Origin of the sequence: Flectobacillus sp. BAB-3569 (assembly GCF_002270355.1) — a bacterium.
Classification (GTDB): Bacteria; Bacteroidota; Bacteroidia; order Cytophagales; family Spirosomataceae; genus Flectobacillus; species Flectobacillus roseus.
The window spans coordinates 1-461,373 of the sequence record NZ_NJFZ01000009.1 but is presented as its reverse complement, the minus strand read 5'-3'; the positions used below and the strand labels follow the sequence as shown (position 1 = coordinate 461,373).

General features: G+C 37.1%; 371 protein-coding genes, 3 tRNA genes, 2 other RNA genes and 9 pseudogenes (1 of these 385 only partly in view). 158 read left to right on the top strand and 227 right to left on the bottom strand.

The genetic code is table 11. From position 1 onward, the window contains the following. The 7 genes from BWI92_RS11205 to BWI92_RS11175 all read right to left on the bottom strand — a co-directional run. Positions 1–1,301: the 5' portion of a T3SS effector HopA1 family protein gene (locus tag BWI92_RS11205; protein ID WP_141234752.1), read on the bottom strand. 136 nt of this gene lie to the left of the window's left edge; 1,301 of the gene's 1,437 nt are visible here — the first part of the coding sequence; it begins with the start codon at positions 1,299–1,301; the stop codon falls past the left edge of the window. Positions 1,302–1,344: 43 nt separating this feature from the next. After that, complete coding sequence (locus BWI92_RS11200; RefSeq protein ID WP_095163265.1) at positions 1,345–1,746, bottom strand: hypothetical protein; 402 nt, start codon at positions 1,744–1,746, stop codon at positions 1,345–1,347. Beyond that, positions 1,730–2,812 (bottom strand): aminoglycoside phosphotransferase family protein, encoded by a 1,083-nt coding sequence (locus BWI92_RS11195; RefSeq protein ID WP_095163263.1) that lies wholly within the window; start codon positions 2,810–2,812, stop codon positions 1,730–1,732. The genes BWI92_RS11200 and BWI92_RS11195 overlap by 17 nt, the downstream gene beginning before the upstream one ends. A 5-nt stretch (positions 2,813–2,817) precedes the next feature. Continuing rightward, positions 2,818–3,294, bottom strand: coding sequence for a hypothetical protein (locus BWI92_RS11190; protein WP_141234751.1), 477 nt, complete (start codon positions 3,292–3,294; stop codon positions 2,818–2,820). Positions 3,295–3,333: 39 nt separating this feature from the next. Next, a complete protein-coding gene (locus BWI92_RS11185) occupies positions 3,334–3,990 on the bottom strand; it encodes a response regulator transcription factor (protein WP_095163260.1) in 657 nt (218 codons plus the stop codon). Between the two features lie 430 nt (positions 3,991–4,420). Continuing rightward, positions 4,421–5,098 carry a hypothetical protein gene (locus BWI92_RS11180; RefSeq protein WP_095163258.1) on the bottom strand — a complete coding sequence of 226 codons (678 nt, stop codon included), beginning with the start codon at positions 5,096–5,098 and terminating at the stop codon, positions 4,421–4,423. Next, positions 5,095–5,478, bottom strand: coding sequence for a hypothetical protein (locus BWI92_RS11175; protein WP_095163256.1), 384 nt, complete (start codon positions 5,476–5,478; stop codon positions 5,095–5,097). Before BWI92_RS11175 ends, BWI92_RS11180 begins: the two co-directional genes overlap by 4 nt. A gap of 259 nt (positions 5,479–5,737) precedes the next feature. On the opposite strand from BWI92_RS11175, the pseudogene BWI92_RS28835 reads away from it, so the two are divergent. From BWI92_RS28835 to BWI92_RS11150, 5 genes and pseudogenes are all read left to right on the top strand, one after another. Continuing rightward, positions 5,738–7,046: pseudogene (locus BWI92_RS28835) on the top strand (sugar porter family MFS transporter). 27 nt (positions 7,047–7,073) lie between these two features. After that, positions 7,074–7,478 carry a VOC family protein gene (locus tag BWI92_RS11165; RefSeq protein ID WP_095163254.1) on the top strand — a complete coding sequence of 135 codons (405 nt, stop codon included), beginning with the start codon at positions 7,074–7,076 and terminating at the stop codon, positions 7,476–7,478. Between the two features lie 51 nt (positions 7,479–7,529). Next, a complete protein-coding gene (locus BWI92_RS11160; RefSeq protein ID WP_095163252.1) occupies positions 7,530–8,450 on the top strand; it encodes a carbohydrate kinase in 921 nt (306 codons plus the stop codon). Between the two features lie 448 nt (positions 8,451–8,898). Beyond that, positions 8,899–9,603, top strand: coding sequence for a hypothetical protein (locus tag BWI92_RS11155; RefSeq protein WP_141234750.1), 705 nt, complete (start codon positions 8,899–8,901; stop codon positions 9,601–9,603). Between the two features lie 111 nt (positions 9,604–9,714). Next, entirely contained in the window at positions 9,715–11,070 is a 1,356-nt protein-coding gene (locus BWI92_RS11150; RefSeq protein ID WP_176464395.1) for an MATE family efflux transporter, read from the top strand. 295 nt (positions 11,071–11,365) lie between these two features. On the opposite strand, the gene BWI92_RS11145 is transcribed toward BWI92_RS11150, so the two are convergent. After that, a complete protein-coding gene (locus BWI92_RS11145) occupies positions 11,366–11,890 on the bottom strand; it encodes a YfiT family bacillithiol transferase (protein WP_095163245.1) in 525 nt (174 codons plus the stop codon). Positions 11,891–12,279: 389 nt separating this feature from the next. After that, the gene (gene leuS, locus BWI92_RS11140; RefSeq protein ID WP_095163376.1) at positions 12,280–15,093 is read right to left on the bottom strand and encodes a leucine--tRNA ligase; all 2,814 of its coding nucleotides are present in this window, start codon (positions 15,091–15,093) and stop codon (positions 12,280–12,282) included. Positions 15,094–15,546: 453 nt separating this feature from the next. On the opposite strand from leuS, the gene BWI92_RS11135 reads away from it, so the two are divergent. Together BWI92_RS11135 and BWI92_RS11125 are read left to right on the top strand one after the other, a co-directional pair. Continuing rightward, positions 15,547–16,512: a sulfite exporter TauE/SafE family protein gene (locus BWI92_RS11135; RefSeq protein ID WP_095163243.1), complete on the top strand. Its 966-nt coding sequence runs from the start codon at positions 15,547–15,549 to the stop codon at positions 16,510–16,512. A 524-nt stretch (positions 16,513–17,036) separates the two neighbouring features. Beyond that, on the top strand, positions 17,037–17,936 hold the full coding sequence (locus BWI92_RS11125; RefSeq protein ID WP_095163239.1) for a DUF695 domain-containing protein: 900 nt from the start codon (positions 17,037–17,039) through the stop codon (positions 17,934–17,936). A gap of 149 nt (positions 17,937–18,085) precedes the next feature. Here the strand turns inward: BWI92_RS11125 and BWI92_RS11120 are convergent, their stop codons facing one another. The 3 genes from BWI92_RS11120 to BWI92_RS11115 all read right to left on the bottom strand — a co-directional run bounded on the left by BWI92_RS11120 (position 18,086) and on the right by BWI92_RS11115 (position 20,708). Continuing rightward, positions 18,086–19,174: a family 10 glycosylhydrolase gene (locus tag BWI92_RS11120; RefSeq protein WP_095163237.1), complete on the bottom strand. Its 1,089-nt coding sequence runs from the start codon at positions 19,172–19,174 to the stop codon at positions 18,086–18,088. A 172-nt stretch (positions 19,175–19,346) separates the two neighbouring features. Continuing rightward, on the bottom strand, positions 19,347–19,556 hold the full coding sequence (locus BWI92_RS27015; protein WP_141234749.1) for a hypothetical protein: 210 nt from the start codon (positions 19,554–19,556) through the stop codon (positions 19,347–19,349). 87 nt (positions 19,557–19,643) lie between these two features. Next, complete coding sequence (locus tag BWI92_RS11115; RefSeq protein WP_095163235.1) at positions 19,644–20,708, bottom strand: carbohydrate-binding family 9-like protein; 1,065 nt, start codon at positions 20,706–20,708, stop codon at positions 19,644–19,646. 182 nt (positions 20,709–20,890) lie between these two features. Between BWI92_RS11115 and BWI92_RS11110 the strand changes: the two genes are divergently transcribed. The 6 genes from BWI92_RS11110 (at position 20,891) to BWI92_RS11090 (ending at position 27,865) form a co-directional block, all read left to right on the top strand. Next, positions 20,891–21,199 (top strand): hypothetical protein, encoded by a 309-nt coding sequence (locus tag BWI92_RS11110; RefSeq protein WP_095163233.1) that lies wholly within the window; start codon positions 20,891–20,893, stop codon positions 21,197–21,199. A gap of 101 nt (positions 21,200–21,300) precedes the next feature. Further along, entirely contained in the window at positions 21,301–22,143 is an 843-nt protein-coding gene (locus tag BWI92_RS28665) for a family 20 glycosylhydrolase (protein WP_310588895.1), read from the top strand. Continuing rightward, entirely contained in the window at positions 22,088–23,212 is a 1,125-nt protein-coding gene (locus BWI92_RS28660) for a family 20 glycosylhydrolase (protein WP_310588894.1), read from the top strand. Before BWI92_RS28665 ends, BWI92_RS28660 begins: the two co-directional genes overlap by 56 nt. A 195-nt stretch (positions 23,213–23,407) precedes the next feature. Next, a complete protein-coding gene (locus BWI92_RS11100) occupies positions 23,408–25,048 on the top strand; it encodes a M14 family metallopeptidase (protein ID WP_095163231.1) in 1,641 nt (546 codons plus the stop codon). A gap of 53 nt (positions 25,049–25,101) precedes the next feature. Then, positions 25,102–26,847, top strand: a complete 1,746-nt coding sequence (locus tag BWI92_RS11095; protein WP_095163228.1) for a M14 family metallopeptidase — start codon at positions 25,102–25,104, stop codon at positions 26,845–26,847. 490 nt (positions 26,848–27,337) lie between these two features. After that, positions 27,338–27,865 carry a murein L,D-transpeptidase family protein gene (locus BWI92_RS11090; protein ID WP_095163226.1) on the top strand — a complete coding sequence of 176 codons (528 nt, stop codon included), beginning with the start codon at positions 27,338–27,340 and terminating at the stop codon, positions 27,863–27,865. Here BWI92_RS11090 and BWI92_RS11085 read toward each other — a convergent pair. The 7 genes from BWI92_RS11085 to BWI92_RS11050 form a co-directional block, all read right to left on the bottom strand. Then, positions 27,862–28,098, bottom strand: a complete 237-nt coding sequence (locus BWI92_RS11085; protein ID WP_095163224.1) for a hypothetical protein — start codon at positions 28,096–28,098, stop codon at positions 27,862–27,864. The two genes, BWI92_RS11090 and BWI92_RS11085, sit on opposite strands and share 4 nt — an antisense overlap. Positions 28,099–28,221: 123 nt before the next feature. Then, positions 28,222–28,782, bottom strand: coding sequence for a Crp/Fnr family transcriptional regulator (locus tag BWI92_RS11080; RefSeq protein ID WP_166578932.1), 561 nt, complete (start codon positions 28,780–28,782; stop codon positions 28,222–28,224). A gap of 66 nt (positions 28,783–28,848) precedes the next feature. After that, positions 28,849–29,250 carry a hypothetical protein gene (locus tag BWI92_RS11075; protein ID WP_095163220.1) on the bottom strand — a complete coding sequence of 134 codons (402 nt, stop codon included), beginning with the start codon at positions 29,248–29,250 and terminating at the stop codon, positions 28,849–28,851. Positions 29,251–29,263: 13 nt separating this feature from the next. Next, complete coding sequence (locus tag BWI92_RS11070) at positions 29,264–30,046, bottom strand: Fic family protein (RefSeq protein WP_095163219.1); 783 nt, start codon at positions 30,044–30,046, stop codon at positions 29,264–29,266. A gap of 19 nt (positions 30,047–30,065) precedes the next feature. Continuing rightward, a complete protein-coding gene (locus tag BWI92_RS11065; protein WP_095163217.1) occupies positions 30,066–31,301 on the bottom strand; it encodes an alanine dehydrogenase in 1,236 nt (411 codons plus the stop codon). An 85-nt stretch (positions 31,302–31,386) separates the two neighbouring features. After that, the gene (tsaE, locus tag BWI92_RS11060) at positions 31,387–31,812 is read right to left on the bottom strand and encodes a tRNA (adenosine(37)-N6)-threonylcarbamoyltransferase complex ATPase subunit type 1 TsaE (protein ID WP_095163215.1); all 426 of its coding nucleotides are present in this window, start codon (positions 31,810–31,812) and stop codon (positions 31,387–31,389) included. A 540-nt stretch (positions 31,813–32,352) separates the two neighbouring features. Further along, on the bottom strand, positions 32,353–33,030 hold the full coding sequence (locus BWI92_RS11050) for an SDR family oxidoreductase (RefSeq protein WP_095163211.1): 678 nt from the start codon (positions 33,028–33,030) through the stop codon (positions 32,353–32,355). A 212-nt stretch (positions 33,031–33,242) separates the two neighbouring features. Here BWI92_RS11050 and BWI92_RS11045 point away from each other — a divergent pair, with 212 nt between their 5' ends. Further along, a complete protein-coding gene (locus tag BWI92_RS11045) occupies positions 33,243–33,977 on the top strand; it encodes an ABC transporter permease (protein ID WP_095163209.1) in 735 nt (244 codons plus the stop codon). A 323-nt stretch (positions 33,978–34,300) separates the two neighbouring features. Here BWI92_RS11045 and BWI92_RS11040 read toward each other — a convergent pair whose 3' ends face one another. The 4 genes from BWI92_RS11040 to BWI92_RS11025 form a co-directional block, all read right to left on the bottom strand. Further along, positions 34,301–34,924, bottom strand: coding sequence for an L-threonylcarbamoyladenylate synthase (locus BWI92_RS11040; RefSeq protein ID WP_095163207.1), 624 nt, complete (start codon positions 34,922–34,924; stop codon positions 34,301–34,303). A gap of 244 nt (positions 34,925–35,168) precedes the next feature. Next, the gene (locus tag BWI92_RS11035) at positions 35,169–36,005 is read right to left on the bottom strand and encodes a YihY/virulence factor BrkB family protein (RefSeq protein ID WP_229362957.1); all 837 of its coding nucleotides are present in this window, start codon (positions 36,003–36,005) and stop codon (positions 35,169–35,171) included. Between the two features lie 145 nt (positions 36,006–36,150). After that, positions 36,151–37,719, bottom strand: a complete 1,569-nt coding sequence (gene mltG, locus BWI92_RS11030; RefSeq protein ID WP_310588893.1) for an endolytic transglycosylase MltG — start codon at positions 37,717–37,719, stop codon at positions 36,151–36,153. A gap of 45 nt (positions 37,720–37,764) precedes the next feature. Next, on the bottom strand, positions 37,765–38,835 hold the full coding sequence (locus tag BWI92_RS11025; protein WP_095163203.1) for an Ldh family oxidoreductase: 1,071 nt from the start codon (positions 38,833–38,835) through the stop codon (positions 37,765–37,767). Between the two features lie 120 nt (positions 38,836–38,955). On the opposite strand from BWI92_RS11025, the gene BWI92_RS11020 reads away from it, so the two are divergent. The 8 genes from BWI92_RS11020 (at position 38,956) to BWI92_RS10985 (ending at position 48,188) form a co-directional block, all read left to right on the top strand. Next, positions 38,956–39,477 (top strand): DUF4139 domain-containing protein, encoded by a 522-nt coding sequence (locus BWI92_RS11020; RefSeq protein WP_176464394.1) that lies wholly within the window; start codon positions 38,956–38,958, stop codon positions 39,475–39,477. Next, positions 39,437–40,012 carry a DUF502 domain-containing protein gene (locus BWI92_RS11015; protein ID WP_095163200.1) on the top strand — a complete coding sequence of 192 codons (576 nt, stop codon included), beginning with the start codon at positions 39,437–39,439 and terminating at the stop codon, positions 40,010–40,012. Before BWI92_RS11020 ends, BWI92_RS11015 begins: the two co-directional genes overlap by 41 nt. A 166-nt stretch (positions 40,013–40,178) precedes the next feature. Continuing rightward, complete coding sequence (locus BWI92_RS11010; RefSeq protein ID WP_095163198.1) at positions 40,179–41,729, top strand: FMN-binding glutamate synthase family protein; 1,551 nt, start codon at positions 40,179–40,181, stop codon at positions 41,727–41,729. A gap of 213 nt (positions 41,730–41,942) precedes the next feature. After that, positions 41,943–42,539: a Crp/Fnr family transcriptional regulator gene (locus tag BWI92_RS11005; RefSeq protein ID WP_095163196.1), complete on the top strand. Its 597-nt coding sequence runs from the start codon at positions 41,943–41,945 to the stop codon at positions 42,537–42,539. 153 nt (positions 42,540–42,692) lie between these two features. Continuing rightward, positions 42,693–43,211: an NADPH-dependent FMN reductase gene (locus BWI92_RS11000; RefSeq protein ID WP_095163194.1), complete on the top strand. Its 519-nt coding sequence runs from the start codon at positions 42,693–42,695 to the stop codon at positions 43,209–43,211. A 53-nt stretch (positions 43,212–43,264) separates the two neighbouring features. Then, positions 43,265–45,196 (top strand): ribosomal protection-like ABC-F family protein, encoded by a 1,932-nt coding sequence (gene abc-f, locus BWI92_RS10995; protein ID WP_095163192.1) that lies wholly within the window; start codon positions 43,265–43,267, stop codon positions 45,194–45,196. 92 nt (positions 45,197–45,288) lie between these two features. After that, positions 45,289–46,602, top strand: a complete 1,314-nt coding sequence (locus tag BWI92_RS10990) for a DUF5103 domain-containing protein (protein ID WP_095163190.1) — start codon at positions 45,289–45,291, stop codon at positions 46,600–46,602. Positions 46,603–46,850: 248 nt separating this feature from the next. Beyond that, the gene (locus BWI92_RS10985) at positions 46,851–48,188 is read left to right on the top strand and encodes an OmpA family protein (RefSeq protein ID WP_095163187.1); all 1,338 of its coding nucleotides are present in this window, start codon (positions 46,851–46,853) and stop codon (positions 48,186–48,188) included. 78 nt (positions 48,189–48,266) lie between these two features. Here BWI92_RS10985 and ychF read toward each other — a convergent pair whose 3' ends face one another. Continuing rightward, positions 48,267–49,373, bottom strand: a complete 1,107-nt coding sequence (ychF, locus tag BWI92_RS10980; protein ID WP_095163375.1) for a redox-regulated ATPase YchF — start codon at positions 49,371–49,373, stop codon at positions 48,267–48,269. 267 nt (positions 49,374–49,640) lie between these two features. Continuing rightward, positions 49,641–49,958, bottom strand: coding sequence for a DUF3276 family protein (locus BWI92_RS10975; protein WP_095163185.1), 318 nt, complete (start codon positions 49,956–49,958; stop codon positions 49,641–49,643). A 248-nt stretch (positions 49,959–50,206) separates the two neighbouring features. On the opposite strand from BWI92_RS10975, the gene BWI92_RS10970 reads away from it, so the two are divergent. Together BWI92_RS10970 and BWI92_RS10965 are read left to right on the top strand one after the other, a co-directional pair. Beyond that, entirely contained in the window at positions 50,207–50,812 is a 606-nt protein-coding gene (locus BWI92_RS10970; protein ID WP_095163184.1) for a septal ring lytic transglycosylase RlpA family protein, read from the top strand. A 337-nt stretch (positions 50,813–51,149) separates the two neighbouring features. Further along, on the top strand, positions 51,150–52,049 hold the full coding sequence (locus BWI92_RS10965) for a DUF58 domain-containing protein (protein ID WP_095163181.1): 900 nt from the start codon (positions 51,150–51,152) through the stop codon (positions 52,047–52,049). Between the two features lie 206 nt (positions 52,050–52,255). Here the strand turns inward: BWI92_RS10965 and BWI92_RS10960 are convergent, their stop codons facing one another. Continuing rightward, complete coding sequence (locus tag BWI92_RS10960) at positions 52,256–53,620, bottom strand: TlpA family protein disulfide reductase (protein ID WP_095163179.1); 1,365 nt, start codon at positions 53,618–53,620, stop codon at positions 52,256–52,258. A gap of 93 nt (positions 53,621–53,713) precedes the next feature. Beyond that, the gene (locus BWI92_RS10955; RefSeq protein ID WP_095163177.1) at positions 53,714–55,159 is read right to left on the bottom strand and encodes a DUF4369 domain-containing protein; all 1,446 of its coding nucleotides are present in this window, start codon (positions 55,157–55,159) and stop codon (positions 53,714–53,716) included. A gap of 445 nt (positions 55,160–55,604) precedes the next feature. Between BWI92_RS10955 and BWI92_RS10950 the strand changes: the two genes are divergently transcribed. Then, complete coding sequence (locus BWI92_RS10950; protein ID WP_095163175.1) at positions 55,605–56,381, top strand: YdcF family protein; 777 nt, start codon at positions 55,605–55,607, stop codon at positions 56,379–56,381. Between the two features lie 182 nt (positions 56,382–56,563). On the opposite strand, the gene pfkA is transcribed toward BWI92_RS10950, so the two are convergent. After that, on the bottom strand, positions 56,564–57,535 hold the full coding sequence (pfkA, locus tag BWI92_RS10945; RefSeq protein WP_095163173.1) for a 6-phosphofructokinase: 972 nt from the start codon (positions 57,533–57,535) through the stop codon (positions 56,564–56,566). Between the two features lie 678 nt (positions 57,536–58,213). On the opposite strand from pfkA, the gene BWI92_RS10940 reads away from it, so the two are divergent. Both BWI92_RS10940 and BWI92_RS10935 read left to right on the top strand, forming a co-directional pair. Further along, positions 58,214–59,773, top strand: coding sequence for a DUF5723 family protein (locus BWI92_RS10940; RefSeq protein ID WP_095163171.1), 1,560 nt, complete (start codon positions 58,214–58,216; stop codon positions 59,771–59,773). Positions 59,774–59,791: 18 nt separating this feature from the next. Then, on the top strand, positions 59,792–60,499 hold the full coding sequence (locus BWI92_RS10935) for a phytanoyl-CoA dioxygenase family protein (RefSeq protein ID WP_095163169.1): 708 nt from the start codon (positions 59,792–59,794) through the stop codon (positions 60,497–60,499). A 145-nt stretch (positions 60,500–60,644) separates the two neighbouring features. Here the strand turns inward: BWI92_RS10935 and BWI92_RS10930 are convergent, their stop codons facing one another. Beyond that, positions 60,645–62,156, bottom strand: coding sequence for a DUF4394 domain-containing protein (locus tag BWI92_RS10930; RefSeq protein ID WP_095163159.1), 1,512 nt, complete (start codon positions 62,154–62,156; stop codon positions 60,645–60,647). A gap of 96 nt (positions 62,157–62,252) precedes the next feature. Between BWI92_RS10930 and BWI92_RS10925 the strand changes: the two genes are divergently transcribed. After that, positions 62,253–62,909, top strand: coding sequence for an alpha/beta hydrolase (locus BWI92_RS10925; protein WP_095163149.1), 657 nt, complete (start codon positions 62,253–62,255; stop codon positions 62,907–62,909). 44 nt (positions 62,910–62,953) lie between these two features. Here the strand turns inward: BWI92_RS10925 and BWI92_RS10920 are convergent. Continuing rightward, positions 62,954–63,037, bottom strand: a tRNA-Leu gene (locus BWI92_RS10920). Between the two features lie 207 nt (positions 63,038–63,244). Beyond that, positions 63,245–64,486: an ABC transporter permease gene (locus BWI92_RS10915; protein WP_095163144.1), complete on the bottom strand. Its 1,242-nt coding sequence runs from the start codon at positions 64,484–64,486 to the stop codon at positions 63,245–63,247. A gap of 336 nt (positions 64,487–64,822) precedes the next feature. Here BWI92_RS10915 and BWI92_RS10910 point away from each other — a divergent pair. After that, positions 64,823–66,087 (top strand): annotated as a pseudogene (locus tag BWI92_RS10910) (asparagine synthetase B). 180 nt (positions 66,088–66,267) lie between these two features. On the opposite strand, the gene BWI92_RS10905 reads toward BWI92_RS10910, so the two are convergent. From BWI92_RS10905 to BWI92_RS10840, 15 genes are all read right to left on the bottom strand, one after another. Beyond that, positions 66,268–68,967 (bottom strand): alpha-L-rhamnosidase, encoded by a 2,700-nt coding sequence (locus BWI92_RS10905; RefSeq protein ID WP_095163139.1) that lies wholly within the window; start codon positions 68,965–68,967, stop codon positions 66,268–66,270. Between the two features lie 157 nt (positions 68,968–69,124). Further along, positions 69,125–71,515, bottom strand: coding sequence for a family 78 glycoside hydrolase catalytic domain (locus BWI92_RS10900; RefSeq protein ID WP_095163131.1), 2,391 nt, complete (start codon positions 71,513–71,515; stop codon positions 69,125–69,127). A 194-nt stretch (positions 71,516–71,709) separates the two neighbouring features. After that, the gene (locus BWI92_RS10895; RefSeq protein ID WP_095163128.1) at positions 71,710–72,693 is read right to left on the bottom strand and encodes a glycosyltransferase family 2 protein; all 984 of its coding nucleotides are present in this window, start codon (positions 72,691–72,693) and stop codon (positions 71,710–71,712) included. A gap of 188 nt (positions 72,694–72,881) precedes the next feature. Further along, complete coding sequence (locus BWI92_RS10890) at positions 72,882–73,697, bottom strand: phytanoyl-CoA dioxygenase family protein (protein WP_095163116.1); 816 nt, start codon at positions 73,695–73,697, stop codon at positions 72,882–72,884. 107 nt (positions 73,698–73,804) lie between these two features. Beyond that, complete coding sequence (locus tag BWI92_RS10885) at positions 73,805–74,737, bottom strand: hypothetical protein (RefSeq protein ID WP_095163100.1); 933 nt, start codon at positions 74,735–74,737, stop codon at positions 73,805–73,807. A gap of 91 nt (positions 74,738–74,828) precedes the next feature. Further along, entirely contained in the window at positions 74,829–75,713 is an 885-nt protein-coding gene (locus tag BWI92_RS10880) for a class I SAM-dependent methyltransferase (protein ID WP_095163091.1), read from the bottom strand. A 30-nt stretch (positions 75,714–75,743) separates the two neighbouring features. Next, complete coding sequence (locus BWI92_RS10875; RefSeq protein WP_095163074.1) at positions 75,744–76,403, bottom strand: acetyltransferase; 660 nt, start codon at positions 76,401–76,403, stop codon at positions 75,744–75,746. Between the two features lie 77 nt (positions 76,404–76,480). Beyond that, positions 76,481–77,179: a WbqC family protein gene (locus BWI92_RS10870; protein WP_095163064.1), complete on the bottom strand. Its 699-nt coding sequence runs from the start codon at positions 77,177–77,179 to the stop codon at positions 76,481–76,483. A 30-nt stretch (positions 77,180–77,209) separates the two neighbouring features. Beyond that, a complete protein-coding gene (locus tag BWI92_RS10865; RefSeq protein WP_095163060.1) occupies positions 77,210–79,297 on the bottom strand; it encodes a glycosyltransferase family 39 protein in 2,088 nt (695 codons plus the stop codon). 26 nt (positions 79,298–79,323) lie between these two features. Next, positions 79,324–80,397 (bottom strand): DegT/DnrJ/EryC1/StrS aminotransferase family protein, encoded by a 1,074-nt coding sequence (locus BWI92_RS10860; RefSeq protein ID WP_095163057.1) that lies wholly within the window; start codon positions 80,395–80,397, stop codon positions 79,324–79,326. 81 nt (positions 80,398–80,478) lie between these two features. Next, complete coding sequence (locus BWI92_RS10855) at positions 80,479–81,735, bottom strand: ABC transporter ATP-binding protein (RefSeq protein ID WP_095163053.1); 1,257 nt, start codon at positions 81,733–81,735, stop codon at positions 80,479–80,481. Between the two features lie 14 nt (positions 81,736–81,749). Then, a complete protein-coding gene (locus tag BWI92_RS10850; protein ID WP_095163049.1) occupies positions 81,750–82,577 on the bottom strand; it encodes an ABC transporter permease in 828 nt (275 codons plus the stop codon). 11 nt (positions 82,578–82,588) lie between these two features. Beyond that, positions 82,589–83,476, bottom strand: a complete 888-nt coding sequence (locus BWI92_RS10845; RefSeq protein WP_095163042.1) for a hypothetical protein — start codon at positions 83,474–83,476, stop codon at positions 82,589–82,591. Next, on the bottom strand, positions 83,359–83,676 hold the full coding sequence (locus BWI92_RS27010) for a hypothetical protein (protein ID WP_141234748.1): 318 nt from the start codon (positions 83,674–83,676) through the stop codon (positions 83,359–83,361). The genes BWI92_RS10845 and BWI92_RS27010 overlap by 118 nt, the downstream gene beginning before the upstream one ends. 31 nt (positions 83,677–83,707) lie before the next feature. Then, entirely contained in the window at positions 83,708–86,242 is a 2,535-nt protein-coding gene (locus tag BWI92_RS10840) for an SLBB domain-containing protein (protein WP_095163031.1), read from the bottom strand. 337 nt (positions 86,243–86,579) lie between these two features. Here BWI92_RS10840 and BWI92_RS10835 point away from each other — a divergent pair, with 337 nt between their 5' ends. Together BWI92_RS10835 and pheA are read left to right on the top strand one after the other, a co-directional pair. Next, positions 86,580–88,457: a DNA topoisomerase IV subunit B gene (locus tag BWI92_RS10835; RefSeq protein WP_095163029.1), complete on the top strand. Its 1,878-nt coding sequence runs from the start codon at positions 86,580–86,582 to the stop codon at positions 88,455–88,457. 90 nt (positions 88,458–88,547) lie between these two features. Continuing rightward, a complete protein-coding gene (pheA, locus tag BWI92_RS10830; protein ID WP_095163027.1) occupies positions 88,548–89,624 on the top strand; it encodes a prephenate dehydratase in 1,077 nt (358 codons plus the stop codon). A 38-nt stretch (positions 89,625–89,662) separates the two neighbouring features. Here pheA and BWI92_RS10825 read toward each other — a convergent pair whose 3' ends face one another. The 13 genes from BWI92_RS10825 to hisG form a co-directional block, all read right to left on the bottom strand. Beyond that, positions 89,663–90,550 (bottom strand): bestrophin family protein, encoded by an 888-nt coding sequence (locus BWI92_RS10825; RefSeq protein WP_095163025.1) that lies wholly within the window; start codon positions 90,548–90,550, stop codon positions 89,663–89,665. Positions 90,551–90,655: 105 nt separating this feature from the next. After that, a complete protein-coding gene (sufB, locus tag BWI92_RS10820; protein ID WP_095163022.1) occupies positions 90,656–92,104 on the bottom strand; it encodes a Fe-S cluster assembly protein SufB in 1,449 nt (482 codons plus the stop codon). A gap of 264 nt (positions 92,105–92,368) precedes the next feature. After that, complete coding sequence (locus BWI92_RS10815; protein ID WP_095163020.1) at positions 92,369–92,842, bottom strand: Lrp/AsnC ligand binding domain-containing protein; 474 nt, start codon at positions 92,840–92,842, stop codon at positions 92,369–92,371. 825 nt (positions 92,843–93,667) lie between these two features. Then, complete coding sequence (locus BWI92_RS10810) at positions 93,668–95,044, bottom strand: family 43 glycosylhydrolase (protein ID WP_095163018.1); 1,377 nt, start codon at positions 95,042–95,044, stop codon at positions 93,668–93,670. A gap of 153 nt (positions 95,045–95,197) precedes the next feature. After that, the gene (locus BWI92_RS10805) at positions 95,198–96,448 is read right to left on the bottom strand and encodes a DUF2264 domain-containing protein (protein WP_095163015.1); all 1,251 of its coding nucleotides are present in this window, start codon (positions 96,446–96,448) and stop codon (positions 95,198–95,200) included. Positions 96,449–96,534: 86 nt separating this feature from the next. Then, entirely contained in the window at positions 96,535–97,752 is a 1,218-nt protein-coding gene (locus BWI92_RS10800; RefSeq protein ID WP_095163012.1) for a glycoside hydrolase family 88 protein, read from the bottom strand. 424 nt (positions 97,753–98,176) lie between these two features. Continuing rightward, a complete protein-coding gene (locus BWI92_RS10795) occupies positions 98,177–98,596 on the bottom strand; it encodes a hypothetical protein (protein ID WP_095163010.1) in 420 nt (139 codons plus the stop codon). Positions 98,597–98,671: 75 nt separating this feature from the next. Continuing rightward, positions 98,672–98,893, bottom strand: a complete 222-nt coding sequence (locus BWI92_RS10790; protein WP_095163008.1) for a hypothetical protein — start codon at positions 98,891–98,893, stop codon at positions 98,672–98,674. Positions 98,894–99,050: 157 nt separating this feature from the next. Continuing rightward, positions 99,051–99,124 (bottom strand) — tRNA-Ala (locus BWI92_RS10785). Between the two features lie 207 nt (positions 99,125–99,331). Then, positions 99,332–99,715, bottom strand: a complete 384-nt coding sequence (locus tag BWI92_RS10780) for a hypothetical protein (protein ID WP_095163005.1) — start codon at positions 99,713–99,715, stop codon at positions 99,332–99,334. 20 nt (positions 99,716–99,735) lie between these two features. After that, the gene (gene hisC, locus BWI92_RS10775; RefSeq protein WP_095163003.1) at positions 99,736–100,791 is read right to left on the bottom strand and encodes a histidinol-phosphate transaminase; all 1,056 of its coding nucleotides are present in this window, start codon (positions 100,789–100,791) and stop codon (positions 99,736–99,738) included. 154 nt (positions 100,792–100,945) lie between these two features. Further along, positions 100,946–102,205 (bottom strand): histidinol dehydrogenase, encoded by a 1,260-nt coding sequence (hisD, locus tag BWI92_RS10770; RefSeq protein ID WP_095163000.1) that lies wholly within the window; start codon positions 102,203–102,205, stop codon positions 100,946–100,948. A 107-nt stretch (positions 102,206–102,312) separates the two neighbouring features. Continuing rightward, positions 102,313–103,173, bottom strand: coding sequence for an ATP phosphoribosyltransferase (gene hisG / locus BWI92_RS10765; RefSeq protein WP_095162997.1), 861 nt, complete (start codon positions 103,171–103,173; stop codon positions 102,313–102,315). Between the two features lie 386 nt (positions 103,174–103,559). Between hisG and BWI92_RS10760 the strand changes: the two genes are divergently transcribed. From BWI92_RS10760 to dacB, 3 genes and pseudogenes are all read left to right on the top strand, one after another. Further along, on the top strand, positions 103,560–105,437 hold the full coding sequence (locus BWI92_RS10760; protein WP_229362955.1) for a CocE/NonD family hydrolase: 1,878 nt from the start codon (positions 103,560–103,562) through the stop codon (positions 105,435–105,437). Between the two features lie 209 nt (positions 105,438–105,646). Continuing rightward, on the top strand, positions 105,647–107,533 hold the full coding sequence (locus BWI92_RS10755; protein ID WP_095162995.1) for a CocE/NonD family hydrolase: 1,887 nt from the start codon (positions 105,647–105,649) through the stop codon (positions 107,531–107,533). Positions 107,534–107,919: 386 nt separating this feature from the next. After that, positions 107,920–109,397: pseudogene (gene dacB, locus BWI92_RS10745) on the top strand (D-alanyl-D-alanine carboxypeptidase/D-alanyl-D-alanine-endopeptidase). 66 nt (positions 109,398–109,463) lie between these two features. On the opposite strand, the gene BWI92_RS10740 reads toward dacB, so the two are convergent. The 5 genes from BWI92_RS10740 to BWI92_RS10720 all read right to left on the bottom strand — a co-directional run bounded on the left by BWI92_RS10740 (position 109,464) and on the right by BWI92_RS10720 (position 114,008). Continuing rightward, on the bottom strand, positions 109,464–110,117 hold the full coding sequence (locus BWI92_RS10740; protein ID WP_095162988.1) for a DUF2490 domain-containing protein: 654 nt from the start codon (positions 110,115–110,117) through the stop codon (positions 109,464–109,466). A gap of 102 nt (positions 110,118–110,219) precedes the next feature. Continuing rightward, a complete protein-coding gene (locus BWI92_RS10735; protein ID WP_095162985.1) occupies positions 110,220–110,837 on the bottom strand; it encodes a DUF4956 domain-containing protein in 618 nt (205 codons plus the stop codon). Next, on the bottom strand, positions 110,797–111,606 hold the full coding sequence (locus tag BWI92_RS10730; protein WP_095162983.1) for a polyphosphate polymerase domain-containing protein: 810 nt from the start codon (positions 111,604–111,606) through the stop codon (positions 110,797–110,799). The genes BWI92_RS10735 and BWI92_RS10730 overlap by 41 nt, the downstream gene beginning before the upstream one ends. Then, positions 111,596–112,081: a hypothetical protein gene (locus BWI92_RS10725; RefSeq protein WP_095162981.1), complete on the bottom strand. Its 486-nt coding sequence runs from the start codon at positions 112,079–112,081 to the stop codon at positions 111,596–111,598. The genes BWI92_RS10730 and BWI92_RS10725 overlap by 11 nt, the downstream gene beginning before the upstream one ends. A 457-nt stretch (positions 112,082–112,538) precedes the next feature. Continuing rightward, a complete protein-coding gene (locus BWI92_RS10720; protein WP_095162978.1) occupies positions 112,539–114,008 on the bottom strand; it encodes a CotH kinase family protein in 1,470 nt (489 codons plus the stop codon). A 285-nt stretch (positions 114,009–114,293) separates the two neighbouring features. Between BWI92_RS10720 and BWI92_RS10715 the strand changes: the two genes are divergently transcribed. The 4 genes from BWI92_RS10715 (at position 114,294) to BWI92_RS10700 (ending at position 118,111) form a co-directional block, all read left to right on the top strand. Continuing rightward, on the top strand, positions 114,294–115,382 hold the full coding sequence (locus BWI92_RS10715) for a sensor histidine kinase (protein ID WP_095162977.1): 1,089 nt from the start codon (positions 114,294–114,296) through the stop codon (positions 115,380–115,382). Between the two features lie 183 nt (positions 115,383–115,565). After that, positions 115,566–116,315 carry a LytTR family DNA-binding domain-containing protein gene (locus BWI92_RS10710; RefSeq protein WP_095163373.1) on the top strand — a complete coding sequence of 250 codons (750 nt, stop codon included), beginning with the start codon at positions 115,566–115,568 and terminating at the stop codon, positions 116,313–116,315. 141 nt (positions 116,316–116,456) lie between these two features. After that, entirely contained in the window at positions 116,457–117,356 is a 900-nt protein-coding gene (locus BWI92_RS10705; protein ID WP_095162975.1) for a glycosyltransferase family 2 protein, read from the top strand. 143 nt (positions 117,357–117,499) lie between these two features. Continuing rightward, entirely contained in the window at positions 117,500–118,111 is a 612-nt protein-coding gene (locus BWI92_RS10700) for a YiiX family permuted papain-like enzyme (RefSeq protein WP_095162974.1), read from the top strand. A gap of 63 nt (positions 118,112–118,174) precedes the next feature. Here the strand turns inward: BWI92_RS10700 and BWI92_RS28490 are convergent, their stop codons facing one another. The 4 genes from BWI92_RS28490 to BWI92_RS10685 form a co-directional block, all read right to left on the bottom strand. Continuing rightward, on the bottom strand, positions 118,175–118,405 hold the full coding sequence (locus tag BWI92_RS28490) for a hypothetical protein (RefSeq protein WP_217903404.1): 231 nt from the start codon (positions 118,403–118,405) through the stop codon (positions 118,175–118,177). A 20-nt stretch (positions 118,406–118,425) separates the two neighbouring features. Continuing rightward, positions 118,426–119,106, bottom strand: coding sequence for an arginase family protein (locus BWI92_RS10695; protein WP_217903403.1), 681 nt, complete (start codon positions 119,104–119,106; stop codon positions 118,426–118,428). 153 nt (positions 119,107–119,259) lie between these two features. Next, positions 119,260–119,487, bottom strand: coding sequence for a hypothetical protein (locus BWI92_RS10690; RefSeq protein ID WP_095162972.1), 228 nt, complete (start codon positions 119,485–119,487; stop codon positions 119,260–119,262). Positions 119,488–119,644: 157 nt separating this feature from the next. Beyond that, complete coding sequence (locus BWI92_RS10685) at positions 119,645–119,953, bottom strand: helix-turn-helix domain-containing protein (protein WP_095162970.1); 309 nt, start codon at positions 119,951–119,953, stop codon at positions 119,645–119,647. A gap of 362 nt (positions 119,954–120,315) precedes the next feature. Here BWI92_RS10685 and BWI92_RS10680 point away from each other — a divergent pair, with 362 nt between their 5' ends. Then, the gene (locus BWI92_RS10680) at positions 120,316–121,230 is read left to right on the top strand and encodes a ClpXP adapter SpxH family protein (protein ID WP_095162968.1); all 915 of its coding nucleotides are present in this window, start codon (positions 120,316–120,318) and stop codon (positions 121,228–121,230) included. Positions 121,231–121,413: 183 nt separating this feature from the next. Here BWI92_RS10680 and BWI92_RS10675 read toward each other — a convergent pair whose 3' ends face one another. The 3 genes from BWI92_RS10675 to BWI92_RS10665 form a co-directional block, all read right to left on the bottom strand. Beyond that, complete coding sequence (locus BWI92_RS10675) at positions 121,414–122,304, bottom strand: AraC family transcriptional regulator (RefSeq protein WP_095162966.1); 891 nt, start codon at positions 122,302–122,304, stop codon at positions 121,414–121,416. A 114-nt stretch (positions 122,305–122,418) separates the two neighbouring features. Then, the gene (locus BWI92_RS10670) at positions 122,419–123,432 is read right to left on the bottom strand and encodes a zinc-binding alcohol dehydrogenase family protein (RefSeq protein WP_095162964.1); all 1,014 of its coding nucleotides are present in this window, start codon (positions 123,430–123,432) and stop codon (positions 122,419–122,421) included. 178 nt (positions 123,433–123,610) lie between these two features. Beyond that, positions 123,611–124,429 (bottom strand): oxidoreductase, encoded by an 819-nt coding sequence (locus tag BWI92_RS10665; RefSeq protein WP_095162962.1) that lies wholly within the window; start codon positions 124,427–124,429, stop codon positions 123,611–123,613. 184 nt (positions 124,430–124,613) lie between these two features. Here BWI92_RS10665 and BWI92_RS10660 point away from each other — a divergent pair, with 184 nt between their 5' ends. Further along, positions 124,614–125,978, top strand: coding sequence for a glycoside hydrolase family 28 protein (locus tag BWI92_RS10660; RefSeq protein ID WP_095162960.1), 1,365 nt, complete (start codon positions 124,614–124,616; stop codon positions 125,976–125,978). A 195-nt stretch (positions 125,979–126,173) separates the two neighbouring features. Here BWI92_RS10660 and BWI92_RS10655 read toward each other — a convergent pair whose 3' ends face one another. The 16 genes and pseudogenes from BWI92_RS10655 to BWI92_RS10585 form a co-directional block, all read right to left on the bottom strand. Next, entirely contained in the window at positions 126,174–126,443 is a 270-nt protein-coding gene (locus tag BWI92_RS10655) for a hypothetical protein (protein ID WP_141234747.1), read from the bottom strand. 25 nt (positions 126,444–126,468) lie between these two features. Beyond that, on the bottom strand, positions 126,469–126,624 hold the full coding sequence (locus BWI92_RS27285) for a hypothetical protein (protein ID WP_176464393.1): 156 nt from the start codon (positions 126,622–126,624) through the stop codon (positions 126,469–126,471). Positions 126,625–127,439: 815 nt separating this feature from the next. Then, positions 127,440–127,751 carry a CRISPR-associated endonuclease Cas2 gene (gene cas2, locus BWI92_RS10645; RefSeq protein ID WP_229362952.1) on the bottom strand — a complete coding sequence of 104 codons (312 nt, stop codon included), beginning with the start codon at positions 127,749–127,751 and terminating at the stop codon, positions 127,440–127,442. A gap of 20 nt (positions 127,752–127,771) precedes the next feature. Continuing rightward, a pseudogene (cas1b, locus tag BWI92_RS10640) lies at positions 127,772–128,739 on the bottom strand (type I-B CRISPR-associated endonuclease Cas1b). A 73-nt stretch (positions 128,740–128,812) separates the two neighbouring features. Next, entirely contained in the window at positions 128,813–129,352 is a 540-nt protein-coding gene (cas4, locus tag BWI92_RS10635) for a CRISPR-associated protein Cas4 (RefSeq protein ID WP_095162953.1), read from the bottom strand. Beyond that, positions 129,349–129,759, bottom strand: coding sequence for a transposase (locus BWI92_RS10630; protein WP_141234746.1), 411 nt, complete (start codon positions 129,757–129,759; stop codon positions 129,349–129,351). The genes cas4 and BWI92_RS10630 overlap by 4 nt, the downstream gene beginning before the upstream one ends. 1,501 nt (positions 129,760–131,260) lie before the next feature. Then, positions 131,261–132,256 (bottom strand): CRISPR-associated protein Cas7, encoded by a 996-nt coding sequence (locus tag BWI92_RS10625; protein ID WP_229362950.1) that lies wholly within the window; start codon positions 132,254–132,256, stop codon positions 131,261–131,263. 34 nt (positions 132,257–132,290) lie between these two features. Next, positions 132,291–133,481, bottom strand: coding sequence for a hypothetical protein (locus BWI92_RS10620; protein ID WP_217903402.1), 1,191 nt, complete (start codon positions 133,479–133,481; stop codon positions 132,291–132,293). Between the two features lie 155 nt (positions 133,482–133,636). Next, positions 133,637–135,508: a CRISPR-associated helicase Cas3' gene (gene cas3, locus BWI92_RS10615; RefSeq protein WP_217903401.1), complete on the bottom strand. Its 1,872-nt coding sequence runs from the start codon at positions 135,506–135,508 to the stop codon at positions 133,637–133,639. Positions 135,509–135,523: 15 nt separating this feature from the next. Then, on the bottom strand, positions 135,524–135,787 hold the full coding sequence (locus BWI92_RS27730; RefSeq protein ID WP_217903400.1) for a CRISPR-associated endonuclease Cas3'': 264 nt from the start codon (positions 135,785–135,787) through the stop codon (positions 135,524–135,526). Then, the gene (locus tag BWI92_RS10610) at positions 135,787–136,374 is read right to left on the bottom strand and encodes a hypothetical protein (protein WP_095162943.1); all 588 of its coding nucleotides are present in this window, start codon (positions 136,372–136,374) and stop codon (positions 135,787–135,789) included. The genes BWI92_RS27730 and BWI92_RS10610 overlap by 1 nt, the downstream gene beginning before the upstream one ends. A 6-nt stretch (positions 136,375–136,380) precedes the next feature. After that, a complete protein-coding gene (gene cas6 / locus BWI92_RS10605) occupies positions 136,381–137,046 on the bottom strand; it encodes a CRISPR-associated endoribonuclease Cas6 (RefSeq protein ID WP_095162941.1) in 666 nt (221 codons plus the stop codon). Positions 137,047–137,128: 82 nt separating this feature from the next. Continuing rightward, positions 137,129–138,055 (bottom strand): YafY family protein, encoded by a 927-nt coding sequence (locus BWI92_RS10600; RefSeq protein ID WP_095162939.1) that lies wholly within the window; start codon positions 138,053–138,055, stop codon positions 137,129–137,131. 31 nt (positions 138,056–138,086) lie between these two features. Continuing rightward, positions 138,087–138,854 (bottom strand): annotated as a pseudogene (gene cas6 / locus BWI92_RS10595) (CRISPR-associated endoribonuclease Cas6); the annotation flags it as partial. 241 nt (positions 138,855–139,095) lie between these two features. Continuing rightward, entirely contained in the window at positions 139,096–139,812 is a 717-nt protein-coding gene (locus BWI92_RS10590) for an MBL fold metallo-hydrolase (RefSeq protein WP_095162934.1), read from the bottom strand. Between the two features lie 21 nt (positions 139,813–139,833). Next, complete coding sequence (locus tag BWI92_RS10585; RefSeq protein ID WP_095162931.1) at positions 139,834–141,036, bottom strand: MFS transporter; 1,203 nt, start codon at positions 141,034–141,036, stop codon at positions 139,834–139,836. 295 nt (positions 141,037–141,331) lie between these two features. Between BWI92_RS10585 and BWI92_RS10580 the strand changes: the two genes are divergently transcribed. The 3 genes from BWI92_RS10580 to BWI92_RS10570 all read left to right on the top strand — a co-directional run bounded on the left by BWI92_RS10580 (position 141,332) and on the right by BWI92_RS10570 (position 144,426). Continuing rightward, complete coding sequence (locus BWI92_RS10580) at positions 141,332–142,213, top strand: LysR family transcriptional regulator (protein ID WP_095162929.1); 882 nt, start codon at positions 141,332–141,334, stop codon at positions 142,211–142,213. A 172-nt stretch (positions 142,214–142,385) separates the two neighbouring features. After that, entirely contained in the window at positions 142,386–143,285 is a 900-nt protein-coding gene (locus tag BWI92_RS10575; protein ID WP_095162926.1) for an AraC family transcriptional regulator, read from the top strand. A 118-nt stretch (positions 143,286–143,403) separates the two neighbouring features. Next, a complete protein-coding gene (locus tag BWI92_RS10570) occupies positions 143,404–144,426 on the top strand; it encodes an aldo/keto reductase (RefSeq protein ID WP_095162924.1) in 1,023 nt (340 codons plus the stop codon). A 169-nt stretch (positions 144,427–144,595) separates the two neighbouring features. Here BWI92_RS10570 and BWI92_RS10565 read toward each other — a convergent pair whose 3' ends face one another. Together BWI92_RS10565 and BWI92_RS10560 are read right to left on the bottom strand one after the other, a co-directional pair. Continuing rightward, positions 144,596–145,678, bottom strand: a complete 1,083-nt coding sequence (locus BWI92_RS10565) for an alpha/beta hydrolase (RefSeq protein WP_095162922.1) — start codon at positions 145,676–145,678, stop codon at positions 144,596–144,598. A gap of 87 nt (positions 145,679–145,765) precedes the next feature. Next, positions 145,766–146,638: an AraC family transcriptional regulator gene (locus BWI92_RS10560; protein WP_095162920.1), complete on the bottom strand. Its 873-nt coding sequence runs from the start codon at positions 146,636–146,638 to the stop codon at positions 145,766–145,768. Positions 146,639–146,726: 88 nt separating this feature from the next. Between BWI92_RS10560 and BWI92_RS10555 the strand changes: the two genes are divergently transcribed. Next, entirely contained in the window at positions 146,727–147,278 is a 552-nt protein-coding gene (locus BWI92_RS10555; protein WP_095163370.1) for a DNA-3-methyladenine glycosylase I, read from the top strand. 72 nt (positions 147,279–147,350) lie between these two features. Here BWI92_RS10555 and BWI92_RS10550 read toward each other — a convergent pair whose 3' ends face one another. The 6 genes from BWI92_RS10550 to BWI92_RS10525 form a co-directional block, all read right to left on the bottom strand. After that, positions 147,351–148,004: an RloB family protein gene (locus BWI92_RS10550; protein WP_095162918.1), complete on the bottom strand. Its 654-nt coding sequence runs from the start codon at positions 148,002–148,004 to the stop codon at positions 147,351–147,353. 3 nt (positions 148,005–148,007) lie between these two features. Continuing rightward, complete coding sequence (locus tag BWI92_RS10545) at positions 148,008–149,387, bottom strand: ATP/GTP-binding protein (protein ID WP_095162916.1); 1,380 nt, start codon at positions 149,385–149,387, stop codon at positions 148,008–148,010. A 282-nt stretch (positions 149,388–149,669) separates the two neighbouring features. Beyond that, positions 149,670–151,751, bottom strand: coding sequence for a helicase-related protein (locus tag BWI92_RS10540; RefSeq protein WP_095162914.1), 2,082 nt, complete (start codon positions 151,749–151,751; stop codon positions 149,670–149,672). Beyond that, positions 151,748–153,337 (bottom strand): DEAD/DEAH box helicase, encoded by a 1,590-nt coding sequence (locus BWI92_RS10535; RefSeq protein WP_176464391.1) that lies wholly within the window; start codon positions 153,335–153,337, stop codon positions 151,748–151,750. The genes BWI92_RS10540 and BWI92_RS10535 overlap by 4 nt, the downstream gene beginning before the upstream one ends. A 188-nt stretch (positions 153,338–153,525) precedes the next feature. Continuing rightward, the gene (locus BWI92_RS10530) at positions 153,526–153,972 is read right to left on the bottom strand and encodes a carboxymuconolactone decarboxylase family protein (protein ID WP_095162910.1); all 447 of its coding nucleotides are present in this window, start codon (positions 153,970–153,972) and stop codon (positions 153,526–153,528) included. Positions 153,973–154,100: 128 nt separating this feature from the next. Continuing rightward, positions 154,101–154,688 carry a Crp/Fnr family transcriptional regulator gene (locus BWI92_RS10525; protein WP_095162908.1) on the bottom strand — a complete coding sequence of 196 codons (588 nt, stop codon included), beginning with the start codon at positions 154,686–154,688 and terminating at the stop codon, positions 154,101–154,103. A gap of 205 nt (positions 154,689–154,893) precedes the next feature. Between BWI92_RS10525 and BWI92_RS10520 the strand changes: the two genes are divergently transcribed. Beyond that, on the top strand, positions 154,894–156,228 hold the full coding sequence (locus BWI92_RS10520) for a rhamnogalacturonan acetylesterase (protein ID WP_141234745.1): 1,335 nt from the start codon (positions 154,894–154,896) through the stop codon (positions 156,226–156,228). A 281-nt stretch (positions 156,229–156,509) separates the two neighbouring features. Here BWI92_RS10520 and BWI92_RS10515 read toward each other — a convergent pair whose 3' ends face one another. Together BWI92_RS10515 and pgi are read right to left on the bottom strand one after the other, a co-directional pair. Next, positions 156,510–157,352, bottom strand: coding sequence for a phosphatase PAP2 family protein (locus tag BWI92_RS10515; RefSeq protein ID WP_095162906.1), 843 nt, complete (start codon positions 157,350–157,352; stop codon positions 156,510–156,512). 337 nt (positions 157,353–157,689) lie between these two features. Beyond that, entirely contained in the window at positions 157,690–159,336 is a 1,647-nt protein-coding gene (gene pgi / locus BWI92_RS10510) for a glucose-6-phosphate isomerase (protein ID WP_095162904.1), read from the bottom strand. A 400-nt stretch (positions 159,337–159,736) separates the two neighbouring features. Here pgi and BWI92_RS10505 point away from each other — a divergent pair, with 400 nt between their 5' ends. Further along, entirely contained in the window at positions 159,737–159,934 is a 198-nt protein-coding gene (locus BWI92_RS10505; protein ID WP_095162902.1) for an MbtH family NRPS accessory protein, read from the top strand. A gap of 472 nt (positions 159,935–160,406) precedes the next feature. Here the strand turns inward: BWI92_RS10505 and BWI92_RS10500 are convergent, their stop codons facing one another. Both BWI92_RS10500 and BWI92_RS10495 read right to left on the bottom strand, forming a co-directional pair. Further along, positions 160,407–161,636, bottom strand: coding sequence for a DUF819 domain-containing protein (locus BWI92_RS10500; RefSeq protein WP_095162900.1), 1,230 nt, complete (start codon positions 161,634–161,636; stop codon positions 160,407–160,409). A gap of 337 nt (positions 161,637–161,973) precedes the next feature. Beyond that, positions 161,974–163,854, bottom strand: a complete 1,881-nt coding sequence (locus BWI92_RS10495; RefSeq protein WP_095162898.1) for an SPFH domain-containing protein — start codon at positions 163,852–163,854, stop codon at positions 161,974–161,976. Positions 163,855–164,114: 260 nt separating this feature from the next. Between BWI92_RS10495 and BWI92_RS28485 the strand changes: the two genes are divergently transcribed. Then, a complete protein-coding gene (locus tag BWI92_RS28485; protein WP_095162896.1) occupies positions 164,115–164,390 on the top strand; it encodes a UvrD-helicase domain-containing protein in 276 nt (91 codons plus the stop codon). After that, positions 164,318–167,416: a 3'-5' exonuclease gene (locus BWI92_RS10485; protein WP_310588896.1), complete on the top strand. Its 3,099-nt coding sequence runs from the start codon at positions 164,318–164,320 to the stop codon at positions 167,414–167,416. Before BWI92_RS28485 ends, BWI92_RS10485 begins: the two co-directional genes overlap by 73 nt. Before the next feature lie 54 nt (positions 167,417–167,470). Here the strand turns inward: BWI92_RS10485 and BWI92_RS10480 are convergent, their stop codons facing one another. Next, a complete protein-coding gene (locus BWI92_RS10480) occupies positions 167,471–168,718 on the bottom strand; it encodes a hypothetical protein (RefSeq protein WP_095162891.1) in 1,248 nt (415 codons plus the stop codon). 553 nt (positions 168,719–169,271) lie between these two features. Between BWI92_RS10480 and BWI92_RS10475 the strand changes: the two genes are divergently transcribed. Further along, positions 169,272–170,954: a 2-oxo acid dehydrogenase subunit E2 gene (locus tag BWI92_RS10475; RefSeq protein WP_095162889.1), complete on the top strand. Its 1,683-nt coding sequence runs from the start codon at positions 169,272–169,274 to the stop codon at positions 170,952–170,954. Between the two features lie 137 nt (positions 170,955–171,091). After that, positions 171,092–171,634 carry an ATP-dependent protease subunit HslV gene (hslV, locus tag BWI92_RS10470; protein WP_095162887.1) on the top strand — a complete coding sequence of 181 codons (543 nt, stop codon included), beginning with the start codon at positions 171,092–171,094 and terminating at the stop codon, positions 171,632–171,634. A 213-nt stretch (positions 171,635–171,847) separates the two neighbouring features. On the opposite strand, the gene BWI92_RS10465 is transcribed toward hslV, so the two are convergent. Continuing rightward, a complete protein-coding gene (locus BWI92_RS10465; protein ID WP_095162885.1) occupies positions 171,848–172,312 on the bottom strand; it encodes a DinB family protein in 465 nt (154 codons plus the stop codon). Between the two features lie 230 nt (positions 172,313–172,542). Here BWI92_RS10465 and BWI92_RS10460 point away from each other — a divergent pair, with 230 nt between their 5' ends. Continuing rightward, complete coding sequence (locus BWI92_RS10460; RefSeq protein ID WP_095162884.1) at positions 172,543–173,178, top strand: peroxiredoxin; 636 nt, start codon at positions 172,543–172,545, stop codon at positions 173,176–173,178. Between the two features lie 287 nt (positions 173,179–173,465). After that, complete coding sequence (locus tag BWI92_RS10455; RefSeq protein ID WP_229362948.1) at positions 173,466–174,269, top strand: glycoside hydrolase family 25 protein; 804 nt, start codon at positions 173,466–173,468, stop codon at positions 174,267–174,269. Positions 174,270–174,346: 77 nt separating this feature from the next. Here BWI92_RS10455 and hisS read toward each other — a convergent pair whose 3' ends face one another. Continuing rightward, complete coding sequence (hisS, locus tag BWI92_RS10450) at positions 174,347–175,711, bottom strand: histidine--tRNA ligase (protein WP_095162882.1); 1,365 nt, start codon at positions 175,709–175,711, stop codon at positions 174,347–174,349. 305 nt (positions 175,712–176,016) lie between these two features. Here hisS and BWI92_RS27280 point away from each other — a divergent pair, with 305 nt between their 5' ends. Then, a complete protein-coding gene (locus BWI92_RS27280; RefSeq protein ID WP_166552404.1) occupies positions 176,017–176,172 on the top strand; it encodes a hypothetical protein in 156 nt (51 codons plus the stop codon). A gap of 24 nt (positions 176,173–176,196) precedes the next feature. Here the strand turns inward: BWI92_RS27280 and BWI92_RS10445 are convergent, their stop codons facing one another. Then, on the bottom strand, positions 176,197–176,673 hold the full coding sequence (locus BWI92_RS10445; RefSeq protein WP_095162880.1) for a hypothetical protein: 477 nt from the start codon (positions 176,671–176,673) through the stop codon (positions 176,197–176,199). A gap of 116 nt (positions 176,674–176,789) precedes the next feature. After that, on the bottom strand, positions 176,790–177,320 hold the full coding sequence (locus BWI92_RS10440; RefSeq protein ID WP_095162878.1) for a hypothetical protein: 531 nt from the start codon (positions 177,318–177,320) through the stop codon (positions 176,790–176,792). Between the two features lie 176 nt (positions 177,321–177,496). On the opposite strand from BWI92_RS10440, the gene BWI92_RS10435 reads away from it, so the two are divergent. After that, positions 177,497–178,258, top strand: coding sequence for a DUF1080 domain-containing protein (locus BWI92_RS10435; RefSeq protein ID WP_095162877.1), 762 nt, complete (start codon positions 177,497–177,499; stop codon positions 178,256–178,258). Between the two features lie 61 nt (positions 178,259–178,319). Here the strand turns inward: BWI92_RS10435 and BWI92_RS10430 are convergent, their stop codons facing one another. From BWI92_RS10430 to BWI92_RS10420, 3 genes are all read right to left on the bottom strand, one after another. Further along, positions 178,320–178,853 (bottom strand): hypothetical protein, encoded by a 534-nt coding sequence (locus tag BWI92_RS10430; RefSeq protein WP_095162875.1) that lies wholly within the window; start codon positions 178,851–178,853, stop codon positions 178,320–178,322. Between the two features lie 432 nt (positions 178,854–179,285). Next, positions 179,286–179,819 carry a hypothetical protein gene (locus BWI92_RS10425; RefSeq protein WP_095162871.1) on the bottom strand — a complete coding sequence of 178 codons (534 nt, stop codon included), beginning with the start codon at positions 179,817–179,819 and terminating at the stop codon, positions 179,286–179,288. Next, positions 179,819–180,064, bottom strand: a complete 246-nt coding sequence (locus BWI92_RS10420) for a hypothetical protein (protein WP_095162869.1) — start codon at positions 180,062–180,064, stop codon at positions 179,819–179,821. The genes BWI92_RS10425 and BWI92_RS10420 overlap by 1 nt, the downstream gene beginning before the upstream one ends. Before the next feature lie 232 nt (positions 180,065–180,296). Here BWI92_RS10420 and BWI92_RS28165 point away from each other — a divergent pair, with 232 nt between their 5' ends. Together BWI92_RS28165 and BWI92_RS28160 are read left to right on the top strand one after the other, a co-directional pair. After that, positions 180,297–181,697, top strand: a complete 1,401-nt coding sequence (locus BWI92_RS28165; protein WP_229362946.1) for a M28 family peptidase — start codon at positions 180,297–180,299, stop codon at positions 181,695–181,697. Beyond that, positions 181,691–182,524 (top strand): transferrin receptor-like dimerization domain-containing protein, encoded by an 834-nt coding sequence (locus BWI92_RS28160; protein WP_229362944.1) that lies wholly within the window; start codon positions 181,691–181,693, stop codon positions 182,522–182,524. The genes BWI92_RS28165 and BWI92_RS28160 overlap by 7 nt, the downstream gene beginning before the upstream one ends. A gap of 207 nt (positions 182,525–182,731) precedes the next feature. On the opposite strand, the gene BWI92_RS10410 is transcribed toward BWI92_RS28160, so the two are convergent. Continuing rightward, positions 182,732–182,989, bottom strand: coding sequence for a hypothetical protein (locus BWI92_RS10410; protein WP_095162866.1), 258 nt, complete (start codon positions 182,987–182,989; stop codon positions 182,732–182,734). Between the two features lie 288 nt (positions 182,990–183,277). On the opposite strand from BWI92_RS10410, the gene BWI92_RS10405 reads away from it, so the two are divergent. Both BWI92_RS10405 and BWI92_RS10400 read left to right on the top strand, forming a co-directional pair. After that, on the top strand, positions 183,278–183,865 hold the full coding sequence (locus BWI92_RS10405; protein WP_095162864.1) for a TetR/AcrR family transcriptional regulator: 588 nt from the start codon (positions 183,278–183,280) through the stop codon (positions 183,863–183,865). Positions 183,866–183,928: 63 nt separating this feature from the next. Further along, entirely contained in the window at positions 183,929–184,909 is a 981-nt protein-coding gene (locus BWI92_RS10400; RefSeq protein ID WP_095163363.1) for a ketoacyl-ACP synthase III, read from the top strand. Between the two features lie 110 nt (positions 184,910–185,019). Here BWI92_RS10400 and BWI92_RS10395 read toward each other — a convergent pair whose 3' ends face one another. The 7 genes from BWI92_RS10395 to BWI92_RS10365 all read right to left on the bottom strand — a co-directional run bounded on the left by BWI92_RS10395 (position 185,020) and on the right by BWI92_RS10365 (position 191,094). After that, complete coding sequence (locus tag BWI92_RS10395; RefSeq protein ID WP_095162862.1) at positions 185,020–185,706, bottom strand: hypothetical protein; 687 nt, start codon at positions 185,704–185,706, stop codon at positions 185,020–185,022. 243 nt (positions 185,707–185,949) lie between these two features. Beyond that, positions 185,950–186,720, bottom strand: a complete 771-nt coding sequence (locus BWI92_RS10390; RefSeq protein ID WP_095162859.1) for a hypothetical protein — start codon at positions 186,718–186,720, stop codon at positions 185,950–185,952. 77 nt (positions 186,721–186,797) lie between these two features. Beyond that, on the bottom strand, positions 186,798–187,508 hold the full coding sequence (locus BWI92_RS10385) for a DUF4304 domain-containing protein (protein WP_095162857.1): 711 nt from the start codon (positions 187,506–187,508) through the stop codon (positions 186,798–186,800). A 168-nt stretch (positions 187,509–187,676) separates the two neighbouring features. After that, a complete protein-coding gene (locus BWI92_RS10380; RefSeq protein WP_095162855.1) occupies positions 187,677–188,447 on the bottom strand; it encodes a hypothetical protein in 771 nt (256 codons plus the stop codon). Between the two features lie 77 nt (positions 188,448–188,524). After that, a complete protein-coding gene (locus BWI92_RS10375; RefSeq protein ID WP_141234744.1) occupies positions 188,525–189,274 on the bottom strand; it encodes a DUF4304 domain-containing protein in 750 nt (249 codons plus the stop codon). A 121-nt stretch (positions 189,275–189,395) separates the two neighbouring features. Continuing rightward, positions 189,396–190,166, bottom strand: a complete 771-nt coding sequence (locus BWI92_RS10370; RefSeq protein WP_095162850.1) for a hypothetical protein — start codon at positions 190,164–190,166, stop codon at positions 189,396–189,398. 160 nt (positions 190,167–190,326) lie between these two features. Continuing rightward, positions 190,327–191,094: a hypothetical protein gene (locus BWI92_RS10365; protein WP_095162848.1), complete on the bottom strand. Its 768-nt coding sequence runs from the start codon at positions 191,092–191,094 to the stop codon at positions 190,327–190,329. A 296-nt stretch (positions 191,095–191,390) separates the two neighbouring features. Between BWI92_RS10365 and BWI92_RS10360 the strand changes: the two genes are divergently transcribed. The 5 genes from BWI92_RS10360 (at position 191,391) to yidC (ending at position 199,074) form a co-directional block, all read left to right on the top strand. Next, complete coding sequence (locus BWI92_RS10360; protein WP_095162846.1) at positions 191,391–192,179, top strand: class I SAM-dependent methyltransferase; 789 nt, start codon at positions 191,391–191,393, stop codon at positions 192,177–192,179. Then, positions 192,176–193,465 carry an aminopeptidase P family protein gene (locus BWI92_RS10355; protein ID WP_095162844.1) on the top strand — a complete coding sequence of 430 codons (1,290 nt, stop codon included), beginning with the start codon at positions 192,176–192,178 and terminating at the stop codon, positions 193,463–193,465. Before BWI92_RS10360 ends, BWI92_RS10355 begins: the two co-directional genes overlap by 4 nt. Positions 193,466–193,748: 283 nt before the next feature. Next, the gene (locus tag BWI92_RS10350; protein WP_095162842.1) at positions 193,749–195,011 is read left to right on the top strand and encodes a glycosyltransferase; all 1,263 of its coding nucleotides are present in this window, start codon (positions 193,749–193,751) and stop codon (positions 195,009–195,011) included. Between the two features lie 129 nt (positions 195,012–195,140). Beyond that, positions 195,141–196,793, top strand: a complete 1,653-nt coding sequence (locus BWI92_RS10345; RefSeq protein WP_095162839.1) for a CTP synthase — start codon at positions 195,141–195,143, stop codon at positions 196,791–196,793. Between the two features lie 433 nt (positions 196,794–197,226). Then, positions 197,227–199,074 (top strand): membrane protein insertase YidC, encoded by a 1,848-nt coding sequence (gene yidC, locus BWI92_RS10340; RefSeq protein ID WP_095162836.1) that lies wholly within the window; start codon positions 197,227–197,229, stop codon positions 199,072–199,074. Positions 199,075–199,325: 251 nt separating this feature from the next. Here the strand turns inward: yidC and BWI92_RS10335 are convergent, their stop codons facing one another. Further along, positions 199,326–199,775 carry a GNAT family N-acetyltransferase gene (locus BWI92_RS10335; protein WP_095162833.1) on the bottom strand — a complete coding sequence of 150 codons (450 nt, stop codon included), beginning with the start codon at positions 199,773–199,775 and terminating at the stop codon, positions 199,326–199,328. Positions 199,776–199,906: 131 nt separating this feature from the next. On the opposite strand from BWI92_RS10335, the gene BWI92_RS10330 reads away from it, so the two are divergent. The 5 genes from BWI92_RS10330 (at position 199,907) to BWI92_RS10310 (ending at position 204,410) form a co-directional block, all read left to right on the top strand. Next, positions 199,907–201,151, top strand: a complete 1,245-nt coding sequence (locus BWI92_RS10330; protein WP_095162830.1) for an ABC transporter substrate-binding protein — start codon at positions 199,907–199,909, stop codon at positions 201,149–201,151. Next, positions 201,109–201,513 carry a hypothetical protein gene (locus BWI92_RS10325; RefSeq protein ID WP_095162828.1) on the top strand — a complete coding sequence of 135 codons (405 nt, stop codon included), beginning with the start codon at positions 201,109–201,111 and terminating at the stop codon, positions 201,511–201,513. Before BWI92_RS10330 ends, BWI92_RS10325 begins: the two co-directional genes overlap by 43 nt. 34 nt (positions 201,514–201,547) lie before the next feature. Continuing rightward, entirely contained in the window at positions 201,548–202,840 is a 1,293-nt protein-coding gene (gene hemL, locus BWI92_RS10320; RefSeq protein ID WP_095162826.1) for a glutamate-1-semialdehyde 2,1-aminomutase, read from the top strand. A 72-nt stretch (positions 202,841–202,912) separates the two neighbouring features. Continuing rightward, complete coding sequence (locus BWI92_RS10315) at positions 202,913–203,281, top strand: hypothetical protein (protein WP_095162824.1); 369 nt, start codon at positions 202,913–202,915, stop codon at positions 203,279–203,281. Between the two features lie 118 nt (positions 203,282–203,399). Further along, positions 203,400–204,410 carry a glycosyltransferase family 2 protein gene (locus BWI92_RS10310; protein ID WP_095162822.1) on the top strand — a complete coding sequence of 337 codons (1,011 nt, stop codon included), beginning with the start codon at positions 203,400–203,402 and terminating at the stop codon, positions 204,408–204,410. A 237-nt stretch (positions 204,411–204,647) separates the two neighbouring features. Here the strand turns inward: BWI92_RS10310 and rfaD are convergent, their stop codons facing one another. Next, a complete protein-coding gene (rfaD, locus tag BWI92_RS10305) occupies positions 204,648–205,613 on the bottom strand; it encodes an ADP-glyceromanno-heptose 6-epimerase (protein WP_095162820.1) in 966 nt (321 codons plus the stop codon). A 763-nt stretch (positions 205,614–206,376) separates the two neighbouring features. Here rfaD and BWI92_RS10300 point away from each other — a divergent pair. Together BWI92_RS10300 and lpxB are read left to right on the top strand one after the other, a co-directional pair. Next, entirely contained in the window at positions 206,377–206,796 is a 420-nt protein-coding gene (locus BWI92_RS10300; protein WP_095162818.1) for a 6-carboxytetrahydropterin synthase, read from the top strand. Positions 206,797–206,872: 76 nt separating this feature from the next. After that, positions 206,873–207,978 (top strand): annotated as a pseudogene (gene lpxB / locus BWI92_RS10295) (lipid-A-disaccharide synthase). A gap of 67 nt (positions 207,979–208,045) precedes the next feature. Here the strand turns inward: lpxB and BWI92_RS10290 are convergent. From BWI92_RS10290 to BWI92_RS10275, 4 genes are all read right to left on the bottom strand, one after another. Beyond that, a complete protein-coding gene (locus tag BWI92_RS10290; RefSeq protein WP_095162815.1) occupies positions 208,046–208,612 on the bottom strand; it encodes a 1-acyl-sn-glycerol-3-phosphate acyltransferase in 567 nt (188 codons plus the stop codon). A 170-nt stretch (positions 208,613–208,782) separates the two neighbouring features. Next, positions 208,783–209,970, bottom strand: a complete 1,188-nt coding sequence (locus BWI92_RS10285; RefSeq protein ID WP_095162813.1) for a site-2 protease family protein — start codon at positions 209,968–209,970, stop codon at positions 208,783–208,785. Further along, entirely contained in the window at positions 209,960–210,580 is a 621-nt protein-coding gene (locus tag BWI92_RS10280; protein WP_095162810.1) for an HAD family phosphatase, read from the bottom strand. Before BWI92_RS10280 ends, BWI92_RS10285 begins: the two co-directional genes overlap by 11 nt. 119 nt (positions 210,581–210,699) lie before the next feature. After that, positions 210,700–211,653: an acetyl-CoA carboxylase carboxyltransferase subunit alpha gene (locus BWI92_RS10275; protein ID WP_095162808.1), complete on the bottom strand. Its 954-nt coding sequence runs from the start codon at positions 211,651–211,653 to the stop codon at positions 210,700–210,702. A 469-nt stretch (positions 211,654–212,122) separates the two neighbouring features. Between BWI92_RS10275 and BWI92_RS10270 the strand changes: the two genes are divergently transcribed. Continuing rightward, positions 212,123–213,439 carry a gluconate:H+ symporter gene (locus tag BWI92_RS10270; RefSeq protein WP_095162806.1) on the top strand — a complete coding sequence of 439 codons (1,317 nt, stop codon included), beginning with the start codon at positions 212,123–212,125 and terminating at the stop codon, positions 213,437–213,439. Between the two features lie 288 nt (positions 213,440–213,727). Beyond that, complete coding sequence (locus BWI92_RS27275) at positions 213,728–214,552, top strand: hypothetical protein (protein WP_176464390.1); 825 nt, start codon at positions 213,728–213,730, stop codon at positions 214,550–214,552. A gap of 359 nt (positions 214,553–214,911) precedes the next feature. Here BWI92_RS27275 and BWI92_RS10260 read toward each other — a convergent pair whose 3' ends face one another. After that, positions 214,912–216,342, bottom strand: a complete 1,431-nt coding sequence (locus BWI92_RS10260; protein ID WP_095162804.1) for an MBL fold metallo-hydrolase RNA specificity domain-containing protein — start codon at positions 216,340–216,342, stop codon at positions 214,912–214,914. Positions 216,343–216,848: 506 nt separating this feature from the next. Beyond that, on the bottom strand, positions 216,849–217,505 hold the full coding sequence (locus tag BWI92_RS10255) for a CAP domain-containing protein (protein ID WP_176464389.1): 657 nt from the start codon (positions 217,503–217,505) through the stop codon (positions 216,849–216,851). Between the two features lie 440 nt (positions 217,506–217,945). On the opposite strand from BWI92_RS10255, the gene BWI92_RS10250 reads away from it, so the two are divergent. The 5 genes from BWI92_RS10250 (at position 217,946) to BWI92_RS10230 (ending at position 224,369) form a co-directional block, all read left to right on the top strand. Next, complete coding sequence (locus BWI92_RS10250; protein ID WP_095162800.1) at positions 217,946–219,157, top strand: PepSY domain-containing protein; 1,212 nt, start codon at positions 217,946–217,948, stop codon at positions 219,155–219,157. A 12-nt stretch (positions 219,158–219,169) separates the two neighbouring features. Then, complete coding sequence (locus BWI92_RS10245) at positions 219,170–221,581, top strand: TonB-dependent receptor (protein ID WP_095162798.1); 2,412 nt, start codon at positions 219,170–219,172, stop codon at positions 221,579–221,581. A 112-nt stretch (positions 221,582–221,693) separates the two neighbouring features. Next, positions 221,694–222,578, top strand: a complete 885-nt coding sequence (locus tag BWI92_RS10240; RefSeq protein ID WP_095162796.1) for an AraC family transcriptional regulator — start codon at positions 221,694–221,696, stop codon at positions 222,576–222,578. 255 nt (positions 222,579–222,833) lie between these two features. Continuing rightward, entirely contained in the window at positions 222,834–223,688 is an 855-nt protein-coding gene (locus BWI92_RS10235) for an SDR family oxidoreductase (RefSeq protein ID WP_095162793.1), read from the top strand. Between the two features lie 393 nt (positions 223,689–224,081). Beyond that, entirely contained in the window at positions 224,082–224,369 is a 288-nt protein-coding gene (locus BWI92_RS10230) for a hypothetical protein (protein ID WP_095162791.1), read from the top strand. 98 nt (positions 224,370–224,467) lie between these two features. Here the strand turns inward: BWI92_RS10230 and BWI92_RS10225 are convergent, their stop codons facing one another. The 11 genes from BWI92_RS10225 to BWI92_RS10170 all read right to left on the bottom strand — a co-directional run bounded on the left by BWI92_RS10225 (position 224,468) and on the right by BWI92_RS10170 (position 242,125). Next, on the bottom strand, positions 224,468–225,988 hold the full coding sequence (locus BWI92_RS10225; RefSeq protein ID WP_095162789.1) for an ATP-binding protein: 1,521 nt from the start codon (positions 225,986–225,988) through the stop codon (positions 224,468–224,470). A 117-nt stretch (positions 225,989–226,105) separates the two neighbouring features. Continuing rightward, positions 226,106–227,269, bottom strand: coding sequence for an exo-beta-N-acetylmuramidase NamZ domain-containing protein (locus tag BWI92_RS10220; protein WP_095162786.1), 1,164 nt, complete (start codon positions 227,267–227,269; stop codon positions 226,106–226,108). 30 nt (positions 227,270–227,299) lie between these two features. Further along, a complete protein-coding gene (locus tag BWI92_RS10215) occupies positions 227,300–227,896 on the bottom strand; it encodes a peptide deformylase (protein ID WP_095162783.1) in 597 nt (198 codons plus the stop codon). Between the two features lie 170 nt (positions 227,897–228,066). Continuing rightward, positions 228,067–230,892, bottom strand: a complete 2,826-nt coding sequence (locus tag BWI92_RS10210; RefSeq protein WP_095162780.1) for a T9SS type A sorting domain-containing protein — start codon at positions 230,890–230,892, stop codon at positions 228,067–228,069. Positions 230,893–231,597: 705 nt separating this feature from the next. Continuing rightward, positions 231,598–232,320, bottom strand: a complete 723-nt coding sequence (locus BWI92_RS10205) for a glycosyltransferase family 2 protein (RefSeq protein WP_095162778.1) — start codon at positions 232,318–232,320, stop codon at positions 231,598–231,600. Positions 232,321–233,031: 711 nt separating this feature from the next. Beyond that, entirely contained in the window at positions 233,032–233,700 is a 669-nt protein-coding gene (locus BWI92_RS10195) for a DUF1080 domain-containing protein (RefSeq protein ID WP_217903399.1), read from the bottom strand. A 130-nt stretch (positions 233,701–233,830) separates the two neighbouring features. Next, on the bottom strand, positions 233,831–234,277 hold the full coding sequence (locus tag BWI92_RS10190) for a hypothetical protein (RefSeq protein ID WP_095162776.1): 447 nt from the start codon (positions 234,275–234,277) through the stop codon (positions 233,831–233,833). A 453-nt stretch (positions 234,278–234,730) separates the two neighbouring features. Beyond that, on the bottom strand, positions 234,731–235,771 hold the full coding sequence (locus tag BWI92_RS10185; RefSeq protein WP_095162775.1) for a PmoA family protein: 1,041 nt from the start codon (positions 235,769–235,771) through the stop codon (positions 234,731–234,733). Positions 235,772–236,061: 290 nt separating this feature from the next. Further along, positions 236,062–237,741 carry a RagB/SusD family nutrient uptake outer membrane protein gene (locus BWI92_RS10180; protein WP_095162773.1) on the bottom strand — a complete coding sequence of 560 codons (1,680 nt, stop codon included), beginning with the start codon at positions 237,739–237,741 and terminating at the stop codon, positions 236,062–236,064. A 58-nt stretch (positions 237,742–237,799) separates the two neighbouring features. Then, positions 237,800–240,823, bottom strand: a complete 3,024-nt coding sequence (locus tag BWI92_RS10175; protein WP_409024747.1) for a SusC/RagA family TonB-linked outer membrane protein — start codon at positions 240,821–240,823, stop codon at positions 237,800–237,802. A 720-nt stretch (positions 240,824–241,543) separates the two neighbouring features. Continuing rightward, positions 241,544–242,125, bottom strand: coding sequence for an RNA polymerase sigma factor (locus tag BWI92_RS10170; RefSeq protein ID WP_229241877.1), 582 nt, complete (start codon positions 242,123–242,125; stop codon positions 241,544–241,546). 324 nt (positions 242,126–242,449) lie between these two features. On the opposite strand from BWI92_RS10170, the gene BWI92_RS10165 reads away from it, so the two are divergent. The 4 genes from BWI92_RS10165 to BWI92_RS10150 all read left to right on the top strand — a co-directional run bounded on the left by BWI92_RS10165 (position 242,450) and on the right by BWI92_RS10150 (position 249,886). Next, positions 242,450–245,524: an amidohydrolase family protein gene (locus BWI92_RS10165; protein WP_095162771.1), complete on the top strand. Its 3,075-nt coding sequence runs from the start codon at positions 242,450–242,452 to the stop codon at positions 245,522–245,524. A gap of 149 nt (positions 245,525–245,673) precedes the next feature. Continuing rightward, the gene (locus BWI92_RS10160; RefSeq protein WP_095163355.1) at positions 245,674–246,978 is read left to right on the top strand and encodes an amidohydrolase family protein; all 1,305 of its coding nucleotides are present in this window, start codon (positions 245,674–245,676) and stop codon (positions 246,976–246,978) included. A gap of 157 nt (positions 246,979–247,135) precedes the next feature. After that, positions 247,136–248,638, top strand: coding sequence for a L,D-transpeptidase family protein (locus BWI92_RS10155; RefSeq protein ID WP_095162769.1), 1,503 nt, complete (start codon positions 247,136–247,138; stop codon positions 248,636–248,638). A 279-nt stretch (positions 248,639–248,917) separates the two neighbouring features. Further along, positions 248,918–249,886 carry a YhcG family protein gene (locus BWI92_RS10150; protein WP_095162767.1) on the top strand — a complete coding sequence of 323 codons (969 nt, stop codon included), beginning with the start codon at positions 248,918–248,920 and terminating at the stop codon, positions 249,884–249,886. A gap of 49 nt (positions 249,887–249,935) precedes the next feature. On the opposite strand, the gene BWI92_RS10145 is transcribed toward BWI92_RS10150, so the two are convergent. Beyond that, complete coding sequence (locus BWI92_RS10145) at positions 249,936–250,517, bottom strand: murein L,D-transpeptidase catalytic domain family protein (RefSeq protein WP_095162765.1); 582 nt, start codon at positions 250,515–250,517, stop codon at positions 249,936–249,938. A 409-nt stretch (positions 250,518–250,926) separates the two neighbouring features. Here BWI92_RS10145 and BWI92_RS10140 point away from each other — a divergent pair, with 409 nt between their 5' ends. The 7 genes from BWI92_RS10140 to BWI92_RS10110 all read left to right on the top strand — a co-directional run bounded on the left by BWI92_RS10140 (position 250,927) and on the right by BWI92_RS10110 (position 257,908). Next, entirely contained in the window at positions 250,927–251,679 is a 753-nt protein-coding gene (locus BWI92_RS10140) for a TIGR00730 family Rossman fold protein (RefSeq protein WP_095162763.1), read from the top strand. Between the two features lie 71 nt (positions 251,680–251,750). Continuing rightward, a complete protein-coding gene (locus tag BWI92_RS10135; protein ID WP_095162761.1) occupies positions 251,751–252,572 on the top strand; it encodes a universal stress protein in 822 nt (273 codons plus the stop codon). 161 nt (positions 252,573–252,733) lie between these two features. After that, complete coding sequence (locus BWI92_RS10130; protein WP_095163353.1) at positions 252,734–254,188, top strand: APC family permease; 1,455 nt, start codon at positions 252,734–252,736, stop codon at positions 254,186–254,188. A 177-nt stretch (positions 254,189–254,365) separates the two neighbouring features. Then, entirely contained in the window at positions 254,366–254,851 is a 486-nt protein-coding gene (locus tag BWI92_RS10125; RefSeq protein WP_217903398.1) for a YchJ family protein, read from the top strand. 444 nt (positions 254,852–255,295) lie between these two features. Beyond that, positions 255,296–255,580 carry a putative quinol monooxygenase gene (locus BWI92_RS10120; RefSeq protein WP_095162758.1) on the top strand — a complete coding sequence of 95 codons (285 nt, stop codon included), beginning with the start codon at positions 255,296–255,298 and terminating at the stop codon, positions 255,578–255,580. A 259-nt stretch (positions 255,581–255,839) separates the two neighbouring features. Continuing rightward, positions 255,840–257,096, top strand: coding sequence for a serine hydrolase (locus BWI92_RS10115; RefSeq protein WP_095162756.1), 1,257 nt, complete (start codon positions 255,840–255,842; stop codon positions 257,094–257,096). Between the two features lie 104 nt (positions 257,097–257,200). Then, positions 257,201–257,908, top strand: coding sequence for an SDR family oxidoreductase (locus BWI92_RS10110; protein ID WP_095162754.1), 708 nt, complete (start codon positions 257,201–257,203; stop codon positions 257,906–257,908). Between the two features lie 119 nt (positions 257,909–258,027). Here BWI92_RS10110 and BWI92_RS10105 read toward each other — a convergent pair whose 3' ends face one another. The 5 genes from BWI92_RS10105 to BWI92_RS10085 all read right to left on the bottom strand — a co-directional run bounded on the left by BWI92_RS10105 (position 258,028) and on the right by BWI92_RS10085 (position 265,165). Beyond that, the gene (locus BWI92_RS10105) at positions 258,028–259,701 is read right to left on the bottom strand and encodes a hypothetical protein (RefSeq protein ID WP_095162752.1); all 1,674 of its coding nucleotides are present in this window, start codon (positions 259,699–259,701) and stop codon (positions 258,028–258,030) included. 117 nt (positions 259,702–259,818) lie between these two features. Then, positions 259,819–261,408, bottom strand: coding sequence for a glycosyltransferase family 39 protein (locus tag BWI92_RS10100; RefSeq protein ID WP_095162749.1), 1,590 nt, complete (start codon positions 261,406–261,408; stop codon positions 259,819–259,821). 222 nt (positions 261,409–261,630) lie between these two features. Then, entirely contained in the window at positions 261,631–262,815 is a 1,185-nt protein-coding gene (locus BWI92_RS10095; RefSeq protein ID WP_095163349.1) for an SAM-dependent methyltransferase, read from the bottom strand. A gap of 96 nt (positions 262,816–262,911) precedes the next feature. Next, on the bottom strand, positions 262,912–263,832 hold the full coding sequence (locus BWI92_RS10090; protein WP_095162747.1) for an alpha/beta hydrolase: 921 nt from the start codon (positions 263,830–263,832) through the stop codon (positions 262,912–262,914). 427 nt (positions 263,833–264,259) lie between these two features. After that, positions 264,260–265,165 carry a DMT family transporter gene (locus BWI92_RS10085; protein ID WP_095162745.1) on the bottom strand — a complete coding sequence of 302 codons (906 nt, stop codon included), beginning with the start codon at positions 265,163–265,165 and terminating at the stop codon, positions 264,260–264,262. A gap of 153 nt (positions 265,166–265,318) precedes the next feature. Between BWI92_RS10085 and BWI92_RS10080 the strand changes: the two genes are divergently transcribed. The 3 genes from BWI92_RS10080 to BWI92_RS10070 all read left to right on the top strand — a co-directional run bounded on the left by BWI92_RS10080 (position 265,319) and on the right by BWI92_RS10070 (position 270,521). Further along, a complete protein-coding gene (locus tag BWI92_RS10080; protein WP_095163347.1) occupies positions 265,319–267,751 on the top strand; it encodes a zinc-dependent metalloprotease in 2,433 nt (810 codons plus the stop codon). Positions 267,752–268,205: 454 nt separating this feature from the next. Then, positions 268,206–268,931: a DUF6515 family protein gene (locus BWI92_RS10075; protein WP_095162743.1), complete on the top strand. Its 726-nt coding sequence runs from the start codon at positions 268,206–268,208 to the stop codon at positions 268,929–268,931. Positions 268,932–269,249: 318 nt separating this feature from the next. Then, complete coding sequence (locus tag BWI92_RS10070) at positions 269,250–270,521, top strand: sterol desaturase family protein (RefSeq protein WP_095162741.1); 1,272 nt, start codon at positions 269,250–269,252, stop codon at positions 270,519–270,521. Between the two features lie 68 nt (positions 270,522–270,589). On the opposite strand, the gene BWI92_RS10065 is transcribed toward BWI92_RS10070, so the two are convergent. After that, positions 270,590–271,888, bottom strand: a complete 1,299-nt coding sequence (locus BWI92_RS10065; protein WP_095162739.1) for an acetyl-CoA hydrolase/transferase family protein — start codon at positions 271,886–271,888, stop codon at positions 270,590–270,592. A gap of 213 nt (positions 271,889–272,101) precedes the next feature. Here BWI92_RS10065 and BWI92_RS10060 point away from each other — a divergent pair, with 213 nt between their 5' ends. From BWI92_RS10060 to BWI92_RS10050, 3 genes are read left to right on the top strand one after another with little or no spacing between them, the layout of a single operon-like run. Further along, complete coding sequence (locus BWI92_RS10060) at positions 272,102–272,326, top strand: hypothetical protein (protein ID WP_095162737.1); 225 nt, start codon at positions 272,102–272,104, stop codon at positions 272,324–272,326. Positions 272,327–272,329: 3 nt separating this feature from the next. After that, a complete protein-coding gene (locus tag BWI92_RS28830; RefSeq protein WP_095162735.1) occupies positions 272,330–272,611 on the top strand; it encodes a serine hydrolase in 282 nt (93 codons plus the stop codon). Continuing rightward, positions 272,608–273,426: a serine hydrolase domain-containing protein gene (locus BWI92_RS10050; protein ID WP_176464388.1), complete on the top strand. Its 819-nt coding sequence runs from the start codon at positions 272,608–272,610 to the stop codon at positions 273,424–273,426. The genes BWI92_RS28830 and BWI92_RS10050 overlap by 4 nt, the downstream gene beginning before the upstream one ends. A gap of 4 nt (positions 273,427–273,430) precedes the next feature. Here BWI92_RS10050 and BWI92_RS28155 read toward each other — a convergent pair whose 3' ends face one another. After that, positions 273,431–273,961, bottom strand: coding sequence for an AraC family transcriptional regulator (locus BWI92_RS28155; RefSeq protein WP_229362942.1), 531 nt, complete (start codon positions 273,959–273,961; stop codon positions 273,431–273,433). Next, positions 273,958–274,275 (bottom strand): AraC family ligand binding domain-containing protein, encoded by a 318-nt coding sequence (locus BWI92_RS28150; RefSeq protein WP_229362940.1) that lies wholly within the window; start codon positions 274,273–274,275, stop codon positions 273,958–273,960. The genes BWI92_RS28155 and BWI92_RS28150 overlap by 4 nt, the downstream gene beginning before the upstream one ends. A 298-nt stretch (positions 274,276–274,573) precedes the next feature. Here BWI92_RS28150 and BWI92_RS10040 point away from each other — a divergent pair, with 298 nt between their 5' ends. From BWI92_RS10040 to BWI92_RS10025, 4 genes are all read left to right on the top strand, one after another. Continuing rightward, positions 274,574–275,848 (top strand): sugar MFS transporter, encoded by a 1,275-nt coding sequence (locus BWI92_RS10040; protein ID WP_095162732.1) that lies wholly within the window; start codon positions 274,574–274,576, stop codon positions 275,846–275,848. A 15-nt stretch (positions 275,849–275,863) separates the two neighbouring features. Further along, complete coding sequence (gene treF, locus BWI92_RS10035; protein WP_095162730.1) at positions 275,864–277,366, top strand: alpha,alpha-trehalase TreF; 1,503 nt, start codon at positions 275,864–275,866, stop codon at positions 277,364–277,366. A 288-nt stretch (positions 277,367–277,654) separates the two neighbouring features. Further along, positions 277,655–278,608, top strand: coding sequence for a PPC domain-containing protein (locus BWI92_RS10030; RefSeq protein WP_095162728.1), 954 nt, complete (start codon positions 277,655–277,657; stop codon positions 278,606–278,608). A 130-nt stretch (positions 278,609–278,738) separates the two neighbouring features. Then, positions 278,739–278,999, top strand: a complete 261-nt coding sequence (locus BWI92_RS10025; protein ID WP_095162726.1) for a hypothetical protein — start codon at positions 278,739–278,741, stop codon at positions 278,997–278,999. Between the two features lie 523 nt (positions 279,000–279,522). Here BWI92_RS10025 and trmD read toward each other — a convergent pair. From trmD to fabG, 17 genes and pseudogenes are all read right to left on the bottom strand, one after another. After that, positions 279,523–280,209 (bottom strand): tRNA (guanosine(37)-N1)-methyltransferase TrmD, encoded by a 687-nt coding sequence (gene trmD, locus BWI92_RS10020; RefSeq protein ID WP_095162724.1) that lies wholly within the window; start codon positions 280,207–280,209, stop codon positions 279,523–279,525. Between the two features lie 18 nt (positions 280,210–280,227). Further along, a complete protein-coding gene (gene rimM, locus BWI92_RS10015) occupies positions 280,228–280,755 on the bottom strand; it encodes a ribosome maturation factor RimM (RefSeq protein ID WP_095162722.1) in 528 nt (175 codons plus the stop codon). A 128-nt stretch (positions 280,756–280,883) separates the two neighbouring features. After that, positions 280,884–281,405, bottom strand: a complete 522-nt coding sequence (locus BWI92_RS10010) for a 30S ribosomal protein S16 (protein WP_095162720.1) — start codon at positions 281,403–281,405, stop codon at positions 280,884–280,886. Between the two features lie 231 nt (positions 281,406–281,636). After that, positions 281,637–282,033: RNase P RNA component class A (rnpB, locus tag BWI92_RS10005), an RNA gene on the bottom strand. A 72-nt stretch (positions 282,034–282,105) separates the two neighbouring features. After that, the gene (locus BWI92_RS10000) at positions 282,106–283,518 is read right to left on the bottom strand and encodes a DUF4403 family protein (RefSeq protein ID WP_095162718.1); all 1,413 of its coding nucleotides are present in this window, start codon (positions 283,516–283,518) and stop codon (positions 282,106–282,108) included. A 37-nt stretch (positions 283,519–283,555) separates the two neighbouring features. Further along, positions 283,556–284,548, bottom strand: coding sequence for a DUF2027 domain-containing protein (locus BWI92_RS09995; RefSeq protein WP_095162716.1), 993 nt, complete (start codon positions 284,546–284,548; stop codon positions 283,556–283,558). A gap of 123 nt (positions 284,549–284,671) precedes the next feature. After that, the gene (locus tag BWI92_RS09990; protein WP_229362937.1) at positions 284,672–285,532 is read right to left on the bottom strand and encodes a DUF2279 domain-containing protein; all 861 of its coding nucleotides are present in this window, start codon (positions 285,530–285,532) and stop codon (positions 284,672–284,674) included. 151 nt (positions 285,533–285,683) lie between these two features. Beyond that, positions 285,684–286,754 carry a 3-isopropylmalate dehydrogenase gene (gene leuB, locus BWI92_RS09985; RefSeq protein WP_095162714.1) on the bottom strand — a complete coding sequence of 357 codons (1,071 nt, stop codon included), beginning with the start codon at positions 286,752–286,754 and terminating at the stop codon, positions 285,684–285,686. A gap of 85 nt (positions 286,755–286,839) precedes the next feature. Continuing rightward, the gene (locus tag BWI92_RS09980; RefSeq protein ID WP_217903397.1) at positions 286,840–287,211 is read right to left on the bottom strand and encodes a four helix bundle protein; all 372 of its coding nucleotides are present in this window, start codon (positions 287,209–287,211) and stop codon (positions 286,840–286,842) included. A gap of 95 nt (positions 287,212–287,306) precedes the next feature. Further along, a pseudogene (locus BWI92_RS09975) lies at positions 287,307–288,820 on the bottom strand (alpha-isopropylmalate synthase regulatory domain-containing protein). A gap of 99 nt (positions 288,821–288,919) precedes the next feature. After that, positions 288,920–289,516 carry a 3-isopropylmalate dehydratase small subunit gene (gene leuD, locus BWI92_RS09970; RefSeq protein WP_095162712.1) on the bottom strand — a complete coding sequence of 199 codons (597 nt, stop codon included), beginning with the start codon at positions 289,514–289,516 and terminating at the stop codon, positions 288,920–288,922. A 52-nt stretch (positions 289,517–289,568) separates the two neighbouring features. Further along, a complete protein-coding gene (locus BWI92_RS09965; RefSeq protein WP_095162710.1) occupies positions 289,569–289,931 on the bottom strand; it encodes a four helix bundle protein in 363 nt (120 codons plus the stop codon). 69 nt (positions 289,932–290,000) lie between these two features. Next, on the bottom strand, positions 290,001–291,404 hold the full coding sequence (leuC, locus tag BWI92_RS09960; RefSeq protein WP_095162708.1) for a 3-isopropylmalate dehydratase large subunit: 1,404 nt from the start codon (positions 291,402–291,404) through the stop codon (positions 290,001–290,003). Positions 291,405–292,010: 606 nt separating this feature from the next. Next, positions 292,011–292,754 carry a zeta toxin family protein gene (locus BWI92_RS09955; protein ID WP_095162706.1) on the bottom strand — a complete coding sequence of 248 codons (744 nt, stop codon included), beginning with the start codon at positions 292,752–292,754 and terminating at the stop codon, positions 292,011–292,013. Further along, a complete protein-coding gene (locus BWI92_RS09950) occupies positions 292,755–293,339 on the bottom strand; it encodes a hypothetical protein (protein WP_095162702.1) in 585 nt (194 codons plus the stop codon). Positions 293,340–293,440: 101 nt separating this feature from the next. Next, positions 293,441–295,525, bottom strand: a complete 2,085-nt coding sequence (locus BWI92_RS09945) for a hypothetical protein (protein WP_095162700.1) — start codon at positions 295,523–295,525, stop codon at positions 293,441–293,443. A gap of 286 nt (positions 295,526–295,811) precedes the next feature. Further along, positions 295,812–296,558: a 3-oxoacyl-[acyl-carrier-protein] reductase gene (fabG, locus tag BWI92_RS09940; RefSeq protein ID WP_095162699.1), complete on the bottom strand. Its 747-nt coding sequence runs from the start codon at positions 296,556–296,558 to the stop codon at positions 295,812–295,814. Positions 296,559–296,987: 429 nt separating this feature from the next. On the opposite strand from fabG, the gene BWI92_RS09935 reads away from it, so the two are divergent. Next, a complete protein-coding gene (locus tag BWI92_RS09935) occupies positions 296,988–298,853 on the top strand; it encodes a WG repeat-containing protein (protein WP_095162696.1) in 1,866 nt (621 codons plus the stop codon). Positions 298,854–299,296: 443 nt separating this feature from the next. Here the strand turns inward: BWI92_RS09935 and BWI92_RS09930 are convergent, their stop codons facing one another. Then, positions 299,297–301,843, bottom strand: a complete 2,547-nt coding sequence (locus tag BWI92_RS09930) for an ATP-dependent Clp protease ATP-binding subunit (RefSeq protein ID WP_095162694.1) — start codon at positions 301,841–301,843, stop codon at positions 299,297–299,299. A gap of 95 nt (positions 301,844–301,938) precedes the next feature. Then, on the bottom strand, positions 301,939–302,547 hold the full coding sequence (locus BWI92_RS09925; protein ID WP_095162692.1) for a WbqC family protein: 609 nt from the start codon (positions 302,545–302,547) through the stop codon (positions 301,939–301,941). Between the two features lie 205 nt (positions 302,548–302,752). Here BWI92_RS09925 and BWI92_RS09920 point away from each other — a divergent pair, with 205 nt between their 5' ends. Then, complete coding sequence (locus tag BWI92_RS09920) at positions 302,753–303,601, top strand: lysophospholipid acyltransferase family protein (protein WP_095162690.1); 849 nt, start codon at positions 302,753–302,755, stop codon at positions 303,599–303,601. 305 nt (positions 303,602–303,906) lie between these two features. Here the strand turns inward: BWI92_RS09920 and BWI92_RS09915 are convergent, their stop codons facing one another. From BWI92_RS09915 to folP, 3 genes are all read right to left on the bottom strand, one after another. Then, complete coding sequence (locus BWI92_RS09915) at positions 303,907–304,878, bottom strand: lipopolysaccharide assembly protein LapB (protein WP_141234742.1); 972 nt, start codon at positions 304,876–304,878, stop codon at positions 303,907–303,909. Positions 304,879–304,883: 5 nt separating this feature from the next. Further along, complete coding sequence (locus BWI92_RS09910) at positions 304,884–305,150, bottom strand: hypothetical protein (protein WP_095162685.1); 267 nt, start codon at positions 305,148–305,150, stop codon at positions 304,884–304,886. A 351-nt stretch (positions 305,151–305,501) separates the two neighbouring features. Next, positions 305,502–306,338, bottom strand: coding sequence for a dihydropteroate synthase (gene folP, locus BWI92_RS09905; RefSeq protein ID WP_095162680.1), 837 nt, complete (start codon positions 306,336–306,338; stop codon positions 305,502–305,504). A 219-nt stretch (positions 306,339–306,557) separates the two neighbouring features. On the opposite strand from folP, the pseudogene BWI92_RS09900 reads away from it, so the two are divergent. The 3 genes and pseudogenes from BWI92_RS09900 to BWI92_RS09890 all read left to right on the top strand — a co-directional run bounded on the left by BWI92_RS09900 (position 306,558) and on the right by BWI92_RS09890 (position 309,107). Further along, positions 306,558–307,117: pseudogene (locus BWI92_RS09900) on the top strand (DUF1599 domain-containing protein). Between the two features lie 331 nt (positions 307,118–307,448). Then, positions 307,449–308,549, top strand: a complete 1,101-nt coding sequence (locus tag BWI92_RS09895; protein ID WP_095162678.1) for a BT_3928 family protein — start codon at positions 307,449–307,451, stop codon at positions 308,547–308,549. 33 nt (positions 308,550–308,582) lie between these two features. Beyond that, positions 308,583–309,107: a shikimate kinase gene (locus tag BWI92_RS09890; RefSeq protein WP_095163340.1), complete on the top strand. Its 525-nt coding sequence runs from the start codon at positions 308,583–308,585 to the stop codon at positions 309,105–309,107. Between the two features lie 53 nt (positions 309,108–309,160). Here BWI92_RS09890 and BWI92_RS09885 read toward each other — a convergent pair whose 3' ends face one another. Then, entirely contained in the window at positions 309,161–310,813 is a 1,653-nt protein-coding gene (locus BWI92_RS09885; protein WP_095162675.1) for a hypothetical protein, read from the bottom strand. A gap of 166 nt (positions 310,814–310,979) precedes the next feature. Next, positions 310,980–312,071, bottom strand: a complete 1,092-nt coding sequence (locus BWI92_RS09880; protein ID WP_095162671.1) for a hypothetical protein — start codon at positions 312,069–312,071, stop codon at positions 310,980–310,982. A gap of 534 nt (positions 312,072–312,605) precedes the next feature. On the opposite strand from BWI92_RS09880, the gene proS reads away from it, so the two are divergent. Next, on the top strand, positions 312,606–314,084 hold the full coding sequence (gene proS / locus BWI92_RS09875) for a proline--tRNA ligase (protein ID WP_095162668.1): 1,479 nt from the start codon (positions 312,606–312,608) through the stop codon (positions 314,082–314,084). A 170-nt stretch (positions 314,085–314,254) separates the two neighbouring features. On the opposite strand, the gene BWI92_RS09870 is transcribed toward proS, so the two are convergent. The 8 genes from BWI92_RS09870 to BWI92_RS09835 all read right to left on the bottom strand — a co-directional run bounded on the left by BWI92_RS09870 (position 314,255) and on the right by BWI92_RS09835 (position 327,264). Then, positions 314,255–315,862 (bottom strand): family 16 glycosylhydrolase, encoded by a 1,608-nt coding sequence (locus BWI92_RS09870; RefSeq protein WP_095162662.1) that lies wholly within the window; start codon positions 315,860–315,862, stop codon positions 314,255–314,257. Between the two features lie 109 nt (positions 315,863–315,971). Further along, positions 315,972–317,552 (bottom strand): PKD domain-containing protein, encoded by a 1,581-nt coding sequence (locus tag BWI92_RS09865; RefSeq protein WP_095162654.1) that lies wholly within the window; start codon positions 317,550–317,552, stop codon positions 315,972–315,974. 23 nt (positions 317,553–317,575) lie between these two features. Next, a complete protein-coding gene (locus tag BWI92_RS09860) occupies positions 317,576–319,075 on the bottom strand; it encodes a RagB/SusD family nutrient uptake outer membrane protein (RefSeq protein WP_095162622.1) in 1,500 nt (499 codons plus the stop codon). A gap of 47 nt (positions 319,076–319,122) precedes the next feature. Then, positions 319,123–322,572 carry a TonB-dependent receptor gene (locus BWI92_RS09855; protein ID WP_217903396.1) on the bottom strand — a complete coding sequence of 1,150 codons (3,450 nt, stop codon included), beginning with the start codon at positions 322,570–322,572 and terminating at the stop codon, positions 319,123–319,125. A 344-nt stretch (positions 322,573–322,916) separates the two neighbouring features. Then, the gene (locus BWI92_RS09850; RefSeq protein ID WP_095162585.1) at positions 322,917–324,026 is read right to left on the bottom strand and encodes a FecR family protein; all 1,110 of its coding nucleotides are present in this window, start codon (positions 324,024–324,026) and stop codon (positions 322,917–322,919) included. Between the two features lie 107 nt (positions 324,027–324,133). Further along, positions 324,134–324,730 carry an RNA polymerase sigma factor gene (locus BWI92_RS09845; RefSeq protein ID WP_095162531.1) on the bottom strand — a complete coding sequence of 199 codons (597 nt, stop codon included), beginning with the start codon at positions 324,728–324,730 and terminating at the stop codon, positions 324,134–324,136. A gap of 568 nt (positions 324,731–325,298) precedes the next feature. Beyond that, positions 325,299–326,042 carry a LytTR family DNA-binding domain-containing protein gene (locus BWI92_RS09840; RefSeq protein ID WP_095162528.1) on the bottom strand — a complete coding sequence of 248 codons (744 nt, stop codon included), beginning with the start codon at positions 326,040–326,042 and terminating at the stop codon, positions 325,299–325,301. Positions 326,043–326,139: 97 nt separating this feature from the next. Continuing rightward, positions 326,140–327,264 (bottom strand): sensor histidine kinase, encoded by a 1,125-nt coding sequence (locus tag BWI92_RS09835; RefSeq protein WP_095162525.1) that lies wholly within the window; start codon positions 327,262–327,264, stop codon positions 326,140–326,142. An 836-nt stretch (positions 327,265–328,100) separates the two neighbouring features. On the opposite strand from BWI92_RS09835, the gene BWI92_RS28145 reads away from it, so the two are divergent. The 3 genes from BWI92_RS28145 (at position 328,101) to BWI92_RS09825 (ending at position 330,744) form a co-directional block, all read left to right on the top strand. Beyond that, on the top strand, positions 328,101–329,087 hold the full coding sequence (locus BWI92_RS28145) for a carbohydrate binding family 9 domain-containing protein (RefSeq protein ID WP_229362935.1): 987 nt from the start codon (positions 328,101–328,103) through the stop codon (positions 329,085–329,087). A 2-nt stretch (positions 329,088–329,089) separates the two neighbouring features. Then, positions 329,090–330,301: a hypothetical protein gene (locus BWI92_RS28140; RefSeq protein WP_229362932.1), complete on the top strand. Its 1,212-nt coding sequence runs from the start codon at positions 329,090–329,092 to the stop codon at positions 330,299–330,301. An 86-nt stretch (positions 330,302–330,387) separates the two neighbouring features. Continuing rightward, positions 330,388–330,744: a glyoxalase gene (locus BWI92_RS09825; protein ID WP_095162522.1), complete on the top strand. Its 357-nt coding sequence runs from the start codon at positions 330,388–330,390 to the stop codon at positions 330,742–330,744. Here the strand turns inward: BWI92_RS09825 and BWI92_RS09820 are convergent. Then, positions 330,720–331,574 (bottom strand): DMT family transporter, encoded by an 855-nt coding sequence (locus tag BWI92_RS09820; protein WP_095162519.1) that lies wholly within the window; start codon positions 331,572–331,574, stop codon positions 330,720–330,722. The two genes, BWI92_RS09825 and BWI92_RS09820, sit on opposite strands and share 25 nt — an antisense overlap. A 120-nt stretch (positions 331,575–331,694) precedes the next feature. Here BWI92_RS09820 and BWI92_RS09815 point away from each other — a divergent pair, with 120 nt between their 5' ends. Then, entirely contained in the window at positions 331,695–332,729 is a 1,035-nt protein-coding gene (locus BWI92_RS09815; RefSeq protein ID WP_095162516.1) for a low specificity L-threonine aldolase, read from the top strand. Between the two features lie 209 nt (positions 332,730–332,938). Next, positions 332,939–333,922, top strand: coding sequence for a cytochrome c (locus BWI92_RS09810; protein WP_095162514.1), 984 nt, complete (start codon positions 332,939–332,941; stop codon positions 333,920–333,922). An 84-nt stretch (positions 333,923–334,006) separates the two neighbouring features. Here the strand turns inward: BWI92_RS09810 and BWI92_RS09805 are convergent, their stop codons facing one another. Both BWI92_RS09805 and galK read right to left on the bottom strand, forming a co-directional pair. Further along, positions 334,007–335,044, bottom strand: a complete 1,038-nt coding sequence (locus tag BWI92_RS09805; protein WP_095162512.1) for a UDP-glucose--hexose-1-phosphate uridylyltransferase — start codon at positions 335,042–335,044, stop codon at positions 334,007–334,009. 86 nt (positions 335,045–335,130) lie between these two features. Then, a complete protein-coding gene (galK, locus tag BWI92_RS09800; RefSeq protein WP_095162510.1) occupies positions 335,131–336,282 on the bottom strand; it encodes a galactokinase in 1,152 nt (383 codons plus the stop codon). Between the two features lie 391 nt (positions 336,283–336,673). Between galK and BWI92_RS28480 the strand changes: the two genes are divergently transcribed. Both BWI92_RS28480 and BWI92_RS28475 read left to right on the top strand, forming a co-directional pair. Next, positions 336,674–337,219, top strand: coding sequence for a LacI family DNA-binding transcriptional regulator (locus tag BWI92_RS28480; protein WP_095162508.1), 546 nt, complete (start codon positions 336,674–336,676; stop codon positions 337,217–337,219). Beyond that, a complete protein-coding gene (locus tag BWI92_RS28475) occupies positions 337,197–337,679 on the top strand; it encodes a substrate-binding domain-containing protein (RefSeq protein ID WP_095162506.1) in 483 nt (160 codons plus the stop codon). The genes BWI92_RS28480 and BWI92_RS28475 overlap by 23 nt, the downstream gene beginning before the upstream one ends. A gap of 245 nt (positions 337,680–337,924) precedes the next feature. Here BWI92_RS28475 and BWI92_RS09785 read toward each other — a convergent pair whose 3' ends face one another. Beyond that, the gene (locus tag BWI92_RS09785) at positions 337,925–338,560 is read right to left on the bottom strand and encodes a helix-turn-helix domain-containing protein (RefSeq protein WP_095162503.1); all 636 of its coding nucleotides are present in this window, start codon (positions 338,558–338,560) and stop codon (positions 337,925–337,927) included. Positions 338,561–338,878: 318 nt separating this feature from the next. On the opposite strand from BWI92_RS09785, the gene BWI92_RS09775 reads away from it, so the two are divergent. Next, the gene (locus tag BWI92_RS09775) at positions 338,879–339,844 is read left to right on the top strand and encodes a phytanoyl-CoA dioxygenase family protein (RefSeq protein ID WP_095162499.1); all 966 of its coding nucleotides are present in this window, start codon (positions 338,879–338,881) and stop codon (positions 339,842–339,844) included. Positions 339,845–339,888: 44 nt separating this feature from the next. On the opposite strand, the gene ssrA is transcribed toward BWI92_RS09775, so the two are convergent. From ssrA to BWI92_RS09745, 5 genes are all read right to left on the bottom strand, one after another. Beyond that, positions 339,889–340,287, bottom strand: a transfer-messenger RNA (tmRNA) gene (gene ssrA, locus BWI92_RS09770). Positions 340,288–340,480: 193 nt separating this feature from the next. Further along, on the bottom strand, positions 340,481–341,617 hold the full coding sequence (locus tag BWI92_RS09765; protein WP_095162497.1) for a TonB-dependent receptor domain-containing protein: 1,137 nt from the start codon (positions 341,615–341,617) through the stop codon (positions 340,481–340,483). Continuing rightward, entirely contained in the window at positions 341,614–342,543 is a 930-nt protein-coding gene (locus BWI92_RS09760; protein WP_095162495.1) for a TonB-dependent receptor plug domain-containing protein, read from the bottom strand. Before BWI92_RS09760 ends, BWI92_RS09765 begins: the two co-directional genes overlap by 4 nt. 868 nt (positions 342,544–343,411) lie before the next feature. Beyond that, entirely contained in the window at positions 343,412–343,783 is a 372-nt protein-coding gene (locus tag BWI92_RS09750; RefSeq protein WP_095162490.1) for a co-chaperone GroES family protein, read from the bottom strand. 247 nt (positions 343,784–344,030) lie between these two features. Then, positions 344,031–344,543, bottom strand: coding sequence for a metallophosphoesterase (locus BWI92_RS09745; protein ID WP_095162487.1), 513 nt, complete (start codon positions 344,541–344,543; stop codon positions 344,031–344,033). Between the two features lie 160 nt (positions 344,544–344,703). On the opposite strand from BWI92_RS09745, the gene BWI92_RS09740 reads away from it, so the two are divergent. Continuing rightward, a complete protein-coding gene (locus BWI92_RS09740; protein WP_095162485.1) occupies positions 344,704–345,345 on the top strand; it encodes a hypothetical protein in 642 nt (213 codons plus the stop codon). Positions 345,346–345,411: 66 nt separating this feature from the next. On the opposite strand, the gene BWI92_RS09735 is transcribed toward BWI92_RS09740, so the two are convergent. Next, complete coding sequence (locus BWI92_RS09735) at positions 345,412–346,023, bottom strand: hypothetical protein (protein WP_095162483.1); 612 nt, start codon at positions 346,021–346,023, stop codon at positions 345,412–345,414. Between the two features lie 70 nt (positions 346,024–346,093). Here BWI92_RS09735 and BWI92_RS09730 point away from each other — a divergent pair, with 70 nt between their 5' ends. Further along, positions 346,094–346,588 (top strand): GNAT family N-acetyltransferase, encoded by a 495-nt coding sequence (locus tag BWI92_RS09730; RefSeq protein WP_095162481.1) that lies wholly within the window; start codon positions 346,094–346,096, stop codon positions 346,586–346,588. A 109-nt stretch (positions 346,589–346,697) separates the two neighbouring features. After that, positions 346,698–347,690, top strand: coding sequence for a zinc dependent phospholipase C family protein (locus tag BWI92_RS09725; protein ID WP_095162479.1), 993 nt, complete (start codon positions 346,698–346,700; stop codon positions 347,688–347,690). A 235-nt stretch (positions 347,691–347,925) separates the two neighbouring features. Here BWI92_RS09725 and BWI92_RS09720 read toward each other — a convergent pair whose 3' ends face one another. Together BWI92_RS09720 and BWI92_RS09715 are read right to left on the bottom strand one after the other, a co-directional pair. Further along, positions 347,926–352,002 (bottom strand): hybrid sensor histidine kinase/response regulator transcription factor, encoded by a 4,077-nt coding sequence (locus tag BWI92_RS09720; RefSeq protein WP_095162477.1) that lies wholly within the window; start codon positions 352,000–352,002, stop codon positions 347,926–347,928. A gap of 117 nt (positions 352,003–352,119) precedes the next feature. After that, positions 352,120–352,935 carry a substrate-binding domain-containing protein gene (locus tag BWI92_RS09715; RefSeq protein ID WP_176464387.1) on the bottom strand — a complete coding sequence of 272 codons (816 nt, stop codon included), beginning with the start codon at positions 352,933–352,935 and terminating at the stop codon, positions 352,120–352,122. A gap of 708 nt (positions 352,936–353,643) precedes the next feature. Here BWI92_RS09715 and BWI92_RS09710 point away from each other — a divergent pair. Further along, a complete protein-coding gene (locus BWI92_RS09710; RefSeq protein WP_095162473.1) occupies positions 353,644–354,669 on the top strand; it encodes a GntR family transcriptional regulator in 1,026 nt (341 codons plus the stop codon). A gap of 60 nt (positions 354,670–354,729) precedes the next feature. Here the strand turns inward: BWI92_RS09710 and queG are convergent, their stop codons facing one another. Then, on the bottom strand, positions 354,730–355,674 hold the full coding sequence (gene queG / locus BWI92_RS09705) for a tRNA epoxyqueuosine(34) reductase QueG (protein WP_095162471.1): 945 nt from the start codon (positions 355,672–355,674) through the stop codon (positions 354,730–354,732). Positions 355,675–355,918: 244 nt separating this feature from the next. On the opposite strand from queG, the gene BWI92_RS09700 reads away from it, so the two are divergent. From BWI92_RS09700 to dnaJ, 3 genes are all read left to right on the top strand, one after another. Beyond that, positions 355,919–359,890: a sialate O-acetylesterase gene (locus BWI92_RS09700; protein ID WP_176464386.1), complete on the top strand. Its 3,972-nt coding sequence runs from the start codon at positions 355,919–355,921 to the stop codon at positions 359,888–359,890. A gap of 145 nt (positions 359,891–360,035) precedes the next feature. Further along, the gene (locus tag BWI92_RS09695; protein WP_095163337.1) at positions 360,036–360,584 is read left to right on the top strand and encodes a nucleotide exchange factor GrpE; all 549 of its coding nucleotides are present in this window, start codon (positions 360,036–360,038) and stop codon (positions 360,582–360,584) included. Positions 360,585–360,629: 45 nt separating this feature from the next. Next, positions 360,630–361,787, top strand: a complete 1,158-nt coding sequence (gene dnaJ, locus BWI92_RS09690) for a molecular chaperone DnaJ (RefSeq protein ID WP_176464397.1) — start codon at positions 360,630–360,632, stop codon at positions 361,785–361,787. Between the two features lie 379 nt (positions 361,788–362,166). On the opposite strand, the gene BWI92_RS09685 is transcribed toward dnaJ, so the two are convergent. From BWI92_RS09685 to dnaA, 4 genes are all read right to left on the bottom strand, one after another. Beyond that, positions 362,167–365,136, bottom strand: a complete 2,970-nt coding sequence (locus tag BWI92_RS09685) for a DUF2723 domain-containing protein (RefSeq protein WP_095162465.1) — start codon at positions 365,134–365,136, stop codon at positions 362,167–362,169. A 268-nt stretch (positions 365,137–365,404) separates the two neighbouring features. Beyond that, positions 365,405–366,442 carry a phenylalanine--tRNA ligase subunit alpha gene (pheS, locus tag BWI92_RS09680; protein WP_095162464.1) on the bottom strand — a complete coding sequence of 346 codons (1,038 nt, stop codon included), beginning with the start codon at positions 366,440–366,442 and terminating at the stop codon, positions 365,405–365,407. A gap of 214 nt (positions 366,443–366,656) precedes the next feature. Next, entirely contained in the window at positions 366,657–366,980 is a 324-nt protein-coding gene (locus tag BWI92_RS09675) for a hypothetical protein (RefSeq protein WP_095162462.1), read from the bottom strand. A 161-nt stretch (positions 366,981–367,141) separates the two neighbouring features. Further along, a complete protein-coding gene (gene dnaA, locus BWI92_RS09670; protein ID WP_095162460.1) occupies positions 367,142–368,572 on the bottom strand; it encodes a chromosomal replication initiator protein DnaA in 1,431 nt (476 codons plus the stop codon). Positions 368,573–369,120: 548 nt separating this feature from the next. Between dnaA and BWI92_RS09665 the strand changes: the two genes are divergently transcribed. Together BWI92_RS09665 and scpA are read left to right on the top strand one after the other, a co-directional pair. Then, positions 369,121–370,509, top strand: coding sequence for a methylmalonyl-CoA mutase family protein (locus BWI92_RS09665; RefSeq protein WP_141234740.1), 1,389 nt, complete (start codon positions 369,121–369,123; stop codon positions 370,507–370,509). 60 nt (positions 370,510–370,569) lie between these two features. Then, positions 370,570–372,693 carry a methylmalonyl-CoA mutase gene (scpA, locus tag BWI92_RS09660; protein WP_095162454.1) on the top strand — a complete coding sequence of 708 codons (2,124 nt, stop codon included), beginning with the start codon at positions 370,570–370,572 and terminating at the stop codon, positions 372,691–372,693. Positions 372,694–372,799: 106 nt separating this feature from the next. On the opposite strand, the gene BWI92_RS09655 is transcribed toward scpA, so the two are convergent. The 3 genes from BWI92_RS09655 to BWI92_RS09645 are packed head-to-tail and all read right to left on the bottom strand — an operon-like array spanning position 372,800 to position 375,206. Further along, positions 372,800–373,138: a translation initiation factor gene (locus BWI92_RS09655; protein WP_095162453.1), complete on the bottom strand. Its 339-nt coding sequence runs from the start codon at positions 373,136–373,138 to the stop codon at positions 372,800–372,802. A 20-nt stretch (positions 373,139–373,158) separates the two neighbouring features. Beyond that, the gene (locus BWI92_RS09650) at positions 373,159–374,301 is read right to left on the bottom strand and encodes a YhcG family protein (protein ID WP_095162451.1); all 1,143 of its coding nucleotides are present in this window, start codon (positions 374,299–374,301) and stop codon (positions 373,159–373,161) included. A gap of 32 nt (positions 374,302–374,333) precedes the next feature. Beyond that, positions 374,334–375,206: a diacylglycerol kinase family protein gene (locus BWI92_RS09645; RefSeq protein ID WP_095162450.1), complete on the bottom strand. Its 873-nt coding sequence runs from the start codon at positions 375,204–375,206 to the stop codon at positions 374,334–374,336. Between the two features lie 348 nt (positions 375,207–375,554). Between BWI92_RS09645 and BWI92_RS09640 the strand changes: the two genes are divergently transcribed. Beyond that, entirely contained in the window at positions 375,555–375,989 is a 435-nt protein-coding gene (locus tag BWI92_RS09640) for a DUF4440 domain-containing protein (RefSeq protein ID WP_095162447.1), read from the top strand. A 390-nt stretch (positions 375,990–376,379) separates the two neighbouring features. Then, positions 376,380–376,835: a MaoC family dehydratase gene (locus BWI92_RS09635; RefSeq protein WP_409024745.1), complete on the top strand. Its 456-nt coding sequence runs from the start codon at positions 376,380–376,382 to the stop codon at positions 376,833–376,835. 95 nt (positions 376,836–376,930) lie between these two features. On the opposite strand, the gene BWI92_RS09630 is transcribed toward BWI92_RS09635, so the two are convergent. Together BWI92_RS09630 and BWI92_RS09625 are read right to left on the bottom strand one after the other, a co-directional pair. Beyond that, on the bottom strand, positions 376,931–377,110 hold the full coding sequence (locus BWI92_RS09630; protein ID WP_095162445.1) for a histone H1: 180 nt from the start codon (positions 377,108–377,110) through the stop codon (positions 376,931–376,933). Positions 377,111–377,262: 152 nt separating this feature from the next. After that, entirely contained in the window at positions 377,263–378,531 is a 1,269-nt protein-coding gene (locus tag BWI92_RS09625; protein ID WP_095162443.1) for a pyridoxal phosphate-dependent aminotransferase family protein, read from the bottom strand. 327 nt (positions 378,532–378,858) lie between these two features. Between BWI92_RS09625 and BWI92_RS09620 the strand changes: the two genes are divergently transcribed. Continuing rightward, positions 378,859–379,221, top strand: coding sequence for a hypothetical protein (locus BWI92_RS09620; protein ID WP_095162441.1), 363 nt, complete (start codon positions 378,859–378,861; stop codon positions 379,219–379,221). 285 nt (positions 379,222–379,506) lie between these two features. Next, positions 379,507–381,012: an acetyl-CoA carboxylase biotin carboxylase subunit gene (gene accC / locus BWI92_RS09615; RefSeq protein WP_095162439.1), complete on the top strand. Its 1,506-nt coding sequence runs from the start codon at positions 379,507–379,509 to the stop codon at positions 381,010–381,012. Between the two features lie 241 nt (positions 381,013–381,253). On the opposite strand, the gene BWI92_RS09610 is transcribed toward accC, so the two are convergent. Beyond that, positions 381,254–382,633 (bottom strand): DUF937 domain-containing protein, encoded by a 1,380-nt coding sequence (locus tag BWI92_RS09610; protein WP_095162437.1) that lies wholly within the window; start codon positions 382,631–382,633, stop codon positions 381,254–381,256. A gap of 324 nt (positions 382,634–382,957) precedes the next feature. On the opposite strand from BWI92_RS09610, the gene hisB reads away from it, so the two are divergent. The 6 genes from hisB (at position 382,958) to BWI92_RS09580 (ending at position 390,214) form a co-directional block, all read left to right on the top strand. After that, complete coding sequence (gene hisB / locus BWI92_RS09605) at positions 382,958–384,079, top strand: bifunctional histidinol-phosphatase/imidazoleglycerol-phosphate dehydratase HisB (RefSeq protein WP_095162435.1); 1,122 nt, start codon at positions 382,958–382,960, stop codon at positions 384,077–384,079. 792 nt (positions 384,080–384,871) lie between these two features. Next, a complete protein-coding gene (locus BWI92_RS09600) occupies positions 384,872–385,429 on the top strand; it encodes a hypothetical protein (protein ID WP_095162433.1) in 558 nt (185 codons plus the stop codon). Between the two features lie 120 nt (positions 385,430–385,549). Beyond that, positions 385,550–386,347, top strand: coding sequence for a hypothetical protein (locus BWI92_RS09595; RefSeq protein ID WP_141234739.1), 798 nt, complete (start codon positions 385,550–385,552; stop codon positions 386,345–386,347). A 113-nt stretch (positions 386,348–386,460) separates the two neighbouring features. Further along, a complete protein-coding gene (locus BWI92_RS09590; RefSeq protein ID WP_095162430.1) occupies positions 386,461–389,115 on the top strand; it encodes a collagen binding domain-containing protein in 2,655 nt (884 codons plus the stop codon). 53 nt (positions 389,116–389,168) lie between these two features. After that, positions 389,169–389,702, top strand: a complete 534-nt coding sequence (locus BWI92_RS27000) for a hypothetical protein (protein ID WP_141234738.1) — start codon at positions 389,169–389,171, stop codon at positions 389,700–389,702. A 17-nt stretch (positions 389,703–389,719) separates the two neighbouring features. Then, entirely contained in the window at positions 389,720–390,214 is a 495-nt protein-coding gene (locus BWI92_RS09580) for a hypothetical protein (protein ID WP_095162426.1), read from the top strand. On the opposite strand, the gene radC is transcribed toward BWI92_RS09580, so the two are convergent. Together radC and rpsT are read right to left on the bottom strand one after the other, a co-directional pair. Next, entirely contained in the window at positions 390,209–390,910 is a 702-nt protein-coding gene (gene radC / locus BWI92_RS09575; protein ID WP_095162424.1) for a RadC family protein, read from the bottom strand. The two genes, BWI92_RS09580 and radC, sit on opposite strands and share 6 nt — an antisense overlap. Positions 390,911–391,355: 445 nt before the next feature. Further along, the gene (rpsT, locus tag BWI92_RS09570) at positions 391,356–391,613 is read right to left on the bottom strand and encodes a 30S ribosomal protein S20 (RefSeq protein WP_095162422.1); all 258 of its coding nucleotides are present in this window, start codon (positions 391,611–391,613) and stop codon (positions 391,356–391,358) included. 269 nt (positions 391,614–391,882) lie between these two features. Here rpsT and BWI92_RS09565 point away from each other — a divergent pair, with 269 nt between their 5' ends. Next, positions 391,883–392,839, top strand: coding sequence for a zinc dependent phospholipase C family protein (locus tag BWI92_RS09565; protein WP_095162420.1), 957 nt, complete (start codon positions 391,883–391,885; stop codon positions 392,837–392,839). A gap of 282 nt (positions 392,840–393,121) precedes the next feature. Then, positions 393,122–394,306, top strand: a complete 1,185-nt coding sequence (locus BWI92_RS09560) for a class I SAM-dependent rRNA methyltransferase (protein WP_409024746.1) — start codon at positions 393,122–393,124, stop codon at positions 394,304–394,306. A gap of 96 nt (positions 394,307–394,402) precedes the next feature. Here the strand turns inward: BWI92_RS09560 and lepB are convergent, their stop codons facing one another. The 5 genes from lepB to BWI92_RS09535 all read right to left on the bottom strand — a co-directional run bounded on the left by lepB (position 394,403) and on the right by BWI92_RS09535 (position 399,082). Then, the gene (gene lepB / locus BWI92_RS09555) at positions 394,403–395,575 is read right to left on the bottom strand and encodes a signal peptidase I (RefSeq protein ID WP_095162416.1); all 1,173 of its coding nucleotides are present in this window, start codon (positions 395,573–395,575) and stop codon (positions 394,403–394,405) included. A gap of 167 nt (positions 395,576–395,742) precedes the next feature. Continuing rightward, entirely contained in the window at positions 395,743–396,459 is a 717-nt protein-coding gene (gene dapB, locus BWI92_RS09550; protein ID WP_095162414.1) for a 4-hydroxy-tetrahydrodipicolinate reductase, read from the bottom strand. Between the two features lie 41 nt (positions 396,460–396,500). Next, positions 396,501–397,121: a DUF5683 domain-containing protein gene (locus tag BWI92_RS09545; protein ID WP_141234736.1), complete on the bottom strand. Its 621-nt coding sequence runs from the start codon at positions 397,119–397,121 to the stop codon at positions 396,501–396,503. Positions 397,122–397,223: 102 nt separating this feature from the next. Next, complete coding sequence (locus BWI92_RS09540) at positions 397,224–398,165, bottom strand: ParB/RepB/Spo0J family partition protein (RefSeq protein WP_095162410.1); 942 nt, start codon at positions 398,163–398,165, stop codon at positions 397,224–397,226. Between the two features lie 137 nt (positions 398,166–398,302). Further along, on the bottom strand, positions 398,303–399,082 hold the full coding sequence (locus BWI92_RS09535) for a ParA family protein (RefSeq protein ID WP_095162408.1): 780 nt from the start codon (positions 399,080–399,082) through the stop codon (positions 398,303–398,305). A 709-nt stretch (positions 399,083–399,791) separates the two neighbouring features. Here BWI92_RS09535 and BWI92_RS09530 point away from each other — a divergent pair. Beyond that, positions 399,792–401,231: a POT family MFS transporter gene (locus tag BWI92_RS09530; protein WP_095162406.1), complete on the top strand. Its 1,440-nt coding sequence runs from the start codon at positions 399,792–399,794 to the stop codon at positions 401,229–401,231. A 284-nt stretch (positions 401,232–401,515) separates the two neighbouring features. Here the strand turns inward: BWI92_RS09530 and BWI92_RS09525 are convergent, their stop codons facing one another. After that, entirely contained in the window at positions 401,516–403,282 is a 1,767-nt protein-coding gene (locus BWI92_RS09525; RefSeq protein WP_095162404.1) for an ABC transporter ATP-binding protein, read from the bottom strand. Positions 403,283–403,543: 261 nt separating this feature from the next. Here BWI92_RS09525 and BWI92_RS09520 point away from each other — a divergent pair, with 261 nt between their 5' ends. From BWI92_RS09520 to BWI92_RS09510, 3 genes are all read left to right on the top strand, one after another. After that, a complete protein-coding gene (locus BWI92_RS09520; RefSeq protein WP_095162402.1) occupies positions 403,544–404,335 on the top strand; it encodes an inositol monophosphatase family protein in 792 nt (263 codons plus the stop codon). Between the two features lie 111 nt (positions 404,336–404,446). Continuing rightward, positions 404,447–404,623: a FeoB-associated Cys-rich membrane protein gene (locus tag BWI92_RS09515; protein WP_095162400.1), complete on the top strand. Its 177-nt coding sequence runs from the start codon at positions 404,447–404,449 to the stop codon at positions 404,621–404,623. A gap of 271 nt (positions 404,624–404,894) precedes the next feature. Continuing rightward, a complete protein-coding gene (locus BWI92_RS09510) occupies positions 404,895–405,326 on the top strand; it encodes a peptidylprolyl isomerase (protein ID WP_095162398.1) in 432 nt (143 codons plus the stop codon). A gap of 310 nt (positions 405,327–405,636) precedes the next feature. Here the strand turns inward: BWI92_RS09510 and BWI92_RS09505 are convergent. Next, positions 405,637–406,668: pseudogene (locus tag BWI92_RS09505) on the bottom strand (aminotransferase class V-fold PLP-dependent enzyme). A gap of 534 nt (positions 406,669–407,202) precedes the next feature. On the opposite strand from BWI92_RS09505, the gene BWI92_RS09500 reads away from it, so the two are divergent. After that, the gene (locus tag BWI92_RS09500; protein WP_229362921.1) at positions 407,203–409,302 is read left to right on the top strand and encodes an alpha-L-fucosidase; all 2,100 of its coding nucleotides are present in this window, start codon (positions 407,203–407,205) and stop codon (positions 409,300–409,302) included. 100 nt (positions 409,303–409,402) lie between these two features. Here BWI92_RS09500 and BWI92_RS09495 read toward each other — a convergent pair whose 3' ends face one another. The 9 genes from BWI92_RS09495 to murF form a co-directional block, all read right to left on the bottom strand. Then, on the bottom strand, positions 409,403–411,964 hold the full coding sequence (locus tag BWI92_RS09495; RefSeq protein ID WP_095162396.1) for a DNA translocase FtsK: 2,562 nt from the start codon (positions 411,962–411,964) through the stop codon (positions 409,403–409,405). Between the two features lie 191 nt (positions 411,965–412,155). Next, a complete protein-coding gene (locus BWI92_RS09490) occupies positions 412,156–413,184 on the bottom strand; it encodes a quinone-dependent dihydroorotate dehydrogenase (RefSeq protein WP_095162393.1) in 1,029 nt (342 codons plus the stop codon). A gap of 204 nt (positions 413,185–413,388) precedes the next feature. Continuing rightward, positions 413,389–413,967, bottom strand: a complete 579-nt coding sequence (locus BWI92_RS09485) for an outer membrane lipoprotein-sorting protein (protein WP_095162391.1) — start codon at positions 413,965–413,967, stop codon at positions 413,389–413,391. A 421-nt stretch (positions 413,968–414,388) separates the two neighbouring features. Further along, a complete protein-coding gene (locus tag BWI92_RS09480; RefSeq protein ID WP_095162388.1) occupies positions 414,389–415,621 on the bottom strand; it encodes a TCR/Tet family MFS transporter in 1,233 nt (410 codons plus the stop codon). Positions 415,622–416,300: 679 nt separating this feature from the next. Then, entirely contained in the window at positions 416,301–417,212 is a 912-nt protein-coding gene (locus BWI92_RS09475; RefSeq protein WP_095162387.1) for a sugar phosphate isomerase/epimerase, read from the bottom strand. Positions 417,213–417,464: 252 nt separating this feature from the next. Further along, on the bottom strand, positions 417,465–419,018 hold the full coding sequence (locus BWI92_RS09470; RefSeq protein ID WP_229362919.1) for an OmpA family protein: 1,554 nt from the start codon (positions 419,016–419,018) through the stop codon (positions 417,465–417,467). Between the two features lie 349 nt (positions 419,019–419,367). Continuing rightward, the gene (ahcY, locus tag BWI92_RS09465) at positions 419,368–420,684 is read right to left on the bottom strand and encodes an adenosylhomocysteinase (protein WP_095162385.1); all 1,317 of its coding nucleotides are present in this window, start codon (positions 420,682–420,684) and stop codon (positions 419,368–419,370) included. 364 nt (positions 420,685–421,048) lie between these two features. Next, positions 421,049–422,035, bottom strand: a complete 987-nt coding sequence (locus BWI92_RS09460; protein ID WP_095162383.1) for a hypothetical protein — start codon at positions 422,033–422,035, stop codon at positions 421,049–421,051. Between the two features lie 146 nt (positions 422,036–422,181). Next, entirely contained in the window at positions 422,182–423,492 is a 1,311-nt protein-coding gene (gene murF / locus BWI92_RS09455) for a UDP-N-acetylmuramoyl-tripeptide--D-alanyl-D-alanine ligase (RefSeq protein WP_310588888.1), read from the bottom strand. 285 nt (positions 423,493–423,777) lie between these two features. On the opposite strand from murF, the gene BWI92_RS09450 reads away from it, so the two are divergent. The 7 genes from BWI92_RS09450 to BWI92_RS09420 all read left to right on the top strand — a co-directional run bounded on the left by BWI92_RS09450 (position 423,778) and on the right by BWI92_RS09420 (position 433,850). Beyond that, positions 423,778–426,003: a T9SS type A sorting domain-containing protein gene (locus tag BWI92_RS09450; RefSeq protein ID WP_095162379.1), complete on the top strand. Its 2,226-nt coding sequence runs from the start codon at positions 423,778–423,780 to the stop codon at positions 426,001–426,003. Positions 426,004–426,699: 696 nt separating this feature from the next. Beyond that, positions 426,700–427,554 (top strand): EboA domain-containing protein, encoded by an 855-nt coding sequence (locus BWI92_RS09445; RefSeq protein ID WP_095162377.1) that lies wholly within the window; start codon positions 426,700–426,702, stop codon positions 427,552–427,554. Positions 427,555–427,624: 70 nt separating this feature from the next. Then, positions 427,625–428,644: a TatD family hydrolase gene (locus BWI92_RS09440; protein WP_095162375.1), complete on the top strand. Its 1,020-nt coding sequence runs from the start codon at positions 427,625–427,627 to the stop codon at positions 428,642–428,644. A 299-nt stretch (positions 428,645–428,943) separates the two neighbouring features. Next, the gene (eboC, locus tag BWI92_RS09435; RefSeq protein ID WP_095162373.1) at positions 428,944–429,798 is read left to right on the top strand and encodes a UbiA-like protein EboC; all 855 of its coding nucleotides are present in this window, start codon (positions 428,944–428,946) and stop codon (positions 429,796–429,798) included. A 270-nt stretch (positions 429,799–430,068) separates the two neighbouring features. Continuing rightward, a complete protein-coding gene (locus BWI92_RS09430; protein ID WP_095162371.1) occupies positions 430,069–431,223 on the top strand; it encodes a 3-dehydroquinate synthase in 1,155 nt (384 codons plus the stop codon). Positions 431,224–431,252: 29 nt separating this feature from the next. Then, positions 431,253–432,449, top strand: a complete 1,197-nt coding sequence (gene eboE, locus BWI92_RS09425) for a metabolite traffic protein EboE (protein WP_095162369.1) — start codon at positions 431,253–431,255, stop codon at positions 432,447–432,449. A 33-nt stretch (positions 432,450–432,482) separates the two neighbouring features. Continuing rightward, entirely contained in the window at positions 432,483–433,850 is a 1,368-nt protein-coding gene (locus BWI92_RS09420; protein ID WP_095162367.1) for an alkaline phosphatase family protein, read from the top strand. A gap of 57 nt (positions 433,851–433,907) precedes the next feature. Here the strand turns inward: BWI92_RS09420 and BWI92_RS09415 are convergent, their stop codons facing one another. The 6 genes from BWI92_RS09415 to BWI92_RS09390 all read right to left on the bottom strand — a co-directional run bounded on the left by BWI92_RS09415 (position 433,908) and on the right by BWI92_RS09390 (position 441,829). Beyond that, positions 433,908–434,606: a hypothetical protein gene (locus tag BWI92_RS09415; RefSeq protein WP_095162365.1), complete on the bottom strand. Its 699-nt coding sequence runs from the start codon at positions 434,604–434,606 to the stop codon at positions 433,908–433,910. A 967-nt stretch (positions 434,607–435,573) separates the two neighbouring features. Then, positions 435,574–435,648 (bottom strand) — tRNA-Arg (locus BWI92_RS09410). An 85-nt stretch (positions 435,649–435,733) separates the two neighbouring features. After that, positions 435,734–437,023 carry a GTPase HflX gene (gene hflX, locus BWI92_RS09405; RefSeq protein WP_095162363.1) on the bottom strand — a complete coding sequence of 430 codons (1,290 nt, stop codon included), beginning with the start codon at positions 437,021–437,023 and terminating at the stop codon, positions 435,734–435,736. A 273-nt stretch (positions 437,024–437,296) separates the two neighbouring features. Continuing rightward, the gene (locus tag BWI92_RS09400) at positions 437,297–439,192 is read right to left on the bottom strand and encodes an AAA family ATPase (protein WP_095162361.1); all 1,896 of its coding nucleotides are present in this window, start codon (positions 439,190–439,192) and stop codon (positions 437,297–437,299) included. Positions 439,193–440,023: 831 nt separating this feature from the next. Then, positions 440,024–440,857, bottom strand: a complete 834-nt coding sequence (locus BWI92_RS09395; protein ID WP_095162359.1) for a DUF2911 domain-containing protein — start codon at positions 440,855–440,857, stop codon at positions 440,024–440,026. A gap of 147 nt (positions 440,858–441,004) precedes the next feature. After that, positions 441,005–441,829, bottom strand: a complete 825-nt coding sequence (locus BWI92_RS09390; protein ID WP_095162356.1) for an MBL fold metallo-hydrolase — start codon at positions 441,827–441,829, stop codon at positions 441,005–441,007. A gap of 451 nt (positions 441,830–442,280) precedes the next feature. On the opposite strand from BWI92_RS09390, the gene BWI92_RS09385 reads away from it, so the two are divergent. Together BWI92_RS09385 and BWI92_RS09380 are read left to right on the top strand one after the other, a co-directional pair. Then, positions 442,281–443,168 carry an MBL fold metallo-hydrolase gene (locus BWI92_RS09385; protein ID WP_095162354.1) on the top strand — a complete coding sequence of 296 codons (888 nt, stop codon included), beginning with the start codon at positions 442,281–442,283 and terminating at the stop codon, positions 443,166–443,168. Positions 443,169–443,265: 97 nt separating this feature from the next. Next, positions 443,266–443,463, top strand: coding sequence for a hypothetical protein (locus tag BWI92_RS09380; RefSeq protein ID WP_095162352.1), 198 nt, complete (start codon positions 443,266–443,268; stop codon positions 443,461–443,463). Positions 443,464–443,575: 112 nt separating this feature from the next. Here BWI92_RS09380 and atpG read toward each other — a convergent pair whose 3' ends face one another. Further along, positions 443,576–444,460: an ATP synthase F1 subunit gamma gene (gene atpG / locus BWI92_RS09375; RefSeq protein WP_095162350.1), complete on the bottom strand. Its 885-nt coding sequence runs from the start codon at positions 444,458–444,460 to the stop codon at positions 443,576–443,578. 269 nt (positions 444,461–444,729) lie between these two features. After that, the gene (gene atpA / locus BWI92_RS09370; RefSeq protein WP_095162347.1) at positions 444,730–446,310 is read right to left on the bottom strand and encodes a F0F1 ATP synthase subunit alpha; all 1,581 of its coding nucleotides are present in this window, start codon (positions 446,308–446,310) and stop codon (positions 444,730–444,732) included. A 730-nt stretch (positions 446,311–447,040) separates the two neighbouring features. Between atpA and BWI92_RS09365 the strand changes: the two genes are divergently transcribed. From BWI92_RS09365 to BWI92_RS09315, 11 genes are all read left to right on the top strand, one after another. Next, positions 447,041–447,448 (top strand): hypothetical protein, encoded by a 408-nt coding sequence (locus tag BWI92_RS09365; protein WP_095162345.1) that lies wholly within the window; start codon positions 447,041–447,043, stop codon positions 447,446–447,448. Between the two features lie 147 nt (positions 447,449–447,595). Continuing rightward, positions 447,596–448,159, top strand: coding sequence for a Crp/Fnr family transcriptional regulator (locus BWI92_RS09360; RefSeq protein WP_095162343.1), 564 nt, complete (start codon positions 447,596–447,598; stop codon positions 448,157–448,159). Between the two features lie 78 nt (positions 448,160–448,237). Continuing rightward, entirely contained in the window at positions 448,238–448,564 is a 327-nt protein-coding gene (locus BWI92_RS09355; protein WP_095162341.1) for a multidrug efflux SMR transporter, read from the top strand. Between the two features lie 489 nt (positions 448,565–449,053). Then, positions 449,054–449,407 (top strand): DUF2200 domain-containing protein, encoded by a 354-nt coding sequence (locus tag BWI92_RS09345; protein ID WP_095162339.1) that lies wholly within the window; start codon positions 449,054–449,056, stop codon positions 449,405–449,407. Positions 449,408–449,518: 111 nt separating this feature from the next. Beyond that, the gene (locus BWI92_RS09340) at positions 449,519–449,890 is read left to right on the top strand and encodes a hypothetical protein (RefSeq protein WP_095162337.1); all 372 of its coding nucleotides are present in this window, start codon (positions 449,519–449,521) and stop codon (positions 449,888–449,890) included. Positions 449,891–449,901: 11 nt separating this feature from the next. Next, the gene (locus tag BWI92_RS09335; RefSeq protein WP_229362916.1) at positions 449,902–450,303 is read left to right on the top strand and encodes a Crp/Fnr family transcriptional regulator; all 402 of its coding nucleotides are present in this window, start codon (positions 449,902–449,904) and stop codon (positions 450,301–450,303) included. After that, positions 450,300–450,479, top strand: coding sequence for a hypothetical protein (locus tag BWI92_RS28125; RefSeq protein WP_229362913.1), 180 nt, complete (start codon positions 450,300–450,302; stop codon positions 450,477–450,479). The genes BWI92_RS09335 and BWI92_RS28125 overlap by 4 nt, the downstream gene beginning before the upstream one ends. A gap of 65 nt (positions 450,480–450,544) precedes the next feature. Next, positions 450,545–450,910: a DUF4260 domain-containing protein gene (locus tag BWI92_RS09330; protein WP_229362904.1), complete on the top strand. Its 366-nt coding sequence runs from the start codon at positions 450,545–450,547 to the stop codon at positions 450,908–450,910. Between the two features lie 163 nt (positions 450,911–451,073). After that, positions 451,074–451,382, top strand: a complete 309-nt coding sequence (locus tag BWI92_RS09325) for a DUF3667 domain-containing protein (RefSeq protein ID WP_095162335.1) — start codon at positions 451,074–451,076, stop codon at positions 451,380–451,382. Continuing rightward, complete coding sequence (locus BWI92_RS09320) at positions 451,379–452,248, top strand: hypothetical protein (protein WP_095162333.1); 870 nt, start codon at positions 451,379–451,381, stop codon at positions 452,246–452,248. Before BWI92_RS09325 ends, BWI92_RS09320 begins: the two co-directional genes overlap by 4 nt. 249 nt (positions 452,249–452,497) lie before the next feature. Further along, positions 452,498–453,928, top strand: coding sequence for an amidohydrolase (locus BWI92_RS09315; protein WP_095162331.1), 1,431 nt, complete (start codon positions 452,498–452,500; stop codon positions 453,926–453,928). A 336-nt stretch (positions 453,929–454,264) separates the two neighbouring features. Here BWI92_RS09315 and BWI92_RS09310 read toward each other — a convergent pair whose 3' ends face one another. From BWI92_RS09310 to BWI92_RS27270, 3 genes are all read right to left on the bottom strand, one after another. Continuing rightward, positions 454,265–455,302, bottom strand: a complete 1,038-nt coding sequence (locus BWI92_RS09310) for a hypothetical protein (RefSeq protein WP_095162329.1) — start codon at positions 455,300–455,302, stop codon at positions 454,265–454,267. 236 nt (positions 455,303–455,538) lie between these two features. After that, complete coding sequence (locus BWI92_RS09305) at positions 455,539–457,971, bottom strand: DUF11 domain-containing protein (protein ID WP_095162327.1); 2,433 nt, start codon at positions 457,969–457,971, stop codon at positions 455,539–455,541. A gap of 18 nt (positions 457,972–457,989) precedes the next feature. Beyond that, positions 457,990–461,373, bottom strand: a 3,384-nt coding sequence (locus BWI92_RS27270) for a hypothetical protein (RefSeq protein ID WP_217903395.1), incomplete at its 5' end; no start/stop codon positions are given.

Here is a 461,373-nt window from a genome sequence, read left to right as displayed (position 1 = left end):
AAATCTACGCTTTCATAACGTTTCATTATTATGTCTGCTAGCTTTAGAGCATCTCTTTCAGCAATATTTCTTAGGTTAGTAATATTACCATCAATAACTACTTGGTTGAGTAACTCATCTTTAGGCATTTTGAATTGCATGCTATTTTTTATTTCATGAAGAATTTCGATAGCAAGTTGACTGGGGGCATTATTCTTTCTCAATGATGAAAGAAGAGAAATCTCCTTTATTAGTGAATTGATTTCAGTATCACTATTTTGTTTTATGATTACTTTTTCTATAATATTGGATGCATCTTCAAATGATATCTCAAACCTTGTAACAAGAGTATTAACACAGTCTTTAATGTACTTATTTCTTATTTCTTTGAGTACTAAATGATTCAATAGGTTATCAAAATCTTCATTTGAAAAAATATCACCATCAATTTCTGTATCATATTTAATGGAAGAGTAAACTCGTTTATAATAGTCCTTATCTTCTACGAATTGTGAAAGCTTCTCCAAGAAATATTTGATCAAACCTAGCTCTTTTTTCCCAACTACCCTATGGAAAGTTCTCTTATAATACTCTTCTCCTTCTTTTGCTTGTTCTTCGAAATAAGTAATCCATGTACAATTATTTGATGAAATCCAGATTGCTTTTTCACAAAGTTCATTTGCATATTTCAGTGCCAATTTTAGAAACAATAACCTTCCTGAATCTCCCCACCATGGAAGATAAGTTATTTGCTCCCTACTTTCCTTAAATGTTGGAACTTCATAATTGAAAAATGTACCAGGATTTCTAAATGGTTCTTCTACGTTAAATAAGGATTCATTTTGTGCAATTTCTGCAATCTTAATGACAGCAGTCTCAATATCATAGCTATTTATTTCAAGCAGAGATTTGACAGAATCTTGTTCTAATATTCTTACAATACGGTCACAACATTCTCTCCCAAAACTTGTTTCTTCTTTGTTATGTCCAATATTGATAATAGGATCTTCTGCGATTGCAATTCCTCGGAATAATTTCTTTGTAAACAGAGGAGTGCTACTTCTTAAAAGGTTAGCTTCAGTGTCACCAAATATTACAGATACTTCATGTAAAAATGGCAGAACTAAAGGATAGTTACTTTGTGAAATGTAAAGAACAGCAGAATCACTATAAATGTAATCCTTCTGATTTAGCAAATACTTCATTGTGTAAGGAATTCCTTTACTATCTAATTTTTCTGAGATAAACCTAACCCATTCTCTTATGCCACGAGTAAAACACTTTAAATGGAAGTATATCCTTAATGTAGGCTTTCCAACCATATAGATATAATTGTCGCCAGCAATAGCGACAGTTAATTTCTCGCTATTTTTTGAAGTTACGGAAAATATTTTTAGGAGTACTCAAGTACACATAATCTCTGACATTACCATCTATTTGCAATTTACCTCCACGAATGTAACTGCCATCTTTAATTATAAATTCGTGGCTATTTTTTTCAACAAGTTGACCGTCTTTTTCTTCAGTCTCTTTTTTGATAAACCAAAATTTACTCTCGTTATTTATTTGATTTTCGATGGTGAATGATTCAATATCTTCATTTTTCAACCACCCATTTTTATATTTTGGATAAATGTGATAATTATGATAAAGCATATCTTCCAGACGAGATAAGTTTGGAAGCTTTGGACTCACCCATCTTGATTTTTGTCTATCAAAAGTTACATTTGCCAATAAAAGGCGAAGATCTTCAACAAATTGGCTCATTTTTTGGAAGAAAACAGTTTAGTGTTTGAGATACTTTACTGAAATAACTTTCAGATTGAACTATTACTTTTAAATAATAAATCATCCAATATACTTCAATTTTTGCTAGGTGTATAGTTAACTCTTTCTCCCCAAAATACCCTATCAGAAATTGGTAAATCATATTTATGGCCTGCGTATATTTAGGTGACGAAGTATTAACATCAGCGTTTACAATCAAAGATGAGTCTATATAAATGGTATCAAGTATTGAATTTAAACAGCAAACTACATCCCAAATTCTATCTCCCCAACCGCACATTTCCCAATCAAGAAATATGACTTTGTCTTCCCAATAAATCATATTTCGGGTAGCTAAATCAAAATGTATAAAATCATCGTTATTCCATAATTTAGAGAATTCGAGAATCAAATTTTTAAGTGTAGGATTATTAAAGTTTGAGAACTCTACTAATGAATAATCTAAGGAATTTTTATTGTTAATAGAATCAAAAAAATGATCGTCTGAAATCAGTTTTGAAATAGTTACCCTAGGTATATTATTCGGAAATCTGTAATTAAATTCATGACGTGTAACATGAGAGCTTAATGTCTCATGAATTAGGCTTAAAGTTTTTCCAATCGAAAATGCTATATTTTCACGATAGCCAATAGGAGCATTGGACTTTTCCTTTCTACTAAATGCTTGATACAAATTTTCGATAGGATAATACTTAGTTACAATGACATTAAACTCACTAAAGAAACTTACCATCTGAGGTAAAAAGCGTTTAATTTCTTCTAGACTTTCAAAAACTGTATAAATCTTCGCTTCATTGACTATAGTTAAATTCAGATCAAGTTTTTTGGGTTGCTTTAGAAAAAAACTTTCGCTCTTACCCGATAGAACTCTTAAGTAATTTCTTGGGGATTCTATTGGATTTGTATAGCACTGCATATCATTAGAATGGTACATTTCGAGAAGTTTGGCATAAAATAAACCTTTATTATCATTTACTTGATTCGAAATGCACCATAACAAAAATTCTAAAGTGCGGTACTCCGTTTGAAGAACACTTTGTTTCATAGAGCTTATGGTAAATCAATAGTTACATCACCATTATGAGGAGGTAAAGATACCGTTGCATTATATACTCTGAATTGATTTTCAAAATCAATATTATCTAATTTCAATTTCCCATTTGAAAATACTGATAGCAATGAGTATCTGTTATAATCTACCATTTCATTATTTTTAAAACAAATAATATAGATAAATGGATCTCCCTCAACTTCAAGGTTGTATTCTTTCAAACTCTGAACTTTACCTCCTTCACGAACAAATTGAATTTCACGCCCTGTCGCTTGCATTTTCAATATTTCATCATTTTGTATATGCAGCGATACATACTTGTCAAAAGCATCTTCGATTTTATTAATATTAGTAAGCGTTTCATCAAATACATGCACTAACGTTCTGTAACGAGTATTTGGCTCTTGCTTTGAAATTAAAAATTTCTCTGCATAGGAATTTGAAGGGTTCAAAAGAACTCTTAATGAAGTCATCATGTTTGAAACAGGTTAAAAGTGATAGTTTAGATTATTTTTTTAAGGTTCGACAAGACCATGTTTGATGGCCCATTGCATTAAGCCAATACTTGTGTTGACTCCTATTTTTTTCATGAGATTTCTACGGTGAGTATGTACCGTGTTAAGGGCAACAAAAAGCGTTTCACTTATCTCTACACTTGATTTGTTTTGTAAAACCAGCCTCACAATCTCTAATTCTCGTGGGGTTAGAGGCACTTCATCGCTCAATGTTAAATGTCCACTTGGATTTTCGGGATTTGGTATTTCTGCTAGTTTTTTTTCAATTTTTTCACTGAAATACTTTTGTCCATTTGATACCGCATATATAGCTTTGAGGAGTTCAGGTCTTTCTGCACTTTTCATAATATACGCATGTATTCCAGCCTGAAGTCCTTCTCTAATATCTGATGCTTCTTCGCTCATAGTTAACAGAATTACCTTCACCTTAGGATATTTTTCCCGTAAACGCATCGTCATGCTAATTCCATTTAGTAAGGGCATTTGTAAATCGGCGATAATGATGTCTGGCTGTGTACTTTCGACAAAGTTAAGAGCCTGCCAACCATTGTTTACTGTTCCAATTACCTCTAGATCCTCTTGTAAATCGAGGAGCATTCCTAGACTTTCGGCTACTAAAGGATGATCGTCAGCAATTAATATTTTGATTGATGGCATGATGAAAGTGTGGCTTAAAAGTTCTTTACAGAGCACCAAACAAGAAACTATCAATTAGACCTTTGATAAGATAACCCTCTGATGCACAGATTTATTGCTAATGAATCTGTTAATAAAATGTTAAAGTGATTAAAGTCTCAAAAAATAATCAGTAGCAAGAATATTTTAGTTGAATCATTCAAAATTCAAATTTTATGGAGTATATTCCTATACCTAATAGTAAGTAAATTTAGGGGAGTTAATAGACGAATGGAATCAATCTTAAAATGACATTATCCAAACTAGTCTACAGGATAAACCCTGAAGACTAAAGTTTAGAAGTGCCAATGAAATAATTGAAACATTTTACAATTATCTATAGTGCGAAATATAATCTAGAGATTTCTTACATACAAGTAAATCTCAGTCTTTTGCTTAGTGAATATCCTTTTTATTGGATAAGAACCACTTGCTGACAATACAACTCTCGAAGATTAGATTTATTTACTTTGAATACCATCACAAAAGGTGAATTGTCTACTGATAGGTTTTGTTCTACGTCGTATTTGTCGGCAATGGCTTTCCAATTTTGACAAAGATAGCTAGTCATGGAACGAGTAGATTTGTTTTCTATACCTGAAATAAAATAGGCAGTAATTACCCGATTATTAGGTAGTTGCATGGGGACTTTTGCCAAAAATCCTACATCAAACCCTGCATTACTTTCATAATAATCGCTCCAGAGTGATTGTTCTAAAATCTGATTATAATAGCGTACTCTAAATCGAGTATTATTTTCATCAAACTCGATATAAGCACCCAATTCTTGCTGTAAGGCCCATTTAACAAAATAATTAGAATAAAAACCTATCGCAAATACACAATCTACTTTATCCCAAGGAGCATCGGCTTCTTTCAAAAAATATTGCCCGTGATCTAGTTTTACCAAGTCTTGATCATAATGTCTTTTGGGCAAAATGTAATTACTTTCGTGAAAAAGATCTATGATTTCAAGCAAACATTCGGTATCTCGCGAATCTACGGTTTGCTCATCACTCCTTGGAGATTTCCCTTCAAATAACCCACTCGGATTTTGCTGGTCTTTGGCATCAAATATCGCCTGAATCATCCAAATTTTACTCTCTTTTTGATACCAAAAAAGTCCAGCAAATTCATCGAAAACTGGTCGAGATAGGCTTGTGGGGTTTCATATCCAAGAAATTTTACAAACATGACCAAATAGTCTTCTTGAAAATTGACTACCTTTTTGGTTTGCACCTCATTCATTTTTCGCCAGAGGTACATATTGTTAAAGGTTGCCGAAAAGCTCAATCCAGTATTTTCTTCCAGAACTAATTGAAAATAGGTTTTCTCTAGTTTCGGTTCAGTCATTTTCCAAATGTGTGTTTCAGACCCTCGAAACGTTTTCCCCCTTTTGGTAAGCTCTTGTTGAAGTTTAGTTTTTACTTCTGAATATAATTTTTCGCAAACGTTTTTCTCTATGTTCATCTTTTCCAGACTGTTCCAAATTGTTCCGATTTGTTACAAAAATAGTACAATATCTTCAAAACATTCTTACTAAAAATAGAATAAAACAAATAATTAATTAAACAATAGCCTTTATATTTTTGCATTCATTCTTTGATAAATACCAAAACAACTATCAAGAATTGGCTTTGAACTTTGGGCAAAAAGCAGATAGGGTTTAACAGTGATTCCGATAAATGTTTTACTATTAAGGATACTTCAATCTCTAAAAAAATAATCGATGAACAATAAACTGATACTTTGGTCTATTACTGTGGGTTTGGGAGGCTTCCTATTTGGTCTAGATACTGCTGTAATTTCGGGAGCGGAACTCGAAATCCAAAAACTGTGGAATCTCGATAGTTGGACACACGGTTTGGCAGTTGCCATTGCCTTATATGGTACTGTAATTGGCGCTGCATTCGGTGGTATTCCTGCCGATAAGTATGGACGTAAAAACACACTTTTGTGGATTGGTATTCTGTTTTTCCTATCGTCCGTTGGGGCAGCGATTGCTTCGGGAGTGAATATGTTTATGGTCTTTAGGTTTATTGGAGGTTTGAGTATCGGGGCGTCTTCGGTGGTTGCGCCTGTATATATTTCCGAAATTGCTCCGCCAAAATATCGTGGTCGTATGGTGATTTCGTTCCAAGCTAATATTGTTTTTGGTATTCTTATCGCCTATGTTTCTAACTATCTTCTTCAAGGCGGTGCAGATTCGTGGCGCTGGATGTTGGGTGTTGTGGCTTTTCCATCATTGCTATTTTCAGTTTTGATGTTATTTACCCCAGAAACACCAAGATGGCTATTGCTCTACAAGGGTGACGAAGCCAAAGCAAGAGAAGTGTTAGCCATTACGGAAGAAAACGTCTCGGGAGCAGTCGATGAAATCATGGTGTCAGCCAAACAAGAAGCATCGAGTAGTACGGATAAACTTTTTCGAAAAATACTTCTTCCCACTCCTATTGGCCTTTTTATTCTCTTTCTTCAATCAGGCTTCGGGAATCAATGCGGTGATTTATTATGCGCCTCGCATTTTCGAAATGACAGGTTTGGGTAAAGAAGGTGCATTGCTTTCAACATCGGGCATTGGAGTTTTCAACTTGATTTTTACGATTATTGGTTGGTATTTGATTGATCGTTATGGTCGTAGAGTATTGATGTACATTGGCTCGATTGGTTACATTATTTCTTTGGCATTGATTGCCATGGCTTTTTATAACGAATCATATGCCTACGTTCCTTACTATGTGTTTGCTTTTATTGGGGCACACGCTATAGGTCAAGGTTCAGTGATTTGGGTATTTATTTCTGAAATTTTCCCTAATTCGGTTCGTGCTTCGGGTATGGCATTTGGTTCACTGACACATTGGGTATTTGCAGCCTTGATTGCCAATTTCTTTCCATACTTTGCCGATCATTTAGGCGGTGGTCCCATCTTTGCCTTTTTCAGTGTCATGATGGTGTTCCAATTGATTTATGTCTGGAAAATGATGCCAGAAACCAAAGGTGTTTCGCTCGAAGATTTGCAAAAAAGATTGATCCACTAATTCAAAAATCAGCCACTTAGCTATGTCATTAGTCTTAAAAAAATACAACATATAGGAATTCCAGTCACCAATATTGAAAAATCAGAGGCATTTTATCAAAGCTTAGGTTTTGAAAAAGTTATGGGATCTGCTTTTGAGCATCCAGAGGGGAACGGAAAAGTTGCCATGATGAAAAGTGGTGAAATTATCATCGAAATTTATCAATTTCCAGAAACAGTTTTACCCGAAATTGCTAGCAGAAAAGATGGTCATGTCGACCATATTGCCTTTGATGTGGAAGATATAGACCAGACTTTTGCAACACTCAAGGCAGGTGGATATGAAATTATGGAAGAAGCACCTGTTTTTCTTCCTTTTTGGAAAAATGGCTGTAAATACTTCAATATCAAAGGTCCAGATGGCGAACGATTGGAGTTTAATCAAATTTTATAAGTTCAGCTGACTTTTGGAAAACGAAAAAATAACGAATTAATCATTCAGAAAATGCAACAATATATCTGCTGTTTTGGTGAAGTTTTATGGGATATGCTTCCTAGTGGCAAATTACCTGGAGGAGCTCCCATGAATGTGGCAACGCATTTACAAAACTTGGGAATTCCAGCCAAAATGATTAGCCGTATAGGAAAAGATGAATTAGGGGCAGAAATTAAAGCTTTTCTAGAAAGTAAAAATTGTACCACTGAGTGGATTCAGGAAGACGAAACTTTAACGACAGGATGGGTAAAAGTACAACTTTCTGAAAAGAATGAGGCAACGTATACCATTGTTCACCCCGTGGCATGGGATTTCATTCAGACCAATGAAGCTACTCAACAGCTAGTCAATCAAGCTTCTGCCTTGGTATTTGGCACTTTGGCAAGTCGTGACGATACCTCATATCAAACGCTTTTGAGTATTTTGAAAAATTTACCAAAAGAAACCAAAGTATTGAAGGTATTCGATATAAATCTTCGTCCTCCACACTATTCACAAGGTTTAATTGAGGAGTTTTTACAATATGCGGATATCGTAAAACTCAATGAAGATGAGCTAAAAATCGTTGCAAAATGGTACGAAATAGAAGGAGATGAAGAAAACCAGTTGCGTGAAATTAGTCAAAAGTTTAATCTCAATACCCTGATTGTAACTAAAGGCGGCGACGGAGCTATCTTGTTAAGATTAGAAAGCGATGGTAAAAAATACTTTTACCAACAAGCAGGATACAAAGTAGTAGTAGCAGATACCATAGGAAGTGGAGATTCTTTTTTAGCAGGTTTCTTGAAAAATATTCTAGCAGAAAAATCCTCAGAATATGCGCTGAATTTTGCCTGTGCCATTGGTGCCCTTGTTGCTTCTCACAGCGGTGCTAATCCTGCTATTACTGAGGCTGATATTGAGGAAGTGATGGTAGGCATTAGCGGTTAGTGTAAAAAAACTATCCACTAATGCCTAAACCCTAGTGCCTTAAAAAGATATTCTCTGAGTACAACAAAATATGGAGTTCAACTCCTTTGGGGACTTTAAACAAAGCCGCACAATTTGTCAATGAAGTCCCTACTTTACTGTGTAGCATTAACCATTTGTATAAATTTGATAACGGAAAAGGCAGTCAAAATAGACTGCCCATTTCCAATCAAGCAAAACTTTAACACTATCTATCCCCTTTCAATTATGCCGTAGGAAGCTTCTGTTTCTTACGGCTTTTATTTTTCCTAAAATGATTCTTTTCTACAAATGCTACTCTTACCACATGGTAGTTCAGCACCTTACAGCAGTCAATAAACCAGATACTAAATTAAAACCTTGCAATATATATCAGACAAGCAAAAAGGTTAACTTTACTAAAATTGAACCTTAAATCCAGCTTTCCTTGATGAAAAAACATATATTCCTATCGCTATTCCTTCTTTGCGTAACTTACAGTCTGACATTTTCTCAAAATGGGCTGTTTCATCGCTATACAGACTCTACGTTATTGGTGAGAGATGCCAATGTTGTGAGGCTCAAATATCAAATCAGAATTGCTCAGAAATTAGGCAATATTTTACCAAAAGCTAAAGCTATTTTAAACACAAGTCCCTATTTAGTGTACTGGGATCATGAATTGTCTACCATTAATTTACCTCTCTGGGCACAGGTAATTGAGCCTCAAAAAGCCTTTTTTACAGAACTCAATAAGAGTAAAAGCAAAGGGGAAGAAATGTTTGGGCTTTTCTTCAATGGTTTTTACATCATTCACGAATTGGGTCATGGAACCGATGCGTATTTAACCAAAAAAGCAAATCGTAAATATTTAGATTTCTATGAAGGCGAATACCTTGCCAACCAAATTGCGATTGCTTACTGGCAAGAAGCAGGCTATGAGAAAGAGCTACAAAAATGTTATCAATACGCCTTAAAATTTACCAAACAACTTCCTAATCCAGTACCAAAAGGAGAAGATCCTCTTAAATTTTTTAATACAAATTATGATGAGCTCTCGAAGGATCCATTTAAGTACGGATATTATCAATTCAAACAATTTGTAGAAATTTATGAAAATAGGAAAACTTTGCATCTCGATGATTTGCTAAAATAATACTCCGTTGTGACTATTTGAAGAAAACTCCCTATGACCTCACCAAGTGTGAGGTTATTTTTTTGTAATTTCGCCCTCCGAATTTTATCAACAACAAAACCATCCATTCTCTTGAATACTTTTCTCAATCGTTATAAATCTGATTTTAAAGCTACTTTTAACCTTGCACTACCCATTATTACCGCTCAAGTTGGGGTTATGTTAATGGGCTTTGCAGATACAGTACAAGTAGGTCGCATGGCGCATGGCTCAGTTCAAGCCTTGGCCGCTGCTGCTGATGCAAATGGTATTTTCTTTAATATCGCTATTATTGGCTATATCTGCTTGCAAGTAGTGGCGCCTTTGGTTTCTTCAGCCCAATCTGCCGAAAAACCAGAGGAATGTCACCAATTATTAAGAGCTAGCTTAGCTGTTTCACTAATCATGAGTTGTATTTGTGCCATTTTGATTGTTCTCTTTGGACTTAATATAGAACTCTTGAAACAGCCAATAGAAATCAAGTCAATGACACAAGAATATTTGTGGATTATTACAGCATCCATATTCCCATCTTTCCTTTTTTCAGCATTCAAGAGTTTTACAGATGGACTTTCTCAGACCAAGGTAGCAATGCAGATTACGATTAGCGCATTAATTCTAAATGTAGTCTTGAATCATGTGTTAATCAATGGATGGGGACAAATTCCTGCATTAGGCTTAAATGGTGCAGGATATGCTACATTAATATCCAGAATTTATATGGCTATAGCGATTATTGGATATACCTACAAATCGAGTTTGTTTAAGCCTTATTTAACTGAAGTTTCTGATAAAATTGACTCTGTTAAAACCCTATCTATAAAAATAATGAAGCTGGGTATTCCGAGCGGATTTCAGGGATTTAGTGAGGTTGCGGCTTTTTATGGTGCTGTTGTCATGATGGGATGGATCAGTTTGCCACATAAGGCTGCACACCAAGTGGCTATAGGTTTTGTATCCATGACCTTTATGGCGGCTACGGGCATTGGTGCTGCGGGAGGTATCCGTGTAGGTTCGGGGATGGGCGAAAAAAATAGAAAAGCCATCATCAATGCAGGAACGTCTGCCTTATTGATGGGGCTAATTTTTATGGGGACTTGCAGTGTGATATTCCTGATATTCAATGATTTTTTGGCAAGCTATGTCAAAGACGACCAAGTAGTAGAACTGGCGGCCGAATTAATTATTTGGGGTGGAATATTTCAGTTATTCGATGGAGTACAGGCAGTGAGTGTAGGTATCTTACGAGGTATTGCTGATGTCAATGTGCCAACAGTCATTACCTTTATTGCTTATTGGGTAGTTGGTCTACCAATGTGCTATTTCTTGGGGTTTGTACTTGACCTCAAACATATTGGTATCTGGATTGGACTTACTTCTAGTTTGTTTGTTTCGGCATCATTACTGAGTTGGCGATTTTATGCAAAATCAAACAAACTGTGGCATTAACATATGAGATTTAATGAATGTTGAATGAGTGATTTTTGATTATTAGTTGAGTTTTACTGTTAGAGAAGCAGTGCTTTTTATCTAGAAATCAGCTATCTAGCATACTAGACAAAACGAGTAAAAGACCTTCAAGTGTTTGGACTCCGTCACAGAATTTTATGGAAACAGTTTTAAACTGTTTAAAAAAGTAAGTCCAAGACTAAGTCTTGAACTAGGAACTTCAATTTTGTCCAGTAAACAGGAAATATATAATAAAAAATCACTCATTCTCAATTCACTCAATTAAGAATACCCTTTACTTACCCAACGCCAATTTGATATGCTCTAAATGGTGTTTGGCATGCCAAGCACCCATATCCAAGGCATCAATTAATTTGATATATATTTGACGAATTGGATGATAATATCCTCTCTGAAATTCCTCCTCTGACATTTGCTCAATGAGATACGTCCAACGAGCGTGAGTTCCTTCTATCATTTGTAAAGAAAATGCGATAGGTGCCGTTTTGGCCTCCTCCATCGTTGCCCAAGCATCAATTTTAGCCACCACACCATTAGGGTCGGTCTCAGTCAAGGCATGTTTGAAACGGATATAATGCAACAGGTGCATATCTGCTACATGATTGATTAACTGCTGAATAGTCCAACTTCCTTCACGATATTGTTTTTGTAAATCTTCATGCGACAAATTTTCAGTTAAAGCACGATACTCGGCAGGGATATTCTTTAAAATATTGAGTCTTTCCTGAAACTCTTCTGGTGTGTACTCGCCTTTTGGCGACCATTTTCCAATGGGGAATTGTAATGCTGTAATGTCCATTTTGTCAAAGTTGTTTTGTTCAGAACGACTAAAGAGATGATTTATGATTTTGGATAAAGATGAATAATCGCTCTTTTAAGTAACAAACTGCGTATCAATAACATTTCATATCAACTTCCTTATGACAAAAATTTAATAGAAAACCTGCATTATTTCCAACTAGGGTGCGACTGAAGTCGCACCCTAGTTGGAAATAAAAGTGATTCCATTTAGCGGCTGAATTTATTCACCCGCAACCAAAAAGGCGGTCGAAAAACTAATTTCGACCGCCTTTTTGATATTATATTTCAGATTGATACTTTGTTAAGACGTAAAGTATTACGTCTCTACTGGTGAATTTCTTTTTAAAAACTTCATTCACCACTCACAATTCACCATTCTAAATTATCTTATAACACAACGTTAACAATACGTTTTGGTACAACGATAACTTTCTTAGGAGTTTTGCCTTCAAGCCATTTTTGTACTACTTCGTTTGCCAATACACCAGCTTCGATTTCTGAACTTGCCAAATCTACAGGGAAAGCAATGTTTGTTCTTACTTTTCCATTGATAGAAATTGGATATTCGAAACTTGATTCTACCAAGTATGATGGCTCAAATTTAGGGAAAGAAGCCTTTGAAACCGTTCCAGCTTCATGACCCAACAACGACCATAATTCTTCCGACAAATGTGGCGTATATGGAGACATTAAGATGACTAATTGTTCCAAAATTTCCTTTTTAGAACATTTCAACGAACCTAAGTCATTTACACAAATCATCAAACTTGAAACTACGGTATTGAACGAATAACGCTCTAAATCGTCTTCTACTTTTTTGATGGCTGTATGCAATACCTTCAACTCTTCTTTCGTAGCTTTTTCGTCCTTCACTTTCCAGTTGCCTTGCTCATCGTAGAACAAACGCCATACTTTTTTGATAAATCTGAAAGAACCGTCGATACCATTGGTATTCCAAGGTTTTGCTTGTTCCAATGGTCCCAAGAACATTTCGTACAAACGTAAGGTATCTGCCCCTACTCTATCCACCAACACATCTGGATTTACGACATTGTATTTCGATTTTGACATTTTCTCAACCTCTACTCCACAAACATATTTGTCGCCTTCCAAGATAAATTCAGCTTCCGCAAAGTCAGAACGCCAAGCTTTAAACGCCGCAATATCCAAAATTTCATTGCTTACGATATTTACATCAACGTGCAATGGAGTCACTTCGTATTGGTCTTTCAAGCCAGCCGAAACAAAAACAGGCTTTTTGCCTTCGCCATTCGATGACTTGATACGATATACAAAGTTAGAACGACCTTGAATCATACCTTGGTTAATCAACTTTTTGGCAAATTCTTCTTCGTTTACTAAACCAATATCTTTCAAGAATTTATTCCAGAAACGGCTATATAACAAGTGCCCTGTAGCGTGCTCAGAACCACCAATGTACAAGTCAACTGCTTGCCAATAATCGATAGCCTCTTTGCTTGCCATTGCCTCCTCGTTGTGGGCATCCATATAACGATACCAATACCAAGACGAACCTGCCCAGCCTGGCATGGTACTCAATTCGTATTCGTATTCGCCTTTGTATTTCCAACCTTCTGCACGACCAAGTGGTGGTTCGCCAGTTTCGGTTGGTAAATATTTATCAATTGAAGGTAATTCTAATGGCAATTCTGATTCTTCAATCAAGTATGGCAAACCATCTTTGAAATATACTGGCACTGGCTCACCCCAATAGCGTTGACGGCTAAATACCGCATTACGCAAACGGAATTGTGTTTTGCCTTTACCAATACCTCTTTCCTCCAATGACTGAACCAACGTAGCCGTAGCCTCTTTGTATTCCATGCCATTGATGATACCAGAGTTGATATATTTACCTTCTTTTGTATTATCTGCTTGTGTTTCAATTTCTTTTTGCGCATCCAAAACGGGAATAATTGGCAAATTGAAATGTGTTGCAAAATTCCAGTCACGTTGGTCGCCTGATGGTACGCCCATTACAGCGCCAGTTCCATAACCAGCCAACACATAATCAGCCAAATAAATCGGTACTTTCTCGTCATTAAATGGATTGATAACATAGCTTCCAGTAAACGCACCTGAAACACGTTTTACCTCCGACATACGATCTAACTCTGAGCGAGATTTTGCCCAATTTACATAAGCCTCAACTTCTTCTTTTTGAGCCTCTGTAGTCAAATATGGAACATAATCGTGCTCTGGAGCAATTACCATAAAGCTCACTCCGTAAATGGTATCTACACGTGTGGTAAATACTTCGATAAATTCTGGAGCTTCTTCTGATACTGTAGAGCGGTCAACTTTAAAACGAACCGATGCTCCTTGAGAGCGACCAATCCAGTTGCGTTGTTGTTCTTTGATAGCATCAGACCAATCTACTTCGTTCAAGCCATCAATCAAACGGTCGGCATACGCTGTAATACGCATAGACCATTGCTTCATTTTCTTTTGTTCAACTGGAAACCCTCCACGTTCAGAAACACCGTCTTTTACCTCATCGTTGGCCAAAACTGTTCCTAATCCTGGGCACCAGTTTACTACAGATTCATCAGGGAAAGTCAAACGGTATTTCAACAACAATTCTTGTTGCTGATGACCCGACATATTATTCCAATCTTCTGCAGTGAATGTTGGCGTCTCCTCATCACAAACCGCTTTCACGGCAGTGTTTCCAGATTCTGCAAAACGTTCTACCAAAGAATCAATAGACAAAGCTCTATTGGCATCTTTGTCGTAATAGTGATTGAAAAGTTGCATAAAAATCCACTGAGTCCATTTGTAGAACTTAGGATCTGAAGTACGCACTTCTCTTGACCAGTCGTAGCTAAAACCGATTTGTTTCAACTGACGAATATATGTAGCAATATTATCTTCGGTTGTAATGGCAGGATGCTGACCCGTTTGGATAGCGTATTGTTCAGCAGGCAAACCAAAAGAGTCAAAACCCATTGGGTGTAATACATTGAAACCCTTGAGGCGACGATAACGGCTCACAATATCACTTGCGATATACCCAAGTGGGTGACCTACGTGCAAACCCGCTCCTGATGGATAAGGGAACATATCCAACACATAATACTTTGGTTTTGAGTGGTCGATTTCAGTTTTGTAGGTTTGGTTTTCATCCCAAAACTGACGCCATTTTTGTTCTACTTCTCTAAAGTTGTATTCTGCAGACATTTCTATAAAATTGAATGATTGGAGCATAAAATGTAGATAAGCATTCTACGCTCGAAAATTTTGGCAAAATTACAGATTTTTGTCGGAATTTCCTGTAGGAGATTTTGTAGAGGCTAAGTTTAAACTATTTTACCTGAAAATTTGATTTGGTATTTCTATCCTAATCATTAGAGCTTTCAAAATTCATTGCAAAGAGAAAAGAGATTTGTAATGAATTTAACACGCATCTCGTGCCAAAGCGAATAATTTAGCTAGTTCTTGATCTAAAGTTTTACTTGATAGGCACCCTTATTCAACCCAAAAGAAAATGTTCAAATAGATTCAAGTCAAGACGTAATCTTTGTATGTCGACTGAAGAAATAAAATAATTTCCCAACAAAATATTTAATCTACCATATTTGTAGAATAATAAAACTCTATTAACTTTGTAGGAAATATTGATTTTATAGACCAATGATAGAAGGCTCGACACAAGCAGAAATTCAGGAAACAAAACCCATTGTCCCGAAAAAATCCTCCAAAAACCCATTTGAGGAAGCTATTATTAATTTATGGAAGCGTGAACGAACACCAGCAGAAATCGTAATTCATATTTTCAATGCGATTGCACTTATGTTGGTAGGGCATTTTTTATTTACCTATCTCACCGTCCAAAATATCACAACCGCATTCAACGAAGTTACCTCCGATATTATCTTTTTCATCATGGCTGGATTCATCGCCCAAATGGTCGACGGAGCATTAGGCATGGCTTATGGTGTAACAGCTTCGACGTTTTTAGCTAACGTAGGCGTTTCACCAGCGGTAATTAGTATGAGTGTGCACGCCTCTGAGATTTTCACCAGTGGAGCTTCTGGATATATGCACTTGAAGTTTGGGAACGTAAACTCGAAACTCTTTAAGGCGGTCTTGATTCCAGGGGTAATTGGTGCCATATTAGGAGCCTATTTGCTTTCAACCTTATTAGAACAATACATAGGATATGTCAAACCAGCTGTGTCTATCTACACACTTTGCCTAGGTATTTTGATTATCAAGAAGGCTTTAGTAAAACGTCAGGCGAAGAAAAACGTAAAAATGATTGGACCTTTGGCTTGGTTTGGTGGTTTTATGGACTCAGTAGGCGGTGGCGGCTGGGGACCGATTGTCTCTTCTACGCTCATTGCTTCAGGACGTCATCCTCGCTATACAATTGGTTCAGTTAACTTAGCGGAGTTCTTTATCTCTCTATCATCTTCATTAACCTTTATTTTTGTCATTGGATTTTCACAATGGCAAGTTATTCTAGGTTTAATTTTGGGAGGAATGGTTGCTGCTCCAATTGCGGCTAAATTATCAACCAAGATACCTACCAAAGCACTCATGATTCTAGTCGGTATTGTGGTAATTCTAGCTTCATTGAAAAAGATTATAGGATAAGAATTTTCCAAAAACAATCGATATATACAGCCTTCTCAGCTTAGTTGAGAAGGCTTTTTTATGATATTCGACCGCTTAGTCAGAATATCATTAAGTAGATAGACCTACTCTTGGTGATTCAAAATATTCCCATTAATTTTCCTAAAAATTGATACCCTTAACATAGCTACTTTGTTTAACTTCCTTTTTCGGCATTAAACCTGCGTTTCTTCAAAAGGCTATTAGTTTCCAAACTTTAGAGAACACTTCTCAATTCACTTGCACGGCAGTGATATATCTCAAGCTATTATAAAATTGCTAGGCATTAAAATCTGATATTTATTTTTTATGAGTATTATTAAACGTTTTTTTCAGAAACAATCTGCACCCAATAATCCATATAAAGAGTTCTGGAATTGGTTTTCGGAAAATGAAAAAAAGTTTTTTGACATTGTTAAAGATGGTGAAAAAATCGACGAAGCATTTTTTGCTATTTTAAGTCCTAGGTTAGAACAATTACATAAAGGAATCTTTTTTTATCGGGAATGTCTGACGAAAACATTGCCGAACTTATCCTGACAGCCGATGGCATTGTAAAAAACATTGTTTTTATTGAAGAACTCATTGACGCTGCTCCAGTATTTCCCAATTGGAAAATAACGGCGCTCAAGCAGGCTGTAGATATGGAAGATTGGCAGATTGGGATTGAAGATTTAATCATCAATTCGCCAAGCTTAAGTTTCTTTCCAGATGAGTATCCGCAATATCCTGACGAGATTGCGATTACGATTGTATATCAGGACTACTCAACCGAAGAACATGGTACGATTGTCTCTGGTATTTATATGTTTTTGGACAATCTTTTGGGAGAATTAAATGCTGGTGTTCAGCTAGATCAAATCAAAATACAAGGACCAAATACATCACATCCCGATTTGATTCCAATTGCTAAACTCCCTGCTTACCTTAACTGGCGAGAAAAGGAATTTATCGAAAAATATGAGTCAACCGAAATTCCCGACGACGATATTCCCCTCACTACACTTCAGGCAACGAGCGAAAACGAAATGCCATTGATTGCTAGCATTAATATGCCTTTGCTCAACTGGGATGCCAAACCTTCCTTCCCGTGGGTTTTACGCCTAGAACTGCAATATGATGGTCAGCAAAATGATGGACTACCCACTGAAAGTGATTTCGAAATTTTGAATGAATTAGAAGATACCCTACTCGATAACCTACTGGATTCGGGCATGTGTTTGTACGCAGGTAGACAAGTGGGGTCGAATATGTGTGAGTTTTATTTTACTTGTAAAAACTTCAGAGAACCTTCCAAAAAAGTTTACGAACTCACACCCGAAATTGAACAAAACTTTAAATTCGAATACTTTATTTATCGAGATAAATATTGGCGTTCATTTGAGCATTTTCGCGTAGCGCTTTAGTATCTAAATTGAGTGATTATTTTAAAGCAGTAGAGACGCAATGATTGCGTCTTAAGCCGAGTAAAATCTAGCAATTTTTCATCAAAAAAGCGGGCTGAAAATATTTTCGCCCGCTTTTTTGATGAAAATTGGAGAATAATCACAATCAACTACGCAGTTTTGATGGCCTCTTTCAAGGCTGATAAAACTTTGGCGTCGACATTTCCAAAAAGAGAAACGCCTGATGCACCGCTCTTTAAGGCAAGTTGAATACCCTTTACAATCTCTCCTTGATTATCAAAATCTGGTAAAAACAAGCCTGCATACAAAGGAAACTTTCCATGAAGTGTTCGCACTCCTTCCTCTACTGCATCCCCAATCCAAGCCACATCTTCTTTGTAGAATTTGTGATAAATCATAGGACAAACTCCCGACAAATTCCAGTTAGTCCAATCCTGGCGGACAATACGCTTGGCAACTTCTGGCGTTGGAAATACCGCTGCAGTAATAGGCTTCTTGAACGAAGCTGCCGTCGCCGATAAATGATTGACAATCCGGGTAATGTTGTCATAACGGAACTTACGCCAAGAAAGATTTTGGTCTGGATTTTCTGACTTTAAGATATCAATTCCTTTTAACTCCTTGAACTTCGAGCGACAAGTATCACAGTAGCAAAAATCATATTCAGGTAACTCCTGATTTTGCTGAATACCGTAGTTTTTCCAAAGATTTACAGGCAATATCACGTCACAATAACGCACATAATCCAAGTGAATACCATCAACATAGGGCTTGCTCAACTCAGTCTTAACGACATTTTCGAGGTAGGCTTTTGTCTCTGGTTTTGACGGGCACAACCAACGGTAATAATCCACATAAGGAGGTTTTGTCGCACAAGAATCGCCCTTGCGACTCACCGCATACATTTCAGGATGAGATTTCAAGAGGCTTTCTTCACCACGGTTCATGGTCCAAATCCAACGGTGGGTTTCTAGTCCTTGTTTTTTAGCAATAGTAAAATGCTTTTCGTCATCGGCTTCAAAGAAAATGCCTGTAATACCGCTTTCCTGAAACTCTTTATACTGTTTAGTCAGCGCCTCTTCACTTGCTTTGTGGTCGGGATTTATCCAAACCCAAAACTTGCGTTTTGATTTTGCTGAAAAAATTTGCTGTTCTCTCTTAGCCGCAACAGCACTCGAACCACCAGCCAAAGCCAAGGAGCCCAAGCCAATTTGCTTCAAAAATGTTCTTTTTTTCATAGTTTTAAAAAATTGAAAATTGGGAAAAATTAAGGGTAAGATTTGCTTGAGAAAAACTCTAAACAAAGGCAGAAAGGCATTCGGCTGTCAGCTTTGGGCTTTCGGTAAGGCAGACCAATACTGAAAACGGTCAGTGATAAACTCTCCACGGAACTAATATCTGGCTTGTTGCTTACGCCTGATTTGTTGGAGAAAAACTCCAACGAAGGCAGTAATAAATAAGCGTTCGGCTTTCAGCTTTGGGCTTTCGGCTAGACAGTCCAATACTGAAAACGGTCAGTGAGAAACTCTCTACAGAACTAATATCTGGCTTGTTGCTTACGCCTGATTTGTTGGAGAAAAACTCCAACAAAGGCAGAAATAGGCTGTCAGCTTGGGGCATTGGGCTGTCGGCTTGAAGTCTTATTTTAGCTCCTTGCCGAAAGCCCAAAGCTGAACGCCGAATGCCCAACCCTCGACCTTGGTAAATTTATAAATCTCGCACTAAAAGTCTGCCATCCTGTGTGAGTGTCAACAGTTTTTTGTTGGTCAAATCTTTTAACCTAATCATAAATAAATGCTCCGAAGCTTCTATTTTGACTTCATACTCTTTTGGCCAATTCAAACCTAACTGACTAGGTTCAGCGGTATAGGTTTTATTTTTTCCATGAAAAGCTTGTTGAGCGTCATATCCAGCCCAAATCCATCTCTTTGCCGTTTCGATACTTGGCAATTGGTATTGAATAGGACTTTCTGTAACCTTTTTGTCAGAGAAAATTAAATAGCCCCAGCGGTCAGGAATGTGCATATTAATCGCATCTTGTGGCGACCATACCCAGTTGTATTCAGGCAATACTCCCGTTCCATCAGGCTTATTTTTTCTGACATATTTGCCATTTTTAATTTCATGCTGCCATTCTACTCGCGAGAAATTGATACGCCATAGACTTAAATCTTTCGGAAATGGCACATTCAATCCCATACCCACTGACTCGAAAGGAATGGCTATTTCGATTGTCCAAAATTGATCTTCATCGGTTGGATTATTGATAGTTCCGTTGCAATAGACAGCTGTTTTCATACCTTTAATGTCCCATGAAATAAGTGCATCGCCCCCATTTCTATAGGATTTGGGCAAAAACAAATCGAAGGTATTATTAATAGGATTTACTTCTAGTTCAAAATATTCATGTCCATCACCATCAGGATCGATAAATACTTCAAAATCATTTTCGAGAAATACCACTTGGTCTTTCTTATTTTGGTAAGACCACAAATGTTTTTCGTCCAATTTGGCTGCAATGTACAAATACTTGTCATCCCACAACATTTTGGCTTTGGTCGCTTGCAAGGGCAAAGGCTGTTTGGCACCTTCTATGTCCACAAACTCGGTGGTCCAACTTGCTTTTTGCCAAGCTTCTTCATCAAGCTTTCCATCAATTTTTAAGTTTTGATGGGTTTTATAGCAAATATATTGCTTGGGAAAATAGGGAACCTGCGCATAGTTTTGAAAACCAATGATGCCTAAACACAGGGTTAAAAGAAGTTTTTTCATAAGATATTAATAAAGAAAATTGGAAGTGTTCTATCTAGGTTTTGTACAAAATAGAATCGTACAATATTCTGATAGTTTTGTGTATTAACTATACCGAACTGTAACGATTTCCATTTTGAGCTTTGATTTCAAGATTCAGGTTTCTATATTTCAAAATGGTATAAACTCAATCAAACTTCATCATGTCGAATTTATCGCTTCATTTTGCCCAAAACTTTAATCATAAATTGGATTGTGAATATTTTACCTCGATTCGCCCACAACGAGATATTTATCAATTCGGTGCAGAAATAGACATTTATTGTCAAGAGCATTTTCTCAAAAAAGCCAACATCATCAGCATTAAAACATTGACTCTTGATGAACTGGACGACTGGACGGCATTTCTCGATGCAGGTATGAATAGGTATGAACTTACGACTCTACTCAAAACCTTTTATCCAGAAGCCGAAAGTCTACTCTTTAACGTATTACTGATGCAAACTTGTTGAGACAGTAAGACAATTTACAAAAGCAGATAAAACCTTGTTTATCAATCAAAAAAAAGTAATAATTTTCCTTTTTAAAATTTTATCCAAAATCCCAAAATTCTATGAAAAAACCGTTATCAACCTTTAAAGCTGGAGCATTCGCTCTACTCCTCCTAGCTTCGGGAGGGCTCAAAGCTCAAGACAAACCTCATAATTTAATTCCTGAGCCTGTCAAAATTAGTACTAGTAAAGGGCAATTTTCCATAAAATCAAGCACTACTATTCTTATTCAACAAGAAGAAGCCAGAACAACAGCAGAGCTTTTGGCAGCACGTTTGAACAAGGCAACAGGATGGAATTTTACCGTTAAAAAAGGGTCACATCAGCCCAATGCGATTAGTTTTTCACTACATAAAAATCCAGTTGAAGAGCTAGGGAAAGAAGGCTATAACCTAGAAGTGGATGCCAATGGAGCAAAAGTAACTGCCAATCAAACAGGAGGATTGTTTTATGGTATGCAGAGTATTTTGCAACTATTGCCGACCGAAATCGAAAGCAATACCGCTGTTAAAAAAGACTGGACGCTTCCTTTTGTCAAAATCACCGATTATCCTCGTTTTGCTTGGCGTGGTATCATGTTTGACGTGAGTCGTCATTTCTTTACCAAAGACGAGGTAAAGCGTTACATTGATGTCATGGCTCGCTTGAAATACAACACTTTCCACTGGCATTTGACCGACGATAATGGCTGGAGAATTGAGATAAAATCTTTGCCAAAACTCACCGAGGTGGGAGCTTGGCGTGTGCCACGTATTGGAAAGTTTAATCAGTTGGATGCTCCAAAAGATGGCGAAGCGGCAACAGACGGCGGTTTTTATACGCAAGAAGATATAAAAGAGGTTGTCAAATATGCCTCAGAAGCGCAATGTAACCATTGTGCCCGAGATAGATGTACCGGGTCATAGTATGGCGGCAATTGCAGCCTATCCTGAGCTTTCGTGTACAAAAGACCCTAAGACAAAGGTAAACCCAGGAAGTAAATTTGCGGAGTGGTACGGTAATGGTAAATTCAAAATGTTGACCGATAATACACTCAATCCTTCAGATGAAAAAGTTTATGAATTTTTGGACAAAGTATTTACAGAAGTAGCAGCACTTTTCCCCAATCCATATATCCATGTAGGTGGAGATGAATGTTACAAAGGTTTTTGGGAAGCCGATGCCAACTGTCAGGCATTGATGCAGAAAGAAAACATGAAGCATGTAGAAGAGTTGCAAGGATATTTCATGAAAAGAGTGGAAAAAATCTTGAAAACTAAAGGGAAGAAGTTGCTTGGTTGGGACGAGATTTTAGAGGGCGGTATTGCACCAGAAGCCACAGTCATGAGCTGGAGAGGCATCGAAGGAGGTATTGAAGCAGCCAAATTGGGGCATAACGTAGTGATGACGCCTTCTCCTTATGTGTATATCGACTTTATGCAAAGTGACAGAACCTTGGAACCACCTATTTATGCTACTTTACGTTTGAAAAAATGCTATGATTTCGAACCAATTCCTGAAGGCGTAGATGGTAAATTTATTTTGGGTGGACAAGCCAACCTTTGGACAGAAGGCATTCCAACTTTGGCATATGCTGAATATATGACCTATCCTCGTTGCTGGGCATTATCAGAAGTATATTGGTCACCAAAAGAGAAAAAGAATTGGGAGAAATTTGTTACTAAAATGGAAAATCATTTCGACCGTGCCGATTTAGCAGGTATCAATTACGCTCGCTCTGCTTATGATGCAGCCATCAAACCGAGTATGAAAGATGGAAAATTAGTCGTAGAACTCGAAGCAGAAATTCCGAACTTAACAATTCATTATTCTATTGACGACACCGTTCCTAGCAAATTTAGTCCTGTGTACAAAGACCCTATCCAGATTCCAGAAGGACCGATTACTTTACGTGTAAACACCTACCGTAATGGAAAACCGATTGGACGAATGATTACTTTGAGTCGTGAAGAATTAGTCAAACGCTCAAAATAATTTTTCATCGTACTTTTTTTCGATTGAGACTCTCAAACGTGTATTACATCGAATCATACGCTTGTGATTGCTGGATTTTCTAGGAATACCTGTATTTTTAGGAAAAATCACTTATCCAACCTTCATCGCAACTATATGATTCTCTTAATTCTTGAAAATTGAGAATCGTTGAAGTCGAGAAAAAAGTACTTAACAATGAAAAAAATCTTTATTCTGGCTGGGCTACTCGCTTTTTCGGGTTGTGCTTTTGCCCAAAGTTCCTATCCAAACCATGCCCAACTGAGTGCACGCCTCAAAACCCTCAGTAGCAAATATGCCACCACCACCAAACTTGAATCTATTGGAAAAAGTAAAGGTGGAAAAGACCTATTTGCCATTACCCTAAGCAAAGGTGATGCAAGTGCAAAACCTGCTATTGCTATCTTAGCAGGCGCAGATGGCGCACATTTAGCAGGTACAGAGGTTGCTCTACAACTGGCAGAAAAATTGGTCGCTTCGGATTCGCTTGCCAAAATCCTCGAAACAAAAACTTTTTATATCATTCCTAGCATCAACCCTGATGCACAAGAACAATTTTCAGCAAAACTCAAATTCGAGCGGAGCGGCAACGACGTTGATACCGACGACGACCGTGATGGACGCTTAAACGAAGATCCTTTTGAAGATTTGAACAACGATGGACAAATCACATGGATGCGTATTGAAGACCCTTCAGGTACGTTCATTATTAGCAAAGAAGACCCAAGAGTCATGGTAAAGGCCGACCCAAGTAAAGGGGAAGTTGGCAAGTATATCCTCCTCAGCGAAGGTATCGACAATGATAAAGATGGTGTTTTCAACGAAGATGGCGTCGGAGGAGTAAATATTGATAAAAACGGCACTTACGATTATCCATTTTTCACCCAAGGTTCGGGAGAATATGCTGCTTCCGAGTCAGAAACTAAAGCGCTTTTAGACTTTTTATATACTACCAAAAATATTTACGCTGTATTTACCTTTGGTCCTGCCAACAACTTGAGCGAAGCAACAAAGTTTGATAAATCTAAAACCTTGAAACGAATTATAACAGGAATTTTAGAAAAAGACGCTTCTGTTGGTGAGCAAATATCTAAACTTTACAACGCTCAAACAGGTTTGAAAGATGCACCTGCTATGCCACAAACCAAAGGAAATCTTTCTCAAACTGCTTATTATCACTACGGAAGACTAAGCTTTAGTACTCCAACTTGGTGGGCACCAAAAGTATCCGCAACAAAAGATTCTACGAAGAAAGAAATAAAAGAAGTCAAAGCAAGTGACAATGAGGATATTCGCTTTTTGAAATGGGCTGATGCGCAGCAACTAAAAGGAAGTTTTGTGGCTTGGCAAAAAATCAATCATCCAGATTTTCCTAATCAAACTGTTGAGGTTGGCGGTATTGCTCCTTATGCAAAATTGAACCCTCCTCTCAGTTATTTGAATGAAACTACCGACAAACATCTCAAGTTTTTCAAAGCTTTTACCGCACAAATGTCTGATTTGCAGATTCTCAATGTAAAAACAGAAGCTGTTTCGGCTGGATTAACTCGTGTAACAGTTCAAGTAACCAACAAAGGTTTATTGCCAACTGGTTCAGAAATCGGTGATCGTGTACGTTGGGTACAAAAAGTACGCACAGAAGTAAAAACTTCAAGTGCACAAACTATTATTTCAGGGAAAAAAGTCAACCTTCGAGGTGCTATGTCGGCTGGTGAATCACAAGAATATAGCTGGTTGATTAGTGGTTCGGGCAGTATCACTATCGAAGCGGGTAATGCTATGACAGGTATTAAAACTGTATCTGTAGCGCTGAAATAGACTTTTATTCTCCACATCGTACAATATTCAACAAATTATCTTAGTATTTTCTCATGAAAAAATATATATCCCTATTCTTGTTGTCATGCTCATTGGGTGCAGCAGCGCAAGAAAAAACCATCAACGATGACCTAACAGGGCTTCGTGCCATTGGCACTCCCGCATCGCCAAAAGTAAAAATTAGCTGGAATCATTACAATGATTATGCGATGATTACTCGTTTTTGCCAAGATTTAGCAAAAGCATACCCAGATTTAGTGAAAGTAGAATCTATGGGAAAATCAACCCAAGGAAAAGATATGTGGGTTTTAACTATTTCAGATTTTAAGTCTGGAAGTGTAGATCGTAAACCTGGCTTTTATATTGATGGCAATATCCACTCAAACGAGATTCAAGGCACTGAAGTGGCGATGTACACAGCTTGGTACTTGGCCGAAAGTTTTAATTCGGTAGATTTTATCAAACAACTGTTGAAAGATAAAGTCTTTTACATTGTTCCAACTATCAACCCAGATGCTCGTGAGGATTTCTTGAAAAATCCAAACACACCACATTCGCCTCGTTCGGGTATGTTGGCTTTTGATGATGACGGCGATGGCAAGGCAGACGAAGACAAATTTGATGACCTCGACGGCGATGGCAATATCGTAATGATGCGCCGCAAAACGCCTTATGGCCGTTGGAAAGTAGATTGCGATAATCCACAGCGTATGATTCCTGCCAAACCAGACGAAAAAGGAGAATACGAAATGTTAGGTTATGAAGGCATCGACAATGATGGCGATGGTGCTGTCAATGAAGATTTGATTGGCTATTATGACCCAAACCGTGACTGGGGTTGGAACTGGCAACCAGACTACATTCAACGTGGAGCCTTGTATCACCCAGGCACTTTGGCGGAGACTCGCAATATCAAAAACTTTGTATATGCACACCCTAATATTGCTGGAGCGCAAAGTTATCACAACAATGGAGGCATGTTCTTACGTGGTCCGGGGGCTGAGGAAGACGCAGGATTTTACGTACCTCAAGACGGCGCAGTGTATGATTATTTTGGAAAAATTGGTGAGAAAATCAATCCGGGATATAAGTACTTTGTGATTTACAAAGATCTATACACTGTTTACGGAGGCGAAATCGACTGGCTTGCGCTTGGTCGTGGGGTATTTACTTTTTCAACAGAATTATTTACTTCTTATAAATTATTTGGAAAACAAAGCGAGGAAGGTCGTGGACAAAACAATGATTTTGAGGAGTTTAGTAAAAACCTCTTATTCAATGATGCTTATGTAGCTTGGAAACCATTCAAGCATCCGCAATATGGCGATATTGAAATAGGTGGACCAAAGAAAAACTACACTCGAAATCACCCAGGATTTATGTTGGAAGAGGATGCTCACCGCAACATGGCTTTTACGGTGTTACATGCCTCACAAATGCCTAAATTAGAAGTATCGGAAATTCGTCAAAAAGCCTTAGCGGGTGGTTTTACAGAAGTAACAGCAGTGGTGACCAATTCTAAAGTTATTCCAACTCACTCAGCGCATGATTTGAAGTATAAAATCGAAAGACCAGACTATATTTCTTTGAAAAATGCCAATGTAGTAGCTGGAATGATCGTCGAAAACGAAGACATCAATTTGACTAAAGAACAAAAATACACGCCTCAAACGATTGAAGTTTCGAATATTTCAGGAATGAGCGCAGTGAAAGTTCGCTGGATTGTAAAAGGTAAACTTGACAAAGCCACAATAGAAGTTGACAGTCAAAAAGGTGGATTGACAAGTAGAACTCTGTAAGTAGGCTTTAGGCCGTAAGCCCTAGACATTAGGCTTTTAGCTTAGCGCATAAAGCCTAGCGCTTAATGCGGGTATAATTATTTTTTATATACCAGTAGAGACGCAATGATTGCGTCTTAAGCATTTTAGCATCAAAAAGCGGTCGGAAAATATTTTCTGACCGCTTTTTGATGAAAACTAGGATCCTGTTTTAGACGTACATCCTATAATACAAATTTTAACAATCACTCATGCACACAATAACAAATCACTCAATACGGATGATTCATGTTTTGGAAATAATATCATTAACAATCTATGTTCAGAGAGTCAAAACTATAAAACACAAGTTTTTCAAAATATAATCACATACAAATTTCTGTCTCCGACCGTTTACTAACTACATATCTATATTTCTACTTAAATAGCTGTTTTTCAATCCTCTCAGAAACCTCGTATACTATCTTTGTAAACAAAATTCTTCTTTGCTCTCTCTAAATCCTAAAATCTTATGACTCATCCTCTCAAAATTATCTTTCGAATATTTACGCCTGTCCTTATTCTTGGGCTGGCAATTTATCAGTTTTTACCTGAAACTCCACTTCCGAAAAATGCTCAAATTGATAGTCTAGTTGTATTCAAATCGAAGCGACAATTACTAGCTTTTTATGATGGGCAACTCCTTAAAACATATTCTATTGCACTAGGCCGACAACCGCTCGGTGCTAAAGAGTACGAGGGCGATTTAAAAACCCCAGAAGGAAGCTATATCATTTACGACAAAAACCCACACAGTGATTACTATAAAAACTTAGGTATCTCCTACCCCAACGCAAAAGATATAGCTCACGCACGAAAGTTACACCGCCCAGCGGGAGGCGAAATTAAAATTCATGGACTAAAAAATTACATGGGACTTTTAGGCAAATTTCATCGCTGGTTTGATTGGACTTTAGGTTGTATCGCTGTTCAAAACGCTGAAATAGACGAATTATACGATGCTGTTCCAATTGGCACTCCTATTGTAATTTATCCTTAAACCTCTTCAAATTCCACAGGTTCTTTTAAAGCATCCTTGGTATCTGCTTTTTTGTTTACTGGAGTACTACAATTTCCTGCGGCGCAACAGCCAGTATTAGAAATAGCTTGAAAAAGTACAATCGCACTCAATCCCAAAAGTAAAAAATCTTTCTGCATTATTCCGTTTGTTAAAGCCCAAGCTCCAACTGCCAAACGGAGAAATCGCATCACACTCCAATTCTTTAAATCCATGTCGTTAGTATTTATTTGCTCAAAGTAGTAAAAAATCAATCAATATTGTATAAATATATAAACATATAATCATTTATTATAGTTTCAAAAAAGGCTTTTCAGCCTTTTTTGATTTGCTTACAACTAAGCCTTTATATTATTTCTGATACGACTCAAACTATCGGGATGAATACCCAAGAAAGAAGCTAAATCTTTTACTGGAATAAGCCTTAAAGCATCTGGTTGATAGGTAATCAAATTAAGATAGCGTTCCTCCGCACTTTGCGAAATCAAGCTGTAAGTCCGTTTTGTTTCGCGGATATACAAGCCTTCGGCGATTCTTCGGTGAAAGCGTTCAGCATTTTTAGATCTTTCCAAAAGCTCCAAAACAGGCTGATAACGCAAACGCATAGCAGTAACCTTCGTAACCGCCTGAATACCAATGGAAGAAGGCGTTTGAGATAAACAAGAGGCAAAAGAACTTACAAAATTTCCTTTGAAGCCCAAATCCACACAAATTTCTTTATCCTCCTTGAAGGAAATATATTTTACAGCACCTTCAATGATAAAATAAGTACACGATTCTACCTGATCTATTTCAGTAAGAAATTCCTTTTTCTTAAACTGAACTTCTTCAATATGACTACGATAGAAGTCCCACTCTTCTGACGAGAAGTTTGCTAGTCTGAAGATTGCCTCTTTCACAATTTCTATTTTTTGGGGATTTACTATCATCTCATTACATCTAATAGTGGGTTAATTACGCAATGTTTAGTCCTCCGGATAAGGAATATACACAAAACTAGCAAAATCATTATCAAAGACAAACAAACAGCAAAACTCATCAGGGTCTTTGTAACTACTTTCAAAAACCTCCGCATTTTCTGCAGAAATAATACCTCTTTGCATAAACTCCTCTGCTACTGTGGCATTATAATTCCAAGTATTCCCATTCATTTCGTTGATACCAATCAATTTTGAACCAACAGGCACAACAGTACGAGAAACTGCGAAAATAGGATATTTGGAAAAACCTCTAGTTCTAATTTGATAAGAAGCTTCTTTGACAAATTCGGCCACTAAGGCGAAGTCTGTTGAAATAATGCCCAAGTACTTTCCATTCAAATCAGGAGAGTTGGGGGCATTGGATATAGCTTGATAATCTTCAATCATTTTATTTAAAATTTTACTTTTCAAAAATTAATGCCTCTGGGAGCATTAGTAAAAAAGGAATCGATTTTTCGTAATCTAATCCCTCATAATAAATACCTAACCTTGCAAGATTCTTATAGTAAGTATTTACGTTTTTGTAATAATACTTTTCGGACTTAATAAACCATGCACTTCTCCCTAATTTTTCAGCTAAAAACCACTTTTCTAATAATCGCGCTAGTCGTCCATTACCATCACTAAAAGGGTGAATATTTACAAATACCAGATGGATAAAGGAAGCGTAATAAAATACCTCTTCAACTGGCATTGGTTCTTGCAATAATTCATCTATTTCAGTCCAAAAAGCTTCAAATTCTTTCTCTATTAGTCCAAGTGGAGCTGCCTCATACTGAATTCTACCAGTTTTATGCTCCATAACAAGCATTTCGGTTTTCCGTAGCGTACCTCTTAGCCTTTCAGGAAGTAAATGAGCTGAGATCAGCTTATGCGCCTCTAAGAAATTGGCGTACGTCAAGGGATAATCTTGAGCAAACAGGTATGCATTATATAAATCATTAGGCTTTTCTGTTAGCTCAGGAAGATATTCAATTTGTAAAAGTTTGTGCTTCACAAAACTATCAACCTCAAGCTGTTCTCCTTCTATCTTAGAGGAAGACATTACTGAAACAGAAGTATAAAATGTAAAGCTATGAGGTTCCAAACGTATTTGTTCTACCTCCGAAAATTCATCCTGAATATCGAGGTCTAACAATGATTTCCAAGTCTTCAGATATCTTGAGGTAATCAATTTTCCCATCGATAAAATTTAGTTTTATTTAGAACCTAGCAGCCGCCAACAAACTTAGGTCCTTGTAAGCTATTCCTAGTTTTTTTGCTATTTGAGCATTTGTCAAGCTTCCTTTATAACTGTAAACCCCTTTCATAAAGGCTTTGTTGGCAAAAATTGCTTCTTCTATTCCACCTGTTTTTCCTGTTTTAAGCAAAAATGAGGTAAAAATATTACTCAAAGCCTGAGTAGCAGTATGTGCTACGCGCGAAGGAATATTAGGCACACAATAATGAATTACATCATATTTACGATAAGTAGGGTTAGCTAAATCGGTCAACTCAGATGTTTCAAAACAGCCCCCTTGGTCGATACAAACGTCGATTAATACCGAGTCTGGTTTCATTCTAGAAACCATTTCTTCAGTAATAATACAAGGCGTAAAGCCATTTTCAGCGCGCAATGCCCCTATCACAACGTCGGCTTGAATAATTGCTTCTGGCAAAACATGAGAATCAATAATACAAGTATAAACATGCTGACCAATGGCATGTTTGAGACGCTGAAGTTTGTAAATATCTTTATCAAAAATCTTCACATCAGCTCCCAGACTAATCGCTGTTCGAGCGGCAAATTCAGAAACGGTACCAGCACCCAGAAAAACCACTTTCGTTGGTGGTACTCCTGTTATTCCTCCCAAAATTACCCCCATACCATTATTGGAACTGCTCAAACATTCAGCAGCGATCAACATAACAGTACTTCCAGCAATTTCGGACATGGCACGAATCAAAGGCAAACCTCCAGCGTTGTCTTCGATAAACTCGTATGCCAGTGCTGTGACCTTCTTACGGTTAAGTTTCTCAAAATACTCTTTGGTAGATTTTTGCATATTGAGTGCCGAAATCAAAGTAGCTCCATGTTTCAGGTATTCGAGTTCTTCTTCCGTAAGTGGCTGAATTTTTACAATCACATCGGCTTTATACAGCTCCTCTTTCGAATAGGCGATTTGAGCACCAGCTTCGGAGTACTGAGAGTCTTTGAATTTGGCACCTTCGCCTGCGCCAGTCTCAATCAACACTTGATGACCATTTTTTACCAAAAGCGATACAGCATCGGGGGTTAAGGAAACACGTTTTTCGTGTAGGGTAATTTCCTTTGGTAAGCCGATGAACAAGCTTTTAGCATTTTGCTTGGTCCACAACAACGCTTCTTGAGGCATCAAAGCCGTTTGAGTAAGTCCTGTTTGGGCGAGTATTTCTTTAAATCCAGATTGTTTAGCCATTGCTTTATTCAACACAAGATTGGGTTAGTATAGCACGAAAATAAAATGTTGCTTGACCTTTCCAAAATTCTATCGTGAAGGTTTACTAATTTTTTTTCAAAATAATAAGGCGACTTCCATCAGTTTGCACTGAAATTTCAATGCTTAAATAATTCAAGGGCCACAAGTTTTCAATCTTGGAAGGCCATTCAACAAAGCAATAGTTTCCCGAATCAAAATACTCCTCCACACCCATATCCATAGCTTCTACCTCGTTTTTTAAACGATAAAAGTCAAAATGATAGAGCGTTTCTTTGGTTTCGGTAATATACTCGTTGACAATTGAGAACGTAGGACTTTGTACATGATTGGTAACTCCCCAATTGGCACACAGCGCCTTGATAAGCGTAGTTTTACCAGCTCCCATCTGTCCTTCAAATAACCAAACTAACTCACTTTTGCCAAATTCCGTAATTTGAGCAGCTACTTCTGGCAATTGTTCCAGACTCTGATATTGAATTTGTTTTTCCATTTCCAAAATTAAATCTACTATTTCAGCTATTTAGTGATTTGTGAATGAGTGATTTAGTGTTATTTTCACTATTCGTCATTGTTGGAATTTCAGCCTTTCCCGCCTTTGTTGGAGTTTTCTCCAACATACTTGCGTCATTGTTGGAATTTCAGCCTTTGTTGGAGTTTTTTTAGCCTTTGTTGGAGTTTTCTCCAACAAACTTGTGTTAGCCAACAGCCAAACCCTATCCTCCTGACTAGGCGAGTTGCTGACGCTTGCGTCGTTGGAGATAACTCCATCGACGGCAGAATAGCCCAAACCCTATCCTCCTGACTCGGTTAGTTGCTGACGCTTGCGTCGTTGGAGATAACTCCAACGATGGCAGAATAGCCCAAACCTATCCTCCACACTTGGTTAGTTGCTGACGCTTAGGTCGTTGGAGATAACTCCAACGATGGCAGAATAGCCCAAACCTATCCTCCACACTTGATGAGTTGCTGACGCTTGAGTCGTTGGAAATAACTCCAACGAAGGCAAAATTCACAACTCACTAATTCACCATTATATATCCCCCAACTGTGGGCGTAATAAAATTTCTTCCAAAACTGTGCTGGCTGGCATTTTGTGTGCCGTCCAGATTACTTCTGCGACATCTTCAGAACGCATAAAACGCTCGGTTGGCAAATCGACACCTGCCCATGAGTTGGTCAGGGTTGCACCTGGTAAAATGCTTGTTACACGTACATTAAAAGGCTTCAGCTCCTCACGTAATACTTTACTCATACCCAAAAGAGCAAACTTTGAAATACAATAAGAGCCTCCATTGGTATAGGCAGTAATACTTGCGGTAGAACAAATATTGAAAATATGTCCTGAACGCAATTCAATCATCTTATTAACAAACTGTCTTGTTAGATGATAGGCACTGTAAACATTAGTTTCAATCATGGCTTCAAGCGTCCCTTCCTCCTCATTATGAATTTGACCTGGGATAAAGAAGCCTGTATTATTTACCAAAATATCTACACTTTCGGTATGTTGACGAACAAAATCCGCAAAAGCTAAAACATCGCTACGTTGTGATAAATCAGCCTTAAAAAAATGAACATTTGATATTCCTTTTAAAGACTCATCCTCTGAACGAGCACAAGTAAATACCTGATATTGTTCTTGGGCAAACTTGTCAACAATAGCTCTTCCGATACCTTTTGTTCCGCCCGTTACGATAATCGATTTCATAAATGATTGTTTATGGCATGTATATTCAATAATACCTTCGCTTGAATTACTTTCTTATTCCTCTCAACAACATCTGTCATAAAAACTCTGTTCCCTTCACCGATTTTTCTTGTAAGGTTTGTTATCTTTGAGGGCACAGCTTGCTAAAGTTGTCATAGCTACAAAAACGTAGCAACGAAGTTACTAACTTATAACGCTTAACAGAAAACGAAGTGACAAGAATAGGTAGATATTTCATTTTCATGGGGAATTTATTTAAAAATCCTGAAAAATTTAAGGTTTATTTTGATTTGGTATTTGAGGAGGCTTATGAAATTGGAATTAATTCTCTACTCATTGTTTCAATTGTTTCATCCTTTATTGGAGCTGTAACCTGTGTGCAAACGGCGGCCAACCTTTCAAATCCATTCGTACCGAAATACATTATTAGTTTGATTGTACGAGATTCCACGATTTTGGAACTCGCACCTACGATTACGGCCATTGTTTTGGCAGGAAAAGTGGGTTCGCATATTGCCAGTCAATTAGGTACCATGCAAATTACTGAGCAGATTGATGCCTTGGAAGTAATGGGTATTAATTCTACTTCTTATTTGGTTTTACCAAAAATCATTGGTGCCATTATTACTTTCCCGATGTTAGTTGCATTAGCAGGATTTCTCTCTATTTATGGAGGCTATTTAGCAGGTTGGCTTTCGGGTGCTATTTCGCCGTCGGAGTATATTCAAGGCTTACGTTTTGACTTCCATCCTATTTATGTACCATTTGCCATTATCAAGTCGGTGGTTTTTGCCTTTTTGATTGCCTCTATCTCTGCCTTTCAAGGATATTTTACCAAAGGGGGAGCACTAGAAGTGGGTCAGTCATCTACCAAAGCCGTGACGAATAGCTGTATCGCTGTATTAGTAGCAGATTATTTACTTGCGCAATTATTAGTAGGAGTTTGAGATAGTCATCCTTTTATAAGTATGAAAAAAGCGGTCGAAAAACAAGTTTCGACCGCTTTTTTTCATAATGAATAATAGTGCAAAATAGAATCCAACTGGCTACTGGACAAGACGAGTAAGTGGTATTCAGATGTTTAGACTTCGTCACTCAATTTTATTAATACAGTTTTAAACTGTTTAAAAAAGTAAGTCCAAGACTAAGTCTTGAACTAGAGACTTCAATTTTGTCTAGCAATCAGAAAATTCAACCAAATAGCAAAACCCTTCACTGTACATCAATTAATTAAATTAAAAACTCAGCACTCAAAATTCATCACTCACAATTACAAAAACTCTTCTAATTCGCCTAATCCCTGACGAATCACTTCAAAATCATCAGAAGTTGCATCCACAATAGTCGAAGGAATATTATTCCCAAATCCTCCATCAATTACGATATCAACTACATTTTGAAATTTTTCAAAAATTAATTCTGGGTCAGTTGAATATTCCACAATATCGTCTTCATCACGTATCGAAGTTGTGATAATGGGATTCCCTAATTCTTTGACAATCAATCGTGTTATTTCATTATCAGGAACACGAACTCCCACGGTTTTCTTCCCTTGAGCTAATACTTTAGGAACTTTGTTGTTTCCATCTAACACAAAAGTGAACGGCCCAGGTAAAGCTTTTTTCATAAGCTTAAAAGCGGCATTCGATACTTTTGCATAGTCCGAAATATGACTCAAATCATAACAGATAAAAGAGAAGTTGTTTTTGTTGGGCTTTATTCCTTTGATTTGACAAATACGTTCAACAGCACGGGTATTATGAATATCACATCCCATTCCATACACCGTATCGGTAGGATAAATAATGACGCCACCGTCTTTCAGGCACGAAATAATCTGATCGATTTTTCGCATATCTGTACCTTTTTCGTACAGCTTTATAAACTCTGCCATGGTACCTCCTTCTTAAAAAATGTTCTGTGGATTGCGACTTATTGAGATAACAAGGTGAGAACTTGGAGTCAAAAAACAAAATAGAAGTACTTTTTTTTCAAAAAAGCTTCTATTTATGAGAAATAATAAAAATTTGGCACGATTATGGCGGAAAATTGATTATCAATGCTAAAAAGTAGGAATACTTCATTGATTTTTATGGGTTAGGGTACAAAAAGCCGTGCTTACTTTGAGTGCGGCTTTTTCAATTTTCAACCGACAAAAACTCCTCTTCGCTATCTGGTGGCACATTTATCGCATAGTCGATACTCGCATTTATCTCAAATCCCAGAATCAATACCAACGCAATCAGATAAAGCCAAACCATCAAGGCAATAAAGGTACCAATTGTTCCGTAAAGCCTGTTGTAAGAAGCAAAATTAGAAAGATAATACGAAAATCCGTTTGTTATAATAATCGTCAAAATAGAGGCTGTAATGGAACCAACGTTTATAAACTTCCATTTTTTGTGTACAGAAGGCCCCCAATAATATACAATAGAAATAACCAGAAAAAACAGCGTAAAAATCACAAAATAGGTCAATGCTTGTAAGAGATAAAATGTAAAACTGGGATTAATCATCCCTCCTTCAAAAAGCATATCCACTAAAAGTCTCCCTACAATCAATACTACAATCGACACGAACAAAACCATTGTCAGCAAGAAATTCATCATCACGGCAATCAATCTGGCTTTGACAAAACCTCGCTTTTCTTGTGTTGTTAAGGTCAGATTAAAGGCTCGCATCAATGCCATTGTTCCGCTTGTAGAAGCGTACAAAGCAAAGAAAAAACCGAGCGATAAAACGCCTCCTCGTGGCTTGCTGATAATTTCGACAATGGTACGCTTGGCTTCGCCATAAATCCCCGCAGGCATTACGTCTGAAAGTAAATTAAGAATTCTTTCGTCTAGATTCTCAACAGGGATGTAGGGAATTAAAGAAAAAAGAAAAATCAAGGTAGGAAAAACCGCCAAAGTAAAATTATACGCCACCGCTGCTGCACGCACGTCTATATCGAACTGAATGATTTTTTGAATCAATATTTTCAGGACGTAATAAACAGTTGCAGTTGTGTTTTTTAAGCGTGTTGTTTGTAAAAAATAGATTACGAGGGAATATAATTTGGTATTTCTTAGTCGTTTGAGCATTCCAGTATCTTTTACTTTCCTTCAAAAAATCTTTAGTTTAGCCCGCAAAATAAGGTTGTAGTAATTGTGTTAGTTCTTTGGGGGCTTTTGTCAAGCGATTAGTTTCACGGTTTACAAAAACCAAGATTGTTTCGCCTGTATGTACTAATTTACCTTCCGTGTTAAATATTTCATAATGGAAAACCACACGTGCCGATGGCATTGTTTGCAAACTGGTCTTAATAGTCAGCAATTCGTCATAAAGCGCTGGAGCGATGTACTTGGACTTGTTTTCATATACTGGCATCATGACACCAGAATCTTCCATTTCTTTATAACTGAACCCTAAACTTCTCAGTGCTTCTACCCTTCCAATTTCATACAATCGGGCATAGTTGCCATAATATACATAGCCCATTTGGTCGGTATCGGCATAGCGAACTCGGTAGCTGAATTCGTGAATATACATAAGAATTACGAAATTTTGAGGGAATTGGATGCTTTGATTTAGTACAAAAGCACAAAGACTACAAAGTTGCCACATAGGCCATCCTTTATAGTCTTTGAATTTTTGAGTATTATTTTTTGTGCTGTGAATATTGAGTTTATTCAAGGCATCTTGGTAAATACGAGCATTATTCAAATGATCTTCGAAGCTTTCAGCAAAATTGTGATAACCTGAAAAATCTTCTTTTGCACAAAAATACATGTATTTGTGATGTTCATAATTCAGAACAGCATCAATAGATTTCAAATCTGGCAAGTTGATTGGACCTGGGGGCAAACCGATGACCTTATAGGTATTATAGGGCGATTTGATGCTTGTCAAGGTACTATTTACACGCTTAATCGTAAAATCTTGGTGTGCAAAAACTACCGTTGGATCGGCCTGTAAAGGCATTTTAGCATTCAAACGATTCATATATACCCCTGCAACTCTTGGTTTTTCGTCAGGTTTCTTGGTTTCGGCCTCTACAATTGATGCCATAATTTGTGCCTGAATTGGATTCAAACCAATAGCCGCTGCTTTTTGCTTACGTTCTTCTGTCCAGAATTTTTTGTACCATCCGTGCATGATGTCAAAAAACTCATTGGGAGTAACTGTCCAATAAACCTCGTAGGTATTAGGCAAAAACATACACATAATGGTCTCATTTGTAAAACCATATTTACGAGCGATTGTGCTATCATTCAGCATTTTGGCAAAAGTCAGTGAATCAAATTGGAAACGATTACCAATTTTATGCACCAAATCTTTCTTCAAACGAATATTATTGAAAGTCAAGCGAATAGCATCTTGGCGACCTGAACGAAGTTTTTTCAACAATTCATAATTACCCATTTCAGCCGTAATCATATAACGACCTTCATGAACATTATCATGGAACTTGAGCAGTTTTGCTAAAAACTTAAACGAAAGCTCATCTCTTACAATTTTGTGAGCATTCAAGGAGTCCCATACAGTTTCGAATGTTGCTCCTTTAGGAATCAACAAAGCAAATCCTTTCTTTTCATCTACCTGATAATTAGGCGTTTTGGCAATTTGCCAAACATAATAAGAGAACATCGCCGTAAACAAAGCAACTGTAATAATCAGATAGCGAATGAGTTTGTTATTCTTTTGCATTTTTGATTTGATAAGCTATTTATCGAGTTAATCTTGAGATTGCTTTTAAAATTTTATACCAAAGCGTGTTGCCAAGGCATTTAGGTCATTAACAACTGGCTCCAATAAATTAATTCCATTGGCTTTACGTTCAGCTTCTAATTCGCGCTCTGGATCGCCTGGGATGATTACATTTTTCCCGTCTACGGCAGGTGCTGCTTTAAAACGATTAATCCATTTGTCCATATCAGCTTTGAATTCGTCAGCAGGACGGAAACCATCAATTCGCATAGCACCTAGGAAGTGTCCAGTACCTTTTCCTACTTGTTCACCTGCAGACATAAATCCAGCTGTAGCAAAAGGTGGAACCCAAGGACCAAAATTTGCACCAGAGAGTACCCCTGAGAAAATATCTACAATTGCACCTAAGCCATATCCTTTGTGAGATCCGTGCTCACGGTCGCCACCTAAAGGCAACAAAGCACCTCCATTTTTCACAGCATTGGCGTCGTCAGTCGGATTACCATCCTTATCTTGTACCCATCCAAGTGGAGCGGGCGCACCTTTACGTTGTAAAATCTCCATTTTGCCATATGCCACTGCCGTAGTTGCAAAGTCAGCAACAAATGGAGGATTTTCAGCCGCAGGAACGGCCACAGCAATTGGATTGGTACCCAATAATTTCTCTTTAGAAAACGTTGGTGTAACTAAAGGTGCGGCGTTAGTCATAGCCCAACCAATCATATCTTTATGCAAAGCTTTCATCGCATGATAACCTGCAATACCAAAGTGGTTGGAATTTTGAACCGAAATCCAGCCAGAACCCACTTTGTCGGCTTTTTCCATCGCAATTTCCATTGCTTTTGGTGCAACCACCAAACCCAGTCCTTTGTCACCATCTATAACGGCAGTTGAAGGGGTTTCGTGTATGATTTTAATAATCGGCTTAGGGTTAAGTCGACCGTTGTCATACAAACGCACATAGCCGCTTAAGCGAGCGATCCCATGAGAATCAACACCTCTCAAATCAGCGGAAATCAATACTTGAGACGCCAAAAGGGCATCTTCCTCGCTACATCCAATCGACAGAAAAACCTGTTGGATAAATTCTTGTAATTGTGTATATTGAAAATTCATTATCTAAAACTTTGACTATTCCTTTTGAGATTTCTGTCGCAAAATTACAAATAAATGTTCGTTGAATGACTCTATTTTGAAAAATCACTATTATTAGCCATCATCCTTATTTTGAAGACCTTGAAAAATATTTTGGCAAAATTCTTGCAAAAAACTTTAAAGACGGCACTTTTCACTCTCTTTTTTTGTACTTGTTACAGCATTCTGGCACAAAAAAACAAGTCACAAAAATTAGGTCCCATCAACAAACCCGACACGCTTTCATTAAGTGTGGAAGAGAATCTTAGAATTAAAATTAGACGTGATATTAAACATCATACCAAACAGGTAGACGATGAACTTATTCACGAATATCGTTCAATAGCCATTCGTGTTTATAATCCATGGTTGAAGACTTTAAACATTGTGGTCGGTGAAACTATACCAAACATAAAGGACACTGATCTTATCTTCGAAATGGAAGAAAATTCTGATGCTACTGTTGATTACAATCGAAATAAACTTTTTTGGGATTTTGCACTCAAACCCAAGGAGGCCAAAACAATCGTACTAAGTTATCGAGTTCATTATCCAAAAGGCAAAACCATAATAGATATAAAAAATGTCTTTCAGATTCAAACGTATAAGCGCAAAGCTTTTTAGTTATTTTGTACAAGGGCTACTTTTACTAGCGCCAGTTTATATTACAGGCTATATTATTTTCAACTTACTTTCTTCTCTTGACGAACATTTTTACTTTCATTTTAGAGGCACAGGGCTTGTCGTTCTTTTAGCGATCATCATGGTCGTGGGATTTTTGGGTTCCTCTTTTTTGGCGGTGCCTGTTCTCAAGATTTTTGAAGAAGGACTTTCCAGATTGCCCCTCGTCGGACTCATTTATTTCTCACTCAAAGACCTAGTTGAGGCTTTTGTAGGAGATAAAAAGAAATTTAATCAGCCTGTTCTTTTTACCATTAATAAAGAAAATGGCATCAAAAAAATTGGTTTTATCACCCAAAGCGACCTAAGTTTTTTATCGCTCGATGGCGATGTGATGGTGTACTGCCCCCATTCCTATGCGTTTTCAGGCGAAATGATGATAGTGCCCAAAAGCAGTATCATTCATTTGGATATCCCGTCGTCGGACGCTATGAAAATGATTATTTCAGGTGGTGTATCTCTTACTCAAGACAAGTAAGATTGTATTCATTAATCTTCTTTTTTTACAAAAAATATTCGATACAGTTCATGTATCTTAAAACGAGCTTAGAATACACGAATGACTTAAATATAATACGCACATTTGAGTAGTTTAGCGTTTTAATTCTTTTTAACCTAAAGCAACAATAATTCCAATCAACTTTATGGATTTCATTCAAAATTTACACTGGAGCGTCTGGATTGTGATACCAATTGTAGGACTGGCAATCCGTGATATTCTACAGAAAAGGCATACTATCCAGCACAATTTCCCTGTGATTGGGCATATCCGTTACATGCTCGAAAAAATTGGCCCTGAATTACGCCAATATATCGTGGCCAACAATCGTGAAGAATTACCTTTCAATAGAGGAGAAAGAGCCTGGGTATATGCTTCTTCCAAAAAAGAAAATAACCTACAAGGTTTTGGTTCAGATCAAGACTTTAATGCAGTAGGATATATCTTTATCAAACACGCTATGTTGGGATTAAAGCTTCCCAAAGAGCATCCTAATTTGAAAGACCCAAGCGCCGTACCTTGTGCCAAAACTATTGGTGAATATCACAATCGTAAGCGTCCCTACAAACCCTATTCGATAGTAAATATATCGGGTATGAGTTACGGGTCACTTTCAGCCAAAGCCATTGAGTCATTAAATAAGGGTGCCATCAAGTTTGGATGCTATCACAATACAGGTGAAGGTTCGCTATCACCCTACCATAAGTTTGGTGCGGATGTGGTAGTAAATATCGGTACAGCTTATTTTGGTGTACGTGACGATGAGGGAAATTTCTCGATGGAAAAACTCATCAAAATGACACAAGATAATCCTTTTATTCGTGCACTGGAGCTCAAACTTTCTCAGGGAGCCAAACCTGGCAAAGGTGGTGTTTTACCAGCTTCGAAAATCACCCAAGAAATAGCAGACATACGTCATATTCCGATGGGAAAAGATATTATTTCGCCAGCTTATCACTCTGCTTTTTCCACAATCCCTGAAATGGTAGAATTTATTGAGGATATGGCCCAAAATACAGGTCTGCCAGTCGGTATCAAATCAGCAGTTGGTAAAGTAGAAATGTGGGAAGAACTAGCTCAATATATGGTAAAAACGGGCAAAGGCCCTGACTTTATTACCATCGACGGTGGTGAAGGTGGTACTGGTGCAGCACCACACGCTTTTGCAGACCACGTGTCGTTGCCATTTACTTTTGCGTTCAGCAAGATTTATAAAATATTCCAACGCTATGGATTAGCCGACAAGATTGTATTTATCGGTTCTGGAAAATTAGGATTTCCTGAAAAAGCCATGATGGCATTTGCTATGGGTTGCGATTTGATTAATGTTGGTCGTGAGGCTATGATGTCGATTGGTTGTATTCAAGCACAAGTTTGCCATACCAACCGCTGTCCAACGGGTATTGCCACCTCGAGCAAATGGCTACAAGGAGGCATAGACCCAGCGCTAAAGAGTGAGCGTCTTTATAATTATATGAAAACACTCAACAAAGAAATGCTCGAAATTGCACATGCTTGCGGTTATGAGCACCCTTCGCAAATGACCATGAAAGATGTGGACATGGCCATGGGCGACAATAACAAAACACAGTCACTAGCGACTACATTTGGATATGACAAAACAGCCGTTCTCTTCAAAGGCGTATCCGACTTATTACAATCGCCCTATCTTGGCGGAAACAAAGCTACAAAATAAGCATTTTCACGCAGTTGGGAGCTTCCTCCCAACTGCGTCCCTCACTCATCACTTCCTATACTTCCTTATCACAAAAAAATTGAATTTTTTGACATTTTTTACGTATTTTACACTTTCATTGAGTTTTTTCATCACTGAATAAACTACCCTTTTGTTGCGCCTTTCCAAATTAGTAACACACGCTTTGTATTTATAACCAGTAAAAAAAAATTTATGTACACCCACATTAGAAAAGTAGTTTCACAATTCGTTTCGGAATTTACGAAGGAGGAGTTAGATTTAATTGAAAAGAATTTTTATCCAAAGAAACTAGGCAAGAATGAACATCTATTACAAGTTGGAGATGTGGCAAAGGAGGTGTTTTTCATTAATAAGGGTATCATGAGAAACTATGTCCCAGTTGTAAACAAGGGACAAATCACAAATTATTTTGCAGAGGAAAGCATGTTTAACACTTCGGCTGTGAGCTTTTTTTCACAACAACCCTCATACGAAGCTGTACAAGCAATTGAACCCTGCGAAGGTCTTGCTATTCAATATGAAGATTTACAAAAGTTGTATGACCGTTTTCACAATTGGGAAAGATTGGGCCGGTTATTTTTACAGGCTATTCTGATGCAGCAAGATTTACGTTTGCGATGGTTTATTGAGAAATCCGCTAATGAAAGGTACGAGGCTTTTTTGCAAACCTACCCTCATTTGATGCAACGTATTCCACAATACCACATTGCCTCATATTTGGGTATTACTCCAGAATCCTTGAGTAGATTGCGTTCAAGAAGTCATAAAATTTCAGCGGATAAAATATGAAACAATTCTTAAGAAATTAACAAACTCTTCTACACTTAAACAGTTTTTGACCGCACTCTTCTTGTAAAAGTGCGGTCTATTTTTGAAAGGATTGAACTAAAATATTTCCTTAAGAATTAAAAGAGCATAAGTCTCAGCAAAACTTCATAAACCTTGAAAAAAATCGTTGCTATTGTTGGCAGTGCCAGCGCCAACTCTTCCAATTTGGCTATCGTCAAGTATTTAGAATCCTTATCTTCAAGTGAAATTGACTTTGAGATTATTGATGACCTAAAACACTATCCCCACTTTGCTCCTGAACTTTCTGTCGAAAATACACCCGTCGAAATAGTCCAGTTTCGGGCTAGTATCGCAAAGGCAGACGGAATTATTATTTGTACTCCTGAATATGTGTTTTCGATTCCAAGTGGTTTAAAAAATCTATTAGAATGGTCGGTATCTACTGTTATTTTTTCCGATAAACCCGTAGGACTAATTACCGCCTCCGCCAATGGAGCAAAAGGGCATGAAGAGCTACAATTAATTTTAAGTACATTAGGAGCATCACTTCATGACAACACTCAGCTGCTGATTCAAGGAGTAAAAGGGAAAATAACGCCAGAGGGAACCATAACGCATCAGGAGACTAAGCGATTTTTGGAGGAGTTTTATGAAAATTTTCTTAATGCCTAATTAGCATACACCGCGTTATCCATCAAGTCCACAATTTCCACTATCTTTGTGATATGTTATCTATTAATAATTTATCATTCTATTTCGGGAGTCGCCCGATGTATTATGAAGCCAACTTACACATCAAACCTAAAGACAAAATCGGTTTGATTGGGGCTAACGGAACTGGGAAATCAACTCTTTTGCGCCTTATCTCAGGCGAATATCAGCCAGACGGTGGAAACATCTCAAAGTCAGGCAATTGCACTATCGGATTTTTGAATCAAGACTTACTATCTTATCAGTCCGACGAATCTATTCTCTCGGTAGCCATGCAGGCTTTCGAGCGTCAGAATTTCCTGCAAAAAGAAATCGACCGTATCCTGCACAAAATGGAAACGAACTACGAGGATACTGATGTCGATAAATTAGCTAGAGTACAAGATGAATTTGATGCCTTGGGTGGATATACCATGCAATCTGAAGCTGAGGCGATTCTGGAAGGTTTGGGTTTTACAACTGCCGATTTGAGTCAACCACTACGCACCTTCTCTGGAGGCTGGCGTATGCGTGTGATGCTCGCTAAATTACTTTTGCAACGTCCGTCATTATTGATGCTCGATGAGCCTACCAACCACCTTGACTTACCGTCGATTGAGTGGGTAGAAAACTATATCAATAATTATGAGGGCGCCATCATCGTAGTATCTCACGACCGCTATTTCTTGGATAATACGGTCAACACAATCGTGGAGGTAACGGGTTCTAAACTGATCCAATATTCTGGAAACTATACATTTTACGTGGAAGAAAAAGCCATGAGAAATGAAATCCAGAAGGGTGCTTACGAAAATCAGCAGGCAATGATTCGTCAGACTGAACGTTTTATTGAGCGCTTTAAATCTAAAGCCACCAAAGCTCGTCAGGTACAATCTCGTGTGAAATCATTAGCACGTTTGGATGTCATTGATGATGTGATTGATGAAGCTGCAAAAGTGAATTTCAAATTCAATTTTGGTACTCAGCCGGGACGTTTTATCATGAATCTGGAAGATGTAAGTAAAGCCTATGGTTCTAAACGTATTTTGAGCGGTGCTAATGCAGTAATCGAACGAGGCGACAAAATTGCGCTAATTGGTGCCAACGGAAAAGGGAAATCAACCGTTTTACGAATCATAGCTGGTACAGAAACCCTTGATGGCGAACGCAAGCTTGGTCATAATGTAATCGACTCCTTCTTTGCACAACACCAACTTGAAAGTTTGGATGTCAACAATACACTTTTGGATGAACTAAAGATGGCAGGAACTGCCAAGCTTGAAACAGAATTGAGAAGTGTTTTGGGCTGTTTCCTATTCACAGGTGAAGATGTATTCAAGCGTATCAAAGTACTTTCAGGAGGTGAGAAATCAAGAGTAGCATTGGCAAAAGTTCTTATTTCTGAAGCTAACTTTTTATTGCTGGATGAACCTACTAACCACCTCGATATGATGTCGGTGAATATCCTAATTCAGGCATTACAACAATACGAAGGTAGCTATGTAGTAGTTTCTCACGACCGTTTCTTTGTTTCCGAAATTGCCAATAAAATCTGGTATATCGAAGATGAACAAATCAAAGAATATCCTGGGACTTACGATGAATACGAAATTTGGCAAGCTGAACGTCAAGCCAATGCCGCACCTGCACCAGTAGAGAAAAAAGTAGAGGCTCCTAAGGTAGAAGTGAAAACTCAGGTAAGTGATTTTGCTAAAAAAGAAGCTCAAAAACAAATCAAAAAGCTGAATCAAAAAGTAAGCGATTTGGAAGATAAAATTTCGAAATTAGAGGAAAAGAAAACTGATTTAGAGCATCAATTAGGCGACCCTGCAATTTATAATGATAATGCAGCGTTAGCCAAAGCAAATGCTTCATATCAAGAGGTTCAGCAAAATCTAGCACAAGCCAATCAAGATTGGGAATCAGCGATGATTGAATTAGAAGAAGTGGAAGCGAGCATTAGCTAATGTATGTTTGAGTGGTTGGGTGAATATATCTAGTCCGATTAAAACAATCACTCAACCATTATTCTCTTATTCACACAATACTCCGTTTATCTATGTCCAATATGATCTTATCTATAAAGCCTGTTTTTGGTAAAAACTTACTAAAAACAGGCTTATTGCTTTTAATAAGTTTTGCGGTATTTGCTCAAAAAGGCAAAACGTTGATTTATGATAATCAGATTTATGAGCCTTATATCAAAACGCCGCTCCTCTACCCTCTTGACGGTACAAATAACGTACAGGCAACCTTGAATCCGCCCGTGATTGGTCTTAACAATAATCAAAACCTCAAACTAGAATTTGATTGTTTGAACCCAGCAGTGCAAAATTTTCGAGTTAAAATCTTTCATTGTAATGCCGACTGGCAACCATCATCACTGAATGAAATCGAATATCTTTCTGAATACAATGATATTCCGATTTATGATTACTATAATTCTTTTGCTACCAAAATTCAATATAATCACTTTAGTTTGGTATTGCCTAAAGTACGCGTTTCGGGCAATTTTATCGTGATGGTTTACAAAAATCGGAATGAGAAAGATATAGTTCTATCCAGAAGATTTCAAGTGTATGATAGTCGTGTAAGTGTAGGTGGAAAAATCGTCTTTTCGAATGTTCCCGACAAACGTCGCACGCATCAGCAGGTCAATTTTGCGATTAATTATTCAGGATACGAAATTCTTGATCCTAAGAATGACTTAAAAATAATTATTCGTCAAAACTTCCGAGACAATAAAACCATCAAAAATCTTCAGCCTTTTATGATTGATAATTTTAATAGAAAACTAGATTATCAGTTTTTTGATGGCGAAAATAGCATTGAAGGCATCAACGAATTTCGCTTATTTGACATTCGAAGTTCACAACAAAAGTTGGTTGGAATTTCGCATATTTCTTATGGAGATAGAGAAAATGTCTTTGAGCTTTTTACCGACAAGCCTCAAAACGGATTGGCATATGTAGACACGAAAGACTTTGATGGAATGTTTGTGATTGATAATTACGAAACCAATAGAGGTTCCACCGATGCAGACTATGTTCGGGTTAGTTTTCAGTTAAAAACTGATTCATTAATCAATAAAAAAGTATATATTTTGGGTGCATACAATGATTGGAAGCTCAACGAAAGCAACCAAATGCACTATGTCCCCGAAAGTAGCTCCTACGAAGCCTTTATTCAACTCAAACAAGGTATCTATAATTTTCAGTATATTACCGTAGACAATAAGGGAACTGTAAACGAACGTGATATTGAAGGTAGTCATTCACAAACTGAAAACTCGTACGAAATCTTTGTATATCACCAATCTATAGGTGGACGAGCAGATAGTTTGGTAGGATATTCGCTCATCAAATCAAGGTAAGAATTAGTACATAATTGCGTTTTTTTAGTATAAAATTTTCTATCTCAAAACTCTACACTCAATCCGAATTAATATACTTTAGGCTATAAGCCATTGGTGTTAGGTAAAAGCTCATATCAATCTATAAAAAATATTTTAACGAAAGCCAATAGCTGAAAGCTGAACGCCAAATACTTTAATTTTATAACCCATAGATCTAAAATCATTACTCATTAAGTCCAAACTCAATCAATAATCATATCCGTCTTATGAAAAAACTTCTCATTATTTTAGGATTTGTTCCATTATTCCAAAGTTGTATTAGCATGCAACCAAGCGGAGGATACGGAGGTACAGATAGTGGAAATAGTGGTGGCAATCAATATCCAACTCAAACACCAACACCCCAAAGGTCAAATACGAGTATCCGAATCAACAATGTTCGTTTGACCAATCAATATACCATTTTGGATATGAGCTTCAGAAACTCAGACCCAACTACGCGCGACCCACAAACAGGTCGGGTGAGTACAATCCCAATTGCGATTAGTGCTGAGTCACGATTGCTAGCTTCTAACGGTAGATCATTTCGTTTTATCAAGTCTGAGGGAATTACTATTGCTCCTCAGATGACACAGGTTTCGGCTCAGCAAGAAGTGAATTTTAGTGTTTATTATGAAAGATTAAACCCGGGCATTGAGATTTTCGACTTATTTGAGTGTGAAGATAGCAATGGGACGGAATGTTGGAATTCTTACAATATTCGAGTGAGTAATCCTGCGACTTCACAGAATTATCCTCAACAACCCAACAATACCCAAACCTATCCCAATAATACTCCAACGTATCCGAATAACACACCTAGTTACCCTTCGAATACACCATCCATTCCAGCACCAAGTGGCTCAAATGATACCCCTACTAAAAAACCGAAATCTGGAAAAGTGGGTGAAGTAGACAATAGTACAAAACCAACTGAAGCTAATACCATTTTGGTGATGGGAATTGTACGTGATGCCAAAACGAAGAAAGCAGTCAGTGCAACTATTAATTTTGTCCAAACTAACACCAATAAAAAAGTAGACTCTACCCAAAGTTTTGTGAGCACAGGAATTTATCGCTCTAATCTAACTGCTAATCAATCCTTTGTGATTACTGCCTATGCGAGAGGTTATGCTACATTTACAGAAACTATTGATTTGAGTAAATTGGCGGTTAATGGTAAATTGAATAAAGATATTTACTTAAATCCACTGGCTGTAGGTGATAAAATAACCTTACAGAATATCAATTTCGAACTATCAAAATCAGATTTATTACCAGCCTCTTTTGTAGAACTCGACAAGGTAGTAACCATGATGAAAGATTTTCCACAAATGGAAATCAGACTCGAAGGGCATACTGATGTCGTTGGTGACCCCGATGCCAATCAGGAACTTTCGGAAGAAAGAGTTGAATCTTGTAAAAATTATTTGGTCAAAAAAGGAATAGCGCCAACTCGCATCCAAACGATTGGTTACGGTAGTTCAAAACCTATTATCAAAAGTGGAACTGAAGAGCAACGTAAAGTAAACAGACGTGTCGAAATGAGTGTTTTGAAGATGTAAATCTGAGGAAATTTATTACTAATAAAAAAGGACAGCTCGTGAGGGCTGTCCTTTTTGCATATAACTCAAAATTGTATGCTAAACATTGAAACGGAAGTGCATAATGTCACCATCAGCAACTACATATTCTTTACCTTCCACGTTCATTTTACCCGCTTCTTTACAAGCAGCTTCAGATTTATATTGTTGATAATCAGCCAATTTAATTACCTCGGCACGGATAAAGCCACGTTCAAAGTCGGTGTGAATTACACCTGCTGCAGCAGGAGCTTTCCATCCTTTTTGGATAGTCCAAGCACGAACTTCTTTCACACCAGCGGTGAAATAAGTAATCAAGTTCAACAAAGCATAAGAAGCACGAATCAATTGCGAAAGACCCGACTCTTTCAAGCCATATTCTTCCAAGAACATTTGACGTTCGTCCAAATCCTCAATTTCAGAGATTTGAGACTCAACTGATGCACAAATAACAATAACTTGAGCATTTTCGTCAGCAACTGCTGCTTTCAATTCCTCCACGTATTCGTTTGTACCAGATTGAATCGAAGTCTCATCAACGTTTGCTACATAAATAACAGGTTTGTCAGTCAACAAGAACAAATCACCGATAGCCTCTTCTTTCAAATCAGCGTCTATATCTTGAACCGTTCTAGCTGATTTACCCATTTCCAAAGTCGACTTGTACTGGCTCAAAGCCCCAACAATTTGTCTTGCTTTGGCATCACCAGCTTTGGCAGCACGTTCAAATTTTTGCAATTTTTTATCTACTGACTCAAGATCTTTCAATTGAAGTTCAAGGTCAATGATTTCTTTATCAGAAACTGGGCTAACACGACCTTCAACGTGTACGATATTGTCGTCGTTGAAACAACGTACTACGTGAATAATAGCATCAACCTCACGGATATTTGCCAAAAATTTGTTACCCAAACCAGCACCTTGAGAAGCACCCTTTACCAAACCTGCAATATCTACAAATTCGATTACTGTTGGCAACACACGTTGTGGGTTTACCAATTGCTCGAGAATTTGAAGACGTTCATCTGGAACAGTCACAACACCTACGTTGGGCTCGATGGTACAGAAAGGATAGTTGGCCGCTTCGGCTTTATTAGAAGAAATTGCACTAAACAAAGTAGATTTTCCGACGTTCGGCAAACCTACGATACCGCATTTTAAACCCATTGAAGTTTTGTTATTGATAGGGCCAAGCGAAACAAATTCATCTTGGCGTTTTAAATTCTTTGATTTTGGAGGTGCAAAGTTACATGAATATTCCTGTAACAACAAAAAGCCTCTGAAAAATCAGAGGCTAAGTCTTTTTAGAGAGCATACTAAGTAGAAAAGGTCAATAGTGTAGCAAGTACAGCGTCTTACATAGAGCTGCTCTCTTACGATTCATCATAGCTTGAGTACACTAGAATAAACTTGACCTAGCATTCAATTTTCTGCCTACTCCCACTTTAGTTCACTACCAAAACCTTCGTCTTCTTCACGGTTGAATTGTGAAAAATCTACATCTGGTAACAGTTCATGCTTCACATGATCAACGGCTTCTCTTAAGCCTTCCAAAAACTTATCGAAGTCCTCTTTGTACAAGAACATCTTGTGTTTTTCGTAAGCAAAGCCATCATCTTTTTGGTAGCGACGACTTTCAGTGATGGTAATGTAATAGTCGTTTGAGCGAGTTGATTTCACATCGAAGAAATACGTCCTTTTCCCCGCTCTAATGCGTTTTGAAAACAATTCTTCTCTTTCTCTTTCTTCCACTGTACTATTAAAATTTAGGGTTTATGGATTGGTAAAAGTAAAAATTTTATTGATTCTAACAAAAAAATCGAATAAAATAAAATTTGCATTTTGGACTTTTAAACTAAATATTTATCAATAAAAATATAACAAAACCAATAAATATTTTTATTTTGATTCCAAAAAGCATAGATTTGTAAATAGTGCCTTTTTCTAGTAATAACAAACTCTTTCTCGCACATTCATCAAGTATATACTAATCACTTACAATGAAGAAACAACACTTTGGAATTCTCAAGATTTCGTTGATTCTAACTGTAGCCTCCACTGCAAGTGCACAAAAACTAGGCGACGAATCGTATGGAATTGCCTCTTTTTATGCCAATAGCTTTTATAACAAGCCCACGTCTACTGGTGAGATTTTGAAAGAAAATCAATACACAGCAGCGCATATGACCCTGCCCTTCGGAACCATGTTGGAAGTAACCAATCTTGCCAACAAACGCTTCGTTATTGTACGTATCAACGATCGTGGACCTTACAAACCTGGTCGTATAATTGACCTCACTGAGAACCCAGCTAAGTGGCTCAAAATGAGAAAGGATGGTTTGACTAATGTAAGGCTGAAAGTTGTAGGTTTTGATGGAGATATTATGCTCGAATCATATGACTCTTTGCGCGTAGTAGCCACTCCTAGGTTAGAATCCAAATACTATCAAAAACCTATTTTACAGCATACTAAGTACTACCGTTTGCGAAAAAATTGGCATAAACGTAAATATCCTCATCTCAAAAAAAGGCGTTTGAAGGTAAACTCTTATCTACGAAAATTAGCTAGAAACAGAAAAGCTGAACAAAAAAATAAGCCAAAATAGACGATACTCAAAATAGGAAGGTCCAGACATTTATCACAGTCTTTTAAACAATTTCGATGGCATTTTGTACGTTTAGCACTTGGCGTTGAGGCGACAATCTACCAATAAAACCTATCTTGACTTACAGGTTTTGGATAGAATAAAAATTGTAAATTTTAAAGATAATGATTTTTGTCTTTATTAAACTTTTTTTAGAATTGGGGCGTTGAAGGATAATTCTTAACATTTATCTTTTTTTATGCAGCCTTTTAGACTTTTCTTGCAAAGACATATGCCAGACCAAGAAAGTTTGTAAATTGGCACAATATTAGACTACTGCCTTCTATACAACAAAATTATGGATTTAGCGAAAATCAGAGAATACGGAAATATTGAATTCTTGGCCAAACAAATGGTTGAGGGATTTATTACAGGTCTACATAAGTCTCCATTTCATGGCTTTTCAGTAGAATTTGCCGAACATAGATTATACAATACTGGCGAAAGTACGCGGCATATTGACTGGAAAGTTTATGCCAAAACCGACCGTATTTATACCAAGCGCTATGAAGAGGAAACTAATTTACGTTGCCATTTGCTAATAGACACTTCATCCTCAATGTATTATCCTGCGCCTAGTTATGGCAAAATCACTTTTTCCATTATGGCTGCAGGGGCACTGGCATATATGCTTCAGAAACAAAAAGATGCTGTTAGCTTAACCACCTTTTCGGATAAAGTAGAAATTCAAACTCCTATAAAATCAACACCAACGCATATCCACAAGATACTTTTGGATTTACAGGAGTTGATGCAAAAGCCTGACGCTTCAAAAAGTACAGGCGTCGCATCTGTGATTCATGAAATTGCAGAGAAAATACATCGTCGTTCGTTGGTGATTTTGTTTAGTGATATGTTTGACAATATCACCGAATCAGAAAAGCTGTTTTCAGCACTCCAACACCTCAAACATAATATGCATGAGGTATTGATTTTTCATGTTACGGACAAAAAAACCGAGTCAGATTTCGCTTTTGAAGATCGTCCTTATGAATTTATTGACTTAGAAACAAACGAAAAGATTAAGTTGAATCCTGCACAAGTAAAAGATGATTATCAAAGAGTATTACAAAGTTTTTATCATAACTTAAAGCTTCGTTGCGGGCAATATAAAATTGATTTTATTGAAGCGGATATAGCACAAGGTTTCGAACAAATACTTTCAGCTTATTTGGTTAAACGAGCTAAAATGAGGTAAAAATAGGAATCATTCTTAATTGAGTGAATGAGTGATTCTTTTATCAATCTGTATTCTAGCTGTAGAGACGCAATGTTTTACATCTTAGACCTAATTGGTTATAACATAGAAATATCAAAAAAGCGGTCAGAAAACAGTTTTCGATCGCTTTTTTTGATAAAAATTTGGAGAATAATCTAAATTCAAAAATTCGGTATAATTCATATTCACTTTCCTAAATACCTCACTACAATTTGTTCCATATCTTCAATCGCTAGATTTCCTTTGCCGACAATTCTTTTCTCTTTATCCAAAATATAAATTGTTGGAGTATATTGAGCATCAAACTCTTGGAAAAAGTTGACATTCCCTGTCTGATCAATCACATTGACAAAATCTTGGGTTTGATAATGTTTGATAAATTCTCCCCACGTATCCAAATCATTACCAAAAATTGGAGCAAAAACCTGCAAGCCTTTATCGGCGTATCTTCTATGTAATTGCACTAATTGTGGGGTAAAATTCTTACAATGACCGCAATCAGCTGCGTAAATATATAATATGGTACAATCCGCTTTTTGAGCGTGTAAAGTCTGTTCCTTGCCTGCCAAATCAGTCAATTTTACATCAGGTATTTTACTGCCTATCAAAAGCTTTTCTAGATAAAACACTCTTTCTTTTACTAATTTGATAGTGTTTTCATCCCATAATTGAGGTTCTTGCAGATAGTACTTTTTCATCATATATACAAAAACTGCATCATGCCCCATGGTTTTGCTTGTCTCGAAAAAACCTGTTGTTTTTGTAATCAAATATTTCCGCATAGCGGTATTTCGCCCAGCTTTTTCAATAATCTTATTGGATAGAATGATCAAAGAATCTATTGGCAAAAAGGTAAGAGGCTCAAAATAGCTTGCCACATTTTGATGGATATAAGGCGTGCGAATCATTCGGTCGTCGGTCAAATCAAAATTATCGAAGAAATGATTGACGAAAAACTTATTAGACCAAAGCGGGTCTTCTAGTCCATTGGATAATTTAGGTGCTTGTGGCAAATCCATTGGCATGGTCGCTTTGATGAGCTTTGACGCAAATGTACCTGCAAATGCCGTAACAAACTTTTTACGATACTGCTCTAACTCATATTGTATTGCATATTTTTTATTGATAGAAACCGAATCTGTTTTAGCTTCTAACAACGCTATTTTAGCGCCTTCTCTGACAATTTTCTGTTGGTAGCTATAAAACAAGTCATTTTCTCTTGACCCTGTAAACTTAATGGTATTAACTAGGTCTTTGGCATCTGCTTCAAACGAAAATTGCTGCTCCACAACCAGAATATCAATACTTTTCCAACCTCCAATCATTAGGTTATATAGTCCAGGTTCTAAGTTTTGTTTTGCCTGAAATACCACTACTCCATTGGCATTTACTTTCGCAGAATCTTGAACATAGTTTACGTCTTCGTAATAGTAAGTCAAATAGCAAACAGAATCTCGAAGGTTTTTAAATTTTGCTTCAATGCGAAATTGGGCAAAAAGCTGGCTAGATAAACAAACGAATGAAATGGTTAGTAGGTAAAAATATTTCATAAAACTAGTGATAAGTATGGTTGAAACGGAGGGCTAATACTACAGCATCCAAAAATAACAAATGGCACAGCTTGGTGGGCTGTGCCATTCGAATTATTTTTTAATATTTTGTTTTTTATGGAAATCTATAAAATCCTCGATTTGTTCGAGTGGCAGACGCTTGGCTATAATTTTTTTGTCTTTGTCCAGCACATAAATCACTGGAGTAGCGTACACATCAAAAAGATTTTTAAAATCGGTATAGTATTCTTCCTTGCCTGTCTGAGGATTTTTATGAATATCTATCCCATTAATCATCGATTCAAACTTAAACTCTTTGATAAACTTCTTCCATTTAGGAGCACTACGATCAATAGATGCGGCTAATACTCTAACATTTTTCTGTTTAAGGGCAGGATACATTTTTGCCAATTTAGGAGCGGATTCTCTACAATGGCTACATTCTGGGTCGTAAATAAATACCACAGTATAATCAGCAGGAATACGACGAATATCAATTTCTCTTCCGAGGGTATCTGTCAAATACATATCAGGAAAAGGCTTGCCATTTAATAAAGGTTTTACAATCGCAATTCTTTCTTTCATTTTGCGCACTGTACTTGTATCCCAAAGTGCTGGCTCGCCAATGTAGTATTTTTCAGCCATGTGAACAAAAGCGCCATCTACACCCAAAATTTTAGGGTTTTCGTACGAACTAGTGATTTTATATATCGTGTAACGACGAATATCTCTTCCTTTTACTTTTGATAAAATTTTATCAGCCTCAAGTGAAATTGAATCTGATTGTTGAACCGTCAAGTCCTCAAAATATCTTTCTAATTTTTTCTGATAAAATGGCGTTCTCATCAAGCGCTCATCACCCAAGTCGAAGTTGTCCCAGAAATGTGACTTATAATAAGAGAACTGAAACTGATACATTGCCGACGAGTCAGCTTTAGTAACTATGGGTTTGCCATAGGCTGGAACTTCTGGTTCTTGCGCAGCTTTAATCAATTTTACCACAAATGAACCTTTATTTTGTTCTAACCAAGTCTTCTGAAATGACTCTATGTCAGTTTGTTGTTTTTTGAATGCTGCCTCAGAACCAGCATCTTTCTTTTGGCGACGCATAGCGTCTAATTGTTTGAGTTTTTCAAACTTTGAAGACATTTCTTGTTGAAAGCCAAAAAATAATTCATTTTCTTTCGAGCCAGTTACTTTCATTTTTCCAATTAGATTGGTCGTATCTGTTTCAAAAGAAAAATTGGTATTACCAATCACCACGTCCAAGTATTTGCCTTTGGGTAAAGCAATCAAATACAAACCTTCTGGTAATTCTTTTGTGCCTTTAAAATGAAATTGTCCGTAACTATCTACTTTTGCAGTATCTTTTATGACTTGTTGGTTGTACCCAAAATAATGCGCAAGAAAGACAGTTGTATCTTTAATGCCATTAATTTTTCCTTTGATTGAAAAACTGCTTGGTGTTTGGGCAAAGCTTTGTGAACCGAACAATAGGACAAGAAGGAATAGAAAAATTTGTTTAGAATAATGCTTCATTGTATGTAAGTAAGATTGAAATAACAATTTATGTAAGTTAATATTGTATATCGAGCCAAGTGTAATTTTTATCTAAATCCTGTTCATCGAACTCTTACACAGGAATAGCAAATGGGGAGTTACAGTCCTGCTAAGTAATAGTATAAAGTAAGATTGCCTAGGCACTAGGCAAAGAATTTTAAACTTTTTTTAATAGCCAAAGACATGCTTTTTACAAAAGCCCAGCGCCGAGAGCCGATATCTGAAAGCCTAGTGTCAAACGCTATTATGAATAATATTATCAAAGTAAACCAAGTGAAATTCTGTAATATGCCAAAAGCACTTGATTATTTCCTCTATTTTAGATTCGAATTTACAAATTTATCTAAACTTCCTTTCAGATGAATAGGAAGCCTGCCAAATACTTTCAAATTTATCTGTAAGACATATTTATCCCTATCAAACGATGTTTTTTATCCTTTCCAAACTCTTGTTTTATATTTTCATGCCTATTAGCTTGATTACGATAACGCTTATTTGGGGCATTATCACCAAATCTTTGAGGCTTAAGAAAATACTACTTTGCACAAGTTTAGGAATCCTGCTACTATTAGGAAACAGTACAATTGTCAACTGGGGATATCATTTATGGGAAACTCCTCCTCCAACAAGTCCATTCGCTCAACGATATGATGTTGGAATTATTATTTCGGGAGGCATGATGATGAATCGTGAGTGTAATCGTGAACAAATTTTTTCAGGAAAAACTGCTGATAGATTTCTTCAACCTTTGAGAATGTATAAAAGAGGGCTATTGAAAAAAATTATTATTTCGGGCGGCGATGTCAGCATCAATCCATTGAATAATGAACACGATTCTGAAACTGCTAAAACGCAACAGATTTTAATCGAATTAGGGATAAAACCAGAGGATATTCTCTTAGAGACTAAAGCACGTAATACGAGAGAAAATGCCCTTTATTGTGCTCAAATTTTACATAATTTTCCTCAACTCAAAACAAGTGTACTATTTACCTCCGCCTTTCATGGACGAAGAGCAATAGGTTGTTTTCAAAAAGCTGGTCTGAATACCACTTTATACAGTTGTGCCATAAGAGCAATAGACATAGGATATACACCCGATACACTTTTTATACCGAGTGAACAAGCCTTAGCTGAGGCTTATCAGTTAATCCACGAAATAATTGGGTATTGCGTTTACAGGGCAATGGGATATTGCTAAAAGAAAGGATAAAGATGTAAGGTTACCATCAACTTTTGAGTGAAAAGTACATAGTGAAAAACTCACTACCACTCTTCACCCGAAAAATTTTATTTTACAGAAAATCTGTAAAACCTTATTTCAGTATTGCATGGCTAGAGCTTTGGCACAATGCCATGAGCTCTAGTTTTTGATTTAGAATCTTATCGAAGAATCGATGCCATTCTCAACAAATCACTATTGATTAATTTTTTCTTGGTAATTGTGTCGTGGAATGGTGTGTAAATCAACTCATCATTTACGATACCAGCCATTACATTTTTCTGTCCATTCAACAATCCTTCTAATGCACCAAGACCCAAACGGCTTGACAAAATACGGTCATAAGCAGTTGGACTACCACCACGTTGGATGTGACCTAAGTTGGTAACACGGATATCTACAGGTACATCGATAGTTGCTTTAATTTTTTCTGCAACCTCAGCTGCATGACCTTCCTCGTCACCCTCTGCTACAATTACAATAGAAGAAGATTTCTTTCTATCAAAACCAGCTTTCAAAACAGATACCACATCCTCTACCGTTTGTCTTTCTTCAGGAATCAAGATAGACTCGGCACCACCAGAAATACCAGACTGCATAGCGATATAACCAGAGTCACGGCCCATTACTTCGATAAAGAAGATACGATCATGCGAATCAGCTGTATCACGGATTTTGTCGATGGCATCCAAAGCTGTATTTACAGCAGTATCAAAACCAATGGTGTAATCAGTACCATACAAATCGTTATCAATGGTTCCTGGTGCTCCAACCGTTGGAATTTGGAATTCGTTAAAGAAAATCTCAGCTCCTGTAAAAGTACCGTTACCACCAATAGCAATAAGGCCATCGATACCATGTGCTTTTAGCTGATCATAGCCTTTTTTACGACCTTCGGGAGTCATAAACTCTTTTGAACGAGCTGATTTCAGGATAGTACCACCACGTTGAACGATGTTACTAACTGATTGAGAATTAAGAGGAATGATATCACCTTTGATCATTCCGTTGTAGCCTCGGATAATTCCGAACATCTCTAGGCCATAATGTAAACCCCCACGTACAACCGCTCTAATACAAGCATTCATACCCGGAGCATCACCCCCAGAGGTAAATACTGCGACTCTTTTCATATAGACAATTTATTATTTTTAGTCGGTTAAGCTAAATCCCAAATATTATTTGCTTTTTATGCAAATCACTGCAAATTTATTGCTTAAAAATGAGGTTTCGAATCATTTTCGCAAAAAAATAGCGCAAACAGTTGCAAAAGCATTAATTATATTATTTTTCCAATTTTTATATAATTTTTCACTTCAAAAATAATATACTTAGAAATATCCAAGACCTCACTTAAAATTATACAACAATTTTACGAGTATTTTTTGACTCTAAAAAAAATCTCTTCATTTATCCCAAATCATTATTTGATTAATCCAAGACAAACCATATTTAGAAATAGACTCGTTTTAACTTTGGTTTTACTACGGTAAATACCAATATTTAAACGTTTAATCAAAACGTTTTGCAAAGTAACAGACTAATTAACGAATTTTGTCTTGAATTAGGGGTTAGAATAAAATTAAATTATCAAAAAGAAACTAAAATGGCTTTATAAAATTATCATACAATAATGAATCTATATTTAGAGTTTAATATTCAGTCCGATAGAATTGAAGCTCTTTCGAATAAATTAAACCAACCTTATTACATTTGCACCCACAAATAAGTATTATACTTTATTCCTCTCACACCGACTCGTTACCCATACATAAATCAATCGTTAAAACAACTCATAGGCTTTATAATACATGTTAAAAAGATTACTTGCCCTAATAGGTATAGGTATTTGCTTCTTGCCAACTATCTCACAAGCGCAACAATGGTTGGGTATTGCCAACAGTAACTATGCAGGTACAAATGCGATCTATGTAAATCCTGCTAATGTTACAGATTCTCGATATAAGTTTTATTTGAATATTGCTGCCAACGATGCATTTGCTACCAATAGCTATTTTGGATGGAATGCGCCTTATTCGTATTTATCAATGTTTACCAATAGCGTTTCTGATACTTATCGTAATGCAAAAGGGGTAATTGTTTATAAAGATGAATATTTGACTCCCAACCCCAATGGCTCAATTGAGTCTGTATACGCACTTACCGATACACGTGGACCTTCGGCTCTATACACCATCAACGAAACTCGTTCTGTAGCATTGACAACACGTGTGCGTGCAGGCATGAGCGCTACCAATGTAGATAGTGATTTTGCACAGGCTATGTATTATGGCATTGACAACGTCCAACCAAGTACCATAGGGTATGACCTCAAAAACATGATGGTCAATCTTAATAGCTATGCAGAAGTTGGAATAACCTATGGACAAACGTTAGTCGACAATGATGAAGAATATATCAAGGTTGGTGTAACGGCGAAACGATTAGCGGGAATATATGCGGCTTATGCTCTCATTAATGAAGCCAATTATCAAATTATACCTGATTTTAGAAACCCTGTAAATAATACCCTACTGATTAATTCGCTGAAGCTTCAATACGGTTATACAGATGAAGATGCCTTGAAAAATGCCAGTCCTTCATTAGGTTGGTTGTTGGGAGGAGACGCAGCAGGTGGTGGCTGGGGCTTAGATCTTGGATTTGTGTATGAATATCGTCCTGATATAAGCAAATACACTTATAGAGAAAAAGGAAGGCGAAAACTCGATGCGAGCAAAAACAAATACAAATATAAGTTTGGAGCATCGCTCAATGATATTGGATACCTCAATTACAATAACCAATTCTATGCTAACAGCTGGGATTTATCTATTAATAATACATCCTTTACAAGAGAAGATTTTAGAGGCTCTCGCGGATTTGATGCTTTGTTTAATCAAATCAACAATAAATTAGGAGCAGGACCTGGTAACAATGAGCAACAGTTCATGACAATTTTGCCAGCTACCTTGCAAGTCACCGCAGATTATCAAGTAAAACCTCACGTATATGTGGCGGGGTATTGGGTTCAAAATCTAACTACTAGCAAAACCAGAGGACTAAGAACACCCTCCTTGCTAAGTATTACCCCACGATACGAAAGAAAATGGGTAGAGGTAAGTATGCCTTTAGTATTGTTCGATAATTACAGCAAATTTGGTTTTGGTTTAGCAACAAGACTTGGGCCAGTATTCATAGGTACAGATAACCTAGGTTCATTATTGAACTTGGGCAATCCCAAAGGATTTGATGCGTATTTTGGAGTAAATTTACCGATATACAGCAAAGGGCCAACCCTCCCAAATTCATGCTGGTATGAAGAGGACAGCGAAAAATCTATTTTCCAGAAAATGATGTTTTGGAAGAGATAAAAAACATTTATTTACCATATGAATATGAGAGCTACACTTGATGATCTCAACAAACAAGGCTTTGCTTTTTGTCCTTCCATATACTCTGAGGCGGAGATTTCAGATATAGTAAAGACTATTGAGATCAATACAAAAGATAAAGCTAACTTCAGGAGATCCAATAATTTATTTGCGATACGTCGATTTTTGCTGGAAGTCCCTGAGGTGTATCCAATGGTTTTTAGTCCAAAACTCAAATCTATTCTTGCTGAGTTACTTGGAGAAAATTATTTTCTTGTAAAAAGTATCTATTTCGACAAACCTGCTGATTCAAATTGGTATGTGGCTTATCATCAGGACTTGACTATTTCTGTCAACCAAAAAATAGAGACTGAAGGCTTTGGACCATGGACAATCAAACCTGATAATTTTGCTGTACAACCGCCTTTATCTATCTTAGAACAGATGGTTACGCTGAGGATTCATTTGGATGATACCTCTGCCGAAAATGGGGCTTTATACATAATTCCCGAGTCGCATAATAAAGGTATTTTGAGACCAGAGCTGATTGATTGGAGTAATACTTCTGAAAAAGTCTGTCCTGTAGAAAAAGGCGGTGTTATGCTGATGAAACCCCTCCTACTCCACAGCTCCAAACGAACCACCAATCTTCAACCTAGAAAAGTCATACATTTAGAATTTGCCAATGCTGAATTACCCAATGGTTTGGAATGGGCAGAAAGATGAAATGAGAAGGCATAAAAAAAGGTGTTAGTTTTCACTAACACCTTTTTATCTCATATACAGTAAGCTAAAATTATAAATATGTTTTTGAATAAATAAAGGAAACAATTTGCCGAAAGCTCAATGCCGACCGCCTAAAGCCTAATCATTAAAAACCTGTTCCTAACGCAAAGGCTTTTACATTCACTGGCAAATCTGCCACTTTTGTTGCAGCACCCGTCGTAAGATTAATCGTATAAAGTGCCGAAGTACTACCCACTCTTAATGCGGCATAAGCTGTGCCACTTCTACTACCAATATCAAAACCACTAGCTGATTCTACATTGATTCCCAAAGCTCCTACTTCAACTTGTGTTCCGTTGTTTGGTGGATCTTGTTTGGTCAATTTGTCTGTATTCACATCGATATTATACAAAACTGTTGTGGTAGCGCCCGCAAAGTTATTGGTATAAGCCGATGCTGTAATTGCAGGTGTTCCAGGATTTAAAGCGCCGTCTACTGCTGCAATTGCACCTGTTTCAGGATGTAATCTTAAATTTTGACCTGTATTGCTTACACATCTGATTCTATCTACCGTTGGGTTAAAATCAAACCCAAAAGATGCGCCAGACAATAAGGTTGCAAACGGTGCTGCTCCTACGGCTGTTGCAGCACCTGATGAGGTATTGAGCAAATACAATCTGCTGGTACTACCTAGTGCATACAATTGACCGTTTACAGGACGAAAATCTATACCTAAAATCGACTCACCAGTTTGCAGACCAGTAATAGCTTTTGAGACTGGCGTTCCGATATTACTTGGATTAAAAATTACTAAATTATTAGACTCATCAACTGCATAAGCCACTGGATTAGTTGGAATAGCCAAGCCCGTAATATTACCAGAAGGAAGATTCCCAATTTTAGTGAGTTTTCCGGTCATCAAATCTACTTGATGTAATTCCCAAACATTGTTTACTTTTACAGCTGTTAACGCTTTTGTACCGTCAGGATTAATATCAAATCCGCCAGAAGCAGATATATCAACTCCTAATGCCCCAACTTCTACCAAAGTACCATTGTTAGGTGGGTCTTGCTTGTACAACTTATCTGTTTTTGAATCGATGTCATACAAAATAGTCGTACTCGAACCAGCCATGTTTCCTGTATAAGCTACAGATTCAATCGTTGGACTCATTCCTCCATTGATAACACCGTCTGTCGCGGCAACAGCGCCAGTCTCAGGGTGAATACGAAGGTTTTGACCTGTGTTAGTTACCAAACGAATTCTATCCACCGTAGGGTTAAAGTCTAATCCAACTGCAGTTCCGCTGATGGTTGGGTTTAATGCTGTTGCACCAATGACTCTCGCCATACCTGTTTCTTGGTTGATGACATAGAGGCGGTTCATCATACTTACACCATACAATTCGCCAGTTGCAGGACGAAAATCAATAGAAGTAAGCGCATCGCCCGACATCAAACCTGTAATTGTTACATTTGCTGTAGCCATTTCTGACTGCATGGCATTGATTTTAGCTAGTTTTGTTCCGTCAACAAGAAGATAAAGATTGACGTCAGGTTTAGGAGCTGACTCCATTTCGGTTTGTTTACATGAGGACACAAAAAGTCCTGTTGACAAGCTTAGAGCCGTCAGTGAAATAAGAACTGATTTTTTCATTGTAAGTAAGACAATATAAAGTTTGTATGTTTGTCTTAGATACGAGAGATAGGCGATTTTGGATTTAATAGGGATGTTTAAATTGATTAAACGGTCATGAAGAATAAAAAAATTTATCTCCTCAGTGGACTTGGAGTTGACTGTAGAGTGTTCAATAACATTGATTTAAGAGAATATCATCCACAATTAATTGAGTGGATTCCTTTTTTTAAGAATGAGGATATTTCTCATTATGCTCAACGACTATCAGCTCGAATAGAACCTAACTCTATCCTTATTGGGCTTTCGTTTGGAGGTATAGTAGCCATTGAAATTGCTAAACATATCCCCGTTAGTAAAATCATATTAGTTTCTTCTGCTTCTAGTTTTAGACAAATTCCGTGGCTATTTCGACTGTGGGATTGGAGTCAACTGATCAAGTTACTTCCCAGAGGCTTCTTTCTTAATGCGAATCCTATGACTTTCTGGTTATTTGGCATTAAAAGAGAACAAGATAAAACTCTTTTGAGTCAAATCTTGGCAGATACTGACTATGATTTTTTTATTTGGGCAATACAACAAATCATACAATGGAAGAATACTGAAGTAAATACGAAGTTTGCCTATATACATGGTAAAAAAGACCGTTTACTTCATCAAGCTATGGATACGTTAACGGATGGAAAGTATTGGATAAAAGAAGGTGGACACTTTATGATTATCACGCATTCTAATGAAATAGAAGGGATAATTAGAAAAGAATTGAAACCATAATGGCTTAAAACAAAAAACGGAACAAATTGCTTTGTTCCGTTTTGTACCCAGAGCCGGAGTCGAACCGGCATGCCAATGAAGGCATTGGTGTTTGAGACCAACGCGTCTACCAATTCCGCCATCTGGGCTCAATTCACATCATTTTCTGTGTGATTGTGATGCAAATTTAGAGGATTAAAATTTACTGTGCAAACGCAAAATTTAAAAAAAATAAAACTTTCTCATAACATCTACCATAATCTTCTGATTATTATAGCTTTTATAAATTCATTATTTTTTCAAATAATTTCACATTTATGCACGATTCAAAAAAGTGATTATATGGCTGGTTCATTTTACTCATATCTCAAAGATTCGATAGGATCTAATTTAGAGGCTTTACTAGCTGGGTAAAAGCCTGAAAGGATTCCGACGAATACACAAACTGCGATACCTAGGAACATCCACAACCAAGGTACAATAAAACTTGATGTTCCAGACATGATACCACTGGCAATTACGTTTCCGATTGGGATAGCCAAAATCAAACCTGCCAAGCCACCCAAAACACATATCACTATTGCCTCAATCAAAAATTGTAAACGTATTACTCTCGGGGTAGCTCCCAATGATTTTCTGATACCAATCTCTCTAGTACGCTCTGTTACCGAAACCATCATAATGTTCATCAGGGCAATTGCCGCACCAAGTAAGGTAATAAATCCGATACCAAACCCTCCTATTCGTAATACACCTGTAATACTTTCTGATTGTTTTACTAATGAATCAGAACGCTCGATGCTAAATGAGTCTTCTCTTCCCAATTCATCCTGACGAACGATACGCATGGCACCACGAGCTTCTTCCATAATATTTTCAACATCTTTGATATTAGGCGCAGATGTTACAATATCAAATGTCAAACTACGTCCTTGCGACAGTTTACGACCTGTTTCGAGAGGAACAAAAACCACACGGTCGTCGCCTCCTCCCATTAAACTTCCTTTTTTCTCGAGTAAACCAACAATTTTAAATTTTCCACCAGAAATCGTAATTTCTTGATTAAGGGGATTAATATTTTTTTCAAAAAGCTGACTAATTACCTCTACCCCAACGATACACACATTGGCAGCGCGCTCCAAATCGCTACTCGAAAAATCACGACCACTAGCGATTTTATAACCTTTCATATCCAAGTAATTCTCGTCGGTACCGATAATTCTGGAGTTAGGATTCGTTTTTTTCGATTCGTGTTTTATTTCAGCATTGAACGTAACATTCGTTTTCATCCCAATAATAGCCTGCTTTCCAAACAATGCTTTATACATTTTTGCCTGACGATAGTTGATTGGTGGGTAATTGCGTTCTTTTTCACCTTCTTTTCTAATTCTAAAAACATCTCTATTGCGAATATCAAATGAGTTGGCACCCAAGCCTGAAAAGCTATTATCTACAGAGCTTTGAATCCCGTCGATGGCCGTCAAAATACCTACCAAAGAGGTAATACCGATGGCAATAATTAGGGCTGTTAGGACCGTTCTCAACATATTACCTTTGATAGAACGTAAGGCTTCTCGTATATTTTCAATAAAGTTCATATAATTGAAATTTAAGTTTTGTGCAATAATGAAGGTTTGTCACTATTATTTCCTGAACTAAAATTTTGTAAAACAATCCTTTACCATTTCGATATCTACTTGAATTGTTCTGAGCAAATTAACTTCCTTTACGAATCATGTTATGTGCTTTGGTGATTAGCACTATATTTGTAGTAAGGATCCTTGCAGAGATATACATTCGACGGTATTATTTTCGTTGAAATATCAATTGTATTTATCCGCTTAGTAGCTTTCAGTACTTCTCTGGAGTAGTTTGGCTATAATAGTTTTATGACGTAACAAATTTAGGTCTTGTCAGACAAAATTCTCAAACCAATGAAGCGCCTTATATTTCCGTTTATCATATTTTTTCTTTTTTGCACCCGTGCATGGGCGTCGTACATCCTAATTCCGATGGATGATACCCAAAAAAATCACCTCAAAGCCTATGGCTTGGCCTATTGGGTTTTGAAAAACCACGAAACAGAAGTTGAATGGTTATTAAATTATCGTGGTGGTGCCTTTATGGTTCAACAAGCGCAAAAGTTCGAAAATGAATTGGTAATTCGAGGTATTAGCTATGAAGTTATTTCAGATGGAGATGCAGCTCAAATTCGTACCGAATTGAGTAGTCCTGATGTGAATATGGATGTGGTAAAATTACAAAAACCTCCTAAAGTTGCCGTTTATTCTCCCAAAACAGCGCAACCTTGGGACGATGCTGTGACTTTGGCGATGACCTATGCAGAAATTCCTTATGATTTAATTTTTGATGAAGACGTACTAAATAATAAACTGCCAGAATACGATTGGTTACATTTACACCATGAGGATTTTACAGGTCAAATGGGTAAATTCTGGAATCAGAGTAGCCAACCTTGGTATCAGGCACAATTGCGTGAGGATAAGAAAAATGCGGCGAAATATGGTTTTAATAAAGTATCTCAGCTAAAATTGGGAGTAGTCAAAAAATCAGGGATTTTGTCGCTGGGGGTGGCTATATGTTTGCCATGTGTACTGCTACAGATACTTATGATATTGCTTTAGCGGCGGAAGGGCTTGATATTGTCGATGCTTTTTATGATGGTGATGGCTATGACCCCAATGCTGACAAAAAATTGAATTACGCTAATTCATTTGCATTTCAAAACTTCGGATTGGTCTATCATCCTCAAGTCATTGAGTTCTCGACAATTGAGGCATATCCAAACAATGAGCGTCCAGTTAGAGAGGATAATGACTATTTTAACCTATTCCAATTTTCAGCTAAATGGGATCCTATCCCCACAATGTTGACACAAAATCATGAAACCACTATTCATGGTTTTATGGGACAAACTACTTCGTACAAAAAATCATTGATTAAGCCTGAAGTAACAATTTTAGGTGAAAATCGCTCACTAAATGAAGCTCGTTATATTCATGGGACTTTCTTGAAAGGATTCTGGACGTTTTATGGTGGTCACGACCCTGAAGACTATCAGCACTTTGTCAACGAAGAACCTACTGATTTGAATTTGCATCCAAATTCAGCAGGTTATCGGTTGATTTTGAATAACGTATTGTTTCCTGCCGCAAAGAAAAAGAAACAAAAGACTTAATATAATTTGAAAATTTGGGGATTTGAAGATTTGTAAATGAAAAATGTCTAAAAATTCAGGAATGGGGAGATTTACCAAAGCAGATCAAAGCATTTCTAAATCTTCCCATTTTCAAATCCCTAAATTTTCAAATTCGCACATTTTCAAATCTTCAAATTACCAAATCTTCAAATTACCTAATTATTTAATTTTCATCGTAAAGGCATATTTTCCAGAACCAAAGGTTTTAGAAATCCATTTGCCCTCTTGCTTCAAATCAGTCAAAGCTACTCCGTTGCTTTTAATAGAGCTTATATCCGAAGTCGGGAAATAGACCGTTGATTCGGTGTTGGCGGGTACTTCTATTTCTAGGGTTAACAAATCTCCTTCTATTTTCCAGTTGGAAGCAATTTTACCATAAGGTGTCAAATAACTACCTTTTGCAAAAGTCAATCCTCCGCCAAGTTCTGGTTTAATAATACTTGCTTTATAACCTGCACCATCAGCTTCTTTGGTATCAATTCCCGCAATAGTACGATACATCCAATCGCCAACGGCACCGTAGGCATAGTGATTGAAAGAAGTCATGCTAGGGTCTTGGAAAGTACTATCTGGTTTCATCGAATCCCAACGCTCCCAAATGGTAGTTGCACCATGCGATTTGATAGGATATAACCACGAAGGATAGGTATCCTGTAAAAGAAGTTTATACGCTACATCATTTTGTCCATAACGAGTCAAAACAGGATTAAGAAATGGCGTTCCTAAAAAGCCTGTGGTTAGGTGATATTCATAGGATTTGATATTTTCAACAAGGCGATTTACAGCACTTTGGCGTAGCGACTCTGGAAGCATATCAAACTGCAATGCCAAAATATAAGCGGTTTGAGTTTCTGAAATTAATCTTCCTGAAGCCGTCATAAATTCTTGCTGAAATGCTTTTTTGACTCTTTGCAACAAGGCCTCATAGTCGGCAACTTCATCGTTTTTCTGTAATACCTTAGCTGCTTTAATCATCAACTCAATATTATACGCATAAAAACATTGAGCCACCAAATACACATCTGTCACGGCTGATTTTTGTCCAATAGTACTTTTCGAATCATCTACTCGGTACGACAACCAATCGGCAAATTGAAATCCCATATTCCAAAGATCATTTTTTGCTAAACCTCTCACATGGGTCAAATACGCCTTCATGCTGGCGTATTGGTCCTGCAAGATTTGTTTATCGCCATAAACCACATACATATTGTAAGGAATAATGATGCCAGCGTCTGACCAACCAGCAGCTCCCGTTACCTTGCCCAACACATTAGGAATCACAAACGGAATAGCACCATCTGGCTCTTGGTCAGCACTTACGTCTTTAAGCCATTTAGCAAAAAATTGATTTACATTAAAATTATATGCAGCCGTTCTAGAAAATACCTCCGCATCGCCTGTCCATCCCAAACGTTCGTCACGTTGCGGACAATCGGTTGGCACATCCAAGAAATTGCCTTTTTGTCCCCATTGTATATTTTTTTGTAATTGGTTCACCATTGGATTTGAGCACTCAAAACTTCCAAGTGGTTTCATGTCAGAATAGAGGGTAACAGCCGTAAAATCTTCGGGATTAATTTTACCTTCTAACCCTTCTACTTTTACATATCTAAATCCAAAAAAGGTAAAATGTGGCTCAATCGTTTGATTCGGCTCGCCACTCAACACATAATGAGCTTGAGCTTTGGCTGAACGTAGATTTTCAAAATATGGAACTCCATGTTTATCTAACATTTCGACATGATATAGCTTAATCATTTGACCCGCTTTTCCTGAAATATTGAATTTTACCCAACCCACCACATTTTGCCCAAAATCTAAAATCGTTTCTCCTTTCGGTGAAGTTAGGACTTTAACTGGCTTAAATGTTTCATGCTTTTTAATAGGTTCATTTACGGAAGCATTCAGGTAATCTGTGGCAAATGAGGCGATTTTTACAATTTGCCATTTAGAATCATCAAAATTTGCTAAATCCCAACCTTTGATTTCTTTTCTTAAATCCTGACGTTCGCCATCATATATTTCAGAAAACAAAATATGACTAGCTGTTGATTTCCAAGAATTATCAGAAACAATCCAATCCTCTGATCCATCGGCGTACGTGATATGTAACTGAAACAACAAAGCGGTCTCTTTGCCATAAAGATTTTTATGGTTATCCCATGCCAATTTTGTTCTATACCAACCACTGCCAAGCGTCACCCCAACCGCATTTTTGCCTGTACTCAATTGTTTGGTAACGTCATAGGTTTGATACTGCAAATGCTTGTTATAACTGGTCCAGCCTGGCGTCAGAAAGGCATCTCCTACCCTTTTACCATTCAAACTTGCTTCGTACAAACCTCTGGAAGTCACAAAAACCGTTGCGGATGAAATGGGCTTTTTTACCTCAAAGGTTTTTCTTAAATGTGGGACAATACCATTGACAGAATCGGCCTCAATCCCAGAATTAATCCATTGAGCTTTCCATTCGTCGTGGCGTAACAATGCTGTTTGGAAATTGGCGGTTGCCAAGGCAGGAGCCTTTACTTGGTTATCCCAAACTTTTACTTGCCAAGTGTATTTACTATCCGACTCAAGATTTGCACCTCCATAAGGAATCCTGAGAGAATTTTCGGAAGAAATCTTGCCTGTTGACCAGACCAATTTCTTTCCAGAACGAACACTAATTTCATAGGCTGTTTGCTTGATGTTTTTTTTGTCCGAATTGAGTTGCCAACTAAATCGAGGTTGTGCTTTATCGATTCCAATTGGGTTAGATAGGTTTTCGACCGTTAAATTTTGAACCGAGAGTTGCGCCCAACTCCTGAAACTCAGCATTGAGGCAAACAAAAATGCAGGTAGAGAATATTTCATAGGTTATTTTCGATAGTAAAATTTGGTTTTATTGAAAAATACAGAATATTTATTGGTAATCTGTCTTGGTCTAGCATACAGGGTTAGGAAAGTTTGACGTCATCTGATTTTGATTTTTTATGGAATCTTACATTTTCCTAACCCTTATTGAAGCTTACTACAATTTGAATTGATTCAGTCCTTTTTTAAGAAGCATGGTTTTCCCCTTCCAAACAAAAGTTCCCTCGACTGGACTTTCTATCTGTATTTTCCATTGATTTCCTATCTGAGAATAATCACAAACTATTTTGCCTTGAGGATGTGGTATTTCACCTTTAATCTGGGACAAATTACCCAAATGAGGTTCTATTTTTACTTTAGAAAAACCTTGTGCGTCAGAATCAATTCCTAATATCACTCGATAAAATTCAATATTGGGACTCGCTCCCCAGGCATGACAGTCTGAACGAGCATGCTCTATTTCTGAAATTTCTGCCCATGTTGTTAATCCTAGTTCAATATTACGTTTCCAATCACTCAACCAAGTTATATATTCATCGCCTTTTCCTGCTTTTACCAATGCTTGGTGCAAATAGTATTTAAAATAAATTGAGGCTGGTGCTAAAGATTTATCATGGAGAAGTTTATCGCTTACTTGGGCATAATTATTTGAAGGTATTACTCCTGTCAAAATACCAAGACTATTGGCATGTTGCGAGAACACCTCTTTTTCCTCTGTATCAGCCAATATCCCTTTTGAAGCATCCCAATATTTTTGTAAAATCATTTTTTTCAATTGCAAAGCCTTCTGCGAATACATCTCAGCATAAGCTTTCATGCCCAACTGACTTTCGAGGTCGGCAGCCACTTGATACCCCCAAAGTAATTGCAAGTCCAATACAGCTGAAGCGCCATTTTTGCCATAAGGAGCTTCACCATTACTCCACCCTTTACGGTTTTCGACCCAGTCTGTAAATATCCAGTAAGGAACCTTACGAAGTGAACCTTCTGCATTTTGATATTTCTCAAAAAACCACAAGATGTTTCTTACGCCTTGCAGTTTTTCTTTGATAAAATTAGAGTCGCCACGATATTTTAAATAATCCTGAAGCATACCAATATACCATAATGAAAACGTAGGTATTTGTTGGGGAGAAAAAGAAGGGTGACGGCTCAAAGTAATTCCCTCCGCCATACGAGAATGTTCCATTTGATTCAAGGCATTGCGAGCCAAACGGTCATCGCCCGCATTGAAGTACGAAACCAACGCTTGGATACGTGCATCGCCAATATATTGTAACTGCTCATAATACGGGCAGTCCATATAAGTATCTACTGCACAAAGCCGTGCAGTACGCCAACCAATAGTCAAATAAGGCTGAAAGTCGATAGTCGAGCTTTGTAGTTGTGCTTTTCGCGTGAAAGGAAATCCTACAAAATTACTTGATATTTCTTTTACCAGAAGTGGTTCTGACCCTGTCTGAATCTCTATTTGGACATATCTAAAGGTTCGGTAGGTCAGCGATTCGAAGACCTCCGAATCTTTTCCAGAAAGTAATAAGCTATCTTTTCTACCTACAATAATTTTACCTTCAATATCATTGCGATTGTTTTTCAGAATTTGTCTCTTCTTCAATGCATCGATATCCATGAGGGCTTCGGCATAAGTCAAGCCGACTTTGGTATCTTTTCCTTTTTGGAAAATAATTTTAGGAAAAGCATTGGTTAAAAAACCTTGGTCAAGCAAAATTTTCACATGAGCGTTTGCAGGGATTTCCCAAGAAACATTTTCAAGATTCTGGCTCGTAAGTGTCGCCCCTTCCACTTTTCTCACTGTGCTAAAATATTGCTTTTTATATTCCATCGAAGGTAAGGCAGAAGGTACTAGCATCCAATTGTTTATATCCGAAATTCCTTTTGGACAAGCACCTCTCCAGCCAACTCGTTCAGCATTTGCCCATTGGGTATCATCAAAACTCTCTGAATTCCAATTGGTGGGTAATGTATTAGAATAATCCAATAATTCACCTGCACCCGCCACATAATAGGCAGGATGCCCAACGCCTTTGGACAATGGCTGATAGGCTTGGTTCGAAAAGCTCTTCCATGTAGGATTGGTATCTACAATCTTCTCAGCGGAAGTATTACCTGTCAACACAAATGCGGTGCGGTGCGAAATTTGTCCTTCTGCCCTAAAATCCCCTTCATTCCAGACAATGGCAGCGATAGTATTTTTACCTTTTTTAAGATAGGGAGCAATGTTTAAGGTTTCAAAATTCCAATAAGATAAATCACCTCTGGCAGGTCCTTGCGATATAATTGTGCCGTTTACATACAACTTATATCGGTTGTCTGCCGACACGTGTATGGTAAAATCTGAAGGTGTTTGAGGTAGCTCAAAGCTCTTCCGAAAATGATAAACGCCGTATGCTTGAGGAACCGTCTGAGGAGCTGCTACCCAATAGGCAGTCCATATCTTATTCTGTATATCAGGATGAATTGTTTGAGCAGTTGTCACTGAACTCATACAAAGCGATAAAAAGAGCAATATTAAGGATTGTGATTTCATTTGTTAAGAGATTTACATTCTAAACAAGCATGATAAAATTCTATTTTATATTAGATTTATTCATGAATATAAAAATCTTATTGGTCTCTGCTGTCATTATTAGTCCTTGTTTCTTACATATCAAATCAAAAAAGGCTAGAAATATCACGTTAGAGGTGATTTCTAGCCTTTTTTAAAGAAGAAAATATTTAATTTTATTTAGCTTTTCCTACTATTTTCATCAGTTGCCATTTTACATTAGCATATATGCCCATGACACGATGAGGAATCACATAGGTCATCATCACTTTTTTCAAATGCTCAGGCTTGTTTGGTCTCGAAAGTACCAAAGATTTCAGGGCATAGTAGCGAGACAAAATAGGATTATCTCCATATTGTATCGAATTTGCCAGCATCAAGTAATATCTAGCGATATTTTTGCGGACTCTTGTATGAAAACGGAAATCTAATTCTTGATCTATGCCCTTGTACATACCAATGCGATTGAATAAAAATTCTGCATCCTGTTTACCATCTGTAAAGCTCATACCACCACCGTTTTTACGATAAACCGACATTACATCGTTCATATAGTAAAATTTGCCATGCTTTCCGAGCAAAATATATCTTGGAATATCGCCACTTTTGGACTCATGAAACCACTGAGGATAAGTTTTCATGATACCATGACGAAACATCACCGCAGAGGTTGCCATATACCAAACTTCGTCCTCTCCTACCAAATCATCAAGCGTTGTTACTACCTTTTGCTCAGGGGTATTCACATATTCATCTGGATGAGAACCATCTTCAAAATGGATTAAAGCATTGTGAAAACAAGCGACAAAATCAGGATTAGCATCCAAAAAATCAACCTGCTTTTGTAATTTATGGGGACTTGTCCAATAATCATCGCCGTCCATTGGTGCAATATATTGCCCTTTTGCTTCCGCAAGCGTTGCCATTGTATTGTTTTTCCCAAAACCACCCAAGTTTACTGGATGTAACAGCGGCTTGATTAAATGAGGATATTTCTGTTGGTATTCTCTAATAATATCGGGAGTGCTGTCAGGAGACGCATCGTCACCAACAATCACTTCGTATTCAAAATTAACTTGCTGATTAACAATACTATCCAGCGTTTGACGTATGTAATTTTCGTGCTTATATGTATGAACAATTACGCTTACTTTAATCATTGAAATGGGTATTAAGTCGCAGTACTTGGCAAAGAAGAAAGCGTATTCTTTAAAATACTTAACTTCAGAAACTTGTACAGATTTAATTTCTATTACTTAAGTGGAAAGAATTATTGGAAAACCTTTTGTTCAAAAACAAAAGACCTGTGAGGGATGCTCACAGGTCTGCAAAGATACAAGGAATATTGTTAGGCAAAAAGTTGCTCTAATTGTTCTTTCTTAGGAAAATCTGGCGTTACCAAATTTTCTTCGGGTTTGTAAATATATGGCATTGGAAATCCTCTTTCTTGGAAAGTTGGCTCAGCCATATTATTGTAACGCAATTGGATCGACCAGCGAATATTTTGTGTGATATTGTCGCCAGAACGGTGTACCAAAAATGCTGAGAAAATCAATAAATCACCTACTTCGAAGGAAGTTTGTACATAATCTTCTTCAGGTAAAGCATCTTGAATAGAGCCTGTATAGCCAGAAGTATCGGCTTGCAATAAACCCACTGTATGACTAGCAGGAATGATTTGTAAAGCACCCAAATCAGCACCACAATCGACTAATGGGAACCACAAAACAACGCTATCTAAAGATCCTTGACCTGTACGCCAGTCTTGGTGCGCACCCAATTTCCAGTGACTACCTCCTTTTGATAAGTATCTACTATTGAATTGCATCGCAGGACGAACAGCAATGGTCGGGAACTCATAACCAATTTCTTTCAATAGATTTACAATACGCTCGTCTGTGCCCAAACGGTGCATCGAAATCAAGTGCTGCACTTGCTTTCCTGTGTTGACAAATGAGGTAAAATCAGCCTGAAAATAATCAAACATAGCTTTTTCGAAGGTATTACGATCATTAATATCAACATCGATACCTACAACACGCTTGATTTGAATCGCAAAGAGCTGTCTTGCTTCTGTATAAATTTTATTGATTTCTTCTTTTGAAAAGAAGTTTTTCAAAATCAAAAATCCGTCTTTATTGAATTGTTCTTTTGAGGCTGCCATAGCTTTGTGAAATGTTTGGCTAATTGCTTAGCAATGGGTTCAACAATGGCTCAAAATTATAGTACAGGATTTGGGATTTTTATGACAAATATCAAAAGCCTGAGTGACTATTTTTCTGAAACTGCATAGGCAAAACCTGATGCACCAAAGCCATTGCCATTGTACAACAAATATTTTTTGTCATTATGTTCATAATAGTGCGCATAATTTATCATGTTGTAATCAAAATCTGCTGGATTTTCAGATTTTGCAATACCTACTAAATCATCCTTACGCTCCCATTTGATACCATCTAATGACTCTGCATAGCCCATTCGATAACTCTGGTCACGATTGGTACGATAGTCAACTGTGTGACGATATGAGTAATACATTTTGTAAATACCATCTTCCTTGAACACGCTTGGACGACCTACTGCATGTAGAAAATCGTCAAATGCGAGAACTACATCGCCAGTCGAAGTCCAATGAATACCATCTTTTGATTCAGCGTAACGACAGTCGTAGAAAGGTTCTGGATACCCATGAATATATTCACATTTTTGACCTGAAATATGCCACATTCTCCAAACCCCGTTGTCATACATTACCGAAGGCTGAGCTGCCCAAATCGGATTATGAATCGAACGATCCATGATTGGTCCACGGAACATTTTCTTGAAAGACAAACCTCCGTCATGACTGATCGCCAAGCCCATCGACAAGCGATAAGAGTTGTGTGTACGGTTCCAACCTGTGTAATACAGCCAAATATCGCCATTAGGCATATCGACAAACCACGAAGGCATAGCTCCTGTTTCATCATATTCACCAGGACCACCCAATTCTAAGATAGGCTTATCGTGGATATAGCGAATCTGAGTCGGATCATCATATTCAACATCAATAAATGTTGGACGAGACTGACCTTGAGAATCTCTAGTTGAGAAATATATTCTTAAAAAATCTTCGTGTTTGTATGCAAATGGCACTTGAGCGTGCGATTGACTATGCGCCAACGAACCATCTGGTTTATAAACCACACCTTTTTTAACCCACATAGTACTTCTATTTTGTATGATAAACATAGAGTTTTGCAGTCAAAATTTTCTATTAGAAAATTCCAAACTCCAACTCCAAACTCAACACTTTTTACGCATTCTTTTGTGCATTTCTTTCTGCACGAATTCTCCAGTTATCTTCAAAATCTTTTCCTGGAATTTGAAGATTTACATTCACTTCTGGTGCTTTATCTGTTTTCTCAAACGCTAATACGTAGTATCCAAAACCAAAAATCCAGTGTAATTCAAAATTATCAATATTTTTAGGAAGGTCTTCCAAAGGCACTTGGTCAGCAAACATTGGATTGGCAGACATCAAAGTTTGGTAACTTGATTGATCACGCAACCATGGCGCAACGCTTTCGTCACCTACTACCACACGACCGCCAACTTTTACCACACGGTTGAATTCTTCAAATGCTTCTTTACGCTCTGAGAAAGTATTGATACCTCCAAAGTGGAAAACCGCATCAAAAGTATTGTCTTCGAAAGGCAAATATGTACCGTTTGCAATAAAATAATTTACATCTACTTCTTCAGGTTGCAAACGTTGTTTGGCCAAACGCAACATATTTGGCGACAAATCTGATAAAAATGCTTGACCTCCTGGCGCAATTGCCTTGATAATCAACTCAGAATCTTTGCCAGTACCAGCACCAACTTCCAAGACTTTCATACCCGGCTTTAAGCCAAGAAGATTAGTCATTTTTTGGCGAACAGTTGCTTCATCAGAGTTCAAAGACTCAAAAACCCATGTTACACCACGGTCATAACGTTGGTAAGCATCATTGTAAGCTAATTGTTCTTTACGATCTTGCTCAAATAATTCCTTAGGATATGTCAAATCAACGATGTCGTTGATTTCATAAGAAATGGGTTCTTCTGTCGAAGTATTATGTAAAGTATTGCCATCTTCAGCCAAAACCAAAGCTGTTTTAGTTTTAGGGCAAATAAATTTTTGTTCGTAGTTACTCATTGCGTTGCACGAATTTTTTCGTGATATGAATTATAAATTAATGTCTTTACTTGAAATTTTTGCTTTCTCAGCAGGATTTCCCTTATAAATACTCCAAGGTTCTGTTTTCTTCCCTGTAAAGTTGGTTCCCATCGCAAACAGTGTACCTTCTGCAATATGTACGCCATCACGAATGGTAGCGTTTACTCCAAAAAAGCAATAAGGCTCAACCACACAACGACCAGAAAGTACCACATGAGAAGTAAAATACACATGGTCTTTAATTGTACCATGATGCCCAATATGGTTACCGCTCCAAAGCACAACATTGTTACCTATTGTCACAAAAGGTTGAATCGTATTGTCTTCGAGAATAAAGCAGTTTTCACCAATTTTGTCTGTCAGTACTGTAGCTCTTGAGCTGATATACGATATAAATTCATATCCCAAATCTTTGGCTTCTTGATAAACCTTGGCACGAACTTGGTTCATTTTTCTTTCAGACAGGGGAGCAAAAAACTTGTATTCGTTGGTCGGATACAAAGTCGTTACCTCTTCGAAAGGCACTACTGGCAAGCCACAAAAAGTTGGCTCTTTAATATACTCTTGATTTACCGTAAAGGCCACAATTTCATGGTCTGTATCAGTAGTCAAATAATAGTGGGCGAGTTCGGCCACCAGCTCTGTTCCAAAAACAACAACTTTTGCCATAGTTCGTTTAGTTTATTAGGTCAAAAAAGCTCAACCAGTCTGGTTAGTGTAAGTTCATGTAGATTTTTGCCGCTCAATTATACCAATTCATACGAATCCAAAAACGTTTGTATTTGCTCCACAGAATTGAACATCAAAACATCAAGAATGGATAACCAAGGAACAAAATCATTCTTTAGTTGCGGATATTGAACCGGCTTACTTTTAATAAAATTTAGTTGTATTCCTTTTTCTTCAAATACCTCTTTTTGATACAACTCAATACCACCAATTGGGTTGATGTAATGGTTAGCTTTTTCTTGTAGACATATATCTAAGATACGATTTTGAGCTTTCAATTCGATATTTTGGTAAATCGCCGAGCTAGGAATTATCTCCGTTGTGATGTCCAAATAAGCATTGATAAGCTTCAGGTTTTCGACAATGATTTCAGAAAAAATTGTTTTTTCCTGCCCTAATGTTTGTTCTATGATGGGCAGCACTTGTTGGAAAAAAGGTGCTTTTTTATAACTCTGTTCAAGCGTTTTAAGCCACTTTGACTTCCAAGCATCATCCCAATTTACTTCAATTTCATTGATTAACTTATTCTGGCTTGCCTCTTTCAAAGGAATCGTAAAAAGGCTATCCTTGCCATTTACCAGAATTCTGTTGCGATTAATCCAGCCTCTGTTGATAAAATTTACATCATCATAAATGACAAATTTATCTACTGCTTTAATCAATTGGAAATACCCTATATATGGAAAAATATAGGGTTGCATAATCGCTAGTTTCATATCGTAAGATTCTTCAAGAATTGAAGAACTTTATTTTAACTTTCTTAAATAATAATCTTCTCCTCTAGTAATCATATTCTTCATGGTCGTATCGGTTCCCAATCGAATATCCCCAGGCTGAGGTTTAATAACCTTTTTGGCAAAGAATAAATATTGTGCTTCCTTCGGAATTGGCTGAACACCTTTTTCAAATGGATTAATGACAATCAAAGTACGAGTCAAGTTTTTACCCCAAAGTGGATACTCAAAGTCATCATTGATCGTAGCCAATGCAACAGTAGCATCTTGAGGTACCAACTCGTCAAACTTATGATAGGCAGGCGTGATATCAGGACGAGCCCAAGTTTGAAGGTCAATTCTATCAGTATCAAAAGCAGAAGGACGCCCCAAAGCTGCAATTGGCAAACAGCGTTCATTCAAATACACAACCAATATGGCTGATGCCGATGCCACTAATACAACGATGGCAGTATAGAATTTCAATAGTATAAACGACCCGCTTTGTAACCTCCATTTATTGCCTTCATGAAATAACAATGTCACCAATGGAACTGCATACACGGCAGTACTAATCATATAACGACCTTTCCAAGCATCGTAAGGTGCCGTAAAACTCAGCGCTGCAAAATGCAAACAAAAGGCTACTGCCAGTACATAAAAAGCAATTCCTCTACGAATAAAACCAATCAACACCAATACTACCAATGGCAAGACAATGGCAAAACCAAATATTCCCCAGTGAGGATTTGCATTAAAAAATTCAAACCTTACATTATACGAAAAAGGATTGATAGTAAAGTCTGTTTCTTCCTCGAGACGAAGATGAAGTTTTTTCTCCACTTTCTCGATCGGTTTTCTCATGAGTTGATTAACCGTTTCAAACTGTTCTATATTTCTTAAGCCGTCAAGGTTTACCATATCAATAGAATACCTCACAACATTTCGTGAGCCTTGTTTGATAAGGTTTTTCAATGTTCCTGCACGTTCCACAGATTGGTGTTTTAATGCAGTAGGTGGTCCTATCGGGTGACCAAACAATTGGATGTTTCTCAAATATCCAGTTGGTAAAGTGAATAGCACCACCCCAACAGTCAGGCCAACAACTAAGTGAGTCAATCTTCCAAAGGTTCTTGACCAGAAATGTTGGTAAGAGTCACCAAATTTGTCTATAAATTTTGCTCTTAAATCTTCACCAAAAACTGTATAAATAATTATCAAAAACAGTGGTGGAAAAGAAAACACAAAGGTAATCTTGTGTCCTAAAGCAATGCCAAAAGTCAACCCAGCTAGGTACAAATAACGTCTCCAGTGTTTTTCTCGATAAGTAAAAAGGAAATACACCAAACAAGCCAAATACGATCCTAATACAATATCCGTTTCGGTTGAAATAGACTGCATCATAACATCTGGTAACAACCACATTACCAAAGCTGCAAAGACACTTGCTGTAAAATTTTTGGTTAATCTTTCAGCAATGCCAAATACACCAAAACCAATAATGATGTAGGCGGTATGATGAATTACTTTAAACCAATTTTCGATACGACCACTCATAAGGTAGTTGTAGATTTGAATCGTACAAACGCTACGAGGATAAGTATCTATATTCCAATTGGTTCCACCAAAATGAGCCATAGAACCATGACGCATGTAATACATCAACCTGTTCAAGTGCCCAGTCATACTATCCCACTCATTGGGAACGGTATAAAAAATCAAGAAAAGGTTGGTGATTTCAGTAATAACAAACGCGCCAAAAAGTAATCCAAAAGACCATTTTAGCCATATAGGAAGGTTTCCAAACCAGTTCCAAACCAATTGTGTACGGCTTCCTATCAGTTCAAAGAAAGTAAACCGCTCACGTTGATCTCGACCAAACAATTTGGTAAACTGTACATAGAAGACGAAAGCTGGAATAAAAACCGAAAGTGCCCAAAAACGACGATCATCGATTTTACCTATTTCAGAAAGTGCAAATCCTGTCAAAATAACACTACCACAAAACGTAATGTAAGCCGTGAGCACAATATCCACCAAAGATTTCATGCAAACCCTAGAGGCTATTCTCAATACAAAGCCTATAAAACTGGCAAACAGGATTGGATAGATAAAATTCATATCAATAATTTTAGTCAATAGAAGTATTAGAGATTTTCGTTTACGATACGTGCAATTCTGTAAACATCCTCATGCGCCAAATCAAAATATAGAGGCAAAGCCAAAGCTCTCAAAGCAAAATCATCGGAGATAGGGCAAGTACTTTCCTCTGTCACGAATTTGAGCGTACTCAAGGATGGATAAAAGTATCGACGAGGCATAATCTGATTTTCAGACAAAGCATCTCTTACCTTCAGCAACGCGGCTTCAGATTCAAAGAAAACAGGATAATAAGCATAATTTTTCACGGTATTCAGTGAAAGTTCAGGTCGCCCAAGTTTCTCCCAGTTTAATTCCTGATCATAAATATCGAAAATTGCCTTACGAGCCGCGATAATTTCTGGTACTTTAGGAAGGTTTACCAAACCCATCGCTGCATGAAACTCAGAATTCTTGCCATTAATACCGATCGTAAGATAATCGTCACCAATATGACCAAAGCTTCTATATCTATCTAAAAGCCAAGCATACTCATCATTATTAGTAATCACAGCTCCACCCTCTACCGTGTGAAAGACCTTAGTAGCATGGAAGCTACAAGTGCTAATATCGCCAAATGAAAGGAGTGATTTATCGTCTACAGAGGCTCCAAAGGCATGTGCTGCATCGTAAATAAGCTTAATGTTATGCTTATCCGCTATTTTTTGAAGCTCATAAACGTCACATGGATTGCCATATACGTGAGTAGCCAAAATTGCTTGTGTATTCTCAGTAATTGCAGCTTCAACTTTTTGTGGGTCAATACACAAATCCGAACTAAGGATATCTGCAAAAACAGGAGTACATCCCTCCCACACAACAGAGTGAGAAGTGGCACAGTAAGAAAATGGTGTAGTAATAACTTCTTTGGTTACTCCTAATACTTTGAGTGCTAACTGAATAGCAATAGTACCATTTGATACAAACAAGCAGTGCTTTACGTCTAAATAATCCTTAATTTTTTGTTCTAATTCACGCACTAAGGGGCCATTGTTTGTGAGTTGGTTTCGCTCCCAAATACCCTTTAGGTAGGCTTCATATTCCTCATAAGGAGGTAAATATGTTTTAGTTACATTAATCATTTAGCGTAATCTGTATATAAGTTTCAAATTTCGAAGTTTCTCTTTTCTAGCAAAAAGCAGAAAGCTTTATTTAATTCAACATTAAATAGCGTTTTCGTATTCCAATTGCATAATTGGGAATTCAATTTTCGGACGTACATATCCTGGCCATTTTCCATACCAAACTGTTCCTTCACGATAATCCTCTATTTCAAAGATCAAAGCCTCCTCAAAGTTATATACTACAGAAGCAGTATCTTTCACAATCATGAAAGAAAGTGAATAAGAACCATCGTTCAAGAAATCACTAGGAATTTCGCATTCAGCAGAGATAATACCCTTTTCGAATTTAATCGAAGGCGTCCCAATGTTAAAAATACATTCACCAGTCAAAGAGTTTACGTGGAGACTAATATTCAAATTAGCTTGATCCAAGTAATTCCAAAACTCAATTTGTATTTTAAAGGAAGTACGAACATCCAAATGGTTTTGGTTGTCCAAATAATTAGGAACAAGTTTGACACTTTTCAAACGAACACGATCGTTACCCGGCGCTTCATTCTGATCAGTGTAGGTTACTTGTAAATCTGTTTTCTGTATTTGGCTCAAATAGTTTGACATAATAAGATTAGTCTCACCCATTTGAATCAATTGCCCCTTTTGCATATACATGGCTTTATTACACAAACCTTGTACTGCCGTTAGGTTATGGCTTACAAATAGAATAGTACGCCCAGAAGTTGAGGCGTCCTTCATTTTGCCAAGACATTTACGTTGAAAGTCAGCATCTCCAACAGCCAAAACCTCATCAACAATCATGATTTCTGGCTCTAGGTGTGCTGAAATTGCAAATCCTAAACGCACATACATTCCTGATGAATAACGTTTTACGGGAGTATCAAGAAATTTTTCAACACCTGCAAAATCAACGATTGCATCAAAATGTTTCTTGATTTCGTCACGCTTCATACCAAGAATCGCCCCGTTCAAGAATATATTTTCACGACCAGATAACTCTGGATGAAAGCCTGTACCAACCTCTAATAAGCTAGCAACACGACCTTTGATGGTAATTTTACCTTGAGTAGGTTCAGTAATACGACTCAACACTTTCAAAAGTGTTGATTTACCAGCACCATTTGAGCCAACTACACCAACTCTATCTCCTTGCTCTATTTTAAAACTTACATCTTTCAGGGCCCAGAAGTCTTCGTGTTCTACTTCGTCTTCTTCCCCTTTGGTAAACATATTTCTAAACGTATCTGTAATCACCTCACGAAAGGTATCCGACTTAGCATTACCTTTTTTATGATCGATTATGTATCGCTTACTGACGTTTTGTGCCTCAATAACTGTCATTCTACTTCAATATTTTAAATGTAATCAACAAACGAATTTTCTCTTTTTCTAAAGAAAATAATCGCAATAATTGTGGTTAGACAAACAAAAATAATGGTTGGCAAAAAGCTATCCCATGTAAAATAAGGATAGTTTGGAATCAAACACCAACGGAAACCCTCAATAATACCAGCCAATGGATTCAACCAAGTATAAAAAGGATACCAAGATAATTCTTTTATAGAAGAAGTAGAATACGCAACAGGACAAATAAAGAATCCGTATTGAACAATCAGTGGAACAATTTGCTGAAAGTCACGGTATTGCACATTAAGAGAAGCAAAAATAATCCCTAAACTTAATGCAGCCATGAAAGCAAAAAATAGAAATACTGGTACAAACAGCAAATGGTAGTCTACCGAAATACCGCTGTATATTAAGAAAGGAACTAATACTATAAAACCTACAAAAAAGTCTAACAAAGGCACTGCCACCGAGCTCAAAGGCATCAACAATCGAGGAAAGTAAACCTTCGATACGAGGTTGGCATTACCAGTAATACTATTACTCACCTGCTGAAAAGCAGAAGCAAAGAAGTTCCAAAAAATTACTCCAGTGAAAACGATGATTTTAAAATCAACACCAGAGGTATCCTCAATTTTGGCAACCTTATGAAAAGCAAATACAAACACCAATACCGTCATGATTGGCCTGACAACTGCCCAGGCTACACCAATCATCGTTTGTTTATAACGAACTGTTATATCTCGAACAGCTAAAATCCATAGCAATTCTCTAAATCTAATTATGTCAGCCCAATAATGCTTTTCAGACCTTCCTGCCTCAATGACTGTTTCTTGCATTGTCTAATTAACTATTTATTTTTCTTATCCTTTAACTTTTTAACTACGTCGCGACCAGCAACAAATAATAGCGCTAATATTAATCCAATGGTTCCACCGAGTTTAATTCCTTTTCCTTTAAGGGTAATATCGGCACCAATAGGCAATTCTGAATCATCTATTCTTGTAAACAATGGAGATTCTTTCACCATAGAGAACCTCAAGTTATCAAGATTTCTAACAGCTTCTTGATACATACCTTGCAATTGTGCAGAATTAGTACTTAATCTCTGCTGTTCAATCATTCCTTGCTGCATAATCACTTGCTGATTTTGGTCAACAACCTGAGCATATCTTCTTTGAGTACCATATAACTGACTTTTCAAGGAATCAACACGGCGTTCCATGATACCTAGTAACTCGCGTGTTTTCTTCGTTTTTGTTTCTATGTAAAAATCAGTCACCGTTTTCAAAAATAGGTTTGTCCAGATATGAGACAAAGTATCATTACGTGTCGTAGCAGCCAAAGTCATCAACGATGATTTCTTATTTTCGTTGGCAATTGAAGTCAATGGCTCTAAAAACGATTGCAACATTCGAACTCTTGATCTCTCTTTCGGCGTCAGTTTTTCATAATCTGAATGCTTGAATCTAAAGGTTTTCATCTCTTCATCATCTTCCCATTCATCATCCAACGCTCCACTTTTCTCAATTAGTAAGTTTCCGAAAATTACTTTTTTGCCATTTACATCTACAGGAGTCAATAGCGCTCTATTGTAAATGTTTTTAGTTTTTAATAGCTCTAAGAAATTTTCGCCACTAAACAAACCGCTACTAGCAGCACCACCTCCACCACCAAGACCAAAAGCACTTGCCAAATCTGATAGTCCTCCTCCTCCTGCTGAGCTACCATTGTCCATATTGAAAACAATTTTGGAAGTGTATGTTTTCGGTTTTTGGTAAGGATATCTACTAAATATCCTGTAATTACGCCAAATATTGTCAATGCTGCTATTAACTTCCAATTTGCAACGACTAAGTCTTTAAATGCAATGACTTTTTTTACTATATCTTCAAAAGAAAATTGATCTTCTGGTAATGTATTTTGAGTCTGAGACATGAGTCTAAATTAATAAATGCTAGATTTTATATTATTGAATTGCACGCATTAAGGCGATAATCGTGCCTATACCCGTAAGTGATGCCGTGATTGTTGTAATAATACCAAGAACTTGCTGTGAAGCCATTTGCTTCTGATTCAGTCGAGGAACAACAATTTCAGACCCTGGATTAATTTTTGGATAAACATTTACTAATCCTAATAACTTACGAGTACGGTCTACAGACCCATTTGCATAAATAACATACGAACGTTTGCGAGATGAAAGCGAGGTAAACCCACCTGACTCCGAAATATAGTGTTTGAAAGAAGCTCCTTCAATGAATCTTGTAGAAGTTGGATATAATACTTCACCTTGCATTCTTACTGTTTGTGGCTCTTTAGGAATACGAAGAATATCACCGTCTTGGAGTAACATATTAGATTTTGAATTTTCATTTTCTAATACATCAACCAAATCAATTCCGATTGATTCCTCATAAATTTGCTTGATTGGCTCAACTTTCACAGATGTTTCAGAATTATTATCACTCAAATCCTGAATTTGTCTGCTTTTACGCTCAACCTCTTGATCTGTCAATTTTACTTTTCTGATTAAGGTTGCTCCTGCTGGATATGCTTGTGCATTCAATCCGCCTGCACGCTTGATTACATCAAGCAACTTCTCGTCTTTTCTTTCCAAAGCATAAACACCTGGGAAAATGACTTGTCCATCAACAGATATAAATTGTTGGCGCTCATAATTTGGCGAAGAACGAACAAATACTTCGTCAAATGGCTCCAAAACAAACTTCGATGCCGACGGACTCATTGATAAATCTGGATTGATAGAGAATTGGAATTTTTCACCAATCGTAGGCGTAATTTTAGACGGATCATCTTGTCCAATATTTTTCTTTCTACGAATTACCTCAATTCTTCCAGTAGCAGCAGATTCTTTTAAACCACCTGCTTTTATTACCAAATCCTCAACAGTCATGTTCTTTACATAAGGATACGTTCCAACAGAAGGTGTTTCGCCACCACTATTTGGCAATACACCCAGTGATGTCGAACCAGTTGGAGTTTTTTCAGCAAAACCATCCATTGATGTCAGTTTAATTTCACCTTGGATACGCACAGTGTAGTTCTCCATCATTTCCAAGCTAGAATAAACAGTAATTTCATCCTCTCTTTTCAAAGGTACATCTGGTGCGGCTCCTGAAAGAATATCCTTATAATTGACTGCAATATTTTCCTTTGTTAAATCACTTTTCAATCTAACAATTAAAATTCTATCTAAGAAAGCATCTTCTTTAAAGCCTGCTGCACGTAGAATGAGTCTAGACAAAGATGAGTTATCGCTCAAAGAATAGCGTCCTGGACGAAATACGGCACCATTTAACTTTACGACATTTTCATATCTATCCATCAAAATTTGATCTACAGTAATAAAATCCCCTGACTTTGGGAAAAATGAAGTTAGCAAGTCTCCATTTAAATCAACCAATTTTCTCTCTTTATCTGTAAATCTCTCTATTTTTAGGACACTTTTGTAAGCATCTGGCAGGTATCCCCCAGCATATTCATTGATAATCATATCAAGATTTTCGTTGGGAAGAACCTCAAATATTGCAGGTTTCTTAACTCTACCTGCAATCTCGATACGAGACTTATATGGCGTAACCTGAATAATATCTTGGTCTTGTAATGCTATATCTTGACGTAAATTTCCAGTAGTCAATAGATCATATAAGTCTACACGAGCAACGAGTTTTTTACCTCTAATTACTTTAATCTCACGGAATGTACCATTTTCGTTAGGTCCTCCAGCCTGATAAAGTACATTAAATACTTTGGCTAATGATGATACAGCGTAAGTACCCGGTGCAATGACCTCACCTATAACTGTAACTCTAATTGTTCTAATATTTCCAAGAGAAACAGTAGCTGTTGTATTAGCAGATGTAGTACCTGATGCCTTTAATCCAACATAAATCTGCGAAAGGCGGTTAATGATTCTCTTTTTTGCTTCTTCAATAGTCAACCCACTCACGAAAACATTTCCAACACGGTCTATCTTAATATTACCATCTGGCGTTACTGGTAACGTGTAGTGATTCTCGGAGTAACCATTGATATCGATAATAATCTCGTCGTCGGGACCCAAAATATAATTTTTGGGAGTTGCCATACGAGCATATGAATCAAATGTAATTTTAGAGTTATTGAAAATACTATATCCAAAAATCTTCTTTCTTAAGGCAGCTGTAGATGAATCAGCTGTACTTAAATTCGCAGTTTTCTGTTTCTTCAAAGAATCTAAATCGCTTTTCTCTCCAGCGATTTCTGAAACCTTGCGTGAACCAGTACTTTTTACTCCTGTATTCGTTGTAGTTGTAGGACGCGTCATTGGTGTAGGAAGCGTAAAGTTTGCAGGAATACCTTGTATTTGTGCGAAAGAATTCAAACTCCATAAAGCAACCACTAATAAAGATATAGAGCGTAAGTTAACTGCAGACATGAATGAATGACGTGATTTTATAGCCTTCAAAACAAGATTGCTTGGTTTTTTGAGTTTCAACATGATTTTTAATTTTGTCCTTGGGTTGATTTGAGAAGGATTTTTTCAAAAATAATCCAAAAAACGGTACTTTTATTATAAGATAAGTTTGAATTAAATTGCAAAGTAAATGAACTTTTGGCTAAATCTCGACAATCTTACACAGATTAATTAGGGAGTGGACAATTAAATTAATGTACACTTACGATTTTTAATGCTTTTTTGTAGATTTGCTAACTTCTTAATCCAAAACTATATTTTTGAGTCATCTCAATTACTTTTCAACTCAAAAATATAGTCAATAAGTAATTTTTTAACTTGTTTTGATGAAACATCAATAAATCCTTCTTTCTCTAGCAGTATGTCAACAACGCCAAATAATGAGGTTCAATATACCGAAGATAGTATTCGGTCACTAGATTGGAAAGAACATATCCGCCTTCGTCCTGGTATGTATATTGGTAAGCTCGGCGACGGTTCTTCGTCCGACGATGGGATATATGTATTAGTAAAAGAAATCGTCGATAACTCTATCGATGAGCACATGATGGGACATGGAAAAGCCATCGATGTGAAAATTTCAGACCACCGTGTAGAGGTACGTGATTATGGACGTGGTATTCCACTAGGTAAAGTAATCGACTGTGTATCAAAAATCAATACGGGAGGTAAATATGATTCGGGGGCTTTCCAAAAGTCCGTAGGTCTAAATGGGGTTGGTACCAAAGCTACCAACGCGTTATCAAGTTTCTTTAGAGTACAGTCCTTTCGTGAAGGCAAAACAAAATGGGCTGAGTTTAGCAAGGGAGAAATGCTTGCTGAGTCGGATGGCGAACCAGAAAGTAACGCCAAAAATGGTACGCAAACAATTTTTGAACCCGATAATACTATTTTCAAAAATTACCATTTTATCCCTCAATATTTAGATAATCTTTTCTGGAATTATGCTTACTTGAATGCGGGTTTGTCTATCAATTTCAATGGACAAAAGTATTTTTCTCAGAAAGGTCTTTTTGATTTATTAAGTAAAAAAACCAACGAAGAAGAAAATCGCTATCCTATTATTCACCTAAAAGGTAATGATATCGAAATTGCGATGACGCATGGCAACCAATATGGCGAAGAGTATTATTCGTTCGTAAATGGTCAGAATACCACACAAGGAGGTACTCACTTGCAAGCTTTTCGTGAAGCAGTTGTTAGAACAGTACGTGATTTTTACAAAAAAGATTACGCACCTGAGGATATCCGTGCCAGTATTGTTGCCGCAGTAGCTGTTCGTGTTCAAGAACCAGTTTTTGAATCTCAAACAAAAACCAAATTAGGGTCAATCACTATGTCCCCTGATTCAAGCTCTCAGACAGTGAGAAGTTTTGTAGGAGATTTCATCAAAACTGAGTTGGATAACTTTTTGCACAAAAATCCAACTACTGCCGAGGCGCTTAAAAAACGTATTGAACAATCTGAGCGTGAGCGTAAAGATATTGCAGGTATCAAAAAATTGGCGAACGAGCGTGCTAAAAAAGCCAATTTGCACAACAAAAAACTTCGTGATTGTCGTGTGCATTTATCTAACGAAAAGTCTGATAATCGTTACGATTCGATGCTTTTCATTACCGAAGGTGACTCGGCAAGTGGCTCAATTACCAAATCAAGAAACGTTCAAACGCAAGCTGTATTTAGCTTAAGAGGGAAACCTCTCAACTGTTTTGGTTTGACCAAAAAGATTGTTTATGAAAACGAAGAATTTAACCTACTCCAACATGCCTTAAATATTGAAGATGGCTTGGAAGGTCTTCGTTATAACAAAATCATTATTGCAACTGATGCCGACGTAGATGGTATGCACATCCGTTTGTTGATGATGACATTCTTCTTACAATTTTTCCCAGATTTAGTAAGAAATGGTCACCTTTATATTTTGGAAACACCATTGTTCCGTGTTAGAAATAAAAAGGAAACCATCTATTGCTATTCCGATGAAGAGCGTCTCAATGCTATTCAAAAATTGGGTCCAAAACCAGAAATTACACGTTTCAAAGGTTTAGGTGAGATTTCTCCAGAAGAATTTGGTAAATTTATAGGCGATAATATTCGTTTAGAACCTGTCATTTTAGAAAAGGATACAACCATCCCTAAAATTTTGACTTATTTCATGGGTAAAAATACCCCTGACCGTCAGAGGTTTATTATCGACAATCTCATTATTGAAAAAGACCCTGCCGAAGCAGCAGCATAAGATATTACTAAGGGCTCAATAGTCTTTGTGAGCCCTTAATCAAGTATTCCTCTTCCTGTTCGCTAGCAGAAATATCCTGTTAACCATAATATGACCCTAGAACAATTACGACAACAAATTGATGAGCTTGACAATGAAATGCTTGAGATACTCAACAAGCGTATGGAAGTTGTTAAGCATGTTGGAGAGCTTAAAAAAACGACTCAGACTGTTATTTATCGTCCTGAGCGTGAGAAGCAAATCATCGACCGTCTTGCAGAAATGAGCCAAGGCTTATTGACACGACCTGCGATTGAGGCTATTTACCTTGAAATTTTTGCAGTATCTCGTAATCTTGAACTGCCAGAACGTATTGCCTATTTGGGTCCTGAGGGTAGCTTTACTCACCAAGCAGCCGAAAGTCGTTTTGGTGCTATGAGCGATTACTTACCTTTGCCAAGCATTCGTTCAGTTTTTGAAAGTGTTGATACAGGTCGTGCAAGATTTGGTGTTGTCCCTATCGAAAACAATTTGGAAGGTATTGTAAAAGAGACGATTGATTTGCTAAACGAAACAGATTTGAAAATTGTAGCAGAAGTGGTTATTCCTGTTCACTTTACGTTTGCTACCAAATCTGAAAAATTATCGGATATCAAACGAATTTATTCAAAAGACATCGCTTTTGGGCAATGTGAAAAATTCTTAAATGAATATTTCAATGGTAAGGATGAAGAGTTTTTTGTACAAGTAGATTCGACTTCCAAAGCTGCCAAATTAGCTTCTCAAGATGAGCAATCTGCCGCAGTTTGTTCGCATATCGCAGCCAAATTGTTTGATGTTCCTATCTTGTTTGACAATATTCAAGATTCCTCTCAAAATAGAACAAGATTTTTCATTATCGGAAAAGATTTTGTCAATCAGAAGAGTGAAAAAGATAAAACTACCATCATTGCTAAACTTCCCGATGATGGTAAGCCAGGAACTCTGGTAAGATTCCTACAAGAGTTTGAAAATCGTGGAATCAACCTTGTTAAAATTGAATCGAGACCTGTGAAAGAAGGTGAAACCTTCAACTTCTGGTTCTTGATGGAATTTGATGGGTATTTCTTAGATGAGAATGTTCAACATATCATGAAAAAACATGAATCCGACATTAAGTGGCTCGGAAGTTATGTAAAAATGGTGTAAAAATAAAAGCCGTTAGCGATAAACTAACGGCTTTCTTTTTATCTCAAAACAGATTCTTCTTGAAAAATTTCACCTACATGCTTTTGGATATTTCTACACATCTGCGCTAGTGGCAAATCATTGGCATCTGTCCCAAATGGATTTTCAATTTCTTCTGCAATCAGCTCTAAACTTGCCAACACATAAAACACAAAAACTACCACTGGAATCACTATATAACCTAACGTAAAAACATAACCAAAGGGTAAAGTCATTACATAAAAGAAGATAAACTTTTTCAAAAAGGCTGTGTAGGAAAATGGAATTGGCGTATTTTTAATACGCTCACAAGCGCCACAAATATCTGTAAAAGCTCGAACTTCCTCATTAATAAAAAGTAACTGCTCGCCAGAAATGATATTTTTTGCATATAATGCCTGCACCTGCTCAACTAGCAATTTGGCTATGTAATTAGGTTTGTGATATTCTGGCTTCACTTTATATTCAGAAATGAACAACTCACTATCATTTTGATGTCCACGCAAATGGCGTTTCAATGCAAAAGCATATTCTACAATAAGCTTTTCGATTAAGACTCTTTCTGCTACTAGCTCTTTGGGTATTATCGCTTGAATTTTGATGGCAAAATTGCGTGAGGCATTTGTCAAAGCGCCCCAGTTACGTCTTCCCTCCCACCAACGATCATAGGCAGTGTTTGTTCTAAATACCAACAACATCGAAATCACAAAACCTAGCATTCCATGCATAGCTGGAATATTTTTGATATGCGAATTTTCACTTAATTTAAAAACATCTACTTCCAAATAAGCAATCAAACCAGAGTAGGCTCCAATAGCAATTAGCATAGGGAACAACTTTCTGAAAGTATCGGCTTTATGAAAGTGGAAAATAAAGGTGAACCATTCCTTTGGATTATAATTGATCATAGAGATAAGAATAATTTTGTATAATAGTTTCGATGATACAAACAAAAACAGCTTCTATCAAAAATAGAAGCTGTTTTTATATCTATCGTAATAAATTACAATTCGTTAACCTACCGAACCTTCCAAAGAGATAGCGAGAAGTTTTTGTGCTTCTACAGCAAATTCCATTGGTAATTGGTTCAATACTTCTTTGGCATATCCGTTCACAATCAAAGCAATAGCTGCTTCAGTAGAAATTCCACGCTGATTACAATAGAAGATTTGATCTTCACCAATCTTCGAAGTTGTCGCTTCGTGCTCTACAGTAGCTGTGTTATTTTTTACTTCAATGTATGGGAAAGTATGCGCACCACAACGGTCACCCATCAACAATGAGTCACATTGAGAGAAGTTACGAGCATTTTCAGCGCGTTTCATCACTTCAACTAATCCTCTATATGAGTTTTGAGAACGACCTGCAGAAATACCTTTTGAAACGATACGAGACTTGGTATTTTTACCAATGTGTACCATTTTCGTACCAGTATCTGCTTGTTGCATATTGTTAGTAACAGCTACTGAATAAAATTCTCCAATAGAGTTATCACCTTTCAAAATTACAGAAGGGTATTTCCATGTAATTGCAGAACCTGTTTCTACTTGAGTCCAAGAGATTTTTGAGTTAGCGCCATCACAAATACCACGTTTTGTTACGAAGTTGTAAATACCACCTTTACCGTCTTTATCACCTGGATACCAGTTTTGAACAGTAGAGTATTTAACCTCTGCATTTTCGTGTGCTACAATTTCAACTACAGCAGCGTGCAATTGGTTTTCGTCACGCATTGGAGCAGTACAACCTTCTAAGTAACTTACATAAGAAGACTCGTCAGCAACAATCAAAGTACGCTCAAATTGACCAGTACCAGCCGCATTAATGCGGAAATACGTAGACAATTCCATCGGGCATCTTACTCCTTTTGGAATATAACAGAATGAACCATCTGAGAATACAGCAGCATTCAATGCCGAAAAGAAATTATCCTTTACAGGCACCACTGAACCCAAGTATTTTTTGATTAATTCAGGATGCTCTTTAATTGCTTCAGACATCGAGCTAAAGATAATACCTTTTTCAGCTAAAGTCTTTTTAAAAGTAGTAGCCACTGAAACTGAGTCAATTACAGCATCTACTGCAACTCCAGAAAGGCGTTTCTGCTCGTCAAGAGAGATACCTAATTTTTCGAAAGTACGACGTAATTCTGGATCAATCTCATCCAATGAATTGACAACTTTCGTTTGTTTTGGAGCTGAATAATATTTGATTGCTTGGTAGTCAACTTTTTTATAGTCAACGTTAGCCCATTCTGGTTCTTGCATACCCAACCAAGTACGGTATGCGCTCAAACGCCATTCCAACATCCATTCTGGCTCGTCTTTCTTAGCCGAGATTTGACGGATAACGTCTTCATTCAAACCTGCAGGTACTTCATCTGTTTCGAAGTGACTTTCGAAACCATATTTATACTCAGAGGAGGTGATTTCTTCGAGAATGTCTATTTCTTCTTTTGCCATTGTTTTAATCTGTTACAGCAATTGGTATATCAGTGATTTTGTGCTAGACAAGGAAGTAATTTCAAAGCATGTTAAAATGTCATTCAAAAAAATGATATTTGTTAGCTTTTTAACTAATTATTGACCTTTGAATTCATTCACTGAAATAATTGGTCTACAAAAATAAACCAAAAAGCGCAAGAAAAGTTCTGTTGTTTAGAATTTTTCTAAGATGTACCCCAATTATTCCTAATTTTTGAAGAAAACTCCACTCAAACCCTCCTTTTAAGAAGGATTCGCAAACGGAACCGAGCGATTTACCGACTCTTCCAACGATATAAATGTTTCTGTTCTCTGAATACCTGCCACTTTTTGAATTTTATCATGCAATACTTCTCTTAAATGAACGGTATCACGACAAACAATTTTGGCAAAAATAGAATAAATGCCCGTGGTATAATTTATGCTTACAACTTCAGGGATTTGCATGAGTTGGTCTGCAACCTCCGCATATAGCGAACTTTTATCCAGATAAATACCTAGAAAAGCAGATATATCCCATCCAAGTCGAGTATGGTCTACAATCAGTTGGGAGCCTTTAACAATTCCCATTTCTTCCATTTTGGCCATCCTTACATGGACTGTACCACTGGAAACATGGATTTTTTTGGCAATTTCGGTATAGGGCATAGTAGCATCGCTCATCAAAAGCCCTAATATTTTTAAATCAACTTGGTCAATGCCTGGTACTTTTTCCATAAGTATTAATATAGTCTAAAGTTATTATTAACAATTTCGCAAAAAACAAGGCTTCAAGAATTGCCATTTTTAACGATTCGTTAACAAAAATAGCAAATTTTTGAAAACACTATAAATTTTAATAATTTTTTATAAAATATTTGCAAAATATCTGAACGACTGTTAACTTTGCATTGTCAAGTTAAAAGAACAACGACACACACAATGTAGGGTGATGAAATTTGGCAGACGTGCCCTCCTGTCTCGGGGGTGGTGATTACGGGATAAAGTTAGTATAATGCCTATCGCAAGATAGACTGGGGTTGACCACCAGATTTTGTACTATACCTAACTACGCCGTGGAGGTTCGAGTCCTTCTCCTACAGCAATTATCTGAAATTTTGGGGATATACGATTTGGCAAAATAAAATTTCCTGATTACCTTTATTCCCAGATTATCAGATTGACTACGAATATAATAAAGTAGTTTTATTTGGTTTTTAGTTTGTTGATGAAGTGTAATTCAAAAAAGCAGTCTTACTGAGTCTGCTTTTTTTGTTTTTATAGCCTTTTGTACTTCCTAAAGTGCTACTGTTGAGTTATTTTAGCTTTTTTAGTTCTATCTACTTTTCACAAACCCTCTTATGATTTGCCTCTTTTATAGATTTTCCAAATAATATTTCAATTTAGCAAAGCAATACTTTCTTTTCGATTTCCCTCTTTTTGATGACAAAAAGAAGAAAAATTCCTTTTGCTCTTACCGATTACTCAAATATCCATTTAAAAAATAGAAAAACCTCAACCCAAATGAGCTGAGGTTTTAATAAATATTGACAATATCAGGAATTAATAAACTTTGAATTCCCAAATTCCTGCAACTCCTTTCAAGAATTTGATTCTCAAATACTGAAATTTCTTATTCAATACATCTGTGTGCGGAGATTTGATTTGAACGTCCTCGTGTCCTCCACATTTTACCCAACTTTTACCATCTAGCGAGCCTTCCAAAACATAGGCATGACCAGCAGTTGGTTTAACAAAGTAGGTTTCAACTTTCTTAATGGTTTGAGGTTTTGACAATTTTGCCGTAAAAGTCGCTAAAGAATCGGCTGCATCTGCCATCCAGCGAGTTCCGTTTGACCAATCAGTCGCATTGACAGGATTGTAGTACTCAGTGCGTTTGAGTGTCGCATCATAAATATGAGGAACTTTGTATTCTGGCTTAGTTGAAGAAGCACTTGTTTCCTCTATTTTCAACCCTTTATCTTTTACATTCAAAGGATTTACACCTTTATTGGTCAATTTTACGGGTTTGATCGTTCCATCTTCGTTAAACTCCATTTTATTAATCCAAACCTGACGGTTAGTTCCCGAGCGACCGAATTCGAGATAAGTGAAATAATAATCATCGCCAATATTGAATACATTGCCGTGCCCAGGACCATAGATTTTTTCAGTGGTATCGGTTTTAGCGATAATTTCTTCCTTAGGAAATTCATAAGGTCCAAAAGGAGAAACTTTGCTATATTGATATGCATAAGCATAATGCTCATGACCGCTCAAGGTGTACATATAGTAGTAAATACCTTTTCTTTTAAAAAAGATTGGACCTTCAGAATATCCATTTCTCTTCGTTTGAATCACCTGAATATTGCCATCTAATTCGGTCATATTGGGCTTTAGCTTAGCCGCACCACGTTGTGCCCAAAACAAATAAGGCGTTTTATCATCGTCGATAAAGATTTCTGCATCGATTCCTTTGGTCTTTTTAGGCCCATCCATCAGCACAAGCGGAGCTGGAGCTTTACCCTTTTCGAAAGTATCTTCTCCCACCAATTTAAAAGGACCTTTCGGAGAAGAAGCTTTTGCTACGTAAATATGTGTATTGACCGTCGGGTAAAAGAAATAGTCATTTCCTACCTTTTGGGCATAGCTTGGCGCCCAAAAAAGCTGTTTGGCAGCCGATGGAAAGAATATTCCGTCAAAAGACCAATTCACCAAATCTTTGGATTGCCAAAGAACTGGAGGTCCTGAAGTTGCCAAACCTTTATCATAACCATCTGTAGTGGCGTAGCAATAAAAAGTATCTCCAAACTTTACAATACTTGGATCAGCAATTAAGTCAGGAATAATAGGATTGTAATTTCGAACGGTTTGCGCGACAGTAGCTTTCGCTATTGACAAACACAGACCCATTCCTAGAAGATATTTGAATAATTTCATGGTTTGTTTATTAAAGGGATTAAATAATTTTTAGAGATTGGCTATTTACCAATAAGTGTCAATCATACACAATTATACTCAAGTTAGTAGATAAAAGGATAAACCGGTTAGCATTTCAACTCAACTTAACCTGTTTAATCAACAAATATTCTTTTAATCGATGGCATGGTCTGGTGGTACTGGCAATCCTTGCCAAATTCGTTGCGATGTCCAAGGTTGTGGGCTTGAACTCCAAAACTCATCTGTTTCTGGCAAACCTAGAGGAAGCAAAATAAAAGAGCATAGATATAAACTCCCTGTTGTGATATATGAATCTGCGATTTCGGGTTGAGCGCCGTAGAATCCGATTTTCAACCAGCCTTTTTCATCAAAAGTGGTTTTTGATTCTGTTGTTTTCTTCAAGATTGCCGTTAAAGCTTCACGTGTTTGAGCCACACTAATTTCCTTAGGAAGATTATGAACCAGCGCCATATCAGCTAAATGATGAAAAGCACCTCCTCTATATACCAACGACCTACCTATAGCAGGAAATGTACCATCAGGATTCACCAGTTTTTCTTGAATATGTGCGTAACGTTGTGCACGCTCCATAATTTTTTTCCCTGCCCAATTAAAAGAAGGATTTTTTGCACTTACTACTTGATGAATATTTACCAGAAAAGGCTGAATAACATAGCTGTTGTAGTAGTCATAATGAAACTTTTCGCCATCGCCATAAATACCATCACCCAAATACCATTGTTCAAACTGACGGTAGCAATACTCTATACGGAGGATATCCCATGAATAGCCATACTTGCAGAAAAAGGCCTCAATCATCCCTGAAAACAATATCCAGTTACTAAAACCAGGTTTTATTTCTCTTGTTTTCACAAAAGAATTTACTACATTTTGTTTGGTGGTAGCATCCAAATGCTCCCAAAGCCAAGGAGAGCGCACAAAAGCCAATGCCAAAAATGCAGCATCGACCAAAGGCTGCCCAGCCCCCTCGAATTTCATATAATCTTTTGCCTGAGGATTTACAGCATTAGCAACAGCTTTTACAGCCCATTGTCTGTAAGTATCTCTTAGCGCAACTTCAGCAGGAGTACCGCCTTCAGCATTGAGCCATGGTGCTATACCACAGAGCAAACGACCAAAGGCTTCGAGATACGCCACTTGCGAACGGCTTGTTTTGTTATCTATATGAACAGATAATTCGACAGGCATTTTAATTTTGAGGCTATCATTTGCTAAGCTTTGCAACACAGGTCGAGACAGTTGGTCAAGGTGAGCGAGCCATACCTCACGAGTAGTGAGCACAGGCGCTTCGACGGTCGTTTCTTTTTTCTTTTTTGACTTTTGTGCAGTAGCTTGATAGCTCAAAGCACCAGCCATAAGAGCAGCGAGGATAAGTTTTTTCATAGGTTTGTTATGTAAAAATCTATTTGGTTCAAAGCATTTTATCTAAGCCTTGAACCAAATAGAGAGAAATTTCACTTGGATAATTCTTATTTTTTCAATTCTTGATAGCGCTTCATAGCTTCCAAGAAATAGTAATCTGCATACGTTAAAGGCACATCTACTTCTGTATTTTGAGGAATATGACCAACACAATGTTTAATTAGAAAGCCCCCATTTTTGCCATAAGTCGCTTTGTATGGAGAATTTGATAAACTCCAAAGCATTTTCTCCGCTGAAGACACATAAGTTTTAGCCAAAGGAGCCTTTACATATCCTTGTAATTCCAATAGTGCCGAAGCGACAACTGAAGCAGCTGAAGCATCACGTAAGGCCTCTGGTTGATTTGGCGCATTGAAGTCCCAAAAAGGAATCTTATCTGCTGGAAGATTTGGATGGTTTAGATAGAAATTAGCAATCTTATTCGCCTGTTCTAAGTAAATCGGATTTTTAGTCACACGATACATCACGGTGTATCCATATAAGCCCCATGCCTGACCACGTGCCCAAGCCGATTCATTGGCAAATCCTTGTGCCGTTTTCTTCTGTTTAACTTCTCCAGTATTAGCGTCGTAATTAATCACATGATACGAACTATAATCAGGACGGAAATGGTGTTTCATCGTTGTATTCGCATGGGTTACCGCAATTTTGTAATAGCTAGAATCGCCCGTTACTTCAGTTGCCCAAAATAACAATTCAAGGTTCATCATATTGTCGATAATCACCAAAAAATCATCAGGCTTTGAGTCCCATGATTTAATACAGCCAACTTTTGGATTAAAACGAGTAGCAAGAGACTTGGCCGAAGTCAGCAAAACTTCTTTGTATTCTGGTTTTGAGGCAATACGATTGGCATTACCAAAACTACAAAACATCATAAAACCCAAATCATGGGTTGTAGTATTATACTTTTCCTTTTCTAGGTCTTTCAAAATACGTTCAGCTTCCTGATACGTAGCTTGGTCTTTGGTTTGTTCATAAATGTAAAGCAAAGAGCCAGGGTAAAAGCCACTACACCACCAGTCAGAGTTACTAAACTCATAGCGATCTGTATTGGGAAAATACGTCTTTGGAAATTTACCAGCGGGAAGATGTTGAGCCAAAAACTGATATTGTTTTTGTGCATCGGCAAAACTTTGTTTGAATTGCTTCAATAAAAGTGGTCTTGAAATAGCTTGAGAGGCTTTTTGTGCAATACTCGTAAAACCTAACAAGCAGCAAAGGAATAAAAGAAGACTGTAGTTTTTAATAAATTGGGATTTCATGACATAAAGTTTTAAAATGTTAGAGGCTTATGCCCTAAACAATAAAGCTTAGAGTAGGTAATACTTTACTCAAAGCATGAAAAAGTTTTTCAAAACTACTGAAATAAAAAGAACGTCTATCCTTGGTTGGAGAGAGGTGCTGTACGTAAAAGATTCATTTTAGAAATGAAAAGAGTTATTTGCAAATACCACAAGTGCCTCCATTTTTGGCGCAATGTTTACAGTATTTACAATTTTTACAGGCAGAACAATATTTGGAGCCAGTACATTTTCGAGCAAGAACTGTTGCACTAGAATGAACACAAAATATGAATAAAATCAGTGTTAAGGCATGAAGAAAGTATCTTTTTATCATAGTTTTAAAGTGTGTGATTTATAAATTAATTTGATATTGTATTCTCTTATTTCGAATAATAAGTCAAAGTTACTCAATAGTTAATAGTGCGAAAGAAGAGCCTTTTTCATGTAAGCTTACAAAGCAAAATCTAAATTTATCTCCTAGTATTTCTCCAAAATTAAATTCGTTCTCAGTAGCGCCAAAAAAGAAACCTTTGGGGTTATTGGGTAAATACTTCTTGGTTGTCTTTAGCTCAACCAGTATCATATCTTCTAAATAGGTCTCTATTTCATCGCCATTAATTTCTTTCCCTACTAAATTCGGAATATATATCATATCAAAGGATTGAAGAAAACGATGTTCAATCTGTAGCAAATCTAGAATTTTCTTTTTGGTTGATAAGTCAATCTTGAAAAAACCTGTATGATTTTCTATCAAATAATTTACACCTTCTTTCTCTGTGACATTGTTTGATAACGTTAAAATAAAGGAATGTTTTCTCGACATTATTATTACAATTTAGGGTATAACTATCTTTATTGTACTTTATAAAAACAAAGTCAATTTGATCATTATATAAATTTAGGATGTTTTGTTGCGCTCCCTCATGGGTCTTACTAAAAGATACTCAACTAAAGCTTGTCTAAGTTCCTCATTGAACATTTCTTTAATGCTCACTTTAAAATCTTCACAACAGGCTGTAATCTCCAAGTTATCCTCCTCATAAGTTACCTTAGGATTTTTTCCATGCACAGGACAAACCTGCTGCTCACAATTGTCAATAATTGCTTGAATATCGATCATATTGAATGATGTTTATTGGGTTTGATAGTATACAAAGTTATGTTAAACATCTACATCAGGAGTTATCTGAGAATTTCTCTCATTCCTTTCTGATATCATAAAGTCTTTAGAAATTAAAAAAGCGCTTATGTTCAGAACATAAGCGCTTTTGCAAAAGTGGAGAAGATGGGGCTCGAACCCACGACCTCTTGACTGCCAGTCAAGCACTCTAGCCAACTGAGCTACATCCCCATTGGAATTGATACTGCAAAGTTATCATTTCAAAATACTTTTGCAAGTACCAATTCTATTTTTAAAAATTAAGTCTTGCTCCTATGCCTGCTTGGGGATGAAAGTAAAATACTGACGGTACTAATTCCACATAAGCACCCACTTCCATGAAAATAGATAGCGGTGAATCTGGAGAGAAATACTCCAATCCTGCCGAACCAACACCACCTAATCCTGTGGCTGGAATTTCTTTTTTGTAAGGAATTCCGTTAAAGTATCATCTACAAAATACTTTCTAGAAGTAATTTGACCTCCAAAACCATAGTAGTTTTTAAAGCGACTGCTTCCCATTTCGTTATGCCATAGATACAATCCGCTTACAGCAATACCCGAACCGTTGAATGCACCATCTTTATAGCTGTCTTTTACTCCCCAAATACCTCCATAAACTCCAAAATTGATTTCAATAGCATTTTTGTCATTTCTTAAGTAGTTGCGTAGGCTTAGACCTGATGGTTCTCCAATTTTACCACCAATCGCCCAGTCTCTGTTTTGAGCAAAAGCACCTACAGATGCCACCATGAGTAGAAGAAACAATACTGATTTTTTCATAAAATTGTTATTTAATTGATTTATGCCTCATAAGAACGAAGATAACCCATTAAAATGGCATTTTCGTCTTTTGTTCCGACGGAAATACGTAAACAATTGTCACATAAAATTACCTTTGAGCGGTCACGAACAATGGTTTTATTGTCAATTAAGTAATCAAATACAGCTTTTGCCTCTTTGAAACGAACCAAAAGGAAGTTCGCATCTGAAGGGTAGATATGTTCAACATTTGGTAGTTCGCTTAATTCTTTTTCAAGTTGTGCTCTATTTTCATTAAGTGTGGCTACCGATTTTTTTACAAAATCTGTATTGTCGATATTCTCAATTAACAACTTTTGCGTTAAACCATTAATGTTGTAAGGATATTTAATTTTATTCAAAAGTGTAATTAATTCTTCTTGTGCAAAGGCCATTCCCAGACGTAGCGAAGCCAAACCCCATGCTTTCGAGAAAGTCTGAAGTACCATTACATTAGGATATTCATCCAAACTTGGAATGAACGAAGGCTCATCGGAGAAATCGTTGTATGCTTCATCGATAATAACGATTCCTTGTTGGAAATTTTCGATGATTTGTAAAATTGCCTCACGATTAATCAAGTTACCTGTTGGGTTATTGGGTGAACAGATAAAAATCAATTTTGTTTTTGAATTTATCGCTTCCAAAACCGCATCAATATTCAATTGATATTCGGGAGTCAATGGAATTTTTTGTATTCCTACATTATTAACCGATGCACTTACTTCATACATGCCATAAGTTGGAGGCAATATAATAATATTATCAACTTTTGGTTCACATGTGAGTCGAATAATTAAGTCGATAGGTTCATCAGAGCCATTTCCTAAGAAAATTTGCGTTGGACGACAGCCTTTGATGGGTGCCAATTTTTCCTTGATTGCAAACTGATATGGGTCAGGATATCTGTTCCAATTTTCTGGCGTTGCCGAACCAATTGGATTTTCGTTTGCATCTAAAAATACTCCTTCTTTACCTGTATATTCATCTCGTGCAGAAGAGTATGGTGCAAGATTTAGGATGTGCGGGCGCACAACTGAGTGTATGTCAAATTTCATAAGTTTGTTTCTTGGATTTAGTGAAATAAGTAAGTTTGGCTAATGCATCAGCTTACGGACTGATGGCACTTTCCGCCCTTTTTAACAACAAAAGGTGATGCATCTCAACCGAATGAGGAGCTATCACCTAGTTTGTTGGTTCTATGACAAAAAATTATGCCAATCTTACGCGAACCGCATTGGCATGGGCACGTAAAGATTCGGCTTCGGCCATCTCGATAATCGTATTACCCAGATGTTGAATACCCTCTTTTGTAATTTTCTGAATCGTTATTTTTTTGACGAAGCTGTCCAAACTTACCCCTGAATAGGCTTTAGCAAAACCGTTGGTTGGTAGGGTATGGTTGGTACCTGAAGCATAATCCCCAGCTGATTCTGGTGTATAATTTCCTAAGAAAATCGAACCTGCGTTGTAGATTTGCTCAGATAATTCTTCTGCATTTTCGACAGACATTATCAAGTGCTCGGCAGCATACTGATTGAGCATATCAATAGCAATACCCTGATTTTCAACCAATACTGCTTGACTATTTTCTAGGGCTTTGGCTGCAAACTCGGCACGAGGCAGTACGGCCAATTGCTTTTCTAACTCTTGATTAACGGCTTCAATTAATTCTTCCGAAGTCGATACCAACAAAACTTGTGAGTCGATACCATGCTCTGCTTGTGATAATAAATCTGCCGCTACAAAAGCAGGATTAGCAGAATTGTCTGCCCAAACCGCTACCTCTGATGGCCCAGCAGGCATATCAATGGCTACACCTTCTTTGTTTACGAGCATTTTGGCGGCAGTAACATACTGATTACCAGGCCCAAAAATTTTGTAAACCTGAGGAATCGATTCTGTACCGTAAGCCATCGCAGCCACTGCTTGTGCGCCCCCAACGCGAAAGATTTTAGAAATGCCACAAAGTTGGGCTGCATACAAAATCGCTGGGTGATCGGAAGGCGTACACAATACTACTTCTTTACAACCCGCGATTTGCGCAGGAACTCCAAGCATCAATACGGTCGAAAATAAAGGAGCTGTTCCTCCCGGAATATAGACCCCTACTTTTTCGATGCCTACCGATTTGCGCCAGCAAGTAACGCCAGTGGTAGTTTCGATTTTTTCGGGTGCTTGTTTTTGCGCTACGTGAAATTTGTAAATATTTTGATACGCCGCATGGATAGCAGTTTTAAGCTCTTCGCTCAATAATCCTGCTGCCGCTTCTACCTTCGAAGCATCCATTTCGAGCGTTTCTAAAGTCACTTTATCAAATTGTAATGCCAATTCAAAAAGTGCCTTGTCACCTTCTGCCTTTACTTTTTCAAGAATAGGGATGACTCTTTGTTCAATCACTGACATATCCTGTACTGGGCGAGTAAGAATCGCTTGGTAGTCGGATGGTGATGGATATTTTATAATTTTCATGCAAAAGGAATACTTTTTGCATTCAGCCTTTGGCATTCGGCTTGGGAAATTTTGAACCCATTAAGATTATTTTCAAATCTCGAAATGTCATTTGCTGAAAGCAATTATTAAAAAATCATTTTCTCGATTGGCAATACTAAAATTCCTTCAGCACCTGCATCACGAAGTTTTTCGATATTTTGCCAAAAATCTTGCTCCTCAATTACTGAATGCATTGACACCCAACCTTCGTCTGCCAATGGCAAAATTGAAGGGGCTTTCATACCTGGAAGCAATTGGCGAATCAAAGCAATATTCTCTTGTTTGGTATTTAGCACAACATATTTGCGGTTTTTAGCACGTTGTACTGAGTCTATTCTAAACAAGATTTGATTCAGAATGTTTTGTTTTTCTGGTGAAAGGTTAGGGTATCCAATCATAATAGCTTCAGAGCGGAAAATCACTTCCACTTCTTTCAAACCATTACTTAACAAAGTACCTCCAGAACTAACAATATCACATACGGCATGTGCCAATCCAATACTTGGAGCGATTTCTACCGAACCAGATATTTCATGGATATGGGCAGTTACGCCATTATCTTTCAAGAAGTTACCTAAAATTACAGGATAAGAAGTAGCAATACTTTTGCCTTCTAATTCTTTCACTCCGCCATACGTTTCACTGCGAGGAATTGCAATTGAAAGGCGACATTTTGAGAATCCTAGTAACTTAACTTCGTTTACATGCTTGCTTGTTTCAACATGAACGTTTTGTCCGACAATTCCGATATCCGCTACTCCGTCCTCTACATACCCAGGAATATCGTCGTCTCTTAGAAACAAAAACTCTGCGGGAAAGTTTGAGGATGTAGCTTTTAATTTACCAGCACCATTATCAAATTTGATTCCGCACTCCTTGAAAAGATTTAGTGAATCTTCACTAAGGCGACCCGATTTTTGGACCGCAATTCTTAATACTTCGTTCATTTTCAGCATTTGAGGCTATCCTAATAGATTGTTTTTTGGTACATTCGGCGTACACGGGACAACTTCGGGTGCAAAATTACGGAATCGTACGTAGCTTTCGACTTGTTTTAGGTAAAATATGGTAAAAAATATAGATGAGGGATCAGGGATTGAGGGATCAGGCACAAAGTGACTAGTTTATTTTGTCAAAAAATAGATAGACTTCAAAAATTGAGCATAGCTGATTTCTGTGAATGTTATGGTTTTTTACAGCTAGAAAAAATGGTTTTGACACCTCTCTTGACCATTTACTCACTGTAAGCCTCTATCCTTATTCAACTTTGTGCCTTTTCTCTTTTTCTCCTAACTTTGAAAAATACTTTGTAAACCCGCTTAATGATATGCTTATGAGAAACTCACTTATTTGCCTCTTGTTCTTTTTATCCTTTTTAGGAAAAGCCCAATCAACCTATCAATATTCAATTGCTCAGGATTCAGCTTACATTAGGAATAACTATGTAAAGTCTGAGTTTATGGTAAAAATGCGTGATGGGGTGCAGCTTTTTACACAGGTGTATGCGCCCAAAGACAAATCGAAGCAACACCCTATAATCATGCAAAGAACGCCGTATTCTTGCAACCCTTATGGTACGGACAAATTCAAAAAGCGTATTGGGCCCAACCCTTTTATGATTCGTGAGAATTATATTGTGGTTTATCAGGATGTCCGTGGTCGTTGGGCTTCGGAAGGAAAATTTGTGGAAATGACACCGCATCTTGACAAAAAATCTTCTGAGAAAGATATTGACGAATCGAGCGATACCTATGATACCATCGATTGGTTAATCAAGAATATTCCCAATAATAATGGTAAAGTAGGTCAGTGGGGTATCTCCTACCCTGGCTTTTTTACTTCGGCAGGTTCGGTTTCGCAACATCCTGCCTTAAAGGCCTCCTCTCCACAAGCACCAATGGCAGATTTGTGGCGTGATGATGCCTTTCATTTAGGCGCTTTTATGTTGGGAGCTAATTTTGGATTTTATAACTTTTTCCAACCACAAACTCAACCTACAAAAAATCGTCCTGCGCCCTATTTCTCATTTGATAGTCCAGATGGATATGATTTTTACTTGAAAATGGGTCCGACTCGTAATGCAGAAGATCAATATTACAAAAAGCGTAATGAGTATTTCCATGAAAATTTTGACCATCCTAATTTTGATGAGCACTGGCAAAAACGCAATATTTTACCCCACCTACAAAATATCAAGCATGCGGTATTAGTAGTTGGTGGCTGGTACGATGAGCAAGATTTGTACGGAACGTTCAAAACCTATCAAGCCATGGAAAAGCAATCTCCCAATAATGACATTCGTTTTGTGGTTGGACCATGGGTACACGGCGGTTGGGCTGGCTCTTCTGGACAATCACTAGCAGATGTTGAATTTGGTTCGAAAACGTCTTTATATTATCAGGAAAAAATTGAAAGTCCGTTCTTTAATCATTACTTGATAGATGAGTCATTGAGCTTGAATTTACCAGAAGCGACCCTTTTCGAAACAGGCAATAATCAGTGGAGAAATTTTGATACTTATCCTCCTAAAAATGCACAAGAAACAACTTTGTATTTTCAAAATGGAGGAAAATTAGGTTTGACAAAGCCTCAAAATGAAAATGGACTTACAAGTTATGTGTCTGACCCAAATCGTCCAGTACCATTTTCTGGTAAAATTAATGATGGATTTTCAGCAGAATATATGGTTGAAGACCAACGTTTTGCCTATCAGCGCCCAGATGTAATTAGTTTTGAAACAGATACTCTCAAAGACGATTTGACGATGGTGGGCAATATCTTAGCGAATCTGAAGGTTTCGACTACAGGAACAGATTCCGACTGGATTGTGAAAGTTATAGACGTATATCCTAACAGCACACCTAGCAATCCTGCCCACCCAGATGTAATATATGGTGGTTACCAACAATTGATTCGTAGTGAGATTATTAGAGGAAAATATCGTAACGATTTCACGAAACCAGAAGCATTTATTCCAGGGAAACCAACAGAAGTAAAATTAGAGCTACAAGATGTATTGCATACCTTCAAAAAGGGACATAAAATTATGGTGCAAATCCAGAGTTCTTGTTTCCCTTGGGCAGATAGAAATCCTCAGAAATTTGTGAATATCTTTGAAGCAAAAGAAAGTGATTATCAAAAAGCTACCCAAAAAGTATATCACCAAAAAGCTTATCCTTCATTCATAACTTTTGGTGTTTTGAAGAATTAAAAAACCATATCATAAATAGATTAAGCTAAGCGTTACAAGCTGGTGTGAACTTCCCATATGGATTTTATACCAACTTGTGACGCTTTTTTATTTGATTATTAATCTATCATTCAGGCTCATTTCAGCTAAAAAACACACCGTATTTTCATGAAAACCGATTCTTTGTTTTAATTTTAGCAAAAACAAATCTGAATCAACACTCCTAAAACATGAAAAAACTGTTCCTTTTATTGAGCTTGTTGGTAGCTATGACCAAAATTTCAGCACAATCATTGTCTGTTGCTCAACAAGACTCGGCATTTGTGCGTGAAAACTATGTGAAATACCAATACCAAATCTCCATGCGTGATGGTGTCAAACTTTTCACGAATGTATATGTTCCTAAAGACGCTTCGGCCAACAATAAGTATCCTATCGTCATGCAACGTACTTGTTACGATATAGCTCCCTACGGAAAAGACGATTATCCACAAATGCTATATTACTCTCGTCACATGATGCGTGAAAAGTTCATCTTTGTGGAGCAAGATGTCCGTGGTCGTTGGATGTCTGAGGGTACTTGGACTAATATGACACCACATATTGCCAACAAGAAGGCCAAAACAGACGTTGATGAGGCTTCGGATACCTATGATACGATTGATTGGTTGGTAAAGAATGTTCCGAATAATAATGGTCGTGTAGGGCAGTATGGTATTTCTTACCCAGGTTTTTACACTATTGCAGGAGCACTTTGCGGTCACCCTGCCTTGAAAGCATCTTCGCCTCAAGCACCAGTTTCGGATTTCTTCTTTGACGATTTCCACCACAATGGTGCATTTACGATTGGTTACGGATTGACGTTTCCTGTGTTTGGCGTTCAGCATCCAAAACCAACGACTGAGTCGTGGTACGATAATTTGTTTCCAAAAAGAAATACGCAGGATGGTTTTGATTGGTACAAAACTCAAACACCTTTGAAAAATTTGGGTGCTAATTACAAGGATAACTTTTTCTGGCAAGAGCATGTAGATCATCCTAATTATGATGAATTTTGGCAAAAAAGAAGTATCATTCCTCATTTAAAAAACATCAAAAATGCTCCTGCTATTATGGTTGTAGGCGGCTGGTATGATGCCGAAGATTTGTACGGACCTTTGACGATTTATAAAAACGTAGAAAAAAATAACCAGAATATCTATAATACCATCGTTATGGGTCCATTTGGACATGGAGATTGGGCAAGAGAAAGAGGTCATCACATGCACTCAAATGTATATTTTGGAGATAGCGTAGCGACATTTTTCCAAAGAAACATTGAGTTAAAATTCTTTAAACATTTCTTGAAAGGTGCAGGCGATGGAAAATCTGATTTGCCAGAGGCCTATTTGTTTGACACTGGTAAAAAACAATGGCAAGAGTTTAAAGAATGGCCAGTAAAAACAGCTCAGAAAGTGAATTTCTACTTGAGTAATTCTGGAAAATTGACAGACAAAATCACTTCCGACGGTTATTCTGAATTTGTGTCTGATCCTAATAAACCTGTGCCGTACACAGAGGATAATAAGCAACTGTTTGGCTTTACCCCTCGTGCTTACATGAGCGAAGACCAACGTTTTGCAGGTCGTAGAACAGACGTATTGACTTTTGAAACGGATGTTTTGACAGAAGATGTAACCTTAGGTGGTGAGATTTTGGCAAAACTCAAAGTAGCCACTACTGGAACAGATGCCGACTGGTTTGTAAAATTAGTAGACGTATATCCAGGCGATGAGCAAAATACGCCATTTACGCCAAAACACATTACCTTGGCTGGTTATCAGCAAATGGTAAGAAGTGAAATTATGCGTAGTCGCTTCAGAAATAGCTTTTCAAAACCTGAGCCTTTAGTACCAAACCAAATCACTGATGTGACTTTCCGTTTGCAAGATGTGTTGCATACTTTTAAGAAAGGTCATAAAATCATGATTCAAGTGCAATCAACAGCCTTTCCTTTATTTGATATTAACCCACAAAAATATGTGGACAATATTTACAAAGCAGATGCTGCGGATTTTATCAAAGCTACTCACAAAGTATATAACAGTAGTGCGATTGAAGTTGAGATACTGAAGTAGTAATGTTGAATTGTGAGTGTTCGAAGGATTACAAAAAACATTTATTTCGGATATCGGATGTTGGATTTCGGAAGTGTAGGTTTCTATATTTTGTAAAAAGCAAAGCTGTTTTACTTTATTTCTGAAATCAGAAATCCCAAATCTGAAAGAGTTTGTAATCCTTCATACAGAACTAGTTATGAAAGTGAAAGAGTTCTTGCCTCTCTCTCGATTCAGCATTATAATTGTACGAAGGGTGACGTTATTGTTAAAATAGAATCGGTGTAGCGGCAATCTTGTTCTAAATACAAAACTAATCTTTCATACAATCCTAACTCAGCATTTATTTTTACAGAGCAGACTCCACTCTCATCTGTGATTACTTGAACCACCCTTACCCTTGATTTATGAAATTACTTACCCTACTGCTAACCCATTGGTTATTTTCCTTACAAAGCACAGATAGTCTAACGCTCAAATGGCAAACCCAAGTAAATCGAAGACTGGATAGTTTGAGCAACTCCCCATTTTTACAAACGGGTATGGTGGGAATGAGCGTAAAATCTGCCAAAACGGGAAAAAGTGTCATTTCTTTTCAAGCTAAAAAAAGCCTTGCTCCTGCCTCCACGATGAAGTTGCTTTCTACAGCAACCGCCTTAATGACCTTGGGTGATTCTTTCATGTACCAAACAACCTTAGAGTATAGTGGAAGCATTGTCGATAGTGTATTGAACGGAAACATATATATCAAAGGCAATGGCGACCCTTCACTGGGTAGTTGGAGATTCAAAAATCAACCTGATTACAAACAGCTGTTGGATGCTTGGGCAATGAAAGTCAAAGCTTTGGGTATCAAAAAATCAATGGGAGAATTATGGGGGACGCGAGTTTTTTCAATGCCAACGTGATTCCTAATACATGGATTTGGGGCGATATGGGTAATTATTATGGTGCAGGCTGTTATGGACTCAATATCAATGAAAACCTCTTTTGGGTTACATTCCAGCCCAAGGGTTATATGGAATCGGCGGGTTTTGTCAAAACGGCACCAGATTTACCGTATTTAACCAAAATCAATAAAGTCCTTACCGACCGATCAGGAACGGGCGACCAAGTAATGATTTACTCAACGCCTTACCAAGATGCCATTTTGTTGGAAGGTTTTGTTCCACAAGGGAACAGTTTTTCTGTAAAAGGGTCGATTCCTGACCCAGCTTTTTATGTGGCTTTTGCTTTGGGCAAAAAATGTGAAGAACTCGGTATTCAAATTCAAGAAGGACCAACCTCAACCTTAGAGTTGGACAAACGCTATTTAACTCATAGCAAACCAAGCGGTACGATGACTATTGCTACTCAAAACTCTCCCAGTTTGAAAGAACTGGTAAAAGCTTGTAATTATCAAAGTATCAACTTATATGCAGAGGCATTTTTAAAAACGCCTTCGGTACTGCTCAATATGGGAAATGGCACAAGCGATGCAGTTAAGGGTTTTGAACAAATTTGGCGAGCCAAAGGATTGAATATGCAAGGATTGAAAATGAAAGATGGAAGTGGACTATCACCAAGCAATACCGTTACCACTGATATCATGACCGATGTATTGTCGATTATGACTAACGAAAAAAGCTTCAATTCTTATTACGAATCTATTCCTGTGGTTGGTGTATCGGGCACAGTGGCCAACCTTGCCAAGAAAAGCAAAGCCGCTGGGAATATCCATGCCAAGAGTGGTTCTATTGAAGGCGTAAGAGCTTATGGAGGCTATTTTACGGCTTCTAATGGCGAATTATATTGTTTTTCAATTATCTTCAATAAATATGATTCGAGTTATGGAAATGCCACAAAAGAGCTCGAAAAACTCATGATCATGTTGACTGACCTATAAAAGAAAAAGTTTGTGCCAGAGACTTTGCTCGCACAAACTTTTTGCTAATCACGTATAGTCCGTTTACTACAATTTTAACTTGTAAGTTAACCCAATGGTATAAACATCGAGGTCGGTAGGCACGAGAGCATAATCTCTAAAAAATGTGAGTCCCACACTATTGCGTTTATTTACGGTATAATCAACGCCTGCCTTATATCTTATTTGGTCAAAATCCTCTCCAATTTTGTAAAAAAAGTCTGCCGAAATGGATGGCGTAAACCTTGTTTTATTTGGATAGGCTAACTCAATTTTGTTTCTTAAATAACTCTTTGTTTCTTCCAACCCTGTATCTGTATCCTTAAATTGGTCTTGATAACGAAGTCGGTAACTCAATTTGAAAATGGAGATTTTTCTATCATAATCAATATTAGCATAGAATCGATGAAAAGGTTTATAGATGTAGGCATCTTCGCTTTTATCCCATTTTTGTCTTTTCGAAAATCGATAATAAGCCGAAACCTCCCAGTGTTTATTGATTTTATATCCTAATCCAAACTCTCCTACGTAGGAACCAACCGCTGTAAAATTATCCGTTGTTCGAACCTGCAAATTGGCATTGAGACTGATATGCTTGTTTAACTTTTTCTCAAGTGAAAGTCCTGTCCAAGAACGTAGGTCTGTTTCCTGCCCCAACATCTTAAAAGACATAAGAAGCAATAGCAATAGGATTCTTTTCATATTAGTGTTAAATGTGGTTAAATACTGGTTGAGCTTTTGACAGCGACGAAAACTTTGACCTATTTCCTATCGCTTTACATAAATCAACTATGCAAGCATCAACTAATGATAAAAAATAGTCATTCTTGTACCGTCTTTCAGAAAATCAATTTCATGAATTTCTACTCTGTGAACGTCTAAGCCTGTACGTGTTCGTAAATCTTGTAAAAGTTCTTCTCTTTTTTCTGGTGTAATCAGTTCTATCCTTTCATACATCACAATTTTGGAGTACTCCTTTCGCATGATTAAGCCACTCTCTAACAACCATGTAACAAATAATATTAACCCATTCAGTACCGATAATTCGTCCCATCCTCCTTTGCTCACTGCCGAAATCAACCCTATAGCTATTACCATAAAAAGATAGGTCATGTCCTTGGCAGAGATACCCTCAGTACGATACCGTAGCATCGAAAACACGGCAAACAAACCAAATGCTGCACCCATCGACATTACAACTTTATTGAGCATATAGGTCAATAAAAAAATGATAATATTGAATACAAAAAAGGTTAAAAACAGATCTGCACGTCGATAATTTTTATAATAAATCAAGCGAATCAATATCAAAACAGCCAATAAATTGATTCCCATTCGGATAAAGAACTTGGCTGGTAGTTTGTCTATCCACTGAAAACTTTCAGTAACTTGTGGTGAGGTTAGTTGTTGTAAGATGGTCATGGTGCGCCAATATTTTTGAGACTCTTCTTAAATGCTTTTTAAACTTATTCTGCTTGATTTGCTGATACAAACTAATTATACCGAAACAATACTTACTAATACCGCCTTGTTTGAGTCGATACTTTCGCATAAGGTCGATAAAAGGAGATTGACTCACTTTTTCTTGTTTCACCTCGGCAATGACAATAGCAGAATAAACTTTTTGTTGCTCTTCAAACTCGAAAGTAAGGTTTAGGTCTATCGTCAGGCGTTCTGCCCCAACCTTACTTACCAAAGTAATACGCTGGTAGTTTACCCACAGAATACCTTTTAGCGATTCAGGAATGATATCTCGTGTAGTTTTTTGTAAAAAATCTGCACTATTTTCTTCCAATACCTCAGTTATTCCGTCTTGGCTAATTCGCGTTTTTTTGGTTCTACCTTTATTGTTTTTGTATTTGATTTCAAAAAAAGAAAGACTCGATTCAACGTAATTTCTAGCTCTTACCTTGTAGCGATTGAGCAAACCATTTTGATGTGCTTTGTAAAGTGCCAAATCATCGGTGTCGTAGTACAATGTTTTGTAGTTACAAAGTCGATTATCGTCTATTTCCAATACTCGATAAAATGATTGTGCTTCTCGCAAAATATCAGGCAATAACGCCAAAGGAATCAAGTACTTAACATCCATACGGTCCATGAGTTTTACCCCATCCATTTCCGCTAAAGTAATCGGTTCAAATAAACTAGTTTGTATTTGAACCTCTTGCATAAACATCTCAGAAACCATACAAATACTTTTTGATTTGAATTAATTTCCCTTTCGCATCATAAGTTTTCTTCTCTGTCTTCAGTCCGTTGCCATTGATGATATATACCGACCTGCTATCCAATTCATTGCGCTCATTGTAATGCAACACTTCAGATTTTTCTTTAAAAGAATCGTATTTGTACACCTCTCTTTCAACCTGATGATTATTGACATCGACAACAGTCTCCTCTACTTTATCGTCAAACTCGTTGTACTTTGAAAGCACTTTGCGCTTGAGCTTTCCTGTTTTATCATATTCTATCTCCTCTAATACTTCACCTAGTTTATTAAACTTTTTATAACTGTCGTTGCGCGTCACTTCTTTTCCTCCCACATATTCTGTGATTAGTTCTGTGACAGTTTTAATCTTATTTTTCTTTACCTCTTTTTTGCTTTGTCCATAACTTAAATAGGACGTAGCAAGCAAAAGGATTGCGATTGGGTAATGTTTCATATTTGTCTGTTAGAGATTTTATATTGATGCTTAAAAGATTTGGCAAAAAATTTCGTTGTGTTAGGTTATGCATTTATTTACCATGACTTGAAATGTTAAGAAACTGTTGCCTACTTATTAAAAAAGATTCTAAATAAAATCACCACATGAGTGCATTAGATAGTTTCAATAACTCAAAATCTTGCGCACTTACAAGGAATCATTCTCTTATTCATAAAACCCCTAACTCTCCTCAAAATTCTTTTGCAAATCAACGGATAAAATTTGAGACCATCAGCAAGTTAGGCACAGAGTGTAGAAGTTACGTTTTTATCTGTAGATTTTAACTTTTGTTAACATGAATTTTATGCAAAAAATGGCGTTTTTGAGTTCAAAAACGCCATCTGTATACATAATTTTTCTAATTTTCTACAATTAATAACACTTTTAAAAAATACAAAGTCTTGTTAGTTCGCTACTATTTTGACTTGGATTTTTCAGTTAAAAACTGGTCGATTTCTGAGGCTCTTTTCAAAATTTGTTTTTGCAAACCTTGAATTCCTTCCTCAAAACTTTTCTCATTTGTTAAGTGCGAATAGGGCGCTTTCTCTCTAAGTGCGGCCTGTTTTATCAGGCTTACATATCCATCCACCTGTTTGTTGAGTTTGGTTGCTTGCCAAGTATTTTTTCTGAAAGTTTCTACTTCCTTCAAATAAGAGCCATAATAGGTTGGATCTTGCGCAAGATAAGCAATCAACACAAACTGTTTAGGGCAATCTTTGAGAGACAGAGCAAGCCCTCTATTGGGCATTCTGAAATCCTTAGGTGGTTCTGGCATACCTTCAGGGATAGGAAAATTGGGCTTATTGTTGGTCGAAATTGCTTCGTTGTTATCCCAAGGGATCCAGACCAAACCACGGTTGGGTGCGTTGTATAAATAAAAATTATGAGCCATTGCCCCATAAGTATCCCAATTGGTCATGGCAGTATTGATAGCCAACCATTTGATAAAATGTTTCATATCAAAGGTTTTTTCAAGATTAGAACGCCATTGGGCAGGAGATACCAATCTGCTCGAGTCATTCAGAGCTCTTACAAACGACTGAACATCTTGAAATTTCTTTTCCTTTTTAAAATTCTTTTTTTCAAACTCTTTTTCTCTAAATCGCTGAAAAGTTGATTCTGGTTTATAAATATTACCAGTTGAATTACCAAATTGCGTCGATATCATGGTATCGTCAATTACCTCCACCATGGTGTATACACCTGCATATTGTACGCCATCGCCATAGTCGAGATATACCTCATAAAAAGCAGTCTGAGCAGTTGGAATACCTGCTTGGCGATATATATCGCTTGCTAGTTTTTCACGAATCAGCGTGTTGTCATGAAAGGCAGGCGACATAGATAATTCATGAAAACCATATAAGTCTGATTTTTCATATTTATCAAAATCTAGCCTAAAAGGCATTTTGTACACCCCCGCTCCCCACGAACTCATCAAGCTCGAATTTCCTTTGAGTCTGAACCCAATGTTTGTCCATTTTTTTCCCTCAAATTCTACAGCGCAAGCAACGTATCGAGGCTCATCGCTTGTCCCCATTGGAGGAGGCATCATTTCGCCATCTCCTCCTCGCTGTGGTGGAAACACTTCGGGGCGTTTGCCATCTTGTGACATCGGTGGAAAGTCCTTCTGGTTTGGACGTTCACCATTGGGTGGTCCCATGCGAGGAAAAGAAGATTTACCAAATTCGGTATTAAACTTTTCCTTCATGTCTATTTTAATACTGTCCCAATCAGCTTTTGAAATAGAAATCGTGATTTTATTTAACTGGTTTTGTGGGAAAACCTTAGCATAATTCGGTGTAGTAGAAACCTGTGCATCTACCCATGAAAAGTTAGCTAACAGGATAAGGGCAAACAGTGAACATACAAGTGTTCTTTTCATAATGTATTCAATTTGAAATGTTTAGATAATCAGTTTTTTCTCCGTTAGCATAACCAAACATGGCTACTGCGAAGGCATAAATAACTGTTTCTCAAAACTATACAATTAATCTATGAATAAATTTTTAAGGTAATGGATGATAGATATAGAATGTCTATTTGTAGAAAAAGACATGGGCTCTAGCGTTTATCTACACAAAGGCATTCTTGATAGACAGTTGGCGTGATTTTGGAATTTTCTTACGTTAGTTCAACACTTTGTAATAAAAGCACATACTTGAAAAACATGAAAGTATTCGAAAAATATCAGTTAGTATTTCATATTGTTGGTTGGTCGTTGGTATTCTTTTTACCAGTGCTCATGATGCCCAATAGTTTCTATAATCGTCCTGAGTTTAGTCGATTTTTCACGGTTCAATGCTTCAATAACTTGGCATTAATGGCTGCCTTTTATATCAATTTACTGTTACTTGTACCTAAGTTTTTGATGAAAAAACGAGGTGATATATTCTCTATTTATATCATTCTTGGATTTGTAATCATATTAGCTTTGCATTGGGCATGGTCGCATTATTTTCTCAAAATGCACGGTTTTGACATGGGAATGCCCAAGATGCCCCCACCTTCTGAATGGAAAGGCAAAGTAGATAATTTGCCTCGCCCGCCAAGGATGTTCTTGCCATTTCCACAATTGATGAACGCCACCTTGACGTACTTTTTCTCGATTATTTTCAGTACATCGTTGGCATTATGGCAAGAACGTTTGCGAAACCATGACCTACAACAGCAAATTTTGTTGGAAAAAGTAGCGGCCGAATTAGCCGTTTTAAAACTTCAAGTAAGTCCTCACTTCTTGTTCAATACGCTTAATAATATTCGTTGGTTGGCACGCAAAAAATCTGAACATACCGAAGACGCAATAGTAAAACTCTCGCAGCTTTTGAGATATATGTTGTATCAATCTGAGAGTGATAAAGTGCCTCTGACGCAGGAGTTAGACTATCTCCAAAATTATATCGAGTTACAAAAAATGCGTATCTCAGGTAAAAATTCAGCCGAGTTTTCATACGAGGGTCCCATACATTTATATGCTATTGAGCCACTGTTATTTATACCCTTAGTCGAAAATGCCTTTAAGTACGGATTGCACAGTATAGAAGAATCTCACATTTTGATTAAACTTTCTGTAGCAAATGATACTCTAAGGTTTATTACCGAAAATCGAAATTTTGACCACAATTTTAAGGAAGAAGACAAGACAGGCATAGGTTTACAGAATGTAAAAAAGCGCTTAGCACTACATTATCCTGAAAAACATGAGTTAAAAATAACAGAAAACGACTTATTCATCGTTGAAGTACTTATACAATTGTAATTATCTTAAACCAAAGTCATTCCCCAAACGAAGCGATTTAGCTTGCTTTTTAACCAATAATTAAACAACGCTGCATCCCAAGATACGGCTATCTTCGGCACTCTCTCCTATTTGTAATCCAATATACAAATCCATTAATACTTGTTCGTAATCGCTCAAAATCCATCAACTGTTATGAATTTTATGAAACCATCAACTCAATCTGACTATCCTACTAAACTAAAATGTATCGCCATCGACGACGAGCCTTTTGCGCTTGAAATGATTGCTGACGATATTCAAAAAGTCCCATATTTGGAATTAGTGAATACTTTTTCTAGCCCTTTTGAGGCTTGGGAGTTGATTAATTCAGGACAAATCGATTTGGTATTTTTAGATATTCAAATGCCTACACTTACAGGTACACAATTTTTACGAAGCTTGATTCAGCCCCCAATGGTCATTTTTACAACGGCATATCAGCAATACGCCATGGAAGGATACGACCTCAATGTGATTGATTATTTGCTCAAACCTATTCCGTTTGACAGATTTTTGCGTGCTACCAACAAGGCCTATGAACTCTACACGTTACGTCACAAAGAAGTCGCCGAAACTACTGCTCCTGAAGTAGACTATGTCGTAATTAATGCTGATTATAAGAAGATTAAGCTATTTTACCAAGATATTTTATTTGTAGAAGGACTTAAAGACTATGTAAAAATCTTTACGGTAAATGACAACAAGCCTATCCTAACCCGCTCAAATTTGAAGGCTATGGAAGGCAAACTTCCTGCACAATATTTTTGTAGAGTACACAATTCATACATTGTTTCTTTACAAAAAATTACCGCTTTCCAAAAATCTAAAATTGAGATTGGTCGTGTGGAAGTGCCTGTAGGAAGTAGATTTTTACCCGCATTCGAAGAAATTTATCAGGGACAACTTCGATAGCTTGATACTGATTTTTAATGAGTTGGTCGACAAATCCCGATAACTGGTCACAAAGTAAATATCGATAGACAACGTTCTGGGTAGGTTTTATGTCTAGTTTTTTGAGTAATCTAAGTTTTACCGACCAACTCTCAAAATATCATGAGCTTTATAAATACCTTACAAGAAAAAAACCACCCTGAAGTGGATAGCGAGAAGCGTTTTTCTATTTTAATTCCTTCTTGGAACAACTTACCTTATTTAAAGCTTTGTATTGAAAGTATCAGGAAAAATTCTCTGTTCAATCACCAAATCATCGTTCATGTCAACGAAGGTAAAGACGGAACGTTAGAATGGGTTCGAGAGCAATCAGATATTGACTATACTTACAGCGCTAATAATATTGGTATTTGCTATGCTCTGAACTATGCTGCCCAACAGGCAACCACCGATTATATTTTATACATGAACGATGATATGTATGTGTGTCCAGACTGGGATAAAGCGATTTCGGATGAAATCAAAGCCATTGGACATCCTTACTTTTTCTTGTCTGCCACCATGATTGAACCTTACAATACCAATAACAATTGTGTGATTCATCATGATTATGGAACAGATTTGAAGTCATTCAACGAAGATAAACTTCTGAAAGAGTACCAAACATTTAAAAAACCCGATTGGACAGGTGCCACTTGGCCTCCCAATATTGTACACCGTGACATTTGGAATGCAGTTGGTGGATACAGCGTTGAATTTCATCCGGGGATGTATTCTGACCCTGATTTTTCGATGAAACTCTGGAAAATGGGTATTCGATTATTCAAGGGCGTTGGCGAAAGTAAGGTATATCATTTCTCTGGCCGCTCAACGGGGAGAGTAAAGAAAAACAAAGGGTATTTTACTTTTATCCAAAAATGGGGAATGACATCGGGATATGTTATGACACATTTTTTACACAAAGGAGAAGAGTTTCACGGTATGCTCACTGAACCAGTAGATAATGCTGCCGCAAAAGTTAAGAACTTATTCAAACGTGTTTCTGCGAGTTTGCATGCTTAATGGACTGTAAAGGTTCATTTTAAGAATAGAATATCAAAAGCATTTTTCTATCAACAAAAGACTTTTACCTATATTACGTTATATAACAAAGCCGAGTAATGTAAGTTCCTCGGCTTTTTGTATTTACTAAACCTCCATCTACTATGAAATCAATCTTTTGCTTATGCTACGCACTATTTTTTACGTTGGGAAGCTGTCATTCCTCTACAAAAAGCTATAAAAATGGCGATCTTATTTTCCAAATTTCACGTTCTTCGCAGAGCAAAGCCATTCAATTAGCTACACATTCTAAGTATTCACATTGTGGGATTATTTATCAAAAGGGCACGGAGTATTTCGTGTTTGAGGCAGTTCAACCCGTTAAACTCACGCCGTTGAATGAATGGATTGCAAAAGGCGAAAAACATCATTTTGTTGTAAAAAGGCTAAAAAATGCCGAAAGCATTCTTACGCCGAAGGTACTAGATGCGATGCAAAAAGAAGGAAAAAAACTTCAAGGAAAAAAATACGATATCTACTTTGGCTGGGACGACCAACGTATCTATTGCTCAGAACTCATTTGGAAAATCTACAAGCGTGGTGCCAATATCGAAATTGGGAAGCTTCAAAGATTAAAGGATTTTGACTTAGAAAATAAATTGGTCAGAAAAAAATTAGAGGAACGATATGGAAAACGAATTCCTTTGGGCGAAAAAGTCATCTCTCCAGCCAGTATTTTTGAAGACTCTCAACTAGTTGAGGTAGATCGAAATTAAAAATAGGTGTAGGGTCCAAGTTAACTAATAGTAGAGTAGAGAAGTTTAGAGGTTAAACTAAGGTCAAAATCTCATTATTTCATCGTGGTCTTTTACCTCTCTGAAAATGGGACTTAAGATTTTTATAAGATTATCAATCAATCTTTGGGCATAAATGCCATATGGGTCAAGGGTCGGGTCTAATATGGTAAGTTGTATGCCTGCCACTTTCGGATGCGCCATCAAGGGTATCAAAAGCTCTCGAAGCTCCTCATACGACATTCCTCCTGGTTGAGGACTATCTACGGCTGGCATTACTTTATGGTCTAAGACGTCTACATCGAGATGAATCCAGAAACCATCCCATTTTTTGCCTCAATGTGCATAAAAAATAAAGACAGTAAGGTATCTATTCCCATCTCACGGAGGTGTGACAACGGTACATATTCAATCTGCGAAGATTGTATGAGACCCACGTATTCGGGGTCCCAATACCTATTACCTATACACCAAACATTTTCTTCTTCAAAGTAGGGTTCTAGCTGATGGATATTGGTGAGCTTTGGGTGACCATGCCCTGTCACAATAGCCAAGTCCATCCCAGCGGCACCGCCAGTTTGTGACATAGAAGGCAACACAAAATCTGTATGGCCGTCCAAATACATCAATCCGTAATTACCTAATTCTTTCAATGCCAAGGCATTGCCTATCAGAATACTACAATCACCGCCAATGACGACCGGAAAGGAATCTGTAGAGAGTACCCTTTTTAGTTCTTGTGCTTGCACTTTGGCATACTCAGCTATCTTGTAGGCATTGAGCACACCCGAAGCTTCATCAAACTGCGAACTGTAAGGAGGAGCCGCCAAATGGATTATCTGAGCAGGGTTAAGTTTATCATACAAACCATGCTTTTTCAAGTGCTGAGGCAGTTTACTTACACCTGGCTCTTTTCCTTGGGCAGATTCTTTCAGACCCAAATTAGAGGGTGATTCAATGATAATAAGGGGTTTCATAAGCCTTATATCGTTTTATATGGAACAAAGTAATCAATTCAATTGAGCTTTGAACAGAACAATAGTAGCAAACCGATTTTAAGTAAATTCAATACTTAATCCAGCACTGTGACTGGCATCGGTGAAATCAATTCATTGTTAGTCAAATAATCACTATTCAATCCATTCGCAGAAATAGCCCCAAGATTGTAATCGCTTGGGTATGGCTTCTATTTCTAAATAAGGACTATCAACTCTCAAAATCCTATCACAATCCTCTAAATCGAAATTGAACTTATCATGCGGAAATACTTCATGCAAACGCTGAAGCAATTGGGCGGCGGTCTTCGGACAACTAACCTTTGTCCGAAATATTTCTACTTGGTTTAGAGTAGTCGACATAATTACGTTTTTTATTTTTTACGTAAAAATATAGACAAATAAATTATTTTGCGAGGTTATTTATGACAAAAGTAATGGTTTTTTACGACAATCAAACAATTTGAATACTTTTTTTATTCAAAAATTAAAAATATTTATCTGCAAATGGTAGGCAAGGCTATTTTACGATTCCTTCGAGTTGCTGGAAGATGGGCACGAGGGATTGTCCTCTTTCGGAAAGATTATATTCGATATGGAGTGGCTTTTCGCTGATGATAACTTTGTGCAGGATACCTTCAGATTCTAATTCTTTGAGGGCAGTTGCTAACGATTGCTTGTTGGCACCTTCTATTTCTCTCAATAATGTATTGAAACGAATAGGGCCATTTACGGCAAAACGGAAGATTTGAGGCTTCCATTTTCCTGATAATGTCTTTAGCAATCCTTCAGCAGGACAAGTACTTTCGGCTTGATTTTTGGTAGTCATGTTTTTTTGACCTCTTGTTTATACAAAATTTGGTACCCAAATTTACTGATAATTACTCGTAGGAGTATATGATATTTGTTAATAAACAAAATGGTAACTAGTGTTTGGCGTAGTTTATTGTTCTAATAAGTAGAATGTTGTAATGAGTCATAACGAGTTTTTTTGCAAAAATAATAACGACCAGACTTCAAAAATTTCGTGTCTTTAATACTAAAAGCAATATCCTAAGCTAAAAACCAATTTTTATTTGTAGTACAATTTTACCCTATTATTCAATGAACTCTCTCTTTAAAAACTTAATAATTATTGCCTTGTTAAACAGCCTTGGTGGGTATACTAGCCAAGCACAAAAGAAAAATTCTATGAAAGATTCTAAATCGAATCCACTCTTGTGCGATCCCGAAACAGGAGTTTGCGAGATTGATACTACGTCTACAACTGGTGATTTTGACTATCAATTCCAACAAAAAAAATTAATCAAGATTATTTATTTCACTGATCCAATTTGTTCTTCATGCTGGGGTATCGAGCCTCAACTTCGTAAACTGAAGCTTGAATATGGGAAATATCTCGAAATCGAATACCGCATGGGTGGTTTATTACCTGATTGGAGCTACAATGCTGGTGGTATTAGTAAACCGTCTGACGTAGCACACCACTGGGATGAAGTAAGCGCGCACTACGATATGCCTATTGATGGTGATGTATGGCTAGAAAACCCTCTGGCATCCTCGTATCCTCCTTCTATTGCATTTAAGGCAGCACAATTGCAAGACGAAGCGAAAGCTCAAAAGTTTATGAGAAGAATGCGTGAAATGGTTTTCCTGGAAAAGAAAAACATTGCAGACTGGAATCAAATTAAGGCAGCAGCTATCGAGGTAGGTTTGGATACAGAACAACTTCAGCAAGATTATGCAGGTAAAGCTACAGAACTCTTCAAAGAAGATTTGTTATTGGCAAGAAAAATGGGCGTAAGAGGATTTCCTACGCTATTGCTGAGTAATTCGCTCAATAAGACCCAAGTTATTTACGGTTTTAGACCTTATCCCTTGTTCGAAACAACCATTAGTAGTTTGGCTCCAGCAGTATTTAAAGACAGCTATGATAAATCTTGGGAAGCTTTATTTGCCAAATATCCAACACTTACTGCTAGAGAGTTCACCGAATTGAGTGGAAAATCTCGTCAAGAAAGTGAAAAGCTACTAAAACAATTAACACAAGAAGGAAAACTCCAACAGCATACTACAAAAAATGGAAGTATCTGGAAAGTGAAATAGATATTGGTGCTGAATTCCTCTGTCAGAGCTAAAGCATAAATAGCTATATGACCAAAAATTCCCATTATCGGATGAATACATTCACCCGCTAATGGGAATTACTATTATATCAGTTCAGCAGAGGCTATCGAAAATATATAAGTCTTATTTTTGTCGCATCTAGGTATGATTTCATTAATATACCTATCCTTTCAAGCGAAACTCCACAGGCGTAAGTCCAACCTCTTTTTTGAATAATCTGGAAAAATAAGGAGGATTTTCAAAACCTAGTTGATACGCTGTTTCAGCAATAGTATTGTCTGTTCCTAACAAAAGATTTTTAGCTTCGTCAATCAAGAAGATATGGATATGCTCTAGAGCCGTTTTGCCTGTTTCTTGCTTCAATAGATCACTCAAATAACGAGCAGAAGTATGAAGCTCACTCGCAATGGCATGAACAGATGGCAAGCCAAATTGTTGAATTTTACCACTTTCAAAGTAAGTTCTCAATATTTTCTGAAATCTTGAAACGGTTCCTCCCGACAACTGCGTACGATTGATAAACTGTCTTTTATAGAAACGTTGTGCATATTTAAGAATCGAGTCAAGATGTGCCAAGATAATATCCTTGCTAAATTCATCTTGATTATTTCGATATTCAACGCCAATTTTTTCGTACAACTCCCACATAATCAACTCCTCATTTGGCGAAAGGTGTAAAGCTTCGTTGATTTCGTAATCAAAATATCCATATTTTTTGATTTCATCGTGCATAGGATGCCCCAACAAATAATCTTCATGGACGTAAATCACAAAGGCTTTTTCCGAAAGCTCAACATTGTTGATTTCCAAAACCTGTCTTGGTTTCACAAAAGACATAGAACCATTATCGTGGTCATACTTGGTTTTGCCATACAAAAAAGTCCCAGATTTGATTTTTTTGAGCGCAATCATATAAAAATCAGCCGTAAACTTGCTTTCTCCCCACGAGCAAGTCGAAAGCTCTTGGCAGGTCAGCAAGCTTATCATAGGATGCTCTGGCGACGGATACCCGCTTCGCTCATGTAATTCGGTTATGGTTTTGTAGTGCTCCATAGTATTTTTGACCGCAAAAAGTCTATATCTGATAAAAACCTAAAAATGTGCAAGTTACCCCAGAATGAGTCTTAAACTATTGAATTCAAATATTTAATATTGCACAATACTACTCTAATATTTAACCACTAATTTCCCAATAGTAGTTCCTGACTCTAATTGAGCGTGCGCCTTTTTGAAGGTTTCGGCACTAAGTCCTGAAAGCGTATTATTGTGAGTAGAAACCAAAACTCCCTCCTCTAATAACGTGGCAACTTTATTCAAAATATGATGTTGTTCAATCATATCATCAGTCTGGAAAGTTGAGCGGGTGTACATAAATTCCCAAGAAAAAGTAACGCTTTTGCTTTTCAATTTATTCAATAAAATTGGCGTACCACTGCCCGTGATAGAATTGATATGTCCTTGAGGTTTGATAAGCTCTACAACAGCATACCAGTATCCATTGATGTCGACAGCATCATAAATGAAATCAACAAAATGAAAACCTGCTTGACGAACCTCATTGACCAAATCTTTGTGATTTACGACCACATCGGCACCCATTTTTTTACACCATTCTATTGATTCGGGACGAGAAGCCGTAGCAATAACCGTTAGACCTAGTAATTTTTTAGCCAGTTGAATCGCAATAGAACCTACACCACCAGCTCCTCCTATAATCAACAAAGTTTTACCTTTATCTTTTTCAGGGTTTAAACGCATACGATCAAACAAGGTTTCCCAAGCCGTAAGAGCAGTCAAAGGCATAGCAGCCGAAGCTTCAATAGAAAGAGATGTGGGTTTCTTTCCAACAATTCTTTCGTCAACTAGCTGAAATTCAGCATTACTTCCTGAGCGAGTAATATCTCCCGCATAATAAACTTCGTCACCCACTTTAAATAGAGATACCTCCTCTCCTACCGCTTCGACAATCCCGACGGCATCCCAACCAATAATTTTGGGGTTCTCTAAAACAGTATCTTTTGCGGCGTTCTGACGGATTTTAGTATCTACAGGATTGATAGATACTGCTTGAATTTTCACCAATAAGTCTCGTCCTGAAGGATTAGGTATTGATGTTTCAAACTCTATAAAACTGTCTGGTGATGATATAGGCAATGAGGTTTTGAATCCGATAGCTTTCATTTTTGATGATTTTATAAAAAAATAGATAAAATAAGAATTGTTCTAAAAATTGTGACGCTGGTAAAATTACAAATATGCGATTTATACTTCAATAAAGTTTCCCTCAAGCAAGGAATAAAGTCGCTCGCTTGAGGGTATTTTCATTCAAAATTCACAACTCAAAATTCAGCACTAATATCTAGTGTCCGTGCGCTTTGGCACTAACCTCCTTGTTTTCTTCCCAAGAAGCAAGACGTTGTTCGTACACAGATTTTACAATAGGATAACCCACTTTTCCTAAAATTAATCTCAAAGGAGGTTCGGTCGAAGCAATTAAATTGAGTACAGGCTCAACGGTAGCTTCGGGTTTGCCATAACTATCAGGAGTACTGCCATTTCTGAAAGCCGCTTTTAAGTCATCATAAGCTGGGATTTCCTGCGTTTGTGCGGCAGAAGCTCCCGCCCAATCAGTAGAGAAACCATTTGGCTCAATCAAAGTAACATGGATACCAAATGCTTTTACTTCTGTAGCCAGTGTTTCGCTCAAACCTTCAACCGCAAATTTTGATGCATTGTACAAACCAAGCGTTGGCAAAGTGAATAACCCTAACACACTAGAAACCTGAATAATATGTCCCGATTGTTGGGCACGCATATAAGGCAATACCGCCTGAGTAACCCATAGTAGCCCAAAGAAATTCACCTCCATTTGTTGGCGAGCCTCAGCTTCAGTAGTTTCTTCGACAGCCCCAAAAAGACCATATCCAGCATTATTGATAAGAACGTCGATACGACCAAAATGTTTATGGGCTTTTTCGACCGTTTCCAACACTTGTTCACGATTGGTAACATCTAAAGGCAATGGTAAAATTTGCGAACCGAATGCCTCGACCAAGTCGTTTAAATCATCAGTATTGCGTGCAGTAGCTACGATGTTATGACCTTGTTCTAAAAGAGCTTTTGCCCATATTTTCCCGAACCCACGAGAAGCACCAGTAATAAGAATCACTTTTGACATAAGAATAATTGTTTTGTTTGATGTGACAAAATTACTGGATGCCTACGGCTCAAGGCTTATACAAAATTCCGAAGATATGATACATTTTTACGTAGCCCCTAGAATCAGCAGTAGAACACCATGCAACAGGACGCTTACCTTAAGCAGAGGATTTATTTTCGTAAAAATATAAATCACAAATGATATGAAATCCCTTATTAATGTCATAGGACTCATTGTAGGATCTTTTTTATGTAGTTTCAAAAAAGAAAACTCTATCCCTTTTACCACTACCACCATCAAAGCACCTTTTGGTACAGTCAGTGTAAAAGCCCCGAATTTTAGTAAATCATCCAAACTATCAATTCTTGATTTTGGAGCTGAAAAAGGAAATCAAGAAAAAACAACTCGAGCTATTTCAAAAGCCATCACACAAGCAAATAAATTAGGAGGAGGTACAGTTGTTGTACCCGCAGGAGAATGGCTGACAGGCAAAATTCATTTGAAAAGCAATGTCAATTTACATCTAGAAAAAGGAGCAACACTCCTATTTTCGGGTAATCCTGCAGACTATTTACCGACTGTACATAGTACATGGGAAGGCATGGAATGTTATAATTATTCGCCCTTAATTTATGCTTATCAATGCAAAAATGTAGCTATTACGGGAGAAGGAGAAGTAAAAGCACAAATGGATACATGGAAAATCTGGTTTGCCAGACCAAAACCCCACATGGAAAGTATCAAGCGTTTGTATTTGCAAGGCATCAGCTATACTCCTGTAATTCAGCGCCAAATGGTGAACGACACAGCACATTTACGTCCACAATTTATTCAATTTAATCGCTGTGAAAATGTTTTACTTGAAGGAATTTCGATTCAAAATAGCCCTTTTTGGACTATACACCCTTACCTATGTAAAAACGTTATCATTCGTAAAGTCAACGTGTACGCACACGGGCACAACAACGATGGCGTAGACCCCGAAATGAGTCAAAATGTATTGATTGAAGACTGTGTTTTTGATCAAGGTGACGACGCCATTGCAATCAAATCTGGACGAAATCCAGAAGGATGGAGATTAAAAACACCTTCAAAGAATATCATTATTAGAAATTGTTTAGTCAAAAATGGACATCAACTAGTAGCCATAGGAAGTGAGCTATCAGGAGGAATCGAGAATGTGTGGATACAAAACTGTGAAGTAGTAGACGGCGCAAAGCTATTTCATTTGTTATTTATCAAGACCAATGAAAGAATGGGTGGATATGTCAATCATATTTATGTAGAAAACGTAAAATCAGGAAAAATCGACCAAGGCATATTAGGGATCGAAACCGATGTTTTGTATCAATGGCGTAACTTAGTACAGACCTTCGAAAAAAGGCTTACCCCTATCAAAAATATATTTTTGAATAACGTTCAAGCGTCAGAAGTCAAGTTTATTTCAAGAATATTAGGGCAAAAAGAATTACCGATAGAGAACGTCCGACTCAAATCGGTAAAAGCCACCAAAGTTATTGACCAGCCATCTAAACATGAAAATGTAAGCAATTTCAAATCAGAGTAAAAATTAATCCCCGCAACCGACCAGAGGAAACCAAGTCTGCGGGGATTGTCTTAGGTATATGAGATTAAGACAACCCGTAAATAAAAGTATTTAAACTAATTCTTCTAAAATTTGCGACATTGACTCTGAGCCTTCAGATGGAACAAAATTTTACAGATAAAGACAGGGTGGTTAAAATATAGACTATGATAAGATCTATTTATACTTTTTATCTCTTACCAATCTAATACTATTAAACTCTGGAAATACACGAATATCATCCTCTGGTATAATTCCTCGCCGAATCCAATTTGTGACAACAGACTCATCCGCTATAGCGTACTTTTTACAATAGTTTTTTATTGTAAGCCAGTCACTTAATTCGATAATTTTCCCCTCTAAAATTAGAAAATTCTTTGCATTCTCAATTAGCTCTTTAGCTTGATTAAGAAGATCATCAGTTTTAACGCCAGAGATTTCTATCATTATCTTTAATTGGGCTTTCGCCTTTTTATAGTTTGAGTTCTTCAATCATTTGATTGATTTTCAGAATTGAGTCTAGATAGTTATTGATTTCGTCATCAGAGAGTTTTTTTATTTCCTCTTCTAGCCTCCTATAAAGACTTTCTTTTGACTCCTCAAGTGCTTTAATAATCTGTTCTTTCATATTCTGTTTGTCTATTTGTTTATTATACAAATAGGCTAAATGTTCGGTTAGCAAACAAACACATTATGTACTTTTTCGCTAAATAACTCTGAAAGAATTCAAAGTCATTTAATATTCTATTTATAATAGTACGATTAAAGACTTCGTGGAGCATCCACAAAATGAACGTACGAATGTTATTCCAATTCCTATATAACACGAATAAAAGACCCGAATTTGTAACAAGAATTGATTCAAATAATTTGTTTCAATTCCTACGTGGTACGATTACACGGTCAATAGTCGTATTTGCTGAATCAAGTTGCTCATAGTTGAATTCCTACATGCTACGATGAAAGGGAATATATGGAAAAAATCGGAATCAAAATTGGTGTTTCAATTCCTGTATGGTACGATTAAAGGTACAAAAAGAAATTGAAAAAAGGTATGGTTCTAAAAGTTTCAATTCCTAAATGGTACGATTAAAAGGATCCTATTCAAATCAAAAGTAGTAATTATTCTTTGTTTCAATTCCTAAATGGTACGATTAAAAGAAAATCATTGGTTTGGTTTCTCACAATAGCTCGAATAGTTTCAATTCCTAAATGGTACGATTAAAAGCCGTTTGAAAAATGGCCTTGATTTGATAAAATAACACTTTTTTCCTCGAAAAAACTAGAAAAAAATCGTCGATGTGTAATGATAGGATTTACCCCGTACATCGACGACTATTGATTATCAGAAACTTAACTCCAAAAACTCTCCCTTTGATTGATAAAATTTCAGGATTTCAATGAACTTTATGAGACTCGACGACTTGCGTATATCATTATACGTCATAAAAAATTATCTGTACTCATACGCTCTACTCCTATTATTTGCTTGTCAAGCCAACGCTCATTCCTGCTCTTAAAGATAATCAAACTATCTTCATTTTCGTTCATGATTTTTCGTGCACCTATCTCTAATTCCTTCAATTTTACCTCCGTAATTTCCCCCTCAAATACCGAATTTTGAATCCAGTTTAAATACTTTCGGCAATGTTTCATCATTTTGCTTACTCGCTTTTCTCCCATATCATACACCAAAATCACATACATATCAATCAATGTTTTAATTTCATCAACTTTATCCACTAAGCCACTCATTCACAAGCCACTAGTTGATACTACCACATCATTTTAAACGGCTTGTAAGTCTCTATTCCCAAAATATGCTTGCTGAGTTTATAACACTCTAACTTTACCAAGTGCTTGTAGCTAACGTTACGTCCTAATGTTCGATGTTTAAATGTCTCTTTTAATCGTTCGTCGAATGCTTGGACAAATACCTTCTTGGCGCTATCTTTCAATACACATCTGTTGGTATCTTGTCGAAAATCATTCGCTTGTATTTGCTTTTTATTCAATACACTAAAAATGGTTCTATCTACCAACAATGGTTTGAATATCTCCGAAATATCCAATGCCAATGAATATCGTCGAACGCCTGGTTCATGCAAAAAACTAATCGTAGGATTCAGTTGTGTATGATAAATTTGGTCCAAACACATCGTATAACACATCATATTGCCAAATGAAATCAAGGCATTCACTTCATTTTTAGGTGGTTTTTTACTGCGATTTCCCATCTCAAAATCATTGATTATCGTATCAAAAGCATCATAATACGCCTGACGAATATTACCTTCTATCCCCATTAATTCATCTACTTTTTGGGCACTTTCAATCAAAGAAACGTAATTTTCTATACGTTCCAACGAACTGGTAACATCTTTACCTCTACTCTGGTAATATTTCAAGTTACGACTCATATTAAACGCCGCTCCATTAATCAAGGTCTGGGCAATAACCATTCGTTTTTTATCAGAAATATAGTGCTTGGTTTGCTCTACTTGCATTTTGCCAGCCAACAGGTAATCTTTAGACATAAATGAGCCAGTGTAGTGCTCATAATAATCAAAAAATGTACCGATATATGGTTTTTACCCATAAAATTAAACAAGGCACTATTGGCATCCAAACTTCCAAAACAATACAAATTATCTACCGACTCAACAGGTATTGGGCGAACTTGACCTTCGTTTCCGTGTTCATCTACAGGGGTAAAATACAGCGTATTATCCTTACGGCTCATGCGTCCAGGATTAAAGAGGTAATAGGATTTTTTCATGATATCAAACGGTTTATATTGTGGTGTTCAAACGATGTTATTCTTCTACTTCACCAGACCAACAAAAATCAAAATAGCTACATGAACGACATTTGGATATAGATAGTTTGGGAGGACAGACTTCTCGATGAATAATCTCAGAAACATCTTTTATCCAATTTTCGATTTCAGACATTTCATCATCAGGCAATTCAACCCGTTCGGTAGTTCGAAGTTTTGGGTATTCGATAATGCCACAATGTGCAGGAATACCATTTTTTCTTAATAAAAAGAGATAAAATTTTACCTGAGCCACATGGGCTCTTTCCTTGGCATCCGACTTCTTAGTCTCATGGACAATCCCTTTCTGAGCATCAAAAAAGTCTATCTTTGCCGAAGCTCGAATACCACCATCCAACTCTGCCAAAATTTCTAATTCTTGGTTTTTCTCCGCTCGCTGCGGATAGCTTTCTTCCCCAATAAGTTTACCTTCATAAACCACATCAGAAGTATGTTCCATCGTAATACCGTTGGCATGAAGCCAAAGTTTTCGATGACAAAGATGATAGTAGTTGATAAGCGTAGCGTTGATGTTCATGGTAAAAAGAATTTATCATCTTCCCAACTATCAGGGTTGGAATAAATATAATTTGAGATTTTTTGAAAACTATCTACGTCTTTAATAATATGTTCCCAGTAACGTTCCTGCCAAGCAAAACCCAATGAGGGAAATATTTCATTGATATGCTTAGTACATACCGATTTGAAAGAACGAATGACAACTGGTACACCACTCGCCTTGGGAGCAATAGATTGGTAAAACTTTGTTTGTTTTTTGACATCGTTAACTGCCTTTTCTTTGGATTCTTTCAACACCCCAATATCAATTATTCCATGGATGTGATTAGGCATTACAATAAATTCACCTAAGGTTACATGAGGAAAATGTTTAGGAATTTGGTACCAAAATCCCTGTATCAAAGCTCCTATACTAGATAATTTCATTTTTTTATCCTTACATTCTCCAAAGAAATGCTCTCGATTTTTAGTACAAATGGTAACAAAATACATTCCTTCTCCATTATAATTCCAAGAAGTTAGCCGTGTAGATTCTATTCGATATTTGTTTTTGAATAAAGCCATATTTTCCAAATTTATAAATGTAAAACTTGTAGAGACGTTACATGTAACGTCTAAAGAGTGTCGATACCTAGAGATATTGAAACCAACAACCATGCATAACATCTCTACACATAAACCTTGCAATATATAACGTAGAGACCTTACATGTAACGTCTAAAGAATATCCATACACAGAGATACTGAATCCAACAATCATGCATAACATATTCACACATAAACCTTGCAAAATCTAACGTAGAGACGTTACATGTAACGTCTAAAGAATATCCATACACAGAGATACTGAATCCAACAATCATGCATAACATATTCACACAAAGACCTTGCAAAATCTAACGTAGAGACGTTACACTTAACGTCTAAAGAATGTCGATACATAGAGATATTGAAACCAACAACCATACATAACATCTCCACACATAAACCTTGCAATATATAACATAGAGACCTTAAATGTAACGTCTAAAAATATCGATACATAGAGATATTGAAACCAACAACCATACATAACACATCCACACAAAAACCTTGCAATGTAAAACTTGTAGAGACCTTACATGTAACGTCTAAAAATGTCGATACCTAGAGATATTGAATCCAACAATCATACATAAATCATCCACACAAAAACCCTGCAATGTCTAACGTAGAGACCTTACATGTAACGTCTAAAAATGTCGATACCTAGAGATATTGAAACCAACAACACATAAACCTTGCAATATATAACATAGAGACCTTAAATGTAACGTCTAAAAATATCGATACATAGAGATATTGAAACCAACAACCATACATAACACATCCACACAAAAACCTTGCAATGTAAAACTTGTAGAGACCTTACATGTAACGTCTAAAAATGTCGATACCTAGCGATATTGAATCCAACAATCATACATAAATCATCCACACAAAAACCTTTCAATATATAACGTAGAGACGTTACATGTAACGTCTAAAGAATGTCCATACCTAGAGATATTGAAACCAACAATCATACATAAATCATCCACACAAAAACCCTGCAATGTCTAACGTAGAGACGTTACATGTAACGTCTAAAGAATGTCCATACCTAGCGATATTGAAACCAACAATCATACATAATCATCCACACAAAAACCCTGCAATGTCTAACGTAGAGACGTTACATGTAACGCCTAAAGAATGTCGATACATAGAGATATTGAAACCAACAACCATACATAACACATCCACACAAAAACCTTTCAATATATAACGTAGAGACGTTACATGTAACGTCTAAAGAATGTCCATACCTAGAGATCTAATTTATATCCATAATTCTAATTTGGTTTGAAGACGTTGCATGCAACGTCTCTACGTTTCGTTTCATTCATTATTGATTTTCGTAATCAAAATCAGAGAGAAGTTGGATAAGATGGGCTTCTGCTTTTTCGAGGGCATCGTATGTTTCTCCTTTTGTTTGGATAAAACCGCCTGCCTGTAAAGTAATAAATGTACTAACCCCTTTCAAAGATTCGTCGATAATTGGATTTGCCTTGTCAGAATCTTCTTCCGAAAGTTTAGCACGAATACTACCTGCAATAAGATTCGCATTATCGCTTATGGAAATAGCCAATGTATCCATCAAACTAAATGTTCTGGCTTGATTAGATGTTATTTTCCAATCAATAAGAGCTTTAGCCAAACCTTTTATCCATTCTTCTCGAAGAGGTTTAGGAGCTACTAAGCATTTGCCAAATACATTTTCTGAATCAATCCAACCCTCTGAACGAAGTTTTTCAATAGTAGAATCTGACATTTCAGGCTCAAATGAATTAACCGAAACGGAAAAAAGCCTCCTTAAATCAATAGCAATATCAGAAACAAATAAACCAGTTGCTCTTTTATTATCTGGAATCCATTTACGGCTTAAACTTCTGTCTTTGCCTTCCAAAAATGCAACAATCTCATCATCTTCTAATTCATTCCCTTTTTCATCTCGAACAATGACCAAGTTATTAGGTCTATCGCTTCTGTCAAATGACGCATTTTCAGTATAAGTGCCAGCTAATAAAGGGTGTAATGCTCTCATCGCTGAGATTGATAAGGGACTTCTTCTTTTAAGGGTTCGGTCTTTTCCTCCTTTAGCTGCTTTCATCCAACCGCCAAATAGTTGGTCTGCATAAGTTGGGTCGCAAGTACCATAAACCTCTCCTTCTTTTAATTCTTTTTGTTTTGTAACATCAAAAAGAAATGTGGTAGGTGATGGCGTTTGTTTTATTTCAGAACAAAGCGAATCAATCAATGAACGTTTTATCTGTTGTCCACTTGAATAAGGGATTCTTCTATTAAATTGAGTGTCGTAATAATACTTTTGTCCATCAGACACACAAAACACCGTGTGTTCAGCTCTTTTTAAAGTTCTAATATAAATCGTTGTTATTGTAGTTTATATTTTTAAGATTTTTTTCAAGAAATGCGTAATCAAATTTTAATAGAGTACAGAAATACCCAAATTCTTCATTGGTCATTAGATGTATTTCGTCTTTTAATTTTTTTATTCGCTCCAAATCATTGGTATCTAAGTCTTTAACCATAACAGTTAAAGCATCTATAAAACCTTTTTTAGTTTTGGATGCAAATAGTTCCTTATTAATTAAGGTAGGTCTTTCCATTCCTTTAGACCCATTTCTATACCTCTGAATAGTCTCCGCTATCTCAAGGGTATAATCTGTTATTTCTTCTTTGTTTTTTGAAAGCATTGCTACTAACCAAGTTTTATATGCGAAATAATTTATTGTATCTTCTTCTTTTTTGAATGATATAGTTTTGTCGCTACTCATGAAATCTTTTAACTTTTCAGGACGTAAAGCTTGTAAACCAATACTTCCAAGTTCACAAGCACGTTTTATGTGCATGCCGAAAAGTGCCTCAAACTTCTTTTTATCTGTGTTTGCCGAACCAAAAAGCTGTTTATAAACTTCTATTATTCTTGTCCCTGATTTGAAATAAAAAGGTATAAATCCAATGGTTTTGTTAGTCTGTCCCAAACCATAAACATATCCTGTTAATTCTCCTTTGGGATATAATTGAGAAAGACTAAAAAATAACTCTGACCAATTCACAGTATTGACTTCTACCAATGTAGAACCAACTTCAAAAATCTTATTGTTGGTTAGTTCTGCAAAATCAAAATCTTCTCTAAATAAATCTTCATCAAGAGAGTATTTTAGCCACTGTCCATTCCAAGTATTTATTTGATTTCCTCGTAATTTATCCAACCCATCATCTTTAAGGTATTTACGATATACTTTCCATCCTTCAAATGTTTGTAACGTAATAGCAGGGTCATCAAACAAAATTGTAAAACCTCCCGCAACACCAATGCCTAAGCCACTACCTATCCATGAAAGGTAAACATCATCAACCGTGGTAGGAATAATCAAATCACTAACTAAGCCCGACGTACTTGCGTATTCTTTAGATTCAGAAGCAGGAAAACCAATAGCAAAACTTGCATCTGGTTCATTATTTTCTACCTTCTCGAATAAGTTTTCAAGTTTTTCCTTTCTTTCAGTATAGGTTAAAGTTTCAGGCTTTTGTCCAGTTTTCATTTGTACAAAAGGAGAGTTTGTAACCCATTGCATATACTTTGAATGATTATAAAACAATTCAAAATATACCTCTTCAAAAAACTCTTTTGGCATTTTTTGAGTCTGATATTTTTGATTATATGCCTCTAAAAATGTCTTTCCAACTACTGTTGTTATCATAATATTTGATATTTAGAGTTAAAATTTCCTTCCTTTATTTCTCTTATAAAAAGCCCCATTTCTTCACTGTAAGCTTTGTCTGGTATAATGAACGGGCGGTTGCCTTTTTCAATCTGGTTCATTTTGCACACAGAAAAATATCGCACAGGAATTTCTAATTCGAGCCTTCTTTCAAAATAAGATTTCTCATACTCCTCTTGGTCTGCCTCTCTGATGCACGAAACTGAATCAATATCAAGTAATTCAAAGAGAATCGATTTGCTATTATGAGTAAGGCAATCAATAGTCATTCTACCATCTTCTTTGAATATGGCATGTTCTTCAATTTTCATAAAATTGATTTCCGTGAAAACTTGGTCTATTTTTGCTTGTAGATTTCTTTCTTTAAGTATCTCTCCATCTTCGAGAACTTCAAATGTCCGTTGCAGCGTCTCTAACTCATACGGTTTCGCTTCTTTCTCAGTGTCAGGCGGAGCAATGACATATACATCCTTAATTTTGCCAATCGTGTCTTCTGTTCTTTTTCTATTAATTCTACCAAATCGTTGAACAAGTGCATCCAAAGGTGCGGTTTCTGTTACCATTATATCAAAACTAATATCTAAGCTAACTTCTACAATCTGAGTAGAAACGACAATACAGGCTTTATTTGATGTATTGAATAAATTGATAGAAGCACCTTGTTCATCTAAGCCTAACAAGTCTTTTTCTTTACTATTTCTATCACCTCTTCTAAATCTACTATGTAATAATAACGTTGGTGTTTTTGGGTAAAGCTCTTTAATCAAGGCATATACCTCTTGTGCTTTGTCAACGGTATTGAGAACAATTAGAACTTTTTCATTATTAGTCACAGCATTGGGAATCAATTGTTTAGTGAAATCAAAAGACTCTACTTTGTGAACTCTATGACGGTCAAATTTATCTAATTCGTCAGGTGGCAAGCTTGTTTCCAATACATTATCTCCTAATAACTGAAGAATTCTGGTATAGAGGATAGTTGGCATAGTAGCCGTTCCAATGTGAATTCTGCAATCAATTTTATTTAAAACCTCAATAAGTTTCAAAACAATGGCTTGTGAAATACCTGAGTATGTATGAATTTCATCGAGAATAATATCACAACCTTTCAAGTCTAATAATAAGGCTTCATAACCTTTCAGCCCAAAAGCAACAGCCGCTAATTGGTGAGGAGTCAAGATTTTTACGGATGAGCCAAATAATGACTGTAAAACACTTTCTTCTTCATCTTTCCCTCTCTTTACAACACTTGAAGCGGCGTGTAAAACCCTAATATCCAAATCAGGATTTGTACTTTCGAGAAAGTTTGCTACTCTTTTAAACATCGCATTGATAGATGCTTGGAAGGGTAACGTATAAAAAACTCGTCCTCTACATCTTTTAAATAGATAGTCTGTTTTTCCTGCACCCGTACAAGCTACAACAATCGTATGTCTTTTTTCAGAAGTAAAGTTTTTAACTTGAGATAATGGATATAGCTTACTTTCTCTCTGAAAAGAAGATAGATTAGGCGACTTGAATAATCTATCTAAATTCTTTTCTGTATCATGAATTAGTGCAGAGGCAAAATGGTCTGCCCCCATTAACACACCACGCCATTCCGAATAACCACGTTGCTTTACTTTCTTCTTACAATACTTGATAACGTATTCAAGATTGTCTAATGCTTCTTCTTTGGAAATGGAGGTTGCGACTATACCAAAATGATTGAATAAGGCAACTCCTCTATCACTCCATTTATTCCATTTTCCTAAATGATGGTCTAAATAGTCATAACCTTTATCTAAATCAAGCAATCCTTTTTCTCCACTATCATTCTTGACAGATTTATGATGACCGACTACCATCTCAATTAATATATCTCATTCTGATTTAGGAAATACAGACAAAAAGAAAAGAGAGCCTATCTCGTGCCTGTAAGTTTTTCCTTTTACCCCTTTGCTTAACAAACGTTCTTGAAAAGTAGGATGAGCTTTTCCTATATCGTGAAGAATAGCCCCTTTATAGGCTAAATTTTGGTCTAATCCCAAATGGTTAGCAAATTTTTGGGCAGCAATAGCTACATGATGTAAGTGGTCTTCTAAGCTCGTCCATTCTGGACCTGATTTTGCGTATAACTTTTCCATTAGAATTGTTTTACAGGTGTTCCTACTATTTTTAACCAGCCATACATAGGTTCATTTGTAACACGATGATACCCCACCATAAACGCTTTTTCGTTTTTCTCGAACATTAACTCATAGCCCGAAAAACGCTCTGTATCTTCGTCAAATTGATTGATGAAAATTTCTTCTGTTGATACAGGAAATAACAAATCTTCATTTCTACACAAGCAAATGTGTTGCGTAAATGCTCTTTGGGCATCTTCCTTTGTGTTGAATACCAGAAATAAGTCGGGTTCAAGTAGTACTCCTCTCAATAAAATGGCTTTGGGTCTATCGAATAAAACCTGTTTTCCCTGACGAGTAGAATTCCATCCTCTTGTTTGTATTACCTCCTGTTGTGAATTAATTTGAGCGTAGGAAAGTCTATATCTTACAATTTTTTTAATTCCATTTTCCCCCAACAACTCAGGAAATAGCTTTTTCTCAATACCTTCAACAATTGAAGGAGTAAGAAACTGTTGCGAAAATGTTTCGCTATCTCTTACCGCAGTCCACGGCTTTATAAAACCGAATTGTCCGCTGTATTTAACTACATAATATTTTTCCATTGTATCTTAAATTAATGAGCCAAAGCCAATACCTGTTGAATTTCCTACGCCGACATTCCATGCAAATGCCAGTTGTTCGGGAGTTCCGTTAATGATTACGGGACATATCGAGCCTTTGTTGAAAATGCCTTTGTAGGTAACTCCTTTAGTCGTTGGATTTTGATACGATTCATCAAACTGAACAGAAACATCTTCATACAACAATCCAGCATCATTCAGTTTATGTTGTAAGCTCTCGGTCAAAAACTGATTTGCTTCTTCATCATTATAATAGAAGAATTTAGCCCCTTTTTCTTCAGCTTGCGAACGCTTGATAAAAACAGGGCTCCCAACCAAAAAGCGACGCTGAGAGGAAAATTCAGGCTCATTTTCAAGAGTCAAAGCCTTGATTTTCATTCCCCAACCAAAGTCATTGTCTTGCTGAATGCTTTTTATTAGCTGTTTTATAAGTGAACTATCATAACAACTAATAAAAAACTGACTTCCAGTTTTAAAATTTAAACCTTTGCTCCCTTCTTGGCGACCATTTTTTAGCCAAGAAAAAGAATAAAGAGATAACTTATCGTGTATCTCATTTTTGCCAAGCCAATAGTGTAATTTACTGACTTGCTGTTCCTGATAATTAAACGGAACGATAGTTGTATTTTTTGATAATTGAATATGTAAACGCATATATTTGTTTTCTATATTTTCTAATTTCTAAATTTCATATTTCAAACCTACACCCCTACCTACCGCACTATTCCCCATACCCCTAAAAATTTATTTTCCCAATATGCCTTCTGATATGTTCAATAAGGCTTTCGGGTTCTATTATTTCCACAATATGCTCGTGATAGCCCAAAATAAAATTGGTCAGCCCGAAGAACTTTTCGTTGACATTGCATTCAAAATCATAAACGCCCAACTCATCGGCTGAGGGTTGCAAATAGGCTTGTGTCAATGGAAACCTTTCTATTAACTCATTGTACCCTCCCACTCGTAGGCGAATATGCACCCTAACTTTGTCATCATTCACAATCCTAAATGGGTCGGTTGCCGTTACATAATGTTGGTTTTCGTAGCGCCAATCAGCTTCTAGCAACTCTACACGCTCAATTCTCGAAATACGAAAATGACGAATCGCCTTCTTCTCTACTTCAAAAGCGTGAAGAATATCTTCTTTTACACTTACCTGAAACGGTTCCACCTGTCGGTCGGTTACTTCACTGCTGTTGGTTGAGCGATAGTTAATGAGTTTGACAATCTTTTTTTCTTGCTTGGCTTGCTCTAACAAGTTGGCTTTTGAGAGAAAAGTCCTTGAGAATAAGCTACTTCCCAATTTTGACACATCATATATCGTATTGAGTTTTTCTTGCATGCGCTTGTTTTTTTTCTCCGAAGCTTTGGCATTATTGGCTAGGGCTTCTATCAAGATTTCTTTCTCTGCTTCGGTAAAAAACAACATATCTTCCAAATGTTCCATAGGCTTATTGGGAACAATGGCATAGCGATATTTCTTGTCATATTGAACATCAAAACCTGCATCTTTCAATTCCTCAAAATCTTGGGTAATTGCATCATTCTTAACGTTGAACTTCGTTTCCAACATTTTTTTGGTGTATTGGTACGGACTCTCAATGAGGAGTTTGAGAATCGCCAATAAGCGGTATTTTGGACTATTGTCATTAAACTTATTCATAGTTATTGTCAAAAATAGTGTGTGCTATTAATTACCTCTCCCAAACCTCCACAGAACCACAACCAACTGCACAGTATTTCCCTAAGCCTCCCAAAAATCCTATTTCCAATAGTTTGGAAGGGGCAGTTACTTCGAAGGTAAAGTTATGATAACCAATGACTTTTGTTTCATCTTTAAGCTTTCCTTCTTTTACGAAGAAACCTCGTTTCTTCACTTTCGTAGGGTCTGATATAAGCTTAAATTTCACTAAGCTCTGGGCAGTGGTACTATCTATTTGCAAACTTTCGTTTCCTTCGATGGTGCGGTATCGGTCAACCAAATTGATAGCAAAAAACTCGCTGTAACGTTCGTCTGTTGGACTTAAATATTGGTCTAATCCTTCTTCTTTTCTCGCTACCACCATAGGTGAAATGGTTCTGAACGACTTCGTTACGACTTGATTACCTGCGAACGCATCGAATGGATTAGGCAATGCTTCTACGTTGGTTACGATAAAGTTGGCGCGGTAGTCGCGATTGAATAAACTTACCTCCTGATTCTGAAATAATCCAACAATAAATCCTTCGGCTGCCTTGTCGATGTAGAACGATACAACTAACGAAACACTGTCCGAACTGAGCTGTATATACGTGTCGCCAGATTTGATAGGTTTGGTCTTGCCTAGTTGTAATGAGGAAAATGTAAAGTGCTTAAAACTTTTATGGCTATTGGGCACTGCATAACCTTGATTATGCAAAAAGGAAGCATACGATTGGTCTGCCTGATACAAGATTTTATATAACCAAGCTTGTAAGGGATACTGATAATTGAAAAGTAGCTTTTGTCTATCTTCAGTAGGTTTGAGATGTAGCCTGAAATCTCATTTTTTGGCGTAAATTTTGAGTTTTATAATGGGTTCTTAAGGTGATATAAATGTAGAAAGATTTCTTGTTTAATAAAAAGGAAAACAAGAAATCTTATTTTGTGGATTTAGGTTTGATCTCAGCATTTCGAAATCCTATTTTAGCCCTGAACAAAATGTCATAAAATCGGAAAACAATCTATATCATCGTTTTTCCCATATCATGATACAACAATATTTTCCAATTTTCTTCTTGGGCTTGTTGCTTCCATTGAGTTCTTAGATCTCTGGCTTTTTTACCATCATAATCCGATTTGTAGGCAATGCTATGTTGCCAGTAACTTTCCTGTGGAAGATTATCTGAACCAAAGAAATAGGTTTCTGTATCATCCTTCATCCAAAATACTTGCAAATAGGGCGAATGTCCCCCCACCACTTGATAGGAGATTTCAGGTGTGAGATTTCCGCTATCTTCATTCATCCAAACCATGTTAGACAAATCTTGTAATGGCATCAATTTCTGGAAATTATAAGAGGAACTTTGCGTTTGCAATAGCGCATATTCATACTCTCTCTTTTGTCCAAAAACTTGGGCATTAGGAAAATTTAATTGGTATTTACCTTCTTTGATTATTCCCAAACCATCGATATGATCTTTATGAAAATGCGTCAGAAATACCTTGGTTATTTGCTCGGGTGTAATGCCTTCCTTGGCTAACAAATCCTTGATAATAGGGCGTCCTAAGTTTTCATGCCCCGAACCTGTTTCGATAAGGATATAATCCGTATTGGTAATTACCAGAAAAGGTTGCACTGCTAGTTTTAAACCTTGCTCGTTTATGGCGGAAGTCAATGGGATAAACGCTCGATTTTTATCGACAAAATAATTGCCTTCTTGTAAAGGAATAATTTTCATATTTTCAAGTGGATTTTGAGCCTATGCGCTTAGTAAACGACTCTTATTCAATATCTTATTTCTCAAAACCACCATGGTAATGATATTGATAAATGCCAAAACTACCAGTAAACCTACAAATTTTTTGACACTAAAATGAGCAATCATATAGCCGCTCAATAAAGGTGTCAGTGCTTGTGCGACCATCGGTAATCCCGCTAACCTACCCATGATTGTTGCATACGAGTCGGCACCAAATATCCATAGAGGTAATGTGCCACGCAAAATTGAACGCATCCCATTCCCTAAACCAAAACAAATGACAGCTAAAAATGAAATTTGATGATGCATCAAAAATAAAATCAGCCCTACAAAAATGGTTACTGACGATACCAAGGCTGAATTTAAAGGTGTTTTTTTAGGTAAGATTGCATCTAAAAATCGTATTCCCACTTGACTTGGCCCAAGCATAGCACCTACACTTATAGCCATAGTCAGGGGTAGTCCATTGTCGTTGAGTATTTCTACTAAATGGACAGAAATTCCTGTCATCAGGATAGAACCAATGGTAAAATTTACTAAAAGTATCGTGAACACACTAGTGTTTTCTAAGCCTGTCGGGACTGTTTCTTGAATGCTCAGTGAGACATTTTCCTCTTCTCCAATTTGTACTTTTTCAGGAATCAAGAGTTTATGAACTGGAAAAACCCAAACGATGAGAATTCCTGCATACACAAAACAAGCGTTGCGCCAGCCATAATGATTCAATAAAAATGAAAGCAATGGCCATACAACCGTTGTGGTAAACCCTGAAATTAAGGTAACTTGCACAATAGATTTACGGGCAATTTTGCCATATTTTTTCCCTAATGTAGCAAAAAGTGCATCATACAATCCCATCGCCATAGCTACTCCTACCACACACCAGCCTAATAAAAATAGCAAAAAATGACGGGATAAACCTATGATAATAAGCCCCGCTCCCATGACAAATCCTGCATATAACAAATTGTAATTTCTTGCGATTGTATCAATCATTTTTCCCACCTTCGAAGCCAACATTCCTGATACCAACATTGCCAAAGACAAGGCGCCATACACTAATTGGTGCGACCAGCCTGTTTCTGCAACAATAGGTTTAGCCCAAATAGCCAACAAGAAAAATGAGCCACCCCAAAGCAAGATTTGGGTAAACCCTAGGATAAAATTTTTCGGTAATGAAACCGCCTTATATTCGATATTCATGAATTGGGATGTTTTACGTTATGCAACATTCTTCTCAATATCATCCACACTCTAGAAATGCTTCATGATTACGCTACAAAGTTGTAGAGAAGTTTTAAATTCGTAAAACGCTTTTTTTCTATCACATCAATCGGTATTTTCGATTTAGAAAAACCTTCTCGATTTCGGATTTCGGATTTCGGATGTTTGATTTCGGATTTATAATAAATAAACCAAAATAGGGAATCTCCTAAAACAAACACCCATTCGAAATTCACTAACTCACAATTCAAAATTCACAACTCACTCAATACCCATGGAGCTTCGACAACTAAAATACTTTCTCAAGGCTAAAGAGTTACTCAATTTTACCGAAGCGGCAGAGCAACTCAATATCAGTCAAAGCACTCTTTCTCAGCAGATTAAGCAGCTAGAAGATGAGCTGGATATACCCTTATTTAATCGTATTGGCAAACGCGTTACACTTACTGAAGCAGGTGCATTATTTGCGGATTTTGCCTTTCAAAGTATCAATAAGGCACAAGATGGATTGCTGATGCTGAGGGACTTGCACAATTTTCAAACTGGGAAAATTACCATTGGTGTAACCTATGGGCTACGATATGTTTTGACTCCTGCACTAATTCTTTTTGCGACGCAATACCCACAAATTAAGATAAAAGTCGTATTTGGCACTTCCGAAGAATTGATTGATAAATTAAATCATTTGGAACTTGATTTTGCGTTAAGTTTTTTTGGAGATATAGCAGTTGAAAAACATTTTGACTATCAAAATCTATTTTGCTCACCTATGACAGTTGTGACCGCACCAGATTCGGCATTGGCACAAAAGGAGATAATCACTTTGGAACAGATTACACAATATCCATTGGTTCTTCCAGCCAAAGGATATATGACAAGCAAATTTGTGCATGATTTATTCGAGCGCCACGCTCTATCGCCCAATATTGCAATTGAAATCAATGATATTCCGACTTTGCTAGAATTGGTCAAAACAGGGAATTGGCACACGATTTTGGCAAAAACGTCTGTCAGCCAGAAAGACGGCTTGGCAACAATTCCGCTGTTGGGTGAAAATATGGACCGAACGGCTATGATTATTTCAATGAAAGAAGTTTATCAGAAAAAGGCTGTTAAAGAATTTTATCAAATTCTGCACGAGGAAATTAACTTGTAGGCCGATTTTTTCGTTGCATTTTACAGGTTAAGTAGTAGGAAAGATTAAATCAATAGTATAACTGAGGCAAAATTTGACTATAACCTTTTGATTATGAATATCTTCAAAAAACCAATATACTGTTAACTAATAACGTTTCCCTACTTAGTTTGATTTTTTATAACTTTACTTCATGGAAAAGGTTCATACTTTAGAAGATTTTTACAAGAATAGTACCAACTGTTTACCCGAAAACCTCCGCAAAGACGTGGGGCATTTCAACGTATTCAAGATGGAGGATTATATTGGTAAACCCACAAAATCGGTGCCATATAGTCGCAAGGACTACTATAAAATTTCGTTGATTATCGGCAACAATATATATCACTACGCTGACAAATCGATTGAAATAAAGTCTGCTGGAATATCGTTTGCCAATCCGATGATTCCTTATAAAATCGAACGAATTGGAGAAACTCAGCGCGGCTATTTTTGTGTGTTTACAGAAGCTTTTTTGAATCAAATTCCTAATATCAAAGAGTATCCTATTTTTAAGCCTGGCAGCTTTCCTATTTATAATCTTGATGAAGAACAAATTGAGGAATTTCGACTAATTTTTGAACAGATGTCTGCTGAAATAAATGTCGATTATGCCTTCAAATATGATTTTTTGAGAGCATTAGTGCAACAGGTTATTCATAAAGCTATGCGTTTGTTGCCCAATGATAATATCCAAAAACATACGCATTCGGCTAATAATCGCATTACCTCTTTGTTTGTGGAATTACTCGAAAGGCAATTTCCGATTGAATCGCCCTTGCAAAGAATGAAACTACGCATTCCTGCTGATTTTGCTGGGCATCTTTCCATCCATATCAATCATCTCAATCGTGCTTTGAAAACGGTTACGGGCAAAACTACCTCCCAGTTGATTCAAGAAAGAGTTTTGCAAGAGTCACAAACCCTCCTCAAACATACTGATTGGAATATTGCTGAGATAGGATACGCCCTTGGGTTTGACGACCCTTCGCATTTTACCTCCTTTTTCCGTCGTGCGTTGCAAACCACCCCAAAGTTATTCCGAGAAATCTAAATTGTTTGATTTTTTATAGTTTATGTTTCGTTTGGGATAACTGTACACAAGAGTTTTGTAAGAAATTTGCATCAGATTTTTAGTAAAAACTTTTTCAAAAACTAATAAAACAAAACCTATGAAATACAATTATGTAGGCGAAACTGGACTTTTAGTATCAGAATTATGCCTCGGAACTATGACTTTTGGCGGAAAAGACGCTGGCATTTGGGGAAATATTGGTCAACTCCAACAAGAGGAGGTCAATCAATTAATCAAAGCGGCGATTGATGCAGGCATTAACTTTATCGACACTGCCAACATTTACTCTTTTGGGCAATCTGAGCAATTACTCGGACAGTCGCTTATTGACCTCGGTATTCGTCGTGACGAAGTTGTCATTGCGACCAAAGTATTAGGACGAATGAATGATGCGCCCAATAGTGCTGGGCTTTCTCGCTATCATATTTTCAACTCGATTGATGCTAGTTTAAAACGCCTCCAAATGGATTATGTGGACATTTTGTATGTTCATGGCGTTGATCCTCGTACTTCGGTAGAGCAAATTGTACATACCTTGAATGATGTGGTAAATGCAGGAAAAGCTCGTTACATTGCCATTTGCAACTGGCCTGCATGGATGGTGGCAACGGCTCAGGAGATTGCAAAAAGCCACAACTGGCATCATTTCATTGGTTTACAATACTATTACTCGGCTGTTTCGCGCGATATAGAGCATGAATTAGTACCCATGGCACAGCATCACAAATTAGCCATCTTCCCTTGGAGTCCATTGGCTGGTGGTTTCTTGAGTGGCAAATATACTCGTCAGCAGGTAGTAGCTGGTTCGAGAAGAGAGAATTTTGATTTTCCTCCAATCGATAAAGAAAAAGCTTATGACTTGGTAGATGTTATGCAGGAAATTGCAACAGCACATCAAACTACTGTGGCACAAGTAGCTTTGGCATGGGTTCGCCATCAACCAGGTGTTACCAGTACGATTATCGGAGCTAAAACAATTACTCAGTTACAAGACAATATTGCTTCGACACAAATACAGCTTTCGGCTGAGGATTTGCAGAAAATTGATACAATAAGTCCGCTTCCAATGCAATACCCTAGCTGGATGGTAAAACGCCAAGGAGATTATAGAAATAATTGAGCGATTATTCCTCGCGAAATTAACTTGTAGAGACGCAATGATTGCGTCTAAGGATGTGTCATTGGAATATAGAATCAAACAAGGCGTTCGAAAAACTCGTTTCGAACGCCTTGTTTGATTCTAATACATTTTAAAATAATCACTAAATCAAGAGAATATATCTGTTTAGTTATTTCAGTGCTTCTTTGATTGATAATGCTGCTTGCAATACTGCCACTTTAGACGCTGTAACACCTGAAATCGGGTTCAACATACCGTAGTCATGAATCAAGCCATTATATCTTGCTAAAGTAACTTTTACGCCAGCTTCGTTGAGCTTTCTTGCATAAGCCTCACCTTCGTCACGCAATACATCATTTTCGGCTGTTTGTACCAATGCCTCTGGCAAACCTTTCAATTGCTCTACGGTAGCTTGCAAAGGTGATGCATAGATTTCTTTACGTTTTTCGACCTCTGGCAAGTAGTTATCCCAAAACCATTTCATCATATTTTTAGTCAAAAAGCGACCTTCTGCAAATTCATTGTATGAACCAGTTTCGAAGTTAGCATCTGTAACTGGCCACAAAAGCACCTGTAATTTAATAGCAGGACCGTGGTTGTTTTTTGCCATCAGAGCAATTGCCGCTGACATATTACCTCCTACGCTATTACCGACTACTGCTAAGTTTTTACCATTCACGCCTATTTCTTTACCATGCTCTGATACCCATTGGGTAGCGGCATAAATCTCATTAATAGCGACTGGATACTTTGCCTCTGGCGATGGAGTGTAATCAGGAAAAACAGCCACTGCACCACTATTTACGACCAAGTCACGAACTAGTCTTCTATGCGTCGGATAATCGCCTAATACCCAGCCACCGCCATGAACGAAAATAAATACTGGTGCGTTGGGTTTTACACCTACAGGCTTGGTGATATGCACTTTTACTTTATAACCATTTTGAGAAATCACTTTTTCGGTTTCTTGAATACCTGAATAATCTACCTGAACCGATTTTTGTGCACCAACCAATACTTGACGTGCATCGGCTGGACTAAGTTGTTCGAGTGGTTTACCGTTTCCTGAGTTGAGTGCTTTCAAAAATGGTCTTATTTCGGAAAAAACTTGTGGGTCGTCCTGACCAGCGTAAGGGCGTAACTGTCCAAAAGTTAAATGCGCCGTTAAAGCCAATAAGAGTACTAAAAATGATTTTACAATGGTTAAATCTTGTGTGCTGCCATTAGGTAAGGCAAGTGCTTGAGCTTTCATGTTTTCTATTTGTTTAGTTGTTGTTTTAAATTGATATGACAAAATTACTCCAACGAACTACCCAGATAAAGGCACAAAAGCATACAACTATTGTACTTTTTTCCCTTGAAGGTATTTATTTCTAAAATTAGTCGTCGTATCCCCTACTTTCTGAGCAAAAAGACGATTAAAATAGGCAGGGTCATCATACCCCAAATGATAGGCAATTTCCTTTGCGCTCATTTGGGTATAGGTCAAAAGGCGCTTTGCTTCCAGAATGATACGGTCTTTGATTACTTCATTGGGCTGAGACAAGTGCAGTCTTTTAAATTTATGTGTCAAAGTTTTGGGAGCAAACCCCAACAAGTCGGCGTAGTCAGCAACGCTATGTTTTTCTTTATAATGTATTTCGACTAATCGACTAAAATCTCGATAGAACTCTGTATCGCTACTAGTTCCGTCTTGAACTTGATGTAGTTCTTGCTTTTTCCATATGCGAGTCGCACGAATGATTAACTGTTTTAAATACACCCGTAGCATTTCTTCCTGCCCCGATTCGTTCGTGCTTAGCTCCTCCTCTATTTGTACCCAAAGTTGATTGGCCCATGCTTGTTCACTTGCAGGCAGTTCTACCATCGGCATGTTTTGCAAATTATTAAACAGCAGTCCATCGCAAGCCACCTCGGCATCATGTATCTGAATACAATAAAAATCTCGGTTGTAAAACATCAAATATCCCTTTTGCTCTCCGATTTTATCAATTTGTAAAAACTGATTGGAATTTACAAAAAACAGACTCGGCTCTACAGTTTGGTATTCTTGAAAATCGACCTTTAGTTGGTATCCTTGGGGCAAATACAAAACCTTGATAAACGGTTTGTACAAATCGCTATTAACCGCTGTTAACGTATCCGTTGACAGTCGGACTAAACCTAATTTTTTATAATGTGATTCGAAAATAGAGGGCGTTTGCTGAGTCATATTGAAGGGTTTTAAGGATTCTTTTTATGAAAGAACTATTTCGAAATTACTTACGTTGATTGAGTTTAACAAATCTATAACCCGACCTATGTCTTATTGCAAAGCTATTCAAAATATGCAACCTGCCGACCGTAAGGCCTTGCATGCCCATTATCACGACCATCACTACGGTTTCCCGATCCACGACGATAATGCGTTATTTGGCAGATTGATTTTAGAAATCAACCAAGCGGGTTTGAGTTGGGAAACAATCCTAAAAAAAGAGCAAGCCTTCAAAGAAGCCTACAGTCATTACGATATCGACAAAGTAGCCTCGTACACCGAGGAGGATAGAGAAAGGCTTTTGGCAGATGCAGGCATTATTCGCAATCGCTTAAAAATCAATGCGGCGATTGAAAACGCTAAAAAAATTCAAGTTCTGCAAAAAGAATATGGTTCTTTTGAAAAATGGCTAGAAGCACACCATCCCAAAACCAAGGAAGAATGGGTAAAACTTTTCAAAAAGACTTTCAAATTTACAGGAGGCGAAATTGTGGGAGAATTCTTGATGAGTATTGGCTATCTAAAAGGCTCGCACGATGACGATTGTCCGACACAACAAAAAGTGCTTGCCCAAAACCCTAAATGGGCGGAGGTTTAATGGTGAATTTACTCTAGTTTCCCTCCTTTAAATGGGTTTAGAGGAGGGGAAACTGGGATCCGAAATAGCGACTCATGTTTTTTTCAGCTTCATAAGAACTTTATAAACATGAGAGCCTAATTTTTTAGGATATTCATCATTATTTTCATCTAATCTCATTGCTTGTTCAACAGCAAAATCAACGGTTGGAAGAAACAACTCTGGCTTAGGATTACTTTTATTATACGCACCTAAAATTTCTACTATTTTAGTGTCTACATAATTTTTCTTGCTACTGACTTTTCCATTTTTCAAGATTAAATCAAGCTCCTCCTCATTGTATTCTGATATATCTTTAATGTGTAAAAGTAACCAAAACTCAAAGCAAGGATTACTCACAGCTACAAACATATTTGACTGCTTTTTACATTCTGAAATTATATCAGGAATGTTTTTCCATCTGTCTGTGTCGATTATCATCCAAAGCTCATCCGTATCCTTAAAATTATACTCATCTTTCGCTTCCTTTTTCAGTTTTTTAAAAACGTGATTTGGTGCACTATTGGTGTCTTTTTTAGGTCGTTTTAAAAGATGTAAAAGTATCAAAGCATCATTAAACATCTCTGAGTCTTTAAATTCCTCAAAATAGATTTCTTCTGTATCGTTACCTTCAAAGGCTAAAACTATTATTTTTTCTTTTTCTAAAGAATTGCTTTCTCTAAATAAGTCCTCTCTTTCTCTTGGCATAATTTACAATGAATGATGATTTAAAATTGTAAGCTTATTTCTATTGCCTATGCGAGGTATTGCCTTAAATCTTCCTAATAAATAATCTTTTCTAATTTCTTTGTCGAATCGTACATTATAATCTTCAAGGGAATGAAGTTTACTTGCGCCAAAACTATCTTTTACCACAAACCAAACTTCATCTTTGCGTAATAACTTTTGAGTTAATAGTGATGATTCGTGACTAGCCAAAATAAGTTGGCTATTAATATTTGTAGCTTTTGAAATGAATAAATCGATTAAATCATACATAAGATTAGGGTGTAGACTCCTTTCCATCTCGTCAATAATAAATACATTATCACCTTTTAACAAGTCCATTAAAAGTGGTATAAAATCCATTATTCTATTTGTTCCGTCAGATTCATCACTTGTATCAAACTTTTCTAATTCGTCCTGTCCTCTAACAGAATGCTTAGTCATAAATTTCTCTACAACTAAATCTGTATCTTTAATAGAAAGAAAATAGGTTGTATTTCTATTTGATAGAATTGAAGCTCTTACGTTTTCTGATTTTTTACTTAATAGGTCTTCTTTTATTTTACTTAAAATTGCTTTAGGTACATCTACACTCTCAAAATCAACTTTTTCAAGGCATACACCATTTATACCAGTATCAAAATATTTTAAAAACTGCTCAAATGTTGTTAGTAACTCTTCATCTTGATGCAATTCAAACTTCAAACCTTCATTGTATTTGTCATCTGGAAAAATAACTTTTAACGAGTTTTGAAACCAATCGATCACATTCAGTATATCTTCAATTTTTGAAACATTTTCTTTGACTTTTCGAGTTCTTATTTCGTTTAAAAACAACTGATTATTCGGTGTTCCTTTTGCGATAAATTTCAAAAATTGCTTTTCTTCATCAGATTTGATATTTTTCACAATATTATCCAAATCATATATTTGGTTATTATTGATGTTTCTTTCAAATATTTTCACTTCGCTCTTCAAGCTCACCTCAAATAGCCATTCCTCTTTTATGGCAGTGGAATCAAAAACAAATCCGTAAGCATAATTTTTGCCATTATGTTGAATAACATATTCTATTCTAGAATCTTTATTATTACAATTACTATCTAGTCTAAATTTTTGATAGTCAATAATGGATTCAGGATTGGTTCCTCGTAGTACCAATCTTTTCCCAAATTCAATTGCTTTGATAAGGTTTGATTTTCCAGAAGCATTGGCACCAAATAGTACGGAAGTTTTAAGAACTGAAACTCCTTTGACTTTTGTTGTCTTATGTTCTCCCTTTAGGGTTCCTTTACCTGGCAATAAGGAGAAATTCTGCCTATCGTTAAATGACGAAAAATTCTCTACAGAAAACTTAATTAACATACATTTTAGTTTTATCTGTACAAATTTAGTGATTTTTTCACAAGTAGGAATCTTTCCAACTAGGTTTTAATAGTAAAAACAACGGTATTCTAAGAAAAAACTATGTGCATATTAGCACAAATTACTACTCTAATTATGAGGTTTTAATAACTTTAAACTTAAGCTTTAAAAGCACCTTTTTAAACTAAGATTTCAACAAAAAACACCCCTCCTTTAAATAGATTTAGAGGAGGGGTGATGAGATGAGATGAGATTTAGACATGTAAATCAGTTTGTTCATCCCTATTTATTAATTATTTTTCTATGTTCGCTTTTCAATGTAATGGGCTTTTGCATAAAAACTTTATCAAAAAGCTCAATTTTCTCTTTTAAGCTCATTGTAACGAGCTCTTGATTATTACACCACCATCTGTAAAACTTAATAGGTTCATTCTTGTATGGAACGAGAGCCTTTACTTGTGTATCATAACCTTTAAAATCAATTCGCATATTTAGTCCAAGGCTATCTCGAAAATATTCAAAATGGTTTGCTTTAAGTTTTGAGACTAAAATTTCAAATATTTTACCGTCAATTTTCAATTTATGTTTCTGAAAGGCTGAATGAAAAGAAACAGGATCTTCAACCAACCATTCAGATATTTTCATTGTTCTTATTCCTTGCTCGTTTTCAATAGTCAATAAATTTGTACTATTGTAAAACGTTTCTGAATTCGGTTGAAAAATGTGAATGTTGTTCTTTTCATCTAATTCTGTTGCTTCAGCATTAATGGGTGTAGAATTTTTGTTTAAAAATTCTATGATGTTTAAATTATTTGCTTCGCCACCTTTATGTTTATCCAATAACATATCAACATCTGATCCAAGGAAAAAATCCTCTACAAAATCCCAACGTTCATCGTTTGAGAAACTGCGTAAAAAGAAATGATCAAAGATCTGATTGCTCAAATCATGTCTTTCTAAAGTTTTTGATAATAGAGTATTATTGTAACTATTATTGTTTGAATCTCTTTCAATTCTTAATGGATCATTTATACGAATGAAAACCATTGGATTTTCTCCGCCTTTTATTTCAAAAGTTCCAAGCTCAAGCATTTCTAAAAAGTATCCAAGTCTTACATAGTTTATTGAGTTGGATTCTTTATTTGTTACATATCGATTTACTACATACTCGTCTGTATTTCCAAACAAATTGTTTAGTCTATTTGTAAGCGCAGTAAAACTTGCTAAATATTGATTATTAAAAATTCTGTATTTATAACCATCAATTTCTCTGCGTTGTTGTAAAAAAGCATTTGCTTCTATTACACCTGGCTGAATTAATCTACCTGAATATGAAGAAAGAATGAATTTGCTGATTTTTTCAGCTTTTACCTCGTCATTTAAAAATTTACTTAATTCAATTTCCAATTCTTTTTGATTGAAAAATGAACCTTCAAAATTTGCGAAAATTGTTTGAATGTTTACAAATAACGATTGTAGATTTTGATACAAATTATTGAATGTGCCAATTCTTTCAAACGATATTTTAAGTTGAGGAATTACTTCAATTCCATCGTTTCTGAATAAATAACCTGTGTAGAAATCACGCTTTACTATTGGAAAACTTTTGTCATTAAAATTCTGATACCACAATTTGTCTAAATCAATTTCAACAATATTATTCCCATTTTCTAAGGAACAGATATGAGTAAATGTGTTTGAATATTTTGTATTGTAAATTGATAGATGTTGATCTGAAATTCTTGCAAAAACTCGAACAAATAACTTCTTTGGTCTTGCAATAATCACGTTAAATCGAGTTTTTGCTAAATAATCTTTTTCGATCATCATCAAAGCCGTCAAAACTTTTTGGTCAAGGTCAGGAGCATTTTCAAAAATGTGTCCAAAGTCATCTACTGATAAAAGCAGGTTTCTGCTTTTATTGTTTTTGATGTATGCTTTGTGTATTTTTTTAAGAACTTCTTTTATTTGATATTGTCTTAAGGCAGACATTCCATGAAGTGCTTTTGTAAATCTTTGATCTTGAGAAGAATAGTTTAAAGCTGCAAATCCTTTAATTTCTGGTTTTCGTGCAACTCTACCAATTTCTTGAACATAATCAGGTAATAAACCCGAAGGTGCGTGATGATAAACCAACTCGATGTCGGAAATATCTACACCCATACCAAATGCTTTGGTAGAGATCATTATTTTTTTCTGACCACTTTTGAATTGTCTAAATGAAAATTCCTTTTGTTCAGCAGGCATTGCTCCATAATATCCTGTTGCAATTTCAAGATTGTCATTGTTGAGTTTGTCGATTATTTGACGAATATGTTTTGTGTAAGGCGTATAAACTAAAGTTTTTAAGCCAACTTCATTTATTTTTTGATGAAATCAACTGTTTGAGCAAGTTTGTTGCTTTCATAATTCGCTGAAAAACGATCATGATTATTTACAGCAAATGTTATGTCACTTCTTTTAACTTGTCCAATAAAAACGTGTGGATTATGCATTACTAAACTATCAATACTATCAAAAACCATATCGTTAGCACCACCATAAATAGCTGTTGCAGTTACTGCAACCATTGGAAACCTTAAATTGTGATATTTCCTTACTTTTCTAACGTGATTTCCTAAAAACCAATAATCAACACGAAAATCTCTACCCCAAGTTGTAATTAAGTGTGCTTCGTCAATTACGAGTAGACCAAGTTTTCTTTCGCCAATAAAATGTTTAATGTCGTAAGACATAAAAAGTTCAGGCGACATATACAAAATGTCAATTTCACCACTTTGGCAATTTTCTATAACTCTTTCACGATCTATTAAACTTAATTCACTATTCAAATAGGCAACTTTATCAAAATTACGATCTGTAATAATTGCATTTACTTGGTCTTTCATTAATGCAATTAATGGCGAAATAACAATAGTAATGTCGCCACTTTGAGAAACGTAAAATGCTGGCAATTGAAAAAGAAGAGATTTACCTGCACCGGTAGGTGCAGTTAAAAACAAATCTCTTCTTCTTTCATTTCTTTTTGAATTTTCGTATTCCTTAATAATTGTTTCGACAATTAAGCCTTGTGAAATTTCTGATACTTGATTTCCTACATTAGGATTTCGATAAACCTTTAAACCTCTAAACTCTGCTTTTTCTCCCCAAAACTTTAAAAGTAAATCTTTTGTCGATTGATTAACTTGATAGTTTTCTTTTATTATTTCTTCTTTTAAAAGGCTTAACGAACCTCCAAAAAGATTTAAAACATAGTTTACCTTTTCAACATTTTTTAATATTGAGCTATTGATTGGCTGTTTTGGATAGATTTTTACAATTGCTTTTTTTTGAAGATTGTTTTCTAAAATGCAGGTATTTAAAAAGAAGTCCAATGCCGTTTGATCTGAGCTAATATCAATATTTTCAAAATCAGAATTGTCTGATTCACTAAGTTCAGTCTTTTCTTCAAAAAGATTTATAGTAGTAAAGTCATCGTTCAACGTCCTTACAGAATAGAAGAAATAATCTTTTATTTGAATTTGTTCTGCCTGATAAATAGGGATTTCTTCTGGTCTTGCTTCTATATTTTCATCACTACTTTCTTCTAAATATTCATTTCTGGTAATCGGAAAGAGTCGTCTTAAATTATCTTGTATAATAATTACTCTGTCTTTAAAAAAAGAGCTGTCAATATAGTTTATTAAGTAGCTAAATTGAGCATAAGAGAGTACATGAAAAGAATTTTCGAAATTTAGTTTTGTAAACATGGTAATAAACCATGGTTTATTAAAAAGTTCTTCGTTTCCATTTAAATGGAAAGTCTCAACATCTGTTATATTGGTGAGTAAATCAGATTTGTCAATTAAGTCTGTTTGTCCAAGTACAACATATATTTTATTCGTTCTCTTTGCACTTTGCTCTCTTAAGATTTGAATTATTTTGTTAGAGTAGAATTCTGAAAATGTCATAGTGTTTTTAAAAGTGTTTGAAAATGTTTCGTAACTAATACTCATCCCAAGATACAAAAAATCCCACTCCTTCACACAAGAATTCCCCCCCCAACAACTTTCTTACCCAACATCAATATACCAACAAAACCCTGACAGAAATATCCATTTCCATCAGGGTTCGTGGCATAATTTGCTTTTCTGACACTCTAAAACTTCGTACCTACCGCTATGTGTGTACTTACCGATATACGATTCCAAGCATTGATTGCGACTGCTACCATGATGATTTGGGCAATGTAATCTTCTGAGAAGTATTTCAAGGCGTTTTGGTAGGTTTCTTCTGTCAAACCTTTTTCACTGATGGGCGTAATGTCTTCTGTTATGGCTAATACCGCTTTTTCCTCTTCCGTAAATAGGTCAGTTTCGCGCCAAGCATCTAGTAATAGTAGGCGTTGTATTGTTTCACCATTTTTGAGGGCGTCTTTGCTATGCATATCGATACAAAAAGCACAATGGTTGATTTGAGAGGCACGCAACTTGATAAACTCTTTGTGAGTTTTACTTACTGATGTCGTTGCCAAATATTGTTCTAATCCGTACATGGCTTTCCAAGCCGCTGGCTGTGATGCGTGAATTTTTACTCTAGTTGTCATGGTATGATGTCATTTGTCGTTTAAAAATATCCTTCGAATTTTGTTTTAATATTCGTCGCTGGACTACATGACAAAGTTCACTTTTTGACTACAGAAAAAACTTAAACCAGTTTAAGAACGCTCTAATACTACTTTTTTTCTACGGTTTTTTTCTTACGAAGTTCACTCAAATACTCTGGAGAAAAACCCAGAAATGAGGCCAATACTTTCTGTGGAATACGCTGAACAAACTCAGGATATAGTGAAGCAAAATGTTCATAGAAAATGTCTTTTGACATCGTATAAAGGTATTTGACGCGAAGCAAAGAAGCTGAATACGCTCGTTGGTAGACTTTTCTAAAATACCTTTCCAACTGGGGAACCTCACACAAGAGTTTTTCCAAACTTTCACTAGTAATTGCCATTACCTCCACTTTTTCGAGGGCTTGTATACTAAAACCCGATTCTCCAGATTTTTCGAAAGCTATCAGGTCGGTCATCCACCAAGTTTCGAGCGCAAATTGAATAGTTTGCTCCTGCCCTTTTTCATTGATAAAATACAATCTCAAACAGCCTTTCGACACAAAAAATAAGTTTTTGCAAATATTACCTTCTTGTATCAAATGTTCTTTTTTAGCAAAAGTTTGTAGTTGAAAATGACTTAATACGGTTGCTACTTGTGCTTCAGTCAAATGAACGTGTTTGTTTATATGTACAATTAATGGATGGGTGGACATGGCTTGAGAAGTTCTATTTTTCAGAGGGTAAAGATATTGAATATTAAGAGATGACTTCCTAAAAATTTAAACAAGATTATCAGTAAATCATTACTGATTCCTGCTTTATGGAGATAAAACAAGAGATCCCCCTATAAAATATAAAATCAATTAACTGTTGAAAACAATGTGTTTATTCCAAGTCAATTAACTAACAACAAAACAAATGTTTTCACAAAAATCCGTTTTCTCACTCTGCCTGATAACAGCAGTAAATTTGACTGCTTTTTCTCAAGTAAAAAATTCTTTTAAGTTTGATTTTGGCACTGGCGCTGTTGCCAAAGGGTATCAAGCTGTTGGTCCAAGTGACTATTATTCAAAGACTAAAGGCTTTGGTTTTATGCCCAATGCTAAAATCTCATCCGAAAATCGAGCTACTAAAGATGCACTTTCTTCAGATTTTTGCACCAGCAATACTCCATTTTTCTTTACAGTCGATGTTCCAGAAGGAAATTATGATGTTCAAGTAATCTTGGGCGATGCCGAGGGGACTTCTTCTACTAGCATAAAAGCCGAATGTCGCCGATTGATGTTAGAAAAAGTAGAGACCGAAAAGGGAAAATTTGTCACTGAAAACTTTACAGTAAACGTCCGCTATCCCGAAATTTCAGATTCTTCTAGCGTGAAACTTAAACCTAGAGAAAAGGAGTATTTACATTGGGATCACCAACTAACGCTTGAATTTAATGGCAAATCACCCAAGGTTTGTGCTTTAGAAATCACGCCAGCATCGAGTAAGATTCCAACCGTATTTTTGGCAGGAAACTCCACCGTTGTTGATCAAGCCATAGAACCATTCGCCGCTTGGGGTCAAGTGATTCCAAGTTTTTTCCAAGCAGGAAAAGTAGTTTTTGCCAACCATGCCGAATCTGGCGAAACCATTAAAAGTTTTACTTCTGAAAAACGTCTTGAAAAAGTCATGAGCCAAATCAAAAAGGGTGATTATTTCTTTATGGAGTTTGCGCATAACGACCAAAAGCCAGGCTCTGGACTCAAATCACAAACGACCTATAAAGAATATTTGGTCAGTTTTATCAAAAAAACACGTGAAAAAGGCGCTATTCCTGTGTTGGTTACCTCTATGCACCGTCGTAGATTTGACGAAAATGGCAAAATCATTAATACCCTTGAAGATTTTCCAGACGCTATGCGTCAGGTGGCCAAAGACGAAAATGTTGCATTAATCGATTTAAACAAGATGAGCAAAACGCTTTGGGAAACACTCGGTGTAGAAAACTCTAAAAAAGCTTTTGTTCATTATGAAGCAAATACCTTTCCGAATCAAGAAAAAGCGATTCATGACGACACACATTTTAGTAATTACGGGGCATTCCAATTGGCAAAGTGTATCGTAGAAGGAATTAAATCCAATCATTTAGGGATTGAAAAATATCTTAACAAGGATTTTAAAGCTTACAATCCAGCTCAGCCCGATGATTTGAATACATGGGATTTCCCAGTGAGTCCTTTGGTCTCAGTAATTAAACCTGATGGTAACTGAATAGAGTGGTGAGTTGTGAGTGATGAGTTGTCCTTTGTCCTTGCCTAAAATAGGTTGCCCTGAATTTTTAGTCAAGGACAGCCCCTAATTCACCATTAGGGTTGTACGAAGGATTATAAAACTGTTTCTTTCGGATATCGGATGTTGGATTTCGGAAGAGTAAGCTTCTATATTTTATAAAAAATAAAAGTATATTTTTATATTTCCGAAATCAGAAATCCCAAATCTGAAATAGTTAGAAATCCTTCGTACAGCACAAATTCACCATTCAAAACTCACCACTAAAACGCCAACGTAGCAGCAACACCCCCAAATTGCGGAGAATAAATCGGTTGAAAAGTCAAATTTTTCTTTTGTTGTAATCGTTTATGAAATTCAGGAACGAGAATACCACAGATAGCTCCTGACACAAAACCTGTAATCACATCTGATTTGAAGTGCTTCCCTGCTTCAGTTCGGTAATAGCCTACCAAGGCTGGTGGAATAGCTGCAAGTGTAAATAAACCAATTCTTTTCAAACCTTTTATTTGATGGTAATCGGTGTAAACTTTTGCCAAAAAGAATGTTGCCGTTGAACTAAACGAAACGTGTCCACTAAAAAATGAGTTGCTTCGTCCATCACCCATTTTTTCCTCCGCAGTCAAATTAGGATTGTACGTCAACGGTCGCGGACGGCGAATAGAATATGCCGCACCAAAATACAGGGCATTATCCACAGCATGCGTCATCATGTACATACTCAGTAAATCAACCCAATCTTTTCGGATATTTTTATCCAGCATCAAAAGTGCAGGGCTAATGATAGAAATATTGAGAAACAAATCAGAGCTTTTCTCAGCCGAAGGAAAATTTGCTGGATTTGTGAAAGCAATTGGTCTATCAAAACTATTCAAATCATTGGGATTGAGCTTTAGAATATCCTCTTTTGATAAGTGTGCGACCTTATCCAATTGACGAAAACCGAAAAAGGACGCCACCGTCAAACCCACGCCCGCAGTTAATTCAATTTTGGGCTTAACAAAATAGATTTTTTGGTGTTCTACGGAGTCTTTTTGTCCAAAAGACGGCACGCATACCGATAAAAAAAGGAGAACAGATAAGGTTAATTTCATAAATGATGACATAAAAACTTGAGTTGAGATTTGTGTTTTCAATATTTTCAAAATTTCATTGTAACACTATTTTTATGCTCAAACAACCAAGGTAATAGATTTAGTTCAGCAAAGGCATTATCCCAGCTATTATGATTCACATTAGGATACTTTGTTTGAACAGACAAGATTTAATATAAAACTAGAATACCAAAAGTAAAGACTTAATACATTACGTCTGAAATAATGTTCCATTTAGCCTAATAACATCAAAAGAGCGATCGAAAATTATTTTCCGACCGCTCTTTTCAAAAATTTGTAAAATATTGATTAAAATCAATCACAAATCGCTCAATCACTCAATTCATCACTATCTCCAAGCTTTGTAAGCGTTGATCAAGCCGTTAGTTGATGAGTCGTGTGAGGTAATGCTATCTTCCGAAGCTAATTCTGGTAAAATTTTGTTCGCCAACTGCTTACCTAATTCTACACCCCATTGGTCATAGCTAAAGATATTCCAAATAACTCCTTGTACAAAGATTTTATGTTCGTACATTGCTACCAAGCTACCCAAAGTACGTGGAGTCAACTTTTTGAACAAAATTGAGTTCGTTGGTCTATTTCCTTGGAATACTTTGAATGGAGCCAACTCAGCAATTTCCTCTGCTGATTTACCTGCTTTTTCGAATTCTGCTACTACTTCTTCATACGTTTTACCGTTCATCAAAGCCTCTGTTTGAGCAAAGAAATTTGACAACAATAATTGGTGGTGATTGCCAATCACATTTTGTGATTGAGCAGGCGCCAAGAAATCACAAGGAATCAATTTTGTACCTTGGTGAATCAATTGATAGAAAGCGTGTTGACCGTTTGTACCTGGCTCACCCCAGATAATTGGACCCGTTTGGTAATTAACCGCTTTTCCGTCACGACCTACATATTTACCATTTGACTCCATATCTCCCTGTTGGAAATAGGCTGCAAAACGGTGCATATATTGGTCATAAGGCAACAAAGCGTGAGAATCAGCATCGAAGAAGTTATTATACCAAATACCAACCAATGCCAAAATCACTGGAATATTTTCGTTGAAATCTGTAGTTCTGAAGTGCTTGTCCATAGCGTGAGCACCTTCCAAGAGTTCAATAAAATTTTCGAAACCAATAGAAAGGACAATCGATAAACCAATTGCCGACCACAAAGAGTAACGACCTCCAACCCAGTCCCAGAAACCAAACATATTGGCAGAATCGATACCGAATTTCACGACTTCTTTTTCATTCGTCGAAATGGCTACGAAATGCTTGGCAACAGCCTCTAGGGAACCTCCATTTGCTACAAACCAATCACGTGCTGAGTGTGCATTGGCCATAGTTTCTTGCGTGGTAAAAGTTTTAGAAGCAATCAAAAACAGTGTAGTTTCTGGATTAACTTTCTTTAAAACTTCTGCAATATGAGTACCATCTACGTTAGATACAAAATGTAAATTAAGGTGGTTTTTGTATGGTTTCAACGCTTCAGTCACCATTACAGGACCTAAATCCGAACCACCAATACCGATATTTACGACATCAGTGATAGCTTTATCTGAATAACCTTTCCAAGCACCTGAAATAACTTTTTCAGAAAAGTCTTTCATTTTATCCAAAACAGCATTTACCGCTGGCATCACGTCTTCGCCACCAACGGCGATTGGCGTATTTGAGCGATTGCGTAAGGCTACGTGCAATACCGCACGATTTTCTGTTTTGTTAATCAAATCGCCAGTAAACATACGTTCGATGGCATCATCCAATTCACATTCGTTGGCCAAAGCAATCAATGCTGCTTTTGTTTTTTCGTTGATAAGGTTTTTAGAATAATCAACTAAAATGTCTTCAAAACGGATTGAGTATTTCTCGAAACGCTTTGAATCGGCTGTGAAAAGTTCTTTAAGAGGTGTTTGTTCGACTTCAGCTTTTAATTTTGTTAAATGTTGAAAGGCGACAGTTTGGTTGAACGGGACAGATTTAAGCATGATTAGTCTTTAAATTTATAAAAAGGAATTGATGGACAAAAGTACGAAAACCAGTTATAAGATACCGAAAAAAATAGCTTTTTAGCTTTGGTAATTTTTATTAGGTGTAAAATAATAATAGAATTATCCAAAATCACCGATTTTGATTCAAAAATCTAAAAAGACATAAGCTTTATAGCTTTTTTAGATTGACCTTGATAATCAAATGTTTAGAGAATAATTTTCTCAATTATATACAAAAATCAAAGCTCCTCACTTGAATCACAACTACCAAAATGTATTTTAACCATTAATTGACAATTATTTAATAGTTTTTTTGCTGCTTATGTAATTTTTTCTTGATTTTTTTGTTATATTTATAATTCGTATTCTAATCACTTTACGTAAAATAAGTGCTGCAATGAAACAAGAAACAATCTATCAGGTAATTTGTGATGGTCATATTCACACCATCATTCCTGCGGAAAATGATGTTCCAGCAGGGTGGAAAACAACGGGTCGTTCGGGGACAAAAGATTTGTGCTTGGAGTATATCGACGAGGTAACAAGAAATTCAATCATTTCTTTTTTGAGGAACAGAGGTAATTGTACCTATTAAACGTGAGAGCAAGACTGTGAGTAACTTATTGTATCCGTCATTTGCTCCTCAAAATTTCTAGATTTCAAAACGATTTTTTCCAAATAATAAAGGGTTCCAGCTTCGGCTAGAACCCTTTTCTTTTAGATATTATTAGGCTTTATGTGGTCGGCTATAGGCGGACGGCAATAAGTCTCTATAGTTTACTAATAAGCACATTTCATCACACAAATTTATCAACAAAACTTAAACTTAAGTCCAAGACAATCAATTATTAACGCACTATTTAGTACCATACGAAGGTTTAAATTTTATTTTTTATATAAAATTGTAGTTGGCAACTCTTGCGATTACCCAAATCAACATGGCAACCGCAAGGGTTGCCACTACTACAAAAATGCTATCGATAAAAATACTTGTGAACAAAATAAAATCCTTCGTACACTTCTAATTCACAATTCACTAACTCACCATTCAAAATTCGCTAATTCACTCAATTATTCACCCATTGCATCATCAAACCTGTCAGATACCCACAATATGTACCCAAGGCATAACCTAATATTGCTAGCAAAACACCTACCGATGCTAAAGAAGGATGAAATGCTGCCGCCACTACCGAGGCAGAAGCCGCACCTCCCACATTTGCCTGAGAGCCCACAGCCGTGAAAAAGAAGGGAGCCTTGACTAAATAGGCCGCAAGCAAAGTAAATCCAGCATGGAAAGACATCCAAATTAGTCCAATCAAAAATAGTTGTGGTTTGTCTAATGCCGAAATAACGTTCATCTGCATACCGATGGTTGCGATGAGGATGTACAAAAAAAGCGATCCAAATTGTGAAGCGCCCATGCGTTCTATCTGACGTGCTTTGGTTTGTGATAATGCCAGTCCAAACAGCGTAACCAAAGAAATTACCCAAAATGAGGAAGAGGTAAGACTAAATTTCTTTAAATCAGGATAATGAGTTTCAATAAAAGGTACAATGATATCGGCACAGGCATGAGCAAGGGCTGTAGTTCCAAAACCCACAAACAACACCAGCATCAAGTCTTTCACGCTTAAGCTTGATTGCTGATGCGCTGCTTCTGCTTCCATTTTTTGCTTTACTTCCTCCACGGCTGATGTATCTGCCCCAAGCCATTTATCTAGTTTGGCACTGCGAGCTACCCCAAATAACAATACAGCTAACCACAGTTCAGCCGTAATTACATCGACGGCAATAGCTTGTGAAAAGACCTCTGGACTGGGTTGAAAAACTTCCTTCAGCGCGGTCTGATTGGCACTTCCTCCTATCCAACTACCTGCAATGGTGGCTAATCCTCGCCAAACCTCTCCTACCAATACTTCAGGCCATATCGTTTTTACGACCCAAAGAGAAACGGGTCCGCCAACCATTACACCTAGCGAACCTGCCAAAAACACAATTAAAGCTTTTGGACCAAGTTTTTTGAGTGCCTGAAAATCGATACTTATGGTAAAATAGACTAAACAAGCAGGTAATAAAAATTTAGAAGCTACAGCATATAATTTAGATTCTTCTCCAGAAATAATATGAAACGAATTGAGTAGCCCTGGCACAAAATAGCATACCAAAATACTGGGAATAATTTGATAAAACTTTTGCCAAAAAGAAGATTGAATACTTGAAGTATAGAAGGTAAAAGCAATGATTCCAATAAGTAAACCAAAAACAATGGCATCGTTTGTAATGAGTGTCTGCATAGAAAATGGAGGTAAGTAGGTATTCTGTTAATGAGCAAATTAAGGGATTATTGCGAAACAGACAAGTATCCAGTTTTCTTTCATGGGTTTCTTTCTATATTTTTTCTCCTCAAAAAATAAGAAAATGTATCAAACAAACGTTTTATGCAGGTTTTTTAAAATATACCTAATAATTAGTATTGTAATAGGTCAAAAACAAGAATAAATTTGATTTAGCATTCAAACTTAATGCTAAATCATTTAGAGACAACAAAATACCACTTATGTTGTGTATGTGAAACACCGACCGCAAAATTGCCAGTCGGTGTTTTTGATTTTGAGGATTTATTCCTGATACTTATTCAGCAGGATTTTCTTCATTCTTTTGTTTTTTGGTCATTTCTTCCATCAATTTCAATCCTAACAATCCGCTCAGTGGACCACCTTGTTCATTGTTTCCTCCTGTGATTAAAATATCTGGCATTACTTTGATTTTTTCTTTACCAATACTTTCTGTTATTTTCAATTGTGTAAAATTATCTCCACCCATCGCCGATACCTGCAACTGATACGATTCAGCCTCTGCTTTACCAATGGCCAATATTTTCTCAGCCTCAGCATTACCCGTTTTACTAATTCTTTCTGCTTCGGCAATCGCCAATAATTTTACTCGCTCCGACTCGGCACTGGCTTGGAGTTTTACTCTTTCAGCCTCAGCTCCTGCTTGCAGTTTCAAACTTTGGGCTTCCCCTTGTGCCTTTTTCACAGCAGCGTCAGCAACCCTTTCAGCAATTACTACACCTTGGTCAGCTTTTACTATATCCTTCTGAATATCAGCAATCGCTGTTTCTTTCTCTAATGCCTGACGGGTTTCTTGCGCCATTTTCTGGGTATCATATGTTACTTTTTGTTCTTCAGCCAACTTACGGTCGGTAAGTGTTTTCATCAAAGACTCTGGCGGAACGATGTCTCCTATCAGCGTATCTACTGCATTTACATTGTATTGATTGAGTACTTCGGCAATATACTTACGTGCGGTGTCTTGGCGCTCGGCACGCGAACCCAAGAATGAAATTACATCTGAATCCTGCGCTGAGTTTCTGAAATAGTTACCAATCGTTGGTTCTAACACCTGACTCACCAGATTGTTCATATTACCAAAACGAGCGATTACTTTCGGCGCTTCATAATTAGGAATATGAATGATTTGAGAAACATCCAAATTAAAAGGGAAACCATCTTTTGAACGTACCGTAATAGTCGAAAGGTTTTTATCCAACTGATGTGATTCAGAACGGGCACTTGCCCAGTTCAAAACTAAGTTAGTCGTTGGTACCAATTCAATTTTTTGCACATAGGTATTCAAGGGGTACTTACCTGGACCTAGAGGTTCGTTCCAGACTCCCTTGAAACCTTTTTCGACAATATTGCCATGTTTAAATTCTGTCCCACTTATATCGACCCCGTCTTCACCAACATACGAAATTACAACACCAACATGTCCAATCGGAATCTCGGTCATGTGAATTTCCTCTACTCTGGCAAACCACGGATTAAGGTTATAAGAACCTGCCAAGATTACTTGTTGTTGCAAACCTTTGTTACCCCCAGCATTCAAAAACTGGTCCGCGTCTTGAAAGTTATTATGCCCTTCGATAGGCTTTCCTGAAATTTGTCCGACAGGAATTGAGGCACCATCCATTGTGGTAATAATTCCTACCATATTCTCCTGAATTTCGGTAATGTCTGTAATTTCTACTTCAAACAAAAGCGTGTTTATGCGGTAAGAACCCGCTGTGATTACGGCAGTTTGTCGACCTTTTCGACCACCAATTTTCAAAAATGCTTCAGCATCTTGAAAACCATCGCATTCGACCTTGCGAGCCAAGATACTGCCTGTTTCCAATTCTTTGCCATCACGTGCCAAAACCAAACCAATTTTGCCAGTTGGCACTACGGTAAGTGGCTGTAATACGACATCATACTGCCAAATCCATAGCCAAAAATAAATCCCTGGAGCCAATGGTTTTGCTTGAAACCCAGCCTCACCTTCGGTGGCAAAAATCCTGCCTTCGGGTAAAGATTTTTTATCTCCAAGTAACACAAACTTCTTGGTTACTAGACCAATACGATCTTCTGGAACAATGATAATACCTAATAAACGGAAAATGAATTTGTAAAAAATGAGGCAAAGTACGGGTATCAAAATCACCACATACGTAGAATAAGATGCTAACATTGAAGTATATATGTTATGTGAAAGTATCAAACCGCTGATTAGCAGTGGTTCACATGCTAAATTTGTAGGGAAGTCAGACTCGTTATACTGCTTTTGTGAAGAATGGTAGGCGGTTAGGATAAAAGGAGCTTTTTGATTTTATCCTAAAAACGCTTTTAAATCTGAATACTTTTTCAGTTTTCTTTTTAGAAAAATAGCCTAAATATTTCTCTAAATTTGTATCTCCAAAATGTACCTCCTCAGCTTTAACAGCAACACTTATGACGGATTTTTTGAGTGCATCACAGCACGAAACATATTTTAAAATATATTCTTCCTCGGCGGGTTCGGGGAAAACCTACACTTTGGCAAAGGAATACATCAAACTAGCGCTTCGTTCCAAATCTCCTTGGTATTTCAACCATATCTTGGCAGTAACATTTACCAACAAAGCAGCGGGTGAAATGAAGGAGCGTATCCTGAAATACCTCCGTATTTTTCCAGTAACGACCCACAAGAGCAAGCGACTGAACAAGGACTTTTTAATCAGATTTTAGAAGAACTCCAACAAGAAGGTATCGAGATAGACGAGGTTACTTTACGTGCACGTGCCTCCGCCACGTTCAAGCATATCATACACGAATACGCGAACTTCTCGGTTTCGACAATTGACTCGTTCGTTCAGCGAGTGGTAAGTGCCTTTACGGAAGAATTAGGTTTTCCATTCAATTTTGAGGTAAACCTTGATTCTGAAGTGCTATTGGATGCTGCTGTTGAGCAATTATTACAAAAAACTAATACCGAAACCTACGAGCAAATTACGGAGGCTATCAAAAGTTTTGCCTTAGACAAAGCTACCGATGGTCGCTCATGGAATGGTATCAATGATGAAATTGCCAATTTTGGTCGAGATTTATTGAATGACCAGTTTCAAGAACATATTGAAAAATTAGGCGCATTAGAACCGCTGGATTTTCTGAAAATAGAACAGCAACTCAAGGATTTTAATCAAGGCGTCGAAAAACATATTAAAGAAATTGTGGCGATTGCGCTAGAAACTGCCAACGAAAATGATTTGACCGTAGATGATTTCCCTTTCAAAAAATCTGGTCCGTTTGGGTATTTTATTCAATTGGCAAACGGTACGGATATTTTTAAAGAACCTGGCGCTCGATTTTTGAATGCTTTGGCCGACAATACTTGGCATGCCAAAAGTGCAACCAAGCCTATTGCTGCCACGATTATGGGCATTGCCGATACACTAACCGACACTGGAAACTTTTTGCTGGAAGCACAAAAGCGATTGAAGCCAAGATTTTTGCTTTATCGTGAAATCTTAAAGCAAATCAAAAAGCTTGCGTTGTTGAGTCAGTTGAAAAAAGAAATCGCGGCTATTCAAGATGAATCGGGTCAAATACATATTTCGGAATTTAACCGTAAAATCCTTGAAATTGTGGTAAATGAACCCATTCCATTCATTTACGAGCGTTTGGGCGAACGATACAATCATATTTTGATAGATGAATTTCAGGATACTTCTACCCTACAATGGCATAACTTTTTGCCTTTGATTGAAAACGCCCTTGCCAGTGGGCACTTCAACTTGGCTGTGGGTGACGCCAAACAGTCTATTTACCGATTTAGAGGTGGTGAAATGGGTTTGATTGTGAATCTGCACAAAAAGCAAATCGATGATTTGACCAAACCTATTGCCGATGATACCTTTTTGGTGGAACGCTACGAAAATATTCGTCCCTATATCAAGCCTGAAAACTTAAATACCAATTACCGAAGCTCTGCGGAGGTTATCAACTTTAACAATGCGCTCTTCGAAGCCATCAAAGTTGACCCTGAGTATTTGGCAATAGCACCAAGTTTGCCAAGGGTTTATGACGAATATTTTGCACAAAAAGTACCTACTAAACCTCTGGAGGGCGGTCATGTGCAAGTGGATTTTATCATCGGAAAAGAAACCGACCGCTTGATGATTGAAAAAGTTGAGCAAATTCTGGAAGAAGTTCTTGCCATTGGTTATAAACTCAAAGATATTGCCGTATTGTGTCGGAGAAATAAAGACTCGAAGGTAATAGCCAACGCACTCAAGGAACGAAATATCGATGTGATTTCTTCAGATTCTTTGAGCTTGGCGGCCTCAGATGCCGTCAATTTAATCATGGCAATCATGAAGGTAGTCCAAAATCCAGATAATGCCCTCGCCAAATATGAGGCGGTGTATTTGTACTATCGAGTGGTTTTGCACAAAGTGCCTAATACACAGGAAAACAAGGTGATCAAGGAAACCATAGAGAGTCGTGATATCTTGAAGTTTTTTGAATTAATTGATAAAAGCCTTGTTCCCACTGCCTTACAGCAAATGAGTTTGTACGAAATAGCCGAAAAACTCCTCCAGACTTTCGAGCTTTTCAAACATGACAAAGAACTCGACTTTATATTCCGATTCTTAGATGTTGTCATTGAGTTTCAGCACATGAAAAGTACTCACCTGACCGATTTTATCAATTATTGGGAAAATAAAAAAGAAAGCCTTTCTATCATGTCGCCAGCAGGACAAAATGCCGTTACGGTGACAAGTGTACACAAGTCTAAAGGTTTGGAGTTTCCAGTAGTAATTATTCCTTATTGTCATTGGTCAATTGACACAGGGCTTAATTCTTCTCGTTGGTTTGGATTAGAAGACGAAGGACTTTTTGAAGAATTAATCGTCGAACAAGCCGAAGAGAATATTACCAAAGCCCTGACAACAGCACCGCTCAAAATGGTTAAGGAGCTAGAAAATACACATTTGGTAGAAGAATATCGCGCTGAGAAAGAAGAAACGTTTCTTGAGAGTCTAAATATGCTCTATGTAGCGCTTACTCGTCCTAAGGATAGGTTATATATGGTGGTCAAAAGAGATAGTAGAAACCTCAATAAAACCGTTGGAGGCTTGTTACTACGTTTTGTAGATGGCGAAGGCATCCCTCCAGAAGAACCCTTCACGAAGGTATTATACGGTGGTTTGCCAAAGGTTTTGAAACCAGAGAAAGAGAAGATTGCCCCTACGATGACTATTCAGGAAATTGTGACTTCAGAACGCAGTCAGACCATTCAGCTCAAACAATCAGCAGAAAGATTATTTGACTTAGAAACTTTTGAAAAAAGTAAAGATTACGGAAATAAAGTACACGCAGCTTTTGCCAAAATAAAAACCAAAAACGATATAGATAGCGCTTTGGCAGATTTACAGCGTGAAGGATTAATTGTTGAAAATGAACAAGAAGAACTAAAGGTAACCATTCAAAAAATTATCGATTTACCAGAAATCAGTCCGTTTTTTGAAGTGCCAGAACGCTTTATCAGAAATGAAAGAGAAATTCTGAGACCCAATCAGTCGCCATTACGCCCCGATAGAGTAATCAAAATGGGCTCAAAAATCGTAATTTTAGATTATAAAACAGGGTCAAAAAGTAATAGTCATAAATATCAGGTAAAAGACTATCAGAAAATCTATCAAGCCATGGGATATACCGAAGTAGAAGGATATCTGGTGTATCTCGAAACTATGGATGTAGTGAAAGTTTAGGATACCATGAAGTTCAGAGAAATGAAGAAACTTTCCCTGAACTTCACTTTAAAATTACTCAATCGCTTTTTTCATTTGTTGATAGGCATATCTCATCCAATAAACTATCCCAAAGAAAATGATTAATTGTAAAATATACTCAGTAGTAAATTTAGCCTGCAAAAAGAAGACCCAAGTATAAAACGGTTTTCCTATTCTAAACCAAAGCGAAGGTTGTAAAACAGCCGCCGTTTGAATGATAAATGAGTAAACAAAAAACTTTTTATCTTCAAAGTTGACCAGACCAAAAAGCATTGGCATAGCATAGATAAAAATATAATTTGAGTAGGCCCCTATTTGAAATATCATCATCACGCCAAAAATACCCAGCCAAACAAAAGGAACAAATTGTTTTAATTCAAGATTTTTGAATTTAACTGCTTGCCAACACGAAACCCCAATAATCACAAAAAGTCCAATCCAGTTTAAGATTCGAATATTAAATTTAGCAATTAATTCGCCCAATATCGGATAAGTTACCGACCAAATATTAGGACACATAGGCTCTTGTGCTAGTTGTATCGGCATCAAAAAAGCAGTGCCTCCATGCAAATACAAGAAGGCTAATGTTGGGATTCCTAGCGTAGCCATTCCCAAAATGAAATTCCAACGATTGCTTAATTTTAGGAAAATTGGAGGAACAAATAAGACAAAAAACGCTTTTGTAACAATCAGCCCTAATGCTACAATAACACCCAATATAAAATCAGATTTACCCTTCAACCAAGCCCAAACCATCAAACACGCAAATCCCCACATCCAAATATCTTCTTGTCCACCGATGACACAAAAGATAAAAGGTGCAGGAAAGCACAGGTATATTAATGTTTTGAATAAGATTTCACCATTAGACAAACCATTGCGGTAGGTCCGCATTGTTAGGAGTAAAATCAACAACTCAATAATGATCATTAATAGAGTCACAGCTCTGGCAGTATCCCAGAAGACCACAGGAATAGCGGTAACATACGCAAATAAAGGAGAATACAAGGAAGGAAAATCGCGATAGACGATACCAAGCTCCTTTGCTTTTTGAGCCGAACGCCAAAAAATCTGAACATCAGATTGAGCATCGAATCCGTAATACACATATACAATCAAAAACGGGAGTATCCTAAAGATGAAAGCTAATAAAGAAAAAGAAGCAGTTTTGCCGATTCGGTCAAAAAATGATTCGATTTGAGGTCTGAATCTAAATGCCAACCATGCAATCAAACAGAGGCTTAAAGAAAGATATGTTTTGTTGTAAATAACTTCGTACATAAAGAGATTGTTGGTGGATACTTCCTCTGAAATGCTAACACCATGATAGAATATTCTGAGCTAAGTTACGGAACCACTTTTACCGATAGTCTGTATTATAAGATAAACACCATGATTGATGTAACTAGCAAGAGAAATCACGGAGTAATCCAAACAAATTGTGATTAGAATCGTTACAAAAACAGGGTAAAAAAACAAAGGAAACTTCTTTTAATAATGATACTTCCCATTGGGATTGCAAAATTAACTTTTCTAAATTTAATTATAGAAAGTTTGAGTAAAAACTATCAGGATTAATAGAGGACAAAATTATATTTTTCAAAGATAACTTTTGAAACAAATCCTTTACTCTTATTTTTGGCGTCTGAAATGAAACAGGGTGCCGCCAGAAAAAGATTTGATTAGTGGTTATTGACTAATACAAATGTGTTGTCTAGCTTTAATGCTTGTTTTATATTTGTGAATTACTTTAAAACAGTATTTTCAATCCCTTTAATTAAAGATTGATGCAACGCAAGTTGCTTCGACCATAAATTTCCTATAACTAAGAATCATGGCAGAAATTATTACGATGCCCAAAATGAGCGACACCATGACTGAAGGTGTTGTGGCAGAGTGGCTCAAGAAAGTTGGCGACGTCCTCAAGCCAGGCGACGGTCTTTTGGCTGAAATCGAAACAGATAAAGCGACAATGGAGCTTGATTTGGATGAGAGAATGGACTTGAGCAATTTTAAAGATTGTAGACTTTTATACATTGGCTTAGAAAAAGGTAAAGCTGTACCTATCGATAGTATCATTGCTATCATCGGTGAAAATGGCGAAGCATACGAGCATCTCTTGAGTGGTGCTCCTGCGGCGGCAGCTCCTGCACCTGTTGCTGAAGCTCCTGCGGCGGCGCCTGCTGCTCCAGCAGCTCCTGCAGTTGATACATCAGGTATCAAAGCAGAAATCATTGGTATGCCAAAAATGAGTGATACCATGACAGAAGGTACACTTGTAACATGGCTTCGTAAAGTTGGGGATGTGATCAAACCTGGCGAAGCTCTTTTGGCAGAAGTTGAAACAGACAAAGCAACAATGGAGTTTGACCTTGATAACTTCATTGATATTTCAAAATATTCTCCTTGTACTTTATTGTACATCGGTATCGAAGAAGGTAAAACCGTTTCAGTTGATGACGTTATCGCTGTAATTGGTGAGCCAGGTTCCAACTATCAAGCATTGTTGTCAGCGGGTTCTGCTCCAGCAGCTCCAGCTCCAGCAGCAACGCCAGCACCTGCTCCAGTAGCAACTGCTACTCCTGCGGCAGCTCCTGCACCAGCAGCAGCGCCTGTAGCCGAAGCAACCGTAACTTCTGCTGATGGCCGTGTTAAAGCTTCTCCTTTAGCAAAAGCTTTAGCAAAAGACAAAGGCATCAATTTGAACGAGGTAAAAGGTTCAGGAGAAAACGGTCGTATCGTAAAAACTGATATCGACAATTATGTTCCTGCTCCTAAGGCTGCACCAGCTGCTAAACCAGCGGCGGCAGCAGCACCTGCTACTATCTTGGGTCAAGAAAGCTACGAGGAATTCTCAGTAAACCAAATGCGCAAAACTATTGCACGTCGTTTGTCTGAGTCTAAATTCTCGGCTCCTGAGTTCTATCTAACGATGGAAATCAATATGGACAAAGCTATTGCTGCTCGTACTTCAATGAACGAATTCTCTCCTGTGAAAATCTCGTTCAACGATATGGTAATCAAAGCTGTAGCTGCTGCCTTGACTAAACACCCGAAAGTAAACTCTTACTGGTTGGGCGACAAAATCCGTATCAACCACCACGTACACATCGGTATGGCGGTAGCGGTTGAAGACGGTTTGTTGGTTCCGGTAATCCGTTTTGCTAATACGAAGTCATTATCACAAATCTCAGCTGAAGCGAAAGATTTGGGTGGTAAGGCTAAAAATAAACAATTGCAACCAAAAGATTGGGAAGGCAATACATTTACAGTAAGTAACTTAGGTATGTTCGGTATCGACGAGTTTACTTCTATCATCAACCAACCAGAATCTTGTATTTTGGCTGTAGGTGGTATCAAAGAAACAGTTGGTGTGAAAAACGGACAATTCTATGCTACCAACGTGATGAAAGTAACATTGACTTGTGACCACCGTACTGTGGATGGCGCAACTGGTGCTGCTTTCTTGCAAACATTCAAGCAATTGCTTGAGGATCCAATCAAATTATTGGTGTAATCCAAGTATTTGAACCATCAAAAGATGAAAGATACTTCTTATCCAAAAGATGGGAAGCGTCTTTCATCTTTTGTGTTTTATAGAGGACTTAACGTCCTTCTTTTCTTTACCGACAAACATTTTATTCTTGAAAATAAATGGAAAAAATTAGATCAACCACCGTCTTGGCGATTGTGCACAATGGCGAGGTAGCCATCGGAGCAGATGGACAAGCAACTATGGGAAGTACCGTAGCCAAAAACCATGTTCGTAAAATCCGAAAACTGTTGAATGGTAAAATTGTGACAGGTTTCGCTGGTTCTACTGCTGACGCATTTACCCTTTTAGAGAGATTTGAAGAGAAACTCAATGCTTTTGGTGGGAATATGAAGCGTGCTAGTATTGAATTAGCAAAAGACTGGCGTACCGACCGCTATTTGCGTCGTTTGGAAGCCATGATGATTGTAGCCGATAAGGAAGAGGCTTTAATTATTTCGGGGACTGGAGATGTCCTAGAACCAGAAAACGGTATTGCGGCTATTGGTTCAGGAAGTAATTATGCTCTCTCAGCTGCTTTAGCATTGAAAAAACATGCGCCTCATCTAACAGCTGAAGAAATGGTTAGAGAAGGGTTAACTATTGCGGCAGATATTTGTATTTATACCAACCATAATTTCGTTATCGAAAAACCAGCGGTTTAGGTATTGATACGGAATTACAGATGAGAACATGAGGCATTATGTTAAAATTTTTATTCTAGCAGTAGAGACGCAATGATTGCGTCTTAAGCCATTCATATCTATCATGGTAGTATCAAAAAAGCGGTCGGGAAATATTTCCCGACCGCTTTTTTGATGAAAATTTTGAGAATAACCCCCATCCCAAAATTTGGGATGGCTCATGTTTATACGCATTTATTTTCTTGCATCTTCTCTAGCAAAAACAATAAAGTCAGTGACTGGAAGTTCTTGCATTTTGCCTTTCAAATGACTCACCAATTGCCCACGGTGATAGCCCGAATGGAGCATCAAATGTGTTAGTATTTCATACAAACTAGAAAAATGCGTTTCATCTTTGCTATTGGTATACGAAACGGTTCTTCCAAAGGTCAATTCTTCACTTTGGTCGATAAGTTCCTGCCATCTTTGCGTAATATTTCTCAGCATTATGACACATTCCGAAAAATCTTTGGTTTCCCAAAGAGGAATATAGGCTCGAACCTCTCTGGCACGATTATACCAAGTCAGGTGGGCTGCTAAAATATGCGATAATAGTTCTAGTGAGCGTGTATCTGGTCTGTCGAGTGATTGCAAGGCTTGAATCACCTGTTCGTTTGCCCAAACTTCGTAATTCATTAATTTAGCAAAGTGGTACTTCATAATAAGAGTGTTTTTTGGATGATATTTACAGACACAAAGTGGACATTTATCTTTAAAATAATAAAAAATAGACCTAATCTTTGTATATTCGGCTAAATCTTTTCTAAAAAAATTGATTTTTATCAAGATTCATAAAGTTTTCTCCAAAACTGGAACTAAAACGGATATAATCTTGTAAGTTTATAGACTAGTTAGAGTACTCAGAGTATAAACCTAAAACAAATATTATTATGTCATTAAGATTAGGAGACATTGCCCCAGACTTTACGGCAGAAACAACGCAAGGTACAATCAATTTTCACGAGTGGATAGGCGACTCATGGGCTTTATTGTTCAGCCATCCAGCTGATTTTACTCCTGTTTGTACTACAGAATTAGGTAAAACAGCGCTTTTGAAAGGTGAATTTGAGAAAAAAGGCGTAAAAGTTATTGCGGTTTCGGTAGATGATTTGGACTCTCACCAACGTTGGATTCCAGATATTGAAGAGGTAAATGGTGTGTCAGTTAATTTTCCTATCATTGCTGACGAAAGCCGTAACGTTGCTACTTTGTACGATATGATTCACCCAAATGCTTCTGAAAAAGCTACAGTTCGCTCGGTGTTTATTATCGGTCCAGATAAAAAAATCAAATTGACGCTTACTTACCCAGCTTCTACTGGTCGTAATTTCCAAGAATTACTTCGTGTAATCGACTCATTGCAGTTGACTGCCAACTACCAGGTAGCAACACCAGCAGACTGGAAAGATGGTGAAGATGTTATTATTACGCCAGCCGTAAAAACTGAGGATGCAACTGAGAAATTCCCTAAAGGATTCACAGTAGTTAAACCATATTTACGTACAACACCACAGCCTAACAAATAGGTTGTCTTATGCTATGTTTGACTTCGAATTAAAATTGAGTAAATGAGTGATTATTCTAAGCTGTAGAGACGCAAAGCATTGCGTCTTAAGCCGAGTCAGACATAGCAGAGTAGCATCAAAAAAGCGTTCGAAAAATTATTTTTCGAACGCTTTTTTGTTATTCAGCAGACACATAAGTCTAATTCCAGAATCTAGAATAGCTTATGTCTATCTTTTCTATCAAAATCTTCTTTCAAAAGCGCAAGTAGTTCAGGAATAGTTTAGTATGAATTTTATATTTTTGCAAAATGATTCAACTATTACTGAAAAGATATTTCGCTTTACCACGCAACATAAAGATTGCCATACTTCTTACAGGTTTCCTATCTATTATTTCCTTAATTATTTGGGGGATTTATGCTATTGTAATGCTTTTCAGACCTAACCCTAATGGTTGGGAAAAGGTCTCGAAAGTAGGGATTTCAATGCCCTTACGTTACGAAGTACATGGTATTGATGTGTCGCACCACAATGGTGAAATTAACTGGAAGAAAGTCGAAAAGATGCGTTTTGACGATAATAGAAAAATAGAATTTGCCTTTTTAAAAGCTACTGAGGGCATTACACACGCCGACCGTCAGTTTGATCGTAACTGGGAACACGCTCGCAAATTTGGTATGCGACGTGGTGCTTATCACTTTTATATTGCTTGGCGTGAGCCAGTGGGTCAAGCAAGGAATTTTATCAATTCAGTAAAATTAGAAAAAGGCGACTTCGCTCCTGTTTTGGATATCGAGCAAAATTCGTTAAAATCTGATGAGCAAATTATTAGAGAAATTGGCGTGTGGCTCACTATGGTTGAAAATCATTATGGAACCAAGCCCATCATTTATACCAATCCTAATTTTTACAAAAAATTTATCAAAGGTAATTATGACGATTATCCACTTTGGATTGCGGATTATTCCAATGAGTCTCTGAAAGGATATGGCTCAAATCTTTGGTTTTGGCAACATAACAAAAATGGTTGGGTTGAGGGTATCAAAGGAACTGTAGATTTTAATGTTTTCCTTGGAAATAAAGCTGAACTGAGTAATCTATATATCAAATAATTACTTGAAAATACAGATACAAAAAAGCCCCACTAACTTTCGTCGGTGGGGTTCTTTATGTATATTGATGTAATCTGTTATTCGGTAATTTTTGCAAAAATATCATCTATCGAAAGTTTGAACTGTTCGCCAGAAGTCATATCCTTTAAGGTCAACAAACCTGATTGCAATTCATCAGAACCAATAATTACGACAAATGGAATCTTTTTACGGTCTGCGTAATCCAATTGTTTTTTGATTTTGGCATTGTCTGGAAAAACCTCTGCATTGATACCTTTTTCTCGTGCCGCACGAAGCAATGGTAAAGCATAGTTTTGTTCTTCTTTTCCAAAATGACAGAATAATAACTTGGTGGTTACCGCTTGATTATTAGGGAATAAATTAAGCTCCTCTAACACATCATAAATACGGTCAACTCCAAAAGAAATACCAACACCCGACAATCCTGGAACCCCAAAAGTACCTGTTAAGTTATCATAACGACCACCACCTGTGATAGAGCCAATTTGGACATCCAATGCCTTTACCTCGAAAATAGCACCAGTGTAATATGACAAACCACGAGCAAGCGTAATATCTAATTCAATATTTTCGTCGGTCACGCCAAAGGCTGTCATGTAATTCCACATTTCACGAAGTTCTTCAATCCCTTTTTTACCAACTTCCGACGTTTGAAGTAATTCCTCTAGTTTAGTAAACTTCTCTTGGTTTGAACCTGTGATAGAGAAAACAGGAGTCAAATTAGCCAAAGCCTCCTCAGAAAAGCCTCTTTCTGCCAATTCTTCCATCACTTTTTCTTGACCAATTTTATCTAATTTGTCAATCGCTACAGCCAAAGCGGCTTCTTGACCCGCAGCACCAATAGCCTCAGACAAACCAGAAAGTATTTTACGGTTATTGATTTTCAGGTTAAAGTTGATATTCAAACTTTGCATTACTTCCTGAATCATCATCACGATTTCGGCTTCACAAATCAAAGAATCCGTACCTACAACATCGGCATCACATTGGTAAAATTCACGATAACGACCTTTTTGAGGACGATCAGCACGCCAAACAGGTTGGATTTGGTATCTTTTGAAAGGAAGAGGCAATTCATTACGATTCATCACGACGTACCTTGCAAAAGGCACAGTCAAGTCGTAGCGTAAGCCTTTTTCTGAAATTTTGGTCGTTAATTTTTTATACCCTTCATCCAAATCTGTTTGTGAGATTTTCTCAGAAAAGTTTCCAGAATTCAAGATTTTAAATAAAAGTTGGTCACCTTCATCTCCGTATTTACCCATCAAAACCGAGAGGTTTTCCATCGAAGGAGTTTCCAATGGTTGGAAGCCAAATCTTTGAAAAACGGCCTTGATTGTGTCAAAAATATAATTTCTTTTGACCATTTTCTCTGGGCCAAAATCTCTAGTTCCTCTTGCTAATGATGGTTTGCTACTCATGATTCTGAATTAGTAATTTGATTAACTCTAAAAAAGTAGAAGCTTGTTAAGGCGAGCCATAATAAAAGTACCGAATCACATCATTTATTGCATTTTTGAGATTCAAACTTGACTTATGGGTTTCCTACTCTTTTTTAAAATGTCTGCAAAAATAACAAACCCTTTAGGTTTTTGGAAGCCTAAAGGGTTTTAATATCCGAAAATCTCTATATTTCAGGGTATTTCTCAAAGGAATATCCAATATTGTGTTGGATAAGAATGTTTAATTCTGTAATTTTGCACCTCAAACAAAAAATCTGTTTACAATGGCCGTTACAAGACTAAAAAGAAAAGACAGAAGAAATAAGGCTATAGCTACAAACAAAGTCGAAGCAATTAAGCGTTTGCGTTTGAAGCCAGAAATCAAGTTGATTGATATCGAAGCTATCAAAGCTGAATTTGCTGCGAAGGCTGCGAAGTAATTTTCGAAATTTCTTCTAAGAGATTTAAACCTCGTCGGTAGTGGCGGGGTTTTCTTGTTTTTCTACCTTTGGTTTTTCATTTACTTTTCTTTGATTGGGCTTCCCTTTTCTATCGTCCTTTTTTTCTTCTTTCTTTTCCACCTTTTTATCTTCCTTATTTCTAAGTACCTCACCCAAGTGATTTAGTTTCTTAATTTGCTTAGCTAGCTCTTTTTCTTGCTTATTCATTTTCTTATTGATGTCCATCAACAATCTAAAGCGAACAGCTTGACCAAGGCATACCAATCCCAAACTTGTAAGAATTAATCCATACAAGCCCAGCAAGAACCATATATAAAAGGCCTCGTTCATGCCTTTTTTGAATGCAGCGGTAGTAACCACAGAAAGGCCAAATCCAAATAATAAAATACCAGCAGCAGCGCACAAAATCCACTTGGTACGCAATGGCATACGCTTTACTAATCTTTCTCCTGGTGCTTTTTTTGCAATTTTTGGTCTCATTTTGTATTGTAAAAGTATTAGGGTTAAAAGGATGTGTTAGTTTGGCACGAGGCACTAGTAACAATTATTGAAATAACTGATTACTAAAAGCTATTTGACCCTTGATGCCACTCTGGCTATTCGGAAAGCCAATAATTTGCCAGCAATTTCTCTACTTCTCTAAATTCTTCATAAAGATTTTGAGGCAAAATAGTCTTGGCATAAGTATATCCGTGTTTCTGCCACAAGAAAAATGTATAAAAATCAGATTCATAAACCGCCTTCATAATCGACTTTTGTTTATTATTGAGCTTGGTAGGAATCTTTTTCTCAACACTCATCAAAAAGTAAGCCTTAGTCTTGAAAAGTAATATTTTTTTCCCGTTTAGATATTTCTCAACAGGCTGAGTCTTCATTTCTATGCTTTTGAGGGCCTCTTTGGGCAAATATACATCATCAATGCGTTCGATGTAAAAATTCGAGCCATTGGTTCTGAAACGCCAACCTTTAGGCAATTCATTTCGAAGTGCCAAAACACGTTTGTCCTTACATAATGTATTTACATCAAGATAGCGAAAAGCTGTATTTTGTCCAAAAAAAGTATGAGAGATAAGTATAAACCCTGATAGGATATAGAATTTAATCCAATTAATTTGGGCATTTTTCATATTTATTTAAGTTTGCTGTTAAATTTACAGACAGTTTATTTCGGTAAACTTAAAACTATTTTTATAATCAATAACTATTCCCGAATTACAGTAGGGCAAAACTCCTAATTTGGATACATCCAAAGTTGTCGAATTGTTTTACTGTATTTAAAATTTAAACTTAAACAATTTTTCCAATGAAAATCAAGAAGAAGGTAATTTTAAGTGCCGCAGTTTGTCTTTTGGGCTTAAAAGTTCAAGCACAGGATTTCCGTTTTGTAGAAAAAAATCCTGAAAAACCAGACGCCACTGAATATTGGGACCCAGAAGTTCGCGTTGTAACCCCAGGAGCAATTCCTTCAGATGCCATTGTGTTGTTCGATGGTAAAAATCTTGACCAGTGGGAATCTGTCAAAGATGGTAGTGCTGCTAAATGGGAAGTAAAAGACGGTGTTTTTACAGTCGTTAAAGGCGCTGGAAATATCTCAACTAAAAAACATTTTGGCGATTGTCAATTACATATTGAATGGCGTTCTCCTGAAGAACCTGAAAATGTAAAAAGCCAAGGACGTGGCAACAGCGGTGTATTTTTCCATGGTATTTACGAAGTACAAGTATTAAATTCCTACAAAAACAGAACGTATCGCAACGGACAAGCTGGCTCGATTTATAAGCAAACACCTCCAATGGTAAATGCTACAGCGAAACAAGGCGACTGGAACACTTACGACATTATCTATACAGCCCCTCGCTTTACAGTAAATGGTGGTATCGAAACGCCTGGTTATGTTACTGTAATTCACAATGGCATTATCGTACAAAATCACACTAAAATTCAGGGTGTAACTAACTATATTGGTCAGCCAACCAATCCTGTACACGGTCCAAAAGGCCCAATCTCATTGCAAGACCACGGAAATGCGGTAAGTTTCAGAAATGTTTGGATTAGAGAATTGTAAGATTTTAGGATTCTAAACAAAAAAGCGAGCGTTTTTCGAGACGCTCGCTTTTTTGTTTTTATTACTTACTCAAATTGTACCCCAACGACAGACCAACTTTTGTAATGCGAGCTTTTACAAAATTACTCCATGATGTTCTTCCTGAATCATTTTGAGAGAAGTTTACAGTAGTGAATAACCTACCAAATCTTGTTCCTAAACTTACTTTGTATCCAAATATGTCATCATAATAGACATATGTTTTCATGGGAGTACTATCACTTATAACCTTTTCAAAAGTTGGTCCAGCTTGCATAAATAAAGCCACTGTTTCTGATTCGTTTTGGTAAAATACGTATTGAGGTAAAAGCGCAAAACTTAAGGCCGTTACATTTTTCGCTGGTAAAAACCCCGCATTCATTTGTGCAAGTTCTTCATAGCTTGCAAAAGCGGCATCAATCTCCACCCCTAGCTTTCGATTAAAACCTTTGGGTTCCCAGAGCACCCCTGCTCCTAACGACATATTGGATAAAGCTGACTTTTGAAACATTTTCTCGTTATCTGCGACTCTGTAGGTTTTATAGCCATAAGTATTATACTCTGCCTTGACAAGCATTTGAATCCGTTTTCTTTCGGTGGGGATATGATAACTTGATAGACTCCCGTCGGTCTAACTGACTCAGAATCATCAGAGATAACAAGGAAATGTTCCGTAGAGACTTTTGTTTCAGTGGTAGCGAGCTGCACTGTTTGGGCTTGACCTTCAAGCGTATCTTGAGCAACCAAAGATGCAGTACAAACAAAGAGTAAACAGGAGGCGAACATAAAATTTTTCTTCACGAGCTATTAAAATTTAGGTTGAAACTAAAAAACAATAGCTAGATTCATAAAAACAAACCTAGCTATTTGATGCAACGAATGGATGAATGCTTTATTTTGGTGTTTATCTGTTAAAAAATGTTATAATGACTATATGTTATGAATATATTCAAATAACTGATCCACCTTTCACTAACAATACTTAATTAGATTCTTTGAGAGATTCTTTCTACAAAACCTCCATCTTTTTCACATTCCCATCAATTAAAGTAATAATAAGCTTTTTACCATTTTCAGGAACATAAAATAGATAAGTAGAATTTTGTCCTATCACTTTCACCTTTTGGGCTTGTCCATCATCGAAAGTTATAAGATAGTTTGGTTGGTTTTTTCCTTCAGCGATTAAACTTTTTTGTTTAGCTCCTCTTCCTAGTTCTATCCCGATGAAGAAACCAAAGAAGATAAATGCTGAGCACAGTACAAGGAGGTTTACAGACTGCTCCTTATTATGCTTTGCATTAAACTTTTCACTGAGCTTAGTTAGTAAAAACAAAACTAAAATCATTCCTATAATACTAGCAGGAATCATCCAATGACTTACTAGCAATGTCAATGGAGCAGTGAGAATATCGGAAAGTGAAGCGAAATGGAGGATATTGATGCCCAACATTCTATAGAAAATAGACTCGCTGACCACGCCGAGAATCAATAAATAAAGATATCCAATCGATAGATATTCTTGAAATCCTAAATTTTTGAACATTATTGAACACGTTTAGTTATTTCTTCCCGAACTTTTTTCAGGTTTTGATACATAAAAATCAAGGATGGCAAAACGCCAGAAGAGATGGCAATAAACGCAAATTGCTTTTTTACAATGGCTAAATAAATGGTTAATACTCCTAAAAGTATCTGTAGAATAAGTGAAGTCAAAAATGCGGTCTTATACGTCTTTTCTTTGGATTGCAGCTCTTCAAGTGACAAGTCTGTAAAGCTTTCTTTTTTCATGGTGATACGTGATTTAGTTTAGTCGTGATTTAATGACCTTCAAGTTATAAAAAATATGGCTGCTAGTACATTTAAAAAGTGATTATCGGCATAACCCGTTACTAATTTTTCCTCTTTCTGAACTTTAGGGTATTTAATCCTTTTGCTAATCGATAAACTTCTTATCTTTACTATTACCGAATTTGACTTAATCTTCGGCGATTATGTTCACTTTTCTTCATCGTAACTTATTATGAAAAAACTGATTACACTCCTAGGCTTTTTGTACCTTGGACAACTTACCTCGTCAGCTCAAAATTTTTTAGGGTTTTCTGAAAAAGGAACTTCTACTGAAAAAGAATTAGAAGCCAAGTTTGACGCTCAACTCAATGCCCAAAACCTACGTACTTGGATGAAGTATATGAGTTCAAAACCTCATTACGTAGGCTCGCCACACAACCGTGCCAATGCCGTATATATGCGTGATTTGTTTAAATCATGGGGATTTGAGGCTCGTATCGACACCTTGTACACGCTTTTTCCAACACCCAAAGTTCGTGAGGTGAGTTTGGTAAGTCCTACGATTTTCAAAGCCAGTTTGGTTGAACCTATGCTCAAAGAAGATGGTACTTCCAACCAGCTCAAAGATCATTTGCCAACCTATAATTGCTTTTCGGCAGACGGAGACGTTACGGCTGAGTTAGTTTATGTCAATTTTGGGCGTCCTGATGATTATGATGTACTGGAAAAAATGGGGGTGAATGTCAAAGGAAAAATTGTAATTGTGCGCTATGGCGGTTCTTGGCGTGGCTTAAAACCTAAATTAGCTGCCGAAAAAGGCGCTGTGGGATGTATCATTTACTCCGACCCAAAAGACGATGGTTATGGTCAGGGTGATGTATATCCAAAAGGTCCCTTCAGACCAGAAGCTGGTGCACAACGTGGTTCGGTATTAGACCTGCCTGTGGCGCCTGGCGATCCATTAACACCAGGTTATGGAGATACCAAAGATGCCAAACGATTAGACATAAAAGACGCCACAACCATCATGACGATTCCTGTATTGCCTATTTCTTATGGCGATGCCTTGCCATTGCTCAAAGCATTGGATGGAAGAGTAGCACCAGAATCGTGGAGAGGGGGCTTACCTATTGCCTATCATGTGGGTCCGGGTGCAGCAAAAGTACATTTGAAGTTACAATTTGACTTTAAAGTAGAGCCTTTGTTTAATGTTATTGCCGTCATGAGAGGTTCGGAATTTCCTGACCAGTGGATTCTCAGAGGCAATCATCATGATGCTTGGGTATTTGGCGCGGCCGACCCTTTGAGTGGTATGGTCGCCGTAATGGAAGAAGCCCGTGCTATTGGAGAATTGGCTAAAACAGGCTGGAAACCGAAAAGAACCCTAGTATTTTGTGCATGGGACGGTGAAGAGCCAGGTTTGTTAGGCTCAACCGAATGGGCTGAGGCCAATCGTGCAGAATTACAGAAAAAAGCAGTAGCCTATCTCAACTCTGATGGCAACGGACGAGGTTTTCTTTCGGCAGGAGGCTCTCATACCCTAGAAAAATTCTTTAATCAAGTAAGCCGAGATGTCATCGACCCACAAAAAATATCAGTGTTTATGACCGTTTACGTTCGTATATTTTGGTAAATGGGTCGGGCGAAAGCAAAAAAGAAGTCTTGAGTCGTGGTGATATTCGGATTGGTGCCTTGGGTTCAGGTTCGGATTTCACACCATTTTTACAACATTTAGGCGTATCTGCTATGAATGTGGGTTATGGTGGCGAAGATGAAGGAGGCGAATACCACTCAATTTATGATTCGTTTGACCATTACACTCGTTTTAAAGACCCTGATTTTGCTTATGGGGTTACGTTGGCAAAAACCATGGGAAGAACCGTATTGCGCTTGGCAAATGCCGATGTACTGCCTTTTGAGTTCCAAAACTTTTCGAATACCCTTCAAAACTACGGCACTGAGGTAAAGGCTTTATTAGAAAATATTCGTAGTAAAACAGAAGATAATAATCGTTTGGTAAAAGAAGGACATTTTGCGGCAGCCGCTGACCCGAACGAACCAATTATGGTAAAAACTTATGATGAGGTTCCTTATATCAATTTTGCACCGCTCGAAAATAGTCTGAATCGTCTCAACAAAAGTGCTAATACTTACGCTTCAGCGGTAAAAAACAGCAATAAATTAGCGCCAGCCAAACTTGAGGCACTGAACCAACTTCTCTATACGATAGAAAGAACCTTGACTTTACCAGAAGGTTTACCGAATCGTCCGTGGTATAAACACCAAATTTATGCGCCAGGATTTTTTACGGGATATGGGGTAAAAACAATTCCTTCGGTACGTGAGTCTATTGAACAAAGAAAATGGAAAGAAGCAGAAAAAGGCATTGAGATTGTGTCCTCAGTACTAAACAAATACTGCGACCAAATTGATAAAGCAGTGGCTTTGCTAGGAGAATAAACATGAAAGTTTAGTCATCGCGAAGGCACCATTTTTTCAAAATAAATCTTTCTTCATTGAGTGAATTGAGTAAAAATTTGTATTCCATTGGTAGAGACGCAATGATTGCGTCTTTATCGTAGCATCAAAAAAGCGGTCGAAAAATAATTTTCGACCGCTTTTTTGATTCATTAGAAATAGTTTGCCGAATACCTGATCAGGCAATTATTATTTCCTTCTTGAATAAATCTCCTGCTCTACCATTTTTAATTGTAACCTATGTTTGTTACGATATAGCTGTACTCCCACGTTCAACAAAATTAAGGGAGCCAATAAGGCTGGCTTGTTGATGGTGGAGATAAGATACACCGAAGTAAGCACCAATGTAATTTGAAATACAAAAAAAGTGTTAACATAAAACTTTAGAGATTGTTTTTTGCTCAAAAGTTTAGATAAAGTCCAGTTAGCAAAGACGGTATCTTTCATAAAATATATGTATAAGTTGTTGAGGATTATGTTTTATTACTTTATTAGAACAAAGAATGAGGCACTTTTATTGCAAAAAAATGTGATTTGTAGACTTATTTTTTACCAGAGGAATTTCATTTTCTGCTTCGCTTGATTCTTACTCTAGAATTAACATTGAAATAAGCATTTTTTAAAAGTTGTATCCATAAGATTTTAGGTTAGAACAAGTTAATTTTCTTTAACCCGAAAAAATAATTCACATACCAATCGGTATGTGAATTATTTTTTTTCCTATATTTACAATCCATGGAAACGACGCAAGAATACATACTCGAAAAAGTAGCTCCTCTTTTTAACAAAAAAGGCTATAACGGTACGTCGCTTTCTGAGATTACTAAGGCCACCAATCTCACCAAAGGAGCAGTATATTTTTACTTCAGAAACAAAGAAGACTTAGCTTTTCAAGCTTTTCATTTGAATGTAAAAAAATTAGTAAAACCCCTTAATAATGTAGTTATTGAACGTAAAGGTGCGATAAACAAGCTTTATGGCATGACCTTTTATTTCAAAGAATATTATTATGAATTAGCTTCTGAAAGAGGTGGATGTCCGCTTCTTAATTTGGGAGTTGATGCTCGTTTCAATAATCCAATTTTGTTTGAGGAGGCTCGTAAAATTTGTGATAGACTTATCCAAAATACTGCCACGATTATCACCCATGGCATTAAGCACAAAGAAATCAAAGAAGCCACCGACGCACATACCTTGGCTACCAATATTTATTCCATGATTGAAGGAGGAATATTTATGTCTCTGATTACTCAAAATAAAAATTACATTGTAAATATCGCTAATCATATTGAGTCGGCTATTATTGAACAAATCCGCCTCTAAAAAAATTTGTAGTACCACATACCATTCGGTATGTGTATTCAAACAATTCAAAAACAAGTCATTATGAATGCAATTATTGATTCTATCGGGGTGTATCTTCCTGAAAAGAAAATCGACAACCACTATTTCGAGCAATTTTTGGAAACTACCGACGAATGGATCGTGAGCAGAACAGGGATTAATACCCGCTATTACAGCTCAGAAACCGAATATACCAGTGATTTGTGTGTAAAAGCGGCTCAAAATCTTGCTGACAATTATCAAAAGAATCTTGCAGACGTTGACTTTGTGATTGTAGCCACCAGTACACCAGAACAAGCCTTCCCTAGTATGGCAAGTCAGGTACAAAGTCGTTTAGGAATTCCAAGTGCAGGCTGTATGGACATATCTGCTGGTTGTGCAGGTTTTGCATACGGTTTGATTGTAGCTAAAGGTCTTATCGCTACTGGCGATTACCAAAAAGTACTGGTGATTGGCGGTGAAACGCTTTCAAAAATCTCAGATTTTACCGACCGTACCAGTTGTGTGTTATTTGGTGATGGCGCTGGTGCAGTTTTAGTAGAAAGTTCAGAAACACAATATCTTCATAAATCTATTTCGACTACCAATGGCGACTTAGGAAAAGATTTGTATTTGTCTAACCAACCCGCTCCTATCAATTTTGAACAGATAGACTATAACGGAAAAATCCACCAAAATGGACGTACCGTATTCAAGTGGGCTGTATCGAACCTCCCTGCTAATATTATCAAATTGGCAGAAAAAAATGGTATCACCACAGATCAAATCGATTGGATGATTCCTCACAGTGCGAATATTCGAATTTTGGAAGCAGCTTGCTCACAAATGAATTTCCCTATTGAAAAATGCTTGGAGAGCGTTGTCAACTACGGAAATACCTCAGCAGCCTCTATTCCAATTGCTTGGTACAACGGTATCCAAAACGGCAAAGTACAATTGGATGACAAATTAATGTTAGCAGGTTTTGGCAGTGGACTTACGTTAGCAGGTATCTACTTGACCAATCGTATTCAGAAAGCTTAATATACGCTCGATTTTCGAGTTAAAACAAAAGCGGTCGAAATGAGTTTTTCGACCGCTTTTGTGATTTTATACCTTTGCTGGCAAACATTCCAACGAGTGCATAAACTAGATTAATAGCCCTTCAGAAAAAAATCTTTTTCCAGTTCTACCTCATCCAAATAATAATGTATATCCTCAAGTTCATTCAAATACCCACTTGAAGGTACGCTCACTACGATTTTATTCCATGGTTTCCAGACATCTTTTAATATTCCATGGTTAGTCCTTTCATAGTGCTCTTTTAACCATGTCTTTACATTGGAGGTATTTCTTGTGATAGTTTCTTCATACTTAGCAACTTTACTAGAATCATAAACAGGCTTATGCTGACCTTTTTCATTAACAAGGTAATAATCCACACAGGGTTCACCCTCTTTAATTTCAAATGTCATGATTATACTTTCGTACTTCTTTTTGAAATTAACTTCTGCAAGATGATAAAAGACTAATGCCTTTGCCATTGCATGTGGGAAATCTTTTGAACGACGAAGTGCACTTTCATATTCTTGCTTATAAATTCGCTCTTCATCATACCAATATTTGAATTCATAACTTCCATCTGTAAACAAGGTTATCAACACATCACTGTAAAGTTGTCCATGATTAGCTTTGTAAATTAACACCTCTTTAGTTCCTAAAGTGTAATTTCTTGCCTCTCTATAAGTTGGAATAATTAAGCTTGTTCTTGTTTCATTGTAAAAGTAAAAACTTTCACCTGCATTAAGGGCTCTCACATCTCTATCCGTAAAATACCACACCTTAACGGTTTCGTTTGATTTTCGACAGGTATATCAGCTCGAAATAGAGAAGCTAGCTCTTGTTCTTTAATGTTAATATTCATAAACTGTAGAGGATTTAAAATTTTTGAGTAGATTTTCGCCCTTGTTGAAATTCTCTCCAACAAACTGACGTAAGCAACAAAGTAGCATAAATAACAGACTTTTTGCTGTCGCTAGGCTCATTGGAGAAAACTCCAGCGAGGGCATGAGGCATAAACTAGATTAATACCTCTCCAGAAAAAAATCTTTTTCCAGTTCTAACTCATCCAAATAATAATGAATATCCTCAAGTTCATTCAAATACCCACTTGGTGGTACGCTCACCACGATTTTATTCCATGGTTTCCAGACATCTTTTAATATTCCATGGTTAGTCCTTTCATAGTGCTCTTTTAACCATGCTTTAACCATTGAAATATTTTTTGAAATGATATCGCCATACTTGGCAACTTTATTCGAATCATAAACAGGCTTATGCTGTCCTTTTTCATTTACTAGGTAATAATCCACAAAGGGTTCGCCCTCTTTTATTTCAAATGTCATGATTATACTTTCGTACTTCTTTTTAAAGTTAACCTCCGCAAGGTCGTAGAAAACTAATGCCTTTGCCATTGCATGTGGAAAATCGGTTGATCGAAGCATTGCACTTTCGTATTCTTCCTTAATGATTCTTTCTTCATTAAACCAATACCTGAACTCATAATTACCATTAGGATGCAATGTGATTACAATATCACTATAGAGTTCTCCATGTTGAGCTTTATAAATTAATAGTTCCTTCAATGCATCATAATATTCCATAAATGCTTCTCTATTACTGTCAATAATATTGCTCAACGATTCATCATAGAAATATAAATATGCTCTGGCGTTTGGGACTCTTATATCCCTTTCTGCACAAAACCAGACCTTAATTAATTGGTTTTTATTATCCTCGTACAAATCTTTTCGACACAAAGACTCTATTCGTTTTTCTTGTTCGGTGATGTTCATAAGAATGAAGGTGTTTATATTTTGATATTTCGCCGTGCGTGATGTTCTCGCCAACGAGAATATTTAAGGAATCAGTACTATTTAAGGTATTTTTGGGGAACTTCCCAATCAATTAATTTTTGTGCTACCTTTAGATAGTAACCTTCATAAGGCTCTAGTCCGAGTTGTCCAGACTCAATACATGCTTGGTACCATTTGAGAAAATCATTTACTTTGGGGTCATTAATATACTTCATAATCAAAACTCGACGACCTACTGCGTCATCAGTACAGAGGTAGCCCAAATAGGGTCGACTTGCTTCAAAGTCATGGAAATTACCTATATAACCAGCACCCTCTTGATACTCTAAATCATATTCTTGATACCTTTCACTGAGTGCTTGTATATCTGAATACTTGTTAAAAAATGGAAGAAGAACTTTCTCGAAGTAATCCTTAAATGCAATAACAAACAAGCTTATTTGCTCATCTTGATAAATATCTACCTCTACCTCTTTACGGGGGCCATACAGCGTTACAGCCATTTGATATTTTTCTTTTATTTTCTCTTTAGTATGATGACCATAATATATCTCAGTAGATGCTTTTTCGAGGCTTACCATTTTAATGGAACAATTTATATAGTTAAGACGAATAGTATCATAGGTCAAGAAGGACAATTTAATTTTACAAAAAAAGTCATTTGCTGTTTTACAAATAGTGCAATCTTGCTTGATTTTAAAGCCATGTTCAGCTAAATAAGAACCCATTAGCTTATTTAATTCCGTTAAAAAATATTTCCTTGTCATTATTCTTTGTGGAGATTTTAATAGAAAGATTTAGTCATTATTTTCGCCCTTGTTGGAATTCTCTCCAACAAACTGGCGTAAGCAACAAAGTAGTATTAATAACAGACTTTTTGCTGTCGCTAGGCTCATTGGAAAAAACTCCAGCGAGGGCATAAGGCGTAAACTAGATTAATAGCCCTTCAGAAAAAAATCTTTTTCTAGTTCTACATCATCCAAATAATAATGTATATCCTCAAGTTGATTCAAATAGCCACTTGGAGGTACGCTCACTACGATTTTATTCCATGGTTTCCAGATATCTTTCAATATACCATGATTAGTCCTTTCATAGTGCTCTTTTAGCCATGTCTTTACATTGGAGGTATTTCTTGTGATAGTTTCTTCATACTTGGCAACTTTATTCGAGTCATAAACAGGCTTATGCTGTCCTTTTTCATTAACAAGGTAATAATCTACAAAGGGCTCACCCTCTTTAATTTCAAATGTCATGATTATACTTTCGTACTTCTTTTTGAAATTAACTTCTGCAAGATGATAAAAGACTAATGCCTTTGCCATCGTATGAGGAAACCATTTTGCCGAGCGTAGTGCAACATCATATTCTTCCTTAATGATTCTTTCTTCATTAAACCAATACCTGAACTCATAATTACCATTAGGATGCAATGTGATTACAATATCACTGTAGAGTTCTCCATGTTGAGCTTTATAAATTAATAGTTCCTTCAATGCATCATTATATTCCATATATACTTCTCTTTTTCTATCAATAATCTTGCTCAACGATTCATCATAGAAATATAAATATGCTCTAGCATTAGGGACTCTTATATCTCTTTCTGCACAAAACCATACTTTAATTACTTGGTTTTTATTTTCTTCATACAAATCTTTTCGACACAAAGACTCTATTCGTTTTTCCTGTTCGGTGATGTTCATAAGAATGAAGGTGTTTATTTTTTGGTATTTCGCCGTGAGTGATGTTCTCGCCAACGAGAATATTTAAGGAATTAGTGCTATTTAAGATATTTTTGAGGAACTTCCCAATCAATTAATTTTTGTGCTACCTTTAGATAGTAACCTTCATAAGGCTCTAGTCCGAGTTGTCCAGACTCAATACATGCTTGGTACCATTTGAGAAAATCATTTACTTTGGGGTCATTAATATACTTCATAATCAAAACTCGACGACCTACTGCGTCATCAGTACAGAGGTAGCCCAAATAGGGTCGACTTGCTTCAAAGTCATGGAAATTACCTATATAACCAGCCCCCTCTTGATACTCTAAATCATATTCTTGATACCTTTCACTGAGTGCTTGTATATCTGAATACTTGTTAAAAAATGGAAGAAGAACTTTCTCGAAGTAATCCTTAAATGCAATAACAAACAAGCTTATTTGCTCATCCTGATAAATATCTACTTCTACCTCTTTACGGGGGCCATACAGAGTTACAGCCATTTGATATTGTTCTTTTATTTGCTCTTTAGTAAGATGCCCATAATATATCTCAGTAGATGCTTTTTCGAGGCTGACCATTTTAATGGAACAATTTATATAGTTAAGACGAATAGTATCATAGGTCAAGAAGGACAATTTAATTTTACAAAAAAAGTCATTTTCTGTTTTACAAATAGTGCAATCTTGCTTGATTTTAAAGCCATGTTCAGCTAAATAGGAACCCATTAGCTTATTTAATTCCGTTAAAAAATATTTCCTTGTCATTATTCTTTGTGGAGATTTTAATAGAACTGATTTTTTCACCCTTGCTGGAGTTCTCTCCAACAAACTGGCGTAAGCAACATATTAGCATAAATAACAGACTTTTTGATGTCGCTAGGCTCATTGGAGAAAACTCCAACGAGGGCATAAGGCATAAACTAGATTAATACCTCTCCAGAAAAAAATCTTTTTCCAGTTCTAACTCATCCAAATAATAATGTATATCCTCAAGTTGATTCAAATAGCCACTTGGAGGTACGCTCACTACGATTTTATTCCATGGTTTCCAGATATCTTTCAATATACCATGATTAGTCCTTTCATAGTGCTCTTTTAGCCATGTCTTTACATTGGAGGTATTTCTTGTGATAGTTTCTTCATACTTGGCAACTTTATTCGAGTCATAAACAGGCTTATGCTGTCCTTTTTCATTAACAAGGTAATAATCTACAAAGGGCTCACCCTCTTTAATTTCAAATGTCATGATTATACGTTCATACTTCTTTTTGAAATTAACTTCTGCAAGATGATAAAAGACTAATGCCTTTGCCATTGCATGTGGAAAATCTTTTGAACGACGAAGGGCACTTTCGTATTCTTGCTTATAAATTCGCTCTTCATCATACCAATATTTGAATTCATAGCTTCCATCTGTAAACAAGGTTATCAATACATCACTGTATGGTTCTCCATGATTAGCTTTGTGAATTAATACCTCTTTAATCGCTAATTCGTAATCCCATGACACCTCAGATTTTGGAATGATTACATCTGCGACTGTATCATAGGAAAAATAAACACTGTAACCCTCATATTCATTTCTCACATCTCTTCCTGTATAATACCAAACTTTAATAATGTCCTCATGACAATCATCAGGTAGGTCTTGGAGTATTAGATTTGCAATTTCTTGTTCTTTAATGTTAATATCCATAAACTGTGTAGGATTTAAAAATTTTGAGTAGATTTTCGCCCTTGTTGAAATTCTCTCCAACAAACTGGCGTAAGCAACATATTAGCATAAATAACAGACTTTTTGCTGTCGCTAGGCTCGTAGGAGACAACTCCAACGAGGGCATAAGGCATAAACTAGATTAATAGCCCTTCAGAAAAAAATCTTTTTCCAGTTCTACCTCATCCAGATAATAATGAATATCCTCATATTCATTTAAATACCCACTTGGTGGTACGCTCACTACGATTTTATTCCATGGTTTCCAGACATCTTTTAATATACCATGGTTAGTCCTTTCATAGTGCTCTTTTAACCATGCTTTAACCATTGAAATATTTTTTGAAATGATATCGCCATACTTGGCAACTTTATTCGAATCATAAACAGGCTTATGCTGTCCTTTTTCATTTACTAGGTAATAATCCACAAAGGGTTCGCCCTCTTTTATTTCAAATGTCATGATTATACTTTCGTACTTCTTTTTAAAGTTAACCTCCGCAAGGTCGTAGAAAACTAATGCCTTTGCCATTGCGTGTGGAAAATCTTTTGAACTAAGCATTGCATCATCATATTCTTCCTTAATGATTCTTTCTTCATCGAACCAATACCTGAATTCGTAACTCCCATCAGGATATATCGTGATTAACACATCACTGTATATTTCATTATGGGCAGCTTTATACACCAATATTTCTCTCATTAATGAATCATAATTATCAGCTACTTCATATTTAGGGATAAAAATATCAGCAAATGATTCATGATAAAAATAACTACCTAACTTAGTATTAACTCTTATATCTCTTCCAGTTGAAAACCAAATTCTTACAATTTTATCTTGATTTTCCTCAGGTAAATCTATCTGGCAATAATGTGCGATTCGTTTTTCTTGTTCGGTGATGTTCATAGTAATGAAGGTGTTTATATTTTGAAATTCTACAGGGTTCTAATTTAAGGGTTAAAAGAAATGACAAACTTGCAAAATAAATTACATATTCAAATATGCTTTTTAAATAAATTATAGATTCACAAAGGTATCATTTCTATAAATTTAGTCACATTTTGTATTACAAAACACTCATAAGGCTAGCATTTTTAATCAAAGCTAATTAATCAGGCTATTCTGTCAAGTAGGTAATCCCTCCTATTTTATTTCGGAATCATTTTTTACCTTTGCAAAAAATATATTTGACCATCATTTCCATGAAAAAAATTATTAGCTGGACACTCCGAAACATTCCTCGTAAGTATTTGCAATTAGTTAGTCACTTTGCCATGAACCTATATGCGTTCTTTTTGCGAGGTAATAAGGTGGAATGTACAGTTTGTGGCTCTACATTTTCGAAATTCGTTCCTTATGGTCGTCTTGAGCCTCGTGATAACGCTCTTTGTCCAAACTGTCTTGCGCTCGAACGTCACCGTTTGATGTATTTATACCTTCAACAAAAGACTAATTTCTTCAAAGCCGACCTTAAGGTTTTGCACGTGGCGCCTGAGTACTGTTTTATCGACCGTTTCGAAAAAATGAAAAACTTGGACTATATCACCGCTGATATTGAGTCGCCTTTGGCAAAAGTAAAAATGGACTTGCACAATATTCCTTTCGAAGACAATACTTTTGATGTAGTTTTCTGTAATCACGTATTAGAGCACGTCGACGATGATATTCGTTGTATGCAAGAAATGCGTCGTGTGCTAAAACCAAACGGTTGGGGTATTATGCAATCGCCACAAGACTGGAACTTGGAAACTACTTTTGAGGATAAAACCATCACCGACCCGAAAGAGCGTGAGCGTCTTTTCAAACAAGATGACCACTTCCGTATTTTTGGTCGTGACTACCACAAACGCCTCGAACAAGGTGGTTGGCATGTAACACAAGACCGTTTTGTGATGGAAATGCCCAAAGACAAAGTGGAACGCTATGCCCTTCCGAAGGAGGAGATTATTTATTTGTGCGAAAAAAATAACCCCATCAACACTCATCAATGAAATACTTACCAATAGATAGTCAACTGTTTGTAACAAACAGAGCTAGATTAAACCAGCTATTGAAACCAAAATCCATAGCGATTTTCAACTCAAATGACATTATGCCAACCAATGCGGACGGTACAATGGGCTTCAGACAAAACTCTGATTTGTTTTATTTGAGCGGAATAGATCAAGAAGAAACCATTGTTTTGTTGTTTCCAGATGCGCCAGACCCTCGTATGAGAGAAATTTTGTTTTTGCGTGAAACATCAGATTTGATTGCGGTTTGGGAAGGATACAAATACACGAAAGAACACGCAAGGGAGGTTTCGGGCATTCAGACTATCTATTGGACTAGCCAATTTGAGCAAATATTAACTACTTTGGTATTTGAGGCAGATGCCATTTATCTCAACACCAACGAACATATCCGTAATAGCTCTGAGGTACAAACACGCGATGCGAAGTTTATCAACTGGGTAAAAGCGCGCTATCCTTTGCACCGTCTTGAGCGCGTGGCTCCGCTTATGCACCATTTGCGCGTAATCAAAAGCCCTGTAGAGATTGCGCAACTCAACGAAGCTATTCGTATTACAGAATTAGGCTTTAGAAGACTCTTAAATTTTGTAAAACCTGGTGTTACAGAATACGAAGTAGAAGCAGAACTTATCCATGAGTTTGTAAGAAATCGCTCAAAAGGCTTTGCTTATCAGCCAATTATTGCTTCAGGCGCCAATGCTTGTGTATTGCACTATATCGAAAACAGCCGTATTTGTAAAGATGGAGATTTGTTGTTGTTGGACGTAGCAGCCGAATATGCTAACTATAATGCAGACTTAACGCGTACTATTCCTGTCAATGGTCGTTTTACGGCTCGTCAGCGTGCAGTATATGATGCTGTGCACCGTGCTTTCAAATTCGCTAAGTCTATCATGCAGGTAGGTGTTTTATGGAGTGAATACCAACACGAAGTAGAAATGTTTATCGAGTCTGAATTGATTGGACTAGGTTTGTTTGATAAAACCGACGTAAAAAATCAAAATCCAGAATCTCCTTTATTCAAAAAATACTTTATGCACGGAACATCACACCACCTAGGTTTGGATGTGCATGATGTTTGGAATCGCTACCGTCGTTTTGAAGAAGGTATGGTCTTTACAATTGAACCTGGAATTTATATCCAAGAAGAAGGTCTAGGTGTTCGTCTAGAAAATAATATTTTAGTAACTCAAGATAGCAATATCGATCTGATGGGAAGTATTCCAATGGAAGCTGACGAAATCGAAAGCTTGATGAATGCCTAAAAAGGCACAAAGTGGCAAAGGCATATAGGGACAAAGTGTCTTTGCTATTTTGGATTTGAGATTTCTGATTTCGGAAAAATATTTTAACATTTCCGAAATCAGAAATCCCAAATTAGTAGTATGCGAAGGATTTTATGATGTTCAGAAACATTCTCATCATGAGCATTATTGCAGTAGCGGCAATTTTATTTTAAAACAAAACTTAAACCTTCGTACAGTGCTAATCTCAAATCTTCAATAATTTAAAAACTCCTCACTCAAAACTCAGCACTCAGCACTCAAAATGCCTTTCCCGACTATTTTATTGTTTGATTTAGATGCTTCTGGTCATCATTCTGAATATCTTACACATTTGATTGAATATCAGCTTGAACATCGTTTACCGATCAAATTAATAGCTTTGGTAAGTCCCATCTTTGCCACAAAACACGCTAAGCTCACGCAAAGAACGTCGGTGGATGCTTCGGTTTTTGAGTGGAAATATATTTCTGAGGAAGAATTTCAGCAGTATCAAGCAGAGAATAATGTCATCAAACGTGGAGATTTTGAATGGGGATTATTCTGTAAATATGCATCAGTATTTCAAGCCAAACATGGCGTTTTGATGTATCTTGACCATTTACAATTGGCGATTTTACAAAAAGGCAATCAAGCGCCTTGCACCTTTTCTGGCATATTTTTTAGAACTACCCTAACCAATTATCGTCCCGATTCTTGGAAAGAGCGTATCAATTTTATTCGTAAAAAATGGATGCTTCGTGGCTTACTTTTTTCTAAAAAGCTGACCAATCTTTATTGCCTTGACCCGTATGCTGCCGAATATATTCAAGAAAAATGGCATAGCAACAAAGCACTATATTTACCCGACCCTGTCAAAACCTATCCTTTTGCTCAGGAAGCTCCTATTCTGCTCAGACAACAATTGGGCATCGAACCGCATCGAAAAGTTTTTCTAATTTTTGGTTTTTTGGACGAAAGAAAAGGAATCATTCCAACGCTGGAGGCATTACTTCAATTACCTCAAAAACAACAACAAGATGCTTGCTTACTGTTAGTAGGCGGCTGGACTGCGGAGGAAAAATACCGTTTTGACGAAAAACTCAAAGCTGTTGAGGGTTCAAACCACTTACAAATTGTTAAAGTTGATTATTTCGTAGAGCCAGAGTTGATTCAACAATTCTTTGCCCTTTCTGATGTAATTATGGGCTTGTATCAAAAACATATCGGTATGAGTGGTATCATGGTGCGCTCAGCTTTTGCCCATAAACCACTCTTGACTTACAATTATGGTTTGATGGGAGAACTCACCCGAAGAAATCAACTGGGAATTACTGTTGAGCCAAATAATCCAGAAGAGTTACAAGAAAAAATACAATTTTTGTTAAGTCAATCAAAAACTGTCGGAAATCAGACCATGATGAAAGAGTTTTCTGACCATCATCAGGTAAAATTTTTCGCAGAATGTATCTTTAAAAAAATAAAAAAATATTATCCTGAAAATCAGGCACTTCAAAAAAACTTAGCCCCTTTACACTTAGAGTTCTAAGTAATTTTCTTACCTTTGTATCCCGTAACCATAGTTTCGGATTTTCTAAAATGAAATCTTCTTTGGGAAATCTGAAACGTCCATGAACTTTCGTTCATCGGAAAATTCACAAATCAATCATTTCTTACAATGTCAGGTAAAGGGCAACCTAAAACCGCGAAATACATCTTTGTTACGGGCGGTGTGACTTCTTCATTAGGCAAAGGTATTATTGCCTCATCATTAGCAAAACTTCTGCAAGCCAGAGGATTATCGGTAACTATTCAAAAATTTGACCCGTATATCAATATCGATCCGGGTACACTTAACCCTTATGAGCATGGGGAGTGTTATGTAACCAACGATGGCGCTGAAACTGACCTTGACTTGGGTCACTACGAGCGTTTCTTGGGCGTACCTACTTCGCAAGCAAACAACATTACAACTGGTCGTATTTACTACAATGTAATCACGAAAGAACGTCGTGGTGATTATTTGGGTAAAACCGTTCAAGTAGTTCCTCACATCACAGATGAAATCAAAAGAAGCATCTTGTTGTTGGGCGAAACTGGCGAATACGACGTCGTTATCACTGAAATCGGTGGTTGCGTGGGTGACATCGAGTCACTTCCATTTATTGAGGCTACTCGTCAATTAAAATGGGATTTAGGTGAGAAAAACACGTTGTTTATCCACCTAACATTGGTACCCTACCTGGCATCAGCGGGTGAGCTTAAAACAAAACCAACTCAACACTCAGTACGTCAATTGTCAGAATCTGGTATTCAGCCTGATATTTTGGTATGTCGCACAGAGCATCCTCTACCACAAGATATGCGTCGCAAAATTGCCCTATTCTGCAACGTATCTGCCAACGATGTGATTGAGGCTATGGACGCTGAGACTATCTATGATGTACCTTTATTGATGCGTAAAGAAAAATTAGACGCAAGAGTATTGTACAAATTAGATATTTACAACGACCGTGATGCAGACTTAGACCAATGGAAAGCGTTCTTGGGTAAATTAAAAAATCCTACAGAACAAATCACAATCGGTTTGGTTGGTAAATATGTAGAATTGAAAGACTCGTATAAATCTATTGCTGAAGCAATTATTCATGCGGGAGCGGTTTGTGAAACAAAAGTAAATATTCGTTGGATTTCTTCTGAAACGCTAATCGATGCTGGTTATGAAAGCAGATTGGCCAACTTGGATGGTATCTTGGTAGCACCAGGATTTGGTGAGCGTGGTATCGAAGGTAAAATCAACGCAGTAAAATATGCCCGTGAAAACAAAATTCCATTCTTTGGTATTTGTTTGGGTATGCAATGTGCCGTAATCGAGTTTTCTCGTAACGTATTGGGTCTAGCAGAAGCTCACTCTTCAGAAATGAACCCAGAGACCATTCATCCAGTAATTGATATCATGGCTGAACAAAAGGACATCACTAACAAAGGTGGTACCATGCGTTTGGGTGCTTATGGTTGTAAAATCGAAAAAGGTTCGTTGGCACACAGCATCTACGGAAAATTGAATATCCAAGAGCGTCACCGTCACCGTTATGAGTTTAACAATAATTATTTTGAACAAATCAAAGCTGCTGGAATGGTTCCTACAGGTATCAATACAGATTCTGGTTTGGTAGAGATTGTTGAAATCAAAGATCATCCATTCTTTATTGGTGTTCAATTCCACCCAGAATATAAATCAACAGTGGTTAATCCTGCTCCGTTGTTTGTACATTTTGTAAAGGCGGCATTAAAAAATGCTTCTCCAGTAGCAAAAGGAACAAGTAAATAACCTTTTGTAAAAAAATACAGCTAAAAAGCCAAGTTCTTTGTAATTTTGCACCGCCAAAGTCGAGGCGGTGCATTTTTATTTCTTTACCATTCGATTTTAAAGATATTGAACATATTGAAGCTGTTTAAACTTGTGGGAGATTGCTTGCGTAAGCTATGAATTTATACTGTTTGAGCGAAGCGAGTTTATAAATTCTTGACTTTCTTTTGCTACTTTTCTTGTGTCAAGACAAGAAAAGTAGGGCTTTGCGAAGAGAAAAATAGTATTTATATACAATCTAAACATTCATTTAACTTTATTCTTAACACGAAAACACTAGCCAACAGTTACTTTTGCTTTTGCCTCAAAATAACCAAGGTCAAACTTTTAAATACTACAATTCCAAAAATAACTAGCCTTTTAAAAATGAAAGGCGCTTTTAAACAAATACCAAATGGATAGAAATCAAATCACGGGGCTATTATTGCTGATGGGGATGTTGCTGGGGTACCAGTTTTTCTTTGCTCCGAAAGATGAACCAAAACAAGCACAAAAAGCGCAAGTTGCTCAAACTACTGTACACAAAACTGTAGCTCCAACCACTGATACTGTAGCTTTGAAGGCCGCAGCTGGTGATTTTGCAACGGCAGCTACAGGCGTGGCACAAGATGTTGTTCTTGAAAACAAAGACATCAAAGTTACTTTCTCAACTCAAGGTGGTAAAGTAAAACAAGTGTTGCTTAAGCACTACAAAACATATAATGACTTTGCAGCTCATAAAGAAACCCCTTTGACGATTTATGATGAAGCATTCGACAAACTTTCTTTTGAATTAGCTACAACAAAAGGTAATGTAGACATCAACAAGTTGTTCTTTACAACCCAATCAAAAGGTGGTGTGGTTGCGGAAGGTCAAAAACAATCTGTAACGTTTACCTTGGCTTTGGCAAATGGTCAGTCTATCGAACAGACTTATACTTTGGCTGGTGAAGGTTTCTTAGTTGACCAAAATACTCAAATCAAAGGGTTGGACGGTTTGTTGAAAAGCCAAACTGCTAAAATCAACTGGATTGAAGAGGTTCGTCCAACAGAAAAAGACTTAAACGAAAACCGTAAGGCTACTGTTAACTACCTAATCGCTGAAGGTGAAGAGTTTGACCAGTTGACCGAAAATCCTACAAGTGCCAACGATGCTACGCTTGAAAAGCCATTAAATTGGTTGACTTTCAAGAAAAAGTACTTCTTGTCAGGTTTTATTGCTAAAAATACTCCTATTTCTAAAGCACAAATTTGGGCTACGCCAAATCCTCAGGATTCGGTGAATATCAAAACTTTGCGTGCAAACATGGAGGTTTCTTTGGCAGATATGAAGGCTGGTAAAGGACAATATCAATGGTATTTCGGTCCAAACGACTATAATAAAATCAAAGAAATTGCACCTGCATTTGGTCGCAACGTAAAATTGAGTTACGATATTTTCTTGCCAATTACTCGCTACGTATTTGTTCCTTTATTCAATATTCTTGAAACAGTATTTAGCAACTACGGTTTATTGATTATTGCATTGGTATTGGTAATTAAGTTTGCGTTGTTGCCATTGACTTACAAATCTTATGTAAGTATGGCAAAAATGCGTATCCTTCAACCAGAATTAAATGCTATCAAGGAAAAAGTGGGTGACGATGCAGCTAAATTGCAACAAGCTCAAATGAAATTGTATGGTGAAGTAGGTGTAAGTCCATTGAGTGGTTGTGTGCCTGTATTGGCTACCATGCCTATTTTGATGGCGGTATTTATGTTGTTCCCTAACTTAATTAACCTTCGTCAGGAGGCATTCTTGTGGGCTAATGACCTTTCTACTTATGACTCTGTATGGGATTTGCCATTTAGCATTCCTTTCTATGGTAACCACGTCAGTTTGTTTACGTTGTTGATGACCCTTTCGAGTATTGCATACGGTTATTACAACAACCAAAATACACCAGATCAAGTAGGCCAGCCAATCGATATGAAGAAAATGGCTTATATCACGCCAGTAATCTTTATGTTCGTGATGAACTCACTTCCAGCAGGTATGAGCTTCTATTACTTCGTATCTAACCTAGTAACGATTTTACAACAAATCGGTATTCGCAAGTTTGTTGACGAAGATAAAATCAAGCAAGTTTTGGAAGAAAACCGTAAGAAAATCGCTGCAGGTGGTGGTAAAAAATCTCGTTTCTCAGAATATTTGCAAAAGCAAATGAAAGCAGCTGAAGAAATGCAGAAACAGCAAAACGAAGAAAAGAAGAAGAAGAAATAATTATCTGATTTGAAAATTATTAATGTAAAAAGGTCTTCACTGAGAAATAAATTGTTTCTCTATGAAGACCTTTTTTTCTAAAATTCAACAACTTTCAATTTACTTAATCTTCAGATTCCCCCATTTTCAAATTACCAAATCATCAAATTACCAAATCGCCTAATTTTCAAATTTTCAAATTCCCAAATTTTCAAATTCCCAAATCTTCAGATTCCCCCATTTTCAAATCGCCAAATTTTCAAATTTTCAAATTAATCTTTCAGCATTTCTATATGCTCAATACCGTCTTCGAGATAAATTTCGCTTGTTTGAACAAAGCCAAAAGACTCGTAAAATCCCTTTAGATACAACTGTGCCCCTATCTTGATAGACGAGCCGTAAAGTTCTTCAGCTAATTCGATAGAATTTCTCATTAATTCCTTTCCTACTCCAAATTTCCTTACTTTCGGAGAAGTTACCACACGTCCAATAGATGCCTCTTCATAGGATACTCCTGGAGGAACGATGCGAGTGTATGCTACAATCTGTTGTGTTTCAGTATCAAATCCCATGAGGTGATGACATTTAAAGTCCTTATCATCAAGGTCTTGAAACGGACAGTTTTGTTCCACAATAAACACTTCGCAACGCAACTGCAAGATTTGATAAAGTTCGGTTGTGCTGAGATTTCTAAAATGTTTATAGTACCAGTTCAAATTCATAAGAGGATCGTTAATAGTTTGTGATTTTAGGTTGACAAAAGTAAATTTAATAATAATGTCATCAATTACCCCAACTTAATCGGCATTCGTCAAAGTTTATTATATTTGTACAATCACAAATTCCATGAATTATGAAGAAATTATTGTTAGGAGTGTTATTGGTGGCATCATCCTACAGCTTCAGTCAGGCCCAGAGCAATCTGTCAGAATACGAAGCTCAATATCAAAAAGCCTTACTTTTCTATCAAAACAATGATTTTGAAAAAGCTAGAATCGCCTTTAGCCAGCTAAGTAACCTTCGTTTTAATAATCCTATTGTTCCTTATTCTTACTATTTTCAAGCTTTGGCAGCCATCAAAGTAGGAAAATATGCCGAAGCAGAAGCTAGTTTGCAAAATCTTCAATTGAGATATCCCAATTGGGAGAAAAATGAAGAAGTAGCCTATCTTTATGCAACCATTGCATTTGAGAATAAAGACTATGCCAAAGGACTCCAGATAGCTAATGCTATTACTTCTGATTCTTTGAAGAATGATATCCTAGATCTAAAGAAAAACTTTCTTGCTGATATTACTGACCCCAAGAAATTAACCTCATTGAGTGAGCAATTTCCTGATGAAATATTACTAAAAGAACGTATTCAAGCCAAATCTTCAGAAATGTCTTCGACTAAAGACCTTCAGCAATACCGCTTGAACAAGGGCTTTCTTAATTTTGCGTTTTTACTTCCAGTAAACATCGACGAGCTATCGCCTGACCACCCTCGTCGTGCCAACCAATATGTGTTCGACATGTATCAGGGTGCCAAACTGGCAAAAGCACAATTGCAAAAGGAAAAGATCAATGTTAATCTTCAGGTATATGATATTTCGAACGACGGAGATCAAATGCTTGAAGTACTGAATAATGCCTACTTCCAAACAACCGATTTGTTAGTTGGTCCCCTTTATTCCGAAAGTAATAAGTTAGCAAATGCCTTTTGTGAAAGCTATCAAATACCACTTATCAACCCTATTTCTAATAATGAAAAACTCTTAGAAATCTTCGATAAGTCATTTTTAGCACAACCTTCTGTCAAAATGCAAGCCATCAAGGCTGCCGAATATGTTACAAAACAAGCATTTCTAGGACGCAACGCCGCAATTTATTATACCTCCTCTAGCACTGATTCCTTGTTGGCAGAAGCCTATAAACAAGTACTAGTTAAAAAGGGTTATGATATTGAGGCTTTTGTAAAAGTAACAGCCAACTCGGAGGTAATTGCTAGTAAAATTCCTGATAAAAAACTCAGTCATGTTTTTTGGCAACTTCTGATAAAAAGGCAGGCTTGGCAATGCTCACGGCTTTACAGAAAGATTTGTCAACGCCACTTGTGACTACTGCTGAGGCATTTCAATCAAGCAATTTGAGTGGCACAACCGTTGCAGGAAGAGAAATTTACTGTATTGACCCAGAGTTTATTGACAATGAAAATCCAGAGGTAGATAAATTTAAAAAGGAATATTTTGCTAAATATGGAAGCATTCCTTCCTATTATTCGTTCTGTGGATATGACATGACTTTGTTTTGGGGAAGGGTTCTTTCTAAATATGGTGTAAACTTCAAAAAAGGCTTGGACGATTTAGATACCTATAAACAGTCTTTCTCAACGTCAGGTTACGATTACACACAGTCTCAAGACAACCAAGTAGTACCCATTACTACTTTCCAAAATTATAAATTTGTATTAGCTAAATAGTGCATGGGCTACCATCGCATTAATTTTTGACAAAATGACTACTAAAAACAGCCAAGAACTTTTCGACAAAGCTAAAAACTACATCCCTGGCGGTGTAAACTCACCTGTAAGAGCTTTTAGAGCCGTTGGAGGAAATCCTCTTTTCATCAAATCGGCTAAAGGTGCTTACCTTTACGATGAAGATGGAAACGCATTTATCGAACTTATCAACTCATGGGGGCCTATGATTTTGGGTCACGCCAATGAGCTAGTCGAAAAAGCCGTTGCCGATGCTATTCAGTTAGGTTTTTCTTATGGTGCTCCTACGCGTCGTGAAGTAGAAATGGCAGAACTCATTACTTCGATTGTGCCTTCTGTTGAGAAAGTACGTATGGTAAACTCTGGCACAGAGGCTACGATGTCGGCTATTCGTGTGGCACGTGGTTATACGGGTCGTGACAAAATCATCAAATTTGAAGGTTGTTATCACGGTCATGGTGATTCATTTTTGATTGCAGCAGGTTCTGGTGCCATCACATTCGGACATCCAGATAGTCCAGGCGTTACTAAAGGTGTGGCCAAAGATACGCTAACAGCTCCATACAATGATTTAACTGCAGTACAAACGCTAGTTGATGCTAATAAAGATCAGATTGCTTGTATTATCCTAGAACCCGTAGTTGGTAATATGGGTTTAGTAAAACCAGCAGAAGGCTTCTTGGAAGGTCTTCGCCAAATTTGCGATAAGGAAGGTATTGTGTTGATTTTTGATGAAGTAATGACTGGTTTCCGTTTGGCAAAAGGAGGTTTTCAAGAACGTTGTGGCGTAACACCAGATATGACGACCATGGGTAAAATTATCGGTGGAGGTATGCCAGTTGGTGCTTACGGAGGTAAAAAAGAAATCATGGATTGCGTTTCTCCTGCGGGTCCAGTATATCAAGCAGGTACACTTTCAGGAAACCCAATTGCTATGGCAGCGGGTCAAGCCATGTTGACTTACTTGAACGAGCATCCAGAAGTATATGAACGAATCGAAACGGTTGGTAATACCTTAACATCTGGTATTCGTGCCAATATGCAAAAACTTGGTTTGAATTATACCCTCAACCACGTTGGCTCCATGTTTACCTTATTCTTTACGGATAAGCCTGTAAATAATTTTGAAGATGCAAAATCATCAGATACTGCACTATTCGGTAAATTCTTTAATGCGATGCTGAAAAGAGGTGTCTATATGGCTCCTTCACAATATGAAGCTATGTTTATCTCGACTGCTCTTACTGATGAACACGTTGCTCAAATCTTGGATGCGAGTTATGAGAGCTTTAAAGAAATTTCAGCATAGTTTAGCGCCAAATATCATATTCCATCGAAGGTCAGCAATTTGCTGACCTTTTTTAAAACCTCTCAGTTCCTTATGAAATCTTATCTTCTTTCTACTTTCGTCATTTTTCTCCTTTTTTCTTGTGGAAGTTCCGAAACAGACAAACTTCGAGAAGAAAATCGCGCTTTGAAAGAGCAATTGCGTATCGCCCAACATGGTGGTGACTCGCATAAGTATATCCTCAAACTTCGTTTGAAACAATCGCATTTATCTTTAAGCATCAAAAAACATATAAAAGATGCTATGAATGCGGTAGATTTTGAGATTCCTGTAGACAAGGAGTTTTATGATAGTGTAGAAGAAGGACAAGAAATCATTGATAATTTCAGATTTGGATCAATGGTATTATATGGAAGCTTCGGGGATTGGGAAATGAAAGTGAAGAAAAAATATGTAAAATGATTAGTTTTGTGGTCTGAAGAGAGTGTCTCCCATTAGAAGAGGTCTGATGCAATGGCACTTTCTTGTTTTCAACACAAAAATTAAACAATAGCTGTTATTTCAACACAGCGCTTTTTCCATGCGAAATTATTCCATTATTATTCCTGTATACAACCGCCCCGACGAATTGGATGAATTGTTGGCTTGTTTAACTAAGCAAACCTATAAAATCTTTGAAGTGGTGGTTGTAGAGGATGGCTCGGCCATAAAAGCCGATAAGATTGTTGAAAAATATCATTCTGAGCTGGAAATAAAATATATCCAACAACAAAATACTGGTCAGGGATTTGCTCGTAATACAGGTTTTAAGCACGCTACTGGCGATTATTTCATTATTCTTGACTCTGACGCGCTGATAGAACCAAACTATTTAGAAATTGTAGAAAAGCAACTCAATAGCAATTTCCTAGACCTCTATGGCGGGCCAGACCGCGACCACCCCAACTTCACTCCTATTCAAAAAGCCATTAGTTACTCAATGACCTCACTATTTACAACTGGAGGAATTAGAGGCAGCAAGAAAAATCTTGGAGGTACATTTCATCCTAGAAGCTTTAATATGGGGATGTCGAAAGAGGTTTATCGCAAAACCCAAGGGTTCATTATTACTCGTATGGGCGAAGATATTGAATTTTCGATTCGTGCCATAAGCCTAGGTTTTAAGTCTGGACTTATTCCTGAGGCATTTATTTACCATAAACGAAGAACTAGTTTTATACAGTTTTACAAACAGTTGAGATTTTTTGGAAAAGCAAGAATCAATATCAGTCGCTTTTTTCCTAAAGAACTCAAATTGGTACACACCTTTCCAATGGTATTTACACTTGGCTTGTTTAGTATTCCTTTATGGTGGTTGGTTTTCAAGCCATTTTTCTATTTGGCCATTGGTATTTTTGCCCTATATACCTTACTCAATTTTATTGATTCAACACTCAAGAATAAGAGTATTCAAGTAGGTTTACTCAGCATAATTGCCATATATGTGCAATTGGTGGGCTACGGTGTAGGTTTTATTACAGAAGGTTGGAAAAAACTGTTTGAAGAAAAAGGATACAAACAACTAGGAGACAACATCGAATATCCATCCTGATGGGAGTGTGGAGCTTCGAATAATTTAGTAAGTGAATGGCGATTGAGTGATTATTTAAAAAATTGTATTCAAACACTGTAGAGACGCAATGATTGCGTCTTAATCCGAGTTATATCTAGCATGGTAGTATCAAAAAAAGCGGTCAAAAATCATTTTTTGACCGCTTTTTTTGATTTTAAGAAAGAGATTTGTAAAAATAATTACTCATCCACAATTCACTCATTCTCTAAATATATATTAGTAATACTTTTGATCTGCTAAATAATTCTTCACATAATCTGTTACGCCTTCTTCTAAAGTATGGAAAGGTTTTTCGTAACCAATCGACTTTAATTTTGACATATTTGCTTCAGTGAAATATTGGTATTTATCACGAATATCTTCTGGAGTATCAATAAATGAGATATTGGGCTCAAGATTCAATGCGTAAAAAGTATTTTTTACCAAATCCAAAAAAGTTCTTGCCTTTCCAGAACCTAAGTTATAAATACCTGAGTTGCGACGGTGGTGCATCAAAAACAAACAAACCTCTACCACATCCTTTACATACACAAAATCACGCATTTGCTCACCATCCTGAAAATCAGGGTTATGGGAGCGGAATAACTTCATCGCGCCAGTTTTCTGGATTTGGTTGAATGTATGCCAAATCACAGATGCCATACGACCTTTGTGGAATTCGTTTGGTCCGTAAACGTTGAAGAACTTCAACCCAGCCCAGAAAAAAGGCTTTTCTTGTTGTTGTAATGCCCAAATATCGAAGTCATTTTTTGAATCACCATAAGGATTCAAAGGCTTCAATTGAGGAATCAAAGACTCATTATCATCATAGCCATGCTCGCCCAAACCATAAGTAGCAGCCGACGAAGCATACACCAATGGAATTTGGTAGTCATGACATTTTTTCCAAATCTTCTTTGAGTAATTCAAATTCAATTTGTTGAAAATATCTACATTGAACTCTGTCGTATCTGTACGAGCACCAATGTGGAAACAGAATTCAATCTCTTGATAGTTTGCATCCAACCACTCAAAAAAGTGTTCGCGGTCTACACGCTCTTGAATTTTTTTTCCTTCAAGATTTTTATTCTTTTGCTCATCGGAAAAATCGTCAACAGCAATGATATAGTTAAAATTGTCCTCATTCAAGCGTTGAATAAGGCAACTTCCAATAAACCCAGCGGCACCTGTAACAATAATCATACAATAGAAACTAAAATTGAGTGGTTCTGGAATGTGTTATTTATGAAAAACTAATGATTCTCTTTATAATCGAGAAAAATCCACTCGGAAGATATGTTCAATCATGTTGGATAATAAATAATTCCGAAAGGTAGTAACTCGACTACGTGGTTCTATTACGAACCTGTCTATTTATTAAATCTATATTGTCAAAATACAATAAGCAGATAAGGAGCAAAGTTGTTTTGTAGGAATAAATACACTGTTTACAAGGTTGTGATTCTATGACAAAAGTCATTTCTTACAAGTAATCAAAACAGCACTAAAATCGAACTATTCCTAGAAAAAGTAAGCAAAAGTACCTAAAGCTTTGCGAAAAACCAATACACTTAACTTTGAAAAAATATAAACTTTTCAAGATAACACTTATAGGGTAATATGAGGGGTTAGAGTAATAGGCTGATTAACAGAAATATCACATCTAAAAATAATGAAATAAATTGAACAAATTAAAGACTTTCGTAAAATGATTGTTTTCAGCTTTCTTTTTTGTGAAACTAAAAGCCATTAACTTTGTGTTCTTAATCCACAGATTGGTTTTGCTACGTTTTCCCAACTCCAATCACGGCGATTTTGCTGGTCATCACTCGTAGTTTTGCGCTTGGGACGTTTGCTTTGTCATTATTGTCTGTTATTGGTCATTTTTACCTATAAACTGATAACAGATATACCACTAGTATAACATCTGAGATTTTCGCAAAACGAATAAATTAACTGAAAACAAATGGTTTACGTAGTTCGTAAAGAACACTTCAATGCCGCTCACAGGCTGTATAATCCTAACTGGACAGAGGAAAAGAATCGTGAGGTATTTGGTCCATGTGCAAATGTCAACTGGCACGGACATAATTTTGAGCTTATCGTTACTGTAAAAGGTATTCCAGACCCTGACACAGGTTTCGTGATTGATATGAAAGTGATGAGCCAAATTATCAAAGATGAAATCATCGAACGTGTTGACCACAAAAATCTAAATCTCGATGTAGATTTTATGCAAGGTAAAATGGCAAGTTGTGAAATATTTGCCATGGAAATTTGGAAAATTTTAGCTCCAAAGCTCAATGAGCAAATTCCACATGGACAGCTACACTGCATCGAACTCATCGAAACGCCTAAAAACTCAGTGAAGTATTACGGCGAATAATTGTACTGTGTGAAGCTTTGGGCTGGTATTCTTGGCTCCTCAAGCAGCCTGAAGCTCTCAGCCTAAAGCCCACAACATGAAATATTATATCATTGCTGGCGAACGCTCAGGCGATTTGCATGGCTCTAATCTCATCAAAGCCATCCTTCAAAAGGATGCCAACGCCCAAATTCGTGCTTGGGGCGGTGATATGATGCAAGAAGCAGGCGCTACGCTTGTAAAACACTACAAAGACATTGCCTTTATGGGCTTTGCCGAAGTCATCAAAAATCTCCCTACAATTCTTGGACTTTTATCGTTTTGCAAAAAGATATTCAAGCCTATCAGCCTGATGTGGTGATTCTTATCGACTATGCGGGATTCAATATGCGTGTGGCGAAGTTTGTCAAATCTATTGGTATCAAAACATTCTATTATATTTCGCCAAAAGTTTGGGCTTGGAATCAATCACGTGCACTCAATATCAAGAAATTTGTTGACCGTATGTTTGTGATTTTTCCTTTCGAAAAAGACTTTTTTAAGAAATATGATTACGAGGTAGATTATGTCGGAAACCCTCTGTTTGATGCTATTGCAGACTTTCAGCCGAAACCTAATTTCAGAAAAGAAGCCCGTGTTGGTCAAAAACCCATTATTGCGCTTTTACCAGGCTCGCGTCACCAAGAGGTAGCCAAAATTCTCCCTATGATGGTGGCACAGGCGTATAACTTCCCCGATTATCAGTTTGTAATTGCTGGGGTTTCTAATCTTCCCAAAGAATTATACGCACGCTGGCAGTCTATTTTTCCGATTAAAGTGGTGTATGATGACGCCTACAATTTGCTCTCAGTAGCTGATGCTGCTTTAGTGACTTCAGGAACGGCAACTTTAGAAACAGCCTTGTTGAATGTTCCGCAAGTGGTTTGTTACAAAACTAGTGGTATTTCTTTCGCTATTGCCAAAATGGTCATCAAAGTGCCCTATATTTCATTGGTAAATCTGGTTGCGCAGAAAAAGGTAGTTCCAGAGTTAATTCAAAATGATTTGAATAATATCACAGTTCAAGAAGAACTAAACAAAATATTAACGCCAGAAGGACGCCAAGCACAACTAGAAGGATATGCCGAAGTGAAAGCTTTATTAGGCGACAAAGGCGCATCTGCTAAAGCTGGCAGTTTGATGGTTGACTATCTTTTGAAATAGTTGGAGCTTATGCGCATGAGTGACTGAGTCATTCTAAGTATTATTACTCAATCACTCATGCACTCAATTAGAGATATTTTCCTTCCAAATAATTCTTAATCCAAGTTTTCTGGACACCTTGTATTTGACTAAAGTAAGTTGCAATTTCTTTGAAATCAGCTTCAACGTTATCGGTCGGATAGAAAGGTTCTCTCACAAAGACAGTCTTTCTTGGGTAATCGAATCCAACCAGCACAATTGGAATATTAGCTCCTTTGGCGACATAATAAAATCCAGATTTTAATTTTTCAACATTTTTCCGAGTCCCTTCTGGTGCCAGCGCTATGTGTAATTCAGTAGTTTTATTGAATACCTGAATAACCGCTTCCACCAAGTTATTATTCCTAGACCTATCAACGGGAGTTCCTCCTAAAGCTTTAAACAGCCAGCCAAATGGAGGTTTAAAAAGCTCTTCTTTTCCTAAATATCCAATCTTTTTACCGATAACAGCCCTTGCACCAAGCCCCACAGGAAAATCTACCCAGCTAGCATGTGGCACAACCGCCACAATACTTTTTTTAAGTGATGCGGGGATTTGTCCTTCCAATTTCCAACCCGCCAACTTAAATAGCATTATAAATATTTTATTTAGCATAATTTTAAGTGAATTAATATTTCAAGTGAAAATAATTAAAATCTTCAGCGGAAACAATTTCACTGGAAAAATTACATCATTCAGTAATAATGAATGTAAAAAGGCACAAAGTATCTGTCTAAATACGATTCAAACAAACACTTTGTGCCTTTGTGTCTTATCCCCTATGTTTACTTACTAATATCAATCAACATAAAAGGATGAGGTGTAAAGCAAAGTATGAATATCCCCAAAGAAATCCATCCTAAAACTTTACGCTTGGTATCGAGTGGCGTATCCTCCTCCACATCGGGATGATAGATTCCTAAAAATCTTCCCAACAAAAAAGCGAAAGGAAAAAACCCTGAGAAACCTTGAAAATCCTTCACCACAGGGATGGCACTCATTACCAATTGAACAACTACCATACTCAAACTGATTACCCAAGGAGTTAGTGGATTCGGAGATATTCGGGAAAGACAGGTTTTCAAGAAAAAGATATAAATACCCAACCACAGGAAAAAATCTAAGTCGGAGCTATAGGCGCTTCCTTCAAAGCCAATTGACTTAATTTCGTCAATCGTATACATTCCAATGCCTGCATAAAACAAAAATCCTACAAAGATGATCGGAGCAATGATATTAAATTTCTTTTTGCCAATAAGACCATACAAAATATGTCCACCGTCTAGTTGTCCAATTGGGAATAAATTTAGCGCAGTAAAAAACAAAGATAGATAACCAGCCCAAAGCAGTGGATAATGCGATAACTCAAAATTAGGTGGTAATAAAGCAGGGTCTGCTACATAATTTTTGAAAAAAAGCATCAGTAAATTGTCCCCTAAGGTCATTTGCCCATTGAGCAAATTGGCATTTTTGGACATTTCATGAGCATAATTAGCCCCATATTTAATATACTCAGGGTGAATTTTGTAAATATACTCAAGTGCTGGCAAATGTGTAAAACCATACCACAGCACTCCAAAACCAACCACAAATCCAGCCAAAGGACCTGCAATCCCAATATCAAAATATTGTTTGCGTGTTCTAGTTCTGTCAAGAATACGAATCACTGCGCCAAGCGTTCCGATACTCATGGCCAATGCGCTTAGCCACATCGGTATATAATAAGGTAGTGTCGTACGAATTTTGTAATACCTTGCCATAAAGAAATGACCAAATTCATGACAGGTTAGAATGGCCAAAAAAGGAATCGAAAACTCAAATCCTTGCCAAAAATCCTGTGGAAATTTGAGAATATCCTTTTCTGGTAAAAAGAAGAAAAAGCGCCCTGTCATTGCCTCCGCTCCTGCCAATGTTGTAGTTATAACTGTCACTACAAACAGCACCAACTGAATCGCTAAAGTTTTATTCTTCATTTGCAAACATATCTAAAATCGTAAATTCATTGGGAATAATCTGTTTTACTTGGATACCAACTTTCGCAGCTCCTTCCAAGTTAGGCAACATATCGTCGAGGAATAATGTTTCGGCGGGATTCAAACCTGCTTCTTTCAAAACAGCTTCATAAATATCGGTGTGAGGTTTGGCTTTACCCATTTCGTAGGATAGAAATAGCTTATCGAATAAATCCTCAAGACGTTTTTCGCCTGTACAACGCTCCAAAATTTTATTTACTTCGATAATATGAATATTGCTAGTATTAGACAAAACATAGGTATTATACTTCTGTCCTAATTGTTTAATCAAGGCTACTCTCTTAGGATCAATATCTAATAACAGTGCATTAAAAGCACGATCGATTTCCTCATCAGAGGCTGTGATATTCAGTTCTTGACGTAACAAATCTCTAAATTCAGCATCCGAATAATGCCCTTTTTCGTAGTTAGCCCAAATTTGTTTTTCCTTCAACAATCTCTCTCCGTCCTCCCAAGAAAAATCCTTTGATAGCTTTGCTAACTCTTTATAAGTTTCGTTCAGATTGATATCGATTACGACATTTCCTAAATCAAAAATGATGTTTTTCATAAAATAAATAAACGGTTGATTCGAAGTTTTGTAGACAAAAAAATAAGAGGTAAACGCTGTAATTTCATCGTTTTACCTCTTATTAATATGCTTATTTTAGTTGCATTTTTACTTACTGATTATTCTGTTACCACGCCCATCGCTGAAAACTTCTCAATTCTTTGGTCGATTCTCTCTTCTGGTGTCAGTTGAGATAGCTCTTTGTAGGTTTCAAGAATTACGTTTTTCACAGTTTGAGTTGCTTGCTCAAAATCTAAGTGAGCACCGCCTAGTGGTTCTGGAATAATACCGTCTACCAACTTATTGCCCTTCATATCTTCGGCAGTTAACTTCAATGCTTCTGCTGCTTGCTCTTTGAAATTCCATGTTCTCCAAAGGATTGTTGAACAGTTTTCTGGAGAAATTACTGAATACCAAGCATTTTCAAGCATCAAAACTCTGTCACCAATCGCAATACCTAGCGCACCACCCGAAGCACCTTCACCGATGATAATACAGATAACTGGTACTTTCAACATGAACATATCGCGAATGTTGCGTGCAATTGCTTCACCTTGTCCACGCTCCTCTGCTTCAAGCCCTGGGAAAGCCCCTGGAGTGTCAATCAAAGTAACGATTGGCTTATTGAATTTTTCAGCCATTTTCATCAAACGCAACGCCTTGCGGTATCCTTCTGGGTTTGGCATACCAAAGTTACGAAGCTGACGTTGTTTGGTATTACGACCTTTTTGTTGACCAATAATCATAAAAGTTTCGTCACCAATTCTACCAAAACCACCCACCATGGCTTTGTCATCGGCTACAGTACGGTCACCGAATAACTCGATAAATTCATCACACATGTGCTCGATGTAGTCGAGTGTATATGGACGTTCTGGGTGACGAGACAGCTGAACTCTTTGCCAGCGTGTCAAGTTTGAGAAAGTTTCTTTTTTGAGTTCTTCAATGCTAGCTTCCAATTGAGCCGCAGCTGTCGATACATCTACATTATTATCAATCGCCAATTTTTTCATTTCTGCCAATTTGGCTTCTAATTCGGCTATCGGTTTTTCAAAATCCAAGAGAGTTCGCATTTTGTTGTTGAATTTATCGCATACCCAAGTTTTGCTTGAGCATAGATTAAGTAATAACAATCCTTACGTTAGGAAGATTTTTAGCCCTCAAAGTTAGTCAAAAAGACCTTTCGCAACACGAAATAATCATATTTTTCAAGTGGCCAATCTAACTCAAACTACATTAATACCTCATAATGAAGCAGTTATCTATATAATTATAAAATGTATTTTTCTGATTTGATTTTATTTTTTCAATAAATCTCTTGGGCAATTTAGGATAATTTCATGAAACAACCGCTTTTTTCTCTAGTTTTTATACAATTCTAAAATGATATGAATCCACGCTTTTTCCTCAAAGCTCGTTTTTTTGTACTCTTAGCGTTATTCGTCTAAGACCCTATTAAAAAAGTTCTATTTTTTAGAGAAAATACGCTACTTATGTTATTTTTGACGTACTATCCCAGTAAATACATAAAACCCTTCAAACATGTCAATTTTAATCTTAGTATTAAGTATTCTATTACTTCTTATCCTCATAACCTTCGGAAAACTCAATGCCTTTCTTTCTCTAATTTTCTCAGCAATTTTAGTGGGTATTGCCAAACAGATGCCCCTTGCAGATATTTTGGCATCCATCCAAAAAGGAATAGGTAGCACGCTTGGGTCGCTCATTCTGATTCTTGGACTTGGCGTAATGCTCGGGAGCTTACTCTCAGAAAGTGGCGCAGCACAGCGAATCAGTCAAGTTCTTATTCAGTATTTTGGGGCATCGAGAGTAAAACTAGCGGTATTACTCACAGGTTTTGTGGTGGGTATTGCCATGTTTTACAATGCTGGCTTCGTGATATTGATACCCATGGTTTTTTCAGTAGCTCTCAATACTGGTCAGCCGATGATTTATGTGGGTATCGCCATGGCCTCGGCCTTGTCGGTCACACATGGCTTTTTACCTCCTCACCCTGGTCCTACGACCATTGCGGTATTGTTTAAAGCAGACATTGGTAAAACTTTGATTTATGGACTTACCGTGGCAATTCCTACCTTAATTGTTGCGGGCTTAGTTTTTCCAGAATTTATTAAAAATATTTCTTCAAATCCACCCAAGGGCTTATTCGAAACCAAACAATTCAAAGAGGAAGAAATGCCTGGTTTTGGTTTAAGTATCCTAACAGCCTTAATTCCTGTGGTGTTGATGGGCATGGCTACAGCGAGTGAGTTAACGATGGACACTAACTCTGCGCTACATCACTATTTAAAGTTCTTGGGTGATCCAAGTATTTCGATGCTGATAGCAGTAACATTTGCATTGATATTCTTGGGTATTCGTCGTGGAAAAACAATGGAGTATTTAATGGAAAAAACAGGAGGTGCTATTAGTTCTGCATCAATGATTATTATGATTATTGCAGCAGGTGGCGCATTCAAACAGGTATTAACTGATAGTGGCATCGGAACAGATATAGCAAAAGCTTTTCAAGATTCTACCTTATCCCCATTGGTATTGGGCTGGTTAATTGCCACCATTATCCGAATAGCGCTGGGTTCAGCCACGATAGCTGGTTTGACGGCAGCAGGTATTATTCAACCTTTGATGGCTACCACCCATGTAAATCCTGAATTAATGGTCTTATCAATCGGTGCGGGAAGTTTGATGTGCTCACACGTGAACGACACGGGTTTCTGGATGTTCAAAGAATATTTTGGTCTGACTATCAAGGATACCTTCAAAACATGGTCGGTGATGGAAACTATTGTGGGTGTAATGGGTTTAATGGGTGTTTTAGTTCTTAATTCGATTGTCTAGTAAAAAATCTAACCTTAAAAAGCTGTGGTAAACTGTCTGTAGACTTTTATTACAGCTTTTTTCTGATTACTGGATAAAACGAGAAAGCCTGATTCAGGTGTATCGACTTTTTCACACATTTTTAAAAAACAGTTTTAAACTGTTAAAAAATGAGTCCAAGACTAAGTCTTGAACTAGTAACTTCAAATTTGTGCAGTAATCAGTTATCCTACACAAAAATTGATTAAAACACTTGCAAATATGGAATATAGTCTATATATTTTATATAGAAATAAAACCTCTATTTGTATGATTCCTCAACAAAACCTTGACTTATGGAACCGCATTCAACAGTTTGAACTGGATGTTCCAAATGTATCTTTGCCCTTTTCGAAAAGACTAGCTAGAGAAAATGGTTGGACACACCAATATTCTTTAAAAGTGATTCAAGAATATAAGAAATTTATCTTTCTCTGTTGTATTAGTCCCACTCCTATTACCCCATCCGATGAAGTTGACCAAGCTTGGCATTTACACCTGACCTATACACAATCCTATTGGATAGATTTCTGCCATAATACGCTACAAAAACACATACACCATAATCCTACAGAAGGAGGTAATCAAGAAGCACTCAAATTTGACAACTACTACAGCAAAAGCTTACAATTTTATCAAGAAATCTTCGACACTCTTCCTCCTCAAAATATCTGGCGACCACACCAAGAACGATTTGGTAAGCAACAATTCCAAAGATTAGATACTAGCAACCATTGGTTTATCCGAAAAAACCTTATTCTCAAAGTTACTCAATCCTTAGCTATTCCTCTTCTTGTTTGTTGCTGTTTGCTCTTGTTTGTTCGAGCATCAGGAACGAGTGTTTTTTGGGTAATCTCAGGAATTTTAGGATTACTTATAGCTATGGTTATGGCTTTTCAAAAAAGCATTGATACCAATCATGACGATAAAGACAAAGCAGATTCAGGTTGTGGAGCTACATTTTTTTCTGATGGTGGCGACGCTGGACATGCAGGTGATGGAGGACATGGTGGCGACGGTGCTGGGCACGGGTGCAGTGGCTGTGGTAGCGGATGTAGTGGTTGTAGTGGTGGATGTAGTGGCTGTGGCAGTTAGCCTCTATACTTTTTAAATAACCATCTGAAAAATCATCCTCAATTTAGCGAGTAGGGATTGAGTGGATGAGTGATTATTTTTAATAAAATTTTACAATTAGAGATGTAACTCTTTACGTCTAAAGAGATATTATTCGAAATATAGTATCAAAAAAGGCGTTCGAAGTTAGTTTTTCGAACGCCTTTTTTGATATAAAACTATGCTATAGTTAAGTTAGTACGCAAAATAAAGTTTAAGATTGTGCTTTCAGGTATCGGCTTTCGGCGGTGGGCTATGGGAAAAATGCATGTCTAAGGTCGTTAAAAACATTTTAACACTCTTTGCCTTGTGCCTGTTGCCTTGTCCCTAAAACACAAAACCTATAAATCGTATGATTGTCCCTTTTCTGGCATTTCGACATTGGCGTAGCCTTTTCCTTCAAGAAGCTCTTTGAAAATAACCATACTTTCTTCCTCACCGTGAACCAAGAATACTTTCTTTACACGCTCTGGTTTATGTTTACTTACAAATTTCAACAAGTCATTTTGGTCACCATGTCCGCTGAACACGTCGATTTTCTCGACTGTTGCCAATACAGGCAATTCCACGTCTTTGATACGAAGTGTTTTTTGCCCGTGCATCAACTTCCAGCCTAGAGTACCTTCAGAAGCAAAACCAACTAATAAAATGGTACAATACACATTATTGATATTGGCAGCAATATGCTGTTCAACACGCCCACCAGACACCATACCAGAAGCAGAGATAATAATACAAGGCTCGGTATAATTCGAAATAGCTCTACTCGCTTTTTCAGATTGAATATACTGCAAGTTTTCAAAGTCAAACAAACCGTCGTTTTCTTCATAAAACTCCTGTGCTGCTTTATTCAACTGACGAACATTCTTCTGATAAATCTTCGTACTAGCATACGCCAAAGGTGAATCACTAAATACCTTAATAGGCTTGAATCCACGTTCGGTATAAAGCTTATTGAGGGTATACAGCAAAGCTTGCGTACGACCTACAGAAAAGGCTGGAATAATCAAACGGCCTGGCAAATCAATACAGGCTCTTTGAATAACCTTTGCCAAAGCATCCTCTGGAATTACCTTATCTTCGTGTAAGCGAGCGCCATAGGTGGTCTCACAAACGACATAATCCGTTTGTGGCAACTCCTTTGCGGGATCAACCAAAAGAGGATAATTTTCTCTTCCGATATCTCCTGAAAAGCAAATACTTTTCTTTTCACCATTGTCAAATGCTTCGACTATCACGTGAGCCGCCCCCAATAAGTGCCCAGCAGGAACAAAAGTTACCCAAACACCATCTTTGACCTTAAAGCGACGATTAAATTGAAGAGTAACAAAATTACTCATCGTATCCTCGACATCCTTCTGTAGATAAAGGTCACCCTTTACCATCAAGCGGTCCATTTTTTTCTTTTTCTTCTTGCTATCTCCTTCCGCTTGCTTCAGTTTTTTGTAGTTCAAACTCGCTGCATCATACAAAAGAATCTCCGCTAATTCGGCCGTAGGAGGCGTACATAGCACTTGTCCTTCATAACCTTCACGGTACAACATTGGAATGTTTCCCGAGTGGTCGATGTGTGCGTGAGTTAACAGAACCAAATTGACCTGAGCAGCTTCGAAGGGGAAGAAGGGCTGATATCCAGTAACGGGTTGCGTAAAATCTAATTCACGCTCCATGTCCGTACCACAATCAATCAGAATCTTGTAATCGTCTTCGAGTTCGAGCAGGTACATACTGCCTGTTACTTGTCTCGAAGCACCCCAAAATGTTAATTTCATTGGTCTATATTTCTGTCTTCGTATATCAAATCAATTTTGAGATATCGTAAAATGACTAATTGTTATCAGGCAAACATTTTTTTCACCATCACCAATCCATTTTAATTTTGCCAATAGTCACTTTTATCTCATACAAGTGGTTTACTTGTATTTACAAATTTCCTCCTAAATAACCCAAGTAGTTACGAATTAATCATTGCAATAGACAGAGGATGAGACAGATGGACTTATCAAACATTTGGTTCTTCGAATCCAACCACCTAATACCTCTCGATTTTTCTGTCAGAAAATACTGACAATGAAGAACCTTTTGTACGTAATTTATGGGAAAGCGGGCATTGCCAACAGGCAGGAAAACTATATTTTTATTGGTGCTTTCTGACAAAGATACCTAAAAACAGGCATTTTTTGGTCACTTTTTCAAATTTAGCGCAAGTTCCTGCAACTTAAGCTTATTTTGGCATAACACAAGAATTACCCGCTTAGTTTAGCATTTAAGGAAGTTTTTATTCGGGTAATGGCTCGGAAGCAAAATCTTGGGTGAGTCTAGCAAAAGGACCTTCCTCAGTCGAATAAGGGCGTTTACAAATTTGGACAGCACATCCAATAAGGCGCATTTCGGGGTTTAAAATATTACGTCTGTGCGGTTTAGACTCCATCCACAAACGAAGCGCCTCCTCTGCAAGTGTCCAATAAGACATCATTTTATAAGGTCGATGTGTACGGCAATCCATATAACGATATTCTCCATTAGACATTCTTTCGGGGCAAAAATCATTTGGAGTATCTATCAAATCTATTTCGGCAATATTTTCGGCTAATTCAAAGTAAGGCCTATCGAATTGCTCAATTCTATCATCCAAATTTCGAAGGCTTCTGTTGTAAGGATTTTGATGGTCATAAAAATCCCGATTAATCATCGCTTCCGAATGATTTCGAGCAGCACGATAAAGCCCTTCTCCTAGTTTGAATGCAGGTAATCCATATTTTTTTCGCATCAAATTGGTCTGATGAAAAATCGCAGCATCCAACAGTTCATAATCTGGCGCAACAGGATTGATAGGCATTTTTATTTGAGGTAATTTACTAAAAGCCTCAGCAGATAGTTGGTAATACTGACTTTGTTGCGAGAACAGCGTCTGAGAAAGAAAGAGAAAAAACATCAAAAATCGTATCATATTCCAGAATTAATTAAGCTTGGATAATCAAACATTGTTGTCATAAATCAATTGTTTAACGTTTTTATAGCTCTAAACTTATCAATAATTTCTCTTCACTTTAAAATTAGGCTATCACTCTTTCTGATTTGTTTATATTAAGTATTAGTGCAAAATTATATTTAAGTTTTTTATCATTTGGACAAGGCAACAGGCGCAAGGCAAAGAGTGTTAAAATGTTTTTTAGTAACGATAGATATATTTTACCGAATGCCCAGAGCCGAAAGCTCAAAAATCAAATCTTATTTTGCCCACTAACTTATCATCCATTTTTTTATTTATAATAATTCTAAATAAATATTGCTTTTTAAAAATTACCTCCCTTACTTTGTGGCATTATTTTTAATAAGTCTAAATAAACAAAATGCTTTTGAACTAAATCTATCATGTCTTTCAAAAAAACTATTGGCAAACTTCATCTTTGGCTTGGCCTAAGCACTGGTCTGATTGTGTTTATTGTGAGCATTACAGGAGCCATGTATGTATTTAAAGAGGAAATACAAGGCATTATCAGAAAAGAATATATTTATCATCAAGAGCCTAATATTACCCAAAAGAGTACGCTCCCACTCCGAAAATTGGAAGCTTTGGTGAATCAACAAACGCATGAAAAGTATCCTTTGCATTGGGTCGAAATTCCATTGAATAAAGCGCAGAGCTATAAATTTGTCTATCATGAATCTGACAAAAGAGGTTGGAATTATTTTGATAGGTTGGTGATATACAAGACTGCTTATGTAAACCCCTTCAACGGAAAAGTGCTAGCGGTATATGATGAGAAGAATGGCTTTTTTAATATCGTAAAATTCATTCACTGGAGTTTACTTCTCAGGAATGATTGGGGCAAATATATCGTCGGTATTCCAGTGCTTATTTTCATCGTTTCTTTGATTTCTGGCATTATTTTATGGTGGCCCAAAAACAAATCAGCTGCCAAACAGCGTTTTTGGTTTTCTTGGAAAAATGTCAAAAACTGGCGTCGCAAAAATTATGACTTACACAATGTCCTAGGATTTTACGCTTCCTTTTTTGCCTTAATTATTGCAATGACGGGCATTTTTTATTCTTTTTTTGCAGTAAAAGCCTTAATCTATTTTACGTTTTCAGGAGGACAAACCAAGTATCCAGACTTTTCAAATTACAAAACTTCGGCGCCAATTGAGCAAAGAAACGCTCAAACTATCGACAGAATTTCACAACAAGTTGAACAACGTTTTCCTAATGCTTACGGTTATCGTATCGACTTGGGACAAGAACATTTAGACGACCATAAACATGAAAATCTATCGGTTTTTGTGAAAGAATTATCCTACTCCTACCATAAAAATCATAATCTTATTTTCGACGAAAACTCTGGTAAACTCCTGTATGTACACAAACATCAAGACAAAAATCTTGGAGAAAAAGCTATAGCAGCCAATTACGATGTCCATGTAGGATCAATTTTTGGGATATGGTCCAAGATTCTGGCCTTTGTGGTGAGTCTTATCTCTGCTAGTTTACCCGTAAGCGGATTCCTGATTTGGTGGGGTCGTCGCAAAAAGAAAAACGTAACATCAAGCAAAAAGCAAATTTTGACAGAAACTGTCACTCACTAATTTTATAAAACAATGAAAGCAATTTTAAATTTTTTGGTCTTAGGAATCCTAAGCCTTGGACATTCTTTTGCCCAAAATGAACGAGCAAAACTCAGTGGTAATATCAAAACTTCTGATGGTAAGTCAGCAGCGTATGTAAGTGTCCAACTCATTGAAATTAACCGTGGTACTTTAACAGATGCCAATGGCACGTATAGTATTGAGCGTATAAAACCTGGGAAATATACCTTGAGATTAAGCTTGATTGGTTTGGAGACGCAAGAGCAAAAAGTAGACTTAAAAGCTGGTCAACATGCTAAACTAAACTTTACTCTAAAAGAAAGCGCTGAGCAATTAGACGAGGTAATTGTGTCGGGAGGAGTGAACAAATTTGCTCAAAAAGAGACAGATTACATTGCCAGAATGCCATTGAAAAACTTAGAAAATCCACAGGTTTACAACAGCATCGGTAAAGAGCTTTTGAAAGAACAAATGATTGTAAGCTTTGACGATGCCTTGAAAAATGCCCCAGGAGTTAATCGTCTGTGGTCGGCAACGGGTCGTGGTGGCGATGGTGCTGGTTACTTTTCGATGCGTGGTTTTGCGGTACAGCCAACCATGGTAAACGGCGTAGCAGGACAAACCAACGGTGGTATTGACCCCGCAAACATCGAACGCATCGAAAGTATCAAAGGTCCATCGGGAACGCTTTTTGGCAGTAGTTTGATTTCGTTTGGTGGACTGTTGAATATTGTAACCAAAAAGCCTTACGAAACTTTTGGGGGAGAGGTATCCTATTCGATTGGTGGATATGACTTGAGTAGACTAAGTTTGGATGTCAATACGCCCCTAGATAAAGAAAATAAGCTCTTGATGCGTGTGAATGGTTCACATCAATATCAAGGAAGTTTTCAGGATGCTGGATTTAGAAAAAGTACTTTTGTAGCTCCTAGTTTTAGCTATAAAGTAAATGACAAGTTGAATGTCAATATTACGGCAGAGTATATGACTCAAACAGGAACAAATCCTTTGATGATTTTCCTGAATCGTTCTCGAAAACTGATTGCTACCAACCCTAGTGAACTTCAATTTGACTACAATCGCTCTTATACAAGCAATGATATTACCATTACCAACAACACACTAAATATCTTCGGTCAGGCGAATTATAAAATTTCTGACAAATGGACATCACAAACCAATATCGCCAAAAGTGTAAGAGAATCAGACGGGTATTATTCGTACATTATGTATTTGCAAGCAAACAATGATACCTTGGTGAGCAGATACATCGCAGACTTGACCTCGACGGTTACCACAACCAATTTACAGCAGAATTTTATTGGTGATTTTAACATCGGAAAAATCAGAAATAGATTCCTGTTTGGGTTTGACTATTTGCAACAAGTAGCACTCAATTACAATACTGCGTATATTTTGTTTGACCAAGTAAATACCAGTAAAAGCAACGACCAACGCTATCCTTTGTTGACCAGACAAGCCCTAGATGCCAAAATTGCAGCCAACAATGCACCAACCAAAACTAAGGCTGTAAGCAATACTTATGGAATTTATGCCTCGGATGTATTCAATCTTACCGAGCAATTGATGGTAATGGCAAGCTTGCGTTATGACCACTTCGAAACCGTTGGTACTACCAACTTTGCGACAGGCGTAACCTCAGGTAATTATAACCAAGATGCCTTTTCGCCAAAACTAGGAGTTGTTTATCAAGTAATCAAAGATAAAGTTTCTGTATTTGGAAATTACATGAATGGTTTCAGAAACGTAGCGCCTGTGACCCAACCGTTGGCCGATATTAGCGGAACCTTCAAGCCTCAACAGGCCAACCAATTTGAAGGAGGTATCAAAGTAGATTTATGGCAAAACAGAATCAATTTTACTGCTAGTTATTACGACATTACTGTCAACAACATGACTCGTGCAGATGTTGTAGTTCGAGATGGAAAGACATATAATATCACCGTTCAAGACGGAACTCAGATTAGTAAAGGTATCGAATTTGACTTGATTGCTAACCCGATTGCAGGATTGAACCTCATTTTCGGATATTCGCATAATGATAGCAAGCAAACAAAAGTTGCCGAAAGTTTACTCAACCGTCGTCCAGTAAGTGCAGGTCCTGCGGATTTAGCCAATTTTTGGGCGAGTTACACACTTCTTCAAGGTAAAGCCAAAGGCTTAGGATTTGGCTTGGGAGGAAATTACGCAAGCGAAAACCTTATTACCAACAATTCGGTAACGGGCGTATTCACGCTACCAAGTTATACAGTACTGAACGCCTCAGTGTTTTATAATATTTCAAAAATGCGTCTAGGATTAAAACTCGACAACCTTACCAACAAACAATACTTCAGTGGTTGGACCACCATAGAGCCGCAAATGCCAAGAAGATTAATGGCGAATGTTAGTTTTAGTTTTTAATATATCAGTCCCACTCCGAGGAGTGGGACTTTTGTTTTGTTTTTATGCAGTATCTTGAAATCAATTAAGGTAAATTTAGGTTATTGAGCAAGATTAAGTCATTTTTAAAACCATGAGACAAAACATCCAACTCATCAAATACGATAACCGTCGCAATGCTAGCCAGTTTGACTTATTGTTGTTAGAGAATTTGCTCCAAAGAGCAGATTTGAGCGATGCATTACGGAATTACCAGAAGAATAATTTCTACACCATTCTGATTTGTACTTCGGGTTCGGGGAAGCATACCATTGATTTTGTGGATTACTCCTATCAGCAAGGGACTATTTTAACCATTCGAAAAGATCAAATTCATCGTTATCATTATTCTGAAAGTAAGGGGTATTTGTTTGTGTTTACGGAGGATTTTTTCATTCAGTTTTTCGAAAAATCTGAGGCGACTAAATGCTTGCAGTTATTTAATGAATTGATTACGGCTCCTCTCACTGAGTTAGATAGTGAGCAATATAAACTTTTTGTTCCTTTAATCGCTGAAATAGCGCAAGAGTATAATAACCTACAAGACGAGTATGCCCTTCCTATCGTCGGTTCTTTGTTACATATTTTTCTTAACAAATTACTACGTCAAAAATCGCTATCGGCTCTACAATTACAAAATCGTAAATATTTACCTGAGTTTGTAAAACTGCAAGCCTTGGTGGAAGCCCATTGCTTGGAGACAAAGAAAGTGGAAGATTATGCAGAAAAAATGAATCTTAGCACCAAAACCATCAATAATATTACCCAAAATATCCTTCATAAATCTGCCAAACAGTTTATTGATGAAATCGTGATTTTGCAAATCAAACGACTACTCACTAATCCGAATTTATCTATCAAAGAAATTGCCTATCAAGCAGGTTTTGAGGAGACCACAAATTTTTATAAGTTTTTCAAAAAATATGTTCAAAATACGCCCGAATCCTTCAGAGGTGTATGTACTAAGGCTTTTGCTTAAATTCTTATTTTAACATTACTATACCAAACAACTTCCTTTTTATTTTACGCTAACATTCATCTTTTATAAAACAAAATCCATCAAAATATCAATTTCTTCTAATTTCCAACTTTCCGATTTTTACACTATATACGCTTATTTTGATAACTACTGTAAAATAGATTGGCTCTACCTTTGTCATATCAAATCGGCGGTTGATTTGAAGATAAAAGCTCAGTTCAACTGCTTTTCTAAAACTTTAAACAGATTAAAAAAATGAAAATCGGAATTACAGCAGCTACAGGACAATTAGGGAAATTGGTAGTAGAAAGTTTGAAACAAAAAGTAGCTTCAGAAAATATTGTAGTATTGGTTCGCACACCTGAGAAAGCAAGCGATTTGGGCGTAGAAGCAAAAGCATTTGATTACAGCAACAAAGCCACACAGGTAGAAGCATTAAAAGGTATTGATACACTTCTGTTGATTTCGGGTAGCGAAGTTGGACAACGGGAGGTGCAACATGCCAATGTAATAGCTTCAGCCAAAGGAGCGGGCGTGAAAAAGATTGTTTATACGAGCTTATTACATGCAGATACTTCAACCTTGAGCTTGGCGGTTGAACACGTTGCCACAGAAAAAAACTTGAAAGAATCAGGCCTAACTTATACGATTCTTCGTAACGGTTGGTACACTGAAAACTACACAGGTTCAATTGGTGGAGCTTTGGCAGGTGGTGCATTTATCGGTAGTGCAGGCGACGGCAAAATCTCTTCGGCAGCTCGTATCGATTTTGCGGAAGCAGCAGCAACAGTGTTAGCAACCGAAGGTCATGACGGAAAAGTGTACGAATTGGCTGGCGATACAGCCTATACTTTGACAGATTTAGCGGCTGAAATTTCGGCACAAACTGGCAAAGCGATTCTTTACGCAAACCTTCCAGAGGCTGAATATGCCAAGATTTTGACAAGCTTTGGCTTACCTGAGTTTTTTGCTCAAGCGATTGCTAGTTGGGATGTAAGTGCATCACAAGGAGATTTGTTTGATGACTCTAAAACGTTATCAGCCTTAATCGGTCGCCCAACTACTTCTTTGGCTGAGACAGTGAAAGAGACATTGGCAAGTTTGTCATAAGTAAAAGACGTTATTTGTTAATCGTATATTCGTTATTTGAAGATAATCAAATGGTCATAGCCAAATTGCATATGAAAGATAGCGTTCTCTTACTTAATCACAAATAACATTACAAAATATGAGTCATCCCAAATTTTTAGGATTGGGATTATTCTCCAAGTTTTTATCAAAAAAGCGGTCAAAAAATATTTTTCGACCGCTTTTTTGATGCTAAAATGTTAGATATAACTTGGCTTAAGACGCAATCATTGCGTCTCTACAGAGAGAATACAAATTTTTACATAATCACTCATCGCTAAATCACAAAATCGCTAAATTCGGGATGATTTTTGTTTTGCTGTTTGCTAGCAAAATCTATCCATCTTCATTCAAAACTAATTTAAAGTAGTTCAAATGATAGCAGATTTGACGAATACCCAAAGAGAGTTAGCCTATTATATGAGCGAAATCTCTGAGAAATGCTATGCAGCCTCTTGGATGCAAGGCTTAGAGTATGCTTTATGGAATGCTGTTATTAACGGAGAACAGGCCTATGGACAAGACTTCATAAGTAAGAAAAATTGTGAGACCTTAAGAATATTATCCGAAGCCTGTGATAGTTGGATATACTTTGATGAGTCTTCAGAAGAAACCGCCATTTCACTGAGTCTGTGGAAAAAAATGGTGGAGATTAAATTGTAAAGAGATATTTATCGTATGCAATAGTTGCTAACAATACCTAAAAACAACTTCAACCTTAGAGTATTAATAATCTTAAAATCAGGACTAATAAATCATCATTAAAAATTTACCTCCTCCCATTTCAACTCTTCTACCTTTTTCTTTTCTCGGGAAAAGTTTATTCCTATGGCAATCAATTTCTTATCCTCATAAGCAAAAGGAGCTAAATATCCCTTCGCCTTTATCTGTTCTATTGCTTTGATAGCTGACTCATCTAACTTGAACTCTATACAATAAACATAATCTTTCAATCGGATAAGGGCATCCATACGACCATCGGATGTCTGTACTTCGGACTGTACATAAACTCCCAAAAGGGTAAACGTTAAATGAATAATCGCATGGTAAAAGTGCTCATTCTCTCCCTGCCAAAGCTCATAAGGTAAAGATTTGAAGATTGTATTTAAGATTGACTCAACTCTTTCTACCTCTCCTTTCTCTAAATATTGTCGAATTTTATCGACATAAACTACCCCAAATCCTAAATCGCTATGACTGTAAGAGGACATCAGCACTTCGATGTATGACTTACGAACTTCTTTATTAGGATAACCTAATACATATACATCACTCATTTCGCTATAAGACTTCATCGTCAAATAGCCTGTCTGAAACATCAACGGAATAATCTCTAGCTTTTGGATATCGTAAGAACTCAAGGCATTGCCTCCAATTTCTATCTCTTCAAAATCATACAGCTGACCCTTTTCTGCTAATTTTATCAAAAATGTAGGCGTACCAGTTTCAAACCAAAAGTTTTGAAAACGCCCCTCTCTGAAAAAGTGCATCAACGAAAAAGGGTTGTAAACACTCGTTGATAAATCCCAAGAATATCCATTATACCACTCTTTAATCCGATCTTTATCATACACTTTTAACTCCTCTTCAAAACAAGATTCTAGTTCTTGTTCGGATATACCACAACTTCCTGAGAAATGCTGACTCATTGTTATATCTGTCAGATTATTCAAATCCGAAAAGATACTGACACGCGAAAACTTCGATACTCCAGTGATAAAAACTAACTTCAAATGAGGATCTGCATCTTTCAATATTGAATAAAAGATTTTCATCACATCTCTATTCTCTATAGCTTTGGCTGTTTCATCTCCTAAATAATCAATAATCGGTTTATCGTACTCGTCAATTAAAACCACAACCTTACCTCTAGAGGCCGATAGCTGCTCTATCAATTCTTTAAACTTTCCACTGATTACACTTTCTGTAAGTACTATTGCATAACTCTCAGCAATTTTATCTAATTGGTCGTCAATAGCTTGGTAAAGCCCTTTTTCTTTATGGCCGATATTGCTAAATGAAATACGAATGATGGGATAACGCTGGCTCCAATCCCATTTATCTTCAATGTATAATCCTTCGAAGAGTTCTCTCTTCGACAAAAATAAACTCTCCAAAGTGCTTATAAGCAGCGACTTGCCAAATCGACGGGGACGAGATAGAAAGTAATACTTCCCTTCAGTCGCTAAGCGATAAACATATTCGGTCTTATCTACGTACAAATACCCTCCTGTACGTAGCTCTCCAAAATCTTGAATTCCTACTGGATATTTTTGTATCATGTCCTTTTCTTTTCTATATGCAAAACTACATTTTTACTTGGACTCTTTAACTCTGACGTTAGTACAAACCTTTTAAAACCTAAGTTTTTGATAAGATTTCAATAAACAATCTCATGTTTAGTAAAGTAAATGCGGTTTAACTCTTTCCTGCCATTTATTAGTATTCGTCAAATCAAGTACGCTAGAAAGAAATGCATTCCAAGGTAAATCAAACAGCTTTTCTGCCTCAAAAACACCCAATAATAAGTCCAGATGACGAGTACCCGCGGGATTGGCTCTTGTTGGATATGGTTTCCAAGCAAAATATTTGGGGTATTGTTCCCTTATCGTTTTTATCAAACATAATCCTGCTAGCGTAGGATGATAAAGTGATGGATTTGTCACCTTAAGCTTTATGCCCAAACAAAGTTCGCCTCGAAATTTACCCTCCTCTGGAATAAATTGACAAGGCTGAAAATCAATGGCTCTTGTTATTTCTGAAAATCTTGTCAAGTCAATATCAATAAGCCAGGGAGCTCCAATTTGGGCAAATGGAGTATCAGAACCTCTTCCATCACTTAAATTGGTGGCTTCCAAATAAGCAGTAACGGGATAAGCAAGCATACATTCCCAAGACAGTATTGCTGGTGAAGTTGGTTGAAAATCGAGATTCCAATCATTAAAAAACATATTCTTTTGCCAATTAAGACAAGGAATAATTTGCAAATTTACCTTTAGTTGTTTTTCTGAATTAAACAATTTAGCCAATTCTCCCAAGGTACAGCCGTGTCGAACAGGAATATCCCATCTACCAATAAACGACGAACAACGTTCTTCATCAAGCATTGGTCCCTCAATAACTCCCGAAAGTGGATTGGGTCTATCTAAAATTACTAGGCGTTTTTGATTTCTGGAACATTCCTCTAATACGTAAGATAAAGTCCAGAGATAGGTATAATATCGTAAGCCAATATCTGGAACATCGAAGAATACGGTATCTATTTCATCTAAATCTGCTTTTGAAGGGGCTAATTTTTCACCATATAAACTTACAATCGGTAAATCTGTAGACAAATCTGTTCCATTGGGCATAAAGGCACCATCAGCGCCTTTGGCAGAGATGCCGTGCTCTGGAGAAAATAGTTTTGTAATCTCAAACCCAGCTTCTAAGAGTGTTATTCGAGAGCGTTTTCCTGATGAGGTGAATGCCGCATCATTTGACACTAACCCTATTTTTCCAAATTTTAAAGGGTCAAAATTTGCCATTAAATGATCTACGCCAAATTGTATCGTTGATTTCATAACTGTTCACCCAAAATTTTAGCCATAGGATTATGCTACTAATTTTTGTTTTTTCATAGTTGGGTAAGTTACTTTCACTTTCCCGTTTTTGATTGATTTCAATTTAAAATAAAGCATTTTCTGTGAAAATGGTAAGAGATGGGCTAACAACAATACCCCATTGATATGATCAAGTTCGTGAAGAATCATACGAGCAGTTAGTCCAGTAAATTCGCACTCTTGTTTTTCAAGATTTTGGTTCAAATAACTAATCTTGATTTTCCAAGGACGACTCACATCACGAACCAAACTGGGTAAACTCAAGCATCCCTCCTTTGCAGTCCAAATCTCACTAGAAGTTTGAACCAGTTTTGCATTGATAAAAGTTTCAGTAATTCCTGTATCATCAGGCTCATAATATTTATGTCTAAACGCCTTACCAATAGACTGAAAAACACTTTTGCTGTCGATGATAAAAACACTGTAGGATACTCCTATTTGTGGCGCAGAAAGTCCACATCCTTGGGCATTACGCATGGTATCCCACAAGTCAAGTATCAAATTAGTAAGTATTGGCGAGTTATGAGGTACGTCAGGACATGGTTGCTCTAGTATCTGCTGGTCATAAACATAAATGGGCTTTATCATAAAGTAGGTTTTGAGTAAAGTTGGGGTATTATCATATTTTTGCAAGATAACATTGTATTGATTAACTACCTCATAATCAAAAACTTTTCACAGCTCCAATAAAAATAAAGCCGAATCGGAATAATAATTTCCAATTCGGCTTTTGATGCAAGTTTTTATACTAAAGTCAATTAATGAACAACCTTCATCTTTGTAACCCAATTTGCTTTAGTGGTTTGAACCCTAGTAATATACATACCAGCAGGTAGATTTTGGACTGAGAGTTCTAGTAACTCTTGATTCTTAAAATCAAGAGTTTTCAGTATGCTTCCTTGAATATCTATAATTTCTACCTTTCCCGAAGTGACATATGGTAGTCGTATCGACATAAACTCGCTACATGGATTCGGGTAAACCAGTGACTCCACAACCAGAGGCTCATTCGCTAAAATTAAGGACGTTACAAATGTTTTCGTCGCAATGGCAGATTCGGTATTAATACCAAAGGCTTGTACAGTATAGGTATAATTAGCTTTTTGGACAAAAGCTGAATCTATCAATGAGGTAGCGCTAACATTAGCTTTCAAACTCTCTGTTGAACCAGCTATAGTTCGAGTTAATTGATATGAAGTCGCCCCAGCAATTGCATTCCAACGAATCGATAGGGTTTTATTTCCTAAATTTTCATCTACAGTCAAGTTCGGAGTCGCTAATACATTCGGAGTTAACACAATTATAGAATCATATTTTGATTCTGTCAATACACCTACCGCCTTTATACGGTAGACATAGGTGGTAGCAGGAAGTAAATTTTGTTCTTTGTAGCTCGTTTGTGAATTATCTAAATTTGTAATGATTTGATAAGCTTTATCTGATTGTTTTCTCTCCAAACTATAATTGGTAGCACCAGTAATCGACTTCCAGCTTAGAGACACAACAGAAACGCCATTGGCAGAGGAATACACAGAGGTGAGGGAAATTGTGGGAACACTTAATTCATTTTTTACTAAAATAGCTACTACGGCCGCTTCAGATTCGGTTAAAACTCCATAAGCTTTGAGGCGATATGTATAAGAGTTACCTAGTTTAATCCCACCATCTACATAAGAGGTTACGTTGGAAGCAAATTCTCCAACCTTTTCAAATACACCAAGTCCAGTCGCTCTTTCTAACACATATTTTGAGGTTCCCAAAATATCATTCCAAGTTACTCTATTTTGATTAATCGCCACTTGTGAACCTTCAAGCTTAGGTGTTACTAGCATTGCTGGGGTAGTTAAGGTGACATATACATAGTCTGATATAGCTGTTGCCGAAATCGCTTTTATTCTATATTTATAAACTGTATTGGGTAAAAGATTAGATAAATTCCAAACAGTTACAGAAGTATCCAGAGTCGTTATTACATGATAACCATCAGCCTGTTCTACTTCCAATACAGTAGAGATAGCCCTATCTACCTGATTCCAATATAATTTGCCTTGGTTGTGATATAAAACTTGAGCACCAAGAGTCGGGTTTGTAATTGGTGCAGTATTTTCATGGTCTATTGCAAGATCATAAAAGGAACAAGCATTTACATAATTTTTGGAGCGTAAACACGGCCCCATAAATTTCTGGAAATCATTCGTATAATAACGAGCTGGGAGGTAGTCTATTTTTGAATAGGAAATAGGATTTGTAAAAGTTAATATCACTTTATTTCCTTGATAAGAAATGTCCGAAATGGTTGAAACTTTTGTTTCATCATTATCAAAGTAAATATAATCTTTTATGCCCAAGGTCACCGTATTACCTGTTGCTGGGCTTTTTATAATAGTGTCTGGAACAGCAATCATTGTAGTTCCAACAGGAAATTCTAATGCGATAGCAGTATGTTGGCTATTGGTAAAATAAGCCCGTTTAACATTTGGAGAGTGATTATTTGGGTCATCTTGAGCACCATAAAACTTAGGCGCTAAAATTTTATACAACTCTGAAGCTATGCGAAAATACCCTTGATTAGAATGGTGAATCCCATCGATTGTTTCTATTCCGATTTGAGAAAAAACCTCGGTTTTACTAAACAGACTAGGAGTCATTCTCTGAAAATTACGAATACTAGCTCCAGTTAGGGTTGGCAATGGTAAAACATTATTTTGGAAAACAATATATTGCTCTACTTTTGGAAAATCTATTTGCCAAGATTGATACAATTTTCTAAAATCATCGGGGTAAGTAGTAGAGTGCTCAAAAGTATCATTCTCACCTTGAGCCCAGATAAATGCACGGATGTAATTTGTGGCTTTAGCTTTTTGAATCCGATACAATAATGAGCCATAAATTGTACCTAAATTAGTTGGATTCTGATTGTCTCTAAAATGTAAAGCTATACTCGTCCCTGGTACTGCCCCATTGATTATGCAAGTTGGTATTCCTGTATTTTGAATAATATATTTTTGCAGTGCCAATGCCCAAGCTCCTACTTGTGGGCTTGGACTAGTCCACAAAGTATCAGAGTCTTTACCCATGTTAACACCAAATGTTCGAATATATGGATTAGACTCATAATAAGGCTCATTTCCAATATTAAAAGCATATGCATTGGATTGCCCATTGACCACATAAAAATCACCTGCCACTAGGTGCTTACGGGTAACAAGCAGAGTTGAATCACTCCCTTTCACCAAATAGATATTGCATTCATATTCAGCTGGTTCTGCTTTTATATAGATATTAGGAATCGTAAAACTTCCTGTGGATGAGTTTGTCGGATAGCTGATGACTCCTTTTGCATAAGTAAATGGTTTACCCTCTCTTGAAAAGCTTACCGAGACATAAGAGTATCCATTTTGCACAACAGTCCCCGCAATAGGAATATTGGCTAAATTATTGGCATCACGTGGAAATAGTTGAGATTCTTGCGGTAAATCCCTAAAAATAATATTATCTATTTTTTGAGAAAATGTACTATTTGAAAGAAAGAGTATTGAACCAACCAAGCCTAGCAATTTTGAAAATGAATAAAAATTGCTCATAATTATCAATGATTAATGTTAAAAGGACTGATAGCTTATACATAAATTAAGCATACAACCCTCCGTCAGCTTTCATGACCAAAATTTAAAGGTTTTGGTTGTCTAGCTTTTGAGCATTTTGTCTGAAGAATATGAAATATTCTGATACAGTTCACTAATGGCGTAGGACCTGCAACACGAATATGTCTTCATGAAGTTTATGAAAGAGTAGAATGAATGGAGAATATTATTAATGAAGATAAGTACACTTTCTGCCCTCTATTCCTTTGACAGGATTGGGATATCAGAACTTAAGCACTAAAATTGAGTGTATTGAACCTGAGAATATCTAATACTCACATGCACTAATAATTGGCTTTCAGTATTTTACAGCTTAAGCAGTAGCACTGAGTTATAAATTAGTACTGCCCGTAGGATTTCTAATTGTTCCACATTTGGCATGTTGGATTTCGGCAATATAGAAGTTTACGCTTCCGAAACCCAACGTTCGATATCCGAAATAAATGGTTTTTATAATCCTAAGTATACTTCTACATGTGAACGCAAATGGTTAATTATTAGCAATTTACATTCAGAATTACTTGAATTTTATAGACATTAGGCCAGCAGCCAAAAACTTCTATGAATTAATGAGAAATATTTTAGCAAAGCGCCCATAGCTGAAAACCGAATCTTGAATTATCGAATTCGATTTTGCACTATTAATTAATTCATCAAACCATATTTTACAATACAATAGAGGGCTCTGAATCCATCTTTCCAGTTGATTTTCTTTCCCTCTTCGTAGGTTCTTCCGTAGTACGAAACCCCTACCTCGTAAATTCGTATCCCTTTTATTTTAGATACTTTCGCTGTTACTTCAGGCTCAAATCCAAATCTTTTTTCTTTTAGCGTCAACGACTGAATAATATCTGTTCTGAATAGCTTATAACATGTTTCCATATCTGTGAGGTTTAGATTAGAAAACATGTTGGATAGAAATGTCAAAAACTTATTTCCAATTGTATGCCAGAAAAATAAAATTCTGTGCGCATTGCCGCCCATGAATCTAGATCCATAAACAACATCTGCGTGACCATCAGTTATTGGTTTTATCAGAATATTAAACTCCTCTGGATCATACTCTAAGTCGGCATCTTGTACAATTAAATATTGTCCAGTTGCATTTTTGATTCCTGTATGAAGCGCCGCACCTTTACCTTTATTTACTTCGTGCTTAAAGTACTTTATGTCAACGGATGGGTTCTCTTTAATGAAAGATTCAACTTCTTTTTCGGTGTTGTCTTTTGAACAATCATTTACAACAAGAAGCTCCATTTGGATATTTTTGATAAGTTCTACCGTGGTAAGCTTGGTTAGGACACTTTTAATCGTCTTCTCTTCGTTATAGGCAGGAATTACAACTGATAGTTTCTGAAAAAGATACATTTGACTGTTTAGTTTAACTATTTTTTTCTTTATCGCTCTATGTTCTAATAGGTGCTGTTAGCTATTTGAATGATCAGTAGAAATTTAAAGCAAAAAAAATATGCTATGACACCTTCTCTTTATAAAAAGAACCAGATCAAGAATTTCTTAATTTTAGTACAAGATAGTGAGCAAAATAAATTTCACCTTAGGGGCACTCGACTTTCAGCAATAGACTCTCGGCAAAATATTCCCAATGAATTCAAACAAGCTTTTGGACTTAAAGCTTATAGTGTATTCATACAAAATAATCTTTAATTCATTGAAGATGTAAGATGTTGATAATTGAAATTTTACATTCACAATTCATACATTAGCACTAATACTTACCAAAGGTAACTCGACTAAAATTAGGTTATTACCCAAACCCTAAAAAGTACTAAAGCAGAGTTTTGGGGAGCGTGAATCTGAAAGGTTTAGTTTTAACACAATGAATATTAATTAATCCATTTCAAAATAGCTTATACTATCGCTTAGGAGGATTTTTACTAAATTAACCATTCAATTCAAGAACAAATATAGAGCAATTTCTTCCCAAGACAAAATACAATTGATCAGCGCCGTTTCAGATTTAAGCAAACCCAATCTCTAAATTTTAGTATTTCTCCCCAAAAGTAAAAAAGTGTACGTTGCCACGTACACCTTCTCCAATAATCTTATCACAAGGATTTACTAAAGTTTTCTTAACTCAATCTTTGAAAAATCTATAGGAAAACCTTCATATTGTAGTAAAATTTTGCCTTCAATAGGCTCTGTTAAAGTACCTTCATTCACTAGCTTTCCATTTAATTCTTGTTTTACGATTCCTTCTTTTACAGTAATAACAGCTGTATTCCATTCACCGACTGGTTTTTCGGCATCTGAAAACCTTGCTGATGTTACACTTTTTCCAGGTTCGGTTTGTTTACCTTTTACCAATAAAGTCACCTCTTGTAACAGTACAAAATCACCTGTCCCACCTTCTTTTACTTGATATTGAATTCCTTTGGGCCAAAGGGTATCTTTGGTTGAGGTAGGCACTAAATACATAATACCACTGTTTCTTTTACTACTTTTACGGGTAATAGTAGTGTCAGTATTCCAGCGAAAAGTTACAGTTAGTTGGAAATTTTTGAATGACTTCTCTGTCATTACATACCCTAATTTGTCTCCATACAAACGAATCATTTTATCCTCCACCCGAAAAATATCAGCTGCGTTTGAGTGCTTACCAGTTTTAGGTTCGTAGGAATACCAGCCTTTTAGATTTTTACCATTAAAGAGCTTATTCTGAGCACGTAACATCGTACTGGTTGTCAATAGCAACAGGAATATAAAAATGTATTTCAATTGTGTACTCATGAAATGATAAGTTTAGTGTTTGATTGAATGATGTACCGTAGCCATAAAAGACAATTCATTCAATTTTTTACCTATCAAAAATAGTGTCAGCCATAGTTTGATATGACTAACACTGCCAGAATGGTTGATTCTAATTTTTCTTAAGGTATTTTTCGATATTGATATGGTTGATACCAAGTTTTTCTACCTTTTCGACTCCTTTAATAATTAAAGTATCTCCCGTGACTTCATAATCAAATTCAAACTCGCCTCCTTCCCACTCGCGCACATTGAAATAATCTAAATATTCTTTATACTTATTTCCTTCAATCTTGACTCTACCTCCTCCTGCACTATAGTCGGCAGTGGAGTCCTTTCCGTGATTGAGGTCATGGCGCAAGAACGAAAAATGAGTTGGAGTGATTATTTTAATCATTTCCTGCCCCTTGGTATAATCTGTGACTGTAGTGTCTGAGCCTTTGATGGTGGTTCCTGAAATTAACTGCCAAGTACCAATAATTGGGGTTTGTTCTGATGATTTAGGATTACAAGCCAAAGTAAGAAATCCCATTGAGAATCCGAAAAGAAGTTTTTTCATGTTAAATGAATTGGGTTTTTATAGAAATTGGTTTCCCGAAGTTATAAAAAAACAAGCCGATAAAGTCATGACCGTTTATACAATTATCAAAATAGGATATTCGAAGTACACCAAAAGCAAGATATATTTGAGGTAAATAGATTTCTGTATCTAAAAAAATCAAAAAAATTATACCTATCATGAAAAGAAACCTCACTCTTAAGCTAGTAATTATGAGTTTACTGGCATTCTCATCCGTAATACTTTCATATATCTACGGATATTATTACCCCAAACAAAGATTTTTAAAAACCGAAATCAATCGGTTAAAATAAGAAAAGCTCAACTATGGTAAGATAGTTGAGCTTTTTTACTTGTTAATAATATCAGTTAAGACATCAGAATGGACACTATCAAAGTACACCATCTATATATTATCCAATATTTTCTCTTGGGTCGCAAAATTCAATAATGCTATTGATTAGCAAATTCTTTTGCCAAATCATCGTATTCCTTATCCGTTACTTTTCCTGAAGTAATTACTGTACGATAGCGGAAAGTTACTGATTGATTAGGAGCTAATTTATAGTTTAAAGTTTCTTTCCCTTTTGAAAACACATTTACTCCTAGCGGATTGGCTGCAAACAAGCCGTATCCACGTGCATGCCAATAGGTAGGATAGCTGACATTTTTAGGGTGATCGATAATCACAATGTTAATATCCTCGTCTTTAATCTTTCCAGAAAGGTTCATCCAATTAGCACGTGTAGCCCACACTTCTTCTCCATTTACACCATTACTGCCGTGATATTTGCCAGAAATACCTGTGTTATCTAATTTATCAACCTTAGTTTCGATACCATTGGCATCTACAAAAACATCTGGTTTATCTGAAGGATGTTCTAATTCACGAACCACGCGGATGGCAAACATTCCGTCTTTTACGTCAGCAAATGTTACAGGTTCCACAGCTGTAAGAGTGGTAATGCGGTCAATGATACGTTGATTGCCTTTGGCTGTAAAAATGTAGGTTGTTTCTTCTTTCAAAAGAGTTTTCCCTTTTCCATCGGTATCAATCCAATCGGCAGTTACTTGCAATTCGCCTTTTCCATGTCCACCCACTACTTTTTCAATACCTGTATGGCGAATAGTTCCGTATTTCGAACGGTCTTTGATAGCCGTTGAATTGTTCCAGAAGTCAAACCCATTCACAGATTCGTAATTGAGCCACATACCTACATGGTGTGGGTGATCCACACGTTCTCCTGCTTTTTTGATGAAAGGATAGCCACGCGTAATCATAGTTCCTTGCGCGGTACGAATAGGAAAAAGTACTGGTTTTTTTAGGATAGAATCACTCGGATAGAAGTAAGAAGTAAAGGGTTGCCCATCGACAAGTACATCTACCTTTCTTTCATTTTTCTTTACCACAAGTTGTACTTTATCTGTTTTTTGTTGAGCAAAAATGCCTGCACTCATAAGCATTAGCCCCATCATGATGATACTTTTTTTCATAATTTGGTTTTCTAGTCGAATAGGATTGTTTGCACAATCTCGTCTTAAATTTTGATATAAAAGCCTTTAAAATCCAAAAGTTACTCAAAATTTTCAAAAAATGGAGACTATTCTGCATTGATTAGACTGCTTGAGTTGGATATATTAACAAAAAGAGGGGCGTCTCTCGCGAAACGCCCCATGTTTTTGGTATTAGGGTCAAGTATATAATTATGCTTTTAGTGGTAAAAGAAGATGAACTAATCCTAAGAGTCATTCATCTTCTTCATTATTTACAACCCAACTAGCTATTAGTAACCAGCATTTTGAGGGAATGCAGTATTACCTCCTTCTGTACGGTCAATTTGTGTTTGAGGAATTGGACGAACATTGTGAATATCTTTGATGTTAGCAGCCGCTTGTGGATTGTATTTTTTCACACGATCCACTAAGATTCCCCAACGTTTTAAGTCCATCCAACGAGTTTGCTCACCTACTAATTCTCTAGCTCTTTCTTCTACCATAAAGTCAAAAGTAGCTTGAGCAGCTGTAATTTCCATAGCAGATTGTTTACCAGCCCAAGCTGCACGACGACGAACCATATTAAGAGCATCTGCCGCCGCTTGTTTGTTACCCAAGCCAATCTGTGCCTCTGCCAACATCAAATAAGTATCAGCTAAACGATACACGAAGAAATCTCGGCTACCTGCTTCATAAGTCATATCAGGACGCTTGGTATCGAAGAATTTTCTCAAAGTTGGGAATAATGCCTCTGAATATTTGCTTGGCACTAATACCTGATATTTTTTCTTAGCACGTTCTTCTTTCGACATTTCGTAGCCTGGAATAAAAATAGCTGTATCACCTGCTGCAAAAGTTACCGAAGTTTTTGAATCATCGAATGCTGTCACATAAGTTCCTGGCTTATTGCTATACCAAGTATCTTTAAAAGTTTTCTTGTAACGTGAATCATTAACTCGTTCTCCAAAAACAACATCTGTACAGTAAGTTGTAGGACGCAAGCGTTTGAAAGGACGACCATTCAAAACGTCACGCTGCATACCTGCCTGTACGTCATACTGCATACCATAAAACAAGTGTAAGTTGTTACCTCCATTAACTGCACCTGTATTATTAGTAAGGTTTGTCAATGGATCTGAAGTATATTGTACTGCAAAAACGATTTCTGAGTTTCTTTGGTTATTCTCATCAAATACACTTGCAAAATCATCCAGCAATTTGTATCCATAATTAGAAATTACGCTTGAACAAAGTGTTGCTGCTTTTGAGAAATCATCTGATGCTTTTACCGACGAATAAGCTTTTGCTAGATACACTTTCGCCAAGCACATCTCAGCAGCAGGCTTGATAGCACGACCATATTGTGATGACGAGTTTGGTAAATCAGGAATAGCCTCTGTCAAATCCTTGATAATGGCAGCATACATTTCGGCATCCGTAGCTCTTTTGGTCTGCTTCGTAGGAGCCAATGTTTCTGTCAATCTCAAATCTACACCTCCATATTGTTGGAATAATATGAAGTAATAGTGCGCTCTCAAGAACTTAGCCTCAGCAATTCTGATTTTTTTGGTAGCATCAGCTATCGTTACTTTTGGAGCGCGCTCAATGATAGCGTTACAAGTATTGATACCACGATATAATTCATCCCAAATTTGAGCTAGATAATCTACTGTTGGATTCAACTGAGTATCATAAAAATGAAAACCTTTGTACGAACCATCCGCACCTGTAGCATAAATATCAGTACCATATTCGGTCATGGTAAGACCTGCCTGAGTGGCATAATAGTTACGAAGAGAAGAATAGGCTGCGTTTACAGCATCTTCATACCCCTTGGTTGTGTTCATATAGTCGTTACCGATACCCGATACAACTGTTTCGTTCAAGACATCTGAGCAAGACTGACCGGTCAACATCAATGCTGCTACCCCTAGTACTCTTGCATGTTTTAATATATTGTTAATATTCATCGTATTAATCATTTTTCGTTAGACTGTTTATCGTTAAGAAATTTCTACTAAGTCGCTCTTAGAACTTAGCGTTGATACCTACTGTAAATACTTTCGTAGATGGTGTAATACCATTGTTTACAGCTGTACCTGAAGTTTCTGGGTCTACGCCATTGTACTTAGAAATAAAGCTAGACCAGATGAACGGTTGTTGAATACTTGAGAAAATTCTCAATGATTCCATGCCTAATTTTTTTGCAACTGTTGAGTTGAATGAGTAGCCAAAGTTGATGTTACGTAACTTGATAAATGAACCATCAAAGTAAATCAACGTTTGTCTGAACTGTGGGAACTCTTGGTTACTGAATGGACGAGGGAATTCTGCATTTGGATTATTTGGTGTCCAGTAATCAACTTTGATCTGTTGGTAGCGACCAGCCAATGCGTTGTTGTCTTGATGGAAACCACTCACAATCATTTGTCCAAAACGACCGAATAAGAAGAATGATAAGTCAAAGTTTTTATAAGTAAATCTGTTAGTTAAACCTGCCGAGAAATCAGGAACGTCTGAGCCTAGTAATACACGGTCATTAGCATTGATTACACCATCACCGTTTGTATCTTGAACTTTGATTTGACCTACACCTGCACCCAAGGCGTTAGCGTTGTCACCAGGGTAGAATTTCTTTGCCTGTTCTGCTTCGCTAACTTGCCAAATACCCACTTTTTTGTAATCGAAGAATGAATTCAAAGGCTGACCAATAAACCATCTGTTACCAACATCATCCTTTGCTCCATTATACAAAGAAACAATGGCTTCACTGTTTTTAGTAAACTGGAAATCAGTTGTCCATCTAAAACCTCCTTTAGTATCAACGTTTATAGTAGATACACCTAGTTCAACACCTCTGTTACGTGTTTCACCGACGTTTTTCGTTACAGCACTAAATCCGATTGAACCTGGCAACTGATCAGACAATAACAGATCTGTTGTGTTGGTTTGGTACAATTCCAATGAACCTTGCACCCTTCCTTTCAAGAAACTAAAGTCGATACCTACGTTTTTAGTAGCAGATGACTCCCATCTCAAATCTGGGTTACCAATCGTATTTGGTCTATAACCAAAAGCAGAAGTATTATCCCAAGCATAAGCAGTACGATTCAACAAACCTTGCGTTTGGTAAGGCGACACCCCTTGATTACCTACTGAACCCCAACCTGCTCTTACTTTTAATAAGTCTAACCATTGCACGCTTTTCAAGAATGGCTCGTTGCTAATGTTATAACCTACAGCTACTCCAGGGAAATTACCATATTTACTATTTACACCAAAACGGCTAGATCCATCACGACGCATTGTCAATGTTACCAAAAATTTATCGTTGTAATCATAGTTGATACGAGCCATCAATGAGTTGATTGTCCACTCTGTCAAGTTACTACCAACTCCTAATACCGAACTCGCATTTCCTAAATTATAAAACTGTTGCGTTTCAGCAGGAACACCTTGAACGTTTGAAGCATAGTTTTCGTAACGATCTCTTTGGATTGAGTGTAGTAACGTTACGTTAAAGTTATGCTTTTGGATAGTTTTTGAGTAGTTAATAATGTTTTCCAAAGTCCAGTTGAATCCGAAATTAGTTTGTGTACTAGCCTGAGCATCACCACCTTTTCTTGCATTTGTTTGAGCACCGATAAATCTACCCCAACGAGATAATGTAAAGTCAGGACCAAAGTTTACACGGTATTTCAAACCTTCCATCAATTTTACCTCAGTATAAATACTGTTGAAAATACGGTACTTTTTCGTGTTGTCAACTTGCGCACCCGGCACGATTTCTGCCAATGGGTTTGTCAACAAAGCATCGTTTGTAGGAGTAAAGTTAATAGAACCGTCAGCCTTGTAAGGAGCTCCGAGTGGGTTTTGGTTAATCGTAAAGCTATATGGGTTTAGGTTTTCGCCATTACGATCACTAAACATCATATATGATGAAATACCTACCTTCAACCATTTGTTGATTTCATGATCAATGTTGGCTCTCAAAGAATAACGAGAGTAATCCAAACCTTCAGAAACCCCTTTGTCTAGAAAATATCCAGCAGAAATATAGAATTGTGTTCTGTCGTTACCACCTTGAATACCAATAGAGTGGTTTTGTTGGAAACCATTTTTCAAAATCAAATCTTGATAATCTGTGCTTCTTCCCTGAGCCAAGCCTTCCACAACGTTAGGGTCACCACCCAATACAGCAACTTTACCATCAGCTACTGGGTCTGATTGTCCTGTAGGAACAATTGCACCTGCCGCATTTCTATAAATACCTGTAGATCTGTAAGCTTCACGAACATATTCTGCAAATTCAGTTCCGTTGAATAATCTCAATTTGTTTAGTACTTGTGATTGACCAACATACATATCATACGTAACCGTAGTTTTTCCTTTTACTGCACCTCTTTTTGTAGTAATCAAAACAACACCATTAGCACCTCTAGCACCATAAATTGCTGTAGCTGTCGCATCTTTCAAAACTTCCATTGACTGAACATCATTTGGATTAAAATCCTCATAACCAGCCGACAATGGAATACCATCTACTACATAAAGTGGGTCGTTACCTGCGTTGAATGAACGACGACCACGAATCAAAATCTTAGCTGTTTGACCTGGTTTTGAACCTGATTGAGACACGTCTACCCCAGCAGTTCTACCTTGAAGTGCCTGACCTAAGTTGGTAATAGGCATTTCTGAAATTTGTTTGGCTGATACCTGCGAAATAGCACCTGTTAATTGGCTTTTCTTTTGAGTACCATATCCAACTACTACAACCTCTGAAAGCGCTTGATTTTCAACATTCAACACAACATTGATAGTATTTTTTGAACCTACTGCTACTTCTGAAGTCGTGTAACCAATCGCTGAAAATGATAAGACATCTTTAGCCGATGATGAGTTAATTTTGTAAGAACCGTTTGCATCTGTGGTTGTACCTCTGTTGGTACCTTTAATCATAACACTAACTCCTGGAATACCCTGTCCGTCTTCCGAAGAAGTCACTTTCCCTGTAATTGCTTGTTGGGCTAGTCCTGTGAAGCTTAACAACATAAAGGTAAGCACCGCACACATTCCAAATAACCCTCTTTTCAATTGTAAAGGTTTACTTTGCATAGTCTATTGGTTTTAAAATGAAACTGATTGATTAGGATAATAAAGATTTATTGATTTTTCGCCAAAGTTCTTCTTCTTCAAATGGGTTCAGGCCCTGACCTTCGCAACTATTCTGAAGAATTTCTTTTGCTGTTTCTATTTCAAAGTATTTATCAGGATATATATCTATCAACTGATTCCAAAAAGCACAATATTCCTGATTACTTGGTGAGGCTACCCATTCTAAAAAAAGGTATCTGAGATAAAATCTTCAGCATGAAAAAACTCATATTTTAGAATGTTGTCGAGGCGTGCCATAAATTGAACTTTTGAAAGTATTTTTTGCAATTTTACTACACAAGACACAATTTATTTTTTTCTACTCGATTTTACAGACGAAAAAGGACAGTTTTTCCAATTTAATTTTAACATATTGATTATTAAATACTTAATTCCGTATATTAATAATAAAATAGGGATATAATGAGGCAATTGTAGGTATTAGAAAAGAAATATTTTCTATGAGGTAGAGCGGAAAAATATATATAATTATTTTACTTATTTTTTGAATTTTAACAACATAAGACAGATAAGTGTTTTTTCTACTGAAAAAAATAAAAAAAACCTGCACAGTTTTTTGTGACAGGTTTTGGTAATCTTATGTATTTAATCTAATCCCTATGCAAAAGCTATTTGTTCGGCACCAATGTGTTGTTTTAAAGTCTTTAAAGCTCCAAAAATAAGATTGTACACCGACTGAGGATTGATGTTCATTTTATTTGAAATCTGGTCGGTATCCATATCATGAAAGAATTTAAGAGAAAGTGCTTCTCTTTGTCTTTTTGTCAAAAAACGAAAAGACTCACTAAGAACATGATTGAATTTTTGCTCCTCTTCAAAAGCCACTAAACGATTTTCATGCGATCCCACAAAATCTGGATTTTCGACATAGTAACCTTCATGATGCAAGGTCTGACGTTGTTGGGTTTCCAAATGACGAACCAACTTTCTTTTTATAGAAGCCATCAGGTAGTAACGAATAGAAGTAGTTTCACCTAAATTCTGGTGATTTTTCCAAAGCTCTACAAACAAATCGTGCAAACAGTCCTTGATTAACTCACGGTCTTGGGTAATACTAGTACTATAGTTATACAAGAGGTTTACATAGCTACGATATATTAATGTAAATGCGTCGTGATCCCCTCCACGAAATGCGTTCCACAAAGCTACTTCATCCGTAATTCTTTTTGCAGTCATCATAAAAATGAGTTGTTTTCTGAGATTCTTTCCTAAAGATATACAAACAAAATAGCACTTTTCAAGGGTTTTATTGAATATTTTTCCGTAAACGTTTACGGAAACGTTTACGAGAAAAATATTATAAAAACTCATTATTATCCTACTGTAAAAATTCACCTTTTGTATTTAAGCGATGGAATCCCTGACTTGGTCTAAATTTGGTCAAAACTTGTTGGAAGTTCGAGATTATCATACAATTTTTACATGATGTAATATTTCATTGGGCAAATCCTTTAGTTTGCCATATCACTTTACACAAACTACCTTTAATCTAAATTTCTTTTTATGAAGAAGATTCTTTACACGTTCATCAACATTATCATGTTTGGAACGGTGCTTAGAGCTCAAACCACCACGTTTCCTCGAAACGGGGTGCAAGATGAGCGTCCAAACACGTATGCATTTGTCAATGCTACTATCGTTTCAGATGCTAATACAGTTTTAGAAGGCGCAACCTTAGTAATCAAAGGTTCTGTGATTGAAGCAGTAGGCAAAAACATTACTCTCCCTGCTGGTACGCAAGTAATTGACCTAAAAGGCAAACGCATCTATCCTTCTTTAGTAGAAGCGTATAGTAGCTATGGTATGCCTGAATTAAAAAGAGAAGGTCGTAGCTTTAGAGGTGATCCTCAGTTCGAATCGAAAAAACAAGGTGCTTACAACTGGAACCAAGCTGTTTTGCCAGAAGTAAATGCAGCAGCTATCTATGCAAGTAATCCTACCGCAGCTGACGAGTTACGTAAGGCTGGTTTTGGGGCTGCTATCACACACGTACAAGATGGTATCGTTCGAGGTACTTCGGCATTGGTTGCCTTAATCGACGGTCGTGACCAAGAGGCTTTGTTGAAAACTAATGTTTCAGCACATTACTCTCTATCTAAAGGGTCTTCAACTCAAGACTATCCAAACTCATTGATGGGTTCAGTAGCATTGTTACGTCAAACTTATTTGGATGCTGATTGGTATAAGAAGAGTAAAAACAAAACAGAGTACAATATCTCTTTAGAGTCTTTCAACAATAGCCAATCAGTACCACAGGTATTTGAGGTATCTGACAAATTGGGTATTTTGAGAGCTAACAAAATCGGAAAAGAATTTGGTGTTAATTACATCATAAAAGGTGGTGGTGACGAATACCAACGTCTTGATGAAGTAAAAGCGGCTGGTGTTTCCTTGATTATTCCTTTGAATTTTCCAACAACTCCTGACGTAGAAGATCCGTTTGATGCAAGCGTGGTTTCGTTATCGGATATGAAACACTGGGAAATGGCTCCTGCCAATCCAGCTATCTTGGCGAAAGCGGGTGTTCCTTTTGCTATTACTACTTCTAACGTAAGAAGTAAATCAGATTTCTGGGCAAACTTGCGTAAAGCTGTAGAATATGGTTTGGATGAAAAAGTTGCTTTGGCAGCTTTGACTTCGGTTCCTGCTCAATTCAACAAAGTAGATAACTTGGTGGGTAGCTTGAAACCTGGTATGCTGGCAAACTTCTTGATTACATCTGACAACCTTTTCAAGGAAAGTAATGTAATTTATGAAAACTGGGTAAAAGGAAAACGTTATGTAGTAAACAACATGAATGTGACTGATATGCGTGCTTCTTACGATTTGAGCGTAGCAGGTAAATCAGGTTTGAAATTGAATGTAACAGGTAAAGTAGATAAGCCAGAGTTCCAAATCCAAGTATCAGATTCAGTTAAGGTTTCTCCAAAAGTGACTAGAACAGGCGATTTGTTGACTTTATCATTCAAATTAGATGCTAAAAAAGACAAAGGTGATACTCGTATTAGTGCTTATTATGATGGCAAAAACATCAAAGGCGATGGATTTGATGCAGCAGGTACTCCTGTAAAATTTGACGCTATTTTCAAAGAAGCTTTCAAAGAAGCTGTTGCAAAAGCAGATACTACTAAGAAACCTGTTCCAACAATAGGCAAAATCGTATATCCTTTCAATGGATATGGTGCTGAGACAAAACCAAAAGCTGAGACTTTATTGATTAAAAATGCTACCGTTTGGACAAACGAGAAGGATGGTATTTTGAAAAATACGGACGTATTATTGAAAGATGGTAAAATCGCTCAGGTGGGTAAAAACTTGTCAGTAACTGGTGCAAAAGTGGTTGATGGAACTGGTAAACACTTGACCAATGGTATTTTTGACGAACACTCTCATATTGCATTGCTTTCTGTAAACGAAGGTTCTCAGTCAGTTACTGCTGAAGTTCGTATGGAAGATGTAGTAAACTCAGAAGACGTAAATATCTATCGTCAATTGGCAGGTGGTGTAACTTCATCACAATTGCTACATGGTTCAGCTAACTGTATCGGTGGTCAGTCGGCAATCGTGAAATTGAAATGGGGTGAAGCACCAGAAGTAATGAAAATTCAAAATGCTGATGGATATATCAAGTTTGCTTTGGGTGAAAACGTAAAACAAGCAAACTGGGGTGACCGTGCTCGTATTCGTTTCCCTCAAACTCGTATGGGTGTTGAGCAAATCATGATGGACGCTTTCTTGCGTGCGAAAGAATATGATAAAGCTTGGGCTGAATATAACAAAGCAGCTAACAAAGCTACTTTGACTCCTCCACGTCGTGATTTAGAATTGGATGCTTTATCTGAGATTTTGAACAAAAAACGTTTTATCACTTGTCACTCTTATGTTCAGTCTGAAATCAATATGTTGTTGAAAGTAGCTGATTCATTGGGTTTCAAAGTAAATACCTTTACGCACATTTTGGAAGGTTATAAAGTAGCTGACAAAATGAAAGCACACGGTGCAAGTGGTTCAACTTTTGCTGACTGGTGGGCATACAAAATGGAAGTAAAAGAAGCGATTCCTTTCAACGCTGCTTTGATGACAAAAGTTGGTATCAATACCTCAATCAACTCTGATGATGCTGAAATGGCTCGCCGTTTGAACCAAGAGGCTGCAAAAACAGTCATGTACGGTGGTCTTACTGAAGAAGAAGCTTGGAAATTGGTAACATTGAACCCTGCAAAAATGATGCACCTTGACAACCGTTTGGGTAGTATCAAAGCTGGTAAAGATGCTGACGTTGTACTTTGGAACGAAAATCCACTTTCTGTTTACGCAAAACCAGAAAAAACTATCATTGAAGGTGCAGTGTATTTCGACATCGAAAAAGACAAAGAATTGCGTGCTAATATCGCTGCTGAACGTAACCGTTTGATTCAAAAAATGTTGAATTCAAAAGCAAGTGGTGCTCCTACTGCTAGACCAGAAATGCGCAAACCAAGATTGTTCGTTTGTAACTCTTTGGGTGGTTTAACTGAAGAAGAAGGCGAAACTCGTGCATTTGGTACATTACAGTTACAAGACAACTGTGACAAATAGAGTGTTGAATGGTGAGTTGTGAATGGTGAATAATTCCCATTTACTACTCTGCTAAGTTAGCAAAGCATCATTTGTCTCAAATTCAGTACATGTTTTAAGATAAAATGTCAAGTTCAGACATTTTTCATGACTTAAAATTTTATTACAAAATGAAAAAATCAGCATTATTATATACGCTAGCTTTGTTTTTGGGTATGAAGACGACCTTCGCTCAAAACCAAGCGGCAGCTACCCCTCAGTCTAAGCCTATTGCTTTGACGGGTGCCACTATTCACACGGCAGCAGGTCCTGTGATTGAAAATGGTGTAATTGTTTTTGATAAAGGAGTTATCACTAAAGTTGGTCCTGCAGGAACAACTTATGATAAAACTGGTACCGAAACCATCGACGTAACAGGAAAACACGTTTTCCCTGGCTTGATTGCTCCTGCCAACCAACTAGGTTTGGTAGAAATCGAAGCGGTTCGTGCTACAGTCGACCAACAAGAAGTAGGTGCAATCAACCCTCACGTTCGTGCTTTGATTGCTTATAACACTGACTCAGAATTAATTCCAACGGTTCGTGGTAACGGTGTTTTGATTACTCAAGTTACGCCAGTAGGTGAAATTATCTCGGGTATGTCTTCTATCATGAACTTAGATGGCTGGAACTGGGAAGATGCCGTTTTGAAGAAAGATGATGGTATTCACCTTAACTGGGTAGGCTATTTCAAACGTGAATTTAACTTCGAAACGTTTTCTTCTACAACAAAGAAAAACGATAAGAAAGAAGAGCAAATCCGTGAATTGGCACAGTTGTTTGACGATGCGACAGCTTATGGACAAATCAAAAACCCTAATCCTATCAATGTAAAATTGGAGGCAATGAAAGGTCTTTTTGACGGAACTAAAAAATTGTACATCTCGGCTGATTATGGTAAAGAAATCATCGAAGCAGTTCAGTTTGCTAAATCAAAAGGGGTAAAAAGCATCGTAATTATCGGTGGTGAAGAGTCTCTTTTGGCAGCAGATTTCTTGCGTGATAACAACGTTCCTGTGATTGTATCAGGTACGCATCGCTTGCCAAATAGCATTGACGATGACACAGATTTACCTTACAAATTGCCTCAACTATTGGCTCAAAAAGGCGTAACTGTTGGTTTGGCCTATATTGGTATGCACTGGCGTACACGTAACTTGCCTTTCTTGGCTGGTACAGTAGCTGGACACGGTATGTCAAAAGACGATGCTTTGAAATTGGTAACAATCAACAACGCTAAAATCTTGGGTATCGACAAATATGTAGGCTCTTTGGAAGTTGGTAAACAAGCTACTTTGGTAGTGTCACAAGGTGATTTGTTAGATATGCGTTCGGCAAAAGTAGAACACGCATTTATTCAAGGAAAGAAAATCGACTTGGATGACAAACAAAAACGTTTGTACAAAAAGTATTCAGAAAAATACGGAACAAAATAAGCGCTGTATCATCTGCTAATAGTATAAAAGCCATTCCTTCGGGGATGGCTTTTTTGATGAATGATAATTATCATTTTTTCTACCTGAACTACTCAGTTTACTCCTCTCCTTTCCAAGCGACCTTTGTAAAAGTCTTCCACAACAAGCTATTTATTTTATGAAAAAGGTCTATTTCTCAATTATATTACTTCTTGTTTCGGCAACCACCTTTGCGCAAGAAAACATTGAAAGTCTATTAAAGCAATTATGTGAAGATCCTGTTTTTGCCAAACAACTCAGCATTACTGAACCCTCGGAGTTACAGGCTTTTTATAAAGACAATAACTTCCAACCTATTTGGCATGAAAATAAAGCATTTCAAGAAAGTTTTATAGAGGAGCTACGCAAAGCCACACAATATGGTCTCAATCCACAAGACTATCACTTCGACTATCTTATTCAACCAAACATCAACCAGCTTGAATATGAGTTGTTGTGTACTCATGCAATGCTAACCTATTTCAGCGATTTTACGTTTGGATGCAAACCAAAAACATTAGCTTTTAATGGAATCGAATACCAAAATCGGTCAATAAACACTCCTCAAATCCTTCATCAAAATATCAAATATGGGTCTTTTGCCAAGCTTCTTGAGAAATATCAGGTATCAAGTCAACATTACAAGAAGACTTTAGAAGTCTACCAACAATTACTAAATGCACCTGATAGTTTATTTATTCCTACAAACTTGTCAAAAACCTTTGTAGAAAATAAGGGTCTTCAGCAAAAGTTAGTCTTTTGGCAATGTATAGAGTCGCTGAGCACTTATGATAGCGAGATCATTTTGACCGAAGCGCTGAAACAGTTTCAAGAAAAATTCAACTTGGAATCAGATGGAAAACTAGGAACAAACACCCTTAAAGCCTTAAACTTAGGCAAATTACAACTACTGAACCTACTTAAGTACGACCTCAATTATATTCGTTTCTTGAATGCATGGAAATTCCCAACTTATTTATGGGTCAATATCCCTTCTGCTGAGTTTTCGATGATTGAAGCACAAACTAAAACCTTATCAATGCGTGTGATTGTTGGCAATCCCAAAACACCCACTCCTAGTTTGATAAGTACGATTAAGCAATGTATTTTCTTCCCTTATTGGTTTGTTCCGTCGAGCATTACTATCAAAGAAATGTTGCCCCAAATCCAAAAAGATGTCAATTATTTGAGCAATAACAGCATACAAGTGCTTGACCAAAAATGGAATGTGATTGATGAAACAACACTTCCTTGGTCGAGCTTTAATGCCAAAAACTTTCCTTATAAATTACGACAAGTGGCAGGATGTGATAATTCTTTAGGCATTGTAAAATTTGATTTTGATAACCCATTTACGGTATACTTGCACGATACCAATGCCAAAAAGCTTTTCCAGAAAGGTAGTCGTTGGTTGAGTCACGGTTGTATTCGTTTAGAAAAACCAACAGAATTAGCTGAGAAACTAATAGGTAATTCTTCATTGATTCAAAAGCTAGTTGCCCAGCAATATGAGCCAGATTTAAAGCCTATTTACTTTCAAGTTCAACCTAATGTACCGCTATTGATTAGCTATTTGTGTTCTGGAATTAATGAAAAAGGCGATTTGATTTTTTACTCAGACGTTTATCAGAAAGTGAGGTAGAGGAAGTTTTATTTCATTATTTGCAAGTCTAAACATTGGTTCGAGACTTAGTCTTGGACTAGGCATATATATTCACCCAAAATAAATTCCGATTACTATTCCATCCAAATATAAATAAGCCGTGATAAACACTAACATTTACTTATATTTGCCCCTGTGTGATGTACCTACTCTTAAAATGAGCTTAACTTACTTTAGTACAAGATCACTACTCCAAATACATAATTTTCATTTCTACGAGGATAGAGTTTTAAGTCACTTTAGCTTTTCACATTGAAGATGGATACAAAATTAGATAATCTTTTTTTTGAGAATATTAGGTTGCTTTTACGTAAAGCTCAAGATACTTTACTAAAGCAAGTTAACTCCGTTATGGTTTATACCTATTTTGAATTGGGAAAACAAATTGTTGAACAAGAGCAAAAAGGGAAAAGCTATGCAGACTACGGAACCTTTATTCTTTCAGAGCTATCTGAAAGATTAACTATTGAATTTGGCAAGGGCTATTCTAAAAGAAACCTTGAGCTAATTCGTAAATTTTATATTACTTTCAAGAATGCGAAATCACCGATTTCGCAAAACTTAAGCTGGACACATTACATACACTTAATGCGTATAGAGGATGAAAATGAACGAGCTTATTATCAAAAAGAAGCTGAACAAAACTCATGGAGCGTTAGGACATTAGAAAGGCAAATTAACTCTGCTGTATACCATCGTTTAATGATTTCGAAGAACGTTAATAACCAAGACCGTTCGGTAGAACGAAATGTCACTAACCCTTTGGAGACCTTAAAAGACCCATATATTTTAGAGTTTCTAAATTTAAAGGAACAGTCCAATTATTCTGAAACACAACTTGAGCAAGCAATAATAGACCGTCTAGAGCATTTTTTACTTGAACTCGGGAAGGGATTCACTTTTGTTGGAAGGCAAGTACGATTTACATTTGATGAAGAGCACTTTCGAGTAGATTTAGTCTTTTATAATCGACTTTTGCGATGTTTTGTTCTAATTGATTTAAAAATTGGGAAATTGAAACATCAGGATTTAGGTCAAATGCAAATGTATGTAAATTATTACGATCGATTTGTTAAGACAGAAGATGAATTACCTACCATAGGAATCATTTTGTGCAAAGACAAGAAAGATGCCATGGTAGAAATCACACTACCAAAAGATAACAAACAGATATTTGCAAGTAAATACTTATTGTATCTGCCAAAGGTAGAAGAGTTGAAAAAATAATAGAAGAATAAGCTATAATTAAAACTTTAGCTTCATTACTCTCAATTTTTCATTTAAAAGCCATAATCACTGCGTTTGGCTGATTGACTAATTTTACCAAAGGTTCAATCATTGATGGCATGACGGCAAAACAACCAAACGAATTGCCTTGACGCTTGTAAAAACTTGCATTCTTTTCAGAAATATAATCAGCAGCATGCACGATAATTCCTCTATCAACCGCATTATCGTTGACTCCTTTATCTAATCCTTTGAGTCGAATACTTAACCCATGCTTTCCATAAAATTGACCAATTGGCTCGAATACACCCAAACTCGAACACAAACTTCCCGAATCATTCGAGAAATACTCAGCCATTGCATTTCTGCCTGAACCTTTTCCGTGAGCCACCCACGTATTCATCAAACACACTTGTTTTTGTAAATCAATCACATACAATCTTTTCTCGAAAGAAGGCTGTGAAAAATCGACCATACAGGCTATTTTCTTTCCCCGAAATCTAGTATCAGATTTTTGCATTTGTTGCAGTTTTTCGGCTACCATTTTAGGAAGTAAAAAAGGAGTTTCATCCCTTTTGGCATCGACTTTTTCTGTAGAAAAAAGTAAAGATATTAATAAGAAAATATTCATGAGTGTGCCATTTAGGCAATTATTACCAGTTTGATTATGAAAAGCTGATTACTGGACAAAATTGAAGTTACTAGTTCAAGACTTAGTCTTGGACTCATTTTTTAACAGTTTAAAACTGTTTTTAAACATTCATTGAAAAAGTCTAAATACCTTTTCTCTTTTTTTCCAGTAATTAGTATCAAAAGATTAAATCAATACTACCTTCCATAACGGTTACACACTACTTTTCATCTATAATAATCAAAGTTTTTCTTCCCTTAATGATATAAATCAACTTAACTATTGACGCCCATCAAGAACAAGCTTGAGAGATTAAGATATTTTTGATTGAAGGCTATTAAAAAAACTAAACTCTGATACCTGAACCCTAACCCCTCATTAGGCTATTTCACTAACAAAAAACAATCCCATGTCAAAATCTGAACACCATTTTATGACCCACAAAAACTCACGTTGGCATGAGTTGAAATATGTATTGAAAGTACTCACCGAGTTTATTAGAGGCTTTCGGGTACTGCATTTTGTAGGTCCATGCGCTACTGTATTTGGCTCTGCTCGTCTGCAAGAGGGTACTGTATTTTATGAACAAGCTCGTAAAATTGGCGTAATGTTAGCCAACATGGGCTTTACCGTCATGACTGGCGGAGGTGGCGGTATTATGGAGGCAGCCAATAGAGGAGCTAAAGAAGCAGGTGGTTTGTCGGTAGGCTGTAATATTATTTTGCCTCACGAACAAGCCCCAAATCCTTATCTCGATAAGGTTGTCGAGTTTGATTTTTTCTTTGTTCGAAAGGTTCTTTTAAGTAAGTATTCGTATTGTTTTATCGTCATGCCAGGAGGTTTTGGAACGCTCGACGAAATGTTTGAAGCAATAACGTTGATCCAAACTCGTAAAATGAGTCCTTTTCCGATTGTTTTATTTGGCAAAGAATTTTATCAAAAACTCTACGAACAACTTGTAGCAATGGAAAAAGCTGGAACTATCTCAGCAGAGGATCTTTCTCTTTTTTTAATTACAGATTCTTTGGAGGAAGCTCAACAACATATTCATAAAAATGCAGTAGAAGCTTTCGGCTTGAATAACTACAAACACCTAACACCTTGGGGACTACTGCTTGAAAAAAGAGTTAATCGCATAAAAAACAATGACCTTAAACAGTAACGCTCCTAACGAGCCTCATTCATAGACCATGAAATTCTTGCCAAATTTGTATCAACAAAACAACAAACTCTATGAAATCAGTTATTGTACCTACCGACTTTAGTGATACTGCAAAAAAAGCACTTGTATTTGCTAGTACTGTGGCTCAAAACCTCAATCTTGACTTGGTGTTATTGCATGTATTTAATCTCACTGGATCTTTGCCTTATGAATCCCCTTCGCAAATCGAACAGGAGATTTATGAAGCACAAAAAGCTTCGGATAAACAATTAGCCATACTCAAAAATCAGTGTCTGGCTGAGTTCAAAAATGAAGTAAAGCTTTTGAGTATCTATGGCGTTATTTCTGAGGTTATTGAGCAAGTATCAGAGCAAGTAAAAGCCGATTTTATCGTGATGGGTACCAGAGGTGCCAAAGATATTTGGAGCAACATCATGGGAAGTAATACCTATCAGGTTGTGAAAAATTCAATTTGTCCAGTTTTTGTTATTCCAGATACTGCCGATATTCAAGACATGAAGAATATTATTTATGCCTCTGACTATACCAACAACGAAGTCAAAATTGTTAGAAATATCGTCGATATAGCAGACCGTTTTAAAGCAAAAACTAATATCCTTCATATTCACGATGTAGAAGAACCGAACTTGGCAGATGACGAAACCTTAGGAGATTGGTTATTGACTTTTTTTGAAAATGAAAATATCGAAAGTCATATTACTTTGGGAAGCAACGCCATAGAAGGTATCGAAAATTATCTACAAAAAAATCAAGGAGACTTACTGGTGTTGGCCATGAAAGATCGAGCTTTCTTCGACAATCTTTTTCATACTAGCGTAACGAAGCATTTTATTCAGGACTTTAATATGCCTTTGCTAGTATTACCCAAATAATTCATTTTTTGCATTTCCTTACTTTGTTCATATAAAATCTATAGCTCATTTTGGCATTTTTGTCGGAATGAGCTTTTATTTTGTCGAATAAGACACCTAACTATACGTTTTGTCGGTACAAGCCCTCTTGTTTGGTTGAAGGTTTTTTCTTTTCTTTGAGTATGGAAAAAAATCAACAACTAAAGAAAGAAATTGGATTGCTAGATGCCAGTATGATTGTGATTGGCTCTATGATTGGTTCGGGAATTTTCATCGTTTCAGCAGATGTAACTCGCAACCTTGGTTCGCCGGGATACCTCCTCCTTACTTGGATTATTACGGGTATTATCACGCTCATATCTGCCCTATCGTATGGCGAACTCGCAGGTATGATGCCCAACGCTGGCGGACAATATGTCTACCTCCGTGAGGCATATAACCCTTTGGTAGGTTTCTTGTTTGGTTGGACTACCTTTTTGGTTATCGAAACTGGTACGATTGCAGCCGTAGCAGTTGCTTTTGCCAAATATACTGGCGTACTCCTACCCGACCTCATCAACGACCAGCCTTTCTTAGGATTCTTTAGCACACAACAATTCTTAGCCATTGCGCTTATTGCTTTTCTTACCTTTATCAATCTCAAAGGTGTTAAGAATGCTAAAATCGTTCAACTCATTTTCACTGTAACTAAAATCGGCGCCTTGCTTGGCTTGGCCGTTGTAGGTATAATAGTCGGACTCAATCCAGACAAAGGCGTGTGGGCTATCAATGCCATCGACTTCTGGAGTCCTGTTAAAATTATTTGGGAAAAAGGCAAAATCATGGATTATGAATACCTTTCGGGTATCGGTCTTTGGTCGGCTGTGGGCTTAGCATTGATTGGTCCGTTATTTTCATCTTCGGCATGGAACAATGTTACTTATATCGCTGGCGAAATGAAAAATCCCAAAAGAGATATTCCGCTCTCTTTGCTATATGGAACGTTGACGGTAAGTGCTTTATATATTTTGGCCAATGTAGCTTATCTAATGTTGCTACCAGTGCAAGGTCATCCAAATGCTCCTGACACACTTTCGAGAGGTATTATGTTTGCTACCAACGACCGTGTAGGTACGGCAGCTGCCGAAATGATTTTTGGTAATCCTGCGGCTATTATCATGGCAGTATTTATCATGATTTCAACCTTTGGTTGTAACAATGGTATTATCCTTTCAGGTGCTCGCGTATATTACGCCATGGCAAAAAATGGCTTATTCTTCAAAAAAGCAGGTGAAATCAATAAGAATGGCGTGCCAGGATTTTCATTGATTATTCAAGGTGTTTGGGCATCATTATTATGCTTATCAGGCACTTATGGAGACCTATTAGACTATACCGTATTCTCGATTTTGGTATTTTATATCTTGACTATTGGCGGTGTATTTATTCTCAGAAAAAAACAACCAGATACTCCACGTCCATACAAAGCTTTTGGTTACCCCTTGATTCCTGCGATATACTTGATTTTTGCAGCAGGACTATGCATCAACTTGTTGATTTACAAGCCTATTCCTTCTTGGGCAGGCGTAGGAATTGTGGCATTAGGAATTCCTGTTTTCTATATTTGGAAAAAGATGGAAAAGAATACAGAAGAGTAGATTAAAAATCTTTTCAAAGAAAATAAAAACGCCGTAGATATGACAAAATACAGTTGATTCTGTGCTTTGTGATATCTATGGCGTTTTTGGTAATGCTAAAAACATCATTCTCCTTAGCCATAAAACCTCGAGGGATACTATCTTTGTGTATAAACAGAACATATTCCCATTGCCCCAATGTCAATAGCCGAATTATGCCCTTGCGGCTCTAAAAAATCATTTCAAGAATGTTGTGAGCCTTTTATCGAGGGAAAAGAATTTGCCTCAACCGCAGAACAATTGATGCGCTCGCGATACACAGCCTACAGCAAAATCAAAGTTGATTATCTAGTTGAAACTACCTATCCGAGCCGAAGAAGTGATTTTGATCCTTCATCAATTCGTGAATGGGCTACTGAAAATGAATGGACTCAACTTCAAGTACTTTCTACTAAGAATGGGAAAGAAACTGATACTCAAGGCGAAGTTGAATTTAGAGCTTCATTTAAAGATGCTGACGGGGTTGCTCGTACGCATTACGAATATTCAAGTTTTATAAAAGAGCAAAATCGCTGGTATTATGTCTCAGGAAAATTCCAACCGCCAGCTAATCAAAAAATTGACCGAAACGCCCCTTGTCCTTGTGGAAGTGGAAAGAAATACAAAAAATGCTGTGGGAAGTAGGAAGTAGTGCTGATTTAGATTTAGTAAGCTTATATTATTTTCCTTTGTAAAAGCGCCGTAGGTGCGACAGAAAGCAGATTATCTTGAAGTCTGTCGCACCTACGGTGCTCTATATTGGTATAGGAAAAAGATTCTTTACTACCAAACTGTCGCTCCTATGGAGCTAAAGAAAAAGATTGGTTTCTGAAAAGCTCCTAGTAAAAAGACAGAACACTTTTGTGTAATTGACAAACTTAATTTTGTAAAAAACAAATACAAAACACTAATTACTTGAATTTCACACCAGTATCCAATCTGATTTTATCCGTAATAAGTTTTATGCCGTCCCGTCAGCTAAAAGTTTAACATGTTTCTGAGGAAATAATGGAAAATTTATTGCCGAATGCCCATAGCTGATTGCCGAAAACCTAGTAATATCATTTTACTTAAAAAACAAACCAACGTATGTTAACCGTTATCGCAAAAATTACTGCACAAGCAGGTAAAGAAGAAATTGCAAAACAAGCTTTATTAGGACTGATTCCTCCTACTGTTGCAGAGGAAGGATGTATTGATTATGTATTGCACCAATCTAACGAAGATGCTAGGATTTTCTATTTTTATGAAAACTGGGAAAGTCAAGAGCATTTAGATAAACACCTGAAAAATACCCATTTAGTGGAATTTGGCAAAACTTCTGGAGAGTTTTTGGCAGGTCCAGCCGAGCTAATTTTAGCTACAAAATTATAATTCAGTGGTCAAAGAGATTTTTCTCTTTGACCTACTTACCTCTCACTAAATCAAACACATAAGCAATCATGCAAAATAAGATCTATGCTATGTGTCGAGGCATTAGGCAACAGGCACTAGGCAAAGAGTTTCAAATTGTTTTTAATAACGAAAGACATGCTTTTCCCAAAGCCCACCGCCGAAAGCCGATACCTGAAAGCATTAAACACAAAAATTAAATTCTATTTTGCGCACTAACTTAATCTCTCGATACTATAACATGAAAAAGCTCTTCTTTTTTTACCTATTTCTCTTTACCATAACCGCTTTTGCTCAAAAACCCCAACAATTTACCTCAGGAATAGCTCCCGAAAAAGTGGGAATGTCAACCGAGCGACTGAATAGAATAGAGCAATTACTCAATCGTAAAATCGCTGAAAAGCGTATTCCTGGAGCAGTAGTATTAGCTGCTCGTCATGGGCAATTGGTATTACATAAAGCCTATGGAATGAATGATATTGAAACAAAAAAAGCTCAAAAAACGGATGATATTTTTCGTATCATGTCTATGACCAAAGCGGCTACTTCGGTGGCGGTCATGATGCTTTATGAAGAAGGTCTATTTAGTTTGGACGACCCTATTTCTAAATATATTCCTGCTTTTAAAAATGGACAAATCGTTGACCAAATCAATCCGCAGGATAGTACTTATACCTCACATCCTGCTAAAAAAGAAATTACCATTCGTCATTTATTGAGCCATACGGCTGGTATTCCTTATCAAAATGCTTTATACGGAAAGGCGAAAATTCCTTATTATTTTTCTACTCAAAATGAAACGATTGCCGAAACAATGAACCGTTTAGGAGCATTACCTAAGTTTCATGAGCCGGGCGAAAAATTCACGTATGGACTCAACACCGACGTTTTGGGCTATTTTGTAGAAGTCATTTCAGGAATGCCATTTGACCAATTTCTCAAGAAAAAAATATTCGAGCCACTAGGCATGAATGATACAGGTTTTTATATTGACGATGCCAAGAAAAATCGACTGGTGACAGTTTATGAAGAAATAGGAAAGGAAAAAGGTATTACTCCAAAACCTCGTTCGCAATGGACTGATTATCCTATTTCGGGCGAAAGAAAATACTTTTCTGGCGGTGCGGGTTTGACTTCTACGGCTTTGGACTATGCCAAACTTTGCCAAATGCTCTTGAATGGTGGGACTTTTAACAATACCCGTTTATTGAGTCGCAAGACCGTCGAGCTAATGACGACTAACCAAATTGGCGAACTCAATATCAGAGATAATACCAATAAATTTGGTCTAGGATTTGAAATTTATACCCAAAAAGGAAAAGCTTCTTTACCAAGTTCGGAAGGAGCCTTCGAATGGGGCGGTATGTATTACACGCACTATACAATCGACCCCAAAGAGGATTTATTACTGGTAGTAATGTTCCAAGTTTGGCCGAAAAAAGACGGAGGAATTGAAAAACAGGTACAACAAATGATCTATCAGTCGATTATTGACTAAACTATTTTGTCAAAATATCAGTTCTAAAACGGTTATCACACAAGGTTATTGGGTAGTGATTTTTTACGAAAAGCTACCCAAAAATCTATATCCCAACAAAAATTATGTCTGAAATCAAAACTGCATTTATTACAGGAGGTTCGAAAGGTATTGGCTACGGAATCGCCGAGGTATTAATCAAAGAAGGTATCAAAGTTGCTATCACCAGTCGTTCGTTGGCTGGTGCTGAGGAAGCTGCTGCAAAACTAAACGAAATCAAAGAAGGTTATGCCTTAGGCTTGGAGTCAGATGTAAGAAGCCTTGCCTCACAAGAAGCTGCTGTTGAAAAAGTATTAGAAAAGTGGGGAAGAATTGACTACGTAGTTGCCAATGCTGGCGTGGGTCACTTTGCTCCTGTTCAGGACTTGACCGAAGAACAGTGGAACGAAACGATTGATATTAACTTGACAGGCGTATTTTTCACTACGAAAGCAACGCTTGAGGCTCTTAAAGCGACACAAGGATATTTCATCTCTATTTCGAGTTTGGCGGGTACCAATTTCTTTGCTAAAGGAACAGCCTATAATGCCAGCAAATTTGGTTTGGTAGGATTTACGCAGGCGCTTATGATGGACGTGCGTAGCGAAGGCATCAAGGTTACGACCATTATGCCAGGTTCGGTAGCAACTTATTTCAACGGTCACAAACCAAACGAACAAGATGCGTGGAAAATTCAACCAGAAGATATTGGTCTAATCGTTGCAGACCTCATCAAACTTCCAGCACGCACTTTACCAAGTAAAATCGAAGTAAGACCTTCGTCACCGAAGTAATTGTGAGTTGTGAATGATGAATTGTGAATTTTGAGAAATCAAAAATATCCTCGTCTAAAATCAAATACCCTAAGTTTCAAGCAAGGACGATTCACAATTTGTCATTCACAATTCACCATTTACCAATTCGTCTCCACGGCTTTTCTGGTATTTGCCTCAATAGTGATTGTTTGTTGCGTATTCAAAATACGCTTTTGAGTATCTTCAACGGCCAAAATAGCTAGTTTATAAGTACCTGCATCAAATTCAAAGGTTGGAATTTGGTTTTCGAAATACGGACCAAAAACTGCATGCCCTCCTATCAGTAACCTTACACCAGCTTTGATCGAACGAAGAGGGAAAACATAAACCCGTTTGTCTGATTTAGCAATCAAGTATACCCCATTGTCAGGATCGAGCCAAGGAAAATGAAAATCGCCAACCCCACGAATCACAACATTGCCGTCCTGCACTTTTGCTTCTTCTAATTTGATTTGTGGATCATGACTAAAATCGTTGGTCAACAAAATAGGCGTTAGGCTACCAAATACTGTCGCAGGATTATAGTATCTAAACTGTGTGGGACTATTAGTTTTTCCTGATAAATCTTCATACGTCCAATTGAACATATTACAAATCAAGCCTTTATAATGGTAATCAATTTGTGAAATGCTCTGCCAAAATCCATTGAAATAGGTCAAAATTGAAAATGGTAGCGCAAACAAGAACATACGCCAACGATGCTTTTCCTCTAGCACTCGCAACAGCCAAACATACATCGTAATCACAAACAAAAGGCTGTAAATCTTATAACGGCTTGTTAAAATGGTTGGCATTCCATACCCCACAACTCTTGTCCATGCTACCATAAAAGATGACAATACAATTAACAATATCGTTGCCAAAATAAAAACAGGCCAGTTTTTGGGAGTAGAATATTTTTTCAATCTAAAATCAAAAGGAATATTTCTTACAACACAAATCAATGCTAAAATGAGTAATATCCCTCCCAAGAATATCGCTTTTATGGTTCGTACCGAAATCGCAGTATCAAGAGAGACATCGGCGGCACTTCCTGCAAAAGAGACAAAAGCCAAAAGTACCTTTTTCAAGTCTGCCAAAGTTGCTGAAGGCGTTGCTGGAGGTTTTTGGTAAGTTGCGAAATAGAGGAAGGCAAGCAAGACACCCAACAAAACCAAGATTCCTAAGTTTTTCCACTGCTGTTTCAACAATAAAAAACCACACATAATGGCTAAGGTAACAAAACCATTGCCACTAGTAAACACTGCAATGGATACCAAAACTAGCGCACTGATGAGCCTTTCCTCCTCTAATTCCCAAAATGCCCAAAGACTTAGGAATACAATTCCAAAATTTTGTATAGAAGCCATTCCCCAAAAGGTATTTTCCTGATTAATTGAGGTCAGTAGAATCCAAGGAAGTGGTAAAAAGTATAAAAGTGAAATTTTATTTTTCTTGAAATAAGCAGCATATATCCCCAACACACCTACTAACAGGATATTACCAAACCACATTAACCATTTGTAATTGATACTTCCATAAATCCCATAAACAAACAAAAACCAAATACGAGTAAGTCCAATTCGGTGTTCGTTATGTTGGGCAAAAATGGCTGTAATTTTTTCTGTCCAAGTTTTACTATCTTGGAATTTTACTAAAAAACCCTTCAGTCCGTGGTCATCCACATAAGGAATATTCATTCCATAAAGCTCAATCAATAGGAAATAAAGTAGAATGGGTAAGATGAGTAAACCCCAAAACCAAAATTTCGACAGGACTTTTTGTTCTTTCACTATCTATAAATTTTAATATTTTGAAAATGCTTTCTAAGTATGAGTGATGAATTGTGAATGATGAATTGTGAATATTTAAAAATCCACAATTCATCATTCACAATTCAATAATTACATCTAGTATCGGTATTTCATACCCTCAAAATTGAACAATACGATGGTTTGTCCATTTCTTCTTAGCAAAACTCGATCTGTTTCTTCAAAGGCAATTCGCTGGATATAGGTTGCGTCTTTAGGGAGATATAAGTTGACCAACTGGGCATCATGATTATCGAACTCGCCTTTTGGGCGATCAATGGCTTTACTAAAACCATTTGCATAAACCGAAGGATACACAATGGTGTCGCCAGGCATATACATCGACTTGATTTTATCAGCTACCATGATATACGGATTCGCTCCACGATTGCGTGAACTCGTGTACTTTTGTTGACCATCAGCATAAAAATGCTTGATAATTTTGGCAAAAGAATAGAACTGGATGAGTAACACCACAGCGAAGCCTGTAAATAGTATTTTATGGTTTTCAAACATTTTGACTAAAAACCAAGCCATCAAAATCGACACAAATGGTAAACCAAAACTAGTATATCTAAAATAAAATCCTGTCATTACACCAGCTTTGTAGGCAGAAACTACAGAGAAAACAAAAGGAATAAATACAATTAGCACCACAAATGTAAATAACTGAAAATCAGACTTTTTTGCCTTTTGCAAAACAACAAATGTTACAACCAATAAGAATCCTATAACCAATAAGAATGCTATTTTATTACCAAATTTTTCATACCAACCATTCGTAAAAATAAAATAGTCTGACACAATGGATGTTCCGCGAACAAATAGATTCTTGGCTGAAGCCAAATCTATAAACCCTTGATAGGAAGCCGCAAGCTTAGGATTTTTCAGAATAGAATTGTACAAATTAGTCGCATCCTTGATATACAAAAGTGCATACTGCCCAGGTCCTTTGGTCATCCAAAGCCCGAAAGGAATAGCCATAATACCATAACAAATCATAAAACTACGAAGCTTCAACCACGTGCGATCAGCTATGAGCCAATACAAGCCATGCACCAAGAATACGGTGAAAGTGAGGTAGTTAGAAAATATAGTTAGGATAATAGAAACCGTGTAGGCAGCATAATATTTCAGGGAACTTTTACCATTTACCATAATTTGTAAAAAGTAATAAGACGCCATTGTTCCGAAGAAAATACAAGTTGTATAAAAGCGAGCTTGCTGACTAAAAATAATATAAAACGGTTCGGTAGCCGCCAAAAATGCTGCAATCAAAGCAATTTTATCATTCTTGAAAATATTGCGACCAATCAAAAAGATAAACAGAATGGTGAGTAAGTTATAAATAGCCGAAACGCTTCTTAAAGCACCATCCGAGTGCCCGAACAAATGCCCAAAGACATTCATTGTAATTAAATGAACGGTTGCATTCCCACTAGTATCGCCACGGGCGTTGGCATCCAACAATTCGGCAATGGTTTTGGGCTGCCAGAAATCTCTCGGCGTAAAGGTTTTGTCAGGAGCCATCAAGGCTTTTTTTCCGCCAATGTTTACATTTCCGACGGCCACCATGATTCCTTGCTTTTCATCACCAAAAATTCCATAGTTATTAATATGGTAAAAGCGTAGGACTGTTGCGAAAACAAAAATGAATAGGAAGGCGATATTTGCAGTATTCTTAGACATTTATTTCTATTTTGAGGTCAATGAGTTTTACTTGTAAAGGTAATTTTTTAAAACAGGTTGCAATTTTCAACCACTTGAGTTCTCTAAGGATTCTGTTCCGGTTTTAGCTATGTAATGAGAACAGTTATGTCAATAGTATTTTATGTTGCTATTGGGATGTAATTATCTGATTATAACCCCTTCAAATAACGAATATACTATTAACAAATAACGTCTTCTTAGCTATTTGCTTAATTGCGTAAGCCTTTCTAAATGGTGATAATCGATACCAAAATAGGCTTTGGTTTGAGCTATTTCTTGCAAAATTTCTGCTTGACGTTTTGGATTAATCCCAGATTTAATCCCTACAACCAATACATTTTTGGGAGTATGAGCATCTGAAATAAATTCAAAAACTTTGGTTTTGTAACCAAAATATTCCAAAATCAATGCACGAATTCCATCCGTGACCATTTCGGCTTGTCGTTCGAGAAATATGCCGTATTTGGTCAAAAACTTCAATTCATTTTGCGCTTTGTTCTTTTCTATTTCTCTTCTGATTTGCTTGTGACAACATGGCGCCACCACAATCAACTCGGCATCAGATTGTAGACCTTTAAATATAGCGTCGTCTGTGGCAGTATCACAAGCGTGCAAGGCAATTAACATACTGATGTCTTTTTGCTCATAATCCAAAATGGTTCCTTGCGTAAAACTCAAACCATCGAAACTTGCATTCTGGGCAAATTGATTACACAAGTCAACCATATCCTGACGATATTCTACTCCCTGAACTTGGGTTTTCAAACCTAAAGTATTGTGCAAATAATCGTATAATGCAAAAGTCAAATAGCCTTTTCCAGAACCCATATCTACCACTTTGTGTAGGTTTTCAATGGCTGAATCTTTAATCAACGAGCTCAAAATCTCTACATAATGATTGATTTGGCGGTATTTATCTTGAGCATTTTTGAAAACATTACCTTGCTCATCCGTAATTTTCAAATCTACCAAGTAGGCTTTTTCTGCTGGCTTGATCAATCGTTTCTTTTCTTTATTATGCTCCAACGATGGTGTTGCTTTCGCACTTGCCGTTTTTTGTTTGAGCATAACTTTACCATTTTTCAAGACTTCATATTGCCAATCAGACTCTGTACTCATGAGTGTCGCAACTTTAAAACCATCTTCCAACCATTCAGCAATGGACTTATATCCCTCTGTCAAATCAAAGTTTTTGACAATATCCTTAGTTTTATATCGAAAAGTAAACGCCAGTTTTTCAATATTTTTAATTAAAACTAAACGTATATAAATATTTTTCAACGCAGGTTCATTACCCTGATAATTGCCCAATGAGACTTTTACCAATGACTTTTGTTCTACTGACTGTTGAATTTGTTCACAAAATTGTGCTATTTGATTTTTCACTAGAATCTCCTTTAAACTTTCAAAGTGCAAAGATACAAAAATAGCCTCGGATTGAGGCCATTTTTGTACTTATCAAAGAAGCTGTTTGGTAAGTGGTTATTTTTTCAACCAGCCATTCGAATCCATCCAGCTTTTCAAACGTTCAAACCATTTATCTGGAGTAGTTTTATTATTCAGACCAAATCCATGACCACCTTTAGGGTAAATATGTAATTCGGCTGGCACTTTCTTTTCTACCAAAGCATCATAAAATCTCAAAGAGTTGTGGACAGGAACACCGCCATCATCTTGGGCATGTACCAAAAAACACGGAGGTGTTTGTGGCGTCACCTGCAATTCGTTAGAATACAAAGTCACTAAACTTTCTGATGGATTTTTACCAATCAATTGCTCCTGTGAGCCTCTATGACCAAAAGGTTTCATCGTGATAACAGGATACAACAACACGGCAAAATCAGGTCGAACGTTGCTTTTATCAGCCAATTCACCTACTGGTTGTGCAAAATGAGTCGCTGTAGTTGCAGCCAAGTGTCCACCAGCCGAAAAGCCCAAAATGCCCACACGATTAGGACTAATACCAAAAGATTCTGCTTTAGCACGCACAAATCTCAGTGCCTGCTGAGCATCCTGTAAGGGTGCAATTGTTTTGTCGACTTGCTTCGTTGAGTCAGGAATACGGTATTTTAACACAAAAGCAGTCACGCCGATTTTGTTTAGCTCCTTTGCCACATCAGAACCTTCGTGTGAGGCAGCCAAAATACGGTATCCTCCGCCTGGAAACACAATAACAGCTGTTCCATTAGCCGTTTCTTTTGGCGCAGGATAGACAGTGATAGAAGGTATTGAAACCTCAGAAATTCTCAAAATACCATTGGCATCCGTCGCCGATGATTCTGTATTTTTATGAGGTTTTGTATTAGGAACTTTTCCTTCATATAAAGGATATTCTTGAATTTGTGCTTGAGCTACTTGCATCATGGTCGCTAAACAAATAGAAAATAAGACTTTTTTGATCATATGTTAAATGATTAAATGTTTGAGGAAACAGTGGTAAAGCCACAAAGAGCTGAAAACGGTATTCGATTTTAAGTAATAATGCTGAACTATGAGTTCTAAATTGGTAGTGAATTGAAAATATAAATTTTAAATTGAACCTGTTTAAACTTTCTTAAAATTGCTGGCGTAAGCAATGAATTTATACTGTTTGAGCGAAGCGAGTTTATAAATTCTTGAATTTTTGTTACTTTTTGTTTCAAGACAAAAAGTAAGACGAAGAATAAATCAATAAAACTATTTATCCCCCAAAACATAAAAACTTCATTATCAATACATTACATTCAAAATCAATTGAATAGCATTTTGCACAGCAACTTATCTTTACCAGTATTTTAAACTAAATTTCATATAAAATCTACTCGTATTTGTTGACCTCAGCAAGGAGAATCTATTTCTTTTTTGAAGTAGTAATCAACGCCACTGCGGCGATAATAATACCTCCTGCGACAATCATCAAGGGATGTAACTCTTCTCCAGCCAATAACCAGCCCAACAACATCGCTACCAATGGGTTGACATAAGTATAGGTTGAGACCAAAGTTGGCGGCGCCACCTTGATAAGCCAATTGAATACGTTGAAAGCCACAATTGAGCCAATAACAATCAAATATAGTAAGGCAAAAATAGCCGTTGACTTTACTTCTATTTGAGTAAAATATTGAAAATCACCCAAAAAGAAGCTTATGACTAAGGACAAACCTCCTCCTATGATCATTTGAATACCCGACAATTGAGGAGTCGAATAGGGTAATCTAGCTTTTTTGAGAATGACCATACTGGCATTGAATGCAATAGTGGCAATTAACATTAAAACCACGCCATAGATATAATATTGCTCGTATCCCTTGAGCGCCAACTTTTTTAAACTAATCAAAATACCTACGCCAATAATTCCCAATAATGACCCTAAAATCACTTTTGGTTGTGGTTTTTCAATATTCGAAAACCAGAGCATCAACACCAACACCACAGGACCTAATGCCGAAAATAACGCCGCGTAACTCGAGGGAATCCATTTGCCTGCAATCGTAAAAAATCCATTTCCCAAGGTAATCATTAATGTACCCGTAAGTGTCATGGTGAGTAAGTGTTTTTTACTAGGTGTAATATATTTTTTGGAGACCATCGCCCAGATTAAAAGAATGGTTCCTGCACTTAAATTACGAATTCCAGACCCCATGACAGGCGGAAAACTTTGCACCATAAAACGAATGGCCAAGTAGGTAGAGCCCCAAACAAAATAAAGGATACCTAAACCTCCCCAAATTTTTAGCTGTTGATTTTGTTCTTTCATCCTACGAAGTTGGCGATTTTTCTGGAAAGTTTGTGAATTCTTACCTCGGTGTTTATATTTACTCAAATGAATTTTTTCAAGAACCTTATTTCTAAAAAAGATTCACTTGGTCATTACCTGCTAAATTGTATTTTTCAACAAACTACCTTTCGTATGAAAAAAATTTCACTCTTGAGTATTTTATTGTTTCTAGTAAGTTTTACTTATTCGTCTCTTGCTCAAAAACTTCCAAGTATCTCTGAAAAAACCAAAGGACTCAAAAAATATGAGGGTTTCTTTCCTTTCTTCTGGGATGAAGATGCTGGAAAAATATGGTTACAAATTGACAAATTTGACAAAGAGTTTTTGTATTATTCTTCGTTACCTGCTGGTTTAGGCTCTAATGATATTGGCTTGGACCGTGGATTATTAGGCGATGAAAAAGTAGTATTTTTCCAGAAAATAGGTCGAAAAATCTTACTTACTCAGCCCAATTATAAATACCGTGCTTTGAGCAACGATGCCAATGAAAAACGTGCTGTGCAACAATCGTTTGCTTCTTCCACTGTCTGGGGATTTGCTGCTGAGGCAGAAGAAGATGGAAAAGTATTGGTTGACGCGACAGATTTCTTAATGAGCGATGTTTCGGGAGTTGCTGACCGTATCAGAGGCATGAAACAAGGTAGTTATTCGCTCGACAAGTCTCGTTCGGCAATGTATTTGGCAAACACGAAAAACTTTCCGCTAAACTCTGAATTTGAAGTTACATTGACATTCGTAGGTGGCGATGATGCAGGTGAATACGTTCGCTCGGTTGCGCCAAGTCAGGAAGCTTTGACATTGCGTGTGCACCATAGTTTTTTGCAATTACCTGATTCTGACTACAAACCAAGAGTATTTGATCCTCGTTCTAGTTTTAATGCTATTTCTTATTTCGATTACTCGACTCCCGTATCCGAGCCTATCGACAAGTATTATATAGTTCGTCATAGATTAAAGAAAAAAGACCCGAAAGCTAAGGTTTCAGAAGCAGTTGAACCAATCATTTATTATCTCGACAACGGTACGCCAGAGCCCATTCGCTCTGCCTTGATGGAAGGTGCACAATGGTGGAATCAAGCATACGAAGCGGCTGGTTATAAAAATGCCTTCCAAGTAAAATTATTGCCAGACGATGCCGACCCGATGGATGCACGCTATAATGTCATCAACTGGGTTCACCGCAGCACACGTGGCTGGTCGTATGGCGCTTCAGTTATTGACCCTCGTACAGGCGAAATCATCAAAGGTCATGTAACATTGGGTTCGTTACGTGTTCGTCAGGATTATCTCATTGCACAAGGTTTATTATCTCCTTTTGAAAAAGGTGAAAAACTAGACCCAGAAAAAGACCCAATGCTCAAAATGGCATTGACTCGCTTAAAGCAATTGGCAGCCCACGAAATTGGCCATACCTTGGGATTAATGCACAATTATTCAGCAAGTATCAATAACAGAGCTTCGGTGATGGATTATCCTCACCCAACGGTAAAACTCAATAGCAAAGGAGAAGTAGACCTTTCTGATGCTTACGCATTGGGCATCGGTGACTGGGATAAATATTCGATTACTTTCGGCTACCAAGATTTTCCACAAGGCACAGATGAGAAGGCTGCTCTGAATAAAATTATTGACGAGGCTAATGCAAAAGGTTTATTGTTTTTGACAGATATTGACGCTCGTCCTGCAGGAAGCCACAGCTCAACGGCTCACCTTTGGGATAATGGTAAAAATCCAGTTGATGAATTAAATAATACCTTGGCTGTGCGTCAAAAAGCCTTGAGTTCTTTTGGAGAAAATAGTATCCGTAAAGGAATGCCAATGTCACACTTAGAAGATGTTTTGGTGCCAATTTACAATTACCATCGTTACCAAGTAGAGGCTGCGGCAAAGATTATTGGCTCAGTAGATTACCGTTATGCTTTGCGTGGTGACGGACAAAAGCCTAATACTTTGGTTAGTAAAGAAACACAACAAAAAGCCTTGGATGCTGTATTACAAACTCTTTCATCAGAAACCTTGACTATTCCTGAATCGATTATCCAATTGATTCCTGCACGTCCTGCTGGTTATTGGCCAAACCGTGAACTGTTTAAAAAACGTACAGGTCGTGCATTTGACCCATTGGCAGCCGCCGAATCTGCGACTGATTTTCCTTTACAATTTTTATTACAACCTGAGCGTGCTAGTCGTATGGTCGAATACGAAGCAAGATATGGCAGTCTAGGTTTGGAAGAAATGCTGACTCAATTAATTGAAAAAACTTGGAAAGCTCCTAAAACCACAGGATTGGCTCGTAAAGTGCAGTTTCAAACTGAACAAATCGTATTAACGCATTTGTTAGCATTGAGTGTAAACGAAGCCGCTAATTATCAAGTTCGTGCGGTTTGTGGCAAAGCTATCAAAGATTTGAAAGCCTATATCGAGACCCAGAAGAATACGAAAGAAAGTGACTATGCTGCGCATTTAGACTATGCTGTTGAAAGAATGAAAAATCCTTCGGCAGCAAAAGTAGCTACTCATAAAGAGATGGCTCCTGGGGCTCCAATTGGTTGTGATGAAGAATAAGGTTAATAAATACTGAGTATTAAACTAAAGTGCTGAATTAGAGTTTCTAATCCAGCACTTTTCTATAAATCTTTAAATTAGTGGGCAAAATAGCATTTAATTTTTGAGCCTTAGGCTTTCGGCGGTGGGCTTTGGAAAAAAGCATTTTAACACTCTTTGCCTTGTGCCTGTTGTCTAAACACATAACTCAAATCTACTATTGTTTTTCCTAAAATTACCCCAAGCCTAGCAATCTTGCTAGGGCTTTTTCTTTGCCCATTTAATCATATAAATCCTAAAGAACCTCCCCATCACTCCTTTAAGCGCAGAAAATCCACTTTTGTTAATGATTGTTAACGTTGGGTTATTTACTAAACCCTAGCCTTCTTCACATATCAAAGAGACAAAATACAGCGTTAGAGAGCTAAATATCTCAAAATTAAAACAAGTAATAATCCATAATTTTTATAAAGCCATGACTCCAAACTTTGTTAAAATTGCGAATCCTACAGTAGGTAAGCAATCTTTCTTGAAACCTATTTTTACATTTTTCATAGCTGGTGCTTTAATGAGCACTTTTACAAACGTACAGGCACAACGCGGTCATGATGACAGATATGAGAGAGGTCGTGACGGAGATTATCGCTACGACAAAAAAGATCGTGACAATCGCGGAAATGATAGACGTGATGATTATTCTCGCCGAAACGACAATCGTCGCGATGACCGCCGTGGACCAGACCGAGTTGTGGTAGTAGACCGTACTCGTCCAAACTGGCAATATGCTAATATTCCTAGTCGCAATGCCCATTACAATGCATTACCTACAGGACATTTAAGTATCAACTTTGGGGGCATTCGCTTTGCTTATCATCAAGGTGTTTTTTATAAACCATATAATTCTGAATATGTAGTGTGTCAAGCTCCCGTAGGGATTCGTGTAAACGTATTACCTCGTGATTGCCGTAGAGTTGTGATCCGAAATGTAGATTATTACTATTATAACGGAACCTATTATCGTCCTTATGGAAACGAATACGCAACTGTAGCTCCTCCAATTGGTGCATTGGTGGAGAGTATTCCTGGTGGATATGAAAAACTGATGATTAACGGTGAAACTTACTATGTAGTAGATGGTATACAATACAGAGCGGTATTAAACCGTGGTGAAATTTGGTACGAAGTAATCAAAATCATGTAAGAATGATGCTGTAGGCTATAAGCTTTAGGCAGTAGGCAAAAAGTTCTAAAGAAGCCCAAACACTCAAGTAATCGTGCAAAATAAAAATTAAGTGATGGTGAAATCAAAGTGTTGAAAATTGGAATCCTATATTTCATAATTCATCATTAATACATTATATAACGAGGCAGTCTTTCGAGGCTGCCTTTTTTATTTATCTAAACCTCATTTTTTCAACAATTCAATAAATAGTAAAATATTATGAAAAAATTTAACTATTCGATAAATTAGCGTTTATTCACTAAACATCGTTCATCAACTCCCTAAATAGTATTGATTATGGAAAGGTATGGTCAGATTCTCAATTTTGCGATGCCCATTTTTTTATTGTTGGTATTACTTGAAAAAACCTACGGTTGGCTCAAATACAAGGATACCTTCAAGCCCATGGATATGCTTTCGAGTTTAAGTTCAGGCTATACAAACATCATCAAAGATGTTTTGGGAATCAGCATTTCCATCATTACTTATGATTGGATGGTAAACCATTGGGCAATTTATCATTTAGAATCTACTTGGGCGATTTATGTTACAGCTTTTATTGCTTTAGACTTTACGGGATATTGGGGGCATCGTTTGAGTCATCAGATTAATTTTCTATGGAATCAACACCTGATTCACCATAGCAGCGAGGAGTTCAATTTGGCTTGTGCTTTGCGCCAAAGTATCTCTACCTTTATCAATTTCTTTACCATATTCCTATTACCTGCCGCATTATTAGGTGTTCCAAGTATTGTGATTGCTACTGTTGCACCAATACATCTATTTGCTCAATTTTGGTATCACACGACGTATATCAATCGTATGGGCTGGTTAGAACATATTTTGGTAACGCCTTCACATCACCGAGTTCACCACTCTATAAATCCCGAATATATTGATAAAAACCATTCACAGATTTTTATCATTTGGGACAAAATGTTTGGTACCTTTCAAGAAGAGTTGCCTTCAGTTCCATGTGTTTATGGCATCACTGTTCCTGTAAGAACGTGGAATCCTATCAAAATCAACTTCCATCATATCTGGATTTTAATACAAGATGCTTGGCATACCAAAAATTGGATAGATAAAGCCCGAATTTGGTTTATGCCCACAGGCTGGCGCCCAGAAGATGTGAAGGACAGATTTCCTTTGGCTAAAATCGAAGATGTTTATCATTTCCAAAAATATACCCCTGAGACTTCGAGTAAACTGGCGACTTGGTCATTTATCCAATTCTTTTTCACCTTTGCTTTGATTGTATATTTCTTTGGGCATTTGGCACAAATAGGTTCGCCTTTGATTTTTGTGTACGGAGGCTTTATTTTCCTAAGCGTATATGCTTACACCGAAATGATGGACCTAAATCCACATTCTTTTTGGTATGAGTTATTTAAAAATATTATCGGATTAGGACTCATAGCCCATTTGGGCGATTGGTTTGGGATGAACCAATACTGGATCGGAGTTGGATATTTTGTAGGGATCTATTTCGTCTTATCTACCATTATAACGGCTTACTTGGTATATTCTGAGAAAAAGGTTTTTCAACAGAAAATCTATACCAACTAGCTATCAGGTATTGTTTGTCAGCTTTCGGCTAGTAATACCTTTTCCGAAAGCTGGCAAGCAATACTCAACTATACATACATATATACCCCTTGTGAATATTGATGTTTGAAACGTTCAAAAGCCTCTTGTTCCAAACGCTCCTGATGGTCGGGGTGGGCTACTTTAATTAATTCTTTCGCTCTTTCCACCAAATTCTTTCCATACAAATAGGCAATTCCAAATTCGGTAACTACATAATGTACGTGCGCACGTGTTGTTACCACACCAGCACCTTCTTTCAAATGTGATACAATTTTAGAATCGCCATCTTTTGTCCCTGCCGCCATGGCAATAATAGGTTTTCCTCCTTCCGACAAACCAGCTCCACGCATAAAATCCATCTGCCCTCCTACACCAGAATACATTCTGTAACCAATACTATCTGCACAGATTTGTCCAGTAATATCGATTTCAATGGCACTATTAATAGCAGTAACTTTAGGGTTTTGACGAATAATGGCGGTATCATTTACATAATCGACAGGCAACATATTAATCAAAGGATTGTCGTCCACAAAATCATATAGTTTCTGAGTACCACAAAGGAAGGTCGACACTATTTTTCCTTGATGTTTTTTCTTAAAACGACCTGTAATAACACCTTTTTCAACCAATGGAATAATGCCATCTGAGAACATTTCGGTGTGAATTCCTAAGTCTTTATGATTTTCTAGGGCTGCCAACACAGCATTAGGGATACTCCCAATACCCATTTGAAGCGTTGCGCCATCTTCAACCAAAGAGGCTACATTATTTCCAATTCTTTGTTCGATATCAGACGGTGTTCCCCACGTTACTTGATGCAAAGGTTGATCAAAAGGCACCAAATAATCAATTTTGCTCACATGAATTTGACTATCGCCTAAAGTTCTAGGCATAAAGCGATTGACCTGAGCAATGACAATTTTGGCAGATTCGAGCGCCGCTAAAGTCGCATCGAGAGATGTTCCTAATGAACAAAATCCATTTTTATCAGGTGTCGACACTGTAATGAGTGCCACATCAAGATTGATGATTTTTTGGCGAAATAGTCGAGGAATTTCAGACAAGAAAATAGGAATATAACTACCTCTCCCCTCCGCAATAGCTTTGCGAACATTTTTACCAATAAAGAACGCATTAGTATGAAAAATCCCTTCAAATTCTGGTCTCGTATAGGGTGCATCGCCTTCGGTATGCAAATGATAGATTTCAACATTTTGAAGATGATCAGCCAATTTCACCATTTCTTGAAGTAGGTGTTGTGGCGCTCCTGCCACACTATGCACATAGACTTTATCACCAGATTTAATAACTTTGAGAGCGTGTTCAGCAGATGTAATCGACATAAGTATGTAATTTTGAGGTTGGGATAGAAATTAATTTTATGACGGCAAGTTGGAGGAATAGTTTGGTCTTCAGAATGACTTTGGTCATTTAAAATACCTTTTTCTATCAGCTACTTTTTGTACAATTCCGATATTTACTTTACCTAACAGCTTAATTTTAAACCCATTCGCTAATTTCTTATCAATAAATAATCAAGAAACCGTAAATTTGACATGGAAACTAATTACATGCCCCTACATATCACTCGCCTTTGGAAGAATATTGCTGGTCAAGGTTCAAGAAGAAAAAGAAATCGTTTTAGGGAAATGTATAAGCTTCATTTGGGAATAACTTCTGATGAATACTTCTACCAAATCATGCGTGGAGAAGTAAAAATACCAGAACCCGATATTCAATATTGTGAAACCTTAATTCGAAATATTAAACAACAGCGATAGCCTATGAGATTCATTCTACTTCTATGTATATTTTTGACTCAAGATATATTGGGGCAGTCGTTAAAAAAAAGCTTAGATTCGACGATTTCTCATCATTTTGCAGGAAAAGAGGCGGGCGGTGCATTCTTGATTATTGAGAATACTAAACTACTTTATGAAAAGGGTTTTGGCTTCGCTGATATCTCCCAAAAACTTGCTAACACTCCTTTCACCAATTTCCGACTAGCCTCAATGTCCAAACAATTTACGGCTGCGGCGATAGTGTTATTAGAAAAAAAGGATTGATAAGTTATGAGGATAAGCTCAGTAAATTTTTCCCCCAATTCGACGGAGTAGTTTCTAATCGCATCAAAATCAAACACTTGCTAACTCATAGCTCAGGGATTTTAGATTACGAAAGTTTGATTCCTTCTAGTCGTCAAGTACAAATCAAGGATGCAGATGTGGTAAGTTTATTGGCTACAGAAAACAAACTTTACTTTGAACCAGGGACAGAGTTTAGATATAGTAATTCTGGTTATTGTCTGTTGTCACAAATTATTGAAATAGTTACAGGCGCGCCTTTCGAATTATTTGTGACAGAAAATATTTTCAAGCCCCTAAAGCTCAAAAATACTTACTATTACAATATTTATTCAAAAATGCCTCTCCGCGCTTTGGGTTATGCACTTAGCCCGAGCAATCAAGTAATTTTAGCAGATCAAAGTGTTACAAGTGCAACCAAAGGAGATGGTTGTATTTATAGTAATATAAGAGATTTTCAAGTTTGGAATGAATCCTTGGTTAATAACACCTTGTTTAATTTATTTGAAGAACTTCAAAAAGTTCAAGCAAACGCTCTACCCAATAGTCCTTTAAAGTATGGCTTGGGATGGTTTTTTACCCAGCAAGATAAAACTTGGGAGCTGTATCATTCAGGCAGTACCTCGGGTTTCAGTAATGCTGTACTATGGTTACCACAGAAAAAAATTTTAATGGTATATCTAACCAATCTTGCTGATAATCATGTTATTGAGGAAAAAATTATGCAAGTACTTAAAGCACACAAAGTCATAAATAACACTTTCGATTTCCGTAAAGCGCTGTCTCTCACTAGATAGAGTTCTACTTTTGCAAGGCAAACTGAGAAGGTTGTACTTGTTTTAATTTTTTAAATACTCGTCCAAAATAAGATACATTATTAAACCCGCTTTCAAAACAAGCATCGGCTACTGTACGACCCTCATTGAGTAATTTACAAGCATGATTTACCCTGTATTCATTCACAAAGTCTGTGAAGGTTTGATTGAGGTTTTTCTTAAAATAATTACAAAATGCAGGAACAGTCAAATTGGCTAGTTCTGCCACCTGTTGAACTTCTATTTCTGTAGTAAAGTTTTCCTCCACAAATTGGTAAATTTTACGTAATCGAAGTTGATCTCGCATGCCAAAATCATAGCGAGTTTCTCTTTTATTCAACAATTCAAACTCATTTGAATTCGCTAAAAATTCCAATAAATTCAATAAATATACCATCCGCTGAAAAGGCGGTATCTCTTTTATTTTAAGTAGTTCTTCTGAAACTGTTTGCTTGGTGACACCTTCAAATTTGATACCCTGTAAGCCTCGCTCTAATAGTTTCTTGATATTTTTCATTTCGGGTTTGTGCAAAAAACCTTCTCCCAAAAATCAGGCATAAACTGGATTACCACTTCCTCGTGCTCGCCAATTGCACCAAAACCAAAGCCTCCATGAGGCACATTTGACCCAATTAATACCAAATCGCCTTCTTGGTAATAACTCAAATGATTGCCCACGTGGCGTCGACCGTTACCACCATATACACAAACAATCTCAATTTCGGGGTGATAATGATAGTCCCAAGCAAAATCCTCGGCTTTAACTTTTTGGTGTAATAATCTAAAGGAACTTCCTTCATCTGCCTGTATTCTTTCGTAGCCTGTCTTCATTGGTTTAGTGATAATGTTACACGAAATTCACTTTTGTCTTTAATGCCCTCATTTCCAAAGAATAATGAAATATTTTTTTAGGAATAGGAGAAGATTGAATGCATGCAATAAAACCTAATTATTCATTGTTTCTCAAAATTATATATAAAAATATTAATACAGTGCTAATACTGCGTAATAAAAGAGTAGTTACCCGCTTAAAATACACGCTAAATTTGTACGTCATTAACCATTTATATAATTTATCTAAGAAAGCGGACTCTCCAGTCCGCTTTTATTTCTCAATCAAATAACACCGATGGCTCACTGGCGACTCAAACTCTCCCTTTTTATTAACTACTTCTTATTTGCCATGCTACTCAACAGTGTGGGTACGGTTATTTTGCAGGTACAATCTACCTACCATATTTCCGAATCCTCTGCTGGTATTTTAGAAGCTTTCAAGGATTTGAGTATCGCTATTATGTCGTTTGTTATGGCGTCATTTATTGGTCGATTGGGTTATAAAAAAGCCATGTTATTGGCTTTGGCATTAGTAGCAGGAGCAAGCATTGCCATGCCTTTGATGAATACCTTTTGGATGACCAAGTTGCTATTTGCCACCGTTGGTATTTCATTCGCTTTAATAAAGGTTTCGGTGTATGCCACTATTGGTTTAGTCACCAAAGACGAAGGCGAGCACATTAGTTTTATGAACTTCATCGAATCATTTTTTATGATTGGTATCTTGCTAGGAAACTTCATCTTTAGTCTTTTTATCGATGACACTAATCCTAGTTCAAGTTCGTGGACACAAGTATATTATTGGTTGGCAGGCTTAGCCATTATTGCTTTTTTGTTATTGTACACCACTCCAGTTTCAGAAACTACCAATAATGATTCTCAAAGCGAAAGCAGTTCTTTTGGCGAAATGTTTCGTTTGGCAATTGTGCCAGTGGTGCTAGTATTCGTGGCAAGTGCATTTATCTATGTACTTATCGAGCAAAGTATTATGAGTTGGTTGCCGACTTTCAACAATAAAGTACTTCATTTACCTGCAACATTGAGTGTACAAATGGCAAGTATTCTCACAGCTTCGGCAGCTTTGGGTCGCTTTTTTGCTGGAATTTTATTACGAAAATTCCCTTGGTTATTCGTCTTAACTATATGTATAATCGCAGCTGGTAGTCTTGTTATTTTAGCATTACCACTTGCACAAAATTTAGGAAATGAAGCCATTACTGGCTGGGGAAATGCTCCGTTAGTAGCATTTGTCTTTCCTCTCATTGGATTTTTAATCGCGCCTATCTATCCCGCAATCAATTCTATTATTCTAAGTACCTTACCACAAAAACAACACGGGCTTATGTCTGGCCTTATCGTTATTTTCTCAGCGCTAGGCGGTACAACTGGTTCATTTATAACTGGTCATATCTTTGAGGCCTTTGGAGGTCAGACAGCCTTTTATTTCTCATTGATTCCAATGGGGATTCTCATAACGCTTTTGTTTTTTTCAAAAGAATACAATCCCGCTACCAAAGCAATCCCATTGACTTTGGCAAAGGTGGCGGTAGCCATTAACCATTTTTTATAAACAATACCTTTTAAAATGAATACGCACGCTGAGTATCTGGAGTTAAGTGCGTTCGAAGAGCTATTCGAAGACGTACAACTGAGTGGGATTTTTCCCGATTCCAAAACATTTAACGATTGTGTACCTCGGTTTGAAAAAGACCAAATTCTCAATACTTATCGAGAGCAAAAACTTTTTTTACAATTCGATTTAAAAGAATTTATCAAGTCCAACTTTATACTAACCACTAATCAATCTACTGAGTACACAAGTGATTCCGCAAAGCCTATCGAGCAACATGTAGATGGGCTTTGGGCGGTTCTTACACGACAACCCGACCAAGTGGGCGGTTCTTTAATTCCTTTGCCTTATCCTTACATAGTTCCTGGAGGACGTTTTCAAGAAATTTATTACTGGGATTCATACTTTACTATGCTAGGGCTTTCAGTAAGTGGACGCTTCGATTTGATTGAGAATATGGTTGATAATTTTTCTTTTCTCATCAAAACCTTAGGGCATATCCCAAACGGTAACCGTTCTTATTATATCAGCCGTTCGCAACCACCTTTTTTCACCTTAATGGTAGCTTTGCTACAAGAAGATTCGAGTGATGATTTATTTCTAAAATATCTATCTGCTATCGAAAAGGAATATAATTTCTGGATGAGTGGATTTGATTCCTTATCAAATGAATGGCAAGCACATCGACGCGTTGTCAAAGGCCCTAAAGGTGCACTATTAAATCGTTATTATGATGACATGGATACGCCTAGACCTGAAGCTTACAAAGAAGATATCGAAATAGCCCACTTATCTCTCCGAAAATCTTCAGAAGTATTTAGAGACCTTAGAGCCGCTGCCGAATCAGGTTGGGATTTTAGTAGTAGATGGCTAGCAGATGGTAAGCATTTAGAACAAATCGTTACCACGCAAATTATTCCTATTGACTTAAATTGTTTGCTTTATCATATCGAAACAGTTTTGGAACAATCTTATCTTAAACTAGGAGATAAAGAGCAACAGGAAAAATATGCAACTCGAGCAGCAAAACGGAAAAATGCTATTTTGGAACTATGCTGGAACCCTCAAAAACAACTCTTTTTTGATTACAATTTCATTCAACAGACACAAACACAGGTAGAATCATTGGCGAGTACTTTTCCTCTTTTCTTTGAAATTGCTACAAAAGAACAAGCTAACTCGGTGGCTATGAGTTTAGAGACTAAATTTTTGAAAGATGGAGGACTCCTAACTACCACACTTAAGACTGGTCAGCAATGGGATTCGCCTAACGGCTGGGCACCACTTCATTGGATAGCTTATAAAGGACTTCGTTTGTATAATAATGATGTTTTGGCTACCAAAGTTAGAGAGGCATGGCTTCTGACCAACAAGAAGGTCTACACCCAAACTGGCAAAATGACAGAAAAGTACAATGTTGTAGACACTACCCTACTAGGTGGAGGCGGCGAATATCCCAATCAAGATGGTTTTGGCTGGACCAATGGAGTATTCTTAAAACTTTTCAGTGACCTATAAACACGAGTAATTACTTGTAGATACATTTTGTTCTGTATGCTTTTTGTCAAACAGGGTGCGATTTAAGTCGTATCCTCTTTGACAAAAAGCATAAAAGTTTAATTTACAAACCTCAAGAGATACCACATACACAATTGTTTATAATAGACTTTTTGCTATTCCGTTTTGCTAGTAAATTATCAATCGAATTTGTAATTCGATTATCATGACTAAATCAGCGACTTTTTGCTTGTTTCTTTGTCCAGAAAGTCACTATTTGCAAATTGGAAAAACTTTAAAACTTTAAGAATGAAAAAAGTACTCTTTATTAGTAGTCTTTTGCTACTATCTGTAACCACATTTGCCCAGAAAAAGAAAACTCCTAAAAAAGGTAATTCCAAAGCCACTGTTGCTGTTGACTCTACCAATTTGTTAAACTTAAATCCTTTGAAGCCTAACCAAACTCAAGCCGAGGATTATATAGTGGCAAGTTTATTACCTAAAGACTTATCCTCAAATAAAAATGGTCAAAAGCAGTATTACGACTCCTATAAAATCTCATTAAAAGCTGGCGAAGAAATGATTCTAGAACACCAGTCAAGTGATTTTAGAGTAATGCTAGGTTTAAAGAGCCCAAATAAAAGCGTAAATACTGAGTTTAGTTACGATGCTAACCCATTTGGAGGTAATAGCTTTAACAAATTTCACTTCACGGCTCCAAGTACCGGAGTCTATACACTCTTGGCAACCTCAATGGATGCTGGTCAGACAGGAAAATATTCTATTCGGAAGACGATTTACGCCCCAAATGCACTAGAATCGAAAGTAGATGCCTCCTTGTCTAAGAATTTTAAAGCCTTGCTAAATGCTAAGAAAAATAAGTTTAAAGATATTCTTGGAGAAAAAATTAAGGTAGCCCGTAAGGAGAAAGCAATGGACAAAGCGACTGGTCAAGATAAATATAACGCCAAAGCAGAGTTAATATCAGGAAAGGCTGGGATTATCGTATTAGAAAATGAAGGACAATCTGCAAGCTACAAATCTGTATTAATTGAGTCTGAAAGCGAGGAAGAAGTCAAAACTCAGTTTCAACAATTGGTCAAGCAATTTCAAATTTTAACAAGAAGTTGGCTTGAACAACCATCTACTGACCTTAGCTATAGCACCTCGACAGATCAAGATATGGTTTCTTTAAACATTAGCTCCACAGAGGATAAAAAGAAAAAGAAGAAACTGTACCAGCTAAATTTCAGCTTAAACTAGTCTGTTTCGTACCCAAAATGAGAACAAAACAAAAAAAAGGTAGAAAATCTACCTTTTTTTGTTTATGCTAAATCCAAAATACATAAATAATCGTATATAGTTTAAAACCGTTGCAAAACAACCTTTGAAGATGATAAATACCTTTTTATTTTGGATTTGGATGGCATGGAGTTTACCTATGGGGATTTACAGAAGTCAATTTAGAAAGATTGTTTATCAAGATAATCATTGGAGTATCAATATCAAGCCTTACTTTCTAAAAGAGCTAAAGGGTTTATTTGGAAATATTTATCCTAATAATCCTGAGTACATCCAGAAAAGATACTTTTATAGGTTCTACTTAATGATATATATCATCTTAGGAGCAAGCTATTTTTTGAGCAAAACCTAAAAAAACACAAACAAAAAAGCCCGACACTACGAGCATCGAGCTTTCTGAATTATAATCCTTACTTTGTTTATTTTTAGTATCTTATATAAAAAAAATTATATTCCTCGAAAAACTGTGATATAGCTCATAAAAATGCTTGCTGTATCACTAATTGCTATTATTTACGATGCAATATACTAAATAACTATGAAATAAAAATAATTCCCTATAAAATTTCTGGATACACTCCTATTTATGATTTTTTGAATTACCATAGAAAAATCATGCTACATGCGGAATTATTAGTAGATTTTGATAGATTGGTATAACTTATACTTCTACACATTCACATCCTTACTCCATATCCTAAAGTTAGAATCAAAAAAGCATACTTATTTTTAGTAATTATTTAATAGATTTTACCAAGAAGCCTTTTTGATGAGTATAGTTATCCGTCTTCTATGAAGATCGATGGCGGTATTACTATTGAGTAGTAATCTCTATCATCTATATAGCAATAGTCGTGCTAAACTTTTTCAGCTAATTAAAAAACCGAATCATCCAATAAATCAGGTCGACGCTGCTTAGTTCGCTCGAGAGCTTGTTCAAAGCGCCATTCGATAATTTTCGCCTCGTGACCAGACAATAATATCTCAGGAATCTGGTGTCCTTCAAATTCTGCTGGGCGAGTATAAACTGGCGGAGCCAATAAATTATCTTGAAATGAGTCGGTAAGCGCAGAAGTTTCATCATTTAATACTCCTGGAATCAAACGAATAATAGCATCTGCACAAACAGCAGCAGCCAATTCTCCTCCAGAAAGTACAAAATCTCCAATCGAAATTTCCTTTGTAATAAACAAATCTCTTACACGCTGATCAACACCTTTATAGTGCCCACAAAGGAAGATCAAATTACCTTTCAATGAAAGAGTATTTGCGATACGCTGATTAAAAGGCTCACCATCAGGCGTCATATAAATCACCTCATCGTAAGTTCTTTGGCTTTGTAAATGACGAATACATCTTGCAATGGGTTCGATACTTAATACCATACCTGCACCACCTCCAAAAGCATAATCATCTACTTGACGATGCTTACTCAATGAATAATCACGAAGGTCATGTAATACCACTTCTACGTGGCCAGCCTCTGCACCTCTTTTGATAATAGAATGAGCAAAAAAGCTCTCCATTAGCTTGGGTACAACCGAAATAATATCAATACGCATGATTAGTAAGGGTTTGATTTAGTCATTCAAATACACATCCAGCAAGCCTTCTGGAAGATTTACTTGTAGCGTTTGCGCTTCTTTATCCGCACCTAAAACGATTTCTGGATCTACAGGAATTAATACCTCCTTGTTTTGATATGACATTACTAATAAGTCTTGTGCTTGCATTGCATAAACTGTTTGCACAAGACCAAGTGCCCCTAGTTTTTCATCAATCACCTGAAAACCTATTACTTCATGGTAATAAAATTGCTCTCCATCTAGTTCGGGCAATACTTCCAAAGGTAAAAATGCTTGAAGATTCAATAGTTCTTCTGCTTTTTCAAAAGTATCACAATCCTCAAACTTTACGATAGCACGGTTTCCTCTCAGTTGATAAGAATCCATAAAGAAAGGTACTAATTCACCTCTTACTTCAAGAAATACGCTGTCCATTTCCTCATAATCTTCAGGAAAGTCAACATCTAGCCACAGAATAACTTCTCCTTTTACCCCGTGAGTTTTGGTAATTTTACCTAATTCAAAACAATCTTCTTTAGTCATTGTAGTATTTTATGGTAGGGACAACTTTGTTTAAAAGTGGCCTTAGTATCAGTATAAACAAAAAATGATACAAATCTAGAATAATAATAGATTTGTATCATTTAATATAGGTAATGTCTTTTTGAGAATTACTCTGCAGACTCTTCAGCAACTTCTTGAGATGCCTCTTCAGCAGCAGGAGCTTCTTCAACTACAGCGTTTTTCTTTGCAATAGCTTCAGCACGAGCAGCATTTACTTTAGTTTCTTCAGCTAAACGAGCAGCTTTCTCAGCTTCTTTCTTAGAAAGTAATGAATCAGCTTTTCCAGAGATTTTAGAATCTTTAACATTCTTCCACTCACTGAATTTAGCATCAGCAGTTTCTTGAGAAATAGCGCCTTTGTTAACACCTACTTGCAAATGTTTTTTCAACAATACGCCTTTGTATGACAAAATCGCACGAGCAGTATCAGTCGGCTGAGCACCATTCAATACCCATTGTAAAGCTTTATCATCATTAAGATTGATGCTTGCAGGGTTTGTGTTTGGGTTGTATGTACCGATTTTTTCGATGAAACGACCATCACGAGGAGCTCTAGCATCTGCTACTACGATATCGAAAATCGCTAATTTTTTACGTCCACGACGTGCTAATCTAATTTTAACAGCCATTTTTTATTTACTTTTTAGTGAAGGAACCCGTCCCTCGGTTATGGTATTTGTAAATTGGAGTGCAAAGATAATCAAAATTACGCAGTTAGCAAGGTTCTTTGGGAAAAATCTCAAAAAAGTATTCAAAATTATAGAAGATAATTATGTTGACACAAAATTACCTCACACAAAGACCTTTTTTGCCAAAACGTAGTAAAAAACTACTCGAAGCAAGCTCCGAGTAGTCATAAGACCTAAAGCAAATCTATAAGCCGGATTCTGTCAGTCACAAAATGTCCAGTTTTGCGCTGTCTTACCATTTATCTCGACGAATCGTCACCGATACGCTCTATCAACCTACCCACTGACATCGGGCGAGCAGCCCTTTTTCCAAACCCGAAAGTTCTTCTCGCCAGCCTATTTGGTCTTTCAACTCATGAGGTTTACCTCTGCCCCGCTTGTCACCAAACGGGCGGTAGGCTCTTACTCTACCTTTTCACCCTTACCCTTACAGGCGGTAATTTTCTGTGGCACTAGCTGTCACGTTTTCGTCACCAAAACCGTGCCTTCCCGTTAGGAAGCATGATGCTCTGTGTTGTCCAGACTTTCCTCCCCTACATAAAGCAGAGGCGATAAGACGACTTACTTCGCCACAAAGGTAACTAAATTTATGGATTGTTTGCAATATGCTCGAATTACGAGCCTATCTAGCTACGAAATACTACAATCCATCGACTTTAAGATTTAACTTGCCTTTGGCGAAAATCACAGCGACAATTGAGTTTGGTGTTAAATAAACTTTGTCGGGATTTAGGTCTGTAATATTTCCATTCAGGCTGATTCCTTTACTAACTTGTTTGTTCAAATTAGCTTGAATCTGTTTCTTCATATCATCCACTTGACCTCCAATTTGAAATGTCATGGCATTTTTCATTACAGAGTTAAACTTTCCTTGAAAAATCCAACTTGCCGTACGATGTAATAGATTTTTTGTTTCTAAATCGTAGTCAAAATGGTCGAGATAAACAGACTTTGTTTCGGGATTATATGTTGGAATACCTTTGTAATAAATATTGCCATTGACACTGCCCTTCAATCCTGCTTTAATCACTACTTTTTCGTTGCTACCATAAATATCCAAGGCAGTTACACCGACATTATATTTACCCTCTTTGAATGAAAAGTTTTGTCCCACAAGCGTATCAGCTGTAAGTCTAGCAGCTTCACTAAATGGAATTTCGGCAATAATTCCTACTTGGAAATCTTCAGGAATTTGCTGTACAACCTTCAAGTCTGGAACAGAGGTTACTGGCTGAACTGTAGGTTTTGCCCCAGTAACTGTCTCGGTATATGCTTTAATGGCAATGGTTGATTTAATGCTATTTCCTGTAGTAACCAATGGCGTCATTTGTAGCTCTACAGGATTGACTTTCAACCACGTACGATATTTGTCTGAGAGTAAATAAGGTTGCATAGAAGTATTCCAAGCTTGGACAACATACTTCTTTATATCCACATTTTTGCGCACGGCATCATCCAAGGCCTTCAGGATTGTTCCTTGTTTGGAGGTCAATGCTTTTTCGACCAAAGAAGTAACATTGATATCGTATCCAGCTATGCGAATGGTTGGCTTTTTGACCCAATCATAACCCATCGGGAAACTTTGTACATTGGCCTCCCAATTGGGGTTGATAGAGAATTTTGAACCAAATTTCACATTAAAATCAAACTGTAACTCTTGTGCTGGCAATTGCATTCCCATCACCTTATATCCTACTTTTACCCAAACTTTGAGTGGTACAGTGAAGTTAAAAGTCTCATTTTGGGCAGTTACCGTAATATCTTCTCGCTTCCAGACTTTACACATGAAATTATCATAATTGTTGTCGTCCATGCTATTGTCCTCAAATACCAAATCCTTGACGTTGGTATTAATCTGACGAGATACGTCTGCCATTGTAATCTCGAAAGGTATTCCTAAGGTAGATAAATAGCGTTCCACTTGTTTCCCTTTAACATTATAAGATTCAGTCGGTGCAGTTGGGTTTGCGGTACTGGCACCTGTGTTATTTGAACTTGCGCAACCTTGCAAAATGAGGGCTCCTAGAGCAAAGGCAGCAATCAATTTTTTCATTGTGAAATTAGGGTTAAATGAAAAATGTCTTTAATTCTTACTTGATTTTCACTTTGGTTGCACCGTAACCAAACTTTTCTTTTTGTGAATCTTCGAAATATTTGACGTTTTTATGTCCAGAAAGTTTTTTGTGTAATTCATTTCTCAATACACCATTTCCTACGCCATGAATAAAAATAATTTCATCCATACCGTTAGCAATCGCAGCCTCAAATTGCTTCTCAAAAGTACTTAACTGTAATTCTAACATCTGTCTGTTTGACATGAACAAATAGTCATCTGACAATTCTTCGATGTGCAAATCTACCACTTTGGCTGGCTTGGGTGGTATAACCAGCGTGGGCGTAGATGATGTTTTCTCAAACATTTTCTCTACAATCTTTTCTGGTTCAATCTTAACTGGATTTATAGAATCCTCAATATCTAATTGAAACAAATGGGCATCTTGATTAAGAATTGGTGCCTTTTGTTTGTTTTTAAAAAATGTATTAATTCTGAATTTAATCGACTTAATCAAGGGTTGCTTCAACTGCATAAATGCAGGGCGATAATAGAACGCTTGAAAAGTAAAGGTTCCCCAATTTTCGAACTCTGGCACTAAAACATGTTGTACTTTTTGCTGCGTTTTGGGTTTCAATATCCCTGAAGCCAAGCCTTTATGATGAGGATCTGTGCCTACCGATAGCATAAACGGCAAATCCCAGTCAGTATTGTTGATGATGTACTGAGAAAGTTCACGGTCGTTGACAGGCACAAAAGCCATATAGATACCTTTGTTCGATAAAACATCGGAAGTTGTTGGACCAACACGGTCATAAATAGAACGCTGAGGCTCGAAAGTCGGCGAGGATGCAACTGGTGCTTTAAAAACCTTTTGTTCCAATTCCGAAATTACTACAGCTTCATTCCTTTTTACTGGAATACGAAAACCATCTTCAATTTCTACTTCTACGATATTATTTGGTAAGACTTTAGTTATTATTCCTTCTTCACGCCCGTGCACAAGACGAACTCTATCTCCTATATTCATTTTAAAATTGTTTTCGTTGGTTGAATGATAGCTCAGCTACCTATTTTTATACAATATTACAGACAATTTGGGTAACGAAATGTTATTTTCTCTTAAATCCTATTTCTAAAATATTGGTTCATGCTAAAAATAGATAGGATGAAAAATTATCCCGTTTTTAGCACTAAACTCAAGCGTTGGAGCAGGAATTTTGATTTGGTCTACAAGAAATAAAAGACCTTTTAAGAATTTAGATTTTGTTCGGATATGACTCAAATCAAAATCTACTGCGAGATAATATTGTCGGTATGGAAAAAACCCATTTTGCTGACTCTTAGCTACTTCTGCATTGACCATATCTTGAATACCATACCCTACAGCTAAGTTAAGCCATTTTGGAAATTTATTTTGTTTCGGTAAAAAACTACTGATATTTCCAGAAAACCAGTAGGTCTGTCCGTTGTAATCTTTGAGCCATTGTTCACTTGCGGATTTTCCCAAAAGCTTTGGGTTTTGAGCCGCAAGGCTAGTATTATGAAATGACCACTTGGGCTGTATTCGGGTTTCGCCCCACAAATATTGCTGCCCGACATAAAGACTTGGTCCAAGGATATTTGCTGCCATATCGCCCCAAGAAAAGCCATAATCTGGCTGAGTACCATCCAGTATTTCGATGGTAGTCATGAAGGTTAAACTAGAAATACCTGCCCATAACGCGGCTTTTTGTTGAGATAAGCCCGCCCATCTGAAGGCTTGAGAATTCACTCTGGTCAAATGATAATTGGTATAAAAATGCCCTAATTTATCAATTTGAAGCCATTCTGAATTATCGTCAAAAAAGCGAAAGCCTTGTGCTTTTTCACCATACCAAGCCGAACTTAGTCCTGCAATTGCTCCTGTGTAAGCAACTGATTCAGCCAAAATTAAATTCCGTAATCTTTGATGATGCAGCGTATCCGACTGTGCAAAAAGTGGATAATATCCTAGGAAGAAGGTAATGAACAAATATTTGAGAGAGCGAAAACCATGGTTTCAACATTAATAATGCACAAAGCTACAGGGATTTTTAGTTTTCTCCCAAATCAGTAAACTTTTATAAAAAGAAAAGGGACTGATTACTCAGCCCCTTTTTTAGAAAGATTATGTTTGATTAGAATTAGATTCTATTCAAAATTTCTTCTCCAATTGCATCTGTTCCCAAAATCATATCTTTAGGAGTATCTTTTGTAGCGATATCGCCCGTACGGAAACCAGCTTTTAGAACTTGGTCTACTGCGTTGATTACTACGTTTGCTTCTTCTTTCAAGCCGAAAGAGATATCCAACAACAACGCTGCTGACAATACAGAAGCCATTGGGTTAGCTAAGCCTTTTCCAGCAATATCGTGTGCAGATCCGTGAATTGGCTCATATACACCTGTACTGTCACCTACTGAAGCAGATGCCAACATACCCATTGAACCAGCAATTTGAGAAGCTTCATCCGTCAAGATGTCACCAAACAAGTTACCTGTTACGACTACGTCAAATTGCTTTGGATCTTTGATTAACATCATCGCAGCAGAGTCAACAAATTGATGTGTTACTTCTACTTCTGGATACTCTGGAGCAATTGCTTGTACAGTTTCTCTCCACAAACGGCTAGATTCCAACACGTTTGCTTTATCAACTGACATTAATTTTTTACCACGAGTCATAGCTGCTTCGAATGCTTTGCGAGCAATACGCTCTACTTCGTATTTGCTATAAATCATCGTATCATACGCTGTATTTCCGTCTTCGATACGTTCTCTTTTACCGAAATATACGTCACCTGTTAACTCACGGAAGAACAAGATATCTGCGCCTTTCAAGATTTCAGGCTTGATGCTTGATGCTTCTAATAACTCATCAAACAATTTGATAGGACGTAAGTTAGCATACAATCCTAACTCTTTACGCATTTTCAACAATCCTTGTTCAGGACGAACTTTTGCATGTGGATCGTTATCATATTTGATGTGACCAACAGCACCAAAAAGGATTGCATCAGAAGCACGCATTTTCTCCAAAGTCTCAGCAGGAAGTGGCTCTCCTGTAGCTTCGATAGCAACGTGACCGATAAGCGCTTCGTCATAAGTAAATTCATGACCGAATTTCTCAGCGATTTTCTCTAATACTTTTTTACCTACAGCGGTAACTTCTTGTCCGATGCCATCACCGGGAACGACTAAGATATGCTTTTTCATTTTATAATTATAGGGATAAGTCGCAAAGGCACATAGGCACAAAGTGGATAATCCCTTTATTTAGTTTTAATTCTAAATTTATATATTAAGCTATTTTAGCTTTTATTTTTGCGATTAAGCTCGTTAACATTCTTTCTATTTCTAAGCACAAACTTATCATCTTATTAAAATCAAAAATCTCAAGAAAATGTAGGTTACTGGCTATCTCTAATTGAGTTTGAATTTCGTATAACGACCCAAGCGCAATCTGCAAATATCGAAGATAACCCTTAGAAGTATTTCGTCCATAACCTTCAGCGATATTACTTGGAATTGAAATACTTGCTCTACGTAATTGAGAAGTAAGTCCAAACATTTCCGCCTGAGGAAAATTTCTCGTAAGTTGATATATGTCAGTAACAAGATTCATAGATTTTTGCCAAACCAATAAATCTCTAAAACTTTTTATTTGTGTCATAGTGTAGAATAGATGCTAACCTAAGAATATTATTGATTGTACTCCACGCACTTAACACACTTTGTGCCTTTGTGCCTAATTCACTTTGAACCTAACTAAATAATATTCAACATCTTCTGTGTCGCTTTGATTGCGGATACAGTTTGGTCTGAATCTAGCCCTCTGGTTTTAAACTCTTTGCCATTGTAATCCCATGTAATGATAGTTTCGCAAAGGGCGTCGGTTTTTCCACCTGGAGGAATACGAACGGCATAATCGGTAAGATTTGGCAATGAAACACCTTTGAGACAGTATATCTTTTTTAAGGCATTCATAAAAGCATCATATTGACCATCTCCTTGAGCACTTTCCTCATAAATTCTCTCACGAACTTGTACTTGAACTGTAGCAGAAGGTTTAAGGTTTTTAGAATGTGTCAATACATAATTCAATACAATGACTTTTTCTTCAATAGTATTGCTATCAAGAACGTCGGAAATAATGTATGGTAAATCTTCACGCGTTACCACCTCTTTTCTATCGCCTAGTTCAATAATACGTTGAGTGATTTTCTTGAGATCGGCATCATCTAATTTAATACCTAGCTCCTGAAGATTTTTCTCAATATTAGCTTTGCCTGAGGTTTTACCCAATGCATATTTACGTTGACGACCAAAACGCTCTGGCATCAAGTCATTGAAGTAAAGATTTTTTTTGTTGTCGCCATCTGCATGAATACCTGCAGTTTGTGTAAATACATTCTCACCAGTAATTGGCTTGTTCACAGGAATACGGAAACCAGAGAATGTTTCAACCAATTTACTAATGGTATACAATGAACTTTCATTAACAGAAGTTGTAGCCTCCTCCTTCATAAAGTCATTGATAATAGCAATAGCACTCGAGAGAGGGGCGTTGCCAGCTCGCTCGCCCATACCATTCACTGTCAAATGCAAGCCATGAGCTCCCGCTTTGATGGCTTCCATCACATTGGCGATACTCAAATCGTAATCGTTGTGTGCATGAAAGTCAAAATGCGTATTTGGATAGCGCTTCACCAACAAATCGATATACTCGAATGTTTCTCTTGGTGTCAAAACCCCAAGCGTATCAGGCAAAAGGACTCTTTTGATAGGTTGTTTCGTCAAAAAATCTAAATATTGTAATACGTATTCCTGAGAATTACGCATTCCATTACTCCAGTCTTCGAGATAAACATTACAATCAATACCTTTTGAACCAGCGAGTTCGATAACCTTAGCAATATCTGAAAAATGTTGCTCAGGTGTTTTTTGAGTTGGTGGGTTAGGTGGTTGAGGGAACCTTTGGTAAGCAAATTCATTACTTTAGCCCCTGCCTCCAGCATCCAATTTACTGAGGTTTCTCCATCGACAAATGTCAATACTTCTACCTTATCGATAAATCCATTTTCGGAAGCCCACTCTGTAACTTTTTTTACAGCTTGGAATTCGCCTTCGGATACTCTAGCAGAAGCAATCTCAATTCTGTCGACTTTTACTTCCTGTAACAGAAGTTGTGCAATTGTCAGTTTTTCGGGAGCGGAAAAAGATACACCACTGGTTTGTTCTCCATCGCGGAGAGTGGTGTCCATAATTTCGATATGTCTCATTAGCTGATGGCTAACAGCTTTCGGCCATCAGCTATAGGCTTTCAGCAAAAAAATTTAATGCTGATGCCGATAGCTGATGGCCGAAAGCCATGTGCTATATTAGTACAAACTCTTCTCTGCGAATGTTTTGATTTCTTCTTTCATTGATTGTAAATAATCGATGTCATCAAAACCGTTCAGCATATTATGTTTTTTGTAACCGTTGATAGCAAAACTTTCGCTTTCTCCAGTGGCAGCAATCGAGATAGTCTGAGCTGGAAGGTCAACAACTAATTCTGCTTTAGGGTCTGCTTCGATAGCTTGGAAGATTTTGTCCAAAAACTCAGGACTAACTTGTACTGGAAGGATACCGATATTCAAGGCATTACCTTTGAAGATATCTGCAAAAAAGCTAGAAACTACACAACGAAAACCGTAGTCATAGATAGCCCAAGCAGCGTGTTCACGGCTAGAACCTGAACCGAAGTTACGACCTGCTACTAAGATTTTACCTGAGTAAGTTGGGTTGTTTAGAACGAAATCTTGCTTAAGAGAGTCGTCACCATTATAACGCCAGTCGCGGAAAAGGTTATCTCCGAATCCTTCACGTTTAGTCGCTTTCAAGAAGCGAGCAGGGATAATTTGATCCGTATCCACATTTTCCAATGGCAACGGAACAGCTGTTGAAGTTAATATTTGAAATTTATCGTAAGCCATTTTTTGAGGGCTGTCGGGTATGGGCTGTCAGCTTTCGATAAAAGGCTAACACCTAAATCCTTTCAGCATTTAATTTTATAATAAAACTAAAAATCTGTTTTTTCAGCGATGTGAGATTAGAAAATAGTAGTTCATGCTTTTCCTTAGACAAAAAACCTAAATCGTAACATAATAACAACAAATAATCAACCTCTGAAGCTGAACTATAGGCTATTTTCAGGTATCTGGCAAATTCTTTTTCTCCGATTGTACCACAACCTTCAGCAATATTGTTAGGAACAGAAACAGCGGCTCTTCTCAATTGTGAAGTAATTCCGTATTTCTCTTCAATTGGAAACAATTGAGTTTCTTTATAAATCAATAAACAAATCTCATGTGCTTGTCGCCAAATATGAAGTTTTCTAAAGTCCCTCATAAGGTTAAGATATTTTGAAGAGTGTAGAAAATTTGCCGATTGCTGAAAGCCTACAGCCGAAAGCTAAAATTACAATAGCTCTCTAGGGTCAGTAACAACACCTGTAACTGCTGCGGCAGCGGCTACTAATGGCGATGCCAATAGTGTGCGTGAGCCTGGGCCTTGACGTCCTTCGAAGTTACGGTTTGAAGTACTTACTGCATATTTGCCAGCTGGAATTTTGTCGTCGTTCATAGCCAAACATGCTGAACATCCTGGCTGACGCAACAAGAAACCTGCTTCTGTCAAGATATCTAAGATACCTTCTTCTTTAATTTGAGCCTCAACAATATGAGAGCCTGGCACCAACCATGCTGTGATGTTATCAGCTTTCTTACGTCCCTTTACGATTGAAGCAAATGCACGGAAGTCTTCAATACGACCGTTTGTACAGCTTCCTAAGAATACGTAGTCAACTTGTTTACCGATAATTTCCTCATTTTCAGCAAATCCCATGTAGTTCAAAGATTTCTTGTAAGAAGCTTCGCCATCTTTTACCGCTGATGCAGTAGGGATTTTTTGTGTGATACCTGTACCCAAGCCTGGGTTTGTACCGTAAGTAATTTGAGGTTCAATTTGTGAAGCTTCGTAAGTCAATTCATGATCGAATGTAGCACCTTCGTCAGTCTTCAAAGTTTTCCAGTAAGCCAAAGCATTTTCCCAAGCTTCGCCTTTTGGCGCTAGCTCACGACCTTCCAAATAATTGAAAGTAGTTTGGTCTGGAGCAATCATACCACCACGAGCACCCATTTCAATAGAAAGGTTACACACAGTCATACGACCTTCCATCGACATATTTTCAAATACCTCACCAGCATATTCTACAAAGTATCCTGTAGCACCTGATGCTGTAATTTGTGAGATAATGAATAAAGCAACGTCTTTTGGTGTAACACCTTTACCCAAGGTACCATTGATAGTGATACGCATTTTCTTAGGCTTAGGTTGCATGATACATTGTGAAGAAAGTACCATCTCAACTTCAGATGTACCAATACCAAAGGCAATTGCACCAAATGCACCGTGAGTAGACGTATGAGAGTCACCACAAACGATAGTCATACCCGGAAGAGTAATACCATTTTCTGGTCCTACCACGTGTACAATACCATTTTTAGGGTTACCTAATCCCCAGTGAGAGATACCATACTTTGCTGTGTTTGTCTCCAAAGCTTTCAACTGATTAGCAGAAAGTGGATCCTCTACAGGTAAGTGTTGGTTGATAGTTGGCGTGTTATGGTCAGCAGTAGCGAAAGTTCTTTCCGGATAAAGCACACTAATGCCTCTCGTTTCAAGACCCAAAAATGCCACTGGGCTAGTTACTTCGTGAATGAAGTGGCGGTCAATCAAAAATACGTCTGGACCATCTTCAATTTTGCGAACAACGTGTGCATCCCACACTTTGTCGAACAAGGTACTTGCTGAATTACTCATAAACTTTATTGTAAAAAAAATAATATGTAACGAATAGAGAATAATCGGTAGGTCTTAGGTAGAAAAACGCATGATTTAGTCTATTTTCAAAATATAAATCAGGATAATTTTCTTCGAAAACTAAGAACCAATGGCAATTTAAAGAAAAAACCAAATAAGATTTGGGTATTCCTCTGAATCACACAACAAATTACCACAAAATAATCCAATAACTCATAACGCCATGAGTTCAAACTATAGCGATTTTAGGCCAAATGCATCTATTTGACTAAAATTATTTATTTTAGGTGGAAATACTTACGGATGGTGATTCCTAAAAATGCGGAGTAGCCAATAGGGTAAAGTTCTATCTTTCAAAACATTGAAAAAAAAGAAGCTCTTTGGGAGAGCTTCTTTTTGAAATAAGACTAATACCTTTATTTTATTTAATTATTTTTCCCAGTTAAGTTAGTGAGCAAAATAAAATTTAAGATTGTTCTTTGCGCTTTCAGGTAACGGCTTTCGGCGGTGGGCTTGGGGTAAAATGCATGTCTGTGGTCGTTAAAAACATTTTAACACTCTTTGCCTTGTGCCTGTTGCCTTGTCACTAAACACATAAATTAAATCTTATTCTTCACGATTACTTATATATCTGTCAACCCAGTTAGGATATTCTTCACATTCGTCACTAAAAATAAAATTTTCTCCATTTAAAACTTTAGCAAAATAAGCAGCTGCTTCTCCATCGCCTGAGTTATCAAATAAGTATGCTTCATCAGAAATTTTAATAGCTTCGTTTAACAAGTTCATACAACGGTAATAACGTTCAATTATTTTCTGTTCAGAAACTGTATGCCCTCCTTTTTCAACACGGTTTTGCACTCGCATTACGTTAATTATTGGGTCTTCTGTTGTTACGAAATATAAAACTATTTTGTAGCCATTCTCTTTTGCTGAGCTCAATAAATCCAGTTTGGAGGAATGAGACATCACAGTTTCAAAGCTGAAATCCACCTTTTGATTTATAAACTCGACACGTAAGAAATCAACTAATAACGCAGACAGATAAGAATTGATATTTAGCCCTACATCCAAAAATAATTTATTGTCTTGCAGATGTATCTTCTCTAGCCAATCAGGGTCAGATACTTTTTTGTTTAAACCATGACCTCTACAAAAATCTTTAAAGGAGGCTTCTTCTATCTCCCAATTAATCAAAGAGTTGAAACTAAAACATCTATTCTCTATGAGTGATTTTTCTATCTCATCAGCATTCAAATAAATACCTATATCAACTTCACTTTTAATACTTTCAGTGATAGTGCTTTTACCAGAACCATTTGGTCCTGCAAATACATATAGTGTAGCCAACTATTTAAGTGTAAAGGTTCTAGATACTATTTTTTTTCTTGGACTAATCTTTTTGAGAATATTGGTTGTGCCATCAGAAAACTCTTCTACAATTTCATTTCCTCTCAACACACAGACGGTCAATCCTTTATCCTTTGATTCTTGGTAAGCGTTAGCGAGACTCTTATTTGCTATTTCAAGAATTCCTTGAGTTGAATTTTGAAGTGCGGTTTCAACCTCTTCTAAACTCTTTGCATGGTGTGAAGGACGCTCACTATTATACTCTAGAATCTCAATAGTTGAGTTGGGACTTTCCTCATAAACTTTTTCAACAATTAATATCAAGTCTCTCTTTCCTCTTACAGGAAAAGAAATAACACCTCCCTCAGATAAGTAAGGTTTTGTATAATACTTTCGGTAAGTCTCTACTTTTAGAGAAGTACTTTTTAGGATATTGTGTAAGCTCTTGGCTGGATTAAACCTTTTAGGTTGAATATTTCTATTACTTGGTTGTATGTTTTGTTTGGTGAGATGTTCCATCCTCCTAGGTAAACGAACTATCCAGTTATCATCAGAGCGTCTCTTTATTATTTTTATATTTTCCATATCAATCCGCTTGTTTATAAATCATTATAAATACACAATTATCATATAGAAAACGAACAAATATTATTACAATTGTGAAACGAATCATCCTCATTATTAACCTAATACCCGCCCATATACTTCCTAACAACCCATTCGGTAGTGAGCAATGCAATAATTAAGAAGAATACCCATTTGAGATTAATAAACTCTTTAAGGTCTTCGTTGGCCTCAATTTTTTCTGGAGCTTTGTGCGCTAAAATTTGCTTTTCAAGCTGTGAAAGCTGACTTGCTGATAAAAACTTCCCTCCTGTTTGTGCTGATAATTGTCTTAGCAAATCAAAATCTGCAGTAGTATTACTTAATTCTACTTGTAAATCTTTTACAATAAATTCACCTGTGCTTTGTTCGTTTTTACCCAACACACTTGCATTGGCTTTGTACTGATAAACGCCCGCAGGCAAGGCACTAATTTCAAACTTAGAGTTATCAGCAGATGGTGTATAATTATATTTTCTAACACGACCCTTTTCATCTTTTAATTCGAGTGCCACAGGGATATTATACATTTTTTCATAAATGCCATTGTATATCTCTGTTTCAAAAACAACTTTATCGCTTAACAAAAACTCATTTGAAATGGGATAAACTCTCAATTTACGTTTATCGTCTTTAGCAGATAGGAATTGTACTACTTTCAAGAATATATCATCTATTAATTCTTGCTTTTCGGTCAAATCAAATTCCTCTAAACGCCAAGTCCAAAGACCTTCTCCTGCAAAAATAGCAGATTTCTTCGGTCCTGTATTAATAGCGAATAATGGCTTCTGTGTTTGTAATGAACCTATTTTCTGATAAAGAATTACTTCCGAATTTGGCAAAAGTGTAATATCACCAAAAGGCACCGAAACCTGTGGGAGTTGTTTGATTAAGTCCAAGGACACTGCTTCAAAGTTGAGCGATTTAAAATTGCCGTTATAATAGCCAGTTACTTTGTCGGTCTGACCTGCTTGAGAATTGATACGCATTACTTGATTCAACTGATTGAGATACGTTGTTCCCGTTTGGTTTCCTAGCACAAACAACGTTGGTATTCCTTTATCAAGTAATGGTTTATAGATATTTGAATAAGAATTGAAATAATCTGGCAACTGATGTAATATCAATACATCATAGTTTTTGTTTGATAAATCTGGAAATGGATTTTCGGTCAAAATTTTGACATCTATTTCAAAATTTTCATTCTTATCCAACATACTTTTGATGGCCTTGATATCTGGATGTGGCGAAAGCGCCATCAACAAAACTTTTTCTTTTCCATCAATCACCTCTACATAGATATCTTGTTGATTGTTTTTGCTACTAAACTCACCACCAAGCACATCTACCTGAACCACAAAATGTTGCACTCCTTTTTGAGATGCTAGCGCATTGAAAGTAACTGTTTTGAGATCATCTTTTTGCTGAAAATTAATAACTTGCTTTTCTAAAACTTTTCTACCTTGCTTTAGATAAACACTTACTGTTTTTCCTTGAAAACCATAAGCACTAATATCTGCCTGAACAGGGAATTTATTTCCTAAATAAGCAATCTTATTGGCATAGACTGATTTTACTGCTATATCTTTTTTGGGAATAGTATCGCCAAGCCCAACCGTATGTACGGTGAAAGTAAACTTTTCGCTACTAGGATTGATACCTTCGTTAACAATACCATCAGATAATAGCACCACATCGGAAAGATTATTTCCCTCTTGTGCATTTTTGATTCCAGAAAGTAAACTTGAAAGGTTCGTACTTTTTTGATTAAACTGAATATCTGTTGCCTTTTCTGGATCTTGTCCATCCAACGTTGCCCAAGAAATCTCAAAATCCTCTTCCTGTAACTTCTCTTTCAATGATTCTAGTTGAGAAAGTACTCCATCCAAGATTTGCTTATTAGCAACTCCCATAGATTGCGAATTATCAATAGCCAGCACCAAAGTACGTTTTTGAACAGACTGGGTTACCTGACGAATCAAGAAATTAAGGAGTAGTAAACAAACTAAGCTTACACTAACGAAGCGACAAGCCGCTAGTAGGCGATTGGTAGATTTATTCCAAGGCGTTGGAGAAATTTGGTATAAAACAAATGCGTAAATCGCCCCTGCCAACAAGCAGAGTAAAATAAACCAAGGAGATGATTGAAATAAAAAGTCGAATTTCATAGAAACAAAGTACTAGGCAAAACTCACAATGTCCGTTAGCAAACAACGAGCCTCAGTCATTTGACCACATTTTTAAGAATAGGAAAAGTAACACGTCTATCAAGCAAACGACGTTCCACAATTGATATTTTACTCAAAATAACCTAAAAAGGAAGATTTTGCAAAGTTACAGCCCGACAAATGGCAATTTAAGGCAAGAATACTTTTAAAATGTGGTAAAAACAAAAAAGCAATAGATCTTCGAGTTTGAAAACCTATTGCTTTTTTAGTAGGAAATTGGCATTTCCTAGGTCAACATACCACCGTCAACTTGCAATACTTGACCAGTGATATAGCGAGACATATCCGAGCCTAAGAATACGCAAGCGTCTGCCACTTCTTCAGCCTGACCTCCACGTTTCAAAGGAATTGATTTCTTCCATTCTTCAGTAGCTGCTTCATTCAACTCACCAGTCATTTCAGTTTCGATAAAACCTGGGGCAATTGCATTTGAACGAATATTACGAGAACCTAATTCTAAAGCTACTGATTTTGTAAAGCCGATGATACCAGCTTTAGAGGCAGCATAGTTTGCTTGACCAGCGTTGCCTCGCAAACCAACTACAGAAGTAAGGTTGATAATCGAACCAGACTTTGCTTTCATCATTGGTTTTGTAGCAGCTTTTGACAAGTTAAATACCGACTTCAAGTTTACTTGAATTACAGTATCCCACTGTTCTTCAGTCATACGCATCAACAAACCGTCCTTTGTGATACCAGCATTGTTTACCAAAACATCGATTTTACCGAAGTCGGCAACAACTTGATTCATCAAATCTTCTGCTTGCTGATAATCAGAAGCATCAGAACGATATCCTTTCGCTTTGATACCCAAAGCGGCCAATTCAGCTTCCAAAGCTTGTCCTTTTTCTACTGATGACAAATACGTAAAAGCCACTTGAGCTCCTTCTTGAGCAAAACGAATAGCAATTGCTCGTCCGATACCTCTAGAAGCCCCAGTTACTAAAGCTACTTTATTTTCTAGTAAACCCATTGTTGTTGAATAATTTAATGAAAATGAATGTTTGCCGACAAATGTCAGATTGCCAGATGCATTCAAGTTTTTTGAATCCCAAAAATAGCAGAACCAACTAAGATGACAAAATAAATCAAGAGAATAAGGTGACTTTACATTGAGTGGTTCGTTTACTTTTGAAGAGGTTTTTATTGTAAAATCTAGTAAAACAGATTATTTTTGAAACTTCTGAAACCGCCGTTCACTTCACTTAGCTATTGTATTCAACAATTCTCTTTTAAAACCGCACCAACATTTATTAAAAATTTGCGGCATTTTCTTCGATGCACATAAAGTAGCCTACAATATTCTTGTTCTTTAGGACAATGGCATGAAATGTGCGCGATTTTATATTCATTAATCTAACAAACTTTTAATTTATACCTTGCTTTTGTATAAGACATCCTTATGAAAACTTATTTTGTAACACAAAACTCACGATTAAATACTTACCCACTATCCATATTTTTCACAGTACTTATGGTCTTACTTGCCATAACTACCGAAGCACAAAATAAGGATGGAGGTAAAAATGCTAACGCTCTCATGTGCTTCAATAACAAATCTGGGGTTCCACTCGAAAGAACAACAGATTTAGACGGAAAAAGCATCGAAGCATTTCCCTTAGACCGGTTGAGAAGCAATGTCAGATATGGTTTTGTTGAAAATTATCGTGAAGGAATGGCACGCATCAAAAAAGATCAAGTCTGGGGCTTTGTAAATCTTTGTGGAGAAGAATATATACCTGCACAGTATGAAGATGCAGAACCTTTCAACTTAGGTAAAGCATTGGTAAAAAAATACAATTGGTTTTTTGTTGATAACAATGGTGTCGAAAGTGATATTTTTGAAAATGTAGTTTCAGCCAAAGCGCTGTCTAATGGTTTTAGTTTAGTCAAAATAGCGAGTGGTAAATATTCGATTATTGATAATTCCTTTGACAAAACGGGAACGTTTCTTTCACCGTTTTATGACGAAATGACCATTATTAGTCACACAAGTTTAGCAGTCAAATTGAATAACAAATGGGGAATTATGAAATTGGGAGATAAACAGCCCCCTGTTCCTACCTTTGATTTGATTGCGCCTATAGGCAAGGATGGCCTAATGAAAGTAAAGATTGGTGATAAGTTTGGCGTGGCAACTATCAACGGAGATATTCTTTTAAAACCTGAATACGGAATACTAACAGACGCAGATTCTCAAGGTTTTATCAAAGGTATTGAAGAGAATAAACAACAGGTTTTCAACGCTCAAAATTTAAAGGTAAGTAAACCTTTCAAGGCCATTAGTGACTTTGACTCAAGAGGTTTAGCAATTGTGCAAGACGATAATAATCTGTTGGGTATAATCAATAAAGATTTTCAGGTTATTATTAATCCGCAATTTAACTCTATCGGAAGTTTAGGAGAATTTGACCTTATCCCTGTTAGTAAAGTAGTGGATGGTAAAGGAGTAAAATTTGGTTTTATCAATCTACAAGGCAAAGAAGTTATTCCATTGATGTATGAATCTGTTGGAAAAATCAACAAAAAAGGACTTTTGGTAGTAAAAGAAATTGTGAGTTGTAATTTAGACGCCAAAGGGAGTAAAATCGGAACTTGTAAAGCAGATAAAGTAATCGATATCAATGGTGGCATTATAGTACAACCAATTACCAAATACCCTGACGCGGGGAAAATTAGTTATGCTGTTACCGATTCTATCATGCAAAATATGAATGTCATCAAGACATTTAGAACAGAAGATAAGGGTAAAAATGCAAAGATAATTTTAGTAAGAGAAGATGACTTTAAAGTAATCACACCAGAGCCTTTTGAAAGTATTCAAACAACTGCTCAAGGACAAATTCTATTTATAAAACTAGATGGTTTATGGGGGACTTTAGATATTTCAGGTAAGTATATCACCAAATGTCAGTTCAAATCATTTGCACCTTCTAAAGAAGATTATTTCTTAGTGCAAAATGCAGAAGGTAAATATGGATACGTAGATGCCAAAGGAAAAATCCAAGTGAACCCAGAATATCAGTCTCTCGAACCATTTAGTAATGGATTAGCAGTAGCTTCAAAAGGCGTCAATCAAGTGGGTTTAATCAATAAATTTAATGCAAAAGTAGCACCTTGTATCTTCAGCACAGTAAGTTTAGATTCTGGAGGAAACTATGACCTGACAGATAGCAGTCAAAACAAATTTAAGCTTAATAAACAAGGAGACTGTTTGAGTAATTGTGCAAAATTTGATGAAGTAAGAAGTAAAGTCAATAAAGAATAAGCTCCATCTGAAAGGATTCTTTACTCTAAATTCAAAGGAATTGAACATGAGTCACCCCCTAATTTAGTGATTGACTGATTGAGAGAATGAGTGATTATGTGAATACATATTTTAGTCCTATGCTGAGTTAAAATCTAGCATGGTATCATCAAACATAAGTCATCCCGAATTATCAGGATTGGGATTATTCTCGAAGTTTTTATCAAAAAAGCGGTCGAAAAATATGTTTTCGACCGCTTTTTTGATGCTACTATCCTAGTTATGAATAACTTAAGACACAATCATTGCGTCTCTACTGATTGAATACAAATTTTCACATAATCACTCAATCGCTAAATTAGGGATGGTTCATGTTTTTGATGTTATATTCCATTATGCTACATCCATAAACAAAAAAGAGAGCTTAGTTTTCTCCAAGCTCTCTTTTTAATAGCGTACTTATTTTATTCTTCTGTTGCAGGTGCCGCCGCAGAAGTACGAGTCAATGTTAGAGAATCTCCTTCACCAGAATAATCAGCCAAGATAACATCGCCTTCGGCTAAATCACCTTTCAGAATTTCTTCAGCTACAGGATCTTCTAAATAACGCTGGATTGCACGGTTCAAAGGACGAGCACCATATTGTTGGTCATATCCTTTTTCTGCTATGAAATCTTTTGCCTTTTCGGTCAACTCCACAGTATAACCCAATGCTGAAATTCTTGTAAACAATTTTTTCAACATTAAATCAATAATTGAATGGATATGTTCACGCTCAAGTGAATTGAACACGATTACATCATCCAAACGGTTTAAGAACTCTGGAGAGAATGCTTTTCTTAAAGCATTTTGGATAGTTCCTTTTACAGTTTCGTCTAAGCTATCTGCTTTAGATTTTGTTGAGAAACCAATACCTGTTCCGAAGTCTTTCAAATCACGAGCACCAATATTTGACGTCATGATGATGATTGTGTTACGGAAGTCTACTCTACGACCCAAACCATCTGTTAAGATACCATCATCCAAAACCTGCAACAACAAGTTGAATACATCTGGGTGAGCTTTTTCGATTTCATCCAATAATACAACAGCATAAGGCTTACGACGGATTTTCTCAGTCAATTGACCACCTTCTTCATAACCAACGTATCCTGGAGGCGCTCCGATTAGGCGAGACACACTGAATTTCTCCATGTACTCACTCATATCGATACGAATAAGAGCGTCTTCTTTATCGAACAAATATCCAGCTAGGACTTTCGCTAATTCAGTTTTACCAACACCTGTAGGTCCTAGGAAAATGAATGAACCGATTGGTTTTTTCGGATCTTTCAAACCTACACGAGTACGTTGAATAGCTTTCACCAACTTCACAATCGCTTGGTCTTGACCGATAACTTTACCTTTCAATTCCTCGTTCATGTTCAACAATTTCTGACCTTCAGTAGCAGCAACACGACTTACTGGAATACCAGTCATTTGTGCAATTACTTCTGCTACACTTTCTTCAGCCACTGTGTAACGACGACGTTTGGTGTCTTCTTCCCAATCACGTTTAGCTTTGTCTAATTGCTCCAACAAACGTTTTTCACGGTCGCGCAACTGAGCAGCCTCCTCGTATTTTTGAGATTTAACTACCGCATTTTTCTCCTTCTTGATATTTTCGATAGCTCCTTCTAACTGCACAATATCATCAGGTACTGTAATATTTGAGATATGTACGCGAGCACCCACTTCATCTAACACATCAATAGCCTTGTCTGGCAAGAAACGGTCAGAAATATAACGTTCTGACAGCTTAACCGCTTGCTCAATAGCTTCTGGAGTGTATGTTACGTGGTGGTGATCTTCGTATTTGTCTTTGATGTTATTCAAAATTTCGATAGTTTCTTCTACCGTAGTGGCATCAACCATTACAGTTTGGAAACGACGAGCCAAGGCACCATCTTTCTCTATATATTGACGATATTCATCTAAGGTAGTTGCACCGATAACTTGGATATCGCCACGAGCTAAAGCTGGCTTAAACATATTTGAAGCATCCAAAGAACCTGATGCACCGCCAGCTCCAACGATTGTATGAAGCTCATCGATAAATAAGATTACATCTGGAGACTTTTCAAGTTCGTTCATTACCGCCTTCATACGCTCTTCGAACTGACCACGGTATTTTGTGCCAGCCACTAAAGAAGCCAAGTCAAGAGTAACAACACGTTTACCAAAAAGCACACGAGATACTTTTTTCTGAACGATACGAAGCGCCAAACCTTCAGCGATAGCCGTTTTACCTACCCCTGGCTCACCAATCAAGATTGGATTGTTCTTTTTACGGCGAGACAAGATTTGAGCTACACGTTCGATTTCTTTTTCACGACCTACAATTGGGTCTAATTTTCCTGCTTCAGCAATTTTGGTAAGGTCACGACCGAAGTTGTCCAATACTGGAGTTTTAGATTTCTCTGCTCCCTTATTAGCCGTTGCACCACTACCCATGCCCGAGCCACTCGCAAAAGATCTTGCGTCATCATCGTTATCATCTGTATCAGACGGTCCCGATTTGATATTTGGGTTAGATTGATATTCGACCATGTCCTTAATCATATCATAGTTAATTTGGAACTTTTCCAAAATTTGGCGAGCCAAGTTGTCCTCATCTCTGAGAATCGCCATCAACAGGTGCTCAGTTCCAACAAGATTCGTTTTAAATATACGTGCTTCTAGGTAAGTCACACGAAGGACTTTCTCTGCTTGACGAGACAAAGGGATATCCTGTTTGTTTTTAATGGTGTAATTAGAGCGAGCCACTCCTTGAGTAGCTTTTTCGATGGTAATACGTAGGTCTTCGAGATTTACCCCACACTTCTTGATTAATTCGAGTGCAATTCCTTCGCCTTCACGAATCATACCCAAAACGAGGTGTTCCGTGCCTATGTAATCATGTCCTAACCTGATCGCTTCTTCGCGGGCTAGAGAGATTACCTCCTTAACTCTGTTTGAAAATTTTGCCTCCATGCGAAAGAGTTTCTGTTTTTCTGGTTCATAGTTTAAAAGCAATGACAACTGAGACTTCCAAACTACCTAAATAACACTAAATTCGCCAAGTTTGTTCATTTGAGAGTTGATTGCTCAAGTATCTTTCTGGCTTGATTTCCCTGACAAAATAATAAGTCGAGGATTGACAAATTAGGCTCAAAATCACTGCCAAAATTCTGACGATACATTATTGGCTCATAAATATTATTTTGGCTGTAAGACCTTTTCGGATGTATTTGCCCTCTGTAATCGTTTTGAGCTACTTTTTCGTATTCTTCTGTAAATATAATCTTTTTTTCGACTTTCAAAAGTTTAAGACAAATTGTCAGCAACTCCATATTCAAATCGAACAAAAAGTCAGGTTTCTTTTCAAATATTTTTGCAAAATAATCTGCATAGTATTCAAAAAATGGTGCTTTCCCATAGGCAGAATAAATAGCTCCCCAATGACGACGTACCCAATCTTGATGGTACTCGACCTTAATGTCCTTAACGATAATTTTCGAGTTTCCATTTTGTACTGGAACAGAAAGAACATCAATTTTATTTGAAGCAAGTATTTTACAACGATTTCGGTAACTTTGCTTTTCGTAATACTCGTAAGCCTCTATCTGAATGGTATCGTGCTGCAAAATGCAAGCAAAATACTCTAGGCTTGGCAGATAATGTAAATCAATAATCATTTATCTAAAATAATGAATTTGGGGTAATTTTTCAAATATTAAGCAACTTTTTGCCGATTTTTTAAGTTAAAAAATCTTTTTTCACAGAATTTACCAATGTTTATTTGGAATTTATGTTTCTAAAATATTCAGTATTTCGAGTATTATCCAAAATAATTACGCTACCATAATTCAGTAGTAATCTGATTTTTATCAAATCTCTAATATGTTGTTTTTTAGAATGCTTTCTAGGCTTCCAATGCCACTTTTGTACGGTTTTTCAGATTTTCTATTTTTCCTAACTTTTTACATTATTAAGTATAGGAAAAAGGTTGTTTTGATGAATATACAAAATTCATTTCCTGAAAAAACATCCCAAGAGCATCAAAAACTAGCGAAAGATTTTTATCATAACCTCTGCGATGTGATTGTTGAGTCCCTAAAATTACTCACAATTTCGGTAAAAGACTTAGAGAAAATGGTGGAGATCAATGGGCAAGAGGTGATTGACGAATGCTTACGTAATAATGAGGTGATGCTAATTATGTCGAGCCATATCAATTGTTGGGAACTTGTACCTCCTCGAACTACACAGACTGGTGTACTTATTGATGTGATTTACAAACCTCTTTCTAGCCCGTTTTTTGATAAACTGATGTACACCATTCGTTCTCGTTTTAATATTTCGCCCATTCCGATGAAGCAAACTTTTCGTGAAATGGTGAAAAAGAAAGGGCAACCTCGTATTGTGGGGATTATCTCAGACCAAGCTGCCGAAACACCAGATTTGGCTTATTGGACTACTTTTTTACATCAAGAAACTGATTTCTTCTTGGGCACAGAAAAAATGGCACGTAGTTTTAACTATCCCATTTTGTATGGAGAAATGGTACGTAAGCGTCGTGGAAGATATGTCATAAATTATTCGCTACTGGTAGAACGTCCTTATGATCAATATCAGTTGGGGGAAATCACTGAGATATATGCGAGAACTCTAGAAAAATCAATCCAAGAAAACCCATCCGACTGGCTCTGGTCACATAGGAGGTTTAAGCATAAAAGAGTGGATAAGTAGTGTAAAGGCACAAAGGCACAAAGTGAAAACATTGTACACTTTGTGCCTTTACACCTATTTCTTTATCACTGAAATAACAAACACTTGATATATTGGTGCCTGTTCACTTTACCACTGACATAACAAACACTTAATGCCTTTGTGCCTGTTCACTATACCCCTGTCATAGCAAACACTTTGTGCATTTACGCCTATTTCTTTATCACTGAAATAACAAACACTTTGTACCTTTACACCTGTTCACTATACCACTAAAATGAAATACCCTTTGTCCCTTTGTGCCTGTTCACTTTGCCACTGAAACACTAATGATCCTCCACTTGCAATGAATCTGCAGTATCTATTCTTAATGAATCAGATTTAATTCCTTTTACATCTTGTGCATAGATTTTGGAGACTGGCGCAAGATTGAGTTTTTGTAAGGCTACATTTAGATTGGAACAATCGATATTCTTCTTACTCTTTTCTAACTGACAAGTTCTAGCATATTCTTGGTAATAGATTTTACTTAATTCAGCATCTTTTAAATGCTTTTCATAAAGTTCTGCTAGTTTAAATATGGCCTTGGGACGTTGATAAGTATCAATAATATGCTTGTATTCTTTTGCTGCCCAGTTATATTCTTTCAATCGAACGTTAGCATCGGCAATAGCCAGACGATAATCTGAAATCTTTTCTGAAGTTCCAAGCTTAATTGCGGTAAACATATTTTGTGTTCCTTTGATAATCATATTTTGATCTTTAGCCGCTAATAAAGCATATCCAAAGCCTGCACGAACGAGTTCGTTATCCTCTCCCCTTTCTATCAAGCGATTAAAAAGAAAGATAGACTGCGCCAAACTATCCAAATAAAAATAGGAAGTTGCCAATAATCGTTGATACAAAACGGAAGAATCACCTTTTGAAAGGGTGTACTTCAAATCTTTTCGTACTTGTTCATAATCAAAATTACGATAAGCATACCTAGCCCGTAATTGTCTCATTTTAATAGAATTACTATCCAATTCCATTCCTTTTTTTATGTAATTAATCGCTTTACTTCCTTGGGTTTCATTCAGTAAAAGATTAGAAATATCTGCCAAAGCATCAATATCAGAAGAATCTAATTTGACAGCCTTTTCTAGTAGAGCTATCCCTTCTTCATTTTTTCTTTGTTTCACAAGGTTTCTTGCTACTTCTTTCAGATAGAAATGATTGGTAGTATCGAGCGATACAAGCTTTTGGTAATAGCCTAGCGCTTGAGGGATATTTGATTCTCGGTCTGCTATGCCAGCCAAGCTCATCAATAGTTCTTGAGATTGGGGATTTTTTCCAGTAACTGCAAATAGTACTTTTTGGCTTGCGGAAGGTGTCCTAATTTTTGATGACAAAAAGCCAAGGTCATTACATTATTTTGAGAAAGGGTATCTTCTTTTGCCGATAACAACTGAGTGGCCTTAGCATATTGTCCTTTAGCAATCAACTCTTGCCAAGAGTTTTGTCCACTTTGACCAATAGTCAAGGTATGAAGTAGAAGAATAAAAAGAGGGAGTAATAGGAGTTTCTTCATAGTAATTCGAAGGGTGATAAGGTTTATAACATTTACCCTTCGAATTTATAACTAAATTTTTAATTACAAAACTAAATAAATAGTTTTTATTCTTTTAGGGAAAAGGCAACAGGCACAAGGCAAAGAGTGTTTTTTTTGTAACGGTAGATATCTATTTGACGAATACTCAGGGCTGAAAGCCAAAAGCTCAAAATTTAAGATTGTGCTTTCGGCTTTCAGGTATCGGCTTTCGGCAGTGGGCTTTGGAAAAAAGTATGTCTGTGATTTTTAAAAATATTTTAACACACTTTGCCTTGTGCCTGTTGCCTAGTGCCTAAAACAGAAAAATTAGATTTTATTTTGCTCACTAACTTACCTCGCATTTACAGCTTTAATCAAACTAATGGTCTCTATTGCCTCTTTTACATCGTGTACTCTTAGGATATTTGCGCCCTTCATTAGAGCGACGACGTTGAGTGCGGTAGTTCCGTTTAGAGCCTCAGAGGCCAAAATATCTAATTTTCGCCAAATCATAGATTTTCTTGAAACACCAACTAACATCGGTAAATTCATTACTTCAAAGTCAGGTAGGTGATTAAGCAATTCATAATTTTGATCCAGATTTTTGGCAAAACCAAATCCCAAATCCAAGATAATATCACGTTGATTGAAGGTTCTTAACTGAGCTACCTTTTGCTGTAATTCATCCAAAACCTCCAACACCAGATTATCATATTGCGTCAACTGCGTCATGGTTTCGATGGTTCCACGCATGTGCATGAGGATGTAGGGAACATCGCCAAAACTCGCGACAGTTTCATACATTTTATCATCCAATAAACCGCCTGAAACATCATTGACAATAACGGCGCCAGCCTCTACACAAGCTTTGGCAACATTAGAACGGAAAGTATCAATAGAAATTAATGCTTCGGGAAAATATTTGAGGATAATTTCTGTGGCTGGCAAAACTCTTTTGATTTCCTCCTCCTCCGATACAGGCGTTGCCCCTGGACGAGTAGAATGCCCACCTAAATCCAAAAAAGTGGCTCCAGCAGATAGCATTTTTTCTGCTTGATTCAAAATTTCCGTTTCGGTATGTACACGACTTCTTTCAAAAAAAGAATCAGGAGTAATATTCAAAATACCCATGACACGAGGTTGAGCAAGATCGATAAGTTTGCCACGGCAATTAATTAAAGTAGTCATACGCACATATAAAAGTTGATGGTGCAAAGATAAAAGCAATTCTAAACTTGGCACACAATGGTATCCTTAAACTAGATTCTAAGGCTGATTAAAAGAATATTGTTAGAATTTTGAACTGAATGCGGTATTTTTGCAAAAACAGTTTCACATAGATAACCTATCTGTACCCTGCTAAGATTCAATAAATGGTAAATATTTAGCAACAGATTTTTCCCAAAAATGACAAAAACAGAATTTGAGTATCGTCAAATAATTGCGATTTGTAGAGAGCTTTTCCAGAAAAAAATAAAGATTATGGCACCTCTTGGCGTATTCTGCGTTTGCCTAGTCTGACAGACCAGATTTTTATTAAAGCACAACGTATTCGTTCTATTCAAGAAAAAGGTGTTCAGAAAATTGATGATGGTATTGAAGGTGAATTTATCGGCATCATCAACTATTGTATTATCGCGATGATTCAAAAGCAGTTGGATAATTCATCACAAATGGAGTTCTCTGAGCAAGAATTAGGTGATTTGTACGATGAACAAGTAACTAAAACCTTGAATTTGTTATTAAACAAAAATCACGATTATGGTGAGGCGTGGCGTGATATGCGTGTAAGCTCAATGACAGATTTAATCTTGATGAAAATCTTCAGAACTAAACAAATCGAAGATAATCAAGGACATACACTGGTATCTGAAGGTGTTGAAGCCAACTATCAGGATATGTTGAACTATGCAGTTTTTTGTCTTATCCAAATGGGTATGGCTCAACAACAGCAACAACAGCAGTAGTTTCTGTAAATTTGAAAATGTGAAGATTGTGTAATTTGAAAGTGATTTTAATATTTGTACAAAAGCAAGACTATTAACTATCGCTTATTTAAAACTCTATAATCTTCTCATTTTCATTTCCATTTTAACAGTTCATTAACAGTTTTATGTAATGAGCTGTCTTAATTTTGTTCTTTCATCTAGAAAATAATTGAAATGTATTTTGGTTGAATACTTGTATATTTAGCTATACTTTCAAAAATGGCATATTTTTGGTTGTTTTAAAGTTTTCTATCCAAACTAACATTTCACATTTTAGCCCTAATATACAAGAATCCCCTTTTTATCTATCATGAAATTCCTCGCACATTTTTCCCGAATCTTTGTTGGTGTAATATTTATTTTTTCAGGACTTATCAAACTCAACGACCCAATTGGTACCGAAATCAAGTTGGAAGAATACTTCGATGTATTCGCAACTGACTTTCCTTGGATGGCAGGCTTTTGGCATTTCTGGGTACCTTTGGCATTATATGTATCTATCTTTTTGTGTACGCTAGAATTGGTGTTGGGGGTATGTTTACTAGTCCAATATAAACTCAAAAGTGCTTCATGGATATTATTAGCCACTGTTGTTTTCTTTGGCTTTTTGACTTTTTATTCTGCTTATTTTAACAAAGTAACCGATTGTGGTTGTTTTGGAGAAGCCATCAAACTAAAACCTTGGACTTCGTTTATCAAGGACATGATTTTGATGTTCTTTATTTTAATCATTCTGTGGCAACGTCATATTTTTGCTGACAAAAAAACAGGTTGGGCGGTAGCTGCATCTTTAGTATTTTGCTTGGCGTTAGGAACGTATGCTGTTAATTATTTACCAGTAAACGACGGCTTACCTTATGCCATCGGAGAAAACATTAAGAATAACATGAAGCCTGCTGAAGCTCCAAAGTTTAAGTATATCATGGAGAAAGGTGGTAAAGAGCAAGAATTTATGGAGTATCCAACAGATACAACTTGGAAGTTCAAACAGATGATTCAGTTGAACGAGGATGCTGCCAAAGCTAGAATTACAGATTATAACCTTTACAGAACAGGTGATTCTGTTGATTACAAAGCAGAAAGTTTTGTCGGAAAGAAATTGATGATTGTAAGCCCATTTGTTGAAAAAGCCAATTTAGGACATATCGAAGAAATCAAACAATTGATTCAAGGACTAAAAGGCTCTGATGTAACGGTTTGGTTTGTAACCGCTTCGACAGATGATGCCGCTCAAAACTTTATCAAGCAAAATCAATTAGATGTTGTAGTGTTGAATGCTGATGTTAAAGTGCTAAAAACCATTGCTCGTGCTAACCCTGTTATTTGGTTATTGAAAGATGGTACTGTAAAAGGTAAATGGTCAAACAAGGCAACACCCGATAAAGAAGAAGTTTTATCAAAATTGCAATAGCTTTTTCCAAAAGGCCATTCGATGTTAACCAATATGAAAAATATATTTTTAGTAGGAATGCCCTCTTCAGGGAAAAGTACGCTAGGAAGACAATTAGCCAAAGCCATAGGATATAAATTTGTAGATATGGACGAACTGATTGAGCGGCATGAAAATCAAACTATTCCTGAAATTTTTAAATGGAATGGCGAGAATCATTTTAGAGAAGTAGAAAGCAAAATCTTGAAGCAATTTTCGCCTAATCAAAAACTGGTTATTGCTACGGGTGGAGGTGTTCCTTGCTTTTTTGATAATATGGATTTTATCAAAGCCAATGGCATCAGTGTTTTTCTCAATGTACTGCCAGAGGATTTATTCAAACGCATCAAATTATCTGATGCCAACAATCGACCTTTGATTAATAAAAGTAGCGGCAATCAGGCTCTATTCGAGGACCTCAAAAAGAGATATGAAACACGTTTACCTTTCTATATGCGTGCTGATATCAAAATTGATGGAAATATTGAGGTACAACAATTACTTTGGTTGTTGGACGAAATCAATGAGAAACAGTTATAAATTAAAAAAGGGTCTCCAATTAATTGGAGACCCTTTTTTAATAATTTTATTTCTTAAAAATAAACGCCAAACGTCAGAACACCTCTTGTCCAGCTTTGGTCCATAATGGCAGTTGCATATAAAGACGAGTCGTTCAACACATAAGGGTTATAGGCCTGTTGTGTTTTGCCATACATTCCTGTCAAATCTACATAGAAAGTTCCCGTTTTGATACCAACACCTGCAGAATACACCATCATTGCACGGTTGACTGCATCATTATCAAAATTAGAATTATAAGGGTTTTGATAATAAGCGAAGCCTCCACGTGCTGCAAACAAACCCATACGGTATTCTCCACCTACTTTTACATTCAAAACATTTTTATAGGTATTCTGGATAGACTTTGTATAAAAATCCAAATCTCCTTTGAAATAAGCATCGTTCATATTCGTACTTAATTTCATACCTTTATAAGCTACATATTCAACATCTGCCGATAGGAAGCCCTTTTTGCCAAAGAAATAAGCCACTCCACCACTAGCTTTGAAAGGAGTTCTTAATTCATAATTTGAGCTTACTGGTTGGGTAGATAACTTTGGAATACGAGTGATATACGAAGTACCTCCTGTGGTATTAATACCATAACCTAAGGAAACTAGTTTACTTCCTATCGAATTCCCTCCCGATAGTACATCTGAAGAGAGCTGAATTCCGCCTGATTTACTAGGGTCAACATCAACGTTGAGAGTAGACGAAGTGGTCTCATCTATCGAATACCAAGTAGGAGTCGTAATAGTTGCTCCTATTCTAAAGTTATTCGTAGGTTTGATAATAGTTCCAACAGTCAAGTTGATACCTTGTCCTGTTGTAGTAAGATATTTAGAAAACGCGAAAGAACGAATGGCATCATAGTTAACGATATTCTCAGTAAAATCCGTTTGAGTTTCGTATCTAAAACTTGGCAATCCCAAAGAGAAACCTATATAGAACTTTTCGTTGGCAGTTCCTCCATAACCAATTGTCCATTGGCTTGTTCTACCTGATGCCTGAAAATCATATCGCTGGTCAACAGACTTTCCTCCTTCTGCACCAACAAATGGGTCTGAGTTAGTACCGTTTGGATTAATCAAAAATGACCAATAATACATATCTGTTTGATAGTAAAAATTGGGGGCATCGTTGGTCAAGCCATCTTTAAAATCTTGTAAGGTTAATCCATTATCTCTAATATCACGGTTTGTAATCTCGCCAAAACTATCCATCATGGAACTCTGAAGATTACGTCCTGCAAAACTCACCTTGTTATATAACGAACTTTGTCTATTGTAGGAAATCGACCAACTTCCTCTCCAACTATCTTTATATCTCGGCTCTTGCCCACCAAATACTATTCCAATATTTGCTATGTTAAAATTATCAGCATTGGCATTAGTCTTCTTGGTATCGATATAACTACTAGCGTTTGAATTGATTTGAAAAGAAGGAGAAATAGAAAATTCAGAACGAGTATAAAAACCTAAACCAGCAGGATTGCTAGAATTGGAAGAGATATCTGCACCCAAAGCCGAATGGTTTCCTCCTAATGCTTGAAATCTAGCAGAGCCACTTGGAGCGGTTTGGGAAAAGAGTCTCGACAATGCATCATAATTATTATCTTGTGCAAAACCAGCGCTTATCGAACTCATAAGTAGAGACGCAAGTAATACTTTACGAATATCTTTCATGTTATTCTTACGGTTTAAAATCATATTCTTTATAATAAGGACAGTTCTATGAGAATTACCCCTCATCATGTGGAGGTAGTATAACGGACTTTGTTGTTAATTTAACGTAAAAAAGCCTCACAAAGTACAACTCTGCGAGGCTTCGAGTGTTAATCATTTGTTAATATTATCTTGGACCACGTGAACGACCTCCGCCGCCACCGCCACCAGAGCTGCCACTTGACGAACTTCCACTTGAAGAATTGTTCCAAGTTGAATTTGTCGTCGTATTGTTTGTTCTACTATTGTTGTTATTAGAAGACCAATCCCAAGAGTTGTTGCGTCCGTTAGAATAGTTACTGTTAGAACTTCTTGATGAGTTGGTGGTAGTACCTGTATTGTAGTTTACACCACTACCATCTCTTCTAGGACGTGAATAATAATCTGAGTTTGTATTTGAATAATCAGCATTAGTACGACTACCACGATTGTAGGCTGCACCTCTGTTATTATTGAAATCTGAGTTATAGGCCGAAGCCGCATACGCTGGTCTTGAACGATATTTAGCTGGCGTTTCTGCTCCAATAACAGAACCTACGTAGTTATTGTAATTATTGTAATAGCCACCATAGAATCCGCCTCCATAAGCCAAGGACGAAAACCCATAGCCATAAGGGTCATAAAAGCTTCCGAAACCATAAGGATTATATCCATAGCCAAATGAATTGCCATACATCCAACGGCTACTTGACCATCCCCAAAACGGATCATTAAAGTTAGAATAGAATGGATCATAATACCCCATGGTTGAAAAACCAAATGGAGACCAACGACTGTATCCTAGTCCGAATGAAATAGCAGGATTTGCGTACCAGTTATTTAAACCAAAATTACCGTATCTGTTGTTTAGACCATTCGCAAAACCATTGTTGTAGCCATTGTTATAACCAGCAGAATAGTCGTCTTGATTTTGATAAACTGAACGAGAATTTAACCAATTTTGAGAATAATACTCATTGGTGCCCTGTGTCGAATTGTTCGTAGAATTACCATTGCGATATACAGGAGCTTGATAGGTAGATTCATCATAACCTTGCTCATTGTATATGCGCCCACCCAAAGTAGTAGGTCTTACGTCACTTGTCGAAGCGTACAAGTCGTCGTAAACTTCACCACTTGAGCTTTTGGAAACAATTGCTTGTTTGGAGGTATTACAACCCCAAACTAAACCAATCAACGCTATAGCTGAAAGGTGCTTTATTGAATGCTGAAGGCTCATAGCTGTTTGAATTTTAGATTGTAGGAGTATTGTCAATAAAACAAATAATTTATTAATATTTATCAGCAATCAGTGAATTGTGCTACGTTTTAAAATATTAACCAGTACTATCTCAAAAAGGTAATGAATTGTTTTTTTCTAAGATAAACTGGCCAGATTAATAACTTAGCAAAAATTTCTTGTAACAAACTTACTACAAAAACTTATCTTTGCAAGATAATTAACACAACATTAACAAAATTAAATCTTTAAATGTTCCAATTGTCCAATACTTTGAAAATGAACTAAATAAGGTTAAGTTGAGGTTAGAGTTTTGTTATTTAGTAATAGATTGGGGACGACTGTTAATCATGCTATTACCATGGTCTCGAACATAACCGAATGGATAACAAATACTTATTTTATATTCATTTCTGGTATTTAGACTATTTAAAGAACGTTTTCCCCCATTAGTTTTGTACATTTTTCGCCGATTTAGCGTTATTCTAATCTCATTTTAAGCTAAAGGGGCATTAACCAACCATAAAACAACCCATGAGCAAAGGCTTACCAAAACGTAGCGAAAATTATTCTGAGTGGTACAACGAACTTGTTAAGCGTGCCGATTTAGCCGAAAATTCTGCCGTTAGAGGCTGTATGGTGATCAAACCTTACGGTTATTCTATTTGGGAAAAAATGCAGCGTGCTTTGGACGATATGTTCAAAGAAACTGGACATACAAATGCTTATTTCCCTCTTTTTGTACCGAAAAGTTTGTTTGAGGCAGAAGAAAAAAATGCAGAGGGTTTTGCCAAAGAATGTGCTGTAGTGACACACTATCGTTTGAAAAACGACCCTGACAATAAAGGTAAATTAATTGTTGACCCCAATGCTCGCCTTGAGGAAGAGTTAGTGGTTCGCCCAACTTCTGAGGCTATTATCTGGAGTACTTATAAAAACTGGATTCAGTCATACCGTGACCTTCCTTTGTTGATTAATCAATGGGCAAACGTTGTGCGTTGGGAAATGCGTACTCGTTTGTTTTTACGTACTGCCGAATTCTTGTGGCAAGAAGGACACACAGCTCATGCTACTAAAGAAGAAGCCATTGCTGAAACGGAACAAATGCTAGATGTATATGCTACATTTGCTGAAGAGTTTATGGCTGTTCCTGTTATTCGTGGTAAAAAGACTGCCAACGAGCGTTTTGCAGGTGCAGATGATACATACTGTATTGAGGCGATGATGCAAGATGGAAAGGCTTTACAGGCAGGCACTTCTCACTTCTTAGGTCAAAACTTTGCCAAAGCTTTTGATGTAAAATTCTCTAACAAAGAAAACCAACAAGACTATGTTTGGGGTACTTCTTGGGGCGTTTCTACTCGTTTGATGGGTGCTTTGATTATGGCTCACTCTGATGACGAAGGTTTGGTATTACCTCCAAAATTAGCGCCAATTCAAGTGGTAATCGTACCTATTTTCAAAGGTGCTGAACAATTAGAGGCTATTTCTGAAAAAGTCTTACCTATTGTTAAAACTTTGAAAAAATTGGGAATTTCTGTCAAATTCGATAACTCTGACAAGCAATCCCCAGGCTTCAAATTTGCTGAATACGAATTGAAAGGTGTTCCTGTACGTTTGGCAATTGGTGCTCGTGACCTTGCCAACGGTACGGTTGAAATTGCACGTCGTGATACAAAAGAGAAAAAGACGTATGAAATTGAAGGCGTGGTAGAGGTTATCCAAAATCTATTGGAAGAAATCCAAGAGAATATCTATAACCGAGCTTTGTCTTTCAGAACAGCAAATACCCTTGAAGTTGATTCGTGGGATGAGTTTGTAAAAACTTTGGACGAAAAACCAGGGTTTATTTCAGCACACTGGGATGGTACGCCAGAAACAGAAGAAAAAATTAAAGAGTTAACCAAAGCTACCATTCGTTGTATTCCTTTGGATGCGAAAGAAGAAGAAGGCAAATGTATTTATACAGGCAATCCTTCATCTCGTCGTGTAATCTTCGCTAGAGCTTACTAATATTTAGTGAATTGTGATTGTGTGAATGAGAGAATGTTTGTTTTTAGTTAAATTTCACTTGTAGAGACACAATACTTGTTCCTAAAGCGTTGATATTCGCAAAAAAGGCGGTCAGAGAATAATTCTCGACCGCCTTTTTGATTTTTGGCATAACACCATTAATACTCCTATTATTGATAAACCCTGATATAGTCCACCTCCATAGTAGCCGAAGTAAAGGCTGGATCAATAGTTCCACCGAGGTTGCCTCCCATGGCAATATTCATGATAAAGAAAAAGTCCTTGTTGAATGGTAGCGTACTATTGTTGGCAAAAGTGTAAAATAATTTGTTATCAACATAAAATTTAATACTACTTGCCGACCAATCAACAGAATAGATATGAAACTCTGTGGTAGCATTGGTAATAGTGGTACTTCCTCCATCAGCATTTCCACCCGAACGACCTGGATAATGAAGTGTTCCTAGTATTACATTTGGTTTGTTGCCAACCATTTCCATAATATCAATTTCGCCACAAGCTGGCCATCCCACAGTCTGGATATTTGACCCCAACATCCATAGCGCTGGCCATGTACCACCACCTGCAGGCAGTTTGGCACGAATATCTACACGTCCATAAGTAAATGAATATTTATTGAGTGAAAGTAAACGAGCTGAAGTATAGTTTGAGCCTTGATAGCTCTCCTTTTTAGCAGTAATTTTCAAAACGCCACCTTGCACTACAGCATTATCCGCACGGTTGGTATAATTTTGAACCTCGTTATTTCCCCAGCCATTGTTGCTGCCCAAATCATATCCCCAAACCGCTGGGTTTGGAGCACCATCAGTATTAAATTCATCTGCCCAAACGAGTTTCTTTTCAGTCACTGGCGTAGTTGCTGACTTAGGTTTTAGCTTCATATACCACGCGTTACCATCTGAGCCAATACTTCTAAGTGTCATACTATTTTCTGAAAGTGCTAAAATTTCATAAGTGGTTCCTCCTGTTCCAAAATTCACCATCCCATTTCCTGGCACTCTAAACTGAACTCTAGTCGAGTTTGAGGACGTGGAAGCAGAAGTTGCTGGTGAAAAAGTCAACTCTTTTGTTCCACCTGTACTAATATCATAACAACCGTCTGGTCCTGAAACACCGTAGAAGGACGTTGCAGCGCCAATCAATGATGACTGACCTTTATTATCGACATTCAAGGTAATTTGATTATTGGCAGTTTTAGCAAAAGTAATTTCGTCATCATACAAACAGGCTGGTCTTTGATTAGGCTCAGCAGCATACCAACTAGGAGTAAAACCATCTGAAGGACCAACTCCCACATGTCCTATTGCCTCATTATCCGTAATCCAAACCTTCGAGCCAGCACCAGTCATTGCGGTAAGGATATTACTTGGTATTTCGAATGCAACAAACACTTTCACTTTTTTACTGAGAGTGGTCATGGCTCCACCAGTTCCAATCGCATTTACCGAAACCACATATTCGTTAGTGCCAGGATTCGCATATCGGTAAGCCACTTTTCCAGATGGAACCATCTGAGAGTTGCCATCACCAAAGTCTATTTTATATGAAAGTGCCTGACCTGCTTGTGCGGCGATATTCACACTTCCTGTTCCATTACCGTTTGGATTATTAGCATCTACTCCAATCACATCAGCAACAATAGTCAAGTTGCTCGGAGTAATAATATCACCAAAACCAAATTCTGTTTGCTTGCAGGCTGTCAGACCAAGTGCACTTGCAATCAAAAATGCTGTAATTGATTTTATTGTATATTTCATAAAAGTCAAAATCTAAACATGAATAAATAATTCTAGAAAATCAGTCTGAAGAGTAATAGCAGATTCTGATTCACCTACTATTAGTCGGACTACATTTCTTTCAGCCATTTTACTGAAGGATAATATCATCAAACCAATAAGTAAAATTAGCTGAGCCATCGCCCATCGTTCCCAAATCAAAAATCAGCACAATTTTTTGGTATGACTGACTTGCATTGATGCCACTATAGTCAAAGGTTAGTTCTTCCCACGCATTAGCTTTGGTGGTGGTTACTTCCTTCTCAAAACTAACCGCCCCATTGGTTAGATTTTCTACTTTTAAAAGCACCTTTGCTCCTACTCGTGGAGAATATACCTTCATTTTAAAGGTTTTTTTAGCAGAAAGATCAATTGGAGACTCTAACGCAATAAATGAACCTCCCCAAGTTTGTCCAGCAGACTTGACCATTTTACCCACTTTTGCCGACGTATTGATACCTGTCTTTTGTGGATTATCCACAACACTTGCATTGCCCCCATCAAAATTGACGAAATCATATTTTAAGGTAGAAGATTCGAATGTCAGTGGCACCGTCAGACTTTCAGCCGTGACTGGCTTATACAATCGAATATCATCAAACAAGAAAGTGTAATTAGCAGAACCGTCGCCCATAGTGCCTAAGTCAAAAATCAAGACAATCTTATGGTAGGCGTTGCTTGTATTAATCGCACTAAAATCAAAACTTAGGTCTTCCCAAGCGTTCGCTTTTGTGGTAGCTACTTCTTTTTCATAACTAATACTTCCGTCGGTAGCATTTTCTACTTTTAATAATACTTTTGCTCCAACTCTTGGTGAAAATACTTTCATGGAAAAGAATTTATTCACCGAAAAATCCATCGCACTTCCTAAGGTAATCAAACTACCACCCCAAGGCTGACCTGCATATTTGATCATTCTCCCAACTTTTGAAGAAGTATTGATGCCACTTTTCTGAGGGTTGTTGATAATACTTACCGAACCTCCATCGAAGTTTGAAAAAGTATAATCTTGTCCAGCAGTTTCGAAATCCAACGGAAGCATCACAGGGCTCACAATCGTTACATTTTGGGTAACCGTTGTGCTAGCAGCACCGCCACTCAACGCTACGACTTTGATAGTGAATGTGCCAACAGAGTTGTAAGTATAGCTTATCGTTTGCCCTTCGTTGAATGAGACTGGCACTTCGTTGGCAGTTTCACCGAAATAGGCTTTGAAATTTGTTTCATATAAGCCTTTAGCCGTTAAATTAACCTTTTTAGGATTAGTTGGGTCAATGGTGGCAGTCATTTCGACGTTTTCTGGAGCTTTGAAAGATACCGTTAAAGGTAAAGTCGTTTCGGTACTCTTCCCTCCCACATTAAAGCCTTTCACGACTACGCTATGATTGCCTTCAGGATATTTCCACTGAACTTTCCTGCCAGGGTTTACCGTAGCTGGGGTGGCACCAGCCAGACCAGAAGCTACCGAAAAGTAGGCAACGCCTTCGCCGTTAGGTGTTATGGTTACCATACCCGTATTATCTTGGGTGATTTCAAATAAAGCCGAAAGCTTACTTGGAGCACTTGCTTTATCCACAAATGCAATATCAGTATAGAGTTGGTCTTGACAAGATGGCAATACGAATACTGCCAGTGCCAATCCAATGCTGGATGCTATATTTTTGAGATTCATGTTTTTCAAAGAAAAAATTGAGATTAATAACCGGGGTTTTGAACAAGTCCAGACACTTCAATCTCGACTTGTGGAATAGGGAAAATTTCATTTTTGCCTACTTTAAAACCCGTCAACTTTGTAGCAGCCTGACCAGTTCTTACAAGGTCAAAGAAGCGGTCACCTTCCATACCAAGTTCGAGACGACGCTCTTTCCAGATGGCATCTCGAAGGTTTGTGCCTGTAGCAGCCACATTGTGGTTATTATCGCCAAATGCTCTTTGACGAACTCTGTTGAGATATACTAATGCCGTTGCATCATCTGGAGACGTTTTGCGGTTTAGAGCCTCTGCATACATCAGATACACATCCGACAAGCGAATAATCCTTTGATTATTCAAATAGTTCAACTCAATCTGTCCACTTGATTCGCCTTTACGAGGAAGGTATTTCTGGTTATACAAACCCGTATTTTTGTACGGTGCTACTTGATAAGTAATATTGAAACTAGGATTTGCAGCCTTGTATGCCTCAATATCCAGACAAGTCACGGCTTTGCGGCTATCGCCAGCCTCATAAGCATTAGCCAAATCTTGAGTAGGCAAATTGGTACTCCAACCCGCAGCATAAGGACTATTACCCGTTAAGCCACGAATGCCACATTGTTGAACAGCATAATTACCTTGTCCACGAGTAGTACCACCCCAATTGTAATAAGGAGAAGCATTTGAATATTGAATTTCAAATACCGCTTCAGAACCATTTTCACCAGATTGTAAGAAGATATTTCCAAAATTACTAACTAAGGTATAAGGGCCTTCAACCACACTTTTTAACACTGGTGCGGCGGCGTCAAACTTGTTTTGATAGAGATACACCTTGCCTAAAAGTGCCTGAGCGGCGTATTTGGTAATTCGTCCATTTTTAGGATCAGTAGTTGGTAATACCGCAATGGCGTTGGTTAAATCCTTTTCAATCTGAGCATAAATCTCAGCTGGTTTAGCCTGCTTGAGCGTTCTAGAATCAGCAATTCCTAATTTTTTATCTACAAAAAGTGGAACATTCCCAAAGACTTTAACCAAGGTAAAATAATAATAGGCTCTCAAAAACGCCACCTCACCATACAATGCATCTTTACCTGCAAAGTTGACAGCTACTCCTGATGGGTTGGTATCTTTATATTGATAGAGATAATTAGCACGATTAATCCCTTCGTAGGCAGCCTTCCAAACTTCTGTCAAAGTTCCGTTCTGACTGTTTACTAAAAAGTCATCGATTTGTTGTAAATCCAATACGTCAGACGCATTCTCACCCCCTGCTACCGCATTATCAGAGGCAATATCTCCAATCGGAACCACCTGATTTAGCCATTGAATTGGTGTATAAACGCTGACGCCCATACTTCTATAATCAGTTTCAGACTTAAGGTAATCTGCATCTGTAACTTTGTAGTCGTCTTTTGGACTGTAGTCAACCCATTGGGTACATCCTCCACAAAGTGCCCCAATGACCAAGAATGTATATATGTATTTTTTCGTATTCATAATCCAGTACCGAGTTAATTTTCTCAGTGTTTTTTAATAAGATTAAACTAAAATTTCAAGTCAAGTCCTAATGACCAAGTACGTGCCTGTGGATATACCCCACGGTCTACACCCGTATCCAAAATTCCTCCCGGGATTTCTGGGTCAAACCCTGAATAACGAGTAAATGTGTAAGCATTTTTTACTTGTGCATAAACACGAATCTTACTAAATACTTTGTTTGATACCCAGCTAGTTGGCAAAGTGTATCCTACCTGAATATTTTTGATTTTTACAAAAGAACCATCCTCTACGTATCTGTCTGACACACGGATATTGCTATTGGCATCTACAAAAGAAAAACGAGGGAATTTGGCGTCATTTGTTGAGCCTTCGCCTGTCCAACGCCCCAAAATACTTCTATCCTTATTTGAGTAAATAGCATTTCTTTCATAGGCACGATATACATCGTTTCCGACCGAAGCATAAGTAAACATCGTAAAATCAAAGTTTTTCAGACTTAAACTAAGGTTCCAACCCATCGTAAAATCAGGGAATGGATTACCTATTTCTGTTTTATCCAAATCTGTAATCTTACCATCTTTGTTTACATCCACAAAACGGATATCTCCCGGCACTGCTCCTGTTTGAGTCGGTGCTTCACTGATTTGAGCAGCATTTTGGAATAATCCTGCGGTCTTGTAACCGTAGAAATACCCTGGCGCATATCCTTGTTGGAAACGGGTCACGCTTTGAGATTGTCCATTGAAATAGTTGCCTCCCGGAATGATGGCAGTACCATCTGAGTTAGTGGCTGTTACTAGGTTTTTAGCCGTAGTAAAAGTAATATTCGTGCTAAATTGTCCTTGCTTTGAAATAGGATACGTAAAACCTAAGTTCAAATCAATACCATTGCTTTTCGTAGAACCAATATTGGCCGTTGGAGGTGCAGCAGTTCCGAGGTATAATGAAACAGAAGGAGTAAACAAAAGACCATCTACAGATTTATCAAAATAATCCGCAGAAAGTGACCAGTATTTTCCAAAACGAGCATCAAAACCTACGTTACTTTGAATTTGTTTTTCCCAACGCAAGGTAGTATTTGCATAAGAGCCAACCGTTGAGCCACTCACAAAGGTATTACCAAAGGTATATCCATTACTGTTGGCATCGCCTGCATAGCTTGGTCCGCCCGAAATAATGCCAACATATTGTGGACTTACGTTTTCGTTACCAATTGTACCGTAGCTTCCTCTGATTTTGAGGTAGTTAATAAAATCTACATTAAAAAAGTCTTCGCTAGATACTACCCAGCCCAAAGAACCTGCATAGAAATTCGCGAACTTATTATCAACCCCAAAGGCATAAGAACCATCACGACGAGCAGAAAATGATACCAGATATTTATCTTTCCAATCGTAATTGACACGTCCAAAATAAGAAAGGTTTTTACGGAAATATTGACTATTTCCCATCGAAATAGCATTAACATTGTCTGCTGTATTAACACCTGTTGCGGCAGTAATATCGGCAAATTCCCATGAGTTAAATGGTACATCTTGGCGAGAACCGTTGGTTTCGTCACCCGAAACTTTGGCTAATGAAATACCTGCAACGGTTTCAAAATGGTGCTCATTTGGGAGCGCAAAATTGTATGTTCCGAATGTTTCGAATGTGTAAGTATTATCCGTACGTTTTGATTCATAAACACTATTATGACGACCCGTCACGGTTGAACCATCGGCATTCATGGTATTTTCAACATTGAGAGGACCGTAGAAAGCCAGAGGAGTAAATGATTTGTAAGTGTTATTCCAATTGGTATAGCCAAATCGAGAAGCAAGCGTCAAGTTTTTAATAACCTCATATTGCAACTCTAATTTCCCATACCATTTGTTACCATTACTTTGATTGTAGTTGTTGTCAAGCTTAGTCAATGGGTTAAAAATTTCAGATAGCAACAGATTACTAAATCCATATTTCCCGACAGTATTTGGAACGGTATTCAAGACAGGAACAGTTGGGTCAAAATTGAGTGCACTACCAATAATCGAGTTAAATGAATTCTCTTGAACTCCAACACTTTGGATATTTACAAAGCTGGTATTGGATAATAACTTAACCTTTTTACTAAGTTGAAAAGTCAAATTAGAAGTCAAATTCAAACGGTTAAAGTTTGAGTTTTTTCCACCACCTACAATACCATCTTGCCCAGTATAGCCTCCAGAAACAAAATACTGTACTTGCTCACTTCCGCCACGAACCGTAACATTGTGTGATTGCAAAGGAGCTTCTTTGAAGATTTGCTTTTGCCAGTTTGTTCCAACACCAACACTAGATAGGTCTTTGAAAATCAGACCGCCACCCGCTAAAGTACTTCCTTCGTTAAGGATTGCGGCGTATTCTGTAGCGTTGAGTACCCCAATGGTTCTCATTACTTGTTGAACACCGTAGTTTGAACTTACCGAAACTTCTGCTTTTTGATTTTTCGCACCGTTCTTGGTGGTTACTACAATTACGCCATTTCCTCCTTTTACCCCATAAATCGCTGTTGTAGCAGCATCTTTCAAAACATTCATTGACTCGATATCTGCTGCATTAATAGCGTTCAAGTCATTTAAGGTTTGGGGTACACCATCAATAATTACCACAGGGTCTGTACCCGAAAAAGAAGGGATACCACGAATTAACACCGTTGGCTTTGAGCCTGGAGAACCATTGGAAATAATCGTTACCCCAGAAGCACGACCTTGTAAAGCATCTTCAGGACGTACAGGGCGAAGTCGCTCAATATCAGCACCTTTCACCGTGGCAATAGCACCAGAAACGTTTGTAACCTTTTGAGTACCATATCCTACCACCACTACTTCACCTAGGTTTTGAGTATCAGGATTGAGACTAATATTTACCGTAAATCTATTTCCTACTACTACTTCAGCCTTGATATAGCCCACCGAAGTAATCACTAATACAGCCTTTTCGTCAGGAACTGTCAGGGTATAATTACCTTGTTCGTCGGAGACAGTACCTTGGTTAGTACCTTTTATGGCGATACTTACTCCGGGAATTCCATCACCCTTTTCTGCGTCGGTAATTTTCCCCTTGATGGTTTGTGCTACGCTTGTAGTCACTTTGTTTTCTAAAAAACCTCCAAGCTCTGTACGTTTGAGGAGTATTTTTCGGTCTACGACTTCATAGGAAATTTTGAGAGGTTTTAAAAGACTTTCCAACAGGGTAGAAAGCTTTTCTTTTTTGGCTGAAATGGAAACTTTACGCCCAGAAGCGATAAGCTGAGGACTATACATAAATTTCACATGAGCTTCTTGCTCAAGCGTTTCCAACACTTTTTCAAAAGCCTGATTAGTAGAGACAATGCTCACTTTTTGGTCTAGTAAATCTTGAGCTTTTACATTCCCAGCATTGGCAATTGACATGCACAAAACTGAGACAATCATCTGCACAAAGGAGATTCGCATAATCTTGATTGGAATCTTAGTGAATTGTCGTTTTTTTGACATAATTTTGATTGGTTGGTTGAAAAACTGACATAAAGCATCCTGTCCATCAAGAATCTTGATGAAAAGCCTGAGAAACTTTCGGATGTACAAGAATAAGTCGATGGTGTTGGTAGCACCGTCGGCTTTTTTTATTTGAGCGAGATTTCAAAGATGTCTCCACTCATCGGAGGTGATTTTGATTTATAGAAAAAAGGCATTTAGAGTAAATTTGAGATTGTTGATTGTTTTTGATTGATAAAAAATAAGCTTAGTTAGCGACTATTGGGCTTTCGGCTCCCAGTTATGGGCTCACGGAAAAACATTTCTCATGAATGCATAAAAGTTTGCTTAAAGCCTAAAGCATCTTAATTGCAAGCTTTTCCGTGAATGACTACTTTTCCTTCCTGCACCTCATAAGTAGCCTCGATTACTGAGCAAATCAATTTTAACTTTTCTGGTAAAGGCTCATCGCCCAAGGATGCCGTAAGTTCGCAAGCTGACATTAATTGCTGATCATAGTCAATTTCTACATGGTAAGTTGATTCTAACATCTGAAAAACTTCCGACAATGGCGTATGCTTGAACTCAAAGCTCTGCGTTTGGATACTTGGTAATTCACGCATCATTTGCGCCGAGATATTTGCTTTTTGTAAGGCTAATTTTTCTCGTAGTAAGGTAATTTGCTGATTAGGTACCAAGGTAGCTTGGGCTGTCGCTTCTATGGCCTGAGGTCGTTGAGCGTCTTTGGCTGTATAAACCCATACTTTTCCCGTTTTTACAATCACCTTTACTTGCGAATCATTCGCAAAAGCTTTGATGGTAAAACTCGTTCCGAGCACTTTGGTTATTAATTCGTTGGCATATACCAAAAAAGGCTGTTGAGGATTTTTAGCAACTTCAAAAAATGCTTCTCCAGAAAGCACCACCGCACGAACAGAATCTTCAAACTGAGCAGGATAGCTAATCCTACTTTTGGGTTGTAAAATGACCGAACTTCCATCTGGCAAGGTAATCACCATAGGCTCGGATGATTTATTGAAAGTTTCGAGCATTTTAGGGTTGCTTACTACAGTTGCCACCGTTTGGGTATATAGTTCTGAGGGTCTATTGCCCCAATAATCGTAAGCATACCAAGTAAGTCCCAATACAGCAATGATACTGGCAGCCCAGCGAATCATGTTTGTAGAAGACCAAATTGGACGAATAACAGGCTTGGGCTGTGCTCCACGTTGATTGGCAGCGGCTACAATTTGCGCAACAGCCACATCAATTTCATCTTCAGAAATTTCCTCTTGGGCATTTTTTAGCGTGATTACAATTTTTCGAGCCTTCTCAATGACTTCTGATTTTTCTGGATTTTGCCACAACCAGTTTTTCCAAAATGCTGAAGCATCGGGTGTAGGCTTCAGTACCCATTCTCGAAAGAATGCGTCCATCGCAAAATCATTGGCTGAAAAGTTTTTGTAATCGAACATAGAATATCTTGTATTTTTCGCACTTTGCTAGTAATAGCCTTTGCTTATACTCAGATACTCACTTTGGAAGTTATTTTTTTGAAATATTTTTTCGAGAAAAGAAAAAACTATTGAAGTCTGACATTAAAGTACAGATAATAAAGAAGATACACTGCTAATTGCCAATTTTGTTTTAGGTTATGAATCGCTCTTTGCAATAAATTAGAAACAGATTGCTTGTTCATATCCATGATTTCAGCAATTTCTTCGATGCTTAGCGTTTCGTAGAATTTGAGAAAAATAACCTCTTGTTGTCGCCTAGGAAGGTTATTTAAGACACTTCTCACCTTTTGCTCATTTTCTGCAAAAAGCTCCAAAGCAATAATAGTGGATTCGATATTGGTATTTTCCGAAAAAGGTGACTCCGTATCAAAATCATCTAAGACCCATTTCTTTTCTTGATTGAGTTTTTTGAAAAGATTATGCTTAAGCGATTTTAAGAGATAAATAGTCACAAAAGGAGACGAATGAAGATTTTCGCGTTGATCCCATAGGTATAAAAATAAATCCTGAATACAATCTTTGATCAGTTCTCTATCCTTGGTAAACTTCGTGGCATAGTTATAAAGTACACGGTAATGCTCACTAGCTAATTGCCCTAGTGCTTCACTATCGCCACTTTTAAATGCCAGCCAAAGTTGTGTATTCCTTAGATTACTATCCATAAAGTCCTCTTTACATCCCAGCGCAAAACTACCAGTAAATTGTATAATAACTGCAAATAGTGTTACTTTTTTAAAGGGCTTATCCTGCCTGTAGAATTGAGTGATTTGTGATTTAATGATTGAGTGATTATGCTAAATATCGTATTTGCTGCTGTAGAAACGTCATACTTTACTTACTTATACGATTCATATTCAGTATTATACCATCAAAACATGAGTTATTCCTAATTAAGTGAGTTGAGATAGAGTGAATTATAAAAATTTGTATTCTAGCAGTAGAGACGCAATGATTGCGTCTTGAGCCGAGTTGGATATACCGTAGTTTCATCAAAAAAGCGGTCAGAAAAATAATTTCTGACCGCTTTTTTGATGAAATTGAGAGAATTATCTATTTCGGATTTCTGATGTTGGATTTCGGAGGTATATAAAAAGAGGTATTTGAACTTTTTCACTGAATTTTGTAAAACAGTTTCAAACTGTTAAAAAATGAGTCCAAGACTAAGTCTTGAACTAGTAAATCCAATTTTGTCTAGTAATCAGATAATTCAGCATTAATCCGACTCAGAACTTACTTCACTGCTAAAACTCCTGTTTTATAAATTTTCTCAAGAATATCTTCTCTAAAACTTCTTCCAATCGGCAATGAGCGATTATTGACAATCAGGTCATTAGCTTCGATAGAAGTTACTTTATGAATCGCGACAATGAATGATTTATGAATTCGAGCAAAATCATCTTCTGGTAGTATTTCTCCTATGCCATTCATGGTTTGATAAGTCACATAAGATTCAGAAGTTGTATGCACTCGGATATAATCTTTCAAACTTTCGATAAACAGAATATCATTGAAATACACTTTCACGATTCGTTTGTCTACTTTGATAAACATTGCCTCTGGCTTACCAGCAGGCGCTTGAGGTTGGAAAGCGTTGGCCTCGGTAACCAAATCTATCTCTTCTGATTTTTGTTGAACCTTATTCACAGCTTTGACAAATCTTTGAAAAGGGATAGGTTTTACCAAATAATCGACCACATCCAACTCATAACTTTCTACAGCATAATCACGATAGGCAGTCGTAATAATTACTTTGGGTGGATTGTGTAAGCTTCTCAATAATTCTAATCCATCTAAAGTTGGCATTTCTATATCCAAAAATAAAAGGTCAATCCCTCCTTTTTGCAATAAATTAAATGCCTGAATGCCATTTTCACAACGCCCTACAAGCTCCAATCCCTCTACTCGCTGAATAAAAGTCTCAAGCACGTCAAGGGCTAATGGCTCATCGTCTACAATTAGCGTTTTTAATTTCATATAAATTTAGTTTTGGGAATATCGTCAAACCTTGGAAAAATAGCGTTTAAACATGACCTAAGCATAAGTGGAAATCCAATTACCAAGGGTCATGCTGCTATTTATTTGATTTTGATTCACTTAAAACAACAGGCTCAAAAGGTAATTCTAGACTAATCGAATACTCTTTGGCCGTTGGTAATATCTGGAGCTTATAGTTCTTACCATACAAAAGATCCAAACGACGTTGTACATTTTTCAAGCCTAGTCCTTTGTGTTTTTTCCTTGAAGATTGATTTTCAAATCTTGGGTTTGTCACACCAAAAACCAATTTGTCATGAAGGATATTCAACTCAATTTTAAGATAAATTTCCCCAGTCTCATGCGATGTACCATGTTTAAAAGCATTTTCGATAAATGGTAAAAGCAAAAGTGGTGGGATTTTCTTTTTGTCCACCTCTCCTATGATATCAAAATCCAAGTGTAGACGCTTGCCAAATCGCAAACCTTCCAAGTCCAAATAATTTTTGATATGTTCTACTTCTTTACGAAGGGTAGTTTCCAAACTATCTGACTCATACAACATATAACTCATTAAATCAGAAAGCTTTACAACAACCTCTGGAGCCAAATCAGACTTCTTTAGTGTTAATGAATATAGGTTATTTAAAGTATTGAAAAAGAAATGGGGTTGAATTTGAGATTTCAAAAACTCCAACTCATTCTTCAAATTTTGTTTTTCAAGATCTTTGATTTTTTCTTGGTGTCCAATCCAATCTTTAGTCAATTTAATTCCCGTAGTCATACCAAATACCGAAATCATGTCAAACATTCGCTTGACAGTTGGCTTGGGATCAAACAAAATATCTGAGCGGTAACCAACAGGGCAATAGTTGATATAAATCAAATGATTAATCAATGTTTGGAAGCAGGCTACGGCCAACAAAGTGGAGCCTGTCAACAAGACCCCGTATTGGAGATATTTACCTTTCAATAAAAACTTTGGAATAAAGTAGTAGATATTACCGTACACAAGGGTCAGGTAAAAAGGAAATTTTACAGCAAACTCAAAAAAAGCTTCTGAATAGTCATCCTTCAAAAAACCTAGATAAAGGGTATTGTACAAGCTAATTACTATCCAGAAAAGCGTATGATAAACTGCTCGTCTAGCCAGAATTTTCTTTAGCGGGATATCCTGTAAAATAACAGTGCGTGTATGATTGAGAGCGGCTGATGTTTCCAATGTAATGCGTTAATATGTGTAAACAAGATTTTTGATAAAATCCTGTATTTCAACTTCGTATAAAAATCCAATTCTATTTTGTCTGTATCCAAAATCTCACCTAAGGCTATTTCTTGGTAATCTTGTTTACCAAAATTAAGAATAATCCTTTGTGTAAAAAACGCCCTAGGTTAAAAAATAAAAGCTTTTTCGACAAACAACTTCGAGCGAATGATAAGTGCCTTTTACGCTGAAAACGTCATTGGTCGAGTACTTATTCAAGCTTGGCGAATAAATTTAGCGGTTAGTCCTAATAATATGATTTTTGCAAGAAGTTTTTTGGTTACACTTCGTTTAACAAACTTGTTGAGGTTCTTCTGAACGTAGCGAATGGACTGGTGAGACATCCATTTTGTGAATCTCAACTTTGGTTAAAAGATTAAAATTAATTTGGTTAGGGGTTAGGGACTTGGCTTTGCTTTGTCCCTAATTTTATGAGCAATAGGTTTGGAGCTATTGGGTATCAGCTTTGGGCTATGGGTTATTTTTTTGGGGGAAAACTTAAGTAATCATGCAGAATAAGATTTTGGTTAGGTGTTTAGGCACAAGGCAATGAGTGTTAAAATGTTTCTAAATAACCACAGCCATGCTATTTTCAAAAGTCCACCACCAAAAGCCCAAAGAACAATTTTGAATTTTATTTTGCCCATGGACTTAAAATCAAATCAGATACGTACATTATCCCTGTTTCAATTGCCATTCAACACAAATTTACAGCACCTTTTAACGAGTTTTTTAAACTTTGTTTTTCCAAAAAATTAACCTCTTTCTTCCATCAACAAGTAAATTTTATCAATATGTTAAAGCTTTTACAGCTAGGAAGTTTTTTGCTTCTCACCCAATCGATATTGGCACAAAATACCTTTACCCCACAACATCCTCGCCAAAAAACCATTGCAAAGAACATTACTAAACCCTTGAAAATAGATGGCAAATTGGATGAGTCAGAATGGGAAAAGGCACCTTCGGTAAGGCTCGAATTTGAGGTAGAACCGCATCAAGGTCAAAAAGCCAAACAAAACACTTCGGTCAAACTACTTTACAATAAGGATTTTCTGTATATCGCTGGTATTTGTCATGATTCTTTAGGAAAAAAGTTTTTACGTGCCCCTGATTTTCGTAGAGATTTTGAACCACGCAACCACGATTCTTTCGGGGTAACTATTGATGGTTTCAATGACAAACGCAATGCCATGACAATGATTACCAACCCTTACGGTACTCAGCGAGATTTGCTTGCCTTCGACGACATCCTCTACGACGAAGATTGGGATGGACTTTGGCGAGTACGCACTTCTCGCTCAGACTCAGGCTGGGTAGCAGAGATAGCTATTCCTTGGCAAACTTTGCGCTATCCCAAAAATCAACAAATACACGCTTGGGGAATCAACTTTTTCAGAAATCGTCGCTCTAGTAATTCTACCTACACTTGGTCGCCCTATCCTCGCTCCTTTTCTGTCAATCGTATGGAATACGCAGGGGTCCTGGATAGCCTTTTAGCACCTCCACCTTCTGTGACCAATATCCGTGTTATTCCTTATATGCTCTATGCTTTTGACCATTATAAAGGCTCTGAGTATGAAAAGCAAGGCGGCTCGGGTTCGTTCAAAACTGGTGGCGAAATCAAATGGGCGATTAATCCCAATACGGTTTTAGACCTGACCTTCAACACAGATTTTGCCCAAGCCGACGCAGACCGACAGGTTAATAATGTGACAAGATTTTCTGTTTTTTTCCTGAAAGGAGACAGTTTTTTCTTGAAAATGCTTCTTTATTTGGCGTAGGTTTGTCACCCATTGAAGATTTGGCGGGTGGCGCTATGCGTATTCAACCATTTTTTAGTAGAAGAATTGGCTTAGATGCCAATGCCCGTCCTGTACCCATTGAAGTAGGTGCAAGAATGGTCTATCGCTCTGAGAAAAGGAATTTTGGCGCCATTGCCATTCGTCAGAATGATGGAGGAAATATTGGTAATACTGACTTTTTTGTAGGAAGATTTTCGGAAAATATTGGCTCTCAAAACCGTATTGGAGCACTCTTTACCCTCAAAAACACCAATGACTACAATAACCTGACAGGTGCTGTAGACGGCTTTTTCCGCTTATCCAATGTGCTTTCGCTGAGTTCGATGGCGATGTTTTCTAAAAACTCCAACGAATCAAATACAGGCTTAGCTGCTTACAATCAGCTTCATTACAGAAACAATCAGGTGGTGGCATGGTACACGCAGTCTTACGTCAGCAAGGAGTATAATCCTGAAATGGGTTTTGTGTCAAGAAACGATGTGCTGAGCAATACCCCAGGCTTTTATTTGACTGTTCGAAAACCTTGGTTGCCAAAGTGGGTACGTAGCTTCGAACCTGGCGTATTTATTGAATATTACCACCAAGCCTCCACTGGCAACTTGCAGGAGCGTCAGCTTAATTTTAATCCCATTTGGGTCAATCTTCAATCTGGTGGATTTGCGGGGATTTTTTATGCTAACTATTATCAAAGACTCGACGAATCTTTTGCACCCTTAGATATCGAAATCAAACCTGCTGAATACAATTATAATCGCTATACGCTTTACCTAGGTAGCGACCAATCGAAAAAGATTTCTTATTTCCTAAACCACGAACGAGGAGGATATTATGATGGAAGTTTGAACTATACCTCTTTTAGTTTGAGACTGGCGCCTTCACCTCATTCGTCCTTTAATTTAGGTTTTGAGAACAATGAGTTTAAAGAAGTAGGTATTTTGAAAGAATCTAAAAGCGTTCAGCTTTATAGCATAGAAGGACGTTTGGCGCTGAATCCACGTTTGCAATTGATTGGTTTTTACCAAAAAAATACCCAAAACAATCGAGATACTTTCAATGTTAGATTTTCGTGGGAATACCGCCCGCTTTCATATATTTATTTAGTATTCAACCAAAGAGGATTTACAGGCACTGATTTTACCAAACAACAAGAACAACATCTGATTAGTAAAATATCTTATTTGAAGCAGTTTTAGGTAAAAGTTCAGGGAGAAAAATTAACATTTTCGCCCTGAATATCCTTTGCAAGTATAGACTTTAGGAAAGTATAAAAAAAGTATTTATGCGTCCAGAAATCATTACACAACCCAGTGAGTCTGTTTTAGAAAGCTTTCAGAATCAAACACTCAGACCTATTCTCAAACAACAGAATGAGCTATTATTAGCTATTTTTCGACAGTATGTTTCGGTTAGAAAAGGAGCATTTTACAAATTATCCGAAACAGAACAACTCGAATATATTAGTCATTCGGTAAAAAGAGATATGAAGTTTAAGCACTATCTCGAAGGTATCATTGCAGGTCATTTTACACTTGAAGAATATCAACTTTTTCTAGAAAATGAAGAAGAATTGACCAAACGCCTTATCAATCTTTTGGTTCAGAGACTACAATCTCAATTGCGTTTGTTGACCAAATAAATACCAAGCATTACAATCAGACCACCTACAATTTGTTCTGTTCTTAAAACTTCATTGAGTAAAAAATAAGATATAACAGCCGTCAATACGGGTTGGAGCAACAAGGTTGGTGACACCACCGCTGCAGGAATATGCCCCAAAGCATAATTTATGGATAACCAACCCGCCAGATGGCAGATTACGCCCATGGCGATAAAAGCCCACCATGTTTGGGTATCAAAACCAAGCAACTGCCAGTCACCAAACCAACATATTCCCCACGAAAGAATCATGCACGGTATAAGCGACCATGCCATAAAATTGACCGTATCGATGCCTCCTCTGACTTTTTGCGTCACCAGCATATATCCAGCATAAAATACCGCCGCTGTAATCGCCATTAGATGGCCAACACCAACGCTTTGATTTTGAAGTAAATCCCTTCCTGCCACAATGAAAATACCTAATAAAGATACGCCCAAGCCCATCCAGTAGCGTCGAGAGAGACGTTGTTTGAAAAAAAACATAGCCCCCAAACCCACAAAAACAGAGGCATTGTTAGCCAATAAAGTAGAAACCGAAGCCGAAGTTTTTAGGATAGAAATATTCCAGAAAGACATATCCAGCACAAATAAGAGTCCACCCAGACCAATCCAGCTCACCGTTTTTGCAGAAGGTACTTTTACGCCTTTTACTAACCAGATAGGCAATAACCCCACAAAGCAAAAAAAGTATCGGTAAAAACCAGAAGTGAGTGCTGGAGCATGAGCCATTTTGACAAATATTGCTGACCATGCAATGCAAAATACGCCTAGTAATAGGCATAGATAAGCTTTAGTTAGTTGATTCAAGGTATTGATTAGTTTGGAAACAGAAGTAGTTATTTTTTCACTTCTCCAAAATTAAGTAAATTGCCGAAAATCTAGATAGCAATTTTTGTAAACAATACATTATCATCAACTACTAATCCCATGAGTGAATTAAGACCTTTAGAATTAAGAAGCGATACTTTTACCAAGCCTACCCCAGCCATGCTCGAAGCGATGTTTAACGCAGAAGTTGGTGACGATGTTTTTGAAGAAGATACCACCGTCAAAAAGCTGGAAGCCAAAGCTGCGGAGATGTTTGGCTATGAAGCTGGATTATTCTGTACGTCGGGTACAATGACCAACCAAATCGCCATTAATGTACATGTCAATCAAGGTGACGAAGTGATTTGTGATGCACTCTCACACGTGTATTTGTATGAAGGCGGTGGTATTGCCTCCAACTCATCGGCATCTGTGAATTTACTTCATGGCAATAGAGGACGAATTACTGCAGAACAAATCATTGATGTGATTCAGCCAGACAACTTGCACCATCCTATTTCGAGATTGGTATCTTTAGAGAATACCGTAAACAAAGGAGGGGGTGCCTATTATGATATTCAAGAGATTGTAAAGATTAAAGAAGTTTGTACAGCTCACAACATGGCATTGCATTTGGACGGAGCACGTATTTTCAATGCCTTAGTCGAAACTAAAGAATCGCCAAAACAATATGGTGAACTGTTCGATTCTATGTCGATTTGTCTATCCAAAGGACTTGGTATTCCTGTGGGTTCTGTTTTATTAGGAACAAAAGACTTTATCAAGAAAGCCCGTCGTGTGCGTAAACGTTGGGGAGGCGGTTGGCGTCAAGCTGGCTATTTGGCAGCCGCAGGGATTTATGCTTTAGATAATCATATTGACAGACTTACAGAAGACCATCAGCGTGCAAGAGCCATTGGCGAATTAATGTCTCAAAAAGCAGAGGTTCTTGAAGTATTACCAGTAGATACCAATATTGTGATTTTCACCTTGGATAATGGTATTCTATCTTCTGACTATGTCAAAAAATTGGCTGAAGTTGGTATCAAGGCAGCGACATTTGGCAAACATCAAGTTCGTTTTGTAACCCATTTGGATTTTACAGACCAAGATTTAGAAGAGTTTTCGGTAAGAATAAAAAAAGATATTTTGTAGAAAAAAATTGGTGGTAAAGATATTAACAAAAGAATCTTGTCAAGGTTTTGCGTATATATACACCTTTGCCACCAAGCCCAACACAATCAACCATTTACAAACAGATACCATTTAATAAGATTCAAATAGTTTGATTGGATGTTTATATATTTTTTAGGTATTTAAGATTATTTCTCATGTAAACCCTACAATGTATAACTCCATAAACTATGAAAAAACTACCTAAAATTCTTTTATTACTCTTTGCAATAGTAATAATCGGAATCGTCGGCATCCTATCCTACGTATCCCTTGCCCTGCCCGATGTGGGTCCTCCTCCTGAGATTAGTATTAAACCCAACGCTGCCTCTATCGAAAATGGTAGATACTTAGCCAATCACGTGGCGGTTTGTATTGACTGTCACAGTACGAGGGATTATACCCTATTCGCTGCCCCTCCTATTGCAGGTACAGAAGGCAAAGGCGGCGAAACCTTCGATCATCGCTTAGGTTTCCCTGGCAGCTATACTGCCAAGAATATCACTCCTTCGGGTCTTGGAAATTGGACAGATGGTGAAATTTATAGAGCTATGACCACTGGTGTGAGTAAAGACGGACATGCACTTTTTCCTATTATGCCATACCCTTATTACGCCTCGATGGATCCTCAAGATGCCAATGATATTATCGCATATATCAGAACACTAAAACCCCTTGAAAATACACCGCCTCCTTCTACCTCAGATTTTCCAATGAATTTTATCATTAATACCATTCCGCAGAAAGCTAAAGCAATGTCCAAACCTCGTGAAGATGATGTGCTAAAGTATGGAGAATACTTAATTACGATAGCTTCTTGCAGAGAATGCCATACAAAACCAGATGATAAAGGAGGAAAAGTACCGGGAATGGATTATGCAGGAGGGTTCGTATTCCCAATGCCAGGATACGGGACACTGGTTTCGCCCAATATTACACCAGACCCTGAAACAGGGATAGGAAAATGGACCAAAGAAGCGTTTGTAGCTAGATTCAAAGCTTATGCAGATAGCACCTACCAATCACCAAAAGTTGGCAAAGGTCAATTTCAAACTATGATGCCTTGGACTATGTACAGTGGTATGAAGGTAAAAGATATAGAAGCTATTTATACCTACCTCAAAAGTATAAAACCTGTAAAAAATAAGGTTGTCAAATTTACTTCTGAAATATAGGCATCTGTGGCGAATTGTGATTGAGTGATTGAAGACTTTTCAAATGGTTCATCTTCACACACTCAATCACAATTCGCTAATTTACTAGATACTTTTATAATGCACTTCTGATAAATCTCTCAAAATTGCCGCACTTTTTTCCGCTGAAATGTCTCTTTGTGGATTGGCTAACATCTCATAACCTACCATAAATTTCTTAACCGTTGCGGAACGCAATAAAGGTGGGTAAAACACAAAATGCCAATGCCACTCTTCGTGAGGCAAACCATCGGTTGGCGCTTGGTGAATACCCGCAGAATACGGGAATGATGTCTCAAACAAGTTATCATATTTCACTGTCAAACGCTTATAGGCATTTGCTAATGCATCACGTTCCTCAGAAGTCATTTCGCTGATACGCGCCATTTTACGTTTTGGAATCAACATGGCTTCAAATGGCCATACTGCCCAGAATGGCACTAAAGCTACAAAATGCTCGTTTTCAAACAATACACGCTCTTTTTTCTCTAATTCTTTTTCCAAATAATCAGCCAAAAGCGAACGGTTGTGTTTAGCCCAATATTTAGCTTGTGCATTTTGTTTCTTTAACGGTTCGTCAGGAATACCGCTTTGTGCCCAGATTTGTCCATGTGGATGTGGGTTTGAACATCCCATGACAAAGCCTTTATTCTCAAAAATCTGAACATAATTGATAAAATCCTTTGCCCCTAAAGCATTGTATTCCGCCACCCAAGCATCTACAACAGCACGGATTCCCTCCTCCGACATTTCTGGAACGGTAAGGTTGTGAGCGGGTGAAAAACAAATCACACGACCTACGCCTTTTTCCGTTTTTGCTAAAAACAATTCGCCATCTTCATATTTTTCGTCTGGCGTATCTTTCAGTAATGCAGCAAAGTCATTATCGAAGACATACACTTGCTCATAATTAGGATTTACTTCGCCATTGGCACGCGTATTTCCTGCACACAAATAGCAATCTGGATCATGTGCTGGACGTTCGTCATTCGCTAATTTTTCTACCTGACCTTGCCAAGGACGTTTGGCACGGTGCGGTGATACTAATACCCAACTTTCAGTAAGTGGGTTATATCTACGATGTGGATTTTCGTCGAAATTCATAAAATATGGTAAGCTGTCAGCAAAACACTGTAAGCTTTTTTGTTTTTTACCATGCCTAAATTTTACTTAAGGACATGATTATTTTTTTAAACTAATTCTGTTCCGTTAGTGAGTGCTACTACATAATACACCAACTCACGGTTATACTCTTTTTGATAAGCTTCTGTCAATTGTGCAATAAGAGCGTCTAATTGAGCTTTTTCGACAATATTAACAGTACAACCACCAAAACCACCTCCCATCATACGAGAACCAATGACAGCAGCGTTATCTTTGGTTTGGTCTACCAAAAAGTCTAATTCTGGACAACTAACCTCATAATCATGTTGTAAACCATGATGGGTTTCATACATTTTTTGCCCAAAAGTGGCTAAGTCATGTTGTAAAAGAGCCTCGCAAGCCACTTCTACACGCTCAATTTCTCCAATCACATATCTGGCACGACGATACACAGCATCAGTCATCGAAGCCTGCACCTGAGCCAACATATCAAATGACACATCTCTCCAAGATTTAACCTCAGAGAATTGAGTTGCAATCAAGCGTAAGCCCTCTTCACATTCCAAGCGACGAGTATTATATTCAGAATCGCCCAATGAGTGTTTTACGCCAGTATTGCATAATACAACCACGTGGTTGGGTAATGCAATTGGGAAATATTGGTACGAAAGATCACGACAATCCAAACGGATTACAGAATCCTTTTTGCCAAACATTGAAGCAAACTGATCCATTATACCACAGTTTACACCAACAAAATTATTTTCGGCAGCTTTCGAGATTTGCACCATTTGCAAAGTCGATAAGCCTAATTCATAGATATGATTGATTGCAAATGAAAGACCTGTTTCGACTGCAGCCGAAGAAGAAACTCCAGCGCCCAAAGGAATATCCCCTCCGAAAACCAAATTGAAACCACCAAACTGATTACCTGCTTTTTGAAGCTCATCTACTACCCCAATCAAATAATTACACCAAGAATGCTCAGAAGCAACAGGATTATCTACCGAAAAAACGGTTGAACTATCCAAATCGAAAGCAACAACATGACATTCGTTGTCTGGACGTGGAGAAACAGAAAAGTAAATAGCCTTGTCTATACTAGCTGGTAAAACGTAGCCATCGTTATAGTCCGTATGCTCGCCAATGAGATTGATACGTCCAGGTGCACGAACTGTAATGGTTGGTTCAGCCGAGAAGGTTTCGACAAATTTTTTGATGATTGATTCAGGATACATGTTAAGTTGTTTCAAAAAGATTGCATAAGGTAAGATGACATAGACTTGGTACTTTTCGATGAATATCAAACAAGAAGCTTTACTCTTCGACTTGTAACCTACTTGTCACCGTAGGCCAAACAGCTTGAAAAAACACAATCTGAAAGTTTTTTTATACAGTTGGCACAAATGGATATTCAAAGGAATCAATTTTTTAAGCAAAAAGCTAACATAACCGATTGGGTAAAGTCTCAATTTAACAAATCTTAAGTAAAATGAGCTATAAAGGGTATAATCAAACATTTGCACAGATTTGCACAATTTAGGGAATCGTAAATCCTACTAAGACTATTGCAGGAATGTTTGTAATTTAGCAGTTCCATAAGCCTAGGCTTGGGACTTCCTGAAAAATATGCAAAAGACACAAGTTACAATCAAACATATAGCGCAAGCGTTGAATATTTCGATTTCGACCGTTTCACGCGCATTGCAAAATCATCCACGAATTGGTTTGAGAACGAAAGAAAAGGTTTTTGAAATGGCTCAAAGACTCAATTATGTTCCTAACCCTGCGGCAATTTTGCTCAAAAAGAATAAAACTTATACAATTGGCGTTGTACTTCCTCATTTACAAGAAGAGTTTTTTTCCCAGGCGATTACCGCCATTGAAGATGTTATTTCAGCAGAAAATTATAATGTAGTTGTTAGTCAATCTCGTGATAAACTGGAAAGAGAAAACAGAGCCATCAAATCCTTCATCAGCAGCCGTGTCGATGGCGTTATTGCTTCTATTTCGGCCGAAACTACCCAATATTATCAATTTAGAGAATTAGAAAAATATGGAATTCCTATCGTATTTTTTGACCGAGCGCCTAAAGATGTTGCTGTCAATAAAGTAAGAGGGAATATCGCAGATGCTGCTTTTGAAGTAATAGATTTTTGGCCAAAAAGGCATTAAAAAAGTAGCCATTCTGAATGGCCCTGCCAGTTTAGAAATCTCCGACGAGCGCCTAATGGGTTATTGGGGAGCTATGAAAAAGTTTAATCTTCCCATCATTCAAAACTATATTAAATCTACTGATTTAAGTAAAGAAGATACCACGAAGAAAATGATTGAGCTGTTGAATGGTGAAGAATTGCCAGAGGCAGTTTTTTGCTTCAATGACTATGTGGCACTGTATGCCATGCAAGCCTGCAAACAAAAAGGTCTTGTTCCGAATAAAGATATCGTGTTTGTAAGCTTTGCCAATCTTCCTATTACTACTTATTTGGATAACCCTCCACTAGCGTCGGTAGAACAGTTCGCGTATCAAATGGGAGAAAAAGCGGCGCAACTATTGTTAAAAATCATCCAAGCAGAAAAGGAAACACTTGAACCTGAAGACATTGTAGTAAACACTAAGCTAATTGTACATTGAGTTGGGCTTTAGTGCCTGAGCTGTAGGCTTTTTCTTAGCCGTTGTTGGTCTTTTGAGCAACAACACAAGTATCAGAAACTCGTAGACTATAAAAACGAACATTTACTTTAGTAGAAATACTGTATTTCATAAGGGTAAATTTGATACTTGCTTTCGCACGTATTGTCGGTCAAAAGACCAACAATGGCAAAAAAGACCAACAACGACAAAAAATCAGAAATCCCAAATCTGAAATAGTCTGATATTTATTGTTGTTTTAACACAAACTGTGGAGGTCGCTGTTTGGACAACATCAATAATATTCCTTCATAGGTTAATGTCTCTAATAGTTTTTTAGCACGGTATTCCGAAATATTAACCAATTTGGCGTATTCTCTTGCAGACACTCTTTTATTTTTCTTCAAAAATACCATTAAGTATTTTACATTTTGTTGTTCCAACAATTCACTTTCAACAGCTTTGTCGGTCTTATCCAAAATTTGAGACATTTCTTTGGATACAGGCGTTGTTTGATCATTGGCACGAACATAAACAGTCCGATTGCCTTTTTCGTCCAAAGCTTCATGAGGTTTATCAGAACTCTCATCAATTTCAACGACTAGAACTTTTTTCCTGTTCTCCCACATAATCGCACGATAACGAATTTCGAGAGGAGGAATAACCAAGTGCTCAGCAGCCTCTGCCAACTTAGTCATTTCTTCTAATTCCGAGCAACCTTTTACCGAACGGTCGTCGTTGATACCAATCAAAAGAGTACCTCCAGCGGTATTAGCAAATGCCGAAATAGTACGGGCTATTTTAAAAGGACTATCAATTTTACTTTTAAATTCAAGCTGAGAAGACTCTCTTTGGGTTAAATATTTGGTTAAGATTTCTGACATTTTATCAAATTAAACAAGCTATATTCTGCTGTTTACAGAGTATTAATTTTCTTTAATCAATTTTGAATTTGGATAGCTTTGTTTTCCAAGAAACAATACTTTTCCCTAGTTTTACACAAAGATACATATTACCATGGTCTATCACTTCGAAATAGTGAGATGTAAAGTAGTTTTTCAAAATTTCAGAAAAATAAGCTATCTTGTAAAGTCTTTTCCTTTGTGGCAAATGCATATACATATCCATTGCTATCACAGGAACCTGTAAAAAAATCCTATTAAAGATTTTAGTTTAATCAAAAATAATAAATCATTTATATTATGAATTTACCTTGGGTAGAATCTCCTTTTTTTAACGAAATCCTCAAAACCAAGAATCTCACCGAAGAAGAGAAACAACTAGCGACTGAATATAACAAGAATGGTTTTGTTGTATTAAGAAATGTTTTTCCAGAGGATGTAATCGACCAAGTAAAAGCCGATATGAATCAAAAGGGCTTTAACGAAGACTTTCCTGTAACTGTTTACAGAGATAAAACTCGTATTCAGGACCTTTGGCAATATTCAGATAGTACCAAACAGATTTCGTCAAACGACACGATCATGAAGACCTTGGAAATGCTTTACGACCGTGAGCCTATTCCATTTCAAACCCTAAATTTCAAGTTTGGGTCTCAACAAAGAGCACACTCAGATACGATTCACTTTAGTTCAATTCCTGCACGTTATATGTGTGGCGTTTGGGTGGCATTGGAAGATGTTACTCCAGAAAATGGTGCAGTATTCTACTACAGTGGCTCACACCGTATGCCAGAATACAACTTTGCGCACATTAAAGATGCTCCAGAGGATACAACCTACAACGACTACGTACAATACGAAGACTTCATGCAAAGCATCATGAATGTTTCTGAATTTGATAAGAAATTTTTCTATGCTAAAAAAGGAGATGCGTTAATTTGGTCTTCAAATATTATTCACGGAGGTTCAAAAGTAGAGGCAGAAGGTAGTACGCGTTACTCTCAAGTAACTCACTATTATTTCAAAGACTGTATCTACTACACGCCAATGTTGTCAAACATGGTAACCAACGAGCTATATTTGCGTAATGGTTTCAAGAATATCAAAACGGGAGAACCAGTTCAATCCAACTTCAACGGACATAATATCACGCCTATTTCAACAGGCAAAGATAAGTCTATCTTAAATAACCGTTTGGACGAAGTGAAGAAAATTATGGATTTAGTAAAGCTTAAAAACAAAATTGTAAATAAGCTTTTCAAATAAAACAAAAAACGCCTCTCGAAACAGTTTCGAGAGGCGTTTTTGTTTGGTGGAGACGGAGAGATTCGAACTCTCGTCCAGACAAGGAAACTCATAGCTTTCTACACGTTTAGTCTTGATTAATTGTCGGGAATACTTTGGTTCAAGCCGGACCAAAAATACTCCTTAGACTCGGTATACTAAATTTTACTCAGAGACATCAGTAAAACCCGACTCTGCATGTCGTCACCCCAATTCCACACGGCAGAGTTTGGCATGGAGGGATGTGGCAGGAAGCATCAACCTAGTTGAAAGCGACCTAAGACTTATCCTAAATTAGGAATTAAGCTGCCATGGCATACGAAGTATTGCCAGTTATTGTTTGAGTTGATTTTTAACAGGAGGTCTACCCTACTCCCGACGTGCTTACTATCAGAATACACAAGCTGTCAATACCGGTCGTCCCCAGTATTTTGTCTTAATAAGGTGCAAATATAACAATATTTCATCAATTTCTAAAATTCAAATCAATTATGCCAATACTGCTCTTTTAAGTCAAATGATTGATAAGATTTTCAAATATGTTAATCTACTAGTAGACATTATCTTACACTTACTGTTTTGCTTGTTATTCAAAGCCGACTCCATAAAATACTCATATTATATTCCCAATTTTATGCCTACATAAATCGTCCTTCCCGCGGCTGTCTCGTAGTATCTGTTAGCAGTTGCGTTGATTTGGATATTGGCAAAATAAGCAGTATCAAAAAGATTGTTTACGCCTACAAATGGTTCGATTAAAATCCCTTTTATGTGCTTTTGCCAACCTGCTCGCAAATTTAAAGTCTGGTATCCATCAACAGAAACACTATTGGCATCATTGGCATACATCGACGATATACTTCGGAATTGAGCAACCGCAAATACACCCGATTTAGGGAAATATCTTAATTCTCCATACACTTGATTTTTAGGAATTCCGGGCAAACGATTTCCTGCAAATTCTCCTGATAAGGTTTTATAACTTGTGTACACAAAATCTGAATAGGTATAATTGAGATAAGTCGTCAGTGCTGGGATAATTTGATAGCTTAATCCCAATTCTATCCCTTTACGAACAGATTCCCCTGCGTTTCTGTAGAAGGTACGTCCTACTTGGTTAGGCAATTGATAAGGAACAATTTCACCCTGTATATTTATCTGAAAAACGCTGACATCAACTCTGGTTTTATTACCTAACCAAGCCTTATATCCCAATTCATAATTTTGTGATTTTTGAGGATTCAAGTCTGGATTAAAGCCTCCTTGACCTGTGGGGTTGTTAGTCAACTCATTGAGAGAAGGTGTTTCGAAATTACTCGTGAAATTAGCATACAAAGTATTTCGTGGTGAAAGACTATATGAAATACCAACCATAGGGCTAAATCGTTGAAAATCTCTCTGAGCCGACTGATTGCCATCTGACAAAAATTTATCAGAAACACCTATTTTTATCCAGTCATATCTGGTATTTAGGACAACTCTGAGTGCTTGCAATGGCGAAAATTCCTGTAGGATATATGCACCAGTATTATCAAAGCTCTCGTCTTGGTCGAGGCGAAGAGTTGTTCGTACGCCTAATTTATTGTCGTATCGCTGACGATTATCAGCCTGATTCTCCAAATCCAAACCAGTACGCAATTTGTATCCCTTGGTCGCAAACTGATACGCTAGTCCACCTCCCCAAAATACACGTTGAAAGGCTATTTGACCACTAGCTTCAAAAGCTTGATTGGTATTGAAATCGCGATTTATCAAAAAACTCGTGCATTGACAGCACTTTTTTCTCCTAACTTTTGATCCAGAATTAACGCATTTCTCAACTGGTTGAAGGACTCTGTTGTATTATAATCTACATTAGCTTTGCGGGCTTGTGTTCGGTCTTTATTTACCTCTTCAATAGTCAATCCACCAGGGTCCTCGGCTTTGGGGCTATCAATATAAGTAGACAATAAACTTAATTTTGTTTTTTCAGACGGACGAAATCCTATCTTGAGGTTCAATAAATTACGCTCTAAAGCACTCTTTTGACGATATCCTGTACTTTCCAAACGAGATACACTTCCCAATACCGACCATGCTCCCCAAGAAGAACCAAACTTTACTTGATAGCGCTTTAAACCATAACTTCCAAATGTGCTTGATATTTCGGCGTATGGCTTACTTGGCATACTTTCGGTATTTAATGAAATAACTCCACCAGAGGCATTTCCATAAATCCCAGCAGTAGCTCCTTTTAGCACCTCTACTCTTTCAATCAACCCCACATCGATATTCCCCAATTTGGCGGTTCCATCTGGTGTTGATTCTGGCACGCCGTCAAGGACAATTTTCAGCCCGCGAATCCCAAAAGCAGCCCGAGCGCCAAATCCTCTTATGGATATTCTTAAGTCTTGAGCAAAATTCTCTGAATTCATGGCAAAAACGCCAGGTACGGTATTCAAAGCATCGAATAGAGATAGTTTTGTTTGACCAATTTGCAAACGAGCTTTTCCTATTGTTGTGACTGATACTGGCAGTTGATTTTCTTTTTGGGGAATTCGTGATGAAAGTACGGTGACAGGAGCTAATTCTTTTACAATATTGAGAGAATCCTGAGATGGTTTTTGTGCCCAAATACTGAAGGGAATTAAAAATAGCAAAGTGGCGTATTTCATGTGCTTGAGTGAAAAAGAAGGATTCATTTGGTTGCATTAAGACTACAGTAATTCAAAGCATAAAGGTACAATCAAAAAAACAAAACCCCGAAAAGTTTAGCTCTTCGAGGTTTATTATTTGATTAGGTATTTACTAAGGAAGTAAGGATTAAATTCTTTGGGAGAATAAAAAAATTTATATTCCATTCTAATATCCTAAGGATGAAAGATGGGGTTCAAAGTCAAAACATCCGCCAATGTTTACAAAACCCCACCAATTCAAACCCGTTCTACATTGGTTCAATTTACTGTTATATGCTTAATACATCCGCCAATGCAAAAGCACAATTAAAACAGAATGACGCCAAAATATAGACTGTAGGCTTCTTTACAGAAACCAAATATCATCAGCCTATCAGCAATCATGCGAAATAGGAATTAAAGACAAAAGTATATAGCTGTACATCCAAAATAATTTTGGGTACAATATCAAAAGTTAAGATTGGTTGAAGTTTTCTTTAAAGCACATAAGCACCTTTTCTAAAAGGCGATTTTTTAAAGAAATTTTAGCTAACAAACTCTTTGTATATTAGGCGAATACAAAAAATTACTAGCAACTCCATAAGCTTTTGTAGCGGCAAAAGGATGGAATAAAAACTAGAATAACTGAAGGCTCAATGTTATTCCAAGGCGATTATGTTTCTAAAAACACAATCTTCATGCCAAATGGAAGAAAAGAAATGAAAATATCCAAGTGTTACCTTTTGCTCAAGTTATTGGAGCTTTTCATTCAAATGAATAAGATTGAGGTACTTTATATTAATTCTTCCCAAAATTACTATGATTTATATTGGTTTAGAAAAATATTTTAGGATAACTCACGAATTATTAAAATAATTTACGAACTGCATATTTACTACCATTCTTCACGAACAATCATCAAAATTGCCGACTGAGAGATAATGATATATTTTTCATGATCTACTTCTACTTCAATGCCATTTCTCTTCAAAAATAAGGCTTGATCGCCTTCTTTTACCTGAAGAGGAATATATCGCACTTGATCTGAATCTTTCCAAGGCTCATCTTCTTGAACCGCTGGAATCGGAAATCCTGGACCAATTTTTATCACATATCCTTTTAATATTTCCTCCTTTTCTTGAACTGTTGGAGGCAAAAACAAGCCTGAACGAGTTACACCATTACTTTCTTGTGGGCGAACTAACACTTTATCACCCATCATAATCACTTTATCCAAAGTATTGATACCACCAATTGTCGTAATCATCTCTTTTAGTCTTTCTATTTTAGAAAAATTTGTTTCCGTGCAAAATTAAACAATATTTTACTCAAAAAATTAACATAGATTTAAAGAAAACTTAGTTAGTAGGCAAAATTGAATTCCAACATTGAGCTTTCGGCTTTCAGCAATGGGCTTTCGGCAAAAATATTCCCAGTTCAAAGAAGCTTTTTTGCGTAACTCCAACGGCTTACAGCCCATAATGTATTGATGCCATTTTATTTTGCACTAATACTTAACTGACTCTCGTTTTAGTTCTTGGCATATTTATGACCTCTACATCAAAAATACGCTTACCATCAATTTTTAGACGAACTGCTGTCTGAACAGGGTGAAAACCATGCTGCCCTGCGGCGCCTGGATTAATAAACAACATACCTTTTCTATTCAAATCTCTTTTAACTTGAAGAATGTGAGAATGCCCGCAAACAAATATTTCTGGCAACTTTAGTTCAAAACATTTCAGTGCATCTGGTTTGTATTTGGAAGGAGCACCAGCAATATGTGTCATACCTACTAAAACTTCTTCGCAATAAAAATGGTTTATTAATGGATAAGTCTGACGAATGGGTGTGCCATCAATATTACCATACACCCCAAAAACTGGCTTAAGTGCTGTCAAGGTATCGGATACCGCTACATCACCCCAGTCACCACCATGCCAAATTTGATCGCACCATTCTACGTGTTCCATCAACCTTGGATCAAGATAACTATGTGTATCTGATATAATTAATACTTTTTTCATATGATCACTCGGTCGTATTTTGTTAGTACTTTTTGTGATTATTTTATACATTTAAGCATATAATACCGAATTACATTCATTGACTAGAGAAACAAAATTGGCAGGTAAGCAATCTCTCTCTTCAGATTTGAAGACTTCCTAACATTCTGTAAATCCCAATATGAGCACTCAAGCATTTGAAATACAGTTATATGAAAAACTCAACCAGTTTTTCTTTGAGCATGATTACCTATTGATGGTAGATAAAAAGCAGTATAGAAAAATTACAAGCTCAGGATTTCTGAACGTTATTTTTACCTGCACTTCATACGAGAACGAAATTTTGCTGGATGTAAATATCGGTTGCCGAAATGAAAAGATTGAGCAAATTGCTCAACAATACCTTGGTAACTCGCGTGATTACTGGGGAGATGCCAACACCTTCGTGATTTCTATTGGAAAATTCAACGACTCCAAAAACTTTCGGTACAAAATTCAAACTGATTCGGATTTGGATGATGTTTGTGAAGAAGTTCGAAGTTTTATGCTAACACATGGCTTTGAGTTTTTAGAAACCCATTCATCGCTTGAAGCCATAAATCATATGTTTAATGCGACACCAAAGATTTCCTGTAAATATGCTTATAATCAATCACATAGACGATTCAAAGGATTAATCGTAGCGAAATTGGTAAATGACGATAACTTTAAGGATTTATTCGAAAAGCATCAACGAGGTCTTATTTTTTCAGTAGCTCCTGAAGAAGAACTTCAAAAATTTGATAGGCTTATGGGATTTTTGATGTATGTATCAGATAATTAAGAGTTTTGTTTGATAGATACAAGGCAATAGTAGACTATTTACCTATTGCCTTGTATCAACAACAACTTAGTTGATAGACTGTCCTACTGACTCAATCCACTCATTGAACAACTTGGTCTCTAATTGACAAGCTACTGAAGCATGATCTTCCCAATTACTTGAAAACTCTTTTAATTGAGTAATCATTTCCGCCAAATGTCCCTCTTCCTCCACAATAATAGATTTCATATTGACTTTTGACTTGGCTTGGTCTAGTACTTCTTGGTAAACAGGATATAATTCATCGGCACGAACTTCGATAGCATAAGTCACCAATAAATAAGCCGCATATTTGAGTTCAACCCCTGATAATTGCAAGGTAGCTTTTAGGTATTTACAAACCTGTAAATCAAGGAGATTCAGATAAGCATAACTAGCAAAAGGAGCTATCAAGAACTCATCATCATAAGTTGCATAATCGTCAATTTGGGCAACTTTCTGAATTTGTTTCTTTAGATAAAAAGCGTGACGAGCCTCCTCAGCGGCGTGTTTTAACACAATATAAGAAACTTTTCTTTTGTGTTCAGATGCTGAAATTTTTCTAGCACCAGTGTTTTCCATCAACGACAAAGTATTCAAAAAACGAGCATGAATTGCATTGTCGGATACGACTTTTCCTAAAATTTCTTGTAATTTCATATTCAAAAATATATTAATCGCAGTATGCTGTGGTTTTCTTCATCAAAAAATTAAATACTTTGTTTATTTTATGCAATTTCATTATGTAAACTATTCAAATCAGGAGCTTGCTGTAGTTCAGGAGTTATTTGAAGAATACTCTCTTGAACTGGGAATAGATCTATGTTTCCAAAATTTTGAGCAAGAACTTCAAACGCTATCAAAAGTCTACGCTCCACCGACGGGTTGCATAATTATATTGTATCATGAACAACATCCTGCAGGTTGTGTAGCACTGAAGCCTATAGGTCAGGGAGTTTGTGAAATGAAAAGACTATATATTCGTCCTGATTTTCGAGGTTTAAAATATGGAAAAAAATTAGCCCACGAATTAGTCTCATTTGCTCACAAAGCAGGGTATTCGACCATGAAATTAGATACCCTCACCACGCTAACAGACGCCATCAGGCTGTATCGTTCGATGAAATTTGTCGAAACAGCACCTTATGTCTACAATCCGTTAGACAATGTTTTATACTTTGAATTAAACTTAGAGGACTATTTTCAATCCAAACTTGAGAGTTAGCCCAATAGCTTTAATGCTTATCTATTCATAACAAACAAAAATAAAGCGCTATTGTTATTTTGCTTTTATCACACTACCTACAACACTTTTGTTGTTATTTAAAATTTTAATGAAAAAACTATTCATCACTTCTTCAGCCATTGTATTGCTTTTGGCACTTGGCTCGTGGGGATTCTTAGTCCACCGCACAATCCACCAAATTTCAATTTACTCACTTCCAAAACCATTGCAATTATTCTTTGGAAGCGAAATGGATTATCTCGTTTACAATTCTGTTCGCCCTGATGTTCGTCGCAAAGATGACCCAAAAGAGGAAACCAAACACTTCATCGACGGCGATGCGCCGGTTTTTGGCAAAGAAGGTCTTGACAATATTCCTCACAAATGGGAAGATGCCGTAAAAAAATACTCAGAAGATACCCTTCGCAAATACGGTACTGTACCTTGGGAGGTTTTGTGGCTCAAAGATAAGCTCACCAACGCATTTAAGAACAAACAAAAAGATAGTATTTTGTATTATGCGGCAGATATGGGACACTATATTTCGGATGCGCACGTGCCTTTGCACACTAGTTACAATTATGACGGTCAGTTGACTAACCAAAAGGGCTTGCACTCGTTGTGGGAAAGTACTGTTCCTGAACTCCATTTTGACTCTTATAATTTGTATCAAAAGCACAAAGCTCATTATTTGAAAAACCCTGAAGCTGAGATTTGGAAAGTTGCCCAAAAATCAAGCGAAATGCTTAAGGCTGTTTTTGAAGAAGAAATTAAGGCTTCTGAAGGATTTACTGAAGCTCAAAAATTTAAGCGTTCAGAAAGATTTGGTCAAATGCGCAAAAACTACACGCCTGAATTTGCCAAAGCCTATGCCAAACGTCTTGGCAACTCAGTAAATGAGCGTTTGTTAGAATCATCGCAATGTGTGGCTGACTTTTGGTACACTTGTTGGGTGGATGCGGGTTGTCCAGATTTGAGTGATATAACTAAAAATATGGACGCTACCAAGCAAAAAATCAAAACTGAAAGTAAAGCTTGGAAGAAAAATGAGCTTTTAAAAAATGGTTTACTTCAATCTCGCAAAGCTTCTCCTGAGAACTAGGTTATTGCTATTGAGTGATTTGTGATTGAATGAGTGATTATTCTTTAAATCTACGTTTCATAAATAGAGAGGCAATGATTGCGTCTAAAGATATGTCATTCTGAAATATAGTATCAAAAAAAGGCGGTCGAAAAACTAATTTCGACCGCCTTTTTTGATAGATAAAAACTTGAAGAATAATTCTAGTTATGAGACGCAATCATTGCGTCTCTACAGAGATTGATTCACTCAATTACTAAACCTTGTCTCTCATTTCAGAAGGCGATTTACCGTATTCCTTTTTGAATATTCTGGTAAAATAAGATGGATCATTAAAGCCCACTTTGTACGCAATTTCAGACACGGTATAACTTTCTGTTTCGAGCAATTGCACTGCACGCTTCAAACGAATATTTCTGATAAACTCATTTCCTGAAAGATTGGTCAAACTTTTGAGTTTTCGATACAACTGCATATTACTCATCTTCAATTCAGATTCTAATTGCTGAATATCAAAAGCTGGATTGTCGATATTCTCTTCAACCGTGCGAATGGCTCGTTCAAGAAAATGCTCATCAGCAGTATTTAGCGTAATTTCTTTAGGTTGAATTTCGACTTCTTGTGTAAAACGCTCACGGAGCTTACGACGAATTTCCAAAAGGTTTTTGACACGAACTTCCAATAAATTTGCATTAAATGGCTTTGTAATATAGTCATCGGCACCAACTTCCCAACCTACAATCTTGCTTTCGTTATTGCTTTTCGAAGTAAGAATAATCACAGGAATATGGCTAGTTTTGACATTTTCTTTTACCAAACCACAAAACTCAACACCTGTCAACTCTGGCATCATCCAGTCCGAAATAATCAAATCTGGAATAAAGTTGAGGGCTTTTTCCCAAGCTAATTTACCATTGTCGGCTTCTAAAACTTCAAAATTCTCACTCAAAACTTCTTTAATATACTCACGAAGCTCTTCGTTATCTTCAGCAATTAGGACAATTGGTTTTTCAGAATTGACGTTCACCTTATCATTTTTCAAAACTGCCTTTTTCAAAATAGTAGGTGTTTCAATACCAATTTCTTTCGTTGTTTCTTTTATCCAACTTCTTTCAAAAGAATTTGCCGACACAGGTAATATGACTTTGAAGGTACTGCCCTCCTGCGGAATACTCGCTACAGAAATGTCGCCTCTATGCAATAAAATCAACTCCTTACAAAGTGCTAATCCTACTCCAGTCCCAACAATTTGTGGTTGAGTAGACTCCTGAATTTGATAAAAACGGTTAAAAATATTAGATATATGCTGTGGAGCAATACCCGAACCTGTATCTTTTACCAAAATTTGTACCTTATCTAACTGCCCTTCTAACTGATAAATTGGCTCAAGGATTACCTCTATCTTTCCTTTTTCGGGGGTGTATTTAAAGGCATTTGATAACAAATTAGTTACCACTTTCTCTAAAATATCAGCATCGTAAAAAGCCATCAACTGTTTTGGCTCTGTCACAAATGATAAATCAATCTGCTTTTGTTCTGCTAAGTTTTTGAAAGAAGAAGTAAGCTTTTCTAAAAACTCTACAATATCACTCTGAGATATTTCTGGAGTGAATTTACCTGCCTCTAATTTTGACAAATCCAACAGTTGATTGATCAATTTGAGCAACTGTTTGGCATTGCGATGAATCAATTTAAACTGAGATTTCTGTTTTTCGGGTAAATCAGGATTTTCAGCAAAAAATCTCTCCAACGGTGAAATAATCAACGTTAGAGGTGTGCGGAACTCATGCGAAATATTAGTAAAGAAATTGGTTTTGAGTTTGTCTAATTCTCTAATTTGCTCTTTCTCTTTTTCCTTCAATCTCAAATCAGATTTGAAACGCTCACGCATTTCAATCATTCTACGAAGAAATACCAAGCCTGCAACCAACATCATGGCATACAAGAAAAATGCCCACCAAGTACGATACCAAGGCGGCAATACCACTACCTGTATTTCGGCCGGTTTTTCATTCCAAACACCATCATTATTGGTAGCTTTTACTTTGAAGGTATAAGTGCCAGGGTTGAGGTTGGTGTAACTGGCAGTTCGCTGCTTACCAACGTAGTTCCAATCTTGATCAAAGCCTTCCATGATATAGGCATATTGATTATTCTTGAGTTGTTGAAAATCCAAGGCTACATAATCAATGGCAAAAACATTCTGACTTGATTTAAAAACAATTTCTTTTGTTACTGAAATATCTTGTTCCAGAGGCGAATCTTCTCCTATAGAAACAGGCTTATTAAACAATTTTACACCTGTCAAATAAATATGAGGCACCTCATTGCTTCCTTTCAAGCTATCAGGATTGAAAACATTGAGACCGCCTGTCCCGCCAAAAAACATATCGCCTTTTTGGTTTTTGGCATAGGCATTAATCAAAAATTCTTTTCCTTGTAAACCGTCTGACTCAGCAAAATTTTTGAACTTCCATTTTTTGGTATCAAAAACAGCCAAGCCCTCATTGGTCGCAAGCCATAAGTTTTGATGACCATCTTCCATAATACCTTTAACAGCATTGTTGGGCAAACCATCTTTGACTGTTAGACTTTTAAACGTCCTGTTATTTGGATAAAACAAGTTTAGTCCTCCGCCATTTGTCCCTACCCAAATTCTTTTTCTAGAATCTTGAAAAATACGAAGTACAGCACTTCCTCTCAAACTTCCTTCGGCGTCAGTCTGCTGGTAATGAGTCACGCGACGTGTACGAGGATTATAAGCAAAAATGCCATTGTTATTTGAACCAACCCACAAATTCCCTAGAAAATCTTCCATCAAGGAATTGACATTTACTCCTAATAGTCGACCAACTTTATTTAGTTCAGGAATCGGTGTAAACGTTTTCGCTTGTTTGTCAAAAAGTAATACGCCTGAGCCTTGTGTACCCAACCACACTTTGTTTGGGTACCTTGACAAGGCAATAGCGGTCATATTCATTCCATATTTACCTCTGGAGTAGGTAAAGTTTTCAAAACCTCCACTTCCTTTCTTCAATAATCTCAAACCAACACCCCAAACGCCCACAAACATATCACCATCTCGGTCATGCTGAAGAAAGACAATATCATTATTATTCTGAATTTTGGCAGATTCTTGGTCGTTGATATAATGTGTAAATTGATTATTGGCACGGTCTAGTAAGGTCAAACCACTATTGCTACCAACCCAAATACGGTCGTTGGTTTCGCAACTGATAGAGGTCACACGATTACTTAATAAACTTTGTGGTGAGTTAGATTTATGACGATATAAAGCAAATTTTGAATGACGACTATAATGTACATTGACGCCACCTTCCCAAGTCCCAATCCATATATTATTGTCTCTATCGACACATAGTGACATGATGGAAAACGAGCTTAATCCAGTATCTGAATCAAGATTTGCCTGTACACGAGAGATATTGGCAAAGTCAGAACTTTTGACCAAAATAGCACCGTTGTCTGTTCCAATCCATAATGTACCTTCCTTATCACGTACCATAGAGGTAATGATGTTTTCTTTGTCAGTTACATAAGGATTGTACAATAGCCGCGTGAATTGTTTGGTACGAATGTCAAATTTATAAAGACCATTGCCACGAGTTCCGACCAACAAATCCCCATTGAGGTCCTCAAATAAACAATTGATTTGATTTTTTTGAGGTGGTAACTCGTTTTCCAGCCTAAAAGTATGCGCTTTTCGCTGAGCATCGAGCATGGTCATTACGCCATAGTGCCCCCCAAGCCAAAGGTTACCTCTTTTGTCTTTGTAAAAACGTGTGATATCATTGGCATTGAGCTGACGAGATTCTGTTAGACGCCAAGCAATGGTATTATCTTCGAGATTGAAACACAGCAAACCATAGCCATAGGTAGCTGCCCAAATTTTGCGGTCTTTGGTAGCGACAATGCCCGAAATACTTCGATCACTAATATTAGATTGATATTTGGCTTGCTTGAAGCGAATAAATTTTCCTGAAGCTACATCTAGCTTATTGACACCACCATTGATTGTCCCAATCCATAAATTACCGTCGGGGTCTTCGGTGATACAAGAAATATTACTACTAGAAATAGAATTAGGGTCGTCAAAATCGTGACGATACACGGTGAAGCTGTAGCCATCGTACTTATTGAGACCATCTGAAGTGGCAAACCAAAGAAAGCCTTTACTATCTTGAAAAATATTGAAAGCAGTGCTTTGAGAAAGACCATGCTGAGTACCAATACGGTTAAACCTCAGTTGCCCTGTGGTTGTGTGTACGTATTGTAGTATTATCAATATAATCAGTAAACTTCTGACTTTCATTAATTTAAACCTCCTTGATGCAATTTAAGGGTAAAAGCGCAATTTTCGAAGCTTTTTTGCCTTTTGACTAAATCTCTTAGTTCATTGCTATCGTTCGCTCGATAAGATACGAATGTATTAAAGTGAATTTCGTTGAATAAAGCGAATAGGTGTTTTGATATGTTCTTTTTTTCGTTGTAAAATTAAATTAGCTGCATGTCGACCAAGTTCTTCGTAATTGATGGTTACCACAGATATTCCTCCACATAAAACTTCTTTTAGAGGTGTTTCATTGTATGAAATAATACCAATATTTTCACCTAATGATAACTGGCGTTTGCTGCAAAGTTTCAGAATATCGGCAAGACCTTGTTCTGAAAGGATCAAAAATACTTGATTTGGTTTAACAACCTCTTCTTTTATTTCATTTATTACATGAAAGTCAAAAGAATATTGTTTTGCAAACTTCTGAATCCCCTCTTCCAGTGACTTGGCAATTGTATTGGATTCGTTCACAACCAAATTAATGGTTTGATATTTACTTAATGAATCTTTTATCTCCGAAAATATTCGTTGAATTCCCTCCTCAAAGTCGTGGTACACACAAGCATATTCACCTCGGATAAACTCGTTTCGTTTATCCAAAATTAGTAGTTTTTCCTTAGGAATACTATTAAGTGTTTTTAGAACATCTTCATGAAGATAAGACGAATGCAACAACACAGCCACATGATCGTATTCGGTAATTCTTTCTCGAATTACTTGGTCGAAGTGCTGAGTTGACAGTGGTGTAACCTGATGAACATATACATCGACATGAGCTTTTTCTCCCAATTTTTCGAGAAAACTTTGGTAGATTTTATCTTTAAAATCACTCAGTTTGTTAAAAACTAGCAGCACCTTCATGGAGGCGACACCAGTCTGATTGTCGAGAATAGTTTGAGGTTTTGTCACGTGTATATGTGGGTACGATGGAATACTTTCTATTTTCAAATCTCTATTTTTTCTACTTACTCAAAAATACTCAGTAGGTAATATAGGTAATGTCCTGCACTATGCCGTAAATAAAATTTGAAGCATGACAGCCACCTACAGCAGGGCATTTCAGGACAGGTCTTGGATCATCGAAAGTCTACCTTTGACAGAAAGTTTTGGTTCAAAAACTTACTTCAACAATTCAATGAAGTTTTAAAGTTTTTGTTAATTAAAGTCCTTTACCTCTGGTCTAGGACTTTTTTGTTTTCAGGAATATTCCCAGAAAAATACAACTTCAACATTTCTACACTTTACTTGTAGCAAACCGTATTTTCTTCTGACATTTTTTACACAATCTGCAATATATGTCCTACCAGATTCAAAAAAAGAACTTTTTGCAAGATATGTACTAGTATTTGCCAAATGTGTCCTAACAGAATCGAGCAATAATGGTCTATCTTTGAATCATCAAAAAACTGGATTTTATCATAATTTTTCGGTACTTATCCAATTCAGTAAAAAATTAAAAAAGCCCTTTTAGTCTTACCTCAATACAACTCGAAGGCATTTGAAACCTATCACAACTTTAGTAAATATCGTTATAAGGTAAACCAGTTTTTTGAGATCCCTTTTTCGTCGAGTACCCAATACCTTATAAAAACTATAGTAATTCCAAAAATTAACGTAATGAAGACTTTTGTAGAATTTGCCCAAATTAAGCACGACTCGAAAACTCCGAAATACCAACAATTGGTAAACTCGCTTTTGACCGATATTGAGTCGGGAGTCCTGAAAGTTGGAGAGCGTCTCCCTTCTATCAATGAAGCTAGCGAGGAGTGCTATCTTTCAAGAGACACCGTAGAACGTGCTTATGCCGAGTTACATCGTTTGGGTGTGATTACGTCTATCTTCAGAAAAGGTTATTTTATTTCTGGAAAATCTGCTCAAAAGAAAACTAAAGTTTTTTTCTTGGTTGGTAAAATCACCGAAAGCAATAAAGCAATTTTTAATGCTTTTGTAAATGCAGCAGGTAAGGAGGTGATTGTAGATATTTTTACTTATAACTACAAGAGCGATAATTTCCGTGAGATTATTAACAACCACCTAGGTAATTATCACTACTATGTGATCATGCCTCACTTAATCGAGGAAAACGAAGAAAATATCAAATGCCTCAAGAAAATTTCTGGCGAACGCTTGATTTTGTTAGACAAATCTCTGCAAAACCTTAACGGTACAAACTCCTCAATTGTCAATAATTCAGGTGAAGAAATTTGTCAGGTTATGCAAAGCCAATTAGAGGTATTTAAGAAATATAAAACACTCAACTTGGTCCTTACAGAAGAAGAATACTTCGATGCTGAGTTGATTACAGGTTTCCGTAACTTCTGCGAAAATAATGGCTTCGATTTCCAAGTGTTGGATGGCTTAGAAGGCGAAGAAGTAGAAGAAGGAAATGCATATTTGACGATGGATGATACCGATTTGGTATATGCTATCAAGTCGAGTACAACACAAGGATTTACTTTAGGAAAAGAAGTTGGCTTGATTTCACTCAATGATTCATGTTACAAAGAAATCCTTGCAGGTGGTATCACGGTAATTTCAAGTCCTTTAGAAGAAGTTGGCAAAATAGCAGCATCTGTTGTGGTTGAGGGCAAAAAAACCAGCACACAAATGCCAATGCAAATCATTTTAAGAAATTCATTATAATAAGGTATATTAGAAAATAATAAAGCAACTTTCCCTTGGATTGTTGCTTTTTTTTGTGCCTTATTTTTTGTCATTCCAACCAATAAAATCAATATTCCTTTTCAGTCCCTCTAATTTGGTTCGTTTGACTGGTGATTTTTTAAAAACTTGGTTAAAAACCTCTGTGGTTATTTCATCCCAATCTTTATTGGTAAAATCTTTCAAGTCGGGGTGTAGATTAAAGAGGGGTTCTTTATGTGGTTTTGAAAAACGATTCCAAGGACAAACATCTTGGCAAACATCACAGCCAAACATCCAATTATCAAATTTACCTTTCATTTCGATAGGAATTGCGTCTTTGAGTTCAATGGTAAAATAGCTAATGCATTTTGAACCATTAACCACATAAGGTTCTACGATAGCCTCTGTTGGGCAGGCTTCGATACAACGTTTGCAAGTACCGCAAAAATCTTTGACAGGACCGTCAGGTTCTAGCTCCAAATCGATAATGAGTTCAGCAATAAAGAAAAAGCTACCGTGACCTTTATTGATCAAATTAGCATTTTTCCCAACCCAGCCTAAGCCTGACTTTTTGGCCCATGCTTTATCCATGACAGGGGCAGAATCCACAAAAGCACGCCCTCCTACTTCACCAATGTTTTCTTGAATAAAATCAAGCAACTGTTTGAGTTTGTCTTTTATCACAAAATGGTAATCCATTCCGTAGGCATACTTGGAGATTTTATAGTCCTCCTCTTTTTCGGAAAGTTTTTCCTCTGGATAATAATTATAAAGCAAAGACACTACCGACTTGGCATCATCGACCAACAAACGAGGATCAAGACGTTTATCAAAGTGATTTTCCATGTAGTTCATCGCACCATGATAATTATTGTTTAGCCACTTTTCTAATCGAGGTGCTTCTTCTTCCAAAAAAGTAGCTTTTGATACCCCACAAAAATCAAATCCAAGCAATTTTGCTTGTTCTTTGATGAGTTGAGTATGATGTTGTCGAAGTTGGTTCATAATATCAAAAGCCCGTTTGTTCTATTACAAAGGTAGTTTGGAATTGTGAAACTTGAAAAATCAGGTGATAATCTGTAATTTTGATAGAGTTTCAGTTATCTCTAATGCCATAGGTTAGTTATTTCACATCTCTTGCTGCCAATTTCCATTTTTTTTAGCTTTAGAAACATCTTTTCTCCAATAAAAGATGTCTTTATTAATACCCATATCAAATTTTTATCAAGCATATAAAATCATCAATTGTATGAAGCGAAGTTTATTACTCCTATCAATATTATTCTTATGTTCACTAAATTCTATAGGACAAGTTATTGGCGGTACAAATTTCTCAGCACTACCACGAGATTATCAACTATATCCACGAAATGTAAGTGGTCAAAGTACCGTCCCTATCAGTGGGAGTACTACCAGAGCCAATGTGAGTTACTACTCAGTACTTATTAACCGAAATGCTCAAAAATATAATTACCAAAAAGCTAATGTGAGTTATATCTCTGGAAAAGGAAGTTTTAGTTTCAGCAACCTTATCATAAAATCAGAGCAAGCCAATTATGATTTCAGCATCTATCAAGTATTATCATCTGGTGACTCTTCTTTGGTAACAAGTGTTAGCAACGTAGTTTCAGGGGAAGTGATTGTGATTACGGGTCAATCTAACTCAACTTGCTTTTTTACAGAAACTCGAACAAATCCATTTTGTAGAACCTTCGGAAAAATCACTGATACCTTTAATACTGCCAATTATAACCCCGCAGACACACTTTGGACATTATCTAACCAAAATGGTTATGATTACAATGTCGGAACCATGGGATTTGAACTACAAAAACTTATTTTGGACAATTATGGCATTCCAACCTGCCTTATTAACGGTGGAACACATTGGAGCAACGCACAGCAACACGCCAATCGAACAGCGTCCAACCCAGCAGATTTAACTAATACCTATGGCAGATTATTATACAGAATACAAAAAGCAGGATTGCAAAATGCAGTAAAAGCATTTATTTATCGACAAGGAGAAAGCGAAGCATACGGAGAAGGCAGTAATTTTAAACTCTATTTCAACACAATTCTATCCAACCTCAAACTTGATTTACCATCAATAAAAAAGACTTATCTTTTTCAGATAGACATAATCGAAAATGCCACAGGATATGCACCCTTAGTCCGTGAAGAACAGCGTGAATTTGGTATCACAAATGCTTCTATTGTTGATGTTATCCCTTCAATTGGTACAGTAGGTTTCGACGGGTTACATTATTCACCTGAAGGCTATCAACAAAATGGGGCTGAATTGTTTCGTCTTTATAAAAGAGATTTTTTAGGTTCGATAGATGATGGTAATTTCTCCGCTCCAAATATTCAAAAGGCTTATTATACCACACCTCAAAGAAATCAAATCGCTTTAATTTTTCAGAAAGGTCAGTTACTCAAATGGCCAGAGAACTTTAATGGTTTGAATATGGTGGATTTCTTTTATCTCAACGGGACAAACGGGCACATCAAATCATGGGCTATCTACAAAAATGCTATCTTGTTTGATTTATTCAATTCTAATTCTTCAAACACTATTAATTATTTACCTCCAATTGTCAATAAAGGAGACCCACTATTTCCATATCTAGGTCCCTACATCAAGAATCAATCTGGTATGCGAGCCCTCGCTTTTTTTCAGTACCCTATCGGTGAGTATGACCCCAAAAATGTAATTCCAGGCAATACAGACCCTGTTATTTCATTTAGTAAAATTCCTCAAAACTTACAAATGTTTCCTCGGAATAGTAGTAATACTTCGGAGATAGAAGTTAAGGCTACCTTACAAGAAGCTCCAATAAAATATGATTATGTCTCTATTTTAACCAAAAGAAATAGTGTCAATTATAGCTACAGCAAAGTGACATTAAACTACAATAATGGAAAAACTGATTTTAGTTTAAAAACAAATATCAAAGCAGAATTAGCTTCTTATGCTTTCAGTATTTATGCTGTAACAGGAACAGACTCTGTCCTTCTGGCGACAAGGACAGATTTGGCATCTGGTGATTTCTTTACTGTAATGGGACAAACAAATGCCAAAGCATGGCATACCGAAAATAATACTGTAACCTATAACTTTTACAGTCCTTACTGTCGCACATTTGGTACAAAAGCAAATACCAATTATGCTTTGTCTGATACGACATGGAAAATTAGCGGTGATGTTCGTTCAGAAGTGGGTGTTTGGGCTTTGGAGCTACAAAGAAAATTGGCTCAACAATATGGTATTCCTAGTACCATTATCAATGAGTCTGCAATATCGACACCTCTTTCACAGCAAAACATTACTAATTCATCTGGCGATGACATTAGCACTGTTTACGGACGATTATTATACAGGGTAAAAAAAGCTGGAGTTGGTAGCCAGCTCAAAGCTGCCTTTTGGTGGGGAGGAGATGTTGAGGCGCGTAGTGCCGCCAGTACTTCCTATCCTAATGAGTTTGATAAACTTTACAAACGTCTGAGGAGTGATTTCCCTAGCACTATCCCACTTTATACCTTCCAGAGTAATATTTATTACAATGGAGTGCAAGATGCTGGTAAAATGCGTGATTTCCAGAGAACTATTGCTAATAACTACGCCAATACAAAGGTATTTTCAAGTCTAGGTTACGATGGGTTTAATGGCGTTTCAGGTCAATATTCATTAGAAGGTTATACGCAAATAGCCAATACTCTTTGGAATACCATCAACAATGATTTGTATGCCACCACCAAGGCTAATATTTCAACCAGCCCGCAGGTCCAGAAAGCTTTTTACACTGATGCCAACAAGAAAGAAGTTACAGTCATTTTTGAAGAAGGACAAACCCTCGTATGGCCGAACGATGTAGACCAAAATGGCAATAAATATGAGATGCGTTTTTACTTCTATCAAGATAAATCGTCGGCAGATATGGGTAGCGGAAGTGTAAATCAAAACCGTCTGACACTCACTAGTAATACCAGTAGTTCAGCCAAGACGTTGACTTATCTTCCAGATTTCATGCCATCTAGTGGTAATACATTCGATACGAGAGTAACATTTAATGGTCCATTTCTCAAAAACTCACAAGGTCTAACAGCTTTTAGTTTCAAAGACTTTCCAATAGCTGATGCCTTAAATAGTCCTGTGTTGTCAGTCAGCAAAGTAACAGCTACCTCTCTGGATATTACTTGGCCAGCTATTGCAACCGCAACGAGCTATATCATTGAAATCTATAAGGCAGGTAATAATACTTTACTAAAACAGAATATTGTTTCAGGCACCACACTGAGTGTGTCATTCACTGGTTTGGAGGATAAAACGCAGTACACTGTCAAGGCTAAAGTTATCTCAGCGGCGTCCGAATCGCCATACAGCTCTATAACAGCACTTACTTTCAATGCTCTAAAAGCTCCAACCCTCACAGGAAGTGCGACTTACTATAATGCGAACCAATTGAATTGGGGAACTACTGACTCTGACGTTACTGGTTTCATACTTGAACGTAAAACACCCGATGTATCAAACTACACAGTAATACTTCAGCCCAATGCTGGAACAAATTCATTCGCAGATATCAATCTTACTGCTAATACCACGTATCAATATCGTATCAAAAGTAAGAATACAGTAACCGAGTCACCCTATACAATGCTGGAAATAAAAACGCCGGCATTACTTAATACTCCGGCACTTAAAGCAACAGCCGCTAGTGAATTTAGTATTAAATTGACATGGGATAATATCGGTGGAACCAATACCTATCAAATTGAAAAAGACGCTGGCAATAATAGTTTTCAAGTCTTGACCAAAACCGATGGTAATACCATAACTTTCACAGATACTAAACTTGAAGCGAATACCACCTATAATTACAGAATTAAGGCTTTTTCAAGTTTCTCTGAATCTAATTACGCCTTTGCCTCTGCTACAACCTTGATTATTTTAGGATTTGACGACCCAAGTTTTAGCAAAACCCTATTGTATCCTAACCCCAATAATGGGAAGTTTATAGTAAAGTTTGAAAAACCTTACTCTGGCGAGCTACGTGTGATAGATTATTTAGGACGTGACAACTACAATGCTAAGCTAAATCAAAGCACTGAAAAAGAGCTAGATTTATCACATTTACCTTCTGGCAATTACTTTATTAATTGTCAATCAGGAAATGTCTGGCACACAATAAAATTCCAGCTCATTCAGAATCCTTAAAACTTTTCAACTGAAAACTGACATTCGGGAGAAAAGCCGTAACTTTGTAATTCTCTAAATCTGCCAAGTTGGCAGAAATCATGAAATGGCAAAAAAATTGAACATTTTTCAGAAAATTAAAAATAAAGCGAAAAGTTCACTGAATATGGAAAATAAAGAGGAATTACAGGCGGAAGAACAAGTTTTACAACAAGATACTGACAATCAGACAGTCGGAACAGAAGAAATTACTCCAGAAGTAGAAAATAAAGAAGCTAGTCAATTAGAGAATTTATCCATCGAATTGGCAGAGTTGAAAGATAAATATATTAGATTATATTCAGACTTTGATAACTTCCGTAAGCGTACTGCAAAGGAAAAATTGGATATGATTCAATCAGCATCTGAAGGAGTAATCAGAGATATTCTTCCTGTGGTTGACGATATAGAAAGAGCAGTTGCGAATGCACAAGAAGGCGAAATTTCAGAAGGCGTTACTTTGATTTTCAATAAGCTAAATCATGCGCTTACCAGCAAAGGCTTAAAACCAATGGACGCAAAAGGTGATGTATTTAATCCAGATTTACACGAGGCTATTACCCAATTCCCTTCTCCTACAGAGGAAGATAAAGGTAAAGTATTCGATGTAATCGAAAAAGGATATTACCTCAATGACAAGGTAATTAGATTTGCAAAAGTTGTAGTGGCTAACTAACATATCATGACATAATGCCACATTGGCATTATTATCTATTATAAAATCATGGCAAAAAGAGATTATTATGAGGTACTTGGCGTAAGCAAAACTGCCAGCGATGACGAAATCAAAAAAGCGTATCGTAAGCTTGCGATTAAGTATCACCCAGATAAAAACCCAGGCGATAAGCAGGCTGAAGAAAGCTTCAAAGAGGCTGCTGAGGCGTATGAAGTATTATCAAATCAACAAAAACGTCAGCAATACGACCGTTTCGGACACGCAGGTATGGGTGGTGCCGCAGGTGGTGGTGGCGCTTATGGTGGCGGTATGAACATGGAAGATATCTTCAGCCAGTTTGGAGATATTTTTGGTGATGGCAGTCCATTTGGCAATATGTTTGGCGGTGGAGGAGGAGGTGGTCGCCGTGTGCGTAAAGGTTCTGACCTTCGTATCAAATTAAAATTAAACCTTGAGGAAGTCGCTAATGGTGTTGAGAAGAAAATCAAGGTAAAACGCCATGTAACTTGTAAGGCTTGTACTGGTAACGGTGCTAAAAATGGTACTGAAGTACAAGGCTGTCAAACTTGTGGTGGTTCGGGTCAGGTGCGCCGTGTTCAACAAACTATGTTAGGACAAATGGTAACTACCTCTACTTGTCCTACTTGTAATGGCGAAGGGAAGATGATTAAAACTCGCTGTGAGGTTTGTTTTGGTGAAGGTCGTGTACTTGAAGAAGAAATCATCCCAATCAAAATTCCTGCTGGTGTAGCCGAAGGTATGCAGTTGTCGATGGGTGGCAAAGGTAACGTGCCTCCGCGTGGCGGTGTTGCAGGTGATTTGTTGATTGTTATCGAGGAAGAACCACATGAAATATTACACCGTGATGGCAACAACGTTATTTACGAATTGTATCTCAACTTTGCTGATGCAGCATTAGGTACTTCTGTAGAAGTTCCAACGATCGGAGGTAAAGCTCGTATTTCAGTTGAAGCTGGTACGCAAGGTGGTAAAATCCTACGACTAAAAGGTAAAGGTATCAAAGAAATCAATGGATATGGTACAGGCGATCAGCTTATTCATGTGAATATTTGGACCCCAAAAACACTAAGTAAAGAAGAAACTGATATTCTTGAAAAATTAAAGAATTCACCAAACTTTGCACCAAAGCCAAGTAAAGGTGAAAAATCTTTCTTCGAAAAAATGAAAGACTTTTTTAACTAAGTAAAAGGAAGTTATTAGATACTAGTATATCAGTTATTAGAATAAATGCATAACTAGTCCATAACGCAGATATAATTCTAATTATATCTTTTCTATTACTTAATTACAAAAAAGGGTTCGATAACAGTTTTGTTATTGAACCCTTTTTCTTTTTCAAGACTTTCATAAACTATGCATTATCTTAAATCCTGAGACAAGAATGATGTTATTAATTTCATTAAAAAAGGGGGCGGAAAATATTTTCGACCCCTTTTTTAATACTACTATGCGATATTTTTATTCTGTGTAAGACACTATCATTGCGTCTCTACTGCAAGAATACAAATTTTAACATAATCGCTAATTCGCTCAATTAGTAATGATTCATATTATGATTGAACTATAAGCTAGCTTTTTGCAACTGACTATTAAACATTTGTTCATATTTAGCTGCTTCAGGCATTTTAGCTTCTTTCAAGCCATTGACGATAATCTGCATTTCGTACAATGCTGTTTGAATTTCTCTAGCATCGCTACCACGACGTTCTGTCAAATAGTAATCTAACGCTTTATTATTACGATTCATCATTGTATCAGCAATCTGAAGAGCGGTTTTCTTGTCTCCTACTGCCAAGTATAAAGCTACATAATTAGCACTCAACTGATCGTAAGGAATCGTTTTATCAGGCATTACCTTCATTTCGTAATCCAACGCTTGTTTTGCCTTTTGCAATTTACCTTCACGTACCAATTGGTCTACCAATCTCAAGAAGCTCAAACGCGCCGTCACTACTGGTACTTCCAAATAGAAATCTGAATGATAATACGTTTTTGGATTATCCAAATCACGCCAAGCCATTTTAGTAGTCATGTTATTATACATGATGTCTGTATTGACAAAGCCATCTTTCGCACCAGGAACTTTAAATGGCATCAAACGATACGCATAACCTTCCAACTGCATAAATTCTTTCATATTCAAATAGCTACTGCTTGCCAATGTTGTAGCGAAGTAAATTGGACGTTTCCAACCTTCAGCTGCGTTTTGAGCAATAATGTCTAATTGAATCAGTTCTGGCTTCATAATGCCACCTTTACCTACATTCCAGCTAATCTGATCAGTTAAGAACTGGTCCATATCTTTTGGAACAATACCAGATTTTTTCACTTGGTCTACATTCACTGGCAGAAATACTGTTTCAGAAGGCATCGTATTGATCATAGAACCATCTTGCAAAGGTACTTTAATTGCTTGATTATCATCCTTCACCAATTTCATGTATTCTTGTAGATTGATTCCTGTTTTTACGTTAGGGTTTTCGTAAAACAAGATTTGGTCGTTAACACCTTCCAAGAAACGATCTTTTGACAATGAAATCGGCAAAGCCTGAGACTCATACGTTTTACGTTTCATTTGATCGATATACCAATCTGTACCTAACAACGACAAGTTACAAACACGTACGTCTGTACGGAAGCCTTCTACTTCTTGCACATACCACAATGGGAATGTATCGTTATCTCCTCCTGTAAATAGGATAGCATTCGGAGCACAAGAGTTCAACATGTTTCTCGCAAAATCTACTTGGTGATAACGGTGATTTCTATCGTGGTCATCCCAGTTTTGCTGAATCAATATCACAGGAACAATCGCAGAAAGCGCTGTAGCAGCAATACCACTCGAAGCACCATTTTTCAAGAACTTTGTCAACCACTCTGCCAATTGCATCACACCCAAACCAATCCATATAGCAAAGAAATAGAACGAACCTACATAAATATAGTCACGCTCACGTGGCTCAGTTGGTGGCGAGTTTAGGAACACAACCAATGCCAAACCTGTCAGTAAGAACATCAGAATAGTTACTAAGAAATCTTTTTCATTTTTACGATATAAAAGATAGAAACCTAATAATCCTAAAATTAAAGGAAGATAGAAATAGTTATTTCTTGCTTTATTCGTAGCTAAAAGCTCTGGTAAAGCTCCTTTTCGAGTATAATCAATCACGCCAGCATCTTGAATATCGCTTTCACGCCCTACAAAGTTCCACAACAAATAACGCATATACATATGTCCCATTTGATGCGAGAACATGAATTTTAGGTTATCTCCAAAGGTTGGTTTCTGTCCCTCTGGAATACCCAGCATTTCTCGATATAATTCTACGTGTTGAGGTGCGCTAGAATAAATACGCGGGAAAAGCATCTGACCATCTTTTGAGTAAGACACTTTTTGCTTGTGATCATATACCACATATTTACCATCCTGCATTTTGTAAACAGGTGCTCCTTGCTCTACACTTTCAACTTCTGCTGTATAGATAGGCCCGAACAATAAAGAACGATCGCCATATTGCTCACGACGTAAATATTTCAAGAAGTTGAGGATATTACTTGGGTCGTTTTCGTTGATTGGTGTGTTATAATTTGAACGAACCAAGGCCAAAGTATACGACAAATAACCAATTAGTACGAATGACAATGCCAACATACCAATATTCAAGTTCACCTTGTTTTTCTTATGAGAATAGGCAACTCCACCTACCATAAGTCCAACAAACAAAATCAAGAACACTACTACCCCAGAACCATAAGGCATTCCCATACCATTTACCATTCCTAGTTCAAAACTGAAGGCAATAGATGGAAGTCCCGGGATAATTCCAGAGTTGATGACTCCTAAAATAACCAAACCCGCAAAAATAGAAGCGAACCCGCCAAGGTAAGTAGGTTTTGGATACTTTTTAAAATAATATAACAATGCCAAAGCTGGTACTGTAACCAAGTTCAATAAGTGAACTCCGATCGATAAACCAACGATGTAGGCAATCAAAATCAACCAACGGTTAGCCGTAACTTCATCTTCAATGATTTCCCATTTAAAGGCTGCCCACACTACCAAGGCAGTGAAGAATGAAGACATAGCATATACTTCGGCCTCTACTGCTGAGAACCAGAAAGTATCTGAAAAAGCATAAGCTAATGAACCAACAACACCTGAGCTCAATAAAATAAGTGCTTCATTGAAAGTAAGTTCATCAAATTTCTTATTAAGAACTTTTCTACCAATCAAGACAATAGTCCAGTGCATAAACAAAATAGTCAGGGCACTCGAAACTACCGATAACATGTTTACCCAATAGGCCACCTGCAATACATCACCAGCCGCGAAAAGGGAAAATAATCGACCCAACAAGAGGAACAATGGTGCCCCAGGAGGGTGTGGAACTTGAAGCTTGTAAGCACAAGCAATGAATTCACCGCAATCCCAGAAAGAAGCAGTTCTTTCTACAGTTGCAGCGAATACGATTAATGAAATAACAAAAACGGCCCAACCAACTAAGTCGTTAATCTTTTTAAAGTTGTTCATTAGGAGATACTTTATCTGTTTTAGAGTCTATGAATACTGTATCCGACAGTATTGCGCAAACGGAATATTTCGCCTTTCAAAGTCAAAAATAGCAAAATAGGCCGGTGTATTTACTTTTACTTTAGTTAAAATGTGTTAAAATGACTGTTTAATGTCAGCTTTTCCAAATGAAATGATTATCTGTACTTGCTCATTACGCAATTATTTCAACCGTCTAAACAACAAAAGACCTCACAGAGAGTTGTCTGTGAGGTCTTTCTGAAGACATTTAGACACCTTCAAACTGGCGCAGGAATCGCACGTCGTTCTCGGTAAATAATCTTAAGTCTTTAATACCATATTTTAGCATGGTGATACGTTCGATACCCATCCCAAAAGCAAAACCAGTATATTCTTTCGAATCGATACCACAGTTTTCTAATACATTCGGATCTACCATACCCGAACCAGCAATTTCTACCCATCCAGTGTACTTACAAACATTACAGCCAACACCTTTACAAATCAAACATGAAATATCAATCTCAGCTGATGGCTCTGTAAATGGAAAATAAGAAGGGCGGTAACGTACTTTGGTATCCTTACCAAACATTTCTTTGGCAAAGTGATAAAGTGTATCTTTCAGGTCTTTAAAACCAACATTTTTATCAATATACAAACCTTCTACTTGATGAAACAAGCAGTGAGCACGTGCCGAAATAGCTTCGTTACGATATACACGGCCTGGCATAATCGAGCGTAAAGGAGGTTGTTTTTGTTGCATCAAACGAATCTGTACGTTTGAAGTGTGCGTACGCAACAATACGTCGTCAGCTACATTTCCACCTTTTTTCTCAATAAAGAAAGTATCTTGCATTTCACGAGCAGGGTGATTTTCTGCAAAATTCAAGGCCGTAAAGTTATAAAAATCTGTTTCGATTTCTGGACCGTCAGAAACATTGAAGCCCATTTTCTCAAAGATTTCGATAATTCTTGCACGCACTACGCTCAATGGATGTAAGGTTCCGTTCTCTTGAGGAACTACAGGTAATGTCAAGTCAAACTCAATACTTACTGCATTCTCAGAAGAAGCTTCAAGCAAGGCTTGCATCTCGTTAAATTTGTTTTGAGCAAAGTCTTTAAGGCCATTCAATTGCTGACCAATTTCTCTACGCTGTTCGGCTGCTACATTTTTTAGTCCATCGAAAAGCTCACCAATAACACTCTTACGCCCTACGTACGCTATACGGAATGCCTCTAACTGATCTTTGTTTTCAATCACAAAAGCATCAACCTGCTGATGTATTTCTTGAATTTTCTCTTGCATTTATTCTAAATATCTTAAGTAAAAGGCTTTGTTCATATCCCAAAACCTTGAATCAGCAACGCTAATTGATTCAAGCCTATACAATGGGTCTGCAAAATTAATAATTTAAGCCAAAGCAACGAGATTTTAATTGGAGGTTTTTCGAAAATGTAGGCAGAAGAAGTTGATATGTGAACATTCTTGACATGAATTAAACTTATTTTCGGTCAATCTTCTACTGCTTTTTCGTTTTGTCAGTTTCATATCCAACTTTTAATCTCACTGGAGGATTATCAGAAAAATTAATGATTGCATCTACAAGTCCTTTTACTTTTGCAAATACACTTTTTTTCTTTCCAGTTGAATCTTTCTCTTCCTCATTGAATACCAACTTGATCCTGAGCTTCTTTTTAGGGTTATCCATAAATTTCTCTACCGTCAAAACTGGAGGAGCTTCTTCTGAGGCATAAATTTTGGTACCATTACTGAGCATGGCAATACTAAAAACCAATAGAAATGTTTTAGTAAAATATTTTTTAGAAGGGAGAGTATTCATCATATAAGTTTAATAAGGTTGAGTCTATTGAGTAATTCAAAAGCATATTGTTAACTGCATAACAAGTTAATCATCAATCGCCCATAAAACCAAATCATATTAAAACAAAAAGCTCATTACCAAGGTAGGTAATGAGCTTTTTATAATTACTTTAAATTTCAATCTTATGCGCGTACTCTCACGCGATTGAAATGCTTGTATAATTTCTGAATTCTACCTTCTACATCTTTATCTGAATCGATTAAAACGCTAATATTTTGTACGGCATGAATAACAGTACTGTGATCACGACCACCAAAATGATAACCAATAGATTTTAAAGGTAAATTGGTAAACTCCTTCATCAAATACATAGCAACCTGACGTGGGAATACAATTTCTTTCTTACGACTTTTACCTTTCAAATCTGTCATAGTAACATCAAAATGAGCAGTAATCGCATCAAAAATATTATCTACCGTAATTTCTTTTTCATTATCGACTACGATGTTCTTCAAAGTAGTACGAGCCAAATCCATATCAATTTCACGACGATTCAACGACGCATGTGCCATCAACGAAACGATTACTCCTTCCAATTCACGCACGTTGGTGTCTACACTATGAGCCAAATATTCAATAACCTCGTCTTTGATATAAATGCCATCCGCTTGCAATTTCTTTTGAATAATAGCAATACGGGTCTCAAAATCAGGCTGTTGTAAATCTGCTGTCAACCCCCACTTAAAACGTGAAAGCAAACGGTCTTGCATACCCGCCAAATCACGTGGAGGGCGGTCAGAAGACATAATAATTTGCTTACCTGATTGGTGCAAGTGGTTAAATATGTGGAAAAACGACTCTTGCGTTTTTTCTTTTCCTGCCAAAAACTGAACGTCATCCAATATCAATACATCAATTTGCATGTAAAAATTCGTAAATGCCTGCAAGGTATTATTACGAATCGCATTGATGAATTGATTGACAAATTTTTCAGAAGACACATACAATACAAATTTGTTTGATTGTGTGCTTTTGATATAATTTCCAATTGCTTGAATCAAGTGTGTTTTTCCCAAACCTACTCCACCATAAATCATCAAAGGGTTAAATGACGTAACACCAGGGCGTTGTGCCACAGCCAAACCTGCTGAGCGTCCCAAACGGTTACAGTCTCCTTCTACAAAATTATCAAAGGCATAATGTGGATTCAAGTAAGAATCCAACTCCAAAGAATCTAAATCCTTTAATTGAAATGGACTTTCATAAATTGTTGGCTCTGGACGTCTTTGTACGGGTGGTGGTGTGGTACTTTTCTGATTTGGTACATTTAAGGCGATAGGAGGATTTTTACGATCACCTTTGTCAACGATAATTGAATATTCGAGCATACCCTGACGACCCAAAGTATAATCAATAGCTTTGCGTAAGGCATGTACATAATTTTCCTCAAGCCATTCATAAAAAAACTGGCTCGGGACTTGTATGGTTAATGTGTTATGTTGAATTCGAAGAGGAACTATGGGTTCGAACCACGTCTTGAAGCTCTGTTCGTTGACTTCTTGACGAATAATTTCGAGGCACTTAGCCCACACTTGCCTTGTTTCGGTTTGCATGGTTGGGGTAAATTTTTAAAATAATGGCGAAATCAGATGTTCTATACACAAACCTCTGGAAGTTAAGCATTTAACTTTTTTGTAAAAAGCAATGACTTGTCTTGTGCCAAATCAAGCCACAAAAATAGTAAATTTTATCATCAGAAAACGCTATTGGGATGAGATAAATCATTTTTCGAATAATCTCAAAACGATTCTCTTAATTCCACTCCTTGACTATCTTATTTGAGCAGAGGTTTTGCTTATTTGAAAGATTTTACCGTATTTATCAAACAAAGTAAAGCCTAAATTATAAAAAAACTCAAAATACAACACATTATCTTTCAGGATATTAATCAACCGTTTAATAAGTTATCGCTTGTTCAGTCTGTTTATTTCTTCCAAAAATAAAGTCATTCAGTAGCGATATCTACTATAGTTTTGTTCTATAAAAAATACAATAAAATCCTTTTGAATATCAAGTTTTGGAGATTTTTTGGTTTGATAAATCTAAGACATTACATTTGTTCAACTTTGAAAAATTAAATTATTTGAAATCCATTTTCAATATGGCAGCATCACTCTTTGAAGACTTTCAACCTCATTCTAAAGAGGTTTGGAAAAATCAAGCAATCAAAGACCTTAAAGGAAAAGACTTTGATCAAACGCTGATTTGGCAAGCCGAAGGCGACTTGCATATTGAGCCTTATTACAATCATGAAGACTTATCTTCTATTCCTGTAGATTTGATCCAAAGTGCGCAAAAAAATACGGCTATGGCCGCATGGCATAATCGTGAGAAAATCATTCTTTCAAGCGAAAAAGCAACAAATCAGCATATTCTAGAGGCTATCGAATGGGGAGCAGATAGCGTGATAATTGATTTTGAAGGAAAAGATATTACAACTATCGACTTCAAAAAACTCTTACATCAAATCAAGCTTTCGGAGATTTATGTCTTTTTTAAAGTACAAAATCAAAGTGTACAACTACTCGAAACCTTAGCTTCTTTGATTCCTTATCAAATGAAAGGTGGTGTACAAGACGACTATTTAGCGACTTGGATGAGTGCTGGGGAGTTATCAAAAGATAGTACAATCCAACTAGCACAATCTATTAGAAAAGTACAAAACCATCCTCACTTTAAAGCGCTTCTAGTTTCGGGTGAAGTATTCCATAATGCAGGTGCAAACAGCGTACAAGAAATTGCCTTTACATTGTCCAATGCCTTAGAATATATCGATCAACTTACAGAGGCTGGTTTATCTTTGGAAGAGATTTTGAACAAAATTGAGTTTAGTATTGCCGTTGGGACAGATTACTTTACTGAAATTGCCAAAATTAGGGCTATAAGATATTTATGGCAAAAAGTATTGTCTGAAGGATACGGTTTTGAAAAAGCGAGTGAATTTCCAGCTGTGATTTCGGCGCACACTTCAACCTATTTTGATGCTGCTTTAACGCCCAATACCAATATGCTTCGTGCCACAACCGAGGCTATGTCTGCTATTATTGGTGGTGCCAACGCCCTAGTTTTACATGCTTATAACTCGACCTTCGAAAATGAAGAGAGTTTTGGGAAAAGAATTGCTCGAAATATTTCAACCATTTTGAAAGAAGAATCGTACCTTGACAAAGTAAATGACCCATCAGCAGGAAGCTATTATATTGAGCATTTGACTTTCGAATTAGCTCAAAAAGCACTAAACCTCCTTCAAGAGGTGGCTTCGTTAGGTGGCAGTATTGCAGCATTCGAGCAAGGATTCATTCAAAATACAATTGCTCAAAATCACAATAATCGTCAGGAAGCTACAACTTCTGGCAAACGTGTTATGGTGGGTGTCAACAAGTTTAGATTTGATGAAAAACCTTTTGTTTACGAAGCAACAGAAACTCCATCATCAACAATACCATTATTAAAAGCCCAAAGATTATCAGAAGTTGTTGAAGCTCTGTAATAATCTCATTGAGAAATAACAAAACAAAGCTGTAAAACCAATTTTTTGTTTGATGACTTTATGAAACCAAACCTTTCAAATATTCAATTACCAGAAGGAAAAGTCAAGGCTATTGCTTCTAGTTCTTCTAAATTCTGGAAATCACCTGAAGGAATCCCTGTAAAAGTACATTTTACTCAAGCTGACCTCAACGATGCCGAGCATTTGAGATTTGCGGCTGGTTTGCCTCCTTACCTTCGAGGTCCATATTCGACTATGTATGTCCAACAACCTTGGACTGTACGTCAATATGCAGGGTTTTCAACTGCTGAAGAATCCAATGCTTTTTACAGACGTAACTTGGCAGCAGGACAAAAAGGGCTTTCGGTAGCATTTGACCTCGCTACTCACCGAGGTTATGATTCAGACCATCCACGTGTAACAGGCGATGTTGGAAAAGCAGGGGTGGCAATCGATTCGGTTGAAGACATGAAAATTCTTTTCGACCAAATTCCATTAGACCAAATGTCGGTTTCGATGACCATGAATGGCGCAGTATTGCCCATAATGGCTTTTTATATTGTAGCAGCAGAAGAACAAGGCGTTGATCCTGAAAAACTGTCTGGTACTATTCAAAATGATATTCTCAAAGAATTCATGGTGCGCAATACCTATATATATCCGCCAGAGCCTTCGATGAGAATCATTGCAGATATTTTTGAATACACCGCTCAATTGATGCCAAAATTCAATTCTATTTCTATTTCTGGCTATCACATGCAAGAAGCAGGTGCTACCGCTGATTTGGAATTGGCATATACCTTGGCTGATGGTTTGGAATATCTTCGCACGGGTATTGCGGCGGGTCTTGATGTAGACAACTTTGCTCCTCGCCTATCCTTTTTCTGGGCTATTGGAATGAACCATTTTATGGAAATTGCCAAAATGCGAGCGGGTCGTTTGCTATGGGCAAAAATTGTGAAACAGTTTAATCCCAAAAATGATAAATCCTTGGCTTTGCGTACGCACTGTCAAACGTCGGGGTGGTCATTGACGGAGCAAGACCCGTTCAACAACGTTACTCGTACTTGTGTAGAAGCAATGGCTGCTGCTTTGGGACATACCCAAAGTTTACATACCAACTCGCTCGACGAAGCGATTGCACTTCCTACGGACTTTTCGGCTCGTATTGCTCGTAATACGCAATTGTATATTCAAAATGAAACCAATATCACGCGTGTCGTTGACCCTTGGGGAGGCTCGTATTATGTAGAATATTTGACCAAAGAATTGGCTAAAAAAGCTTGGTCATTGATTGAAGAAGTCGAAAGTTTGGGCGGAATGGCAAAAGCAATCGAAACAGGCTTGCCAAAAATGCGTATTGAGGAAGCGGCAGCGCGCAAACAAGCCAGAATAGATTCAGGAAAAGATATTATCGTTGGGGTAAATAAGTACAAATTGGCAGAAGAAACCCCAATTGAGATTTTGGAGGTAGATAATCAGGCAGTACGTTTATCACAGATACAAAGATTAGAGCAAATAAAGGCTGTTCGTGATAATGAAAAAGTAGTAAAAGCACTCGAAAAAATCACTGAAGCCGCTAATACCAAACAAGGAAACTTATTAGCTTTGGCAGTAGACGCCGCTCGCGAGCGTGCCACTCTTGGCGAAATATCCATGGCACTAGAAAAAGTATATGGTCGCCACAAAGCTATTATTCGTTCAATTTCAGGCGTATATTCATCAGAAGTGACAGACGACGAGAATTTCAGAATTGCAAAAGAAATGGCAGACGAGTTTGCCAAATTAGAAGGTCGCCGACCTCGTATTATGGTGGCCAAAATGGGACAAGATGGCCACGACCGTGGCGCTAAGGTAATTGCGACAAGTTTTGCCGATTTAGGTTTTGATGTGGACATTACCCCACTATTCCAAACACCAGAAGAAGTAGCCAAACAGGCTGTCGAAAACGACGTCCATGTGGTTGGTGCATCTAGCTTGGCTGCTGGACACAAAACGCTTGTTCCGGAGCTTATTAATGAATTGAAAAAACTTGGTCGTGAAGATATTATGGTAATTGCGGGAGGAGTTATTCCTGCGCAAGACTATACTTTTTTGTATGAATCAGGTGTAAAAGGAGTTTTTGGCCCTGGTACCATTATATCAATTGCAGCACAAAAGATTTTGAAAGAATTGATGGACTAGTTCATTTTTATGAGACATTACTAATTGAGTGAATGATGATTTAGTGGTTGAGTGATTATTTCATAAAGAAATTTACTAAATCATCATTCACTCAATAGTAAAGTTCTTATACCTTTTTAGCCTTATAACCTTGTTGTATTAGCCAAGTGACAACCTTCTCCCTAAAATCACCCTGTAGGATAATTTCTCCATCTTTCACAGAGCCTCCGCAACCGCAAAGGTTTTTGAGTTTTTTTCCCAAAGTATTCAAGTCTTCTTCATTACCTACAAAGCCCGTAACGAGTGTGACTTGTTTACCTGCACGAGCCTTTTTATCTAATAAAGCCTTTAAATTTTGTTGATTAGGAGGAAGTGTTTCCGCCACTTCTTTTTCCTCAAATTCATATTCAAAATCAGGATTTGTAGAATAGACAACTCCTAATGGTATTTTTTTATTTTTTGACATGGTAAATGATTCCTATTGAGTTAGAGTACCAGTTTTTTTAATTCATTATTAACAAAGCTTTCCAACTTTTCTTTATTGGGCAACTGTAATATATACTTACTAACAAAAATATCTTTATCTGTATCAGCAATTGCATATTCCACCAATGCTTTATTTTGATCTGTAACCAATAATATTCCTACAGGGGGGTTATCGTTACTATCTTGAAAATTTTTTTTATAATAATTCAAATACGTTTTGAGCTGACCAATATGTTCATGTTTTGCTTTTTCACTCTTTAATTCTATTAAAACATGACATTTTAAAATCCTATGATAGAATACTAAATCTATGAAATAATATTCATCTCCTATTAAAATTCTTTTCTGTCGAGCTTCAAAGCAAAATCCTATCCCCAATTCTAACATAAACATTTGCAAATGTTCAATTAACGCCTGCTCTAGTTCAGTTTCTTCAATAAGATGTGGTTGTGAAATATTTAAAAATTCAAAGAAATAATGTGATTTGACAAGATCTTCTCTATTTTGAGGTGCTATTTTGTTTTTTACTACTTCAAATGCTTTTTCTTTATTCTCTGAAAAACCTAATCTTTCGTATGTTAACGTTGTGATTTGTCGCTTTAGCTCTTTTACGGAAACTTGTGTTTTTAAAACTAATAGCTCGTAAAATTGTCTCTTTATTTCATCTTCAATTTTAATCAGCTCAGTGAAATGTGAGTAGGATATTGTCCTAAATATTTCTTTTATATACCCAATTTCTCTTTCTTCCTTTATGTTTGCAGATTTTTGGGTTGATAACCCAAAAATTTCATTTTTAATGAAATTCAGTTCAGAATCAAATATCGGTGATTCTGGTTTTATAGAAAAAACATTAGAAATCCGAGTTGGTAAAAGTAAACTAAACTGAGGATATGTATGATAAAATTGCCTACACCTAGATAGTTCAGGAGCAGTAAGCCCTTTGATTTGTAAGATAGCTGCTAAATTGTGAAGTAACTGGCTCCCATAAGAGGCTCTATCTTCTCCTTTTTGTTCAAACTCTACAATATAAAAGCCTACAAGCCAATTTCGAAGCGTAATATGAATATTAACAGCCTTAATAGACTGCTGCTGCAAATATCTATTAGTGTTATGGATAGAGGCTACTAACGATTGAAAATTCATATTATTAAAGAATCTATTAAAATGAAATTACTCTACTCCACTACCCCAGCCACTACTTTTAGCGATTTTGGTTTGATATATACACGAATCTCGTTGGTATCTAGCTGTAAAGGTTCGCCATCAAAGTGAATCAATAAAGGTTTTTCTGACTTGAGCACATAGTCTTCCGAAACCTCCATATCAATGTAACGAGAGTTAGGCAATGTTCCTCTAAACAAACGTACACCAATAATCGGAGCTGCGCCAAAAGGGAAAGGCTTCAATATAACTAAGTCGATTAAACCATCATCAATCTTAGATTTTGGAGAAATCAGGGCATTATTACCGTACTGGGTAGCGTTGGCAAACGTGATGGAAAAAGCCATTTTTGCATAGTCTTTTCCTTGGTGCGAAATTATATAAGCTTCAGGCTTATAGGTTCGAAATGACTTAAGTGACATTTTAGCATAAGTTTTCAATCCTCTTGAATCCTGTTGTGCAAACTCATTTGCCACAAAAGCATCAAACCCAACTCCTGCAGTACAGAAAAAGGGAATTTCATTCAAATAACAAGCATCTATTTGGGCAGTAGGTTGCTGAATAGCAAACTGAATCGCTTTATCAATTTTTAACGGTATATTCAGGTGACGAGCTAAGCCATTGCCAGAACCAATTGGAATGATACCAAGCGCAGTGTCCGAACCCACCAGTCCACGAGCTACTTCGTTGACTGTACCGTCGCCACCGACTGCTACAACACGGCTAATACCCTGCTGAACGGCCTGTTGAGCAATTTCGGTTGCATGACCTGCATATTCTGTTAAGATTAATCTACAATTTGCCTGTTTGTTGATAGCTTGAATTATTTTATTTCTCTTTGCTGGGGTTGTGGTTCCAGACTTAGGATTTAAAACAAACCAAATCATATTATTATGTAAGTTTACAAGACATACGCCCGATCTATAATTTATAAGTGTTTTAATCAATCACCCAAAATCTGTTGGAAGCGTATTTCTATGGTTGAGTTGCGAAACGCAGGTACTAACTGAAAAACACAAACATCAAGATAATCATTATAATAAAAGAAAGATACATAAGGCCATCTACCAAATAGTAGTCTTTATATTTATCTACAAATTCTTTGAATTTCATAAAAATAATTATCTTTATTTGAGCTGAATTGATAAGAATTCAAAACTACAAAATTTTGGAGGGATGTATTCTATCTATTTGGATAAATCTCATATTTAGCACCCTAATTTTATCTATTTCACATGACAAAAGGCTTCATATTTTCCGTATTATTTTGCTTATGCGGTTTTATCAGTTTCTCACAAACTAATCAAGACCGTCAAAAAATTCTAGAAATCTTAGACAAACAAAACCAAGCTTGGAATCGTGGCGATGTGGTTGCTTTTATGAAAGGCTATTGGGAATCCGACTCTTTGATGTATATCGGTAAAAGTGGTGTTACGTACGGTTATCAAAAAACCTTGGCAAGCTATCAGAAAAACTATCCTGACAAAGCCAGCATGGGGACGCTTAAGTTCACCATCATTAAGGTAAATTTTCTAGGACCAAAAAATTGCTTGTTAGTAGGAAAATGGGCCTTGACTCGTCCAGAAAAGGGTGATATTGGTGGGCATTTTACCCTAACATGGCAAAAAATTAAAGGAGAATGGGTCATCATTGCAGATCACTCATCGTAGGGGGCTTTCGGCTTACAGGTATCAGCTTTCAGCAAAATATATCTATTGTTACTAAAAAATATTTTAACGACCAAAGACATGCATTTTACCCCAAGCTCACCGCCGAAAGCCGTTACCTGAAAGCCCCAAAAACAATCTTAAATTTTTGAGCTTACGGCTTTCAGCTCTCGGCAATCGGCAAAAATATATCCATCGTTACTAAAAAATATTTTAACACTCTTTGCCTTGTGCCTGTTGCCTTATGCCTTCAACACAAAGCGCAAATCTAAATCTGCTCAATTATTTAATAGTAAAACCTTTGAGTTGAATCCGCAAAGAGATTACCTGTCAGCAATAGATTATTGTTACTAAAATCAAAATACTAGAAGTATATTTGCACAAAAATAAGAAATGAAGCTACCATTAAATGGGCACTATTTCATTCAAAAAATCTTTTCATTCATGATTGCACTCAATACAGTACATCGTCATAAGTTTTCATTCACGCAAGATGACGTAATTTTATTTGCAAAAGTATCTGGTGACCACAACCCTCTTCACTTAGATGCTGAATTTGCAGCTACTACTCCATTCAAGCGCCCAATTATTCATGGCGCATTAGCTTCGAGTATTTTTTCTAAAGTAATGGGTACGGAATTTCCTGGTTTTGGAAGTGTTTATTTAAAACAAGTTTCCGAATTTAAGCGCCCCATGTTTGTCGACACGGATTATGAAGCAGTTTTTACCGTAGTAAATATTGATGAGAAGAAACACATAGCGGAAGTCAAATGTGAAATATTCGATGTTGCTACCAACAAGAAAACTACAGATGGTATGGCTACGATTATGAATGCAGAACAGTTCTAATAAGTGTCAGTATAAGATAAGATCTGTCTTTCCAAAGATGTTATAAAAGCAAAAGGCTAGCAATCGAAATTGCTAGCCTTTTTTATTTGCCTGAATTATTCACTTTGGTTTTTCTTGTTTTGGATTTCAGTACGAATCTCTTGAGCCAAAGTTTTTAATGCTTGCATGCCACCTCTTACACGAGTTCCAGCAGCTTGATTGCCTTTTTCATAGAACTTTTCGAAGTCACCCTCTAATGACAAAATCAAGTCTTTTACTTCTGAGAATCTGCTCATATTTGTAATTGGATTTAGGTTGGATAAATGGTTAAAAAAGCCTCATATGAAGCCTGTAGGCATTTTTTACGACCGAAATATAGTCAATTTCCAACATGATGCAAATTCTTTTATCAAAAAAAGCATGAAAAAAGCACAAAATCGTATTAAAATTATGCTAATACTGATTTAAACTGCTCAGCTTGTGCCTTATAGAAGCCATCAGCCAATCTTTTTTGTACAATTTCAAACTGGTTCATTGTGTACTCAACGTCCTCCAACGAGTGTGCTGAAGTAGGAATAATACGCAACATAATCTGTCCTTTTGGTACTACAGGATATACTACGATTGAACAGAAGATACCCATATTTTCACGCAAATCCTTAATCAAAGACGTTGCTGTAAGTACATCGTATTCACCGTGCAAAAATACTGGAGTAACAGGAGATGTAGTATCACCAATGTCAAAACCTCTTTTGCGGAAACCATCTTGTAAAGCACGTACGTTTTCCCATAATTTCTCACGCAACTCTGGATGTTTCTTAATCAACTCCAAACGCTTCATACCGCCAATTACATATGGCATAGGAAGTGCTTTTGCATAAGTTTGAGAACGCATATTATATTTCAAGAACATAATAATGTCTTTCGGAGCAGCAACGAAACCGCCGATAGCAGCCATTGATTTTGCAAATGTTGAGAAGTACAAATCAATACCTTCGATACAGTTCAAATGTTCGTGAACACCACGACCATTTTCACCCATTGTACCAAATCCGTGAGCATCATCTACTAAGATTCTGAAGTTAAAATCGCTTTTCAATGCAACGATTTCGTCCAAAGAACCTACTTTACCCGACATACCAAACACACCTTCTGTTATAACTAAGATACCACCGCCAGTTTCTGCAACCTTCTTAGTAGCACGCTCAAGGTTTTTACGCAATGAGCCCATATCGTTGTGATTGAACTTATAGTAAGCACCCATTTTAGCTTTATGCAAACGGATACCATCAATCAAACAAGCATGGCATTCTGCATCGTAGACAATAATGTCACGGTGGTCAACCATACATTCAATAATAGACATTACACCTTGATAGCCGTAATTCAACAAGAATGCATCTTCTTTACCTACAAATTCAGCTAATTGACGCTCAAACTCCTCATGCAAATCAGAGTTACCCGACATCATACGAGCACCCATTGGATAAGCCAAGCCATAATCTGCAGAAGCTTGTGCATCTGCCTCACGAACTTCTGGATGGTTAGCTAAACCAAGGTAGTTGTTCAATGACCAGTTAAGCATACGCTTGCCATTGAAGTTCATATAAGGGCCTAATTCGCCAGTCAATTTAGGGAATGAAAAATAGTGGTGGCCAATTTTGTGGTAAGAACCTAACGGCCCCATGTTGTTTACGACTTTCTCAAAAATATCCACTTTATATCTGCGTTTTAGATTTATGAATAGTGTCAATTATTTTCAAAGCAACAAGTTTTTCTGCCTAATATATTAGCGTAATATGTGCAGTGAAAATCTTAAAATAATCTCAAAGTTAATTCTTTATTTTTTAACTGCCAAATATTGTATTAAACAAAGAATAACAAGACTTGATTTGGTTATTACTTGCAATATTTCAAGAACTTTTTTCGCTAAATACATATTTATCGATTCGTTTTATATCTTGTATCAAAATTGGGTAAAGGCAGCACTTTTTCAATTGTAAGATTTCAAGTTGAATCCATCTTTGAAAAATCCAAATGAGCCATGAGTCTAAATAGTAAACTTACCATTTGCGAAGACCAAAGCACTATCCTAGACTTTTTGGTTGATAATCAGGAGTTACCGCAGGATTTTAGCCAGAATATGGTTAAAAGTGTTTTGAAGGATGGCGCCTTCTATTTGGCCATCTACAAAGCCTACGAAAAGGAGGATAGATTTACGCTTTATCGAATTGATGATTTCGCTTATCAGTTTGATGATTTGCTATATTTATGGCGTTTTTTTGATGAAAAATCATTAGAAAAACAACATGCTCAAGTTATGAAAAAGGCACGCAATATTGTTCATGATATTATTGCAATGCTCGAAACATTAAAGTCCTTATTTGAGCCTCCTCAGAATATTTAAGTTGAAAAATAAGACATTTATAAAAATGACGAAAGTATCAATTAGTGGACAAAATGAATTTTACCCACTTTAAGCTATAGGCATTATCCCGTAAAATGAAGTTGAAAACGGTTTCTCATGGAATATGTCAAATGCCTACATCTTACAGTCTAATGCGTAATAAAGTAAGATAAAATTTAATCTATTTTAAATATAAAATACTGATAATTAAAAAATTATATTCTCAACTTATCATTCTGCATTAATACATTAGTAACAACAAAACAAAATCGAAGAAACCAATCAATGAAAAAAATTCATAAGCTCCTCGTTGCCAACCGTGGCGAAATTGCTTTGCGTGTGATGCGTACTGCTCGTGAAATGGGTATCAAAACTGTTGCTATCTATTCGGAGGCCGATCGTTTGGCACCACATGTAAAATTTGCCGATGAAGCTGTTTGTGTAGGGCCTCCCCCATCCAATCAATCGTATTTATTAGGTGATAAAATCATTCAAATTTGTAAAGATTTGAACGTTGACGCTATTCACCCAGGTTATGGATTCTTGTCTGAAAATGCAGCCTTTTGTAAAAAAGTGACAGATGCAGGCATCATTTTTATTGGTCCGTCGCCTGAGAGTATTGAGGTGATGGGTGACAAACTTTCTTCGAAACACGCAGTTGCTAAATATAATATTCCCATGGTCCCAGGCACACCAGATGCCGTGACCGACCGTGAAGTTGCTAAGCAAAAATCGAAAGACATTGGTTATCCAGTCCTCATCAAGGCATCTGCTGGTGGTGGCGGTAAGGGTATGCGTGTAGTAGAAAATGAAGAAGAGTTTGACGAACAAATGGATCGCGCCGTATCCGAAGCTATTGCATCTTTTGGAAATGGGGCTGTTTTCGTAGAAAAATATATCACTTCACCTAAACATATCGAGATTCAAGTATTAGGCGATAAGCATGGCAATATTGTTCACCTTTTTGAAAGAGAGTGTTCTGTGCAACGTCGTCACCAAAAGGTAGTAGAAGAAGCACCTTCGGCTGTATTAACACCCGAAATTCGTGCAGCAATGGGTCAATGTGCAGTAGATGTAGCTCGTGCTTGTAATTATTATGGTGCAGGTACAGTAGAATTTATTGTAGATGAAAAGTTAGATTTCTATTTCTTAGAAATGAATACTCGCCTACAGGTAGAACACCCTGTGACAGAACAAATTACAGGCGTAGATTTAGTAAAAGAAATGATTTTGATTGCTGAGGGGCATCCTATTTCATTCAAACAAGAAGATCTAACAATTAATGGTCATGCAGTTGAATGTAGAGTTTGTGCAGAAGATCCTCGCAATAACTTTTTACCAGATGTGGGTACACTTACGACTTATGTACGCCCACAAGGCAATGGCGTGCGTGTAGACGATGGTATGGAACAAGGAATGGCTATTCCTATCTATTATGACCCAATGATTGCTAAGTTGATTACTTACGGAAAAGACCGCAATGAGGCTATAGACAAAATGATTCGTGCGATTGATGAATATCAAATTACAGGAATTCAAACAACACTTCCATTTTGCAAATTTGTATTGCGTCATGAAGCGTTTCTTTCTGGGCAATTCGATACACGTTTTATCAGTCTATATTATACGCCTGAGGTTTTGGATACTGCGCCAGATGCAGATGAAGAAGCTATTGCAGCAGCATTGGCAGCACATTTGATTCTTCATAAAAAAGCAACGCCAAGTCAAGAAAGTACTGGTGGACAATTGGTAAAAAGCCAATGGAAAGCCAATCGTACTGCTATGAGATAGTGCTTATTGAGTGAGTTTTGATTGAGTGATTATTTTTTACCCGTTGAGATGCAATATTTTGCGTCCAAATATAGGTCATCCAGTATTGCAGTAAAACTAAAAAGGGTTCGAAAATTATTTTCGAACCCTTTTTAGTTTTACTTAGCTTTAGACGCTAAATATTTCGTCTCAATTTGAGTATATTAATTTTAACCTAATCACTCTTGCACTCAATCTCCAATCACTCAATGAGATAAGCATACTATTTCTTCACTACTTTCACCTCAATTCTTCTGTTTTTTGCTTTACCTTCTTCAGTGGTATTTGATGCCACAGGAACAAATGGACCTTTGCCATCAAAGTCGATACGGATAGCACTAATACCGTTAGTAACCAACATATTACGGATAGCAAACGCACGCTTACGTGACATTGTTTTATTCTGAAGAGTATCGCCAGTATTGTCTGTATGACTAGTAATCTTTACTTGAACCTTCGGATAAGCCGTCATGATTTTTGCTAGATCTTGGATATTCTTTTCTCCACCAGTTACCAAATTGGCTGTATTACCTTCAAATGCAACATTCTCAAGTACGAACACTTGTGATGGGCGGCTTGCGGTATCTGCTACATATTTGGTAAAGCGCTCTACAAATGACCCCGGTAGTGTTTCGATAGTTTGACCATTAGGCAATGCAATTCCAGTCAATTTAACTTCAGCAGCAGTGTTTGATGAATCAATTTTTGCTACAGCTGTATCCTTAGGCAAAGCCGTTGTGTCAATTTCAGCACCTGTTACTTGTTCCACCTGAGTGCTATCTACTTCATCAGTAGTACTGGCAAATGTTGATTGCCAGTCATAATTTACTAAGAAATAGGCAGCAACCGCTACCACCAAAGCTATAATACTAGCAGGGAAAACCCATTTTGGAAGAGGTTGACGTTCCTCGTCTTCCGAATCATAATTTTTGCTAGAATAAGTAACAACCTTATCTCTATCATCAGAGATTTTGGGAGCTGTTGGAGCAGGAACACCCGGAGAACGCAAAGGAGCACCTGACGCAAACTGTACAGGTTTTAACTCTTGGCTCATGAATGTTGCCAAACCTAGCACATCAATCATTTTTACTTGAAGATTTTCTGGTGTTTCACCTAATAGATAACTCTTCAATTCGAGTACATTGTTGGCTAGAGTACTCTTATCTGCATTTTGATTCGCAACAATTTTGCCTAATCTGCCAATAACCACAGGCATCACAAAAGCTAATAATGAAGTAGCCGTAGAATTACGAACACCTGCAAACTGTGAAATCAAGGTTGCGATTGAGCTTTTCTTATCAGGTAGCAACATGCTTACCAAACTATGGCCTTTCTCAACAACTTTGGCAAAACTTTCACGATCTTGTACAACACTTGAAATTTCAGAAAGAATAGCCCCATCGTGACCTCCTTTTTGGATTACGTTCATAAGCGTAGTAGCGCCAGCCTCATTCGTTGCTCTTTTCATGATACCACCAATAATGGTTGGTACAAGCCCCTCTATCGCCAACTTTACTTTGTCTTCTTTTTCACCTACTAGCGAGGCAGCTTTTACACTGATGTCCCCTCCTAATAACTCTTTCAACTCTACAATTAAATTCATATCAAATGTTTTAAGATTATTCTATCGAGATTTTAGATAAGCAATAGGCACTGTTTGTATGTTACGGTACACAACAACTCCATTTTTTTGCTCAAAAATACAATCCTTCCTTGATATTTGGCGCATATTTTCCAATATCTTATCAAATCATTTTATCAACGCCCTTGTTGACTTGTTTAATGCAAAATAGATGTTAAAAAAATGAAATTCTTCTAAAAAAATTTAATTACCAAAACATGAACCTTAACTTTGTGACTCCATACAAAAAGGATAGCTCAAATTTTACCTCCAAAAATGCTATCCTCAGACGTAATCACAAAAACAATGAAAAAAGTTTTATTTATCGACCGTGACGGTACTATCATTCAAGAACCTCCTGTTGATTTTCAAGTTGATTCATTAGAAAAATTAGCTTTTTTACCTAAAGCCATCTCTAATCTTCGCAAAATTGCTGAGGAAACTGACTATGAATTGGTTATGGTGACCAATCAAGATGGTTTAGGAACCGACTCTTTCCCAGAGGATACGTTTTGGCCTGCTCACAACAAAATGATGGATACCCTTACAGGTGAAAACATCATTTTTGCAGACGTACATATCGACCGTACATTTGAACATGAAAATGCGCCTACTCGCAAGCCTTCGACGGGAATGTTGACTAAGTATTTTGATAGCACTCAATACGATTTGGCCAACTCTTATGTATTGGGAGACCGCTTGACAGATATTCAATTGGCGATTAATCTTGGAGCAAAAGCTATTTATTTAGGAGAAAAAGCCATTGAGCAACCAGAACATACAGAAGCTACAGCTTTGATTTCGGCTGATTGGGATACCATTTATGAGTTTTTACGTTTACCTGAACGTAAAGCGTCGGTTGAGCGTATCACAAAAGAAACTCAAATTTGGGTTGAATTGAACCTAGATGGTAAGGGAAAATCACAAATCGAAACAGGCTTAGGCTTTTTTGACCATATGCTTGACCAGTTGGCAAAACACTCTGGGGCAGATTTGAAGGTAAAAGTTATAGGTGATTTACATATCGACGAGCACCATACTGTTGAAGATACAGCACTTGCCCTTGGCGAAGCTTACTTGAAAGCTTTGGGTGACAAAAAAGGTATTGCTCGTTATGGTTATTTCTTATTACCAATGGACGAAGCGCTCGTACACGCTGCGATCGACTTCTCTGGACGTAACTGGATGGTATGGGATGCAAAATATTCTCGCGAGAAAATTGGGGACGTTCCAACAGAAATGTTCTTCCATTTCTTTAAATCATTTACTGATACTGCTAAGTGTAATCTGAATATCAAAGCAGAAGCAGACAATGAGCATCACAAAATCGAAGCTACCTTCAAAGCCTTTGCTAAAGCCATCAAAATGGCAACTAAAAGAGAAATTAAGGACTTGGATATTCTTCCATCAACTAAAGGAGTTTTATAGTTAAGTTCATAAAATATCCGTTCGGATAACTTTGTTTTTTTGACTTAACAAAAAACTACCCAAAGTTTAGCAGTTAATATATGAATCTTTCGGTTTTGAATTTTATCTTTGTGGCATCAAAACTGACTGTTCATTTTCATAAATCTAAAATATAAATACCATGGGTGTTTCAGGAGCTTTATTCTTTATCGTTCTTTTTGTGCTAGCAGCAGTTGTAGGTTCGAAACTACAAAAAATCTATAACGAAAGAGGCAAATAAGATGTCAAGTACAAAAAAAGAGAACTAAAGCAGTTCTCTTTTTTGTATAGTTACTATTCTCAACTACACTTTTTCTACTCTATACGTCGTTCGTCCCAAAAATACATTTCAACTTCTTTACATTTCCTCTATTCACTCAAAAATACGCAATCCGCAATTACTTAAATATCAGCAATTTAATCATCTACAATTCCACATTCTTTTCTTGTGATTGTTTTTCCATTTGAAAGTCCATTTCAATACTACTGCGTTCGTGTAATTCAAGGTTTTCAAATAGGTAATTGGCATAATTACTGCTTACAATTCCACATTAACTCCTTTAAATTCAAGACAATACGGTTATTTTACCTATTTAAAACTATGCTGATTATTAAACTCAAATATTTATTTCGACAACCGTCTCCATACTATCTCTCCCACCTCAATAAAGTCATTTAAACCGCATTATAGCACTCATCACACCTAGCTGTAAATGTCTCAAGTTTAAAGCGCCGTCAAGCAAATGATTTTTCACAATTTAAAACCAAGTAGCCATGAAACAACGTGTTTTCTTCTTATCCGCTTTAGTACTTTTCTTGCTTTCTAAAATCGAAGTCGTTGGCCAAACCGACTCACATACCATAGGTATTACGATTCCTGCCGTTACCATGCTAAGAATTGCACCTACAGCCAGCAAAAATATCACGATGGACTTTACCGCACCAAGTACCGCTGGTGATCCTATTGTAGCACCTACTAATAATACTTCTCTGTATTTGCAGTATAGTTCTATTATGACTGCTCCTGCAACTGGTCGTAAAATTTCAGTACAGGCATCTGCAACTGTTGCTGGTTTGACTATCGCAGTAACCGCAGCAAACCCTGGTGCAACCAATTTGCAAGGTGCTGGTGGTACAGGCAGTACAATCTCTTCGTTGGGAACAACTGCTACCGACATTATTACTGGTATCACAAGTTGTGCAACAGGAACAGGATCTACAGATGGTAGTAATTTAACGTATAGCATTGCGACTACAAGTGCTTCAGCGTATCAAAACATTCGTTCTGGAACATCAAGTATCACAGTGACATACACTTTAGCTGATAACTAAAAGTATCTAAACTCTTTGACATTCAATTACCCGTATCTTAAAGATAGGAAGCCTGCTAGATCACAGCTTATTCTTTAAGATACGGTTGACATTCCGTACCCGTGTTAATTTATTATGCTTATGAATCAACTCATTAAGTGGGCTTTGTGCTGGGCGATTATTTTCTCTTCCTTAACTGGATTTTCAAATATTTTAATTTTGAACGGACTCACCCATGAACACGCCATTTTGGGAGAATCTGCTCAAGTAAAAGGAGTCATAAAACTAAAAAATGATGCCGAGACTCCAATAAAAGTGCTATTTTATAAACAAGAGTATTTACTTGCTTGTGGTCAGGAATCTAATTTTGCCAACACACCAACACACTCGTATTCGTTAGCACGTTATCTCACAACGCCATTATCTGAGAAAATACTCGCGCCTAAAGAAGAATTTGATTTGCCCTATTCGGTAGCATTGCCACAAAGCTCTCCAAATGGAAGTTACTGGTCGGTTATCATGATTGAGGCTGCCGACCCTATTACTAGTAACGACCCTTCGGGGGTAAGTATCAACTCAAAGGTGAGATACGCTATTCAGGTCATTGCGAACAAAGGCGCCTTTGAAAGCCCGAAATTATCTTTCTTGGATGTTCGCTATAATGCTAAAAAACAGCAGGCTTCAAATAGTCAGGTAATTGTCTCACTCAAAAATGAAGGACGTTTTTCGGCTAAAACAAAGGTTTCATTAGAGATTTATAATGACAAAGGTGAAAAAATAAAGGTATTTGAAAGTTTGTCTAGAAGAATTTACCAGGACAAATGCAATACCTTCGAAGTAGATATTGTAGGACTCCCGAAAGGGAAGTACGAAGGAATTTTGATTGCCGATAATGGCACAGATTTATTTGCCTCCAATCTTGAACTATCTATCGAGTAAAGTAGCCTAGGTTGACAATGTGTTCCCTCAAGTACATATTATCCCCAAAAATCTTTATTCTATGTCTAGCAGTAGAGATATTCGGTGCTTTCACAAAAGCACAGGGACAAACATTGCCCAAAATTCAGCAATTAAAATACCCTTCGGATATTTCTCCAGGCGAGCACTTCACTGTTTTTTGTGATATCAAGCATCCTCTAAAACAAGGAATTGTGCCTATTCAGTTAATAGCGCCACCCAATTGGGCAACGATTTTGACCAAGCAAATTCCTATCAATGATAGTACAAGCAGGTTTGTTCAAACGATGGTATGTCCGAATAAGGTAGCGATTCGCCCTTATTATTTTGTATTTCAGTCACAAAAACAATCTATTGCGAATTTTCCCATTACCATCAGAAAGGTTCATCAATTGATAATTACGCCGATCAATCTTCCTGAATTTGCCAAAGAAGGAGATACACTGAATATTTCATTCTCCATTCAGAATGCAGGTAATATTCCTGAAAAAGCAACAATTGGCTTAAATCAAGGTAAAATATTTAGCCAAAAAGATACTCTCGATGTGCCAATTGGAGCGAATGAAAGCTTCACCATTTTTACAAGGCATGTTATTCAATCCACCAACCAAGGAAACTGGAATTATAATCCGATTCTATCACTTAAAACGAAAGACACTTCAATTATTAGCGTTGTATCCATTCCTGTATATGGAACCACTCGCAAGGAAGATAATTCGTGGCTCAAGTTTCCCCTAGAAATTGGTGGCGTTTATATTGGCACAAAGCAGGGTGATTTGTCGACTTCTGCTTACCAATTTGACGTAAGAGGGAAAGGATTCTTAGACCTTTCCAATAAGCACTATATTGATTTTACCGCGCATGGACCCAACCAATTTCAAATTCCTATGATTGGTTCGTATGAGATTTATTCCATGAAATATGATTTCAAAAGAAATCTATCAGTACAAGTAGGTGATTATAATTTAAGGCTTACTAATTTATTAGAATTTGGTCGATTTAGTAGAGGCGCAAAAATAGATTGGCGAAATGGAGCAATTGGGTCAAGTCTTTATTATGCCAAACCTCGTTTTGAATCTGACCTCAACTATCAATTGGGAGGTAATGTATCTTGGTATTATTCAAAAAACAATTTTATTACCGCTGGCTATCAACGAAAAGGCGTGTTGCTCAGAAATCAATCTTTTGATGCTAATGTCTTGAATCTTTTTTCTAGTATTACGACTGCCAAGATTCATTGGGAAACAGAGTTGGCACAAAGTATTTCTAACAATGGAACGGATTATGCGATTCAGAATAATGTTAATTGGTATAATAAATGGATTTCCGTTTCGAGTAATTTGATTTATGCGGGCAAAAATTTTTACGGATTTTATAAAAGTGGCTGGCAGACTTTCAATTCTATCAATTTTACCATCAACAACCATCTTTCTTTGGGGATAAGCCATAATCTCACTAGAATAAATCCTTCTTTCGACCTGCTTGTATATAATTCTTCGCCCTATCTCAAAAGCCTGATCGGGCAGTTGAATTATCGATTCAACTATCGAAGTATGTTGCGACTGAGTTATAATATTCTTGAAAGAGAAGATAGATTAGAGCCAAAATCTTTCTATTACAGAGAATCCTTTGGTGGGCTAGGCTATGATTATAACGGGGAAAAATTTGCGCTCTCTTACAATGGCAGATGGGGTAATGCCGAAAATTTGTTGGTTCCCAATGATGAAAACATCATTAAAACCTCTTTTTCCAATGCTATAAATCCTCAAATCAGGCTAATTCCTTCGCTTTGGCTAGGAGGTATTTTTGAACATCTCTACACGAGTAAATATTCGGCGACCAACAGCAATACAAATTACTATTTCTATGGTGGCTCTTTCAGACTTAACATTCGTCCATGGCTCAATGCAATGGCGACTTATCGAAACAACTTTACGCCTGATGCATTTGTTCAAACACAAAGTTATTTATCAGGAAACCTCAATCTCGATTTCAAGCATCATGCCTTTAGTCTAATTGTTGGTCAATCTTTTATTCCTCAAGCAATTAATCTTGGAAATATCAACCGAGATGCTATTTATTTTTCGTTAAAATATACCCTAAAACTGAATTTACCTTTGGCAAAAGATAAACGCCAAGGTACAGTAATAGGTCAATTGAGTAGCAATGACAACACGCTTTCGGTAGGGAATGTCATGGTATCTTTAGGGGAGAAAAAGGTATTAACAGATGCCAATGGCAAGTTTACTTTTAACAAAATCATTCCTGACAAATATCTTTTCAGAGTAGAACCCAATCCTAACTTTTTTAATGTTGCGATAACCCCTCGTGGTCCTATAGAAGTCCAAGTAAAGAATGATAGTGTTCATACGTTAAAAGTAGCGATTGCCAGAACGGGTATTATCAATGGTATAATTCAACTGTTAGACCAAAATGGCAACAAAAAAATAGATAGCACACTGGTATTTCCTACTATCTTTATTAAAATACAAAATGACCAAGGCTCTATTACTACCAAAGTAAATGCCCTTGGTGAATTTAGTTTTAGTGATGTTATCCCTGGTTCTTGGAATTTATCGGCATGGCTTGTCAATAATCAAAACGCTTTTCAACTAATAGAGGCCAATCAGAATATACAAGTGAATCCTAGTAAAACAGTCGATATCGCCATTGGGTTACAGTCACTTCAGCGAAAATTGGTATATGGTAGTAAAAGTTTTCAGATAAAATTACATAATAAAAATCCATAAAGAATACCCCATGAGATAATTGAAGCCAACATGGGTAAAAACGAAAAGCCTACATGATGAAATTGCTGTTATTTGCTAGAATATTGATTTTATTAATCCTAAGTGAGCAAATTAATGCCCAATCAACTGTATCAGTGGGCATTACCCTAAACTCTGTGGCATTACTAAAATTAAGCCCCAATAGCAACTCAATTTCATTTAGTTTTTCAACACCATCTACTGCAGGTGGCGCTATCACTACTTTGACAAATACGAGCAAATGGCTTAATTTCAGCTCAGCCGTAGCCCCGAGTGCCTCTAGAAGAATCACAGCACAAATTTCGGGAGGCACAGTCCCAAGTGGCTTACAACTCACTGTACTCGCAGGAACAGCCGTAACAAGCACAGGGACAGTTGGTTCGTCATCAGGCACAGTTACCTTATCAACATCTAGCAATACAATTATTAACAATATTGGTGGCGCTTACACAGGAAGTGGCTCAAACACAGGATACAACCTCACCTACTCTTTAAGTGTGAGTAACTATCAACTATTACGCTCAGGAACAAGCTCATTTTCAGTAACCTATACGATGGTCGATAATTAAAGAAAAAGTTTCAGTATATGCTCAAAAATCTGTCATATTATCTCATCTTTACGCTTTTCTTTTTTGTTTTTCAACAAAAAGGCATTACTCAAAGCATTGCCATTCAATCAGGAGGAACCTCTTGGTCTGTTACTGTACCTGCCAGTAATATTACCACTGCCGGGCTTGACTACAGCATCAATATGACTAGCGCAACTAACCAATCGCTAATGAATATCAGTACACTTCTGACTTATGAAGTTCGAGCTAAGAAACAAGATACACTTTGGGATAGTAGATTAGAGTTGTATGTACGAAAAACAGGAGATGGAACTCCTGTGCTTCTTGCCACCATAAGCCCTTCGGGAGTTGGCAGCTATAATTTACTCGGAAGCTCCGACGTAACTCTTTTCTCAGGATTGTTGGGTAGAACAGGAGTTCCACTTCAGTATGAAATCAGGGGAATTTCAGTTGTAGTACCTGTTCGAACTTATTCGACCACCATTGTTTATACTTTTGTGGGGTTATTATAACATACCTTCATCAGCAAAACTGAGATACGTTTTATCGGTAAAAATCAAATGGTCTAAGACAGGCATATCCAAAAACTTTCCAGCTTCCACCATTTTCTTTGTCAAATCTTTATCCGCCTGACTTGGTGCAGTGTTTCCAGAAGGATGATTGTGAGACAAAATCATCGCACTCGCGAGATTTTCTAAAGCAAGTTTAAAAATCAATTTTGGATCGGCAACCGTTCCAGCCACTCCACCAGAGCTAATACATTGACAACGAATTACTTGATTAGCACGATTAAGCAAAATCACCCAAAATTCTTCGTGTGATAAGTCCAGCATATAAGGCTTTAGTACTTGATAAGCATCATTGGAGGAGGTAATTCTTGGTCTTTTAGGTACTTCAGCGTCTTTTCGTCTACGCCCCAACTCCAAAGCACTTACAATCGTGATTGCCTTCGCTTCGCCGATTCCTTTAAATTTGGCGAGTTCTTTGACCGTGAGTCGAGCTAATTGGTTCAAATCACCGCTGACACCTTGTAAGATCAATTTGGCAATGTCGATAGCAGTCAGTTTTTGAATACCAGAACCAATCAGAATCCCTAATAATTCGGCATCCGAAAGAGCTGATTTGCCTTTGAGGAGAAGTTTTTCGCGGGGACGGTCCTCCTCCGCCCACTCTTTGATATTGAGATGTTCGCTAGAATATGATGACATAGGTGAATGTATTTACTATATTTTTTTAGGTAAATATGTAGAAAAGTATTGTAATAAGTCGTATTTTTTGAAAATTTTAGTATTTGTGCTATTACTTCAATAGGTATTAAGTATTAGTGCAAAATTATATTTCAGTTTTTATCCTAGGGACAAGGCAACAGGCACAAGGCAAAGAGTGTTAAAATATTTTTAACGACCAAGGACATACATTTTACCCTAAGCCCACAGCAGGAAGCCATTATCTGAAAGCCCAAAGAACAATCTTAAATTTTATTTTGCCCACTAACTTAAGCTACATGCCTTAAGCTAGATATTTAAAATGTATTGAATGAAATCACGAATACACTTTTGCCTAATGACTTTGGCTTATAATCTAGTATTAATCATACAAAAAGGGTCTCATTCGAAAATGAGACCCTTTCTAGACTTAGTATTTTGAAGCTGATTAAGCTGCTACTTTACTCACCAACTTAGCTAACTTTGATTTCAAGTTAGAAGCTTTATTTTTGTGAATAATGTTCTTCTTAGCCAATTTGTCTAAAGCTGAAGAAACTTTCTTATAGAGTTCAGAAGCTACTGCTTTATCGTTAGTTTCACGTAAACGTTTTACCATTGTACGAGTAGTCTTGTGTTGGTAACGGTTACGCAATCTTTTAGCTTCGTTCGCTCTAATTCTTTTTAACGCTGATTTGTGATTTGCCATTTTTATTTCCCGAATAATATTGGTTTTCTAAATTGAAGTGCAAAGGTACAGAAAAAGTTAGACTTCCACAACCTAATTGTAGTATTTTCTTTTCAGATTTACCAATAATTTACTCAATATTAATTGAAAAATTGATTTTTGCGGTGCAAATGTCGTTGAAATAAATTGCATTTCCAAGATTAGCCATGTAACTTTAATCAATTTATTCATCTTATTTTGATAGTTCTCACATGAAACCTACCCTATTTCTACGAAGTTTTTTACTTCTTATGCTTTATGGCTACTCCTTCCCTGCTAATTCTGATCAAGTTAGTCATTGGGGATTTTTTGGGCATCAACTCATCAATCGACTTGCAGTTTTTACACTCCCACCAGAAATGATTGTTTTTTATAAAAAACATCTTGGGTATATTGTCGAACATGCTGTAGACCCCGACAAACGACGCTATGCGATTCCTGATGAAGCACCAAGGCATTTTATCGACTTAGATTATTATGGCGACAGTGCGTTTTTTCATTTGCAAAAACCTTGGGAGCAGGTGGTGGAAAAATACTCCGAGGATACCCTCAAAAAGCATGGTATTGTACCTTGGCATATTCAGTTTATGAAATATCGCCTCACTAAAGCATTTGAATCCAAAAATTTGCCCCTTATCCTAAAATGTTCGGCAGAAATTGGGCATTATATTGGAGACTCAAATGTTCCATTGCATACTACCTCTAACTATAATGGACAAAAAACACAACAAGTTGGGATTCATGGTCTCTGGGAATCAAGACTTCCTGAGCTTTTTTCTAAGGATTATGATTTTTTTGTAGGAAAAGCCGAATATGTAAAATCTCCACAAAAACGCATTTGGGCACATATTAGGGTTGCGAACGCTTGTCTGGATTCTGTTTTTAGGTTTGAAAAAGCACTACAAACTCATATTCCATCCAACAAGCAATTCAGCGTGGACGAACGAAATGCCATTAACACCAGAACCTATTCTCAGTTCTATAGTCAAACCTATCATAATCTTCTCAATCATCAAGTGGAGCGCCAAATGCAGGCAACAGTGAAAATGATTGGAGATTTTTGGTACACTTGTTGGATCGATGCAGGACAACCAGATTTAAACGATTTATCTCAACAAAACTTGAGTGATTCATTACAAATAGCGGATAAAAAAGAAGCAAATTCTTGGCTCAAACGTATTTTTTCAGCTAGGGACGAAAATGAATAATAAATTTCTGGTAGAAGATAAGGATAAAAATACGGCATTAGGATTTAAGCATTATGCTAAAGACTAAAAGTTGAAAAGTATTTTAGAAACATTATTGCGTAATCACGAAAATTACGCAAGTCTATCACTTGAGCTATAATTTTGCTTCAATTCAGACAATTTATCTTCTACCTTTGTATTATGAAAAATCAATTTAGAAGAAATAGCGATTTTCGTAGAAAAAATCAGCCTAATCATAAGACTAATAAACCTGCTGTAAAGTCAGATTTAAGTCATCTTAGTTTGGATAAACCTGCGGTTGTATTAAATGCAGGCAAAGAATTACCTGTAAAACGTTTTCACCCTTGGGTATTTTCTGGGGCAATTTCCCAAATTTTAGGAGAACCAACAGACGGACAGGTGGTAGATGTATTAGATTTTGAAGGTAGCTTTTTGGCTACTGGCCATTACCACGAAGGAAGTATTGCTGTAAAAATATTTTCATTTGAACAAACAGAAGCTGACGAAGAATTTTGGTTTAACAAAATGGCGCAAGCTTTTGAAGTACGTAAATTAATCGACTTTGAACAAACCAATTGTTTCCGTTTGATTCATGGTGAAGGTGACGGTTGTCCTGGACTAATCGTGGATGTTTATAATGGCGTAGCAGTTTTACAAGCTCATAGCATTGGAATGCACCTTGAGCGTCATAAATTGGCAAATGCCATCAAAAGAGCGTTGGGCGATAACTTAGTGGCTATTTATGATAAAAGCGTAGAGACTTTGCCTCCTCAATATGCCGCAAATCAAAAAAATGGATATTTAATCGGAACAAGTTCAGTACCTCATCCAGCCAAAGAAAATGGTCATACGTTTTTGATTAACTGGGAAACTGGGCAAAAAACTGGTTTCTTCCTTGATCAGCGTGATAACCGAGCTTTATTGGCTCGTTATGCGAAAGATCGCAAAGTGTTAAACTCGTTCTGTTATTCTGGTGGCTTTTCAATTTATGCACTCAACGAAGGAGCAACTTTGGTTCACTCGGTGGACGTTTCACAAAAAGCCATTGACTTGGTAAATCAGAACGTAGAAGCAAACTTTGGAGACAAAAACGCCAATAATCATGAGGCTTATGCTGAAGATGTTATGAAATATCTGAAAGCAAACGACCAATTTTATGACTTGATTGTTCTTGACCCTCCTGCGTATGCGAAAAGTATGGATGCTCGCCACCGTGCAGTGCAAGGTTATAAGCGTTTGAATATGGAAGGTTTTAAGCGTTTGGGCAAAGGTGGCATTTTGTTTACGTTCTCATGCTCACAAGTAGTAGATAGAGAATTGTTTTACAATACAGTTGTATCAGCAGCGTTAGAGGCTGGGCGACAAGTGAGAGTATTACACCATTTGACGCAACCATCAGACCACCCTGTTAATTTCTTCCATCCAGAAGGAAGTTATCTAAAAGGTTTGGTTCTTTACGTTGAGTAAATAAAACCAAAAAGATATACAAAAAGGGCTGACTCAGTGTTGAGTCAGCCTTTTTGTATATCTTTTTCTAGTAAATCAATACTTGAAATCTTATTGCTATTCAACAAATCTGAATAATCTGTTCCAACGAATTTTACTCAAGAAAGATTTGTTCGGGTCAAGTGACATCCAGATGAATACCGCTTTACCAACAATATGATCAGCAGGAACAAAACCAAAGAATCTTGAATCTTCTGAATTGTGACGGTTGTCACCCATCATAAAGTAATAATCTTGTTTGAAAGTATAAGAAGTAACAGGCTTGCCATCGATACTTACTTTATAATTTTCGATAACAACGTTTTTATTTCCTTCGTAATACTTGATAACATACTTATACTTATCGATATTCATTGAATCCAATTGGATTGTCAAACCAGCTTTTGGCACTTGAATCGGTCCAAAATTATCACGATTCCAGTTATAAAGTGCTGAACTCATTGGCGCATCTTCTTGGTGAATGATATTTGCACCAACCTCCATACGCTCACCTTTTGGAGAAATAATAGGAGAGATTTCTTTCACACCATCCAACTGCTTTAATTTAGCAATATTTGATTCGAAAGTATTCACCACATATACAAAATATCCTTTTTTCGTATCAGAAGAATCTCCTTGGTAAGGTCCTACTAGGTTATTATTCTCATGTCCCATGGCATCGATACCATTGTATATTCCCAATTCTTCAAAAGGTTTTACGTCTGTAATTTCTTTTGTTGTTTTAAGAATATAACCATGTTGCATCTTGGCAGGATTGGTAGCAGGTTTACCATTGATGTACAACTGTGTATTTTTAATTTCAATCAAATCTCCAGCTGTAGCAACACAACGTTTGATATAATAGGTTTTTAAATCAACAGGAGCATCTCCATCTGGTGAATAATTTGGCACATTGAAAACAACAGCGTCGCCTTTAGTAACATCAGAAAAACCTGGCAAACGGTAAATAGGAAGATCTAACCAAGTTAAATAAGAAGGTAAATCTGTACCCCAAATTTTTTGGTGAGTCAATGGTACTTGTAATGGCGTTTTAGGCGTACGAACACCATAGTGGAGTTTGCTCACAAACAAGAAATCTCCAACCATCAAGCTACTTTCCATAGATGAGGTCGGAATCGTATAGGCTTCGAAAAAGAAGAAACGAATCAAGGTAGCAGCCACAACTGCAAATACAACTGAATCAACCCACTCACGAAAGGCTGACTTTTTAACAGGCTTTTTTTCAGACATTTTACAAAAATCTTAAATTTCTTTGATGGTTATGTAGCTAAGCTTTTACACAATAAGTCGTGATTCTTTACCTAGAATTACATTTCCATGAATTTATTTTTCAAACATTGACAAAATAAAAGCACTAAGTAATCCAACATTGTATTACTTAGTGCTTTTGAATGCTATTATTCTGCTAACAAATCTTCCATGCCAAATACGCCTTTTTTGTCAGCAATCCACTCTGCTGCAATCACTGCGCCCAATGCAAAACCTTCACGACCATGAGCTTGGTGCAAAATTTCGATTTGGTCAATATCAGAAATATATTTAACAATGTGCGTTCCTGGCACTTTGCCTTCACGAGCCGACCAAATTGCCACTTCATTTTCGGCAGGAATTTCGTTATTAATCCATTTGTCTTTGCCAGCAAGATTTTCAATTAAACCTTCAGCAATAGTAATAGCTGTTCCACTTGGAGAATCTTTCTTTTCAGTATGATGAATCTCGGTAGTGCTTACGCTATACTGTTTTTGAGGACTCATCAATTTGGCTAACATTTTATTCAGTTTAAAAAATATGTTAACCCCAATTGAATAATTTGAAGACCAGAAAAATGCACTTCCTTTTTCTAATGTTAAAGCCTCTAACTCAGGCTTTTTCTCTAGCCAACCTGTCGTTCCTGAAACTACTGGAATACCTTTTTCGATACAAGATTTTACATTTTCGTATGCTGAAAGAGGATGGCTAAATTCAATGACTGCATCTACATCAGCAGCGGTTAGAGCGTCGAATTCGCTACGGTTATTTACGTCGATTCGTGCTACTATGTTATGACCTCGGCTCAGAGCAATCTTCTCTATTACTTTACCCATTTTGCCATAGCCGAGAAGAACAATATTCATGTTAATTGAGACTATTTATGTGAAAATTTTAATTCTATTTATTATTTCAACGCCAATGTGATTTTTGCACCAAACGCAGGACTATTCATAAAAGGAGTCGTCACAGATGGTTGTATTTTCATTGAAATATCATCAGTCAAATCAAATGTTTTTAAGTGTGCCGTTACATTGGCATCAACGATATTGGCTGCCCAAATGACGAGTACAAACAAGATTGCAGTATCTCTATATCGGTGATAATATTGGGTTCCAGTTTTTAGTTGTGCTGCCGTCATCTCACGAGTAACACCATTATAAGTAATGGACGTCCCCGTTAGCTTATTCTCTGTTACATATCTTGATTTATTCAAGAACAGTTGATAGTATTCATTGTTATGAATAATAAAATAGACATTCACCCCAAAACCTGCCGCTAAAATTGGCAACTTCCAATACTGTCGATTATAGATTTGTCCCCATCCTGGCACCATTGCTGAACGAATAGTAGCTATTCTTGGAATAATCTTATACTGCTTTTTCCCTGAATCTAATGACTTAGCTACTTTTGTCAAGTCATCTTTTGGAATTTGAATGGTATCTGCTTTCAAGATTTGTGCTGGTGAACAATAGCTCAACAACATAGCAATTATACTCAAAAGCCATACTTTTTGTATGTGTTTCATGCGTATTCTAGTCAAAATTTCTTGCAAAGTTCATGTAAAATAACTTCGTTTTCAATGCCTTAACAAGATTTAACAAAACTATTGTTGGAAAATCGACCAGAGTTAAGCTTTGATTGAGAGCAAAATTTTGTCTAATTCTTCTTGTGAAGTAAACGGAATCTTGATTTCTCCTTTGCCTTTGTCATCTGCTTTTACGGTTACTTTTGAACCAAAATAAGCCTGAAGTCTAAATTGAAGGCTTCTTATTTCTTGTTTTACGCCACCTTTTTTATCAACACCTTCAGCCATTAATTTGGCGTTTGACAATTCTCTTACAGCCTCTTCTACTTTACGAACAGACCATTCTTCGGCGATGGTTTTGTTAAAAATAGATAGTTGGTGCTCACGATTGTCAATATTGATAATAGCACGCGCGTGTCCCATCGAAATCTTGTTATCGCGTAATGCCACCTGAATCACATCAGGAAGTTTCAACAGACGAATGTAGTTATTGACAGTCGTACGGTTTTTACCAACTCTATCTCCAAGCTCTTCTTGCTTAAGGCTACATTCGGTAATCAAACGCTGATAACTCAAGGCAATTTCGATCGCATTCAAGTTTTCACGCTGAATGTTTTCGATTAAAGCCATTTCCAACATTTGTTGGTCGTCAGCCGTGCGCACATAGGCAGGAATCATGCGTAAACCTGCACGCTTAGATGCTTGCAAACGGCGTTCTCCCGAAATAAGCTGATATTTATTTGGGGCAATTTGACGCACCGTAATAGGCTGAATAATCCCTTGTACACGGATTGAATCGGCCAATTCGTTGAGAGCCTCCTCATCGAAATGAGTACGAGGTTGATACGGGTTGGTTTCGATAGTATCTACCGAAATTTCGTTCATCGAGCTAATTTGCTCCAAACGTTGAGGACGCTCGATGGGTGTAGGGTTACTAGGTCTGGTATTATTTACACCATTAACTGAATCTGAGTCCTGTAACAAAGCTCCTAAGCCTCTGCCAAGTCCAACACGTTTTTTTGCAGGTAATTCCATTTTACTCATGGTATAAAAGTTAATAAGTACAAATGTATATTGGCGCTAATTTCGGCAAGAATGTCTCACCATGTGAATATCCCAATAAACAGATAAGTTGTTTTTAAAAGAAAAGAAGTTGTTGTATCAACGTTTTCTCCACCAATCTATTCCTGATTTACATAGCCATTTTTTGCAAGAATTTCTCTGGCAAGGTTCAAATAACTAATTGCTCCCTTGCTTTCTGAGTCGTGAGCAATAGCTGGTACACCAAAACTAGGGGATTCAGACAAACGAATATTGCGAGGAATAATCGTGTTGAAAACCATGCTTTGGAAGTGTGAAGTAACTTCTGCAACCACTTGATTGGATAGGCGAACACGCAAATCGTACATCGTTAGCAAAATACCTTCGATGGTCAAAGCAGTGTTGAGTCTAGATTGAATAATCTTAACGGTATTCAACAATTTACCCAAACCTTCGAGCGCAAAATATTCGCACTGCACTGGAATAATGACCGAATCAGCAGCTGTAAGAGCATTGATCGTAATCAAGCCTAGAGAAGGCGAACAGTCAACAATCACGAAATCGTACTCGTGCAATACCGTTTGAAGGCATTCTTTCATACGCTGTTCGCGGTCGCGAAGGTTAATCATTTCGATTTCGGCACCTACCAAGTCGATATGTGACGGAATCAAGTGTAAGTAAGGCAAATCCGTCTCGATGATAATATCTTGTACCTGAACCCCATCTACCATGCACTCATAAATAGAGTTTTGGATTTCTTTTGGGTTGTAGCCCAAACCCGATGTAGAGTTTGCTTGAGGATCGGCATCGACTATTAGCGTCCTAAATTCTAGTGCGGCAAGACTTGCTGCTAGGTTGATAGTGGTAGTTGTTTTACCAACTCCTCCTTTTTGGTTGGCAATCGCAATTACTTTCCCCATTTGATTTTTTGAGTTACTTGTTTCAGTTACTGATTATTAGTTATACAGCCGATGGTAATTTGATTTACAGAACTACGAATCCTGAATAACCAATAAGGAATAACTCAATCTACCTTCAAATATCTCTCTTTCGAAGGAGATTTACAAAGAGTGTTCCACAAATGTTTCACGAATATAAAAAATCTTTCCAAAACTTTCCTACTAAACTCTGATAATTGAAATCAAATTTGCGCTTTTGTAAAAAAACTATCTACCCGCACCATCTCGCCCACAAAAGTCATATTAATTATTTGATTAGTACCTTTTTATAAACTCTTCTATTTCTGGTTTTTTCTAAGAATTTGACTTAAAATTTGACCTTGGAGTTATCAAAAAGTTGGTATTCCGCTGATATAGGTTTAACTTAGAATGTTTTTTTCCATAAAAACAGCGATTTTAGACTATATTACAGATATTTCGCCAAAAGTTTTTCTCCTACCCTAATGAATGTTATTTTACTTACAAGTTACAAATAATAAGTCGATTAACGGGATGTAAACAGGGGGATTGACCCTAAGATTTAACATTGAGTTAAATTATAAAACAGGAAGGATATCAGTCTAAAACAAAAACATTATATTAACTTAACAAAAACAAACTATTTACAGCCTACAAAGTGGCAACCACGAATCCTAAAACTACTTTGACAGGCACAAAGCTTTAAAAATATATGACTTCAAATCATTCTAACGAAGCCCTAACAGAAGAAAAGAAAGGTACGTTCCCAAAAGCGATCCCTTACATCTTGGGTAACGAAGCTGCCGAGCGTTTTAGCTTTTATGGTATGCGCTCTATCCTATCCACTTTCTTAGTTGCACAGTTCTTTAATCCTAGCGGAAACCCTGTACTTCAAAAAGTTGCCGAAGCAAAATCCAACGAAATGGTTCACATGTTTGTGGCATTGGCGTATTTTATGCCAATGATTGGTGGCTTGGTAGCTGACTGGTTTTTCGGAAAATACAAAGTGATTTTTTATGTATCTGTTTTGTATTGTTTTGGACACTTAACTTTAGCATTGTTCGAAAACAATTTAGATATGTTCTCATTAGGTTTACTTATTATTGCTTGTGGTGCAGGAGGTATTAAGTCCTGTGTGTCGGCCAACGTGGGTGACCAATTTGACAAGAGTAATGAGCATTTAATGACAAAAGCATATAGTTGGTTTTATTTCGCTATCAACGCAGGTTCTGTAGTATCTAACATCTTCATTCCTGTTATTTATGCTTCTATTGGCGCTGCTTGGGCATTTGGAGTTCCAGGTATTTTGATGGCGATTGCGACGGTAGTGTTCTTTTTAGGAAGAAACAAATATGTGCATGTTCCTCCATCTGGAATCAATCGCAACAATTTTGTATTTATTACCTATTATGCGCTTACCCACTTGGGAGACAAGAAAGAAGGTGAAAGTTGGTTAGACGTATCAAAAGCTGAATATGATCACGAAAAAGTAGAAGGCGTTAAAGCCGTTTACCGTGTTTTGGCAGTATTTGCCTTTATTCCAATATTCTGGGCATTGTGGGATCAAAACTTAGCAGAATGGGTGTTACAGGCTAAAAAATTAGACCTAAATACAGGTTTAGGTTATACATTCTTACCAGAACAAGTTCAGGTATTAAACCCATTATTCTTAGTAAGTTTTATTCCTGTATTTACTTATGTAGTGTATCCTTTCTTCGAAAAATTAGGTATCAAAACTACTCCACTACGTCGTTTAGGTGCTGGTTTCTTTTTAACAGCGGTTTCTTTTGTGATTATTTCCTTGATTCAAACAAGTATTGATGCAGGTGGTCAGCCGTCGGTTTGGTGGCAAATTTTGGCTTACTTGGTATTGGCTTGGGGCGAAATTTTGGTATCTATCACAGGTTTGGAATATGCATATACCAACTCTCCAAAATCAATGAAGAGTACTATGACCGCGATTTGGTATTCTGCGGTATCAATCGGTAACTTAGGTGTTGCTTTGGTCAATGGTAATATTGCTAATGGTGGTTTCTTAGCTCAATTGGAAGGTGCTTCTTACTTCTGGTTCTTTACGGGATTGATGTTTGCTAGTACCGTAGTCTTTATGTTGGTAGCAGGTAAACTTAAAGAAACCAAATACGTAGGATAGTTTCGATAATTTATTTGTGAATGAGTGATTGAGCGAATGAGTGATTATTTTTTATCTCCATTCCACACTCGTAGAGACGTAATACTTTGCGTCTAATCCCAAAATAATAGTAGCAAAAAGGCGGTCGAAAAACAATTTTCGACCGCCTTTTTGCTTGATGAATAGTCAATAATTACTTGACATTTTAGAACCTTTTTCCGAATAGGGTGCGACTTAAGTCGCACCCTATTCGGAATTTACCATACCTTTCGAAATTCCGAAATCTACAATCAGCATTCCCAAATCTAATGTGTTTGAGTTGCCAAAAATTGCATTTTGTGCAATTGGGCATACCAACCGTCTTTTTCCAATAGACTTTCGTGCGTTCCCTCCTCTTTGATTTCGCCTTTGTCCAAAACTAAAATTTTATTGGCATTTTGAATTGTAGATAAACGGTGTGCAATTACGATAGCTGTACGACCTTTCATCAATTTTGCAATGGCATTCTGAATCATCTCTTCCGTTTCGGTATCTACCGACGAAGTTGCCTCGTCGAGCACGATTACTTTTGGATCGTGTACAAGCGCACGCACAAACGAAATCAATTGACGTTGTCCTACAGAAAGCGTCGCACCACGTTCCATTACATTGTAATCATAACCGTCTGGTAATCTTTCAATAAAATCATGGGCACCAACTAACTTGGCAGCCTCAATAATTTTCTCTCTTGTAATAGACTTATCTCCAAGCGTGATATTATTCTCAATTGTATTAGAAAACAAGAATACATCTTGCAATACTACCCCAATTTTACTTCTTAAACTTTGTAATTCGTATTCATGCAAATCACGACCGTCGATGAAAATTTTCCCTTTATTGATTTCATAAAAACGGCTTAAAAGATTTATAGTCGATGATTTTCCTGCACCTGTAGCACCAACAAGCGCAATAGTTTCACCTTGTTTAACCTCAAAAGAAATATCTTTCAATACATATTCTTCGTCGTTATAAGCAAACCAAACATTTTCAAACTTGACATCACCTTTCAAATCATTGGCGCTGTACGAGCCGTTGTTGGCAACATATTCATCTGAATCCAATAATTTCAAAATACGCTCTGTTGACACTATACCCATTTGTAAGGTATTGAAACGGTCAGCCAAAAAACGAATAGGACGGAAAAACAAGTTCATAAACATGATAAACGCCGTAAGGGTCCCCAAGGTAATATCATGATTGAGAATTTGCTTTGAACCAAACCAAACAATTAAACCAGTCCCAGCCGCCAAAATAACATCGGCTACAGGAAAATAAACCGAATAAGCCCAAATTGAACGAATATTGGCATCTCTATGTGTCTGATTGATGGCTACGAACTTTTTGTATTCTAACTCCTCAGCACTAAAAGCCTGTACGATATTCATCCCCGTGATATGTTCCTGCACAAAAGAGTTTAGGTTAGATACTGCAATACGCACCTCATTGAATGACTTTTTAATATATTCTTTAAAAATATAGGTCGACACTACCATGAAAGGAACTGTCATTAAACAAATAAGTGTCAAACGCCAATCGGTATAAAACATTACTCCCGTAATCAATACCAATTGTAAGATATCGCCTGCAATGGATGCCAAACCTTCCGAAAATACATCGTTGAGCGTTTCAATATCCGAAACAGTACGGGTCACCAAGCGACCGATTGGGGTATCGTCAAAAAACTTGAGTCTTAAATGAAGGATTTTTTCGTACAATGCCACACGAATATCTCGAATCACTGTTTGTCCGAGCCAGCCAGCCATGTAGGAAGTTACAAACTGCAAAAAACCTTGCAATAGTAATACCCCAAGCATAGCCAAAAGCATCAAAGATAAGCCGTTGTAATCACCACGTGCTATTTCATTGTCAATCGTATGGCGAATCAATAATGGATTGAGTGGTACCACACAGGCCATTACCATAATCAAAACCACCAACGACCAAAAACGTACTTTGTAAGGTTGCAAAAAACCGTAAATGCGTCTTAATATCTCAAAATCAAAAATTTGCCCGCTTTTTTCTTCTTTTCTCAATGTTCAGAAAAATTAAAATTATAGTCTATTCTCAGTTACAGAAAGCCCAAAGTCCTCTCAAACTTTTGCTATCTTTGACAAAGTTATTAATAAACCTTATCCTTTAAAAACAACAGCGACAAAGCGCAATTAGTTTAGATTGGAGAAAAAACTAAGAAACGAGGCACAAAGGCACAAAGTGTTTTTCTTTGACTCATCGTTTTAAACCATCCACTCATACACTTTGTGCCTTTGTGCCTGTTCCCTGTACACTCAAAAAAAATGAACCTACAACACATTACCGAACAGGTGGCTTTATTGACACGCAAAACAGCTTTGTTTGTGAAAGAAGCTGCTTCTGAATTTTCGAGAGATAGTATCGAATACAAAGGACTCAATGATTTGGTTTCATATGTTGACAAAGAAACCGAAATTCGTTTGGTAGAAGGGCTCAGACAAATTTTGCCTGAGGCTGGCTTTATTGCCGAAGAAGGTACTGCCGAACGTACTGAAGACCAAGAATATGCTTGGATTGTGGACCCTGTGGACGGAACCACGAATTATATGCACGGTTTGCCAGTTTTTGCTATCTCGATTGCGCTCATGCACCACGACAACATTGTAAGCGGTGTTGTGATGGAAATCAACCGTGAAGAATGTTTTACTGCGTGGCTGGGCGGTGGCGCCTATTTGGATGGAAAACCTATCAAAGTGTCATCAGCCAATCACCTGAAAGATAGTCTTTTGGCGACAGGATTTCCATATTATGATTTCAAACAAACTGACCAATATTTGGCTATTTTGAAGGAATTGATGCAAAAATCGCATGGTTTGCGCCGTATGGGTTCGGCAGCTGTGGACTTGGCTTACACAGCATGTGGACGTTTTGAAGGCTTTTTTGAATACAATCTCAAACCATGGGATGTAGCAGCAGGGACACTCATTGTCCGAGAAGCAGGAGGAATTGTAAGCGACTTCAAAGGTGGCGACGATTTTATCTTTGGTCGTGAACTAATTGCCGCATGCGGTGCGTTTCATGAATTAAAGGAGGTCATTCAAAAACACTGGAAATAGCTAAGTGAATTGAAGATATGTGGATTTGAAGATTTGAAAATGGAGTAAACCAAAAAATTTCAAAGTACCTTTTTTCTAACTCAAAACTCATCCATCTTAACCCGTCTCACAATGGAAAATATCATTATAGCACTTATTTTTCTTGCTGCTATTACTTATTTAGTACGATTGGTTTGGAATAATTTTAATCCTAAAAATACAGCAGGATGTAGTAAAGGTTGTGGGTCTTGCGCAGCGCTCGATGCTGATAAAATCATAGCACAAATGGAAAATCACAAGACCATTTAACTACTCGTTGATATTGGCAAAGCCTCGAGCCTTGCCAATGCTTCCTTTGAATTATTTTATTAATTACCAAAATAATCATACTCTATTTACCTATCAGCTTACCATGTCAAAATAACCAACTGTAAATCAGCAACATACCTATCATTCTCTCAATTTTCATTCTAACTTCCTTTGCTGATATTTTAATTTTTAAAAATAAACTACCATCTTTGAGTAAAAAGGAGTTTGTTGCAAAACAAAAAATACTCGCATTTACATAATAAACAATCAAATGGCACAAGCAAAATCGGGCGATAAAGTTAGCGTCCATTACACAGGTAAATTAACAGATGGTACTATTTTCGATAGCTCAGAAGGTCGTGAACCTCTAGTATTTGAACTAGGTACTGGTATGGTGATTGCTGGTTTCGATAATGGTATTACTGGTATGACTATCGGAGACAAAAAAACTGTTCATATTCCAGTAGATGAGGCATACGGTCCAGTAAATCCTGAGTACATGGCGATGTTCCCTCGTAACGAAATTCCTGCTGATATTCCTTACGAAGTAGGTATGCAGTTGAATATGCATCAAGATGGTACTGGTCAAGTAATGCCAGTTGTGGTAACTGAAGTTACAGATACACACATCACTTTGGATGCCAACCACCCATTAGCTGGAAAAGATTTGATTTTTGATATTGAATTGGTGGCTATTGGCTAATCATTTCATTCAGATAGACTATTAAAGAGTGATGAGTTTTGAGTGATGAATTGTGAATGTAAAACTTTGAAAACTAAGTTAGTGGGCAAAATAAGCTTATGTACTTACGCTTTATCTTACCTTCATAATTCATCACTACAGCTTAGATTAGTGGGCAAAATTAAAATGATTTTATCCGCTTTAGGCTCTAGGCATTAAGCTAAAATTCAAAAAGTATTTCTCACGAAATAAGCATACCTTGTGCTTGCCTAATGCCTACGGCTTACTGCTCAAAGCCTATTAATGCAATTTTATTCTGCATTAATACTTTTTACATTTTAGCCAATTGCTTCAATGCCTCTACAAAAGCATCTAAATCTTTGGTGGTAATATATAAATGAGGCGTAACTCTTACACCAAATACTCCTGCGTAACCGATTGCAACTGTAAAGATTTTGTATTCCTCCATTAACTTCTTGGCTAAGTCTGCAGGGTTCATTCCTTTAATACCCACATTGGCAATTCCACAAGCTCGGTGTGACTCCTTCGGCGTATTAACCATTATATTAGGAATATCCCTAACCTTCGAAGTCCAATATTCTTGTAGATATCGTAGTCTCGCCTCTTTTCTAGTAATCCCTATCATATTATGAAAATCGATGGCATCCACAATCGCCAAGTCTGTAGCCACAGGATGCGTACCTGTATGATTGAGTTTTCTAATATCGTCATCCTTGTAACCCATATCGCCAATCATTTGCCAAACGGGCTTTATTTTGTCCTTACGAACATACAAAATACCAGCCCCAAGTGGATTTCCTAACCATTTGTGCAAGCTACTTCCATAATAATCAACGCCACCTAAATCGTCTATTTTAAAATCCAAATGAGCAATCTACCATAACCTCTACCCCATGACGATGCGCCATTTCTGTGATTTTTTGATAGGCAAAATTTGTCCTGTAATATTGATCAAATGACACACCATTAATAGTCGAGTCTTGGGCGTAATCGCTTTTTCATAAACTTCCACAATTTCTTCATCTGATTTGGGATGCAAGGGCACAGAAATAACCTTATTTGTCAAGCCATGCCGTTTAGCTTGGAGCTTAAACATATCCAACATGGCACCATAATCATGCTCGGCCATGAGTGCTTCGTCACCTGTTTTCCAATCAAAACCTGCAATAATGGTATCTAAAGATTCAGTAGTATTTCTGGTGATAATCAATTCTTCAAACGAGCAGCCCAATAAATCAGCTAATTTTTTTCGAGAAATCATTTTATCATCAAACTGACGAGTTCGCATATAATATGAAGACACTTTATTCACAGCTTGAATATGTGCCAAATATTTTTGCATTACAGGTTTGGCTGTCATTGAGTAATAGCCATTTTCTAAATGAATAAAGTCTTTAGGCACCTCATAAGCTTCTCGAATTTTTGTCCAAAACTGTTCATCTTCTGCTAATTTTTCCGCAGGTAAATGTTCATGGAGTCGAATCAAATCAGATAAATTAGTCTGTGATAATACAGCAACACCTGTGAGGTTTTTGAGAAACTGGCGTTTGGAGAGGTAAGGTTTCATGCTTTTATAAAAAATTAATTTAGTTATGTTAGACGTTATTAGTGTATAAGTTAGCGGATTATGCGGTTAACTTATAACTTCCTTTACTTTCTTTCTAAAAAAGATAGGTTGAATAAACGAAATGAGTATAAGTCGTCAAGAGATTTACTATATAGAAAGTGATTTATAATTAGGGCTGTACGAAGGATTCCAAACTATTGCAGATTTGGGATTTCTGATTTCGGAAATAAATGGTTTTTATAATCCTTCTCTCACTACTAATTTATAATTGCCAATTCATTATCACATTCCCAATTTAATTAAAACTGTATGACCATTAAAAGTAAAATTACCTCTCAGATAGCCAGTTTTTGTCTTACTACAGCTCTGCTTTCCTCCTATTCAAGTATTGGAATAGCCCAAAGTACTCCAAAGGCGGTAGGGCCAATTCCTACCGAAAACCAGCTCAAATGGCAGGAAATGGAATATTATGCCTTCGTCCACTTTTCGACCAATACCTTTACCAATCAAGAGTGGGGCTTTGGCGACGATGACCCAAAAATCTTTAATCCTACTCAACTAGACTGCCGTCAATGGGCGCGTGTGTGTAAAGAAGCGGGAATGAAAGGAGTAATAATCACGGCAAAGCATCATTCTGGTTTTTGTTTGTGGCCTTCCAAATACACCGAATATTCAGTTAAAAACTCTCCTTGGAAAAATGGTAAAGGTGATATTGTTGGCGACTTGGCAAAAGCTTGTAAAGAATACGGACTCAAATTAGGGATTTATCTTTCACCTTGGGATAGAAACTTTGCTGATTATGGTAAGCCAGAATACATTACTTATTTCAGAAATCAATTGCGAGAATTGATGACTCAATATGGAGATATTTTTGAGATTTGGTTTGATGGTGCTAACGGTGGTGATGGTTATTATGGTGGTACACGAGGAACACGAAAAATTGATAGAACAACCTATTATGACTGGTCGAATACCTACAAACTCATCCGTGAACTACAACCTAAAATTGTTATTTGGAACGATGGTGGCGACCGTGCTGACCTTCGTTGGGTAGGAACAGAAGAAGGATATGTTGGTGAGAAAAACTGGAGTTTGCTCAATGCCAAAGGTGATGTGCCCGAAGATATGCTACGTCATGGTGTAGAAAACGGTGAAGTTTGGGTACCAGGCGAAGTCAATACTTCGACTCGACCAGGGTGGTTTTATCATGAATATGAAGATAGTCGTGTCAAAACATTACCCGACTTAATGAATACCTATCATCATTCCATAGGTAGAAACGGGACATTATTACTCAACTTCCCTATTGATAAAAGAGGTTTGATTCATGAAAACGATGAAAAAGCGGTAAAAGCATTGGCTAAGGCGGTAAAAGAGGCATACTCAGTCAATTTGGCGCAAAACAAAAAAGCAACAGCGACAAACATTCGAGAAAATGCCTTGATGTTTAATGCTTCTAAAGCTTTGGACGCAGACAAAAATACCTATTGGGCAACTGATGAAGGTATTACCAATGCTGCTATTACGATAGATTTAGGCAAGCCAACCGTCTTTAATCGCTTTATGGCACAGGAATATATTCGCTTAGGGCAACGAGTGAAATCTTTTAAAATAGAGGCTTTGATTGATGGCAATTGGAAAGAATTAGCCCAACAAACTACCATTGGATACAAACGAATTTTGGTTTTTCCGACAGTAAGAGCTACTAAAGTTCGCTTTAAAGTGTTGGATGCCAAAGCCTGTCCTTTGATTTCGAACATTGGTGTTTTTAACGCTCCCCAGATACTCACTGCACCGAGTATTACGAGAAATCAAGCAGGAGAAATAAACATCAAAGCCGATGACCCAGAATCACAAGTTTATTATACACTAGATGGTAGCACACCAACTACCAAATCAGTAAAATATACTGGCACGATTCAAACCAATGGCAAAATGACAGTTAAAGCCATAGCAGTAGAAGCCTCCACTAAAAAGAGTTCGGAGATAGCTGAAGAAAAGTTTGATATTGTAAAAAAAGACTGGAAAATTGTGGGTATCTCAGATGAAAAGGCGTATAAGGTAATCGATGGCAACTCTCATACAGCTTGGTATCAAGCCAAAACACAAACACTTCCTGTTGATTTGGTTATTGATTTAGGAAAAGACGTTACACTTACTGGATTTAAGTATTTACCTTGGCAAAGCACAGATGGTGTCATTTCAAAATATCAGTTTTCTGTTTCGTTAGATGGAATTAATTGGACAATAGTAAACGAAGGAGAGTTTTCAAACATTAAGAATAATCCTCTTTTGCAAGTCAAAACTTTTACTCCTAGCAAAGCCAAGTTTATAAAGTTTACGGCTTTAAAGAACACGAAAAACGATAATTGGGCAGGCTATGCCGAGTTAGATGTGATTACGAAGTAGACATCTTTAATTGAGTGATTTGGTGGTTGAATGAATGAGTGATTGTTTAATGTATCTTAAAACAATCACTCATTCTCTAAACCATAAATCACTCAATCATTTATAAATCTCTCAACATTTTTTCCAGAGCATCTAAGTCTTTAATATAAACTTCACGTGCTTTTGAGCCTTCGAATGGCCCTACAACACCCGCCTTTTCAAGTTGATCGATGATGCGTCCAGCACGGTTATAGCCTAATTTTAAACGACGTTGGATTAGTGATGTCGAGCCTTGTTGGTGAGTCACTATCAACCTTGCAGCCTCTTCAAAATATTCATCTTTATCTTTCGAGTCAAAATCACCTTTTTCATTTCCACCGCCAGAGTCACCTTCAAATTCTGGTAACAAATACGCTGAATCGTAGCCACTTTGTTCCCCAATAAATTCACATACATCTTCTACTTCTGGGGTATCTACAAAGGCACATTGTAAACGAATAATATCAGACCCAGTCGAAAGCAACATATCTCCCATACCGACTAATTGTTCGGCTCCACCTGTATCCAAAATAGTTCTTGAGTCAATTTTAGAGGTCACTTTAAACGACAAACGAGCTGGGAAGTTGGCCTTGATTGTACCCGTAATAACGTTTACTGACGGACGCTGCGTGGCAATAACTAAGTGAATCCCAATGGCACGAGCCAACTGTGCCAAACGAGCGATAGGTTGTTCTACTTCCTTACCTGCAGTCATCATCAAGTCAGCAAGCTCATCAACTACCAACACGATGTATGGCATAAAATAGTGCCCTTTATCTGGATTTAATCGACGATTGACAAACTTGGCGTTATATTCTTTCAAGTTACGGCAACCAGCATCTTTCAACAAGTTGTAACGATTATCCATTTCAATACACAAGGAATTGAGGGTATTTACTACCTTCTTGGTATCGGTAATAATTGCTTCAGCGGCGTTGGGAAGCATAGCCAAGAAATGACGTTCGATTTTATTGAAAAGCGTTAATTCCACCTTTTTCGGGTCAACTAATACAAATTTTAGTTGTGATGGATGCTTTTTGTACAACAATGAAGTCAAAATCATGTTCAAACCTACCGACTTACCTTGACCAGTTGCCCCTGCCATCAACAAGTGAGGCATTTTGGCTAAATCGGTCATAAATATGTCATTACTAATGGTTTTACCTAATACAATTGGCAAATCAGCGGTTGATTTTTGGAATTTTTCAGAGCCAATCACCATCTTAACAGGCACCATTTCACGGTTTTTGTTTGGTACCTCAATACCAATGGTTCCTTTTCCTGGAATAGGCGCAATAATACGAATCCCCAAGGCTGCCAATGCTAGGGAAATATCATCTTCGAGGTTTTTGATTTTCGAAATCCGAACCCCTGCATCAGGAATGATCTCATAAAGCGTTACCGTTGGTCCAATTGTAGCCTTAATATCGGCAATACCAATACCATAATGTCCAAGTGTATCAACAATCTTATTCGAATTTGCCTTCAATTCCTCTTGCGAAACCTGAGCTTTACCCATGTCATAATCCTTCAACAAAGAAACGGATGGGAACTGATAATTAGGCAAATCTAAAGTCGGGTCATATAAGCCAAATCGTTTGACTAGCTCATCGCTGGCTTCGTCTTTTGAGGTTTCTGTAACTGGAATATCCTCCTCGATTTCGTCGATTGTCTCAGGCAAGTCCCCTTCCAAAGTATTTTCTATCGTTAAAGAAACCTCTTTTCTAGCAGTACTTGCAGGGCTAATCGTTTGGGTTGCGGCATTGGCTTTTGCTTCTACAATTGGTGGCAAATACGGTCTTATGCTCTCTTCATCCGCATTATCTTCTCTTGTCAGCAAATCATCATCCTCAAACTCTGGCTCTGGTACTTTTAGGGTATTCTTTGCACCTTTGGCTGTATTTTCGAGGTCATCTCGTACTCTCCGAATATTTTTAGCTTGGCTAATATCATCTGCATTTTGCTCTTCATCAACTTCGACTGATGTTTCAGAGGGAGATAACAACTTTTCCATAAATTCCACCAAAACTTCAGTACCATAGAAAAACGAGATAAAGAGTATTAGTAGAAATAATATGACAAAAATCGTAAATGGTCCCATGAGACTATCCATATACTCGTTGAGATAGTATCCCATGCCCCCACACAAATCACTCCAGTTGTCGGCAATATGAAAAGTATATACCCAAAAGCCTAAGAAAGTACTTCCCCATAAAATACCGAAAATAGACAGTTTGGTAAATCTTTCTAAATTAACAAGGCTTCTTTTTAGTCCGATTTGAACTCCTGTAAAAAATGTCATTGGCACTAGCCAAAAAGCCGAAACACCAAAGTAGCGAAGCACTAATAGGTCTGCCAATTTTGCACCAAATACCCCAAAAAAGTTTTTGGTTTTCTTACCTGTTTCTGCCAAACTTGACAATGAGTTATGTATCTCACTTTGATCTGCTTTACCTGTAAAAAGGTGAGAGAAAAATGAGAAAAACATAAATACGGAAAACAATACCAAAACACCACCAATCAGTAAGCGAGCACGTTCCACACCTGAGCCACCAAAATCTAGTTTGAATGGGCTTGGCGAAGCTGAACGAGCTTTTTCCTTAGGTCGGTTTTGCTCTGGGTCTTTGGGAATATTTCTAGCCATAACATTTTAAATATTTCGAAGTATGTTCGCCCTTCGAAATGATGATTTGAGTTATTTCAACCTCTCAAATCGGATTAGAGTAAGGAAAAAATCAATAGGGACAAAGGTTCAAAGGCACAAAGTGAAATAGTGATTTTAATTAGAATAATAAACACTTTGCCACTTTGCACCTTTATGACTTATGCCTTTAGTTACTTCTTCTTCGCCAAATAACGATTAATTCTACTTACCAGTCCTGGACCTTCGTAAATGAAACCTGTATATACTTGAACCAAATCAGCGCCAGCGTTTAGTTTCTCTTCAGCATCTTCTGGAGAATGAATACCTCCTACACCAATGATAGGAAATGCTTTTCCTGATTTTTGTGACAAATAACGAATCACTTCTGTTGAGCGTTTGGTTACGGGTTTTCCACTCAATCCTCCCATTTCTTTAACTAATTCTTCAGAAGATTGTAAGCCTTCTCTTGAAATAGTGGTATTGGTGGCAATAACTCCCGCAATTTTAGTTTCTTGTACAATTTCAATAATATCATCCAATTGCGATTTGGTCAAATCTGGTGCAATTTTCAACAAAATTGGCTTTTGTTTCGGACGACGTTCATTATCTTTTTGCAACGTTTGTAACAAATCCTTCAAAGGTTCTTTTTCTTGCAAAGCTCTTAAGTTTGGCGTATTGGGCGAGCTTACATTTACCACAAAATAGTCAACCACATCGAACAGTTCGTTGAAGCAAATCATATAATCATTCACTGCTTCTTCGTTTGGTGTAACTTTATTTTTACCAATATTTCCACCAATCAAGACATTACTATTACGCTTTTTCAAACGTGCTGCCGCTTCCTTTACACCATCGTTATTAAAACCCATTCGGTTGATTAAGGCTTCGTCTGCTTTCAAACGAAACAAACGAGGTTTATCGTTGCCGGGCTGAGGTTTTGGGGTAAGTGTTCCTATTTCTACAAAGCCAAAACCCATCGCAGAAAGTTCATCTACTAATACCGCATTTTTATCCAAACCAGCCGCTAAGCCAACTGGATTTTTAAATTTTAACCCAAATACCGTTTTTTCCAAAGTAGGATTTTCATACTGATAAATAGCTTTGAAAATGGTTGGAAAAAAAGGGATTTTGAATAATGCCTTTATTAAATCAAAAGTAAAATAGTGAGCCTTCTCGGCATCAAAACGAAATAAGAGTGGCTGTAAAAAAAGTTTATACATTATATTGTCAGAATCTGCGCCCGTATCCGAAGGATTGGAGGACTTTTTAAGATTTATTACAATAACAAAATTACAAAAAGGGCAAACAAAAACCTCACAGCTTTTGGATTTAGCTATGAGGTTTTGAAATTGTTTTGGTCAAATAGAAAAGTTTTTCCTCATTCATGGGTTCAAACCAGAATTTTAGAGTAAAAATCCTCTATTTTACTTTTTTGAAGGTTTTTTGAAAATTGCTTCATCTATTGTTGGATTCAATTTGATAGAATCAACTTCCATTGTCATTTGACCTCCTCCCATCGGTGATGGAATTTCGGTAGTGAATGGAAAAATCAAACCGTCTACGGCTTTAAAATTTGAAAAAGACAATTCAATATCTGTACTTTTGGCATTAATCACTCTGCTAGCAGTAGTTTTAACAATATAATATGTCGATGGCGAAACGAATACATTGGTTACATCACCATTTTTTTCTGTCAATTTCAAACGATACGCCTCCACATTGTCAACTTTTTCTTTGCCAACCAATTCAAGCGTAGCTCCTTTTTCAACGTAATCGATTAGTGCGCCGCCAAAATTCATTTGACCTTTAGTTTGTTTTGCCACTGCATTCGGTAATTCTTGAGGTTCGCCAGTACCTCCCATCATAGACGGAAGAATGGTCCAGCCTTGATCTCCGTCTAAGGCTGTTACTATTTTTTGCCCCATCACAGATGCCTCAGTACGAAGTCCCTTCCCTACCAAAATAATAGATTTAGACTCCACGTCCATCCCACCTATCGACATACGATTCTTGATTTCGATGCCTTTAATGGCTTTCCATTTTTCTGCTCCACCAATAGCTTCGATATGTTTTTTGCTATTTCTTCGGCTGTTTGAGCCATTGATGACACTGTGGTTGCGACAACAACTAGTGCAGAGACTAAAAATTTTGAAACCTTCATTTTTTGTTTAGTTTTAGTTAATAAGGTATTAAGTAATAGTGCTGAATTATGAGTTATGAATTGTGAATGTTTTTTTTAAATTATCAACATTTTAATTCCAGATCAGATTGAACAATTAGGCTTTCGGCAGAAATGTAATCATGATTTTTTCAAAATACTATTTAAACCTATGGCTTACCTCAATCAAACCTTTGAGCTCCAATTCCTGCTTGAAAGCTACTTTATTTATTGCTACTTATCAAACGGAATTAGGACAAAACGTATTATTCGCTGACAGATGGTTGTACTTTCTTTTTGGGAAAAGATAAATACGCAATCACAAGTCCAAGAGCTGCCAACACCGAACCCGAAAAAAATGCTGCCCCTGGGAAATAAATTGGAGCATTGGGAGAAGAAAAATAGCTGAATAAGTTAGAGGCAATAATAGGCCCCAAGATGGAGGTCATACTAAATATACTGGTAATTCCACCTTGTAACTCGCCTTGTTCATCGGCTCCAACCTGCTGTGTCATAACCGATTGTATTGCAGGCCCTGCAATACCTCCCATGGCAAAAGGCATCATCACGACGTACATCATCCAACCTTTCCAAGCTATAGAATATAAGAAAAAACCAGCCGACCAAAAGGCCAATCCAACCAAGATAGATTTTTTCTCTCCAAGTTTAGGTATAATTTTTCTACTCAAAAACCCTTGTACAATAGCAACTGCCACGCCAGCAAAGCCTAGGGACAAGCCAATCTCTGTTTTAGTCCAATGAAATACGAGTTTGGTGTAATATGCCCATGTACTAGGATTGGTTTGTCCCGCCAATTGGATACAGAATAACGCGATAGACAAGCCAAACAATAGAGGATATTTGGTCATGTTCGACAAGGTTCCTATTGGATTCGAGCGACGCCAATCAAAGGGACGACGGTTTTCTTTAGGTAAAGATTCTGGTAAAATAAAATACCCATATAGCCAATTAATGGCCGTTAGTCCTGCCGAAGCAAAAAATGGTAATTTGATATGAATTTCGCCCAAAACACCTCCAATAACAGGCCCAATAATAAAACCGAGACCAAATGCAGCACCGACCATTCCAAAATTTTTGGCACGGTCTTCTGGTTTGGTAATATCAGCAATATATGCACTTGCGGTAGTGAAGCTCGCTCCTGTAACGCCTGCAATCAAACGACCCACAAATAACCAAGTAATATTAGGGGCAAAAGCCAATAATAGATAATCTACCGAGAAGCCAAATAATGATGCTAAAATAATCGGGCGACGACCATATTGGTCGCTCAAACCACCTATAACAGGCGATAACAAAAATTGCATTACGGCATAAGATGCCATTAGCATTGAACCATAAATAGCGGCATTGGAGGTTCCTCCTCCAACAAATTCCTCAATTAAGTCTGGTAAAATTGGAATGATAATACCAATACCAAGAACATCAATGAGCATGGTGATAAAAATAAAAATAATGGCAGGGTTGCGCTTGTCAGACATAACGACGAAGTGTTTAGCGATTGTTTAAGGCTTTTCAGAACATTAACTTTTTAATAAGACACGACCATACGTCGCTATGATAGCATGAACTACAGTATCATTTCGCATGATAGTTTTTCATGAGATCACAAGTATCTTATCTTAAAATCAAAAAGCTAATAATTACCGAAAATGTATTGTAAAGAATATTCGAAAGGGCATTCTCGCTGTCAGAAGTCAGCTAATGGGTGTACTAGATAGGGTTATCCAATGCCTACACCAAAACCTTAGAGGAAATAGTTAATTCATAATATGTTGGTTTTGAAAACCCTGCAAGATAGGTGTTTTTGTAGAAAAAGGCAAAAACATGAGGTATTTCTATATTCAGTGATTTAGAGGTTGAGCGAATGAGTGATTATTTTTAATCTACATTTTCTAGTAGAGACGCAATGCTTTGCGTCTAAAGATTTGTCAATTAGAATTTTAGCTTAAAAAATGCGACCGAAATTATTTTTTCGATCGCATTTTTTGATAAACAGTTGGTTAATAACTCAAATGTCAAAATTTGGGATGACTCAACTGAAGACGCAAGCATTGCGTCTCTACCGCTAGAATACAGATTTTTAAACAATCACTCATTCGCTCAACCACTAAATCACTCAATTGGATATTCAATATCACTCAGATACGCTCAAACATTCTATATTTTTTGTTTCAAAGTATCATTCAAATAGGCTTTGCTGATAGTCGCTGATTCAAGAGGTGTGCGATTCGGTTCGGGTACACCATCCAACTCAACCACAGCCCAACGGTTAAATTTAACTTTTTCTAAAGCCTTAAATACCGCTGGCAAATCCACGTTTCCTTGTCCTAACTCCACAAATTTATAGGCTTTAGGGTCTGGTTTATCTGCTAGAGGTGATTTCACATCTTTGATATGTAGTGCAAACAATCGGTCTTTATACTGCTCAACTGCCTTGGCAGGTACGCCTCCTCCTTGGTGATAATGGGCTACATCCAAAAGCATTTTTACAAATTTTGGATTCGTTTCTTGCATCAAAATATCTACCTCTTCTGGTGTTTCTCCCCATTGATGCATGTGATTATGATAAGTAGTTTGAACACCCAAATCAGCTGTTTGTTCTCCAATTTGGTTCATCACTTTTGCCAAAGCTTTCAATTCATCTTTGGTTGGCGCTTGGTTATTTTTTCGCAGACTATTAGTCAATTGAAGGGCATCGCCACCCAATGCTTTTACAAAACTCGCATGTGCCACGTGGTAATCCACATTGCTTGAAATACGAGCTGTATCTACCTCCACATTACCACTAGAAAACATAGCTAATGATAAATGATGCTGGTTCAATAAGTCTTTTAACTCCTGAACTTTCGTTTTATAATTATCATAAGCATTGGCACGAAGCTGAATTCCTTTGAATCCCAAAGAGGCAATATCCTGCATGGCATTGAGGTCTTTTCCTCCCCAAGTAATGGCAGAATAGGCAATTTTGATAGATGATGGTTTTGCAGCAAAAAGCGATTGTGAGAGCATAGAAGCAGCCCCAATCATAGTTAAGTCAGCTAAAAACTGACGACGGTTTGAAGTAGACATAAAGGTAGTAAGTTTGTTTCTCGAAAAAGTAAACGAGAGGGCTTTTATACTGATTTTCAAGGAAAAGCTTTTTTTCTGAGTTTATAATTTAAAGTATTACATAGCACCATCAGATAATAGTGATGAATTGTGAGTGGTGAATTGTGAATGTAATTTTTTTATTATTGCTGATTGGGGCTTGCTGATTTCGGAAATAATGTAAAATAGTAAGTTAGAAATCCGAAATCAAACATTCCCAAATCTGCCATCATATCACTGTCGGATAAACTCTACACGGCGATTTTTCTTTTTATTTTCTTCCGTCGAATTTGGTACAACGGGATCTAGAGGCCCACGCCCGACCGCCTTCAGTCTATCCGCTTGAATACCTTTTGTCACTAAATAGCCTATGACTGACTGGCAACGGTCTTGTGATAATTTTAGATTTAAGTTAAAATCTCCCACATTGTCGGTATGACCCCGTATTTCGAGTTTAAGACTTGGATTATCTCTCAAAAGATTGACCAATGAATCTAATTCTTGAAATGATTCTTTTCGTAAAACAGGACTACTCTGGTCGAAATATAAATTGAGCAAAGTAATAGCTCGACCCTTTTCGATAACCCCAAACTCCTTTGATTGAATAACGAGATTAGGCTCTGCTTTGGCTATTACTTTTTTCTTTTTTAGAATAAAATCAATTGAAAATTGTTTATTCTTGATAAAATTCAAAGGTGCGAAACGAGTAATAACAGGCTCGTAGCCATTGGCAACTACATGAATACTGTACTCTTTGGAAGGATACAATTCGACCATTGGAAATAGACCTTGAAAAGCTAGGGGTAGCATGGTATTCGTCTCTAAATCGAATACTTTGTACGAAGCCTGAATATGTTCTGTAAGTTCTTGATCTTCCCAGGATTTCAGGAGAAATGTGTAGCTTTTTCGTTCGAGGGGAATAATCAATTTTGAAAGATTCAACAGGGTATCCGTCACGACAAAATGCTTAGCATAGGTTTGATATTCTTTAGCTGCTATTTCAACGTCTATTTCATCACCATCTACCAAAAGTACTTTGTAGGGCTTGGTTTCAGTCAATTTTAAGTTTGTTGAAACCACCTCAAATACAGGAATCAAATCTTTGGTCAGCTGGTCTTGTGCCACTACTGGAATGACGACACTCGCTTTTTTGACTGGTGTCAACATATAATTTAGCACTCTGTCGAGACTTGAGGAGTCTAATTTGATAGTTTGTGGTTCATATCCTTTTGCCGAAATTTCGAGTTCATATTTGAGAGGTGAATCAAACAAATTCAAATATACTATGCCTTCTGTACTGATAGCTAGGTACTTTTGTAACTCTTCAGTATCGATATTTTTGACAATATAATTTACTTTTTTGACATTCTTCTTCGACTCTGCGTCAATGGCATTGACACGAATAACCCCCACTGCTTTTTCCATTAATGCTTCAAATTCATAATGTTTTCCGAATGGAGCCAGTAAAATTTGGAAGGTTCGTTGTTGGTTCTGATAGCCTTCTGATTGGGCGATGATTGTCAGTTTTGTTTCTTTTGTAAAAGTGACAACATGCGTAGAAGCAGTTTCGATAAGTGTCTTTTGACCATTCTCATACTGTACGATGAATTGACCAAAAATATATTTTCGGGAATGTTTATCTCTCAAACGAAGCGTTAGTGAAGACGGCGTATAAGTCTGCTCTGTTTCCTTTTTGACAGAATCAGCAGCGAAATTTTTCCCCCATATCGGATCTTCACAGGTGACCAATAAAAAAATAAAGCAAGCACAATGTAAAATACCTTTCATATAAAGCACAAAGTAAAAAAATCAGTAATTCACTCAACAAATAGGTAAGTGGTTGTGCAACAGAGTATATAATTTGAGGTATTGGGTTCATGTAAAACTTATCGATTCAAACGAATCGAAAGCTACTTAAGATTTAGTAGTGTCCAAATCCTAAGATTTCTTTTTTCGGAGGTTAAAGAACAATAATTAGTTTGATTTTTTTAATGGATAGGATAAGGGAGAATTTGTCCAAATTTAGTAGACTTCTTGAATAAATTCAAAATATTTGGAGACTTCTATATTAAAGCACAAAGCCCCAACTACCGAAGTAATTGAGGCTTTGATATATAGGTCGTTTTAGGACAGAATCCTAGTAACGGTACAAGTCAGATTTGAATGGACCTTCTACTGTTACGCCGATATAAGCAGCTTGCTCTTCGTCTAATACTTCTAATTTAGCACCGATGTGAGCTAAGTGCAATTTCGCTACTTTCTCATCTAGGTGTTTTGGAAGGATATATACGTTTTTCTCATACTTGTCTGTGTTCAACCACAACTCTAATTGAGCCAAAGTTTGGTTACAGAATGAGTTAGACATTACAAAAGAAGGGTGACCCATTGCACAACCCAAGTTCACTAAGCGACCTTCAGCCAATACAATGATTTCTTTTCCTTCTACAGTATACAAATCAACTTGTGGTTTGATTTGTTGTTTAGTAGCGCCGTAAGTTCCGTTCAACCAAGCCATATCGATTTCGTTATCGAAGTGACCGATGTTACAAACTACCGCTTTGTCTTTCATTGCTAAGAAATGACGACCTTTGATAATGTTTACGTTACCTGTAGCTGTTACAAAAATGTTTGCACGAGTAGCAGCTTCGTCCATTGTAACTACTTCAAAACCGTCCATTGCCGCTTGAAGCGCACAAATTGGGTCAATTTCAGTTACTAACACACGGCAACCAGCACCACGCAATGATTCAGCAGAACCTTTACCTACGTCACCATAACCAGCAACTACAGCTACTTTACCAGCCAACATCAAGTCAGTCGCACGACGGATTGAGTCAACTAATGATTCTTTACAACCGTATTTGTTATCAAATTTAGATTTTGTAACTGAGTCGTTAACGTTGATAGCTGGTAAATACAATGTACCATTTTTCAAACGCTCATACAAACGGTGAACACCTGTTGTAGTTTCTTCAGACAAACCTTTGATACCACCAATCAATTCTGGGTAGTTATCAAATACCATGTTAGTCAAGTCACCACCGTCATCCAAAATCATGTTCAAAGGTTGACGATCTTCGCCAAAGAACAAAGTTTGTTCGATACACCAGTTGAACTCTTCTTCGTTCATACCTTTCCAAGCATAAACTGGGATACCTGCAGCAGCGATAGCAGCAGCAGCGTGATCTTGTGTAGAGAAGATGTTACAAGAAGACCAAGTTACATCAGCACCCAAAGCTACCAATGTCTCAATCAATACAGCAGTTTGGATAGTCATGTGCAAACATCCTGCGATGCGAGCACCAGCCAATGGCTTAGACTCACCATATTCAGCACGAAGCGCCATCAAACCTGGCATTTCAGCTTCAGCCAAACGAATTTCTTTGCGACCCCAATCAGCAAGGGCGATGTCTTTTACTTTGTACGGAGTGTACGGTTGTGTTGTAGTTGACATTTATTTTTTACTTTTATTATTTCTAGCACTTGAAAAATTAAGCTTTTAAAAAACTCTATCTCAGCCACTTAAATAGCTATATTGTTTTTTGATTATTTACTCAATTCTTTATAAAGTACAAAATTAGTAGGTTTTATGAAGATTTAAAAAGCAAACCAATAAATCATTTGGTATTGAATCAAAAAATAGAAATTATAAAACATAAATGCTTATATTTTTGATAAATTATCTAAAAACATACAGTATTAAAGATAATTTATTTAATTCATAGTACAGTGTTTTATGAAATGAAAAAGCACAATACAAATCAATAAAACTCTTTGACTTGTATTGTGCTTTTTTTGGGTGAGTCTTCCATGAATACCTACTTAATTTCAAAACCGCCAATTCCGATTTTAAAACCTTCGGCAAACAACTCAACCGTATATTTACCCGAACGATATGCCGTGCCTCTGTGGTAGGCAACTTCTACGAATTGATTGATATTATCGTAATAAATTTCAGCCTTGGTGGTGTACGCGTAATCTTTGCCTTCAAAAATAAAACTACCTGAGCCTGTTGCCGCATCAAAAAGTGTTGACCCATCAGGATCGAGAATACGAATGAAAACGGTTTTCTTTTCGTGCTCGGTCAATTCATTTTTGGCTAGCATAAAAGAAATTTTAAGACGAGCTAATTTGTCATTTCTCATTCTTCTGTCATCAAATTCTCTGCCTTTTTGATTGATACCTGTAATTTTCACAAACTCCGTTTTTAAGGCTGTCGCACGTGAGACTTTTTCGGCTAATGCCTTATTCCGAATATCCGCATCTTCTTTTTGGGCACGTATTCGAGCAGCAGTAGTGGCAAGTGCAGACTTTTCGGACCTTAAACTGGTGTTCTCTTCGCTAAGATCTTCATTTTGTGAAGCCAATTCTGTATTCTCTGCCCGCAAGCGTTGTATTTCTTGCTCTTTAACAGTTAGTAGTGACTCATAATTCAAAATTTTAGCCTGATACGTAGCCTTAATACTCGCAATTTCTTCAGAAGTATTTTTGAGTAGTTGAGCCTTATCCAGCTCCAACTTAGCTTTGGCTTTTTGTAGCTCAGATATATCTCCTCCCAGTTCTTGAATCTCTGCAATCTTACTATCCAATTGATGCATAATAGAATCTAGCTTGATACGAGTCTCGGCCAACTGTACAACTTTTTCTTCGATGACTTCTTGTTGACTTTTTTTAATATCATTGCTTTGAATTACCATGTATAGCAACACAGCCGCTACCACCGACACGACAGCAATACCTGCTCGCAGCATTCCATTGACACCCTGATTAGGCCCTCTTAGTTCTTTAAACGAATCATTACTCATATTTTCAAACAAAGTTAGAGAAATTGCACTGTAACACTTTAGGCTGTAAGCTATATGCCGTAAGCAAAAAGTTAAATGTTTTATTCATGAAAGAATATAAACTTTTTTGCCTAATGCCCACAGCTTACAGCTTAAAGCATATTGATTTACAAAAACTGTAATACACTTTCTAAGCCCATTCCTCTCGAACCTTTCACGAGAATATGGGTATTTTCAACTTTATGGTCTTGCAACCATACGTGCAAACCAAATTTGTCTGGGAAGTAATGCACCTTCATAATGGGTAACTGAGACACAGCGGATTCCATCAATTTTCCTGCCAAAAGAATATAGTCAAATTGACAATTTTTCAAGAGTTCTCCGATAGCTTTATGCTCTGCTTCTGCCTCCTCTCCCAACTCAAACATATCGCCCAAAATCACCATTTTTTTATCTGCCTTCAAATTATTGAAATTGGTAATAGCGGCATTCATTGAAGATGGGTTTGCATTGTACGCATCCATCAAAACAAGATTTGTTCCTTTTTCAACAAACTGCGAACGGTTATTATTTGGCACATAGTCAGCCACTGCCTGACAAGCAGTTTGAGTATCTATGCCAAAATATTGCCCTATGCGAATGGCAGCGCACATATTGAAGAAATTGTATTTACCCGTCAAATGAGTGGTGTAAGCATGTCCGTCCGAGTCTTCAAACGTCACGCTCGGGATTTCTTCAGTCAAGGTTACTACGGTAGCAAAATCAGTACTTGGCTCAGCACTATAAGTAATTACCTCAGCAAAGTTTTTGCCTTGCGTCATTTCATAAGTTGGAGTTGAAGCAATATTGACAAAAACGGTTCTATGATTTTCTGATAAAAAATCAAACAATTCACCTTTACCTTTTCTAACACCTTCTACCCCACCAAAACCCTCTAAGTGAGCTTTGCCAATATTAGTAATAAAACCATGTGTTGGTTCACAAATTTCAGCTAATTCCTTGATATCGCCTTGCTTGTTGGCACCCATCTCGATAATCGCCAGCTCTATCGAATCATCAATCGCCAATACTGTTAAAGGTACTCCAATATGATTATTGAGGTTTCCAAGCGTTGCATACGTTTTATATTTTTTGGATAAAACACAGTTTATCAGCTCCTTAGTGGTGGTTTTCCCATTTGAACCAGTGAGCCCCACGAAAGGAATATTCAACTGTTTGCGATGGTAATTGGCTAGTTGTTGTAAAGCCAGTAGACCGTCCTCGACCAATAAATAACGTTCATTTTGAACAACAGCGGGGTCATCAACTACCACATATGCAGCACCTTTTTCAAGTGCTTGGGTCGCAAACTGGTTGGCATCAAAGTTGGGTCCTTTAAGAGCCACAAACAAAACTCCTTGATCAATCTTACGGGTATCGGTAGATACGCCAGTACATTCTTTGTATTTTTGGTATAATTCGCTAACCGAAATCATCATTTTTGTCGTTTAGTTGTTATCAACAATTTGCCGAAGAAAAGGTTTGATAATAATAGAATCTCTCGTACTAGTTATAAAGACTACGCTATTTTTTACTTTATTTTGAAAAAACATGCAACCCTCTTTGTATTCAATTGGGTCTTTTAGAAAAGATGATTTTTCCTTTTTGTCGTAAAAAAAATAATATACTGATTAATAATCAATTAAGCCTCACAAACTAGTTATCTGTTAAAAACACATCTTATTTCGTATAATTCAACTGCGAAATAAGCAAACAAATATCGAATGAAAAAATTACTTACGCTCTATATCGTTTGGTCTTCCATTCAAATTTATGCCCAAGAAATATCTTTTAAGTATAATGACCAAGTAAAAATCATCCAGAATGGACAAAACCTTGTCAATGCCTTTGCAGGTGGTTTGAATGCCCCACAGTTTTCGACTTGTCAGCTCAACAACGAGGGTCCAGAAGACTTAGTTGTTTATGACCGTACTGCCCAGAAGGTATTTACTTTTTTGGCTACCAAGAATACTTCTGGAGTATATTATTGGCAATATGCACCACAATACGAAACGTTATTCCCTACACTGCAAAACTGGATGCTATTGGTAGATTATGACAAGGACGGTCGAAAAGATTTGTTTACGCACTCCTCAGCAGGATTAAAATTGTACCGCAATACCACTACTGCGGATAAGGTTTCGTGGCAATTGATTGCGAGTCCACTTTATAGCATCGGTTTTTCAGGGAAAATCAATCTCAATGTAACCGCTACCGATATTCCTGCGATTACAGACATCGATAACGATGGCGACATTGATGTTTTATTATTTGATCCTTCGGGCGATTTTGTCGAATTTCATAGAAATAATGCCGTCGAGAAATACAACGACCCAACTCGTCTCGAATTTGTAAAAATCGGTTATTGCTGGGGGGATTTTATCAAGCAATTATGTCAAGATTTTCAGTTTGGGATAGATTGTGGTGATACACCTGCTGGACAAAAATCTACAGACCCTAGTGCGCAAAAAGTCCTTCATTCGGGCAATGCCTTGCTATTACTTGACTTAAATGGTGACAATAAAAAAGATGTGCTTTTTGGACATATCACCTGTAACAATATTGCTGCGCTGATCAATCAGGGTACGCAACAACGCGCCTCTTTTAAGTCGGCAAACTATGTGTATCCCACCAATACCACTGCCATTGATTTCCCTATCTTTCCAGCGGTATATTTTGAAGACCTAGATTTTGACGGCATCAAAGACTTAGTGGCAGCACCAAACGGATTTGACAGTGCGGAAAGAACTGTTGACTTTCAACAATCTGTATGGTTTTATAAAAATACAGGAAAAGATAACTTGCCTATTTGGAATTTTCAGGGTAAAAATTTTCTCCAAAATACCATGCTCGATTTAGGAGAAAACGCCTCTCCTGTCTTGGTCGATATTGACGGTGATGGCGACAAAGATTTGGTGATTGGATATAGCGGAAATATAACCTTAACTGGCGTAAAAGCTGGTTTGGTTTTATTGGAAAATAAAGGCGATAACACATTTGAAGTAAAGGATACCGATTATTTGGGACTCCTAAAATCTATGCAATTGTTGGATGTTCGTCCCTTCGTGGCTGATATTAATGGCGATGGTGTCGATGATTTGGGCTTTAGTTCTAATTCGTCTAAAGGTATGGAAATCAGATATATTCCCAACAAGGCAGCTCGTAATCAAGCATTTAATATTCAGTTGAGCAACGCTGTTTTATTGCCCACCTTTACAGACTTTTTAGCTGGCGAATCTGTCACTTTTTTTGACTTTGATAAAGACGGAAAAATGGATATCTTACATGGAACCTCTCGTGGAAATATTCGCTTTATCCAAAATACTGGAAGTAATCAATCACCTAAGTATGTGGTGCAAAATGATAACTTAGGCAAGCTTCAAACAGATTATATCGCAGGTAATGTATTTCTGACAACAGGTGATGTCAATCTTGATGGAAAAACTGATTTGCTTGTTGGGAATCGTACTGGCAATATGAGTATTTATAGAAGTTTCCAAGAGCAAAACACCAATCAATTTGTAGCAGATACTAGTCTGATATTCAACAGTTTTAGTAATAAGTCTGAAAACTTATTGATTGGAGGAAATGCCACAATTGCCATTGGAGATTTGGACAATGATTTGCTTCCTGATGTAATCATTGGTACTAATACTGGAGGATTACGAGTATTAAAAAACCTTACCAAGGTGGTCATTACTGGTACTGAGCAAGACCAAATTAGTCAGGTTTATCCAAACCCCACCAATAGGTATGTCTATGTGAAAATGACCGAAAATGCACAGGCAACGCTGATTGATTTGAGCGGTAGTATTGTCCAAAATACAAGAATGGTTCGTGCCAATACAGAAGAGGTCTTCGACTTGCAGGGACTACCCACAGGTATGTATCTGCTCAAAATAGAAACAGGTAAAAAGTCTCAAACCTCTAAAATCATCTTGAGAAATTAGGGCTATTCTATGGCTTTTAGCTGGACAAAATTGAATCTCCTAGTTCAAGACTTAGTCTTGGACTTTCTTTTTTTATACAGTTTACAAGTGTTTTAGTAAAATTGAGTGCCAAAGTCTAAAATTTCCTCAAAATCTCCTAGTTCAAGACTTAGTCTTGGACTTTCTTTTTTATACAGTTTACAACTGTTTTAGTAAAATTGAGTGCCATCCTCAAAATCTGTGATGCCTCCTATTTTTACAAAAAAACTATAACAAGCGCCCAAGGAATTTTGTACTAACCTCTCTATTTAGCCATTATATTTATTTTCTCACAAAGGGACAATAATTGAATTATTTCTATTTAATTTTGTTATAAATCATTTGATTTTGAGTTAGTGCGCAAAATCAAATCTAATTTTTTAGCTTTCGGCTTTCAGCTATGTGCATTCGGCAAAAACGTATCTATCGTTACTAAAAAATTATTTAACTCGCTTTGCCTTGTGCCTGTTGACTTGTACCTAAAACCCAAAACTTAAGTTTATAGGAAAAAAATAAACATTGATTATTGTCATAAATGATGTTTTTCCCTAAAAAACAAGACACCAAGCTGAGTAGATGTTTTTATCTTTACAAAAAGAAAGAAAAGGTTTTTGGTCTACATAAAAGATTTTTTTTGGATACCCCCAAAACCCTGAGTCATAAAACTATCCCAAAACGATGACGTCTATCCAACATATACTATTCAGTGCTATTGAGGCCACAGCAAATGAGAAAGAATTAGAGTGGGTTAAAACTAAGGCTAATTCTGATGTAAAAGCGATTCAAATAGCCTTTGTTTCAGCGCCTAGATTTATTCGCAAAGTAGCAATTCGTGTCGACGAAAAGGTAATTCATTCGGTTGTACCAGATTGGCAAATTGAAGAATGGACTTTAGAAAGATTGGTACGTGTTTATCTGCTATTGCATATTCCAAGCGAACAAAGTGAAGAATATGTCAAAAATATAGAAACGCTTTTTGATACCGCCGAAATCAATGAATTAGTAGCGCTTTATTCGGCCTTGCCTGTATTGTCCTATCCAGAGAAATGGCTTTTTAGAGCCACAGAGGCTGTTCGCTCTAATATGGGCGTCGTTTTTGATGCTATCGGATTTGGCAATCCTTACCCTTTTCTACATTTTTCAGAACTAGCATGGAATCAATTGGTGCTAAAATGTATTTTTAATGATAAACCTATTCATTTGATTGTAGGCTTGGAAAAACGTGCTAACCGCAAACTTGCTGAAACACTTTCAGACTTTGCGCATGAGCGCTGGGCAGCCGACCGCAAAGTGCCTGCACAAGTATGGCGTTTGGTAATCAATTTTATGAATGATACAATTTTGGCTGATTTGGATAAACTTTTTCTGTCAAATGACATCCAAAATCAAACAGCAGCAGCTTTGGTATGCTCCGAAACATCATTTCCTGGTGCTGAAAGTTTGTTAGAAAATTACCCTCAATTACGAGCTTCTGTGCAAAAAGGACAATTTAGCTGGAAGCAATTGGAGGTTCATCAACTGTGTTATGTGTAGTGACTCAAAAGATAAGAAGGAAACGCAAGTAACTCACTAACTCACTCATTTTCAATCCACTCATTCGATTATGTGTAATAAACATTCAGAAATACAACAAAATCCTTCGCACTTTGAAGGTTCGGCAGAGGAGAAAGTAACTGCACAACACGTGCAGGCCAATTTCATGGATTATATAAAGGATATGAAGTTTTTTGACCCTCATATCCACATGACTTCACGTACGACCGACGACTACCAAGCCTTAGCCGACGCTGGTGTTGTGGCGATTATCGAACCTGCTTTTTGGTTAGGACAACCCCGCACAGGTTTGGCGACATTCAAAGATTACTTTAGCAGTCTGGTAGGTTGGGAAAGATTCCGCTCGTCACAATTTGGTATCAAACATTATTGTACCATCGGGCTTAATTCTCGCGAAGCCAACAACGAACCCTTGGCAGAACAAGTCATGGAGATTTTGCCACTATATCTTTACAAAGAAGGCGTGGTTGGTGTTGGAGAAATTGGTTTTGATGACCAAACTCCCGCAGAAGAAAAGTATTATCGTTGGCAATTAGATTTAGCCAAAGAAGCTAATTTACCCGTACAAGTTCACACGCCACACCGCGATAAACGCAAAGGTACCGAGCGTAGTATGGCTATTGCGCTCGAACATGGTATTGCTCCCAACATGGTAATCATTGATCACAACAATGAGGAAACCGTAAAAAGTGTGCTCGACCAAGGTTTCTACGCAGCATTTACGATTTATCCATTTACCAAAATGGGTAACGAAAGAATGGTAGAAATTGTAAAACAATATGGCTCTGAAAGAATCATGATTAATTCTGCGGCTGACTGGGGTATTAGCGACCCACTTGCCGTTGCCAAAACTGCCGCTTTGATGAAAATGAAAGGCATTTCGGACCATGACATCAAAATGGTTACTTATCAAAATGCCATCGACGCATTTGCACAAAGTGGTCAAATCAACGTGGAGGATTTTGAGAACAATACGGTTATTGACCAAAGTAAAACTTTCAATGGAAATACCATTTTGAGAGGAGGACAACAACCACGTATTGATAAAAATGCGATAGTGATTAGATAGGTAGGAGTGATGAATTGTATTTTAGGCACAAGGCAACAGGCACAAGGCAAAGAGTGTTAATTGTTTTTAATAAGCATAAACAGGCTTTTTTCCAAAGCCCATCGCCGAAAGCCGTTACCTGAAAGCTTAAAGCACAATCTAAAATTTTGTTTTACCCGCATTAGGCTAAATAAACAAAAAGTATTTCTCACGAATTTTTGCATAATGCCTACAGCTTATCGCCTACAGCACATTAATGCGATTCTCTATTTTTAACTTCTTTAATAGACAAATTGAAACTTAAATATTATTTACAACTCATGCGACCGGCGAATATGATAACGGCGGTCGCAGACATTTTGGCAGGTATGAGTATTGTACACTTTGTGTTTGATACAAACTATTTTCATGTACAATCTGTTCTATACTTGTCTATATCCACCTTGGGATTGTATGGAGGTGGTGTGGTGTTCAACGACGTATTCGATGCCGAATTGGATGCTATCGAACGCCCCGAACGAGCGATTCCGAGCAAAAAAGTGACTCTTACCGAGGCGAGCATTTTAGGAAGTATTCTGTTACTAATCGGAGTAATTAGTGCCTATTTACAAAGTCCATTAAGTGCCATCTTTGCGATAATAACCGCTGTTGCAGCCTTAGTTTATGACAAATGGGGAAAACATCATTCCTTTTTAGGTCCCATCAACATGGGATTATGCAGAGGTTTTAACCTATTGCTAGGTATGAGTGTCATGCCCGAACAATGGCAAGATTTCCAATATTTAGCCATTATTCCAGTTATATATATTGCTGCAATTACGATGGTAAGTCGTGGTGAGGTACATGGAGGAAGTAAAAATATCCTATACTTTGCAGCGCTTTTATATCTATTGGTGAGTTCGGCGCAGTTGTATGTATCTTTTACAAGAGGGACACTTTGGCTGACATTTATTTTGGTAGCTATCCATCTTTATTTGATTGGAAAACCACTATTCAAAGCTATTCAACTTCCTATAGGTCCCAATATCGGAAAAGCTGTAAAAGCAGGCGTATTATCCTTAATCATTATGGATGCCGCTTGGGTGAGTTTATCAGGAAATATTGTTCAGACCTTAATCGTTGTATTGCTTTTACCACTATCAATGCGTTTGGCAAAAATGTTTGCAGTAACGTAATTGTGAATGATGAATTATGAGTACAAATTTATGATTACTAATATCTTAACTCATCAATAGTCAGCTATCGTATTAGGTAGAAAAGCTTCTATGAATTCATAAGAAATATTTTTGCCGAAAAGCCCATAGCTGAAAGCCGAATGCCAAATAATTGAATTTAATTCACAATTCATCATTCACGATTCATCACTAAAAATCACCACATGTTAATTGTATGACTTAGCGCCCGAAAGTATTCTTAGGCACTAAATGACTTAAAATCTTAATTCAATGTCAGTTATTCAGCAATCTTTTCAGGTACAATTTTCTTATAATATCCAATTTACTAAAAACTTATTTGCGCCTGAAAACTCATTATTCATAGATTTTCTCCGTAACTACGGTAGTCCAACCTTCAAAAAGAAAATACTTTTTCTCATTGACGAAGGCGTTGCCGAGGCACATCCTTACTTGCAAGATGCCATTCGTAACTATTTTGCAACCCAAGATGCCATTGAACTTGCTTCAGATATTCTGGTATTGCCAGGAGGAGAAATCGTCAAAAATCAACCTAGTTATTTCGACAAAGCTCTCGAAGCGATTGATACTTATGGTATCGACCGCCATTCGTTCGTGGCTGCCATTGGTGGTGGTGCGTTTTTGGACATGACAGGCTACGCTTCGGCGGTGGCGCATCGTGGGGTCAAGCATATCCGCATACCAACGACGGTTTTGTCACAGAATGATTCGGGAGTTGGGGTAAAAAATGGGATTAACTATATCGGAAAAAAGAACTTCTTAGGCACATTTGCTCCCCCTGTAGCAGTGTTCAACGATAGTAATTTCTTGACAACCCTCAACGACCGTGATTGGCGTTCGGGCATTGCAGAAGCCGTTAAAGTAGCCTTAATCAAGGATTTGACGTTTTTCACATGGCTCGAAGATCATGCTTTTGCTTTGGCAAATCGCGATGAGGACGCCATGTACCAGCATATTTTCCGTTGTGCCGAATTGCACGTCCAGCATATCTCTAGTGGCGACCCATTTGAAAGTGGTTCAGCAAGACCTTTAGATTTCGGACATTGGGCTGCACATAAGTTAGAATATCTTACCAATTTCAGTATTCGTCACGGCGAAGCTGTTGCGATTGGTATTGCCTTGGATTCGGTGTATTCGCATCTCAAAGGTGATTTAACCGAAAATGATTTGCAGAGAATCATTACACTTTTACAAAATTTAGGCTTTGAGCTATATCACCCTGCCTTAGCTGAAAACGATAAAATCAATCTTTGGAAAGGCTTAAATGAATTTAGAGAACATCTTGGCGGTCAATTAACCATTACTTTGTTAAAAGCATTAGGCAAAGGCGAGGAAGTTCACGAGATAGATTTTGAATTAGTAAAACAAGCCGTAGATTATCTGGCTTCGAAGGTTTGTGTATTTTAGGGCTTTTAGGACATTAACAATAAACTAGCATGAAAACTCCCAATGGTCATTTGACTTATTGTAGCAATATCCATACAGGTGAAGATTGGCAACATCATTTTTCGGTACTTCAAAATAGTATTCCCATAATCAAACAACAGGTAAGCCCTGATGCACCGATGGGAATTGGCTTACGATTAGCTAATCAGGCGAGTATTGATTTAAGTCAAAAAGATCATCTTGAAACTTTCAAAAATTGGCTATCTGAGCAAAATTGTTATGTATTCACGATGAATGGATTTCCTTATGGAGATTTTCATGATGCTGTAGTAAAAGACCAAGTTCATGCACCTGACTGGACTACCACCAATCGTCGTGATTATACCATCCGAATGTTTGAAATATTGGCTGACATTTTACCAACCGATATGCAAGAAGGTGGGATTTCGACCTCGCCTCTCTCCTATCGTTATTGGTGGGAAACGCCTCAAAAACTGGCTGATGCTATTGCTATTTCGACGACGCATATTTTACAAGTAGTTGAAAAACTGGCTGAAATTCAGCAAACGACGGGCAAAATATTACACTTGGATATAGAACCAGAACCAGATGGTATCTTAGAAAATTCGGCTGAGTTCATCGACTGGTATCAACATATATTACTGCCAACAGCCAAAGAACATTTTAAAGATAAGAACCTGACAGACAAACAAATAGAAGACCTAATTCATACGCATGTCCAACTATGCTATGATATTTGCCATTTTGCAGTAAGCTACGAAAAGCCTGAAGCGGCTTTGGCAAAACTAGCGGAATTAGGGATTAAAATTGGCAAGTTTCAGGTTAGTTCAGCGATTCGAGTAGTATTTGATGAGCAAAAAGTGGAAAAACTCGCAGCTTTGGCACAATACAACGAACCTACCTATTTGCACCAAGTAGTCGCGTTAAAAGAAGATGGAAGTTTTGAGAAATTCACTGACCTTGGCGATGCCTTAACCGCTGCTCAAACAGTGTCTTATCAAGAATGGCGAGTACATTTCCACGTACCTCTATTTATTGAACATTACGGACTTTTGTCATCAACCAGAAACGATATTGTTGAAACATTGGCTTTGCATAAACAAAAGCCTGCCACCAATCATCTCGAAATCGAAACATATACATGGGGCGTTTTGCCCGCAGAAGTGCAGGCGCCATTAAATGACTCTATTGTTCGAGAAATCGCCTGGGTAAAAACCTTGGTCTAGCCCTAAATTCATTGCTCCCAATTTTTTAGAAATATGAAAAAAACTGTTGTTATTGATATAGTTGGGCTTAGCACCAGCGTAATTGGTGAACATACACCATTTTTGAAAAAGTATTTTGAAGATCATCATTTTACCCATATCAAACCTGTACTTCCTGCGGTAACTACCACAGCACAAAGTACTTATGTAACAGGCAAATTCCCTACAGAACATGGAATCGTAGGTAATGGTTGGTATGATCGTACTGAATCTGAGGTAAAGTTTTGGAAACAATCTAATAAGTTGGTACAGTCAGAAAAAATCTGGGACGCTGCCAAAAAATTAGACTCCAACTTTACTTGCTCAAAGATGTTTTGGTGGTATAATATGTATTCAACTGCCGATTATTCAGTAACACCAAGACCTCAATATCATGCTGATGGTGTAAAAGCGCCCGACTGTTATTCGCATCCTTCAAGTTTGAGAGATGAGCTACAAGCTGAACTCGGAACATTTCCACTTTTCAACTTTTGGGGTCCCAATGCCAACCTTAAATCTTCGAAATGGATAGCCGATGCTTCTGTTTGGGTAGACAAAAAACATGACCCTACGTTGACCTTAATCTACCTCCCACATTTGGATTATTGTTTACAAAAATATGGGGTTGATTTCACGAAAATTCATAAAGAATTGGGTGAAGTAGATAAGTTGGTGAAAGATTTAGTGACGCATTATCGCCAAAAAGATTGTAATATCATTTTACTTTCTGAATATGGTATCAATACGGTCAACAATCCAATCCATATCAATCGTATTTTAAGAGAAAATAACTTAATCAATGTACGTGTAGAAAAAGGTTTGGAGCTATTAGATGCGGGCGCTTCAAAAGCTTTTGCAGTCGCCGATCATCAAATAGCACACGTGTATGTCAACGACAAAACACAGCTTGAAAAGGCAAGAACAATCTTAAATAATATTGCTGGGGTAGCCTTAGTTTTAGACGAAAATACCAAAAAAGATTATCATCTTAACCACGAGCGCTCAGGCGATTTTGTCTTAATGGCCGACGCAGATAGCTGGTTTACCTATTACTATTGGTTCGACGATGCAGTAGCACCTGACTATGCCCGTTTGGTGGATATTCACCGCAAGCCAGGGTATGACCCAGTTGAGATGTTTATGAATCCTAAAAATCCTTTGATTAAGTTACGCGCTGCTTATAAACTTGCGCGTAAATTACTTGGATTCAGATATCTAATGGATGTTATCCCATTGGATGCCACACTGGTAAGAGGCTCGCATGGTGGTATCAATATTGGTAAAGAATATTATCCAATCCTTGTAACAGACAAAGCAATCGACAAAAAGGAAATCGATGCTACTGAAGTTTATCAAGTCATTTGGGAACACTTGGTAAACTAATAAAATCTTACTGAGCGATTGAAAAACAACACAATCGCTCAGTAAAATCATTTAAAACTACTGATTTGTCACCTCTATAAACTCTACATTTACACCAGTGTAGTACAAAGTTGTAGTAGCTTCAAAGCCCGAGTCGGTACCAATCATCAACCATAATTGTCCTTGAGCGTCGGTTTTACCCGTAAATGTTCCCGAACGTTTAACCAAGGTATATTGATTTTTGTCGGTTCCATTCGCTACATTTCCCATTACTTTCATGTCTTTGCCGTCCGCAGCTTGTGAAATTTTTCCTACATTTTTGATTCTGTAATAGCCGTTATCAACCTCTTTTTTTGGTTCGATTGCGCTAAATCCTGCTCCGAAATACACACTCTCGCCTGGCGAACCACCCACTCCCATCATACCGTTAGGTACTGTACTTGCAAACTCCACCTCAAATTTGGCATTGTACGTCTGATTAGGTTTAAGACCTGTTACTTTCTTTTTCAAGAACATAAATAAATCATCGCTATGATTATTTCCTGAAATTCGTAGAGCTTTTTTTGCTGTATCCAGAGGTGCAGGTAGTTTGGTATGGCTGTAGCTCAACTCATAAAACACAGAATCGGTTGTTGGATAATCTGCAAAATCACCTACCCAACCTTGACTGTTTGTCGTAAATTTATCAGATAAAACGAAGCGTGTAGGAAAGCTATCATTGTCAGAACAAGACATCAAAGTAGCCGCAGCGATGATACTAAAAAGGTATTTTTTCATAATGTTGTGTTGATTTGTTTTGCTTTAAAGAGTGCGTAAAATCAACGGAAGGTTGGAACGAAGTTGTAATTTTTCCTAAAAAAGTATTTAATAATGTGACTATCAGAGCCTTATTTTTTCATTTTTCCCAAACTTGATGCAGTTGATTAGGTAGCTAAAAACTGAATCTTCAAAAAATTGAGTATAATTACTTTTTTTATCCAAAGTTTTGTAACTTTATCCTATCAATATTTCTATCGAGTTATCCAAACACACCCAAATATCATTTTTCCTCTCTGAAAGCTACATTTTTTATGTTTTTTCGATAAAAACAATCAACAAATTCAAAATTCTACCACTTTTAATTCAGTATCTCAAACTCAATTTATTTTAGTTTCACATTTTTCAATAAGGTAGTATTCTCTCTAATTTATTAAATTCCCACTATTGTGTACTATTATGACACCTAAGTTCGACAATTTACATCGCTTTGAGCATCTGAGCTCGACCCTCAAATCCGCTCTTGAGGAAAGAGCCATAACTCAAATGAAAAAACATCATGTGTTATTTAAAACCATGAAAGTCACGGAGCATGAGATAATCATTCAAACAAGTCAGCTCCAAAAAGAAGAAAATGAACCCAATATCAAAGAAGTTTTGGTGAAGGTTACAGAAGAAGTTTTTAGTCCATTTTTATATGGAAGAAGGTTACGTATTGGCGTCAAACTTTTTATTCCAACAAATACTGACGTAGTAGATGCTCAGTGGATTTTGGATAAAATGGCACAGCAAAAACTAAAGTTTGAAGACTTAGAAAGGATTTTGGGAATAGAAAAATACACACTATCGGTTTATACCTCTGGAAAATACAAGCTTAATCGTGCCGAAAAAGGGATGTTCTTTTACTTTTTTACCTACCGCAATTTAGTAGCACAAATCAAAGCAAGCATGAAAAAGAGGGAGAAACAAGAAGAAGTATTCGAAAATGTGGTGGCTCCGGCGGGAATCGAACCCGCATCAAACGTTTAGGAAACGCCTATTCTATCCATTGAACTACAGTGCCAAGTGGTCTACCATACGAGACCACACAGAACAAAATTACTTAAAAAAGTAAGTAATTAAAAGTTTCTCAAATCGAAACAGGGACTTTATTCTGCCCAGCTTTCAGTATTTTCAGTATATGATTCATCAGTATTGAGCCAGTTAGGGAAAATCTGGATATGCTTACTTTTTACCAAATTAAGCACAGTATCTCTTAGTTCGTCTAGATTTTCCTTCTGCTCTGCCGAGATAAATACCGCCAAAGGTTGAGGAGTGTGCAAATATGATTTTTTCAAAAACTCTGTAACTTTCTGAATTCTCGAAGCTTGATCTTTTGGTTCTTCTTCCCAAGGATTCTCACCATGAACAACTTCCCAATCGTCCTGCTCTTTTTCTTCTGTTTCGGGTTCTACCTCAAACTTATCGATTTTGTTAAATACCAAAATCGTTGGTTTATCAGCCGCGCCAATTTCAGTCAAAGTATCGTTTACAATCCCAATTTGTTCTTCGTAATTAGGGTGTGAAATATCCACAACGTGCAATAGAATATCTGCTTCACGCACCTCATCTAATGTCGATTTGAATGATTCAATCAACATGGTTGGCAATTTTCGGATAAACCCTACGGTATCAGACAACAAAAAAGGAATAGAATCAATCGTAACTTTACGAACGGTAGAATCTACGGTTGCAAACAATTTGTTTTCGGCAAATACATCAGCTTTTGCTAAACGACGCATCAAAGTAGATTTACCTACGTTGGTATAGCCAACCAAAGATACGCGCACCATTCTATCACGATTTTTACGCTGAGTAAGGGCTTGTTTGTCAATTTGGCGTAACTTTTCCTTCAAAAATGAGATACGATCGTTGGCTGTACGACGGTCAGTTTCCAATTCTTTTTCACCCGGACCACGCATACCCACACCCCCGCGCTGTTTGGACAAGTGGGTCCACATACGTGTCAAACGAGGAAGAATATATTGCTGTTGCGCCAACTCTACCTGCGTGCGAGCTTGTACTGTTTGGGCACGCATCGCAAAAATGTTGAGGATAAGCAAACTTCGGTCTAATACCTTTACTTCTTTTTGAAAATGTGCAAATTCTGCTTCGATGTTACGAATCTGAATAGGAGAAAGTTCATCATCGAAGATAATCATATCCACATCGTTGTCGATTACATACATCAAAATATCTTGCATTCGTCCTTTTCCTACATAAGTGCGGTTGTCGGGACGTTCGAGTTTTTGAGTAAAAGTGTACAGTGTTTCGATACCCGAAGTATCTGCCAAAAATGCCAACTCATCGAGATATTCTTTGGTCTGAGCAGCATTCTGTTTCTGTGTTTGAACGGCAACCAAAACTGCCGTTTCTTTTTCTTTATAAGTACTATGCATAAAGCTTATTTATCGAATTCACTTACTGAGAGGATAAAATTAGCATTACTAAGTTGCTGTTTTTCAATGCTATATCCGCTCAAAGTGTGTGTGCAAATAAATGGTATAAGGCTTACGGAATCCAATTATACCAGACAAAATTATTTTATATTTACTAGAGATTTATATTGGATTAAATCATTCATTTAATAACATAAAGCCGAACGACAAAGATACTGCTTTCTCTCTAGAGTTGGTACGTCAATCTGTAAAGCATTGACATCCCGAGTTTTGTTATGATTGCTGATCTAATGTAGCCTGATATGGAGCAATAATCAGGTGATTCTCATTATGGATTTTGAGTGTATGACCGAATTTTTGCGCTATTTCAACTACTTCTTGAGGCTTTAAACTACCTTTTTGAAATAACACTTTCGATAAGGCAACCAAATAATCCTTATTTTGAACCAAAAGCTCTTGTGTTTCTTGCTCCAAATTTTTCATCATTTTCTCAATCGGCCAATCAGTTACAGTCATGTCCATACTGTATTCCGCTGAACTCATGTAATAAGATGAAAAATTGCGATCAAAGCCAAATTTCCGAATGTATTCCATCACTAATCCTGCTGCATCTTCTCGATCGAAACTTTGCGCAATTGTGACGTTTTCTTCCCCAAAAATCAATGATTCGGCTAATCCTCCTGCTAAATAAATTTTGATTTTCTTCAAAACATTTTGCTCCGACATATGTATCTGATGGGGAAATGAAAATCCTCCTGCATACGACGACGCTACTCTTGACTTCAACTGTAGTGGTGCAACACCCAATAGTAAAGAATATGCCACTGCATGACCAGATTCGTGTACTGAGATATTAGCAATCATATCTGGCAAGTTGTTCTGACGAATCAAATCTACCTTACCTATATAGGGAATTCGTTTTTCGGAGGTTTCGCCCCAAGTGGCAATAAGCTCTTTTTCAACAAAATTATAATCCAAAGTAATTTCTTCTGCACTTTCAACTAATGCTTCAAAAATAACACTAGACAAATTGGCCTCTACAACGTCCACAATACTCGAAAACACAGGTCTAACACCTTGAACAGGGAATACCCCATTTTGATAAACAAGCTGTTTAACGGCATCTGTCACTGTCGTCTTTAACCCAAAATGCTCAATATTTCTTTCTTGAATTTTATGTATTTCCAAATCAATGAGAGCATTAAAATCTTGCTTTTTGAGTGAACGATAAATCAAGTGAATATTTCCAAAACGTGCGACTTGTTCTGGTTTAAACTTCCTCGATAGCGCCTTTTTAATATCAATGATAGTAATTTTTTCGGTAAAAGCCCTAAAAATATCTGCATCTACATCTGTTTCACCAGCTTCGTCGGCCATTGAATATGCTTCGTCGAGGTTACCACTGATAATAATTAAAGTCTTGGCATGATTAATCGGTTCAAAAACGGTCTTTTTATCTCGTTTTTGCTGCATAATTTTCAACATATCATCCTCTTTCATCTCTGCAATTTCATGTACAGACTCATTGAGAACAAACGTTTTTTTCAAATTATATGCTTCCCACAATCCAACCAAATCATCGTCATCATCTGCTACATCATCATCTACAGGCTTATTTTTTCGTTTCTGACGCTGCGTTGACGAGTGCATATAACGCTGCATATATTCATCTATCGACTCTTTATTATCTTTTTTGGAGAGTCGTCCATCAGATAGCAGTTCCCAAAAATCCTGAGAACGGGTATTCGTAACTACTTTTCCTTCAGGGTCAATCGTATAAAAGCGTTGGATTTCATCGAATAATACAATAGCAGGCTTACCATCATTGATGCAATTACTCTCAAAAATAGAAGCAACCGATGTGTACCAATAGTTTTCGCCATGTGATAACTCAACCTCTACAAATCTATCTTGATATTCAAGTTTTGAAACCAATCGACGAATCAAATCGGTTTTCCCTACACCTGTCATACCCCAAAGGTTTACAACAATCGGGCGAACCAAAACATCTGGCATCAAATACCAGATTTGGATATAGTTGATTAATTCGTCAATAATATAGTCAATGCCGATAAATTCGGATTTCAGTTCTTGTTTAATAACCTCTAAGCGGCGTTTTTTAATATTTATTTCCTCTAGGTTTACCTCAACCTTCTGTTCTGTGCTCATAAGTTTAATTGTTATTTACGTGGTGGGAAACTAAGTCTTTAGGCATCGTATTCATTTCATGCTACGGAATGAACGAATTGGGCAATGACATCCAGAAAAGCTTCTGAATACATAACAATTGCTAAAACAAAAAAATTGAAATTTACAATGACTAAGTTCCCTAAAATAATTTGTAATGAATCAAAAACCAATGGATACTCACTAATGCCATAAGCGGATGAAGTCTCTATCCGATTGATAGATTCTAAAATGATGTAAAGGTTCAATGAAATGCCTTTACTAAGAGAAGAAATTAGGAGAAAAATATAGGAACTTCATGACTTTACCCTAAGGGTGTTTTTATTTTTGCAAAGGTACTATTTTTTTATTTACTGTAAAATAGATAAGGTAAATTTTATTAGGAGGAAGTAGTATTGAGTGAAGTGAGATTGAGTGATTAAATCTACATTCCACCAGTAGAGACGCAATGCTTCGCGTCTTAGGTTGAGTAAAATCTAGCGTAGTGGCATCAAACATGAATCATCCCGAATTTAGCGATTTAGAGAATGAGTGGTTGAGTGATTATGTAAAAATTTGTTTTCTATCAGTAGAGACACAATGATTGCATCTTAAGCCATTCATATCTAGCATAGTATCATCAAAAAAGCGATCGAAAACAAATTTTCGACCGCTTTTTTGATAAAAACTTGGATAGTAATCCCAATCCTAAAAATTAGGGATGACTCATGTTATAATTAAATGCTTTAACACCTAAAAATTAAGCCCAAAAATATGTATCAATTTTCTGAATTTTTCGCTGATAGCATATCGCTTAAAGCCTAAGGCATGAAATTATTTCAACGTAGCAATCAATTTCTCGTTCAATGCTACATAATCATCATTTTTAGCTTCTTTCGCCAAAGCAATAGACTGGTTTGCAGCTGTAACAGCAGCAGCTTTGTCACCCATTTTAGCTAAGATTTTTGCTTTCAAATGTACCATCCAAAAGGCTTTTGGACTGTTTTCGATAGCTTTGTTTGTCCATGCTAATGCTTGTTTCAAATCTTTTCCAGCTTCAAAATAATAGCTAGCCGCTTGGAAATATGGGCGGTTGTCTACGTTCATCGCTATTTCGATAGACTTAGAAATCTTAGCATCGATATCTGCTACTACAGGAATGTTGATTTGAGTTTTTTCCCAAGAAACTTGAATATCAGCTGTCGCAGGCGTTACATTACCCAATTGAATCGTGAAAGTCTCAACTGATGAAGGCAATGCTACTGGTTTTACTTTGAAACGAGCAACATCTTCTTCTTTTTTGTAACCATCTATACCCCAGTTACCTAATCCTTTGTTGAAAATCACTTCCCATTCGTCTTTGTTTGGAACAGTGTAAAGTACATAAGTACCTGCTTTCACCGCTACGCCACCTACAGTTACATCTTCACCAAAAGTTACTTTTGTAGCTGCGTTAGCACCTGTTCTCCATAATTTTCCATAAGGAGCTAGATCACCAAAAACAGTTCTACCCTTCATATTGGGTCTAGAATAATTTACCTCAATAGAAGATAAAGCAAAATCTTGTTTGATGGTTTGGGTTGGGCTTGGCGCTGGAGTTTTGATCCCTTGTGCTTGAGCAGTCATGATAGCTGCAGCTGCCACAAATGTTAATAAAATCTTTTTCATGTTATTGTTTAAATTGGAGAATTGTTTGAAGACTATTCAATCATTTTGAACAGTCAAAAATACGACTTTGTTTTACCTAATGGCATATTATAGAGACAAGAAGATATAAAAATTCGACCAATGGTTCTATTCTACCTCTATCAGTTTTTATAAAGATACTGGCAAGTGCTTAATTACAGAACCCACCATCCAATGTACACTCACGTCGTAGCCAGTCATGAGATTAATCATTTTCTTATCTTTCAGCGCCATTTTCTGGATAATTTCAGCAGTTTTATAACCCTGATTGTACCAAAAGCATACCTGTTCGGTGAAGGATTCAAAATAGTCAAGCTTACGCTCCAGAGATTTTCTACCAAATTCTATTTGTGGGTTATGTGCACAAAAAACTTTATCAAAATCTAATGCTAAAACTCGCTTAAGTGAATCAATTTGCTGCCATATATTCTCTCCTTTTCGAAACACTTTTATGCGTTGACTTACAAATAAATCGCCTGAAAAAAGCCATCCTTCGTTCGGCTCAAGGTAAACATGATGGTCATCGCTATGCCCTGGTGTATAGATAGGCACGAATGAGTATTTGGATGTTTTAATCTCTTCTGGAAGCGTTTTAATAGGTATATCTTGTGGTCGAATTTTACCAAAGAAATACTTTTCATAAAGCATGATATCAAAGCCTTGTCGAACCTTCTCGGCTGTTAAAGGATCTGCAAAAATGGTTGGATGAAAGTGATTGTAAAGTGTAGAAACATTTCCGATATGGTCTTCGTGCCAATGTGTAAGCGCAACTTGCTGAAGAGGCAACTGTTTGAACAAGGATAAAACCGTATGACGACAATTATACTGTCCTGTGTCTATTAGGAGTCCGTCGATGTAGTAAATATGTACCGTAAAAGTGGGTAAACCAGGCCAATGATACCCAAGTTCAAAAGCTTTGACAGGACCATATTGTTTTGTTTTGAGATGCTGCATATTCGTTCAGAATCCTAATAGCTTCGTTGGTCGAAAAGTTGAGATGAAAACTTAAATATAGCATTTTACTCTAATTAAAATGCACTAAATTTTTGAAGTCTTTCCTCGGTAACCCATTTCCAAGTAAAGGCACAAAGGAATAACTCGAGAGCAATGTATTCATAATTAGTGATGAATTATGAGTTTTGAATTGTGAATGTAAAATTTTAATTATCAATATCTTACATCTCTAATTGATCAAATTAATCAGATAAAATATTAGTAATCATAAAATTATACTCAAAACTCATCACTCACAATTCAGCACTCATACTTAAGTCTCTGATTTCTTGGATTATTTTCTTTTGTGCCTTCATATCAAACAATCCAAATTTGATAAATTTTAGTTTTAACAAAACATACGAATCATTCCTTTCTCTAAATTAAATACAACTCTAACAATCATTATTCTATGCAAAGAAGACTCTTTCTCCAACATTCTGCTTTTTTGATGGCAAGTCTCGGTTTGAGTTCCTATAAATTTCCATTTGATACTCCTTACAAAATCAAAGAGTTGCGCAATGGTGTGGGAGTATTTACCGAGAGAGGTGGTACAATTGCCTTTGCTTCAACTAGCAAGGGAATTGCTGTGGTAGATTCTCAGTTTCCTGAACAATCCAACCACTTGATAGAAGCACTTAAAGGGATGTCAGAAAATCCCATAAAATTACTATTCAATACTCACCACCATGGCGATCACTCTGGTGGAAATATTTCTTTTAAAGGTATTGTAGAACATGTTATTGCTCATGAAAACTCTTTAAAAAATCAAAAAGCTGTTGCCGAGAAGCAAAACACAGTAGAAAAACAGCTTTTCCCAGATATAACTTACCAAGATACCCATAAAGAGAAATTAGGAAAAGAGACCATCAAAATGCATTATTTTGGTGCAGGTCATACCAATGGTGATTCTATTATTCATTTTGAAAGTGCCAATGTAGCACACTGTGGTGATTTGGTATTCAATCGCCGTTTTCCTGTAGTAGACCGCAATGCGGGTGCTAGTATGAGCTCTTGGATTAACGTTTTGGACAAAATCAATGGAACTTTTGACAAGGATACCATTTTTGTTTTTGGACATGCGTTTGATCCTGAGAAAATTACGGGGACTCATGAAGATATAAAGGCATTCAAAAATTATTTGGAACAGCTTTTGGGTTATGTTTCGCAAGAAATAAAAGCAGGAAAAAGTAAGGAGGAAATCCTTAAAACCACGGCTATCCCTAATGTCCCAGAATGGAAAGGCGATGGAATCATAAGAAGTTTGACCGCTGCCTACGATGAGTTAAGTAGCAAATAGCGTATTTTGAAGGATAAAAAGAACAAAATGCTAGTTTTCTTGTTAAAGCAACATAGGACGCTTAGTTTTGGGTCAGACTAACAATCAACGTATTTTCATGAAAAACATAGCCTACATTCTTCTATTCATTGTCATAATTATTGCAGTGGTGCTAATCACTTGGGGTGCGATTGTACTACTTGATTCGACAAACGGATTCAATGAAAAAACCTTTTTTATTCTCTTAATTGGAGGAATTATCTCTGTAGGGTTGATTGGACGAGTGGTGATTGTCTTTAAAGATTCTAGAAAATAGAAAAGAATTTAAACTGAAGACTGAAGTATTTAAATTTTAAGAATACTCAAATCTGAACATAAAAAAAGACCTTTCTTTCGGAAGGTCTTTTTTATAATCTTTTTTAACAAGATTAAGCTGAGGCCAATGCTTCGGCACCACCAACGATTTCGAGGATTTCCTTCGTAATCGCAGCTTGACGAGAACGGTTGTAAACGAGTTTCAACTCTTTCAACAATTCACCTGCATTTTCAGTAGCTTTATCCATTGCAGTCATACGAGCACCGTGTTCAGAAGCATTTGATTCTAAAACAGCTTTATACACTTGCAATTTCAACGCTTTAGGAAGCAACTCGCTGATAATTTCTTCTTCCGAAGGTTCGAAGATATAATCAACAGATGAAGCTTTAACGTTACTATCTTGTTTATCAACTAAAGGCAACATTTGTTCTGCTCTCAAAATTTGAGTTGCCACGTTTTTGAATTCATTGAAAATAACTTCTACAACGTCATATTTTTCAGCAACGAATCCATCCATAGCATATTCTGCTGCTTGGCGAACTGAAGCGAAAGACAATTTAGAGAAGATATGAACAAATTTTTCGTTTACTTTATAACCACGACGAGTTAAGTATTCAGCACCTTTTTTACCCAAAGCCAAAATCTCAACATTGCCTGCGGCATTTTGACTAGCGTATTTTTCTGCGATAAGGTTTACAGTTGCCTTACCAACGTTGGCGTTGAATGCTCCACAAAGACCACGGTCAGAAGTAACAACAATCACTAACACTTTTTGAATATCGCGAGTGATTGTGTAAGGGTTCGATTGAGCACCTTCTGCATTAGCCGAAACAGTTGCAATCATTTCGGTTAATTTCTGCGAATAAGGGCGCATTTGAACAATAGCATCAGTTGCACGGCGAAGTTTAGCCGCCGAAACCATTTTCATGGCTTTAGTAATCTGCTGAGTAGAGTTTACTGACACTATTCGGTTACGGACTTCTTTTAATGAAGGCATCTTTTGCTAATGTTTGAAACAGTGAATGATAGAAATGAAATATTTGATGTATTCAAAATCGTTATTTATTACTAATGTATCTGTTATTTGTAAGGACTCAGAAAGTTTACATTAAAGAATATCAAGTCAAATAATGATTTCGTACTAGGTAATCAGTCTCAATTTTGCGAAGCTTTTGTGATGATTTCTCATTCACAATTCACAATTTGCTAATTGATTAATTACTGTAAAAGAGAGAGTAGCGTACTACCCTCTCCTACATTCAAATATTATCCTTGGTATTTAACTGCCACTTCTTTCGCCACTTTCTTCAATACATCAGTCAAAGAATCGTCGAATTTACCTGCTTTCAAAGCATCCATAGTAGATTTTTGAGTAGCATGCATAACTGTAACGAAATCCTTCTCGAACTCACGTACTTTAGATACCGCAACTGTGTCGATTAAACCGTTAGTAGAAACATAAATCATAGCGATTTGGTCTTCTACACGTTGAGGGCTACCGTTAGGTTGCTTCAACATTTCAAGGTTACGACGACCACGTTCGATAGTCAATTTAGTAGCAGCATCTAAATCAGAACCAAATTTAGCGAAGGCTTCCAATTCACGGAATTGAGCTTGGTCCAATTTTAAGGTACCAGCTACTTTCTTCATTGATTTGATTTGAGCGTTACCACCTACACGAGATACAGAGATACCTACGTTGATAGCTGGACGGATACCTGCGTTAAACAAGTTAGTTTCCAAGAAGATCTGACCGTCGGTAATAGAGATTACGTTAGTCGGGATATAAGCAGAAACGTCACCCGCTTGAGTTTCGATAATTGGAAGAGCCGTTAATGAACCACCACCTTTTACGATTCCTTTGATAGACTCAGGAAGGTCGTTCATATTTTTTGCGATTTCGTCAGATGCGTTGATTTTCGCAGCGCGCTCCAACAAACGGCTATGTAAATAGAATACGTCACCAGGGTAAGCTTCACGGCCTGGAGGACGACGAAGAAGCAATGAAACTTCACGGTAAGCAACCGCTTGCTTAGACAAATCGTCATACACTACTAATGCTGGACGACCTGTATCGCGGAAGAATTCACCAATAGCAGCACCTGTAAATGGAGCAAAGAACTGCATTGGAGCTGGGTCAGCAGAACCAGCCGCTACGATTACTGTGTAATCCATAGCACCTGCTTTGCGAAGAGCTTGCTCAACTTGCTTGATAGTTGAAGCTTTCTGACCACAAGCTACATAGATACAGAACACTGGTTGACCTGCATCGTAGAATTCTTTTTGGTTGATAATTGTGTCAATACAAACAGTTGTTTTACCTGTCTGACGGTCACCAATAACTAACTCACGTTGACCACGACCTACTGGAATCATAGCGTCGATCGCTTTGATACCTGATTGAAGAGGTTCTGTTACTGGTTGACGATAAATTACCCCTGGAGCTTTACGCTCAAGTGGCATATCGTATAATTGTCCTGCGATTGGACCGTTGCCGTCAATTGGCTCGCCAAGTGTGTTCACGACACGACCTAAGATACCGTCACCTACTTTGATAGAGGCGATTTCGTCTGTACGTTTTACGGTGTCACCTTCTTTGATTTCAGATGAATCACCCAATAATACCGCACCTACGTTGTCTTCTTCGAGGTTAAGGGCTAGGGCTTTCAAGCCGTTTTCAAATACGAGCAACTCACCCGCTTGTACTTTCGATAGTCCATAAATACGAGCTACACCATCACCGATTTGTAGCACGGTACCTACTTCTTGGAGTTCAGCCTCTGACTTAGATCCTGAAAGTTGTTCTCTCAAGATGGCTGACACTTCATCTGGTCTGACTGATGCCATTTCTTTATAGTTGGATTTGTGATTTTGGAATTCGATTTGAGAGGTTATTCGTTGGATGCAAGTCCTTTACAAGATAAGGAAAGAGATTTTTTTCGCTTTGCTTGGCTGGGGTTTATTACATCTTAAACTTACTAACTCTTTTCGGGTGCAAAATTAGGGAAGAAATTTCACAATTCCACGACAATCTAATTTTTTTCGTGCTAAACGTTATACTTTTTTGAGAGTGGCATTTTTGTTCAAGTATCCAATTTCACTTCAAAACCTATCCCTTACAACGCTTTTTTTGACGCTAATCTTTATTTATTCTAATTTTTGAAGAAGTTTTTCTAAGATATTGTCTAATCCTTATAACATCTTCGTTTATTGTACTAAACAGGATAAAACAAAGAATTTTATCTTAAAGTATCAGCCAACACAATATTATTCCATGACAAACGAAGTTTTACCAAATAATTAACTAAATACATTTAGCAAATTTTCGCTAATTATGAGTCAAATTTATTCTTGGGATTGTACTAATTACTTGATTGAATTGGGGTTAACTTATCACCCAATATATTTTAAAACAAAACTCCATTTTATTCTTTCAAGATACATAAGCAAGAATACCCCTGTAAATACCCTAATTATTTTCATTTTGTGAGCTAAAGGCAGGTTACCCAATGAATATTCACATCTTTGTTTTGAATTTTTCTAGACCTTTAAATCGCTGGTTTATAGACATAACTTCATGGATAAAACTACATCAAAAATTTTGTGTATCATAGCAATTATTAGCCTTTACTCTTGTAACCAAAGACAAAAAGCAGTATCACAAAAAGACAATAGCTTTTATGTGATTAAACAAGAACTTGACAAATCCGATACTCTCTGGGTGAATCGTATTCCTCATGGTTCAGATAGGATGGTCGTTGTAGATTCTTTTGCCTATACTTTACATCAAAAATCTCTTCAAAATTTAAAGTTTACCAATCCTGATGCAGGTGTAGACAGCAAAGTAGAGGCTTACTTCGAAAAATCTTTAGGAATATTTTTGGTGAAAAGTAAAAATTGGCATTTAAAATATCAATTGAAGTCTACGGATGATTCGGTTGAGGCTTGCATTGATAAAATTCAGAATTTGGATTTTGTCAAATAATCTACAGATATTCATCTCAAATTTTAATGGGCTTCGGATTTAAACTATCTATTCTGCTATTAACTAGTGTAATTTTAATGATTAAAAGGTTATCAATGAGAAAATACGTCGGGAAAAATCATTTGAAATACATCAATTCAATTTAACATGAACCTCTCACAAATTTCAAATACAATTCACCCTCTACCTGAAGCTTCCATACAAAAGCTGGAAGGGCATATTTCAGAGCTTAGTTTTCCGAAAGGTCATATTCTACTGCGAGCCAATAAAGTGGAAAGTAATATTTACTTTATCAAAAAAGGAATTGCAAGGCTGTATACTCAAAAGCCTGACAATGAGATTACTTTTCTGTTTTGTAAAGAAGGAGATACATTGATGTCTTTAAAAAGCTATGTCATTGGACAAAAAGGCTACGAAGATGTAGAGCTATTAGAAGATTGTGAACTGTATCAGTTAAAAACAGAGGTATTGGAAGACCTTTATCAGAGTGACATACATATCGCTAATTGGGGACGCAAATTGGCTGAACTAGAACTCATCAAAACGGAAGAAAGATTTATTGCCCGACAATTCAGAACCGCCAGCGAACGCTATCATGAACTTCTAGAATTACATCCTGACCTCATTCAGCGAGTGCAATTAGGACATATTGCTTCATATCTTGGAATTAGTCAAGTGAGTCTGAGTAGAATTAGAGCTGAGATTCGATAGGTAGTATTTTTTAACATTTGTAAAATTATTTTCCTTTTCCGATGCAGAACTTTGCTTGTGAATTTTAACACAAGAAATATGAATTGGATATGGTTAATTATTGCAGGGCTATTTGAGGTAGCCTTTGCTTTTTGTTTGGGCAAAGTAAAAGAAAGTACAGGAAACGAGGTATATCTTTGGTATGCAGGATTTGGAATAGCGCTTTTTATCAGCATGGGGCTTTTGATGAAAGCTATTGAGTCGCTACCTATTGCTACGGCTTATGCTGTTTGGACAGGCATCGGTGCTGTTGGAACAGTACTTTTGGGAATCCTTGTTTTTAAAGAACCAGCTACTTTTTGGCGCCTATTTTTTATCAGTACTTTAATTGGCTCTATTATCGGATTGAAAATGGTGTCGCATTAGTATCGAATATCTAAAAAGCATTTATGACAGAACGACCTCATATTTTGGTGGTTTGTGCTCGAAATAAAAAGCGAAGCAGAACGGCAGAATATATTTTTAAAAATGACAAGCCCACTTACTAACCAATCTTTTACATCAGCTCCGTAGGAGCGACAGTTTGGTAGTAATGAACTTTTTACTGAACCCATGAAGGAGCGCCGTAGGTGCGAAAGAAAACAGACTATTTTGAATTCTTTCGCACCTACGGCGCTCTTTTAAAATTTTTCTAAGGAATTATGCTACCAAACTTTCGCATCTACGGCGCTTTTATAAAAAATAATAAAATAGCTTCAGCTTATTAAATCTTATTTTGCATGACTTATTTCCTTTTGGGAATTTTATTTATAAAGCTCAGGCTAGAAATTCCCTTGTGTCAAACAGTAGATTTTTGTTGAAAAACAGTAAATTTAAACTGCTAATAAACTTGTCAGTTAACCTTTCTCTTTACTCATGAATACAAATACCAGAGTTTTCAAAATGTCTTTTGCGAGTGTATATCCTCACTATGTACAGAAAGTTGAGAAAAAAGGACGTACTGTAGACGAATTACATGAGGTGATTTGTTGGTTAACAGGCTATGATGTTGCCAGTATTCTACAAATTATTGAGCAAAAAATAGACTTTGAAACCTTTTTTGCAGAAGCTCCTCAGATAAATCCAAATGCTCATAAAATTACTGGGGTCATTTGCGGATACCGCATAGAAGATATTGAAGATAAATTGATGCAACAAATCCGATATTTAGATAAATTAGTTGATGAACTAGCAAAGGGCAAAAAAATGGATAAGATTTTAAGAACTTAACATACCTCGTTCTTACCACGCTAACCCTCTCTTTAAAGCTTGAAATTCTACAGACATTATTCAATAATCTTACATATATCTTTGACACCTTTTATCCAAAACCAATTCTAAATGACACAGGAACAAATTTTAAATGGCCTTCAAGCAGAAAAGGAGTCTTTTCTAGCGCAAGAATGTGCAGTCGCACTCCAACAAAATCCTGAGAGTGTTCTGAATGAAATAGTTCAAACGAGAGAGTACCTAACAGGATTATACACTACAAGGTTACGAATCAACAAAAGTTTAAAAAGGAAGTTTTTTGAGAATGAAGAAATAAGTTCTTGGGAAGAAGCGATTAAACAACTCTCAAGTTCTTCAGCGAAAGAAGTGTGTTTGAATACTTTTACTACCGAGGAAAAAGCTTACATGATGTTTTGGGATACAGCAACCAACCAACTGATTACAATTTTCTATCTATATCGAGAAAATGCTCAAGATTTATAACCACTCTTTTTGTGCAAAACTTTAACCTTATTATTCAGGACAACTTCGGACAACTTACTGAGGCTGAGTTGGAACTCCTACGCTCCTACTTTAAAGAAGAAAAACTTTCCAGAAATGCTTATTTCACCCAATCGGATAAAGTTTGTGATAAGCTGAGTCTCATTAAAAGTGGGATTCTCAGGGTTTATGCTGTTGTAGATGGAAAGGAAATTACCCAATGGATTTCGACCGAAAATTATCTTATTACCGAAATAGCAGGTTTTTTCTTTAACCAGCCCAATCGCTGGTCGATTCAAGCATTTACAGATGTTGAACTTTTGACCCTTTCGAAAAAAATTATCTCAAACTCTGCCAGGAATTTCCCAAGTGGCTCGATATTGAAAAAAGATTCATCGTCAAATGTTTTGCGATGATTGAAAATCGTGTGTTTTCACACCTATCAATGACCGCCGAAGAGCGTTATGATGCGTATTTTGAACAAAATAAAGAACTTTTCAATCAAGTACCGCTTCAATACATAGCCTCGGTGTTGGGTATGAGCGCCGAAACATTTAGTCGAATCAGAAAACGCAAATCTGAAAGTTCTTGATTTTTGTCAAGAGTGAATACTTTTAAATGCTCGAATTTTGTGTCATCACAAAAACAAAAACGAACATGACAAAAGATATGAATTTCCTCCTCAAATTAGAAGAACTTGGTCAGCTACTTCTTTCTATCGTATTATTTCAGCAATTAGATTATGCTTGGTGGATATATCCTGCTTGTATTCTGCTGCCAGATATTTCGATGTTGGGGTATTTATTGAATACTAAAGTTGGGGCTTGGGGATACAACCTATTTCATCACAAACTATTGGCTATCGCTATACTTGCGCTTGGATATTGGCTAAATCATGACCTTCTAATTTTATCTGGTATTATTTTATTTGGACATTCGGCTATGGACAGAGCTTTGGGCTATGGACTTAAATATACTGACAGTTTTCAGCATACACATTTAGGTTGGATAGGGAAAAAGTGATAGCCTAAGCAAATCAAAAAGGATAGAATCCTTAGAAAAAAAAGGGTGCTGGATTGGAATCCAGCACTAGCGATGAGAATCCAGCAATTGTTAGGGAGTTTTTTCTAAAACTATCTACATTTGTATAGCCTCATTTCAAATACTACCATACTACTATTTTATTATGCGAAAAAGAAAAGTACGCCGTAAAACCCATTTATGCCCAAACTGTGAAACTGTCCTAGAACGCAATGAAAATTATTGCCACGATTGTGGACAAGAAAATCACAATTTGAATGCACCCATGAAAGACCTCATCATGGAGTTTATTGGTGGTATTACTTTTTTCGAAACCAAGTTTATCGAAACGGTAAAAATTATATTCACACATCCGGGTAAACTGACTTTAGCATTTAACTCAGGGAAAAGAGTTAAATATATGCACCCTGTAAGAATGTATTTTGGGGTGAGTGCCATCTTTTTTTCATCATGAGTTCAGACCTTCTGAAAAAAGATAGCAATACTCAGTTACAGAGCAAAAACACCATTGATTCGCTGAGAAAAGCCGAAAATAGAGACTATAATAGCGGTAGAAACTTTGCTAGACAATTAAAAAAAGACCTTTCGCAAAACCTCGAATCAGAACCAGATACTGTCTCAAAAAGTAATCTGGAGGAATTCAGAAAAGGTATGAAAGATGCTCAAAAAGAGTATAATGCCAGAAAAGATAGCTCCAAATTTTATTTAGGTCTTATCAAAAAACTCATTATTCCAAAAGACTCCATCACTTACTATTTTCAATTAAATGACGAGGCTTTAGATTCCGTGTTGACGGCTAAGGGAATATCTACATTCTTCCCTGTCAGGAAAACTATCAAAAATAGTATTGTGAAGGAATACCATCGCTATCTTGAAGAAAAGTATGGATTAAAATCTGAAATAAATGGCAGAACGATGTTGTTCAACAATTATTTGCCGACAATCATGTTTATTCTATTACCGTTTGCAGCCTATATCTTATGGTTTTTCGAAAGACGTACCAAGTGGCGGTATTACTTTCAACACCTTGTGTTTACCTTATATACCCACTCCGCTATTTTTGTATTTTGGGCAATATGTGAATTTCTGAGTGATTTATACAAATACTTTTTCAATCAAGATTATTATGATTATTCAGGATACATTGTATTATTTGTAGTAATTCTGAGTCTAGTGTATTTCATGATTTCTATCAAAAACGTATATCAGCAAAGTTGGGTAAAAACGCTCATAAAGTTCATACTACTTACTATCTCTTACTCATTTTTATTCTTTTTAATTATCCTCATTGGAATCTTCTCTGGACTAGTGACGACTTAAAATGCTGGTCAAACTTGCCCATTCCAGTTAGGTTTCCAATAGATTACCTCAATAAAAGATAGAATCCTATGAAAAAAGGAGTGCTGGATTGGAATCCAGCACTCTTTTTTCATTGTAAAGATTTTGCTTGGATATTTTCAAGATAACATTCTGCTACTTGCTTGATTTAGATTTGCTCATGGGTTAAATTTGATATTAGCGAAAATACCTCAAAATATTGTTTTCCACTCATTCACCCAAACTAAAACCATGAAAAAACTACTGTATGTATGCCTTTGCCTTTGGGTAGGTATTCCGTGTGCGATGGCTCAACAAGAAATTACCCAAGAATTACAACAAAAATATACCCAATACGCTGCCTTGTCAGATAAAATTTGGCAATGGGCCGAACCGGGATATTTAGAAGACAAAACTTCCAACGCCCTAATAGAAGAATTGCAAGCTGCTGGTTTCCAAGTACAAAAAGGTGTTGGAGCTATGCAAACAGCCTTTGTGGCTACCTATGGCTCTGGCTCTCCAGTGATTGGTATTTTGGCAGAAATGGATGCCTTGCCCGGTTTATCGCAAGAAGCAGTGCCTTTCAGAAAAGCTAAATTTGTGAATGCCTATGGCCATGCTTGCGGGCATAACTTGTTTGGTGTGGGCTCGGTTGCAGCCGCTATTGCTACCAAAAATTGGATGGCGAAAGCCCATATCAAAGGAACCATCCGCTTGATTGGTACACCAGCCGAAGAAGGTGCTGGCGGTGGCAAAACCTATTTGGTGAAAGAGGGTGTTTTCAAAGATATTGATGCCGTTTTGCATTGGCACCCGGGCGATAACAACAACGCTAGTCCGAACTCGTCTCTGGCGTATCGAGTAGCCAATTTTAGCTTTTCGGGCTTGGCGGCTCATGCCTCGGCTAGTCCCGAAAAAGGTCGCTCGGCTTTAGATGCCGTTGAAGCCATGAACTATATGGTAAACTTGATGCGAGAACATATTTCTCCCGAAACACGTATTCATTATGTGATTAAAAACGGCGGACTAACCTCCAACATCGTACCTGATTATGCGATGGTCGAATACACGATTCGTAATCCTACGGCACAGGGTTTAGAAGAAATTTGGCAACGCCTCCTCAAAACCGCAGAAGCAGCAGCTCATGGCACAGAAACGAAGATGAGCTACGAAATTTTGGCAGGATTGTACAATTTACTACCCAATGATATTTTGGCAAAAGAAATGCAAAAAAGCCTTGAAAAAGTTGGGGGCGTGCCTTACACACCCGAAGAAATCGCTTTTGCCGAAAAAATTCGCCAGACGGTAAATGCCCAAACACTTGCCCCTATTAGTTCGGCCCAAACGGTGCGTCCTTATACCACAGGCTTGGCATTTCCTGCTTCTACAGATGTGGGCGACGTGAGTTGGGTTACGCCTACGGCTGGGCTTTCTACAGCTACATGGGTGCCAGGCGTACCTGCCCATAGTTGGCAAGCGGTTGCCTGCAATGGTATGAGTATTGGGCATAAAGGCATGATGAACGCCGCCCAAACGATTGCCCTTACGGCTCAAAACTTGTTTAAATCACCCAATTTGATTGAACAAGCCAAAGAAGAATTGTACCAAAGAAGAGGAACAAAAACATTTGAATATAAATCCTTGGCAGGCGATAGAAAGCCTCCATTAGATTATCGAAAATAGGCTAACACTTCCTTTCACTCAAATTGGACTTGGCAGGAAACTATAGCCTATTATGAGGGATAGAATCCTCAGAAAAAAGGAGTGCTGGATAGGAATCCAGCACTAGCGAGGCAAATGAGGGTTTCCCATGAAGTTAACTTGTTTGTACTGTTCACCCACAAAAAAGAGGTTGGCAGATTATACCAACCTCTATTACTGCTGAAGTATTTATTTTCGCTCGCAACGAAAAAATAGTTACTCCTTATCTTATTGAATTTCTGCCAATACTAGCGCTTTGCAGTGCTGTTATTGCTGTCCTCCTTAGGCTTATATTTCTTCTCTTTAATCAAAAACTGATTAAAGTCTGTTGATTCCTCCTGCGCTCACACCACAACCAATACTGGTGGTATTACTTGTGGCATTGTTGTTATTGGTGTTGCTTTCTCCTCCACCCGATACTTGTGCTGTGATGGTAAAAGCACCCAAAGTTGTTGGTGTTACCGTCAATGGGAAATTAATACTTCCACTTGCTGGTACATTCGGTGCGGGATTGGTACAGGTGACTGTTGTTGTCCCTGAGGATGTGCCTGCAACGGCACATGTCCAGCCATTGCCTCCTCCACTATTGAAAGTCAAACCTGCGGGCAAACTAAAACTTTCTGACACAATTCCTGAACTAAGGCCTGAGCCTACATTCATGACACTGACGGTATAACTGTAAGCTGTATTGGGAGCACCAGAAGATGGTGCAGTTAATGACGTCATCAAGTCGGGGATGGGAGTAGTAAGACATACAGCGGGTCCTCCATAATTATCTTTGTAGGCGTCGGCAAGACTTTCTTTAATCCTTGACAGGTAGATAGAGCAATCAGTATTTAGCAGGGCTGTTCCCGAACGGCTCGGCAAATCTATGCCATTTTGATACATGCGAATATTTCCTAGACAATTTTGTAGTCTAAAACGAAACAAGGGAATTTCAACGTCTTTTGTGATCGTATTTGTAAGTCGTGGTGAGCCAGTCATTCCTATAAAAGCATACTCTGTATTAGCATCGTAGGTAGATCGCTGAATAGTCCACAGATATGAACCAAGATTGTCTGAAGGTACTAAATCTTCAATACTTCCTAGGAGGTTAAGTACCGTTGAGCCTGTATAAGAGATTGGAGAGAACGTTCCTATGGGGGCAACTACCGTAAATTGTATGGTAGAAATGTTATTACTGGGACTTACTGAACTCAGCGTAGTATCCGACTTCATGGTTCCATAGTAGTAGCCATCTGGGCGCAAATCTATTTTAAAACTAATATGAGGATTCACTGATTTTTGAGCAAAAGTAGTTTTGCAGCTTAGTGTAAGTCCTATTAGTAGGAATAAATAATGTAGAAACGTTTTCATAAGATTTTATCAATTTGATGTTTTTTGAACTACACAAAACATGCCAAATACACTTTAATTGGTTTTTGGGTATCAGCCCTTTAAAAAAAGAAGCCAATACCCTAACCAATTTCTTTATTTAGCGATTTTATATAATGTTGTTAATTTTTAAAGATTAACGTACTTAAACAGACAGCGTAAAGACTGTGTGGTTTTTAGAAAAAAGCTAAACGGCTCAGCTTTTTTAAGATAGATATTTAAGGTAATTGCTGAAAAATAATAAAATTATTTAGCTTTTCAGCGTTTTCAGGGTGTGTAAATATTTCGTTGAATAATAAATTTATATCATTGTTTGGTCCTTGTAAAATGGTATTTCCATCCAGATTTAAGTCTGCTCGCAAGTACCCATTTACCATATAATTATTGAGGCTTTCGGTATTGTTTGGATCTGTCAAAATTACACTTCCTACAAAGGTTCTATCATTGTTAGGGCCTTGGTAAATGACAAATCTATCAGGACTGGCATTACCTCCCCACAGTGCACGAATACCTCCAACATCCATCATCGGATAAGCACTAAATTCTGGATCTGTATTTGGTTTTGTATATATGCTTACACTTGGGCTAGTAAAATCAATCAAATTGAAACAAGCATCGGACAGTGGATAACTCAAAGCGCTCATCACAGCCAAATGATTACGGTGACGAATGGCGATATAATAACTGTTGTTACTTATATTCATGAGCCTCAAACAACTTACCCCATCTACATCGACAATATCTCCATCTCGCTGTATGAGTCCCGAACGGCTCGCCAATATACTTGTGGGATTATTTTTATCTCGTAACTCTACAGAAACCCAATCCACAATAGCGTTGTTTCCTGTTACAGCCAGAACATCCGACGTCGTAATTTCGTCTGGACCTATGTGCGGAATATCGGCGTAAGCTCCTTTCCCATAAGGTTGTACCAGAGGTATTAGCCCTTGTGAACGCAAATTGTCCTGCATTAGTCCATCGGTAGGATTATAAGCTCCTTTGAGGAAAACTTTTAAAGTTACTCTTACCGAAAATTGTGCCACAAAAGTCGTCGTAACATTTGATTGAGCCGCCGTACTTCCATTGATAGCCACAGGATCTCCTCCCCCGTACACACCTGCTTTGTTGTAAAAAGTTCCTGCTTGCAAGGCAGCTACAGTGATAGTCACAGAACTACTGCCACCAGCAGGAATACTATTGGTACGAGTACAAGTAACCAATTGCCCCGAAGCACTACAACCCCAGCCCGTATTAACCGTTGCTGAAACCAAAGCCAAACCCATTTGGAGCGTATCTTTGATAATAATCATACCTGAGGTTGGTACCGATCCTGTATTATTTACGGTAAGGGTATAGGTAAAATTATCGAAAAGAGAATACAACCCAGAGGAAACAGCTTTTGTAATACTCAAACGTGGTGATGAACCTGTAACCGTGATATTCACCACCGCATTGGCACAAACACTAGGACTTACCGCCGTATTACAAACAATATAACTCACAGAAACCGTTGAGCCTTGTTCAGAAGTTAGTGGCGAATACGTCATAAATCCAGTAGTCGGCGAAAAAGTAACAGTCCCTTGTGCAGTACCTCCAGAGCGAGTAATACTTAAAGTTATATTAGGTAAAAAATCGTCATTCAATAATACATTAACGGATCCAGTTGACCCAAAACTTGTGGTTAAAACATCATTATTAGCTGTTGGACTTTTAGGATTGGGATCGGTAAAGTTTGTATTCCCATCTTTATCACAGTCGCTCGTTCGCCAAGTTTGGCTTGTGTTAGCTATTACTTGGTCTACAGCATTATAACTACATAAATCAAGTGGATTTGTATTGTCAAAAGTAGCGAGCGGATTTCTGTCTAAACCATTAATTTCATCTTTATTTGTTACTCCATCACCATCACAATCGCCTGAACTTGTGGCCATCAATGTTACTTGAGTAATGTTCAAACTACAAGCACTTTTAGGATCTGTATTATCGGCTGTAGTCGCAGGGTTACCATCCAAACCTGTTGCTTCAGCGTAGTTAGTTACGCCATCGCCATCACAATCTGCATTTCGCCAAACAAGCGTAGCATTGGCAACTACTTGCCCTACTCCCCAGCTACAAGGGTCATTGGCTGCTGGGTCAGAAACATCAGGATCGCCATCACCATCACTATCAGTACCGCCCGCAGCAATTGTAATAGAGGTAGTACTATTGTCATTGCCTGTTAAATTGCCTACCGTTTGTGGTCCGTTAAAACCCATGGTACCTGTAACAGTCAGAGGTCCACCGATGTTTACACCAGTATATCCCAACACAATATGCGAACACTCACCTGGTGCAATAGCGACTGTATTTTCAAGCCTAATTGATTGACCATCATTTGATAAAACAGTCCACCCAACGAAAGTAATCGGCACTACGGTGTTTCCGACCAAACTACTTGGAAAACTAATCAGAGGACGAAGTTTACCAACTGCGGCATTACGGCTTCCCCCATCGTTATTACAAATATCGACCATTACCCGACCCAAGGCAGAGCCTTGAGTCAGCGTAGCGGGTTGATTAATAATATTTATGCTAACATCTTGTGCCTTTATTTTTACACTAAAAAGTGTCAAGCAGGCTAATAGAATGCGAATTTTCTTTAAAATATTCATAAGGCTTGCTTGGTTTTATTAGTTGGCTGTTACTTTCGTTTCAACAATATTGTTGTTTACACGCTCTTCTCCTGCCGAACCATAGATGATAGTAACTGTGATATTTTGACTAGTCAAACTTGGGGTAGTAGCTTTTCGAGTAATAGTAAAGCCTACTACCTTTTTAGTATTTTGTAGGGTAACACTTCCTGCTTTGGCTGTGACGATAATTGAGTTATCATTTTCCACAAAATCCCAATCACTGTTACTATTCGCCGTACCACCCAATACATTAGACAAACCTGAATTTGTAGAATAAGTAATATCGAAGCCCGAAATTTTAGCTACTCGGAAACTGATTGCTCTACCAGGCATATTAAGAATGTTATTTATTTCAAAAACATTTATAACAAAGTCTCGACTGTTGGATATGTTGGTAAATTCCAGATTATCAATTTCTGTAGTTGGGGTCAAATCAGGGAAGCCTGCATCTTTCCAAGTATTTGGCAAACCATCGACAGGGGTCAAAATACCATCACCGTCAGGGTCACAATTGCTTGAGCAGTCTACGACCCCATTATTGTCTAAATCCAAATTCGGATTAAGGCCGTTTTCTGCCAAATCAAACATTCCATCATTGTTGCTATCTAAATCGTACGGATTTGGCAACAAGTCTAAATCAATATCCAGAGCACTCAATACCAAACCTCCAACAGCAGTAGCAGGAATACCATCCACAGAAACGATACCATCGGCCATACCATCGCGATTGAGGTCGATACCCAATGCTTCGTCCACGTCATTTACACCATCATTGTCGCTATCCAAGTCTAAACGGTTAGGAATTCCATCACCATCTATATCAGCGTTCATTTGGGCATCCTCTACGGTGTCGAGAATACCGTCATTATCATCATCCAAATCAAGACTATCAGGGATACTATCCATATCTGTATCAGCAGGCACAGCGATCGTTACGGTAGCAGACGCACACACGTTTGGTATTGTAGCTGTATTACAAACTTGATAAATGATTGTTACTGAAGTTCCACGTTCTGAAAGTAGCGGCGTATAAGTCAATACCCCTGTTGAACCAACAATAGCAATGGTTCCTCCAGCATTTCCTCCTGTTTGAGTAATCGTTGTGGTTATACTAGGGAGAAAATCATCATTTGTCAAGACGTTAAATATTGTGGAGCTTCCAAAGTTTGCCGAGAAATTATCGTCGTTAGCTACTGCCAATTTCGGATTAGGGTCTGTGCCATTCAGATTACCATCTTTGTCACAATCTGCCAATTTCCATAACGGGCTTGTCGCAAGTAAAACTTGGTCAAAGTCATTATAACTACAACCATCTAATGGATCGGTGTTATCCGCAACAGTAAGCGGGTCGTTGTCTGTTCCAGTAGCTTCTTTATAGTTCGAAACACCATCACCATCACAATCTGCAGTGCGCCAAGTAGTTGTAGTATTTGCCAAAACCTGATTATTACTCCACACACATGGATTGTTTGGTGCTGGGTCGGTCGTATCCAAATCTCCATCACCATCTGTATCACAGGCATTTACCGTAACAACTACTCCTGTCGAGGCTGGACTATAACAACCCAATACTGAATCATAATAAAAAGCATAATACGTACCAGCTGCGGCAGTACTCGGTGTGCTGTAGGCTGTTCCTGTATGTGTATTATTCGTAAACCACTGTATAACTGCACCTGATGGCGCGCTACCTATCGCACTTGATAAATTACCTGTCGTCGCGGGACATACATTGCTCACACTACTACTCAACAAACTTGGTGCTACAAAACCCGCAGCATTTGCCAAACGTAATACGGCACCATATACCCTCGTCGTACCAACATCTACTCCTACCAAATTCGCAATCGTGAAACGTACTTCGTTGAACGGCTTCGTCGCTGCAAAGCCAACTACCTGACGAATTGAACTTAGAATAGACAAGCTGATTAATCCGCCTGCATTACTTTCTTGTAACACTCCATTCAAATAAGTACTCACCGTCGCATTACTTAGAAGACTTGCTCCTAATATAGTCGTATTTTCTATGTCAAAGCCTGCAAAGGTTCCGATTGGATAAGTAGTTACAGCGTCTTTTACCGATATTGATCCACTACTCAATAAGCCTGCCGTCAATACAATATCAGCATAGTTTGAAGTGCTAGCATCTACCACATTTTGACTATTATTAATAGAACAGCCCACGCAAGCTACTCCACCAATACCTGTCAAACTACCATTCAATACCGCTGGAAAACTTGGAGATACCAAATACGTATCGGTACAACTCAACGCTGGTCCCGCACAGAAACTTTCTAGTACTACGTTGTAAACTCTTGTCGTACTCAGAATCCCTAATACATTCGTTATTTCTAGTTTTACCTCATCAAATTCTTTCGTACTAATAAAGCCCACTAACTGCTCGCCTGCACCTGTCAAAAGTGAAGAATTAACCGACAATAACGTCCCTACTCCTGAACTCTCCTGCAATACTCCTGCATTGTAAGTGCGGATGGTAATACCAGACAAAAGATTCGCATTGATCAGATTAGGATTCGAAATATTAAACCCGGCAAAAGTTCCGATGGGATAGGTCGTCAAAACATCTTTTACGGAAATAGAGGCATTGCTACCCAAAGAAGCCGACATCGTAATAGTCGCATAATCACTCGTACTTGAGCTGATTACATTTTCTGTATTGCTAATCGAACAGCCTACACATGCAACGCCTGTGATACCTGTCTGACTATCATCTATTACTACGGGATAAGAAGGGTTCGAAACATTCGTCTGTGTATTACATACCAACGCTGAGCCCGCACAGAATTTTTCTATTACTGGATAATACACCTGACCTGTAAAACCAACACCCACCAAAGTAGTGTAAATAATACGTACTTCGTCAAAGCCTTGGGTCGTGATAAAACCTACTGTCGCCAAACCACTGCCATCTAACAAACTTGATTCTATTCCTAGCAAACTCGTTACAACGTCTTTTCCTTCTACAAATACACCATTGTTGTAAGTCTCGATACGTACCGTTGAACCAATGCTTCCGCTCAATAGGCTTGTTGAGGCTATCTTAAAACCTGCATAATATCCCGCAGGATACGTATCTGTAGCATCATTGTCTTTGACACTATAGGTTACATTACAACCTAAACCTGTTACATTAAAGCCCGCATAATTATTTAAGTCTGAATCAACCAAATTATTCGTCGAGGCGGTCGTCAAATTCACACAACCTAACAAACTATTCGTCTTTGTTGCCGCTAGGTTTGTAAACAATCCATTCGTCAGAGGTACTTTCGTATTGCAACTCACGCCACTTGGATCTAAGCCTGTACAAGAAGTAATAAATACATCTACCTCTGAACTTGCAGCACTATAACAACCTGTGGT

Coding starts and splice junctions, on each gene's coding strand:
- BWI92_RS09725 (WP_095162479.1), top strand. CDS start 346,698: ATGAAAAAACTATTCATCACTTCTTCAGCCATTGTATTGCTTTTGGCA.
- BWI92_RS10895 (WP_095163128.1), bottom strand. CDS start 72,693: ATGATTAAAGTAAGCGTAATTGTTCATACATATAAGCACGAAAATTAC.
- BWI92_RS10670 (WP_095162964.1), bottom strand. CDS start 123,432: ATGAAAGCTATCGGATTCAAAACCTCATTGCCTATATCATCACCAGAC.
- BWI92_RS09965 (WP_095162710.1), bottom strand. CDS start 289,931: ATGAGGGACTTTAGAAAACTTCATATTTGGCGACAAGCACATGAGATT.
- BWI92_RS10835 (WP_095163029.1), top strand. CDS start 86,580: ATGTCAACAACGCCAAATAATGAGGTTCAATATACCGAAGATAGTATT.
- BWI92_RS10955 (WP_095163177.1), bottom strand. CDS start 55,159: ATGAAGCATTATTCTAAACAAATTTTTCTATTCCTTCTTGTCCTATTG.
- hisG (WP_095162997.1), bottom strand. CDS start 103,173: ATGAACGAAGTATTAAGAATTGCGGTCCAAAAATCGGGTCGCCTTAGT.
- BWI92_RS11005 (WP_095163196.1), top strand. CDS start 41,943: ATGTACACCCACATTAGAAAAGTAGTTTCACAATTCGTTTCGGAATTT.
- BWI92_RS10795 (WP_095163010.1), bottom strand. CDS start 98,596: ATGTCGAGAAAACATTCCTTTATTTTAACGTTATCAAACAATGTCACA.
- BWI92_RS10860 (WP_095163057.1), bottom strand. CDS start 80,397: ATGATTAATGTAACTAAAACATATTTACCTCCTTATGAGGAATATGAA.
- BWI92_RS10360 (WP_095162846.1), top strand. CDS start 191,391: ATGAAAAAAATTATTAGCTGGACACTCCGAAACATTCCTCGTAAGTAT.
- leuB (WP_095162714.1), bottom strand. CDS start 286,754: ATGAAAAAGCATATCTTAGTCGTTCCCGGTGATGGCATCGGACAAGAA.
- rimM (WP_095162722.1), bottom strand. CDS start 280,755: ATGACTAAAGAAGATTGTTTTGAATTAGGTAAAATTACCAAAACTCAC.
- BWI92_RS10915 (WP_095163144.1), bottom strand. CDS start 64,486: ATGAACTTTATTGAAAATATACGAGAAGCCTTACGTTCTATCAAAGGT.
- BWI92_RS09865 (WP_095162654.1), bottom strand. CDS start 317,552: ATGAATCTCAAAAATATAGCATCCAGCATTGGATTGGCACTGGCAGTA.
- BWI92_RS10385 (WP_095162857.1), bottom strand. CDS start 187,508: ATGACAAGGAAATATTTTTTAACGGAATTAAATAAGCTAATGGGTTCT.
- BWI92_RS09700 (WP_176464386.1), top strand. CDS start 355,919: ATGAAGCGAAGTTTATTACTCCTATCAATATTATTCTTATGTTCACTA.
- BWI92_RS09365 (WP_095162345.1), top strand. CDS start 447,041: ATGGATAAAACTACATCAAAAATTTTGTGTATCATAGCAATTATTAGC.
- galK (WP_095162510.1), bottom strand. CDS start 336,282: ATGTATCCTGAATCAATCATCAAAAAATTTGTCGAAACCTTCTCGGCT.
- BWI92_RS09710 (WP_095162473.1), top strand. CDS start 353,644: ATGAAGACTTTTGTAGAATTTGCCCAAATTAAGCACGACTCGAAAACT.
- BWI92_RS28830 (WP_095162735.1), top strand. CDS start 272,330: ATGAGATTCATTCTACTTCTATGTATATTTTTGACTCAAGATATATTG.
- BWI92_RS09485 (WP_095162391.1), bottom strand. CDS start 413,967: ATGTCGATAGGTGGGATGGACGTGGAGTCTAAATCTATTATTTTGGTA.
- BWI92_RS09890 (WP_095163340.1), top strand. CDS start 308,583: ATGAAAAATATATTTTTAGTAGGAATGCCCTCTTCAGGGAAAAGTACG.
- BWI92_RS10120 (WP_095162758.1), top strand. CDS start 255,296: ATGTTAACCGTTATCGCAAAAATTACTGCACAAGCAGGTAAAGAAGAA.
- pheS (WP_095162464.1), bottom strand. CDS start 366,442: ATGCAAGAGAAAATTCAAGAAATACATCAGCAGGTTGATGCTTTTGTG.
- BWI92_RS28165 (WP_229362946.1), top strand. CDS start 180,297: ATGAAAAAACTGATTACACTCCTAGGCTTTTTGTACCTTGGACAACTT.
- BWI92_RS09310 (WP_095162329.1), bottom strand. CDS start 455,302: ATGAAAACGTTTCTACATTATTTATTCCTACTAATAGGACTTACACTA.
- BWI92_RS09385 (WP_095162354.1), top strand. CDS start 442,281: ATGCAAAGAAGACTCTTTCTCCAACATTCTGCTTTTTTGATGGCAAGT.
- BWI92_RS10145 (WP_095162765.1), bottom strand. CDS start 250,517: ATGAATATTTTCTTATTAATATCTTTACTTTTTTCTACAGAAAAAGTC.
- BWI92_RS10690 (WP_095162972.1), bottom strand. CDS start 119,487: ATGTCGACTACTCTAAACCAAGTAGAAATATTTCGGACAAAGGTTAGT.
- BWI92_RS10735 (WP_095162985.1), bottom strand. CDS start 110,837: ATGACCATCTTACAACAACTAACCTCACCACAAGTTACTGAAAGTTTT.
- BWI92_RS09945 (WP_095162700.1), bottom strand. CDS start 295,525: ATGAAATTCGACTTTTTATTTCAATCATCTCCTTGGTTTATTTTACTC.
- BWI92_RS28490 (WP_217903404.1), bottom strand. CDS start 118,405: ATGCCAGCCGTAGATAGTCCTCAACCAGGAGGAATGTCGTATGAGGAG.
- BWI92_RS09930 (WP_095162694.1), bottom strand. CDS start 301,843: ATGGAGGCAAAATTTTCAAACAGAGTTAAGGAGGTAATCTCTCTAGCC.
- BWI92_RS11190 (WP_141234751.1), bottom strand. CDS start 3,294: ATGATGACTTCATTAAGAGTTCTTTTGAACCCTTCAAATTCCTATGCA.
- BWI92_RS10805 (WP_095163015.1), bottom strand. CDS start 96,448: ATGAAAAAACTTATCCTCGCTGCTCTTATGGCTGGTGCTTTGAGCTAT.
- BWI92_RS10175 (WP_409024747.1), bottom strand. CDS start 240,823: ATGTTGTTAAGCTTCACAGGACTAGCCCAACAAGCAATTACAGGGAAA.
- BWI92_RS10150 (WP_095162767.1), top strand. CDS start 248,918: ATGGATACAAAATTAGATAATCTTTTTTTTGAGAATATTAGGTTGCTT.
- BWI92_RS09775 (WP_095162499.1), top strand. CDS start 338,879: ATGAATTTACCTTGGGTAGAATCTCCTTTTTTTAACGAAATCCTCAAA.
- BWI92_RS10205 (WP_095162778.1), bottom strand. CDS start 232,320: ATGTATCTTTTTCAGAAACTATCAGTTGTAATTCCTGCCTATAACGAA.
- BWI92_RS09305 (WP_095162327.1), bottom strand. CDS start 457,971: ATGAATATTTTAAAGAAAATTCGCATTCTATTAGCCTGCTTGACACTT.
- BWI92_RS27010 (WP_141234748.1), bottom strand. CDS start 83,676: ATGTCTCAGACTCAAAATACATTACCAGAAGATCAATTTTCTTTTGAA.
- BWI92_RS10620 (WP_217903402.1), bottom strand. CDS start 133,481: ATGAAAACTGGACAAAAGCCTGAAACTTTAACCTATACTGAAAGAAAG.
- BWI92_RS09445 (WP_095162377.1), top strand. CDS start 426,700: ATGACGTCTATCCAACATATACTATTCAGTGCTATTGAGGCCACAGCA.
- BWI92_RS10600 (WP_095162939.1), bottom strand. CDS start 138,055: ATGAATAAGTTTAATGACAATAGTCCAAAATACCGCTTATTGGCGATT.
- hslV (WP_095162887.1), top strand. CDS start 171,092: ATGGAAAAAATTAGATCAACCACCGTCTTGGCGATTGTGCACAATGGC.
- BWI92_RS10850 (WP_095163049.1), bottom strand. CDS start 82,577: ATGCAAGAAACAGTCATTGAGGCAGGAAGGTCTGAAAAGCATTATTGG.
- BWI92_RS10220 (WP_095162786.1), bottom strand. CDS start 227,269: ATGAAATCAACGATACAATTTGGCGTAGATCATTTAATGGCAAATTTT.
- BWI92_RS11185 (WP_095163260.1), bottom strand. CDS start 3,990: ATGCCATCAATCAAAATATTAATTGCTGACGATCATCCTTTAGTAGCC.
- BWI92_RS10300 (WP_095162818.1), top strand. CDS start 206,377: ATGGTTTACGTAGTTCGTAAAGAACACTTCAATGCCGCTCACAGGCTG.
- BWI92_RS10430 (WP_095162875.1), bottom strand. CDS start 178,853: ATGCTTGTCAAGGCAGAGTATAATACTTATGGCTATAAAACCTACAGA.
- cas6 (WP_095162941.1), bottom strand. CDS start 137,046: ATGCGTTTACATATTCAATTATCAAAAAATACAACTATCGTTCCGTTT.
- BWI92_RS10040 (WP_095162732.1), top strand. CDS start 274,574: ATGGCTCACTGGCGACTCAAACTCTCCCTTTTTATTAACTACTTCTTA.
- BWI92_RS10165 (WP_095162771.1), top strand. CDS start 242,450: ATGAAGAAGATTCTTTACACGTTCATCAACATTATCATGTTTGGAACG.
- BWI92_RS09860 (WP_095162622.1), bottom strand. CDS start 319,075: ATGAATACGAAAAAATACATATATACATTCTTGGTCATTGGGGCACTT.
- cas4 (WP_095162953.1), bottom strand. CDS start 129,352: ATGAACATCAACGCTACGCTTATCAACTACTATCATCTTTGTCATCGA.
- hisD (WP_095163000.1), bottom strand. CDS start 102,205: ATGAAAATTATAAAATATCCATCACCATCCGACTACCAAGCGATTCTT.
- BWI92_RS10610 (WP_095162943.1), bottom strand. CDS start 136,374: ATGGAAAAATATTATGTAGTTAAATACAGCGGACAATTCGGTTTTATA.
- BWI92_RS27275 (WP_176464390.1), top strand. CDS start 213,728: ATGATTCCTCAACAAAACCTTGACTTATGGAACCGCATTCAACAGTTT.
- BWI92_RS09460 (WP_095162383.1), bottom strand. CDS start 422,035: ATGAGTAATGATTCGTTTAAAGAACTAAGAGGGCCTAATCAGGGTGTC.
- BWI92_RS10580 (WP_095162929.1), top strand. CDS start 141,332: ATGGAGCTTCGACAACTAAAATACTTTCTCAAGGCTAAAGAGTTACTC.
- murF (WP_310588888.1), bottom strand. CDS start 423,492: ATGATGATTTCGGTTAGCGAATTATACCAAAAATACAAAGAATGTACT.
- BWI92_RS10815 (WP_095163020.1), bottom strand. CDS start 92,842: ATGGAAAAAGTACCAGGCATTGACCAAGTTGATTTAAAAATATTAGGG.
- BWI92_RS10925 (WP_095163149.1), top strand. CDS start 62,253: ATGAAGAATAAAAAAATTTATCTCCTCAGTGGACTTGGAGTTGACTGT.
- BWI92_RS10725 (WP_095162981.1), bottom strand. CDS start 112,081: ATGAAACATTACCCAATCGCAATCCTTTTGCTTGCTACGTCCTATTTA.
- hisB (WP_095162435.1), top strand. CDS start 382,958: ATGAAAAAAGTTTTATTTATCGACCGTGACGGTACTATCATTCAAGAA.
- BWI92_RS10390 (WP_095162859.1), bottom strand. CDS start 186,720: ATGAACATCACCGAACAAGAAAAACGAATAGAGTCTTTGTGTCGAAAA.
- abc-f (WP_095163192.1), top strand. CDS start 43,265: ATGTTATCTATTAATAATTTATCATTCTATTTCGGGAGTCGCCCGATG.
- BWI92_RS10065 (WP_095162739.1), bottom strand. CDS start 271,888: ATGTCGATTACATCTGCTGAACACGCTCTCAAAGTTATTAAATCTGGT.
- BWI92_RS10370 (WP_095162850.1), bottom strand. CDS start 190,166: ATGGATATTAACATTAAAGAACAAGAAATTGCAAATCTAATACTCCAA.
- BWI92_RS11110 (WP_095163233.1), top strand. CDS start 20,891: ATGTCGAATTTATCGCTTCATTTTGCCCAAAACTTTAATCATAAATTG.
- BWI92_RS09730 (WP_095162481.1), top strand. CDS start 346,094: ATGCAATTTCATTATGTAAACTATTCAAATCAGGAGCTTGCTGTAGTT.
- BWI92_RS09470 (WP_229362919.1), bottom strand. CDS start 419,018: ATGAAAGGTATTTTACATTGTGCTTGCTTTATTTTTTTATTGGTCACC.
- BWI92_RS10130 (WP_095163353.1), top strand. CDS start 252,734: ATGGAAAAAAATCAACAACTAAAGAAAGAAATTGGATTGCTAGATGCC.
- BWI92_RS10900 (WP_095163131.1), bottom strand. CDS start 71,515: ATGAAATCACAATCCTTAATATTGCTCTTTTTATCGCTTTGTATGAGT.
- BWI92_RS10705 (WP_095162975.1), top strand. CDS start 116,457: ATGAGCTTTATAAATACCTTACAAGAAAAAAACCACCCTGAAGTGGAT.
- BWI92_RS10135 (WP_095162761.1), top strand. CDS start 251,751: ATGAAATCAGTTATTGTACCTACCGACTTTAGTGATACTGCAAAAAAA.
- BWI92_RS10090 (WP_095162747.1), bottom strand. CDS start 263,832: ATGATCAAAAAAGTCTTATTTTCTATTTGTTTAGCGACCATGATGCAA.
- BWI92_RS10235 (WP_095162793.1), top strand. CDS start 222,834: ATGAAAATCGGAATTACAGCAGCTACAGGACAATTAGGGAAATTGGTA.
- BWI92_RS10315 (WP_095162824.1), top strand. CDS start 202,913: ATGAAATCTTATCTTCTTTCTACTTTCGTCATTTTTCTCCTTTTTTCT.
- BWI92_RS09980 (WP_217903397.1), bottom strand. CDS start 287,211: ATGACACAAATAAAAAGTTTTAGAGATTTATTGGTTTGGCAAAAATCT.
- BWI92_RS09845 (WP_095162531.1), bottom strand. CDS start 324,730: ATGGATAGTAATCTAAGGAATACACAACTTTGGCTGGCATTTAAAAGT.
- BWI92_RS11025 (WP_095163203.1), bottom strand. CDS start 38,835: ATGAATTTTCAATATACACAATTACAAGAATTTATCCAACAGGTTTTT.
- BWI92_RS10870 (WP_095163064.1), bottom strand. CDS start 77,179: ATGAAACTAGCGATTATGCAACCCTATATTTTTCCATATATAGGGTAT.
- leuS (WP_095163376.1), bottom strand. CDS start 15,093: ATGTCTGCAGAATACAACTTTAGAGAAGTAGAACAAAAATGGCGTCAG.
- yidC (WP_095162836.1), top strand. CDS start 197,227: ATGGATAGAAATCAAATCACGGGGCTATTATTGCTGATGGGGATGTTG.
- BWI92_RS09695 (WP_095163337.1), top strand. CDS start 360,036: ATGGAAAATAAAGAGGAATTACAGGCGGAAGAACAAGTTTTACAACAA.
- BWI92_RS10025 (WP_095162726.1), top strand. CDS start 278,739: ATGATAAATACCTTTTTATTTTGGATTTGGATGGCATGGAGTTTACCT.
- BWI92_RS10855 (WP_095163053.1), bottom strand. CDS start 81,735: ATGACAGTTATTGAGGCACAAAACGTCAGTAAGCGATACATAATCGAT.
- BWI92_RS10990 (WP_095163190.1), top strand. CDS start 45,289: ATGTCCAATATGATCTTATCTATAAAGCCTGTTTTTGGTAAAAACTTA.
- BWI92_RS11090 (WP_095163226.1), top strand. CDS start 27,338: ATGACTCATCCTCTCAAAATTATCTTTCGAATATTTACGCCTGTCCTT.
- BWI92_RS10255 (WP_176464389.1), bottom strand. CDS start 217,505: ATGTTTTTTCTCTTTCTTTCTCAGACGCTGTTCTCGCAACAAAGTCAG.
- BWI92_RS10935 (WP_095163169.1), top strand. CDS start 59,792: ATGAATATGAGAGCTACACTTGATGATCTCAACAAACAAGGCTTTGCT.
- BWI92_RS10685 (WP_095162970.1), bottom strand. CDS start 119,953: ATGACTACCAAAAATCAAGCCGAAAGTACTTGTCCTGCTGAAGGATTG.
- BWI92_RS10280 (WP_095162810.1), bottom strand. CDS start 210,580: ATGAAAAACATCATTTTTGATTTAGGAAATGTCGTAATCGATATCAAT.
- BWI92_RS10285 (WP_095162813.1), bottom strand. CDS start 209,970: ATGAAGAATAAAACTTTAGCGATTCAGTTGGTGCTGTTTGTAGTGACA.
- BWI92_RS10960 (WP_095163179.1), bottom strand. CDS start 53,620: ATGAAATATTTTTACCTACTAACCATTTCATTCGTTTGTTTATCTAGC.
- BWI92_RS09600 (WP_095162433.1), top strand. CDS start 384,872: ATGAAACAACGTGTTTTCTTCTTATCCGCTTTAGTACTTTTCTTGCTT.
- BWI92_RS09495 (WP_095162396.1), bottom strand. CDS start 411,964: ATGGCTAGAAATATTCCCAAAGACCCAGAGCAAAACCGACCTAAGGAA.
- BWI92_RS09870 (WP_095162662.1), bottom strand. CDS start 315,862: ATGAAATATACAATAAAATCAATTACAGCATTTTTGATTGCAAGTGCA.
- BWI92_RS10760 (WP_229362955.1), top strand. CDS start 103,560: ATGAGAAACTCACTTATTTGCCTCTTGTTCTTTTTATCCTTTTTAGGA.
- BWI92_RS27280 (WP_166552404.1), top strand. CDS start 176,017: ATGGCCGTTACAAGACTAAAAAGAAAAGACAGAAGAAATAAGGCTATA.
- BWI92_RS10590 (WP_095162934.1), bottom strand. CDS start 139,812: ATGAAAATTATTCCTTTACAAGAAGGCAATTATTTTGTCGATAAAAAT.
- BWI92_RS10245 (WP_095162798.1), top strand. CDS start 219,170: ATGAAAGCAATTTTAAATTTTTTGGTCTTAGGAATCCTAAGCCTTGGA.
- BWI92_RS09490 (WP_095162393.1), bottom strand. CDS start 413,184: ATGTATAAACTTTTTTTACAGCCACTCTTATTTCGTTTTGATGCCGAG.
- BWI92_RS11125 (WP_095163239.1), top strand. CDS start 17,037: ATGTCTGACGAAAACATTGCCGAACTTATCCTGACAGCCGATGGCATT.
- eboE (WP_095162369.1), top strand. CDS start 431,253: ATGAAAACTCCCAATGGTCATTTGACTTATTGTAGCAATATCCATACA.
- BWI92_RS11075 (WP_095163220.1), bottom strand. CDS start 29,250: ATGATTGAAGATTATCAAGCTATATCCAATGCCCCCAACTCTCCTGAT.
- BWI92_RS10730 (WP_095162983.1), bottom strand. CDS start 111,606: ATGGTTTCTGAGATGTTTATGCAAGAGGTTCAAATACAAACTAGTTTA.
- BWI92_RS10545 (WP_095162916.1), bottom strand. CDS start 149,387: ATGTTAATTAAGTTTTCTGTAGAGAATTTTTCGTCATTTAACGATAGG.
- rpsT (WP_095162422.1), bottom strand. CDS start 391,613: ATGGCAAATCACAAATCAGCGTTAAAAAGAATTAGAGCGAACGAAGCT.
- pfkA (WP_095163173.1), bottom strand. CDS start 57,535: ATGAAAAGAGTCGCAGTATTTACCTCTGGGGGTGATGCTCCGGGTATG.
- BWI92_RS10535 (WP_176464391.1), bottom strand. CDS start 153,337: ATGACATTTTCAGAATTCTACTCTAACAAAATAATTCAAATCTTAAGA.
- BWI92_RS09475 (WP_095162387.1), bottom strand. CDS start 417,212: ATGTCTACTTCAAACCGTCGTCAGTTTTTAGCTGACTTAACTATGATT.
- BWI92_RS11070 (WP_095163219.1), bottom strand. CDS start 30,046: ATGGGAAAATTGATTACCTCAAGATATCTGAAGACTTGGAAATCATTG.
- BWI92_RS10140 (WP_095162763.1), top strand. CDS start 250,927: ATGTCAAAATCTGAACACCATTTTATGACCCACAAAAACTCACGTTGG.
- BWI92_RS10845 (WP_095163042.1), bottom strand. CDS start 83,476: ATGGACAATGGTAGCTCAGCAGGAGGAGGAGGACTATCAGATTTGGCA.
- BWI92_RS10985 (WP_095163187.1), top strand. CDS start 46,851: ATGAAAAAACTTCTCATTATTTTAGGATTTGTTCCATTATTCCAAAGT.
- BWI92_RS10260 (WP_095162804.1), bottom strand. CDS start 216,342: ATGAAATTAACATTTTGGGGTGCTTCGAGACAAGTAACAGGCAGTATG.
- dapB (WP_095162414.1), bottom strand. CDS start 396,459: ATGAATATTGTTCTTCTCGGCTATGGCAAAATGGGTAAAGTAATAGAG.
- leuD (WP_095162712.1), bottom strand. CDS start 289,516: ATGGCTTACGATAAATTTCAAATATTAACTTCAACAGCTGTTCCGTTG.
- BWI92_RS10885 (WP_095163100.1), bottom strand. CDS start 74,737: ATGTGGGTTAAAAAAGGTGTGGTTTATAAACCAGATGGTTCGTTGGCG.
- BWI92_RS10185 (WP_095162775.1), bottom strand. CDS start 235,771: ATGAAAAAAAGTATCATCATGATGGGGCTAATGCTTATGAGTGCAGGC.
- BWI92_RS11155 (WP_141234750.1), top strand. CDS start 8,899: ATGAAAAAACATATATTCCTATCGCTATTCCTTCTTTGCGTAACTTAC.
- BWI92_RS10905 (WP_095163139.1), bottom strand. CDS start 68,967: ATGAAATATTCTCTACCTGCATTTTTGTTTGCCTCAATGCTGAGTTTC.
- BWI92_RS09645 (WP_095162450.1), bottom strand. CDS start 375,206: ATGATTTGGTTTGTTTTAAATCCTAAGTCTGGAACCACAACCCCAGCA.
- BWI92_RS10680 (WP_095162968.1), top strand. CDS start 120,316: ATGAAAGATTCTAAATCGAATCCACTCTTGTGCGATCCCGAAACAGGA.
- BWI92_RS10325 (WP_095162828.1), top strand. CDS start 201,109: ATGCTCACGGCTTTACAGAAAGATTTGTCAACGCCACTTGTGACTACT.
- cas2 (WP_229362952.1), bottom strand. CDS start 127,751: ATGAGTGGCTTAGTGGATAAAGTTGATGAAATTAAAACATTGATTGAT.
- BWI92_RS09450 (WP_095162379.1), top strand. CDS start 423,778: ATGAAAAAATTACTTACGCTCTATATCGTTTGGTCTTCCATTCAAATT.
- hisS (WP_095162882.1), bottom strand. CDS start 175,711: ATGAGTAGCAAACCATCATTAGCAAGAGGAACTAGAGATTTTGGCCCA.
- BWI92_RS10660 (WP_095162960.1), top strand. CDS start 124,614: ATGAAATCCCTTATTAATGTCATAGGACTCATTGTAGGATCTTTTTTA.
- BWI92_RS11010 (WP_095163198.1), top strand. CDS start 40,179: ATGGATTTCATTCAAAATTTACACTGGAGCGTCTGGATTGTGATACCA.
- BWI92_RS10080 (WP_095163347.1), top strand. CDS start 265,319: ATGAAAAAAATTTCACTCTTGAGTATTTTATTGTTTCTAGTAAGTTTT.
- BWI92_RS09885 (WP_095162675.1), bottom strand. CDS start 310,813: ATGAAAGATATTCGTAAAGTATTACTTGCGTCTCTACTTATGAGTTCG.
- eboC (WP_095162373.1), top strand. CDS start 428,944: ATGCGACCGGCGAATATGATAACGGCGGTCGCAGACATTTTGGCAGGT.
- BWI92_RS10950 (WP_095163175.1), top strand. CDS start 55,605: ATGTTTTTTATCCTTTCCAAACTCTTGTTTTATATTTTCATGCCTATT.
- BWI92_RS10290 (WP_095162815.1), bottom strand. CDS start 208,612: ATGCTAAATAAAATATTTATAATGCTATTTAAGTTGGCGGGTTGGAAA.
- lepB (WP_095162416.1), bottom strand. CDS start 395,575: ATGTCTGAAAAAAAGCCTGTTAAAAAGTCAGCCTTTCGTGAGTGGGTT.
- BWI92_RS10110 (WP_095162754.1), top strand. CDS start 257,201: ATGTCTGAAATCAAAACTGCATTTATTACAGGAGGTTCGAAAGGTATT.
- BWI92_RS10825 (WP_095163025.1), bottom strand. CDS start 90,550: ATGATCAATTATAATCCAAAGGAATGGTTCACCTTTATTTTCCACTTT.
- BWI92_RS10695 (WP_217903403.1), bottom strand. CDS start 119,106: ATGAAACCCCTTATTATCATTGAATCACCCTCTAATTTGGGTCTGAAA.
- BWI92_RS09360 (WP_095162343.1), top strand. CDS start 447,596: ATGAACCTCTCACAAATTTCAAATACAATTCACCCTCTACCTGAAGCT.
- BWI92_RS09395 (WP_095162359.1), bottom strand. CDS start 440,857: ATGAAAAAGATTTTATTAACATTTGTGGCAGCTGCAGCTATCATGACT.
- BWI92_RS09950 (WP_095162702.1), bottom strand. CDS start 293,339: ATGGAAAATATAAAAATAATAAAGAGACGCTCTGATGATAACTGGATA.
- atpG (WP_095162350.1), bottom strand. CDS start 444,460: ATGCCTTCATTAAAAGAAGTCCGTAACCGAATAGTGTCAGTAAACTCT.
- queG (WP_095162471.1), bottom strand. CDS start 355,674: ATGAACCAACTTCGACAACATCATACTCAACTCATCAAAGAACAAGCA.
- BWI92_RS11015 (WP_095163200.1), top strand. CDS start 39,437: ATGTCTTTCAGATTCAAACGTATAAGCGCAAAGCTTTTTAGTTATTTT.
- BWI92_RS10100 (WP_095162749.1), bottom strand. CDS start 261,408: ATGTCTAAGAATACTGCAAATATCGCCTTCCTATTCATTTTTGTTTTC.
- BWI92_RS09635 (WP_409024745.1), top strand. CDS start 376,380: ATGAAGCTACCATTAAATGGGCACTATTTCATTCAAAAAATCTTTTCA.
- BWI92_RS09580 (WP_095162426.1), top strand. CDS start 389,720: ATGCTCAAAAATCTGTCATATTATCTCATCTTTACGCTTTTCTTTTTT.
- BWI92_RS10195 (WP_217903399.1), bottom strand. CDS start 233,700: ATGAGTACACAATTGAAATACATTTTTATATTCCTGTTGCTATTGACA.
- BWI92_RS10570 (WP_095162924.1), top strand. CDS start 143,404: ATGAAATACAATTATGTAGGCGAAACTGGACTTTTAGTATCAGAATTA.
- atpA (WP_095162347.1), bottom strand. CDS start 446,310: ATGGCATCAGTCAGACCAGATGAAGTGTCAGCCATCTTGAGAGAACAA.
- BWI92_RS10365 (WP_095162848.1), bottom strand. CDS start 191,094: ATGAACATCACCGAACAAGAAAAACGAATCGCACATTATTGCCAGATA.
- BWI92_RS09655 (WP_095162453.1), bottom strand. CDS start 373,138: ATGTCAAAAAATAAAAAAATACCATTAGGAGTTGTCTATTCTACAAAT.
- BWI92_RS10030 (WP_095162728.1), top strand. CDS start 277,655: ATGAAAAAAGTACTCTTTATTAGTAGTCTTTTGCTACTATCTGTAACC.
- BWI92_RS10700 (WP_095162974.1), top strand. CDS start 117,500: ATGAAATCAATCTTTTGCTTATGCTACGCACTATTTTTTACGTTGGGA.
- BWI92_RS10420 (WP_095162869.1), bottom strand. CDS start 180,064: ATGAAAAAAGAAAGCTTTACAGACTTGTCACTTGAAGAGCTGCAATCC.
- BWI92_RS09910 (WP_095162685.1), bottom strand. CDS start 305,150: ATGAAGAAACTCCTATTACTCCCTCTTTTTATTCTTCTACTTCATACC.
- BWI92_RS09675 (WP_095162462.1), bottom strand. CDS start 366,980: ATGATGAATACTCTCCCTTCTAAAAAATATTTTACTAAAACATTTCTA.
- BWI92_RS09995 (WP_095162716.1), bottom strand. CDS start 284,548: ATGAATATAGGAGATAGAGTTCGTCTTGTGCACGGGCGTGAAGAAGGA.
- BWI92_RS09340 (WP_095162337.1), top strand. CDS start 449,519: ATGACACAGGAACAAATTTTAAATGGCCTTCAAGCAGAAAAGGAGTCT.
- BWI92_RS10335 (WP_095162833.1), bottom strand. CDS start 199,775: ATGAATTTGAACTGGTACTATAAACATTTTAGAAATCTCAGCACAACC.
- BWI92_RS10350 (WP_095162842.1), top strand. CDS start 193,749: ATGCCTTTCCCGACTATTTTATTGTTTGATTTAGATGCTTCTGGTCAT.
- BWI92_RS09640 (WP_095162447.1), top strand. CDS start 375,555: ATGACAAAAGGCTTCATATTTTCCGTATTATTTTGCTTATGCGGTTTT.
- BWI92_RS11160 (WP_095163252.1), top strand. CDS start 7,530: ATGCAACAATATATCTGCTGTTTTGGTGAAGTTTTATGGGATATGCTT.
- BWI92_RS10180 (WP_095162773.1), bottom strand. CDS start 237,741: ATGAATATTAACAATATATTAAAACATGCAAGAGTACTAGGGGTAGCA.
- BWI92_RS10425 (WP_095162871.1), bottom strand. CDS start 179,819: ATGTTCAAAAATTTAGGATTTCAAGAATATCTATCGATTGGATATCTT.
- BWI92_RS10240 (WP_095162796.1), top strand. CDS start 221,694: ATGAGACAAAACATCCAACTCATCAAATACGATAACCGTCGCAATGCT.
- BWI92_RS10520 (WP_141234745.1), top strand. CDS start 154,894: ATGTTTTCACAAAAATCCGTTTTCTCACTCTGCCTGATAACAGCAGTA.
- sufB (WP_095163022.1), bottom strand. CDS start 92,104: ATGGCAAAAGAAGAAATAGACATTCTCGAAGAAATCACCTCCTCTGAG.
- treF (WP_095162730.1), top strand. CDS start 275,864: ATGAATACGCACGCTGAGTATCTGGAGTTAAGTGCGTTCGAAGAGCTA.
- BWI92_RS09925 (WP_095162692.1), bottom strand. CDS start 302,547: ATGATTATTGATTTACATTATCTGCCAAGCCTAGAGTATTTTGCTTGC.
- BWI92_RS11145 (WP_095163245.1), bottom strand. CDS start 11,890: ATGGACATTACAGCATTACAATTCCCCATTGGAAAATGGTCGCCAAAA.
- BWI92_RS09535 (WP_095162408.1), bottom strand. CDS start 399,082: ATGGGGAAAGTAATTGCGATTGCCAACCAAAAAGGAGGAGTTGGTAAA.
- BWI92_RS10755 (WP_095162995.1), top strand. CDS start 105,647: ATGAAAAAACTGTTCCTTTTATTGAGCTTGTTGGTAGCTATGACCAAA.
- BWI92_RS10465 (WP_095162885.1), bottom strand. CDS start 172,312: ATGAAGTACCACTTTGCTAAATTAATGAATTACGAAGTTTGGGCAAAC.
- leuC (WP_095162708.1), bottom strand. CDS start 291,404: ATGAGTAATTCAGCAAGTACCTTGTTCGACAAAGTGTGGGATGCACAC.
- BWI92_RS27285 (WP_176464393.1), bottom strand. CDS start 126,624: ATGAAAGAACAGATTATTAAAGCACTTGAGGAGTCAAAAGAAAGTCTT.
- BWI92_RS10310 (WP_095162822.1), top strand. CDS start 203,400: ATGCGAAATTATTCCATTATTATTCCTGTATACAACCGCCCCGACGAA.
- BWI92_RS09685 (WP_095162465.1), bottom strand. CDS start 365,136: ATGAACAACTTTAAAAAGATTAACGACTTAGTTGGTTGGGCCGTTTTT.
- BWI92_RS09855 (WP_217903396.1), bottom strand. CDS start 322,572: ATGTCAAAAAAACGACAATTCACTAAGATTCCAATCAAGATTATGCGA.
- BWI92_RS10060 (WP_095162737.1), top strand. CDS start 272,102: ATGGAAACTAATTACATGCCCCTACATATCACTCGCCTTTGGAAGAAT.
- BWI92_RS10405 (WP_095162864.1), top strand. CDS start 183,278: ATGGAAACGACGCAAGAATACATACTCGAAAAAGTAGCTCCTCTTTTT.
- BWI92_RS10480 (WP_095162891.1), bottom strand. CDS start 168,718: ATGTACGAAGTTATTTACAACAAAACATATCTTTCTTTAAGCCTCTGT.
- BWI92_RS11050 (WP_095163211.1), bottom strand. CDS start 33,030: ATGAAATCGATTATCGTAACGGGCGGAACAAAAGGTATCGGAAGAGCT.
- BWI92_RS28155 (WP_229362942.1), bottom strand. CDS start 273,961: ATGAAAAATATCAAGAAACTATTAGAGCGAGGCTTACAGGGTATCAAA.
- BWI92_RS28485 (WP_095162896.1), top strand. CDS start 164,115: ATGACGGATTTTTTGAGTGCATCACAGCACGAAACATATTTTAAAATA.
- BWI92_RS10230 (WP_095162791.1), top strand. CDS start 224,082: ATGATAGCAGATTTGACGAATACCCAAAGAGAGTTAGCCTATTATATG.
- BWI92_RS09540 (WP_095162410.1), bottom strand. CDS start 398,165: ATGAGTAAAATGGAATTACCTGCAAAAAAACGTGTTGGACTTGGCAGA.
- BWI92_RS10440 (WP_095162878.1), bottom strand. CDS start 177,320: ATGAAAAATGCCCAAATTAATTGGATTAAATTCTATATCCTATCAGGG.
- BWI92_RS10400 (WP_095163363.1), top strand. CDS start 183,929: ATGAATGCAATTATTGATTCTATCGGGGTGTATCTTCCTGAAAAGAAA.
- BWI92_RS10515 (WP_095162906.1), bottom strand. CDS start 157,352: ATGTCATCATTTATGAAATTAACCTTATCTGTTCTCCTTTTTTTATCG.
- BWI92_RS10965 (WP_095163181.1), top strand. CDS start 51,150: ATGGATTTAGCGAAAATCAGAGAATACGGAAATATTGAATTCTTGGCC.
- ahcY (WP_095162385.1), bottom strand. CDS start 420,684: ATGTCAACTACAACACAACCGTACACTCCGTACAAAGTAAAAGACATC.
- BWI92_RS09390 (WP_095162356.1), bottom strand. CDS start 441,829: ATGCAGCATCTCAAAACAAAACAATATGGTCCTGTCAAAGCTTTTGAA.
- BWI92_RS10525 (WP_095162908.1), bottom strand. CDS start 154,688: ATGTCCACCCATCCATTAATTGTACATATAAACAAACACGTTCATTTG.
- BWI92_RS09665 (WP_141234740.1), top strand. CDS start 369,121: ATGGCAGCATCACTCTTTGAAGACTTTCAACCTCATTCTAAAGAGGTT.
- BWI92_RS11100 (WP_095163231.1), top strand. CDS start 23,408: ATGAAAAAAATCTTTATTCTGGCTGGGCTACTCGCTTTTTCGGGTTGT.
- BWI92_RS09880 (WP_095162671.1), bottom strand. CDS start 312,071: ATGAGCCTTCAGCATTCAATAAAGCACCTTTCAGCTATAGCGTTGATT.
- BWI92_RS10085 (WP_095162745.1), bottom strand. CDS start 265,165: ATGAAAGAACAAAATCAACAGCTAAAAATTTGGGGAGGTTTAGGTATC.
- BWI92_RS10160 (WP_095163355.1), top strand. CDS start 245,674: ATGAAAAAATCAGCATTATTATATACGCTAGCTTTGTTTTTGGGTATG.
- accC (WP_095162439.1), top strand. CDS start 379,507: ATGAAAAAAATTCATAAGCTCCTCGTTGCCAACCGTGGCGAAATTGCT.
- BWI92_RS10810 (WP_095163018.1), bottom strand. CDS start 95,044: ATGAAATTATTCAAATATCTTCTAGGAATGGGTCTGTGTTTGTCAATA.
- BWI92_RS09510 (WP_095162398.1), top strand. CDS start 404,895: ATGGCACAAGCAAAATCGGGCGATAAAGTTAGCGTCCATTACACAGGT.
- BWI92_RS09345 (WP_095162339.1), top strand. CDS start 449,054: ATGAATACAAATACCAGAGTTTTCAAAATGTCTTTTGCGAGTGTATAT.
- dnaA (WP_095162460.1), bottom strand. CDS start 368,572: ATGCAAACCGAAACAAGGCAAGTGTGGGCTAAGTGCCTCGAAATTATT.
- BWI92_RS10115 (WP_095162756.1), top strand. CDS start 255,840: ATGAAAAAGCTCTTCTTTTTTTACCTATTTCTCTTTACCATAACCGCT.
- BWI92_RS10930 (WP_095163159.1), bottom strand. CDS start 62,156: ATGAAAAAATCAGTTCTTATTTCACTGACGGCTCTAAGCTTGTCAACA.
- BWI92_RS09760 (WP_095162495.1), bottom strand. CDS start 342,543: ATGAATCCTTCTTTTTCACTCAAGCACATGAAATACGCCACTTTGCTA.
- BWI92_RS10275 (WP_095162808.1), bottom strand. CDS start 211,653: ATGCGAACTCTCTTGGATTTTGAAAAACCGATAGCCGAATTAGAAGCC.
- BWI92_RS11135 (WP_095163243.1), top strand. CDS start 15,547: ATGATAGAAGGCTCGACACAAGCAGAAATTCAGGAAACAAAACCCATT.
- BWI92_RS11085 (WP_095163224.1), bottom strand. CDS start 28,098: ATGGATTTAAAGAATTGGAGTGTGATGCGATTTCTCCGTTTGGCAGTT.
- BWI92_RS09815 (WP_095162516.1), top strand. CDS start 331,695: ATGAGTGAATTAAGACCTTTAGAATTAAGAAGCGATACTTTTACCAAG.
- BWI92_RS10215 (WP_095162783.1), bottom strand. CDS start 227,896: ATGATAAAGCCCATTTATGTTTATGACCAGCAGATACTAGAGCAACCA.
- BWI92_RS10270 (WP_095162806.1), top strand. CDS start 212,123: ATGTCAATTTTAATCTTAGTATTAAGTATTCTATTACTTCTTATCCTC.
- BWI92_RS10720 (WP_095162978.1), bottom strand. CDS start 114,008: ATGAAAAGAACACTTGTATGTTCACTGTTTGCCCTTATCCTGTTAGCT.
- BWI92_RS10070 (WP_095162741.1), top strand. CDS start 269,250: ATGGAAAGGTATGGTCAGATTCTCAATTTTGCGATGCCCATTTTTTTA.
- BWI92_RS11175 (WP_095163256.1), bottom strand. CDS start 5,478: ATGAACATAGAGAAAAACGTTTGCGAAAAATTATATTCAGAAGTAAAA.
- BWI92_RS11040 (WP_095163207.1), bottom strand. CDS start 34,924: ATGGCAGAGTTTATAAAGCTGTACGAAAAAGGTACAGATATGCGAAAA.
- mltG (WP_310588893.1), bottom strand. CDS start 37,719: ATGCAAAAGAATAACAAACTCATTCGCTATCTGATTATTACAGTTGCT.
- BWI92_RS11120 (WP_095163237.1), bottom strand. CDS start 19,174: ATGAAAAAAAGAACATTTTTGAAGCAAATTGGCTTGGGCTCCTTGGCT.
- BWI92_RS09850 (WP_095162585.1), bottom strand. CDS start 324,026: ATGTTCGATTACAAAAACTTTTCAGCCAATGATTTTGCGATGGACGCA.
- BWI92_RS10675 (WP_095162966.1), bottom strand. CDS start 122,304: ATGGAGCACTACAAAACCATAACCGAATTACATGAGCGAAGCGGGTAT.
- BWI92_RS10880 (WP_095163091.1), bottom strand. CDS start 75,713: ATGAGTAACTACGAACAAAAATTTATTTGCCCTAAAACTAAAACAGCT.
- BWI92_RS10555 (WP_095163370.1), top strand. CDS start 146,727: ATGTCTTATTGCAAAGCTATTCAAAATATGCAACCTGCCGACCGTAAG.
- BWI92_RS10435 (WP_095162877.1), top strand. CDS start 177,497: ATGAAAATCAAGAAGAAGGTAATTTTAAGTGCCGCAGTTTGTCTTTTG.
- BWI92_RS27000 (WP_141234738.1), top strand. CDS start 389,169: ATGATGAAATTGCTGTTATTTGCTAGAATATTGATTTTATTAATCCTA.
- cas3 (WP_217903401.1), bottom strand. CDS start 135,508: ATGGTAGTCGGTCATCATAAATCTGTCAAGAATGATAGTGGAGAAAAA.
- BWI92_RS10190 (WP_095162776.1), bottom strand. CDS start 234,277: ATGAAAAAACTTCTTTTCGGATTCTCAATGGGATTTCTTACTTTGGCT.
- BWI92_RS10530 (WP_095162910.1), bottom strand. CDS start 153,972: ATGACAACTAGAGTAAAAATTCACGCATCACAGCCAGCGGCTTGGAAA.
- BWI92_RS10740 (WP_095162988.1), bottom strand. CDS start 110,117: ATGAAAAGAATCCTATTGCTATTGCTTCTTATGTCTTTTAAGATGTTG.
- BWI92_RS10550 (WP_095162918.1), bottom strand. CDS start 148,004: ATGCCAAGAGAAAGAGAGGACTTATTTAGAGAAAGCAATTCTTTAGAA.
- BWI92_RS10565 (WP_095162922.1), bottom strand. CDS start 145,678: ATGAAAGCTCAAGCACTTGCCTTACCTAATGGCAGCACACAAGATTTA.
- rfaD (WP_095162820.1), bottom strand. CDS start 205,613: ATGATTATTGTTACAGGTGCCGCTGGGTTTATTGGAAGTTGCCTTATT.
- BWI92_RS09840 (WP_095162528.1), bottom strand. CDS start 326,042: ATGAAATTAAAAACGCTAATTGTAGACGATGAGCCATTAGCCCTTGAC.
- BWI92_RS09735 (WP_095162483.1), bottom strand. CDS start 346,023: ATGAAATTACAAGAAATTTTAGGAAAAGTCGTATCCGACAATGCAATT.
- hflX (WP_095162363.1), bottom strand. CDS start 437,023: ATGCATAGTACTTATAAAGAAAAAGAAACGGCAGTTTTGGTTGCCGTT.
- BWI92_RS10345 (WP_095162839.1), top strand. CDS start 195,141: ATGTCAGGTAAAGGGCAACCTAAAACCGCGAAATACATCTTTGTTACG.
- BWI92_RS09330 (WP_229362904.1), top strand. CDS start 450,545: ATGACAAAAGATATGAATTTCCTCCTCAAATTAGAAGAACTTGGTCAG.
- BWI92_RS09545 (WP_141234736.1), bottom strand. CDS start 397,121: ATGAAACACATACAAAAAGTATGGCTTTTGAGTATAATTGCTATGTTG.
- BWI92_RS10890 (WP_095163116.1), bottom strand. CDS start 73,697: ATGGCAGCCTCAAAAGAACAATTCAATAAAGACGGATTTTTGATTTTG.
- BWI92_RS10865 (WP_095163060.1), bottom strand. CDS start 79,297: ATGAATTTTATCTATCCAATCCTGTTTGCCAGTTTTATAGGCTTTGTA.
- BWI92_RS09320 (WP_095162333.1), top strand. CDS start 451,379: ATGAGTTCAGACCTTCTGAAAAAAGATAGCAATACTCAGTTACAGAGC.
- ychF (WP_095163375.1), bottom strand. CDS start 49,373: ATGGGTTTAAAATGCGGTATCGTAGGTTTGCCGAACGTCGGAAAATCT.
- BWI92_RS11065 (WP_095163217.1), bottom strand. CDS start 31,301: ATGGCTAAACAATCTGGATTTAAAGAAATACTCGCCCAAACAGGACTT.
- BWI92_RS09515 (WP_095162400.1), top strand. CDS start 404,447: ATGGAAAATATCATTATAGCACTTATTTTTCTTGCTGCTATTACTTAT.
- BWI92_RS10780 (WP_095163005.1), bottom strand. CDS start 99,715: ATGAAAAAATCAGTATTGTTTCTTCTACTCATGGTGGCATCTGTAGGT.
- BWI92_RS09380 (WP_095162352.1), top strand. CDS start 443,266: ATGAAAAACATAGCCTACATTCTTCTATTCATTGTCATAATTATTGCA.
- BWI92_RS09805 (WP_095162512.1), bottom strand. CDS start 335,044: ATGAATTTCGACGAAAATCCACATCGTAGATATAACCCACTTACTGAA.
- BWI92_RS10630 (WP_141234746.1), bottom strand. CDS start 129,759: ATGAAATTATCTAGTATAGGAGCTTTGATACAGGGATTTTGGTACCAA.
- BWI92_RS09650 (WP_095162451.1), bottom strand. CDS start 374,301: ATGAATTTTCAATCGTTAGTAGCCTCTATCCATAACACTAATAGATAT.
- BWI92_RS09785 (WP_095162503.1), bottom strand. CDS start 338,560: ATGTCAGAAATCTTAACCAAATATTTAACCCAAAGAGAGTCTTCTCAG.
- BWI92_RS10445 (WP_095162880.1), bottom strand. CDS start 176,673: ATGAGACCAAAAATTGCAAAAAAAGCACCAGGAGAAAGATTAGTAAAG.
- BWI92_RS10790 (WP_095163008.1), bottom strand. CDS start 98,893: ATGATCGATATTCAAGCAATTATTGACAATTGTGAGCAGCAGGTTTGT.
- BWI92_RS09895 (WP_095162678.1), top strand. CDS start 307,449: ATGAAATTCCTCGCACATTTTTCCCGAATCTTTGTTGGTGTAATATTT.
- BWI92_RS10655 (WP_141234747.1), bottom strand. CDS start 126,443: ATGATAGAAATCTCTGGCGTTAAAACTGATGATCTTCTTAATCAAGCT.
- BWI92_RS11115 (WP_095163235.1), bottom strand. CDS start 20,708: ATGAAAAAACTTCTTTTAACCCTGTGTTTAGGCATCATTGGTTTTCAA.
- BWI92_RS09325 (WP_095162335.1), top strand. CDS start 451,074: ATGCGAAAAAGAAAAGTACGCCGTAAAACCCATTTATGCCCAAACTGT.
- BWI92_RS10560 (WP_095162920.1), bottom strand. CDS start 146,638: ATGACTCAGCAAACGCCCTCTATTTTCGAATCACATTATAAAAAATTA.
- BWI92_RS10710 (WP_095163373.1), top strand. CDS start 115,566: ATGAAACCATCAACTCAATCTGACTATCCTACTAAACTAAAATGTATC.
- BWI92_RS09355 (WP_095162341.1), top strand. CDS start 448,238: ATGAATTGGATATGGTTAATTATTGCAGGGCTATTTGAGGTAGCCTTT.
- BWI92_RS09420 (WP_095162367.1), top strand. CDS start 432,483: ATGAAAAAAACTGTTGTTATTGATATAGTTGGGCTTAGCACCAGCGTA.
- tsaE (WP_095163215.1), bottom strand. CDS start 31,812: ATGGAAAAACAAATTCAATATCAGAGTCTGGAACAATTGCCAGAAGTA.
- fabG (WP_095162699.1), bottom strand. CDS start 296,558: ATGGGTTTACTAGAAAATAAAGTAGCTTTAGTAACTGGGGCTTCTAGA.
- BWI92_RS10970 (WP_095163184.1), top strand. CDS start 50,207: ATGAAGAAACAACACTTTGGAATTCTCAAGATTTCGTTGATTCTAACT.
- BWI92_RS10475 (WP_095162889.1), top strand. CDS start 169,272: ATGGCAGAAATTATTACGATGCCCAAAATGAGCGACACCATGACTGAA.
- BWI92_RS09415 (WP_095162365.1), bottom strand. CDS start 434,606: ATGAAAAAATACCTTTTTAGTATCATCGCTGCGGCTACTTTGATGTCT.
- BWI92_RS10380 (WP_095162855.1), bottom strand. CDS start 188,447: ATGAACATCACCGAACAGGAAAAACGAATAGAGTCTTTGTGTCGAAAA.
- BWI92_RS09565 (WP_095162420.1), top strand. CDS start 391,883: ATGCTTTATGGCTACTCCTTCCCTGCTAATTCTGATCAAGTTAGTCAT.
- BWI92_RS10495 (WP_095162898.1), bottom strand. CDS start 163,854: ATGTTAGCATCTTATTCTACGTATGTGGTGATTTTGATACCCGTACTT.
- pgi (WP_095162904.1), bottom strand. CDS start 159,336: ATGCTTAAATCTGTCCCGTTCAACCAAACTGTCGCCTTTCAACATTTA.
- trmD (WP_095162724.1), bottom strand. CDS start 280,209: ATGCGTATTGATATTATTTCGGTTGTACCCAAGCTAATGGAGAGCTTT.
- folP (WP_095162680.1), bottom strand. CDS start 306,338: ATGACTACTTTAATTAATTGCCGTGGCAAACTTATCGATCTTGCTCAA.
- BWI92_RS10875 (WP_095163074.1), bottom strand. CDS start 76,403: ATGGCAAAAGTTGTTGTTTTTGGAACAGAGCTGGTGGCCGAACTCGCC.
- BWI92_RS09750 (WP_095162490.1), bottom strand. CDS start 343,783: ATGATTACGACAATTGGTGGTATCAATACTTTGGATAAAGTGATTATG.
- BWI92_RS09480 (WP_095162388.1), bottom strand. CDS start 415,621: ATGTCTGACAAGCGCAACCCTGCCATTATTTTTATTTTTATCACCATG.
- BWI92_RS09430 (WP_095162371.1), top strand. CDS start 430,069: ATGTCAGTTATTCAGCAATCTTTTCAGGTACAATTTTCTTATAATATC.
- BWI92_RS10585 (WP_095162931.1), bottom strand. CDS start 141,036: ATGAATATCGAATATAAGGCGGTTTCATTACCGAAAAATTTTATCCTA.
- BWI92_RS28125 (WP_229362913.1), top strand. CDS start 450,300: ATGATTGAAAATCGTGTGTTTTCACACCTATCAATGACCGCCGAAGAG.
- BWI92_RS27015 (WP_141234749.1), bottom strand. CDS start 19,556: ATGCCCCAAGCTGACAGCCTATTTCTGCCTTTGTTGGAGTTTTTCTCC.
- BWI92_RS10715 (WP_095162977.1), top strand. CDS start 114,294: ATGAAAGTATTCGAAAAATATCAGTTAGTATTTCATATTGTTGGTTGG.
- BWI92_RS10505 (WP_095162902.1), top strand. CDS start 159,737: ATGAAACAAGAAACAATCTATCAGGTAATTTGTGATGGTCATATTCAC.
- BWI92_RS09935 (WP_095162696.1), top strand. CDS start 296,988: ATGAAAACTTATTTTGTAACACAAAACTCACGATTAAATACTTACCCA.
- radC (WP_095162424.1), bottom strand. CDS start 390,910: ATGTCATCATATTCTAGCGAACATCTCAATATCAAAGAGTGGGCGGAG.
- BWI92_RS10455 (WP_229362948.1), top strand. CDS start 173,466: ATGATTCAACTATTACTGAAAAGATATTTCGCTTTACCACGCAACATA.
- scpA (WP_095162454.1), top strand. CDS start 370,570: ATGAAACCAAACCTTTCAAATATTCAATTACCAGAAGGAAAAGTCAAG.
- BWI92_RS09720 (WP_095162477.1), bottom strand. CDS start 352,002: ATGAAAGTCAGAAGTTTACTGATTATATTGATAATACTACAATACGTA.
- BWI92_RS09400 (WP_095162361.1), bottom strand. CDS start 439,192: ATGAGCACAGAACAGAAGGTTGAGGTAAACCTAGAGGAAATAAATATT.
- BWI92_RS10155 (WP_095162769.1), top strand. CDS start 247,136: ATGAAAAAGGTCTATTTCTCAATTATATTACTTCTTGTTTCGGCAACC.
- BWI92_RS09315 (WP_095162331.1), top strand. CDS start 452,498: ATGAAAAAACTACTGTATGTATGCCTTTGCCTTTGGGTAGGTATTCCG.
- BWI92_RS28145 (WP_229362935.1), top strand. CDS start 328,101: ATGTTAAAGCTTTTACAGCTAGGAAGTTTTTTGCTTCTCACCCAATCG.
- BWI92_RS10410 (WP_095162866.1), bottom strand. CDS start 182,989: ATGAAAGATACCGTCTTTGCTAACTGGACTTTATCTAAACTTTTGAGC.
- BWI92_RS10330 (WP_095162830.1), top strand. CDS start 199,907: ATGAAGAAATTATTGTTAGGAGTGTTATTGGTGGCATCATCCTACAGC.
- BWI92_RS09740 (WP_095162485.1), top strand. CDS start 344,704: ATGAGCACTCAAGCATTTGAAATACAGTTATATGAAAAACTCAACCAG.
- BWI92_RS09610 (WP_095162437.1), bottom strand. CDS start 382,633: ATGAATTTAATTGTAGAGTTGAAAGAGTTATTAGGAGGGGACATCAGT.
- BWI92_RS09620 (WP_095162441.1), top strand. CDS start 378,859: ATGAGTCTAAATAGTAAACTTACCATTTGCGAAGACCAAAGCACTATC.
- hisC (WP_095163003.1), bottom strand. CDS start 100,791: ATGAAATTTGACATACACTCAGTTGTGCGCCCGCACATCCTAAATCTT.
- BWI92_RS09440 (WP_095162375.1), top strand. CDS start 427,625: ATGTGTAATAAACATTCAGAAATACAACAAAATCCTTCGCACTTTGAA.
- BWI92_RS11180 (WP_095163258.1), bottom strand. CDS start 5,098: ATGATTCAGGCGATATTTGATGCCAAAGACCAGCAAAATCCGAGTGGG.
- BWI92_RS10075 (WP_095162743.1), top strand. CDS start 268,206: ATGACTCCAAACTTTGTTAAAATTGCGAATCCTACAGTAGGTAAGCAA.
- BWI92_RS10665 (WP_095162962.1), bottom strand. CDS start 124,429: ATGTCAAAAGTGATTCTTATTACTGGTGCTTCTCGTGGGTTCGGGAAA.
- BWI92_RS09500 (WP_229362921.1), top strand. CDS start 407,203: ATGACCATTAAAAGTAAAATTACCTCTCAGATAGCCAGTTTTTGTCTT.
- BWI92_RS10500 (WP_095162900.1), bottom strand. CDS start 161,636: ATGCAGACACTCATTACAAACGATGCCATTGTTTTTGGTTTACTTATT.
- BWI92_RS09595 (WP_141234739.1), top strand. CDS start 385,550: ATGAATCAACTCATTAAGTGGGCTTTGTGCTGGGCGATTATTTTCTCT.
- BWI92_RS11095 (WP_095163228.1), top strand. CDS start 25,102: ATGAAAAAATATATATCCCTATTCTTGTTGTCATGCTCATTGGGTGCA.
- BWI92_RS10225 (WP_095162789.1), bottom strand. CDS start 225,988: ATGATACAAAAATATCCAGTAGGAATTCAAGATTTTGGAGAGCTACGT.
- BWI92_RS09630 (WP_095162445.1), bottom strand. CDS start 377,110: ATGAGCAGATTCTCAGAAGTAAAAGACTTGATTTTGTCATTAGAGGGT.
- BWI92_RS10575 (WP_095162926.1), top strand. CDS start 142,386: ATGGAAAAGGTTCATACTTTAGAAGATTTTTACAAGAATAGTACCAAC.
- BWI92_RS10800 (WP_095163012.1), bottom strand. CDS start 97,752: ATGAAATCCCAATTTATTAAAAACTACAGTCTTCTTTTATTCCTTTGC.
- BWI92_RS28480 (WP_095162508.1), top strand. CDS start 336,674: ATGCAAAAGACACAAGTTACAATCAAACATATAGCGCAAGCGTTGAAT.
- hemL (WP_095162826.1), top strand. CDS start 201,548: ATGACTACTAAAAACAGCCAAGAACTTTTCGACAAAGCTAAAAACTAC.
- BWI92_RS10250 (WP_095162800.1), top strand. CDS start 217,946: ATGTCTTTCAAAAAAACTATTGGCAAACTTCATCTTTGGCTTGGCCTA.
- proS (WP_095162668.1), top strand. CDS start 312,606: ATGAGCAAAGGCTTACCAAAACGTAGCGAAAATTATTCTGAGTGGTAC.
- BWI92_RS11200 (WP_095163265.1), bottom strand. CDS start 1,746: ATGAGCCAATTTGTTGAAGATCTTCGCCTTTTATTGGCAAATGTAACT.
- BWI92_RS09745 (WP_095162487.1), bottom strand. CDS start 344,543: ATGAAAAAAGTATTAATTATATCAGATACACATAGTTATCTTGATCCA.
- BWI92_RS28660 (WP_310588894.1), top strand. CDS start 22,088: ATGCCTCAGAAGCGCAATGTAACCATTGTGCCCGAGATAGATGTACCG.
- BWI92_RS09810 (WP_095162514.1), top strand. CDS start 332,939: ATGAAAAAACTACCTAAAATTCTTTTATTACTCTTTGCAATAGTAATA.
- BWI92_RS10460 (WP_095162884.1), top strand. CDS start 172,543: ATGTCATTAAGATTAGGAGACATTGCCCCAGACTTTACGGCAGAAACA.
- BWI92_RS10125 (WP_217903398.1), top strand. CDS start 254,366: ATGTCAATAGCCGAATTATGCCCTTGCGGCTCTAAAAAATCATTTCAA.
- BWI92_RS10210 (WP_095162780.1), bottom strand. CDS start 230,892: ATGAGCAATTTTTATTCATTTTCAAAATTGCTAGGCTTGGTTGGTTCA.
- BWI92_RS28665 (WP_310588895.1), top strand. CDS start 21,301: ATGAAAAAACCGTTATCAACCTTTAAAGCTGGAGCATTCGCTCTACTC.
- BWI92_RS09520 (WP_095162402.1), top strand. CDS start 403,544: ATGAACCTACAACACATTACCGAACAGGTGGCTTTATTGACACGCAAA.
- BWI92_RS09530 (WP_095162406.1), top strand. CDS start 399,792: ATGACTTCAAATCATTCTAACGAAGCCCTAACAGAAGAAAAGAAAGGT.
- BWI92_RS10940 (WP_095163171.1), top strand. CDS start 58,214: ATGTTAAAAAGATTACTTGCCCTAATAGGTATAGGTATTTGCTTCTTG.
- pheA (WP_095163027.1), top strand. CDS start 88,548: ATGACCCTAGAACAATTACGACAACAAATTGATGAGCTTGACAATGAA.
- BWI92_RS10000 (WP_095162718.1), bottom strand. CDS start 283,518: ATGAAAAAATTGATTGCTGCCTTTGCTCTAGGAGCCCTCATTTTGCAA.
- BWI92_RS10170 (WP_229241877.1), bottom strand. CDS start 242,125: ATGATGACTGCAAAAAGAATTACGGATGAAGTAGCTTTGTGGAACGCA.
- BWI92_RS28150 (WP_229362940.1), bottom strand. CDS start 274,275: ATGAAGACAGGCTACGAAAGAATACAGGCAGATGAAGGAAGTTCCTTT.
- BWI92_RS27730 (WP_217903400.1), bottom strand. CDS start 135,787: ATGGAAAAGTTATACGCAAAATCAGGTCCAGAATGGACGAGCTTAGAA.
- BWI92_RS09825 (WP_095162522.1), top strand. CDS start 330,388: ATGCGTCCAGAAATCATTACACAACCCAGTGAGTCTGTTTTAGAAAGC.
- BWI92_RS09920 (WP_095162690.1), top strand. CDS start 302,753: ATGTTGTTTTTTAGAATGCTTTCTAGGCTTCCAATGCCACTTTTGTAC.
- BWI92_RS10840 (WP_095163031.1), bottom strand. CDS start 86,242: ATGTTGAAACTCAAAAAACCAAGCAATCTTGTTTTGAAGGCTATAAAA.
- BWI92_RS10010 (WP_095162720.1), bottom strand. CDS start 281,405: ATGGCTGTTAAAATTAGATTAGCACGTCGTGGACGTAAAAAATTAGCG.
- BWI92_RS10355 (WP_095162844.1), top strand. CDS start 192,176: ATGAAATACTTACCAATAGATAGTCAACTGTTTGTAACAAACAGAGCT.
- BWI92_RS11195 (WP_095163263.1), bottom strand. CDS start 2,812: ATGAAACAAAGTGTTCTTCAAACGGAGTACCGCACTTTAGAATTTTTG.